The 461,373-nt window shown below is 27.5% G+C and carries 442 protein-coding genes, 3 pseudogenes, 4 riboswitches and 2 other annotated features; of the genes and pseudogenes, 124 read left to right on the forward strand and 321 right to left on the reverse strand.

What is annotated here, in order from left to right; genetic code table 11:
- Both QP548_RS05140 and QP548_RS05145 read left to right on the forward strand, forming a co-directional pair.
- A partial coding sequence (locus QP548_RS05140) for an SH3 domain-containing protein (protein ID WP_284904979.1) occupies positions 1 to 1,653 on the forward strand: 1,653 nt, incomplete at its 5' end.
- Between the two features lie 269 nt (positions 1,654 to 1,922).
- A complete protein-coding gene (locus tag QP548_RS05145) occupies positions 1,923 to 2,231 on the forward strand; it encodes a hypothetical protein (protein ID WP_061428017.1) in 309 nt (102 codons plus the stop codon).
- A gap of 21 nt (positions 2,232 to 2,252) precedes the next feature.
- On the opposite strand, the gene QP548_RS05150 is transcribed toward QP548_RS05145, so the two are convergent.
- Positions 2,253 to 3,485, reverse strand: coding sequence for a 3D domain-containing protein (locus QP548_RS05150; RefSeq protein WP_061428015.1), 1,233 nt, complete (start codon positions 3,483 to 3,485; stop codon positions 2,253 to 2,255).
- 219 nt (positions 3,486 to 3,704) lie between these two features.
- Positions 3,705 to 3,884: riboswitch (cobalamin riboswitch) on the forward strand.
- A gap of 121 nt (positions 3,885 to 4,005) precedes the next feature.
- Here QP548_RS05150 and QP548_RS05155 point away from each other — a divergent pair.
- The 15 genes from QP548_RS05155 to pepV all read left to right on the forward strand — a co-directional run bounded on the left by QP548_RS05155 (position 4,006) and on the right by pepV (position 18,137).
- Positions 4,006 to 4,848 (forward strand): sirohydrochlorin cobaltochelatase, encoded by an 843-nt coding sequence (locus tag QP548_RS05155; RefSeq protein WP_061428013.1) that lies wholly within the window; start codon positions 4,006 to 4,008, stop codon positions 4,846 to 4,848.
- Entirely contained in the window at positions 4,848 to 5,477 is a 630-nt protein-coding gene (locus tag QP548_RS05160; RefSeq protein ID WP_003452122.1) for a precorrin-8X methylmutase, read from the forward strand. Before QP548_RS05155 ends, QP548_RS05160 begins: the two co-directional genes overlap by 1 nt.
- A 17-nt stretch (positions 5,478 to 5,494) precedes the next feature.
- Entirely contained in the window at positions 5,495 to 6,592 is a 1,098-nt protein-coding gene (gene cbiD / locus QP548_RS05165) for a cobalt-precorrin-5B (C(1))-methyltransferase CbiD (protein ID WP_061428010.1), read from the forward strand.
- 27 nt (positions 6,593 to 6,619) lie between these two features.
- Positions 6,620 to 7,231: a precorrin-6y C5,15-methyltransferase (decarboxylating) subunit CbiE gene (cbiE, locus tag QP548_RS05170; protein WP_061428008.1), complete on the forward strand. Its 612-nt coding sequence runs from the start codon at positions 6,620 to 6,622 to the stop codon at positions 7,229 to 7,231.
- A 19-nt stretch (positions 7,232 to 7,250) separates the two neighbouring features.
- Complete coding sequence (gene cbiT, locus QP548_RS05175) at positions 7,251 to 7,844, forward strand: precorrin-6Y C5,15-methyltransferase (decarboxylating) subunit CbiT (RefSeq protein WP_061429441.1); 594 nt, start codon at positions 7,251 to 7,253, stop codon at positions 7,842 to 7,844.
- On the forward strand, positions 7,844 to 8,506 hold the full coding sequence (locus tag QP548_RS05180; RefSeq protein WP_003452129.1) for a cobalt-factor II C(20)-methyltransferase: 663 nt from the start codon (positions 7,844 to 7,846) through the stop codon (positions 8,504 to 8,506). Before cbiT ends, QP548_RS05180 begins: the two co-directional genes overlap by 1 nt.
- 50 nt (positions 8,507 to 8,556) lie before the next feature.
- Entirely contained in the window at positions 8,557 to 9,312 is a 756-nt protein-coding gene (gene cobM / locus QP548_RS05185; RefSeq protein ID WP_061428006.1) for a precorrin-4 C(11)-methyltransferase, read from the forward strand.
- Positions 9,313 to 9,314: 2 nt separating this feature from the next.
- Positions 9,315 to 10,313 (forward strand): cobalt-precorrin 5A hydrolase, encoded by a 999-nt coding sequence (cbiG, locus tag QP548_RS05190; RefSeq protein ID WP_061428004.1) that lies wholly within the window; start codon positions 9,315 to 9,317, stop codon positions 10,311 to 10,313.
- 154 nt (positions 10,314 to 10,467) lie between these two features.
- Positions 10,468 to 11,190 (forward strand): precorrin-3B C(17)-methyltransferase, encoded by a 723-nt coding sequence (gene cobJ, locus QP548_RS05195; protein ID WP_003452107.1) that lies wholly within the window; start codon positions 10,468 to 10,470, stop codon positions 11,188 to 11,190.
- Between the two features lie 18 nt (positions 11,191 to 11,208).
- On the forward strand, positions 11,209 to 11,973 hold the full coding sequence (locus QP548_RS05200; RefSeq protein WP_061428002.1) for a cobalt-precorrin-6A reductase: 765 nt from the start codon (positions 11,209 to 11,211) through the stop codon (positions 11,971 to 11,973).
- A gap of 12 nt (positions 11,974 to 11,985) precedes the next feature.
- Positions 11,986 to 12,984: an ABC transporter substrate-binding protein gene (locus tag QP548_RS05205; RefSeq protein WP_003456650.1), complete on the forward strand. Its 999-nt coding sequence runs from the start codon at positions 11,986 to 11,988 to the stop codon at positions 12,982 to 12,984.
- A gap of 87 nt (positions 12,985 to 13,071) precedes the next feature.
- Positions 13,072 to 14,130 (forward strand): FecCD family ABC transporter permease, encoded by a 1,059-nt coding sequence (locus QP548_RS05210; protein WP_061428000.1) that lies wholly within the window; start codon positions 13,072 to 13,074, stop codon positions 14,128 to 14,130.
- 5 nt (positions 14,131 to 14,135) lie between these two features.
- Positions 14,136 to 14,891, forward strand: coding sequence for an ABC transporter ATP-binding protein (locus QP548_RS05215; RefSeq protein ID WP_061427998.1), 756 nt, complete (start codon positions 14,136 to 14,138; stop codon positions 14,889 to 14,891).
- 350 nt (positions 14,892 to 15,241) lie between these two features.
- Positions 15,242 to 16,552 carry a uracil-xanthine permease family protein gene (locus tag QP548_RS05220; RefSeq protein ID WP_061427996.1) on the forward strand — a complete coding sequence of 437 codons (1,311 nt, stop codon included), beginning with the start codon at positions 15,242 to 15,244 and terminating at the stop codon, positions 16,550 to 16,552.
- Between the two features lie 187 nt (positions 16,553 to 16,739).
- Complete coding sequence (gene pepV, locus QP548_RS05225) at positions 16,740 to 18,137, forward strand: dipeptidase PepV (protein ID WP_061427993.1); 1,398 nt, start codon at positions 16,740 to 16,742, stop codon at positions 18,135 to 18,137.
- An 81-nt stretch (positions 18,138 to 18,218) separates the two neighbouring features.
- Here the strand turns inward: pepV and QP548_RS05230 are convergent, their stop codons facing one another.
- Complete coding sequence (locus QP548_RS05230; RefSeq protein WP_003456471.1) at positions 18,219 to 18,638, reverse strand: Fur family transcriptional regulator; 420 nt, start codon at positions 18,636 to 18,638, stop codon at positions 18,219 to 18,221.
- A 582-nt stretch (positions 18,639 to 19,220) separates the two neighbouring features.
- On the opposite strand from QP548_RS05230, the gene QP548_RS05235 reads away from it, so the two are divergent.
- Positions 19,221 to 19,556 carry a hypothetical protein gene (locus QP548_RS05235; RefSeq protein ID WP_003452838.1) on the forward strand — a complete coding sequence of 112 codons (336 nt, stop codon included), beginning with the start codon at positions 19,221 to 19,223 and terminating at the stop codon, positions 19,554 to 19,556.
- A 29-nt stretch (positions 19,557 to 19,585) separates the two neighbouring features.
- Positions 19,586 to 19,762, forward strand: coding sequence for a hypothetical protein (locus tag QP548_RS05240; RefSeq protein WP_158024739.1), 177 nt, complete (start codon positions 19,586 to 19,588; stop codon positions 19,760 to 19,762).
- A gap of 61 nt (positions 19,763 to 19,823) precedes the next feature.
- Here QP548_RS05240 and QP548_RS05245 read toward each other — a convergent pair whose 3' ends face one another.
- Complete coding sequence (locus QP548_RS05245) at positions 19,824 to 21,296, reverse strand: nicotinate phosphoribosyltransferase (protein ID WP_061427991.1); 1,473 nt, start codon at positions 21,294 to 21,296, stop codon at positions 19,824 to 19,826.
- A gap of 152 nt (positions 21,297 to 21,448) precedes the next feature.
- Between QP548_RS05245 and QP548_RS05250 the strand changes: the two genes are divergently transcribed.
- From QP548_RS05250 to QP548_RS05265, 4 genes are all read left to right on the forward strand, one after another.
- The gene (locus QP548_RS05250) at positions 21,449 to 23,443 is read left to right on the forward strand and encodes an ATP-dependent helicase (protein WP_061427983.1); all 1,995 of its coding nucleotides are present in this window, start codon (positions 21,449 to 21,451) and stop codon (positions 23,441 to 23,443) included.
- 208 nt (positions 23,444 to 23,651) lie between these two features.
- The gene (locus QP548_RS05255) at positions 23,652 to 24,848 is read left to right on the forward strand and encodes a M20 metallopeptidase family protein (protein WP_061427980.1); all 1,197 of its coding nucleotides are present in this window, start codon (positions 23,652 to 23,654) and stop codon (positions 24,846 to 24,848) included.
- 59 nt (positions 24,849 to 24,907) lie between these two features.
- Positions 24,908 to 25,882 (forward strand): RluA family pseudouridine synthase, encoded by a 975-nt coding sequence (locus QP548_RS05260; protein ID WP_003452833.1) that lies wholly within the window; start codon positions 24,908 to 24,910, stop codon positions 25,880 to 25,882.
- A gap of 21 nt (positions 25,883 to 25,903) precedes the next feature.
- Positions 25,904 to 27,520 (forward strand): putative polysaccharide biosynthesis protein, encoded by a 1,617-nt coding sequence (locus QP548_RS05265; RefSeq protein ID WP_061427978.1) that lies wholly within the window; start codon positions 25,904 to 25,906, stop codon positions 27,518 to 27,520.
- Positions 27,521 to 27,565: 45 nt separating this feature from the next.
- Here the strand turns inward: QP548_RS05265 and QP548_RS05270 are convergent, their stop codons facing one another.
- Entirely contained in the window at positions 27,566 to 30,172 is a 2,607-nt protein-coding gene (locus QP548_RS05270) for a calcium-transporting P-type ATPase, PMR1-type (RefSeq protein ID WP_061427976.1), read from the reverse strand.
- A gap of 262 nt (positions 30,173 to 30,434) precedes the next feature.
- Between QP548_RS05270 and QP548_RS05275 the strand changes: the two genes are divergently transcribed.
- From QP548_RS05275 to QP548_RS05320, 10 genes are all read left to right on the forward strand, one after another.
- Positions 30,435 to 31,346: a nucleotidyltransferase family protein gene (locus tag QP548_RS05275; protein ID WP_061427975.1), complete on the forward strand. Its 912-nt coding sequence runs from the start codon at positions 30,435 to 30,437 to the stop codon at positions 31,344 to 31,346.
- A 1-nt stretch (position 31,347) separates the two neighbouring features.
- Entirely contained in the window at positions 31,348 to 32,454 is a 1,107-nt protein-coding gene (locus tag QP548_RS05280; RefSeq protein ID WP_061427974.1) for a phosphotransferase enzyme family protein, read from the forward strand.
- Positions 32,455 to 32,588: 134 nt separating this feature from the next.
- A complete protein-coding gene (locus QP548_RS05285) occupies positions 32,589 to 33,380 on the forward strand; it encodes a rhomboid family intramembrane serine protease (protein ID WP_061427969.1) in 792 nt (263 codons plus the stop codon).
- A 14-nt stretch (positions 33,381 to 33,394) separates the two neighbouring features.
- Positions 33,395 to 34,789, forward strand: coding sequence for an MATE family efflux transporter (locus tag QP548_RS05290; RefSeq protein ID WP_061427964.1), 1,395 nt, complete (start codon positions 33,395 to 33,397; stop codon positions 34,787 to 34,789).
- A gap of 101 nt (positions 34,790 to 34,890) precedes the next feature.
- Entirely contained in the window at positions 34,891 to 37,236 is a 2,346-nt protein-coding gene (locus QP548_RS05295) for a helicase C-terminal domain-containing protein (RefSeq protein WP_061427963.1), read from the forward strand.
- Positions 37,237 to 37,435: 199 nt separating this feature from the next.
- A complete protein-coding gene (locus QP548_RS05300) occupies positions 37,436 to 39,424 on the forward strand; it encodes a YgiQ family radical SAM protein (protein WP_061427962.1) in 1,989 nt (662 codons plus the stop codon).
- Between the two features lie 291 nt (positions 39,425 to 39,715).
- Positions 39,716 to 42,643, forward strand: coding sequence for an acyl-CoA dehydratase activase-related protein (locus QP548_RS05305; protein WP_075808108.1), 2,928 nt, complete (start codon positions 39,716 to 39,718; stop codon positions 42,641 to 42,643).
- Positions 42,644 to 42,651: 8 nt separating this feature from the next.
- Entirely contained in the window at positions 42,652 to 43,914 is a 1,263-nt protein-coding gene (locus QP548_RS05310) for a 2-hydroxyacyl-CoA dehydratase (RefSeq protein WP_061427961.1), read from the forward strand.
- 246 nt (positions 43,915 to 44,160) lie between these two features.
- Complete coding sequence (locus QP548_RS05315; RefSeq protein ID WP_003453585.1) at positions 44,161 to 44,838, forward strand: response regulator transcription factor; 678 nt, start codon at positions 44,161 to 44,163, stop codon at positions 44,836 to 44,838.
- Positions 44,825 to 46,261 carry a HAMP domain-containing sensor histidine kinase gene (locus QP548_RS05320; RefSeq protein ID WP_061427960.1) on the forward strand — a complete coding sequence of 479 codons (1,437 nt, stop codon included), beginning with the start codon at positions 44,825 to 44,827 and terminating at the stop codon, positions 46,259 to 46,261. Before QP548_RS05315 ends, QP548_RS05320 begins: the two co-directional genes overlap by 14 nt.
- Before the next feature lie 33 nt (positions 46,262 to 46,294).
- Here QP548_RS05320 and QP548_RS05325 read toward each other — a convergent pair whose 3' ends face one another.
- A complete protein-coding gene (locus tag QP548_RS05325) occupies positions 46,295 to 46,873 on the reverse strand; it encodes a metal-binding protein (RefSeq protein WP_061427958.1) in 579 nt (192 codons plus the stop codon).
- Positions 46,874 to 47,186: 313 nt separating this feature from the next.
- Here QP548_RS05325 and yjeM (QP548_RS05330) point away from each other — a divergent pair, with 313 nt between their 5' ends.
- The 3 genes from yjeM (QP548_RS05330) to QP548_RS05340 all read left to right on the forward strand — a co-directional run bounded on the left by yjeM (QP548_RS05330) (position 47,187) and on the right by QP548_RS05340 (position 50,034).
- Entirely contained in the window at positions 47,187 to 48,683 is a 1,497-nt protein-coding gene (gene yjeM / locus QP548_RS05330; RefSeq protein ID WP_003456419.1) for a glutamate/gamma-aminobutyrate family transporter YjeM, read from the forward strand.
- A 114-nt stretch (positions 48,684 to 48,797) separates the two neighbouring features.
- Positions 48,798 to 49,208 (forward strand): hypothetical protein, encoded by a 411-nt coding sequence (locus tag QP548_RS05335; protein WP_003453591.1) that lies wholly within the window; start codon positions 48,798 to 48,800, stop codon positions 49,206 to 49,208.
- A gap of 49 nt (positions 49,209 to 49,257) precedes the next feature.
- Positions 49,258 to 50,034 carry a putative ABC transporter permease gene (locus QP548_RS05340; protein ID WP_061427956.1) on the forward strand — a complete coding sequence of 259 codons (777 nt, stop codon included), beginning with the start codon at positions 49,258 to 49,260 and terminating at the stop codon, positions 50,032 to 50,034.
- A gap of 29 nt (positions 50,035 to 50,063) precedes the next feature.
- Here QP548_RS05340 and QP548_RS05345 read toward each other — a convergent pair whose 3' ends face one another.
- A complete protein-coding gene (locus QP548_RS05345; RefSeq protein WP_061427954.1) occupies positions 50,064 to 51,326 on the reverse strand; it encodes a VanW family protein in 1,263 nt (420 codons plus the stop codon).
- Between the two features lie 256 nt (positions 51,327 to 51,582).
- Between QP548_RS05345 and QP548_RS05350 the strand changes: the two genes are divergently transcribed.
- Complete coding sequence (locus QP548_RS05350) at positions 51,583 to 52,485, forward strand: DUF2156 domain-containing protein (protein WP_061427951.1); 903 nt, start codon at positions 51,583 to 51,585, stop codon at positions 52,483 to 52,485.
- A gap of 58 nt (positions 52,486 to 52,543) precedes the next feature.
- On the opposite strand, the gene QP548_RS05355 is transcribed toward QP548_RS05350, so the two are convergent.
- The 4 genes from QP548_RS05355 to QP548_RS05370 all read right to left on the reverse strand — a co-directional run bounded on the left by QP548_RS05355 (position 52,544) and on the right by QP548_RS05370 (position 55,291).
- Positions 52,544 to 52,741 carry a hypothetical protein gene (locus QP548_RS05355; RefSeq protein WP_003456426.1) on the reverse strand — a complete coding sequence of 66 codons (198 nt, stop codon included), beginning with the start codon at positions 52,739 to 52,741 and terminating at the stop codon, positions 52,544 to 52,546.
- 18 nt (positions 52,742 to 52,759) lie between these two features.
- Positions 52,760 to 52,948: a VWA domain-containing protein gene (locus QP548_RS05360; protein ID WP_003481264.1), complete on the reverse strand. Its 189-nt coding sequence runs from the start codon at positions 52,946 to 52,948 to the stop codon at positions 52,760 to 52,762.
- Between the two features lie 238 nt (positions 52,949 to 53,186).
- Positions 53,187 to 53,918, reverse strand: a complete 732-nt coding sequence (locus tag QP548_RS05365) for a type 1 glutamine amidotransferase (protein WP_061427949.1) — start codon at positions 53,916 to 53,918, stop codon at positions 53,187 to 53,189.
- A 17-nt stretch (positions 53,919 to 53,935) separates the two neighbouring features.
- A complete protein-coding gene (locus QP548_RS05370; RefSeq protein ID WP_164791431.1) occupies positions 53,936 to 55,291 on the reverse strand; it encodes a Mur ligase family protein in 1,356 nt (451 codons plus the stop codon).
- Positions 55,292 to 55,551: 260 nt separating this feature from the next.
- Between QP548_RS05370 and manA the strand changes: the two genes are divergently transcribed.
- The 13 genes from manA to QP548_RS05435 all read left to right on the forward strand — a co-directional run bounded on the left by manA (position 55,552) and on the right by QP548_RS05435 (position 67,109).
- Positions 55,552 to 56,529: a mannose-6-phosphate isomerase, class I gene (gene manA, locus QP548_RS05375; protein ID WP_061427947.1), complete on the forward strand. Its 978-nt coding sequence runs from the start codon at positions 55,552 to 55,554 to the stop codon at positions 56,527 to 56,529.
- A gap of 259 nt (positions 56,530 to 56,788) precedes the next feature.
- Positions 56,789 to 57,703 (forward strand): undecaprenyl-diphosphate phosphatase, encoded by a 915-nt coding sequence (locus QP548_RS05380; protein WP_061427946.1) that lies wholly within the window; start codon positions 56,789 to 56,791, stop codon positions 57,701 to 57,703.
- Positions 57,704 to 57,911: 208 nt separating this feature from the next.
- The gene (locus tag QP548_RS05385) at positions 57,912 to 59,012 is read left to right on the forward strand and encodes a 6-phosphofructokinase (RefSeq protein ID WP_003462559.1); all 1,101 of its coding nucleotides are present in this window, start codon (positions 57,912 to 57,914) and stop codon (positions 59,010 to 59,012) included.
- Between the two features lie 232 nt (positions 59,013 to 59,244).
- Positions 59,245 to 60,024, forward strand: a complete 780-nt coding sequence (locus QP548_RS05390) for a serine hydrolase (protein WP_061427944.1) — start codon at positions 59,245 to 59,247, stop codon at positions 60,022 to 60,024.
- Positions 60,025 to 60,435: 411 nt separating this feature from the next.
- Positions 60,436 to 61,359: an aspartate carbamoyltransferase gene (gene pyrB / locus QP548_RS05395; RefSeq protein ID WP_003453538.1), complete on the forward strand. Its 924-nt coding sequence runs from the start codon at positions 60,436 to 60,438 to the stop codon at positions 61,357 to 61,359.
- A 4-nt stretch (positions 61,360 to 61,363) separates the two neighbouring features.
- Complete coding sequence (locus tag QP548_RS05400) at positions 61,364 to 61,522, forward strand: aspartate carbamoyltransferase (RefSeq protein ID WP_041702664.1); 159 nt, start codon at positions 61,364 to 61,366, stop codon at positions 61,520 to 61,522.
- Between the two features lie 21 nt (positions 61,523 to 61,543).
- Positions 61,544 to 62,743, forward strand: coding sequence for a dihydroorotase (locus tag QP548_RS05405; RefSeq protein WP_061427942.1), 1,200 nt, complete (start codon positions 61,544 to 61,546; stop codon positions 62,741 to 62,743).
- Positions 62,744 to 62,752: 9 nt separating this feature from the next.
- Positions 62,753 to 63,616 (forward strand): orotidine-5'-phosphate decarboxylase, encoded by an 864-nt coding sequence (gene pyrF, locus QP548_RS05410; RefSeq protein WP_061427940.1) that lies wholly within the window; start codon positions 62,753 to 62,755, stop codon positions 63,614 to 63,616.
- Positions 63,617 to 63,640: 24 nt separating this feature from the next.
- Positions 63,641 to 64,381 (forward strand): dihydroorotate dehydrogenase electron transfer subunit, encoded by a 741-nt coding sequence (locus tag QP548_RS05415; protein ID WP_061427938.1) that lies wholly within the window; start codon positions 63,641 to 63,643, stop codon positions 64,379 to 64,381.
- A gap of 19 nt (positions 64,382 to 64,400) precedes the next feature.
- Positions 64,401 to 65,300, forward strand: coding sequence for a dihydroorotate dehydrogenase (locus tag QP548_RS05420; RefSeq protein WP_061427936.1), 900 nt, complete (start codon positions 64,401 to 64,403; stop codon positions 65,298 to 65,300).
- A gap of 127 nt (positions 65,301 to 65,427) precedes the next feature.
- Positions 65,428 to 66,006, forward strand: coding sequence for an orotate phosphoribosyltransferase (pyrE, locus tag QP548_RS05425; RefSeq protein WP_061427934.1), 579 nt, complete (start codon positions 65,428 to 65,430; stop codon positions 66,004 to 66,006).
- Between the two features lie 159 nt (positions 66,007 to 66,165).
- Positions 66,166 to 66,639, forward strand: coding sequence for a hypothetical protein (locus QP548_RS05430; protein WP_061427933.1), 474 nt, complete (start codon positions 66,166 to 66,168; stop codon positions 66,637 to 66,639).
- 47 nt (positions 66,640 to 66,686) lie between these two features.
- Positions 66,687 to 67,109 carry a GNAT family N-acetyltransferase gene (locus QP548_RS05435; RefSeq protein ID WP_061427931.1) on the forward strand — a complete coding sequence of 141 codons (423 nt, stop codon included), beginning with the start codon at positions 66,687 to 66,689 and terminating at the stop codon, positions 67,107 to 67,109.
- A 20-nt stretch (positions 67,110 to 67,129) separates the two neighbouring features.
- Here QP548_RS05435 and QP548_RS05440 read toward each other — a convergent pair whose 3' ends face one another.
- Positions 67,130 to 67,423 carry a GNAT family N-acetyltransferase gene (locus QP548_RS05440; protein ID WP_081109946.1) on the reverse strand — a complete coding sequence of 98 codons (294 nt, stop codon included), beginning with the start codon at positions 67,421 to 67,423 and terminating at the stop codon, positions 67,130 to 67,132.
- Positions 67,424 to 67,606: 183 nt separating this feature from the next.
- Between QP548_RS05440 and QP548_RS05445 the strand changes: the two genes are divergently transcribed.
- Positions 67,607 to 68,359, forward strand: coding sequence for an exodeoxyribonuclease III (locus QP548_RS05445; RefSeq protein ID WP_003475978.1), 753 nt, complete (start codon positions 67,607 to 67,609; stop codon positions 68,357 to 68,359).
- 150 nt (positions 68,360 to 68,509) lie between these two features.
- Here the strand turns inward: QP548_RS05445 and QP548_RS05450 are convergent, their stop codons facing one another.
- Entirely contained in the window at positions 68,510 to 69,046 is a 537-nt protein-coding gene (locus tag QP548_RS05450; protein WP_061427930.1) for an ECF transporter S component, read from the reverse strand.
- Positions 69,047 to 69,215: 169 nt separating this feature from the next.
- Here QP548_RS05450 and QP548_RS05455 point away from each other — a divergent pair, with 169 nt between their 5' ends.
- From QP548_RS05455 to QP548_RS05465, 3 genes are all read left to right on the forward strand, one after another.
- The gene (locus QP548_RS05455) at positions 69,216 to 69,950 is read left to right on the forward strand and encodes an HAD-IB family hydrolase (protein ID WP_003453545.1); all 735 of its coding nucleotides are present in this window, start codon (positions 69,216 to 69,218) and stop codon (positions 69,948 to 69,950) included.
- Between the two features lie 350 nt (positions 69,951 to 70,300).
- A complete protein-coding gene (locus QP548_RS05460) occupies positions 70,301 to 70,684 on the forward strand; it encodes an NUDIX domain-containing protein (RefSeq protein ID WP_003453542.1) in 384 nt (127 codons plus the stop codon).
- Between the two features lie 62 nt (positions 70,685 to 70,746).
- The gene (locus QP548_RS05465; protein ID WP_003453540.1) at positions 70,747 to 70,965 is read left to right on the forward strand and encodes a hypothetical protein; all 219 of its coding nucleotides are present in this window, start codon (positions 70,747 to 70,749) and stop codon (positions 70,963 to 70,965) included.
- A gap of 33 nt (positions 70,966 to 70,998) precedes the next feature.
- Here the strand turns inward: QP548_RS05465 and QP548_RS05470 are convergent, their stop codons facing one another.
- Positions 70,999 to 71,643, reverse strand: coding sequence for a YczE/YyaS/YitT family protein (locus QP548_RS05470; RefSeq protein ID WP_061427928.1), 645 nt, complete (start codon positions 71,641 to 71,643; stop codon positions 70,999 to 71,001).
- A gap of 275 nt (positions 71,644 to 71,918) precedes the next feature.
- On the opposite strand from QP548_RS05470, the gene QP548_RS05475 reads away from it, so the two are divergent.
- Positions 71,919 to 72,251 (forward strand): hypothetical protein, encoded by a 333-nt coding sequence (locus QP548_RS05475; RefSeq protein ID WP_061427926.1) that lies wholly within the window; start codon positions 71,919 to 71,921, stop codon positions 72,249 to 72,251.
- A gap of 35 nt (positions 72,252 to 72,286) precedes the next feature.
- Here QP548_RS05475 and QP548_RS05480 read toward each other — a convergent pair whose 3' ends face one another.
- The gene (locus QP548_RS05480) at positions 72,287 to 73,507 is read right to left on the reverse strand and encodes a dicarboxylate/amino acid:cation symporter (RefSeq protein WP_061427925.1); all 1,221 of its coding nucleotides are present in this window, start codon (positions 73,505 to 73,507) and stop codon (positions 72,287 to 72,289) included.
- A 202-nt stretch (positions 73,508 to 73,709) separates the two neighbouring features.
- Positions 73,710 to 73,884: riboswitch (Lysine riboswitch) on the forward strand.
- A gap of 123 nt (positions 73,885 to 74,007) precedes the next feature.
- Here QP548_RS05480 and QP548_RS05485 point away from each other — a divergent pair.
- The 6 genes from QP548_RS05485 to pelG all read left to right on the forward strand — a co-directional run bounded on the left by QP548_RS05485 (position 74,008) and on the right by pelG (position 83,227).
- Complete coding sequence (locus QP548_RS05485; RefSeq protein WP_061427924.1) at positions 74,008 to 75,477, forward strand: amino acid permease; 1,470 nt, start codon at positions 74,008 to 74,010, stop codon at positions 75,475 to 75,477.
- A 127-nt stretch (positions 75,478 to 75,604) separates the two neighbouring features.
- Entirely contained in the window at positions 75,605 to 77,644 is a 2,040-nt protein-coding gene (locus tag QP548_RS05490; protein WP_061427921.1) for an NAD(P)-dependent oxidoreductase, read from the forward strand.
- A complete protein-coding gene (locus tag QP548_RS05495; RefSeq protein WP_061427920.1) occupies positions 77,637 to 78,515 on the forward strand; it encodes a hypothetical protein in 879 nt (292 codons plus the stop codon). Before QP548_RS05490 ends, QP548_RS05495 begins: the two co-directional genes overlap by 8 nt.
- Before the next feature lie 10 nt (positions 78,516 to 78,525).
- The gene (locus tag QP548_RS05500) at positions 78,526 to 80,349 is read left to right on the forward strand and encodes a DUF2194 domain-containing protein (RefSeq protein ID WP_061427917.1); all 1,824 of its coding nucleotides are present in this window, start codon (positions 78,526 to 78,528) and stop codon (positions 80,347 to 80,349) included.
- Between the two features lie 4 nt (positions 80,350 to 80,353).
- Positions 80,354 to 81,763, forward strand: coding sequence for a GT4 family glycosyltransferase PelF (pelF, locus tag QP548_RS05505; protein WP_061427916.1), 1,410 nt, complete (start codon positions 80,354 to 80,356; stop codon positions 81,761 to 81,763).
- Positions 81,764 to 81,766: 3 nt separating this feature from the next.
- Positions 81,767 to 83,227, forward strand: coding sequence for an exopolysaccharide Pel transporter PelG (gene pelG / locus QP548_RS05510; protein WP_061427915.1), 1,461 nt, complete (start codon positions 81,767 to 81,769; stop codon positions 83,225 to 83,227).
- A 26-nt stretch (positions 83,228 to 83,253) separates the two neighbouring features.
- On the opposite strand, the gene QP548_RS05515 is transcribed toward pelG, so the two are convergent.
- Positions 83,254 to 84,633, reverse strand: a complete 1,380-nt coding sequence (locus QP548_RS05515) for a DUF4832 domain-containing protein (protein WP_061427914.1) — start codon at positions 84,631 to 84,633, stop codon at positions 83,254 to 83,256.
- A gap of 168 nt (positions 84,634 to 84,801) precedes the next feature.
- Positions 84,802 to 86,001, reverse strand: a complete 1,200-nt coding sequence (ilvA, locus tag QP548_RS05520; RefSeq protein WP_061427913.1) for a threonine ammonia-lyase — start codon at positions 85,999 to 86,001, stop codon at positions 84,802 to 84,804.
- A gap of 127 nt (positions 86,002 to 86,128) precedes the next feature.
- Between ilvA and QP548_RS05525 the strand changes: the two genes are divergently transcribed.
- Both QP548_RS05525 and QP548_RS05530 read left to right on the forward strand, forming a co-directional pair.
- Positions 86,129 to 86,347: a DUF3892 domain-containing protein gene (locus QP548_RS05525; protein ID WP_003452540.1), complete on the forward strand. Its 219-nt coding sequence runs from the start codon at positions 86,129 to 86,131 to the stop codon at positions 86,345 to 86,347.
- A gap of 775 nt (positions 86,348 to 87,122) precedes the next feature.
- The gene (locus tag QP548_RS05530) at positions 87,123 to 88,217 is read left to right on the forward strand and encodes a tyrosine recombinase XerC (RefSeq protein ID WP_407062930.1); all 1,095 of its coding nucleotides are present in this window, start codon (positions 87,123 to 87,125) and stop codon (positions 88,215 to 88,217) included.
- A gap of 90 nt (positions 88,218 to 88,307) precedes the next feature.
- Here the strand turns inward: QP548_RS05530 and QP548_RS05535 are convergent, their stop codons facing one another.
- The gene (locus QP548_RS05535; RefSeq protein WP_003477798.1) at positions 88,308 to 88,700 is read right to left on the reverse strand and encodes a hypothetical protein; all 393 of its coding nucleotides are present in this window, start codon (positions 88,698 to 88,700) and stop codon (positions 88,308 to 88,310) included.
- 208 nt (positions 88,701 to 88,908) lie between these two features.
- On the opposite strand from QP548_RS05535, the gene lexA reads away from it, so the two are divergent.
- On the forward strand, positions 88,909 to 89,520 hold the full coding sequence (gene lexA / locus QP548_RS05540) for a transcriptional repressor LexA (protein WP_003452542.1): 612 nt from the start codon (positions 88,909 to 88,911) through the stop codon (positions 89,518 to 89,520).
- 143 nt (positions 89,521 to 89,663) lie between these two features.
- On the opposite strand, the gene QP548_RS05545 is transcribed toward lexA, so the two are convergent.
- From QP548_RS05545 to citC, 15 genes are all read right to left on the reverse strand, one after another.
- Positions 89,664 to 90,569, reverse strand: a complete 906-nt coding sequence (locus tag QP548_RS05545; RefSeq protein ID WP_061427912.1) for a hypothetical protein — start codon at positions 90,567 to 90,569, stop codon at positions 89,664 to 89,666.
- A gap of 258 nt (positions 90,570 to 90,827) precedes the next feature.
- Positions 90,828 to 92,108, reverse strand: coding sequence for an aminotransferase class I/II-fold pyridoxal phosphate-dependent enzyme (locus QP548_RS05550; RefSeq protein ID WP_003460452.1), 1,281 nt, complete (start codon positions 92,106 to 92,108; stop codon positions 90,828 to 90,830).
- A gap of 105 nt (positions 92,109 to 92,213) precedes the next feature.
- Complete coding sequence (gene hfq / locus QP548_RS05555) at positions 92,214 to 92,456, reverse strand: RNA chaperone Hfq (RefSeq protein ID WP_003460455.1); 243 nt, start codon at positions 92,454 to 92,456, stop codon at positions 92,214 to 92,216.
- Positions 92,457 to 92,499: 43 nt separating this feature from the next.
- A complete protein-coding gene (miaA, locus tag QP548_RS05560) occupies positions 92,500 to 93,432 on the reverse strand; it encodes a tRNA (adenosine(37)-N6)-dimethylallyltransferase MiaA (RefSeq protein ID WP_061427910.1) in 933 nt (310 codons plus the stop codon).
- A 17-nt stretch (positions 93,433 to 93,449) separates the two neighbouring features.
- Complete coding sequence (mutL, locus tag QP548_RS05565) at positions 93,450 to 95,474, reverse strand: DNA mismatch repair endonuclease MutL (protein WP_061427909.1); 2,025 nt, start codon at positions 95,472 to 95,474, stop codon at positions 93,450 to 93,452.
- A gap of 26 nt (positions 95,475 to 95,500) precedes the next feature.
- The gene (gene mutS / locus QP548_RS05570; RefSeq protein ID WP_061427908.1) at positions 95,501 to 98,230 is read right to left on the reverse strand and encodes a DNA mismatch repair protein MutS; all 2,730 of its coding nucleotides are present in this window, start codon (positions 98,228 to 98,230) and stop codon (positions 95,501 to 95,503) included.
- 262 nt (positions 98,231 to 98,492) lie between these two features.
- Positions 98,493 to 99,200 carry a pyruvate formate-lyase-activating protein gene (gene pflA / locus QP548_RS05575; protein WP_061427906.1) on the reverse strand — a complete coding sequence of 236 codons (708 nt, stop codon included), beginning with the start codon at positions 99,198 to 99,200 and terminating at the stop codon, positions 98,493 to 98,495.
- Positions 99,201 to 99,554: 354 nt separating this feature from the next.
- A complete protein-coding gene (pflB, locus tag QP548_RS05580) occupies positions 99,555 to 101,789 on the reverse strand; it encodes a formate C-acetyltransferase (protein ID WP_061427905.1) in 2,235 nt (744 codons plus the stop codon).
- 366 nt (positions 101,790 to 102,155) lie between these two features.
- Positions 102,156 to 103,496 carry a 2-hydroxycarboxylate transporter family protein gene (locus tag QP548_RS05585; protein ID WP_061427904.1) on the reverse strand — a complete coding sequence of 447 codons (1,341 nt, stop codon included), beginning with the start codon at positions 103,494 to 103,496 and terminating at the stop codon, positions 102,156 to 102,158.
- A 20-nt stretch (positions 103,497 to 103,516) separates the two neighbouring features.
- Positions 103,517 to 104,662 carry an NAD(P)-dependent malic enzyme gene (locus tag QP548_RS05590; RefSeq protein ID WP_061427902.1) on the reverse strand — a complete coding sequence of 382 codons (1,146 nt, stop codon included), beginning with the start codon at positions 104,660 to 104,662 and terminating at the stop codon, positions 103,517 to 103,519.
- A 40-nt stretch (positions 104,663 to 104,702) separates the two neighbouring features.
- Positions 104,703 to 105,215 carry a citrate lyase holo-[acyl-carrier protein] synthase gene (gene citX, locus QP548_RS05595; protein ID WP_061427901.1) on the reverse strand — a complete coding sequence of 171 codons (513 nt, stop codon included), beginning with the start codon at positions 105,213 to 105,215 and terminating at the stop codon, positions 104,703 to 104,705.
- A gap of 18 nt (positions 105,216 to 105,233) precedes the next feature.
- Positions 105,234 to 106,793, reverse strand: a complete 1,560-nt coding sequence (gene citF, locus QP548_RS05600; protein WP_061427899.1) for a citrate lyase subunit alpha — start codon at positions 106,791 to 106,793, stop codon at positions 105,234 to 105,236.
- A 3-nt stretch (positions 106,794 to 106,796) separates the two neighbouring features.
- Positions 106,797 to 107,687, reverse strand: a complete 891-nt coding sequence (citE, locus tag QP548_RS05605) for a citrate (pro-3S)-lyase subunit beta (RefSeq protein WP_061427897.1) — start codon at positions 107,685 to 107,687, stop codon at positions 106,797 to 106,799.
- Positions 107,675 to 107,980: a citrate lyase acyl carrier protein gene (gene citD / locus QP548_RS05610; RefSeq protein WP_061427896.1), complete on the reverse strand. Its 306-nt coding sequence runs from the start codon at positions 107,978 to 107,980 to the stop codon at positions 107,675 to 107,677. The genes citE and citD overlap by 13 nt, the downstream gene beginning before the upstream one ends.
- Positions 107,981 to 108,002: 22 nt before the next feature.
- The gene (gene citC / locus QP548_RS05615; RefSeq protein ID WP_061427895.1) at positions 108,003 to 109,040 is read right to left on the reverse strand and encodes a [citrate (pro-3S)-lyase] ligase; all 1,038 of its coding nucleotides are present in this window, start codon (positions 109,038 to 109,040) and stop codon (positions 108,003 to 108,005) included.
- Between the two features lie 267 nt (positions 109,041 to 109,307).
- Here citC and citG point away from each other — a divergent pair, with 267 nt between their 5' ends.
- Both citG and QP548_RS05625 read left to right on the forward strand, forming a co-directional pair.
- A complete protein-coding gene (citG, locus tag QP548_RS05620) occupies positions 109,308 to 110,177 on the forward strand; it encodes a triphosphoribosyl-dephospho-CoA synthase CitG (RefSeq protein WP_242944792.1) in 870 nt (289 codons plus the stop codon).
- 48 nt (positions 110,178 to 110,225) lie between these two features.
- A complete protein-coding gene (locus QP548_RS05625; protein WP_061427892.1) occupies positions 110,226 to 111,191 on the forward strand; it encodes a sugar-binding transcriptional regulator in 966 nt (321 codons plus the stop codon).
- Positions 111,192 to 111,316: 125 nt separating this feature from the next.
- Here QP548_RS05625 and QP548_RS05630 read toward each other — a convergent pair whose 3' ends face one another.
- The 3 genes from QP548_RS05630 to ppcA all read right to left on the reverse strand — a co-directional run bounded on the left by QP548_RS05630 (position 111,317) and on the right by ppcA (position 114,394).
- A complete protein-coding gene (locus tag QP548_RS05630; RefSeq protein ID WP_061427890.1) occupies positions 111,317 to 111,652 on the reverse strand; it encodes a hypothetical protein in 336 nt (111 codons plus the stop codon).
- A 312-nt stretch (positions 111,653 to 111,964) separates the two neighbouring features.
- A complete protein-coding gene (locus QP548_RS05635; RefSeq protein ID WP_061427889.1) occupies positions 111,965 to 112,474 on the reverse strand; it encodes a hypothetical protein in 510 nt (169 codons plus the stop codon).
- Positions 112,475 to 112,780: 306 nt separating this feature from the next.
- A complete protein-coding gene (gene ppcA, locus QP548_RS05640; protein WP_061427888.1) occupies positions 112,781 to 114,394 on the reverse strand; it encodes a phosphoenolpyruvate carboxylase in 1,614 nt (537 codons plus the stop codon).
- A 304-nt stretch (positions 114,395 to 114,698) separates the two neighbouring features.
- Here ppcA and QP548_RS05645 point away from each other — a divergent pair, with 304 nt between their 5' ends.
- Positions 114,699 to 115,994, forward strand: coding sequence for an acetyl-CoA hydrolase/transferase family protein (locus QP548_RS05645; protein ID WP_061427886.1), 1,296 nt, complete (start codon positions 114,699 to 114,701; stop codon positions 115,992 to 115,994).
- A 49-nt stretch (positions 115,995 to 116,043) separates the two neighbouring features.
- Here QP548_RS05645 and miaB read toward each other — a convergent pair whose 3' ends face one another.
- Entirely contained in the window at positions 116,044 to 117,384 is a 1,341-nt protein-coding gene (miaB, locus tag QP548_RS05650; protein ID WP_061427884.1) for a tRNA (N6-isopentenyl adenosine(37)-C2)-methylthiotransferase MiaB, read from the reverse strand.
- Between the two features lie 252 nt (positions 117,385 to 117,636).
- Between miaB and QP548_RS05655 the strand changes: the two genes are divergently transcribed.
- Complete coding sequence (locus QP548_RS05655) at positions 117,637 to 118,029, forward strand: DUF5684 domain-containing protein (RefSeq protein ID WP_061427882.1); 393 nt, start codon at positions 117,637 to 117,639, stop codon at positions 118,027 to 118,029.
- Between the two features lie 183 nt (positions 118,030 to 118,212).
- Positions 118,213 to 118,683, forward strand: coding sequence for a helix-turn-helix domain-containing protein (locus QP548_RS05660; RefSeq protein WP_061427880.1), 471 nt, complete (start codon positions 118,213 to 118,215; stop codon positions 118,681 to 118,683).
- A gap of 648 nt (positions 118,684 to 119,331) precedes the next feature.
- Here QP548_RS05660 and QP548_RS05665 read toward each other — a convergent pair.
- Complete coding sequence (locus QP548_RS05665) at positions 119,332 to 119,904, reverse strand: hypothetical protein (protein WP_061427876.1); 573 nt, start codon at positions 119,902 to 119,904, stop codon at positions 119,332 to 119,334.
- A 136-nt stretch (positions 119,905 to 120,040) separates the two neighbouring features.
- On the opposite strand from QP548_RS05665, the gene QP548_RS05670 reads away from it, so the two are divergent.
- On the forward strand, positions 120,041 to 120,190 hold the full coding sequence (locus QP548_RS05670; protein ID WP_170869535.1) for a hypothetical protein: 150 nt from the start codon (positions 120,041 to 120,043) through the stop codon (positions 120,188 to 120,190).
- Between the two features lie 100 nt (positions 120,191 to 120,290).
- Here the strand turns inward: QP548_RS05670 and QP548_RS05675 are convergent, their stop codons facing one another.
- From QP548_RS05675 to QP548_RS05710, 8 genes are all read right to left on the reverse strand, one after another.
- Positions 120,291 to 121,085, reverse strand: a complete 795-nt coding sequence (locus QP548_RS05675) for a GNAT family N-acetyltransferase (protein ID WP_061427870.1) — start codon at positions 121,083 to 121,085, stop codon at positions 120,291 to 120,293.
- Between the two features lie 108 nt (positions 121,086 to 121,193).
- Positions 121,194 to 122,042: a 4-hydroxy-3-methylbut-2-enyl diphosphate reductase gene (locus QP548_RS05680; RefSeq protein WP_061427869.1), complete on the reverse strand. Its 849-nt coding sequence runs from the start codon at positions 122,040 to 122,042 to the stop codon at positions 121,194 to 121,196.
- Between the two features lies 1 nt (position 122,043).
- Positions 122,044 to 122,697 carry a (d)CMP kinase gene (cmk, locus tag QP548_RS05685; RefSeq protein WP_003460731.1) on the reverse strand — a complete coding sequence of 218 codons (654 nt, stop codon included), beginning with the start codon at positions 122,695 to 122,697 and terminating at the stop codon, positions 122,044 to 122,046.
- Positions 122,698 to 122,818: 121 nt separating this feature from the next.
- A complete protein-coding gene (locus QP548_RS05690) occupies positions 122,819 to 124,039 on the reverse strand; it encodes an NAD(P)/FAD-dependent oxidoreductase (protein WP_061427867.1) in 1,221 nt (406 codons plus the stop codon).
- A 160-nt stretch (positions 124,040 to 124,199) separates the two neighbouring features.
- Positions 124,200 to 125,390, reverse strand: coding sequence for a transposase (locus tag QP548_RS05695; RefSeq protein ID WP_338012348.1), 1,191 nt, complete (start codon positions 125,388 to 125,390; stop codon positions 124,200 to 124,202).
- A gap of 470 nt (positions 125,391 to 125,860) precedes the next feature.
- Complete coding sequence (locus QP548_RS05700; RefSeq protein ID WP_003449332.1) at positions 125,861 to 126,736, reverse strand: MurR/RpiR family transcriptional regulator; 876 nt, start codon at positions 126,734 to 126,736, stop codon at positions 125,861 to 125,863.
- A gap of 31 nt (positions 126,737 to 126,767) precedes the next feature.
- Positions 126,768 to 127,319 carry a tRNA (mnm(5)s(2)U34)-methyltransferase gene (locus tag QP548_RS05705; protein ID WP_061427863.1) on the reverse strand — a complete coding sequence of 184 codons (552 nt, stop codon included), beginning with the start codon at positions 127,317 to 127,319 and terminating at the stop codon, positions 126,768 to 126,770.
- Between the two features lie 5 nt (positions 127,320 to 127,324).
- Entirely contained in the window at positions 127,325 to 128,035 is a 711-nt protein-coding gene (locus QP548_RS05710) for a pseudouridine synthase (protein WP_003469949.1), read from the reverse strand.
- A gap of 216 nt (positions 128,036 to 128,251) precedes the next feature.
- On the opposite strand from QP548_RS05710, the gene QP548_RS05715 reads away from it, so the two are divergent.
- Positions 128,252 to 129,070 carry a TIM barrel protein gene (locus QP548_RS05715; protein WP_061427861.1) on the forward strand — a complete coding sequence of 273 codons (819 nt, stop codon included), beginning with the start codon at positions 128,252 to 128,254 and terminating at the stop codon, positions 129,068 to 129,070.
- Between the two features lie 57 nt (positions 129,071 to 129,127).
- Here the strand turns inward: QP548_RS05715 and QP548_RS05720 are convergent, their stop codons facing one another.
- On the reverse strand, positions 129,128 to 129,364 hold the full coding sequence (locus QP548_RS05720; RefSeq protein WP_061427859.1) for a hypothetical protein: 237 nt from the start codon (positions 129,362 to 129,364) through the stop codon (positions 129,128 to 129,130).
- A gap of 125 nt (positions 129,365 to 129,489) precedes the next feature.
- Here QP548_RS05720 and QP548_RS05725 point away from each other — a divergent pair, with 125 nt between their 5' ends.
- Complete coding sequence (locus tag QP548_RS05725) at positions 129,490 to 129,879, forward strand: PadR family transcriptional regulator (RefSeq protein ID WP_003470407.1); 390 nt, start codon at positions 129,490 to 129,492, stop codon at positions 129,877 to 129,879.
- A 99-nt stretch (positions 129,880 to 129,978) separates the two neighbouring features.
- Here the strand turns inward: QP548_RS05725 and QP548_RS05730 are convergent, their stop codons facing one another.
- The 18 genes and pseudogenes from QP548_RS05730 to QP548_RS05815 all read right to left on the reverse strand — a co-directional run bounded on the left by QP548_RS05730 (position 129,979) and on the right by QP548_RS05815 (position 145,175).
- Complete coding sequence (locus QP548_RS05730; protein WP_061427857.1) at positions 129,979 to 130,794, reverse strand: acetyl-CoA carboxylase carboxyltransferase subunit alpha; 816 nt, start codon at positions 130,792 to 130,794, stop codon at positions 129,979 to 129,981.
- The gene (gene accD, locus QP548_RS05735; protein ID WP_061427852.1) at positions 130,787 to 131,665 is read right to left on the reverse strand and encodes an acetyl-CoA carboxylase, carboxyltransferase subunit beta; all 879 of its coding nucleotides are present in this window, start codon (positions 131,663 to 131,665) and stop codon (positions 130,787 to 130,789) included. The genes QP548_RS05730 and accD overlap by 8 nt, the downstream gene beginning before the upstream one ends.
- Positions 131,658 to 133,010 (reverse strand): acetyl-CoA carboxylase biotin carboxylase subunit, encoded by a 1,353-nt coding sequence (locus QP548_RS05740; RefSeq protein ID WP_061427851.1) that lies wholly within the window; start codon positions 133,008 to 133,010, stop codon positions 131,658 to 131,660. Before QP548_RS05740 ends, accD begins: the two co-directional genes overlap by 8 nt.
- Before the next feature lie 11 nt (positions 133,011 to 133,021).
- The gene (gene fabZ / locus QP548_RS05745) at positions 133,022 to 133,441 is read right to left on the reverse strand and encodes a 3-hydroxyacyl-ACP dehydratase FabZ (protein ID WP_061427849.1); all 420 of its coding nucleotides are present in this window, start codon (positions 133,439 to 133,441) and stop codon (positions 133,022 to 133,024) included.
- Between the two features lie 2 nt (positions 133,442 to 133,443).
- Positions 133,444 to 133,935, reverse strand: a complete 492-nt coding sequence (gene accB, locus QP548_RS05750; protein ID WP_061427847.1) for an acetyl-CoA carboxylase biotin carboxyl carrier protein — start codon at positions 133,933 to 133,935, stop codon at positions 133,444 to 133,446.
- Between the two features lie 11 nt (positions 133,936 to 133,946).
- Positions 133,947 to 135,188, reverse strand: a complete 1,242-nt coding sequence (gene fabF, locus QP548_RS05755) for a beta-ketoacyl-ACP synthase II (protein WP_061427845.1) — start codon at positions 135,186 to 135,188, stop codon at positions 133,947 to 133,949.
- 14 nt (positions 135,189 to 135,202) lie between these two features.
- Complete coding sequence (fabG, locus tag QP548_RS05760) at positions 135,203 to 135,943, reverse strand: 3-oxoacyl-[acyl-carrier-protein] reductase (RefSeq protein WP_061427842.1); 741 nt, start codon at positions 135,941 to 135,943, stop codon at positions 135,203 to 135,205.
- A gap of 3 nt (positions 135,944 to 135,946) precedes the next feature.
- Positions 135,947 to 136,891: an ACP S-malonyltransferase gene (gene fabD / locus QP548_RS05765; protein ID WP_061427840.1), complete on the reverse strand. Its 945-nt coding sequence runs from the start codon at positions 136,889 to 136,891 to the stop codon at positions 135,947 to 135,949.
- A gap of 94 nt (positions 136,892 to 136,985) precedes the next feature.
- The gene (locus tag QP548_RS05770) at positions 136,986 to 137,960 is read right to left on the reverse strand and encodes a beta-ketoacyl-ACP synthase III (protein ID WP_061427838.1); all 975 of its coding nucleotides are present in this window, start codon (positions 137,958 to 137,960) and stop codon (positions 136,986 to 136,988) included.
- A 1-nt stretch (position 137,961) separates the two neighbouring features.
- Positions 137,962 to 138,426 carry a MarR family winged helix-turn-helix transcriptional regulator gene (locus tag QP548_RS05775; RefSeq protein ID WP_003470412.1) on the reverse strand — a complete coding sequence of 155 codons (465 nt, stop codon included), beginning with the start codon at positions 138,424 to 138,426 and terminating at the stop codon, positions 137,962 to 137,964.
- Between the two features lie 171 nt (positions 138,427 to 138,597).
- Positions 138,598 to 139,098 (reverse strand): deoxycytidylate deaminase, encoded by a 501-nt coding sequence (locus QP548_RS05780; protein WP_003470410.1) that lies wholly within the window; start codon positions 139,096 to 139,098, stop codon positions 138,598 to 138,600.
- A 64-nt stretch (positions 139,099 to 139,162) separates the two neighbouring features.
- Positions 139,163 to 139,985, reverse strand: a pseudogene (locus QP548_RS05785) (RnfABCDGE type electron transport complex subunit B).
- Positions 139,986 to 140,001: 16 nt separating this feature from the next.
- On the reverse strand, positions 140,002 to 140,577 hold the full coding sequence (rsxA, locus tag QP548_RS05790; RefSeq protein WP_061427834.1) for an electron transport complex subunit RsxA: 576 nt from the start codon (positions 140,575 to 140,577) through the stop codon (positions 140,002 to 140,004).
- 30 nt (positions 140,578 to 140,607) lie between these two features.
- A complete protein-coding gene (locus tag QP548_RS05795) occupies positions 140,608 to 141,276 on the reverse strand; it encodes an RnfABCDGE type electron transport complex subunit E (protein WP_061427832.1) in 669 nt (222 codons plus the stop codon).
- Positions 141,277 to 141,293: 17 nt separating this feature from the next.
- Positions 141,294 to 142,328 (reverse strand): RnfABCDGE type electron transport complex subunit G, encoded by a 1,035-nt coding sequence (locus QP548_RS05800; protein WP_061427830.1) that lies wholly within the window; start codon positions 142,326 to 142,328, stop codon positions 141,294 to 141,296.
- A gap of 230 nt (positions 142,329 to 142,558) precedes the next feature.
- Positions 142,559 to 143,611 carry an alanine racemase gene (locus QP548_RS05805; protein ID WP_061427828.1) on the reverse strand — a complete coding sequence of 351 codons (1,053 nt, stop codon included), beginning with the start codon at positions 143,609 to 143,611 and terminating at the stop codon, positions 142,559 to 142,561.
- A 180-nt stretch (positions 143,612 to 143,791) separates the two neighbouring features.
- Positions 143,792 to 144,742 (reverse strand): SPFH domain-containing protein, encoded by a 951-nt coding sequence (locus tag QP548_RS05810; protein WP_003448807.1) that lies wholly within the window; start codon positions 144,740 to 144,742, stop codon positions 143,792 to 143,794.
- A gap of 19 nt (positions 144,743 to 144,761) precedes the next feature.
- On the reverse strand, positions 144,762 to 145,175 hold the full coding sequence (locus QP548_RS05815; RefSeq protein ID WP_061427826.1) for an NfeD family protein: 414 nt from the start codon (positions 145,173 to 145,175) through the stop codon (positions 144,762 to 144,764).
- A 315-nt stretch (positions 145,176 to 145,490) separates the two neighbouring features.
- Between QP548_RS05815 and QP548_RS05820 the strand changes: the two genes are divergently transcribed.
- Together QP548_RS05820 and QP548_RS05825 are read left to right on the forward strand one after the other, a co-directional pair.
- Positions 145,491 to 147,398 carry an NAD(+) synthase gene (locus tag QP548_RS05820; RefSeq protein WP_061427824.1) on the forward strand — a complete coding sequence of 636 codons (1,908 nt, stop codon included), beginning with the start codon at positions 145,491 to 145,493 and terminating at the stop codon, positions 147,396 to 147,398.
- A gap of 359 nt (positions 147,399 to 147,757) precedes the next feature.
- Positions 147,758 to 149,203 carry a tetratricopeptide repeat protein gene (locus tag QP548_RS05825; protein ID WP_061427821.1) on the forward strand — a complete coding sequence of 482 codons (1,446 nt, stop codon included), beginning with the start codon at positions 147,758 to 147,760 and terminating at the stop codon, positions 149,201 to 149,203.
- A gap of 127 nt (positions 149,204 to 149,330) precedes the next feature.
- Here QP548_RS05825 and hisJ read toward each other — a convergent pair whose 3' ends face one another.
- The 5 genes from hisJ to QP548_RS05850 all read right to left on the reverse strand — a co-directional run bounded on the left by hisJ (position 149,331) and on the right by QP548_RS05850 (position 153,654).
- Positions 149,331 to 150,155 carry a histidinol-phosphatase HisJ gene (hisJ, locus tag QP548_RS05830; protein WP_061427819.1) on the reverse strand — a complete coding sequence of 275 codons (825 nt, stop codon included), beginning with the start codon at positions 150,153 to 150,155 and terminating at the stop codon, positions 149,331 to 149,333.
- Positions 150,156 to 150,347: 192 nt separating this feature from the next.
- Entirely contained in the window at positions 150,348 to 151,136 is a 789-nt protein-coding gene (locus tag QP548_RS05835) for an endonuclease/exonuclease/phosphatase family protein (RefSeq protein ID WP_061427817.1), read from the reverse strand.
- 190 nt (positions 151,137 to 151,326) lie between these two features.
- Complete coding sequence (locus tag QP548_RS05840) at positions 151,327 to 151,566, reverse strand: DUF1292 domain-containing protein (protein ID WP_003448834.1); 240 nt, start codon at positions 151,564 to 151,566, stop codon at positions 151,327 to 151,329.
- A gap of 303 nt (positions 151,567 to 151,869) precedes the next feature.
- A complete protein-coding gene (locus tag QP548_RS05845) occupies positions 151,870 to 152,295 on the reverse strand; it encodes a hypothetical protein (RefSeq protein WP_061427815.1) in 426 nt (141 codons plus the stop codon).
- Positions 152,296 to 152,298: 3 nt separating this feature from the next.
- On the reverse strand, positions 152,299 to 153,654 hold the full coding sequence (locus QP548_RS05850; protein WP_061427813.1) for a rhodanese-like domain-containing protein: 1,356 nt from the start codon (positions 153,652 to 153,654) through the stop codon (positions 152,299 to 152,301).
- Between the two features lie 330 nt (positions 153,655 to 153,984).
- Here QP548_RS05850 and QP548_RS05855 point away from each other — a divergent pair, with 330 nt between their 5' ends.
- Both QP548_RS05855 and QP548_RS05860 read left to right on the forward strand, forming a co-directional pair.
- Positions 153,985 to 155,169 (forward strand): SAM-dependent methyltransferase, encoded by a 1,185-nt coding sequence (locus QP548_RS05855; protein WP_061427811.1) that lies wholly within the window; start codon positions 153,985 to 153,987, stop codon positions 155,167 to 155,169.
- A 160-nt stretch (positions 155,170 to 155,329) separates the two neighbouring features.
- On the forward strand, positions 155,330 to 155,473 hold the full coding sequence (locus QP548_RS05860) for a hypothetical protein (protein ID WP_003458600.1): 144 nt from the start codon (positions 155,330 to 155,332) through the stop codon (positions 155,471 to 155,473).
- Between the two features lie 46 nt (positions 155,474 to 155,519).
- Here the strand turns inward: QP548_RS05860 and QP548_RS05865 are convergent, their stop codons facing one another.
- The 18 genes from QP548_RS05865 to cobT form a co-directional block, all read right to left on the reverse strand.
- Positions 155,520 to 156,320 (reverse strand): 5'-methylthioadenosine/adenosylhomocysteine nucleosidase, encoded by an 801-nt coding sequence (locus tag QP548_RS05865; protein ID WP_075808107.1) that lies wholly within the window; start codon positions 156,318 to 156,320, stop codon positions 155,520 to 155,522.
- 289 nt (positions 156,321 to 156,609) lie between these two features.
- The gene (locus QP548_RS05870; RefSeq protein ID WP_061427809.1) at positions 156,610 to 157,776 is read right to left on the reverse strand and encodes a class I SAM-dependent methyltransferase; all 1,167 of its coding nucleotides are present in this window, start codon (positions 157,774 to 157,776) and stop codon (positions 156,610 to 156,612) included.
- A 221-nt stretch (positions 157,777 to 157,997) separates the two neighbouring features.
- Positions 157,998 to 158,435 (reverse strand): hypothetical protein, encoded by a 438-nt coding sequence (locus QP548_RS05875; RefSeq protein WP_061427807.1) that lies wholly within the window; start codon positions 158,433 to 158,435, stop codon positions 157,998 to 158,000.
- A 229-nt stretch (positions 158,436 to 158,664) separates the two neighbouring features.
- Positions 158,665 to 159,114 (reverse strand): glutaredoxin domain-containing protein, encoded by a 450-nt coding sequence (locus tag QP548_RS05880; protein ID WP_061427805.1) that lies wholly within the window; start codon positions 159,112 to 159,114, stop codon positions 158,665 to 158,667.
- A 92-nt stretch (positions 159,115 to 159,206) separates the two neighbouring features.
- Positions 159,207 to 165,104, reverse strand: a complete 5,898-nt coding sequence (locus tag QP548_RS05885; protein WP_061427804.1) for a discoidin domain-containing protein — start codon at positions 165,102 to 165,104, stop codon at positions 159,207 to 159,209.
- 248 nt (positions 165,105 to 165,352) lie between these two features.
- Positions 165,353 to 167,071, reverse strand: coding sequence for a hydroxylamine reductase (gene hcp, locus QP548_RS05890; protein ID WP_061427802.1), 1,719 nt, complete (start codon positions 167,069 to 167,071; stop codon positions 165,353 to 165,355).
- Between the two features lie 261 nt (positions 167,072 to 167,332).
- Positions 167,333 to 168,796 carry a cobyric acid synthase gene (locus QP548_RS05895; protein ID WP_061427800.1) on the reverse strand — a complete coding sequence of 488 codons (1,464 nt, stop codon included), beginning with the start codon at positions 168,794 to 168,796 and terminating at the stop codon, positions 167,333 to 167,335.
- Positions 168,797 to 168,805: 9 nt separating this feature from the next.
- A complete protein-coding gene (locus tag QP548_RS05900) occupies positions 168,806 to 169,459 on the reverse strand; it encodes a diphthine--ammonia ligase (RefSeq protein WP_061427798.1) in 654 nt (217 codons plus the stop codon).
- A gap of 9 nt (positions 169,460 to 169,468) precedes the next feature.
- The gene (locus QP548_RS05905; RefSeq protein ID WP_061427796.1) at positions 169,469 to 170,224 is read right to left on the reverse strand and encodes an ABC transporter ATP-binding protein; all 756 of its coding nucleotides are present in this window, start codon (positions 170,222 to 170,224) and stop codon (positions 169,469 to 169,471) included.
- Positions 170,225 to 170,228: 4 nt separating this feature from the next.
- The gene (locus QP548_RS05910; protein WP_061427794.1) at positions 170,229 to 171,260 is read right to left on the reverse strand and encodes a FecCD family ABC transporter permease; all 1,032 of its coding nucleotides are present in this window, start codon (positions 171,258 to 171,260) and stop codon (positions 170,229 to 170,231) included.
- The gene (locus QP548_RS05915; RefSeq protein WP_061427791.1) at positions 171,247 to 172,164 is read right to left on the reverse strand and encodes an ABC transporter substrate-binding protein; all 918 of its coding nucleotides are present in this window, start codon (positions 172,162 to 172,164) and stop codon (positions 171,247 to 171,249) included. The genes QP548_RS05910 and QP548_RS05915 overlap by 14 nt, the downstream gene beginning before the upstream one ends.
- A 313-nt stretch (positions 172,165 to 172,477) precedes the next feature.
- Positions 172,478 to 172,656, reverse strand: a riboswitch (cobalamin riboswitch).
- An 84-nt stretch (positions 172,657 to 172,740) separates the two neighbouring features.
- Positions 172,741 to 173,805 (reverse strand): threonine-phosphate decarboxylase CobD, encoded by a 1,065-nt coding sequence (gene cobD / locus QP548_RS05920; protein ID WP_061427789.1) that lies wholly within the window; start codon positions 173,803 to 173,805, stop codon positions 172,741 to 172,743.
- The gene (gene cbiB, locus QP548_RS05925; protein ID WP_061427787.1) at positions 173,802 to 174,749 is read right to left on the reverse strand and encodes an adenosylcobinamide-phosphate synthase CbiB; all 948 of its coding nucleotides are present in this window, start codon (positions 174,747 to 174,749) and stop codon (positions 173,802 to 173,804) included. The genes cobD and cbiB overlap by 4 nt, the downstream gene beginning before the upstream one ends.
- Positions 174,750 to 174,751: 2 nt before the next feature.
- Positions 174,752 to 175,396: a histidine phosphatase family protein gene (locus tag QP548_RS05930; RefSeq protein ID WP_061427785.1), complete on the reverse strand. Its 645-nt coding sequence runs from the start codon at positions 175,394 to 175,396 to the stop codon at positions 174,752 to 174,754.
- A 4-nt stretch (positions 175,397 to 175,400) separates the two neighbouring features.
- Positions 175,401 to 175,781 (reverse strand): bifunctional adenosylcobinamide kinase/adenosylcobinamide-phosphate guanylyltransferase, encoded by a 381-nt coding sequence (locus QP548_RS05935; protein WP_061427783.1) that lies wholly within the window; start codon positions 175,779 to 175,781, stop codon positions 175,401 to 175,403.
- Between the two features lie 13 nt (positions 175,782 to 175,794).
- Entirely contained in the window at positions 175,795 to 176,550 is a 756-nt protein-coding gene (locus QP548_RS05940) for an adenosylcobinamide-GDP ribazoletransferase (RefSeq protein ID WP_003481152.1), read from the reverse strand.
- Positions 176,534 to 177,094 carry a bifunctional adenosylcobinamide kinase/adenosylcobinamide-phosphate guanylyltransferase gene (locus tag QP548_RS05945; RefSeq protein WP_061427781.1) on the reverse strand — a complete coding sequence of 187 codons (561 nt, stop codon included), beginning with the start codon at positions 177,092 to 177,094 and terminating at the stop codon, positions 176,534 to 176,536. Before QP548_RS05945 ends, QP548_RS05940 begins: the two co-directional genes overlap by 17 nt.
- A gap of 37 nt (positions 177,095 to 177,131) precedes the next feature.
- Positions 177,132 to 178,217, reverse strand: a complete 1,086-nt coding sequence (cobT, locus tag QP548_RS05950) for a nicotinate-nucleotide--dimethylbenzimidazole phosphoribosyltransferase (RefSeq protein ID WP_061427779.1) — start codon at positions 178,215 to 178,217, stop codon at positions 177,132 to 177,134.
- Between the two features lie 64 nt (positions 178,218 to 178,281).
- Here cobT and QP548_RS05955 point away from each other — a divergent pair, with 64 nt between their 5' ends.
- Positions 178,282 to 179,082, forward strand: coding sequence for a phosphotransferase (locus QP548_RS05955; RefSeq protein WP_061427777.1), 801 nt, complete (start codon positions 178,282 to 178,284; stop codon positions 179,080 to 179,082).
- Positions 179,083 to 179,445: 363 nt separating this feature from the next.
- On the opposite strand, the gene QP548_RS05960 is transcribed toward QP548_RS05955, so the two are convergent.
- From QP548_RS05960 to QP548_RS05975, 3 genes are all read right to left on the reverse strand, one after another.
- Positions 179,446 to 180,744: a M20 family metallo-hydrolase gene (locus QP548_RS05960; RefSeq protein ID WP_061427775.1), complete on the reverse strand. Its 1,299-nt coding sequence runs from the start codon at positions 180,742 to 180,744 to the stop codon at positions 179,446 to 179,448.
- A gap of 212 nt (positions 180,745 to 180,956) precedes the next feature.
- On the reverse strand, positions 180,957 to 181,691 hold the full coding sequence (locus tag QP548_RS17000) for a metalloregulator ArsR/SmtB family transcription factor (protein WP_061427773.1): 735 nt from the start codon (positions 181,689 to 181,691) through the stop codon (positions 180,957 to 180,959).
- A 201-nt stretch (positions 181,692 to 181,892) separates the two neighbouring features.
- Positions 181,893 to 183,341 carry an ABC transporter substrate-binding protein gene (locus QP548_RS05975; RefSeq protein ID WP_061427770.1) on the reverse strand — a complete coding sequence of 483 codons (1,449 nt, stop codon included), beginning with the start codon at positions 183,339 to 183,341 and terminating at the stop codon, positions 181,893 to 181,895.
- Positions 183,342 to 183,859: 518 nt separating this feature from the next.
- Here QP548_RS05975 and crcB point away from each other — a divergent pair.
- Together crcB and QP548_RS05985 are read left to right on the forward strand one after the other, a co-directional pair.
- Positions 183,860 to 184,246: a fluoride efflux transporter CrcB gene (gene crcB / locus QP548_RS05980; RefSeq protein WP_061427769.1), complete on the forward strand. Its 387-nt coding sequence runs from the start codon at positions 183,860 to 183,862 to the stop codon at positions 184,244 to 184,246.
- A 19-nt stretch (positions 184,247 to 184,265) separates the two neighbouring features.
- On the forward strand, positions 184,266 to 184,607 hold the full coding sequence (locus tag QP548_RS05985; protein WP_061427767.1) for a DUF190 domain-containing protein: 342 nt from the start codon (positions 184,266 to 184,268) through the stop codon (positions 184,605 to 184,607).
- On the opposite strand, the gene QP548_RS05990 is transcribed toward QP548_RS05985, so the two are convergent.
- Entirely contained in the window at positions 184,604 to 186,055 is a 1,452-nt protein-coding gene (locus tag QP548_RS05990; protein WP_061427764.1) for an ABC transporter substrate-binding protein, read from the reverse strand. The two genes, QP548_RS05985 and QP548_RS05990, sit on opposite strands and share 4 nt — an antisense overlap.
- A gap of 173 nt (positions 186,056 to 186,228) precedes the next feature.
- Between QP548_RS05990 and QP548_RS05995 the strand changes: the two genes are divergently transcribed.
- Positions 186,229 to 186,777, forward strand: a complete 549-nt coding sequence (locus QP548_RS05995) for a phosphatase PAP2 family protein (protein WP_061427762.1) — start codon at positions 186,229 to 186,231, stop codon at positions 186,775 to 186,777.
- Here the strand turns inward: QP548_RS05995 and QP548_RS06000 are convergent.
- On the reverse strand, positions 186,774 to 187,856 hold the full coding sequence (locus tag QP548_RS06000; RefSeq protein WP_061427760.1) for a pyruvate kinase: 1,083 nt from the start codon (positions 187,854 to 187,856) through the stop codon (positions 186,774 to 186,776). The two genes, QP548_RS05995 and QP548_RS06000, sit on opposite strands and share 4 nt — an antisense overlap.
- A gap of 325 nt (positions 187,857 to 188,181) precedes the next feature.
- A complete protein-coding gene (locus QP548_RS06005) occupies positions 188,182 to 188,622 on the reverse strand; it encodes a hypothetical protein (protein WP_003448883.1) in 441 nt (146 codons plus the stop codon).
- A 114-nt stretch (positions 188,623 to 188,736) separates the two neighbouring features.
- Here QP548_RS06005 and QP548_RS06010 point away from each other — a divergent pair, with 114 nt between their 5' ends.
- On the forward strand, positions 188,737 to 189,207 hold the full coding sequence (locus tag QP548_RS06010) for a DUF4883 family protein (protein WP_061427759.1): 471 nt from the start codon (positions 188,737 to 188,739) through the stop codon (positions 189,205 to 189,207).
- A gap of 114 nt (positions 189,208 to 189,321) precedes the next feature.
- Here the strand turns inward: QP548_RS06010 and folK are convergent, their stop codons facing one another.
- The 7 genes from folK to QP548_RS06045 are packed head-to-tail and all read right to left on the reverse strand — an operon-like array spanning position 189,322 to position 194,778.
- Entirely contained in the window at positions 189,322 to 190,143 is an 822-nt protein-coding gene (gene folK / locus QP548_RS06015) for a 2-amino-4-hydroxy-6-hydroxymethyldihydropteridine diphosphokinase (protein ID WP_061427758.1), read from the reverse strand.
- 12 nt (positions 190,144 to 190,155) lie between these two features.
- A complete protein-coding gene (gene folP / locus QP548_RS06020; RefSeq protein WP_061427757.1) occupies positions 190,156 to 190,965 on the reverse strand; it encodes a dihydropteroate synthase in 810 nt (269 codons plus the stop codon).
- 12 nt (positions 190,966 to 190,977) lie between these two features.
- Entirely contained in the window at positions 190,978 to 191,451 is a 474-nt protein-coding gene (locus tag QP548_RS06025; protein ID WP_061427756.1) for an HD domain-containing protein, read from the reverse strand.
- A gap of 24 nt (positions 191,452 to 191,475) precedes the next feature.
- On the reverse strand, positions 191,476 to 192,033 hold the full coding sequence (gene folE / locus QP548_RS06030; protein ID WP_003458528.1) for a GTP cyclohydrolase I FolE: 558 nt from the start codon (positions 192,031 to 192,033) through the stop codon (positions 191,476 to 191,478).
- 14 nt (positions 192,034 to 192,047) lie between these two features.
- Positions 192,048 to 192,818 (reverse strand): aminotransferase class IV, encoded by a 771-nt coding sequence (locus QP548_RS06035; RefSeq protein ID WP_061427755.1) that lies wholly within the window; start codon positions 192,816 to 192,818, stop codon positions 192,048 to 192,050.
- A 17-nt stretch (positions 192,819 to 192,835) separates the two neighbouring features.
- A complete protein-coding gene (pabB, locus tag QP548_RS06040) occupies positions 192,836 to 194,182 on the reverse strand; it encodes an aminodeoxychorismate synthase component I (protein ID WP_061427754.1) in 1,347 nt (448 codons plus the stop codon).
- A gap of 5 nt (positions 194,183 to 194,187) precedes the next feature.
- Positions 194,188 to 194,778 carry an anthranilate synthase component II gene (locus tag QP548_RS06045; RefSeq protein ID WP_061427753.1) on the reverse strand — a complete coding sequence of 197 codons (591 nt, stop codon included), beginning with the start codon at positions 194,776 to 194,778 and terminating at the stop codon, positions 194,188 to 194,190.
- 266 nt (positions 194,779 to 195,044) lie between these two features.
- Between QP548_RS06045 and QP548_RS06050 the strand changes: the two genes are divergently transcribed.
- Positions 195,045 to 195,887: a PHP domain-containing protein gene (locus QP548_RS06050; RefSeq protein WP_061427751.1), complete on the forward strand. Its 843-nt coding sequence runs from the start codon at positions 195,045 to 195,047 to the stop codon at positions 195,885 to 195,887.
- A gap of 204 nt (positions 195,888 to 196,091) precedes the next feature.
- Entirely contained in the window at positions 196,092 to 198,728 is a 2,637-nt protein-coding gene (locus QP548_RS06055) for an FAD-dependent oxidoreductase (RefSeq protein WP_061427750.1), read from the forward strand.
- A gap of 107 nt (positions 198,729 to 198,835) precedes the next feature.
- Here QP548_RS06055 and QP548_RS06060 read toward each other — a convergent pair whose 3' ends face one another.
- The 10 genes from QP548_RS06060 to QP548_RS06105 form a co-directional block, all read right to left on the reverse strand.
- Complete coding sequence (locus QP548_RS06060) at positions 198,836 to 199,081, reverse strand: TIGR03905 family TSCPD domain-containing protein (protein ID WP_003448671.1); 246 nt, start codon at positions 199,079 to 199,081, stop codon at positions 198,836 to 198,838.
- A gap of 43 nt (positions 199,082 to 199,124) precedes the next feature.
- Positions 199,125 to 199,505 carry a RidA family protein gene (locus QP548_RS06065; RefSeq protein WP_003458553.1) on the reverse strand — a complete coding sequence of 127 codons (381 nt, stop codon included), beginning with the start codon at positions 199,503 to 199,505 and terminating at the stop codon, positions 199,125 to 199,127.
- A 112-nt stretch (positions 199,506 to 199,617) separates the two neighbouring features.
- Positions 199,618 to 199,845 (reverse strand): hypothetical protein, encoded by a 228-nt coding sequence (locus tag QP548_RS06070; protein WP_061427748.1) that lies wholly within the window; start codon positions 199,843 to 199,845, stop codon positions 199,618 to 199,620.
- A 112-nt stretch (positions 199,846 to 199,957) separates the two neighbouring features.
- Positions 199,958 to 200,281, reverse strand: a complete 324-nt coding sequence (locus tag QP548_RS06075) for a hypothetical protein (protein ID WP_061427745.1) — start codon at positions 200,279 to 200,281, stop codon at positions 199,958 to 199,960.
- Between the two features lie 177 nt (positions 200,282 to 200,458).
- Complete coding sequence (locus QP548_RS06080) at positions 200,459 to 200,818, reverse strand: methylglyoxal synthase (protein WP_003458594.1); 360 nt, start codon at positions 200,816 to 200,818, stop codon at positions 200,459 to 200,461.
- A 162-nt stretch (positions 200,819 to 200,980) separates the two neighbouring features.
- Positions 200,981 to 202,396 carry an EAL domain-containing protein gene (locus QP548_RS06085; protein WP_236907359.1) on the reverse strand — a complete coding sequence of 472 codons (1,416 nt, stop codon included), beginning with the start codon at positions 202,394 to 202,396 and terminating at the stop codon, positions 200,981 to 200,983.
- A 238-nt stretch (positions 202,397 to 202,634) separates the two neighbouring features.
- Positions 202,635 to 204,041, reverse strand: coding sequence for an aminopeptidase (locus QP548_RS06090; protein WP_061427743.1), 1,407 nt, complete (start codon positions 204,039 to 204,041; stop codon positions 202,635 to 202,637).
- 66 nt (positions 204,042 to 204,107) lie between these two features.
- Entirely contained in the window at positions 204,108 to 205,037 is a 930-nt protein-coding gene (locus QP548_RS06095) for a magnesium transporter CorA family protein (protein ID WP_061427741.1), read from the reverse strand.
- 44 nt (positions 205,038 to 205,081) lie between these two features.
- Positions 205,082 to 206,005: an HPr(Ser) kinase/phosphatase gene (gene hprK / locus QP548_RS06100; protein WP_061427738.1), complete on the reverse strand. Its 924-nt coding sequence runs from the start codon at positions 206,003 to 206,005 to the stop codon at positions 205,082 to 205,084.
- A gap of 11 nt (positions 206,006 to 206,016) precedes the next feature.
- Positions 206,017 to 206,196, reverse strand: a complete 180-nt coding sequence (locus QP548_RS06105; protein ID WP_003448677.1) for a DUF896 domain-containing protein — start codon at positions 206,194 to 206,196, stop codon at positions 206,017 to 206,019.
- Positions 206,197 to 206,500: 304 nt separating this feature from the next.
- Here QP548_RS06105 and QP548_RS06110 point away from each other — a divergent pair, with 304 nt between their 5' ends.
- Both QP548_RS06110 and aspD read left to right on the forward strand, forming a co-directional pair.
- On the forward strand, positions 206,501 to 207,526 hold the full coding sequence (locus QP548_RS06110; RefSeq protein ID WP_061427734.1) for a hypothetical protein: 1,026 nt from the start codon (positions 206,501 to 206,503) through the stop codon (positions 207,524 to 207,526).
- A gap of 112 nt (positions 207,527 to 207,638) precedes the next feature.
- A complete protein-coding gene (gene aspD / locus QP548_RS06115) occupies positions 207,639 to 209,261 on the forward strand; it encodes an aspartate 4-decarboxylase (protein WP_061427732.1) in 1,623 nt (540 codons plus the stop codon).
- A 93-nt stretch (positions 209,262 to 209,354) separates the two neighbouring features.
- Here aspD and QP548_RS06120 read toward each other — a convergent pair whose 3' ends face one another.
- From QP548_RS06120 to QP548_RS06305, 38 genes are all read right to left on the reverse strand, one after another.
- The gene (locus tag QP548_RS06120; RefSeq protein ID WP_061427730.1) at positions 209,355 to 209,969 is read right to left on the reverse strand and encodes a DUF488 family protein; all 615 of its coding nucleotides are present in this window, start codon (positions 209,967 to 209,969) and stop codon (positions 209,355 to 209,357) included.
- A 227-nt stretch (positions 209,970 to 210,196) separates the two neighbouring features.
- Entirely contained in the window at positions 210,197 to 210,352 is a 156-nt protein-coding gene (locus QP548_RS06125; RefSeq protein ID WP_061427728.1) for a zinc-ribbon domain-containing protein, read from the reverse strand.
- Positions 210,353 to 210,527: 175 nt separating this feature from the next.
- Complete coding sequence (gltX, locus tag QP548_RS06130; protein ID WP_284905019.1) at positions 210,528 to 212,186, reverse strand: glutamate--tRNA ligase; 1,659 nt, start codon at positions 212,184 to 212,186, stop codon at positions 210,528 to 210,530.
- A 54-nt stretch (positions 212,187 to 212,240) separates the two neighbouring features.
- Positions 212,241 to 212,466 (reverse strand) — a binding site (T-box leader).
- Between the two features lie 379 nt (positions 212,467 to 212,845).
- Positions 212,846 to 214,525 carry a hypothetical protein gene (locus QP548_RS06135; protein ID WP_061427725.1) on the reverse strand — a complete coding sequence of 560 codons (1,680 nt, stop codon included), beginning with the start codon at positions 214,523 to 214,525 and terminating at the stop codon, positions 212,846 to 212,848.
- Positions 214,526 to 214,540: 15 nt separating this feature from the next.
- Positions 214,541 to 215,212 (reverse strand): hypothetical protein, encoded by a 672-nt coding sequence (locus tag QP548_RS06140; RefSeq protein WP_061427723.1) that lies wholly within the window; start codon positions 215,210 to 215,212, stop codon positions 214,541 to 214,543.
- 436 nt (positions 215,213 to 215,648) lie between these two features.
- Positions 215,649 to 217,202 (reverse strand): recombinase family protein, encoded by a 1,554-nt coding sequence (locus QP548_RS06145; RefSeq protein WP_284905020.1) that lies wholly within the window; start codon positions 217,200 to 217,202, stop codon positions 215,649 to 215,651.
- Between the two features lie 54 nt (positions 217,203 to 217,256).
- Positions 217,257 to 217,565 (reverse strand): hypothetical protein, encoded by a 309-nt coding sequence (locus QP548_RS06150; RefSeq protein ID WP_061427719.1) that lies wholly within the window; start codon positions 217,563 to 217,565, stop codon positions 217,257 to 217,259.
- A gap of 80 nt (positions 217,566 to 217,645) precedes the next feature.
- The gene (locus QP548_RS06155; RefSeq protein WP_061427717.1) at positions 217,646 to 217,873 is read right to left on the reverse strand and encodes a BhlA/UviB family holin-like peptide; all 228 of its coding nucleotides are present in this window, start codon (positions 217,871 to 217,873) and stop codon (positions 217,646 to 217,648) included.
- A gap of 97 nt (positions 217,874 to 217,970) precedes the next feature.
- Entirely contained in the window at positions 217,971 to 218,816 is an 846-nt protein-coding gene (locus tag QP548_RS06160) for a hypothetical protein (RefSeq protein ID WP_284905021.1), read from the reverse strand.
- Between the two features lie 18 nt (positions 218,817 to 218,834).
- Entirely contained in the window at positions 218,835 to 220,703 is a 1,869-nt protein-coding gene (locus tag QP548_RS06165; RefSeq protein WP_284905022.1) for a BppU family phage baseplate upper protein, read from the reverse strand.
- 18 nt (positions 220,704 to 220,721) lie between these two features.
- The gene (locus tag QP548_RS06170; RefSeq protein ID WP_284905023.1) at positions 220,722 to 223,100 is read right to left on the reverse strand and encodes a phage tail spike protein; all 2,379 of its coding nucleotides are present in this window, start codon (positions 223,098 to 223,100) and stop codon (positions 220,722 to 220,724) included.
- Between the two features lie 18 nt (positions 223,101 to 223,118).
- Positions 223,119 to 223,817, reverse strand: coding sequence for a distal tail protein Dit (locus QP548_RS06175; protein WP_284905024.1), 699 nt, complete (start codon positions 223,815 to 223,817; stop codon positions 223,119 to 223,121).
- Positions 223,818 to 223,820: 3 nt separating this feature from the next.
- Positions 223,821 to 226,580 carry a phage tail tape measure protein gene (locus tag QP548_RS06180; RefSeq protein WP_284905026.1) on the reverse strand — a complete coding sequence of 920 codons (2,760 nt, stop codon included), beginning with the start codon at positions 226,578 to 226,580 and terminating at the stop codon, positions 223,821 to 223,823.
- Positions 226,581 to 226,821: 241 nt separating this feature from the next.
- The gene (locus QP548_RS06185) at positions 226,822 to 227,166 is read right to left on the reverse strand and encodes a hypothetical protein (RefSeq protein ID WP_284905027.1); all 345 of its coding nucleotides are present in this window, start codon (positions 227,164 to 227,166) and stop codon (positions 226,822 to 226,824) included.
- 78 nt (positions 227,167 to 227,244) lie between these two features.
- Positions 227,245 to 227,811, reverse strand: a complete 567-nt coding sequence (locus tag QP548_RS06190) for a hypothetical protein (RefSeq protein ID WP_284905028.1) — start codon at positions 227,809 to 227,811, stop codon at positions 227,245 to 227,247.
- Between the two features lie 56 nt (positions 227,812 to 227,867).
- A complete protein-coding gene (locus QP548_RS06195) occupies positions 227,868 to 228,200 on the reverse strand; it encodes a hypothetical protein (protein WP_284905029.1) in 333 nt (110 codons plus the stop codon).
- Between the two features lie 92 nt (positions 228,201 to 228,292).
- A complete protein-coding gene (locus QP548_RS06200) occupies positions 228,293 to 228,604 on the reverse strand; it encodes a hypothetical protein (RefSeq protein WP_284905030.1) in 312 nt (103 codons plus the stop codon).
- Between the two features lie 12 nt (positions 228,605 to 228,616).
- Entirely contained in the window at positions 228,617 to 229,018 is a 402-nt protein-coding gene (locus QP548_RS06205; protein WP_284905031.1) for an HK97 gp10 family phage protein, read from the reverse strand.
- On the reverse strand, positions 229,011 to 229,337 hold the full coding sequence (locus tag QP548_RS06210; protein ID WP_284905032.1) for a phage head closure protein: 327 nt from the start codon (positions 229,335 to 229,337) through the stop codon (positions 229,011 to 229,013). Before QP548_RS06210 ends, QP548_RS06205 begins: the two co-directional genes overlap by 8 nt.
- 13 nt (positions 229,338 to 229,350) lie before the next feature.
- Positions 229,351 to 229,626, reverse strand: coding sequence for a head-tail connector protein (locus QP548_RS06215; RefSeq protein ID WP_284905033.1), 276 nt, complete (start codon positions 229,624 to 229,626; stop codon positions 229,351 to 229,353).
- Between the two features lie 50 nt (positions 229,627 to 229,676).
- Positions 229,677 to 230,813 carry a phage major capsid protein gene (locus QP548_RS06220; protein ID WP_284905035.1) on the reverse strand — a complete coding sequence of 379 codons (1,137 nt, stop codon included), beginning with the start codon at positions 230,811 to 230,813 and terminating at the stop codon, positions 229,677 to 229,679.
- A 78-nt stretch (positions 230,814 to 230,891) separates the two neighbouring features.
- Positions 230,892 to 231,461 (reverse strand): HK97 family phage prohead protease, encoded by a 570-nt coding sequence (locus QP548_RS06225; protein WP_284905036.1) that lies wholly within the window; start codon positions 231,459 to 231,461, stop codon positions 230,892 to 230,894.
- On the reverse strand, positions 231,436 to 231,567 hold the full coding sequence (locus QP548_RS06230) for a hypothetical protein (RefSeq protein WP_284905037.1): 132 nt from the start codon (positions 231,565 to 231,567) through the stop codon (positions 231,436 to 231,438). Before QP548_RS06230 ends, QP548_RS06225 begins: the two co-directional genes overlap by 26 nt.
- A gap of 64 nt (positions 231,568 to 231,631) precedes the next feature.
- Entirely contained in the window at positions 231,632 to 232,864 is a 1,233-nt protein-coding gene (locus QP548_RS06235) for a phage portal protein (protein ID WP_284905038.1), read from the reverse strand.
- A 16-nt stretch (positions 232,865 to 232,880) separates the two neighbouring features.
- On the reverse strand, positions 232,881 to 234,551 hold the full coding sequence (locus tag QP548_RS06240; RefSeq protein ID WP_284905039.1) for a terminase large subunit: 1,671 nt from the start codon (positions 234,549 to 234,551) through the stop codon (positions 232,881 to 232,883).
- The gene (locus QP548_RS06245) at positions 234,551 to 235,006 is read right to left on the reverse strand and encodes a phage terminase small subunit P27 family (protein ID WP_284905040.1); all 456 of its coding nucleotides are present in this window, start codon (positions 235,004 to 235,006) and stop codon (positions 234,551 to 234,553) included. The genes QP548_RS06240 and QP548_RS06245 overlap by 1 nt, the downstream gene beginning before the upstream one ends.
- Positions 235,007 to 235,151: 145 nt before the next feature.
- Positions 235,152 to 235,514 (reverse strand): HNH endonuclease, encoded by a 363-nt coding sequence (locus tag QP548_RS06250; protein ID WP_284905041.1) that lies wholly within the window; start codon positions 235,512 to 235,514, stop codon positions 235,152 to 235,154.
- 5 nt (positions 235,515 to 235,519) lie between these two features.
- The gene (locus QP548_RS06255; RefSeq protein ID WP_284905043.1) at positions 235,520 to 235,978 is read right to left on the reverse strand and encodes a hypothetical protein; all 459 of its coding nucleotides are present in this window, start codon (positions 235,976 to 235,978) and stop codon (positions 235,520 to 235,522) included.
- 2 nt (positions 235,979 to 235,980) lie between these two features.
- Complete coding sequence (locus QP548_RS06260; RefSeq protein ID WP_284905044.1) at positions 235,981 to 236,205, reverse strand: hypothetical protein; 225 nt, start codon at positions 236,203 to 236,205, stop codon at positions 235,981 to 235,983.
- 48 nt (positions 236,206 to 236,253) lie between these two features.
- A complete protein-coding gene (locus tag QP548_RS06265) occupies positions 236,254 to 237,000 on the reverse strand; it encodes a GIY-YIG nuclease family protein (RefSeq protein WP_284905045.1) in 747 nt (248 codons plus the stop codon).
- Between the two features lie 521 nt (positions 237,001 to 237,521).
- The gene (locus tag QP548_RS06270; protein ID WP_284905046.1) at positions 237,522 to 237,848 is read right to left on the reverse strand and encodes a hypothetical protein; all 327 of its coding nucleotides are present in this window, start codon (positions 237,846 to 237,848) and stop codon (positions 237,522 to 237,524) included.
- 783 nt (positions 237,849 to 238,631) lie between these two features.
- On the reverse strand, positions 238,632 to 239,924 hold the full coding sequence (locus QP548_RS06275) for a hypothetical protein (protein WP_284905047.1): 1,293 nt from the start codon (positions 239,922 to 239,924) through the stop codon (positions 238,632 to 238,634).
- A 20-nt stretch (positions 239,925 to 239,944) separates the two neighbouring features.
- Complete coding sequence (locus QP548_RS06280; protein ID WP_284905048.1) at positions 239,945 to 240,139, reverse strand: hypothetical protein; 195 nt, start codon at positions 240,137 to 240,139, stop codon at positions 239,945 to 239,947.
- Between the two features lie 326 nt (positions 240,140 to 240,465).
- Entirely contained in the window at positions 240,466 to 243,627 is a 3,162-nt protein-coding gene (locus QP548_RS06285; RefSeq protein ID WP_284905049.1) for an RNA dependent RNA polymerase, read from the reverse strand.
- Positions 243,628 to 243,786: 159 nt separating this feature from the next.
- Complete coding sequence (locus QP548_RS06290) at positions 243,787 to 243,984, reverse strand: hypothetical protein (RefSeq protein WP_284905050.1); 198 nt, start codon at positions 243,982 to 243,984, stop codon at positions 243,787 to 243,789.
- Positions 243,985 to 244,416: 432 nt separating this feature from the next.
- A complete protein-coding gene (locus tag QP548_RS06295) occupies positions 244,417 to 244,599 on the reverse strand; it encodes a hypothetical protein (protein ID WP_284905051.1) in 183 nt (60 codons plus the stop codon).
- A 2-nt stretch (positions 244,600 to 244,601) separates the two neighbouring features.
- Entirely contained in the window at positions 244,602 to 244,889 is a 288-nt protein-coding gene (locus tag QP548_RS06300; RefSeq protein ID WP_284905052.1) for a hypothetical protein, read from the reverse strand.
- A 44-nt stretch (positions 244,890 to 244,933) separates the two neighbouring features.
- Positions 244,934 to 245,719: an HNH endonuclease gene (locus QP548_RS06305; protein ID WP_284905053.1), complete on the reverse strand. Its 786-nt coding sequence runs from the start codon at positions 245,717 to 245,719 to the stop codon at positions 244,934 to 244,936.
- A 245-nt stretch (positions 245,720 to 245,964) separates the two neighbouring features.
- Between QP548_RS06305 and QP548_RS06310 the strand changes: the two genes are divergently transcribed.
- Positions 245,965 to 246,135 carry a hypothetical protein gene (locus QP548_RS06310; RefSeq protein WP_284905054.1) on the forward strand — a complete coding sequence of 57 codons (171 nt, stop codon included), beginning with the start codon at positions 245,965 to 245,967 and terminating at the stop codon, positions 246,133 to 246,135.
- A gap of 71 nt (positions 246,136 to 246,206) precedes the next feature.
- Here the strand turns inward: QP548_RS06310 and QP548_RS06315 are convergent, their stop codons facing one another.
- The 8 genes from QP548_RS06315 to QP548_RS06350 form a co-directional block, all read right to left on the reverse strand.
- A complete protein-coding gene (locus QP548_RS06315; RefSeq protein ID WP_284905055.1) occupies positions 246,207 to 248,564 on the reverse strand; it encodes a hypothetical protein in 2,358 nt (785 codons plus the stop codon).
- Positions 248,561 to 248,761: a hypothetical protein gene (locus QP548_RS06320; protein WP_284905056.1), complete on the reverse strand. Its 201-nt coding sequence runs from the start codon at positions 248,759 to 248,761 to the stop codon at positions 248,561 to 248,563. Before QP548_RS06320 ends, QP548_RS06315 begins: the two co-directional genes overlap by 4 nt.
- A gap of 14 nt (positions 248,762 to 248,775) precedes the next feature.
- Complete coding sequence (locus QP548_RS06325; protein WP_284905057.1) at positions 248,776 to 249,219, reverse strand: hypothetical protein; 444 nt, start codon at positions 249,217 to 249,219, stop codon at positions 248,776 to 248,778.
- A 328-nt stretch (positions 249,220 to 249,547) separates the two neighbouring features.
- Positions 249,548 to 249,721 carry a hypothetical protein gene (locus tag QP548_RS06330; RefSeq protein ID WP_284905058.1) on the reverse strand — a complete coding sequence of 58 codons (174 nt, stop codon included), beginning with the start codon at positions 249,719 to 249,721 and terminating at the stop codon, positions 249,548 to 249,550.
- Between the two features lie 258 nt (positions 249,722 to 249,979).
- Positions 249,980 to 250,486 carry a hypothetical protein gene (locus tag QP548_RS06335; RefSeq protein WP_284905060.1) on the reverse strand — a complete coding sequence of 169 codons (507 nt, stop codon included), beginning with the start codon at positions 250,484 to 250,486 and terminating at the stop codon, positions 249,980 to 249,982.
- Between the two features lie 102 nt (positions 250,487 to 250,588).
- Positions 250,589 to 251,215 (reverse strand): helix-turn-helix domain-containing protein, encoded by a 627-nt coding sequence (locus tag QP548_RS06340; RefSeq protein WP_284905062.1) that lies wholly within the window; start codon positions 251,213 to 251,215, stop codon positions 250,589 to 250,591.
- Between the two features lie 115 nt (positions 251,216 to 251,330).
- The gene (locus QP548_RS06345) at positions 251,331 to 251,477 is read right to left on the reverse strand and encodes a hypothetical protein (RefSeq protein ID WP_175582879.1); all 147 of its coding nucleotides are present in this window, start codon (positions 251,475 to 251,477) and stop codon (positions 251,331 to 251,333) included.
- Positions 251,478 to 251,647: 170 nt separating this feature from the next.
- The gene (locus QP548_RS06350) at positions 251,648 to 252,679 is read right to left on the reverse strand and encodes a M42 family metallopeptidase (RefSeq protein WP_061427649.1); all 1,032 of its coding nucleotides are present in this window, start codon (positions 252,677 to 252,679) and stop codon (positions 251,648 to 251,650) included.
- A 142-nt stretch (positions 252,680 to 252,821) separates the two neighbouring features.
- Here QP548_RS06350 and QP548_RS06355 point away from each other — a divergent pair, with 142 nt between their 5' ends.
- The gene (locus QP548_RS06355; RefSeq protein WP_061427648.1) at positions 252,822 to 253,733 is read left to right on the forward strand and encodes a radical SAM protein; all 912 of its coding nucleotides are present in this window, start codon (positions 252,822 to 252,824) and stop codon (positions 253,731 to 253,733) included.
- Positions 253,734 to 253,777: 44 nt separating this feature from the next.
- Here QP548_RS06355 and QP548_RS06360 read toward each other — a convergent pair whose 3' ends face one another.
- Both QP548_RS06360 and truA read right to left on the reverse strand, forming a co-directional pair.
- Positions 253,778 to 254,488 carry a Crp/Fnr family transcriptional regulator gene (locus tag QP548_RS06360; RefSeq protein ID WP_061427646.1) on the reverse strand — a complete coding sequence of 237 codons (711 nt, stop codon included), beginning with the start codon at positions 254,486 to 254,488 and terminating at the stop codon, positions 253,778 to 253,780.
- Positions 254,489 to 254,668: 180 nt separating this feature from the next.
- Positions 254,669 to 255,415 (reverse strand): tRNA pseudouridine(38-40) synthase TruA, encoded by a 747-nt coding sequence (truA, locus tag QP548_RS06365; protein ID WP_061427642.1) that lies wholly within the window; start codon positions 255,413 to 255,415, stop codon positions 254,669 to 254,671.
- A gap of 203 nt (positions 255,416 to 255,618) precedes the next feature.
- Here truA and QP548_RS06370 point away from each other — a divergent pair, with 203 nt between their 5' ends.
- On the forward strand, positions 255,619 to 256,344 hold the full coding sequence (locus QP548_RS06370; RefSeq protein ID WP_061429435.1) for a tRNA 2-thiocytidine biosynthesis TtcA family protein: 726 nt from the start codon (positions 255,619 to 255,621) through the stop codon (positions 256,342 to 256,344).
- 33 nt (positions 256,345 to 256,377) lie between these two features.
- Here QP548_RS06370 and QP548_RS06375 read toward each other — a convergent pair whose 3' ends face one another.
- Positions 256,378 to 258,249: a sensor histidine kinase gene (locus QP548_RS06375; protein ID WP_061427640.1), complete on the reverse strand. Its 1,872-nt coding sequence runs from the start codon at positions 258,247 to 258,249 to the stop codon at positions 256,378 to 256,380.
- 401 nt (positions 258,250 to 258,650) lie between these two features.
- Here QP548_RS06375 and QP548_RS06380 point away from each other — a divergent pair, with 401 nt between their 5' ends.
- The 3 genes from QP548_RS06380 to QP548_RS06390 all read left to right on the forward strand — a co-directional run bounded on the left by QP548_RS06380 (position 258,651) and on the right by QP548_RS06390 (position 262,703).
- Positions 258,651 to 260,159: a YfcC family protein gene (locus QP548_RS06380; protein ID WP_061427638.1), complete on the forward strand. Its 1,509-nt coding sequence runs from the start codon at positions 258,651 to 258,653 to the stop codon at positions 260,157 to 260,159.
- Between the two features lie 223 nt (positions 260,160 to 260,382).
- Positions 260,383 to 261,804 (forward strand): spore germination protein, encoded by a 1,422-nt coding sequence (locus QP548_RS06385; RefSeq protein WP_061427636.1) that lies wholly within the window; start codon positions 260,383 to 260,385, stop codon positions 261,802 to 261,804.
- Between the two features lie 116 nt (positions 261,805 to 261,920).
- Entirely contained in the window at positions 261,921 to 262,703 is a 783-nt protein-coding gene (locus QP548_RS06390; protein ID WP_061427633.1) for a Tim44 domain-containing protein, read from the forward strand.
- A 120-nt stretch (positions 262,704 to 262,823) separates the two neighbouring features.
- Here QP548_RS06390 and QP548_RS06395 read toward each other — a convergent pair whose 3' ends face one another.
- Together QP548_RS06395 and QP548_RS06400 are read right to left on the reverse strand one after the other, a co-directional pair.
- Entirely contained in the window at positions 262,824 to 263,291 is a 468-nt protein-coding gene (locus QP548_RS06395; RefSeq protein ID WP_003448417.1) for a hypothetical protein, read from the reverse strand.
- 117 nt (positions 263,292 to 263,408) lie between these two features.
- Positions 263,409 to 265,241 (reverse strand): beta-N-acetylhexosaminidase, encoded by a 1,833-nt coding sequence (locus QP548_RS06400; protein ID WP_061427631.1) that lies wholly within the window; start codon positions 265,239 to 265,241, stop codon positions 263,409 to 263,411.
- A gap of 160 nt (positions 265,242 to 265,401) precedes the next feature.
- On the opposite strand from QP548_RS06400, the gene QP548_RS06405 reads away from it, so the two are divergent.
- The 3 genes from QP548_RS06405 (at position 265,402) to QP548_RS06415 (ending at position 269,200) form a co-directional block, all read left to right on the forward strand.
- The gene (locus tag QP548_RS06405; RefSeq protein WP_061427629.1) at positions 265,402 to 266,220 is read left to right on the forward strand and encodes an AraC family transcriptional regulator; all 819 of its coding nucleotides are present in this window, start codon (positions 265,402 to 265,404) and stop codon (positions 266,218 to 266,220) included.
- 149 nt (positions 266,221 to 266,369) lie between these two features.
- Complete coding sequence (locus QP548_RS06410) at positions 266,370 to 266,882, forward strand: ferritin (RefSeq protein WP_003448431.1); 513 nt, start codon at positions 266,370 to 266,372, stop codon at positions 266,880 to 266,882.
- A gap of 320 nt (positions 266,883 to 267,202) precedes the next feature.
- The gene (locus tag QP548_RS06415) at positions 267,203 to 269,200 is read left to right on the forward strand and encodes a KUP/HAK/KT family potassium transporter (RefSeq protein WP_061427627.1); all 1,998 of its coding nucleotides are present in this window, start codon (positions 267,203 to 267,205) and stop codon (positions 269,198 to 269,200) included.
- Between the two features lie 106 nt (positions 269,201 to 269,306).
- Here QP548_RS06415 and QP548_RS06420 read toward each other — a convergent pair whose 3' ends face one another.
- Entirely contained in the window at positions 269,307 to 269,660 is a 354-nt protein-coding gene (locus QP548_RS06420; RefSeq protein WP_003456301.1) for a hypothetical protein, read from the reverse strand.
- A 162-nt stretch (positions 269,661 to 269,822) separates the two neighbouring features.
- Positions 269,823 to 271,763 (reverse strand): elongation factor G, encoded by a 1,941-nt coding sequence (locus QP548_RS06425; RefSeq protein WP_061427625.1) that lies wholly within the window; start codon positions 271,761 to 271,763, stop codon positions 269,823 to 269,825.
- A gap of 200 nt (positions 271,764 to 271,963) precedes the next feature.
- Here QP548_RS06425 and QP548_RS06430 point away from each other — a divergent pair, with 200 nt between their 5' ends.
- On the forward strand, positions 271,964 to 272,983 hold the full coding sequence (locus QP548_RS06430; RefSeq protein WP_061427623.1) for a lactonase family protein: 1,020 nt from the start codon (positions 271,964 to 271,966) through the stop codon (positions 272,981 to 272,983).
- Between the two features lie 313 nt (positions 272,984 to 273,296).
- Positions 273,297 to 273,467, forward strand: coding sequence for a hypothetical protein (locus QP548_RS06435; protein ID WP_003448694.1), 171 nt, complete (start codon positions 273,297 to 273,299; stop codon positions 273,465 to 273,467).
- Between the two features lie 183 nt (positions 273,468 to 273,650).
- On the opposite strand, the pseudogene QP548_RS06440 reads toward QP548_RS06435, so the two are convergent.
- Positions 273,651 to 274,211, reverse strand: a pseudogene (locus QP548_RS06440) (histidinol-phosphatase); the annotation flags it as partial.
- Positions 274,212 to 274,464: 253 nt separating this feature from the next.
- Between QP548_RS06440 and QP548_RS06445 the strand changes: the two are divergent.
- Together QP548_RS06445 and QP548_RS06450 are read left to right on the forward strand one after the other, a co-directional pair.
- Positions 274,465 to 275,085 carry a methyltransferase gene (locus QP548_RS06445; RefSeq protein ID WP_003456410.1) on the forward strand — a complete coding sequence of 207 codons (621 nt, stop codon included), beginning with the start codon at positions 274,465 to 274,467 and terminating at the stop codon, positions 275,083 to 275,085.
- A 28-nt stretch (positions 275,086 to 275,113) separates the two neighbouring features.
- Positions 275,114 to 276,568 (forward strand): cation:proton antiporter, encoded by a 1,455-nt coding sequence (locus QP548_RS06450; protein WP_057257757.1) that lies wholly within the window; start codon positions 275,114 to 275,116, stop codon positions 276,566 to 276,568.
- Positions 276,569 to 276,870: 302 nt separating this feature from the next.
- Here QP548_RS06450 and QP548_RS06455 read toward each other — a convergent pair whose 3' ends face one another.
- The 55 genes and pseudogenes from QP548_RS06455 to QP548_RS06725 all read right to left on the reverse strand — a co-directional run bounded on the left by QP548_RS06455 (position 276,871) and on the right by QP548_RS06725 (position 316,007).
- On the reverse strand, positions 276,871 to 278,781 hold the full coding sequence (locus QP548_RS06455; protein WP_061427621.1) for an FUSC family protein: 1,911 nt from the start codon (positions 278,779 to 278,781) through the stop codon (positions 276,871 to 276,873).
- A gap of 156 nt (positions 278,782 to 278,937) precedes the next feature.
- Positions 278,938 to 279,060 carry a hypothetical protein gene (locus tag QP548_RS06460; RefSeq protein ID WP_257722258.1) on the reverse strand — a complete coding sequence of 41 codons (123 nt, stop codon included), beginning with the start codon at positions 279,058 to 279,060 and terminating at the stop codon, positions 278,938 to 278,940.
- 14 nt (positions 279,061 to 279,074) lie between these two features.
- Positions 279,075 to 280,070, reverse strand: coding sequence for a hypothetical protein (locus QP548_RS06465; RefSeq protein ID WP_061427619.1), 996 nt, complete (start codon positions 280,068 to 280,070; stop codon positions 279,075 to 279,077).
- Positions 280,071 to 280,327: 257 nt separating this feature from the next.
- Positions 280,328 to 281,575, reverse strand: coding sequence for a Gfo/Idh/MocA family protein (locus QP548_RS06470; protein ID WP_061427617.1), 1,248 nt, complete (start codon positions 281,573 to 281,575; stop codon positions 280,328 to 280,330).
- Positions 281,576 to 281,775: 200 nt separating this feature from the next.
- Positions 281,776 to 281,970: pseudogene (locus QP548_RS06475) on the reverse strand (cation:dicarboxylate symporter family transporter); the annotation flags it as partial.
- A gap of 21 nt (positions 281,971 to 281,991) precedes the next feature.
- Positions 281,992 to 282,561 (reverse strand): hypothetical protein, encoded by a 570-nt coding sequence (locus tag QP548_RS06480; protein ID WP_061427615.1) that lies wholly within the window; start codon positions 282,559 to 282,561, stop codon positions 281,992 to 281,994.
- A 38-nt stretch (positions 282,562 to 282,599) separates the two neighbouring features.
- Entirely contained in the window at positions 282,600 to 283,142 is a 543-nt protein-coding gene (locus tag QP548_RS06485; RefSeq protein ID WP_061427613.1) for a hypothetical protein, read from the reverse strand.
- Complete coding sequence (locus QP548_RS06490; RefSeq protein ID WP_061427611.1) at positions 283,132 to 283,353, reverse strand: hypothetical protein; 222 nt, start codon at positions 283,351 to 283,353, stop codon at positions 283,132 to 283,134. Before QP548_RS06490 ends, QP548_RS06485 begins: the two co-directional genes overlap by 11 nt.
- 704 nt (positions 283,354 to 284,057) lie before the next feature.
- On the reverse strand, positions 284,058 to 284,519 hold the full coding sequence (locus QP548_RS06495; RefSeq protein WP_061427609.1) for a hypothetical protein: 462 nt from the start codon (positions 284,517 to 284,519) through the stop codon (positions 284,058 to 284,060).
- Between the two features lie 274 nt (positions 284,520 to 284,793).
- Entirely contained in the window at positions 284,794 to 285,933 is a 1,140-nt protein-coding gene (locus tag QP548_RS06500; protein ID WP_061427607.1) for an N-acetylmuramoyl-L-alanine amidase, read from the reverse strand.
- 91 nt (positions 285,934 to 286,024) lie between these two features.
- A complete protein-coding gene (locus QP548_RS06505) occupies positions 286,025 to 286,777 on the reverse strand; it encodes a DNA adenine methylase (RefSeq protein WP_061429434.1) in 753 nt (250 codons plus the stop codon).
- A gap of 107 nt (positions 286,778 to 286,884) precedes the next feature.
- Positions 286,885 to 287,325 carry a phage holin family protein gene (locus QP548_RS06510; RefSeq protein WP_081109942.1) on the reverse strand — a complete coding sequence of 147 codons (441 nt, stop codon included), beginning with the start codon at positions 287,323 to 287,325 and terminating at the stop codon, positions 286,885 to 286,887.
- On the reverse strand, positions 287,325 to 287,498 hold the full coding sequence (locus QP548_RS06515) for a hypothetical protein (protein ID WP_170869544.1): 174 nt from the start codon (positions 287,496 to 287,498) through the stop codon (positions 287,325 to 287,327). Before QP548_RS06515 ends, QP548_RS06510 begins: the two co-directional genes overlap by 1 nt.
- A gap of 16 nt (positions 287,499 to 287,514) precedes the next feature.
- Complete coding sequence (locus QP548_RS06520; protein ID WP_061427605.1) at positions 287,515 to 287,724, reverse strand: hypothetical protein; 210 nt, start codon at positions 287,722 to 287,724, stop codon at positions 287,515 to 287,517.
- 27 nt (positions 287,725 to 287,751) lie between these two features.
- Positions 287,752 to 290,067, reverse strand: a complete 2,316-nt coding sequence (locus QP548_RS06525; protein WP_061427603.1) for a BppU family phage baseplate upper protein — start codon at positions 290,065 to 290,067, stop codon at positions 287,752 to 287,754.
- 7 nt (positions 290,068 to 290,074) lie between these two features.
- Complete coding sequence (locus QP548_RS06530) at positions 290,075 to 290,986, reverse strand: hypothetical protein (RefSeq protein ID WP_061427601.1); 912 nt, start codon at positions 290,984 to 290,986, stop codon at positions 290,075 to 290,077.
- Complete coding sequence (locus QP548_RS06535; protein WP_081109940.1) at positions 290,979 to 293,975, reverse strand: phage tail protein; 2,997 nt, start codon at positions 293,973 to 293,975, stop codon at positions 290,979 to 290,981. The genes QP548_RS06530 and QP548_RS06535 overlap by 8 nt, the downstream gene beginning before the upstream one ends.
- Before the next feature lie 8 nt (positions 293,976 to 293,983).
- Positions 293,984 to 294,685, reverse strand: coding sequence for a distal tail protein Dit (locus tag QP548_RS06540; RefSeq protein WP_061427600.1), 702 nt, complete (start codon positions 294,683 to 294,685; stop codon positions 293,984 to 293,986).
- On the reverse strand, positions 294,678 to 298,244 hold the full coding sequence (locus tag QP548_RS06545) for a phage tail tape measure protein (protein WP_061427597.1): 3,567 nt from the start codon (positions 298,242 to 298,244) through the stop codon (positions 294,678 to 294,680). The genes QP548_RS06540 and QP548_RS06545 overlap by 8 nt, the downstream gene beginning before the upstream one ends.
- Before the next feature lie 17 nt (positions 298,245 to 298,261).
- Complete coding sequence (locus tag QP548_RS06550; protein WP_061427595.1) at positions 298,262 to 298,786, reverse strand: hypothetical protein; 525 nt, start codon at positions 298,784 to 298,786, stop codon at positions 298,262 to 298,264.
- A gap of 46 nt (positions 298,787 to 298,832) precedes the next feature.
- On the reverse strand, positions 298,833 to 299,462 hold the full coding sequence (locus tag QP548_RS06555) for a major tail protein (RefSeq protein WP_061427593.1): 630 nt from the start codon (positions 299,460 to 299,462) through the stop codon (positions 298,833 to 298,835).
- Positions 299,452 to 299,781 (reverse strand): hypothetical protein, encoded by a 330-nt coding sequence (locus QP548_RS06560; protein WP_061427591.1) that lies wholly within the window; start codon positions 299,779 to 299,781, stop codon positions 299,452 to 299,454. Before QP548_RS06560 ends, QP548_RS06555 begins: the two co-directional genes overlap by 11 nt.
- Positions 299,781 to 300,161, reverse strand: coding sequence for an HK97 gp10 family phage protein (locus QP548_RS06565; RefSeq protein ID WP_061427589.1), 381 nt, complete (start codon positions 300,159 to 300,161; stop codon positions 299,781 to 299,783). The genes QP548_RS06560 and QP548_RS06565 overlap by 1 nt, the downstream gene beginning before the upstream one ends.
- Positions 300,161 to 300,481: a phage head closure protein gene (locus QP548_RS06570; protein WP_061427587.1), complete on the reverse strand. Its 321-nt coding sequence runs from the start codon at positions 300,479 to 300,481 to the stop codon at positions 300,161 to 300,163. The genes QP548_RS06565 and QP548_RS06570 overlap by 1 nt, the downstream gene beginning before the upstream one ends.
- Positions 300,465 to 300,746, reverse strand: a complete 282-nt coding sequence (locus tag QP548_RS06575) for a head-tail connector protein (protein ID WP_061427585.1) — start codon at positions 300,744 to 300,746, stop codon at positions 300,465 to 300,467. The genes QP548_RS06570 and QP548_RS06575 overlap by 17 nt, the downstream gene beginning before the upstream one ends.
- Complete coding sequence (locus QP548_RS06580) at positions 300,736 to 302,121, reverse strand: phage major capsid protein (RefSeq protein ID WP_061427583.1); 1,386 nt, start codon at positions 302,119 to 302,121, stop codon at positions 300,736 to 300,738. Before QP548_RS06580 ends, QP548_RS06575 begins: the two co-directional genes overlap by 11 nt.
- Positions 302,122 to 302,123: 2 nt before the next feature.
- A complete protein-coding gene (locus tag QP548_RS06585) occupies positions 302,124 to 302,747 on the reverse strand; it encodes an HK97 family phage prohead protease (RefSeq protein WP_061427581.1) in 624 nt (207 codons plus the stop codon).
- Positions 302,740 to 303,963, reverse strand: coding sequence for a phage portal protein (locus QP548_RS06590; RefSeq protein WP_081109938.1), 1,224 nt, complete (start codon positions 303,961 to 303,963; stop codon positions 302,740 to 302,742). The genes QP548_RS06585 and QP548_RS06590 overlap by 8 nt, the downstream gene beginning before the upstream one ends.
- A 16-nt stretch (positions 303,964 to 303,979) precedes the next feature.
- The gene (locus tag QP548_RS06595; RefSeq protein ID WP_061427579.1) at positions 303,980 to 305,695 is read right to left on the reverse strand and encodes a terminase large subunit; all 1,716 of its coding nucleotides are present in this window, start codon (positions 305,693 to 305,695) and stop codon (positions 303,980 to 303,982) included.
- Positions 305,688 to 306,062, reverse strand: coding sequence for a hypothetical protein (locus tag QP548_RS06600; protein WP_061427575.1), 375 nt, complete (start codon positions 306,060 to 306,062; stop codon positions 305,688 to 305,690). The genes QP548_RS06595 and QP548_RS06600 overlap by 8 nt, the downstream gene beginning before the upstream one ends.
- Before the next feature lie 113 nt (positions 306,063 to 306,175).
- Positions 306,176 to 306,877 carry an HNH endonuclease signature motif containing protein gene (locus QP548_RS06605; RefSeq protein WP_061427570.1) on the reverse strand — a complete coding sequence of 234 codons (702 nt, stop codon included), beginning with the start codon at positions 306,875 to 306,877 and terminating at the stop codon, positions 306,176 to 306,178.
- Positions 306,877 to 307,050: a hypothetical protein gene (locus tag QP548_RS06610; protein ID WP_158024735.1), complete on the reverse strand. Its 174-nt coding sequence runs from the start codon at positions 307,048 to 307,050 to the stop codon at positions 306,877 to 306,879. The genes QP548_RS06605 and QP548_RS06610 overlap by 1 nt, the downstream gene beginning before the upstream one ends.
- Positions 307,050 to 307,856, reverse strand: coding sequence for a terminase small subunit (locus tag QP548_RS06615; protein ID WP_061427568.1), 807 nt, complete (start codon positions 307,854 to 307,856; stop codon positions 307,050 to 307,052). Before QP548_RS06615 ends, QP548_RS06610 begins: the two co-directional genes overlap by 1 nt.
- Before the next feature lie 20 nt (positions 307,857 to 307,876).
- Entirely contained in the window at positions 307,877 to 308,179 is a 303-nt protein-coding gene (locus QP548_RS06620; RefSeq protein ID WP_061427563.1) for a hypothetical protein, read from the reverse strand.
- Between the two features lie 497 nt (positions 308,180 to 308,676).
- Positions 308,677 to 309,159 (reverse strand): hypothetical protein, encoded by a 483-nt coding sequence (locus QP548_RS06625; RefSeq protein WP_061427561.1) that lies wholly within the window; start codon positions 309,157 to 309,159, stop codon positions 308,677 to 308,679.
- Between the two features lie 34 nt (positions 309,160 to 309,193).
- Entirely contained in the window at positions 309,194 to 309,469 is a 276-nt protein-coding gene (locus QP548_RS06630) for a hypothetical protein (protein WP_061427559.1), read from the reverse strand.
- Between the two features lie 4 nt (positions 309,470 to 309,473).
- Positions 309,474 to 309,800 (reverse strand): hypothetical protein, encoded by a 327-nt coding sequence (locus tag QP548_RS06635; protein ID WP_061427557.1) that lies wholly within the window; start codon positions 309,798 to 309,800, stop codon positions 309,474 to 309,476.
- Between the two features lie 11 nt (positions 309,801 to 309,811).
- Positions 309,812 to 310,000, reverse strand: coding sequence for a hypothetical protein (locus tag QP548_RS06640; protein ID WP_061427555.1), 189 nt, complete (start codon positions 309,998 to 310,000; stop codon positions 309,812 to 309,814).
- A complete protein-coding gene (locus QP548_RS06645; protein ID WP_061427553.1) occupies positions 309,993 to 310,298 on the reverse strand; it encodes a hypothetical protein in 306 nt (101 codons plus the stop codon). Before QP548_RS06645 ends, QP548_RS06640 begins: the two co-directional genes overlap by 8 nt.
- A 27-nt stretch (positions 310,299 to 310,325) precedes the next feature.
- The gene (locus QP548_RS06650) at positions 310,326 to 310,451 is read right to left on the reverse strand and encodes a hypothetical protein (RefSeq protein WP_257722257.1); all 126 of its coding nucleotides are present in this window, start codon (positions 310,449 to 310,451) and stop codon (positions 310,326 to 310,328) included.
- Entirely contained in the window at positions 310,441 to 310,647 is a 207-nt protein-coding gene (locus tag QP548_RS06655) for a hypothetical protein (protein ID WP_061427551.1), read from the reverse strand. Before QP548_RS06655 ends, QP548_RS06650 begins: the two co-directional genes overlap by 11 nt.
- A gap of 1 nt (position 310,648) precedes the next feature.
- A complete protein-coding gene (locus QP548_RS06660) occupies positions 310,649 to 310,876 on the reverse strand; it encodes a hypothetical protein (protein ID WP_061427549.1) in 228 nt (75 codons plus the stop codon).
- Positions 310,877 to 310,926: 50 nt separating this feature from the next.
- Positions 310,927 to 311,163 (reverse strand): DUF6980 family protein, encoded by a 237-nt coding sequence (locus QP548_RS06665; protein ID WP_236907357.1) that lies wholly within the window; start codon positions 311,161 to 311,163, stop codon positions 310,927 to 310,929.
- Between the two features lie 4 nt (positions 311,164 to 311,167).
- A complete protein-coding gene (locus QP548_RS06670; protein WP_158024734.1) occupies positions 311,168 to 311,329 on the reverse strand; it encodes a hypothetical protein in 162 nt (53 codons plus the stop codon).
- On the reverse strand, positions 311,310 to 311,558 hold the full coding sequence (locus QP548_RS06675) for a hypothetical protein (RefSeq protein ID WP_061427547.1): 249 nt from the start codon (positions 311,556 to 311,558) through the stop codon (positions 311,310 to 311,312). Before QP548_RS06675 ends, QP548_RS06670 begins: the two co-directional genes overlap by 20 nt.
- 14 nt (positions 311,559 to 311,572) lie before the next feature.
- Positions 311,573 to 311,755: a hypothetical protein gene (locus tag QP548_RS06680; RefSeq protein ID WP_061427545.1), complete on the reverse strand. Its 183-nt coding sequence runs from the start codon at positions 311,753 to 311,755 to the stop codon at positions 311,573 to 311,575.
- 12 nt (positions 311,756 to 311,767) lie between these two features.
- Positions 311,768 to 312,040: a MarR family transcriptional regulator gene (locus QP548_RS06685; RefSeq protein WP_061427543.1), complete on the reverse strand. Its 273-nt coding sequence runs from the start codon at positions 312,038 to 312,040 to the stop codon at positions 311,768 to 311,770.
- Between the two features lie 52 nt (positions 312,041 to 312,092).
- A complete protein-coding gene (locus QP548_RS06690) occupies positions 312,093 to 312,830 on the reverse strand; it encodes a rolling circle replication-associated protein (protein WP_061427541.1) in 738 nt (245 codons plus the stop codon).
- A gap of 170 nt (positions 312,831 to 313,000) precedes the next feature.
- Positions 313,001 to 313,405 carry a hypothetical protein gene (locus tag QP548_RS06695; RefSeq protein WP_061427539.1) on the reverse strand — a complete coding sequence of 135 codons (405 nt, stop codon included), beginning with the start codon at positions 313,403 to 313,405 and terminating at the stop codon, positions 313,001 to 313,003.
- 97 nt (positions 313,406 to 313,502) lie between these two features.
- Positions 313,503 to 313,874: a hypothetical protein gene (locus QP548_RS06700; RefSeq protein WP_061427537.1), complete on the reverse strand. Its 372-nt coding sequence runs from the start codon at positions 313,872 to 313,874 to the stop codon at positions 313,503 to 313,505.
- Positions 313,875 to 313,882: 8 nt separating this feature from the next.
- A complete protein-coding gene (locus QP548_RS06705) occupies positions 313,883 to 314,227 on the reverse strand; it encodes a hypothetical protein (RefSeq protein WP_061427535.1) in 345 nt (114 codons plus the stop codon).
- The gene (locus QP548_RS06710) at positions 314,224 to 314,613 is read right to left on the reverse strand and encodes a hypothetical protein (protein WP_061427533.1); all 390 of its coding nucleotides are present in this window, start codon (positions 314,611 to 314,613) and stop codon (positions 314,224 to 314,226) included. Before QP548_RS06710 ends, QP548_RS06705 begins: the two co-directional genes overlap by 4 nt.
- Positions 314,614 to 314,627: 14 nt before the next feature.
- Positions 314,628 to 315,368: a hypothetical protein gene (locus QP548_RS06715; protein ID WP_061427530.1), complete on the reverse strand. Its 741-nt coding sequence runs from the start codon at positions 315,366 to 315,368 to the stop codon at positions 314,628 to 314,630.
- Between the two features lie 91 nt (positions 315,369 to 315,459).
- Positions 315,460 to 315,648 carry a hypothetical protein gene (locus QP548_RS06720; protein WP_061427528.1) on the reverse strand — a complete coding sequence of 63 codons (189 nt, stop codon included), beginning with the start codon at positions 315,646 to 315,648 and terminating at the stop codon, positions 315,460 to 315,462.
- A gap of 14 nt (positions 315,649 to 315,662) precedes the next feature.
- On the reverse strand, positions 315,663 to 316,007 hold the full coding sequence (locus QP548_RS06725) for a hypothetical protein (protein ID WP_061427526.1): 345 nt from the start codon (positions 316,005 to 316,007) through the stop codon (positions 315,663 to 315,665).
- An 81-nt stretch (positions 316,008 to 316,088) separates the two neighbouring features.
- On the opposite strand from QP548_RS06725, the gene QP548_RS06730 reads away from it, so the two are divergent.
- A complete protein-coding gene (locus QP548_RS06730; RefSeq protein ID WP_061427524.1) occupies positions 316,089 to 316,640 on the forward strand; it encodes a hypothetical protein in 552 nt (183 codons plus the stop codon).
- Between the two features lie 66 nt (positions 316,641 to 316,706).
- Here QP548_RS06730 and QP548_RS06735 read toward each other — a convergent pair whose 3' ends face one another.
- The 4 genes from QP548_RS06735 to QP548_RS06750 are packed head-to-tail and all read right to left on the reverse strand — an operon-like array spanning position 316,707 to position 317,904.
- The gene (locus QP548_RS06735; protein ID WP_061427522.1) at positions 316,707 to 317,144 is read right to left on the reverse strand and encodes a hypothetical protein; all 438 of its coding nucleotides are present in this window, start codon (positions 317,142 to 317,144) and stop codon (positions 316,707 to 316,709) included.
- A gap of 35 nt (positions 317,145 to 317,179) precedes the next feature.
- Entirely contained in the window at positions 317,180 to 317,476 is a 297-nt protein-coding gene (locus QP548_RS06740) for a hypothetical protein (RefSeq protein WP_061427520.1), read from the reverse strand.
- 21 nt (positions 317,477 to 317,497) lie between these two features.
- The gene (locus tag QP548_RS06745; protein WP_061427518.1) at positions 317,498 to 317,689 is read right to left on the reverse strand and encodes a hypothetical protein; all 192 of its coding nucleotides are present in this window, start codon (positions 317,687 to 317,689) and stop codon (positions 317,498 to 317,500) included.
- Positions 317,690 to 317,748: 59 nt separating this feature from the next.
- Positions 317,749 to 317,904, reverse strand: a complete 156-nt coding sequence (locus QP548_RS06750; protein WP_158024733.1) for a hypothetical protein — start codon at positions 317,902 to 317,904, stop codon at positions 317,749 to 317,751.
- A 127-nt stretch (positions 317,905 to 318,031) separates the two neighbouring features.
- Here QP548_RS06750 and QP548_RS06755 point away from each other — a divergent pair, with 127 nt between their 5' ends.
- Entirely contained in the window at positions 318,032 to 318,367 is a 336-nt protein-coding gene (locus QP548_RS06755) for a helix-turn-helix domain-containing protein (protein WP_061427516.1), read from the forward strand.
- A gap of 397 nt (positions 318,368 to 318,764) precedes the next feature.
- A complete protein-coding gene (locus tag QP548_RS06760) occupies positions 318,765 to 320,237 on the forward strand; it encodes a recombinase family protein (RefSeq protein ID WP_075808081.1) in 1,473 nt (490 codons plus the stop codon).
- Here the strand turns inward: QP548_RS06760 and QP548_RS06765 are convergent, their stop codons facing one another.
- The 3 genes from QP548_RS06765 to QP548_RS06775 form a co-directional block, all read right to left on the reverse strand.
- Positions 320,238 to 321,233, reverse strand: coding sequence for a cation:dicarboxylate symporter family transporter (locus QP548_RS06765; RefSeq protein WP_075808082.1), 996 nt, complete (start codon positions 321,231 to 321,233; stop codon positions 320,238 to 320,240). It lies immediately after the preceding gene.
- Between the two features lie 537 nt (positions 321,234 to 321,770).
- A complete protein-coding gene (locus QP548_RS06770; RefSeq protein ID WP_061427514.1) occupies positions 321,771 to 322,250 on the reverse strand; it encodes a DUF4352 domain-containing protein in 480 nt (159 codons plus the stop codon).
- Between the two features lie 373 nt (positions 322,251 to 322,623).
- Complete coding sequence (locus tag QP548_RS06775; protein ID WP_061427512.1) at positions 322,624 to 326,991, reverse strand: glycoside hydrolase family 2 TIM barrel-domain containing protein; 4,368 nt, start codon at positions 326,989 to 326,991, stop codon at positions 322,624 to 322,626.
- A gap of 204 nt (positions 326,992 to 327,195) precedes the next feature.
- Between QP548_RS06775 and QP548_RS06780 the strand changes: the two genes are divergently transcribed.
- Complete coding sequence (locus QP548_RS06780; RefSeq protein WP_061427510.1) at positions 327,196 to 328,839, forward strand: GGDEF domain-containing protein; 1,644 nt, start codon at positions 327,196 to 327,198, stop codon at positions 328,837 to 328,839.
- An 83-nt stretch (positions 328,840 to 328,922) separates the two neighbouring features.
- Here the strand turns inward: QP548_RS06780 and QP548_RS06785 are convergent, their stop codons facing one another.
- Entirely contained in the window at positions 328,923 to 329,045 is a 123-nt protein-coding gene (locus tag QP548_RS06785) for a CPC_1213 family protein (protein ID WP_252100476.1), read from the reverse strand.
- Positions 329,046 to 329,729: 684 nt separating this feature from the next.
- On the opposite strand from QP548_RS06785, the gene yjeM (QP548_RS06790) reads away from it, so the two are divergent.
- On the forward strand, positions 329,730 to 331,352 hold the full coding sequence (gene yjeM / locus QP548_RS06790) for a glutamate/gamma-aminobutyrate family transporter YjeM (protein WP_061427508.1): 1,623 nt from the start codon (positions 329,730 to 329,732) through the stop codon (positions 331,350 to 331,352).
- Between the two features lie 165 nt (positions 331,353 to 331,517).
- Here yjeM (QP548_RS06790) and QP548_RS06795 read toward each other — a convergent pair whose 3' ends face one another.
- The 8 genes from QP548_RS06795 to QP548_RS06830 form a co-directional block, all read right to left on the reverse strand.
- Positions 331,518 to 331,889 carry a hypothetical protein gene (locus QP548_RS06795; RefSeq protein WP_061427506.1) on the reverse strand — a complete coding sequence of 124 codons (372 nt, stop codon included), beginning with the start codon at positions 331,887 to 331,889 and terminating at the stop codon, positions 331,518 to 331,520.
- A 1-nt stretch (position 331,890) separates the two neighbouring features.
- Entirely contained in the window at positions 331,891 to 332,604 is a 714-nt protein-coding gene (locus tag QP548_RS06800) for a response regulator (RefSeq protein WP_061427504.1), read from the reverse strand.
- Positions 332,579 to 335,281 (reverse strand): sensor histidine kinase, encoded by a 2,703-nt coding sequence (locus QP548_RS06805; protein WP_061427502.1) that lies wholly within the window; start codon positions 335,279 to 335,281, stop codon positions 332,579 to 332,581. The genes QP548_RS06800 and QP548_RS06805 overlap by 26 nt, the downstream gene beginning before the upstream one ends.
- Before the next feature lie 11 nt (positions 335,282 to 335,292).
- Entirely contained in the window at positions 335,293 to 335,889 is a 597-nt protein-coding gene (gene kdpC / locus QP548_RS06810) for a potassium-transporting ATPase subunit KdpC (protein ID WP_061427500.1), read from the reverse strand.
- A 14-nt stretch (positions 335,890 to 335,903) separates the two neighbouring features.
- Complete coding sequence (gene kdpB / locus QP548_RS06815) at positions 335,904 to 337,970, reverse strand: potassium-transporting ATPase subunit KdpB (protein ID WP_061427498.1); 2,067 nt, start codon at positions 337,968 to 337,970, stop codon at positions 335,904 to 335,906.
- 13 nt (positions 337,971 to 337,983) lie between these two features.
- On the reverse strand, positions 337,984 to 339,720 hold the full coding sequence (gene kdpA, locus QP548_RS06820; protein ID WP_061427496.1) for a potassium-transporting ATPase subunit KdpA: 1,737 nt from the start codon (positions 339,718 to 339,720) through the stop codon (positions 337,984 to 337,986).
- A gap of 352 nt (positions 339,721 to 340,072) precedes the next feature.
- Complete coding sequence (locus QP548_RS06825; RefSeq protein ID WP_003456274.1) at positions 340,073 to 340,504, reverse strand: MarR family winged helix-turn-helix transcriptional regulator; 432 nt, start codon at positions 340,502 to 340,504, stop codon at positions 340,073 to 340,075.
- A gap of 206 nt (positions 340,505 to 340,710) precedes the next feature.
- Complete coding sequence (locus tag QP548_RS06830; protein WP_061427494.1) at positions 340,711 to 341,352, reverse strand: pentapeptide repeat-containing protein; 642 nt, start codon at positions 341,350 to 341,352, stop codon at positions 340,711 to 340,713.
- 128 nt (positions 341,353 to 341,480) lie between these two features.
- On the opposite strand from QP548_RS06830, the gene QP548_RS06835 reads away from it, so the two are divergent.
- Complete coding sequence (locus QP548_RS06835; RefSeq protein WP_003456266.1) at positions 341,481 to 341,636, forward strand: hypothetical protein; 156 nt, start codon at positions 341,481 to 341,483, stop codon at positions 341,634 to 341,636.
- Between the two features lie 94 nt (positions 341,637 to 341,730).
- Here QP548_RS06835 and QP548_RS06840 read toward each other — a convergent pair whose 3' ends face one another.
- On the reverse strand, positions 341,731 to 342,345 hold the full coding sequence (locus QP548_RS06840) for an NUDIX hydrolase N-terminal domain-containing protein (RefSeq protein ID WP_061427492.1): 615 nt from the start codon (positions 342,343 to 342,345) through the stop codon (positions 341,731 to 341,733).
- A 198-nt stretch (positions 342,346 to 342,543) separates the two neighbouring features.
- Here QP548_RS06840 and QP548_RS06845 point away from each other — a divergent pair, with 198 nt between their 5' ends.
- From QP548_RS06845 to QP548_RS06855, 3 genes are all read left to right on the forward strand, one after another.
- Positions 342,544 to 342,771 (forward strand): hypothetical protein, encoded by a 228-nt coding sequence (locus QP548_RS06845; RefSeq protein WP_236907353.1) that lies wholly within the window; start codon positions 342,544 to 342,546, stop codon positions 342,769 to 342,771.
- Positions 342,772 to 342,962: 191 nt separating this feature from the next.
- On the forward strand, positions 342,963 to 343,553 hold the full coding sequence (locus tag QP548_RS06850; protein WP_061427490.1) for a metal-dependent hydrolase: 591 nt from the start codon (positions 342,963 to 342,965) through the stop codon (positions 343,551 to 343,553).
- Positions 343,554 to 343,654: 101 nt separating this feature from the next.
- Positions 343,655 to 344,812: a collagen-like protein gene (locus tag QP548_RS06855; protein WP_061427487.1), complete on the forward strand. Its 1,158-nt coding sequence runs from the start codon at positions 343,655 to 343,657 to the stop codon at positions 344,810 to 344,812.
- A gap of 95 nt (positions 344,813 to 344,907) precedes the next feature.
- Here QP548_RS06855 and QP548_RS06860 read toward each other — a convergent pair whose 3' ends face one another.
- The 5 genes from QP548_RS06860 to QP548_RS06880 all read right to left on the reverse strand — a co-directional run bounded on the left by QP548_RS06860 (position 344,908) and on the right by QP548_RS06880 (position 350,027).
- Complete coding sequence (locus tag QP548_RS06860; RefSeq protein WP_061427486.1) at positions 344,908 to 346,203, reverse strand: ABC transporter permease; 1,296 nt, start codon at positions 346,201 to 346,203, stop codon at positions 344,908 to 344,910.
- Positions 346,204 to 346,213: 10 nt separating this feature from the next.
- Entirely contained in the window at positions 346,214 to 347,131 is a 918-nt protein-coding gene (locus tag QP548_RS06865) for a hypothetical protein (protein WP_061427484.1), read from the reverse strand.
- A gap of 55 nt (positions 347,132 to 347,186) precedes the next feature.
- Positions 347,187 to 347,852 carry an ABC transporter ATP-binding protein gene (locus QP548_RS06870; protein WP_061427482.1) on the reverse strand — a complete coding sequence of 222 codons (666 nt, stop codon included), beginning with the start codon at positions 347,850 to 347,852 and terminating at the stop codon, positions 347,187 to 347,189.
- Positions 347,853 to 348,062: 210 nt separating this feature from the next.
- A complete protein-coding gene (locus QP548_RS06875; RefSeq protein WP_061427480.1) occupies positions 348,063 to 348,599 on the reverse strand; it encodes a glutathione peroxidase in 537 nt (178 codons plus the stop codon).
- A 216-nt stretch (positions 348,600 to 348,815) separates the two neighbouring features.
- Entirely contained in the window at positions 348,816 to 350,027 is a 1,212-nt protein-coding gene (locus tag QP548_RS06880; RefSeq protein WP_061427477.1) for an NAD(P)/FAD-dependent oxidoreductase, read from the reverse strand.
- Positions 350,028 to 350,326: 299 nt separating this feature from the next.
- On the opposite strand from QP548_RS06880, the gene QP548_RS06885 reads away from it, so the two are divergent.
- Entirely contained in the window at positions 350,327 to 350,554 is a 228-nt protein-coding gene (locus QP548_RS06885) for a single-stranded DNA-binding protein (RefSeq protein WP_003450420.1), read from the forward strand.
- A 103-nt stretch (positions 350,555 to 350,657) separates the two neighbouring features.
- Here QP548_RS06885 and QP548_RS06890 read toward each other — a convergent pair whose 3' ends face one another.
- The 6 genes from QP548_RS06890 to QP548_RS06915 all read right to left on the reverse strand — a co-directional run bounded on the left by QP548_RS06890 (position 350,658) and on the right by QP548_RS06915 (position 358,387).
- Positions 350,658 to 351,563 carry a sensor histidine kinase gene (locus tag QP548_RS06890; RefSeq protein ID WP_061427475.1) on the reverse strand — a complete coding sequence of 302 codons (906 nt, stop codon included), beginning with the start codon at positions 351,561 to 351,563 and terminating at the stop codon, positions 350,658 to 350,660.
- A gap of 13 nt (positions 351,564 to 351,576) precedes the next feature.
- Positions 351,577 to 352,329: an ABC transporter permease gene (locus tag QP548_RS06895; protein WP_061427473.1), complete on the reverse strand. Its 753-nt coding sequence runs from the start codon at positions 352,327 to 352,329 to the stop codon at positions 351,577 to 351,579.
- Positions 352,322 to 353,242, reverse strand: a complete 921-nt coding sequence (locus tag QP548_RS06900) for an ATP-binding cassette domain-containing protein (protein ID WP_061427471.1) — start codon at positions 353,240 to 353,242, stop codon at positions 352,322 to 352,324. Before QP548_RS06900 ends, QP548_RS06895 begins: the two co-directional genes overlap by 8 nt.
- A 209-nt stretch (positions 353,243 to 353,451) precedes the next feature.
- Positions 353,452 to 354,141 carry a response regulator transcription factor gene (locus tag QP548_RS06905; protein WP_061427467.1) on the reverse strand — a complete coding sequence of 230 codons (690 nt, stop codon included), beginning with the start codon at positions 354,139 to 354,141 and terminating at the stop codon, positions 353,452 to 353,454.
- 342 nt (positions 354,142 to 354,483) lie between these two features.
- A complete protein-coding gene (locus tag QP548_RS06910) occupies positions 354,484 to 355,791 on the reverse strand; it encodes a dicarboxylate/amino acid:cation symporter (protein ID WP_061427465.1) in 1,308 nt (435 codons plus the stop codon).
- 140 nt (positions 355,792 to 355,931) lie between these two features.
- Positions 355,932 to 356,168: a binding site (T-box leader), on the reverse strand.
- Positions 356,169 to 356,251: 83 nt separating this feature from the next.
- Entirely contained in the window at positions 356,252 to 358,387 is a 2,136-nt protein-coding gene (locus QP548_RS06915) for an EAL domain-containing protein (RefSeq protein WP_061427463.1), read from the reverse strand.
- Positions 358,388 to 358,898: 511 nt separating this feature from the next.
- Here QP548_RS06915 and QP548_RS06920 point away from each other — a divergent pair.
- Positions 358,899 to 359,780, forward strand: a complete 882-nt coding sequence (locus QP548_RS06920) for a hypothetical protein (RefSeq protein ID WP_061427461.1) — start codon at positions 358,899 to 358,901, stop codon at positions 359,778 to 359,780.
- A gap of 257 nt (positions 359,781 to 360,037) precedes the next feature.
- On the forward strand, positions 360,038 to 360,694 hold the full coding sequence (locus QP548_RS06925; protein WP_061427459.1) for a pentapeptide repeat-containing protein: 657 nt from the start codon (positions 360,038 to 360,040) through the stop codon (positions 360,692 to 360,694).
- A gap of 253 nt (positions 360,695 to 360,947) precedes the next feature.
- Here the strand turns inward: QP548_RS06925 and QP548_RS06930 are convergent, their stop codons facing one another.
- Positions 360,948 to 361,934 carry an alpha/beta fold hydrolase gene (locus QP548_RS06930; RefSeq protein ID WP_061427457.1) on the reverse strand — a complete coding sequence of 329 codons (987 nt, stop codon included), beginning with the start codon at positions 361,932 to 361,934 and terminating at the stop codon, positions 360,948 to 360,950.
- Positions 361,935 to 362,116: 182 nt separating this feature from the next.
- Here QP548_RS06930 and QP548_RS06935 point away from each other — a divergent pair, with 182 nt between their 5' ends.
- Entirely contained in the window at positions 362,117 to 362,461 is a 345-nt protein-coding gene (locus QP548_RS06935; RefSeq protein ID WP_061427455.1) for a DUF1622 domain-containing protein, read from the forward strand.
- A 31-nt stretch (positions 362,462 to 362,492) separates the two neighbouring features.
- Positions 362,493 to 362,852 carry a DUF1622 domain-containing protein gene (locus tag QP548_RS06940; protein ID WP_061427453.1) on the forward strand — a complete coding sequence of 120 codons (360 nt, stop codon included), beginning with the start codon at positions 362,493 to 362,495 and terminating at the stop codon, positions 362,850 to 362,852.
- A gap of 87 nt (positions 362,853 to 362,939) precedes the next feature.
- Here QP548_RS06940 and QP548_RS06945 read toward each other — a convergent pair whose 3' ends face one another.
- From QP548_RS06945 to QP548_RS07060, 24 genes are all read right to left on the reverse strand, one after another.
- On the reverse strand, positions 362,940 to 363,452 hold the full coding sequence (locus tag QP548_RS06945) for a GNAT family N-acetyltransferase (RefSeq protein WP_061427450.1): 513 nt from the start codon (positions 363,450 to 363,452) through the stop codon (positions 362,940 to 362,942).
- 346 nt (positions 363,453 to 363,798) lie between these two features.
- Positions 363,799 to 364,473, reverse strand: a complete 675-nt coding sequence (locus QP548_RS06950) for a ferric reductase-like transmembrane domain-containing protein (protein ID WP_061427448.1) — start codon at positions 364,471 to 364,473, stop codon at positions 363,799 to 363,801.
- Between the two features lie 286 nt (positions 364,474 to 364,759).
- Positions 364,760 to 366,229 carry an amino acid permease gene (locus tag QP548_RS06955; protein ID WP_061427446.1) on the reverse strand — a complete coding sequence of 490 codons (1,470 nt, stop codon included), beginning with the start codon at positions 366,227 to 366,229 and terminating at the stop codon, positions 364,760 to 364,762.
- A 774-nt stretch (positions 366,230 to 367,003) separates the two neighbouring features.
- Positions 367,004 to 368,161 (reverse strand): 1,3-propanediol dehydrogenase, encoded by a 1,158-nt coding sequence (dhaT, locus tag QP548_RS06960; RefSeq protein ID WP_075808085.1) that lies wholly within the window; start codon positions 368,159 to 368,161, stop codon positions 367,004 to 367,006.
- 95 nt (positions 368,162 to 368,256) lie between these two features.
- Positions 368,257 to 368,685, reverse strand: a complete 429-nt coding sequence (locus QP548_RS06965) for a GlcG/HbpS family heme-binding protein (protein WP_060670176.1) — start codon at positions 368,683 to 368,685, stop codon at positions 368,257 to 368,259.
- Positions 368,686 to 368,708: 23 nt separating this feature from the next.
- Positions 368,709 to 369,221, reverse strand: coding sequence for a cob(I)yrinic acid a,c-diamide adenosyltransferase (locus tag QP548_RS06970; RefSeq protein ID WP_061427441.1), 513 nt, complete (start codon positions 369,219 to 369,221; stop codon positions 368,709 to 368,711).
- An 18-nt stretch (positions 369,222 to 369,239) separates the two neighbouring features.
- Positions 369,240 to 369,590, reverse strand: a complete 351-nt coding sequence (locus tag QP548_RS06975) for a glycerol dehydratase reactivase beta/small subunit family protein (protein WP_003451934.1) — start codon at positions 369,588 to 369,590, stop codon at positions 369,240 to 369,242.
- Positions 369,583 to 371,433, reverse strand: a complete 1,851-nt coding sequence (locus QP548_RS06980) for a diol dehydratase reactivase subunit alpha (RefSeq protein WP_061427438.1) — start codon at positions 371,431 to 371,433, stop codon at positions 369,583 to 369,585. Before QP548_RS06980 ends, QP548_RS06975 begins: the two co-directional genes overlap by 8 nt.
- Before the next feature lie 16 nt (positions 371,434 to 371,449).
- Positions 371,450 to 371,875 carry a diol dehydratase small subunit gene (locus tag QP548_RS06985; RefSeq protein WP_003451918.1) on the reverse strand — a complete coding sequence of 142 codons (426 nt, stop codon included), beginning with the start codon at positions 371,873 to 371,875 and terminating at the stop codon, positions 371,450 to 371,452.
- 19 nt (positions 371,876 to 371,894) lie between these two features.
- Positions 371,895 to 372,461 carry a propanediol/glycerol family dehydratase medium subunit gene (locus tag QP548_RS06990; protein ID WP_061427436.1) on the reverse strand — a complete coding sequence of 189 codons (567 nt, stop codon included), beginning with the start codon at positions 372,459 to 372,461 and terminating at the stop codon, positions 371,895 to 371,897.
- A gap of 13 nt (positions 372,462 to 372,474) precedes the next feature.
- Positions 372,475 to 374,139 carry a propanediol/glycerol family dehydratase large subunit gene (locus tag QP548_RS06995; RefSeq protein ID WP_060795337.1) on the reverse strand — a complete coding sequence of 555 codons (1,665 nt, stop codon included), beginning with the start codon at positions 374,137 to 374,139 and terminating at the stop codon, positions 372,475 to 372,477.
- A gap of 331 nt (positions 374,140 to 374,470) precedes the next feature.
- A complete protein-coding gene (locus QP548_RS07000) occupies positions 374,471 to 375,223 on the reverse strand; it encodes a response regulator transcription factor (RefSeq protein ID WP_061427435.1) in 753 nt (250 codons plus the stop codon).
- 19 nt (positions 375,224 to 375,242) lie between these two features.
- A complete protein-coding gene (locus QP548_RS07005; protein WP_061427433.1) occupies positions 375,243 to 376,475 on the reverse strand; it encodes a PocR ligand-binding domain-containing protein in 1,233 nt (410 codons plus the stop codon).
- A gap of 186 nt (positions 376,476 to 376,661) precedes the next feature.
- Positions 376,662 to 377,366 (reverse strand): MIP/aquaporin family protein, encoded by a 705-nt coding sequence (locus QP548_RS07010; protein ID WP_003451988.1) that lies wholly within the window; start codon positions 377,364 to 377,366, stop codon positions 376,662 to 376,664.
- A gap of 228 nt (positions 377,367 to 377,594) precedes the next feature.
- The gene (locus tag QP548_RS07015; RefSeq protein WP_164790586.1) at positions 377,595 to 377,771 is read right to left on the reverse strand and encodes a hypothetical protein; all 177 of its coding nucleotides are present in this window, start codon (positions 377,769 to 377,771) and stop codon (positions 377,595 to 377,597) included.
- 176 nt (positions 377,772 to 377,947) lie between these two features.
- The gene (locus QP548_RS07020) at positions 377,948 to 378,769 is read right to left on the reverse strand and encodes an MBL fold metallo-hydrolase (RefSeq protein WP_061427430.1); all 822 of its coding nucleotides are present in this window, start codon (positions 378,767 to 378,769) and stop codon (positions 377,948 to 377,950) included.
- Between the two features lie 77 nt (positions 378,770 to 378,846).
- Entirely contained in the window at positions 378,847 to 379,260 is a 414-nt protein-coding gene (locus QP548_RS07025; protein ID WP_061427428.1) for a hypothetical protein, read from the reverse strand.
- Positions 379,261 to 379,286: 26 nt separating this feature from the next.
- Positions 379,287 to 379,913, reverse strand: a complete 627-nt coding sequence (locus QP548_RS07030; protein WP_061427426.1) for a hypothetical protein — start codon at positions 379,911 to 379,913, stop codon at positions 379,287 to 379,289.
- A gap of 279 nt (positions 379,914 to 380,192) precedes the next feature.
- On the reverse strand, positions 380,193 to 380,738 hold the full coding sequence (locus QP548_RS07035) for a nitroreductase family protein (RefSeq protein WP_061427425.1): 546 nt from the start codon (positions 380,736 to 380,738) through the stop codon (positions 380,193 to 380,195).
- A 61-nt stretch (positions 380,739 to 380,799) separates the two neighbouring features.
- A complete protein-coding gene (locus QP548_RS07040) occupies positions 380,800 to 382,599 on the reverse strand; it encodes an HD domain-containing phosphohydrolase (RefSeq protein ID WP_061427422.1) in 1,800 nt (599 codons plus the stop codon).
- Positions 382,600 to 382,810: 211 nt separating this feature from the next.
- Entirely contained in the window at positions 382,811 to 383,836 is a 1,026-nt protein-coding gene (locus tag QP548_RS07045) for a hypothetical protein (RefSeq protein ID WP_061427420.1), read from the reverse strand.
- An 83-nt stretch (positions 383,837 to 383,919) separates the two neighbouring features.
- Positions 383,920 to 384,198, reverse strand: coding sequence for a hypothetical protein (locus QP548_RS07050; protein ID WP_061427418.1), 279 nt, complete (start codon positions 384,196 to 384,198; stop codon positions 383,920 to 383,922).
- 15 nt (positions 384,199 to 384,213) lie between these two features.
- Positions 384,214 to 384,549: a hypothetical protein gene (locus tag QP548_RS07055; RefSeq protein WP_061427415.1), complete on the reverse strand. Its 336-nt coding sequence runs from the start codon at positions 384,547 to 384,549 to the stop codon at positions 384,214 to 384,216.
- Positions 384,550 to 384,585: 36 nt separating this feature from the next.
- On the reverse strand, positions 384,586 to 385,302 hold the full coding sequence (locus QP548_RS07060; protein ID WP_061427413.1) for a nitrite reductase: 717 nt from the start codon (positions 385,300 to 385,302) through the stop codon (positions 384,586 to 384,588).
- A 256-nt stretch (positions 385,303 to 385,558) separates the two neighbouring features.
- On the opposite strand from QP548_RS07060, the gene QP548_RS07065 reads away from it, so the two are divergent.
- Positions 385,559 to 386,203 (forward strand): DedA family protein, encoded by a 645-nt coding sequence (locus QP548_RS07065; RefSeq protein WP_061427411.1) that lies wholly within the window; start codon positions 385,559 to 385,561, stop codon positions 386,201 to 386,203.
- A 163-nt stretch (positions 386,204 to 386,366) separates the two neighbouring features.
- On the opposite strand, the gene QP548_RS07070 is transcribed toward QP548_RS07065, so the two are convergent.
- Entirely contained in the window at positions 386,367 to 387,380 is a 1,014-nt protein-coding gene (locus QP548_RS07070; protein ID WP_061427410.1) for an alpha/beta hydrolase, read from the reverse strand.
- Positions 387,381 to 387,557: 177 nt separating this feature from the next.
- Complete coding sequence (locus tag QP548_RS07075; protein WP_061427408.1) at positions 387,558 to 388,064, reverse strand: GNAT family N-acetyltransferase; 507 nt, start codon at positions 388,062 to 388,064, stop codon at positions 387,558 to 387,560.
- 169 nt (positions 388,065 to 388,233) lie between these two features.
- On the opposite strand from QP548_RS07075, the gene fliB reads away from it, so the two are divergent.
- Positions 388,234 to 389,388, forward strand: a complete 1,155-nt coding sequence (fliB, locus tag QP548_RS07080) for a flagellin lysine-N-methylase (RefSeq protein ID WP_061427406.1) — start codon at positions 388,234 to 388,236, stop codon at positions 389,386 to 389,388.
- A gap of 147 nt (positions 389,389 to 389,535) precedes the next feature.
- Here the strand turns inward: fliB and QP548_RS07085 are convergent, their stop codons facing one another.
- From QP548_RS07085 to QP548_RS07125, 9 genes are all read right to left on the reverse strand, one after another.
- Complete coding sequence (locus QP548_RS07085; protein ID WP_060795306.1) at positions 389,536 to 390,219, reverse strand: MgtC/SapB family protein; 684 nt, start codon at positions 390,217 to 390,219, stop codon at positions 389,536 to 389,538.
- Between the two features lie 285 nt (positions 390,220 to 390,504).
- Positions 390,505 to 392,088 (reverse strand): family 20 glycosylhydrolase, encoded by a 1,584-nt coding sequence (locus tag QP548_RS07090; protein WP_061427404.1) that lies wholly within the window; start codon positions 392,086 to 392,088, stop codon positions 390,505 to 390,507.
- A gap of 301 nt (positions 392,089 to 392,389) precedes the next feature.
- On the reverse strand, positions 392,390 to 393,151 hold the full coding sequence (locus tag QP548_RS07095; protein ID WP_061427402.1) for an SDR family NAD(P)-dependent oxidoreductase: 762 nt from the start codon (positions 393,149 to 393,151) through the stop codon (positions 392,390 to 392,392).
- A gap of 109 nt (positions 393,152 to 393,260) precedes the next feature.
- Positions 393,261 to 395,930 carry a magnesium-translocating P-type ATPase gene (gene mgtA, locus QP548_RS07100; protein ID WP_061427400.1) on the reverse strand — a complete coding sequence of 890 codons (2,670 nt, stop codon included), beginning with the start codon at positions 395,928 to 395,930 and terminating at the stop codon, positions 393,261 to 393,263.
- Between the two features lie 325 nt (positions 395,931 to 396,255).
- Positions 396,256 to 396,414, reverse strand: a riboswitch (M-box (ykoK) riboswitch).
- A gap of 96 nt (positions 396,415 to 396,510) precedes the next feature.
- Complete coding sequence (locus tag QP548_RS07105) at positions 396,511 to 397,194, reverse strand: hypothetical protein (protein WP_061427398.1); 684 nt, start codon at positions 397,192 to 397,194, stop codon at positions 396,511 to 396,513.
- 14 nt (positions 397,195 to 397,208) lie between these two features.
- Positions 397,209 to 397,895 (reverse strand): pseudouridine synthase, encoded by a 687-nt coding sequence (locus QP548_RS07110; RefSeq protein ID WP_061427396.1) that lies wholly within the window; start codon positions 397,893 to 397,895, stop codon positions 397,209 to 397,211.
- A 218-nt stretch (positions 397,896 to 398,113) separates the two neighbouring features.
- Complete coding sequence (locus QP548_RS07115) at positions 398,114 to 398,782, reverse strand: DUF3592 domain-containing protein (RefSeq protein ID WP_061427394.1); 669 nt, start codon at positions 398,780 to 398,782, stop codon at positions 398,114 to 398,116.
- 496 nt (positions 398,783 to 399,278) lie between these two features.
- Positions 399,279 to 402,482 carry a DEAD/DEAH box helicase gene (locus QP548_RS07120; protein WP_061427393.1) on the reverse strand — a complete coding sequence of 1,068 codons (3,204 nt, stop codon included), beginning with the start codon at positions 402,480 to 402,482 and terminating at the stop codon, positions 399,279 to 399,281.
- Positions 402,483 to 402,718: 236 nt separating this feature from the next.
- Complete coding sequence (locus QP548_RS07125) at positions 402,719 to 403,666, reverse strand: hypothetical protein (protein ID WP_061427390.1); 948 nt, start codon at positions 403,664 to 403,666, stop codon at positions 402,719 to 402,721.
- A 168-nt stretch (positions 403,667 to 403,834) separates the two neighbouring features.
- Between QP548_RS07125 and QP548_RS07130 the strand changes: the two genes are divergently transcribed.
- Entirely contained in the window at positions 403,835 to 405,082 is a 1,248-nt protein-coding gene (locus tag QP548_RS07130) for a hypothetical protein (protein WP_061427388.1), read from the forward strand.
- An 86-nt stretch (positions 405,083 to 405,168) separates the two neighbouring features.
- Here the strand turns inward: QP548_RS07130 and QP548_RS07135 are convergent, their stop codons facing one another.
- From QP548_RS07135 to QP548_RS07180, 10 genes are all read right to left on the reverse strand, one after another.
- A complete protein-coding gene (locus tag QP548_RS07135) occupies positions 405,169 to 406,542 on the reverse strand; it encodes an FAD-dependent oxidoreductase (protein ID WP_061427386.1) in 1,374 nt (457 codons plus the stop codon).
- Between the two features lie 226 nt (positions 406,543 to 406,768).
- Entirely contained in the window at positions 406,769 to 407,638 is an 870-nt protein-coding gene (locus QP548_RS07140; protein ID WP_061427384.1) for a cation diffusion facilitator family transporter, read from the reverse strand.
- A 195-nt stretch (positions 407,639 to 407,833) separates the two neighbouring features.
- Positions 407,834 to 409,861, reverse strand: coding sequence for a CotH kinase family protein (locus tag QP548_RS07145; RefSeq protein ID WP_075837512.1), 2,028 nt, complete (start codon positions 409,859 to 409,861; stop codon positions 407,834 to 407,836).
- A gap of 95 nt (positions 409,862 to 409,956) precedes the next feature.
- On the reverse strand, positions 409,957 to 410,646 hold the full coding sequence (locus tag QP548_RS07150; RefSeq protein WP_061427380.1) for a DUF4956 domain-containing protein: 690 nt from the start codon (positions 410,644 to 410,646) through the stop codon (positions 409,957 to 409,959).
- A 96-nt stretch (positions 410,647 to 410,742) separates the two neighbouring features.
- Complete coding sequence (locus QP548_RS07155) at positions 410,743 to 411,429, reverse strand: polyphosphate polymerase domain-containing protein (protein ID WP_061427378.1); 687 nt, start codon at positions 411,427 to 411,429, stop codon at positions 410,743 to 410,745.
- Positions 411,430 to 411,676: 247 nt separating this feature from the next.
- Positions 411,677 to 412,933, reverse strand: a complete 1,257-nt coding sequence (locus tag QP548_RS07160) for a sensor histidine kinase (RefSeq protein ID WP_061427376.1) — start codon at positions 412,931 to 412,933, stop codon at positions 411,677 to 411,679.
- Positions 412,934 to 412,936: 3 nt separating this feature from the next.
- Positions 412,937 to 413,620, reverse strand: a complete 684-nt coding sequence (locus QP548_RS07165; protein WP_061427374.1) for a response regulator transcription factor — start codon at positions 413,618 to 413,620, stop codon at positions 412,937 to 412,939.
- Positions 413,621 to 413,899: 279 nt separating this feature from the next.
- The gene (locus tag QP548_RS07170) at positions 413,900 to 414,301 is read right to left on the reverse strand and encodes a hypothetical protein (RefSeq protein WP_061427372.1); all 402 of its coding nucleotides are present in this window, start codon (positions 414,299 to 414,301) and stop codon (positions 413,900 to 413,902) included.
- A 153-nt stretch (positions 414,302 to 414,454) separates the two neighbouring features.
- A complete protein-coding gene (locus QP548_RS07175; protein WP_061427370.1) occupies positions 414,455 to 416,377 on the reverse strand; it encodes an FUSC family protein in 1,923 nt (640 codons plus the stop codon).
- A 254-nt stretch (positions 416,378 to 416,631) separates the two neighbouring features.
- Entirely contained in the window at positions 416,632 to 416,958 is a 327-nt protein-coding gene (locus QP548_RS07180) for a winged helix-turn-helix transcriptional regulator (RefSeq protein WP_061427369.1), read from the reverse strand.
- 297 nt (positions 416,959 to 417,255) lie between these two features.
- Between QP548_RS07180 and QP548_RS07185 the strand changes: the two genes are divergently transcribed.
- Positions 417,256 to 418,074 (forward strand): nitroreductase family protein, encoded by an 819-nt coding sequence (locus QP548_RS07185; protein ID WP_061427367.1) that lies wholly within the window; start codon positions 417,256 to 417,258, stop codon positions 418,072 to 418,074.
- Positions 418,075 to 418,162: 88 nt separating this feature from the next.
- On the opposite strand, the gene QP548_RS07190 is transcribed toward QP548_RS07185, so the two are convergent.
- The 4 genes from QP548_RS07190 to QP548_RS07205 all read right to left on the reverse strand — a co-directional run bounded on the left by QP548_RS07190 (position 418,163) and on the right by QP548_RS07205 (position 421,668).
- Complete coding sequence (locus QP548_RS07190; RefSeq protein WP_061427365.1) at positions 418,163 to 418,342, reverse strand: DUF4177 domain-containing protein; 180 nt, start codon at positions 418,340 to 418,342, stop codon at positions 418,163 to 418,165.
- 234 nt (positions 418,343 to 418,576) lie between these two features.
- Positions 418,577 to 419,560, reverse strand: a complete 984-nt coding sequence (locus QP548_RS07195; protein WP_061427363.1) for a DUF4003 family protein — start codon at positions 419,558 to 419,560, stop codon at positions 418,577 to 418,579.
- Between the two features lie 726 nt (positions 419,561 to 420,286).
- A complete protein-coding gene (locus tag QP548_RS07200) occupies positions 420,287 to 420,880 on the reverse strand; it encodes a hypothetical protein (RefSeq protein ID WP_061427361.1) in 594 nt (197 codons plus the stop codon).
- A 179-nt stretch (positions 420,881 to 421,059) separates the two neighbouring features.
- The gene (locus tag QP548_RS07205) at positions 421,060 to 421,668 is read right to left on the reverse strand and encodes a DUF3267 domain-containing protein (protein WP_061427359.1); all 609 of its coding nucleotides are present in this window, start codon (positions 421,666 to 421,668) and stop codon (positions 421,060 to 421,062) included.
- A 582-nt stretch (positions 421,669 to 422,250) separates the two neighbouring features.
- Between QP548_RS07205 and QP548_RS07210 the strand changes: the two genes are divergently transcribed.
- Positions 422,251 to 422,739, forward strand: coding sequence for a GNAT family N-acetyltransferase (locus tag QP548_RS07210; protein WP_061427357.1), 489 nt, complete (start codon positions 422,251 to 422,253; stop codon positions 422,737 to 422,739).
- Between the two features lie 650 nt (positions 422,740 to 423,389).
- Here the strand turns inward: QP548_RS07210 and hcp (QP548_RS07215) are convergent.
- On the reverse strand, positions 423,390 to 425,045 hold the full coding sequence (gene hcp, locus QP548_RS07215) for a hydroxylamine reductase (protein WP_175582440.1): 1,656 nt from the start codon (positions 425,043 to 425,045) through the stop codon (positions 423,390 to 423,392).
- Between the two features lie 749 nt (positions 425,046 to 425,794).
- Between hcp (QP548_RS07215) and QP548_RS07220 the strand changes: the two genes are divergently transcribed.
- The 4 genes from QP548_RS07220 (at position 425,795) to feoB (ending at position 428,805) form a co-directional block, all read left to right on the forward strand.
- Positions 425,795 to 426,061, forward strand: a complete 267-nt coding sequence (locus QP548_RS07220) for a FeoC-like transcriptional regulator (protein WP_061427355.1) — start codon at positions 425,795 to 425,797, stop codon at positions 426,059 to 426,061.
- A gap of 49 nt (positions 426,062 to 426,110) precedes the next feature.
- Entirely contained in the window at positions 426,111 to 426,329 is a 219-nt protein-coding gene (locus QP548_RS07225) for a FeoA family protein (RefSeq protein ID WP_003463636.1), read from the forward strand.
- Between the two features lie 30 nt (positions 426,330 to 426,359).
- A complete protein-coding gene (locus QP548_RS07230; protein ID WP_003456171.1) occupies positions 426,360 to 426,581 on the forward strand; it encodes a FeoA family protein in 222 nt (73 codons plus the stop codon).
- A gap of 214 nt (positions 426,582 to 426,795) precedes the next feature.
- Positions 426,796 to 428,805 carry a ferrous iron transport protein B gene (gene feoB / locus QP548_RS07235; RefSeq protein WP_061427353.1) on the forward strand — a complete coding sequence of 670 codons (2,010 nt, stop codon included), beginning with the start codon at positions 426,796 to 426,798 and terminating at the stop codon, positions 428,803 to 428,805.
- 259 nt (positions 428,806 to 429,064) lie between these two features.
- On the opposite strand, the gene QP548_RS07240 is transcribed toward feoB, so the two are convergent.
- The 4 genes from QP548_RS07240 to QP548_RS07255 all read right to left on the reverse strand — a co-directional run bounded on the left by QP548_RS07240 (position 429,065) and on the right by QP548_RS07255 (position 436,377).
- Positions 429,065 to 429,301, reverse strand: coding sequence for a hypothetical protein (locus QP548_RS07240; RefSeq protein WP_003451889.1), 237 nt, complete (start codon positions 429,299 to 429,301; stop codon positions 429,065 to 429,067).
- 590 nt (positions 429,302 to 429,891) lie between these two features.
- Positions 429,892 to 434,604: a S8 family serine peptidase gene (locus QP548_RS07245; RefSeq protein ID WP_075808019.1), complete on the reverse strand. Its 4,713-nt coding sequence runs from the start codon at positions 434,602 to 434,604 to the stop codon at positions 429,892 to 429,894.
- 477 nt (positions 434,605 to 435,081) lie between these two features.
- Positions 435,082 to 435,609 (reverse strand): hypothetical protein, encoded by a 528-nt coding sequence (locus tag QP548_RS07250; protein WP_061427351.1) that lies wholly within the window; start codon positions 435,607 to 435,609, stop codon positions 435,082 to 435,084.
- A 297-nt stretch (positions 435,610 to 435,906) separates the two neighbouring features.
- Positions 435,907 to 436,377 carry a hypothetical protein gene (locus QP548_RS07255; RefSeq protein ID WP_061427349.1) on the reverse strand — a complete coding sequence of 157 codons (471 nt, stop codon included), beginning with the start codon at positions 436,375 to 436,377 and terminating at the stop codon, positions 435,907 to 435,909.
- A 184-nt stretch (positions 436,378 to 436,561) separates the two neighbouring features.
- Here QP548_RS07255 and QP548_RS07260 point away from each other — a divergent pair, with 184 nt between their 5' ends.
- Entirely contained in the window at positions 436,562 to 436,729 is a 168-nt protein-coding gene (locus QP548_RS07260) for a hypothetical protein (protein WP_004458952.1), read from the forward strand.
- 151 nt (positions 436,730 to 436,880) lie between these two features.
- On the opposite strand, the gene QP548_RS07265 is transcribed toward QP548_RS07260, so the two are convergent.
- The 9 genes from QP548_RS07265 to QP548_RS07305 form a co-directional block, all read right to left on the reverse strand.
- Positions 436,881 to 438,170, reverse strand: a complete 1,290-nt coding sequence (locus QP548_RS07265) for a glycoside hydrolase family 16 protein (RefSeq protein WP_061427347.1) — start codon at positions 438,168 to 438,170, stop codon at positions 436,881 to 436,883.
- 69 nt (positions 438,171 to 438,239) lie between these two features.
- The gene (locus tag QP548_RS07270; RefSeq protein WP_061427345.1) at positions 438,240 to 439,115 is read right to left on the reverse strand and encodes an HAD hydrolase family protein; all 876 of its coding nucleotides are present in this window, start codon (positions 439,113 to 439,115) and stop codon (positions 438,240 to 438,242) included.
- 76 nt (positions 439,116 to 439,191) lie between these two features.
- On the reverse strand, positions 439,192 to 441,537 hold the full coding sequence (locus tag QP548_RS07275) for a glycoside hydrolase family 65 protein (protein WP_061427343.1): 2,346 nt from the start codon (positions 441,535 to 441,537) through the stop codon (positions 439,192 to 439,194).
- 12 nt (positions 441,538 to 441,549) lie between these two features.
- Positions 441,550 to 442,419 carry a PIG-L deacetylase family protein gene (locus QP548_RS07280; protein ID WP_061427341.1) on the reverse strand — a complete coding sequence of 290 codons (870 nt, stop codon included), beginning with the start codon at positions 442,417 to 442,419 and terminating at the stop codon, positions 441,550 to 441,552.
- A gap of 18 nt (positions 442,420 to 442,437) precedes the next feature.
- Positions 442,438 to 443,295, reverse strand: coding sequence for a carbohydrate ABC transporter permease (locus QP548_RS07285; RefSeq protein ID WP_061427339.1), 858 nt, complete (start codon positions 443,293 to 443,295; stop codon positions 442,438 to 442,440).
- Positions 443,292 to 444,197: a carbohydrate ABC transporter permease gene (locus QP548_RS07290; protein WP_003451894.1), complete on the reverse strand. Its 906-nt coding sequence runs from the start codon at positions 444,195 to 444,197 to the stop codon at positions 443,292 to 443,294. Before QP548_RS07290 ends, QP548_RS07285 begins: the two co-directional genes overlap by 4 nt.
- An 88-nt stretch (positions 444,198 to 444,285) precedes the next feature.
- Positions 444,286 to 445,545, reverse strand: coding sequence for an ABC transporter substrate-binding protein (locus tag QP548_RS07295; RefSeq protein ID WP_061427337.1), 1,260 nt, complete (start codon positions 445,543 to 445,545; stop codon positions 444,286 to 444,288).
- A 280-nt stretch (positions 445,546 to 445,825) separates the two neighbouring features.
- Complete coding sequence (locus QP548_RS07300) at positions 445,826 to 447,553, reverse strand: sensor histidine kinase (protein WP_061427335.1); 1,728 nt, start codon at positions 447,551 to 447,553, stop codon at positions 445,826 to 445,828.
- A gap of 17 nt (positions 447,554 to 447,570) precedes the next feature.
- Positions 447,571 to 449,091, reverse strand: a complete 1,521-nt coding sequence (locus QP548_RS07305) for a response regulator transcription factor (protein ID WP_061427334.1) — start codon at positions 449,089 to 449,091, stop codon at positions 447,571 to 447,573.
- 284 nt (positions 449,092 to 449,375) lie between these two features.
- Between QP548_RS07305 and QP548_RS07310 the strand changes: the two genes are divergently transcribed.
- Entirely contained in the window at positions 449,376 to 450,410 is a 1,035-nt protein-coding gene (locus QP548_RS07310) for an acyltransferase family protein (protein WP_061427332.1), read from the forward strand.
- A gap of 238 nt (positions 450,411 to 450,648) precedes the next feature.
- Here the strand turns inward: QP548_RS07310 and QP548_RS07315 are convergent, their stop codons facing one another.
- The 8 genes from QP548_RS07315 to QP548_RS07350 all read right to left on the reverse strand — a co-directional run bounded on the left by QP548_RS07315 (position 450,649) and on the right by QP548_RS07350 (position 457,519).
- Positions 450,649 to 451,203: a hypothetical protein gene (locus QP548_RS07315; RefSeq protein WP_061427330.1), complete on the reverse strand. Its 555-nt coding sequence runs from the start codon at positions 451,201 to 451,203 to the stop codon at positions 450,649 to 450,651.
- 324 nt (positions 451,204 to 451,527) lie between these two features.
- Positions 451,528 to 452,259: a hypothetical protein gene (locus QP548_RS07320; RefSeq protein ID WP_061427328.1), complete on the reverse strand. Its 732-nt coding sequence runs from the start codon at positions 452,257 to 452,259 to the stop codon at positions 451,528 to 451,530.
- Between the two features lie 177 nt (positions 452,260 to 452,436).
- Positions 452,437 to 453,114, reverse strand: a complete 678-nt coding sequence (locus QP548_RS07325) for a hypothetical protein (protein ID WP_003451821.1) — start codon at positions 453,112 to 453,114, stop codon at positions 452,437 to 452,439.
- A 167-nt stretch (positions 453,115 to 453,281) separates the two neighbouring features.
- The gene (locus QP548_RS07330; protein ID WP_061427326.1) at positions 453,282 to 453,704 is read right to left on the reverse strand and encodes a MarR family winged helix-turn-helix transcriptional regulator; all 423 of its coding nucleotides are present in this window, start codon (positions 453,702 to 453,704) and stop codon (positions 453,282 to 453,284) included.
- 151 nt (positions 453,705 to 453,855) lie between these two features.
- Entirely contained in the window at positions 453,856 to 454,320 is a 465-nt protein-coding gene (locus QP548_RS07335) for a hypothetical protein (protein ID WP_003451945.1), read from the reverse strand.
- 449 nt (positions 454,321 to 454,769) lie between these two features.
- Positions 454,770 to 454,991 (reverse strand): hypothetical protein, encoded by a 222-nt coding sequence (locus tag QP548_RS07340; protein WP_061427324.1) that lies wholly within the window; start codon positions 454,989 to 454,991, stop codon positions 454,770 to 454,772.
- A 280-nt stretch (positions 454,992 to 455,271) separates the two neighbouring features.
- Positions 455,272 to 455,526 carry a hypothetical protein gene (locus QP548_RS07345; RefSeq protein ID WP_061427321.1) on the reverse strand — a complete coding sequence of 85 codons (255 nt, stop codon included), beginning with the start codon at positions 455,524 to 455,526 and terminating at the stop codon, positions 455,272 to 455,274.
- 70 nt (positions 455,527 to 455,596) lie between these two features.
- A complete protein-coding gene (locus QP548_RS07350) occupies positions 455,597 to 457,519 on the reverse strand; it encodes a beta-N-acetylhexosaminidase (protein ID WP_061427319.1) in 1,923 nt (640 codons plus the stop codon).
- A 197-nt stretch (positions 457,520 to 457,716) separates the two neighbouring features.
- Here QP548_RS07350 and QP548_RS07355 point away from each other — a divergent pair, with 197 nt between their 5' ends.
- Positions 457,717 to 458,406 carry a ferric reductase-like transmembrane domain-containing protein gene (locus QP548_RS07355; RefSeq protein ID WP_061427317.1) on the forward strand — a complete coding sequence of 230 codons (690 nt, stop codon included), beginning with the start codon at positions 457,717 to 457,719 and terminating at the stop codon, positions 458,404 to 458,406.
- Positions 458,407 to 458,656: 250 nt separating this feature from the next.
- Here QP548_RS07355 and QP548_RS07360 read toward each other — a convergent pair whose 3' ends face one another.
- Positions 458,657 to 460,120 carry a sulfatase gene (locus QP548_RS07360; RefSeq protein WP_061427315.1) on the reverse strand — a complete coding sequence of 488 codons (1,464 nt, stop codon included), beginning with the start codon at positions 460,118 to 460,120 and terminating at the stop codon, positions 458,657 to 458,659.
- Positions 460,121 to 460,363: 243 nt separating this feature from the next.
- The gene (locus tag QP548_RS07365) at positions 460,364 to 460,699 is read right to left on the reverse strand and encodes an SdpI family protein (RefSeq protein WP_061427313.1); all 336 of its coding nucleotides are present in this window, start codon (positions 460,697 to 460,699) and stop codon (positions 460,364 to 460,366) included.
- Positions 460,700 to 461,373 lie beyond the last annotated feature (674 nt).

Below are 461,373 nucleotides of genomic sequence, written 5' to 3' on the forward strand. Positions count from 1 at the left end.
TCAAAGATAACAATAGTAGGAGAAGAAGGAGCTTTCTATAAAATAGAATATAAAGGTTCACATGGATATGTAGCTAAGGAATACGTTAAAGATGTTACAGAAATTAATAATAGTAACCAAGGGACACAAACTCCAGAAAAACCAAGTACTCCTGAAACTACTAAAAAGACAGGAATAGTAAATGTAAGTAGTTCTCTAAATGTAAGAAGTGAAGCAAGTACAAGTAGCAAAGTTATAGGAAGCTTAAGTGGAAACTCAAAGATAACAATAGTAGGAGAAGAAGGAGCTTTCTATAAAATAGAATATAAAGGTTCACATGGATATGTAGCTAAGGAATACGTTAAAGATGTTACAGAAATTAATAATAGTAACCAAGGTACACAAACTCCAGAAAAACCAAGTACTCCTGAAACTACTAAAAAGACAGGAATAGTAAATGTAAGTAGTTCTTTAAATGTAAGAAGTGAAGCAAGTACAAGCAGTGAAGTTATAGGAAGCTTAAGTGGAAACTCAAAGGTAATAATAATAGGAGAAGAAGGAGCTTTCTATAAAATAGAGTACAAGGGCTCTCATGGATATGTGGCTAAGGAATATATTAAGGATATTAAAGATGAGATAGTAACAGAACCAGAGAAACCAAGTAACCCCGAAAATAGTAAGAAAACTGGTGTTGTAACTGCATCTAAAGGATTGAATGTAAGAAAAGAAGCTAATACTTCATCTCAAATTGTTGGAATCTTAAATAGTGGAGAAAGTGTTGAAATAATAGGAGAAGAAAATGGCTTCTATAAGATAACTTATAAAGGACAAGAAGCTTATGCATCTAAAAAGTATATAGATATTTTTGATGGTAACTCAAATGTTAATCCTGGATTAGATATAGAAAATGCTTCAAAAACAAATTATGGAGTATCACTTAACGAATATATAAAATTACAACAAAGAAACAATCCTTCAAATTATTCATATTCAGAATTTGAGAAATATATAAATCCAGCTAAGGCTACTAATAAACTACAGTTCTTAAGAATAGATAAATTCAGATCAGTTAATGTAAGTGGATTAAGTAGTAGATTAAGTAACAAGGGGGTTTTAACAGGACAAGGACAAGCTTTTGTAAACGCTGCTAGAGCCTTTAATATAGATCCTCTATACTTAGTTGCTCAATGTTTACACGAAACAGGTAATGGAACAAGTAAACTTGCAAAGGGTGTAACAATTACTGAAATTGCAGATGAAAACAGACCTATATATAATGGTAATGGTCAATTAGTAGGATATCATATGATTCCATTATCTAAGCCAGTAACAGTATATAATTTATTTGGAATAGGTGCTAAGGATAATTCATCAGTTTTCCCTAATAGAGCTTTAATATTAGGAACAACATATGCTTACAATAGAGGGTGGACAAGTATTGAAAATGCTATAAAGGGTGCTGCAGAATTTGTTTCATTAAATTATGTTCATAGTTCAAGATATGGTCAAAACACACTTTACAAGATGAGATATAATCAAAATGTATCAAATATCTGGCATCAATATGCTACAACACCATGGTATGCATCAAGTATTGCTGATATTATGAGCAGTTATCAAGATTTATATTTAGAAAATAATTTCACATTTGATGTACCTGTATTTGCAGAGTAATAATTAAAGTGATTTACAGTTTAATTAAAATAGGAGTCAACTAACTCCTATTTTTTTTATGCTATTAATTATTTTATGCTTTATCATTATGATTAAAATGACTTCTTTACAAAAAAATAAGAAATTTAATAAGGATATTATTATAGAATTTCTTTATGAATATAAAGTTTACTTACCTAATAAAATAATTAAAATCTTAAATAAGTAAATGAATAATTAAAACTTTTATTAAGTAAAATAGTAGAGAAGTATTTTTAGGAGAATAGATTTTGGAGTTTTTAGATTGGAAATTTATTTTTATAATAATAACTTTTGCTTTTATAGGACTAGTATGTATATTTAAAAAGTCAAAAGTTGGACTAACAGCAGCTTCAGTAGGAATTGTTGGAAGCTTAATTTTGTGGGGATTTTTTAAGGTAAGTATTAAAGTTAGAAATTTTTTAGATGGAGTAGGTTTAAGTTTTAAAGATCTATTAAACTTTTTATTTGTAGTTATTACTGCAATAATAGCATTTTTAGTAATTTTTATTTTTTTAAAAGCATTTAATAATTTTGGAAGTAAAATAAGAAAAAGATAAGACGAAAAGTCTTATCTTTTTTTACCATTCACCAGGATAAGCAACTATGTGTAATGTAACTTGACGTCTTCCCCAGGATATACATTCATCATGAGAATTCATATAAAGGTCAATAATATTTCCCTTTATAACTCCGCCTGTATCTGATGCTATAGCATAACCATAACCAGGGATGTACACTTTTGATCCTAAGGGAATTACACTAGGGTCAACTGCTATTGTACTTATTCCACCTGGATCTCTTACAGGTTTAAGACCCATAGCTGTTAATGTTCCTCCACTATATGCAGTTGCTTCCATAGAAAGTGTTTTCTTATATTTGCCATCGCTACTAGGTTGGTTAGAACTATTATTACTGCTAGTACTATTTGAAGAGTTAGCCGCATTATTTTTAGCAGCTTCTTCTGCTTTCTTAGCTTCTTCAGCTTTTAATGATTCAATTTTATTTTTAGCAGCTTGTACAGAATTGTTAGCTGCATCTCTAACGGAATCAATATTAAGTTGTGGTATTAATTGATTCAATGTGCTAACTGCACTTTCAAGTTCATTAATTGATGAAGATGAATTTATAACTGAAACTGAATGAGATATTAAAGACATTTCATTTTCTTTAATTACTTCTAAAACAGCCTCTTTTTGTCTATTTAATTCATCAATTTTCTTTTGTTCTTCAATCTTTTTGTTATCTAAGGTTTTAAGAGATTCCTCAGTTGAAGCTTTTAATTCTTTGAGTTCAGCTTTATCTCTCTCTAGCTTTTTAATATCACTATTAAGAGAATCTTTTTGCTCATCTAAACTGTGTATAAGATTTTTATCTAAAGCTGTAACCCTTGCTAAAGCGTCTATTCTTGTTATTAAATCTGATAAGTCTTCAGATTTAAGTAAGAAAACTATAGGATTCATAGAATCTTTACTTTTATACATGGCACGCATTCTTTTACCTAAAACAGATTGTTTTTCATCTATTTCAGTTTTTAAAGTGCTTACTTTACTTTCGGTCTCTTTTAAATTTTCTTCTGTATCTTTCATTTTAGCTTTATTATCTGCTAATTTAGCATTTAATTCTTCGATTTCATTATTAAGTTTTGACACTTGAGAGTTAAGTGAAATAACTTCATTATCTAATTGTGAATATTTTACTTTGTTCTCCTGTATAGTAGATTTCTTATCATTTACTGTATCAGCAAAAACTACATGAGTAGCTGAAAGACTAATTGCCATAGCAATTAACGCTGATAAAATTCTTTTTTGCATAAACTACACTCCTTTAGTTAAACTGTCCACAACTTAAGTGTATTTCAACCTATATTACTGAATTATAACATAAAAGTCAAATGTAACACAAATTTAACCTTTAAACCTTTAAAATATGGTAAGAAAAAATTAACAACTTAATTATACTACAAATATAAAAAAATAAGAAATTTACCTTATATTGAAATAATTAAGATTATATATTATAATTAAAAAAAATAATATTTTATATTTTTAGGTTTGATTTTAATTAAAAGGGAAAGTGGTTAGAGTCCACTACAGCCCCCGCTACTGTGATAGGATACAAGTTTCTATTTGACCACTGATTATGTAAATTGGGAAGGGAGAAATGAGGATAAGCCTTAAGTCAGGATACCTGCCTAAAGATCATGAACTAAGCTTCGGAGGGAAGAGATTAGTACTTATTTGTTCATAATTTTGAGGAATAATTACTTTGATTTGTAAGCATCTGTTCTTTGTAGCACAGATGCTTTTTATTTTAAAATTTTAGAGGTGAAATATGAAAAAAGCTATATTAGTAGTAAGTTTTGGAACAAGTCATTTAGATGCATTAAACAATTCTATAAAAAAAATAGAAGATTCAATACAAGAAAGTTTCAAAGAGTATGATATTTTTAGAAGTTTTACATCACATATGATAGTAAGAAAACTTAAAGAAAAACATAACATGGAAGTATTATTTCCAGAGGATGCTTTAAAGAATTTAGCAGAGGAAGGATATGAGGAAGTTATAGTTCAACCACTTCATATTATTCCAGGAGAAGAATTTGATTATATAAAGCATATGGTAAAGGAATATGAACCATGCTTTAAAAAGATAGAAATAGGAAGACCAATATTCCATTATGAAGGTTTTGAATCAGGTCCAGATGATTATTCATATTTCGTAGATACAATGAAAGATTTAATAGAAAAGAATTCTCCATGTGTATTTGTTGGACATGGTAGTGCTCATCCATCTAATGCTGTTTATGGATGTTTACAATCTGTTTTAATAGATAAGGACTATGAAGATGTTTTTGTAGGAACTGTAGAAGGGTATCCTAATTTTTCAAATGTCTTAAAGAAAGCTAAGAAGAAAGATATAAAAGAAATAACAATAATTCCTTTAATGGTTGTAGCTGGAGATCATGCTAAAAATGATATGGCTTCAGATGAAGAAGATTCATGGAAGAGCAGATTTGAAAGTGAAGGAATAAAGGCTAATGTTATTTTAAAAGGTTTAGGGGAATACGAAGAGTTTGGAAATTTATACATAGATAGAATTAATGATGTTATTAATGGTACATATAAAGGACTTGGAGAAACTAAAAAGAAGAAACATAGAAGGGAAATGAAATAATGGATTACATGAAAAGCCCTATGGGAATTGAAAAAAGAAGTTTTGAGATTATAGGTTCTGAAATGCATGAACATAATTTTTCAGAAGAGGAATTACAAATAGTAAAAAGAGTTATACATACTACTGCGGATTTTGAATATCAAGATTTAATAGAAATAAGTGAAGGTGCTATAGAGGCAGGAGTTTCTGCATTAAAGAATGGAGCTAAAATATATACTGATACAACAATGGCTTTATCAGGAATGAACAAAAGAGCATTAAAAGAATTAAATGCATCAGTTGAATGCTATGTTGGATTAGAAGAGGTATTTAAATTAGCTAAAGAAAAAGAAATAACTAGATCAATGGCAGGAGTTGAACTTGCAGCAAAAGAAAATGTAGATATATTTGTTTTTGGAAATGCTCCAACTGCCTTATTTAAACTTAGAGAACTCATTAAGGAAGGAAAAGCTAATCCAAAGCTTATAGTTGCAGTTCCAGTTGGTTTTGTAGGAGCTAGTGAGAGCAAAGAAGATTTAGATGAACTTGGAATTCCTTATATAAGAGTTAAGGGAAGAAAAGGTGGAAGTACAGTAGCAGCAGCTATAATAAATGCATTACTTTATATGAATTATAAAAGAGATATGTAATAAAGAAGGTAATCTAAATGTTTGATATGTATATAGAAAGCGGTGGAAAGAAACTTAGATGTGGATACACTACAGGGTCTTGTGCAGCAGCTGCTGCTAAAGCCGCCACTTATATGCTTTTTAATAAAAAAGATATAAGTGTTATAGAAATAGATACTCCTAAAAATATAAAACTTAATTTAGAAATACAAGATATACAGGCTAATAAAGATTCAATATCTTGCTCCATAGTAAAAGATGGGGGAGATGACATAGATGCTACTTCAGGCCTTGAAATATTTGCAAAGGCAGAAGAAATTGAAGAAGGCTTTGAACTATGTGGAGGAGAAGGTGTTGGAGTAGTAACTAAAGAGGGGCTTTTTGTAGAAAAAGGACAACCTGCTATAAATCCAGTACCTAGAGAAATGATAAAAAAAGAAGTCTTAAGTGTTCTTCCTAAGGATAAGGGAGTTAGAATAACAATTTTCGTTCCAAGAGGAAGAGAGATTGCTAAGAAAACATTTAACCCTAGATTAGGTATAGTTGATGGAATATCAATACTTGGTACCACAGGAATAGTTTATCCAATGTCAGAAGAGGCCTTAAAGGAATCTATAAGAATTGAAATAAGACAAAAGGCCGTAAATAATAAAGACCTTGTATTTGTATTTGGAAATATGGGAGAAAGATTCTTAAGAGAAAGAGGATATAAAAAGGATAATATAGTTGTTATATCTAATTATGTAGGTTTTTCTATAGAATGTGCCTTAGCTCAAGGAATAAAGGATTTAACTATAGTAGGTCATATTGGAAAGTTAAGCAAGATTGCCTTTGGATGTTTCAATACACATAGTAGGGTTTCAGATGTTAGATTAGAAGTTATAGCCCTAGAACTTACCTTAATGGGATATGATTTAGAACTAGTACAAAAAGTTTTAGATCAAAAAACAAGTGAGGGTGCCGTAAGACTTCTTGGAGAGGATTTTCCTATGTTATATGAAAGAATTGGAGAAAAGGTACTAAAGAGATTAGATATATATGCTTATGGTGAAGCAAACTTTAATATTCTTATGTACTATGGATCAAAGGAAATGAAGTTACTATATGAATCTAAAAATTCAAACTTGTTTGATTAAACTTAAATTAGAAAGGAATGAAGGCTTTTGGTTAAAATATTAGGATTAGGACCAGGCCATGAAGACTATATAATTCCTAAAGTTATTAAGGAACTAGAAAAAAGTGATTATATAGTTGGTTTTGAAAGAGCAATTTCTAGCTTAAAGTTTTTAAATAGTATAAATGATGAAAGATTTAAGAGAGTAAAAGGTTTAAAAGAAATAATAGAATTTCTAAATGAAAATAAGGAAAAGAGGATTTCAATAGTTGCCTCAGGAGATCCAACCTTTTATGGAATTACAAATTATATATGTAAAAATTATGAGGGAGAAGTTTCTATTGTTCCTGGAATAAGTTCTTTTCAATATTTAACATGTAGAGTTAATAAAACTTGGAATGATGCTTTTGTTGGAAGTATGCATGGAAGAGAAGAAAATTTTATAGAAGTTGTTAAGGAAAACAAGCTCTCTATTTGGTTAACAGATAAAAAAAATACTCCTTCTGAGCTAAGTAAAAGGTTAATAGAAAATTCTATAGAATGTACTATATATGTTGGAGAAAATCTTTCTTATGAAAATGAAAATATAACAATTGGAAACCCAAGAGAAATTTGCGAAAAGGATTATGGAGATTTATCTGTAATAATAATTGAAAGATAAATTTTCCTTTGGAGGATATATGAAGTTTATAAAAGATTCAGAGTTTATAAGAGGAAAATGTCCTATGACAAAAGAGGATATTAGAATCCTTACTATTAGTAAATTAGATTTAGATAAAGATTCTAATTTTTTAGATATAGGAAGTGGAACTGGTAGTATTACTATTCAAGCTTCTAAATTTATAGAAGCGGGATCTGTATTTTCCATAGAAAGAGATGAAGAAGCCATAAGAGTAACTAAGGAGAACTTAAAAAAGTTTAATTGTAATAATGTTACTCTTTTAGAGGGTGATGCTATAGAACATATGGAATCACTTTCAAAGGAAATTAAAGAAGAAAAAATCTCAAAATTTGATTCTATATTTATAGGAGGCTCTGGTGGAGGCCTTGAAAAAATTATAAATATATCAGATGAAATCTTAAAAGAGGATGGAGTTTTAGTATTAAACTTTATAACTTTAAACAATGCATATAATGCAATAGAATTTTTAAAGAAATTAGAATATAAAACAGAAATTTCTTTAGTTAACATAAGTAAAAATAGAGAAAATACATACATGATGATTAGCAATAATCCAATTTTTATTGTTAAGGCGTTTAAGGAGGAAAATTAATGGCAATATTATATGGAATAGGTGTAGGGCCAGGAGATAGTGAACTATTAACAATAAAGGCAGTAAAGGCTATTGAAAATAGTGATGTTATAGTAGCACCAAGTGCAGAAGAAGGTGGAGAGAGCATAGCATTAATAGCAGCTCAGGAATACATAAAAGAAGGAACAGAAATAGCTGTTAAACATTTCCCAATGGGAAAGAAAAACAGAGAATTAAAAGTTAAAGAGGCTTATGACTTTATTTTAGAAAAACTTAAAGAAGGAAAAAATGTAAGTTTCTTAACTATAGGAGATCCTTATGTTTATAGTACTTATATACATTTATTAAATTATGTAGAAGACCATGGTTTCCATGTAAAAACTATTCCAGGAATAACATCTTTCTGTGCTGCAGCTAGCATAGTTGATAGAACATTAGTTGTAGGTAATGAACCATTACTTGTTCTTCCAGCAGGTAGAGTACATGACATAAAAGATGAAAAGTTCGTTGTAATAATGAAAGTTTATAAAAAAGAAGAAGAAGTTTTAGATGTATTAGAAGAAAAAGGATTTGATTATGTTCTAGTTAGTAGAGCAGGTAGAGAAGGGGAAAAAGTTCTAAGAACTAGAGAAGAAATCTTAAATCATAGAGATTACATGTCTTTAATACTAGCAAGTAAATAGAGAAAAATTATAAATAAAAAATCGTATTTTATTAGGAGGCAAAGGATAAAATGTTATATTTTATAGGTGCAGGTCCAGGAGCTGTTGATTTAATAACTGTTAGAGGAAGAAATTTATTAGAAAAAGCAGATGTTGTAATATATGCAGGATCTTTAGTAAGCAAAGAACATTTAGATGTTTGTAAAGAGGGAGTTAAAATATATAACTCTGCTTCAATGACTTTAGAAGAGGTGGTTGAAGTTATAAAGGAAAATGATGGGGAAGATAAAGTAATAGTAAGACTTCACACTGGAGATCCATCAATATATGGAGCTATTAAGGAACAAATGGATGAACTAGACAAGTTCAATATACAATACGAGGTTGTACCAGGAGTAAGTTCCTTTACAGCAGCAGCTTCAGCTATAAAGAAAGAGTTTACTCTTCCATCAGTAACTCAAACTGTTATATTAACTAGAGTTGAAGGAAGAACACCAGTACCAGAAACAGAAGATTTAGAAAAGTTAGCAGGAATTGGAGCTTCTATGGCATTATTCCTTTCTATATCAATGATTGATAAGGTCGTTGAAAAATTAAAAAGAGGATATGGAAGAGAAGATGTTCCTATAGCTGTAATTTCTAGAGCAACATGGGATGATCAAGAAATAATGGTAGGAACATTAGAAAATATATCAGAAAAGGTTAAGGAAGCTGGTATAAATAAATGTGCTCAAATATTAGTTGGAGATTTCATTGACTGTAATTATGAGAAGAGTCTTCTTTATGATAAGCATTTTACTCATATGTTCAGAAAAGGAATTGAATAAATATGATTGGAATAATAAGTGTTACTGAAAAGGGAGACTTTATAGGAGATAAGCTTAAGGATTTTTTTGAAGAAAATAATATTAGCTTCAAAGGAATTTATAAAAGTAAATGTGAAGATTTTTCTTTAAAAGGAGCCACACAGGAAATGTTTGAAACTTGTAAGAATATTATTTTTATAAGTTCAACAGGAATTGCAGTGAGGGCTATAACTCCTTTTATAGTAAAAAAAGATAAGGATCCAGGGATTGTTGTGGTTGATGTAAACAATAAGTTTACTATAAGTTTAGCTGGAGGACACATTGGTGGAGCCAATGAATTAACTTTAGAAGTAAGCAAAGTTTTAAATAACACTCCAGTTATAACAACTGCCACAGATAACCAAAATAAAGTTGCACCAGACATGGTTGCTAAAAGTAATAATCTTATTATAGAAGATTTAAAAAAGGCCAAAGACATGGCTTCAAGGTTAGTAAATAATAAAAAAGTTTATTTTTTAGATGATAATAATTTAATTAAATTGCCTTTAGGCTATGAAAGTACATATTTATTAAAAGACAATACTCTTTGGATAACTAATAAGGAAAAAAGTGAAGAGGAAAATCTTAAGGGAGTTTTAAGATTAATAAGAAAAAATATATTACTTGGAGTAGGTTGCAGAAAAGGAGTGCCTTCACAAGAGTTAATAGATTTTGTCAAATCTTCCCTTAAGGATTTAAATATTGATAAGAGAGCTGTCTTGAAAATAGGATCAATAGATTTAAAAAAAGAGGAAAAGGCTATTTTAGATTTAAGTGAATATTTAAATTGTCCTTTTAAAACATTTTCTAAGGATGAGATTAAGAGTGTTCAAGATGAATTTGAAGGTAGTGATTTTGTAGAAAGATCTGTTGGAGTAAGAGCTGTATCAGAGCCAGCAGTTCTTTTAATGAATGGAAATATTATAGTAAATAAACTGAAGAAAAATGGAATGACGTTAACTATTGGAGAGCTTAAAAGGTAAAGTAAAGGAGAGTAAGCTTTATAAAGGTAGAAAAAATTCTATTAAGATAAATGTCTTAGAAATTCTTTAAAAGCGTAGTAGAAAAGTAAAAGCTTTAATAAGCTTATAACCATAATACTTTAGAAATTAAGCTACATAATAAGGAGGAATAAGAATGGGAAAATTATATGTAATTGGAATTGGACCAGGTGGATTAGATGAAATGACTTTAAGAGCAGTTAAAGCTATTGAAGAATCTGACATAATAGTTGGTTACACTAAATATATAGAAATGGTTAAAGACTTAATAAAAGATAAGGAAATCTTCAAAACTGGTATGCGTGGAGAAGAAGAAAGATGCAGAGAAGCCTTAGAACTTAGTAAGGATAAAAAAGTTGCTTTAATAAGTACTGGAGATTCAGGAATTTATGGTATGGCTGGACTTATCTTAGAGATGAGAAAAGATGAAAATGTTGAAATAATACCTGGTATTACAGCATCTAGTGCAGCAGGATCAGTTTTAGGAGCTCCTTTAATGCATGATAACTGTAACATAAGTTTAAGTGATTTAATGACTCCTTATGAGGATATAAAGAAAAGAGTTCGTTTAGCAGCAGAGGGAGATTTCGTAATTTCTCTTTACAATCCAAAGAGTAAGGGAAGACCACACTATTTAAGAGAGTGTGTTGATATAATTAAGGAATTTAGAGGAGAGGAAACTCCTATAGCAGTTGTTAGAAATGCCTTAAGAGAAGGAGAAAGTAAAGAAATATTTACTTTAAAAGACTTTAATGATGAAGTAGTTGATATGTTCTCAATAGTAATCATAGGAAACTCAAAAAGTTATATTAAAGATGGATATTTTGTAACTCCAAGAGGATATAAAATAAAAAAATAAAACTAATGGGGTGAGAATGTGATTGCACTTATATTAGGAACTTCAGAAGGAAGAGAGTTTTTACAAAAGCTTAAGGGATTTGAAGAAAAAATAGTTATATCTACAGCTACAGAATATGGTGGAGAACTTTTAAAAGAATTTAAAGTTGCATTTATGAATACAAAGCCTTTAGATGAAGAAGGACTTTTAAATTTTGCTAAAGAATTTAATTTAAAAGGAATAGTTGATGCTTCTCATCCTTATGCAAAGAATGTTAGTGAAAACACAATAAAAGTATGTAAGAAATTAAACATAGAATACATAAGATATGAAAGAAATGGTGTACTAAAAGAGTTAGACAATCCTAATATTATTAGAATAAGTGGATTAGACAAGCTTAAAGAATTAGACTCTACTATTAATGGACCAATTTTAAACACCACAGGAAGTAATGGAGTAAAGCATATATTAGAATCTTCTCTTGAAAATAGAGTTATTCATAGAGTATTACCTTCAAAAAAGGTTATGAATGATCTTATAGATTTAGGGGTTAAGATAGAAGATATAATTGCTATAAAAGGCCCTATTGGATATGAACTTAATAAGGCTTTTATAGATGAATACAAGGCAAAGGCGCTTCTAACTAAAGATAGTGGTGAAAGAGGTGGAGCTTTAGAAAAAGCAAAGGCTGCACTAGATTCAAATATTAAATTAATAATAGTTGAAAAGCCTAAGGTGGATTATGGTAGATGTTTTTATGATATAGATGAAACAGTAGAATACATTAAAAATATTTTGAAATAATAGGGGGATAAAATGAGAAGAAAAAGAATTTTAGGTTTAGCTACTATAGGATTAGTATTTTCCTTAGCTTTAGCAGGATGTACTGGAAGTTCAAAGGAAAGTACAGCTTCAAAAAACACTGAGGAAGGTTACCCAGTAACAATAAGTACATATGATCAAAGTGGAAAGGAATTTCAGGAAACTTTTGAAAGTAAACCTAAGAGAGTTATTAGTACAAATCAAACTACTACAGAAATAATGCTTGATTTAGATTTACAGGATTCCTTAGTTGGAACATCATTTATGGATAGTCCTATACTTCCAAGATTAGAAGATAAGTATAAAAATATAAATGTTCTATCAGAAACATATCCAAGTAAGGAAGCTGTTTTAGCTTTAAATCCAGATTTAATAATGGGATGGAAAAGTGTATTTTCAGATAAAAATCTAGGTTCTGTAGAATCATGGAATGAAAAAGGGGTTAAAACTTTTATTCAAAGAAACTCTGGTATTTCAAAAGAGCAGACTTTAGATGATGTTTATTATGATATAAATGATATAGGTAAGATATTTAATATAGAAGAAAAATCAACTAAATATGTTGATGATATGAAAGAAAGAATAAATAATATTTCTGAAAAGATAAAATCAGTTAAAGAACCTATGAAAGTTTTAGTAATAGAAGGTGAAGGAGAAAATAAATATAGAGTTTATGGACCTAAAACCTTAGTTTCAGATATGGTTTCAAAAGCTGGTGGTACTAATGTGGCAAAGGAATCAGGTAGTGTTGGAGTTGAGAATATAATAGAAATGAATCCAGATGCTATAGTTCTTATACATTACTTAAATCAAAATAAAGATAACAAAGAAGAAAAAGCATTATTAGAAAATCCAGCTTTAAAAAATGTAACTGCAATAAAAGAAAATAAAATAATATATACTCCTCTTTCAGAAACATATGCAGGTGGTGCAAGAACTGTAGAGGGAATAGAAAGAATAGCAAAGGGCTTATACCCAGACTTATTAAAATAAATTAAGTAAAATATAAACTCTAAGGAACTAAGCTTAAAAATAGTTTCTTAGAGTTTAATAATATATTTTAGGGAGAGATAAATAAGGTTGTTTAATTTAAGTTGGAGAAAAGACAAAAAAGTTTTCATTGCAGTTTTATTAATTTTACTTTTTATAGCATCTATAATATTAGGAATATCTTTTGGAGCTGTTGATATTCCACCTTATGATGTTTACAGAGTATTTTTATATAAGGTTTTTGGAATTAAGATTGGAAATTTAGATGAAATATTAAATAGCACTTTATTTGATATAATATGGGGAGTAAGAATGCCTAGGGTGCTTTTAGGAGCTTTTGCAGGTATGGCCTTAGCTATGGTTGGTGTAATTATGCAAGCTACTATACAAAACCCTTTAGGGGATCCTTACATACTAGGATTGTCATCTGGAGCATCTTTAGGTGCTACATTTTCAATACTAATAGGATTTTCAGGAGTATTATCAAGCTTTGGCGCACCATTAGGAGCATTTTTAGGAGCATTAATGGCATCTATATTTGTTTATTTTTTAGCGAAAATAGGTGGGCGTATAACTCCTTTTAAGATGATATTAGCTGGTATGGTTATAAGTTCTATATGTTCATCACTTACAAGCTTAATAATATTTTTATCAAAGGATAATGAAGGCATAAGAACAGTTAACTTTTGGATGATGGGAAGTTTGGCTGGAGCGGAATGGAGTAATATAGTTCTTCCCATAGCAATATCAGTTATACCACTAATATACTTTTTTACTCAATATAGAAATTTAAACTTAATGGTATTAGGAGATGAAACATCTATTACCTTAGGGTTAAATATTGAAAAGCATAGAAAAATATATATGATACTTTCATCTTTGATAACTGGAGTTATTGTATCAGTATGTGGAACTATAGGCTTTGTTGGAATTATGATTCCACACATTGTAAGACTTATATTTGGAACAGATCATAAAACTTTACTACCTTTTAGTGCTTTAGTTGGAGCTATATTTCTTATATGGGCAGATGTAATTGCTAGATGTGCTATTACTAATATGGAACTTCCTATAGGAATAATTACCTCTGTAATAGGAGCCCCTTTCTTATTATGGCTTATGGTAAAAGGAACTGGAGAAAAGGAGTAGGGATTATGATAAGATTAGAAGAGTTAGAAGTTTCTATAAACAAGAGTGAAATTATAAAGGGAGTTTCATTTCATGTTAATAAGGGGGATTTTGTTGGTCTTATAGGGCCAAATGGAAGCGGAAAATCAACTATATTAAAAACTATATATAAGTTAATTGATAAAAAATGTGGTGCAATATACATAAATGGTAAAGAAATAGACAGTATTAGTATAAAGTCAATGGCAAGAGAATTAGCAGTAGTAAGCCAATTTAATCAATATAATTTTAGCTTTAAGGTTAAAGATATTGTTCTTATGGGAAGAAATCCATATAAAAGGACTTTTCAATTAGACAATAAAGAAGATTATGACATAGTAAGAGAAGCTTTAGAAAAGGTCAATATGCTTCAATATAAGGATAGAGACTTTCTAAATCTTTCAGGAGGAGAAAAACAAAGGGTATTATTAGCAAGAGCCTTAGCACAAAAAACAGAAATTCTTTTATTAGATGAACCTACAAATCATTTAGATATTAAGTATCAAATAGAAATAATGAACATAGTTAAAGAGTTAAATATAACCGTATTGGCTGCACTTCATGATATGAATTTAGTTTCAGCGTACTGTAATAAAGTATATATGATTGATAAAGGAAAATTAGTTTATGGAGGAGAAACAAAAGAAGTTTTAACTCCTAAAAATATAAAAGAAGTTTTTGGTGTTGAATGTGAAATAGGAGAAAATTCAAAGGGACATATAACAATAAACTTTTTATTTTAGATAATGACTCTGTTTTAAGCTTATAACTTAAGGCAGAGTTTTTATTTACTATTAATTGTATTGAAAAATTATTAATAAAATGTAAAAAACTAAATTATATATTGAAAAATAATATTAATTTAAATATAATCTAATAAAATAAAACTATTCTTTAAATATAGTCCAGAGAGGCTACAAGAATTAATTATTTAGATTGTAAATAAAAATTTTATTTATTTTAAAGAATTAACTTCTTGCCTGTAATCTCTTTGGTAAGAAGTTTTATTTTTACCTTTTTAAATCAGTCCCGTGAGGCTGAAAAAAGGAGAAACAGAGCTTTCTCCTTAAGAAAAAATAAGGAGGCTTAAATTATGGCACAACAAGTAATAAGCAAAGAACAAGGAAGTATTAAGACATTAGGAATTTTCTCTTACTTTAAAAATGGAATTTTAGGATTACAACATTTAGTTGCCATGTTTGGAGCTACAATACTAGTACCACTAGTAACAGGCTTAGATCCATCAGTAGCTTTATTCACAGCAGGGATAGGTACTTTAATATTCCACTTATGTACTAAAGGAAAAGTTCCAGTATTTTTAGGATCATCCTTTGCATTTATACCTGTAATACAAGTAATTGCAGCTAAATATGGAGATTTAAGATATGCACAAGGAGGTATATTCTTTGCAGGATTAGCTTATGTATTAATTTCTTTTGGAATAAAGAAAATAGGTGTAGATAAAATAAAAAGATTTTTACCTGCAAGGGTAGTTGGTCCAATGATAATGGTTATAGGCTTAAATCTTATACCTAATGCCTTAGAAATGGCTGGGGTAAAATCTTTAATAGCTGGAGAGACAGGAGCTATGACTTCAGTTTTAATAGCTTGTACTACATTAGGATTAGCATTAATAATAAGTAAGTTTGGAAAGGGATTTTTCTCACAGTTAGCAATAATAACAGCAGTTTGTGTAGGATATACTTTAAGTTTAATTTTAGGACAAGTTGATACAAGTTTAATTCAACAAAGTACTATGATTGCAGTACCAAACTTTACATTGCCAAAGTTTGATTTTGGAGCAATAATGATAACTTTACCAGTTATTTTAGCTGTATCAATGGAGCATATAGGAGATATAACTACTAATGGACAAGTTGTAGGTAAAAACTTTATAGAAGATCCAGGATTAAATAGAACAGTATTAGGAGATGGATTGGCAACTTTAGTTGCATCTTTATTAGGGGGACCAGCTAATACTACTTACGGTGAAAATACAGGAGTTTTAGCTATAACTAAAAATTATAATCCATCAATTTTAAGATTAACAGCTTTTTTTGCCATAATACTAAGCTTTATAGCTAAGTTTGGAGCGGTTATAAGAACAATTCCACAATCAGTAATGGGAGGAATAAGCTTAATGTTATTCTCTATGATTGCTTTAGTGGGAGTTAAAACTATAAAAAATGAAGGTGTTAAGTTAAATAAAACTAACCTAATATTAATGGCATCAATAATTTTTGTAGGTTTATCAGGATTAGTCTTATCAGAACCTATAGGGATTAAAATAAGTGATGCTGTAAGTATATCAGGTTTAAGTTTAGCAGCTTTAGTTGGTGTTATTTTAAACTTAATAATCACTAAATTTGAATCATCAAAAAGCAGAAAAGAAGTAATTGCTTAAAGAAAAATAGCAAGTCATTTATATATGACTTGCTATTTTTAGTATTAAGTATTTAAAGTTATACATTCATTTCTTAATTCATCATTTTAATTAAATAGATTAGAAAATTTTGTTGAAATGTGGTAAAATATTAATAATATATATTAATATTTTGTTAACTTAAAGTTGATGAGAGGAAGTGTCAAAAATGAATTTAATAGGTAGCAAAATTGATGAAATGAAAGATGAGTTAATTGAGTCAGTACAAAATATTATTAGAATCAAAAGTGTTGAGGATGAACCAAAAGAGGGTATGCCTTTTGGTGAAGGAGTTTCTAAATCTTTAGAATGTGCCTTAGAAATTTCAAAAAAATTAGGGTTTAAAGTAGTTAATTTAGATGGACATGTAGGATATGCTGAATATGGTGATGGAGAAGAGTATGTAGCAGCTTTAGGACACTTAGACGTTGTTCCAGAAGGTGATGATTGGATTTACCCAGCATACGGTGCAGAAATACATGATGGAAAAATATATGGAAGAGGTACAACTGATGACAAAGGTCCAATAATGGCATCATTATATGGATTAAAAGCTATAAAAGAATTAGGATTACCACTATCAAAGAAAATAAGAATAATATTTGGTACTAATGAAGAAACTGGAAGTAAGGATATAGAATACTATTTAGAGCATGAAAAGGCTCCAGTAGCAGGATTTACTCCTGACGCAGAATTCCCTATAATAAATGGAGAAAAGGGTATTACTATTTTTGACATTGTTAAAACTTTTGGAGAAAAAACAACTGATGGAGATGTATTAGTTGAGAGTATAAAGGGTGGAATAGCATCAAATGTAGTTGCTAGTCTTTGTGAAACAAAATTAAAAGCTAAGGAAGCAAATAAGGTTTGTGAAGAAATATCAAAATTTGCTAAAGAAAATAATATAAAATTTGAAGTATCACATAAAAATGATGAAATAGAGTTAAAAGTATTTGGTGTTTCAGCTCATGGTAGTACTCCAGAAAAGGGTATAAATGCTATAATGCAAACTATTAAAATTTTAGCAGAATTAAATTTAGCACAAGAAGATATAAAAGCTTTCCTTAAATTCCTAAATGATAACATAGGTGAAGATGTCTATGGAGAAAAATTCGGAATCTTATTACAAGATGAAGCATCAGGAAAATTAAGTTTTAATGTTGGAGTAATTGATTTAAATGATAAAGTTGGAAGACTTACTTTAAACTTAAGATATCCTGTAACTAAGACTTTAGATGATATGATGACTCCTTTTAATGAAAGAATAAAAGGTACGGGAATAGAAATAGAAAACTTTGAACACCAAAAACCATTATATTTCTCTCCAGATCATCCTTTAATAAAAACTTTAAAGAATGTATATAAAGAGGAAACAGGAAAAGAAGGAGAATTAATGTCTATTGGAGGAGGTACATATGCTAAGGAAATGCCTAATATAGTAGCATTTGGACCAATATTCCCTGGAGAACCAGATGTTATTCATAAACCAAATGAATACATTAAAATAGATGACTTAATTTTAATAAGCAAAATATATGCAAAAGCTTTATATGAATTAGCTAAATAAATAATTTTATTTAGTTAAAATATAGACTTGATAAAAATTAATATTTAAATATAAAAAAGAGTGGTAAATTACCACTCTTTTTTATTCATGTTTATTTTGACATTCTTCACATATTCCATAGAAATACATTTTGTTTGAAAGTATTCTATAGTTTGAATGTTTTTGGGCTTCTTCATTTAGATGAGTATAATCTAAATTTTCAAGATCATCAACTCTACCACAAGCTAAACATTGAACATGACAGTGATCATTTGAGTTACCATCATATCTAAAGTTTCCTTCACCAACATTAATTTCTTGTATTAATTCTACTTCTACAAGAGTTTTTAACGCTTTATAAACTGTAGCTAATGACATTGTAGGGTAATCTTCCTGTAAAGCCTTGTAAATAGTCTCAGCAGACGGATGTTCTTTCGTACCCTTTAAGTATTTATAAACAGCAATCCTTTGAGGAGTTAGTTTTAATTTTTTTTCTTTAAAAATAGTAGTTATATTGTCCATTTCCACCATCCCTATCATATATAAGAATTAAATATATTATATAATAATAATTATTATATGTCAAAGATTATCTTTTAATACTATTTAACATTAAATAATCTTGATTTTTATTGAATATTATTTAAGAAAAATTAATAAAAAAAACTTGTAAAAATAGCCTTTTTATGATAAAATTTATTTAAAGGTTGTTAATTAATTAACAAAGTTTTTCCATGTTCATTTCATTTTCCTTTAAGAACAGTTTTTACTGTTCTTTTTTTTATATAATACAAAATTTAAATTTAATTTAAATATTTTTAAACGCTATTAACTATTTTACTTGTATAAAAAGAGAATTGCAAGTAAAGAAATTAAAATTAATATTAATATGTTATAAAAATATAAGATTTTTTAAAAAATTTTTGGGAAATTCAATAAAAAAATTATTAATATAAAATTTTTACTAATAAAATTAATACATAACAAACAATAAAAGTAATATATGTAAATAAATTAAAGAAAAATAGAACCTTGTAATACTTTACTTAAAGTTAAAGGAGTGGTAAACTTTACTATATAAATAAATTACTTAGGAGGTTAATTATGTCAAAGTATAAAGTTGGAGATGAATTAATTATTGTTACAGATCCTAATCAAGAAACTAAAAAATTAAAAGATTTAAGCTTCTTAAAAAAAGATGGAGATTTTGCTTGCTTATCATGGGGTATAAAAATTGTTGATGTATTATATGAAAAACCAAATGTTACATTAACTTATAAAAATGTTATGGGAGAGACTAACAAAGTTTTTGCTGTATGTAAAAATGTTGAGAATTTTGATCATGAAAAAGTTTTAGAAAAGGCTTTACTTAAAGCTTTCCAAAATGAGCTTACAAACATTACAGTTATAAAAAATTCAGGGTTAAAGACTATATTATAATTAATTTAAGAGGGGATTGAGAGTATAATATGTCGTATTGTCCATTTTGGTCAAATGAGAGGGAGAAATTTAAGTGCTATAAGGAATGTCCAATGAATGAGAAAATCACAGGAGAAGAGTGTGTATTTTCTATGTATTTAGACAAAAGTTTTTTACTTGAGGATGATTATGAAAAATCAAATATAGTTTTAAGTCAAGTAAATTAATAAGAGACGCTTCACAACAAGGAAGCGTCTCTTATTTTTGTTTATAAAATAAATATAAGTTCTATTTATATATGCTAGAATATCTATGGAGTAAATTATGTTTTAAATTCCATAAACCATTTGATAAATCTACATAATAAGTATGAGGATTCTCAAATCTTAAAATTTCTGGCCAAAGTTTTTCACACTCTTTTTGAGCGTAATCTCTAATTTCCATTACTGTTGGATTTTTGTAACATACTTTTCCATCTTCAAATATTTTAACTAGTAAATCTTTAACATAATAATTAGTTAATGTTTTTCTTTTCCATACATGAATAGGATCAAAAATCTCTAATGATTTATTAGTATCTATTTGTTCATCATTTAAAAGAATTAAATCAGCTAATGCTGTATGAGTATTATTATCAAATATTCTTATTATTCTCTTAAATCCAGGGTTTGTTATTTTTTCTTCATTTTCACTTATCTTTATTCTAGGAATTATATTACCTTCTTCATCTTCTACTGCAACTAATTTATAAACTCCACCAAAAACAGGTTCTGATCTAGCTGTTATAAGTCTTTCTCCAACTCCAAAGGCATCTATTGAAGCCCCTTGGCTTAATACATCTCTTATTATATATTCATCTAGAGAATTTGAAACTATTATTTTACAATCTGGATATCCAGCTTCATCTAACATCTGTCTACATTTTTTAGATAGATAAGTTATATCACCACTATCTATTCTTATTCCTTTTGGTCTTTTTCCTAAAGGTTTTAAAACCTCATCAAATACTTTAATAGCATTAGGAACTCCGGACTTTAAAACGTTATAAGTATCTATTAATAATGTACAGTTATCAGGATATGCTACTGCCCAGGCTTTAAATGCCTCATATTCATCTCCAAAAAGTTGAATCCAACTATGAGCCATAGTTCCTATAGCAGGTATGTCAAACATTTGATCAGCTATTGTACATGCTGTAGAATCACAACCACCTATAGCAGCAGCTCTTGCTCCATAAATAGCTCCATCATATCCTTGAGCTCTTCTAGAACCAAATTCCATTACAGTCTTATCTCCAGCTGCTCTACATATTCTATTAGCCTTAGTAGCTATAAGAGTTTGGTGATTTATAGTAAGAAGTATCATAGTTTCTACAAACTGTGCTTGTATTACAGGACCCTTAACGATAACTAAAGGTTCATTTGGGAAGACAGGATTTCCTTCTGGAATTGCCCAAACATCACAAGTAAACTTGAAATTTATTAAAAAGTCTAAGAATTCATCACAAAATAATTCCTTTGATCTTAAATAGGCTATATCATCTTCTGAAAAGTTTAGATTTGATAGGTATTCAATTAATTGCTCAACACCAGCCATTATACAATAGCCGCCACCATCAGGTACCCTTCTAAAATACATATCAAAATAGGCAATTTTATTTTCTATGCCATTTTTAAAATATCCATTTGCCATAGTAAGTTCATAGAAATCAACTAGCATTGTAAGATTTCTAGGGTTTTTTACATCAAACTTATAATCCATATAAAAATTATCTCCTTTTCATAAGTTATCAATAACTATTGTAACCAGTAGTTAGAATTATTACAATATATATGTTATTAAATATTATGGTTTACTAACGAAATTTTAGTCAATAATTAAAATAAATTTTATTAAACATTAGGAGAATTATAATGTCTAATTTAGATAAATATCAAAATGAAGCTGTAAGAGCAAGGAGTAAAAGTATTCTTGTTATAGCGCCACCAGGAGCTGGAAAGACCACAGTAATATTAAATAGAATAAAATATCTTTTAGAAGAAAAAAAGGTTAAAGGAATACATGTTATAGTAATAACTTTTACTAAGGCTGCAGCAGAAAATATGAAAAGTAGATTTAAAGAAATGCATAAGGAAGGAATTATTCCATTCTTTGGAACCTTTCATGGGCTTTTTTATAAAATTTTACTTAGGAATAAGGATGAAATAAGGCTTATAGAATCTAAGGATGCCTATAATATTATAAGGAAAGTATTATCCTCTTATATAGAAGAGGTAAGTGATGAAAAAATAAAAGAGGTATTAAATAATATATCTAGAAAGAAAGTTTCTTCTAAGGATTTAGAAATATCAATGACTTATGAGATTTTTAATAAATGCTATGAAGCATATGAAACTTTTAAAAATGAGAGAGGACTTTTGGATTTTGATGATTTACAAATAAAGGCAGTAACCCTTTTAAAAGAAAATCCCCATGTATTAGGATATTATAGAAATTTAATAAAATATATATTAGTTGATGAGTTTCAAGATTGTGATGAAGTTCAATTAGAATTTTTAAGACTTATAAATAATGAAGTTTTTTGTGTTGGAGATGAGGATCAAAGTATATATTCCTTTAGGGGAGCAACTCCTAAATGTATGATAAACTTTGAGGAGAATTTTGAAGGTAGCGAGAAGGTTTATTTAAAGTATAATTATAGGAGCTTAAAAAATATTGTGGAAGTATCTAAGGATGTTATAAAGCATAATAAAGAGAGATACCAAAAAGAAATAATAGCTTTTAATGAAAATCAAGGGAAAATAGAACTTAAAAAGCCATTTAATGAGTCAGAGGAAGCAAATATAATTGCTTTAAAAATAGAAGAAAGCAAAAGATTAGGAAATAAATATTCTGATAATGCTATTTTGTATAGGACTAATATGGAGAGTAGAAGTTTTATTGATGCTTTTATTAGAAAAAAGATTCCCTTTAAGCTTTTAGATAAAGAATATAATTTCTTTAATCATTTTATATGTAGAGATTTAATTGCATATTTAAGACTCTCAATAGATCCATTTAATAAAGAAGATTTTAATAAAATAATAAACAAACCCTTTAGATATGTTTCAAAAAGTACTATTTATGGAGTAATGAATTCTAAGAAGAGAGAAAATGTTTTTGAGATATTAATGAATGTAGAAGGTGTACATCCATTTCAAATGAGAAAATTTGAGGAGTTAAAAAGTGACATAGCTTATTTAAATAAACTTTCCTTAAATAGTGCTATTGATTTTATATTAAGTGATTTAGAGTATAGTCAGTATATACGAGAGTATTCCTCTAAGTTTAAGCAAAATCAAGAGGATTTATTAGATATTGTAGAAGAATTTAAAAGTTCAGCTATGGAATTTAAATCTATAATCACTTTTCTTTCTCACATAGAAAGTGTTGAAGAAAATTTAGAAAACTTAAATTCTAAAGAAAATATAGACTCTGTTATATTAAGTACAATGCATGGGGTAAAGGGAATGCAATTTAAAGATGTACACATTGTAAATATAGTTGATGAAACAATACCCCATAAAAATAGTATGGAAAATTTAGAAGAGGAGAGAAGACTGTTTTATGTAGGTATAACTAGGGCTATAAATAATTTATATTTCTATGCACCTAAGAGTTTAAGAGGTAAATTTAAAGATCCATCTATATTTTTAAATAATACAAATTTAGATAGCCAATGCAATATAATTGATTATGGATTAAAAGAAGGAGATGTCATAAGACATAATTATTTTGGCATAGGAGAAATTTCTAAAATAGAGAAGGATACTATTTCAATTAAATTTGTTCAAGGAGAAAATAAAAAATTTTCTTTAAGAACTTTGATTGAAAATAATTTAATAGAAAAAATAATTTGTGAAGTTTAACTGTAGTAGTAACAAAGAAAATTAGGGAATCTAAAGAAAAATTTTCTTTGTTACTATAATTTTTGATATAGTACACTTAAATAATATACTCGTAAATGAGCATAAAATATAATTGAAGAAAAAAACATAGTAATATATAATCAAAAATATATAAAATAAATAAGATATATAATATATATTATTTATAAATAAAAAGTAGGTGTTAAAAATGAATATAAATTTAATGGATGAAGCTCAAGAATTAAAAGATTTACTTGTAGCTTTAAGAAGAGATTTTCATGAAAATCCTGAATTAGGTTTTGAAGAGTGGAGAACTTCAGGAAAAATAAAGGAATTTTTAACTAATGAAGGTATTGAATATATAGAAACTGCTAAAACAGGAGTATGTGGAATAATAAAGGGAACACTAAAGGATGAATCTAAAAAAGATAGATGCATAGCTTTAAGAGCTGATATTGATGGCCTTCCTATGGATGATAAAAAGACTTGTTCATATTCATCAAAAGTTAAAGGAAGAATGCATGCTTGTGGACATGATGCTCATACAACAATATTATTAGGTGCAGCTAAATTATTAAGTAGACATAGAGATAAGTTTAGTGGTACTGTTAAGTTATTATTTGAACCAGCAGAGGAGACAACAGGAGGAGCTCCTATAATGATAGAAGAAGGAGTTTTAGAAAATCCTAGAGTAGAAAAAATAATAGGACTTCATGTTGAAGAAACTTTAGATGCTGGACAAATAATGATAAAAAAAGGAGTAGTTAATGCAGCGTCTAATCCTTTCACAATAAAGATAAAAGGAAGAGGAGGACATGGAGCTTATCCTCACATGGCTGTAGACCCTATAGTTATGGCTTCTCAAGTTGTTTTAGGATTACAAACAATAGTAAGTAGAGAAATAAAGCCTGTAAATCCAGCAGTTGTTACAATAGGAAGTATAAATGGAGGAACTGCTCAAAATATAATACCAGATGAGGTTATATTAAAAGGTGTTATAAGAACAATGACCCTAGAAGATAGAGCTTACGCTAAGGAAAGACTAAGAGAAGTAGCTACATCTATTTGTACAGCTATGAGAGGAGAATGTGAAATAGATATAGAAGAAAGCTATCCATGTCTTTATAATAATAATGAGGTTGTAGATTTAGTAACTGAAGCTGCAAAAGAAATTATTGGGTCTCAAAATGTTAAGGAGCAAGAAGCACCAAAGCTTGGAGTTGAAAGCTTTGCATATTTTGCCTTAGAAAGAGATTCAGCATTTTATTTCTTAGGAGCTAGAAATGAAGAGAGAAATATTATTTATTCAGCTCATAATAGTAGATTTGATATAGACGAGAATTTATTACCAATTGGAGTTTCAATTCAATGTAAAGCCGCATTAAATTATTTGACAAGGGAGTAAATTAATATTAATCTATAGAATAGTAATTATAAAATGATTTAAATTAGGAGTGAAGCGATTTGAAAATAGAGATAGGTACAAATGAAGCGGGACAGAGATTAGATAAGTTCTTAAGAAAATATTTAAAGGATGTACCTCTAAGTGCAATATTTAAAGCCCTAAGAAAGGGTGATATAAGAGTAAATGGAAAGAAGCAAAAAGAAAAGTATTCTCTTTTAGAAGGAGATGTTATAGAGATAAGATATCTTCAAAGTGTAGTAACTAAGGAGAAGAAAAAGCCTAATTTCCAAATGGTTGATTCAGGATCACTTCAAGTGGTGTATGAAGATGAAAATATGCTTTTAGTTGAGAAATGGCCAGGAGTATTAGTTCATTCAGATAAAAAGAATGGAGCTCCAACCTTAACTGACTATGTATTATCATACTTATTCAGAAAAGGAGACTATGTTCCAGAAAATGAATTAACTTTTACTCCTGCATCTTGTAACAGATTAGATAGAAATACTTCAGGAATAGTATTTTTCGGTAAGAATTTTGAAGGATTAAAACTACTTAACGAGATGATAAGAGAAAGAAAAGTTAAGAAGTATTACTGTGCTTTAGTAAAGGGAAAAATACAGCCTGGAAAATATGAAGCATATATATCAAAAGATGATGAATTAAATAAGTCAACAGTTTATGATACTGAAAGACCAGATACAAAGAAAATAAAAATGGATGTTAAGGTTCTACAAACTAATGGCGCCTTTTCATTATTAGAAATAGAACTTATAACTGGAAGAAGTCATCAGTTAAGAGCTCATTTAGCTCATTTAGGAAATCCTATTGTTGGAGACTTTAAATATGGTGATAATAAAATGAATTCCTTCTTTGAAAATAAGTTTGGATTAACATATCAATTCCTTTATGCTTATAAGGTTACATTTAAAGAGGTTCCTGAAAAGTTTGATTATTTAAAAAATAAAACTATAGCTCAGGGGTTACCTCCAATGTTTAAAAAGATAAAGAAGGATGTATTTAAATTTAGGATTTAGTTTTTAAGATAGGAGATTTTTATGAAAGAGCAGTCTATAACTAAAGGCTTTGCAATACTTTCTATTGCAAGTATAGTTGCTAAATTATTATCTTTAATTTATGTACCTTTTCTTACTAGAATTGTAGGAAATGTTGGTATGGGTATATATGGAAAAACCTATGACATATTTGTTTTTGTATATGCTTTAACAAATGTAGGTTTACAAACAGCCATATCAAAATATGTTTCAGAGTTAGATGCAGTTGGCAATTATAAAGATGCCTTAAGAGCATTTAAGATTTCAAGAGCATTTTTACTTGTAGTTGGTACAATATTTACTATAGTTTTAATGTTAAGTGCTAATTTTATAGCCAGTATGAGTCAGACGCCAGAAATGGTTTATCCAATAATATTCTTAGCACCAACAATTATGATAACAACTGTGCTAGTTACTTATAAAGGATATTTCCAAGGAAGATCTCAAGCTACACCAATAGCTATAGCAACTGTTATTGAACAGGTTGCCAATGTATTTTTAAGCTTATTATGTGCATACTTCCTTATAAAGAAAAGTGTATCTTTAGGAGTTGCAGGAGGAACTATAGGATCTTCTGCTGGGGCATTAATGGCAGTATTATATTTAATATACATATATAATATATATGGAGTTGAAAAAGAGGCTAAGAGAAAACAAGAGCCTGGAGTTAGAAGAATTACAGGCAAAAAAATAGCAAGAACCTTATTTAAATATGGATTACCAATAACTCTTAGTACTGGTCTTCAAAATTTAGGAAATATAATAGATATGTTTACAGTAAGCAATAGACTTGTTGACGCAGCTCATATTTCAAAATTAGAGGCTAATGCACTTTATGGATATTTTTCAACAAGATATAAGATTTTAATAAATGTTCCAATGGTATTTATAACTTCTTTAGGATATATGGCATTACCTGCAATATCAAGAGCATATGCTTTAAAGGATAAAAAAGAGATAAAAAATAAGATTAATTTCTCTATGAGAGTTACATATCTTTTATCAATACCATCAGCCTTTGGATTAGCTTTATTAAGTGAAAGCATATATAGATATATTTTTGCAGATTCAAATGGGTATATGATGATGGTAATAGGTGCTGCCATGATACCATTAACAGCAATAGTTCTTATGCAAAATGTAATACTTCAAAGTGTAAGTCAATTTTACTATGTATTATTTACATTGGCTCTTAGTATTATAGTGAAATTTACATTAAATATGACTTTAGTTGCAAATCCAGATATAAATATTTATGGAGCTGTAATTTCTGGAATGGTGGCTTTCGTAATTTCTTTAGTACTTAATCACTTTAGAATGAGAAAAACACTAAAGATGAAAATATCAATGTTAAAATATGCATTAAAACCTTTATTAGCATCAACATACATGAGTATCGGAATAATGCTTAGCAAATATGTAATATCTTTATTTATAGATTTTAATAATTTAAGTTTAATATTAGGTATAGCTATATTACTAGTAATTATAGGTATAGGTGCATTTATGTATCTTCACGCTATTATAATTTTAGGTGGAATTAAAAAGGCAGATATAGAAGAAATTTCACCTAAACTTTTAAAAGTTATGCCAAAGTTTTTAAGAAAAAATATAAAATAATAAAAAAGTAAGGTATCACTTTCTAGATACCTTACTTTTTTATTTTTATTTTCTAAATAATTTTAAAATTTCATTTATTACAAATGGTATTAAGGATACAAGTATAACCACAATCCAATCATATAAAAGTAAAGGGGTAACCTTAAATATATTAGCAATAAAGCTTATTGAAATTATTATTACTTGAAGGAAGATTCCAAGTAAAATTGAATATACTAAGTATTTATTAGAAAACAGTCCTAAGGAGAATGCTGATTTAGTATTACTTCTTAGAGATAGTGATAAAAATAATTGAGATACACTTAGTACAACAAAGGCCATTGTTTGAGCATGAATTAAGGAATCAGGATAAAGTCTTTCACCTAATTTAAATGCAAATAGAGTTATTCCTCCTATTAAAACTCCATTTATTATAAGTTGAATTTTATCAGACTTAACAAATATACTTTCCTTAGGATTTCTAGGAGGATTATTCATAACATCTTCCTTTGTTTTATCAACTCCTAAAGCTAGTGCTGGAAAACTATCTGTAATTAAATTAACCCAAAGAATGTGTATTGGTTGAAGGGGAGAGTTCCAATTTAACAGTATAGCTGTAAATAGGGTTAGTATTTCTCCTAAATTACAGGATAATAAAAATACTATAGATTTTTTTATATTTAGATAGATTTTTCTTCCTTCTTCTACAGCAGAAACTATTGTTGAAAAATTATCATCAGTAAGAATCATATCTGAGGCACCTTTAGATACATCTGTACCTGTTATACCCATAGCTACACCTATATCAGCTGCTTTTAAGGAAGGGGCATCATTAACTCCATCTCCAGTCATAGAAACTATATTTCCATGAGACTTAAAGGCTTTAACTATTTTTACCTTGTGTTCAGGAGACACTCTCGCAAAAACTCTGTAATTTATAATTTTTTCATTGAACTCTTCTTCTTTAAATTTATCTATTTCATGACCAGTAATGGCTTGAGAAATATCTTCTGCTATTCCTAGTTCATTTGCAATAGCAAAGGCTGTATTTTTATGGTCACCAGTTATCATAACTGGTGTTATTCCAGCACTTTTACATAGTTTAATAGAATCTTTAACCTCTAGTCTAGGTGGATCAATCATTCCAACCATGCCAATGAAAACTAAATCTTTTTCTAAAGAATCTAAAACTATATTTTCTTTAGATATATCTTTATATGCAAAGGCAAGAACTCTTAAGGCTTTGTCTGACATTATATTAGAGTTTTCTAAAACTTTAGCTTTATATTCCTTTGTAAAGTCTAGTAATTTTCCATTAACAGATATTTTATTACAAATTGAAAGTATAGAATCTAAGGCACCCTTAGTAAATACACGAGCTTTTTTTTCATCTACTAAGTTTACTGTAGTCATTAACTTTCTATCAGAATCAAAAGGAATTTCATCTATTCTTTTAAATTCTTTTTCAAGTTTTTCTTTTAGTATATTAAGCTTAAAAGGAGATTCTAAAAGTGCTATTTCAGTAGGATCGCCAGTTTGGCTTTTTTCTGAGTATGTGGCGTCATTACAAAGAACCATACAATCTACTAAAAGTTTAGATTCATTTTCATTTAAATTAAATTCACTCTCTTTTATATAAGAATCATTTGTGTAAACAGTAGTTACAGTCATTTTATTTTGAGTTAGTGTACCTGTCTTATCAGAACATATTATACTTACAGAACCTAGAGTTTCAACAGCAGGAAGCTTTCTTATTATTGCATTCTTTTTTACCATTCTTTGAACTCCTAGTGCTAATACTATAGCAACTATGGCAGGCAATCCTTCTGGAATAGCAGCAACAGCCAAAGAAATAGAAGTTAGGAACATTTCAAGTAAATCTCTTCCTTGAAAAAATGAAATAATAAAAATTAGAATACATATACCTACAGCTAAAAATCCTAGAATTTTTCCAAGTTCGCTTAATTTTTTTTGTAGTGGAGTTTCATCATTTTCTTCTTGTTCTATCATTTTAGCTATTTTACCAATTTCAGTATTCATTCCAGTACCAACAACAACTCCAACTCCACGGCCATATGTAGCTAGAGTAGACATAAAGGCCATATTATTTTGGTCTCCAATTGGAATTTCTTTATCTGGTAAAAAAGAAGCATCTTTTTCTGAAGGAACAGATTCACCTGTAAAGGCAGATTCCTCTATTTTTAAGTTAGCTGTATCAATTAATCTTAAATCTCCAGGGATATATCTACCAGCATCTATTATTACAATATCTCCTGGTACAATATCTTCTGAAAGAATTTCCTTTAAAGAACCATCCCTTTTAACAAGAGCTTTAGGAGTGGAAAGTTCCTTTAAAGCATCTAAGGCTTTTTCTGCTTTAGATTCTTGAATAACTCCTATAACTGCATTTATTATTATTACTAAGAGTATTATTAAAGCATCACTTATTTCTCCTAAAAATGCAGATATTATTGCAGCTATAATTAGTATATAAATCATTACATCTTTAAGCTGAGATAAGAACTGTTTAAATAGAGTTTTCTTCTTTTTAGTTTCAAGTTTATTCTTACCATACTTTTCAAGTCTTCTTAATGCCTCATTAGAGGAAAGACCATTCTTTTCATCTACATCTAATTCCTTTAATATTTCATTTTTTGATTTTTTGTACCACAAAAATAATCACATCCTTTCCTATTATATTAGCTTATAGATTTTTATAGAAAAAATACTGAAATAATAGAATTTTTTTATTTTATATAAAATAGTATGCTTTTTAAGATACAGTTGTACAATATTTAACAATGTTTTAACTTTTTATAAACTTAAGAGAAAAACAACAGAAAATTTAGTAAAATAAATTTAACTATGTTAAATAACTTATAAAATTTATTTATGGTTTAAGGGGAGAAAAGTATTAAAAAGTGAGGGGATGAAAGTGGACAAGGTTACTTTAGTAATAATGGCAGCAGGAATGGGAAGTAGATATGGAGGCTTAAAGCAAATTGATAAGATAGGACCAAATGGGGAGACCATAATAGAATATTCCATTTATGATGCTATTAAAGCTGGTGTCACAAAGGTTGTATTTATAATAAAAAAAGATATTTTTCAGAAGTTTAGAGAAACTATAGGTTTTAAAATAGAAAATATAATAGAAACTGAATATGTTTTTCAAGAAGTTGATAATTTAGAAAAAGAATTTAAAGGGAAATTTAAAAGAGTTAAACCTTGGGGAACTGGACATGCAATTTTATGTTGCAAAGGTTTTATAGAAGAACCTTTCATAGTTATAAATGCTGACGATTTTTATGGAAGAGAAACCTATAGAATACTTTGTGAAGAAATTAAAAAAAGTAAGTGTGATTCTGAATACTTTATGGTAGGTTTTAAGGTAAGTAAAACATTAACTGACTTTGGAAGTGTATCTAGAGGAATATGTGATTTGAATTCTAAGGGAGAATTAATTTCTATTAAAGAAAAAACAAAAATTATGAAAAAAGGAAATAGTATATGCTATGAAGAGGATGGAGATTATCATAATATTCCTAAAAACACCTTAGTTTCTATGAATATTTGGGGATTAAAACCTAGCATATTTACAGAACTAGAAGATAAATTTTTTACTTTTTTAAAAGATAAAAGTATAGATAAATGTAAAGAAGAGTTTTATCTTCCTACAGCAATAGATGAGCTTATAAAAGAAGATAGGGTTAATGTTAAGGTTTTAAAAACAAATGAACAATGGTATGGAGTTACTTATAAAGAGGATAAAGAAAGTGTTAGGGATTCTTTAAAAAAATTATCTAAAAATATTTATCCAGATGATTTGTGGGAGGAGTTTAAATAAAATGAACAAAAATTATGATTTTAAAAGTATAGCAGAAAATTTTAATTTAGAGGGAGAGTTAAAAACATCAGATAGCCATGTTTGTGGTCATATAAATGATACATTTATAATAAAATGTGAAGGGAAAAATGGAGAAGAAATAAAATATGTTCTTCAAAGAGTGAATTCTGACATATTTAAAAATCCGGAGCAACTAATGGAGAATATTGAAAATGTTACTTCACATATAAAAAATAAGATTATAGAAGAAAATGGAGACCCCTTAAGGGAAACCTTAAATATAGTGAAGACAAAAGAAGGAAAAAACTTCTATAAATGCAAAGAGGGAAATTATTGGAGAATTTTTAATTTCATACATGGCGCTAGCACCTATCAAATAGTTGAAAAACCTGAGCATTTATATACAGCTGGTAAGGCTTTAGGAAAATTTCAAAAGCAATTATCAGATTTTAATGTTGATATGCTTTATGATACAATCCCTGATTTTCATAATACAGAAAAGAGATTTGAGGCATTTATGGAAGCTGTAAGGGAAGATAGAAAAGGAAGAGCAAATGATGTAAAAGAAGAAATAGATTTTGTAATTAACCGTGCTGAAGATACAAAAGTTTTAGTAAATATGATAAAAGAAAATAACCTTCCTTTAAGAGTTACTCATAATGATACAAAGTTTAATAATATAATGATAGATGATAAAACAGGAGAAGGAATTGCAGTTATTGATTTAGATACTGTTATGCCAGGACTATCACTATATGACTTTGGAGATTCTATTCGTTCAGGAGCTACAACAGCTTTAGAAGATGAAGTGGATTTATCCAAGGTAAGCTTTGATTTAAATCTTTATGAGCATTTTGCAAAAGGATTTTTAGAGTCAGCAGGGGATGCCTTTACAAAAGAGGAAATTGAATATTTACCTTTTGCAGCTAAACTTATGACCTTTGAATGTGGAATGAGATTTCTTATGGATTATTTAAATGGAGATGTTTACTTTAAAATACATAGGGAAAATCACAACTTAGATAGAGCTAGAAATCAATTTAAGCTTGTTTCTGATATGGAAAAAGAAATGGATAATATGAAGAAGATAGTATATTCATATATTTAAAAACTCTATTGTTAAAAAATAAAGTTATTATTTTTAAGACATTATAAAAATGGTAAATGGGGCTGTATCAAAATATAATAATAAAACTTATTTTGATATACGCCCTTTTATAATTAAGAAAGGAGGTTTTAAAAATGAATATTTGGAATAAGTTAGAAAGGAAATTTGGAGATTTTTATATAAGAAATTTAATTACATATATAATATCCTTTAACGCAATTATTTATATTATGATGTATACATCAATTAGAAAAGAATCTATACTGAATTTAGTCTTAGTACCTGATTTAGTATTAAAGGGAGAGGTTTGGAGGTTATTAACATTTATATTTATTCCACCAATGACAAGTCCTTTATTTATAGTTTTTGCTCTATATTTTTACTATATTGCTGGAATAAGTTTAGAAAGAGAACTTGGAGGTTTTAAATTTAATATATATTATCTCATAGGAGTTTTAAGCACTATAATAATTTCATTTTTAACAGATACACCAGCAACTTCAGCATATATAAATTTATCCTTATTTTTAGCTTTTGCAAAGATAGCCCCTGATTTTGAATTATTATTTTTATTTATAATTCCTATTAAGGTTAAATATTTAGCTATGTTAAACTGGGGAGTAATAATTTGGAATTTAATCACTGTAAATTCTATTGGTGGAAAATTACTAGTACTAGCACCAGTGATAAATTATTTAATTTTCTTTGGAAAAGATGTATTAAAAGGAACAGTTTCAACATCTAAAAATTACTATAGAAAGAAGAGCTTTGAAAATAAAGTTAAAAAAAGTGATCATAGACATAGATGTAAAGTTTGTGGAATTACAGATTTAGATGATCCTAATATGGAATTTAGATACTGTTCAAAATGCAGTGGTAATAAATGTTATTGTATGAATCATATAAAAAATCATGAGCATAAATAAAATTAAGGGAAAGAATGGTGAATAGTATGAGCAAAAAAACAACAGATTTAGGAAGGGATAGTATTGGAAAGCTCCTTTTTAAACTAGCTATGCCAGCTATAATAGCTCAACTTGTTAATGTTTTATACAATATAGTAGATAGAATGTTTATAGGAAGATTGCAATCTGGTGACATGGCTATGGCTGGAGTTGGGGTAGCCTTTCCAATTATAATGATAGTCGCTGCTTTTAGTGGTTTAGTTGGTATGGGAGGAGCTCCCTTAGCAGCGATAAAAATGGGAGAAAAGAAAAAAGAAGATGCTGAAGAAATAATGACAAATAGTTTTTCTGCACTTATAGGATTAGCTTTATTTTTAACAGTATTTTTCTTTATATTTAAGGAGCCAATTTTATGGGCCTTTGGGGCTAGTGATGCAACTATAGGATATGCTTTAGATTATTTAGGCATTTATTTAATAGGTACTATATTTGTTCAAATTGCTTTGGGAATGAATCCATTTATAAATACGCAAGGATTTGCTAAGGTTGGAATGATAACAGTTATGGTAGGCGCTGTAATAAATATTGTATTAGATCCAATTTTAATTTTTGGATTTAATATGGGAGTTAAGGGAGCAGCTTTAGCAACTATAATTGGTCAATGCGCCTCTGCTATATGGGTATTATACTTTTTATTTGGAAAACAAAGTATTCTTAGAATAAGAAAAAAATTCTTAAAGCCAAAATTAAAAATAGTATTTTCAATAATGGCTTTAGGAGTATCTCCATTTATAATGCAAGCTACTGAAAGTTTAGTCATAATAAGTATGAATAATAATTTATTAAAGTATGGTGGAGACCTAGCTGTTGGAGCAATGACTATTATGAGTAGTGTAATGCAAATAATATTACTTCCATTAATGGGACTTTCTCAAGGGGCACAACCTATAATAAGTTATAACTATGGGGCTAATAAAGTCTATAGAGTAAAAAAAGCCTTTAAATTACTTTTAGTATCATCAATGGTATTTACCACAATTATGTGGAGTGCATTAATGATGTTACCAGATGTGTTTGTAAAGATTTTTAATAGTAATAATCCTCAATTAATGGAGATAACCTCATGGAGTATTAGAATATACTTTGCAGGTATTTTGCTTTTTGGTGCACAAGTTGCCTGTCAACAAACTTTCTTAGCTTTAGGACAAGCAAAAATATCATTAATTTTAGCCTTACTTAGAAAGATTGTGCTTTTAATACCATTTATATATGTGCTTCCAATGGTTTTTGAAAATAAGCTTATGGGGGTTCTTATGGCAGAACCTTTTGCAGATATAATAGCAGCCCTATCAACAGTAGCGTGCTTTACTATATTTTATAAAAAACATTTATCACAAGGTTTAGAAGAAGAGATAAAAGTAAATTCTTAATAAAAACAAAAAGTCTAGAGAAATTTAATCTTTCTAGGCTTTTTATTTTTATTAATTATGTGATAGAGTTTATATATACACAGTGAAAATGGGTGATTTAAGTGAAAAATGAATTAATAAAGATTTCTATAAGAAATTTAGTTGAATTTGTTTTAAGAAGAGGAAGTATAGATAGTCGTATAAAAGCATCTGTAAGAGCTTTAGAGGGAATAAAGGGACACAAGAAAATACAGAGTTCTTATTCTGAAAAGGATAGGGCTGAAGTTACCTTAAAAGAGGATATTGATTTTGAAGATTTTACTTTAAGGGTAGAAGGTAGAGCAGATGGAATATTAGAGGAAAATGAAAAAATAATTATTGATGAAATAAAAACTACTACAAAAAATGTAATGGATATAGATTATGATTTTAATGAATTGCATTGGGCTCAGGCTAAAGTATATGCTTATATATACAGCAAAGAGAAAAATTTAGACTCAATAATAGTCCAGTTAACGTATTACAATGTTGAAAATTTTGGAACAAAGTTTTTAAGGAAAGAATATAGTTTTCATGAACTTAGAGAGTTTTTCTATGATTTAATAGAAAAATATAAAGAATGGATAATTTTAGAGAAAATTTGGATAGACTTTAGAAATGATTCTATAGAAAGTTTTAATTTCCCTTTTGAGTCTTATAGGAAGGGACAGAGAGAACTAGCTATTAGAGTTTATAAGGCTATTACAGAGGGGAAAAAATGTTTTGCAGAAGCACCTACTGGCACGGGGAAAACAATGTCTACATTATTTCCTGCAGTAAAAGCTTTAGGAGCTAAGGAAACTCAAAAAATTTTTTATATAACGGCTAAAACTACCACAAGAGAAATTGCAAATAATACTTTGCGTATTATGAGAGAAAAAGGATTAAATCTAAGAAGTGTTAATATAACTGCAAAGGAAAAATGTTGCAAGATGGAAGAAAAAAAGTGTATTCCAGAATATTGTCCTTATGCTAATGGATACTTTGATAGGGTTAATATTGCTTTAAAGGAAGCACTAAAGCATAAGGAAGAATATGATTTAGAATATATAAATAAATTATCTGAGGAATATAATATTTGTCCCTTTGAATTTTCTCTTGAGCTAAGTAATTTTTGTGATGTAGTAATATGTGATTATAATTATATATTTGATCCTCAGGCTTCTCTAAAGGGAATATTAGAAGGGAAAGCCAAGGATTATACAATTTTAATAGATGAAGCTCATAATCTTTTAGATAGGGGAAGAAGTATGTATTCTTCCAAAATATTTAAAGATGATTTTTTAAAACTAAAAAGAGAATTTAAAAGTAAGGATAAGGGAATATATAACTCTTTAGATAGGGCTAATAAATATTTAATAGAAAAAAGAAAGGTTTTAGAAAATTTAGAAACTAAAAGTCTTGTAGAAAAGGAAGAACCAAGTGATTTATATGGAATTTTAAGAGGCTTTTTAGAAAAGGTAGATATTTATGAGAGTAAATCTAGTGAAGAAAATTCAAATCTTTTAGAGTTATATTTTAATGTGTATGAATTCTTAAATATATGTTCTTATTATGGAGAAGATTTTACTACTTTATATAAATTAGATGGAAATAATTTAGAATTATTAATTAACTGTTTAGATCCATCTAGGATACTTAAAAGTATAATGAATAGGTTTAAATCAGTTATAATATTTTCAGCTACTCTCCTTCCTATTGAGTATTTTAAAGAACTTTATGGAGCACAGGAAGGGGATTATTCTGTTAATTTAACTTCTCCCTTTGATTATAAAAATAAGCTTACTATAGTTGGAAAGGATGTATCAACAACCTATTCTAATAGAAAGAGAACTCTTCCTAAAATAGTTAATTACATAATAGAATGTGTTAAAAGCAAGAGAGGTAACTATCTTGTATTTTTTCCTTCTTATGAATATATGTGGATGGTTCATGAGGAAATTAAAAAAAGAGAAGTTGATTTTAGTTTAGTAGCCCAAGGGGATCATATGAAGGAAGAAGAAAAAGAAGAGTTTTTATCTTTATTTAAAGAAGGAGGAGAAAAAACACATCTTGGCTTAGCTGTTTTAGGGGGGCATTTTTCAGAGGGCATAGATTTAACCTTAGATAAACTTATTGGAGTTATAATTATTGGAGTTGGTATGCCTAAAATTTGCTTAGAGAGAGAAAGTATAAAAGAATATTATAATTCTATAGGTAAAAATGGTTTTGACTATGCCTATGTTTATCCTGGAATAATTAAGGTGCTTCAAGCAGCTGGAAGATGCATTAGAACAGAAAAAGATAAAGGGGTAGTACTTTTATTAGATGATAGATACTTTACAAATAAATATAAGAGGCTACTTCCAAGAGAGTGGTTTTTAAATATTTTAGTAGAAAGTGAAGAAGGAATTAAAAACACTTGCAAAAATTTTTGGAAGGAAGTTTAAAGGAGCTGCAAAAAAATATAACAATAAACCTTATAAACATATTGAGAAAATAATATATTTCTCTAGAAAGTTTATTTACACTATTTATAAGGTTTACTAAAAATTATTTTGATACAGACTCTTTTTAATGTTATAATCATATGAAGATTTATTTAGAGGAGTTTTAAATAAGCTTAAGAAGAGACAAGTAGGTGAAGAAATGAGTGAAAATAAGTTTTTGCCAATTTGCAAAGATGATATGATAGAAAGAGGATGGGAACAATGTGACTTTGTATTAGTTACAGCAGATGCATACATAGACCATCATAGTTTTGGTACAGCAATTATATCTAGGGTTTTAGAGAATGCTGGATATAAGGTTGGAATAATAGCTCAACCAGATTGGAAGAGCGTTGATGACTTTAAAAAATTAGGTAGACCAAGATTAGGATTCTTAGTTAATGGTGGTAACATGGATCCTATGGTTAATCACTATACAGTAAGCAAAAGGTTAAGAAAGAAAGATCTATATACTCCTAAGGGGGAAATGGGTAAGAGACCTGATAGAGCTACAATAGTTTATTGTAATAAAATAAGAGAAGCTTATAAGGATGTTAACATAGTAATTGGTGGAATTGAAGCTAGTTTAAGAAGATTTGCTCATTATGATTACTGGGATAACAAGGTAAGAAAATCAATATTAGTTGATAGTGGAGCGGACCTTTTAGTATATGGAATGAGTGAAAAGCAAATCGTTGAAGTGGCTGACTTCTTAAATCAAGGATTTGATGGAAAGTACATAAGACATATACCAGGAACATGTTACATAGCCGATAGTTTAGATGAAATCTATGAGGAGCATATAGTTCTGCCATCATTTAAAGAAGTTTCAAGTGATAAGAGAACTTATGCAGAATGCTTTAAAATTCAATATGATGAGCAAGATCCTGTAAGAGGAAGAACTTTAGTTCAAGAACATAATGGAAAATATGTTGTTATAAATAAACCAGAAATGCCTCTTTCAAGGGAAGAATTAGATAGAGTATATGCTCTTCCATATCAAAAGACTTACCATCCTATTTATGAGAAAGATGGTGGTATAGCTGCTATTGAAGAGGTTAAGTTTAGTTTAGTAAGTTCAAGGGGATGCTCAGGAAACTGTTCATTCTGTGCAATAACCTTCCACCAAGGAAGAATTGTAACTAGTAGAAGTGAAGATTCTATAGTAGAAGAAGCTGAAGAAATAACTAAATATGATGATTTTAAAGGATATATACACGATATAGGGGGACCTACAGCTAACTTTAGAAAGCCAGCATGTAAGAAGCAACTAACTTTAGGAGCTTGTAAACATAAAAGATGTATGTCACCAGGTATATGCAAGAACATGGAGGTAGATCATAGAGAATACCTTCATTTATTAAGAAGAGTAAGAAAATTACCAGGAATTAAAAAGGTATTTATACGTTCAGGACTAAGATATGATTATATAATGGCAGATAAAGATGATACTTTCTTTAAGGAATTAGTTGAGCATCATGTAAGTGGTCAATTAAAAGTTGCACCAGAGCATGTATCTCCAAATGTTTTAAAATACATGGGTAAACCAGCAGGAAAAACTTATGATGAGTTTAGAAGAAAATTCTTTAGAATCACAGAAAGATTAGGAAAGAAACAATTCATCATTCCTTATTTAATGTCAAGTCATCCAGGATGCAAGTTAGAAGATGCAATTATGCTTGCTGAATATTTAAGAGATATAAATTATCAACCAGAGCAAGTACAAGATTTCTATCCAACACCAGGAACATTATCAACTACAATGTTCTATACTGGATTAGATCCTTTAACAATGGAAGAAGTTTATATTCCTAGAAGTAAAGAAGAAAAGGCAATGCAAAGAGCTTTATTACAATTTAAAAATCCAAAGAATTATAACATAGTTTATGATGCTTTAGTTAAGGCTGGTAGAGAGGATTTAATTGGTAATGGTCCAAAATGCTTAATTAGAGATAAAAATAGCTTTGGGAAAGGAAATAATCATAGTAATCACAAAAGTGGTGGAAGAAAGAGTAGAAATGAGAATAGCGGAAGAAGAGAGTCAGAAGATAAGAAAAGAAGTTCTCATAGTAAGAAACAAAGAGGAAACAAATCAAGAGGATTTGAGCAAAAGAGCCAAAGAGGGTCAAAAGGAAAGAAAAGAAGATAATTAAATATAAGAAAGGTGGTTATTGAGTTTTTTGCTTAATAACCACTTTTTATGCATATATTTACAGTTAATAAGTAATCTTTATTTTAATGAGAATATAGAGTAATTTTTAAAAGTAAATTTAAATTTTGCTTGTTATTAAAACTTTTAATTAGATGATATAATTAAATAATTATGATATAGTTAATAAAGAGTTAACGAAAAATGAATTGTTTCTTCAAAATTTATTCATATTTTTGCATGATAATTAATAAAAATATATCAATTATTAATAAAGAGGTGACATTAACTTTGTATTACAAAATAGGTATTGATGCAGGGTCTACAACCTTAAAGTGTATAGTCTTAAATGAAGAGGACAAGATACTTTACTCAAATTATGAAAGACATTACTCTAAGGTAAGAGAAAAGCTAATCGAAGAACTAGAAAATATAAAAGGGATAATTGAGAATAAAAAATTTAAGATAGCTATAACTGGATCTGCTGGTTATGGAATTTCAAAAGAGTATAATTTACCTTTTGTTCAAGAAGTATTTGCTACAACTTTAGCTATAAAAAGATATTATGATGATGTGGATGTGGCAATAGAGCTTGGAGGAGAAGATGCCAAGATAATTTTTTTAACTGGTGGTTTTGAGGAGAGAATGAACTCAAGTTGTGCAGGGGGAACAGGAGCTTTTATAGATCAAATGGCTCACCTTATGGGGCTTACTGTAGATGAAATGGACAACTTAAGTCTTAAACATGAGAATATATATGAGATTGCTTCAAGATGTGGGGTTTTTGCTAAAACTGATATACAACCTCTATTAAATCAAGGAGCAAGAAAAGAGGATATTTCAGCTAGTGTATTCCAATCTGTTGTAAATCAAACAATAGGTGGACTAGCACAAGGAAGAAGTATTGAGGGAAAAATAATGTTTTTAGGAGGACCTTTATATTTCTGTAAGGGACTAAGAGAGAGATTCATAAAAACATTAAAATTAAAGGATAATGATGTTGTTTCTCCTGAAAATGCACAGGTTTTTGTTGCTATTGGAAGTGCTATATATTCAAAGGAAAATAATAAAAAATATGAATATTATGAATTATTAAATATAATAAAAGAAAATCATAATGAAATATCAACTATGAATATAATAGATCCATTATTTAATTCTGAAGAAGAATATAATGAGTTTAAGGAAAGACACCAAAAAGCTAAGGTTAAAGTTAGTGATATAAATAATTATACTGGAGATGCCTACATAGGCATAGATGCTGGAAGTACTACAACAAAGGTTGTTTTAATAGATAAAGAGGATAATATTTTATATGAATATTATGGATCTAATAAAGGAAATCCTATTGAAGTTGTAAAAAAAGAATTAAAGCATATTTATAATATATGTGGAGAAAAAATTAGGATAATGGGTAGTGCAGTTACTGGCTATGGAGAAGAGCTAATAAAAAAAGCCTTTTCAATTGATTTTGGAATAGTAGAAACTGTAGCTCATTATATTGCAGCAAGTCATTTTAATCCTAAGGTAGACTTTATTTTAGATATAGGTGGACAAGATATTAAATGCTTTAAAATAAAGGATGGCATTGTAGCCAATATAATGCTAAATGAAGCATGTTCATCTGGATGTGGTTCATTTATAGAAAGTTTTGCTAATCAAATGGGATATGATGTAGAAACTTTTTCAAAACTTGGTTTATTTGCGAAGCATGGTGCAGATTTAGGATCAAGATGTACAGTTTTTATGAACTCATCAGTAAAACAAGCACAAAAGGAAGGGGCTACAGTAGAAGATCTTTCAGCTGGACTTTCCGTAAGTGTTGTTAAAAATGCTCTTTATAAAGTAATAAGAGCAAAAAGTCTTGATGAATTAGGAAGAAATATAATTGTTCAAGGGGGAACCATGTATAATGATGCCATCCTTAGAGCCTTTGAAAAAGAGCTTGGTATGAATGTTATAAGACCTAGTATATCAGGACTTATGGGAGCTTATGGATGTGCTCTTTATGCAAAAAGAAAAAATTTAAAGGAAAGTAAGATAATTTCTAAAGAGGATTTAGAGAGTTTTACGCATAAATCCAAAATAGCTAAATGTGGATTATGTACTAATAGATGTAATTTAACAATAAATATCTTTAATGATGGAGAAAAATATATTTCAGGAAATAGATGTGAAAAACCAACTGGTAATAAAAAATCTGAAAGTATTCCTAATATGTATCAGTATAAATATAAAAAGTTAAGAGAATATGAATCATTAGATGAAGGAAAAAGAGGAACTATAGGATTACCAATGGTATTAAATATGTATGAAAATATTCCTCTATGGGCTACATTCTTTAAAGAGTTAGGCTTTAAGGTGGTTTTATCTGATGAATCAAATAAGAAGATGTATTTAAAAGGGCAACATACAATTCCATCAGATACTGTGTGTTATCCAGCGAAATTAGCTCATGGTCACATAGAAAACTTAATAAGTAAAAATATAGAGCATATATTCTATCCATGTATGAGTTATAATTTTGACGAAGGTATATCAGATAACTGTTTTAATTGCCCTGTTGTAGCTTATTATCCAGAACTTTTAAAGACAAATGTAAAAGAGTTAGATAGCAATAACTTTATGATGGAATATTTAAGCTTAAACAATAAAAAATTATTAAGCAAACAACTTTATGAGATTTTAAATAAAACTTTTGGAGATATAAAACAAAAGGAAGTTAAGAATGCTTTAGAAAAGGCTTATATAGAGTATGATAAATATACTAAGCATATAAAAGAAAAAGGTGAAGAGTTTATAGAGTATGCTAAAAATAACAATAAGAAGGTTATAGTAGTAGCAGGAAGACCTTATCACATAGATCCAGAAATAAATCATGGAATAGACAAGGTTTTAAGTAGCTTAGGAATTGTTGTTTTAACAGAAGATTCTATTGAAGTAAGTCATGAAAAGCCAAAGGTTAATATATTAAATCAATGGACATATCAAGCTAGATTATATAATGCTGCTTATTATGTTGCTAAAAATAAAGATATGGAACTTATACAATTAGTTTCCTTTGGATGTGGAACAGATGCCATAACTTCTGATGAAGTTAAAGACATACTAGAGAGAAATAACAAAATATATACTCAATTAAAAATAGATGAAACTAATAATTTAGGCGCAGCTAAAATAAGGATAAGAAGCTTGCTAGAGGCTATAGCACAGGAATAGGTGATAGAATGGAAATGGAAAATAATAAAAATTTTGCAGTATTTACTAAAGAGATGAGAAAGACTCATACTATTTTAGCTCCTACAATGTTGCCAATACACTTTAAACTTTTATCTGGAATAATGAAAAAGTACGGTTATAAATTAGAATTTTTTGATGGTGATACAAATAGCGCTATTGAAGAAGGATTAAAAAGTGTTCATAATGATATATGCTATCCAGCTATGATTGTAATTGGACAACTTATGGAAGCTTTAAAAAGTGGAAAATATGACCCAGACAAAACGGCTTTAATAATGAGCCAAACTGGGGGCGGATGCCGTGCATCTAATTATATACATTTGTTAAGAAAGGCACTAAAAGAAAATAACTTAGAGCAAGTTCCAGTAATTTCTTTAAATGCAAGTGGATTAGAAAAGCATGAAGGGTTTAAAATGTATCCAGGCTTATTAATAAAATGCATATATGCTCTTTATTATGGAGATCTGCTTATGTATATGTATAATCAGTGTAAATCTTATGAGATTAATAAGGGTGAAACAGATAGGGTTTTAGATAAGTGGATTGAGGTTTTAAAAGAGAAGTTTGAAAGCTTAAAATATTTAAAGGTAAGAGAACTATATAAAAATATAATTTTAGATTTTTCTAAGATAGAACTAGAAGAAACTGAAAAAGTAAAGGTTGGTATAGTAGGAGAAATTTATTTAAAGTATTCTCCTTTAGGAAATAATAATTTAGAGGAATTTTTAAGAGAAGATAATGCTGAAGTTGTTATGTCTGGTGTTACGGATTTCTTCATGTATTGTCTATCAAATTCAGAAATAGATTATAAATTATATGGAATGAAAAAAGTTTCAAGTAAATTTACTAAAATTGGATGTTCATATTTAGAGCATTTACAAAATGTTATGATAGATTCAATAAAAAAATATAGTAAGTTTAGAGCACCATCGCCATTTAAGGAATTAAAAACTTCTGTTGAAGAGTACATAGGAAGAGGCGTTAAAATGGGTGAAGGGTGGCTTATGACTGCCGAAATGTTAGAACTTATAAATAGTGGTGTAAATAATATAGTTTGTGCTCAACCCTTTGGATGTCTTCCTAATCACATAGTTGGAAAAGGTATGATTAGAGGAATTATGGAGAAACATCCAGATGCTAATATAGTTGTTGTAGATTATGATCCATCTTCAACGAAGGTAAATCAAGAAAATAGAATAAAATTAATGTTAGCTAATGCTAAATTAAGTGAATATATATTAAATAACTAATAAATATAAGGTCTCAAATAAGGAATTGTTTTTTATTTGAGACCTTAATCTTTAATATTTTAATTTTGTAAAGAATTTTTATTAGTTTTATTTAAAAACTTGATTCTAATTTGTATAAAGAAGCAGAATACTATCATAAGTTAAAGATTAAGCTTAAAAATATCTTAAATAATATAATTTTAAGTTTAGTAAAGGTATGGTTTAATATTATAATGTATTTAAGGAATTACTATATAGGAGGGGAATATGAATATTTTAATAGCTGAGGATGAACAAGATATAAGAAATCTTTTAGAATTGCATTTATTAAAGGAAGGATACACTGTATTTAAGGCTGTAAATGGATTAGAAGCCTTAGATATCTTAAAAAAAGAACACATACACTTAGCCTTATTAGATGTTATGATGGATGGAATAGATGGCTTTAATCTATTAAAGATGTTAAGGGAATGGAGTCAGATTCCAGTTATATTTTTAACTGCTAAAATTGAGGATGATGATAAAATATTAGGTTTAGGCTTAGGTGCTGATGATTATGTTATAAAACCTTTTAAACCTGTAGAACTTATGGCTAGGATTAAATCAAATTTAAGAAGATGCTATAAATATTCTGGAGAAAATGAACTTATAAAAATAGGAAATTTAGAACTTAGCAAAGAAGGATGTACAGTAAAAAAAGATGGAGAAATAGTAACTTTAAATGCAAAGGAATTTAAGATTTTAGAAATGCTTATGAGCAACATTGGAAGAGTGTTTACTAAAAAACAAATATATGAAAATGTATGGCAAGAGGAGTATTTAGGTGATGACAATACTATAATGGTTCATATAAGCCACTTAAGGGATAAGATAGAAGAAGATCCTAAAAATCCTTGCAAGATAAAAACTATAAGAGGGATAGGATATAGGTTTGAAAAAATTTAATCTAGGAAAAAACAGATATAAGGTATCAAATATATTACTTAGGAATTATCTAAAGGTATTTTTACTCATAACCATTATAACTGCTACTATATTTATAATTTCTTTTATTATAGGGGTTAGTATATATTTAAAAAGTGAGCCAATAGAAACTGAAGCTTCTAAAATACTTGCAGGAGAAATAGAAAATAAAGATTATAACAGTATAGGTAATCAAGATTATGTAACAGAACATGGTGGATGGATTGAAATTATAGATAAGGACCTAAACATAATAGAAACAATTGGAAATCAACAGGTGAAAAGAGATAAATATTCTAGTGAAGAATTCAGTAAAATCTTGGTGGATGAAATGCATGGAATTAATATAGATGAGGATTACTTATCTTATACTGGCTATAGTAAGGAAGGAAGATTTTTTGTAATTACTAGAATACCTGAAGAAAACTTCGGGAAGATTTTCACTAGAAATCCTAAAATTGGATTTAAGATATTTGTATATATTATGATTTCTTTATATATCTTTATTTTTACAATGAGTCTAATACTTTATTCAAAATTAACTTCTAAGACATTTACTAAACCTTTAGATAAGCTTATGAATGGAGTTAGGAAATTATCCTTAGGAGATTATTCTACTAGAATTAACATAGAAAAAAACAATGAGTTTGAGGAGCTTGGAGAGGCTTTTAACAATATGGCTTCTAAAATAGAAGAAGAAAAGAAATTAAAAGAGAAATCAGAAAAGCTAAGGAAAGAATTTGTTAGAAATATAGCACATGACCTAAAGACTCCCTTATCAAGTATAATAGGATATTCCAATATTATAAAAAACAATCTAGATATTGAAAAAGAGTCTTTACATAAATATATAAGTATAATTGAGAGCAATGGGGAAAGAGCAAATGAAATGATAATGGAACTATTTGAGTTTTATACACTTCAAAGTTCTGAATTTATTCTACATAAAAAATATCAAGATTTAAGCGAATTTTTAAGAAATTTAATTGCGGATTACATATATCTTTTAGAAGAAAAGGACTTTGATTTTGATTTTGAAATAAGTGAAGATGATCTTTACTTAGAATTTGATAATAAAAGACTTGAAAGAGCCATAGGCAATTTAATAATAAATAGTGTTAAATATAATAAAAAAGGAACTAAGTTTTTAGTAAGTCTAAAAAAAGAAGAGGATAAAGTTAAAATAATAGTTAGTGATGATGGTATAGGTTTAAGTGAAGAAATAAAAAAACATATCTTTAATCCTTTTGTTAGGGAAGAAAAATCAAGAAATTCTAAAAAGGGTGGTTCAGGGTTAGGATTAACCATAAGTAAAGAAATTGTAGAAAAACATGGAGGAACAATCTACTTAAGTGATGTCCCTTTAAAAGGATGTAATTTTGTTATAGAATTACCAATAAAATAAAAAGGCTTAGCTTTAATAGCTAAGCCTTTCCTATTATGCAACCCTTCTTGTAGGTCTTTTACTTCTACTATATTTCTTACTTGATTTTCTCTTTTTATAAGAGAATTTCTTTTTAAAATAACTATATATCATATCAGTTATGGTATGAAGACCAGAACCTAAAAATAAGGCTAAAGCTATATTACCAAATAAAACTTTATTCTTTGACATAAAATTAAAAACTAACTTTAACATTTCTGGTGTAGATATATTAATTATGGAAAAAGAATATAACAATGAAGAAATTGTTATAGGGATAATAGATACATAAAGTATTCTTATTATAGGTCCTAATATAAATCCGTGTGTAAAAACACTTCTATGTTCAAATAGTTTTTGGTATGGAATCCAAATAAACTTTAAATACCCCCATCTTCTAAATTCTCTACTTTTAATATCTAAATCTCCAGAAAACATATACCCACCAAACATATATACAGATACGCCTAATATTGTAAAGGCAAGGCTACTTCCTAAGTCTTCTAAGAAGATCATATTTATAAATAAAAAGAAAGAAGCTATAAAAGGGGTCATAATAACCGTAATTTTGTCATGTGTTTTTCCTGCTGCCAAAATATCACCCCACAAAAAAATATTTATAATAATAATATAACATATTTTGTGATAATATCACATAATTTATTACATTAACAAATTAAAACTTTTATTTTGAATTATTTTATCATAATATATATAGTAATTTAATTAATAAAAAAACCTTTGATTTTCTGAGGATATTATAATAATAATAAATTATTAACTAAATATTAATAATTTATTATTATTTAGTTCAAAAATTATTTAAAATATTTAAATTTTATGATAAGATGATATATTATATGTATAAAAATTTTATAACTTAATAATTTAACCAAGGAGGAAAAATATGAGCTCAGAACATAAAAGTAAATTGTCTTTAACAGCGCTTATATTAATGATTTTCACATCAGTATATGGTTTTGCTAACATGCCAAAAGCCTTTTATTTAATGGGGTATAGTGCTATTCCATGGTACATAATATCAGCCTTAGCTTTCTCAATTCCATATGCTTTTATGATGGCAGAATATGGAGCAGCATTTAGAAAGGAAAGAGGGGGAATATACTCATGGATGGCTAAATCTGTAGGACCTAAATATGCCTTCATAGTTACATTCATGTGGTATTCATCAAATTTAATATGGTTAGTTAGTAACTCATCATCAATATGGATTCCTTTCTCAAATGTTATATATGGAAAAGACACTACAGGAACATGGTCTTTACTTGGATTAAGTGTTCCACAGACAATGGCTGTATTAGGATCAATACTTATAATAGTTATAACTTATGCAGCATCTAAAGGATTAAAGAGTATAACAAAGGTTACTTCAATTGGAGGAACTGTTGTTGCATTATCAAACATAGTACTTATTTTAGGAGCAATTATTGTTTTTGTAAGCAATGGATTTAAACCTGCTGAGGTAATAAATGGGTCTGCCTTTGTTCATGCACAAAATCCATCTTACCAATCACCAATAGGTGTATTAGGATTTTTAGTTTTTGCAGTTTTTGCTTATGGTGGACTAGAAGCTGTAAGTGGATTAGTTGATGAAACTAAGGATGCTAAAAAGAATTTTCCAAAGGGATTAATGATTGCATCTATAATAATAGCCGTTGGATATGCTGTTGGAATACTTTGTGTTGGATTATTTACAAATTGGCAAGAAGTATTATCAGGGGATAATGTTAACTTAGCAAACGTAGCATATATAGTAATTCAAAACTTAGGTGTAAAATTAGGTCAAGCTTTTGGCATGAGTACTAATGCTTCACTTCAATTAGGAGCTTGGTTTGCAAGATACATAGGTCTTTCAATGATGTTAGCCTTAATGGGAGCTTTCTTTACATTAAGTTATGCACCTATTAAACAATTAATAGAAGGAACACCTAAAGAAATCTGGCCAAAAAAATGGACTGTGTTAAATGAAAATAACATGCCAGTTAATGCAATGTGGGTTCAATGTATAGTTGTTGTTATATTTATATTAGTAGCTTCTTTTGGTGGAGAATCTGCAAATAAATTCTTTAGTTATTTAATATTAATGGGTAATGTGGCCATGACAATACCATATATGTTCTTATCTGGAGCTTTCCCAGCATTTAAAAAGAAAAAACATATAGAAAAACCATTTGTTATGTATAAGTCATATAAATCATCATTAATTTGGTCAATAATAGTAACATTTACAATTGGATTTGCAAATTTATTTACAATAATAAAACCTGTTATTCAGGATAAGGATTATACAGCTATGGCATTCCAAATAACTGGTCCAATAGTTTTTTCTATAATTGCTTTTATACTTTATCATAATTATGAAAAGAAAATGAAAAATAAATAATTTAAAACAACATCTTTTTAAGATGTTGTTTTTCTTATATTTTCTTAATATGGATTCTTATTGAATTTATGTAGTATAATTATTTTAACAATAATAAAATGGAGAGTGTAGCATATGAAGAAAAAAACATTAATTATTCTAGGTGTTATATTGATAGTATTAATAGGAGTAGGATTTTATTTTTTTAGTAACCAATCTACATATAAAGTCATTATTAATAATAAGACTAATAAAGAAATAAGTGGTTTACAAATAAGTTATAGCAATAACAGTAAAAATATTAGTGTACCAAGTATAAAAGCAGGTGGTTCAGAGGAGGTAAAGGTAAAAGCAGAGGGAAATGGTTCTTTAGTTATGTATTATACAGATATTTTAGGAGATTCTCATAAAGAAATATTAGCAGGTTATTTTCAAAAAGGATCCGAGGGAAAAGTAGTAGTAAATATTACAGCAGTAAATGACTTAGGCATATATGGCATGGAAATAGCTTCTCCTGAAGCAGAGAATATACTAAATAATCAGTAAACTATGAAAGGAAGTGAGTTAAAAAGAGAGGAATTCTCTTTTTATAGTTATGGAAAACATTATATATAATATTTTGTATATAATAATATATAGCTTTTTAGGATGGTGCTGTGAAGTTATATATTGTTATATAATAGATCACAAGTTTACAAATAGAGGCTTTTTAAATGGGCCACTATGCCCTGTATACGGATTTGGAGCTTTTTTTGTTTTAACATTTTTAGATATGTATAAAAGTAATGTAATATTAGTATTTATATTAGGAATAATAATTACATCAGTTTTAGAGTATATTACCTCTTTTTTATTAGAAGCAGTATTCCATACGAAGTGGTGGGATTATTCAAAACATAAGTTTAATATACATGGAAGAGTGTGCTTACTTAATTCCACACTATTTGGTATATTATCAGTAGTATTAGTTGAGTTTATAAATCCTATTATAGTTGATTTTGTTAGTAAGTTTCCAGAAAAGATAGTTTTTATTGTAACAATAATTTTAACAGCTATAATTGCTATTGATTTTGTAGTAACAGTACAAGCTATGCTTAAATTAAATTCAAAACTACACAATCTTCAAGATTTATCTAAGGAATTTGAGAAGTTTGGAATCTCCTTTATAGATAAGACTGAGAAAGAATTAGAACTTACTATGAGCAAATTTAAACGTGAGTCTAATTTAAAAGAAGAAATGTTAAATAGAGCTAAAGCTTTAAGAAGAAATAATATTCTTCAAAGAAGACTTTTAAAAGCATTCCCTAATATGAAACATAAGAGATATAATGAATTACTACAAAAATTAAGAAAAGAAGATAAATTAAAATAAAGGAAGCCAATTAATTGGCTTCCTTTATTTTAATTATATTTGTCCTTTGATAACACTTCTTTTTTTACTAATACTCCATTTTCATAAGTTTCCTTATAAGTTGTTGATGACTTAGGTCCATGTTGATCTACAGATATAACTATTTCTTTTCCTGGGTCTTCTTTTATACCCCAAATGTTAGATTTAACTTGTCCAGAAGAAGTTATATAAGTTTGAACAATAACTGGATTATTCATATTATTTTGAAACTTAAAGTCAATAACTCCACTTGCCATGGTAGCATCTCTACCTATAGGAGCATAAGTTACTGGAAGGCTGTGAGGAGCTCTCTCAACTATTTTTAAGTCAGCATATAATACTGAGTTATAAAGAGTTGTAACTCCTTGACATATTCCACCGGCTAATATATCTACTACTTTGTTTCCAATATAACCAGGGGCATAAGTATAACCATTACTTTCAGTTCTATCTTCTCCTTCTTTATCAGCAGAAAAAATATCTCCTGGCATTAATATAGTACCATTAAGCTTACTTAAATAATTACTAATATTTTTAGTACGTCCACCTGTTAAACTAGGAAGTTTAGTAGTATAGGATCCTAAAATAACCATGTTATTAACAGTTTCTTGAGTTAATTTAGGTTTTATTTCTTCCACAGGTATATTAATAGTATAATTTAGACTATCATGACTATTATTTAAATCATTAACTATTTCAGAAGTAAGCTTTTCTAAGTCAAGCTTGTACCCAATTTGTTCTTTAGTTGCTGATATAGAATCATTTGAAAAAGAAATAGTTGGTTCAACCTTTTCTTTATCGATTTTATTACTTATTTCAGAAAGTTTTTCACTTAAAACCTCTGAATTTGATTGAGGTTTAAACTGAAAATATTTAGGATTAGATTTTAAATTTAATCTTTCTATTGTATTAGAAAATATATTGCTATTTTTTCCGAAAGAAAAAACCTGATTAGATAAATTATTAATATCAAAGAAAAATCCTAAATCTTTTGCTGAAAAAGTTTCATTAAAATTGTCTTTATAATTAAATGTTATTTTAAAATTATTTAATAAATCAGAGTAGTGCTCATTTAATTTTTCCTTTAAATCTTTCTCATTTAAATTTGACACATTAATGTTTTCAACATAAATTCCTTCATAAGTAACATTTTTACTAGAATAAGTTTTAAATAAAACTACAGAAATTAAAATTAAGAATAAAGCTATAAGTACTAGTGAAATTTGTAGTGCTACCTTTTTTGAATTTAATTTTTTTATTCTCTTACTTCTCACCTTTATTACCTCAACTATTATTAATTAATATTATAAAACTATACGAGTATAACTTAACAAATAAATATAAATAAAATGTGTAGATTTTACATAATTTGCTTTATTCAAATAGTTTTAATTATGTAGTAAAAAAATTTTATGTTTAGTAGATTTTATATTAACCTTCTTTAATTATAATATAAAATATTGAAAAAATATACAACTCTGAGGGATTTTTCATATTATATTTAATAAGCTATAAATTTAAAGAGGAGTTATGTTTAAAAAAATTACTTTAAAAGATAAATCTCTTTATTACAAATATATAGATAAAAATAAATTTCTAAGCTGCGAATATTCTTTTGCTACACTTTTTATGTGGAAAGACTTTAATAATATAGAATATGATATAGTAAATAATATTTTTATTATTAAAAAATATGATAAAAATAATGGTAATTTTTTTATGGAACCTTTAGGTGATATAGAGAATAGTGATTTAATAAATGTTATTGACTATTTAGAATTTATAAGAAAAAAAGAAAATAGTAAATGGTTATTTGGAGATGTAAGCATAAATTTTCTTAATAGGTTAGAAGCTATATATAAAGAAAATTTAATTTTTGAGGAAGAAATAAATAACTTTGATTATGTATATAACTTTGATGATTTAAGAAATTTATCAGGAAGAAAATTTAGAAAGAAAAGAAATAAATATAATCAGTTTATTAAAAATTATAATTATAAAACCGCATTCTTTAAAAGTTTTTTAGATAATAAAGAAAGGGAGGAATGCTTAGAACTTTTAGATAAGTGGTCTTTAGAAAATAAAGAAATAGATGAGGAATTTTTAGCTGAAATAGATGGAACAAGAAACTTAATAAATTATTTAGGCCAATTAGACTTAGATTTAATAAAACTTTATGTTGACAATAAATTAATAGGAATTTCTATAGGGGAGGGATTTAATGATAGCACATATATAGTTCATGTGGAGAAGTGTTTAAGAGAATTCAAAGGAGCCTATGCTTTTATAAATAATGAACTATTAAAAAATTCTTTTTTATATTTAAAATATGTTAATAGAGAAGAGGATTTAGGGGTATTAGGATTAAGAAAATCAAAAATGTCTTATAATCCAAAGTTTTTTGAAAGAAAATATTTAGTTAAAATAAAGTGAGGTAAAACTACCTCACTTTATTTATATTTTATGTTTAGTTATATAGTTAAAATTTATTTTATTCTTTAAATCCATAGAATGAAGTTTTTGTCATATCTACAGATTTATTTATATTATTTAATGTATTTTGAATAAGTTGTTTGTTTTCATTCTTTTCAACTGTATTTAAAGCTAAATTTATATATTCTTGAGCATGAAGAGCATTTTTAACTGCCAAATTAAGTTCTCTTTTTATATTTTTATTTGAGTCTCCCATAACTAACACTCCTTAATATTAATCTTCATAATTATTATAATTATTTTGAGCATGTTCTATAGCACTAGCAACTGTTTTTAATGCTGCATGTACTTCTGTTTTATTTTCTTCTTCCTTTAAGTTCATATATGCATTATTTAAGTGATTTTGGCAAGAACAAAGTTCATCAATAGCAAGTCTAAAATTATCCTTTGCATTATGTTTCATAAATAACACCACCTTTAATTTTTTTCAATTATAGCTTGTGTATATTTAGTAAAATAATAAGTGGAAATAAGATTAATTAGTTCCTTACAATTCCTTTTACAAATTTAATAGTATATTTATTTTTTACATATAAAATATTATCTTAAATAATATACTCGTAAATGATTATTAAAATAAACAAACAAATAAAAATAAAAAAATAGAAAAAACAGAGAAAAATCTCTGTTTTTAAAAAAAATTACTTATTTTCATTATTTAATCTATCTATCATAACATTCTTAGCTTTAATTTCAAAAGTATCATCTAAAGGTGATAATGAAACATCATCATATTTATTACTAAGAGCTAATGTTAAAATTCTATCTGCAAGCTCTGGATTCTTAGATAAAAGTGATCCGTGGAAGTATGTACAGAAAGTATTTTTATAAATACATCCCTCATAACCACTTTCCCCATTATTTCCATAACCATGAATGCATTTTCCAAGAGGTTTTAAATCTCCAATAAATGTTCTACCAGAGTGATTCTCAAAGCCAACATAAGTTTCATCAAATTCTTCGTTATGAATTACTGTGTTACCTATGAATCTAGTGTCTCCACCTTCAGTATATATATCTAAAATTCCTAAGCCATCTATTTTTTCTCCAGTAGGGGCAGTATAATAATTACCTAAAAGTTGATATCCACCACAGATAGCTAAAAGAACTTTTCCTTCTTCAACATATTCTTTTAGAACATCTTTTTTTAGGTTTATTAAGTCATCAGATACTATTGATTGTTCAAAGTCTTGACCGCCACCAAAGAATACTATATCGTAATTATCTTTATCAAATTTATCACCCATAGAAACATTTATTACATTTACTTTGATTCCACGCAATTTTGCTCTATGCTTTAATATTAAAATATTTCCTACATCTCCATAAACATTAAGTAGATCAGGATATAAGTGACATATATTTAATTCCATATGAATCTCTCCTTTAACTACCAAAGCTTATCAATATAACCTTTGGAATGTAAGTATTTTCTATAGTTAATCATAGCAGTATAAGTTGCAAGGATATAAACCTTGTTTTCCTTAGAATTTTTGATTGCCTCTGTTAAGCCTTCAAAATCTTCTTTTATTAAAAACTTTTCAACTGGTAGATTAGCAATTTTCAATCTTACAGCCATATCATAAGCTCTCATTCCAGAGATAAATATTTCATTTAAGTCCATTGAATTTAATTTTTCAAAATCAACATCCCAGATCCAAGAAACATCCTTACCATCTGCATAATTATCATTTAATAAGAATGCTGCAGCAAAGCTTTCTGAATTCAGAAGAAGAGTATCTAAGGCTTGATTATATCCAGCTGGATTTTTAACCAAGATAATTCTAGCTTCCTTATCTCCAATTTTTATTGTTTCCTGTCTTCCAAAGGATGAACTTTGATTAGAGAATGATTTTTGAATAACTTCATCATTAATATGTAATTCTTTTGCAACAGAATAAGCACATAATGCATTGTATATGTTATAAGTACCAGGTTGAGTTATTGTGAATAAACCACCATTTATAACAACCTTAGAACTTTCAGGGGTAAGTTCTACTATTTCTTCTACTTTATATTTTAAATCTTCTCTTTTGAATCCACAGTTAGGACAGTAGAAACTTCCAAGATGATTGTATGTTATAAAGTTATAAGAATAAGGCTCTTTACAGAACTTACAGAACTTAGCATCAGCATTAATTTCTATATTCTTGTTTTTATTTGGAGAAACTTCGAATCCATAATAAACTTTAGGGTTTTTAACATCAAGTCTTCCTAATAAAGATTCATCTCCATTTAAAAGAAGAGTAGTACTTGGTACTTTAACAACTCCTTCTAATATTTTATTAAGAGTAGTATAAACCTCTCCATACCTATCTAACTGATCTCTAAAGAGATTAGTTACAGTTATTATTTCTGGAGTTATATACTCTGTTATAAATTTTAAGTTAGCTTCATCAACTTCAATTACTGCATATCTTTCTTTATTTGAAGAGAATTTGTAATTAGCTACGAATGTACTAACTATTCCTGGATAAAGGTTTGCTCCAGTAGCATTAGTTATAACATCTAATCCATTACCTTTAAGGACATTATATATCATTGAAGTAGTAGTAGTCTTTCCATTAGTTCCAGTAACTAAAATAACTTTATAATTTTTAGAAACTACTTTTAAAATGTTTCTATCGATTTTTAAAGCTACTTTACCTGGAAAGTTAGTTCCACCTTTAAAAACTTTCTTTGAAATAAATTGTGTCATTTTAGATAAGATTATGCTTAGATAAGATTTAATAGCTATTTTAAACACCACCTTACAATTACTTTTTAGTCAATCTTCTTAAACTATTATAGTATAGCACAAAGTATTTAATTTACCAATACAGTAATTTATTAATAATAAGTAGGGATTTTTTATTATTAGTAAATTAAATGTATTTATTCTATACTTACTAGAAATTTTACAATGCAATATATGTAGAAATATTGTATTATATATAGGAAGGATATAATTAAATAGAATTAATTATACAAATGACTACAAATAAACTAGACTAGGGGGAATACTAAATGTATCCAATAAGATTTGAAAACTTATACTATGATAAAGTTTGGGGTGGAAGAGATTTCGAACTTTTCAGAGACAATATGCCAGAGGGAATGATAGGAGAAACTTGGGATGTTGCTTGTCATCAAAATGGAATGAGTATAGTTGAAAATGGTGAATATAAAGGGTTAAGATTTGATGAGTTAATAGATAAATTAGGAAGTGACTTAGTAGGTACTGAAATATCAAAAGAGAAATTTCCTCTACTTATAAAATTAATAAACGCTAAAGATAAATTATCAGTTCAAGTTCATCCAAATGATGAATATGGTATGAGAGTTGAAGGAGAGCTTGGAAAAACTGAAATTTGGTATGTTGTTGAAGCTTTTGAAGGAGCTAATTTAATAGTAGGAACAAAGGATTGTACTAAAGAACAATTTGTTAAAGCTATAGAAACTGGTGAATTTGATCAGTATTTAAATAGAGTAGAAGTTAAAAAAGGGGATACTTTCTTTGTAAGAAGTGGACTAGTTCATGCTATATGTGAAGGTGTTATAATAGCTGAAATCCAACAAAATAGTGATACAACTTATAGAGTATATGACTATAACAGAGGAAGAGAAATCCATGTTGAAAAAGCTTTAGATTGTATCGATTTCTCATTAAAAGGAGAAAAAGCTAAGGGATTAAAAGTTTCATATGATCAATATGATAAAACTTATCTTTCACTATGTGAATATTTCTCATTAGAAAAATATGATATACATGGAGTATGTGAAGAAGAGAGTGATAAAGAAAGATTCTTCATATTTACATGTGTTGAAGGAGAAGGAATCATAACTTCAGAAGAAGGAGAATTAGCAATTAAAAAAGGAGATAGTATATTCATACCTGCATCTTTAGGAAAATATTCTTTAAAAGGAAACATGACATTATTAAAGAGTTATGTTCCAAAAGAAGGTGCTGTTGAAAAGGAAATACTTTCAGTAGTAAAAGCTTAATAAGATTTATTAAGAAAATCAATAATATATTTAATTGTATAATTTAAAGAAAGAGTATATGAAAACTAATTTAAAATAATAAATGATTATGAATTACTTTTAGAATAAAAAGCATAAAGTAATAATAATTTACAAGAATTATTAATAAAATTAGTTTTAGATATACTCTTTTATTTATATTTATGTAAAAGTGGACAAATTTAACTAATGAAATTATAATAAAAAAGTAAAACTTAATTATTAGAAAGCGAGTGTAGTTATGGGAATTGATTTTTTATTCATACTTAAGGCCTTAATAATCGCAATTGTTGAAGGTCTTACTGAGTTTGTTCCTGTTTCCTCAACAGGACACATGATTCTAGTTGGTGACCTTATTCACTTTAATACACAATCAGGTGGATTTCCTGAAATGTATGAAGTCGTTATTCAATTAGGTGCCATACTAGCAGTTGTAGTATTATATTGGAGAAAGATAAGTAGCTCAGTAGTTGAGTTTTTAAGTTACATATTTTCATTTATCGGATTAAAAACATCAGGCGATAAAAGAAAATATGAAAAAAGACTTGCAGAATCAAAAACTGGTTTTAGATTTGGTATAAATGTAATTATAGCTACTATACCAGCAGCGATTTTAGGGTTCTTATTTGATGATGAGATTAATAAGTATTTATTTTCAACTAAAACTGTAGCTGTAGGATTCATAGTAGGTGGTATATTACTTATAGTTATAGAAAATAACTTTAGAAAAAGAGCTAAAAGAAGTAAGATTGTAAAAGATATTGATAAAATGACATATGGACAATCATTACTAGTTGGATGTTTCCAATGTTTATCTTTATGGCCTGGAATGTCAAGAAGTGCATCAACAATAATGGGAGGATGGATTTCTGGATTAAGCACAACTGTTGCTACAGAATTTACATTTTTCTTAGGAATACCAGTTATGGTTGGGGCATCAGGATTAAAATTATTTAAATTTGACTATTCTCAAATGGATGGAACTTATTTAATTGCCTTAATCTTAGGATTTATAGTTGCATTTATAGTTTCATTAGTTGTTATAGATAAGTTTATAAATTACTTAAAGAAAAAACCTATGAGAGTTTTTGCTATATACAGAGTATTTGCTGGTATAGTATTAGCTATTTTAATATTTACTAAAGTAATTAGTTAACAAAAAAGACAAGGATAAAATTCCTTGTCTTTTTTTATCGAAGCAAATGATAATTTTACTAATATCCGTGTAAAATTATTATAATTTTCTAAATTTTTAAAATAATTTTACTTTCAAAAAAAAGCTTTATATGATATCATTTACTTAGAAGGTAATTGTAAAAAACTTACAAACTATGGTTTAAAATTGTTTAGGAGGAGGATTTTATATGATGCAACCAATTAAGAAAATAGCTATACTAACAGGAGGAGGAGATTGTCCTGGATTAAATGCAGTAATAAGGGCTGTAACTAGAACTGCAATCTTAAAATATGGATATGAAGTTATAGGTTATAAATTTGGATATAGAGGTCTATATAATAACGACTTTGTAAAATTAGATCTTGATTCTGTTTCTGGAATACTTCATAGAGGAGGAACAATACTTCATAGTTCAAATAAGGACAACCTATTCGATTATCAAGTTGAAGATGAGAATGGTAAAATAGTTAAAAAAGATGTTTCTGATGTTGGTGTTGAAAACTTAAAGAAAGAAGGGGTAGATGCTCTAGTTGTTATTGGAGGAGATGGAACTTTAACCTCTGCAAGAGATTTCGCAAGAAAAGGTGTAAATGTAATAGGTGTTCCTAAAACAATAGATAACGATTTATTAGCCACAGATGTAACCTTTGGATTTAATACTGCCACAGAAATAGCTACAGAAGCTTTAGATAGACTTCATACTACAGCTGAGTCACATCATAGAATAATGCTTTTAGAAGTTATGGGAAGAAACGCTGGTTGGATTGCTTTAGAATCAGGAATAGCTGGTTCTGCTGATGTAATATTATTACCTGAAATACCTTACGATATAAACAAAATAGTTGAAAAAGTAAAAGAAAGAGAAGAAGCCGGAAAACAGTTTACAATTATTGTAGTTGCAGAAGGAGCAAAACCTAAAGATGGAGAAGTAGTTGTTTCTAAAATAGTTGACGATAGTCCAGACCCAATAAGATTAGGTGGAATAGCTAACAAATTAGCTATTGACTTAGAAGGATTAATAAAGAATCATGAAATAAGAAGCACTGTGCTTGGACATATACAAAGAGGGGGAAACACCTCTACCTATGATAGAATACTTTCCACTAAATATGGAGTTAAAGCTGTTGAACTTATAAATAGTAATTTATTTGGAAACATGGTTGCATTAAAAGGAAATAAAGTATCCTATGAAAGCTTAGAAAATGTAATTGGACATACTAAAAATGTAGATCCAGAAGGTGAATTAGTAAACACTGCTAAAAGCATAGGAATTAGTTTCGCTGATTAATAATATAAAAACACTCATCATATTTTAATTTGATGAGTGTTTTCTTTTATGTTTAGTAAAATTTCACTTATAACTTAGTAAATCATAAGGATAAAGATTCATCTTAAAGTGAAAAAATTAAACGTTAATAAGAAAAAATTTACAATTAATACTTCAAAATTTTCTGAAAATATGGTACACTTTAAACAAGGCAACAATAAAAGCAACATTAAAAGAAAGCTGGTGGGTATTTATGAAAGAAGTTCAAAAATATTTAGAGAGCAGAATTGGTTCGTATAGCTTTTTCTTTGAGGATTTAAAGAGTGGTTATACTTATGGTTATAATGAGAACGTTAAAATGATTTCAGCAGGTTGTATGAAATTACCTATAGCTATAGCTCTTATAAAAGAAGTAGAGGAAGGCAAAATAGACTTTTTGGATAAAGTTAAAATAGAAAGTTCAGATAAGGTCTATGGAACTGGTATAATACATGAGTTTGGAGAGAGGGATTATACTGTATTTGAACTTATGGTAGCAATGCTAATTCAAAGTGATAATACAGCAGCAAATAAAATAATTGACTTAGTCGGTATGGATAAAATAAATGAAACTATTAAAGAATTTGGTATGAAAAATACTGAGCTTAATAGAAAAACTGCCGATGAAAGAAATTTCAAATCAGATGTAGAAAATTATACAACAGCTTATGATTTAACTTTAGCCTGGAAAAAACTTAGTGAGGGTTCCTTCTTAAGTAAAGAAAACTCTCAAATGCTTATAGATATACTTACAAGACAACAGATTAAAAACAAACTAGCTTTATATATACCAGACAATCTTAAGTTTGATATATCAAGCAAAACAGGAGACAAAAAGGGAGTTGAGAATGATACGGCCTTAATTCATACTCAAAAAGGGAACTTTGCTTGTACAGTAATGTCAAGTGGAATTCCTAACTCAGTCTACGGGACTGTTACCTTGGCAAAATCTGGTAAAATGACTTGGGACTCCATCATGAATAATTGGCACTAAGATTTAATGTATTTTATAAAACCTTAATAATAGAACTTACAAATAATGTGGAGAGAATATATAATTATTCTAAGATTTAAATTCTTATAAGAATTTAATTAATTCTCAAAATGTGTTTGTAAGTTTTATTTTTAATTTAAAATAAAAAATAATTATTAAAAACATTATTGACATAAAATTTCTAATATGGTATTATAAGCACAATAAAAGCAGTCCAGAGAGGCTGAATAAAATAACCTTTAAATTTGATCCAGAGAGATCAATAAGGAAGTTATATAGTTGAATTATAATCTTAAAAGATTTATTTATACGTGAAAAGTCTTCCTTATCTTAGGAAGACTTTTTTTAATAAAATTATATAGCTTTTCTTCTTTAAATTAACACAGAGAGGTTAAAAAGGAGTGAAATTTTATGTTAAAAAACAAACACTTATTAGATCCATCAGATTTCACAATAGAGGAATTTGATGAAATTTTCAAATTAGCACATCAAATTATGGCAAATCCAAAAGAATATCAAAACATATGCAATGGTAAAATTCTAGCAACACTTTTCTATGAGCCAAGCACTAGAACAAGATTGTCTTTTGAATCAGCAATGCTTAGACTAGGTGGACAAGTTATAGGTTTCTCAGAACCAAATTCTTCATCAGTTTCTAAAGGAGAATCTTTAAGAGATACTATTAAAACAGTAAACTGCTATGCAGATCTTATAGCAATGAGACATCCTTTAGAAGGAGCAGCAAAAGTTGCTTCAATGTATTCAGATATCCCAGTTATAAATGCAGGAGATGGAGGTCATCAACATCCAACTCAAACATTAACAGATCTTCTTACAATAAAAGAATATAAAGGAAACCTAGAAGGAAATACAATTGCATTATGTGGAGACTTAAAATTCGGTAGAACAGTGCATTCTCTTATAAAAGCACTTTCAAGATATAAAAATAATAAATTCATCTTAATATCTCCAATAGAACTAAGAATCCCTAATTATATTAGAGAGCAAATTTTAGAAAAAAATAATATAGAATACAAAGAAATTACTAGCTTAGAAGAAGGAATTAAGGAAGCTGATATTTTATACATGACAAGAATACAAAGAGAAAGATTTGTAGATCAAAGTGAGTATGAAAGATTAAAAGATGTATATGTATTAGATGAAGCAAAAATGAAGGGTGCCAAAGAAGATATGATGGTTCTTCATCCTCTTCCAAGAGTAAATGAAATAGCCTATGAAGTAGATGAAGATTCAAGAGCATTTTACTTTAAGCAAGCCAAATGCGGAATGTATGTAAGAATGGCCTTAATGGCAAAACTTTTAGGGGAGGCGTAATAGGATGAAAAATAGAGAATTACAAAATCACAAATGTAAAAACACAAAATGTATAACTCAAGTGGAAAAATATGTTCCTCAAAGCTTTACTTTAATAGACAAAAAGAATAATACATACAATTGTGATTATTGTAACGCAGAAAACACTTTTCAAAAGCATTAAATTTAGGAGGACATAATTAAGATGAATTTGCTAATTAAAAATGTAAATTTAATAGATGAAAGCAACAACTTTTTTGGTGATATATATATAGAAAAAGGGGTAATAAAAGAACTTGGAACTGAACTAAATAAGGAATGTGAAATCCTAGATGGAAAAGGCTTAGTACTTATGCCTGCATTTATAGATACTCATGCACACTTTAGAGATCCAGGTTTTGAATATAAAGAGGATATTGAAAGTGGATCTAAGGCTGCAGTGAGGGGTGGATACACAACAGTAACCTTAATGCCAAACACAAAACCAGTTTGTAGTTCAAAAGAAATTTTAGATTACGTGGTTAATAAGGGTAAAGAGATAGGCTTAGTAGATTTATATCAAACAGTTTCTATAACAAAGAATTTATCAGGTGAAGAAATAAATCATCTTAGAGAATTTGAGGGAAATCCTAATGTTAAGGCAATAACAGATGACGGTAAAGGTGTGTCAGATTCTAAGATTATGATGGAAGCTATGAAAATAGCTAAGGAAAATAACTGGATAGTAATGTCTCATGCTGAAAGTCCAGAATTCTCAAAGGTTGATATGAGATTAGCTGAAAATATGATGACATGGAGAGATATTACATTAGCAAAGTTTGTAGATTGTAGACTTCATATGTCTCATGTAAGTACTAAGGAAGCTATGAAATATATAATAGAAGGAAAAAATGATGGAGTTAAAGTAACTTGCGAAATAACTCCACACCACTTAGCTTTAAATAATAAGATTAGTAATTATAGAGTTAATCCTCCTATAAGAGAAGAAGAGGATGTAAATTTCTTAATAAAGGCAATAAAAATGAACTATGTTGATTGTATAGGAACAGATCATGCTCCTCATTCAAAGGAAGATAAGGAAAAAGGGGCACCTGGCATGATTGGAATTGAACAAGCTTTCTCAATATGTTATACGAAGCTAGTTAAAGAAAATCACATAAGCTTAAATAAGCTAAGCCAATTAATGAGTGGAAATGCTGCTAAGTTATTAAACATAAATAAAGGAAAACTTCAACCAGGTTTTCTTGGAGATTTAGTTCTTATAGATTTAAACAAGAAAAGAATATTCAAAGAAGAAGATATAGTATCTAGAAGTAAAAACTCACCATTTAATGGAATGGAGTTTTATGGAGATGTAGTAGTAACAATAAAGAATGGAAAAATAGTTTATAAGGGTGAATTTTAGGAGGTATATATGATAGCTGATAAATTATTTGAAAAAGTAGAAAAAAACGGAGTAGTTTGTGTTGGACTAGATACAAGCTTAGATTATATACCAGAGGAGTTTAAAAGTAAGTTTTCAAATGAAAGTGATATGTTATTTGCCTTCAATAAAGAAATAATAGATGCCACACTAGATGTATCTGCATGTTTTAAAGTTCAAATAGCTTATTACGAAGCTCTTGGTCTTAAGGGATTAGAAGCTTACAAAAATACCTTAAGTTATTTAAGAGAAAAGAATGCTTTAATAATAGCTGATATAAAAAGAGGGGATATAGCTGCAACGGCTAAAATGTACGCAAAGGCTCACTTTGAAGGGGATTTTGAAAGTGATTTTATAACTCTAAATCCATATATGGGAATGGATAGCATAGATCCATACTTACCTTATATAGAAAAAAATGAAAAAGGAGTATTTGTACTAGTAAGAACTTCAAATAAAGGAGCTGAAGATATAGAGTATCTAGAGGCTGGAGATGGAAAGAAAGTTTATGATGTAGTTGGAGAAAAGTTAAATACTCTAGGAAAAAACTATTTAGGAAAACATGGTTATAGTTCAATAGGTGGAGTTGTAGGTTGTACTCATCAAGAAGAAGCAAAAGAAATGAGAGATAAACTAGATACAATGCCATTTTTAATACCTGGATATGGTGCACAGGGAGGAACTGCTAAAGATGTGGCGGCTTATCTTAAAAATGGAAATGGTGGAATTGTAAACTCTTCAAGAAAGATACTATTAGCCTATAAAGCTATGGAAGATAGTAAAAACTTTGCAGAATGCGCTAGAAAAGAAGCCATTTCAATGAGAGACAGTATAAGAGAAGCGATTTTAAAATAGATAAAACACTTGGGAGGACAGATTATGGCTATGGAATATTTCAAAGGTAAAGTAAAAGAAAATATTGAATTAGTAGAGGGAATATACTCACTAGTAGTAGAGCATGAAGCTAAAATAACTGCTGGACAATTTTATATGATAAAAACTCCAAACACTTTCTTAGGAAGACCAATAAGTGTTTGTGAAGTAAATGGGAATGATGTACGCTTTGTGTATGCTACTGTTGGATCCGGAACAAATGAAATGAAAAAAATGATTTCTGGAGATGAAATAGAAATAATAGGTCCTTTAGGAAATGGTTTTGATATAAATAAAGATTACGGAAAAGTTGCTTTAGTAAGTGGAGGTATAGGAACAGCTCCAATGCTAGAACTTGCAAAAAGCCTTAGGAAAAATAATAAAGATATTAAAATGGATTTCTATGGTGGATTTAGAGACCACATATACTTAGTAGATAACATAGAAGAATATGTAGACGAAGTTAAAATTTCAACAAATACCGGAAAACATGGACATAAAGGATTCATAACAGAAATTCTTCCTCTTCAAGAGTATGATACAGTGCTATGCTGTGGACCGGAAATCATGATGAAGAAGGTAGTTGAAATGTGCAAAGAAGCTAAGGTTAATGTGTATATTTCCATGGAAAAACATATGGCTTGTGGAGTAGGTGCTTGCTTAGTATGCACATGTAAAACAAAGTCAGGAAATAAGAGAACTTGTAAAGATGGTCCAGTATTTAATGGATTAGAAGTTGAATTCTAATTTAGGAGGGGTTAAAAGTATGTTAAAAACAGTTATAAATGGAGTAGATTTTAAAAACCCTGTTATAGCAGCATCAGGTACTTTCGGCTTTGGAGCTGAGTACAATAACTTCTATGATGTGGGAGAATTAGGAGGAATAAGTTCAAAAGGACTAACTCTTAATAGTAGAGAAGGTAATGAAGGAATAAGAATATATGAAACTCCTCAAGGAATAATGAATTCAGTAGGACTTCAAAATCCAGGTATAGAGAAATTTATAGAAGTAGAACTTCCTAAAATGTTAGAACTAGGAACAAATATAATAGCAAATGTAGGAGGAGCTACTATAGAGGATTATGAAAAAGCAGTATCTCTTTTAAATAAAGAAAAGATAGACATGATAGAGCTAAATATATCTTGTCCTAATGTAAAATCTGGTGGAATGGCCTTTGGAATACAATCAGATGTGGCATATGAAGTGGTTTCTAAGGTTAGAAAAATATGTGATAAACCTTTAATGGTAAAATTATCACCAAATGCTGAGAATATATGCAATATGGCATATAGATGTGCAGAAGCTGGAGCAGATTCAATCTCTTTAATAAATACATTAAAAGGACTGGCAATAGATATAAAAAATAGAAAGCCAGTATTTAATAATGTGTATGCAGGACTTTCTGGACCAGCTGTAAAACCTATAGCCCTTAGAATGGTTCATGAAGTTTCTAAAACTGTAGATATTCCAGTAATAGGATTGGGAGGAATTTCTACAGCAGAGGATGCCATAGAATTTATGATGGCAGGAGCATCAGCTATACAAATAGGTACAATAAACTTTGTAAATCCTAAAGCAGGTCTAGAAATAATAAAAGGCTTAGAAGATTTTTGCACAAAAGAAGGATTAAAAAATATTAATGAAATTGTAGGTTGCATAAAGTAATAAAGTTTACAAATATATTTTGAATATTATTAAATCACAAAATTTATCTTCATATTAATATAGTGATTTTTATAAAAAGTAATTTTGAAGATATTAAGAAAATAAGAAAGTTTTGGAGGAATTAAATATGAAAAATACAGACGCTATGGTTATAGATACATTAAAAGAGGTTGGAGCATTATTAGAAGGACATTTCTTATTATCATCAGGAAGACACTCAAATAGATACTGCCAATGTGCTCAATTATTAAAACATCCAGAAAAAGCTGAGAAAGTATTAAAGGTTGTAGCTGATCAATTAAAAGATATAGATTTTGACTTAGTTGTAGGACCAGCTATGGGAGGCGTTATAGTAGCTTACGAATTAGGAAGACAATTAGGTAAACCTGCAATCTTTACTGAAAGAGAAAATGGAGAAATGACTCTAAGAAGAGGATTTACTATAGAAAAAGGGCAAAAGGTAGTAATAACAGAAGATGTTGTAACTACAGGTAAAAGCTTTAAGGAAGCTGCAAAGGTAATTGAAGAACAAGGGGGAGAAGTTGTTGCAGTAGTTTGTATAGTAGATAGAACTCCAGGAAATGTAACAGATTTCCCAATGTATAGTTCAATAAAACTTGATATAGAAAGCTTTGAAGCAGAAAACTGTCCACTATGTAAAGAAGGAGTTCCTTACATAAAGCCAGGAAGCAGAAATATAAAATAGTTTAATAAATTTATAAAAAAACTCTAGCTTTATAACTAGAGTTTTTTTATTTTAGAAAATATATTCTAAAAACTTATTTAAATCAATTGATTATCCTCACTTTATTACTTATAATAGAATAAAATACATTTAATTACAATAAAGAAGGGATATTATAAGTTGAGTATATTTTCGAAGTATAAAAGTAAATTAATATTTTTCTTAACATTTATAATAGTTACACTTACTATAATAGCTATGATTTTTAAAGGTGGTGTTCCTATTAATAAACCATCAATTAAAATAACTTATAATAATGAAAAAGTACCAACAATAAATGGAGAATTTAATTGGTTTAATAAAGAAACGGGAGGAAATAGCACTTTTGCTGAGCCTATTGAAAATTTAAAGGAGCCATTATATGCAAAGGGTGGAGAAAAGATAAAAATAAGATTCTCTAAAGAGCCAAAATCTGTAGTTATACAGGACATTTCTGTTTCTCCTTATAAAGATTATAAACTTTTGAAAGAAGAATCTAATGAAGAATTTTCCTTTACGCTTCCTGAGGAAAAAGGAGAATATAATTTTCAAGTGGATGGTATTTGGGATTCAACTCATAATGTATCTAAAATATTTAAAGTTTATATAGATTAACATTGAATATAATAAATAAAAAATATTATTTTGATTAAAGAGGTATTATGAATTTAGAAAAAGTAATTTTAAAAAAAGATTTAATTAAGGATATAAAAAGTATTTCTTCCTTATATGAAAGCGTAGGATGGTTTGACTATACTGAAGATTTAGGAAAATTAGAAGAGGCATTTAAAAATTCATTAAAGATAATTTCAGCATGGCATGAAGAAAAATTAATAGGTCTTATTAGAGTTGTTGGAGATGGACTAACTATAATATATATACAAGATATAGTAGTACTTCCCGAATATCAAGGTAATGGTATTGGTAGAGGTTTGATTGATTCTGTATTAGATGAATATAAACATGTTACACAAAAGATTCTAATAAGTGAGGATAAAGAATCTTCAATTGAATTTTATAAAAACATAGGCTTTAAATCAATTGATACTTATAATGGAGTAGCTTTTGTAAGTTATATAGATTAAATCTAAAGCAACAAAAAGCATCAATATATAAATGATGTTCTTTGTTGCTTTAAATATCCCTCTAAAAAGTTTAAAAGACTTTCACCTATTCCAGAACCTCTAAGTCCATCTTTAACCACTATATAGCTTATAAAAGGTATATGAGTCCATATATACTCTATTTTTAGACATCCTACAAATTTATTGTCTAATTTAGCTAATATAACTTCCTTCATATCTATTTTGTTAGAAATAACCTCTTCATTTTTGTGTAAATCAAATTCCACAGTAGCCTTTAAATCCTTTTGATTAGCAAATCTAATTAACTTATTCATTTAATTTAGCCCCCTTGTTATTTCTTTTAAATAATTATATTACAATTATTTAAAATTAAATAATGATTTATTTAATTTTTTTTATTACAATATATTATATACAATTGAATTTAGGAATAAATCATTTGTTATATTTTAAACTTAATTATATTTTTTATTGATTAAGTATAGGAGGAAATTTAAATGAAATTAATATCATGGAATGTTAATGGCTTAAGAGCTTGTGTTAAAAAAGGCTTTTTAGATTACTTTAAATCTGAAGATGCTGATATATTCTGTCTACAGGAGACTAAACTTCAAGAAGGACAAATAGACTTAGATCTAGAGGGATATCATCAATACTGGAACTATGCTGAGAAAAAGGGGTATTCAGGAACTGCAATATTCACTAAAAAAGAACCTCTAAATGTTTATTATGGAATAAATATGGAGCATCATGATAAAGAAGGAAGAGTTATAACTTTAGAATTTGAAGACTTTTTTATGGTAACTGTTTATACTCCAAATTCACAAAGTGAACTTGCTAGATTAGAGTATAGAATGGAATGGGAAGATGATTTTAGAAATTATCTTTTAGAGCTTTCATCTAAAAAAGGAGTAGTTGTATGTGGAGATTTAAATGTGGCTCATAAGGAGATAGATTTAAAAAATCCTAAGACAAATAGAAAAAATGCTGGCTTTACAGATGAGGAAAGAGATAAATTTTCTACACTACTATCAAGTGGGTTTATAGATACTTTCCGTTATTTCAATCCAGATTTAGAGGGAGTTTATTCTTGGTGGTCATATAGATTTAATGCAAGAAAAAATAATGCTGGATGGAGAATTGACTATTTCTTAGTTTCAAATAATTTAGAAGATAGAATAAAAGAAGCTTCTATAGATACTGAAATATTAGGATCTGATCACTGCCCTGTTAAATTAATAATGGAATAGTTTTATTTAAAAGAGGATGTATTGAATGTTAAACATAAAACTTATAATTATATTCAAGTATATTGAATTTCATTTAAAAGTTTTATTTACATAACATTTCATACATCATCTTTTATTTCTTGTATTTAAATACAAAATAAGGAACTTTAATTAATTAAAGGATTTCTTTTCTTGTTTATATAATACCTTTGAAAGAGGTAAGGCTATAACTATACCAACCCCAACTTGAAGTATATTACCTATTATATCCTTTGCTGAATATGCTAAAGCTCCTATTATGGTATTAGAACTTCCTGTGAATAAAAATGCTATTATTGCACCGGAGAAGAAATAAGCTACAACCATAAATATACCAGCTACTAAAAATGGTACAAAGTAACTTTTTCTATGATTATATTCTAAAATAGCTCCAGCTATATATGCCATTAAAGCTTTTATTATAAATGTAAAAGGTGCCCAAATTATATATCCACTATATAAATCTACAAGTGCCATTCCTATACCACTAGCTAAAGCTCCTCGCTTTTTTCCTAATAATGCTGCTGCTAAAAGAACCATACAATCTCCTAGATGAACAAAGCCTCCTATAGTAGGTATTCTTATTAAATTTGCTGATATAAATATTATTGCAATCATTAGTGCTGTAAAAACTGTTTTATGAAATCTATTATTACTATTAACATTCATATTTTTTACCTCCAGAACCAAAATATATTTATATATTAAAATATTATTAGTGTATTATCAAATGTATGGGTACAATTATATTTTATATAATCCCTTTAAAATTTATTTATTTATGATATACTGTTAAATAATACATAAATGGAAATTTTACAGAAGAGGAGTGAAAAAAATGAAAGAAAAAAACATAGCAGCATTTTTTGATATTGATGGAACAATATATAGAGAAGGATTAATAACAGAAGTATTTAAAAAAATAATAAAATACGAATTAGTTGATGAAACTAAGTGGTATAAGGATGTACGTCCATCATTCATAAAATGGGATAAAAGACAAGGTGGTTATGATGAATATTTACTAAAAATGGTTGATATATATACTGAAGCAATAAGAGGAATAAGCAATCATCATATAGAGTATATAGCTAAGAAAGTAATAGAACAAAAAGGGGATAGGGTTTATACATTTACTAGAGAAAGAATTAAATGGCATAAAGAACAAGGGCATATTGTTATAGCTATTTCTGGATCTCCTTATGAGCTTGTAAAAGAGATGTCAGAAAAATATAATATGAATGATTTTAAAGGTACTATATATAAGCTTGATCATAATAATACATATAACGGAGATATAATTCCAATGTGGGATTCTGAAAGCAAAGAAAAAGCTATCTTAGAATTAAAAGAAAAACATAATATAGACTTAGAAAATAGTTATGCTTATGGAGATACCTCTGGAGATTTTACAATGTTTAAAAATGTTGGAATACCATATGCAATTAATCCAACAAGAGAGCTTATTACTAAAGTTCTTCAATGTGATGAAATTAAGGAAAAAATCAAAGTAATAGTTGAAAGAAAAGATGTTACTTATGATTTAGATATAAATAACTTAAAACTTCTTTAGATTATAAAATGAGTATATTTTTTTGTAAATCAATCTTATGATTCGTCTTTTTATCAAAAATTACGGGGTTGTATTTTTCTACTAACAATAAATATACGTTATATTATGAATTTATTGCTCAAACTTTAGTTTTTTATTCGTTAAATATTACTATTAAAGTATGTATTGAAAATTAAAAACTAATAAAATAATATATTAAAATATAAAAAAACTTGGATAGTTTAAAATCAATTAACTATTAAACAACATTGAAAACTTTATTTGAATTTATATTAAAATAGAGGAATAATATATAATAATTTGCTATAATATGTATATAAAAAGCGAAATGTGTAAAAGGGGAGACGTATATGAGTAATGTTAAATTTTGTTCTATTATAATAAAGGATGACTTTAATAATATTTTAATTTCAAAAAGAAAAGGAAAAAAAGCAGATGAGCACCTATGGTATGTTTTTGAAAGAAAAATAAAAGGAAGAGAAACTCCAGAAAAATGCGCAAATAGAGCAATAAAGGAAGATTTAAAAACCATAGTTTTTGATTTAAATCAATTATGTGATTTAAATGTTAATGAAGAAGAAACTTTAAGAGTTTTTACAGGTTCCTTAAAAGAAAAAATTACTTGTGGCGCTAATATAACTACATACAAATGGATCAATAAAGATGATTTAGATGATTATACTTTTGCAAATGGAGAATTAGAAAAGATAAACGCTTTTTTTGATACTATATAAAAACATGCCAATATTGGCATGTTTTTCTTTTATTGTTATAATAAAACGGTGAGGTGATTATTATGACATTATTAAGAAAGAAAATTTTAGGAGAAGATTTTCATGTTACTATAAAACCTATATATAACAGAGAAGATACATTGGCATTTACCTTTTCGCCGGATCAGAAAAGAGTAGAAATTGGTGAAGAAATTACAATTACAGTGAAACATCCTACAGAAAAATATGATGCTTTCTGTGATGAATTAGTAGAACTTATAGCTAGATATCAGGAAATATAAAAAAAACAGTCCATATGGACTGTTTTTCTATTATTAAGCAGCATTTTTGCCTATAAATTTATGTACAATTTTTTCACATGGCGGCATAAAAAATTGTATAGCTGGACCTGTGAAAAGTACTGCTATTATTGTTCCAAGACCTACAACACCAGCTAGTAAATAACCAACTACTAGGAAGCTTAAATCTAAGCCGATACGTATCCAACGGTATTGGAAGTTAGTTTTATCTCTTATTATAAGAGGAACTAAATCGTTTGGTGCAACTCCTAATTCAGTACTAACTAAGAATGAGAATCCTATAGCTATTATAATACAGCTTATAGCTACAATTACGCATTTTGTAAATAAGTTAAAGTTACTAAGTGAAGTATCTAATCCAAATCTATGTAATATTCCCATGATTGCATCTATAGTAGGACCTACTACTAAAACAAGTACAAAAGTTCCAACTTTAAGTTGTTTTCTATCTGCAATGAAGATTGCAATAACTAAAGTAACAAGTATTATCATATTAGCAGTTCCAGTTGAAACGCTTAGAGCTTTTGAAAGCCCTTGAGTAAATACAGTAAATGGATCTGATCCAGCTCCGCTTAATAAGAATATTACAACACCTAATTGTATGATTGCCATTCCTAATAAGAAAAATATAAGTTTAGGAATAAATTTTTCTTTTTTCATTTTTAATACACTCCTTATTTTTGAGTTTTGTGAATCGTATTTTTGAATGTGAATTTAAATATTTAATGTGTATCTAAAAACTTAAAAGAAAACCAAACAAAATGATTATAACCATTGTTAATCTATATGTCAAATAAATTTAATACTTTAATAAAAAAATTCATAATTAAGTAAAAATACAATGTTAAAACTTCCTATATTAGAATAAATAAGAAAATTGAAATGTACTTAATTTTATTTTATAATTATTACGTTAGATGGGAGAGGTGGAAAATATGAAGGATACTAAGACTAAAGAACATATTGCTAGAATAGCAAAAGCTTCAACATATTTTATTTTTAGAAACGGACCTGTAAGTAAGCTTCATAAAGAAAATAAAGTTTCTGATGAAGAACTTAAGGAAATGCAAGAGTATATGCAAAATCACTTAGCATATCTTTATGAAGTTTTACTTGAAGAAGGTAATTTAAAAAAATATGAACTTGTAATGAATACTATGAATCAATTTTATGTAAATGATGATACAGAGGTAGTATTAGCTGATGAGGGCTTTGATTCTTTATATGATCAATTATTCCCTAAAAGTAGCAATATAATTCTTAAATAAAAAATGACTATGAGAAATTCTCATAGTCATTTTTTTTAATTACAACTAACCTTTGGAATGAATTCTTCTTCATCCTCTTCAATTTTAATGTTAGTATTGTTTCTTTTCTTTAATATTGATTCTACTATTATAGCTATAGCTCCATCTCCAGTTACATTAGTTGCTGTTCCAAAACTATCTTGTGCCGCATGAAGTGCTATCATTAAGGATTTTTCAACATTACCAAATCCAAGCATGCCTTCAAGTAATCCTAAAGCAGCCATAACTCCGCCACCTGGTACCCCTGGTGCTGCTACCATAGTTACTCCTAACATAACTATAAATGGAATCATAAGAGAGAAAGTTGGAACTTGTCCTTTCATATACATTACAGCCATTGATGCAAGAACTAAAGTAATAGTATCACCTGCTAAATTTATTGTTGCTCCTAAAGGAATAACAAAGTCTGCTACATCTTGGTCAACTTTATTTTCTTTAGTACAGTTTAAAGTAACTGGGATTGTAGCTGCTGATGATTGAGTTCCCAAAGCCGCCATATATGCAGGAATCATATTTTTAAGTAATTTTAATGGATTTTCTTTCTTTAAAGTTCCAGCTAAAGCATATTGAACCACTAAATAAGATCCTTGTATTGAAAATAAAACTAAGTAAACAAGTCCAAAAGACTTTAAAGTAGTAAAAATCTCACCATTATAACTTAACTTTGAAAATATTGAAAGTATGTAAATAGGTACTAAAGGTATTAATACATTCTTTATTGTTAATGAAATAACGTGATTAAATTCTTCTGATACTTTTAATAAATAACTATTTTTTATTCTTGATATTCCTATTCCTAATAAGAATGCAAAAACTAAAGCAGACATAACACCAAACATTGGAGGAATATCAATTGTAAAATAAGGATCAACATTTACTGAACCAGTGCTTAAAGAAGCACTTACTATAAATTTAGGAAGTACTGCGCGTCCTATAAAGAAAGTAATTATTCCTATTAAAAATGTTGAAGCATATGAAATTAAGGTAGTTATAAAAAGTCCCTTTCCTGATTTATTCCCTAAAGATGCTATACCAGGAACTATAAATCCAACTATTATAAGTGGGATTAAGAAACTTAGTAAATTTCCAAATATGCTATTAAAGGTCATTAATATTCTAATAGGTATATCTAAATTAATATAGGAACATCCTAGCCCAATAAGTATTCCTAAAATAATTGCAACAAATATTCTTTTTATTAAGGATAAATTTTTCATAATAGCCCCCTTTTGTACTCTTATTGAATACACCTGTTTTCTGTATGAGTACATATTACTATAATTAGGATTTAAAGTCAATAATAAAATCTAAATTATTTCATAAATTATTCAGTAGTTTCTATTTATAATTCTTATTTATCAATAAAAAAATATTGACATTTTGAAAATTTAATCTCATAATTGTTAATATAAAGTGAATAACTGAGATAGAGGCGCGATGATTAAGAGTAACTTTGCAGAGGTAAGCACATTGAAGCAAAGTGAAAGGATGAATCGCCGAAACCATTAGAAGAGGCTTTAATTCTATTAGGTTGGGGTTACATAGAATATATGTAACACTGTCACAAATTATTTTGTGGTGTGCTATCATGAAAGAAGAGTATTGTATATAACTTTACGAACCCTTAAGCATGAAACACGCTTAAGGGTTTCTTTTGTTAGCGAAAACTTAGTTATCACTTATGGCTTAATTATTAAAACCATAAGGAGGACTAAAAATGAGTCAAGAACAAAATACTAATCTAAAAAGAGGCTTGAAATCAAGACATCTTAGTATGATTGCTATGGGAGGTGCCATAGGAACTGGTATTTTCTTAGCAATGGGAGATACACTTCATCAAGCCGGTGTTGGAGGAGCTTTTGTAGCTTACGGAATCATAGGAGTAATGGTATATTTCTTATGTACAAGCTTAGGGGAGATGGCAACATATATGCCAGAAACAGGATCCTTCGGAGCTTATGCAACAAAATTTGTTGATCCTGCTTTAGGATTTGCTCTAGGATGGAATTACTGGTATAACTGGGCTATAACAATAGCAGCAGAAATGGTTGCAGGTTCTTTATTAATGAAGTTTTGGTTTCCTAATGTTCCAGCAATAGTTTGGAGCGCATTATTCTTAGTAATTATATTAACTCTTAATTTATTATCTGCCAAAGCTTATGGAGAATCAGAGTTTTGGTTTGCAGCTGTAAAAGTTGCTACTGTTATAATATTCTTAATCGTAGGAGTTCTTATGATTTTTGGGATATTAGGTGGAGATAATGTAGGATTCAAAAACTTCTATGAAAATGGAGGACCATTTATTGGAGGAGCAAAATCAATTTTCATGATCTTCTTAATAGCTGGTTTCTCATTCCAAGGAACTGAATTAGTAGGGGTTGCCGCTGGAGAAAGTGAAGATCCTGAAAAAAATGTACCTAAGGCTGTTAATACAATATTTTGGAGAATTTTATTATTTTATTTAGGAACAATTTTAGTAATAGGTGCTTTAGTGCCAAATGCTCAAGCTGGAGTAGAAACAAGTGCATTTACAATAGTATTTGAAAAATTAGGATTAGCTGGAGCAGCTTCAATTATGAATGCCATAATACTTACATCTGTTTTATCAGCTGGTAATTCTGGTATGTATGCATCAAGTAGAATGCTTTATGCCATGGCTAAAAGTGGAATGGCACCTAAGATTTTTGAGAAAACTAATTCAAGGGGAGTACCTGTTAATGCTATTATAATAACAACAATAATTGCAAGTTTATGTTTCTTAACAGGTATTTATGCTGAAAATACAGTTTATGTATGGCTTGTAGCAGCATCAGGATTATCAGGATTTATAGCTTGGCTTGGAATAGCAATATGTCACTATAGATTCAGAAAAGCCTATGTAGCTCAAGGTAAAGATATGAATAAATTAGTTTACAAAGCTAAATTATTCCCATTAGGACCTATAATCGCTTTAATATTATGTGGAATAATAGTTTTAGGTCAAGGGTATGCATACTTAGATGTTAGAAATGGAATAGACTGGGGTGGATTAATTTCATCTTATATTGGATTACCTTTATTCTTTGGATTATTTGCATATTATAAAATTAAATATAAAACTAAACTAATAAACTTAAAAGATGTTGATTTAAGTGTAGATCATTTAGATACTAATGAAAGTATAGAAGATGAGGTTTTAGGATATTAAAAGAAGAGATGATTTATCATCTCTTCTTTTTATTTAATAAACTATATCACATAAAAAAATATATTATACAATAAATGGTTTAAAATGTTATAATATTTATAACAAAAATTTAAAGAAAGGAGTTTTTATGAATAAACTACTTATAGTTGGAAGACAGAATGCTTTAATAGAAGCCATTGCTCATAGATTTTTAAAAGAAGGATTCAAGATAGTAATAATATCTAATACCTTTAAAAACTCAAAGTATAAAATCTTCAAAGAGAACTTAGATGACAAAAAACATGAACATATATTTAAAAGAAACTTGTTTAAATGTGTTATTTACTTAGACTATTTTGATGATATAAATAAGTTAAATAAATTTTTAAAATTTTCTTCTCATTATAAGGTTAGTAATTTTATAAGAATAACAGATTTTATTAAAGATACTGATTCTGATAACATATATGCACCTTTGAGTCATAGCATTTGTTCAGTATTTAGAGATTATTTTAATAATTCAATGAAGGTAGCAAGTCTAAGACTCCCTATAATTTATGGTGAGGGATTAGCTGAAGATTTTGTTGACAAGAATATCTTTATGATTATGGATAATCTTATGGAAGGGAAAAATATTACTTATGATGATACTTTAAAAAGAATATACATTCATGTAAATGATGCTTCAGAAGTAGCCTATTTATCATTTCAATATTCCTTAAATGATAAATATACTATCCCAAGTAATTATAGTGTATCATTAAATGATTTATACAATATATTGAAAGGAAATATATATGATTTAAATATTGATGAGAATAAAAATTATTTTTATGACTATAAATTTATTATTAATACTAAGTTTAAAGAAAAATATTCTATTTTAAAAGAACTTCCTATTATATATGAAAGATATAAATACAGTATAAATGAAAAGAAAAAGATAAAGTCAAATAAATATAAGAAATTAAAAAAATTTTTAAAGCATTGCAAACCTTATGTAGAAAATGGAGTTTTATTTATACTTGTTTACTTTGTATCAAAAATAATTTCACCAGGAGATTCCATATTCTCTGTTGTAGATATAAAGTTAATATATATTATTGTTATAGGGATTGTATATGGATCTAAACAATCTCTAATTGCTACTTTTTTATCCTGTGCTTTATTAGTTGGACAAAGCTTAGATAGAGGTATTTCTATTGTTTCTATACTTGTACTAAACGAGTCTTTAATACAATTACTTACATATGTATTAGTTGGTATATATGTTGGATATGTTAGCGATTTTAAAAATGTTCAAATAAAAGCGTTAAAAAATGAAAATAAAAAACAGGAAGAGGAGTATGAATTTTTAGAGGATTTATATAATAAAACCTATGATGAAAAGAAAGAACTTGAAGAAAAAGTTATTTCATCAAAGGATAGCTTTGGAAAAATATATTCCGTTGTTAAAGAATTAGATAGTTTAGAACCTCAATATATATTAAAATCATCCATAGATATTTTAGAAGAATTTTTAGATAGTAAGAGAATTGCAATTTATACTTTGAGAAACAATTTCTTACGACTTAATGTAAAGTCTAATAATGAAGATTTTAAACCTAATAATAGTGTTGATTTTAACAAATTAAATCTTATAAAAAGTCATATACAAGAAGGAGAAATTTTCATAAACAAAGGATTAGATTTATCTATGCCTATGATGGTTGCACCTATAAAAAAAGGAAATAAAGTTATAGCTACTATAATGATAGAAGAGATAGAATTTTCAAAAATGAATTTATATTATGAAAATCTATTTAAAGTAGTTTCTAATTTAATAGAATCTTCTATAGTAAAAGCTTATGATTATGAGAAATTAACTTCAAAAGAAAGATATATAGAGAATACTATTTTCTTAAATGAGAATATCTTCAAAAAGCTTCTAAAGATAAAACAAACTGCTAAATTTGAAAAGAAGCTAGATTATACTTTACTTAAGGTTGAAAGTAATTTTGATTTAAAACTTTTATCTGATATTGTTAAATCTTCCATAAGAGAAACTGACTTCGCCGGCATAATGGATGGTGTTATATATGTATTGCTACTTAACACTGCAAAGGAAGAAAGTTGTATACCTATCAATAGATTAAAGGCTAAAGGTATAAGTGCCAAAGTGGTAGAAGAGGTAATAGATAATGATTAAACTATTAGGAATAAATATATTATTAAGTTTCATTCTCTATATAGTGATGAAATTGTTAAGGAAAAATGGAGCTAATACCATACTTTTAATCTCCTTATCAATTCCATATGTAGGATTTATTATATTGTTATTTATACTAATATGTGAGAAATTAGTTTCTACTGATCATGGAAGAGAAGTTTTGAAAAGAGAAAGTAAATATGAAAAAAGCATAAGTTTATTGGTAAGGGCTGCTGAGCTAGAGCATAAAAAAGATCTAATATCAGCTGAGGAAGCTTTAATATTAAATAATAATTCTGTCAAAAGAGAATTAATAAAGGATGTATTAAAAAAAGACACCTATAAATATAGAAATATTTTATTAAATGCTTTAATGGATGAAGATACTGAAACCTCTCATTATGCAGCTACTGCTATAACTCAGATGAAGGGAAAGTTAACAATATTAATACAAAAATTTGAGGCTGAATATGAAAAGAATCCAAAGAATCAAGAAAATGCCGATATGTTTTTAAGAGCCATTAAAGACTATATTGAAAGTAATATTATAGATTCTAAAGAAATTATTAAACTAAAGTATATGTATAGGGGAGTACTTGAAGAATATAAACAAAATTTTGAATTTACATTAATTCACTTTGAAGAACTTATTAAAGCTTGTATAAATCTTAAAGAATATAAAAAAGCATTGGAATATAATTATGAGTTTAAAGAAAAGTTCAAAGATGATATTAAGCCATACATTCTTCTACTTGAAATCTATTATTATTTAAAAGATAAGGAAAGTTTCAATAATGTAATTTTAGAAATTAGAAACTCTAGTTTAAAATTAGATAATGACTCTTTAGATTTATTAAGATTTTGGATATAGGAGGAGAAGGATGTTTAGTAAGAAATTTATTTTTTCCTTTGTAGCATTAAGCTTGCTATTAGGACTTTTACTTTCTTTTATGAAGATAAACTACGTCTTTGATAAGATTGATAATACGAATATAACAAACTTAAATAAGGAAGTATTTTCATCTTCACAATATGAAGAGATGAAAAAAAATTCTTCTGATAAATTTTTAATTTTATGTGGAAATGAAGAAGAGGATAATAAAATATACGAAAACCTTAAGGTTATAATTGATGATATGGATAAAGAATTAATTAAGTTACCTATAACACAATTTAATGGTGATACTTCTGGATATAGGGATATTATTATAAATACTGAATACTTAGAAGACTTTAATTATTTACCACAACTAATATCCTATGTAAAAAAGGGTGGAAACTTAGTGTTTGCTCAACGTCCACTTATAAGTGATAATTTAAAATCTATTTCTAAAGATATAGGTATAGAAAAAATGCTTTCAGATGAGCCAATAGATGCAGATTCTATGTATGTTATGTCTAATATATTAATAAAAGGATATGGATTAAAGAGAACTGAAGATACAGAAAATAGTTCTTTAAAAGTTGAACTAACTAAAGATTCTTTAGTTCACATAAAAGCTGATAAGGATATCCCTCTTCTTTGGGAAAAAAGTCTAGAAAGTGGAAAAGTTATCTTTTCAAATGGTCAATTTTTAGGCGAGAAAGGAAATAGGGGACTTCTTACTGGGGTACTTTATAGAACAGGAAAGAATTTTATTTATCCAATAATTAATTCAAAAGTATTTTATATAGATGATTTTCCAGCTCCTATAACTAAAAATATTTCTAAAAATATTTATGAAGAATATCATATGAATGATCAAAAATTCTTTGCAAATATATGGTGGCCTGATATTGTTGGACTTTGTAGTAAATATAATTTGAAACCAACAGGATATTTGATATATAACTATCAAGATGCAACTAAGGATATAGAAAATTTTGAAGGTGATGCTTATTATGAAAGTCTTATAACTCAAGGAAGAAATTTATTTAAAGTAGGTGGAGAACTTGGAATACATGGTTTTAATCATCAACCCTTAAGAACCGAAGGTTATAAAGATGATAGTTTAGGCTATAATTCTTGGAAAGATTATAATTCAATGGTTAATGCACAAATAGCATTAAATAAATTTATACATACTATTTATCCTAATTATGAGGTTAAAGGTTATGTACCTCCATCTAATATAATTAGTAAGGAAGGAATTAGTGCTCTAAAAGAAGGGTTTCCAAGTATAAATGTTATATCATCTCTTTACGTTGTTGCAAATGAAGACATTGCTTATGAACAAGAGTTTTCAAAGGGATCAGATGGAATATATAACTTTCCTAGGTATAGCTCTGGTTATGATTATCAAGAATTTGATAGATGGATGATATATAATGGAATAACTATAAACGGTGTATTTTCTCATTTTATACATCCTGATGATATATTAGATCCGGAAAGAAACCATGGTTTATCATGGGAAGGCCTAAAAAAAGATTTTACAAAATTAATGAGCGAAGTCTATGATAATTTTAAATGGTTAAAGTCTGATACTATTTCTCAAGGTGTAGGTGCTTTAAATGAGTATCTAACAACTAAAAGTGCCTTTTCATATAAAGAAAATTCCATAAAATGTGCTTTAGAATCTTCTGGGAAAAATGATTATTTCATTTTAAGAACAGATAAACCTGTAACAAAAAGTAGAGGATGTTCTTATGAAAAAATAGATGATGAATTATATCTTATTCATTCTACTGAAACTGATTTTGAAATAATATTAGGAGGAAATTAATAAGATGAAAATTTGCTTAATAGCAGAGGGGAGTTATCCATATGTAACAGGAGGAGTTTCAAGTTGGATTCAAATGCTTGTTAGTAATATGCCTGAACATGAATTTATAATATTTGCTATAAGTGCAAATAAAAACGAACACCATTCTTATAAATATGAAATCCCAAATAATGTAATTGAAATAAGGGATATATACCTTGAAGTAGATAAAAATAAACAAAAGAAAAGCAATGTTAAACTTTCTCTTAGTGATAATGAAAAAAATCTTATATTAAAATTTATAATAGGTGAATATTTTGACTGGCAGGATTTTTTTGATTGTATGAAAAGACTCAAGAATATTAATACAGTTGATATATTAATGAGCGAAGATTTTTTTGATGTTGTAAGCGAAGTTGCAACAAAGTATTACCCATATATAGTTTTTAATCATTTCTTTTGGACAATACGCTCCATGATGATAACTGTATTTGAGGTATTAAAAAGTGATATTCCAGAGGCTGATATCTATCATAGTGTATCTACAGGATATGCAGGTCTTGTAGGTGCTCTTGGAAAGTATTATCATAAAAATTCTAAATTTATTTTAACAGAACATGGTATATATACTAGAGAAAGAGAAGAAGAGATAATTAAGGCTGATTGGGTAAAGGGGTATTTTAAAGATAGTTGGATTAAATATTTCTATAATTTATCAAGAGCTGCCTATACTTATACTGATGAAGTATTTACTTTATTTCAGAAAAATAAGGAGCTACAAATAGAATTAGGTTGTAAAGAAGATAAAATTAAAATAATACCCAATGGAGTTAAGTTAGAAAGATTTTCTAGTATAAATAGAAAGAAAGATAATGATTCAATAATTAATATAGGTGCTATAGTTAGAGTAGTTCCTATAAAAGATGTAAAAACAATAATACAAGCTTTTATATTGGCAAATGAAACTATCAAGAATATGAAACTTTATATTATGGGACCTATGGATGAAGATGAAGATTATACAAGAGAGTGTTTAGATTTCGCTAAAGCTTCTGGTAATAAAAATATATTGTTTACAGATAGGGTTAACGTCTTAGACTATATAGGGAAAATGGATATACTTATATTAGGTAGTATTAGTGAAGGGCAACCCTTATCTGTTTTAGAAGGTATGGCTGCTAAAAAGCCTTATATAACAACAAATGTAGGTGCTTGTAAAGAACTATTGTATGGAAATAATGATGGATTAGGGAATTGTGGAATAGTTGTCCCTGTTATGGGTTATTATCAAATGGCTCAGAGTATAATTAAATTATCTAGAGATGAAAATCTTAGAAAAGAAATGGGTGAAATAGGTTTTAAAAGAGCTTCTTTATTCTATACCCAGGAACAATTTATAGAAAACTATAGAAAAATATATAGAGAGTTGGTTTAGTATATGGCTGGAATTGGATTTGAATTAAAAAAGATAATTGATAGAGATAATATTTTTGCTCAAGCAAGAGTATACTTTATGTCATCTTTAATCACTGTTGGCCCAATGATCATTTGTATAATCTTATTTTTAGTAATGCAAAGATTATTAAAAAATCTTGGTGTCTCTTATGCTAATATACAAATATTTAATGCAGTAATAATATATTCTTTTTTAATATCTTATATAAGTTCAAATGGAATAAGTATGCTTATGTCTAGATATATATCAGATTGTATTTATACAAAAAAAAGTGGATGTATCTTTGAATCATTCTTAGGAGTAAGCATTATTTGCAGTGTTATAAGCACCTTAGTTGTGAGCATACTTTTAATAAATTCTCCATTAAATTTAATTATAAAAAGTATTTGTTTTATGATTACAATAATATTATCCTTGATTTGGTTAGAAATAATTTACTTATCTGCAATTAAGGAATATTTACATATAGTATCTTTTTTTCTAATAGGAATTTCTATAGTTATTTTAGGTACTATATTAGGTATAAAGTTTTTAGGGATACCTCCAATATATAGTGCTTTATTATTTTCACTAGCCGGTTATATTTTTATTGCAATATCTTTTATGGTTCTTTTGTATAAAGTTTTTGGAATAAGGGATTTAAGATTATCTAACTGTTTAAAATTCATTGATAGTATTGATAAATATTATGAACTATTATTTATAGGATTGTTTTTATCTCTAGGTGCATATTTTCCTAATATACTTATTTGGTTAACACCCAATGCTACTTTAGTAGAAGAAACCTTTAGAATTGCATCCTTTTATGATGTTCCTAGTTTTTACGCATTCTTAAGTGTTATACCTTCTGTGGTTATATTTACAGTAAAAATAGAAACAGCTATATACCCTAAGTATAAAGAATTTTATAATTTTGTAAGAGAGAGTGGAAGTATAAATGAAATTAGAAGATCTAAAAAAATTCTTATAGATACTATAATACTTCATATGACACATATGATTGAAGTTCAATTTATAGCTAGCTTTGCATGTATTGTCTTTGGATTTAAAATGCTTCCTAATATGGGGTTTGCAAGCGATTCTTTAGAAATATTCGGTATATTAACCTTAGGTGCAATATCATATATATCTATGAGTTTTTTAATTCTCATGCTTTTATATTTTGATGCTAGAAAAGATGCATTACAAGTATCTTTAGTATTTTTTATAACTACAGTCTTATTTTCTGTAATAACTGTTATTATTGGACCAGAGTATTATGGATATGGATTTTTTATAAGCAGTATAATTTCTGTAGTATTTGCATTTAATAGAATTAACAACTTTTTCAAAATAATAGAATATAGAACCTTTGCATCTCAACCGGTTTTTCAGGTGGAAGAAAAGAGATTCTTTAGCAGAATATATAATTTTTTTAATAAGGAAAATAAAAAAGAAGTTTAATGCAAAATGCATTAAACTTCTTTTTATTATATGGTTATAGAACCTATTTTAAAATAATTTAATAAAACCTCTTCATCATTTCCAAATTTTATTGAAGCTTTTTGGGTTGAAGGATCTAAAATACCTAATGCTAGTTTATATTCACCTTTTTCTAGATTTTTATCTAATTCTATATTTGCTTTAATAATATTTTCACCAGGAAGCCAATTTCTTATATCATCCTTTAGTAGAATTTCATCCTTTATCTGATGATCTTTATCTATAAGGACAATTTCAATAGGCCAATTAAAATAAAAAGGTACAACTCCTTTATTTTGAATCTTTAGTTTTATATTAATATTATTAGTGAAATTTGATTTGAAATATTTAGATTCTTCAATAACAAATTTATAACCTAGTGTATTTAAAATTCTATCATAACTTTCCTTATAAGTATTATCTCTATCAGCAGGACAATTAGGACCTATAAATGTGGTATGCAAAGTTTTTAATTGATCTATAGTAGATTCTATGGAAAACTTCTTAAAATAGTTTATACTTTGGTCACCATAAGCAAACTCTCCACCAGATGGAGCCCTTTTCCAAAAATCTTTCATTTCAGGTTCATCTGTATTTAATAAATCATTATAGTATCCATTGTTAACCCAAGACAAAAATTCATCTGTAGAATTCTTATCTCCTATCATATCATTAAATAAACCAAAGTGGTTTTGCTTAGCTATTTTAAAAGGACGTCTCATCATCATTATTTTATTAGAAAAGTATTTTAAATATGGTTTAACATATTCATTTGCACTAGATTCATCAGGAAATTTTAGTTTTATTTTATCATCTTCATAAGTATGCCATTCTCCCCAATGACCAATACTACCTAACTCTATAAAAGCTATTTCAGAAGAAGAGTTGTATCTTTCTCCTAAGGCTTTAATAAGTTTTTCATGATAATATATTAAAGTTTCATTTTCATAGTTAGGACTAAAACCTTTACCATATGAAATATCATACCAAGTACCATCTCCGCCTATTTCATTATATAACCATTTAGGTATTTGCATTGAATTTTCTTTGTTAGGATAATCTAGAACTAGCCTAATTATCATTTTTACATTTTTAGATTTCCAATAGTCAAAATTAAATTTTTTCTCTATATTTTTAAAGTCGTAAATTCCTTTTGATGGCTCTAAATCACTCCAGTATAAATTAGCATAAACTAAGGAATGTGGTTGAATATAGTCTTTGTACTTAGCATCTGGTGCCCATCCCATAAAAGGATTAATTAAAACTTCATTAGATATTTTAGGTTTATATACAATATTTTTATTTGTATTCTTATATATAAAGAAGAGGAGTATAACTGTTGCAATACATGTAACAATTAAGAAATATACTTTGCTTTTTATATTCATACTTTTATTAGTCACCCCTTTTGATTTAAGTGTATTAAAAGAATACATTAAATAGTTTTAAAAATCAATTATTATATAGTAGAATGAATAAAATTTAAAGATAATAAACACTCATTTATATAAAAAAAGATGATTCTAACCTTAGAATCATCTTTTAATTACATTTTATTAATATATTTGTTTTATAACATAGTTTTGATCTGTTAAGGCTTTTTTAATTTCATCTATATGAGAGTGGCCATTGGTCTCTAAGGTTACTTCTATAACCATATTCTTAAGAGCATCTGTTGCTTTAAAATGGTCATGTTCAAGTTTTACTATATTAGCATTAGTATCAGCAAGAACTTTAGCAATCTTTAATATTTGTCCAGGTTTATGAGGAACTTCTAGACTAAATCCAAAAAGTCTTCCTTTAGCTACTAATGCACTATTTATTAATGAAGTTATAGTAACCATATCTATATTACCGCCACTTATTATTGATACCACATTTTTATCTTTAAAATTTAATTTAGAAGAGGCTGCTAATGATACAGCTCCAGAAGCTTCTGCTAAAAGTTTATGTTTTTCACTTAAGGTAAAGAATGCTTCAACAATTTCATGATCTGATACAGTTATTATATCATCAACATATTCTTTTATAAATTTAAATGTTAAATCACCTGGTCTTTTTACTGCAATTCCATCAGCAATGGTATCAACAGAATCTAAAGCAATTATTTCTCCTGCCTTAAAACTTTTAACCATTGCATTAGCCCCTTCAGCTTGTACTCCAATTACTTTAACATTAGGGTTTAAGGCCTTAGCAGCTAAAGTAACTCCACTTATTAATCCACCGCCACCTATAGGGCAGAGAATAACATCTACATCCTTTAAATCTTCAAATATTTCTAAGGCTACTGTACCTTGTCCACAAATTACATCAATATCATTAAATGGATGTATAAATAAAGCTCCTTGTTCCTGTTCAATTCTTTTAGCCTCATTAAATGCATCATCATAAACATAACCTGATAAAACAACATTTCCTCCTAAATCCTTTGTTGATTGGATTTTTAGTAGAGGAGTAGTCTTTGGCATTACTATAGTTGATTTAACATTAGCTTGTGATGCTGCAAAAGCTACGCCTTGAGCATGATTTCCAGCAGAAGAGCAAACAACCCCTTTTACTTTGTCTTCATCTGATAAGGATCTTATTTTATTTAAGGCACCTCTTATTTTGTAAGCACCTGTTAATTGTAAATTTTCACATTTCATATACACTTGGTTTCCAGATTTCTTTGAAAATACCTCACTGTATATTAAAGGTGTTTTTATAACTACATCTTCTATATTTTTTTTTGCTTTAATAATTTTTTCTAAATACAAAATAATCACCCCTCATTTCTCATTATGTAAACCTTTTATAATTTAATTATAACAAATAAAAATGATTTTTTACAGGGAATATTTTTTTTAAAAGTATACAAAATAATAGTAAAGGAAGGTGATAATTATGTCAGATTCTATAGTTAAAGTAAAAAAGAATAGTAATGGAGAAATTACAGATTACGTTTTAAGTAGTGGAAAGACTGTTTCTAAAGCTGAAGGTGTAAAGCTTGCAGAAGAGGGAATGATAGATGGAGTAATAATTTCTCATTCAAAGAAAGGGGAAGCTTATTTAAGAAGCATTCCTGATGGAAAAGAAAGTAACAATTTAGATGAATTATCATAATTAAAAGTTTTTAGATGTTTATATTATAATGAACAATGAAGATAGCTAAATTTAAGTTATCTTCATTGTTTTTTTGTATTCTAATATCTAAATACGATATTAGAATAGGGTCTTTAATTTATGTAGTTAATTAAATCAGTAATTATATACTATATTATTTTATTTATAATGTATATTTACTATGGTTTTGGTTATACTTAAGATATATCGATATTTATTATTATGCATAAAATGTATTACTTTTATATGTAATACTAATTGTATTACTATTAGTTAAAATAAACACTTTATAATTTTTCATCAAAAGATTTTTTGATGAAAAATTATATTTTAAAGTTAAATGAGTTAAAAAACAATATTAAATCAGATTGTTTGAAATACACATATGGATTTCTAAAATGTCCCCAATTTATAACTTCGCTAAATATACATTTAGCGAAGTTATTGTGTTTTTTGATAAAATATGCTACAATATAGTCATATCAAGGCTTTGAAAGGATTTTAGACTATGAATAATGAAGCAAATCAATTCGAAAATTTTAAATACTCACAAGAAATCAAAGAATTACTAAATATAAATTTAAGTAATGATGACTTAAACAATCTTGATCATATATATAACTATTACGATTCTCAAAATATCCAGCGTGATTATGAAGATTTAATTGAAGATATTTATATTTTTATTTTCAAGAGAAATCTAAGTATTACACAACTGGCAGAGATATATAAAGTTAATCAAAGAATAATTAAACGATGGTTAAAAGAACTTGGAATGGACAAGCTTTTGGAAGTTGAAAAAGGCGCTCATTCTGTTGAAAAATCAAATTTTAAAAACAGCAAACAAGATGAATTACTCGAAAAGAATAAATTAAAATTTGATTTTTTAGAGAAATCGAAGCATCCAAAAAGAGTTATTGAATTCTTAAACTACTTAGAAAATGTAAAAGGAAAATCCCTAAACACCGTAAAAGGATATTCAGTTGATTTAGGATTATTTTTTAAATTTTTAAAAGTTTTAAAAGTTTATAAAGGTCTAGAAAATAATATTGAATTAGAAAAAATTGAAGAAGTTGAAATTTCTGATTTAGGTGATAATTTTATAAAGGATATAACACTATCTGATATATATGCATTTTTAGCTTTTTTAGAAAAAGTTAGAAACAATAGTGCTTATGCCAGAGCTAGAAAAGTTGCTACTTTAAAATCTTTCTTTAAGTTTTTAAATTCTAAAATAAAACTAATAGATGAAAACCCTACAGTAGAATTAGAATCTCCAAAGATAAATAAAAGACACCCAGTTTATTTAACCTTAGATCAAAGTATAACTGTTTTAAACTCTATGGATAAAGGAAATAAAAATTATTATAGAGATTATTGTATACTAACTTTATTTTTAAACTGCGGAATGAGATTATCTGAACTTTGTAATATTGAAATAGAAAAAATCAAAGGAGATACCTTAACTATTATAGGTAAAGGAAATAAAGAAAGAACTGTTTATTTAAATGAAGCTTCAATTGCAGCCATAGAAAACTATTTGAAAAATAGAAATGATTTAAAAGCTACTGAAGAAGCTAAAAAATACTTGTTTTTATCAAGTAAATATAGACCTATAAATAAAAGAAGCGTTGAAATTTTAGTGAAAAAACATATAGAAAATGCAGGGTTTAAAGATCAAAAATATACACCACATAAGCTTAGACATACAGCTGCCACACTTATGTATAAGTATGGTAATGTAGATATAAGAAGCTTGCAAAATATATTAGGCCACGAAAATATTTCAACAACCCAAATATATACCCATGTAGATGATGAAACTCTAAGAGAAGCAGTTAAAACTAATCCTTTAGCAAATATAAAATAGCACCATTTCTTGATTTTATGAAGAAAATACGATAGTAGAACATATGTTCTACTATCGTATTTTTAGCACTTTTATATAAGAAACACTCTTCTACTTTTCTTTTATTTTAAGTTTTCTAACCCCTGGAAATACTTCTTCTGTCATTTCTTCCATAGTTAAATCATCATTTAAATCTATATCTTCAAGATATTCAATATGATCAAAAGCATCCTCATATTCATCTTGCTTAGCTAAATACTCTTCCCAAGTTTCTGTTGTAAGCTCTTCTTCTAAATCATCTTCCATTTCTTCTTGTTCTTCTTCAGCAAGTTTTTTAAGAGTTTCTTCTATTTTCTTGTTTTCTTCAACTTCTTTTGCTATGTCAGCTATTCTTATGGCTTTTGTATCTATTCCTTGCATCTCTAGACAATCACCGCAATTATCGCAAATCTTCCCATTATACACATCACAATAATCATCATTGTTAAATACTTTTTTATCCATAAAGTCACCTCTTACTTAAAAATCATCTTTTCATTATAACAAATATACTCTTTTTTATCAAATAAAAAGTTGTTTTTCCATAAAAAAATAATACAAAAATCACCTTATTTTAAGTGTTTTTATGAAAGTTACGGTATGAGAACATAAGTTTGCTATACTCTCCTTACTGTGGTATAATATTACCAAAGAATCGTGAGGTGCAATTACTATGATTATTAAGGAAAATTCAGATAAACAAACTCAAATATATAACTTTTTAATTGAATTTACAAAATCAAAGGGGTATCCACCTTCAGTTAGAGAGATATGTCAAGCAGTTAGCTTGAAATCAACCTCAACTGTTCATGGACATTTAAAGAGATTAGAGAAAAAAGGATTAATATATAGAGATCCAACTAAGCCAAGAGCTTTAGAAATAGTAGAATTATCTAATGAAGAAAAGGAATTAATAGATATTCCTATAGTAGGTAAAGTCACTGCTGGTATGCCTATTTTAGCTACAGAGAACATAGAAGATATGTTTCAAATACCTATAAACTACGTTAAGCACAATAATGATTTATTTATTTTAAAAGTTACTGGAGACAGTATGATAGAAGCTGGAATCTTAGATGGAGATTTAGCAATAATAGAACAAAAAAACGTAGCAACAAATGGTGATATTGTAGTAGCTCTAATAGAAAATGAAGCTACCATAAAAAGATTTTTTAAGGAAAATGGATTCATAAGACTACAACCAGAAAACAAAAACTATGAACCTATAATAGTTGAAGATTGCTCTATTTTAGGTAAATTAGTAGGAATTTATAGAGCTTATTAAGAAAAAATGCTAGGGAATTTTATGCGTTACAAATTTCCTAGCATTTTTCTTATTATTTGATAAATATTCAACTATATAATCTATACTGAATATTAAAGCACCTATATTATCTAAATTGAGTTATTAATTCACCAATCAATATATTATGAATTTAACTTACTTTCTAAAACTTCTTTTTCATATTTTAAAGTTTTTATATCTAATTCTAAGGTTCTTTTCTCTAATTCTAACCTACTTTCAAAATCCTTTCTAAGCTTCTCAGACTCTTTTTCTGCCATTTTAGAGTATTTTGTCTCTAACAACTCTAACTCCTTCTTATGATCCTTTCTCATAGCTTCTACAAGCTTTTTATATGATTCTACCTCTTCCCTATAAGACTTCTCTTTTTCTTCATAGAAATTTAGCTTTTCTTTAAGAGATTCCTTTTCTAATTCTAGAGATTTTATATGAGATTCTCTTTCTTTTAAAGAAGCTCTATCCTCTTCCCCTTTATTTCTTAACTCTTCATTTTCACCTTTTAAAGATTCTAAAGATTTTAAAGAGGCTATTTCTTCTTTATTTTTTTCTATTAAATCATAGTTTCTAGATACTAATTGAGATAAAGTACTTTTATCTTTTTCTAAAGTTTTTATATTTTCTTTAAGCTCTTCTATTTCCTTTGTTTTAGCTTTATTATCCTCTTTTAAAGCCTTATCTCTTTCTATAAGCTCCTCTCCTCTTCTTTGAAGCCTCTCTATGGTCACATCCTTTATAGAAAGCTTCTTAACAAACTCCTCTTCTGCTCTTTTTCCTGCATCCTCACTCATTTGAAGAGAAGTTAAGAAAAGTTGGTTTATCTTGTTTAAATAATCCTGAAAAGACTCTATTTCTAACTTTCTTTCTATCAACGTTGATTTAGAATTCTCTAATTCATACAGTGATATTAAGGCATCTAAACATTGTCCTTGATTTCCAAACTCATCAGATGCTATTTTCTTGAATTTATCAAAAGTTTCTTCAGTTACCCTAAAGCTTTTTACTTTTAATTCTTTGTTTCTGCTCTCCTCCAAAACATTTTCCACCTTTCTTTGTAATACGTTATGTAATATATAAAACGTATTACGTAATATTAAACTAATTAACTATTCTAATTATATCTTATAAAAAAGATTTATTCCATAAAAAGAATATAAAAAATAGGCCTTTATCAAAATGAATTTCAATAAGACTTGCAGCCAATAATTCACGAGAAATATCTTTGTAAGTCTTATTATTTTTTGATAAAAGCCTATGTTAATTTTTATATTTAATAATTCAAATTAAGCATATTATTTAAAAATGTTATTTAAAGCTATTAATACACCTATTTTAGCATGATCAAAAGTTAATCCACCTTGTAAATAAGCTATATATGGCTCTCTTATAGGTGCATCTGCTGAAAGTTCTATAGAAGAACCTTGAATAAAGGCACCAGCTGCCATAATAACCTCATCTGAATATCCTGGCATAGCCCATGGTTCACATTCAACGAAAGAATCTATTGGTGAAGCATATTGAACACCCTTACAGAATTTTATAAGTTTTTCTTTATCGTTGAATTTTATAGCTTGAATTATATCACTTCTCTTATCATTATATTTAGGAAGAACTTCAAATCCAGCAAGTTCCATTATTCTAGCACAGAATATTGCTCCTTTTAAGGCTTCTATAGCAACATGAGGAGCCAAGAATAATCCTTGGTAGAAATCTTTCATCACTCCAAAGGTACATCCACACTCTGCTCCTATACCAGGTACAGTAAGTCTATAAGATGCTTGCTCTACATATTTTTCTTTTCCTACTATGTATCCACCAGTTGGAGCTATTCCTCCACCTATGTTTTTAATTAATGATCCTGCTATTAAATCAGCACCAACATCTGTAGGTTCTATTATGTCTATAAATTCTCCATAGCAGTTATCAACAAATACTATTAAGTCTTCTCTTAATTCTTTAATAGCTTTTATTGCTTCTCCTAATTCTTTAACTTGGAAAGCATTTCTCCAACCATATCCAGTTGATCTTTGCATATGTATTAACTTTATTGATTCATCCTCTTTAATCATTTCTAAAGCTTTTTCTATGTTAATCTTTCCATCTACAAGATCTACTTGCTTATAATTAACACCATATTCTTTTAATGATCCTATATTTTCTTCTCCACTTATACCAATTACACTATGTAAAGTATCATAAGGACTACCAGTAACAGCTAATATAGTATCTCCAGGTCTTAAGTTTCCAAATAAAGCTGTTCCTAAAGCATGAGTTCCATTAACAAAATGTGGTCTAACTAAAGCTTTTTCAGCATTAAAGATTCTAGCATAAACTAAATCTAAAGTATCTCTTCCAATATCACCATAACCATATCCTGTTGAATTAGTAAAATGGTTATCTGAAATTCTTTCCTCTTGGAAAGCCTTAAGAACTTTTAATTGATTATATTCTCTTATTTCATCATATATTTTAAATTCATTTTCTACATCAATTATAGCTTGATTATAAAGCTTTATAGTTTCATCTGTGAAACCATATTGTTTTTTTAGTAATTCTATAGTTGCATTAAGCATTATTATACCCCCGCATTATTAAAATATAGTACATTTATAAATCTTATCATATAGAAAAAAAATAGGCAAACCATCTAAGGTTTACCTATTTTTTCTTTTCTATATTTAATTATCAAAAACTTGAGCATTATTAAATAAAATAGGTTTAGCTGGTGATACTGTGCTTATGGCATGTTTATAAACTAATTGTTGCTTTCCATCACTATCTAAAACTACTGTAAAGCTATCGAACCCTTTAACGATACCCTTTAATTGAACCCCATTTACTAAAAATATTGTTACAGGAATTCTTTCCTTTCTTGCATTGTTTAAGAATATATCTTGTAGGTTATTGATTGACTTATTCATTCTATTGCCCTCCATAAATTTTTAATATAATTTAATTATAAACCTAAGAATTTATTATGTCATTAATAATTTTGGAAGAAATATCTTCTTCAGAGGCGAAAGTATCTTTATCTATAAATATAGCTCTAGGATCCTTTCTAAACCAAGTAAGCTGACGTTTAGCATAGTTTCTGCTACCTTGCTTAATCATCTCTATACATTGGTCTAAAGAGATTTTGCCATCAAGATAATATAAAACTTCTTTGTATCCTATACCTTTCATTGATTGCATATCATCAGTTAATCCCATGGCTCTAAGATTCTTAACCTCTTCTAAAAGACCTTTTTCAAACATTATATCAACTCTTTTGTTTATTCTTTCATAAAGCTTTGCTCTATCCATATTAAGTACATAATAATATATATTATATGGAGTTTCATAAATACTATTCTTAGCTTTAAAAGATGAAAATGGTTTTCCAGTTAACTTATAAGTTTCTAATGCCCTAATTACTCTTTTTCTATTATTAAAATGTATAGAATTATAGCTTTCTAAATCAATATCTTTTAGCATTTCATGTAAATATTCATTTCCATGCTCATTAGCTATTTTTTCAAGCTCTTCTCTATACTCTTCATCCTTATCACTTTCTGCAAAATTCATATTGCATATGATTGAATTTATATATAGTCCAGTTCCTCCTACTAATATAGGAAGTTTTCCTCTACTTTGTATATCTTTAATTTTCTCTGTAGCTAAGTCTTTAAATTCAGCTACACTAAACTCCTTACTAGGATCAACAAAATCTATTAAATAGTGAGGGACGCCTCCCATTTCTTCCTTAGAAATCTTAGCTGAACCTATATCCATGTATTTATATATTTGCATAGAGTCAACAGAGATTATTTCACCATTTAGCTTCTTTGCTAGATCTACTGAAAGGTCACTTTTTCCTACGGCTGTTGGCCCAGCAATAATAAGTAAATTATTATTCATTTAAACTGTCTCTCTCCTTAAGTTATTCTTTTAAACTTCTTATCTAATTCATAACTAGTAAATTTAATTATAGTTGGACGTCCATGTGGACAGTGGAAAGGATCATTTATGTATCTTAAATCCTCTATTAAGTTTTCCATTTCTAATATGCTTAAAACATCATTAGCCTTAACTGCCGCCCTACAGGACATAGATGCTATTTTATTATATTTAACCTCTACAGTTTCTCCAGTACCCATTTTCTTTAAGTTATTTATCATAGATGTTATTAGCTCTGTTGGATTTAATTTATCTAAAAAGTATGGTACCTCTTCAATTCTTATAGAATTATCACCAAAATCGCTTATTTTAAATCCTGCCTTTTCAAAAATCTCTTTATTTTCATCGTAATAAAGATAATCCTCTGTAGGTAAGGTTACTACTAGTGGAATCATTAGAGGCTGAATTTCAACCTTCTTTTTAGCTATATCTGAAGAATACTTCTCAAAAAGAATCTTCTCATGAGCTGCATGTTGGTCTATTAAATATAAAGTAGAATCATACTCAGCTAATATATAGGTTTTATTAAATTGACCAATAACTCTTAGCTTAGGGAATTTTGATTCTCTATAAATTGTTTCCTCTAGGGAATTTCCATATTCATTCTTATTACATTTATAATCACTTCTTTCAAGTGATTCAGAAGTACTTTCACTTACTTTATCTTTAAGTTCATTTTTTATAAGTATAGGATCATATGAAATCTCTCTTTTAGCTGAACCTTCTTTAAAATCATTATTTTCTAAAGAGTTATTAATACTAAAAGATTCCTCCTGATTTTCTTTTGATAAGAAATCTACTGGAATATTAACTTCTGTTTTAGCCTCATAATCCTTAGAGGGATTATAAGAATAAATCTCTTCTTTCTTTCTATCCTCACTTACCTTATAATTTATATTTTCTTTTAACTTTTCTAAGGTACTTATTTCTTTATCTAAGCTTTCCTGAATAACTTCTTCTTTTAAAGCTTCAAATTTTTTCTCCTCTTCTTCTGGAAGAGTAAAGGTATCTTTTACATATTCCCTCATAGCTGAATGAACAGCATCAAAAACAACCTTGAATATAAAACGTTCATCTTTAAATTTAATTTCAGATTTTGTTGGATGTATGTTAACATCTATAAGCTCTGGATAAGTATCTATAAATAATACGAAGAATGGAAACTTACCTGTAACATTAAAGGACCTAAAGGCATTTTCCACAGCTACAGTTAAGCTTCTATTTTTTACATATCTCTTATTTACAAAAAGACTTTGATTATTTCTAGATGCTCTTGCTAAGGTATCATTTCCTATAAATCCATAAACAGAAGCTGTATCCTTATGCTCTTCAAAATATATTAAATTTTCAGCAGTGGACTTACCATAAATAGTTCTTATAACATCTATTAATTTTCCATTGCCATAAGTATTTAAAATCTTTTTATTATTATTAAATAATTTAAATGATACATCTGGGTTAGCCAGTGAAATTCTGTTTACTAAGTCATTTATTAAGGCACTTTCTCTAGCCGTTGTCTTTAAAAATTTCTTTCTAGCAGGTACATTAAAGAATAAATCCCTAACTTCTATTTGAGTTCCTCTATTCATAGAACAATCTGTTAAAGATTCTTTTTCTCCCCCGCTAATTACTAATTCCTTACCCATGTCAAAGTCTGATATTTTACTTTTAAAATCAACCCTTGCTATAGAAGCTATACTAGGCAAAGCTTCTCCTCTAAATCCAAGGGTATTTATACTAAATATATCATAAGTATCTTTTATTTTACTTGTAGCATGAGGATTAAAAGCTTTTTCAACATCCTCTGGATGAACCCCTGAGCCATCATCTATTATTTTTATAAGAGATTCTCCACCATTTTGAATCTCTATAGTTATATTTTTTGCCCCTGCATCTAATGAATTTTCTACAAGTTCTTTAACCACAGAAGAAGGTCTTTCAACAACCTCTCCTGCAGCTATTTTATTTGCTGTATCTGCATTTAAAATATTTATTCTATTCAAAATTTATAACAGCTCCTTCCCATAAGCTAAATTAAATTTTTAGCTTCTTTAACTAGAGCATATAATCTATTCATAGCCTCCATAGGATTTAAAGATAAAATATCAACTTCTGAAAGTTCTTTTATTAAATTATCTTTTCCTATGGCAGAGAAATCTAATTGTATTTGATCATCTTCTTTATGTGTTTTAGCATCTGAAGATTTTGAAATAACTTCTTCTTTAATTTCAATTTTATCCTCTTCTACTAGAGTTTCTTTAACTTCATAAGAGGTTGTAATAGAGGCTTCTTCTATGTCTTCTTTTGAAACATTTACTTCTTTAAGAGCTAAATCTAAGTTATCCTTTGAAGATTCCATTTCAAGTTTCTCTAAGATTTCCTTAGCTCTATTTATTACTTCATCTGGAATACCAGCAAGTTTAGCAACCTCAATACCATAAGATTGATCCGCTCCACCTTCTATTATTTTTCTTAAGAAGATAATATTGTTATCCACTTCCTTAACAGCTACTGAATAGTTTCTAACTCCGTGAATTTCTCCTTCTAATTTAGTTAACTCATGATAATGAGTAGCAAAAAGAGTTTTACATCTTAAATTTTTATTCTTACATATATACTCTATAACAGACCAAGCTATACTTAATCCATCATATGTACTCGTTCCTCTTCCAACTTCATCTAAAAGAACCAAGCTATTTTCTGTAGCATTTTTTAAAATGTTAGAAACTTCCCACATTTCAACCATAAATGTACTTTTACCACCTGCTAAATCATCAGAAGCTCCTATTCTAGTAAAGATTTTATCTACTACACTTATATTAGCCTTACTAGCTGGTACAAAGGAACCTATTTGACACATTAAAGTGATAATAGCTACCTGTCTCATATATGTTGATTTACCAGCCATATTAGGCCCTGTTATTATAAGAAGTTGATTATCATCTTTATTTATAATGGTGTCATTAGGAATAAACTCTCCCTTAGGAATTACCTTTTCAACAACAGGGTGTCTTCCATTTTCTATTTTAGTTTCCCCATCTTCATTAATTTCAGGTTTTATAAAATCATTTTCTAAAGCTACAAAGGCTAAATTGCTTATACAATCTAACTCAGCAATTATCTTAGCAGTAGTTTTTAGTCTATCTATATGATTTTCAACTTCATTTCTTATATCTAGGAAAATATCATATTCTAAAGAGCAAAGTTTTTCACTAGCTCCTAAAAGTTTTTCTTCTATTTCCTTAAGTTCTGGAGTAATAAATCTCTCTGCATTAGCTAAAGTTTGCTTTCTTATATACCTTCCTTCAGGAATAGAACTATAATTAGCCTTAGATATTTCTATATAGTAACCAAAGACCTTATTAAATCCTACCTTTAAAGATTTTATGCCAGTAAACTCTCTTTCTCTATTTTCTAAGCTAGATATCCAATCCTTACCGTTAGTCTTAGCAAGTCTTAATTCATCTATTTCGCCATTAAATCTATCCTTTATTAAATCACCATCCTTTAATGTTAGGGATGGATCTTCTTTTATAGATTTTTCTAAAAGCTCATAGATATCTCTTAAATCATCTAAATTATGGTGATAATTCTTTAGAAGACTTGAGGTGCAATTTTCTATAATTCCTTTTACATTAGGAATTTTACCAATAGAAGTTTTTAATGCTATTAGATCCTTAGCATTAGCATTCTTATTTGAAATTTTACCTAATATTCTTTCTATATCATAAATATCATGTAAAGCTTCTTTAAGAGAGTCATTTAAAGAAAGATCATTAAATAATTCTTCAACAGCATTTAATCTTAAAGTTATCTTTTCCTTATTAACAAGAGGTTCTTCAATCCATCTTCTAAGCATTCTACTTCCCATAGAAGTTTCTGTCTTATCTAATACCCAAAGAAGAGAACCCTTCTTGCTTTTTTCTCTTAAATTCTCTGTAAGCTCTAAATTTCTTCTAGAACTTAAATCTATAGTCATAAAATCAACCAAACTATATACTTCTATATCATTTATATTAGTTAAGCTTATTTTTTGAGTATCTAGTATGTATTTAACTAAAGCATTACTTGATTTCTTAACCATTAAACTTAGAGAATTTGATTTTTCTCCAAATTGAGTATTTAATACTTCGTCAAAGTTTTCCTCAAAATATTCTATAGGTTTTCTACTTATTAAGGCTGAAGTAGTTAATGTTATATCTTTTATAAGCTCTTGATCTAAAGAATCTAAAAGTATTATTTCTTTAGGATTAAACTTAGATATTTCATCTAAAATAACTCCCTTTTCTAATTCTCCCTCTGTAGCTAAGAAATCTCCAGTAGAAATATCTGTTATAGCTAGTGAACATCTATTTCTCTCTAAGTCTGAATATATAGTCATTATATAATTATTTTTTGTTTCCTCAACAAAAGAAGAATCTGTATATGTTCCAGGAGTTATAACCTTTATAACATCCCTTTTAACAATTCCTTTAGCAACCTTAGGATCTTCAACTTGTTCACAAATAGCAACTTTATATCCCTTAGCTACTAATCTTCCTATATATGAATTAGATGCATGGAATGGAATTCCACACATAGGTGCTCTTTTTTCTAAGCCACAATCTCTTCCAGTAAGAACTAATTCTAATTCCCTTGCAGCTGTTTCTGCATCCTCAAAGAACATCTCATAGAAGTCTCCAAGTCTAAAAAACAGAATACAATCCTTATAATTTTCCTTTATTTCAAAATACTGACGCATCATAGGCGTTAAAGCCATTTTAAGTACCTCCATCATTTCTATATGCTAAAAATTCATAACATTTTTCTAAAATATCATAATGAATAACTATTATAACTTTTAAATATAATTTTTTTCATTTAATTACTAAAACCTAAAAATTTTTCTTTAAAAAGTTAGTAAAATATAGTTTGATTTTTTAAAATGTTAATTATGTCATACTAATTATTCTAACATATTTTTTATGTAAGAAAAAACTAAAGCCTAAAATTAGACTTTAGTTTTTATCTAAATAATTATATTAATTAAATATTTCTTTTTCAAGTTCTTTTAACCACTTTTTATCTAAAGGTGGAACTCCCTCTAATCTATATGGAATATTAAGCCCTTCATATTTATTTACACCTAAAACATGATAAGGTAAAAGTTCAACCTTTTCTATATTATTAAGACCGTCTACAAATTTTTTAATTCTCATTAAATCTTCTTTATTATCTGTATATCCAGGAACTACAACATGTCTTATCCACATTTTTTTATTCATAGACTGAGCTACCTTTAGAAACTCTAAGGATTTATCTATTGGAACTCCTACTAAACTCTTATATTTTTCAGGATCAGTTTCCTTTACATCAAATAATATAAGGTCAACATATTCAAGAATTTCTTCATAATTTCCTAATCCAACACCTGCAGTATCTAATGTGGTATGTATTCCTTCCTTTTTACATAACTTTAAACATTCTAATAAAAATTCTGGTTGAAGAAGAGGCTCTCCACCTGAGAAAGTAACACCACCACCTGATGCATTAAAATATGTTTTAAATCTTTTTATTTTATTTACAAGCTCCTCTGGAGTATATTCAATACCCCCTTCTTTACACCAAGTGTCTGGATTATGACAAAAAGCACATCTTATTCCGCACCCTTGCATAAAAACTACAAATCTTATACCAGGTCCATCTACTAAGCCCATAGTTTCTAATGAATGAATTCTTCCTTTAACCATAATGCTGTCCCTCCTTACAGTAAACATTTCAAAAAAGAGTGTACAAGGTCTTAACTTAATTAACCCTATAAATATAATGAAGAAAATATCTAGATGAACTTTAGAATTTAAGTTATTACGTAGAATATATTTCGTTAAAAAGCTGAGACTGTTATATCTATAATGAATACAATCTCACTTTGTTCGATTGCATAAGTTCAATCCTCCAAATTAAAATTTGGGATTTCACTTAAGTTTTCGAAGCTTTAGAAATATATTCGGAGTAATAACTATAAATTCTTAGTGAAATCTAGTAATTTTCAGAATATATTTATAGGCTTTTTAAGTAACCTTATACACTCTTATTATATAAGATTATAGAGAATCGTGGAATGTTCTGCTTATAACCTCTAATTGTTGATTTCTAGTTAATCTATTGAAATTAACAGCATAACCTGACACTCTGATTGTTAATGTTGGATACTTTTCAGGATGCTCCATAGCGTCCATTAAAGTTTCTCTGTTAAATACATTAACATTTAGATGGTGAGCTCCTTGTTTGAAGTAACCATCCATAATAGCAACTAAGTTATCTATTCTAGAATCTTCTTCTTTTCCTAAAGCATCTGGAACGATTGAGAATGTGTTTGATACACCATCTTCACAAACTTCACAGTATGGAATTTTAGCAACTGAGTTTAAGCTAGCTAAAGCTCCACTGTTATCTCTTCCATGCATTGGGTTAGCTCCTGGAGCAAATGCTTCACCAGCTTTTCTTCCATCTGGAGTTGAACCTGTTTTCTTACCATAAACTACGTTTGAAGTAATAGTTAAGATTGATAATGTGTGCTTAGCACCTCTATATAATGGATGTTTCTTAAGCTCGCTTGAGAACTTTCTAACTATTTCTACAGCTAAATCGTCAACTCTGTCATCATCATTTCCGTATTTAGGGAAGTCACCTTCAATTTCAAAGTCTACAGCTATTCCATTTTCTCTTATAGGCTTAACTTTAGCAAATTTAACTGCGCTTAATGAGTCAGCTACAACTGATAAACCAGCTATACCAAAGGCCATTAATCTTCCTACATGAGTATCATGTAAAGCCATTTGTCCAGCTTCATAAGCATATTTATCATGCATGTAGTGGATAACATTCATTGTATCTACATAAAGCTTAGCAACATACTCTAAAACTTTATCATAGTTAGCTCTTAACTTATCGTAATCTAAAACTTCATCTGTTATTGGCTCTAAACCTTTAATAACAACTTTACCTGATTTTTCGTCAATACCACCGTTTATAGTGTAAAGTAAAGCTTTAGCTAAGTTAGTTCTAGCTCCGAAGAATTGCATTTGCTTACCAATTTGCATTGCTGATACACAACAAGCTATTGAGTAATCATCTCCGTATATAGGTCTCATTAATTCATCATTCTCATATTGAATTGAGTCAGTTTTGATTGAAACTTCAGCACAGAATTTTTTAAATCCTTCTGGTAATCTATCTGACCATAAAACAGTCATATTTGGTTCTGGAGCAGGTCCTAAGTTAATTAAAGTTTGAAGATATCTAAATGAGTTTTTAGTTACTAATGGTTTACCATTTACACCCATACCTCCAATACCTTCTGTTACCCAAGTTGGGTCTCCAGCAAATAAATCATTATACTCAGGAGTTCTTAAGTGTCTAACTAATCTTAATTTTATTATAAATTGATCTATTAATTCTTGAGCTTCTAACTCAGTTAAAGTTCCTGCTTGAAGATCTCTTTCTATGAAAATATCTAAGAAAGTAGAAGTTCTTCCTAGAGACATTGCTGCTCCATTATTTTCTTTAACTGCAGCTAAGTATCCAAAGTATAAGAATTGAACTGCTTCCTTAGCATTTGCAGCTGGTTTAGATATATCAAAGCCATATCTTGCAGCCATTGATTTTATTGCTTCTAAAGCTCTTATTTGCTCTGAAACATTCTCTCTTAATTGAATATATTCTTCTACTGAGCCTTCGCTTTCAAATGATATATTAGCATAATCTTTTTTCTTTTCTTCTATTAGATAATCTATACCGTAAAGGGCAATTCTTCTATAGTCACCTATAATTCTTCCTCTACCATAAGCATCTGGAAGACCAGTTAAAAGACCAGCAGATCTTGCAGCTCTTGTTTCAGCTGAGTATGCATCAAATACACCTTGGTTATGAGTTTTTCTATAAGCGTTGAAATGTTCTCTTATATTGCTATCTAATTCATAGCCGTATTCTTTTAAAGAACTTTCAACCATTCTCATTCCACCGAAAGGATTAACTATTCTTTTAAGTGGTGCATCTGTTTGGAAACCAACGATAACTTCGTTATCTTTATCTAAATATCCAGGCTCATAATTGTCTATTCCAGATACTCTATCTGTAGCAACATCTATAATACCTTTTTCGATTTCTTCTATAATTAACTTTTGAGCTTTTTCTAAAACTGCATCAGTTCTTTCAGTTGTTCCTTCTAAGAAACTCTTATCTCCTTCATATGCAGTATAGTTCTTTTGTATGAAGTTTCTAACATCTATTCCATTTTGCCATACTCCTTCTTTAAAGCCTTCCCATTGTTTAAACATATGGTCTACCCCCTCTTTCTTAATTGAAAATCTTTATCAATCTAAATTTAACACATTTTCATCAAATTGTAAAGTTTTTGAGAATCAATTTCAACACCTTACAAGTAAATTTTTGTTAATTTGTTAATATTTAAATTGAATTATAAAATAATCACTTAAATTATAAGCGATTTTTAAAAAAATATAAATAATAAATATTTAAAATTTTCACATACTTAATAATTTATAAATAAAACAATCATAATTATTTCCAAATAAACATTTACTTTCAATTTAAATCATAATTTTCAAATAAAATAAGAGAGACTCTATTTCTTAACTTAAATAAAATCTCTCTTAATTAATATTTAAATATATTGGTTTAAATTATTTTAGCCATAAACTAAATAGGAATCCTGCTAAAACTAATATAATTGCTCCACCAAGTCTAGTTGCTATTTGAGCATATGCCATTAAATTCATTCTCTTAGCAGCTCCTAATATTTCTAAGTCTCCAGAACCTCCCCTATTAACATGGCATAATCCTGCCGCTATGGAAGCTTCTATAGGATAGAAACCAAATATTTTTGAAGTTATCCAAGGACCTAATATAGCTCCTATAACTGCACCTAATGATATTATAACAGTTGTTAAATTGAATGCCTTTAATAAAGCTCCAAAATCAACCATTGCTATACCAACACCAGCTATTAAAACATAAAATAAATTACCAACCATAAATTTTTGAACTTGTTTTGCACCAACTCTAATTCTTTCTGGAACTAAGTTAAATCCACTAGCTATTAATACAAATACAACCATATAAGCAAATGGATGAATGAAAACTCCACCTATTGTTGGAAAGAATCCTTTTCCAAATAAATTTCCTAGACAATAGAAAGCAAGTGTTATAAATAAACCTGCTGCGCCATCTTCAAAGGTTGCTTTGAAATTAGATTTTGTAGATTCTGCATTTTTTGCTCCCTTAATCAGTTCTCCATTCCCTGTAAGTTGAGGTTTTTTATTACCTATACCATTTAAAATAGCACCTGCTAATATTGCTATTATGTTTGCAATTGTTAATATTGCCATTGCTGATGAATACCACATCTTTGGATCTTTTCCTGTTACTTGTCCCCAAATTTGGCTCATAGGAATAGCACCAGCTCCATTTCCACCACCCATAATAGGAAGTGCATAATTTAATATAACCTCTTTAGGAGAAACCCCTGTAATTAATCCTCCTATTACAGCACCTAAGGCAGCAGTTAAGGTTGCAATAAGCACCATAGGTATAAATCCACCAACAGTTTTTGCTAAGAATTTTCTATCTATTGCTAATAAAGAACCACAAATCATTATTGAAATATATAACTCTAAGAACCCACTATCAAAAAGCCCTTTGATATCCTTTACATAGATTGTAGGAATTAATCCTATATAAACTGCATATGAAGTTACTAAGAATGCTAAAATAGCACCTCCACCTAAATAATCTTTCCAGATAGGTATTGAATCACCTATTTTCCCTAAAATAATACCACAAGTAAATATTAAAAATATACTTCCAACCATATCCTTTGGTAATGAATTTGTTGATATACCTAATATTATGATTACTGCTCCAACCAAAAACAATAGCATTGGAACTCCAAAAAGATTTATATTAAAAAACTTTTTAAGCAAGCTCTCTTCTTTACCATCTACCTTTTTATTTTGTAATTCCATATAAACTCCCCCTAAATTAACTAATTCTCAATATTTTTTACCACAGTTTCAGAAACAGACTTAACTATATCACCATCAAATACTCCAGGTATTATTTTTTCAACATTTGGATTTTCAACTAAGGAAGCTAATTTTTTACTAACTGCTATCATTACATCATAAGTTACATCAGTTGCCTTAGCTTCTAATAACCCTTTAAATAGTCCTGGAAAAACCAATATATTATTAATCTGATTTGGATAAGAAGGTCCACCTGTTGCAATAACCCTTGCACCAGCTTCCCTTGCAATTTCAGGTTTTATCTCTGGTGTTGGATTAGCTAAAGCAAATATTATAGGATCATTATTCATACTTTCTACCATTTCCTTAGTTACAAGATTTCCTTCTGATAAACCTATAAACACATCTCGTCCTTTAATTACCTCTTCTAAAGTTCCCTTTTTAAACTCTTTATTTGTTATTTTAGCCATTTCCTTTTGAGGAGCATTAAGAGTTTCATCCCCATTAACTAAAGCACCATTTTTGTCAACTAATATAATATCTTCTATTCCAGCCTTTAATAATAATTTTGCTGTTGCAATCCCTGAAGCTCCTGCCCCTAAAATTAATACCTTTAATTTTGAAAAATCCTTATTAACCACCTTAGCTCCGTTATAAAGAGCACCTAAAACAGCAATTGCAGTACCATGTTGATCATCATGATAAACTGGAATGTTTAAAGCCTTTTTAAGCTCATCTTCTATATAAAAACATTCTGGTGCCTTTATATCTTCAAGATGAATTCCACTAAAACTTGGAGATATATTTTTTATGGTTTTAATCAGTTCATTACATCCTATTTGATCAACACATAAAGGTATAGCGTTTACACCAGCTAGGTCTTTATAAACTAACGCCTTAGCCTCTACTATAGGATATCCTGCAAGGGTTCCTATATTTCCAAGACCTAAAACTGCAGTACCATCTGTTATAACAGCTATTGAATTCCCAACAGAAGTTAGTGTTTTTACCATATTAGGATGATGCTCAACCTCTTTACAAATAGTTGATACTCCTGGAGTATATATTTGAGATAATTGTTCTCTATTATTTATATCGAAATTAGGGTTTATACTTATTAATCCATGAGCTAATTCTCTTTGTTTTAACAATTCATCCTTAGTCATATTATTACCTCTCTTCAAACTATCAAATATTTTATACTAATTAATTTTTACTATTTTTATATTGAAGTATTTTTTCTTTTATGCTTGAAATAAGTTCGTAAACTGAATGCTTTCTACTTCTTCCACAGGATACTGCATCTTCTCCACATAAAAAACATTTTCTTTTTGGCTCTCCTAAATCTTCTCTGCTTATTTTAGATAAGTCTTTATAGAATATATCTATATCAAATAGCCTTCCTAAAGGATGTTTTTCCTCTAAAGTTAAAGCTATTTTTTTTATTTCTTTTATATCCTTATCTGAAACAAAATAAGCTTCATATCCAGAAAGAGGAGCTCTTTCTTTTAAAACATTTATATTTAATGAAGCCTCCAATGCCTTAGTGGCTTCATTAAATGTATAATAATAAAGTTCATCTAATTTATCTGGACCAGGAATATTTAATGTTAAGCATATAATAGTTCCATGAAATTTTTCATTTAGTTTTTTTATTTCAAAGGCTCTTTCTTCTCTGCCTTTTAATATTTCTATCAAAAATTTATTCTTTCCGTTCATTTTTTATCCTCTTGATTTTTAATCCTCTTTAACCTTGTGTATAACATCTATTATTGAACCATCACGATATTCAACAATTCCAACAACTCTATCTTCATATTTTATAGGTTCTGGAGTACCTGTAATTTTTAAAGCTTTTTCATGGAGATCTTCTATTGATAATAGAGGAATATTTTTATTTGATTCTAATCTTTCTTTTAACTCTTTATTCTTAGAGAGTTTATCATTTATAGCAACACCACGTTCTGTTACAATGACATCTATTGATTCCCCAGGGGTTATTACAGTATTAACCTTTTCAACTATTGTTGGTATTCTTCCACGAACTAAAGGAGAAACTATCATTGATAATTTAGCACCAGCAGCTGTATCTGAGTGTCCACCTGATGCCCCTCTTATATAACCATCAGAACCGGTTATAACATTTACGTTGAAGTTTTTATCCACTTCTAAAGCACTTAATATTACTATGTCTAATTTATTAGCAATGCATCCTTTATTATGTGGATTTGCATAAAGAGAAGCATCTATTTCTACATGTTTATTATTCTTACCAATGGATTCAACAGCTTTTAAATCAAATCCTTGAACATCAAATAATGTTCCTATAAATCCTTCTTCATGTAAATCAACAAATTGTTTGCTTATTCCACCAAGGCCAAAGCTTGCCTTTATATTTTTTTCTTCCATCTTCTCTTTTAGGAAACGAGCAACTGCTAATGAGGCTCCACCTGTACCTGCTTGAATTGAAAAACCATCTTTTAAATATCCAGAAGCTTCAATTACCGCAGAAGCATATTTTGCTATTAATAACTCTTTAGGATCCTTTGTAAATCTTGTAGCCCCTGAAGCAATCCCATTTGGATCACCTATTTCTTCAACTTCCACAATGTAATCTACATCCTGTTGAGATATACTTGCTGGTACATTAGGATATGGCATTATAGTATCTGTAATAAGAACTACCTTATCCGCATATTTAGAATCAATAATAGCATATCCTAAAGAACCACATTGAGATTTTCCATGTATTCCGTTAGCATTTCCATATTCATCTGAACAAGGAACACCTAAAAAGGCTACATCTATCTTTGTATCACCAGCCTCAATTGCACGAGCACGTCCACCATGAGAACGAATAATTACTGGTTTTTTCATTATTCCCTTTGAAATTTCTTCTCCTAGTTTTCCACGAATACCACTTGTTTCTATTCCTGTTACAGTACCATCCTTTATATAATCTATTAAAAATTCATGAGCACTTGTTAAAGAACTTACGCAAAGATTTAAATTCTTAATTCCAAGATTAGCAATTTCCTTCATAACCATACGAATAATATAATCTCCAGCACGGAAGTGATGATGAAAAGATATGGTCATACCATCTTTAAGGCCTGTTTTTTCTATAGATTCAGCTATAGATGATAACTTTTTATTTTTCCCACAAAAAGTTGCTGTTATTTTTCTTCCTTGAATATTCCCCTTAGGTTCTAATGCGAATTCTCCTTTAAATTCTACAGTTTTTCTCTCTTTTAATATGTCATCTGGTATATTTATATTGATACTATTGATTCCCATAAATTACACTTCCTTTTCATATGATATTCCTGAAGCCTTAGCTAACATAAGAACTCTTTCTGCCCTTGCTATTACTGGCTTATCAATCATTTTTCCATTAAGAGATACCACTCCTGAACCATGTTTTTCTGCTTCCTTGGCAGCTTCTATAATTTTTATTGCCTTATCAATTTCTTTTTCAGTAGGTTCAAAAACTTTATGTAATAAGTCTATTTGTCTTGGATTTATTAAGGATTTTCCATCAAAACCTAGTTGTTTTATTAATGTTGCTTCCTTAATAAAGCCCTCTTCATTATTTACATCAGAATAAACTGTATCAAAAGCTGATATTTTAGCTGCTCTTGAAGCTAGAATTATATGACTACGTGCTGCAAAAAGTTCATTACCTTCAGGAGATCTATGAGTTTTCATATCAGTTACAAAGTCTTCAGCACCTAAGGCAATTCCCATTAAACGTTTTGAAGAGGTTGCTATTTCATAAGCGTTTAAAACACCTAAGGCTGATTCTATAGCAGCCATCATTTTAGTTTTTCCAATAGGAAGACCTATTTCTTCTTCTATAGATGCAATAACCTTCTCCATATCTAAAACATCTTGAGCAGTTTCAGTTTTAGGTAAACGTATAACATCTGGCTGTGCTCTTACAATTGCTTTTAAATCTTCAATACCGAACTCTGAATCTAAAGCATTAACACGGACTACTGTTTCTGTATCTCCAAAATCCATAGAAGTTAAAGCATGATAAACTAATCTTCTTGCAGAATCTTTTTCGGCTATAGAAACTGAATCTTCTAAGTCAAACATTACGGAATCAGCACCATATATAGTACAATCTTTTATCATAGCAGGCTTACTTCCAGGTACAAACATCATTGATCTTCTTAATCTTGGCATTTATAACTCCCCCAATCAAATTCATTTATTTCTGAAGCTCTACATACTGCCGCTTCTATACGTGCTTCAATAACACAATTTAAGGCTCCCTTATCATTTATCTCCATAACCACACTGTTAACTCCTAAGTTTTTTAAGGTTTCCTTTGCAACTCTTATAATTTCATTTCCAAATTGCTTTTTTACAGTACTTGTTAAATTAATTTCAATAGTGTTATCCCTTGAAGGCTCTACTGAAACTATACAATCACTTGATTCTAATGTTCCAGCTAAAGCTGGTTTTTTAATTTCCATATGAAACCCTCCAAAATATTTATTATTTTTTACTTATGTTTAATAAATAATCAAATGTTGTTTTAGGAACTAAACTCTCTACTTTTTCTAGACTTCCTTCTTTTAATAAGCTTCTTACATTAGAAGCTGAAATTGCTTGTTCATCTTCTTTTAATCTTTTAACTTCTATGACTTGTATATTATATTTAGGAAGTATCTCTTTCATATATTGATTGTATTCATTTGTTAAATTCGAAAAAGGTTCTTCTCCTACATATCTGTATTTAATATTTAATGCTTTTGATATATACTCACAAAATAAAGTTAAATCTAAATAAGCATGAGCTTTTGTAATGTTTTTTTGTTCTTTTATAAAATATGAAGGAAATGTGGCGCTTGAAATAATATATTTCCCTGCCTCATGTATCAAAACATTCTTTAAATGTTTAGTTCCAAGCTTAACCATGTTAATTCTATCTTCAGTTGAAAACTCTGACTTATCCTCTGTTAATATAAATAAATGAACAATATCATTTTCCTTTGAAGCTTTTTCAATTAAATACTTGTGTCCTTTTGTAAATGGATTACAATTCATAACTATTGAAGCTATCTTTTCTCCTTGTAGATAAGATTCTTTTTGTAAATTACGTATATAATTTCTAATTCCTGTTGATTTATTTTCTAATAAAGAAACCAAATTAGGAATATTTATTAATTGGTGATAACCTAGACTTTCAAAAAGCTTTGAATTCTTTGGTTTTGTGTATATAAAAAGATGTGTTTCTCCATTTTCAAAAGCTTTTTCTGTTAATATTCTTAATATCTTTTCACTAATGCCTTTTTTTCTATAATCATTTCTAATAGCAAAACATTTTAATATATATCCATCTAAGGATCCAGTAGCTATAAGATCTTTATTATTAAATACACACACTGTAAAGTTAATACTTTTTACAAATCGCAAATTTTCTTTCTTTAAAAATTCTTCAACTTGAAATTTATATTTCTTATTTATTTGTTGATTAAAGGAAAAGAAAGTTAACTCCTCTTCAAAAGTATTTTCATAATTCCATTCTGACATTTCATTTCTCCTTTTAACATTTGTTTATTTTTTAAACATTTGTTACTTACAATTTTATTTTACCACACTCTTTTTAAAGTACAATAGATTTTCTATATTTACGAAAATTATAACGTTTTCACAATTTTTATTATATGATTTTACTTGATTATATAAAGGTTTTTGCAAAATTTATTATTTTCATAAAAATTTAGAATTTTTATTATTAATATTGATTTGTGTATTTTTATCATTTGTGATATATTTTTCATATGTTAAAGAAAAGGAGTGGTTATTTTGAGTATTAACCAAGAGGTTTTCTTAGAAAAACTAAACAGTTTAATAATAAAATCCTTATTATATGAGGTAAGCTGTTACCCATCCCCAGGATTAGTATCTCCAATTTCAAATGGAGCACATAAGGATATGGATTACTACACTTTTTTAGATAGCATTTCAGTAATTGGTCCTAAGTTTAAAGAAATAGCAGAAATAAGTATGTCAGATATACAAGTAAGTGATTTATTAAATAAAATACGTCCAATTGGATTAAAAATAGAAGAAGCTATGTTTCATGTTACAAATAATATAAATACACATAAAGGTTTGATTTTCTTAATGGGTGTTGTTTGTGCAGCAACATCAAAAGCATTTCATGAAGGTAAACCTTTTAAAGAAATAAGAAATTTAATAAAAGAAATGACAAGTGGTTTAGTTTCTAAGGAATTAAACTCAAAAACTAACAAGAAAAATGAAACTTATGGTGAAAAGATATTTAGATTATATGGTATAACAGGGATAAGAGGAGAAGTTGAAAAAGGACTTCCAGCTGTGTTTGATTATAGCCTTCCTTTTTATATGGAGCATAAAAATTTAAAAACAAATGAAAGGCTATATTTAACCTTATTATGCATAATGGCTAATTGTGAGGATTCTACACTTTTACATAGAAATGATATTTACGTTTTTGAAGAGGTTAAAAAAAGGTCTCAAGAAATACTTAATATGATATGTTATGAAAAACCTGAAATCATAGAAGAAAAAATCTTTGAAATTGATAAGGAGTTTTCAGAAAGAGGCATAAGCCCTGGAGGTAGTGCAGATTTATTGGCAATAACTGTGTTTTTAGATGGAATAAAAAAATATTTTCCTTTATAATTAAATTAGCATTAACTTATAAATAATCTAAAACAGAGGTATGACAATATGAAATTTGAAGTAAATTTTGAAGATCAATATAATGAATTTTTAGCTAATATATCAAATATGTACTATAACGAAAATAAAACTCAGTCAGAAATAGCCAAAGAGTTTAATACCACCCGTTTTAAAGTAGCTAAATACTTACAAGAAGCTCGTGATAAAAATATAGTAAATATAGAAATAAATCATCCAGAAATAAGACTGTCCACTCTTGAAAAAAAGTTTAAAGAACAATTTGGTTTAAAAGAAGCCATAATATTGAAAGTTAACAATAATGATGCATCTGAATATGCTCAAACTCTAGGTAAAACAGCAGCTGATTATATTCAAACAATACTTAACGAAGATAGCATTGTAGGTCTTACCTGGGGAAAAACACTATACCATGCAATAAAGAATATAAAAGCTTCAAAAAAACTACCAATAACAGTTGTTCAGCCCTTTGGTACATCTGGAAAGGGAAATATAAGTGTAGATACTCCAAGTTTAATACATTTATTATCAGATAAGTATGATTCAAATTATAGACTTTTATATGCTCCACTTTACATAATGGATGACATGGTAAGAAAAAATTTATCAATGGAATTAGTTATAAATCAATCTTTATTAAAGGCTAAAGAAATGGATATTCTCTTAACTGGATTAGGAACTCCTGAAGCAATATACTCTACACTTTTATGGAAAGAATCATTCTTACAAGATGAATTTATAAAACATCAAGCTGTTGGAGCTATATATGGTCGTCTTTATGATAAAGAAGGGAATTTCTTAGATACAAGCTTAAACAATAAGGTTTTTGGAATTGATTCTGATACAATAAAAACCATAGAAAATAAGGTTTGTATAGTCACTGGTAAATTTAAATCTGTTGCTATTTTAGGAGCTTTAAGAGGAAAATTAATAAATACTTTAATTACTGATGAATTAACTGCAACAAAAGTACTACATCTAAGTAGTATTGAATAATAAAGCACATTTAATACTATGATAGTAACTTTTATAGTATTAAAATTTTAAAGAGGAAATAGTTTGGTGTGAAAAACCAAACTATTTCCTCTTTAAAATTACTCCTTTTTACTAAATCTAATTTTTTATGAATCTGATACAAGTATATTTTCCTTTTCACTATCAACTCTAAATCTGCATATTCCATGTCTCATTAAAGTAATTTCTTCAAGGCTAAAGCCATCACTATACAATGAGGAATAATATTTCAATACTAAAAAATCTTTCTCTGGATTCTCTATGAAGTTTTTAAATTTAAAAAGCATATCATCTTCTAAATAAAAATCCTCTTCTTCTCCATCCATAAAAAATATATTAACATTTGTCACAGATTTAATATCATTATCTAAGTTATTTTCTTTTAAATAGGAATCAATAGAAGTATAGCCTTTTCTTTCTTTATTTTTACTAAATAACCCCATTACCTCTTACCCCCGTATAATGTTTACATAGAAATATTATAACACTTAATATTAATCTTTTAAAATGTATAAAAAAGAGTATCCACCATTGAATACTCTTTAAATTACTATATAATTCTTCTTTTATAAAATCTACTAGAGACTTTACTTTCCTACTTCTTCATTTTCTAATCTGTAATCAACAAAATTTTGTTTAATATTTTTTACAAATCCTAATTCTTCAGTTAAAAACTTTATGTTTAACAATTATGATATAATTTTTCTTAAAATTAATAATCCTCAAATTTTTATTCTAAGGTAAGTAAAGTAGTATTAAAAATTTTTTCTAGTCAAAAGTTCTCTATATCCTAATTCATTTAAAAGTTTTGCAAAATTAGATAAATCTTTTTTAAATGCTATTACAATTGGTTTCTTTTTGCCTTTTAAGTATATCTTTACAATATGCTCTTTGTAATCTAAATTAAAATAATCTATATCAGACTTTTTTATTAATTTAAAATTTCTATAAATATAATCGTTATTTATAGAGATAGATAAATTAAAAGCATATATTAAAAAGTATAAAGCTGCTATATTAAAAAAATTAATTTTGTTTGTATAAAAAAATAATATTAATTGTAAAGTTGCAACTACTGTTAACTGTATAATTACAGATAAAAATTTAAATAATGTAAGCTTTTGTATATCCTTTTTTGTGCTTGGATTAATATAATAGGATTCATTAGAAAATAATCTTTTATAAATAAACCAATTCTTTATAAAAATACATGAAAAAGATATAAAAAGTATAAAGTTAAATAACTTAATAGCCTTTGTTGTCATTTAATCTCTCCCTCATTATATTAAAGTCTTACTTCAATATTAACAAGTTATGTATATTGTGTAAAGTTTATAACAATATACATGTTTTTAACATTAAATTTATTCTTTTTAAATTAATAAAAAAAAACACTTCCTATTAATTAGCAAAAAACTAACTAACAAGAAGTGCTTTAATACACTTAATAAATTTCCTCATTTATTGGGTTTTCATCAATATTATTTATTGGCCTCAAATCAAGTTTATAGGTCTTTTTTTTCTAAGTAAATACGAAGTATTTTTTATTATCCAAAATACTCTATTACCTTTTAGCCTATACTTCCTCTTACTTTACCCATTCTAACTATCCACTCATTTAGGATTTTAAGTTCTTCTGTGCTGTTACGCATTACATTTTCCTCAAGTCCCATTAAGTGCATAATTATAGGTTTTGTAGTTTTAAGTAAAGTATGATAGAATTCATTTTCGTTTAAGAAATCATAATCTAATCCAAGGTTAAGAATTTCATTTACATATTTCATGTCTTCCTTATATTCTTGTCTAGCCTCTTCATCTATTATCTTTTTAGAAACTCCTCCATTTGCAAATCTAGCAGCAAATGCTAAGTCTTTTCTTAAAATTGGGTATATTTCTAAAAGTTTATCTATACCTTCTTGACCATACTTAGTTTTTATTTCATTTAATGCTCTACCCATTCCCATAAGTTCAGGTGGCATTCCTAATGTGTACATAGCTCCAGTAAATGATATAGCTCTTGGAACTGCATATTCTTTTGAGTTATCTATGCTAAGAATTTCTTGTTTTAATACTTCATCCTTAACTAAATCTGCTACGTTGTCTAAGTTTGCTACTTCTCTATTATATTCTAATCCAGTTTTAGCTTTTGTTAATCTATCTCTATTCTTAGGAATAAAGTCAGATACAAATGAAACTGTATCTATTACCTTTAAGAATGTTTGAAGATAATGTTTTGAACAGATTCCTATAAATTCTTTCATTAAATCTTTATCTTCTTCACTAAAGTTTCTAGGTTTTGATTCCTCAATTTTTGCTTTTAATTCATTAACTGCATGTTTAGTTGCTTCTTCACCATGATCATATCTTAAAGCAGATTGGAATGTGAAAGTTTTAATTCCACTATATGTAGCAAGGATTTCATCTATGTTTTCTTCTGAGAAATGTCCTCTAAATGGAAGTGATCCACAACCTAATATTGGGCTTATAGTTACGCCATGTTTTTCTCCCCATTTATAAGCTCCATCAACTGCCATAAGAACTGATAAAACTCCTGAAATTAATCCGTAAGACATAGCTGTATCAGATCTTGCTATCATTATTCTAAGATCTTTTAAAACATGTCCTTTACTCTTTTCTATTTCATAATGTTCATCTAATATTCTATCTATATTTGCTAGTGCAGGTACATCCTCAACTAGAGGTATTATTCTAACACTATTTAAATCTAATTTAGTTTTGTAGTTTTTATTCCCCATATCAACTACTGAGTTAACTCTATCTTGAAACTCTGAAATTTCTTTTCCAGTTTCAATCATAGGAACAACAACCTCTGAGATTGCTGGAGTTCCAGTTAATTCTTTTGATTGAACATTTGTTTCAATTATAGACATTATACTCATAAGTTGTCTAAATACTGATTCTTTATTTGCATTAGGTATTCTAGGAGTTACTCTAACGTCTTTTCCTGGAATTATACCATTTGAAATTAATCCTAATGCTATTTGTGATGTTTGATGGTAAGGTGTTAACTTTCCTTCAAAATCTATCATAACTTCTTCTATGCCTAAACCACCTTTATCTTGTGATGTTAATCCATTTATAGCTTCTGCTGGTTCTTGTTGTATTGAAATATAAGTTTCTACATTATCCGGATGTTGAGTCATCATGGAACAAGGTATCTTCATAATAAGTCCCCCTTTTTAAAATTACAAAATGAAATTTACAAGTTAATTATATTGCAACAATTTATTAAAATCAAGTGTTTTTAAAATAAAAATGCAATTTTTTTAAAAAACCACTTGCATTTTAAAGTTGCAAGAAAAGTTTCATAGATAAATTTAATAAAAAAGCATTCTTACACCAACGAATTTTATTTAACAATTAATCTTTTATAATTCGTATAATTAAATTATTTAAAACTTTCAAATTATATTATCCCCAAATAAGTCATATTAATTTATTAGAAGCTATCTTTTTTTAGGAGGCAATATGAACTGGGAGGAACTTTATAATTCAAAAAAAGTTACTGCTAGAGAAGCTATAAGCAAAATACACTCTAATTCAAGAATAGTCACAGGTCACGCCGTTGCTGAGCCTAAAATTTTATTAGATGAACTTGTTCTTAATTGCAAAAATTTTCAAAACTTAGAGATACTTCACTTAGTTTCTTTAGGTAAGGGAGATTATGCAAAAAAAGAGATGCAAGGTCATATAAAACACAATGCTCTATTTGTTAATGCAAATACCAGAAAGTCTGTTCAATCTGGCTTAGCTGACTATACTCCAACATTCTTTTTTGAAATACCTAGATTATTTAAGAAGGATTACTTGCAAATTGATGTTTGTATGCTTCAACTTTCTCCACCTGACAAGCATGGATATTGTAGTTATGGAACTTCCTGCGATTATACAAAGGCTGCTTCTGAATGCGCTAAGCTTGTTATTGCAGAAATAAATCCTAATATGCCAAGGGTTTTAGGGGATAATTTCATCCATATATCTAATATTGATTATATTGTTGAAGTTGATTATCCACTTCCAGAATTAAAATCAAAACCTATAAATGATGTAGAAAAGGCAATTGGCGAAAATTGTGCTAAGTTAATAGAGGATGAATCTACCTTGCAACTTGGAATTGGTTCAATACCTGATGCTGTTTTAATGTTCTTACATGATAAAAAAGATTTAGGAATTCATTCAGAAATGGTATCAGATGGTATTGTAGATTTATTTAATGAAGGAATTATAAATAACAAGCAAAAAAGTCTTCACCAAAATAAAATAGTTCTTACTTTTATGATGGGTACTAAAAAGCTTTATGATTTTGTAAATGATAATCCAGTTATAGAAATGCATCCAGTTGATTATGTTAACCATCCTGTTGTAGTTTCTAAGAATAATAAAATGGTTTCTATTAATTCTTGCCTACAGGTAGATTTATTTGGCCAAGTTAATTCTGAATCCATAGATGGAAAACAATTTAGTGGTGTAGGAGGACAAGTTGACTATGTTAGAGGTGCAAGTATGGCCAAAGATGGAAAATCAATAATAGCAATGCCCTCCACTGCATCTAAAGGTACCATATCTAGGATAGTACCTAAGTTAGATTCTGGAGCATCAGTAACAACCTCTAGAAATGATATTCATTATATTGTTACTGAGTATGGAATTGCAGATCTAAGGGGAAAAACTTTAAAAGAGCGTGCCAAAGCGCTTATAAGCATAGCTCATCCTAAGTTTAGAAATGAATTAGAGGATTATTACAAGAACTATTTTAATTTATAAAAAATAAGTGTGATGTATCAAAAGTATTTTTATACATCACACTTTTTAATTATTCTACTATTTCACCGATTAATGAGAATGGTTGTGCTCTAACTATTTTTAAATTAACTAATTCACCTACTAGTTTTTCATCACCAGCAAAGTTAACTAATTTACCATTTCTAGTTCTTCCAGTTAATTTAGTTTCATCATTCTTACTTGGTCCTTCAACAAGAACTTCAACTACCTTACCTTCATATTCTTTATTTTTTATTACAACCTTTTTGTTTATAGCTTCAACTAATCTATTGAATCTATCATGCTTTATGTCATCTGGAATTTGATTTTCCATTTTGTCAGCAGGAGTATGATTTCTTCTTGAATAGATAAATGTAAATGCTGAATCATATCCAACTTCTTCACAAAGACTTAATGTATCTAAGAAGTCCTCTTCAGTTTCTCCTGGGAACCCAATGATTATATCAGTTGTTAAAGTAACATCTGGTATTTCTGATTTTATTTTCTTAACTAAATCTAAGTAGTACTCTCTATCATAGTGTCTATTCATCTCTTTTAATATTCTTGATGATCCACTTTGAACTGGTAAGTGAACTTGCTCACAAAGCTTATCACATTCTTTTATAGCCATGATAACATCATCACTTAAATCCTTAGGATGAGAAGTCATAAATCTAACTCTCTCTAATCCCTTAACTTCATTAACCTTTCTTAAAAGACCAGCAAAGTCTATATCTTCCTCTAAGCCTTTTCCGTATGAATTTACGTTTTGACCTAATAAAGTTATTTCTTTATACCCTTGAGATACTAATTCTTCTATTTCTTTTATGATATCCTCAGATTTTCTACTTCTTTCTCTTCCTCTAACGTAAGGAACTATACAGTATGTACAGAAATTATTACATCCATACATGATAGTAACGAATGCTTTAACATCACTCTTTCTATCTATAGGTAATCCTTCAACGATTCCTTCTTCTTTGTTTAATATTTCCTTAACTTGAACTCCTTCTTGAAGTACTCTATGTAAGTATTCAGGGAATTTATGGGCATTATGTGTTCCAAATATTATGTCAACATAAGGGAAAGTTTTTAAGACTTTGTCTGCCATACCTACTTGTTGCATCATACATCCACAAATTGCTATTACTAAGTTAGGATTTTTCTTTTTTAATTGTTTAAGTTGTCCAAGATTACCGAAAACCTTATTTTCAGCATTTTCTCTTACACAACATGTATTAAAGATTATAATAGAAGCCTCTTCTTTATTTTCAGTTCTTTCATATCCTTGAGATTTTAACATCCCTGATAATTTTTCTGAATCTTCTTCATTCATTTGGCATCCGTATGTAGAAATACAGAAAAGTTTTTTATCCATGTTTTCTAATGTCATGTCATTTCCTCCAATTTAAATTGTTATCTGTTGTATTATAGCATAAAATTTATTCATATTTAAAGATAGAAGTTTTAATATTATGCTTCTTAAGTTTTAATTTTTAAATCACTTCCGAAATTTAGGAAGTGGAAATTCCACTTTTATAAGTTATCTTTTTAAACATACTATTAATACGATATAATTGTTAAGCATTCTTCAAATTTTCATGAATTCTGTGATATAATTTTAAAATAAAGGAGGGAAACTATTATGTATTTTCAAGAATTATACGATTCAAGCAATATGAGCATTCTAATTGCATTTATATTCTACTTAATAAGAATCTACCCAAGTTATGTTATGGCTAAAAAAGCTAACTTAAAACATTCATGGATGATGTTCTTTCCTGTACTTGGAGAATTTCAGATGTTACATTTAGCAGGATTATCGTATTTATATTTTATACTTTATTTAATACCAGTTGCTAGATTTATACTTTTTGTAATTGTATTTTATAGAATACTTAGAAATTTTGGATTTGGACTATTTATGACTATATTAGGAATCATATTTTCTTTTATAGCATTCTTAACATTCTGGTATATTGTCCTAACTGATAGAGAATTTATAGGAGATATTCCACGTGAGTATCAAGAATTTTAAAAAGGCTCTGTTTTAAGTTTATATTTATTTTCATAAATTACTTAAAACAAAGTAAGCAAAAAAACTAGAGTAGAAATTTATCTTCTCTAGTTTTTTTATATTCCCTATTTTTATATCTGTATACTTGAAATATGAAAATATATGAAATATAATGAAAATATAGGAATAGAGAGGTGTATGAATATGAATAACTTTGAAAAACTTTATACTATCGAAGACATAGCAAAGATGACTAGACTTACTTCACGTACCATTAGAAACTATCTTAAAGATGGAATATTAGAGGGTAAGAAAATTGGTGGGCAATGGAGATTTACTATGAAGGATATTGAAAACTTTTTTGATAACAGTAAATCTAAAGAAGAGGTAAGAGCTACCCAAAATAATGAAGTACTTGATTTTTTAGAATGGAAAAATGTAGATTCACAAAAAGAAGTACAAATCTGTACTATAATAGACCTTCATTGTAAAAATATATTAGAAGGAAAAGAATTATCTAAAAAATTAAGTACAATAATAAATGAAGATGAAGAGGCTGTTAAAAATGGTGCTAAATTTTCTTATGAATATATAAAAGAATCTTCTAAAGCACGTTTTACTCTATTTGGAGATCCTGAATTCATAATAAAAACATTAAAAACTCTTGAAAAATAAACATTCTCCTTAAGTATATTATATAGTAATATACTTAAGGAGTTATTAAACTTCTATATATTCATCTCTTATGTACTTTTGATTTAAGTAATATAATTCCATAATATTTTTATATAGATGATATGATGCCTGTATAGGATATAATAATAAAATAAGATAATAACCGTAAATTGATTTTATTGTTATTTTAAATGAATATGCAACTATAAAAATAAGAAATAATGCTAATGATAAAAAAACAAATGCCTTAATTAAATGTTTTAATATATCCTTATCATTAAGTTTTAAATTCCCTCTATAGACTACTGATAGATATGAGGAGTTTACTAAAATAAAGTATAAAAATTCATCTAAATATTTATGAAATATTAAACCTAAAAATAAAGCTAAAAAATTCAAAAATAAAGCTATTAGAAAATATCTTTTAAAATACTTACTATAAAATTTATTTTTTAAAAATATGTTTATTGGTATACATATAATAGAGAATATAACTACATATAAAATCATAATAAATTCCTCTTATAAAACTTTCTAAAATAATAATTCATACATAATCCTCCATCTTTTATTTAAATAATTTTATCATTTTATATACAAATTGTAAAATTATGTTCAAATAAAAAATAACCTTTGGAATACCAAAGGTTATTTTATTATATCAAATATATATTTTTTGAAATCTTCAAAAGACATCTTTTCTATTGAAGCTCCCTTATTAACTTTTCCAGTAGCAAAATCATATGATGCTGATCCATAGTTAAAAGCTGGGCTACCAACTATAAAGTTACTTCCTGGAGTTCTGTATGTAACCTTACATCTTAAGATATCTTCACAAAAGTTTAAAACTTCTAAATAATCTTCTAAATGTTTTTCAGAAATCATCTTAACTATAAAAGAAAATAATTGATATCCTCCTAATAATTGTTGCATTCTTCCACCATGCATATTAAAGATTTTATCTGTACTGTAGAAATACTTCATATCCTTATAAGTTAATGTTTTAAATTCACTATTTATCTCTAAACCTTTTAAATCAATTCCTTTTAAATCCTCTTCAATACTTTCCCACTTAATTGATTTTGGTGTAGCGTTATTATGCACTGTTTGAGTAAATTTCTCTATTGCATTATCCATATATTTATTAACTGTAACTACTTCATCATTTATGTAGACAGTAAATTCTCCATTTTCATATACTAAGCTAATTTTATTTTCCATAAAAAAGCACTCCATTCTTTAATTAATAATAATTATTATATAATAATAAGCTAAATTTGTCCATATTAAAATATTTGCTAACTCCTAAATAAGATTTTCTAAAGTTGTTAATACTAGTAAAGAGGAGGTGAATACCATGTATGATTTAAAAGAACTAGAACAAAATCAATCAAATCAAGAAGGAACTAACATAGAAATAGGTGACCGTGCTTATTATAGTAACCATTTAACAGATAGTGTATTCAAAACTAAGATATCCTATGTACCAACGGATTCTCTTTTATAAACTAAATAATAAAACTTACAAATCCTATTAAGAAAAAGTTCTAAATTTTCTCACAATAGATTTGTAAGTTTTATTAAAGATTTATTTTTATACATATAAGTTATCCTAACAATTCATATATACTTATTTCAGAAGCTTCTTCAAAACCAGTCTTTTTATATAAATTTATAGCATTTATATTGTCAGACTTAACTTTTATATATACTTCCTTTAATCCTTTTATTTTAGCCTGATTTAATATGTGTATAAGTAAAGCTTCACCATATCCTTTACCTCTAAACTCTTCTATTATTCCAAAGTTAGCAATAGTGTATTTATCCTTTAAAAGTAATATTTGACCATAACCAATTATTGTATCATCCTTTAACTCAAAAAATGCTAAATCCCCTAAAAAAGCTTTTCTATTACATTCATAAACAATATCTTTTGTTTTTAGTGGAATTCTATTTTCTTCATAAAAGATCTCATTTTGTACCTTACAACGAATACTTTCATCTCTCCCTTTTACAAAAGGTGTGAAAGTGAAGTTTTCATCATTCTTTTTATTAAACTTAGAAATATCTATCTTTAACATTATATTTGAAGCCCTCTTTTCAAACCCATACATTTTCAAATCAATTCCCTCATCTTCTTTTGCAGTTTCATATATATATTTACTTATATTAAACTCTGAAAAAATACTACTTTCTTCAGGAATACTTCTCATACTACCTATCTTAGTAATTTTTTTTATATATGCATCAAAGTTTGCTACATAATCTATTTCCCAAAGCATATAAACATTATTTTTATAAGTTACTTTGACAAAATAATTAGTACATAGCCTTTTTAGTGATAAATTTAAAATTTTTGCATATTTAAAATAATCCCACAAATTAAATCTAACTATATTCATACTACTACTCCTAAAACTTCGTCATATATTATAGTATAAAACAATTCCCAGTTTAATACCAGTAGTACAAAATAATTATGAATTAAATTGCAGGATTACATTTAAAAATTATAATTCTTTAATCTTAGAAATCACTTCATTTATTATCCAATCTGGAGTTGAAGCCCCAGCAGTAATTCCTATAGTTTTAACACTTTCATCTTTTAATAAGCTTTCATCTAGTTCTTTAACATTTTCTATATGATAGCTCTTAGGACATTCCTTTTTGCATATTTCATATAGTTTTGTTGTATTAGAACTATTTTTTCCACCTATAACAAAAACTAAATCAGCCTCTTTTGAAAGTTGTTGTACACTTTTTTGTCTAACATCAGTAGCTGAACAAATAGTGTTGAAAGCAACTATTTCTTTACTTTCTCTTACTATTTCATTTAAAACCTTGTTCCAAGTTTCCTTTTTCTCAGTAGTTTGTGAAACTACACAAACCTTTGCTGGAATATTTTCAAGTTCTGTTTTTCCATTTGTTATTATAGCAGAATCATTGCACCACCCATTAATTCCAATAACTTCTGGGTGTTTTTCATCCCCAACAATTATTATCTTATATCCTTGTTCATAACATTTTTTAACCTTTAGTTGAATATTAGTTACATATGGACAAGTTGCATTTTTAACAATTAAACCTTTATCTGTTAAGTCTTTTATTACACTTTCTTTAACTCCGTGGGATCTTATAAGTACAACATCCCCCTTCTTTAAAGAATCAGCATCTGAAAGCTCAATTGCAAATATATCATTATCCTCTAAATAATTAACAACATCATTGTTGTGAATAAGTGGTCCTAAAGTATATATTTTTTTTCCAAATTCTTTTTGATATTTTATAGCTTCATCAACTGCTCTTTTTACTCCAAAGCAAAAGCCAGCATTCTTAGCTAAAATTACGTTTCTTTCCATACTATTTCTCCATGTAGCTAGATATCTTTTCAACTACTCCCATTATGCCTATGCCAGTAGTATCAATTTCAATAGCATCCTCAGCTTTTCTTAGAGGATCTACTTCTCTATTAGAATCTAGGTAATCTCTTTTTATTATATCTTGTAATATTTCATCATAATTAACTTCTACGCCTTTTCCCATAAGCTCTTTGTATCTTCTATCTGCTCTTTCCTCTGGGCTAGCAGTTAAGAAAAATTTGAAATTAGCATCTTTTAATACAACTGTTCCAATGTCTCTTCCATCCATTATTACGCTATATTTTAAGGCCATTTTTCTCATAAGATTAACTAATCTTTCTCTTACTTCTCTTATTGAAGCATAAGCTGAAACATTTTTACTTATGTTAGGCATAGTTATTAATGAGTTTATATTTTCTCCATTTAATATAAGCTCATCATTTTCAAAATGCATATCCATTCCATCTATCATAACTAATAATTTATCAACTTCTTCAGCTGAAATATTATTTTCTAAGGCTTTTAAAGTAACAGCTCTATACATAGATCCTGTGTTTATATACATTAAATTAAATTTTTCTCCTATTATCTTAGCAATAGTACTTTTTCCAGCTCCTGCTGGTCCATCAATAGCAACTGTAATTAGTTTATTCATAATTATTAAGTCCTTTCTCATAAAAACATTGTAAAATTTATACTCTCTTTAAGTTTACTATAAAGTTTCTATTAAACTAACTAAAATTTTTATTAACTTTATAGCAACTATAATTTTAAAATTAAATTGATTTTCCTGCTAAATATCCTGTTGATAAGGCTATTTGAACATTATATCCTCCTGTAAAGGCATCTACATCTATAACTTCCCCTGCAAAGTAAAGATTATCTACAATCTTTGATTTCATTGTTGAAGGGTCTATTTCTTTAGTTGAAACCCCTCCAGCAGTAACAATAGCTTCTGATATATCTCTTAAGCCTTTTACTGTAAAAGTTAAATTCTTTAATAGATTTAATAATGTTCTTCTCTCTTCCTTTGTTATAGAGTTAACCTTTTTATTTTCATCTATTTTAGATAACTCTATAATAACAGGTATAAGTTTTTTTGGAAGAAGTTCATCTAAAGAATTTTTAAAATCCTTATTTAAATTCTTTTTAAAATCCTTTTGAATCCTTAAATCTAACTGTTTTTCCTCTAAGGCAGGCTTTAAATCTAGAGAAATTTCAAATCTATCACCATCTTTTATGAATCTACTACCACTTAAAACAAGGGGGCCTGATATTCCAAAGTGAGTAAATAGCATCTCTCCCTGCCCACTATAAACTACCTTAGAATTCTTTTTATTCTTTATTTTAAGTTCTATATTTCTAAGAGATAGGCCCTGTAATTCACGAACCCATGACTCTTCTATTTCTATAGGTACTAAGGATGGTTTTGGTTCTACTATAGAGTGACCCATCTTTTTAGCTAAATCAAATCCTATTCCAGTTGATCCAGTAAGAGGATATGACTTACCCCCAGTTGTTATTATAAAATAGTCACCTTTAACCTTTGAACCATTTTCTAAAATAACAGCTTCTATTTTATTGTTATTAAAAATAACATCTTTAACTTTACTATGTAATCTTAAGTCTACTCCAGCTTCATTTAATCCCCTTGATAATCCACTTATTATATCTGAAGATTTATCTGAATTTGGAAAAACTCTTGATCCTCTTTCTACCTTTAATTTAACTCCAGCATTTTCAAAAAAGTTCATTACATCAATATTAGTATAAGTGTATAATGCACTATACAAGAAATGTGGATTTCCTGGTATAAAATCAAAAAATTCACTTATATCCTTTGCATTTGTTACATTACATCTACCTTTACCAGTAATAAATAGCTTTTTTCCTATTCTTTCATTACCTTCTAAAAGAATAACTTCATGATTTTCTGCTGCAGATATTGCTGCCATCATTCCTGCTGGACCGGCGCCTATAACTATTACTTTAGCCAATTTATCAGCTGCTACTCAAAATATGGTCAAACATATCCATATTGAGAATTTTCCTTCTTCATAGAACCTCGCCTTGCCTAAGCTACTACGATTTTGTATGGCTCTCCAAAGGCTTAAATTCCGAAGTTAGCCCTCCGTACATATATAAGTGCTTTTGATTTTAAGCTATCTTATATTCTTTAGCATTTTTAAGATTAATACTTGCGTTTAAATCTCTATCAATAGTAAATCCACAATCACATTTATAAATTCTGTCTGACAGTTTTAAATCTTTCTTAATCTTTCCACATTGACTACAAGTCTTTGATGATGGATAAAATCTATCCACTATTCTAAGTTCTATATTATTTTTTTTGCATTTAGACATTAGTTTAACTTTAAATTCAAAAAACTTCTGACTTGCAATAGCTTTAGATAAATGCTTGTTCTTCATCATATTAGAAACCGCTAAATCTTCAATTGTTATATAGCTTGGTTTTTGCTTAACTATTGAAAATACTGTTTTATTTATATAATCAGTTCTTATATTTCTTAATCTCTGATGAAGTTTTTGTACTTTGATTACTTGTTTTTGAATATTTTGACTAGTAGCTCTCCCTTCTCTTATATTTTTATTTCTTGTTTTTAAACTTTCATATTTCCTTGAAAGTTTTCTTTGCTCTCTTTTTAATTTCTTTTCTACTTTTTTAACAGTAGATGTTTTATTTATATTTTTAAACTTAATTCCATCACTACATACAGCAAATTCCTTAATACCTAGATCAATTCCTATGTCTTCATTATTGTTATTAAATATTTTCATACCTATATTGCCATTAGATATTTCTATATCTGTTTCTTCAACAAGTATAGATACATAATATCTATCAGCTTTTTGGCTTACTGTACCACTTTTAACTATTGAATTTATAGGAATATATCCAAACTCTTTTAACCTTACCCATCCAAGTGTTGGTATTTTGACCCTATGTCTTTCAATAGTCCAATCGGTCTTATTATTCTTAGGAAAATAAGCTTTTACATCTTGATTCTTCTTTTTCTTAAATCTTGGAAAGCCTTTAGCTTTTTTAAAGAAATCTCTAAAAGCTTTATCTCCATTCATAATAGCTTGTTTAGTAGCTTTTGAAGATACTTCTTTAATCCACTTCATCTCTTGATTATTGGGAATATACTCATTATTTAACCACTTTGAAAAATCCATTCCACTAACAAACTTTCCTTCTCTCTCGTAAATTTCTTTATTATAAGCAATATAAAAGTTATAGACAAATCTTGATACACCAATAGTTCGGTGTATTTTAGACTTTTGTTCATCAGTAGGGTTAATCTCAATCTTGTAAGCCTTTTTCAACTTCTTCATCCTCTCTAACCTTTTTCTTAAAGCCTCAATAACTTCATCTAATATTATTCCTTTAGTATTAGCATATTATCTAAGAAATTCAATTTAATTTTTTAAATCGTATTTTAGGTAAGAAGTTGAAACGCATATATATATTAGGTTTATAATGTTTACTAATATAATTACAAAAAGATGTGATTATATTATATTAGACTATATTTAATTATATTATATTAGACTATATTTAATTATATTTTAAGCAATTAAAGATTATTTCCTTAATTTAATTGAATCAAACTAATAATAAACTTTATTAAATGCATTTGTCAACAAATGCATTTCTTTAATATTCTATGTAATTTCGAAAAATGAAGCTATATAAAGATATAATTTATGAAACTTATAAATTATATAATAGAATAAAATTTATGCTCTATCTTAAAATAATTTATATGTTCTTTATACCTTTATACAGCTTTTTATTAAGGTTCTATATTATTTTTATTATATGAATAAACATTATAGTCTTTCCATATCTTTTCTAACTCACTAAATGTTGATGTTATCTTCTCTTTTTCTCTTATACCAACAGCTATGATTAATGCATTTATTACACTTAAAGGTGCAACTAATGAATCTACAAATGAAGCCATATTACTTTGAGCTATAAGTGTATGATCAGATTGAGATGCTAAAGGAGAAATTAAGCTATCTGTAATAGAAACTATTTTAGCATTTCTAGTTTTAGCGAATTCTAAAGCATCTATTGTTTTTAATGCATATCTTGGGAAACCTATCCCTATAACTAGGTCACCTTCCCCTAAGTTAAGCATTTGTTCAAAAGTATCGCTTATTCCATTTGAAATTACTCTTACATTATCTAATATTAAATTTAAGTAAAATCCTAAAAATTCTGCAAGAGCAGTAGAACTTCTAAGTCCTATTATATATATTCTTTTAGCTTTGAATATTTCGTTTACCACTTCATCAAAAGTTTTATGATTTATCTTTTCTAATGTTGCTCTTATATTTTCTATATCCGCTTTTAAAACACCCTTTAAAGCATTTTCTTCACTTATAAAATCATTAGATAACTCTAATCTTTGAACAGATGTTAACTTATTCTTTATTAATTCTTGAAGTGCTTTTTGTAACTTTGGATATCCTGAGAAACCAAGTTCTGTAGCAAATCTAACCACTGTAGATTCACTTACTCCAACATTATTTCCTAATTTAGCAGCAGTCATAAATGCAGCCTTATCATAATTCTTTAATATATATTCAGCTATAAGCTTTTGTCCTTTACTAAGCTTTGGAAACTTAACTTGAATTAATCTCATTAAATCTTGACTTTCCATTTTAAAAATCCTCTCTATACTTACTTAAATCTTATTTAAACTTCTTTTCAATAACAACTAAAGAAGGTGCACTCTTAGCTCTGTTTGTAAATTCCGTATGTAAAACACCATATTTATTTTTAGGTAATTTACTTGTAAACTGAAGTACGGCATCTTTCTCTATTTTACCTTCCTCATGTCCACTATAAAGGGCTATTATCATTAACCCATTATCACCTAATAAATCTAATCCTATTTCTATACTTTTTAAAGTACTATGTGCAACCGTAGTTACTTCCTTATTATTACCTGGAAGATATCCTAAGTTATAAACTATACAATCAACATTTTCTTCTTTTATGTAGGTTTCAAAGTTTTCATGTGAATCTAAAATAACTTCAACATTTTCTTTATTCTTTGATTTATATGAATTTACTGCCTCTTCTTGTATATCAAAGGCATATACCTTTTTAAATAATTCACTTAAAAAATCGCAATCATGACCATTTCCTAAGGTAGCATCTATTGCTATATTCTTATGTTCTATGAAAGAAGTTATTATATTATGATATATATTACTTACATCAGATACATACTTAAACATAATTACTATAAAGATTTTATATAATTCTCTTCTGAACTACTTAAATATCTCCATTCTCCTTTCTTTAAATTCTTTAAATTTAAACTTCCAATAGCTTCTCTCTTTAAAGAAACAACTTCATGATTAAAGGCAGCACACATTCTTCTTATCTGTCTATTTTTGCCTTCATGAATGATTATTTTAACTTTACAGCTATTTGTGTATTTTTCTAGTAACTCTATTTCACACTCTGCTGTTTTATAATCTCCTATATCTACGCCTTTTCTAAATTTATTCATTTCTTCCTCTGTAAAAATTCCTTTTACTAAGGCGATATATTCTTTATTTAAATTAACTCTTGGATGTATTATCTTATTATATACATCTCCATCATTAGTTAATAAAAGTAAACCTGAACTGTCATAGTCAAGACGGCCTATAGGATATATTCTTTCATTCACCTTTACTATATCTAATATGGTCTTTCTATTTTTTTCATCTTTATTTGTTGTAACATATCCTTCAGGCTTATTTAGCATTATATATACTTTATTCTCCTCAGGACGTATTACTTTATTATTAACGCTAACAACATCTACTGATGGATCAACCTTAGTTCCAAGGGAGTCAACAACAATGTCATTAACCTTTACTTTTCCACTGCAAATTATTTCTTCACATTTTCTTCTTGATGCTACTCCACACCTTGCCATGTATTTTTGCAATCTTTCTTCCATTTTTCACACTCCATATGATAGTTTCTATTAATAATTTTAAATAACTATAGTGTAAAATGCAATATTTATTTCGAATAATTGCATTTTTTCTGAAAAAAAGTGAAAAATTTATCTATAAATTAACAAATTCACTAGATTATAATTCATATTAAATAATAATCCCTTTCTATTGAAGAATTCCTAGTGTTTTGCTATACTTTAATAAGAGGTGATAACATGGAAAAACTTTTATTTGGAATTTCAGGTTTGCCAATAGGTGAAGAAGGCCAGAAATTCAATTACGCAACAGGAATTGAATACTTAAAAAAAATAGGACTAGAAGCTATGGAGCTTCCTTTTGTTAGATCCGTTAATGTTACAGCTAAAAACAGGGATAAAATAATAGAAGCTAAAGAAAAAAATGATTTTTATCTTTCAGCCCATGGTTCTTATTTTATAAATTTAAATGCTGAAGAAGAGGAAAAGAAAGAAAAATCTATTGAAAGAATACTTAAAGGTGCTGAAGCATTAAAAAGTGTTGGAGGTAGAAGCTTAGTCTTCCATCCAGGATTTTATTTAAAAGCTTCAAAAGAAGAAGCTTTAGCAGAAATAAAGAAAAACTTAAAGAAACTACCTTATGAAGGTGTAGACTATAGATTAGAAACTACAGGTAAGGGAACTCAATTCGGAAACCTACAAGAATTAGTTGATATATGTAAAGAAGTGCCATCTTGCAAATTATGTATTGATTTTTCTCATATACATGCTAGAGGAATTGGTGCTTTAAAAGAATATAAAGATTTTGCAGAAATTTTAGAATATATAAAAGATAATTTAGGAAATGAAGCCCTAGAAGATTTACATATTCATATGTCTGGAATTCACTACACAGACAAAGGGGAAAGAAACCACTTACCTTTTTTAGAAAGTGATTTTAACTTTATTGAATGCTTAAGGGCACTTAAAGATTATAAAGTAAAGGGATGCATAATATGTGAAAGCCCTCTTTTAGAAAAAGACGCCTTATTATTAAAAGAAACTTATGAAAAATTATAAGATAGGAGAAAATCTCCTATCTTATACAAGTAATCTATATTATAAATTAGATACTAATTAAAACCATCCTCCGCCACAGTTTCCAAAACCGCCGCATCCTAATAGAAGAAGCCAAAGTAAAGGAAATCCTCCACAAGCTCCAAATCCACAATTGCCAAATCCTCCGCAATTGTTGAATCCACAACAGTTTCCCAATCCGCCACAATTATTGAATCCACCGCAATTATTTCCGCATCCACATCCGCAAGAATTTCTTCTGCAAGAATTGCATGAGCAACAACATCTTCTTGACATAATAGTTCACCTCACTTCTTTTGTATAGTACAGTATATTCAAGAAATCACAAATTGTTAATTACTTTTTGGAATAAATTGAGTTATACTTATAATATAAAATGTAAAATTGGAGGTGAAGTTTTTTTGGATAGAAGAACTCGTATGGTTGCACCAAGAAATATTATAAACGCAAAACAATTATATTCTTTTTATGTACTAAAAGAACTTTCAAAGGGACATGAGGTTTTTGGTAATAAAGTTTTAGAAGCTTTTAGAGATGAATTTTCTAGTGCTCCTCTTCCATTCCCAGTATCATCTAGTACAATTTATGATACACTTTATGACTTAGAGCAAAAAGGCTTAGTTACAAGTTATTGGATAGGGGATGACTTTATAAATAAAAGAACAAAAAAGATGTATCGAATAACAGATGAAGGCAAAGAGTATTATAAACTTCACGTTGCTGATTATGTAGATGCCTTAAGGAAAAACAAGTCAATAATAGATATACTAATAAAAATGCTTACAAACTAAATTTTAATCCTCTCTTTAAGTAAATATTAACTTAAAGAGAAATTAATTTTAATTAAAAAACACATGAGCTTAAAAACTCATGTGTTTTATTTTATATGATTATAGATTATTTTCTATATTTCTATATTTATTGTATCTTTCACTTAATAAGGTATTTAAATCTGTACCCTTCATTTCACCTAAGGCCTCTAAAATTGTCTTTTTAATATTTTGAGCCATTTTACTTGGATTTTTATGTGCTCCTCCCCTAGGTTCCTTTATTATTTTATCTATTATGTTAAAGCTTTTTAAATCCTGAGCAGTTATTTTCATCACATTAGCAGCTTCCTCAGCCCTAGAAGAATCCTTCCATAATATAGATGCAAAGCCCTCTGGAGATAATACAGAATAAATAGAGTGTTCTAGCATAAATACTTTATCTGCAACAGCTAAGGCTAAAGCACCACCACTTCCACCTTCTCCAATAACTATTGATATTACAGGAACCTTTAATCCCATAAGTTCAACTAAGTTTTGAGCTATAGCTTGCCCTTGGCCTCTCTCTTCTGCACCTATGCCACAAAAAGCTCCTGGAGTATCAACAAAGCAAATAACAGGTCTTTTAAATTTTTCTGCTTGTTTCATAAGTCTTAATGCTTTTCTATATCCTTCTGGATGAGGCATACCAAAGTTTCTTTTTATATTTTCTTTTGTATTTTCACCCTTACATATACCTATAACAGTAAAACTTAGATTATTTAAAAGAGCTATTCCTCCTATTATTGCTTTATCATCCCCAAAGTTTCTATCACCATGTAACTCTATAAACTCATCAAATATTTCATTTATATAAAATTTTGCATTAGGACGATTAGGATCTCTAGCTATTTTTACTTTATTCCATGCATCTGCTGTTCTTATTAGTTCTCTACTCATAATCCACCTCATGCATTCTTAAAAGAGAAGTTATTATTTGTTTTAAATCTTTTCTTTGTACTATCTTATCTATAAATCCTTTTTCCAATAAAAATTCTGCAGTTTGGAAATCATCAGGCAATTTCTCATTAATAGTTCCTTCTATTACCCTTCTCCCCGCAAAACCAACTAAACATCCTGGCTCGCTTAATATGATATCTCCTTCCATAGCAAAGCTAGCAGTTACCCCACCAGTAGTAGGATTTGTTAATACTGTAATATATAATAAGTTCTCTTGACCATGTCTATAAATTGCCCCACTAACCTTTGCCATTTGCATAAGAGAATATATTCCCTCTTGCATTCTTGCTCCACCAGAGCAAGTAAATATTATTAAAGGAAGTCTATTTTTAGTTGCATATTCAATGGCTCTAGTAATCTTTTCACCAACAGCCGTTCCCATACTTCCCATCATAAAATTAGAATCCATTACACAAAGAACTACTTTTCTCTGAGCAATATAAGCTTCTCCTGTTACAACCCCTTCAATAACATGACTTTTCTTTTGATATCCTTTAATCTTCTCTTCGTATCCATTAAAATCTAAAGGGTTTTTTCCAACCATTTTTTTGTCAAACTCAACAAAACTATTTTCATCTGTTAAATATTTAATTCTTTCATATGCTCCTAGCTTAAAATGATGACCACAATTAGGACACACATTAAAATTTTCTTTTAAATCTTCAGTATATAATATTTTTGCACACTTTTCACACTTACTCCACATACCTGAAGGTATATTGGGTTTTTCATCTTCATTTAATTCATTATCATTTAATTCAACTGAACTAACAGTTATATACTTTCTTTTGTTTAATAAATTCTTAATCATACTTATTCACCAACTTTTCAGATAAAAATGAAGTATTATAAGTACCATTTTTAAAATCTTCATGATCTAATATTAAAAAGTGATAGTCTATGTTACTTGTTATACCATCAATAGCAAATTCATCTAAAGCCCTTTTCATTTTAGAAATTGCCTCTTCTCTATCTTTACCATGAACTATTAGCTTACCAATCATTGAATCATAACAATGGGGTATCTTATATCCAGAATAAATTGCCGTATCTAGGCGAACTCCAAATCCACCTGGAAAATTAATTTCCTTTATTAAACCAGGACATGGCATAAAGTTTTTGCTTGGATCTTCAGCATTTATTCTACATTCTATGGAATGACCATTTATCTTTAAATCATCTTGAGTTATTTCTAATTTCTTACCAGATGCAACCTTTATTTGTTCCTTAACAAGATCAACACCTGTTATCATTTCAGTTATAGGATGTTCAACTTGTATTCTTGTGTTCATTTCCATAAAATAAAATTCACCATTTTTATCTAATAAAAATTCAATTGTTCCAACATTGCTATAGTTTACAGCTTTAGCTGCTTTAACTGCAATCTTACCAAGTTTATCCCTTTGTTCATCACTTAAAATTGATGAAGGAGCTTCTTCTAAAACTTTTTGATTTTTTCTTTGAGCTGAACAATCTCGCTCAAAAAGGTGAAGGGCATTTCCATGTTTATCGCATAATAATTGTACTTCTATATGTTTAGGATTTTCAACAAATCTCTCAATGTAAATTTTATCATCACCAAAGTTTGCTTGAGCCTCTGATTTAGCTGTATTGTAATTTGAAATAAAATCTTCTTCTTTATAAACTATTCTTATTCCTTTTCCACCACCACCTGAGGAAGCCTTTACTATTACAGGGAATCCTATTTTCTTAGCTATCTTTAAAGCGAAATCTGGACTTTCAATTTCACCTTCATATCCAGGTACAACAGGAACATCAGCCTTTTTCATTATTTCCCTCGCCATAGCTTTGTTTCCCATAAGTTCTATAGCTCTCCAGTTAGGGCCAATAAACTCAATATTACACTCTTCACACATCTTAGCAAATCTTGGATTCTCAGATAAAAAACCAAATCCAGGATGAATAGCCTCAGCCCCAGTTAGAACACAAGCACTTAATATATTTTGAATATTTAAGTAACTTTCTTTAGAATTCCACGGGCCTATGCAAACTGCTTCATCAGCTAACTGCACATGTAATGCATCTTTGTCTATTTCAGAATAAACAGCTACAGTAAGAATTCCTAATTCTCTACAAGCACGTATTATTCTAACAGCTATTTCACCTCTATTTGCTATTAATATCTTTTTAAACATAATTAAATCACCTAACCTATTGCAAACATAATTTCTCCAGAACAAGCGATTTTTCCATCTACAGTAGCCGTAGCTTTACCAAATCCAATGCTTCCTCTAAGTTTTATTATTTCAACTTCAAGTCTTAGAGTATCACCTGGTAAAACTTGTTTTTTAAATCTGACTTTGTCTATCCCTGCAAAGAAAGGAGTTTTTCCTTTAAACTCTTCTTTATTTAATAGCGCTATAGCACCTGCCTGAGCTAAGGCCTCTACTATTAAAACTCCTGGCATTACTGGATAATCAGGAAAATGTCCTTGAAAAAAAGGTTCGTTTATTGTTACATTCTTATATGCTACAACTTTACTTTCAGTTATCTCTTCTACTTTATCAACAAGTAAAAAAGGATATCTATGAGGAAGTATTTTTTTAATCTCGTTTATATTCATCATAATTATGCTCTCCTAACTTTAAATAAGGGTTGACCATATTCAACCATATTTCCATTTTGAACTAATATATCAACAATTTCTCCAGATACTTCACTTTCAATTTCATTCATAAGTTTCATAGCTTCAACTATACATAAAATATCTCCTGAAGAAATTTTGCTTCCTATAGAAACATAACTATTTTCTCCAACTCCAGGTGATTCATAGAATGTACCTACCATAGGTGAAGTAACTAAATATAAGTCTTCATCTTGAATTATCTCTTCTTTAGGCTGTGATTTGACCTCTTCAACCTTTGAAATTGATTCATTTTTTTCTTCTGATATATCAGTTTTTTCTGTTTCTTCTAGATTTGAAGCTTTCTTTTCTTCTAATAAATTTCTAGTTAGAGATTTATCCATCTTTATATATGAATTATCTACTTTAACCTCAAAATAAGCAATATTAGAAGAATCGATTTTATCTATAAGCTCTTTAATCTCATTAAGATTCATAATTTCAACTCCTAATCCCACTTTTTAAATAATAATGATGCGTTATGACCACCAAAACCTAATGCGTTATTGATTACATAATTTAATTCTGCTTCTCTACCTTCATTTACAACATAATCTAAATCACAATCTTCATCAGGCACTTTATATCCTATTGTTGGTGGAATAAATCCTTCTTCTAAAGCTTTAACACATATTACTGATTCTATAGCTCCAGCTGCACCTAATAAATGACCAGTCATTGATTTTGTTGATGAAACTGGTATATCGTAAGCTTTTTCACCAAAACATCCTTTAATAGCTAAAGTTTCAAATTTATCATTTAAAGGAGTACTTGTTCCATGTGCATTTATATATGAAATTTCATCCTTATTTATTTTTCCTTCTTCTATAGCTGCCTCTATAGCTCTCTTAGCTCCATCACCTTCTGGATCAGGTGAAGTTATATGATATGCATCACAAGTTGCACCATATCCTATAATTTCTCCATAGATTCTAGCACCTCTTTTTTGAGCGCTCTCTAAACTTTCTAATATTAATATTCCAGCACCCTCTCCCATAACGAATCCAGATCTTTCTTTATCAAAAGGTATTGAAGCTCTTTTAGGATCATTATTAGTATTTAATGCCTTAAGATTAGTAAATCCTGCAATGGCAGCTCTAGTTATAGAAGCCTCTGATCCACCTGATATAACTATATCTGAATATCCATGCTTTATACTTCTATAAGCTGCCCCTATAGAGCTTACCCCTGTAGCGCAGGCAGTAACTAATGATTCACATACCCCTTTTGCTCCATACTTAATAGCAATATTTCCAGCAACTAAGTTTATTATTCCTGATGGAATTGCAAAAGGTGAAACCCTATTTGGTCCTTTTGTTAATAAAACATCAAATTGTGCTTCTAAGGTACCATATCCACCTATTCCTGAACCAACTATAACACCTACTCTATTTGGATCTACATTTTCATCATTTAAATCTAATTTAGCATCTTTCATTGCCTCTTCTGTAGCTGCAAGAGCAAAATGAGTAAATCTATCTAAACGCTTAGCTTCCTTTTTATCTATAAAATCCTCTGCTTTAAAGTTTTTAACTTCTCCTGCAATTTTAACTTTATAATCACTAGCATCAAATAAAGTTATTTCATCAATTCCACAAACACCTTTTTTAGCATTGGTCCAAAATTCATTTACATTGTTTCCAATTGGTGTAATTGCTCCCAATCCCGTTATAACAACTCTGTTTTCCATAATAATAACTCCTCCTACATTACCATTCCGCCATCTACATTTATGACTTGACCTGTTATATAATTTGCTGCATCTGATGCTAAGAATCCTACTAAGTTAGCAACGTCTTCAGGGTCTCCTAATCTTTTTAAAGGAATATTTTTAGAAGCTTCCTCCTTAACTTTTTCAGATAAAGAAGCTGTCATATCAGTATTTATAAATCCAGGTGCTACAGCATTTACAGTTATTCCTCTACTTCCTAATTCTTTAGCTAAAGATTTAGTTAATCCTATAACACCAGCTTTTGATGCTGCATAATTTACTTGACCAGCATTCCCAGCTATACCTACAACAGAAGTCATGTTTATAATTTTACCAAACCTTTGTTTCAACATTATGGCAGAAGCATGCTTTGCACAATTAAATGTACCTTTTAAGTTTACATCTATTACATTATCAAAGTCCTCTTCCTTCATTCTCATAATTAAAGTATCCTTTGTTATACCTGCATTATTTACAAGTATATCTATCTTTCCAAATACTTCTTTACATTTATCCATAAGATTTTTAGAATCTTCAAAATTACTTATATCACATTTTACAGTGAGAACTTTTACCCCTCTTTCTTCTAAAATGGATTTTAATTCTTCTGCCTCTTTATCAGAATTTCTATAATTTATAACAATATTAGCTCCATGATCAGCTAATTTTAAAGCGATTGCTCTTCCAATCCCTCTTGTTCCACCAGTTACTATTGCTACCTTATCTTTTAACATAGGTTAAAGTACCTCCATCTCTCTTAATTTTGATAATGTTTTTTCTAAAGATTTCAAATCCTCTACATTAAGCACTGTAACATTTTTATTTATTTTTTTTACAAATCCACTTAAAGCTTTACCTGGCCCTATCTCAATAAAAGTATCTACACCACTTTCAATCATTTTTTCTATATCATTTATAAATAAAACAGGCTTTTTAACTTGATAAGTTAAAAGTTCTATTATATTATCTTCTTCTGAATAGGCTTCTCCCTTAACATTAGACATAACAATTCCATTTAATTTATTTATTGAAATTTTATTTAACTCATCCTCTAATTTTTCAGCTGCTGGTTGTAACATTGAACAGTGAAATGGTGCTGATACAGGTAATTTTATAGCTCTTCCACCGGCTTCTTTTATGAATTCCATAGCTTTTTCTAAAGCGATTAATTCTCCTGAAATAACAATTTGACCAGGTGAATTATAATTTGCACCCTCAACTATTCCATATGGAGAAGTTTTTTCTATTATTTCATCAACTTGTTCTGGAGTCATTCTTAAAACTGCAACCATTCCACCAATACCTTCTGCCACAGCTTCTTGCATGAATTTACCTCTTTTTTTAACTAGTTTAACTCCATCTTCAAAATTAATGGCACCACTATGAATAAGTGCAGAGTATTCTCCTAAGCTTAATCCACAACTTATATCAGATTTAACTCCTAATTTATCTAGTGCTGTAAGTATAGCCATGTTTGTAGTTATTATTGCAGGTTGAGTAAATTCAGTTTTATTTAATAATCCCTCAGGATCATTAAAACAAAGTTCTCCCATATCTATACCCAAGGCATCACTACTTCTTTTAAATACTTCTTTACTTTCTTCAAAGTTATCAAAGAATTCTTTGCCCATTCCTACATATTGGGCCCCTTGCCCTGCAAATAAAAATCCTAGTTTAGCCATTAAAATACCTCCCAAAATTTAACGGATTAAAAATAAATATATCTATAATTATATTCTCATTTAGTATTATTTTCTAGATTTTTGTTTTTTTAAACTATAACTTAATTAAAGCAGATCCCCAAGTAAGGCCTCCACCAAAGCCAACCATTATTATGTTATCTCCTTTTTTAACCTTACCATCATCTATTGCCTCACAAAGTGCTATTGGAATACTTGCACCTGATGTATTCCCATAATTCTGTAAATTTGTTATGAACTTTTCTCTTGGTATTCCTAATCTTTTAACTACGTAATCTATAATTCTTAAATTTGCTTGATGAGGAATTATAGCATCTATATCTTCTATTTTTATGTTTTCTTTTTCTAAAATCTCTACTATACTTTCTTCCATTACTTTTGTTGCAAACTTAAATATTTCTCTTCCATTCATGTTTATGTAATTTTCAGAAATTTCTTTTCCATCTTTAAAAGGACTATTTAGTGGTAACCCCTGAATAACAAGAGAATCTCCCTTAGAGCCATCAGATTTTACATTTACACATTTTATTCCACAATCTTCTTCTGTACTTGTAAGAACAGTAGCTCCTGCTCCATCTCCGAAAAGAACACAACTTCCTCTATCTTCCCAGTTTAGTGCTTTTGATAAAGTTTCTGCACCTATTATTAAGGCATTCTTAGCCTCACTTGATCTTATTAAAGATCTGCCTAGTTTAAGTGCATATATAAATCCAGTGCATGCCGCATTTATATCAAAGGCCCATGCATTTTTAGCTCCTAACTTATCTTGCACAATACAAGCTGTAGATGGAGTAAAATTATCTGGAGTTACAGTAGCTACTATTATTAAATCTATATCTTCAGCACTTAACCCTGCTTGATTTAAAGCTTTCTTACTAGCTTCTACTGCTAAATCAGAAGTATTTTCATCTAATGAAATATATCTTCTTTCTATTCCAGTTCTAGTTCTAATCCACTCATCGCTAGTCTCTAAAAATTCTTGTAATCTTTCATTTTCTACTAAATTTTTAGGTGTATATAAGCCAAAGCCTATCATTTTAGCATTTTTCATATTAACTCTCCTTTGATTTCATAAGTTCTAGTTTCTTTTGAAAGAACTTATCTAACTTATCTAGAGAACTTATTAAAACCTCCTCTTCACCAACACCTAGTTCCTCTAAGACATGATCTATCATTTCTTCATGAAATTTTTCATGTACTTTATAAGCTAGAGTTCCTTTCTCTGTAAGTTCTATCATAACAACTCTTCTATCTTCTTCTATTCTTCTTCTATTTACATATCCTTTTTTTATTAATTTGTTTATAGCAGTTGTTAAAGTACCTACTGTTATTTTTAAATCAAATGCCACCTCTGACATTGTTCTTGCTTTCTCTATCCCTATAGCCTCTATAGTATGCATTTCTGTTATAGATAAATCATTAAATGGTGCACTTTTTAATGCAAATTCCTCTATTCTCAAAATATTATTGAATAATTTCACTAAAATATTATTTAATACTAATTCACTTTCCTTCATCCTAAAATCGCTCCCTTACTTCAAAATCATTAGATATAAAATTCAAATATTTTTAATGTCAAACCAAATATTTTGATATTCAAAATATACTATACCTAATAAAAATTGTCAACTATTATAAATTTTATCTTAAAATAAACCCCATAGATAATACTATGGGGTTTATTTATTTTAAACATCCTCTGGCTTAAATGATATTAATAAATTTTCTCTATTGCTTCCTAAGTATCTATATTTTACATTTGCTTTATCAAACATAAATTTAGATGCCTTAACAATGTCAGTATCCTTATATTTATCTGAAAGGTATATTACTTCAGTTATCCCAGCTTGAATTATTGCCTTTGCACATTCATTACAAGGGAACAAAGTAGCATATACTCTGCAGTTTTTAACATTCTTACCTGTACTATTTAAAATAGCATTTAGTTCAGCATGACATGCATATGGATATTTTGTTTCTAAAAAATCTCCCTTATTTCCCCAAGGTAAATCATCATCTGAACATCCCTTAGGAAAACCATTGTATCCAATACCTACTATTTTATTATCATTATCAACTATGCAAGCTCCAACTTGGGTATTTGGGTCTTTGCTTCTTTTGGCACTAATTAATGCCACTCCCATAAAATACTCATCCCACGAAATATAATCTTCTCTTTTGCTAATCATATTAACCCTCCTAAATAGAAACTTAACACTAATTTTAAAGTTTTTTTATTTTTTTTCAAGTGTTTTAAAAAAATTCATTGTTATTTCTCTCTTAAATTTATTGCTTTTTTAGGACATTTTGATACACATATCCCACAAGAAGTACATTTTTCATAATTAATTATTGCAAGGTTATTTTCAACCTTTATGGCTCCATTTGGACAATTTTTTTCACACAACTTACATCCTATGCATCCTACTGAGCAATTCTTATTTACAATTTTTCCACTATCATTAGAATTACAACTAACAATTACCTTTTGATCTTCCTTTATTATATCTATAAGATTTTGTGGACATGCACTTACACAAGCTTTACATGCTACGCATTTTGAAGAATCAACTTTTGCTATGCCATCTATAATACTTATTGCTTCAAATTTACATGCTTCTTTACAACTTCCTAATCCAAAACAACCAAAGCTACATCCTTCACTTTCATTATCTTTTAAAAATTCTTTAGCCTCTATGCAATTTTTATTTTCTGGAATATTTAATTGAACCTTTTTATTTTTGCAATCCCCCATACATTTTACAAAAGCAACTTTCTTTTCAACAGGTTTAACCTTTGCTCCTAATATTTCACCAATCTGCTTAGCTACATTTTGGCCACCTACTCCGCATAGACTCATATCAGCTCCTTCATAAACTAAAGCATTAGCATAAGCATCACATCCTGGATAGCCACATCCTCCACAGTTAGCTCCTGGCAAAATATCTCTTATTTTAGTAACTCTCTCATCTACTTTAACTTCAAACTTTTTAGATGCAAATCCTAAAAGAATCCCAAATAAAAAACCTAATACACCTAAAACTAAAATAGAATAAAATATACTTGAAAAGTCCATTTAATCGCCTCCTTATCTATATAAGTCCTTGGAATCCTAAAAAGGCTATAGACATAAGTGCTGCTGTAAAAAGAGTTATTGGTAATCCTCTAAAATATGAATGTATTTCTTCATTGTCATCTATCTTTTCTCTTAAAAATGACATTAATACTATAGCAAGCATAAATCCTCCAGCAGCCCCTAAAGCATGTACTATTGATTGAATAAGATTATATCCTTCTTCAACATTAGTAACAGCCATTCCTAAAACAGCGCAGTTTGTAGTTATTAAGGGTAAAAATATACCTAAGGCTTTATATAAACTAGGACTATATTTTTTAACAACCATCTCCACAAATTGAACTAAGGAAGCTATAACAAGAACAAAAACTATTGTTTTTAAATAAGTTATATTAAATTTATCTAAAACAAGATTATAAACAAGCCAAGAAATTATACTAGCTAATACCATTACAAAGGTAACTGCAAGTCCCATTCCTACTGCAGCATCCTTCTTTTTTGAAACTCCTATAAATGAACATATTCCTAAAAATTGTGATAAAACAAAGTTATTAACAAGCATAGCTCCAATAAAAATCAGAAATAATTCCATAAATTTCACCTCTAATCCCCATATATTTTATTAAGAATTTTTACCGCATCCAGAACAAGTGCTACAATTATGTTCTAAACATTTAGCCTTTTTCCCTTGCTTTTCAGCTTTCTTTATATTTCTATAATTTAAGAAAGTCATTAATGCTCCTAAAGTTAAAAATGCTCCTGGAGCTAATATCATAATAGTAGCTGGCTTAAATCCCTCTGGCATAATGCTCTTTCCTAAAAATGTTCCAGCACCTAATATTTCTCTAAAAGTTCCTATAGAAAATAACGCTATAGTAAATCCAATTCCCATTCCAATGGCATCAAAAATAGATGGTATAACCTTGTTATTTGAAGCATAAGCCTCAGCTCTCCCTAATATAACGCAGTTAACTACTATAAGAGGTATGAAAATTCCTAATGATTTATATAATGATTGAACATAAGCATTCATTAACATATCAACTACAGTAACAAATGATGCAATTATAACTATATATGCAGGAATTCTTATTTTGTTTGGTATAAATTTTCTTAAGGCTGAAATTATCATGTTAGAAAAGATTAAAACTACCGTAGAAGCTATCCCCATGCCTACAGCATTTTCAACACTTGATGTAACTGCTAGGGTTGGACACATAGCTAATACTTGAACAAATATAGGGTTTTCAGTAACTATACCATTTTTTAATCTTTCAAATAAAACTTTCAAAAATATCCCTCCCTAATTTAACTAAGATTATTATTATAGAAATTAATCACATTAGTAATGCCCTTTATAATAGCCATTGAGCTCTTAGTTGCTCCACTTATTGAATCAACATTAACCACTTCACCATAAACACTTAAATCAATTTCATTTGTATTTTCTTTAACTGAAAGTTTATCCAAGGCAGATACTCCTATGAAGGAATTTAAAAAACTTTCCTCTTCTATTAAATCTCCTAAGCCCGCAGTTTCTTTATGATCCATTATTTGTACACCTGTAATTATTCCACCTATTGAAATTCCAAGAGCAAATTTAATTGGTTTATCTTCATACATACCAATTTCACTAGCTTCTATGGCATAACCAATCTCTTTTTCTCCATTAGATACTATAGAAACCTTATCTATTCCTTTTTCTAATTCAATAGTTAATTCCTTTAGGTCTCCTTCTAGATTAATCTTTGATAAATTTAAGGTCTTTTCCTTTGATAGATCTTCACCTAAAATATTTTCTTTATAAAAACTAATTGCATCATTTATTCCACTTGAAACAGCATTTGATGAGATGGTTGCACCTGTTATTCCTTGAATTTCTCCCTGAGAACTTGGTGAGGTTTTAACTATTTTTATATTATCTTCAATGGTTAACCCTTTAAACTTTTCAGAAAAAGAATTCTCTTCAACCTTAGCTCCTAACCCTGGCGTCTCTGCTTGGGATAATACTTTAATGCCACTAATTTCTCCATTCTTATCAATAGCTACTACCATATCTATTGGCCCATTAAATCCATTTGGAGAAACTTTTATAACATACCCTTCATTTTCAGAACCATTTTTAGCTTCGAACACTTCTGATATAGTTGAATCTTCATTCTTTTCAAAAGTAAAATCTTCTAATTTATTTGCTTTAGGCAATATTTCTTTTAAGTCATCTGCACTTAACTTTGAATTTTGAGCAATAACTTCTTTTGTAAATTCATTTGCAACTCCTAAGAATACTCCTGCAAAAGAGGTTATCAAACAAAGTATAATGCCTAATTTTAGATTTTCTTTCATAATATTTTCCCTCCCATAAATAAATAATTTAAAAATCTAAAATCCTTAGTACACTACTTTAAAAATACTAGTTAATTGTGATTTTAATAAATCAATATTTCATTAGCATTATTCTTTTTAGACTATATTAAAAGGTAGTGTTTTAACTCTTAAAATATTACAAAAAATAAAAAAAACATAAGACTAGATTTGTTTAGCCTTATGTTTCTTAAAAATATAAATTTTTACTTCTAATAAATATATCTTTTTTCTATGCTTGAATCTGATATTATAGGTGAAATATCAACTTTTAAAACTGAATCTTTAGAGCAGTTTTCCATAGAGATAATAGTTATATTCATATTTACTTTTCCTAATATTTTTACAGGTACATTCTTATTAAATATTACACTTCTCTCTTTAAATCTTCTATAAATCATTCTAAATATATCATAGAAAACATTATTTTTAATTTCTCTACTTATGCCTAAGCCATGAACATTACCACATTCAATTATTCCTATTTCCATATCCTTGTCAGCCTTAAAAAGACAACCATAACCTACAGTTTGTCCCTTTGAAACTTTATAAGTATTTACTGGTTTTGCATAGTATTCATAAGTTTTCTTAATTCCCTTATTAAAGCCTATATATCCATAAAGAACATTACCAGCTCTTGCCCCTGTAGTAAAATCGCATGCTTTTCTTAATTGATCATTTACAATAGCACTTGAAGCCATGCAGTGTATTATTCTTACTTTATCTTTATACTTTTCAACTGTGGATTTAAATAATTCTATTTGTTTTAAAGTATAATTAACATCCTTAGCATTATGTAAATGAGTATAGATACCATCTATTTCAAGGTTAGGAAATTCATTTTTAATTCTTTCTATAAATGAATCTAACTTGTTAGGCTTTATGCCCATTCTGTTCATACCTGTATCTACATATATATGTACTCTTTTTTTTGTTTCCTTATCTAATTCATTTAATATTTCCTCATTATCTAAAGTTAATATTAAATTATCTCTTTCATCTTTAAAATCATCTTTTGTACATAAAGGTGATAAGATAAGTATATCCTTATTAATATTATCTAAACATAAGCTCTCATCAATATTACCTACTGCTATTATGTCAACCTTATCTTCTATAAATTCAGCAATTTTTTTACTGCCTAATCCATACGCATCTCCCTTTATAACTGCAATTAGCTTTTTATTTTGTATTAAATCTCTTATTACATTTATATTATTCTCTATATTTTTTAAATTTACATCGCACCAAAAATAATTACTCATTTTAAAATCCTCTTTCTACATTGAAATTACATTTTATATGATAACATTTTTTTATGAATATATAAATTACTAATTTATACCTAAATAAAAAAATCCCTTTACTCTTTAAAGCAAAGGGAAAAAATTAATGCCTACGTAAGCCCTTTTAAAGGCTCAAAAATAGTATATTCCTAATAATAATTATTTATTCTCTTTATTTTCTTTTAAAATATCAGCAATAGCTGCTATACTTCCTAAAGAAGAAACTGCTTCATTAGGTAAAATAAGCTTATTAGCTGGATTTGCTGCCATTTCTTTTAATGCTTCAACTTGTTTTAAAGCAATTACTACTTCGTTAGTTCCAGATTCAATTATTGAAGTATTTATTCTTTCAATAGCTGCAGCTTCTGCCTTTGAAACCTCTTCAATAGCTCTAGCCTTACCTTCTGCTTCAAGTAATTGAGATTCTTTTAAACCTTCAGCGTGTCTTATATTAGCTTCTTTTTCAGCCTCAGCTCTTAAAATTTTAGCTTGCTTTTCAGCTTCTGCTCTTGCTATTTCACTTTGTTTTAAACCTTCAGCTTGTAATATAGTAGCTCTCTTATCTCTTTCTGCCTTCATTTGTTTTTCCATGGCATCTTGAATTTCAGCTGGAGGAATTATATTTTTAATTTCTACAGAAAGTATCTTTATACCATAAGCATCTGTTATAGAATCTATTATTGTTAAAAGCTCTAAGTTTATTTTATCTCTACCTGATAAAACTTCATCTAAAGACATATTACCTACTATGTTTCTCATGTTTGTTATTGTTGAGTAAACTATACCTGATTTAAAATCTTCTATATTATAAACAGCATCTTTAGCGTTTAATACTTTATAGAATATAACATTATCAATTTCAATTTTTACGTTATCTTTTGTTATTACATATTGTGGAGGTATATCTAGAATTTGTTGCTTTGTTGAAATTTTCTTTCTTACAAAGTCAGCGAAAGGAATAACTAAATGCCAACCTGGCTCTAAAATTTTACTAAATTGTCCAAAACGTTCTAATACATAAACATATCCTGTATTTACAACCTTGATTGATGAAATTGCTGCAAATACTACTATTAATAATAAGATTATAATAATTACAGTAGCTACCATGAGTAACCCCTCCTAGTTTTTATTTTTTTATTAGAATTTTATTTCCTTCTATTCCTATGATCTCGACTTCTGTCCCTTTCTTTAATGGTCCACTAACACTTTTAAATGTCCAATAAATCCCCTCAAATTTAATTAATGCTGAATCTTCTACATTTTCATCTAATATCATTTTTCTACCTATATAGGATTGTTCCATAGTTTTTGTTCCTATATTATCTATCTTTATCTTTTTTTTAATTTTAGGATAAACATAAAAGAAAAAGAAAATTGTTATTATGGAGAATAGTATGAATTGTAATATTACATTCACATCTAGAAATGCTAATACTAAACCACCTAAAGCTCCAAAGGAAAATCCAACAAATAGAACATCAGAACTTAAATAGTCTATTATTATTCCAGCTAGAATAACTACTACCCAAAGCCACAGCATAGTTTGTCCCCTCCTTTTTTATTATTAATTTTAACTTTTTATTAATATTTACTTTATTATACAGTTTATACATTATTTTTGCAAGTGCTATTTCAAACTTTTTTAAATAATATTTTTAAACACACTAAGAGTTAATTAATACTATTTATCTCTAGTTGATTTTATTATAAATTCACATTAATATTTAATATATAGTTTTGTTTAGTAAAAGTTACTACTATAAGAAAATATTATTTAAAAATCTAGTTTTACTTAAAGGATAAACTTTTATTACTATAGAAATACTAAAAATAAAAATATACTGGAGATGATGCTATGGATTTCATAAAAGTAGGTGCAGCTTCACCTAAATTAAAAATAAGCGATACAAAATATAATCTTAAAGAAATAGAAACTATGATTTTAAATGCTATAGAAAAAAAAGTTAAGGTTTTAGTTTTTCCTGAGCTAAGTATATCAGCATACTCTTGTGGAGATTTATTTACCAATGCAAAGTTAATTGAAAATTGTAATTTAGCAATAAAAAATCTAGTTACATTTTCTAAAGGGAAAGATATTTTAATTGCTGTTGGTGCTCCTTTTTTATATAGATATTCCTTATATAATTGCGCATATGTAATATTAAATGGGGAAGTTTTAGGTATAGTTCCAAAAAGCTATATACCAAACTACTCTGAATTTTATGAAAAAAGATGGTTTACAGAAGGTTTTAATATAAAAGGACTAAATGTTGATTTAGGTTTTCAAAAGGAAGTACCTTTTGGAACTGATTTAATATTCTCATTTAAAAATCTAAAAGTAGGTTTTGAAATTTGTGAAGATCTTTGGGTTACTATACCACCTAGTTCTAATTTAGCTTTAATGGGTGCTAACCTTATTTGTAATCTTTCAGCTTCTAATGAACTTGTATCAAAAAGTTCTTATAGAAAGTCATTAGTTCAAAACCAAAGTGCTAGAACAATGTGCTCTTATATTTACTCTTCAGCAGGAGTTCATGAATCAACTACAGATTTATTATTTAGTGGTCACATGATAATAGCTGAAAATGGAACTATTATAAAAGAAAATAATAGATTCAAAAGAGAAAATGATTTATTAACTGGTATAGTTGATTTATTTAAATTAGATGCAGAAAGAATAAAAAATATAAGTTTTAGAAATTCAACTTTTAATGAAAATAATGAACCTAGATTTATTCCTTTTAATTTAGAAAATACAGAGATTAAAAACTTTGATAGAGAAATAGATAAACATCCTTTCCTTCCAAAATCTCAGTATGCTATGGAAGCACGTTGTGAAGAAATATTAAACATACAAGCTGCTGCCCTTGCTAAAAGATTAGAACATACAAACCTTAAGAAAGCAGTAATTGGTATTTCAGGAGGATTAGATTCTACTCTTGCCCTATTAGTTGTGGTAAAAACCTTTGATATGCTAAATATACCAAGAGAAAATATAATAACTATAACTATGCCTGGTTTTGGAACTACAGATAGAACTTATAACAATGCAGTAACTTTATGTAAAGAACTTCACTGTGATTTTAGAGAAATAAATATAGTAAATGCTGCTCTTCAACATTTTGAAGATATAGGCCATGATAAAGATATTCATGATGTAACATATGAAAATGTTCAAGCAAGAGAAAGAACTCAAATACTTATGGATTTAGCTAATAAGGAAGGTGGATTATTAATAGGTACTGGAGATCTTTCTGAACTAGCTTTAGGATGGTGTACTTATAATGGAGATCATATGTCAATGTACTCAGTAAACTGCTCTATTCCTAAAACTTTAGTTAGATTCTTAGTTAATTATTTTGCTAATCATGAAATTTCAAATGATGCTAAGGAAGCTTTATTAGATATTTTAGATACTCCTGTAAGTCCAGAATTATTACCAAAGGATAAAGAAGGTAAAATAGCTCAGAAAACAGAAGACATTGTTGGCCCTTATGAACTTCATGATTTCTTCTTATATCATTTTATAAAGCATGGATCAAGTCCTGAAAGAATACTATTCTTAGCTAAGGAAGCATTTAAAAATGATTATGATGAAGAAACTCTAAAAAAATGGCTAGATAAGTTTATAAGAAGATTCTTTACTCAACAATTTAAGCGTTCTGCTCTTCCAGATGGACCAAAGGTTGGTTCTATATCACTTTCTCCTAGGGGAGATTGGAGAATGCCTTCAGATGCTGTATATAATGACTTTTTAATTTAGTAATCTTAATACATTAAAATATGAACTATAAACATTTTCTTTACATTATTTTTTTATTAATAAAAAATAATTTTAGACTTTGTTTATGGTTCTTTTTTGCTTATTTATAATTATTATTTTAAATTTAATTTTTAAATAATAGTAAAACTCCTAAATAGATTAATTTTACTATTTTTGCTCCTTTTTTATATAATAAAATCTTATTTTGTAAAAAAAATAAGAACATTGACATAGTTTTGCCAAAAATATATTGTAAAATTTTATATATATAATGTATAATTAGAATTTAGACAGATACTTATTTATTTTATCGAAATATGTTTGATAAAAATTATTGAAAAAGGAGGAGCTACAAAGCTATGAGTAAATATGATAAAAAACTTAAAAAAGCGTTAGCTCAATATGAAAATGGGAATTATGAAGAAGCATTAGATATATGTGAAAAAGTACTTGATAAGGACTATAATAACGAGGAAGCACTTATACTAGAAGGTAGAGCACTTGAAAAGCTTAACAGAATAAGTGATGCTATTGTTTCTTGGAAAATAAATGCTGAATATAATAACAATGAGGAAGCTAGAACAAAACTTGATAAATTTAATAATTTAGATGAAAAAAAACTAGCAATGAGTACTATATTCAGTGAAACTATGAAGGATGAAATTAAGGCTAGACTTCAAGAAGAAGCTCAAAAAGAATATGCTAAGCAATTAGAAAAGAGAGACTCTGAAATTAAGCCATTACCTAAAGACACTGAAAAGGAAAAAGAAAACAAAAAGATTGAACAAGCTCCAGTTATTAAGATAAATAAAGAAAAACCTAGAGAAGATGTTAAGATTGATGACATAAAACCATTAGTTCATAAAGTTAAAGAAACTTCAAAGACTGAAAGTAATCATCTTGATAATGTGACAAAGGTAGATTTCCATAAAAAAGATGAAATTAAAAAATCTAAAGACAAATCTAAGTCTAAAGATAAACCTAAGGATGATAATGAACCTAAAGTTATTAGTACTCCTAATTTTAAAAACGAGAAATCTAACGCTAAAAAATCTAACAAAAAGAAACCAGTTAAGTATATAGCTGTAGCTGTTTCAGGTGCTATAGTTTTATTGCTTGCTTATGGAGTAACAAAAAATATAAAAACTACAGATGCTAGTAAAAATCAAATAACAGCAAGTGAAGAAGCTAATAGTAATGCTAACAAGACTGAAAATTCAACTGACAATAAGACAAATGAAGATTCAAAAAAAGAAACAGAAAATAAGACTATTACTGCTGATGAATTAAATAAAGCTATTAGTAATAATGATATAAATTCTCTTTATACACTATTAACTTCTACTCCTAAGGATAAAGTACCTCAGGATGCCTTAGATGCTTATAATAAAGCAGAAAATTTAATGAAAACTGATGGGGTTAAGGATTTATACTTAAAAGGATCAGATTTATTTAAAGAGAAAAAATATGAAGATGCCCTTAAGGACTTTGAAAAAGCATATGCCTTTTCATCTGATTCTTACTTGAGACCTCACTTAATTTATTTCATGGGAACTTCTTATGAAAACTTAGATAAAAATACAGAGGCAATCAAGTATTTCCAAGAATATTTAAAGGATTATAAGGCAAAGCCAGATGCTGAAGATTTTATGTACACACCTCAATGTTTATATAACTTAGCTATTTTATATAATAAAGAAGGTAACAGTGCTGAATCTAAAAAATACGCGCAAGAAATTGAAAATGATTATCCAAACACAATGTTCTACAATGATGTTACTAAAAAAATTATATACGGTAATTAATAAAAAAGCACAAGGAATAATTCCTTGTGCTTTTTTATTATCTATAAATTAAAACTTTATAAATAATTATTTTAAAATCTCTTCTCATACAAATTTTTCAATAAATTTATATAAGTTATAGTGTCTTTTATATTGCTTCTGAATCTGGAAAAATCATATTTGCAACCTTCTCAAACTCTACTCCAACATATTTTGAACTATGAGAATCAGATCCTAATACCATAGGTATATTATACTTTAAACATAAATCTAAAAATATTCCTTGAGGATGTACCTCTCCACATTTCGCTCTTCTAAGGCCTGAAGTATTTAAATCAATTTCATAATTTCCTTTTTTCATTTCTTTTAAAATTTTCTCTAAAAGCTTAATATTATATTTTTCATTAGAAAAATCTGCTTTATACTTTCTAACTAAAGTTGGATGTCCTATTCTTTTAGGTTTAAAGGCTCCTAGATCGCATTTAATTGATTTTAACATAGTTTCATAGTATAGATCATAAAGCTTGTCCATTCCTCCAATTTTCTCTACTAATTCACCAATCATATCTGATCCATTACCTATTTGGTAATACTCTCCTTGAAACTTCACTATATGAACTGAAAGAATTGCATCATCTAAATATTTTCCATATTTATTTAATATAGCTTTAGTCTCTTCTTCATACCCTTCCACATAATCAACCTCTAATCCTACATTAACTTTAATTTTATCCTTAACCTTTTCTTTTAGCTCAGTTATTCCTTTTATGTACTCCTCTAATCTTTCCATAGGTAAAGCACTGTTTTTTCTTGGTGAAGGGTCTTCCATAGGTAGTGGCATATGTTCTGTAAAAGTTATTTCTGTAATCCCATTTTTTAATGCAGTATCAATGTACATATCTAGACTATCATTACTACCATGTGGGCAATAAGTACTATGAACATGTCCATCTCTTTTTGTGTTTAAAATCATTTTATCCTCCGTATTATGCTGCTATAAATTTTGTCAAAATCTAAAATCTTAATAAAAAGATTAACTTAGATTTAAAAAATTAAAAACTCTAAAAACCCTAAAAACAAACTTTATTATAATTTACAATTAGTTTTTAATCCATTTATATTATACCTTATTAAATTAATAAGACAACATACTACGAATATACTGCTATTTTAATTCTAATTTACATATTACTGGATAATGATCAGAAGGATATCCCCCATCTATTTTTCTATCATCAATATTTAAACTTTTTATTTCATATTCCTTTGAGTATAGTATATAATCTATTATTTTCCCCTCATATCCTCCTTTAAAATAATGAAAAGTTCCAAGTATGTTATTTTTTATATTATCATAACATACATTAAAGCATGTATTATTTGTTTTTTCTTCCCTGATTATATTAAAAAGATTATCTTCTAAATAACAATTGAAATCACCCATAATTATATATGGAGTTTTTTCAATGCTATAATTTTTCTTCACTTCTTTTAATATTATTTTTATGCCCTCTTCCCTTGCAAGCTCACTTTCATGATCTAAATGAGTATTATATATATCTATCTTTAATCCACTTATTTTATCTTTTAACTTAAGCTTAGTACATATTCTAGGAAGACTACTATTAAAATCTTTACTTCCCTTAATATTAGGAGTTTTAGATAACCAAAACTGATTCCACTCTAATACTTCAAACTTATTTTTTAAAAAGAATATTGCATTAAATTCATCTTTCCCATTTCCTTCTCGATCTTCTCCAACCCATGAATACTCATCTAATAAATTATCCATATCATCTAACATATGAATAAGACCCTCTTGAGTACCTATAATATCTGGCAAATTGTCTTTTATTAGCTTTGTAATCCTTAAACATCTTTGACTCCATTCATTATTGTCTTGTGCTTTAAAATCATATTTTAAATTAAATGTCATAACCTTTAAATCTCTCATAATTATTAGCTTAATTAATAAATTAATTAAACTTATCCCCCTTTATTTAAATCTTTTTAAAATAAGCTCTGTTTTAAAAGTTAAGGTTTACTTAAAACAGAGCCTAAAACAATTATAATATTTATATAGATATGTTTTATAGTGACAAATTCTAATTTATATGTACTTATTTTAAATTAAATATAAATTATTAAAATTTCAAATTAGATACTTGCTTAAACATATTTATTTCCTTTTCAGATTCTACAGAATCTAAAGTTTCATTCCAATCTTTATCAAAATTAATCTTAAATAGTTCCACATGAGTCTTATCATTTTTAGGTGCCATTGCTACATATTCTGCACCACAAATTAATTTTTGTTCTAAAACCAGATATTCAATCTTTTTTCCATTTTCATCTCTAAAAGATACTACTTGATTATCATTCATTTTTATTTCCTCCTTTAAATTTTTCTTTCTTATTTATTATTTTATATATTTTTTTATTTATTCTTTTTTAATTTAATACTTATTTACGAGTATATTATATACGATATTAAATGACTATAATTAATAATTGTTTTAAACTTCATAAAATAAGTAAATAATTATATGTTCTTTTATGAAATAAATTTCTAAAATTTAAAGCTAATAATTATTTATTTAAATCCCTATTTAAAACTGATAAGACTTAAACTTTAAATAACAAAAAACAAACCATCTTAATATTTAATTAAGATGGTTTGTTTTTTGTTATTTATATTTTATAGCTATAATTACATTCCATAAAATCTGAATTACTAAAACTATAATTCCTATCATTATAAAGTAATAATAAGCTAAAAGATTTTGAAAAAATGTTAGCTTTATAACAAGAATTAATATAATAGCCATAATGCTTGTTATTATAGTTTGAATTTTATAAAAACCACTCTTTTTAGCTTTTATAGAATAAATAAACCATATAAAAAATACTAAAGCTATAGTTACAGCTATAATTGATAAAATATTTAAATTTTCAACACTTATGCTATTTGAATATTGATATTTCCTAAAATAAACATGGTGCATTACACCAGCTTTTTTATTAGTTAAATATTGAATAGCAATTACCCCAATCCATAATATGGCTTGAATTATTACTATTATTGGATATAGTATTTTTTTTATTTTATCCATGAACTATTTTATAGGATCTCCAGTAATTGATGGATTTCCACCATTACTCCAACCAATCCATCCATCACTGTATATAGATGTATTTTTAAGTCCCATTACATTAGCATAAGTATAAACCTCAGCTGCACGCCATCCACTACCACACATAAATGCAAGATGATTTTTTAGGTTTATTCCTTGATCTTCCCACATTTTTTCTATTTCATATCCATTTCTCATTGTATTATCTACATTTCTATAATACTCTAAAGATGTTGGACCATTTTCTCCTGCATATCCAAAAACAGCGCCTTCTATACGGCCTTTTTTATCATGATAGCTATAACCTGATATTTTACCTATATATTCATCCCAAGTACGATTATCAACTAAAGTAAAATCAGATTTTTTAAGGTCTTCTTTAAGCTCTGGTATAGTAGTAATTACTTCAGGATCTGCTGGTATAGTAGCACCAAAATCTCCTCCTGGAGTTTTATGATTAACCTTAGTTTCTAATTCATATCCAGCACTAGTCCAAGCTCCATCTCCACCATTTAATACTCTTACATCTTTAACACCCATGTATTTTAAAACACTCGCTAAACGATAAGCTGCCATTTGCTCAGAACCTGTAAGTATTATTGTATCATCTTTATTAATTCCATAGTCTGACGCAAATTGAGTTAATGTCTTATCATCTGCAAGCATCCAAGTTGGAGGTGGTTCTATAGTATCTGTATTTATATGTACGCTTGTAGGAACATGTCCCTTTCCATATGTTTGATTTTCATCTCCCCAGCTTGCCTCAAGTACCTTTATGTTTTTAGCATTTTCAAAAGTTTCTGGTTTATTTCCATCAATAACTTCCTTTAATATTTTAGCAGGAACTATTAAACCATAGTCTTCATATTTTTCTAAAGGAAGATCTTTATCACTAGCCCATTCTTTAATATCGTATGAATAAAGATTTTTATATCCTTTTTTTGAAAGATAGTCAGCAACTACCTTTGAATCTTCTCCATTAGCATCATATAATATTATGTTCTTATCTGTAGTTATGCCTTTAGTTTTTAAGGCTTCATCTAATTTATTTTCTTTATCCTTAGCATCAACCTTTATCCAGTTTGCAGAAAAATCTTCTGCATTTGGAATGTGTCCACCCCTAGCTTCATCATATAATATCCACCCATTATATGAATCACTTAAACGTGTATCAACAGCTATCCAAGAATTATCTTTTAAATTTTCTTGTACTTCTTTTGTGCTTAAGGATTTAATAGAAGTATTTACTTCATTACTTTTATTTCCAGAACAAGCCATAAAAGTTACAGTTGTAGATACTGCTATTAGACCTAAGGTTATTTTTTTTAATAAACTCATATTTTCCTCCTTAGTTTTATTAATTTTTATTTAATTTAGTACCATTAAAAATAATATCAAATTTATATTATTTAGTAAATAACTATTGAAAATTATTAATTTTACACTAAATTACGTATTTAAATGTATTTTTTATTATATTTTCCATAAAATATAATACTTTGTTATTTTATTTTTTTTATTAAATATTTTTATGAGTATTTTCAAGTATTTTTTGATTAATCTACTAGATTCAGTAAATTTAAGGAATTAAAGTACATTTTTTAAAAGATTTTTTAACAAATATGGGGTATTATAAAAATATAAATATTAAATGAGGTGATTTTTTTTATGGAAATTAATAAAAGTATAGTCAAATCAATTGCTGAACATCTTTCAGATAGACCATTTGACTTAGAATATTGGGATGGAGAAATCATTAAGTATGGTGAGGGAGATCCTGAATTTAAACTTATTATAAAAAACTTCCCAAGTAAAAAAGAACTTTTAGCAGATCCTAGTGTAGCTTTAGGTGAAGCATACATGAAAGGTGATATTGATATAGAAGGAGATCTTCAAAAATTCTTTGAAAGTATTATTCGTAATAAAGATAGCTTTATGAACAAAAATACAGTCTTCAGACTTGCTTCTAAAATAAAAGCTCCATCTTTAATGAAATCAAAAAAAGATATAGCACATCACTATGATATAGGTAATGATTTCTATAGTTTATGGTTAGATAAAACAATGAGTTATTCATGTGGATATTTTAAAAGTCCAACAGATACACTTTATGATGCCCAGATGAATAAAATACATCACATATTAAAGAAACTTAATTTAAAAGAAGGTCAACATTTATTAGATATAGGTTGTGGTTGGGGTTACTTAATAATAGAAGCTGCTAAACTTTATAAAGTAAAAGCTTTAGGTATCACTCTTAGTGAAGAACAATTTAAGAAAGCTAAAGAAAGAATAAAAGAAGAAGGACTTGAAGATTTAGTTGATGTTCAATTAATGGATTATAGAAATTTAGAAAAGTCCAACTTAGAGTTTGATAGAATTGTTAGTGTTGGTATGGCAGAACATGTTGGTCACGCTAACTTACCTTTATTCTTTAAAAATGTTGATTCTGTATTAAAAGAAAGCGGATTATTCCTATTACATAACATAACTAACCTTGTGGAAACAGAAGGAAACAAGTGGATCACAACATACATATTCCCAGGTGGATACCTTCCAACATTAAGAGAAGAGCTTAATATTGCTGCAGATATAAACTTCCGTACATTAGATGTAGAAAGTTTAAGACTTCACTATATGAAAACATTAGAAGAATGGTGTAAAAACTTCATGAATCATTTAAATGAAGAAAGAGATATGTTTGATGATGAATTCTTAAGAATGTGGCATTTATATCTTGCTACTTGTGCAGCTGCATTCCACTATTGGGATATTGACATACATCAAATCCTATTCTCAAAAGGAATAAATAATACTCTTCCTATGACAAGAAAATATTTATATGAAGACTAATTAATATTAAAGTCTTTTATCAATTAAGTCTTATTATAAGGTTTTAATACAAAACCTTATATATTGTAACATATTAACTTTTTTAGCTATGTTCTCAAAGAATATCTTCTAAAATTATAGGGAAAATATATATTGAAGTTCTTTTTAGGAGGTATTTAAAATGAATAATAATAAATCAGCCCATGACATAGCTAAACAAATGATTATTGATGGTGAATCCTTCGATAAAATAAAAGAGGTTACTAACTTAAGATTAAAAGAGATAAAAAGAATTCAAAGAGATGAAATAAATCCAAAGTTTTAATTTTAATAATAAAAAATCCAACTTAAAATTAAGTTGGATTTTTTTATTACATATTTTCAAACATTGATTTTAATATTGATGTTGAATTTTTAACTCCCACAGGTATAAATTCTTTATAATCCATGTGAGCCCCATTATTAGCATTATCTGATATTGAACGTATTATTACAAATGGAATTTTATTAATATATGCAACTTGAGCTATAGCTGCACTCTCCATTTCAACTGCCTTAGCATTAAACTCTTCATCTAATAATTTAACTTTATTACTATCTGCAATAAATTGATCTCCAGATACTATTCTTCCTACATAAGTTTTAACCTCTGGAACATTTTTTGCAGCATCTTTTGCTAAGTTTAATAATTTTTCATCAGCTTTAAAATCATAAACATCCATTCTAGGTATTTGTCCGATTTTATCTCCAAAAACAGATGCATCTACATCGTGTTGTACATATGTATCACCTATAACTATATCTCCTGGATATATATCTTTAGATACTCCTCCAGCAACCCCTATATTTATTAAAGATTTAACATTAAACTCACTTGCTAATATTTGAGTACATGAAGCTGCATTAACTTTTCCTACTCCTGATACAACAGCTACAACATGTTGACCCCATAAGTCTCCCTCATAAAAAGTTAAATCATTTCTTTTTACTTCTTTTTGATTCTTCATATCCTTAAGAAGTACTTCTAGCTCTTCATTCATCGCACCTATAATCCCTATAGTGTTTTCTTCCTTAGATGCTTCTACATTTTTCTTGCTTTCACATGCAATTAAGCTAAAACTTGTAATTAATATAGCTAATAATACACTTGTTGTCTTTTTTAATATATTCAATTTGCCCCTCCTAAAAGTGTTTATTCGAACTATATATTATCTTTAAATTAAATAGTTCGTTATTCCACAAATAATTATACATAATATTTTTATAATTACAAGTATTTTTTTATATTTTTTAATAAAATCAAATATTAATTAATAGCAAACCAAAAATAGAGAGGAAAGTAATTTAAAAACTCTCCTCTCTATTTTAAAAACTTATTAACTTTAAAGCTATTACGAATTTTATAATTTTCTCAAAATATTAATTAAATAAAAAACTTACTTAAATTAAAGGTTTTATTGATTATATTAAGTTATCATCTTTTAAAAGCTTATATAATGTTGGACTTAAATTAAACTCAGCCATAAGATTATTAACCTCATTTAAAGACTTTTCTTTCTTAACCTTAGAAATATTTCCTTTAGTTGCTCTTATTAATATATTTTTAGGTGAATGTGCTATATCTATAAATTCTAAAAGCTGAGTTTTATATCCTGCACACTCTAAAAGATTAGCTCTAACTGAATCAGTCATAAGTGCTGATATTCTTTCTTTAATTATTCCATAGTTAGTAAGTATAGAAAACTTTTCACTTTCTATTTGACTATTAAATTCATGTTGACAGCATGGAACTGAGAATATCATTTTACTATTCCACTTTATTGCATTATATAAAGCATAATCTGTAGCTGTATCACAAGCATGTAGTGTTATTACCATATCTACCTTATTATTATATTTAAATCCATTTATATCTCCAAGCTCAAAATGTAAATTTTCATAATTATATTTTTTAGCTATTTCATTACATTTCTTTATAACATCAGCCTTTAAATCTAATCCTATCATATTAACCTTTATCTTTTTGATTTCAACAAAATAATAATATAATATAAATGTTAAATATGATTTACCACATCCAAAATCTAATATTGTAAGCTCTTTTTGATCTATCTTTTTTATTTCATCATCTATTATTTCTATAAATCTATTTATTTGCTTGTATTTATCATATTTAGAGTTTATAACATTTCCTTCTTTAGTAAAAACTCCTAAGTCTATAAGAGGCTCTATAATCATTCCCTCTTCTAATATGTAGTTTTTCTTTCTATTATGTTCCTTCTTTAAAACTTTTAAAGCCTCATTATTTTTCTTAATTCCTAAAAATACCTTTCTCTTTTTAGAAACCTTAAGATCGAAAGAACTTTCCTTAGAAAAAGCATTTAATTGCTTATATTTAGAAACAAATAATTCTTCTACCTTCTCTTTAAGTTCTTTTTTTTCTATATTTTCATGAAAAACTTGTTTTTCAGTATATTTCTCTATTTGATAAAAATCCTTTTTATTTTTTTCTTTAAGCTGAAATACTATTTTTTTATATTCAGTATCCTTATTTAATTTATTACTAATTACTAGTTTTATGATTTCCTCTTCTGTAATCTTATCAATTGCTTTTATTAAATCATCCATTAAAACTCACCTTACAATCTATTATTAAAGTTAAACTTAACATTTTTCTAAAATAAACTTTCATCTCTGATTTTTATTAGTGTCTTTAAGTAAATTTTCTCCTTAAAAATTAAACCTTAATAAATATCCATCATAGATTAAAGTTAAATTACTATTAAACTTAACTTGCTATATAATATAATACATAAGATTTAAATATATATCAAATGTGAGCTTATAATTTACATTAGAATATCTTTTATATTTAGAACTCTATTTTCTCCTAATAACTCTTTAGCAATATAACTTAAATTGAAATCCTCTGTAACCAAATAAAATTCACTTTTTTCTTTCAAAGCTACTATAAGCAACAAGTCATTTTTGCTTATCTTTTTTCCCTTATAATAATAAAATTCACCTTTTATATGGTCAAAATTTATCTCTTTAATAAAATTTTCTGCCATTATATTATGTAATTCAATCCTATAAGGAATTAACTTCATAAAACGCTCTGACATTACTAATTCACCCTTAAATAACATTCTTTCTTTTTTTGATAGTTCCTTAAGTATTTCATCTATAACTATAATTTCATTTTCCTGTAAAATATCATTAAATATAGTTTCTTCTTTATTCCAAAGTTTTATAATAACATTAGTATCTAGTATATAATTTCCCAAAATCATCACCTCTTTAAAAAAGCTTAAAGATATTATATAAAAAATATATAGATAACAAATAAACTTTAATATTAATTTTAATGAAAATATTATATTTAAAATAAATGTTTATTTCTAGATATAAAAGCTATTTAAGTCTAAATATATGTAAAAATTTAAAATATGACTAATAAAAAGGTTTATAAAAGATTTTATCTCTTATAAACCTAATTAATAATTTCACCATAATTTATTTAGCATCAAGCTTATTTTTTATAACCCATTGATCTAACTCTTCTTCACTTTTTACTTCAAAAATTTCATCAATTATTTTTCCATTTTTCACATAATACATTGAAGGGGTAGAATCAAATTCTGGAAAAACCTTATTTATTTTCTTTCTATTATTTTGAATTTCCTCTTTAGATGTTCCTTCATTATCCAAAACAACTTCATGAATATTTACTTTGTGATTTTCTAAATAAGGAATTAATATCTTCTTTAAATTTATACAATCTTTACAAGTTGACTGAGTAAAAAGTATAATAGATTCTTCTTTTTCAGCCATTAAAATAGCATCATCTAATTTAATCTCTACTATACTACCTTTAGAAGTATCCCTAAGATAATTTCCTTCTATACAACCAACTAAATTGAATAATAGTATGAATATAAATACTATCTTTGTTATTTTTCTCATAATTTAACCCTCTCCCTAAAATGTATATCATTATATTCAAGGAGTAATAAAATTATACTTATCCTCCTTGAATAATTATTAATTGCTAATATCTACCTTGCTGTTCTAATAGTTATTGATGACTTTTCTGAAACTTTTCCATTTGAATACTTAGCTGCAATCTTAAAATTATAAATTGTATGTCTGTTTAATTTATTAAACATATATGAAGTTTCATCCACTCCTAACTGAGCTACTTTCTTTCCATCTCTATAGAGTATATATCCTTCTAATCCATTAGTTGATTCTGGAGAAGTCCATGTTACAGTTACATCTTTTTTATTAACCTGAGAAGCTTTAAAGTCTCTTACTGGACTAACTATTATTTCCTCAGAAACGCTATCTTCTACTATAACCTTGGAAGTAGCAGATTTTCCATTAGGTATTGTAGCAGTGATTAAAGCTTCTCCTTTGCCTATTCCAGTAATTACTCCATTTTCATCTACTTTAGCAATGCTCTCATCACTTGAAGTCCAAGTAATAGTATCATTACTTTCTATAGGATTTAATACAGCTTTTAGTTGCTCTGATTCATTAACATTTAATTTTAACTCTGTCTTTTCTAATGTAATAGATTCGGCACTTACTTTTCCCTCTTTTCCGTAGAATACTAATTCAGCTGCACTTGCATACTTATTATTTGTATCTCCTAAAGTTTTAAGGGCTGTAAATCTTACATATTGAGCATTAATAGTATTAAATCTTATAGGATTATATCCTCTATTAGCCAAAGCATTACCAGCTTCATTGACTTCTAGGTTCCCTGTTCTTACCTCAGTCCAATTTTCATTATCTAAACTTGTTTCAATCTTATACTCAGTAACATGACCATTTCTACTATTTTGTCTTGGTAAATAGTCTATTTGATTAAGATCATAAGCTTTATCTAACTTAATTGTTATAGATACTGGAAGTTTATCTGCAGCTTGATAAGCTGAATGCCAAATTGTATTTTCATCTCCATCTACAGCATTCTCTTTATAATCTCTATCGGCTTCACTAGTTGCATAAATAGCTTCTAACTTGCTAGAATCTATCTTATCCTCCTCTACAGTTTCACGTTCTTCTAACTTTGAAATTTTGCTTCTTAAATTTATTATTGCATCTCCAATTTCTTTTTCACTTGAGCTATTTTCTAATACATCTTCAGCATGCTTAATAGCTTCAAGTAAAGCTTCATAAGATTCAATAGTATATATCTCACTTAAAGATTCATAGGATTTAGCTTCTTCTATAGCTTTAGTTAATAAAGTTTTGTCAATTCCATCTAAAACAACTATTTCTTTTTCAACTTTATGATTTCCGTCAGCAGTAGTTGCAACTAATTTTGCTACTCCAGGATTTAATCCACGTAAATAATAAGTTGCTTTATCCTCTCTATCTACACGTAAAACTTGCAAAATATCAGGGTTTTCTGAGGCTAATCTATAGTTTAAGTTATTTGCATTATCAGGTGTAACTTCTGCAAAAATAGGAGTAATTCTATTTAAATATACTGATTCTGGAGTATTTTCTGAAAAACTTATTCCTGTTGTTTCCACTTCACTCTTCTCATAAAATTCAATTTCATTTATAGCTAAAGTATTCTTATCTTTATGAGAATCTAAAGCAGTAATTACAATCTTATCAAATTCTTGTCCACCTAATTCGTAAACAGTTGTAGCAGATGTAATATTAGCTTTTTCTCCTAAATCAAATTCTTCTCCATTTAAATATCCAACAGCCTTAACCTTTTTCATGGCTGCAATATTTATGGTTCCATTTGAATTCATTCTATTGTATATAGTGAAATTTTCTAAAGTTTTTGGTTCATTAAATTCAAAGGTCATTTCAAAAGGAAGAGTTCCCTTATCTTGTTGATCAGAAGTAAATATCCATTTTAAATCCATACGTGAACTATCATCACTACTTGTTGTTCCATCTATTAATTTATCTAATCCCATTCCTGCTTGTAATTGACTTGAGTCACCACTTACAGTAATGTTTTCTTTTGAAACCTTACTACTAGTTGGTCTTCCAGATGGCAATTCACTTTCTAAATCAACAATTTTAGCAATAGCTGACTTAGAATTTAACTTGCTATCTACTAATAAAGCATTGCTAATCTCCATATCCCAGGTAATATTTTGTTTAGCTTTTAATGTTATTCTAGCAATTGTATCTGTTCCATTTACTTTTACATTATTCCCTATATTAGTAAAGTTCACATAAACATGTTGGGTATTATCTGTATGAACCCTTGCCTTTGAAAGATTTTTCATTCCAGAAGTGGAAACAGTTCCTTCAGTCTTAATATACTCATACTTAGTAGAATCTAAAGGAATTTCTGCACTAAATGCATTAATATCTGAAAGACCTGTTCCTACTAAATCAATAGTAAATGTTTCACCAGATTTAATTTCAGATTTACTTGGTACAAGCATCATCTCTCCTTGAAGTTCTAATCCTTCTGAAGGTTTTACTCCACCTTCTAATTTACTAGAAACATAAGATATATCGTAAGCATCAATCAAACCATTGTTATTTAAATCTGCCATTGATACATAGCCCCAATCAGAGTCAGCAGTAGTTAATCCAGCATAGTTTTCTAGGAATACTAAATCTCCTTCTTCTATTGAACCACTATTATTCCAATCTCCTACAATCTGTCCATTAGTTCCATCAACCTTATAAGGTCTAAACTCTCTCATAGCCAAGAAGTTTCCTATAGATTCCTTAGTTACAATCTTAAAGTAACGAGCCTTTATTGGCTTATTAAAGTTTATAGTTTTAACTTCTCCATCAGTAGTCCATGGTGCTATATCTGAACCTTCAGCATTACTAAATACTTTTTCATAAGTTACCCCATCTAAGCTACTATATATTTCTGCTCTCTTAACAGATCCATTACCATTTTTTCTAAATAATAATTCTAATTTCTCTATTGTATATGCCTTTTGCATATCAATTATAAATGGTTTATCTATAGCACTATCTTGTGAGTGGAATTGTGATGAATCATCTCCATCAACAGCCTTACTTGGTTCATCACTGCTATATTGTCCCCATTTCCACTCTGTTTTCATATCCTTAGGCACATTTCTGTATGGATCTAAATCAGTTTTTACCTTTATCAATTCACTCCACTTAGAATGTCCATCCTTATTTACACTTCTTACACGATAACTATATTCAGTATCATAATTCAATCCTGTATCTAAATACTCATTATTTTTGATATTTTTAAATATAGTTCCATCAATTTCAACATCATAAGTTGTAGCACCTTCAACTTCATCCCAAGTTAATTTTATAGATTCAGGAGTTATATCTTCTTCTGGTGCTCTAAAATTACCTGGAACTTCCAAACTTTCATTTACTTCATTTTTATCAATATCTTGAGTATTATTAAATCCATCAATAGTTAATTTAACTTCATTTTCTTTTACATTTGTTTTATCAACTTTTACACGAAGCTTAGGTGTTGAAGTTATTTCAACCTTTGCAAATTCTGAACCTTCAGTAGCATATTTATTAAGATTTGGAGTTTCATCATAGAAATACATATTACTTCCCTTTTCAAATTCTTCTAAACTTTGCGCTTCTGTTAGCTGAATATCATTACCACCTAAAGTAACACCTAAATTGCTTGGTTTTTCACTTACATTAACTATAAACTCTGTTGATCTATCTAAAACTATTCCATTATAGTCTCCTTCTAATAATCCTACATTAATAATAGCAGCTCCTTTTCCAGTCTTTGGAGCACTAGAAGTTACCATAGTTTTAGCTGATTTTCCTTCCTTATAATCAGTTGTTAAACCATCATCCTCATAAACCTCAAAACTTGTATCTCCACTTGGATATACTTCATAAATACGATGGGAATCATCTCTTTCTTCTGGATTATTATTTTCACTAGTCATTGGAATTATTGCTCCATTCTTAACAAAGATAGGCAATTTCCATAAAGGAGCTTCAAAGTTATTTAATACTCCACCACCCCTATATTGCTTTCCAGTAAAATAATCAATCCAAATTTGCTCTTCATCTGGAAGATAAATATTATTTCTTATATCATTACCTTCTGAATCACCATCTGTATTTTGATATATAGGAGCAACTAACATATTAGGTCCCCACATATATTGATACTGCGTATCAGTTCCATAAGTATATTCTTCTGGATATTCAAGCATCATAGCTCTTATCATAGGAACTCCATTATTAGTAGCTTCATTAGCTATACTATAGTTATATGGCATCATTTCTGCTTTTAATTTTAAATACATTCTATTTATTGAAGTATAAGGCTCTCCAAATACATATGGATATTTAGCATTTGCTCCCCATCCATCCATATCTATTTGTACTGGAGTAAATACCTTCCATTGAAAATCTCTAGTTTGTACTAATTTACTTCCTCCAAATATGCCATCCATATCAGATCCTACATTAGGTTGACCTGAAAGACCAGCCCCTATATATGTTGGTATATGAAATCTTATATATTCCCATTCTCCACCATATTGATCTCCTGACCAAATACTTGCATAACGCTGAGTTCCAGCCCATCCATCTAAACTTACTATAAATGGTCTTGCCTTATCTTTTGAATTATTTATTATTCCTTCAGCAGCTTGTCTAACTGAGTTAAGTGCAAATGAATATCCTGCTCCAACCCATGCCACATCTGTTTTAACTCCATTTGTGCCAGCAACCCCAACTTCCTTATCTATATCACGCTCAAGATAGGCCTCTTGATTTCCTGTAGGTTTTAAAGAACTCTGTGTCCAAAGTCCTGTTTGAATTCCAAAGCCTCTTGCATAATCAACAAATTCTTTTAAATTAGCTATATTTCCATCTATACTTTCTTCACGTCCATATCCACAACCATAACCATCATTAGGTAAAAACCATCCAAGTGGTGTATCATTAGAAACATGGTCATCAACTACTTTTTTCGCATCAACCATTAAACTCTCTTGTCTATCAAAACCAGGCTTTTGTGTTTGAGACTCTTGTCCTGTTTCATCATTTATCCAGTCACGAGAATAACAGTTTGCATGTCCTAAATAAAATCCATACTCAGGTAACAAAACTGGTTCTCCTGTTAACTCTGTGAACTTATCTATTATATTTGTTGGTTTTTCATCAATAAAATAATAAGCATCAAAACGATTCTCTTCATGTTTTGTTGTAACTTTACCTGATTCGGAAGCTTCAAAATCATACTCACCAGGTTTGAATGTATGTCTCATAACTCCATACCCATTAGTTGAAAAATAAAATGGATTTGGACTTGCAACACCACCATCTACCCAATTATTTTCATTCTTAATATTTATCTTTTTACCCTTATGAGAGAACCTTCCATTTTGCATTCCTCCACCATAGAAATATTCATCTTCATTTGACTCAAGGGTCTGAATAGTACCGTCTGCTCTATGCTTTAAAGGTTCTGCTTCCTTCCATACAGTTTTATTATTCAATTTATTAAAAAGCTCCATTTTACCAGTTGATTTTTCTATTCTTAACTGAACAGCATTTGTAGATATTTTTATTATTTCTCCATCCTCTACTACTGGAGTAGGATTTTCATATTCTTCCTCAGTCTTATTAATTATTTTAGTAATATGGTCCTTACTATTTGGAGTTGGCTCTTCTTGAAATTCTCCTGTAGGATCCATATAAATTCTTAAAACATCCTCTTTCAAAAATGATATTTTAATCTTTTCTCCTGTACTCAAATCTAATAATACATCGTTTTCATTTTGAGTAAAATTTTCTATTCCTCCAATTTGAGAATAATTACTTTCTTTTATTTCTTTTTTCTCCTCTTTTTCGATATTATGATTTATTCCTTCTGTTGGAAAAGCATAAATTAATGTTGAAGGTAAAAGAATATTAGATGTAAAAATAGTACCTAAAGTTAAAACACTTAATTTTTTAATAATCATCTTTCTTTTCATATTTTTCCCCCTAAATTTTTATATTATTTAATTCCAAAAGGAAAATAAATATCTACTAAAAACAATAAAAATTATTAATTTACTTAATAAATATATTGTGTATAACAAATATCTTATTAATAAATAATTACGTAATCATCTTATATTTCAATATTATAAGTATATTGGGATAATACTCTATTTACTACAAAACACAAAAAAATACAAGGATAATTATCCTTGCATTTTTTATTTTAATTATATAAATATTAGTTATTTAAAAACATTTTTATATCATCTTCAACATTAGTTATTCCACCTATACCAAAATTCTCAACTAAAACTTTAGCAACATTTGGTGATAAGAATGCTGGTAATGTTGGTCCTAAGTGTATATTTTTAACGCCTAAATATAATAGTGATAGTAATACTATTACTGCTTTTTGCTCATACCAAGCTATATTAAATGATATCGGTAAATCATTTATATCTTCTAATTCAAATACTTCTTTAAGTTTTAATGCTATTAATGCAAGTGAATATGAATCATTACATTGTCCTGCATCTAATACTCTTGGAATTCCATTTATATCTCCTAAAGGTAACTTATTATATTTATATTTTGCACATCCAGCTGTTAATATTACGGTATCTTTTGGTAATGCTTTTGCAAAATCAGTATAGTAATTTCTTGATTTAGCTCTTCCATCACAACCAGCCATAACAAAGAATCTTCTTATTGCACCAGACTTAACAGCTTCCACTACTTTATCTGCTAAAGCAAGAACCTGATTATGAGCAAATCCACCTATAATTTCTCCTGTTTCTATTTGTTTAGGAGCCTTACACTTTTTAGCATGCTCAATTATAACTGAGAAATCTTTATCTGATTCTGAGTTTCCTTTTATATGAGTACATCCAGCAAAACCTGCAGCTCCAGTTGTATATAATCTATCTTTGTAGCTATCTTTTGGAGGTACTATACAGTTTGTAGTCATTAATATTGGTCCATTAAAGCTTTCAAACTCTTCTTTTTGTTTCCACCAAGCATTTCCGTAATTTCCTGCAAAATGAGAATATTTCTTAAATGCTGGGTAATAATGTGCTGGTAACATTTCTGAATGTGTATATACATCTACTCCTGTTCCCTCTGTCTGTTTTAATAACATTTCTAAATCTTTTAAATCATGTCCTGATACTAATATACCTGGATTTTTTCTAACTCCTATATTAACCTTAGTAACTTCAGGATGTCCATAAGTTCCTGTATTTGCACTATCTAATAATGCCATTCCATCTACTCCAACCTTACCAGTTTCTAAAGTTAAAGCTATTAATTCATCTATTGTTAAACTATCATCTAAGGTCTTAGCTAATGTGCTTTGCATGAATGCATTTATTTCTTCTTTATCATATCCTAAAGCATTAGCATGCTTCATATATGCTGACATACCCTTTAAACCATATATTATAAGTTCTCTTAAGCTTCTTATATCTTCATCCTTAGTAGCTAAAACTCCTACTTTAGTTGATTTTTCATCTAATATTGAATCTATTGAAATCTCTTCTTTCTTTGAAAAAGCATTTTTTATTTTTTGTAATAAGCTTACTTTTTCGTCTATTTCATTTTTATTAGAAGCATTCCAAAGTGCAGCCTCAGATAAATTCTTTTTATTCTTTAAAGTGTTTAATAAACTTTCCTTTACTCTTAAAGTTTCCTTTACCCTTTCATAGAATGTTTCATCATCAAAGTTTGCATTAGTTATTGTAGTAAATAAGTTTATAGTTACTAAATGATTAACTTTTGAGTCTATTTTCTTTCCTTCTTCTCTTAATCTAGTAGTTACTTCAGATAATCCTTTAGTTGTATATATTAATAAGTCTTGCATTCTTGCTAAATCAGGTGACTTTCCACATACTCCAAACTTAGTACACCCTGTACATCCAGCAGTCTCTTGACACTGGAAACAAAACATCTTATTTTCCATTAGTACTCCTCCACTTTATTCAAAACTTTTTCCTTTGTTATTTAAAGCTTTTATTTTCGCCTTAGCAAATACTATTCTATATCATATGCTTTAATAATCACGTAACCTAAGTTACCAATGATAAATTTTTTTTGAAATTAAGGTATTTAATTTAAAAAAATTTCTTTACATTTAAATTCAAAATACAAAAGCTAAAATCAGCAATGGCTTAAAACAAAAAAACAGTGTATTAAATAATAAAACTTAATACACTGTTTAAAATTAAGATCTAATTAGATTCTCAACATATTTCATATCTATATTTTCTTCTAAAAGTTCACAAAGCTTATCATATTGACTTATTTTATAATCTTTATAATTAACTTCATTACTTTCTTCTATGTTTAATTCTTTCTTTAACTTATTTATAAGCTTTTCTCCAAAGTCTCCCTCATCAAAGATTCCATGAATATAAGTACCAAAAACATTTTGTTCTTTGTTCTTCATTCCAAGAACATTACCATTTTGCTCTTTTAACCATATATTCTCTTTAGCTGTAGGAACACTTTCTCCATTGTGGATTTCATATCCACTAACTTCATTTCCTTCTAAATCAAAGGCTACAACCTGCTTTGTAGTTTTTTCTTTATTAAATGATGTTACTATATTTAAAAGTCCTAAGCCTTCTTCTTCTCTTATATCACCTTCAACACCAAGGGAATCAATTATTTTTTCTCCTAATATTTGATATCCTCCACATATACCAAATATTAATTTTCCTTTAGAACTTTCATTAATTAGTGCCTCTTTAAAACCACTTTCCTTTAAATAAATTAAATCATCTATGGTATTTTTACTTCCTGGAATTATTATCATATTTGCATTTTCTAAATCCTTAGGATTTTCAGCATACCTTATACCTACATCTTTTATTCTTCCTAAAGAATTAAAATCAGTAAAATTTGACATATGAGGTAATCTAACTATTGCTATATCTATTCCTTTACCATTACCTTTTCTTAATTTAATAGAAGCACTGTCTTCCTCTTCTATATCTAAATCAAAATAAGGCATAACTCCTAAAACAGGAATTTTTATTATCTCTTCTATTTGTCTCATTGCAGGTTCAAAAAACTCTCTTTTTCCCCTAAATTTATTTATTATAACTCCTTTAACCTTTTTTCTCTCTTCTTCAGTTAAAAGCATTATAGTACCAACAATAGAAGCAAAGACTCCTCCTCTGTTTATATCAGCAACTAAAATAACATCAGCATCTGCCATTTTAGCAGTATGCATATTTGCTATATCAGTTTCTCTTAAGTTTATCTCAGCACAGCTCCCTGATCCTTCTAAAACTATTAAATCATAATCATTTGAAATGTCATCATAAGCTTCCTTTACTTTTTCCTTAAGATATTTGTTTAAATCCTTATATTTATAAGCATCCATAGTACAATGAACCTTACCTCTAACTATTACCTGAGTTTTAAATCCTGCACTAGGTTTCATTAATATAGGATTCATATATTCCTTAGGATCAATTTCACAGGCTTCAGCTTGTACCACTTGAGCTCGTCCTATTTCATCTCCCTCTTTTGTTACAAAGGAATTTAATGATATATTCAAAGCTTTATAAGGAGCAACCCTATATCCTTTTTTCTTAAAATATCTACAAAAGGCTGCTGCAACAGTACTTTTACCTACGGAAGATGCTGTTCCAAGTAGCATTATACCTCTATACTTCATAAAACACACCTACTTAATATCTAAGAATCCATGAGTTTCTGTTAATATATTATCTCCAGTTTCAAAGTTTATTCTTTCTTTAAATAAAGGTCCATCAAAAACAAATGTATGATATTCTCCATTTTCTCCACAAGCATCTGAACCAGCTGCTTTTAATCTTTCAACTACATCCTTAGTTAAAACTTCACCTAAGAATTCCTCACCTAAAATGCTTAATTTTACATTTTTAATTACAGTTTTGAAGCCACTATCTATAAACTCATAAGTTAGAGCTTCTCTATCTTCTTCCCAAAGTGGGAAAATAGCTTCAAGTCCTGCTTTTTCACATTTATCTTCACACCAAGTTCTATGAGCCATTAAATCAATATCTCCAAATACACAAGCTTCTGCACCCATTTCCTCTTTAATCTTCTTTAAAGCATCAACAAATGTTTCACCATAATTTTCTTTTCCGTTACTTGCAACTAAAACTAGAGGTATATCTAGAGATTTTGATACGTCTTTTAATAATTTATCTGGTATACCATGGAACCAACTTCTTAAAACTTTTTTATCAACAGTAACTAATAAAGCTACTGGAGTATGTCCAGCCTTTATCATTCTATATAATGATAATGTACTATCCTTTCCACAACTATATGATACAACAAACTTTTTTTTCATATTGTCCACCTACTTCCATCTTTCTAATGCTTCTAGCATGAATTTTCTTATGTCTATTTTATATACATCTGTAATTTTAGAACTATTTAATAATTCTCTTGCTTTTCCACTACTATAAATTTTACCTTCTTTTATTAAAATTGCATCTTCACTAAACATCTGAACTAAATTTAAATCATGTAAAACTCCTATAACAGTTTTGTTATTTTCCTTTGTCCATTTATTTATATAATCTAAAATTTCAATTTGACATTTTAAGTCTAAATGATTTGTTGGTTCATCTAAAAGTAATATATCAGGATCTTGAGCAAAGGCTCTTGCTAAATAAACTCTCTGGAGTTGACCTCCTGATAATTCATTTATTAACTTATCCTTTTCATTTAATAATCCTACACTTTCAATACACTTTAAAACTATATCCCTATCTTTCTTACTAAGACTTGAAAAAACACCATCCATATGAGCATATCTTCCTAATGCAACTGTTTCAAATACAGTATAAGAAAAGTATATTTGAGAATTTTGACTCATTAATGCAACTTTTTTAGCTAAATCTTTTCTTTTTATCTTTTTAATTTCTACCCCATCTAGCTTTATCTCGCCTTTATATTCAATTAAATTAGCTAAAGCTTTTAGGATTGTGGACTTCCCACATCCATTTGGTCCTATTATAGATATGTTTTCCCCCCTGTTAATATTGAAAGATAAATTATGTATAACATCATTCCCATCATATCCACAGCATAGATTTTTAACTTCTAACAAAATATCACCTACTTCTCTTTCCAAAATAAAGATAAGCAAAAAATGGTGCTCCAATTAATGCTGTAATTGCTCCAACTGGTAATTCTGATGGAGAAATTAGTGTTCTTGAAACTAAATCTGTTAATACCATCAAAGTTCCTCCAAGTATAATACACATTGGAATTACTATCTTATGATTAGATCCAAATATTTTTCTAACTATGTGAGGGGTTATAAGATCAATAAAGCCTATAACACCACTTAAGGCTACGGCACTTCCAGTTAAAATGGCTACTGAAACAAGTAGTGTCTTTTTAACCTTTTTAGTTTCAACTCCTATTGCTTTTGCACCTTCTTCTCCAAAACTTAAGATATCCATTTCTCTTGTATATCTTATAACCATAAAAATTCCAATTATGAAAAATGGAATTCCAGCAAAAACATATGACCAACTTTTCATAGCAAATGATCCCATTTGCCACATTGTAATTGCTTTTATATCTTCACTACATAAGGCTGTTATAGTAGTTAACATAGCACTAGTAAAAAGTGATAATACCATACCTGCTAATATTACAGTATTGTTTGAAAGTCCTCTATCAACCTTATTAGAAAAGATAATAACAGCAAAAACAGTTAAAACACCACATAAAAATCCTATAATAGGCATAGCTAAATTTCCCATTACAGGTATTGAAATTCCAAGAACTATGTATATTCCAACACCTAATGAAGCTCCTGATGAAACTCCTAAAGTATATGGTGATGCTAATGGATTTTTTAATATTGATTGAATTATGGCTCCACTAACTGCAAGAGAAGCCCCAACTCCAAAAGCTAATAATACCCTAGGTAATCTAATTACCCAAATAATTGCTACGTCCTCTGGTTTTATACCAGTTCTAAGAGGAATATCAAAAATTTTATTCCCAACTATAGAAATAGTATCCCATATATTAATATTGGAACTTCCAATGGAAGTTCCAATACAAAGTACTAATAATACTAATGGAATTGATAGTAATATTAGTAGTTTTTTCTTTTTAGATTCCTGCATATTGCTCTGGATAAATATCCTTTGCCATTTGTTTTAATGCATTTATCACATATTGACTTCCACGTGATGATGCATTATTATCTACTAAGAATATTTTATTATCCTTAACAGCAGTTATTGTATTCCATCCTGGACGTTTAGCAATTAAATCTGTAGCATTTTCAATATAGCTTTCATTTGTTAAAATCACATCTGGATTTGCCTTTATGACAGCCTCTTCACTTGGAGAAATCCAACCTTTTTCATTAGCAAATATATTTTCTGCGCCAACTATATTTAGTAAGCTATTTAAGAAAGTATCATTTCCAAAACTATAAAGCTTTGATCCTGATCCGATTTCAAAGTAAACAGTTTTCTTATCTTTTATAGTTTCACCTATAGCTTTAATCTTATTTACTTCGCTCTTCATTGAATCAACCATTTTGTTTCCTTCGGCTTCTGTTCCAGTTAACTTAGCTAAGAAATTGATATCTTCATATATTCCATCCATACTTTCACTAGTTGGAATATAAACTACAGGTATTCCAGCATCTTTTAAAACCTTAAATGGATCTTCTTTTCCTTCCCTATTATGTCCTGAAGCTATTATTACATCTGGCTTAAGAGCTAATATAGCTTCTGCATCAGGATTTCTAAAGTCTATTTTAGGAATATCAGGATTTAATCCTTTTACATCTGCCGAATATTTATCAACACCAACTATTTTGTCACCTAGACCCAAACCTACCAATATCTCTGTATTAGATGGAGCCGTTGATACTATTCTTTCAATCTTTTTAGGTACTGTAAATTCAGTTCCTTCCATATCTTTCATTGTTACTGTTTTACTTCCACATCCAGTAAACATAAGTAATGCCATCATGGTTATCATTACTAAAGAAATTAATTTTTTTAAGTTTCTCATATTCTTCCTCCACTTTCACCTTTATAAATTCTTAAGTTATATGAAGGATTCCTATTTGATTTTATTTAATGATTTTAATATATATTTTTTAATATTGCTAAGCATCCCTTACAATCTATAAAAGCAAATCTGAACTTTATTAAATTAAGCTTAAATCATCATCAATAATCAAATTTATCTTTCATAAAACTTAACAATTAAAATCTTTGAGGCTTAGATTAATACGTAGAAAATAAAAAAACATACCATTTTAAGAAGGTATGTTAAGCATATTTAAATCATACGCACCCTATTATCCTACCCTCAGAAGATAATAGTACTTAAAATAAAAGGCAGGTATCCCGACTTTGCTTCTTCCTCCATCTCGTCTTCCCACACAAAAAATGCAGTGACATATTGAGATTTTGTCTGCTTCACGGTTACTGAGGTAGTTGAAGACTTTAACTTCATTCCCTATTAAGTGAAAATCACACCAATTATTAGTTAATCAACTTGATTATATTATTATATTTTATCATTGTCAAACTTCTCAATTTGATATAAAACCTATTAAGAACTAAAGTAATAATATAAAGTTTATTTTAAAACCTTTGAAAGTTCTTCTAAAAGCTTTTTGTTTTCTTCCCTTGTTCTAACTGCTACCCTATAGAAATTATTGTCTAAACCAATATAATTACTGCAGCTTCTTATTATAATACCTCTTCTAATTAATTCTTCTCTTAAATCTATATTTTTATTCAATTTAAAAAATATAAAATTTACTGCTCCTTTAAAAATAGTAATATCTTCAAAGTTTTCTAGGCCATTATATAAAAATTCATTTTCTTTTTTTATGTAAGCTACGCTGTTTTTAATATACTCAACATCTTTTAATGCTTCTCTTCCTGCATAGTCTGCTACTGTGTTTACACTCCAAGGAGTTCCTACTGAATTTATTTTTTCTATAACATTATTATTAGAACTTAATCCATAACCTAATCTTATTCCAGGAAAGGCAAATAATTTAGTTAAAGATTTTACTACAATTAAATTTTTGAAATTATTAAGTTCTTTAATAAGAGAGTATTTATAATTATCTTCAACAAAGTCCAAGAAAGATTCATCAAACACAACTGTAACATTCATTTTTTTTGCTTTTTCTAATACTTTTAATGAAAAATCTTTTTCTATTAAAGCTCCTGTAGGATTATTGGGATTACATAAAAATATAATATCTAATTCTTCCTTGATTTCTTCTAAAAATCCATTATCTACTGAATAATTATCTTTTAATATATAATGGTTAACTTCACACTCAACAGAATTTAAAGCATCCTCATACTCTGAAAAGGTTGGTGCTACTATAAGAGCCTTTTTAGGCTTTATTCCTCTTACTACATTAAAAATAACCTCTGCTGCACCATTTCCTAGAACTATATTTTCTAAAGCTACCTTTTCAAAGTCTGAAATCCCCTTTTTAAGCTCATAATAAGTTATATCTGGATATCTCTCTATAGAATTTATTCCTTTAATCATGACCTCTTTCACTCTTTCAGAGATTCCTAGAGGATTTATATTAGCTGAAAAATCAATAATTTCACTTTCTTTTAAGCCATAAATCCTCTTAATTTCTTCTACATTACCACCATGTCCTAAATTCATATAATCACCTCTAAAATACATCTAATAATAAGTGCTACTATCATTCCTAAAAAAGAAACCATTCCTAATATATTATTAGTCTTATAAACATATGAAATTTCTATTTTCTTTTTAGCATCTCCTATAGTTGGTTTTTCTACAAACTTTCCAAAATAATAATTTGCTCCTCCAAGTCTTATTCCTAAAGCTCCTGCAACTGCTGCTTCTGGATGAGCACTATTAGGACTTGAATGATTATATCTATCTCTTTTGTATATTTTAAAACTCTCTTTGCAATTAAGTCTTAAAATAAAAGAAGAAATTACTATAAGATAAGCTGTTAATCTAGCTGGAATATAATTAAACACATCATCAAGCTTAGCTGAGAAGAATCCAAAATCCTTATATTTTTCATTTTTATACCCAAACATTGAATCACATGTGTTTACTGCTTTATATAAGAAAGCTAAAGGTGCTCCCCCAATTCCTGCAAAAAATAAAGGTGCTATAATACCATCTGACATATTTTCTGCTACAGTTTCCACTACAGCTCTAACTATAGCTTCTTCATCTAGATTTTCAGTATCTCTTCCTACAATATAAGATAATTGTTTTCTAGCCTTAACAATATCTCCTTCTTTTAAAATCTTAATTACTTTAAGTCCTTCAACTTTAAGCCCCTTAGCAGAAATACAAAAATAAATAAGTATTCCAGATACTACAGTTCCTAAAATAGGATTAATCTTATTAGCAATATGTACAATTCCTAAAGTTACTCCAAAGGTTATGAAAACTATAAAAAGCCAAGCAAAGAAGCCTGCAATCTTAAGATTTTTCTTGAAAACCTTTCTCCAAAGCTTTTCCATATTAGATGCTAGTTTTCCTATATATCTAATAGGATGATATGGATTATTAGGATCTCCTATTATTAGGTCTAAAACATATCCTATTATAATTTTTATCATTTCTAAAACCTTTCTATTATTTCTAGTCTTAAATTATCTGTTATGTCTTTTTCAAACTCTAGACTTGAAAAATCTCCTTTTAAATTATTGATATCCTGTTCAACTTTTAACTTATATCCTCCTCCACACTTAGGCTGATAAGTATAGAAGTCTAATTCCTCCTTTTCAAAGAGTTCTAAAATACAAGCTATACTTCCTCCATGACATACTATTAAAGCTTCCTCTTCTCCCTCTTCCTTAAGGGTTAGAAGTAATTTTAAAAATGCTTTTTTCATTCTCTTTTCAAAATCCCTTCTTGATTCACCATTAGGACAGGAAACTTCCTTTCTTTCATCTAAGATCCAGTCTAAATATTCCTTGTCTTCCTTTAGCATTTCATAAGACTTTAATTCAAAGTCTCCAAAATTATACTCACTAAATTCCTTTATGACTTCATACTTCTTATTTGGATATAAAATATTAAATGTTTCATTAGCTCTTTTTGCTCCACTTGTAAAATTTCTCTTACATATTGGCAAACTCACACTCTTTCTTTTTTCCTCTAATTCTTTTTTTCCTTCCTCACTTAAAGGCACATCACTTATTCCACAATAAAGTTTATTCTCATTGCAATAAGTCTTCCCATGTCTAATTAAATAAATTATCATCTTATTATTCACCCTTTAATCTTGTTGGTATTCCAAAAAATATTCTATAAACTTCTTCACTTTCCTTTGATAAAAACTGAAGAACTTTTCCAGTCTCTTCTCTCCATAATCTTTCCTCTTTCTTTAAAGGAACTATTCCTGAAGATATTTCATCACAAATTAAAATTTTATCTTTTAATAATTCTTTTTTTTCCTTAAAAAAGCTTAAAGACTCTTTTCCTTGTAAGGCATTAAAATAAATTAATCTATCTATTCCACTAATAACCTTTTTAGAAAAGTCTATAGAATCTTCTTTGCAATAAAATATTTCCTCTTCATTTATGCCTAACTTTTCTCTTACATACTTCAACTTTCCATTATAGGCACCACCAAATAAAAGTTTCAAAAGCTTCTCCTCCTTAAATAATTCCTAAAAGTAAAATCCCTGTAAATTCCATAAGAACAAGAATATATCCTGCAACGTCTCCATTTATTCCACCTAATTCTTTTTTTACTTTTAAAAGTAAAATAAAAGAAATAAGTCCCATTGCTAAAATAGCTATTAAATAATTTATTCCTAAGGTGAAAAATGTTATTAATGCAACTAATACATATATTCCTAGTAAGATTATTTCATCTACTTTTCCAGTTCCTTCTTTAAAGAATTTTGCTAGAGAACTTTGTCCAAGCATCTCTTGACTTACAATAAAGTAGCCATTTATTGCCCTTGATGCTATTGGTATAAATATTAATATTCTCATATCTAAGTTTTTATTTAAAACAGTAAACATTCCAGCAAATTCTACTAATAGTAATAAAACTACAGAAATAACTGAAAAAGCTCCAACTGTAGAATCCTTTAAAATTCTAAGCTTTGTCTCCTTATCTCTTCTAGAAAGAAGTGCGTCAGAAACATCCATAAAACCATCTAAATGTAAAAATCCAGTTAAAATATATGGCACCGTTAAAATAAGAGCTGCCATAAGCATAATTGGTACATTTAGCTTACTTAATACAAAAAAACTTAAATACCAAAGTGCTCCTATAATTAACCCTATAAAAGGATAAAGCTTCATTATATGTTTTGCAGCCCTGTCATCCCATTCATATTTTGGCAATGGAATAACTGTAAACATACTTAAGGTCATATTTATAGCCTTATAAAAAATTTTCATCTTCTAAAACCTCCTCTCCTTTATGAAATATTAAGTTTCCAAAGGAAGCTTCTATAACCACATCTGAGAAGGAAGCTAATTCACAATTTATTTTACCTAATTCTCTTTTAAAAGACTCAGTATAAGAATCATATTTAATTCCATCACTAAAAACATAATCTGAAACTATTACTAAATTAGAAACCTTAGTTCCTAGACTCTTTATGTCCTTTAAAATATTACTATGTACACTTTCATTAAATTCTTTTCCCACAAACATCTCATTAGTAACTAAAGAGGTTAAACTGTCTAGTAAAACAGTATCTTCCTTAGAAAGTTTATGAAATATCTCATTTAAATTCCTATGTTTTTCAATGGTTTTAAAATCATACTTTTCTCTATTTTTCAAATGATTTTCTATTCTCTTTAAATCCTCTAAATCATAAGGGTTCATAGTAGCTAAGTAATAAAGCTCTCCTTTTCCTTTTTTTGAAAGATTACTACTATAAAATTCAGCATAAGAAGATTTGCTACTCTTAGCGCCTCCAATAATTAAAACTATCATAACTAATTAAATTAACTCCTATAATATTTTTAAAGGTTTAAAGAACAATATAACATTCTTCATCCTTTACATCTTCTAAATAGCTGTTATCTATATTTCCTTCTTCAAAGGTTGCCATATTATTCATCATGGCTGTTGCAAAATCAATTACTGAGAAAGCTATTGGACATCCACTTCCTTCTCCTAATCTCATATTTAAATCTAACATAGGATCTAAACCTAACTCTTTTATAGCTAACTCATACCCTATTTCCTGTGATTTATGAGAGGTAAAACAGAATTCTTTAACTAAAGGATTTAATCTATTAGCTAAAAGAGCTGCCACAACGGATATAAATCCATCTATTACTACAGGTATTCTATAGAAAGCTGCACCTAAAAATACACCTGTCATTGCTCCAATATCATATCCTCCAACCTTTGAAATAATATCAATAGGATCATGAAAATTAATATTATGTTTTTTAACCACTTCTTCTACAATTCTTTTTTTCTTTTCGAAAGAAGCATTATTTATTCCGCCACCTTTTCCTACTACTTGAGAAGTTTCACACCCAATAAGGGCTTTTAATACTGCTGCTGAAGTAGTGGTATTTCCTATTCCCATTTCACCTACTCCAAGTATTTTATATCCCTTTTCCTTAGCTATTTTTACAGCTTCTATTCCAATTTCTAAGGATTTTTTAGCTTCTTCATAGGTCATAGCTGGTTCCTTATAAATATTTTTAGTTCCCTTTGATATCTTTCTATTTATAACCCCATCTATGATTTCATCTGAATTAATTCCCACATCAAAAACCATTAAATCTGTTCCATTAGCTTTTGCCAATGTAGCTACTCCCGTAGTACCTTTTATAAAGTTTTTTGTTTGAAGTAAGGTTACACATTGAGGTGCTGAGGCTACTCCTTCTTCTTCAACTCCATTGTCAGAAGACATTATAATCACACACTTTTTATCAATATTATTAAATATATTCCCAGTTATTCCAGATAACCTTATGGCTATATCTTCTAACTTCCCTAAACTTCCTAAAGGTTTAGCTAAAGAATCTACTCTATTTTTAGCTTTTAAAATCATGTCATTATCTAAACCTTGTATTCCTTTTAACACCTCATTTAACATTATCCTTTTCCATCCCTTCTTATTTTTTGATATAATATTTTCATTAGAATATAAGGAGATTAAGATGACTAACAAAATGAAAAATCATAAGATAACCAAACTAGGCGGTCTTAATAACTCAAATTATTTATTAGAGTGTGAAAATAATAAATATGTTTTAAGAATACCTAGTAAAGATAATAAAAATAATTTTTCAGAGGAAAATTTTGTTTTAATATTTGCTAATTTGAACAAGCTATCCCCCCCTATTATATATCATAATAAGGATAATGGAATACTAATAAGCAAATTTTTAGAAGATTCAAAGGTAAATATGAGTACATTTACATCTTTAGAATTCCTTGAAAAACTCTCAATTAATTTGAAAAAACTACATATTCTTAAGTGTGAACATATTTTTAATCCTTTTGAACATATAAGAAAAAATTTTCATATTTTAAAATCTAAAAACTTTAATTTTCATGAAGGCATTGATTTAGTCTTACATAAATTAAATATTCTTGAAGAAAAATTAAGCAAAAATATGACTCTTGGCCTTTGTCATAACGATTTAAATTCTTCAAATGTACTATATTATAATAAAAATGTTCTTTTTATTGACTTTGAATTTTCTGCCATGTGTGATATATTTTTTGATTTAGCTACTGTATCTTGGATGCTTGATGAAAAAAAGAGATATTTTTTAATAAAAAGTTATTTTGGCTACTACTCTTATGAATTAATGGAAAAATTAGAAAATTACCTTTTTGTAGTTAAGCTTTGGAATGCTTCTTGGAGCTTCTTAAAGTCTTTAAATACTAATTCTACATATGATTATAAATTAGGTGGAAATATGATCATAGATGATTTATTATCCACTCTATAAAAGGGCTGTATTAAAATATAACAATAAAACTTACAAACAGTATGAAGAGAATATCTAGATAAGCTTTAGAATTTAAATTATTACGTAGAAAATATCACGTTAAAAAGCTGAGACTGTTAATTTCTTAGGAATACAATCTCACAAAGTTCCATTGCATAAGTTCAAGAATCCAAATTAAAAATTTGGACTTTCACTTAAGTTTCGAAGCTTTAGTGATATTTTCGAAGTAATGATTATAAATTCTTAGCAAAATCTAGTAATTCTCGGAATATGTTTGTAAGTTTTATAAAAAGTTATTTTTATACACGTCCATATATATACATAAAATAATTATTAAATATAATTCATCTTTTAAAAATTTTATTATTTTTTATTGCAAAGATTCATTACTACTCTTAAATATAAATTTATTGCTGGAAACAGATCTTCTTCATTAAAATCAAACCTAATAGAATGATGTTCATCCTTTAATTCACTTCCAAACATTATATAAGATGCCTTTCCTCCATTTCTCTGTACTCTTTTCATCATATAACATATATCTTCACTAGCACCAAAGTCTTCTTCATCTATTACATTGTTATAATCATTTATATTTTTTGCCTCCCATTTAATAATATCAATTAACTCTCTATCACTACTACCACTTATGGATCTTCCTAAACAAGATATTTTCACATGATTATCATGCATATCTGCAGAAGCTTTTAAAATTCTAGTTGCATAGCTCTCCATATATTCATTTAATTCTGTAGTTTCTCCTCTAGTCTCTACTTCCATAAAAGCTTTTCCAGGAATTACATTTCTACTACTCCCTGCAATTAACTTTCCTACATTTATTCTTGTTATGCCTTCACCATTTCTTGGTATAGCATCTAAGTTTAATACTGCTGTAGATGCAGAAAGCAGAGCATTATGCCCTTTTTCAGGTGCAACTGCAGCATGGGAAGACTTTCCTGTAAATTCAGCATTAATTTTAGATGTTGCTAAAAATCCCTTTGTTCCACAAATTATTTCTCCTGATTTCCTTGCCTTTATTCCTATGTGACCACTTAATAAATAATCTACATCATCTAAGATTCCTGATTGAGCCATTGGATTTCCACCACAGACGCTTTCTTCTCCAGGTTGAAAAATAAGCTTTATTGTTCCTTTAAAATATTCCTTAAATCTAATGACCCCTTCTGCAACTCCAAGGCCAATAGCTATATGACCATCATGTCCACATGCATGCATAATTCCCCTATTTAAAGAAGAAAAACCATTTTTAAAAGGAAAATGCTCATTATTTTCACATTCAAGTACTTTTACTCCATCTATATCAAATCTTAAAGCAATAGTTGGCCCCTCTCCATTTTGTAAAATCCCAACTACTCCAGTGTATCCCCCAATCATATAATCACTTAATTCTTTATAGGCACCCTGCTTTAAAGATTTTTCATAACTTTTCTTTAAATCAAGTTCATTTGGCACATCTAACCTATACTCTTCACTTATTATTTCTTTTCCTATTTTTATTTCATAACCCATTTCTCTTAAATATTTTCCAATTAAAGAAGAAGTCCTAAATTCTTTCCATGCACTTTCAGGATATTTATGAAAATCCCTTCTATAATTAATTATTTTTTCTCTAATCTCCCTTAAAAACTTCTCAATATCCAATTTTAATCCTCCACATTAAATAAAATTTTTAAATACATATATCTAATAATACTTAACTTCTCTCTATAATAAACCTTTTAAAAGATTATTAATGTTTAAATTAATTTTTTTAAAATAAAAAAGGTACTACATCTTTAAAATGTAATACCTTTTTAGTAGTTTTCTTATAAATATTTTATTCTAAACAATAAAAAGAACTCGCTTTTTACTTATTAATGACTACATCCATGATGATTGCATGTATGTGTGCTTGAAAACTCTTTTAATTCACCCTTTTTTAATGCTTCTAAATTAGCTTCTATATCTCCATCAATAGCTTTGTAAACCTTAATTCCCATAGAATTTAATTTACTTATAGCACCAGCACCAATTCCACCAACAACTACAGCATCTACAACTTCACCTGATAAAGCTTTTATTGGTTGACATTTTCCATGTTCATGACCTAAATCACCATTACCTACAGCAGTTACTTCATCTTTTTCTAAATCACATATTACGAAAGTTGGAGCAGTACCAAAATGACCATATGGTACACTTTTAACTCCTTCATTATTTTTAACTGGGAAACAAATTCTCATTATATTTTCCTCCTTCAAATTTTTATTATTTATGCATTTAGCATGTTTACATATTTTGTTACATTTTTTATATATGTTTTCTTTTGTTTTTATATTATTACCATCATTTACGATATAATCAATTAAGATATTAATGCTTTCTAACTGCTCTATATTTAAATCATAAACAATGTGATAACCTATTTTATATCCAATTACAAGATTGGCATCTCTTAATACTTTTATTTGTTGAGAAACAGCAGATTCTGAAATGCTAAGTTCTCTAGCTATTCCCTTTGCACACATAGATTTTTTATTTATTAGATGTAGTATATTTATTCTGGTTTCATCTCCTAGTGCTTTAAATATTTTTATTTTATCTTCCATAAGCCACCTCTTATTTTTAATTAAGCATTTCCTTAATTAAATTCTACTCCTATTTTTTTAGAAATTCAATATCTAATTAAGTATTTTCTTAATTAAACTTATTTTTAATATTTTACTTTATTCTATAGTAGTTGATTTTAATTAAAATATTTAAAAACTAAAAAAAGAGTGATTTTAAATCACTCTTTTTATTTAAATTTATTATTTATTAGAAGCTTTCCACTCATCTAATTGTTTTTGCATTTCAGTTTTGATATCATCTAATCCAGCTGAAGCTAACTTTTTATTTAAGTCTTCTAGTCCTTTTACTGGGTCTACTGAACCTGTGTATAAAGATCTTTCAAACTCTTGTAATACATTATTAACTGCTGATATTTGAGTTGTAACTGGCTCTGTATTAAACTTAAATCCTAATATCTTTGAAGTTTTTGCACCTTGGTTGAACTCTTCAAAAGCATCCCATTTATCTGCTGGATCAACATCTAAAACGTAAGTATCAAATAAGTTTCCATAAGCCCAGCTTGTTACACTATAGTTATTTTTCTCTGGTCTCTTAATTTGCTTATCATTAACCTTTTCGTAATGACTTCCTTCTAATCCAAACATTAACATATTTCTTAATGTAGAGTCAGTATTTACTAAGTTTATAAGCTCCATAGCTTTTTCAGGATGCTTAGATGTTGCTGATATAGCAGTCATAGCTCCAGTTGTTGAGTTATTTGTAACATATGCAGGAATTATTGGTGATGTTACAACCTCTCTACCTAAAGATTGTCCCCAACCATTTTCAGCATATGGTTGTCCATCAGCTTTCCATACAAATCTCTTAACTTCATTTTGCATGTTATTAACTGCTGCATCTTGATTTATATATCCCTTTTCATAGTATTCTCTTAACTTAGTCATCATAGCTTTCATTTCTTCTGTCTCGTACATATTTTGTACAGTTAAAGTATCATCATTAAAGAATACTCCTAAAGGTCTCATTATTTCGTCAAACTCTAATGGAATTGAATCCCCTTGAGTGTAGAATGGAACAAAATCTGGTTCCTTTTCTTTTATGATTTGTAACCATGGTTCTAAATCTTCTACTGAATGTATGTCTTGATATGGAATGTCATATTTCTCAACAAGCTCCTTATCAAATACCCACATAGGTGCTAATGCTATTTCTTTTTGGTTTGGAACTGCGTATATTTTTCCATCAACCTCAGCACCCTTCCAAAGTCTTTCATCTATAACACCTTTAAGGTCTGCTCCTTCTTTATCTAATAAATCATTTAATTCAAGGAAAGCACCTTTTCTAGCATTTTCTAAGTATGGGAAAGCCCATGAACATGTAAATGCTAAATCATAATCTTCTCCTGAGTTAGCTAATACATTCATTTTTTGAGTATAATCACCAAAGTCAATATGTTTTATGTCTACAGTAGCATTTATTTTATCTTTTATATATTTATTTACTTCCTCTTCTACTAATTCTCCATCAGTTTGAGGTTGACCTATAACATACCATACTAAGTTAACTGGCTCCTCACTTGCTGCTCCTCCCTCTGCTTTTTTGTCACTTGATCCACATCCTGTAAGCATTACAGATGTAGTCATTACTCCTCCTAAAATTAATGCTAATAATTTTTTGTGTCTAAGCATTTTTTTTCCCCCTCATATTACTATTTTTACACCATTTAGATCCCTTAATTCCAAAGCCTAAACAAACGTTTACAATAATTATATACTTTATCAAATGTAATTTAAATTAATATGATAATCATATATATTTTTTAGTATTTTGTTTGAGAAGCTTTAAGTAAATTAAAGTTTCTATAGTTAATTTATAACATAACAGTAAAAAAGTCAACATTTCCAAAAAGTTGTAAACACACACCTCTAAATGGCTATTTCATTGACTTTCAAGAGTTTTTCATATTAAAACATTTATATATATATTCTGTTAACTTTTTTAATATTTTAAAAAGTTTGAAATTTTTGTAATATAAGTATTACATTTTGAATATTTTTATTCTTTCTCTAATCATATATGATTAAAATGTATGCTATATTTTTAATTAGACTTATTATTCTGTAGAATTATACTTTTACTTTTTATTTAAAATTTGTTAACATTATAAAAAAGTATATTTATAATAATATTTAAGGAGATAATTAAAATGCAAAAACTTTTACTTGCTTTAATAGTAGGGCTCGGTGGATTTTTAGGTGCATCCTTGAGATATATTATTTCAATTTTTGCAGCTAAAAATTTTGGAGGAACCTTTCCATATGGTACTCTAATTGCAAATATTTTAGGAGCTCTTTTAATAGGTTTCATTATGGAGTTTAGTATGGATAGTGTATTAATCTCATCTAATATGAAACTTTTTTTGACCACTGGCATTATGGGAGGCCTTACTACATTTTCTACTTTTTCCTATGAAACAGTTAGTATGTTAACTAGTGGTAATATAACTTTAGGAATAGAAAATATAACCTTAAACTTAGGTTGTAGTTTATTGTTTGTTGTAATAGGTCAAAAACTTGCTAAGATATTATTTTAATTTTTAGGGGGAATCTTTTATGAGAAATGAATTCAAAGGTAGCTTTTTAAAAATATTTATTGATGAATCTGATAAGTATAATGGTGAACCACTTTACTCAGAGATATTAAAAGTACTAAAAAAAGAAAATATCTTGGGTGCAACTGTAATAAGAGGAATTGAAGGCTTAGATAGCCATCATAAAATACATTCTGATTTTATTGAAATACTTGCTAGAAACTTACCTATGGTAATAGAAGTTATTGAAAGTAAGGAAAAAATAAATAAATTAATAGAAATACTTGAGCCTATGATAGAAACTGGAACTATTACAGTTATAGATAATATTCAGGTAATATCTTTAAATAAAAAAACAGACTAAAAAGTCTGCTTTTTTATTCTCCAATCATTTAATTGTATTTCTAATTCTTCCTTCACCTTATCTATTCCAGCACTTTCAAGCTTATTAATAAGCTTTGAAACATATTCATCTGTATCTACTAATCCAGTATATAAACTTCTTGTAAACTCTTCGAGAACAGCATTTACAGCTTCTAATTCAACAGTTACATTACTAGTGTCAAACTTAAATCCTAAGGCTTGAGATACATGTGAATTATTATTAACCTCTTTAAATTCATCCCATTTATTTTCTGGTTCATCTTCTAATACATATGTTATAAATAAATTTCCTAAAGTGTAGTAATCAACCATATAATTTTTAGATTCTTCTAAAAACCTAATTTTATTATTTGAAATTTTTTCATAGTGAACTCCTTCAATTCCATAATTAATAAGATTTCTTAAATATCTATCTGTATTTAAAAGATTTAAAAACTCCATAGCTTTTTCAGGATTTTTTGAATTTTTTGATATGGCAATCATAGAACCATTTACTGATCCATTTGTAATATAACTTTCTAAAATTGGTGTAGCAACAACCTCTCCTCCACTTTTAATAGACCATATTTTTTCAGCATAAGGCTGTCCATCAGCTTTAGTTACAAATCTTTTAGTTGAAAAATCACCAGCATTTCCAATTTTAGTATTGGTATATCCAAGCTCCTTATATCTTCTCATAGTCTTTAAATTATTAATCATTTCTTCAGTTTTAAATATATTTATTACCTCAAAGCTATTACTTTCTAAATTTATTCCTAAAGCAGGACATAATTGATCCCAAATCATAGGAACTGAATAACTATCATCAACATAAAAAGGAATTACCCCTTCTTCATTTTCTTTAATTAACTTTAACCAAGGTTCTAAATCATCTAAAGTTTTTATATTCTTATATGGAATATTATATTTATCTACATATTCTTTAGAGAATACCCACATAGGCATATTAACTATCTCTTTTTGATTTGGAATAGCATATATAGAACCATCTATTTCTGCTCCCTCCCAAAACTTTTTATCAAGAGCTTTATAAACATCCTTTCCATACTCTTTAATCAGGTTATTTAAATTAAGAAAGTCTCCTTCCTTTGCATTAGGATAATAATCATTAGCCCAGGAAGATGTAAATACCAGGTCAAAAATTTCTCCTTCATTGGTTTTATTATTCATTACCTTTGTAAAATCCGCATAATCTACAAATCTAATATCAATAGTTGCATTTATCTTTTTAGTTAAATAGTTATTTACTTCACTTTCAACCCTATCCATATCAGCAGGTTCTATTCCAATTGTGTACCAAACAAGCTCTATATTTTCATTATTTAAACGTTTAATGTAGTTTCCATTTTTAATTATATTAAATATTACTAGAAATATCATAAGTAATGCACTTATAATAATTAAAAGAGATTTTTCTAATTTTCTCAATATTAGACCTCCTTTTTTTTATTACATCTACATTATATTTTGTTTCTCAAATTCTTTAAATGAATATTTTTTATATAATATTACTTTTTTTTATAAACTTATTTACATCCTTATAGTAGACTTCTTAAAAATTTAGTAATAAAATATATTTATTACTTTTAGGAGGTAATAAAATGCACTTTATTCAAAATATAGATATCAATATACTTTACTTTATACAAAATAATATTCAAAATAAGTTTCTTAATCCAATAATGATTTTCTTAACTTCATTAGGTAATTTAGGCTTTATATGGATTGCCATAAGCATCTTGCTTATAATTTCAAAAAAATATAGAAAAATAGGATTATTAACCTTAGCTGTTTTAATTGTTAATACCATTCTTGGTGAAGGAATTCTTAAACATATTATAGAAAGATCTAGGCCATTTGCAACATATGAAAACTTACATATAATGATACCTAAACCAAGTAGTTACTCTATGCCCTCTGGCCATACCTCTGCATCCTTTGCAGCGGCATTTATGTTAGCTTATTATTTTAAGAATATAAGAGTATATATCTATTCATTAGCTTCCCTAATAGCTTTTTCTAGAATATACCTGCTAGTTCATTATCCAAGTGATGTATTAACAGGTATTTTACTAGGATATTTAAGCTACTTAATAGTTATAAAATCATATAAATTATACAAAATAAAAGATCAAAGAAAGTCTTTTTAGACTCTCTTTGATCTCTTTTTTATTTTTGATAATAACTTTTCATAATATTTTATACTATTTTTTAAGGTTGTAACCACATACTCTTCATTTTCCCCAGTACTAGTTTCTCCAGTAAGCATAAACCCTGTTACGCCACACCTAATAAAATGATATATATCGCTTAATTCATTTATTGTAGGCTTATTTTGTTTATTTCTAATAGATGAAAGTACATTTGTGGCTACTATTATTGATTTATTCTCATTTTTTAAAGCATATAATATTTTTTCTTGCACTATAGGAACATTTAATACTCCAACTTCTGCTGTTAAATCTCCCCTTGCTATAACTATTCCATCTAATTCTTTAGCAACTTCTTTAATATTATTTATTCCTTCATTAGTTTCAATTTTTCCCCAAAGTTTAGGAATAAATTGATTTGACTTTAAATTTTTAAAAACAATATTTTTAAACTCTCTACATTCTTCCATATAAGAACAATAAGAATAATCTATAATATCTACTTTATTATCTAAGGCAAATCTAATATCTTCTAAATCCTTTTCGCTTACCCCCCAATTTTTCCTATCTAAATTAGGAAGATTACATCCCTTTTCTTTTCTAACTACACCACCTAATTTAACCTTAGTCTTTATTAATCCATTGTTATTGCTTATTACTATGAATTCCATAGTGGCATCTTTCATATATATCTTTTTAAAAGTATTATTGTATATAAACTTATTTTTTATATTTAAAGGTATAAGTTTATTTCTATCAATATTTTTAATATAAATATCATAAGTTTCTTCTGAACAAAAATAAACTAAATCACCTGTATTAACTTTAAATGTTCCATATATATTATTAGCTACCCTAATCTTATTTCCCTGTAAGTCTAAAAGAACTTTTACATCCTTATGATTGCTTCTTATGTAATCTATACAACATTCTACATCTCTATGCTTGCCATGGGATAGATTCATCCTAATTATATTGCCTCCACCTTTTACTATGTTATCTATTTTATTAAAGATTTCATTTTTGCTCTGTTCACTTTTGCTTATAAACCTTGTGTTTATACTGCCTATAATATCCATAACTTCCCCCATAAATATTGCTACTCATTGATTTATATGCATAATAAGCTTTAAATATTATTTATATATCTTATCAATTAAAAAAGCTTAACATAATAATATTTCTTAGTATAATAATAAAAAGTTTCTAAAGAAAACTCTAAATCAAAGAAGTCATATCAAAAACTATAAACTCTATGTTTAAGTATTAATACAACTTCTTTAAAATAAGGCTATATTTAAACTACTGTTGATTTTTAAGTATATATCTTTAAATCAATATTAACTTAAAACAAAGCCTAAAGTAAAATATTGATAATTAAACATCTTAATTAAAGAAATACGATTAGCTTACTTCTTTAATTATTTTATATAGTGCATCTGCTAATTTTTCTTTATTTATACTATCTACTTCAGTATCACTTATATTTATAATTAGGCATAAAGAATCTAAATTTTTTACTAAATATAATCCTTTTCCACTTTTAATACTTATCTGTGAAAGGCCTATATAATCAACCATATCTTCTAAGTTTAAGGATACAACACGCCTAAGAATTTGATCATCCCCTAAAATTTCTATTCTCTTATCTTCTCCTATACTCTTAGTTATTCTTATAAATATATCTGCCTTTGTATTATTAGATAATAAAACTTTCTTAAAAAAACTTTCTCCTAAGCAACACTCTTCATTAAAACAATCTATAGTAAGATCTCCTTCTTCCTTTAATTTTTTTATTAATACTTTTCTTAAATAGGAGTCATTTATATCTAATGCATATTTCACTATAAATCACCTCCTTAATTCTAAGGACAATTGTAATATATATTATTCATTTTCTTAAAAAAAGTTCTACTAAAAACATAAGTTTCATAAATTAAACTGAAGGAGGTGATAAATTTGATAAAAAAAATTACTAAAATATTTTTAATAACCCTATGTTTTTCTCTTCTTTTAATTTCATGTTCTAAAATTAATATTCCTTCTAAGGAAAAACCTTCTTTAAACTATCACACTAAAAATTTAAGTGAACTAGTTTCTAAGAATAATATAAAAATCAGATTATTAGATATGAATATTTATAGTGAAGTTGTTGTGGATAATGAAGATGTAAGAATTATTGATGACTTATTAAAAAGCCTAAAAGATTCTAACTTTATAAATGAGGAACCTTTACCTAATAAACCCTTATATAAAATTTTTATAGATTTAAATAGCGAAAAGTATGTAATAGATATTTATGGAGATGATTTAATAACCCTTTATCCTTGGGATAGTGATGTAAGCAAGGATTACTTAAGTTTAAAAGATATTCCTAATTCCTTTAAATTAGAACCATTTTGCCAGTATGTGTTTAATAAAAAACAATAAAAAAAGATATAGGATTTAGTAGTGATTTATACTAAATTCTATATCTTTATTACTAACAAATAAATTATTTATGCAAAGTTTTATTTAATTTAAAACATAAACCTAACTTAAAACTTATTTGTTTTTATTTAAGTCCTCTAAAAGTTCAAATACACGCTTTCTATATAAGGGATGAACCTTATAAGGAGCAATTTCATTTAATGGCTCTAAAACAAAACTTCTTTCATGCATTCTTGGATGTGGAAGTATGATTTCTTCATCTTCACTTATTAAATCGTTAAAAAATATCACATCTAAATCTATAGTTCTAGGCCCCCACTTAATCTTTCTCTCTCTTTTAAGCTTTTGTTCTATATCTAATAAAAACCTTATTAATTCCTTAGGGTTTAAAAGAGTTTTTATTTTACAAGCACCATTTAAAAATTCATCCTGCTCAGTATATCCCCAAGGTTCTGTCTCAATTAAATTAGATTTTTTTATAATTTCAGTATGATAAGCCTTATTTATTTCATTTAAAGCTTCTTCTATATAATATTTTTTATCTCCTATATTAGACCCATATGAAAGGTATGCCTCATTCCATCCTCTCTCTATTTCTATAGATACAGTATCTAAACTTCTTAATATAGGTGCCCATGGTTTCTTTAAAGAAACTTTAACTTTTTTAACAAGAGAGTATTCTAATAATATAAACTCACATAATTTTTCTACTGCAGTTTCTATTAAATCATAGCTATGCTTTTTAAACTCTTCTTCAACCTTATGTGCAAGTTCTCCATAATGAACAGATTTACTTAAATCTCCAGTAACTCCAGCCTCTCTAGTATCTAAGAAAAGTTCTATGCTTAAAACAAATTTTTGTCCAAGTCTTTTTTCCTCTTCAAAGACTCCATGATTACCAAAAACCTCAAAATCTTTAATAATAATTTTATCCATGAAATCTAACTCCTATCTTCTTACCATAGCATCAGTCATAAGGGCAGTTCTCTTATTTTCTAAAACATCATGAACTCTTACAAATTCGCACCCTTTAATTATTCCAAGAGTAGTTGTAGCTAAAGTTCCTTCTAATCTTTCATCTGTTGGAAGATTTAAAGTATTGCCTATTACTGATTTTCTTGATGTACCTAATAAAACTGGATAATCCATATTGCAAAACTCATCTAATCTATTTAATACTTCTAAATTTTGCTCATAATCCTTTGCAAAACCTATACCTGGGTCTAAAATTATATTTTCTTTCTTAACTCCAGCATCTAGGGCTATCTTTATACATTCTTCCATATCAGATTTCATAGTTTCTATGATGTCATCACCATATTCATTATCATTTCTATTGTGCATTATGCAACAAGGTACTCCATATTTAGCAGCCACAGTAGCAATATATTTATCCTTTTTAAAGCCCCATACATCATTTATTAAATCTGCACCTGCTTTTATAGCTTCCTCTGCCACTTTACCCTTATATGTATCAACTGATATAGGTATATCAAATTTTTCTCTTAAGGCTTTTATTACAGGTACTACTCTATTTAATTCTTCTTCTTCTCCTACTGGGGTATGAGTTGGTCTTGTTGACTCTCCTCCAATATCTATTATGTCAACACCATCATTAATCATCTTCTCAGCTCTCTTTAGAGCTAACTCAATATCATTATATTTTCCACCATCTGAAAATGAATCTGGAGTCACATTTAAAATTCCCATTATGTATGTTCTTTTTCCTATTTCAAACTCTTTATTTCCTATTTTCACAAAAGTTCCCCCTTAAATAATTATGTCTAAATTCTTTTTTTCTTTGCTCCACTTACAAAGTTTTTCAGCATTACATAAAAAACAGCTTCTTGATTTTTTATCAGCTAAGTAAATAATTTTATCTAAGCCTTCTGCTTCACTATTTCTGTGATTTAAAATTCCACTTAAAATAATCTCTATTTCCTCTTTATTAAAATCACATTCCTTTAAAATATCCAAACTCAATTTATAAGAAGCTTTATTATGTTTTTCTCCACCTTCATATTCTACCCATCGTCCTATATCATGAAGAAGTCCTATTGCATATATAATTTCCTTAGATACATTTATATTTTCCTCTAAGACCATTATGTAGGCAATCCTTGATACATCTAAAAAATGCTCTAAGTTATGTTTGCAAAAAATCCTATCTTTTTCACAGAAAGAATTCTTATTTAAATAGTCTTTATACTTAATATTATTAAGTATCTTATTTACTCTCTCCATAATAAACACCTCGAAGAATAATATCTACATAGAAATCATTCTAAAAACATCATTTTTTAAGCTTTCATCTTCTAAAAACTTTCCTCTATAAGTTGTTGTTACTGTTTTTGCACCTGGTTTTCTAACACCCCTCATGGTCATACACATATGTTCACCTTCTACAACTACCATTACACCTTGTGCATCTAAGTATTCCATTATAGAATCAGCTATTTCCGTTGTAAGCCTTTCTTGAAGTTGTGGTTTTTTTGAATAGACCTCAACACATCTAGCAAGCTTAGATAAACCTACAACCCTTCCATTTGGTATATATGCTATATGAACTTTTCCATAGAAAGGAACTAAATGATGCTCACACATAGAATAGAAAGTTATATCCTTTTCTAAAACAAGATCATTGCTATGAACTTCAAAAGTTTTACTTAAATGCTCCTTTGCATTCATTCCTATTCCTGAAAATATTTCTTCATACATTCTTGCAATTCTATCTGGAGTTTCTATTAAGCCCTCTCTATTAACATCTTCTCCTATTGCTTCAAGTATTAGTTTCATTCCTTCTTTTATCTTATCTTTATCGATCATTTTGCCCTCCATATTTAAAAGCTTATAATAGAACTTTCATATTTACTTTTTATTTCTTCTATTAAGTCTTTTTCCCCAAAAAACTCTTCTTCAAATTGACTTACTCTCATTATTCCAAGAAGTGAATTGCTTATAAAAATCCCTTCACTATTTCTTAAGTCTCCTATATTATAACATCCTTCTTCAACTTGAAAGTTATTCTTTATCCATCCTCTAATTATTCCATCTAAAAGCCCACAGCTGACCTTTGGAGTATATATCTTATTATTCTTAATAAAATATATATTGCTAGTAGCTCCCTCTGTTAGCTCTTCTCTTTCATTTAAAAATATCACTTCATCAAAGCCTTCATTTTTAGCTTTTTCCTTTTCCATAATATTTTCAATATAGCAAGTACTCTTTAAATAAGTTAATTTAGAGGTACTATTTCTTCTTACTTCACTAAGTTTTAGAGAAAATCCTCTATTGTAATCTTCTATGCCATAAGGAATATCTCTAGTTGAATAAATTATATTTTTTTCAGTAAGAGTTATTTTTAAAGCTTTATTTCTTATTTTTTCATTTTTAATAAACTCTCTTAATTCCTCTTCATTAATATTAAAAGGAATATTTAAATTTAAGCATCCATTTTTTAGTCTTTCTAGATGTTCCTTTAAAAACACTCCATTATTTAATACAAGTATAGTTTCAAAAATTCCCCGTCCAAAAAAAACTGACGAATCTATGGTAAGTGAACATTTTTCAACCATACTATAACCTTTTTTATTTTCTCCTATATAAATCACTTTATATCACAACCTAATTATAATACTCTCATTAAAGCCTTTGCCTTATCTAAAGTTTCCTCATATTCCATCTCTTCTTCTGATTCAATAGTTATTCCTCCACCTACTCCAAAATAGGCCTTATTATCTTTTGCTAATATAGTTCTTATTACTATATTAAAATCACAATTTCCTCTTAAATCAAAATAACCTATGGCCCCAGTATATATCCCTCTTCTAAGGCCTTCTAGTTCCTCTATTATCTCCATACTTCTTATTTTAGGAGCACCTGTTATAGAACCTCCTGGAAAACATTCTCTTATACATTTTACAGAACTAACATCTTCCTTTAGTTCTCCTATAACTGTGGAAACTAAGTGAAATACTGTAGCATATTCCTCTAATTTAAATAATTCTGTAACCTTAACAGAAAAAGGTTTGCATACCTTACTTAAGTCATTTCTCTCTAAATCAACAATCATTAAAAGCTCTGACTTATCCTTTTCACTATTTAAAAGTTCTTTTTTATTCTTTTCATCTTCTAATTTATCTTTTCCTCTTGGTCTTGTGCCTTTAATTGGTCTTGTTTCAACCTTATTATTAAACACCTTTAAAAACCTTTCAGGAGAAGAACTTATAATTTGAAAACCTTCTAAATTTAAATAACAGGAAAAAGGGGCTTTATTTATACTTCTTAAACTTATATATGTATCAAAGGGATCAGAATTAAAATCACAGGAAAATCTCTGTGTTAGGTTTGCAATATATGTATGCCCTTCTTTTATGTACTCTTTAACCTTTTTTACTGAATTTATATATTCTTCTCTTGAAAAATTTGAAGTAAACTCAGTATTTTTATCTAAGCTGATATTTAAATTTATATCCTTATCTTTTATTCTTTCATAAATATTAGCTATACTTTTTTCTGACTCTTCCTTAATTCCTAGGGCTGTTATATATGTTTTTTGATTTCTCAAATCAAATATTATTACATTATCATAAAATAAAAAATAACTATCTGGGATACACACATCATCCTTAGCACTTTTAGGCATATCTTCAATAACTCTTCCTATATCATAAGAAAAATAGCCCATAGCTCCCCCTAAAAAAGGTATCTCACTATTATAATTTATTTTATATTCTAAAATAAGCTCTTCTAATTTTTTAAAAGGATCTCCTAAGACTAGTTTTTCATCTATAAAAATCTCATTTCCCTTAGAGCTAAACTTTTTAAAAGGATTTAATCCTATAAATGAATATAAAGAAAATTCGCTATCTTCCTTTGAACTATCTAAAAATATACTGTTTATTTCATCTTTAAATAAAGAATATACTTCATGTGGCTTAAGCTTATTTTCTATTTCCTTAATTTTAAAATTCAAATTACTCACCTTTCTATAATCTTAAATTTCCTAGCATTATCAATAAAGTTTTTAAGCATTTCATGGCCATATTCAGTTAAAACAGCCTCTGGATGAAACTGTACTCCTTCTATATTGTACCTTTTATGCCTTATTCCCATAACTACCCCATCATCACTTAAGGCAGTTATCTCTAAATCTTCTCCTAAAGAATTTCTATCAACTACTAAAGAATGATATCTAGTTACATTTATATTATTTTTTATTCCCTTAAAAATCCCTTTTCCGTCATGAGTTATTTTACTCACTTTTCCGTGGACTGGGAAATCCCCTTTTTTTATTTTACTTCCAAAGGAATATCCAATACATTGGTGACCAAGACATACACCTAAAATAGGAATCTTTCCCTTAAATTCCTCTATAATATTTAAACATTCTTTCATATCCTTAGGTGCTTTAGGTCCTGGAGATATTATTATTCCCTCTGGATCCAATCTTTTTATTTCTTCTATAGTTATTTTATCATTCCTCTTTATCTTTATATCCTCATTTAATTCCTTAAAATACCTAAGCAAATTAAATACGAAGGAATCATAGTTATCTATCATTAAAAACATTAATTCACCTCTAAAATATTTAGTTTAAAATCATTATATCAAAAACACCTAAAAAAAAATATGAATTTTATACCATTTATATATTTGAATCTTCTAATTAATAATCTTAAGTATTGTTATTACTTAATTTAAAGTTAAAAATTAATTTATTTTATTCTCATTTATGTGTTAAAATATTTATACTACAAATTTTTTAAAATTAACAATATTATTCAAATAATTATTATACATACATTGATTTTTTCAGTTTTAAAGGAGGGTTTACTATTAATATTAATGCAGAATTTCATTGTCACTCATTAGCTTCTGACGGAACACTATCTCCAAAAGAGGTAATTGCTGAAGCTAAAAAAGCAAGTATATCCTTAATAGCTTTAACAGATCACGATATAACTTCTGGTCTTGATGAAGCAAAAGAGGCCGCAAAAGAACTAGATATTCAATTTATTCCTGGAATAGAACTTAGTTGTGAGCACAAAGGGTCTACAGTTCATGTACTAGGATATTTTAGAGATGATTCTTATAAATCAGAAAATTTTCAAAAGTTCTTAAATGAATTAAAGGATTCTAGAATAGGTAGAGCAAAAAAAATTGTAGCTAATTTAGAAAAATATTTTAATATCAAACTTGACTATAAAGATGTCTTAGCAAAGGGAAAAGGTGTTGTTGCTAGACCTCATATAGCTCAATGTATAATAGAAGCTGGTTATCCTTATGATTGGGAATATATATTTGATAACTTCATAGGAAATGATAGCCCAGCTTATGTTCCTAACAAAAAAATCTCTGTACAAGAGGGAATAAATATATTAAAAGCTAATAATGCTATAACAGTACTTGCTCATCCAAAGCTTATAAAAAGAGTTCCAGTACAGGAAGTTATGGAATTTCCTTTTGATGGTATAGAAGCTATTTACTATCAAAATACTAAAAAAGATACTGACTTCTTTATTTCATATGCTGTTCATCATGATCTTCTTATAACATGTGGTTCAGATTTTCATGGAGATCACGAAGGAGATGAAAGACATGGTCATGTTGGATGCATGAGTATGCCAGAAGAATATCTTGAAAAATTTCTAAAAAAATATAACTGTAATAAAAAATAATATTAATGATTAAAATAATGGTAATATGGTTTAAATGCCAAATTACCATTATTTTTTTATAATCTTAAATAATTTAATATTTTATTAAAAAAAGTATTTACATTTCAACGAAAAAGAATATAATTTAATTGTAGGTATTAATTAATAATTAATATTAGTTGATTTTGATTGTTATAATTTTAACATATATTAGGTGGTGTTTTTATGAATTATTTAGAAGTAAAAAAAGATATTTATTGGGTTGGATCTTTAGATCCTGAATTAAGAGTTTTTGATATTATTATGTACACTCCTTATGGAACTACTTATAACTCATATGTTGTTAAAGGTAGTGAAAAAATAGCTGTATTTGAAACAGTAAAAGAAAAATGTTTTGATGATTACTTATCAAAACTTAATAGCTTAGGTGTTGATCCTAAATCAATAGATTACATAGTTGTTGATCATACAGAGCCTGATCATGCTGGATCTGTTGAAAAATTACTTGAATTATCTCCTAAAGCTAAAGTTATAGGTTCAATGCAAGCTATAGAATTCTTAAAAGATATAGTTAATAAAGATTTTGAATATATAGTTGTTGGAGACAATGACACAATTTCATTAGGAAACAAAACATTACAATTTATCTCTGCACCATTTTTACATTGGCCAGATTCAATGTACACTTATATTCCAGAAGATAAAGCTTTAATAACTTGTGACTCTTTTGGAAGCCACTACTCTTGCGAAGAAGTATTTAATGACTTAATTCCTAATGAAGAAGAATATTTAGATGCATTAAGATACTACTATGATTGTATCTTTGGCCCATACAAACCATATGTTTTAAAAGCTATAGATAAGATTAAAGATTTAGATATAGAACTTGTATGTCCAGGTCATGGTCCTATCCTTAGACAAGATCCATGGAAAATAATAAATACTTATAAGGAATGGAGTACTCCAGTAGAGCCTAAAATAAATGGAGATAAGAAAGTTACTATTCCTTACGTATCAGCTTATGGATATACTAAAGAATTAGCTGAAGAAATAGCTAAGGGAATACAATCTGAGCACAATGTTGAAGTTAAATTATATGATTTAACTTATAGCAAGCAAGAAGATGTATTAGCTGACATAGGAGAATCAGATGGTATATTATTTGGATCACCAACAATAGTTGGAGAATTATTACCTCCTATTAGAATTCTTTTAGCTAACTTAAACCCTATTATTCATGGAGGAAAATATGCTGCAGCCTTTGGTTCATTTGGTTGGAGTGGTGAAGCTGTTCCAAGAATAGAAGCTAGATTAAAAGAATTAAAAATGAATATATTTGGACCTGGTTTAAGAATTAAGTTTAAACCATCAACAACTGAATTAAAAGAAGCTTTTGAATTTGGTAGAGATTTCTCAAGAACTATGTTTGGAGAAAAGGAACTTGATTATGCTCCAAATAATGCTACAGAAACTAAAGAAGTATTAACTGGAAATGGTAAAACAAGATATTGGAAATGCTTAGTTTGTGGTGAAATATTCGAAAGTCCAGTATGCCCTGAAGTTTGCCCTGTTTGTGGCGCTGGAAAAGAACAATTTATAGAAGTGGAAATGGATACCTTTGAAAAGAATGATACTGATGATAACTTCGTTATTATAGGTAATGGAGCTGCTGGATTCTACGCTGCTAAAACAATAAGAGAAATAAACAGTACAGCTTCTGTTAAATTACTTTCAAGTGAAGAAGTATCTTCTTACTCAAGACCAAATCTTTCAGATCTTTTAAATGAAGAAATGAATTTAGATACTTTCTACTTAGCTAAATCTTCTTGGTACAAAGAAAATAATATAGAAGAATTACTAGGAGTTACTGTTACTTCTATAGATAAAGATGCTAAAAAAGTAATCTTAAAAGATGGTACTGAAATACCATATACTAAACTTATATTAGCTAATGGTAGCCATAACTTTATTCCACCATTTAAAGTTAAAAATAATAATGAAGAAGTTACTTTAAATGGTGAAAATATTCATGAGTTTAAAGGTATCTACTCTATTAAAGATTTAAAAGATACTTTTGATGTTAAAGAAGAAATGAAAGAAGCTAAGAAGGCTGTTGTTATAGGTGCTGGTCCTCTTGGATTAGAAGCTGCTTGGGAAATGAAACTTGCTGGATTAGAAGTTACAGTAGTTGAATTCTTACCAAATCTTATGAATAACCAATTAGATCAAGAAGGTGCTGATATCTTTAGAAACCAAGTTTCTGATTGCGGAATAACATTCATAACATCAGAGGAATGTGCTGAAATAATAGCTAAAGATGGCAAATTAACTTCTTTAAACTTAAAGAGCGGAAAAACTTTAGATGCTGATATTCTTCTAGTTTCAACAGGTATTAGAAGTAATATAGAATTAGCTAAAAAAACTGGAATTGAATGCAACAGAGGTGTTATTGTTAACGAAAGAATGGAAACAAGTGTTAAAGACATATATGCTTGTGGAGATGTAGCTGAATTTAATGGTCTTGTTTACGGAAACTGGCCTGCTGCTATAGAAATGGGGAAAACTGCTGGTGCAAATGCATGTGAAGCAGAAAAAGCATTTGAAAACTTTACACCATCTATAATATTAGATGCTTTAAATACTCATGTATTCTCAGCTGGTTTAATAAGATTTAACGATTCTTCTTATGAAAAAATAAGTTCTAAAGATGAATCAAAAGGTCAATATACTAAACTATTCTTCAAAGACAACATCTTAGTTGGAGGAATTATAGTTGGTGATATTTCTAAGGCAGGACAAATAATAATAGCAATAGATAATAAACTATCTAAAGCAGCTGCTTTATCAAATGACTTACTATAAATAAAATAAAAAGTGACTATATAAATTTTATATAGTCACTTTTTTTATTTAGAGAAATATATTAAACTTAAGCAAAAATTACTTAAACTATATGCTCTTTGTGCTTGTTATAAGCTTTTTTTATATTCTTCTAAAGCTTTTGCAAGTTGATCTGGACAAGATGTTCCTTTTCCTCTGCAATCTATTCCTTTTAATTTAGAAATAGCTTCATCAACATCCATTCCTTCAACAAGCTTAGAAACTCCCATTAAGTTTCCTGGACATCCATTTACAAAGCTAACACTTTTTATTTTGTTATCTTCGATTTCAAAATTAATCTCCTTAGCACAAACTCCTGTAGTCTTATAATTCATAAGTAAAATCTCCCCTATCTTGCTAATTATGAAGATATAGAAACTATTTTAAAGTAGCTATAACTTCAATCTCTATTTTAGCATCTTTAGGTAATTTAGCAACCTCTACAGCACTTCTTGCTGGTTGATTTTCTGTAAAATAAGTAGCATATACTTCATTCATTCTTACAAAATCATTCATATCACTTAAAAATACTGTAGTCTTTATTACTTTATCCATAGAAGTTCCCGCAGCTTCTAAGATAGCCTTTACATTTTCTAAAGATTGAGCTGTTTGTTCTTCAATTGATCCTGCCATTACTCCAGTTTCAGGATTTAGTGGAATTTGTCCTGAAGTATAAACAAAATCTCCTATTTTTATTCCTTGTGAATAAGGTCCAATTGCACCTGGTGCTTTGTTTGTTTTTATTATTTCTTTTGCCATATAAAACATCTCCTATTCTTCAACACATTACTTCTGATACTTTAATTTTAATACAGCAAAAATTTAAATTCAATGGATTATTACTATTTCTTCTCTTCTTCCTCTAAACCAGTTATTTTTTTGTGCAATTTTCTGATCCTTTATCCTCTTTCAATTCTACCTTATCAGGATTAGGATTATTTAATATTCCTCCCATAACTAATATTGATAAAAATAAAGTTACTATTTCATTATAATTTGACGGCAAAATGCTCAAATTGAACCCTTCAAGTATTAAAGGTATTAAAGCAAAGATAGCTAACCATAATCTATAGTTCTTTAACATACTCCAATCATGCATATAATCGCTTCCTTTTATAATATTCTACAATTTATTATATTCTTAGCATGATTTTATGGTTATTATCTAATAAAAAATAAGATTTATTACTTAACTTCTCTTTTAAAATAATTTAACTATATTTATTTATAAATAAAGTAAATATTATACCAAAGAAAAGCTGTGTAAAAGCTACTATTAATGTAAGATTTCCAATGCTGACAGCATTTAAAAATCTCCACTTAAAATATGGGAAAGTAATTCCTATAATAATAACAATGCTTACTGTTAATATAAAAAATACTATTACTTTTTTTATGGTCTCTTTAGTTGTTAATCCTATTTTTTTATTAAACTTGCATAATTCTATTAAATTCTCTAAAATATATTTTATTGTCAAGATTGTTGACACAAGGATAATCCAATTACTCATCTGTAAATTTATATTGCCACGCATTTTAATGTTCCTTTACTTGAGTTTTTATTTATATTAATACTTAAATTATTAAATTAATTTTCAAAAATATTTTTCTCCAAAAAAAATCACCTTAATTTTATATCAAATTATACCATGATTAAATATGTAATCATGATGTTAGATTAATAAAAATTAGGTGATTTAGCTTTATTTTTACTAAATATCAGCCATTATAAGCTTAGCGCTTTCTGTATTTGTAGCTAGTGGAACCTTGTAAACATCACAAAGTCTAAGTAATGCACTAATATCTGGTTCATGAGGTTGAGCTGTTAATGGATCTCTTAAGAAAATTACCATATCAACATCATGGTTTGCTACCATTGCTCCTATTTCTTGATCTCCCCCTAGTGGGCCACTTTTACATCTCTTAACTTCTAAAGATGTATTTTGCATAACTTTAAGTCCTGTAGTACCTGTTGCAACAAGTATATGTTTACTTAACTTATCTTCAAAATCTTTTGCAAGCTCTATCATTTCTTCTTTTTTCTTATCATGTGCTATTAATGCTATTTTCATTTGACTCTCCCCTTTTTCCCTAAACAAAGTAACTATGTTTATTTTCGTAAAATTTTCTTTCTTTTTTAAACATTTACACAATTAATTATATCCTAAATAAGAACTTATTGAAACAATAACTTAAATCAAACACTAAATTAACTATTATAAATTTAAATAATCCTATATTGATATACTTACACCTAAATTATTTACATATTCTAAGAACTCTTTTTCATTTAATGCTTTTGAAAAATAAAATCCCTGAATAACATCAAAATCTAATAATTTGAAAAAATCGTAGTATTCTTTGCTTTCAACACCTTCAATAACAAGTTCAGCCCCTAAATTCTTAGCAAAATTTGAAATTGAATTTATTATGGCTATATATTTGCTATTAGGTATATCTGATATAAAGTCCTTTGGTACTTTTATTTGATCAAAAGGTATCTTTAATACTCTATTTATAGATGAATAACCTTTTCCAAAATCATCTATGGCTATTTTAAATCCATATTTTTTAAGTTTAATAATTTCATTTATAGCATTTCCACTAACCTCTAAATCAGCATTCTCTAAAATCTCTAAGGTAATATTTTCTGGTTTAAGGTTATACTTTTTACTTATCTTATAAAGATTAGATCCTACCCCTATATATTTTAAAGTATTTATTGATATGTTAACTGAACATTGTAACTCAATATTATTTTGAATTAACCTACTTTGAAATTCACAGGTTGATTCAAAAACATATAAATCTAAATCCTTAATAGAATCTATTTCTTCTAATGTTTTAACTATATCACTAGCTGATATAGAGCCTAGAGTTTCATGATTCCATCGTATAAGAGTCTCATAACCTTTTATTTTATCATCTAAGGATGATATTTGAGGTTGATAAACAGTATATAAATTTTTATTTATCAATGCATCTTTAATATCTCTTTTTATTAAATTATTCTTTTTTCTTATACCCTTTAGTTCTTCCATATATTCTATAGCAGATCTAAAAGTTTCTTTTTTAGCCCTTTCCTTAGCAAAAAATACTTCTTCAATTATTTCTTCAAAACTTTTATTTTCTAAATTTATAGAATATCCTATATTAAATTCTATTTCAATTTCTTTATTAAAATTATTTAATCTTATTTTTTTCAAATTATCTAGCTTATTTAAAACTTCTATTATATGTTCTTTATTTCTACTATTAATTGCAACTAAGAACTCATCTCCTCCATATACGCCATATAAATTTTTAGAAGATAAACTCTTTGATATATTATTTAATCCCTTACCAAATCCCCTTAAAACTTCATCTCCTTTATCTCTGCCTAAAGCATCATTTATTAAACTAAATTTTCTTAAATCAATTAGGAATAGTGTATATGGTCCTTTCCACATTTCAAGATTATTCTTAACTTCAAATCTAGTAAATACATTGCTTAAAGGATCTAATTTTTCCTCTAATAAAACTTTATTAATAACTTTATTTTTATTCTTATATTCTATACTAAAAATACTCCTATCCTTTATAGCTTGACCTAAATTTACGTATTTAAGAAATTCCCTTGTTATAAATATTATTTCAAGATAAAAAATCAAACTTAAAGCAAAGAAAATAGTTTCACCATTATAATTTTTATAAAAACTAATGTTAATAACAAGATAATACTTACAAAAACTAAATTTCCCTTTAATACTTTATTCATATATAAATCCTTATCAAATAAATTATTTTAATATAAAAAAGGACTGTACCATAAACCTATCTAATATAATCTTTAAATTTAATTATATATGTTATATTAGATATTTTGATACAGCCTTTCTTCACTATTAATTATGCTTCTTTAAAAAATGCCTTATAACATTTTTTAGTTTCATATAAATCTGCTTTAGATGCTACTTCTAAAGGCGCGTGCATATTTTGTAAGGCTACTCCACAATCTATAACTTCCATATTGTATTGAGCTAAGATATAAGCGATTGTACCACCGCCACCTTGATCTACCTTTCCAAGCTCTGCAGTTTGCCATACGACACCATTCTTATCCATTATATTTCTTAAATGAGCTATATATTCCGCATTAGCATCATTACAACCTGCTTTTCCTCTAGCACCTGTATATTTGCTAAATACTACCCCATGTCCAAAATAAGCTGTATTTTTCTTTTCACATACAGAAGGATAGTTTGGATCAAAAGCTGCAGTGACATCAGCTGATAGCATCATTGAATTTTGAAGACATCTTCTAAGCTTCAACTCAGAATATTCTCCTTTTCTATCCATAAGTTCTGCAATTATATTTTCAAAAAATCTTGATTGCATACCTGTAGCTCCCACACTACCTATTTCTTCTTTATCAACTAATAATGCTACACATGTTTTATCAACATTTTCTAAATCCATTAAAGCTTCTGCTGAAGTATATGCACATATTCTATCATCATGACCATATGCTAAAATCATACTTCTATCTAAACCATAGTCTCTTGCCTTGCCAGCAGGAACTACTTCTAACTCAGCTGATACAAAATCTTCTTCAGTTATTCTATATTTTTCATTTAATAAAACTAAGATATTAGCTTTAACAGCTTCTTTTTCCGCAGTTCCTTTTAATGGCATACTTCCTACTAGAACATTTAGATCTTCCCCTTCTACTACTTTAGCTCCTTTTTTATCCATTTGATCTGCTGATAAATGAGCTAGAAGATCTGAAATTCCTAAAACAGGCTCATTTTCATCTTCACCTATTTTAACATCTATCTTAGTGCCATCTTTTTTTATAACAACACCATGTATTGCTAGTGGTATAGTTACCCATTGATATTTTTTTATTCCTCCATAATAATGAGTATCTAAGAATGCTAATCCTGAATCTTCATACAATGGATTTTGTTTAACATCCATTCTTGGCGAATCTATGTGAGCTCCTATTATTCTTAATCCCTTTTCTAATGGTTCTGAACCTACTTTTATTAAAGTTATTGTTTTATCCATGTTTATAGAATAAAGTTTGTCCCCAGCTGCCACTTCTTCTCCATTTTTAATAACTTCATAAAAATTTTTAAACCCTTTACTTTCTGCCATATGAGCTAAAACCTTAACACATTCTCTCTCAGTTTTCGCTACTGACATGAATTCCCTATATCTATCACTTAATGAAAACACTTGTTTTAAATCCTGCTCTTCATATTTAGTCCAAGCATTTTCATATTCTTTTTTTAAAACTTTTACATCTTTCATAATATAGCCCTCCAATCTATTTTATCTTCTAATTCAATTCTATATTTTTGGTAATATTTTGTCAAACTATAGAAATTTTCTTATTTTAAATATTAGTAGCAAAAATAGAGCCATTAAGCTTAATATAACAACTAAAATATAAAATCCATAAGGGCATGTTTTAAAAGGCATAGATTCAAAGCTCATGGAAAATATAGCTGTTATTAATTCTAAAGGTAAAAAAACTGCTGTTATTATTGTAAATACCTTCATTAATTCATTTGTCTTGTTGGCTAGTTCTGATTCATAGGCTTCTCTAACAATTGCTAACTCCTGTGATAATGTATCTACGGATGTAATTAATTTTTCTATTTTACTATTTATATTTTTAAAATAAACTTTATTCCCTTCTCCTATGACTTCATTTTCATCTATAACAAGTGTATCTCCAATATATCTAATAGGCTTTATAAGTTTTCTAAGCTTATAAGCTTCCCTTCTTATGAATAATAGGGAATTTAAATGCTTACTTTCAGGATCTTTAAGGATTTCTAACTCAATCTTATCTCCTTCAGTTTCTAAATCAGATATTATATTATAGTTATTTATTATTATCCTATCTAAAATATAATAAAGAATAATAGATGGACTCTTATCTAATTTAAATAACTGACAGTTCTTTTCTTCCTTTATGTCTTCAATTAAATCATATAGAAGTGAGATATTACTCTTATAAACAGTAACTATAAAACTTTTCCCTAAGAATATATCAAGTTCTTTAGAGATAATTTGCTTTTCAACTTGCTCTATTATATTAATTAAAATAAATGTATAATCTTTGAAACAATCTATTCTTTGTTCCTGTTTGTAGTCAATACATTCATTTATACACTCATAAGAAAACATTTTTTCTAAAAGATTGACTTCATCTTCTTCCATTAAAATCCATGCTGGAAACTCATCCTTTTTCCATTCTTCGACTACTTTAAAATTTTCCTCAATATTAAATATAACCATATCATCACCTTTAATTCTGATATGGTTATAGTTTATACTTTTTATTAAATTTTACTCTCTTTTTCCATGCTTTCAAGCATTCTTTTTTCAATTATATCAACTGGTGAAATATCTGACATACGTTGATATCTATAATTAGCTGCTGCAGCTTCTATTATTACTGCTATATTTCTTCCAGGTCTTATTGGAACCCTTAATTTTTTAACTTTAACACCTAATATATCTTGATATTCGTCATTTACACCTAATCTATCATAATCTCCATCATCTTTCCAATGCTCAAAATGAATTATTATTTTTATCTCTTTAGAATTTAAAATTGAACTTAATCCATATAATGCTGATACATCGATTATTCCCATACCTCTAACTTCAAGCATTCCAAAAGTTATCTCTGGTGATCTACCTATTAAATCTCCATCTATTTCTTTTATATCAACAGCATCATCTGTTACTAATCTATGTCCTCTTTTAATAAGTTCTAGGGCAGTTTCACTTTTACCTATACCACTTTCCCCTGTGATTAACATCCCTATACCATATACATCAACAAGAACCCCATGTAATCTTGTTTCAGGAGCCATTTTATCTGATAAATACATAGTGATTTTACTTATAAACTTAGTAGTTACCATATCACTTCTAAGAATCCATAAGTTTCTCTTTCTAGCTGCTTTTAAAAGTTCCTCATGTATCTCTAAACCTCTAGTTATTATAAGACAAGATATATCAAAGGAAAAAAATTTGTTTAATCTTTTCTTCCTAAGATCTGGAGACATGTCTTCTAAAAAGCTCCATTCAGCTTTCCCTATAACTTGAATTCTTTCTGGAGCAAAATAGTTATAAAAGCCAGCTAATTGCAATCCTGGTCTATTTACATCACTAACATTTATAGGGACATTCTCTTCACCAGTTTGAATTACCTCTAAACTAAAATCCTTTATTAACTTCTCTATTGTAACACCCACATAAATCACCCTTAATTTTTCTTATTTTTCGGCTCAATTCCTTTTAACTGTTCTCTTAAGTTGCTTTTGAATCTATTTATATATTCTTTTCTAAGTTCTTCTCTTTCTTTGTGTTCATCCTCTGATAAACCTTCTTCTTTGTGCTTCTTATGTAATTCATTTATTCTTTTTGTTAATTCATCTATATTCATGTTTATTCTCCTTTTTAGTATAACTTTAATTTGATTTAATTTATTTCTAATATTATTTTACATTTGTATCTATTTTTTAGCAACAATCTTTCTTACTAAATTCTTCATTAAATGAGAATTAAATTATAATATATATAAAAATTATATATATTATGTAAAAATCTTTGAAATTTTTGCCTATTTTAATTGTAATATATTTCAAATTCTTCATTTTTATTTTATAATATTTTTAGAAACTTTTGTAATATGGCAAAGCTCACATTACTATTGACATAATTTATATTTGTATTAAGGGTGAGAAATTATGAGTAACAAAAAAATAAGCTTTAAAAGTATGAACAATTCAGATAAAGTTAAATTAATAAATAACTCTTTAGTTCTAGATGGAATTTCTCTTAAAGAGCTTTCAAAAAAAATAGATATACAAAAGAAAGATATAATAAAATTTATGAATGAAGAAGGTTTTTTCTTTGATAGTACAGATGGTTATTTTAAAAAGGATAAAGAAGAATATACTTCAATAGATATAAAACCTTCAGTTGAAACAAATAAATCCTCCATTCCTAAAACACCAGAACGTGAGGATGTTCAATCTATAATAGATTCTATAAATGAAAAATTAAACATAAAAGATATTGAAGCTACTAATACATTATTACCTGAAATTAAAGTAGTTGAAAAAGTTAGTGTTACTAAGGAAGATGTTTCAGAGGATAATACTAAGGCTTCTCAAAGTATGACTTTAGAAATTCCTAGGATATCTAGAACAGCTAGAAGAAAAAAAAATAAAAAGAAAACTCTATTTAAAAGGATGATTTCATATTTAAGAAATACTTTTTCTAAAATATTTTTAATGAAAAAGAAAGAAAATAAACACTCTTCTTCTAAGATAAAATCTAATGATAAATTTAATAAAGAAGAAATTAATAGAGAATCTACCAATAATAATATATTACAAGAAGTTGCCATAGAAAAACTTCCTGTAACTGATGAAATTGAAACAACTTATAATGATATTAATAGTGAAAGTAAGTTACCTTTTGAAATAAAAATCCCTAAAAATCTTAAAGGTAGAAGAAAATTTCCTAAAGTAGATTATGACTTAAATAAAATAAATTTTTTAAATTCAAATGAATATTCCTTAGAAGACTTAAAAAAAGACTTTAGAGATTTAAATCTTAATTCAGATTTTATAAAAAATATAAACTCTGATTCCTTAGAAAGTAATAGGGATAAATCTTTAGAAGAACGTGTGTGTAATCTTGAAAAGAAAATAAATGAACTTGAAGAATTTTTCTTAGAGATTTTTCAAGCAATGTCAAATAAATAATTACTAAAAAAATCTATTTCTTTCTTAGAAATAGATTTTTTTATTTTATAATTATAGAAATTCCTCTTTATACCTATACTATGAATAATTACACTTTTAGGGAGGAATGAAAATGACAAATAAAAACCTACAATTAGAAGAACTAAAAAAAATATATGGGAAAATAAGCCCCTTTGAATTTAAAAATAAATTAATAGATTTAGCTAAAGACAAAAAAAGTGCACATATTCTTTTAGATGCTGGACGTGGAAATCCTAACTGGACAGCATCTACACCACGTGATGCATTTTTTACCTTTGGTCATTTTGCTGTATCTGAAACAAAAAGAACCTTTGAATCTTGTGATTTAGCTGGAATTCCTCATAAAGAAGGAATATATAATAGATTCTTAAATTTTCTAGAAGAAAACAAAAGTTTTCCAGCCATTGAATTGTTAGAAAAAATAATTGACTATGGAATAAAGGAAAAAGGATTTAATCCTGATGATTTTCTCTATGAATTATGTGATGCAATTATTGGAGATAATTATCCCTATCCAGATAGAATGCTTCCTCATATAGAATCTATAGTTCATGATTATCTTTTAAAAGAACTTTGCTACCTTCCACCTTCAAAAAAATTCAAACTTTTTGCTGTTGAAGGTGCTACTGCCGCTATGTGCTATATTTTTGATTCCTTAATAGCAAATGAGTTACTTCAAAGAAAAGATAAAATAGCTATAATGACACCTATTTTTACTCCTTATTTAGAAATTCCTCAACTCCCTAGATATGATTTAGAAAGTATATACATTCATGCTAGTGAAATAAATGAGGAAGGAAGCTATACTTGGCAATATCCAGAAGAGGAATTAAACAAATTAAAAGATCCATCAATAAAGGCTTTATTTTTAGTTAACCCAAGCAATCCTCCTTCTATGGCCATTCATGATAAAAGTAAGGAGCTTTTAAAGGATATAGTTACTAAATATAATCCAAATTTAATGATAATTTCTGATGATGTTTATGGAACCTTCGTTAATAAGTTTCAATCATTAGTGGCAGATCTTCCTCATAACTCCATAGGTGTTTATTCATATTCTAAATACTTTGGAGTAACTGGTTGGAGACTTGGTACCTTGGCTCTTTATGAAGATAATATATTTGATAAACTAATAAGTGAACTGCCTAGTGAGAAAAAGGAAATGGTAAATAAAAGATATGAGTCTCTATCAACAGATCCAGAAAAAATTCCATTTATTGATAGAATAGTTGCTGATAGCCGTCAAGTAGCACTAAATCACACTGCTGGACTTTCAACCCCTCAACAGGTGCAAATGGCCTTCTTTTCTGCATTTTCTTTAGTAGATAAAGAAAATACATATAAAAATCAAACCATTGATATATGCCACAGACGTCAAAGATTATTATTTGAAGGACTAGACTTACCGATTAAAGAAAATCCATATTATGCGTCATATTATGCTGAGTTTGATTTATTACAATGGGCTCTTAAAAATTATGGTCCTGAATTTGCAAATTACTTAGAATCAAATTATAAACCTGTAGATGTTTTATATAAATTAGCTGAAGAATCATCTATTGTCTTATTAAGCGGTGGTGGATTCCAAGGGCCTGAATGGTCAGTAAGAATATCTTTAGCTAATTTAGATGATGATGCTTATTCAGAAATAGGAACTGTACTTAGAAAAATCCTTGAGGATTTTGTTGATAATTGGAAATCTTCAACTAAATAAAAGATAAAATCGCATAATAACTTACCTGTATTTATTACAACTAGAATTAAACTTCAATTAAGTAAAAGCTAAAATAGTAGTTATTCTAAACTACTATTTTAGCTTTTCCATCCTATATCCAATTTCTTTATTTGCTAAGTCATATCCTTCTTCTATCATTTCATCTTCACTCTTTTCATTTCCTATAAGTGAATCTATGGTAATCTGCCCTCTATCCTTAAAATATTTATCTAAAAGCATATTTTCTATTTCTCTTTGATTACATATTGAATAATCATGAAGTATATGATTAACCTTAAATCCATATCTTTCTAATTCTCTTCCAACTAGTATACTTCTATGACATCTTACAGGTTCTTGCATAGCACCTAATAAAGCTATTCTATATCCTTTACTTATTCCTAATTTAAGTCTCTCTATTCCATTTTTAAAAGATTCTTCATTAATAACCTTATGAAAATCAGCATAGCCTTCTTTATTATAAGATATTTTACTATCTCTCTTTGCAGCAAATTCCTTTGCCATATAGATATATGTAAATCCTAAGTCATTTAAAGTTTTTTGAATTGCTTCTTTATTGTATTGCACATTATATTTAGAATAAGGTATTCCCCTTATATCAACTACACAATTTATATTATATTTATTTAGCATGTCAACAAGTCTACTTAAATCATAATTAGAATGTCCTATAGTGTATATCTCCATATAAAACACCTCCAAAATTAATTATAATACTCAATTAAAATCAATATTGATTTTAGCTCTTTTAGAAAAATGATTTACTTTAAAATTTCCAACCTCTATTTAATAACAATATAGATTTTTCACTATATATTAAAAATTATACATACTTTAAATTTAGGAATAATTTTTTATTATAAAAATAAAAAAGGTTGTAAGACTAACCTTACAACCTTATAATAAACAAATTATTATCTATTGTTTCTTTGAGCTTTTCTTGCTCTTCTGCAATCTAAGCATCTTACTGGATCATTTTCAAATCCTTTTTCTTTGTAGAAAGCTTGCTCTCCCTCAGTGAATATGAAATCTGCTCCACAGTCTTTACATTTTAATGTTTTATCTGCCATTTTGACATCCTCCTTAAATTTAAAGATTTAAATGGATTAATAAAAATTTTCTTTAAGTTTAAGGAAAATTTTATTCATCTTTTAAAGCTTTTTCTGTTATGTTCTAATTATACCACTAAAAAATTAACATTGCAAGTTTTTTTATTTAGTATTATATTAAACTTCTTAAATCAAATTATAAAGCTAAGAACTTTTTAAATCTTTCTCTTACTGCTTCTTCTCCCATAATTTGCATTATTGTATAAAGGTCTGGAGTGTTCGCTCTGTGAGTTAAAGCTGCTCTTACAGCACCTGCAACATCAGAAACCATTCCTTTATATTCTTCTGGGTTATTTTTATATTTCTTTCTATCAGTAGCATATCCTAATTCTACAGCAACTTCTTTTAAATCTGAGAACCAAGTATCCTTATCTGTATTAAAGTTATATGCTTTTTCGTAAGCTTCTATTATTCTCTTAGCTTCTTCTAATTCTAAAGTTTTTGGTAATTCAACATCATTAGCTGTTTCCTTATCAAATAACTCATCAAAGAAGTAGAATATTTTTTCTCTAACTTCATCCCATTTAGCAAAGTCTTTTCTTGGCTTTGGACCTTCTTTATCTATATTGAATACTTCTTTCATCATAGCTTCTTTAGAAGTAACTAAATCATACATTTCTTTATCATACTCTTTAGCCCAGTTTGTATATAAATCATAAACAACTTCTGGTTTCATTTTACAGATAACATCTTTACTTACATCATTTAATTTAACTAAATCAAATAAAGCTCCACTCTTACTCATTTTATCTAGTTCAACTTTGTAATCATGATAATCAGCATCTGGATTTTCTGCTCTCCACTCTTCGAAAGCTGAGTTTATTATATTTAAAAGATATTCAATAACTGATTGAGATGGATATCCTTTTTCACTGTAATAACTTACTGCACTTTCTGGATCTTTTCTCTTTGATAATTTTCTTTTTGAACTTCCATCCATTTTCATTATTGTTGGAATATGAGCATATTTAGGTGCTTCTACTCCTAAAACTTCAAACATTTGAAGATGTATTGGAAGTGATGATAACCATTCTTCTCCTCTTATGACATGAGTAGTTCTCATTAATGTATCATCTATTGCATGAGCAAAGTGATAAGTTGGAAGGCCATCACCTTTTATTATTACTACATCTTGAAGATTTTCTGGGAATGAAACCTCTCCTTTTATCATGTCATGAGCGACAACTCTCTTTTCAGGATTTCCAGGTGACTTCATTCTTATAACATAACTTTCACCAACTTCAATTCTCTTTATAGCCTCTTCTGGTGATAAATCTCTATATTTAGCAAACTCTCCATAACATCCTGGAGTTAATTTTTCTGCAATTTGTTTTTCTCTTAAAGCTTCTAATTCTTCTGAAGTCATAAAGCATGGGTAAGCTAATCCCTTTCTTAAAAGATCCTTAACAAAAGCTCTGTATATATCAGCTCTTTGACTTTGTTTATATGGTGCATAAGCTCCCTTTTCTGAGTTTTCACCAGTTATTCCTTCATCAAAATCCATTCCGAAGTTATGCATAGTTTTTATAGTATCATCTATAGCACCTTCAACTTCTCTCTTTTGATCAGTATCTTCTATTCTTAAGTAGAATATTCCACCACTTTGGTGAGCTAATCTTTCATTTATTAATGAAGCAAAAACTCCTCCTATATGTTGAAATCCAGTTGGACTTGGTGCATATCTTAATACTTTAGCCCCTTCTTTTAAATCTCTCTTTGGATATTTTTCAAAATAATATTCCGGTGTTTTGTCTATGTTTGGGAATATTAAATTAGCTAAATTTTCATAACTCATTCTTTTCACTTTCCTTTCTAAATTTATGTAATAAAAAAAGTCCCTCGTCCTAAAAATTAGGACGAAAGACTTAACTTCCGCGTTACCACCTAAATTAGTTAGCTAAGCTAACTCACTCATAATTACTTAAGGGAATTACCCCTAGACCTACTCCTTAAAATTTAAGATTTTCAGTCTAAGCTCCGAAGCTTCTTTCTATAAGATTACTTTTTAGGCTCTCACCCTCCCTAAATCGCTTTAAAATAATTACTTATGTACTCTTCTTCATCATAGCAATAAAATATTTCATTTTAAATAACAAACTCTATTATATCAGATTCTTTAAAGTTGTAAACAAAAATATTACCATTATGAAATATAATTATTTCATAAATTATTATATCATAAATAACCTGCTACTATTATTTAGTATATTTCACTTCTTTTAAAATACCCTTATTAAAATTATTGATATTTAACTTTTATCTTTATATATTTTTATATTTAGACATAATGGATAAGCTTATAATGTATTTATTATAAAATTAATATAATAAGTATCTTTACTAAAAACTCATTTATATTATTTTGTTAGCTTTATATTATTATGTTAATTTGTTAAAAATTTTATATTGTAACTAAAGTATCATATTATAACATTCATAAAATTAATAGATGCCTTATCTTATATTCGCCTTATTTTTTATAGATTGCTGTACAAATTCCTTCCAAATTCTAAGATTCTCTTTATCCTTTAAAAGTTTATATCTAATATTTTCATCTTGAGAAGAAACACTACATATATTACTTCTAATAATCCAAGCCTTTAATAAAAAGCTTAATTCCTTAGAATAATCCTCAATTTCCTTTGTTAAATAAGAATTATACATGTTAATATTTCTAAGGCTTATGATTTCCTCAATATTTTTGTTATATGTCCTAAGATCATCTTTAATATAATTTTCTTCTTCTCCTAAAAACCATGTCCACAAAATATACTCATATTCCTGTAAGTTACAAATAACCTCTTTGTCATCTAAATGTTCTTTTAAATCCCATAGAGGAATTATACTATTTCCAAATAAATATTTAGATGCAAAGCTATCACACCTAAAACCTAATAGATTATAAAAAAGATTTTGCATAGAAAAACTCTTCTCTTTGTTATTAATTAAATATTCTATTATTTTATTTTTATTGCCACATGAATTATTTAAAGTTTCTATAAAATATACTAATAAGGGAGCCTTTGTATAATGTAAAAACTCTATTTTACCATGACTTCTTATGCTTCCTTCTTCCATAGGAATTATTCTAAATCTGCTTGGCTCTTTTAAAGTCATGTATAAATATCTAGTATATAAATTTGCCATTTCCTTTTTAAACTTTATATCTAGTCTTTCTTTTAATCCCTCTTCTAAGGATTCTAAAGCTAAGTTTTCATAATAAGTAGCTAAACCCTCTGTTAACCAAAGATTTGGAGGAAGATGATAAACTCTTGATTTTAAAAGATCATCCATAAAAGCATGAAAAATTCTATGGGATAATAATTGCCAATCTCTCTTTTTATTCATATCAAAAGTAGCACTTATAACATTTTTTCCACTTCCGCCTAATATATAAGAGTTCTCCTTTTTGCTATTTCTAAGTAAAACTATATTCAAATCTTTCTTATTTAGAGAATCTATTTTAAATAAATTATAATAATAATCACAAATAGACTTTATATTTCTTACAAGCTCTTCCTTACTACTGTCATTTAAAAATGTATTTTCAATACTACTATATAAATGTACTTCTCCATATTCTTTCTTTAAAACTATTTCTTTAAAAAAGCCAAAGGTATATGAAGACTTCATTATTTCATATAGGTCACTCCAAGTCCCCCCTACACACTTTGACTTAAAATCACCTTCCTTAAAAGGTATTATACTTTTATAATCCTTTTCACTATAGACTTCACTCTTTATATCTTCTATAAGATTGGTAAAATCTATTTCTAGGATGCAATTTAACCTTAGATCATCATTCATTGTAAGCATTTCAACTGGTAATAGAAGTATTTGTTCACCCATAAAACTTATTAAATCCTCTCCTATTTCTCCACCTTTTCCATGCTTCCCTAAACTGCCTATTAAAACATCATATTCTAAAATCAAATCACTACTTTTATTATTAATATATATAAAGTTTGAATCGCAATAAAACTCCTCTTTACACTTTATATTGTTTATTTTTGTTTTACCCCTATAAAGCTGAATTTCTCTTAAATTAACATCTTTAATCTTAAGCCTTATATTTAGTCCCTCTTCTGTATTTAAACTTTTCCTAACTAAAAATTTAATATCTCCATATTCCATTTATACTCTCCTAATCTAAGTCTCTGTACTTCTAATAACTTCTCCAGATTTATTTATATATAATTTTTCTAAAGGTTCAAAAATCCCTTCTTTTTTCAAAGTATTAGAGTATATATTAACTCCATAATAAATCTCACTATTAATTTCTTTTTCTCCCCATATGTCTACATCTAAATCTTTATTATTTAATTTTGCTTCATAATTCCTTGCAATATTCTCTAACTCCATAATATCATTATTGCTTATATTCAAATTTGTTATGAGACCCTCTATTCCACTTAAAGGTTCCCCATTTTCGCCCTTTAAAACATTTCCCTTTTTATTTATAAGAACTCTATCTACCACTCCCGTTAAATCATCACCTTTTACACTTTTAGAATATAAGGTTATCTGATAATATCTTTCCTTTCCTATTTCTTTAAATCCATCTATATTAGCGCCTAAATCTAAGAAAGTAGTCCTTTCCCTATATTTTAAAGCATAATTTTCTATTAACTTTTTTTCTTCATTAGTTAGAGGGGCTTTTTCACCAACATAATACAAATCTTTATACGACTCCTTATCTAAGGAAATATTTGTAGCATTGTTTAAATCAACTTCTTTTTCTAAAAAAGTACTTCCATAAATTAATCCTTCACTTAAGAATAAAGTAGAAACTAAAATACTTACTATTAAAAACTCTTTCATTCTCTACACTCCAATCAACTTTATCTTAAGTATATTATTTACAAAAGTTCTATTTATTAATCACCTTATAATGTAGTTTCATTTAATCCTAATATTATCTAAGGAAAAATTAAAGTTAAATTCAAATTAACTATTTTAGTTTTATTAATTTTAATATTAGCTAATCCTTAATTCAAGTAAAAAAATTATTAATTATGTAGTTCATATCTTATATTTTTAAGTGAAATATATAAATAGTTAGATAATAATCTAAAAAAAGTCACCTAAAAGTATTTTTCACTTTTAGATGACTCAAATTTGTTAATGATTTTTCTTATTTTACCTTGTTAAATATAAATACATTAGTTTTATAGTGTTCTCTAAAGCATCATAGTGAGTTCTCTCCATACCATGCGAAGCGTGAACTCCAGGTGTAATTAAACACAATACTCATATTTTATTTTCTATATTCTAATACATCTTCTATATTGGTAAATTGATTAAATAGCTGATAATCTTCTAAAACTTTAAAGTCTTTAAATCTAATATTCTTTACATAACTAACTTCCTTTCCTTTTTTAATATCAATAATTTTATCTACTTCTATTTTAAAAACTCTATCAAATATTTTTTCTGGCTTATTTGAATCTAAAATTTCTTCATATTCATCTAAAAATCTTTTTGCTTCTTTTTTTAACTCAAGTAATTTAATTCTATAATTTTCCTTATCATTATATATCTTTAATTCATTTTCTAGTTTATCTATCTTGTTTTTTAATATATTATTTCTTTTTTCAAATGTATTTTTATCTATTAATGAATCCATATATAAATCTAACAACTTTGAACTCTTTTCCTTAAATTCTTTTAAATTTCTTTTTATTGGCTCTGTATTTTCTAGTTGTAACTTGTTTAATTCGCCTTCTAACCTTACTTCTAATCCATTCTTAATTGCCTTTAAACCATAAGGACTCTTTAGGTAATTAATTATTTTATTTTCTCTCATGGTAGGCATATCACACTTCTTAGGATATTTTGAATGCGTTCCACATATCCAATACCCTCTATCCTTATAATGAAAGTTTTTCCCACAATTAGTACAAAGAATCTTACTACTTAAAGAATGAGTTTTATTATTTACTCCAATCTTATTTCTAGTATTCTTACTTCCTTCAACGATTCTACTCCTACTTCTTCTTATGTCTTGAACTTTCCAGAATAACTCTTCTGTTATGATTGGCTCTATTTTATCTGTTTTAACTATTTCTAACTTTGAGAAATCCCAACCATATTCTTTTATTCCATAAGCCATAAATCCAGCATATTTGATATTTTTTAATAAAGTTGTTATTGTACTTGTAGATAAATTGTACTTTTCCGCCAATTTTCTGATAGCAAGATTCTCATATACATAGTCTTCAAATATTGATTTAACCATATCTGAATCTTTATTTTTAACTAAAGTACCTTCTTTTGATTTATCATAGCCAATTAACCGTCCATTTGTTAATATATAACCTTCTTTTTTTCTCTTATCCATTGCACTTTTTACTTTTTGCGAAATTGTTTGACTATAATTTTCATCCAAAACGAATAGCATATCCAATGTTAAAGACAAATCTTTAGAGTCAGAAAACTTACTAAGATCATCAAACCAAAGTTTCACATTTTTCTTATGTAAAGCCTCTACTATCTGTTTAACTTGTACGACATTTCTTCCCCACCTACTTGTATTACTAACTATAATACAATCATATAATGGCGGTTTATCATTTAGTGTAAAAACAGCTTGTTTTTGTACAGAAGTTACTTCTATACCACAATCATTTAGTAGTTTTATTTGTTCTGGTCTTTTTAAAATATCTCTTCCTGAAACTTCTTCTGAATAAATTTTATCTATTTTAAAATTGTTATTTTTATATCTAGCTTGTAATTCCAAACTATCTTTTTGCTCTGTTGTTGAAGTTCTAACATATAAAGCACATTTTAACTTTTGTATATTTTCTAACATCTAGTTAAACCTCCATATTAATTATAAAAAAATAATATCACAATTTATAGTTTTTTAACAGCCTTTCTCTAAATTGTGATATGTTATTTCATAACCTAAATTATCTATTATATTAATTATGTTATCTGCCATATTATTCACTATCTCATTTTCAACATTATCATTATAGCTATTTTCTAAAGTTTTTCTACAGTATTTATATATTTCCTCTATTCCTATTATTGTTATGTAATTATATTTTTCCTTTACCTTTTTATCATTTAATTGTTCTAAATATAATAATAAACTATTATAGCTATTTATATTTAGTGTTACCTTTTTATCATTATCTATATTATTTAAAATAAAAACCAAATCCCTCATTTACCTACTCCTTTATACCTAAAAATCGAAAAAAATAGACAAAGTAAAATAAATTACCTTGTCTATCTATGTAATAAAATCTACATTTTATTTATGTTTTTTTTAATATCTTCAACATCATTTTTAATGTCTACAATATCTTCTTTTATATCTTGTACAACATTAAAGTTTTCGGTCAAAGAATCTATAACTCCATAAAGTTTATCTTCTCTTTGTTTACTTTCTTTTCTAGTGTCCCAAAGTAACCAAATAAACAAAGCAGCAAATATACCTTGTGTTGCTATTAATTTAAAAAATTCTTGCTCCATATAAAACCTCCAGTAGTCTATTAACTCAACCCATCGGCTTTATCTTATGTATATATTTAAGAATTCAGTTACAATGAACTCTTCACTTCTTTTATTACTATATAATTCCATTCTTTATTAATATCCAAGAAATTTCATCACCTTTTGTTAAAGTTGGGGTAGTTATTGTTTTATTGCTAATAGAATAATTTATATCTTTTTGCAAATTTAAACCATTAAAATATATTAATAATATATCATTTGTTAGTACTTCGTGTGGAATATCAAAATTATTTTGTCCTTCTGAAGCTAAAAATTGACCTTTAAATACATTTGTTTTATTTTTATTTAAATTATCTTCTAATATATTTACTTTATTAACTATTGAGTTTATAGTGCTTTCATTTGCTTTTATTTTCTTTTTAAAAGCATTTAGATTATTAGCTGAAACAGGTGTAATATTATCTTGCCAATCAACTAATTCTAATTCAGAATTTTGCTTTAACTCTTCTTCAGAAAGTCCTTCTCCTACTGTCAATTCGTTTGTTAAAAATTTACCACATCTTGCTACATCACCATTTTCTATCCCTATTGGTTCTCTAATTTCCATATCAAAAGGTGGTAGAGTCACTTTACATCCATCAGAATCTTTTAACTTTATTTGTAATTTAGTTATTCCTAAATTCTTTGTATGTTCTTTTTTCAGCTTGAACGTAACCTTATTTTCTACTATTTGCGCTGCTTCAACAATATCTTGTTGATTTGGATTCTCTATAAGTATTATTGCAGAAAGTGAATTAATAGGAGTAATTACTCTAGTTTTTATTCCATTTAATATTTCAATTCCAAACTCTTCAATCTCAAAAGTAAGTGTCAATATATCATATTGCCAAAACTTTAAGGATGAACTAAGAAAAATGTCATAATCTTTTACAGTTAGTTTTATATTTTTTCTTAAACTCATCTCCCAACCTCCTTTTTATTAATTTTTAGTATCCCTACCCTCTGGATTAGTGCATACTCCAGAACCATTGAAGTCATACCACTTTCCATTTATAAATATAGTTTCATCGCAAGCCATTATCCCATTAAATTTTAACCAATAATAATTAGAATCTTTGTGTAGCCAATCGTTTTTTAACAAAGCTCCTCCACGCCCTGCATAATACCAATTAGCCTGATAAGAATAAAATTCTTCTTCTGCCATCATGGTATTATCTTTAATTAAATAAGTATTATTATTGTAATAAATCAAAGTAGGTTTTATTACCATTCTTCCGTATTCATCAACCCAATAATATACTGTTTTATCATTATAAGTACCTGCAATGAATTTATTTCTATCTAATGCCCCAGTTTCGCTAGCATGATAATCATATCCACCCAACTTAACCCATTCATTCTGTGCTATAAAACCATCTTCTTTAACAAAGTAAAAATCAACTTTATTTTGATAAATTCCAGTAGTAGCAACCTTGCCAGCTCCATCTGTCATTTTATATTTTCCATAGTAATCTAAAAATTCAAAAGGCATAATGTATTCCAAGCAACAAGGATAGATCGCTCCTTTTGTTATTTTAAACACCGTCATATCATTATTATCATTTGAAAAAACTTTACCATTATACTTTAAACACTTTAAAGCAAAGTTCTTTATTATATCTTTCTTATACACTTCTAGTCTGTCTATTAAGCAGTATCTTGCTTGTAATTCTTCAAACCTTTTATCACTATTCCCACCATCTGCACCATGGTGACTCAACTTATAAAGGTCTATTTTTCCTATTCTACCTTGTAAATGTGTTTCAGTAGATGTTGTGCTATCTCCTGGAAATAGACTTTTGGTTCCATGGCTTACTAATAGATAATTAACACAAAGTGAGTTTAAATTAGTATAATCTCCATAGAATCTGCTTGCAAAAGCTTCTATATAGTCATTCTTACCTATAACAAACCTCTGGTCATTTGCAACTATCTTTTGTACTCCAAATCTATCTGCTGCCGCTAACATTCTATCATGGTACCCTTTAGTATCCCACTCAACTTCTTGGGATGGCAACCTAGAATAATCTATCCCATCCTTATACACAATAAATTGAGGTCTATACTTCTCCAATACCTTTGGTGCATTCCCTATGTGGTCGCTGTGATCGTGGGTAGCAAAGAAATACTTTAGTTTTTTCACTCCAATTTTATCCAATTGTTCTATCATAATCTGATAGTTTTCTTCCATGAAGCAATCAATCATTGAAAATGTTCCATCGTCGCTCTTTATTACTATACAGTCTCCATAAGAACCCTCTCGATTTTTAAGATTATAAATAATAGTTTCAGTATTATCTTCTGCTTTTTCTGTAGTATAATCTAAATTCACCTCTAAAGAAGCTATATCATTAGAGTTTTTTTCTACATCTCTATATAAATTATCAATTCCAGTAACTTTTTTTAATGCTTCAGTTAACGCTGAAAACTCATTTGTACTCTCTATTGCACTATCCTTTTTTAGTGTTTTTATAACTTCAATTTCAAAAGGTATATTTGAAAGTATAGATTCATCTTCATTTATAGATAGCTCACATTTTAATATACCTGCTAAAGCTAAAGTTTGAGTAGTAAGTTCTAACTCAGCTAAATTATTAACGTTATCAATAGTAAGATCATTAAAAATTTGAGTACCATCTGGCTTATCTATATATATTCTTACTGAAGCCTTATTTAAATTTATAACTCCATAATCATTAAAAAATCTAAATAATAAGTATCTACTTTTAACATCACCTTGTTTAGCAACTATCTTTTTTAAATACTTTTTATCTACATTTATATCTATTATTTTTGGATTTAAAACCATATTATTCTAACCTCCTTATTACTTATTATCAATAATCTTATCTCTAACAATATTTAATGTTTTTAATTTTATATATTCTTCCATTCTTTTATTCTCATAACCTTTTTGTTTAGCTATTATTTCATATCCAAACTCTATGTCATTATTACCCTTTACAATGACATACTGAGGATACATATCTTTAGTTTCAACCCATACATTACCGTTACCATAAGCCCAAGTCTTAACCTCGTATTGAATATTTGTATTTACAGTTTCTAAAAATCTCTCATCTATTCTTAGAATACATTTTCCGTTTACCAATTTATCTCTTCCTATATCTCCAAAATGACATTCTGTTGTTTCATAGGCATTCATTTTAATTTTTCCATAGTGTTCAGTGTCAACAATTCTATTCTTTGCCCCTGAACAGCTAATATCACCATTAGAGTGAAAATTCCTATCTACAAAAAAATTATAGCCACACCAACAATCATTACTTCCACTATTTTTAAAAAAGTCTAAAACAGAAAATGAATCTTCTCCTACATGAAACTTTGAATAAAAATTATTATCTGTTACAAAAAACTTTCCACCTTGTTTCATTCTTAGAATTAATTCATCCGCAGATGTATTATATAATTCATATTCACCAAACATCGCTTTAAAAAGTCGTGCAACTTTAGCAAAGTAACTTTCTTCGTATATCATAATAGGGTATGAAGTGCCTAGAACTCCAAACTTATCTAACGTTATATACGGGCTATGCTTACTATTGTCTAATGGATAAGTTAGCATCATAGCACTATCAAAATCATTCCCTAATGCTATTACCGGTTTATCAGGATCTTTATTATCTATTAACGACATTAATCCACCGATATAATCCTCATCTTTCATATAGTTGTATAAATTAATCATATTATTAACTATTTCAATAGCTACTTTTTCATTATTTTTAAAGATAGCTCCACCTGATTTATTTAAATCAATCTGAAATGACTTATCCATATTAGTTATTAATACAGTTCTTAAAATACCTATTAATTCATCTGCATAAGCATAGCCACCACCAATAAAAGTTCTCCAATCCCAATCACTATCATCAGGAAGTCTTTTACTAGCAATCATAATTCCACTTGTACCTAATGCTAATGCTCCATAAGTTCTAGAACCTTTTATCTTATCTTCAAATAGCATAGCTCTTACTTCTTGTGGTTGTGCAATATCCCTTAAAGCCCCAAATTTAGTTTTTAAAGCATCTACCATACCTTCTAATGCATTTGCTTTAACCCCACCATTTGATGTTGTAATCTTATCTATAGTATTTACACTATCAATCAAATTACTTTTTGGTAAGCTTTCATTACTAAGTGTGATATTAGTATATTTTTGAGTTAATAAATCCATTTCTATTGCAATTGCTCTAGTTTTTATGTCTATTCCTAACATTTCATGTTCTGCTGTTATCGTATCACCTAAATTAACTATATACCCATCTTTAACTATACCTTTAAGAGAGTTTGATTTATTAATCATGTCTACTTCAAAAGTAATTTTAGGTAAGTCTATATGATTATTTTTAAACACTTCTTTAATCCTTTTTCTTGCTTCTTCAAAAGCTTCTTCTTTAGTATTAAATCCTTCTTTGTCTTCAGGACTTTCTTTTACCTTTATATCATCAAATTCAACTATACCTTCGTAAATTTCAGGATAATTATTAATTAAAGGTGAATCAACGTATTGTTCAGGCAACATTAAACCATCATACATAACTATAATAGCTCTTGTTATAATATCTTCACTATTTCTATTTCTTTTAAAAGACACAGAATTATTTCCATACTTACATTTAACTCCATGATCTGTACCTATTCTATGATTTAGTGTTACAGTGTAGTTATTTAAAAATAACTCTCCGCCCCATCTATTTAGAATACTATTATCATCATTTCCTACGACAGCTTCTAAAATACTTTTTCTTATAAAATATGAAGTATTAGTATTAGTAATATTACTTTCTCCTCTAAAATTTGTACCTGCAAAAACAGTATTTAAAGCTACTTTTGCATTGCAATTAGTAGGTCTTACATCATATAAATTCTTAGTGTCATTTACATTTTTACAATATGTTTTATTTAATTTGAAAAATATATGTTTACAATTTACAATAACCCCTTCATCTGAACTATCATCTAAATCATAGATATAATATAAGTCTTCACCCCAAGGTAAATCTACCTTTATTACATCATTAATTCCTATACTTTTCCATCTACCTTTTTTATCAAATGGATGAACTAAATTCACTTCCCAAAGACCATTTAACTCCATTCTTATTGTAGCTTCTATAGGTTTTAATATCATATCACCATTCATATAGTAGTTTTTATTATTTTGTTTATATAGTTGTATCATTAATTCACCTCTTTTCTTTTAATAATCCCTCAAGTTAGTTTGAAGATAGATTTGAATATTTTCTCCAGTCCAATTTATAGTATTTTTTCCTTCTTCTATTATAGGGAATTTACCACTCATTATATTTGTTACTATTCTTCCGTCTTTATAGCAAAGTTCTTCTTCGGAATCTACAATAACTTCCTGTCCAACATTTAAAGAAAAACTCTTATCATTAAAAGTGATTGTAGTATTACCTTCACCTACTACTCTTAAAACAGGCAATGATTTTACACCATTGTTAAATACTGTATAATTTTTGTTTATTTTAATCTCTCTACACCCATGTAAAGAATATTCATATCCTTCACATATAAATTTAACTTCAAAATCAGCAATACCAATTTCTCTTTCAATATTGCTTACTTCTAATCTTTTTACTCTATAGTAATAATCTTCATCTTCACTAAAAGACAACTTATTATCCTTTACCTTTCTTAACCAATTTTTAATTAATCTTTTTTTATAATTAAAATCGTCATCATTTATATATAAAAAATTAAAAGATATAGTTATCTCTATATCTTCAACATTTTCATATTCAGTTATATAACCTCCATTTATTCCTTCTGCCTTATCTTCTTTATATTTAAAAGAAGGAATAGGTAAGCTATGTCTTGCAATAGCTTTTATACCTAAATCAAAACAATCTGTATTATTAAAAGTTACATTAAACATAGCTTAAAACCTCCTTTTTTGTATGCTCTTATCAATACTCTTTATAACACTACCAGTTATTTGATTTGTTACTTCCCTACCATTTAACATTGTTGTTATTTCTGCATTAAGTGTAATATTCTGTAATCCAGTTACTACTGCTTGTGCTATTATAGTTCCAAACTGACCAAAATCCACACCTAAATTAATATCAGATGTTGAATTTACATTAGGTAAATTATTAGTAGCCCTTATAAAGTCAGTCATCATACTACTTCTAGCATTATTAGAATCTGTATAATATTGTCCACTTTTAGCTATATTACTTAAAGGACTAATATTACCTTCTAAAACCGGAGTTAAAGCACCTTCATTACCTAAACTAAACCAGTTAAAAGGGTTAATTTTAGATATAATTCCACCTATCTTACTTCCTATTCCAGATATATAATTCCAAGCTCTTTTAAATGGACTTGTAATAAAATCATACACTTTAGAAAATGCATTTCTAACTCCATCAACTACTCCTTGTGCTAAGTTAGAACATGTATTTTTTATATTAGACCATATATTACTTACACTTGATTGAATTCTAGCACCCCAACCAAATATCCAGTCAACGAATGAATTCCACTTATTTATTATCCAATCAACTGTATTTTGTGCTAAGTTAGTAGCTGTAGTTTTAACATAATTCCAAGCATTTGAGACACTATTTTTAATTCTTTCGCCCCATCCGATAATCCAATTTACAAAATCATTCCATTTTTGCTTTATCCAATCAACCATAGCTTGTGCTAATTCACTACATTTTTGCTTTATGTTATCCCAACATTGGCTCATCCATTCTTTAAATTCAGTCCACTTTTGGGTAGCCCAATCACAAAAATTAGCCCAACATTGCTTAATTTCATCCCATTTTGCTATTACTAATACAACTATTGCAATTAAAGCAGCTATAACAGCAATAACTAATAAGATTGTTCCTGTAAGTGGTAGCAAAGCTACATTTAAAGCACCTGCGGCAATAGCCATACTACCTATGATCGGCAAGACCATACCTAAAATAGATAATAAAACTCCAATAACTCCAACTACTATAACTAAAGTCCCTGCCAATTCTGGATTTTGTTGAACCCAATTTGAAATAGCATCTATAATCTTTTGTATGTATGGCATAAGTTCATTTATTATTGGCATTACACTTTCAGCAAGTGGCATTACAATGTTGGTTGTTGTGCTTCTTTTAAGACTTTCTAAAGTACTCCCTAAATCATCATACTTAATAGAATTCATTTCATTAGCAGTATCTATAGTTTTATTAAAGTTATCCCCTATATCACCTAAAGCACCAATAACTTCTGGACTTAAATCTTCCCACATAGTACCGAATAAAGCTGTTCCAACCAAGTTTTGCTCTTGTTTATCAGTCATGCTCATTATTTTTTCTATTATTCCAGTATAAGTTTGCTTTGCCTTTTCTCCACCATTAGCCATGTCAGTTGCTACTTCATCAGCATTTAAACCAAGCGTTTTTAAAGCTTCTGCTGATCCAGTTGAACCATCAGTTAGTCTTATATTAAATTCTTTGACCGCATCACCAATTTTATCTAAATTCCATGCTCCAGCTTGAGTTCCATCATACAGAATGTTAAACATATCTTCTGCATCAAGACCAGCCTTTTTAAATTGTGGAGAATATTCATTTATAGAATCTAGTAACTCATCTGAAAAATCAAGCCCTTGTTTAGCTCCTTGAGATAATAAGTTGAAAGACTCATCTGCACTTAATCCAAAGTTTTTCATTAAGGTGTTTACAACTCTTACACTTTCGTTTATATCATAACCAAAAGTATCTCTCATTAAAAAGGCTTTTTCTGTTGCCCCTTGTAATTCATCTCCAGTTAACCATAAATGCTTATTTATAGAACCAACCGCATTTGCTACATCATCAAAGCTATCTCCATAGTTACCCGCAAAAACATTTTTAACAATAGGCTCTATTTCTTGCATTTCTTCTTTAGTTAACATTGTTGAAGCTTGAATTTGGTTTACTGATTTATCAAAGTCATTAACTGTTTTAATAGCTTCACCATATCCATTTAATATAGCTTGACCTGCTTCAGAAGCTTTATCACCTACATTTTGCATACCTTCGCCAACTATAGTTAGTTTAGCAGCAAAATCAAGACTCTCTTTAGCAGATGACTTAACTTCATCTTCAAAATCATTTAAACCTTCTGGAGAATCTATATCTTTCATTTCTCCATTTAGTTTTTTTATCTCATTTTGTAACTTCCCTGCCTCAGATTCAGTTTTGTTGATTGTAGTTTGTATAGTTGTCAACTTATTGTTTGCGTTTACAACCGCATTTGCTTTAGTTTCAAAAGCTTTTTCAGCATCTTTTATTTTTTCTTTAAGTTGAGTTACTTCTACAGAACTTTTACCAAATTCATTTTCGGCTTTTACAAGTTCTTCTTTAAGTCCTTTTAACTTTTCTTCTGCCTTTGTATATCCTACAGAACTTTTTTCTAGAGTTTCTTTAGCTTTCTCTAATTGTTGGTTATACACATTTATCTTTTTCTGAGTAAGTGTATATTGACCTTCAAGTAAATCTAATTTAGCTTTCTGACCTTCTAAGCTATTAGAAAAATCATCGCTACCTGCTTCTGCTTTCTTAAAATTACTTTCCAAAAGTTTCATTTCAGATGTAATTGATTTTAATTGTTTATCAAATCCAGAGTTTTTTAAAGCTAAATCTACTACCAATTGCTTTTCAGCCATTCTCAATACCCCCTTTCGATTTATTTTAAAACTTTATATTTTTTAACCTCACCCTCACTTGTAATTACGTTGCTTTTGGATTTGGTTTTATTGTCAACTTTATTGTATTTTACGTGTATATCTAATTGTTTAAATAGGAAATTTAAATCAGTTTCCCAAATATCACTATCATTCCACTTTAAAATAGTATTTCCTAAGTAGTAAAGGTGGTCTATATCTATATATCCATCTTTACTTTCATCTACTTTTTTTCTTCTTCACCGTCTGCTACAGGCATAGATTTTCCTACTAGTTCCATTAATGGAGTACCTAAAGCTGATACAAGTTCAAAATCATCATATTGACCTAACTTTCTTTTACCTAGGATAGCACCTGTTTTTTTACTCTTAACTGTACTAAGAATTAAAGTATAAATAAGGTCTAAATCTTGCTCTTTTTCTATTTTATTTAACGCTTTTAAAAGCCCCATTTTTGCATTAGTTTGAAAGTGTTGGATTGATTTTATATCTAAAGACATAAAGCATTCCTCACCATTTAAAACTAATTCAACTCTTTTTTGTTTTCCTACATTAATTACATGCCCCATTTCATCAAACTCCTTTATGATAAATTGTTAAAAAATAAAAGAGCATCTAAAAAAGACACTCTTTTATCAATAGAAAAATTAAGAACTATAATCCCCAGTTGGAACTTTAGTAAAGAAATTATCCCAAGCCGTTTTAGCTTCAGTATCACTACTTGCTGCTTCGACCTCTTTTTGATCCATTAAGATATCGACATTATCAAGCGAATCAGAAATTGCTTTACCACTAAAAGTAAATACTTCACCTTCAGAATCAACATCGTTCTTTTGCTCTTCTTTAGCTAAAGAACAGTATTTTAGACATCTTCTTCTAACCGTAGAATCATCCATAACTATCTCATATGATAATGCTCCAGAAACTGGTATAGTAGATGTTTTAGTTATCTTCATACAATGCTCATAATCTGCACCAGTTATTTCTGCTTCAACAGCAGGAGGTAAATTTGAAGACACTCCTAAGGTAACATCTACACTTTCTAAAACCTTAGATGATCTTTCTATTTTCATATCACCTTTATACTCTTTTTCTTTATAATTGTTCTTAGTTTCTAAGCTTACAGCCCACTCTAAAGCTATAGGTGAACCATATTTATTATCCCCAGTCGAAGGGAAAAATGTAACTTTTCTAATGCCTAATTCTCTTGCCATATTAAAATCGCTTCCTTTCTAAATTTAAATAAAAAAAGATAGGCTAAACCTATCCATTACTTTTGATAACTATCTTGAATTTCTTTGTTTTTCCAATTCTTTTCTTTCCACTTGTATTTACAAGTGTAACATTTATAACGTATATATTTATCTTTTTTACCTACTCCAACAGTATAGAATGGTGTAGATACAACTAAGCCTACAAAAAACAACCCATCTAAAACTCCCAAAAACATACTTAACATTGTCAAAGGTGCAAATAGAATCATTGAAGCAACTATTAGACAACAACAAATTAATAATCTCTTACCTATCTGTTTCCAATTCAACTTTCTCCACCCTTTATAATGTCCACATCTTGGACATCTTCTACTTATATAATTTACCATCTAAACCAATTCCTCTCATTAATATCTCTATGTTTATATTATATCGTGAAGCGATTCACTTATCAACACTAAAACACACTATTTATAAAATGTTAATAAATTGATTTATTGCAAATTATAACCGTTTCAAATAAATCTTTTTGCTTAATAGTTTCCAATATTTTGATATTTCTAAAACCATTTTCGATGAGAAAATCTTTTAGAGTTTTAATAGTTTTGGTTATATTATTTTTAACTAAAAGATTTATATAAACTTCATTGTCTGTAAACTCTTCTTTTGTATCTGCTAAAATTAAATCCTGTCTAAATTTATATGTAATACAGTCAGTACTTCCACTCGGTCTTTCTATAAAAAAAGTAGGTATTCCAATGACTTCTTCTAATTTATCAAAAATATCTTTCATCTTAATACCCCCTTAATTTAAGATTCTATCAAGTTCTTTTTCTAAACCTTTATACATATTATCAAGTACTTTATCTTCTATCTTCTTAAAACTTTTATCCATCCATAAGAAGTTAGGATCATAATATTGGCCATTTAACCATAAAGTGTATCCATAATGCTGATAGTAAAGTTGTTTGCATTTTTCCCAATTTTCTTTAGTAATTCCAACCTTAACAAAACTAGTATTCCCTTTGCTTTTGACTTTTTCCGCTTCTAAATATTGGTATGAGTTTTCGATATCTTTTGGAGCATCAATTTTTTGTTGCTCTACAACCTCTTTAGCTTGTTCGGTAAGTATTTTTTTACTTGCCTTTTTACCAACATTGCCTAATGCATCTAATGTTTTATATAAATCATCAAAACCACTAGCCATTATATTCACCTACAATCTCATACTCTTTATTTTCTTCTTTAATATTACTACAATAAACAATATTAAATTGATTATTATTATATATTAAGATATCTTTATTGGTTAAATTTAAATCTCTAATATATCTAATATAAAACCTAGTAGTTACAACCGAACCTTCGCCGTTGGCAAAATTAATTTCCTTTCCACTTGTATTTGATATTCTAGCTTTGCAAGTTAATATTTCTTTATAATTTTCAACTGGTAGACCATCATCATTCTTTGTAACTCCATCTGGTCTTTTAATTATTACTTTATGTTTATAACTTCTACAATTCATTTATTTACCCTCCTTAAACTAAGTTATTAGGATGTAAATTTAGAATATTTTCAATACTTTTTTCATGATTATTGTGACCATCATAGTATTGTTCTACAAGCATATATAAAGCAACAACAATATCTTTTTGTTCATCTAAATATAGGTCATTTTGCCCTGTATGACTTCTTATATAAGCTTTTGCACTATCTAAAAAGGTTTGAATTAATAAATCACTATCATTATCAAACACATTTAAATAGCCTTTTATATCTTCAAGCAAAATTTCACTAAACTTTAATTCAAACAAAATTATTCACCTCCATTAAAAGTAAAAGGAGGGAATAACCCTCCTATAAATTAAGCTGATTTAACAGTTAAAGCAACCATTTTTTGTGGTTCGATTATTTTAGAATCTAATTCTACATAACCGATTACACCAATAGCTCTTTGATCTGCATATTTTTCAAGTAAAACTTGTAACTCAACTTTCTTAGTTAATTTAGTGTATAACCCACTCATATCTCCATAGAAAACTGCTTTATTATCATCAGTTGCAACAGGACAGTTTTCAGAAGTATATACTGGTCTTCCTAATAACTCCCATCCAAATCCTTTAGTTAAGTCTTTTTGTAATAAATACTCTCCAGTTGAAGCATTTTTAAGCTTTCTTAAACCTTTTAATGTATCTTTATGCATTATCCAACATGCATTAGCTTGGAATTTTTCTGGAACAGCCATTTGAACATCTATTAAATCATCAGCTACTATTTTTGAAGCAGTTGAAGTTTCAACAGTATTTGTCATTGATACTAATCCAGACATTTTACCAGCATTACCAGTTATTAGTTCTTTTTCAATGAATTCAGAAATAGCTTCTGCAACTTTTAAGATAACAAAGTTTAATAAATCAAAATCTGTTCTATTCATTAAAGATTTAGAAATTTTTGCTAAACAACCAACTATAAAGTTCTTTAATGTTACAACTTTGAATTTTCCAGTTCCTTCACTTAAAGTTTCTCCGTCTTCTACATAAGCAGCAAATATTGAGCTTGAAGTTTCATCGTAAACTGGGAATGCTAAATCTCCACCTACATTATATATAGTAGTTAATGAATATATAGGTGATAATTCTTTAACTTTCTCAATTATTTTGTTCGCTATATGAGTAGGTATAACCGCACCATTATTAGCTACATCTAAAGCTCTTTCATTTCCTCTTATAAAATCTAAAAACTTAGCTTCTTCTCTTATTTCTAACTCTCTTGTTTGTGTATTCATATCTTTTACCTCTCTTTTTTCTTCTACTTTTTCAAATGATCTTACTAAGTTTTCAGCAGCAATAGTTTTGTCTATTTGCTCAACTTCTCTTTTAATTTCATCAATTCTAGTTAACTCTTTATCATCTAAACTTCTTGTTTCTGTTTTAGCTTTGTTAACTAAACCTTCCATTTCTTCAATTAATCCATTTTTTTGTTCTACTAATGCTTTACTCATTATTAAATCGCTCCTTATTTTTTAAAAATTTATATATAAAAAAGACACCTATTTACATAAGTGCCTTTGGGTTGTAGTTTATTTGTTTTTTAAAAGCCAAATTTCATTTTCTAAAATGCTATAATCAATCTTTTCTTCTTTAGTAGGTTCATTAAACATTCTAGTATAAATATTTTCATCATTATCTCTTTTATAAACACTACAACCTGAATATGCGGGATTTTTCTTATCAGATAATATAGAAACTTCTAATAAATTTAAATCATCTATATACCTCTTTTCAAATCCTCCCCTTAATTCCCTTTTAGAATATTTAGGTTCTATAAAACCAAATGAACACCCAACCAGTTTATCAGCTTTTGCAAGTTCAATAGTTTCACTATCACTTATATTTGCTCTAAAAAACAAGCCTATATTGTCTTCAAATAATTCAACATTTCTATCTCTAGTACCTATTTGTTTAGACCAATCGTGATTTAATAGCATTGCTACTTCTCCACCTTTTCCTAAAGCTCTATCAAATGTTCTAGGTTCGATTACCTCTATAAATTTACTGCCATCAAAGTCAGTTAGAACCTTACTTTCTCTAGCAGTAACATTTATATAACCTTCAAGTGTTACACTATCTTCTCTTAACTCTATCTTCATATGTAGCACCTCCTCTCATTAATAAATAAGTTTTAAGGAAACATATAGCTGATAAAATTAAAAGACTATATATTATTCCAAACTTTACTATTATAAAAATAAGCATAAAAAAAACACCTAAGAAAAAATAGATATCCTCAATATTAATAGATTTCTTGAATTTATTAAATTTAATCTTCCATTTGTTCTGAAATTCCTTCAGGTTTTTCTTGAACTTCTTCATTAATATCACCACCTAGCTTTTTAGTTTCACCAGTGTTAGGCGTGAAATAAGTTTTATTAGTTATATCATAAAATACTGAACCTAAAGAACTCTTTAAGACATCCATACCTTCTAAAGTCTCAAGATTTTCTTCTGTTCTTACTTCATTTATAGTCTTTATCCCAGAATCCAAAGCAGCTTTATAAGCATCAAAACGCTCTTTGATACTGGCCTTACTCAGTTCTTTAATATCAAATTGAAAATAATAGTTATTATTCTTTTCTTTTTGCAATAAAAGATATTTATTTAAAGCATTTTCAAATAAATTTAACCAAGGTGTAATACATGATTTAAGAAAAATTCTATAATCTGAATCTGTTTTTATCTCATTAGGTATATTAAATATCTTTCTTAATTCAACATTTGTAAATTCTCTATTTTGTAAAATCTGCATGTCAGTATTGCTTGATTGAATTGGATTGTATTTTATTCCTGCATTAAATACAGAAAATTTAGCTGATCCAGTTACTTCACTTTTTATTTTTTCTCTAAGCTCATCAGGATCTTTCACCTTACTTTCACTTGTAAAAAATCCTTTTAAATTACCTCCATTTTGCAAATTACTTCTTAAAAAGGATTGTTCTAGTAAAGCTAAAGCTAATATATCTTTGTTCTTTTGCAGAATGCCATTTCCTTTTAATCCATTTTTAGAATCTTTAGCAATTGTAAGAAACTCATAAATTTCAAATTCCTCTCCACCAACCAATAATTTTGCATCTTTATGTATGATTTGTGTATCAAGCAATTCGGTTACATTACTTTCTTCTGTATAATAAAGTTTTACAAATTTATTTCTATTCTTTTCTATTAACGCATGTCCACTTCCATGTAAAATACAATCTTTAAGCATAGCTCTCTTGAATTGTTGAGCTGTCATTAAATTGTTTGGTTCTAAATTTAATAAAGTTAATCTATTGTCATTTTCAATTTCTTCAACTTTATCACATCTGACTCTTTTATATAATCTTACATTTAGCATACTTATTAAATCTAATATAAGGTCAACACTACTACTAACAGAAGGAATGTTCATAACATTTTCTTCAGTTACATTTTCTCTTGCAATTCCTAAAAGTTCATTTAAATATATATTACTACTTGTTGTTTCAAATATTTTTTCATCATTTCTTAAAAAACCCAAATAATATTCCTCCTTTCTACATGCTGTCCCAACTATCATCATTTTGTAATAATGATACTGTCATTATTGTTCCAACAGTCATATCTACCTTACCAGCACTATGTTTTTTTGTTACATATTTATTAAGGTTTGTGTCTTCTCTACATCTTGCATTAGTTAAGTTAATTTCTAACAGTTTATTATCAAAATAATGCCACTTACCATTTTCTATAAGTTCTTTTAAATATTTGGTAGGTGCATGAAGAACACTACTATGTTGTCTTATCTCAACTGTATTCATTCCTTCAAATTCAAGATCCTTTGCGAATAGCTTACAATCTCTTATATCATAGCCAACCATTTCAACTTCACACTTATATTTCTCTTCAAAGTTAAGTATAAAGTTCTTCACAAAAGTATAATCAATTGAATTTTCTCCACATGCAAAACAAATACCTTGCTTAATAAAACTAGCATAGCTTATCTTTTCTCTTCTACTCTTTAAAGCAATTTTATTTTTTGGAATAAAAGCCCATGATTTTGTATAAATTTCTTCATTTTCTATATAGGAAATGGAAACACTTGTATTGTCATCACTTTGGGATAAATCAAGAGACATATAAACTGTTTTTCCTTCTAAACTAAAATCTTCTTTCAGCTCACATTTTTTAATATCTTTTATATCTAAGTAACTAAAAGTAACAGATGAAGGTAAAAAATGATTCATATTTTTTGTTAAATATTCCTCTTCATCTTCTCCACCTTTTTCTAAAGCCATTTCTCTAACTTCTATTATTTCATCATAATTTTCTTGTATTCTCATAGGATTTGCTTGTTGTAAACCAATATCATCCCACAAATGATCTTCTTCTGCATAATATAATAAAGCAAATACCCTTTCAGAGACTTCATTTTTTATTTGCCCTGTATATATCTTTTTTAAATAATCTAATTCACCTTCCATAACTGATCCGTCAATTGCGTAAGCTGTAGTTAGCTTAAATATCAAAGGATTTATTACACTTAATTGTCCAGACTGCATAGCTTTTATATTTGCCTTTGAAGTCATTGCTCCAACTTCATCTGCTATAATTGCAGCAGGACGTATACTGTTATTTGAATTTGCTTCAGATGTTCTAGCCATGTAGAACGAATTAGTTAATTTACAGACACTTCTACTAGCTAAAGTTTTTGGTAATTCAAAATATTTTGCTACAGCAGGACTTACATTAAGAATTTGAATGATAGCTTTTCTTATCTCTCCTGCCAAATCTCTATTTAGGCAAATTGAATAAAATTCTGAATAATCTTGCTCTGTTAACATTAATAATATTAATATTAAAGCTGATATAAATGATTTTGCATTTTTTCTAGCTATAAATAAAGTTATATCCTTATATCTAAACTTCCTTCTATTATCTTTAAATCTCCAACCAAAAACATTAACTATTAAGAATGCCTGAAAACCCCATAATTCATTTAAGACTGGCTTACCTGCACTAAATCCGGTTGCAAGATTAAATAATTTTAATAGGTTGTTTATCTTCTTTAACTCTTTATTATCTAAATAAAATCTAAAATCATCATTGTATTGTAATTCTAAATCCCTCAAGAACCATTCACATTGTTTTCTAACTTCAAATGTGGTTATTTCTTTTTCGTCAATAACATCTTTGGCGTATTGCATAGCTTTATCTAAAAGAATCATTACTCTTCATCCTCTCCTTTTAAAGCTTTTAAAACTGGATCTTCCGCATTTGCTTTAGCTTGTAGATTAATACCAGCCAATTTAGCTCTAGACTGTGGGGATAATGAAAGCTCATTGCAGCATCTAAAAAATTCTTTAGTATAACTATCCTTAACTTTTAAGGCTTCTTTATTAAATATATCCTCATTTAATTTATCTTCAGCCTGTCTAATTCTATCTAAACAAATACTTGTCTTTTCTAAAATAAATACATCTAAATTAGTTAATATGTTTGATTCACTCAACTCTCTTACTATGTATCTAAAAAATTTCCTTTGGTCTTTAGTTAAATTATCAGGTGGGTTAATTTTATTGCTTCCACCTTTTAGTTTTTCTTCCTCTAATTTTCTATTTTCACGTTCCTCTTTAGTTAAATTTTTACTCATTGTATCAACTGATTTTCTAGGTCGAGCCAAAATATCACCACCTTTAATTTTCATAAAATTTTTCATTTAGGGAATTTTTTTCGAGAAAGGGAGGGCGTCGTCCTTAGAAGACTTTTAAATTTTTCCTACATATGTATAGGGGGGATTAAAATTTTTTTAACATAATAAAAGAGTCCTACTTTCTCTTATTGTTATAGTAGAACTCTTCTTTATCTTTATTATTTAATTCAAAATCTAATATAGAACTTGACGAAAGCCTTAAGTTGCAATCCTTACAAAGCATAACCACATTGTTTTCAAATAATTCAAACTCTGGATACTCACTCCTAGCTAGCAAATGATGACCTTCCAATTTATCATCTACTATCTGTCCATATTTACTAAGACACCTAAGACAATACGGTTGTTGTTCCAAGATTCTTTTCCTCAGCTTAATCCAATTATACTTAGAATAGAACCCATCATCTATCTTCTTCCCAATCTTTCTGCACTTATGTGATTTATCAACTATACCACATCTAGGACAAATCTTCTTCATAATAATTATTCCTCATCACAATCTATGTTAGGAACATTCTTAAGCACTATCATATAGAAATCATTATCTAACTCTCTAGTACGTATATAATTGCATTCCATTAATCCTAACGTATCATCGATAAAATCATAAAAGTTATTATAGACAAGAACATAGTAACTATCTTCTGTTAGTTCATCATAATATAGTTTTGCATAGATATTATTCCCTTCATAATGGTGAATCTCACAACTCTCACATATATGTTTTGTCTCTTCCATATTAGCTAACTCTTTCTTTATACAATCATATCTCTCAATGAATATTCCCTTTTCATCAGCCTTACAGTTATAACCATATTTATTCTCTAATGTGTTAACTATATCTGCTTTCTGTCTTCTATCTAGATTAAATCCTATTTCTTCCCAATAAATATAGAATAGTTTATCATTACTCTCGATTAAAACATCCTTAATATAATCCATTGCTAATTTACCTCCATACCCACTTTCTCTCTAAATTCTCTAAATATCTTTTCTGCCTCAGCTTGTATTCTTTCATTCTCTTTTTCTATTTCTTCACATCTAATTCTTAATTCTTCATTTAATTTTTTAGTTTCTTCATTAAGCTTCTTATTTTCTTTTATTAGCTTTCTATGTTGTCTTTCTATATCACTTGTTTTAGCCTTCTTATTTCTTATAATAATTCCCACAAACCATCACTCCTAAATATTTTATTTTTAATACAAAAAAGAGTAGGATTAAACCCACTCAATCATATTTTCTACATCTAAATTTAACATTCCAAAAACTTCTTTTTCTTTTTCAGTTAATTGTCTATACATTACTTCTTCTTTATTTTCATTTAGAAGTTCTGCTTTTGTATTATTTAATAGATAGCTTTCTAATTTTTTTAATTCTTCTTCTTCAGCAAGCAACTCAACTAAATTTTTATATACAATGCATTTGAAATCTTTACTTGCAACAAAATCTCTAGTTGCAGGAACATTTCCACTTAGATGTGCAATAGATCTTGTATATATATTCTTTGTTTGTCCAATATATTTAATTTCACTTTCTTTGTTAACTAAAAAATATACAAATAGTCCTTTATATTTATTTAAGAAATTTTCCTTATATTTATTTGTATTTTCTTTATTTTCTCTTTGGTATTTTTTTTGGTATTCTCTTTGATATTCATTTTGTTTATCTTTATTCTCTTTAATCCATTTCCTATTATCCTCTTTTTTTGTTTTAGCAGCACACTGCCTACAATATTTCTTATTGCTTTTTTGTGCGCTAACTAAACTATTACAGCCATTACTTTTACATTTAACCCAAGTTTTACCTGTATAAAACCCTAACTTGTTCAAAAACTCATTTAAAGTAACTTTCTTAGAATCTGTGAACTTTCCGTCCTTATAATCTTCTAGAATATTAGACTTTATTTCTCCTATTATTCCTATCTTAGTTTCTTTGTTTTTAATACTTTCTTTAACCATTCTCATAATAATATCTCTCCCTATAATTTAATATTTTTGTGAAGGCTTTTTGTATCTCAGATGCCTTAACTGAGTAGCCTTAATTTTAAGACTAATTCTATATTAAATTTTAGAGACTATATTACTATATAAGCTTTATAATCTTTAAAGCAGACACACAGATTACAATTAACAAAACAAACAAAAATATAAATAAATAAAACAAAGGAGGAAGAACATATGTGTTTTGCATATCTGCTTTAAAGATTATAAAAAAATGAGAGAGAAAAATTAGCTAAACTCTCTCTCAGAAATCAAGGAGTGTCGGTTTTTCAGGAGACAGATTACCGAAAACTGTCATTTAGGAATTATTATGATTACATTACACAAAATAGGTATAATGTATTAATTAACAACAAATTTTTCTTTTGTTATTAATTTTCACCATAACCGGCATAAGTGAGCGGTTTAGCGAACATGCCGTTAATATTAAAACAAATAAAAAGAACCTAGTAAATTAATACTAAGTCTTTTATAAGGCTATCTATTTAGCATAATTTTAAAATATCTTTAAAATCATTAATAAATTTTTTTACATCAATATAATCATCTTCATTCAACTCTTTTAATGACTTACTTCTACAATATGAATAACAATCTAAAAACTCATCTATATTTTTTGAATTTTCATGATCATATATTTTTAACAAACAACTAAACATCATCATATATGGCTCTACTTCTATAGTATCAGCTGTAATTAATCCTCCGAATTTTTTTGAACCTTCTATTTTATCAAGATTTAAAGCTAAATGAATGCAATGTTCTATTCTGACAGCCTCCCAATGAATTTGCTCATCTTTAATCTTTTCCATAATATACATCCTCCTAATAATAAAATCTTTACACCTATTTAATTCTATTATTAGCAAAATATTCCTTCTAATTATTTTATTATTTATAATTTGTTTATATTTAATATAGTTGCAACAAAATTTAATCTAATGTAATATTATTTAATATATTTTATATAAAATATAATTAAGTTTAATAAAATGTAAGTTAATTTAATGTATTTTAATTAATTATCTTCTAAACAATATAAGTCCCCCTTCTCACCTTTCTAACGAAAGGACGCCCCAAGGGCTTGACATTGGCTACGCCAAAAGTTCCATTACAATTAAATACCTATAAATTTACTCTTAAATACTCACTAATTCTCTTATTTACTAACTCATACAACTATATAATACCTAATAAAATTATCCTTTTATAATATAAAACTTAATATCTGAATAGTGCCCAGTTAGTGTCACTCAATACCGTTATACCACATAAAAGATATACTAGGCTCTACGAGGTTATAGTCGAGCTAAAGCTCTCCTCCAAAACCACTTTAAAATCCCTTTCATTCCATTACAGGGATTTATAAACTGGATTTTGGGAATATCAACCATTATTTTTTAGAAGAAGAAAATACCCCCTTTTTATAGGAACTATTTAAATAATAAATAATTCAAAAAATAGGGGGGTAAAAGTTATTATTCTATTATTTTTACAATCTTACCTATTAAAAAGTTGGCACTTTAAAGTGTATATAATATATATATTATTATTTATTATAGCATTTTAAAGTGCCAACTTTTGATTATTATTTTTTAAAATTCAAATAACTCATCTAATTCTAAATCATCAATAAATTTATTTGTCTTTTTTCTCATATCAATACTATCTTTATAATTAAAGTAATCATATGAGTCAACAGCATCTCTGTTATCAAACATATCTTCTATATAGCTTATTTCTTTTGCAATATCATCTTGTCTCATTGCTAATTTATTTCTTTCTCTTTCTATGATTGTGATTTCACTATATTTTTTCATCATTAATTCATATTTTTTCTTTTTATTTTCTTTATATTTTTCAATTATTTTTTCATCTAATTTTAAATCATATTTTATTAAATCTATAAGAACCTCAGTTAATCTTTTTTCGTTACTTTCTTCTTCATCTATACCGAAAACCTTACTCATTTTATCCTTTGATTTATTATTAAGTGAAACTCTTTTTTCTTCTATATATTTCATTTCTATATCTATAGCAGCCGATCCATAAATTATTTCATACACTCCAAACCAATACACCCAGCTTTCAGGTAACTTTTCTTTAACTTTAGTAGTAAATTCTTTATATTTTCCACTACCTGCTAAAAATAAAGATCTAAAATCTTTAATACCTAAACTTTCTAATGATTTCTTTTGTGCATCTAAAATCATACTTACTTCATCATCATTTGCAAGTCTATATATATCTATAGTTTCACCATCTCTATTAACTTTCTCACATATTTGCCACTTTTCTTCATATTTTATAACACTTCTATTTTGTAGATTTCTTAAAGCCCTATTAATTATCTTTTTGAATTCTGCTCTAGATGTATTATAGAAATAATGAACAGCACTTAATTTCATGTTTAATATTTCAGCTAATTCTGATTTTCTATTGTTAGCAACAGTATATGTATTATTAACCAATCCTAATATATTGATCAATTTTGAAAAGGATAACAAAACTTTTTTATCTTTATTTTTATTATTAGCTATGTACTCTACTAATATATCCGCTATTTCTTCTACATACACATTATTGTTTCCATTTAATCTAGCATCAATTTTAGGTAATGGATTTTCATATATTTCATCAACTACAAATTTATTACCTTCCTTATGATATACACAATATCTTTCTAAATCTTCCAGTTGTAACTTTTTAGATTTACCACTTGCAACCTTTATACCTAATAAACCACACAATTCTTTATAATTTTTAATAACCTTACCTACTTCTAAATTTTCAATTCTCATTTCCCTTTTCTCCTTTTTAAAACCTAAATTTTCTAATTCCTTTTCATTAATTATTAATTCTAATTCCTTGTTATTAACCATATCCATTCTCAACCATCCTTATTTATTTATTTGTTATTTCTTCTTATATTACATGCTAAAGTTAACACTTCTCTAAACTTAGCATCATCTACAAAACCATAAACTTTTTTTCCTTCATTGCGACTATCATCAAATGTATAAAAATCTCTATGCAATAGCCATGATAATCCAATAGCCATATTTTTACTATCAATAATATAATATCTACTTTTCTCTCTCATAATATCAAACCTACCTTTTCATATAATTGAGTTATCGAATCGACAAGCTTGTCGATAACCTCTCACCTTCATAGTGAAGGAGACAAATTGACTTTAATTCTTCTTTAGCAAAGTCAAATAAGACGATGCTATCTACCTATTTTAATGAAGGGGGTGGACAAAAATGTCCGTCACCTCAGGTTACATCTAAATTTTATTTAACGTCGGCATTTTTGCCTTCGTCATTTAACAAAGTTTTAAGAAGGATGTTACACTCTGCAACTCCTTTTTTATTAAGAGGGGCGGTGAAATGACGCTACCCCTCGTGTTTTACGACCCCTTTATTTTTAAGATACTAAAAATAAAGTTGCACTTTTCTTAGCATCTACTCTATCTAGAACTTTTAAAATTCCTTCTGTTTTCTTTAAAGCTGATAAATCTTGATCTCTATAGAAGAACCCTATCTTTTCTCCATCTTTATTGTTTAAAATAAGTTGTTCATCTCCTTTATATTCTTCAACTCCTATTAATACCTCATCAGCCATCTTATCTTTATCTGTGTATTGAATTCTTGCCTTCTGGCTTACTTGTTTTACTTTTAATTTATAATTTTTATCTTGTGTTTTACCATCAGCCGCTAATACACCAGTATGCTTACTATATCTCTTGAATAAGAAATTTATATCTCCATTCTCATCTTCTTTATAGATAGTATATTCTCTAGTTTTGCTAGTTATAGCTTTTTCTAAAGTATCAAACATTACATCTATTGTAAATTTACTTGAACATTCTGTTTTTATAATAGCATAAGCTAATTCTTCTATTTTGTAGATTTCTTCTAATTCTTTCTCTCTTTGTATAGCATAGATATCTAAAAATGATAATCTACGATTTTTTTCTTTTTTGTCTTTTTCATATTCACGACTTATTTTTTGTCTTTCCGCTTGATAAATCTTATAAAATTCAAAGAATTCTTCATAACACTTATTATTTTCTACAGCTATGTCTTTTAAAATTCTATAAAGTCTGCTTTTAGAATTATCTGTGCCTTTATGACATTCAATTATTGGTGTTATTAGTTCATCTTGAACTTTATATGCTAGTTTGTTAAGTGCTGTATCTCTTAATTTAGAACATTGTCTTTTATCAATTCTATTTTTATTCTCATAATTCTTACTCCATTTTGCGTAATACATAAAGATTGGATATTTCTTTATTTCGTTTCTCTCTAAGAAATCATCAACTACTTTCATATCTTCCTTCGCAGGAGTAATCAAAGTTTTTTGACTATCGATTGCAATCTGTGACACTTTTAAGGTGTGATAAGAGTACGGCATAAATCTATAGAATCTCATTTTTATATGCTCTCTTATTTCTTCTTCACTAAAAGAAGCTACATCTATAATCTTTCCTCTTTTTATCTCATGTTCTAAATAGCTTTCAAAAACTTCTCCAATCTTCTTATTTAACGCAAAGAATTCTTCTTGCAATTTCTTAAACTCATCTTTTTTATTATCATTATTTCTAATCAAGTTCATTTTATCTTTTAGCTTGTCTGATTTAAGTAAATACTCTCTTAATTTATAATGTTTTTCTACCTTGCAATTTTCTTCTTTTTTAAATTTCTCTCTCCAAGCTTCTTTTATATCCATGTATGTCTTTGAGATTTTATGTTCTTTACCATCTCTTACTTCATATACAAAATATTCTAATCGCTGACAGAAATTACTTATAAGTGTGCTTGTATTTGCAACAGAGCCGATAAAATTACCAGAACTTTTTACTACAGCTTCATACATATTCTCTCTTGTGTATTCAAGTTCTTTCTTATCACCATCATTTTCATTTAAAAAGTTTATTCCATCTTTTGGATCAATTACAGCATTATATAGGATGTTGTTATTGCAAATAAAGAAAATATCTCCGTCTAGGTCAGCTCCTGAAGACAACATAAGGAAGTTATCTGCTTGATTTATAAACAATAATTCTTTTGTATGATTTCCAAAATACCTATCTAATAAATCAGTTTTAACAAGTTTTATCTTATGAACTTCTGAGAAAGAAGCAAGTGGGTTACGGCTAGAAACTCTTTTACCTTCTTCACCTGCTACATAGAACTCATTTATACCTAATTCTCTATTTTCCTCAAATTTTCTATTCATAATCCACTTTAGATAAGCTATCGGATCGCCAAATCCAGTCTTATAATTCCCTTTAACCAAGAATTTTCCTCCAGCGAGCTGATGTGCGGATTTTGAAAGCATATTATTAATAACGTCTTCTACACAATATGTACTACTAAATCTCTCATCGATTTGTAATAGTCGAGTAACTTTTGTACTTGCACTTAACTCTTCTTGTTCTTCTCTGGCTATATCTTTTAAATATAATCTTATAGCATCAATATCTTTTTCTCCACGACCTACAACTCTCTTATAAGAATTTAATGTTTCTTTAGCTAGTTGTTCAATATCCTTTAGAGTTAAGGCTAAGTTGCAAATAAGCTGATAATTAGTAAGAGAATATTCTTTAATTTCTTTTTTATTTACTCTCGATATATATATTCCCTCTAAAGTTTTTCTATAAGGTGAATATATATCTTTACTAATTTCTTCTTCAATAGCTTTATTTAAAGAACCAAATTCTTTTACTTCATCTTCCCAAAGCTTTAACCATTTTACCTGTGTTTCATTTAAAATCAAGTCTGCTTTTGAAATATTAACTTCTTTTCCAAACACATCTTTAGTTATAAAATCACCTTTTTTATCTTTCCAGAAATAATTCTTATCTGCCATATATTCAAATTCTTCAAAAAACTTTTGGAAGTCTGCTTTAACAACTATTCCTTTTGCAGCAATTCCGTTATAAAGTCTAAATTGTGCAAAATCTACCTCATAATCTAAGTTTAATTCTTTTTGGATTATTTTTGAAAATCCTTCACTCATAAATCCACATCCATCATATGCGGTATGCTCTAGTGTCTCTTGATTAGCTTTTAATTCTATTCCATTTAGTTTAAAATAATTAGCTGTATAGTTATATTTAATTTCTGGTAATACAACTATATTAGGCTTGTAATTTATAAATGTACTTGAAGATAATGCTAGTCCAGTTCTAGCTGTAACATCTTTTGCAATACATATTTCTTTCCCACTAAATTTTCTTAACTTATCTAAACTAATTAATTTTTCAAATAACTCAATGAATTCTGCATCTTCTTCAGCAATAAACATGTAACTACATTTACCTAACTCTTTATCTTCATTTTTTTGCAATGAAGGTGATGTTAATAAAGGTAAAAATAATTTATCTTCTATTACTAATCCCTCATTTAATGTTTTTAGTGCTTTTTCTTCATCGTCTGGTAACATTACTTTTATAATATTTTTTAATTCTAAATTACCTTCTAATTCTATTCCTTTGTATATGCAATAAAGCCTAAATAAAATATTTTCATCCATCTTTATTTCCATATTTTTTGACATATCCTTGATAACAAATTTAACCATAATAATTCCTCCTAAATTCCCTATATCTTTTTTATTTTTATATTCAGTTTTCACAATAACGGAGCGGTTAGCGAACGGTTAGTAAGCCCGCTCCATATATCTCTTATAATATCAATTTTAACTCTATTTTCTTAATGAATTACTGTGAATTTTTAAGTTCTAATTTATTTCCCTACATTTTACCCACTCAGTTAACTTAATCCTTTCTTTTTCATTTAAGTTCCTTTTCAAACTACCATTTATAAATTGGTATAAACTTGGCTTATGTATCTTTAAAGTATCTGCCAACTTACTAACACTCATGAAATACATATCCCTCATCTTTTGTAATTGTTCTCTTAATTGATTTTCTGTCATTTCCTCACTTCCTTTCTTATTTATTTGATTATGATATCATTGTCTAAAAAAAAATATATAAAATAACTATTTATCTCCATTATAACAAAAATTGATATAGTCCGTACACCCTAGTAATACCAATGGTTTGAAGAGTTTTACAAAACTCTAATCGCTTAAAATGCCTATTTTCTAACTTCTTCACTTATAGTTTTTTTTGGTTCTCGTAAAGAACCACGGAATATTTAATCAAAACTCTTCTGAATATTGCTTTTATTGGGTCTACCTATACCACAATAAGACAACCTGCTGAACCGTTGATATCAGTGGGTTTAAAGGGGGTGTCTAAAAAAATCCCCTTGTTTTTGGGCTTATTTTGACACATTTTTAAACAATAAGCCATACAAATTTAAATCCCCGTTAGAACTTTTTTCTATATAAGTCAATTCTTTCTTATCTATAATATTCTTTATATATCTCTTCTATATTTGCTTTATAGCTATAATTTAACTCTATATCTTTTTCTCTTAACTCTGCTTCTAAAATCTCAATATCAAAATGCTTGTCTGCTAAATCATCTCTCTTAGTTCTAGTGTATTTTTCAACTACCCAATCTTTCATAACTACTATACCCATCTTTATACCTCCAAAACTGTACTAACAAATCCTAAATGTCCAAATTTAGAAAACTGTTTGACATACATTTTAATTTCTTTATCTGTTTTAAGCTGATTTGATAATCTCTTAGCTTGTGATTCTTCTATCTCGCCTAAAATATAACCATGAGCCTTCTCCATTATTCTTGCTAGCGCCTCATGGTTGTCCTTAAAAAGATTAAGATTAACCTCTAATTGTCTTAAAACCTTCTCATTTTTCATATTCTCTCTAACCGCATCTGTATTTTTTTCAAATCTCCATAATCTCATTTTTATACCCTCATTTCATTTATATATTTTTTATAATTTTATATTTAAAATCTACATGAATTTATAAAAGCAATTTCTTTCTTAGATAAGATTGAACTATCTTTTATGTTTATAACTGGTAACTCTTTTATTCTTAATATTTTATAGTAAGCATAAAAATAATGAATTGAACAAGGTAGCAATATGCCTTTATATAATTTTATATTACTTATAGTTCCACATCTCTTATATCTCTCTAATATATCCTTTACTTTCTTTTGTTCTGGATGTATAGTCCTTTCAAATGTATTTTCAAAGTTTTCACAAATAAATATCTTATCTGCTCTAATAAACTCTTTATTATTTTTATTATAATTAAGCACTTCATCACTCAATATTAACTGATCTCGTTCTTCTGTAATAAGATTTTCCCCTTTAATCACTTCTATCTCTTCTATAATTCTCTCAATTACTTTCCTTCTTAGTTTATCCCATTTAATTTCCGTATAATTAGTAAGCCACTGATTTATCTTTTCTCTAGCAAAGTTTTTAGAAAAAGGCTTCCAATTTGATGTTATTTTCTTAAACTCCTTATATTCTACTTCTGTCATCATTCCTTTTTCAGCATTACATAAACTACATGCTATTCTCCAATTTGAAGGTGCATCTATTCCTCCTCTAGCAACTGGTACAGCATGATCAACAGTTTTCTCAGCCCATTTCTTAATTGTCTTTCCACAAAATTGACAAGTATTATTTCTGTATTTTTTGAAAGCTATTTTTTCTAAACTTAACTCCTTTTTATTTTCTGTGTTTAAATTGATATTGTTATAAACTAAATTCCCTCTCATTTTTTACTCTCTCCCTTTTATACTCATTTTAATTTTTTAATTTTATACTTATTTACTTCTTTAGTTCTTTAGTAAGATTACTTAACTTTAATTTGCAAATTTGTTTTTATTTACCTTACAAATATATATTATCAAAAAGGTGTACACCTGTCAACACCTTTTCTAAATATTTATTCACTTTTTTTCACTTTTATTTTCTAAGTGCATATGATATAATAAAGGTGTACATTTAAGGAGGAGTTTTAATGGCAATAAAAGACACTAAAACTAGATTTATGGTTACAATACTAAAGAAAAATAAGGAAAAGCTTGATTATCTTTGTGAGAAGGAAAAAAGAACAACTTCTTCGCAAATAGAAATGATATTAGAAGATTATTTTGAAAGAAACAATATTAAGCTTCCAGATGAAGAATAAAATTTTAAGGGTTAGTTAATTCTAGCCCTTATTTTTTATGAAAACAAAAAAGAGAGTGTATTAACTCTCTTTTATTTATATTTATTATAAGGTAGTTTAGTTATAAAACTAGCATATCCTCCTGAATAATAAATTAAATTTAAGCTATGAAATCTCTTCATATCTCTAAGATCCTCATACTCAAAATCATCAAGTTTAGATTTAAAATGATTAAAGTCATCCTCTAAACAACCTCTTAATAGCATATATGAACTATTGCTGGCTTCTAAAGTATCAAATATGCTTTCTAATTGTCTGATATATTGGGTGCTAAAAATAAACTTACATGCAAATTTACGACTTTGAGGTAATATATATTCTAATGATTTTAAACATGTTGGAGCTTGAAATACTTCATCAACTAAAACATTAACTCTATTAGGCTTTTCAACCTTCATACCTCTTAATTGACTTGCTAACCATATTTTGCTTATCCAATATGTTATTAATATGTTTTTAGCCATTTTTGTTGGAAAATCTCCTTCTTTCATTTTTATTAAAAGAATCTTTCCCTCATTCATAACATCAACTAAATTTATATTATTGTCTAAAGGTTTATTATACATATATTTTAATTTAAAATCTTCTCTTAACATCCCCATTCTATCCAATATATGTTCTATCTTACTAGAATAAGTTCCAATTACTTGCGACAATACACCTTCAGCTTCTTCTTTTTTACTTACTTTTGAATATTCATTTAGTTCGTTTATAGTAGTTATTTCTTCTTCTAAATAATTTTTTAATTCATCGCTTAAACCATCAATATAAGCTAATCTTTTATCAAATCGCTCTAAACATTCAACAACATTTTTAACACTATTGTAACCTTGTACAAAAACTACATTGGCAGCAGCATTTAAAAATCTTCTCATTCTACTGCTTAATGGATCACCAACACTTACTGCATCAATCAAACTCATAATCTGCTGAGATTGTAAGTTAGCAAGTTTCATTTTTTCAAATGAACTCATTTCTTTAGTTATTCTAATTTCATTATACCCTAGACCTTGTATAGTGTCTTCACTAGCCATATCTAATTCAATAATTTTATTTTTATCCACATAGCTTTTTATTGTTTCACTAAGCTCACAGTTTTTTATAAAATCCAACACTATAACACACTCATTTGTATTACAACAATCTTTAGCATAGTTTCCCATAAAAGTAGTTTTACCTCCGCCTTGCCCTCCAATCTCTACTAATGGTAAATTGCCTATATTGTAATCATCCTCTAAATAAGCAGAGACTGTAGTTCCCTTGTAAGTAGATTCACCTAGACATTTAGCCCCCTCTCTTAATTGATTTGGCATTGGATTTTCGTTTACTTTAATATGGTTGATTCCTAATTGAGTTAGCAATAATCTACCCGGTGTTTGAATAAAATTTTGACACTCATCAGTACTTACAGTGTTTATTTCAGTTCCAATATTATAATCCTCTATATTTATAGTATTGTTATGCTTTTTATATACTAATTGATTATCTCCATCTAATACTCTATAAGCTTGTGCTGTACTTATAGCATTATTATATTCTCTAGTTTTATCATCACTTTTACTACAGATAGCTATTTGAGTATTTATAATCTGCAATTCTTTTTTCTTCTTAGTTTCTGAACTTAATTCCTTATTTGTTTCAAGAGCAGTAGCTAAAACTTCAGCAAAACTTTGCTTATTAGCTTGTCTTTTCACGCCAGAATAATCACTAATAACATTACTAATAGTATCTAAAGATTCAACTAGAATATTTAAAAACTTTTTTATTATATATCCTGCACTTTTCTTATCTCTTTCAAGTGGTTTTTTAGATTTAAATAATTCTATGGCTTTATCATATCTAGCTTGCCATCCAAATTGAGTACAAGGTATAAAATTATACAGGACAGAAACCCTGTCCCCTTCCTGCATAATTTCTATAACACTTAGAATTTGATTTAATGGCTCATTGGTTTTCTTATCTACACTTATAGAAAGTGCATCATCTTTCTTATATGTTAATTCAAAAATAGTTGAATCTTTTGAAATCGGATTTATTGACTCTACTTCTTCTATAGTAGATTTATTCCATATTTCTCTAAGTTTTTCTATTAAAGTAGTTTTAAATACTTGTGGAATTATAAAATAAAAATTAGCATTCTTATCTACAATATCTATCATGTATGAGATTTTAAAATTAGTTTCTAACCATATTTTCTTTTGTTCTCTTCTTATACGTTCATTAAGTCCCTTATAGCTTAAAGCTATAGCTTTTGCTATGTTAGTTGTATTATAGTTTCTAGTGCTTTTATGAGGTGTAATTTTAATGTATATATACTTAGGTTTAACAAGTTCAAAATACTTATCTATACTTATACTAGTATCTTTCTTCTTAAATATATTTTTAATCATTTTGATATAGCTCCAGACATTGCTTGAATAACTGCATATATGATAGTACTAAAAGTTGTCCATTTAGCTCCATTTCTAAAACCACTTACATATGCAAAGTGACCACCAACAGCAATAACTAAGCATATCCAATAACCAAAATTAGCCAAACCATGTAATGCAAAACTAGTTAAACTATAAAACATAGATTCAAACATAATTTTAAAACCTCCTACCCTAACAAATCTTTTATAATATCAAAAATCCAAGGAAGAGCATAGAATCCACCAAAAGCCATAACATGTTTTAAAATTATTCCTCCTACTTCTTTAGCTTGGTTTTGCATCAAAGAAGTTAATATTTCTTTAGCAGCCATAATAATACAGAACCAATATCCAATATTTTGGACAAGCGTTAATAACGTTCTACCTAAACTATCAATTTTACTTGTATCTACACTAGCAGCGTAAACATTAGTTTGTACTATAAACATAGAAGCTAAGAAAAATACTATTATCATAGTCAATCTAGAATTCTTTCTACAAATTTTTTCTATAGATCTTGAAGCTTTCCTATTAAAGTAAATATCACTTAAAGTTAATTCTCCTCTATTTAATGCACAAAATTCTGGAATACTCATAGTAACAGTTTTATAACCTAATAATCTATTTAACATTATTTTTCCCTCCATAATGTATAAAGCATTTAAAAATAGGCATAATAAGAATATAATCAACAAATGTGAGGTGATTAAAATGACAACTATGTTTGCAATAGAATTAGCTCTTTTAGCTCTAAGTGCTGGAGCAAGAATAGCTGAAGTTTTGCTTTAATGTTATTTTTCAATTAATATTCTCATTAAATCAAAGAAAATAGTAACGTTTTAATATATACATGCATAGACTACTAGTGTACGTAGTAACGTAGTAGTTATTTGGCACATTTTCCACCCTATTGGAAGTGTGCCTTTTATTTGTTATTTTTGTATTTCAATGATATCTATTTTAATCATTGTTATTATCATTTCTTTTTTCATATAGAATATCCAAAGATATTCTTTTCTTCAAAATATCCTTTATCATACTTCCCGGTGCTGAATATGATTTTAAACGCTCATATAATTCTAACTCTTCTAAATCACCCTTTTTAAATTCAACCGGTATTATTAACCTATTCATTTTATATCCTCCTTTAATATTTTAGATTGCATTGCAAACCAAAGAATTATAAAGATTCACATTTTAAGGATTGCTTTAAATAGCATTGCGTATCTAATTTAATCATTTATTTCATTGATTTCTTTACTATCTACTATATCCTATGTATACGCTATAAAATTGTTACTATTTTTAAAAAATAAAAGCAAAAAAATAAAGGTATAGACTTTTTTTATAAATCTATACCTTTTAATTATATTTATCATTGATTGGTATTATTTATTTTAAATTAATCAGTGTCGGTTCTAATCCATTTCCAACAGGTGTATTATGCAATGATAAACTGTACCCTTCTAGCTTATCATTTAATGGTATTTCATAAGTAACTACTATTTTTATTTCTGTACTAGCTAATATAGGATCACCATAAGTAAACACATCATCTGTATTTAATATCTCCTTAGCCTTTATTTTTGACTTAGCCTTATTAGGATTTATTTTAGTTTCCGTTTTGTTTACCTCGTCATTTTTAACTAATTCAAACTGATATATTCCAGATTGAAAACCCTTTGAAATATTTTCTATGTTAAGTAATATACTTACACTTTGCTCCTGAGTTCCCTTTTCTACTAATACTTTTTCAATTTCTGCAATTAAATAATCGTCATAAGAAATAGGCTCATAACTTTGTTTCTGTACTGGTTTTATTTTATAACCTACAAATAAAATTACTATTGCTATAATTATGACAGATATAATTATTAATATCTTGGAATTCTTTTTCATAAATCCACTTCCTTTTATTGTATTTTTTTCTATATTATACAACAATTTTTAAAATTATATTATTCAATTAATAATAATTTAATATTTTACTACAAACCTCACTTATCTTATTTTAGGTTGTATTGCATAAACATCAAAATACTTTTTGTAATAATTAAACACTTTGTAATTCAATTTTTCAGCAAAAGTATAATAAACTTGCACTATCTCTCTAAATAAATTACTTACATTAGCTTTTTTCCATACACCTTTAGCAAGTTTATTATTAAAATTCTTTATACCTTCTTTTACATTCTTGTTGCTCATTAAAGTTAACATTTCTTTTATAGCTTTACTCTTATCAATATCAACATGCTTTCTAGCTAATCTTACATTTGTATTATTGTCTATATTATTCTGTTTAATTTCTTCTACAGTTTTAATATCTACTATTTCTGTCTTCTTAGCTCCTATAATATGTTTTAATTTAGTATATATATTATGGTTGCCTATTTGGGCTTTCTTCTTTTCTATGCTAATATAACGTAGTTCAGACAAGTGTTTTATTGCTCTTTTAACTGTACTTAAAGAAATATTTAGATTTATGCTTATAGTTTCTAAAGAAGGATAAGCACATTTTTTATTCTCATTGTAAAGACTTAATAAATATGTATATATTCTAAACTCATTTGAATTTATATTTTTATCTGTTATTAAACTCATATCTAACTTTAAAAATTGAATATTCATGTGATTATCTCCTTTCTTGTTGTTATATAGTTATGTTGTTATGTTTATTATATCAAATTAATTTATGTTGTCAACAACATAACAACAAAAAAAATAAATAAAAAAAGAAAGGCTTTTATTTATTGCCTTCCTTTTCTAAAACCATTCTTAATCCTTCTTCAATCAAGTCGTTTATTTTACACTCTTTTTCTAATGCTAAAAGTTTAATTTTTTTCATTAAATCACTATCTATAGTTGTATTAATCGCTTTTCTAGTACCCATTAGAAACCTCCGTATTTTTAATTAATATAATTATATCATATATTGTTATGTTGTTATATAGTTTCTATTAAAAAATAATAGAAAAATCTATTAATATTATTTATATATATCTAATTAAATATAAGTAAGGGTTTAATATGAGCCAACTTAAAAATGTCTTTATGATACTTTTAAAAAGCAAAAAAAATAAGCTTATGAAACCAATTATTATCTAATTTCATAAGCTTATTTTTCTCTGTTACTTTTGTGCGTACTCCAGGACCTATAAGGCCACCTTTTATATTATTTCCACCTCGTAAGGCAGCTCCAACATCTGAGCCATATCTAGGGTATATGTCTACTGCATAGCTTAAATTATTATTTTTAGCTAATTCTATAAGATCTGATGTAATTTTATAGTCATAAGGTCCACCTGAATCCTTTGCACAAATAGAAACATCATACTCTGTGCAACTTAAGTCATCACCAATGCATCCCATATCTACTGCTATAAATTCAGTTATATCCTCTGGCAAATATGATGCTCCATGTCCTACCTCTTCATATACAGATATAAAGATTTTTGTTTTATATTTAGGCTTTATATTTTCTCTTTTTAATAGCTCTAATAATCCTATTAAAGCTGATACACTTCCCTTATCATCTATAAATCTTGATTTTATAAATCCACTTTCAGTTATTGTTGTTTTTGGATCTATAAAAATAAAATCTCCATTATTTATTCCTAAGGCTTTTACATCCTCTTTATTTAAAACCCTTTCATCAATTCTGATTTCCATATTCTTAGGATCTCTAGGCTTGCTTGATGCATCATCAAATACATGTATTGATGGGCTTGTGCTTAAGAAAGTTCCAGTATACTCTTTTCCTTCCCTTGTTCTTATTATGCAGTATTCTGAATCTAAAGTTGGTACTATTGGACCTCCTACTAAATCAAACTTTAAAGTTCCCTTTGGTGTTATAGATCTAACCATAGCCCCTAAAGTATCTACATGAGCAGCTAATCCAATAACCTTTTCATCACTTTCTCCAGGAATAGTTATTACTCCGCATCCCTTATTAGTCAATTCTAGATTATATCCTAGCTCACCAACTATTGTTTCTACCTTTTCCATAATCTCAAAACAAAATCCACTTGGACTATGAAAACTTAAAATTTCTTTTGCTACATCTAAAATAAAATCTTTGTTTATACTTACCATATATTTCGCCCCCTCTATTTGTATATTAATTATAACATATAGGCTATATAATGCCATAAATCACTATTCTATTTTTAAGAATCTTGTTACTTAATCTCTTAAAATATATAATTAATATTGAATATAGATTAGAGGTGTTTTAATGGAAAATAAAGAACTATTAGAAGAATGTACTCTTTGCACTAGAAACTGCAAAGTTAATAGATTTAAATCTCTTGGGGTATGTAAGGCTAGTGAAAAAGTTAAGGTAGCTAGAGCGGAACTTCATCCTTGGGAAGAACCTCCTATTTCCTTTAAGAATGGATCTGGAACAGTATTTTTTTCTCATTGTAATTTAAAATGTGTTTTTTGTCAAAACCATGAAATAAGTCAAGATTTTAAAGGACTTGAAATATCAATTGAAAGGTTAGCAGAAATCTTTTTAGAACTTCAAGGAAAGGGAGCTGAAAATATAAACTTAGTTACTCCAACGCATTATGCAGTTCAAATACTAGAAGCTTTAAAAATAGCAAAAGAAAAAGGATTAAATATTCCTATTCTCTATAATACTAATGGATATGATAGTTTAGAAACAATAAAATTATTAGATGGTTACATAGATGTGTATCTTCCTGATTTTAAATATTTTAAGGATGATTATGCAATTAAATATTCAAAGATAAAAAATTATAAGGACAATTTAATTCCAGTATTAGATGAAATGTTTAGGCAGGTAGGTTCTCCAAAATTTTCAGAGGAAGGTAAACTTTTAAAGGGTATGATAATTAGACATTTAATGCTTCCAGGTCTTTTATTTGATTCAAAGAAAGTTATAGACACTATATTCTCTAAATTTGGAGATGATGTTTATATAAGCATTATGAATCAATATACTCCTATGAATAAGTCTTGTGATTATCCTGAAATAAATAAGCCTTTAAACCCTAAACATTATGAATCTCTTATAGATTATGCAGCATCTTTAGGAATTAAAAATGCATTTATACAAGAAAGTGGAACTAACTCAAAGGCATATGTTCCTTCTTTTAAATATGAGGGAGTTATGAAAAAATAGAATTTTTTCTAAAAATAAAATAATTTCATAGGAAACACTTATTCCTATGAAATTATTTTATTTAATTTTTCTATGTCTTTTATTATTAGAGATTTATTCCCTCTAATTTCTATTAATCCTTCGTGCTCAAATATAGAGAGTTTTCTACTCATTGTTTCTCTAGTTATACCACAATAATTAGCCATATCCTCTCTATTAATTGGTAAATCAATAAATATTTCCCCATTTTCTATTTTGCCATATTTTCTCTTAAACTCTTTTAACATATATGCTATTCTAACTCTAACATCATTAGTTACTAATTTATGAGCAAATTCTTCAGTATCCTTTAAACGATTAGTTAAGGATTTCAAAACAACTATAGCTATTCTTGGATTTTCTTCTAAAACACTATCAACTTTATCCTTATCTACGGCACAAACTATAACATCATTTAAAGCAATAGCATTAAATAAAATTCCTCCCTCATTATTAAAGAGGCTTGTCTCTCCAAAATAGTCCCCTACAGAGAATATGTGCATTATTTGCTCTTTTCCTCCCTTAGTAAGTTTTGATGTCTTTACACTTCCCTTACTTATTAGAAATAGCTTCGAAAGTTTTTCACCTTCATAACATATATATTCCCCTTTATTAAAATGAAAACATGTCATTCCAGTAGCTAATTTATTAAATTCTTCCTCTGTTAAATCCTTAAATATAGTAAGCTCCTTGTTGCATAAACAACTTTTATAGCCCTTGCAATCACATTTTTTCATAGCTCTCTCCTAACTTCTTATTTGTAATTCTATATCCTTAGTATTAATTATAATATATTTATTCATAATTTTTTACCATTAATTTATTTAATATTTATTGATAAGTTATAAAATTAAAAGACTGTATAAAAGAAAGTAAATATAAATTAAAATTTATAAGCCTTTTATACAGCCTTTTATTTAATAATTTAATTCTAAAAGACAAAGTCCATGGGCTGGTGCTTTCTCTGAAGCTTTTGCCCTTTCCTTAGCTTTAAGTATATCATCCATATATTGTGGTTCAATCTTTCCAAGTCCCACATCTACTAAAGTTCCTACTATTATTCTAACCATATTTAGCAAAAAGCCATTTCCATTTATCTTTATCCTTAATATATTATTATTTTCATGAAATTCAATGCTATTTATAGTTCTTAAAGTTGATTTGTTCTTTGACTTTAAACTTGTAAAACTCTTAAAGTCATGAGTGCCTAATAAATATTTTGCTCCTTCTTCCATAGCTTCTAGGTCTAACTTCTCTTCAACATGCCATGCATATTTTCTTAAAAATACATCTTTGAACTTATTGTTATCAATAGTATATTCATAAGTTTTAGACTTAACATTAAATCTAGCATGAAATCTTTCACTTGCTTCTCTTATTTCCTTTACCCTTATATCCTCAGGTAAATATTCATTTATGTGTTCAATAATTTGTTCTAGAGTCATAAGAGAATTTGTTTTAAAACTTGCTACATAATTTTTTGCATGTACACCACTATCAGTTCTTCCACAACCAATTAGTTGAATCTCTTCATTAGTCATTTTAGTTATCACTTTTTCTAATTTATCTTGAACTGTGGAAACATTACTTCCCTTTTGGTTTTGCTTTTGCCATCCCTTGTACTTACTACCATCATAATCTAAAGTAATTTTTATATTCCTCATTTTAATTTCCTTTCAAAAATAATTTAAATATATAAATTTAAATTTTTAATTTTAATACTTTATTTAACCTGTTAAAATTGTACTATCAATTTAAATATCTGACAATAAATTTAATTTTATTCTAAAATTTTCACTCTTTTAATTTTCACCTTTTTATTATAAGATAATTAAATAAACATTAAGAGGTGATTTTTATGAAAACCATGCAAAAATTATTAAGTAAAACTAGACAAGCTATAAAAGAATATAACCTTATTGAAGATGGTGATAAAATAGCCGTAGGACTTTCTGGTGGAAAGGATAGTCTAACACTTTTACATATATTAAAAAACTACCAAAGATTTTCTCCTGAAAAATTTGAATTAATAGCTATAACTTTAAATCCTGGAGGAGTTGATAATAGTCCATTACATAATCTTTGTAAAAATCTAGATGTTCCTTTTTATGAAATTCAAACAGATATAAAGGAAATAGTTTTTGATATAAAGAAAGAAAAAAATCCATGTTCTTTATGTGCTAATCTTAGAAGGGGCGCATTAAATGATAACGCTCAAAGACTTGGTTGCAACAAAGTTGCCTTAGGTCATCATAAGGATGATGCCTTAGAAACCCTAATGCTTTCAATAAGCTATGAAGGAAGAATAAACTGCTTTTCTCCTAAAAGCTTTATGCATAAAAATAACTTAACTCTTATAAGACCTATGGTGTTTATTGAGGAAAGCCAAATAAGGAAGGCAGCATCAGAATATAATTTTCCAATAATAGAAAATCCTTGTCCTGCAGATGGTAAAACTAAAAGAGAAGATATGAAAAGCCTTATTAGAAATTTAGATAAAACTATGCCTGGCTTCAAGAAAAATTTATTTAAATCTTTAACCAATACAGATCAAATGTTTATATGGGATAAAGAAACTGTTAGAAACATGTAAAAAAAAGCTGTATCAATTGATACAGCTTTTATTCTAAAGACTATAAATATCTGATAACTCTACTTTGTAAAGTTCTTCTCTGTTTTCTCTTTCACAGGATGTTAAGGCTATCTCCTCTAAAGTTTCAGTTGCAATCTTTTTAATTGGAAGTTTTACTATAAACTCTGTTCCTTCTCCTAGTTCACTATTAACCATCATTTCTCCCCCATTAATTTTCACAAGTTCATTAGCTATAAAAAGTCCTATTCCACTTCCTTCATTAACCTTGGTTAGCCTATTATTTATTTTCTTAAATCTATTAAAAAGCAAATCTATTTTATCCTTTGGTATGCCGATTCCTGTATCTTTAATACTTATATTTACATATTTTTCATCAAAACTCATAGTTACATCTATACTGCCATTCTCTCGATTAAACTTTATAGAATTTGATAAAATATTTAATAATACCCTTTCTAAATGATTCAAATCAAAAGCAATTATTTTTTCTTCCTCTTCTGTATCAAAGGTTATGGAAATTTTATTTTTTTCAGCAAATTCGCATATAGACATTGTTATATCTTCCACACAACTTACTATATCATGATTTTTAATATTAATATTAAAAAAGCCAGCTTCTAATTTTGTGCTATCTATTAAATTGTTTATTAGCTTTAACAGTCTAAAAACATTCTGTTGTGCCACTTTTATATAATTAATATAACTATTTTCATCTCCATCCATATAATTTTTCAATTTTAATTCTAAAAGTTGAAGTGCACTGTATATTAAATTTACAGGTGTCTTAAATTCATGAGATATATTTGCAAAGAACTCCATTCTAAGCTTTTCCATCTCATTATTTTTTTCTATAGTATCTGTAATATCATTTATAACTATGATTCTCCTTATAGATTCTCCATTTTCATTTTTTATAGAGTTTGCTCTAAATAAAACATTTCTAACTTCATTGTCTGCCCTAACGATTCTAGCCTTCTCCATAAAAAAATCCCCAAAATCAATATTATTAAATTTATATCTATCTTCAGGATGAATTCTATCTAATTTTACAATCATGCTTCTCTCTTTATATACTTCTTTACAATTTAATCCATATAATTTTTCAAAAGCATGATTTACATAAATAGTTTTTTCTCCTTCTTTTATAATTACAACATCATCTAAGTAATTAAGAACTTCAAAAAACATCTTATCATTTTTCTTAAGTCTATGCTCTATAGCTTTTTTATAAGAAATATCTCTTGTTAGTCCAATTATACCCTTAATTTCATTGTTTTCATCAAAATAAGGAGATTTTACAGTCTCTTCTAAATATCCCTCTTCACATTCAAATCCCCATTCTTCACCATAAACTTTCTTTTCCCTTGAATTAATAACTTCTTTATCTGTTTTTAAAAATGTTTCTACCTTGCGTGGATCATCAAAAAATATATCTTTATCAGTTTTTCCAATTATATATTTTTTCTCAATTCCAACTTTATTTTCAAAAGCTTTATTACAATTTATATATCTTCCATCAATGTCCTTAAAAAATACATAATCTGTTAAAGAATCTAAAAATAAATCTAACATGTCTTTTTCTTTTTTTAGATTAAATTCTAGTTTATTATGTTTCTCCAATAAATATTTACTAAACCAAATAATCACATAATCATTATTAAGAAACTTTAAACTAAGGTTTTCCTTTAAATCTTTATAATGTCCTTCTCCCTCAATATTGCTTATACTAAATATAGTTTTAAAATCTATATCACTACCTAGTACTTCACTTAATAACTTACTATTAAATTCTTTTATGCTAGATTTAATTACAAATAAATCATTAAAGTCTTTATCATCTAGTTTCCCATAAATATACTCCATAGGACATGATTTTAATATTTCTTCAAAATTAAAATCCTTCATATAATATAACTCCCCTTTAAGTTATGAAATCAACTATTTTCAAATTAAAACATTATTTCCCTTATTTAATCTTTATTATATTCACTTTGGAACTTTAAAACAATACATTAAATTTATTTTAATTATGTAAAAATATGATAACATAATATATTAAATATATTTTCTACATTAAATTTCACATTAAGTCAAGTTCAAATTATTTCATTTAAAGTTAATTAATAGTATATATATATTTGTTTAATCACTAATTCATTATTTTAATAATTTTTTCTGATTTTACCACCAAATTACAAAAGAGTATAATTAAAATAATATAATTATTTAATTGATAAAGTTTATTTATTAATATTATTAATTGTAAACTTTATCAACATAAAAAAGCTTAAGAGGAGGTAAAAAAAATGAGTAAAAAGAAAAAAATTTCATTTCCTACAGCCTTTACTGTATTATTTATTGTTTTAATCTTATCAGCTGTTTTAACTTATTTGATTCCAGCAGGGTCATATTCAAAGTTATCTTATAATGAAGCTGAAAATATGTTTATTGTTACAAATCCTCAAGGGGAAAGCACTAAGGAAGCTGCAACCCAAAATACCTTAGATGAACTTGGTATAAAAATAGACTTAAGTAAATTTACTGACGGAAGTATAAGTAAACCAATAGCTATACCAAACACTTATGAAAAGGTTGCGCAAAATCCGCAAGGTATTGCTCAAATAATACAAGCTCCTATTCAAGGAACTTATGACACTATAGATATAATTATGTTCGTTCTAATAATTGGTGGAGTAATAGGGGTTTTAAATACAACTGGAGCATTTAATGCTGGAATTGCTAGCCTTTCTAAAATAACTAAGGGAAAAGAATATATACTTATAATATTATTATCAATACTTATTTCTCTTGGTGGTACTACTTTTGGATTGGCAGAAGAAACCATTGCTCTTTATCCAATTCTGCTCCCAATCTTCCTAGCTTCTGGTTATGATGCTATAGTTTGTATAGCCACAATATACATGGGTTCATCTATAGGAACAATGTTCTCAACTGTAAACCCATTTTCTTCAGTAATAGCTTCAACAGCTGCTGGAATAAGCTTTAAAGAAGGCCTTGATTTTAGGATGATAGGATTAGTTTTAGCTACACTTATAACAATAATTTATATACTTAGATATGCTAAAAAAGTTAAAAATGATCCTTCTAAATCTCTTGTATATGACCAAAAAGATGAAATAGATTCTAAATTCCTTCATGAATCTAATAATGATGTGCCAGTATTTACTTGGAGACTTAAACTTATGCTTTTAATCTTCGCTGGTTCATTTATAATTTTAGTTTATGGAGTTTCAGCTAAAGGATGGGGATTTATACAAATGACTGCTCTATTCCTTGTAGTTGGAATAATTTTAGGATTCCTTTCAGGACTTGGAGAAAAGAAATTTGTTAATACATTTATAGCTGGTGCTGCTGATTTAGTAGGAGTTGCTTTAGTTATAGGTGTTGCAAGATCTATAAACTTAATACTTGAAAATGGTAAAATATCAGATACTTTACTTTATGTATCCTCAAATGGAATTCAAGGTATGGATAAAAATATATTTATAATATTAATGCTTGTTATATTCACAATCTTAGGATTCTTTATTCCATCTTCATCTGGTCTTGCTGTTTTATCAATTCCAATAATGGCACCACTTGCAGATACAGTTGGTTTACCAAGGGATGTTATAGTTAGTGCTTACCAATTTGGTCAAGGATTAATCTCCTTTATAACTCCAACAGGATTAATTCTAGCTACCCTTGCTATGGTTGATGTAACCTATAATAAATGGCTGAAATTTATTATGCCTTTAATGGGAATTATAGCAGCCTTTGCAGCATTACTATTATTAGTACAGGTACATTTTTAAAAGATTAGTTTATTAAAATAACTTTTTTATAAAACTTACAAACAATATGAAAATTATATAGATAAGCTTTTGAATTTAAATTCTTAGGAAAATCTATTAATTTTCTAAATATGTTTGTAAGTTTTTTTATTATAAGAATACTAAACTATAAAATTATTATAGGAATATTATTTATTCTCATTTGAAATAATAAGTTTATATTATTTACTAAGGAGGAATTTTTTTGGACTTAACATCAAATTTTGATAAAAATATAAATACTTTATCTAAAGCTTTAAGGGTTGGGAAAAGTTTTGATATAATCGAACGTTCAATAATAATTGGGGATAAAAAAGCCACAATGTATTATATTGATGGATTTGTAAAAGATGACATAATGGAATTAATCATGAGTGACTTCTTTTCCTTAAGCAAAACTGAAATGAACTTAATAAAATCACCTAAGGATTTTATGAGAAGACAAATTCCCTATGTAGAAGTAGCTGAAGAAGTATCAATAGATAAAATAGTATCTCAAGTTCTCTGTGGACAGACAGCATTAATTTTAGAAGGATTCTCCAGTGCAATAATGATAGATTTAAGAACCTATCCAGTTAGAGGACCTCAAGAACCAGAAACTGAAAAAGTATTAAGGGGTTCTAGGGATGGCTTTGTAGAGACCATTGTATTTAACACTGCATTAATAAGAAGAAGAATAAGAGATCCTAGACTTACCTTTGAAATGATGTCTATCGGAAATGTATCAAAAACAGATGTGGTTATATCATTTTTAGACGAGGTAGTTGATAAAAAAACTCTTAATCTAATAAAAAAGAAATTTGAAAACTTAGATATACAAGCATTAACCATGAGCGAACAAAGCCTTGTTGAATCTCTTTCAAATGCCTCATGGTATAATCCATTCCCTAAGGTTAGATACACAGAAAGGCCTGATGTTGCAGCTGCCCATATAACTGAGGGAAAGATAGTTATTATTATAGACAACTCTCCTTCTGTTATAATTTTACCAACTACTATCTTTGATTTTATACAGGATGTTGATGATTATTACCTTCCTGTAATAACAGGTAATTTTATTCGTTTAATAAGAAATTTTATACTAATTTCTACTATTTTTATAACACCACTTTATTTACTTTTAATCCAAAATGCCTATAGAATACCTGATTACTTAAAATTTTTATTGCCTGTTGATGGATATAAAGTTCCATTGATAGTTCAATTTTTACTTCTTGAAGTTGCAGTAGATGGATTAAAACTTGCCTCTTTAAATACGCCAAATGCCCTTGGTATGTCCTTATCTGTTATTGGTGGATTAATACTTGGTCAATTTGCTGTAGATACTGGGTGGTTTTTACCACAAACCATATTATATATGGCCATAGTTACACTAGGAAGCTTTTCTCAACCTAGTTTAGAACTTAGCTATGCCTTAAAATTTTGGAGAACTCTCCTACTCATATTAACAAGCCTATTCAATGTAATAGGATTTTTTGTAGGATTAATAATAGGAATAGTTTTAATTACAAGCAATAAAACTTTAACTGGTGATTCCTATCTTTATCCTCTTATTCCTCTTGACTGGAAAGCACTTAAAGCCCTTATATTTAGAGTAAGATTAGTACCTAAACAAAAAGAGGAATAATAAAAAGTTATTAATTTTCTTAAATTTTCATTTAACAAATAATATTTAATAAAAAAAGAAGGATTTTGTTAAATATTGTAGTAATTAATACTCTATAGGAGTAAGGAGGACAATAAATGAAAAATTTAAGAAAGATTTTAAGTATAATGTTAGTTCTATTATTTTTAATTCCATCCACAACAGTTCTTTGTCGTGCCGGCGGTGGTGGGGGCGGCGGAGGCGGTGGTGGTGGAGGTGGCGGCGGTGGTGGGGGAGGAGGCTCTTCTTCACATAGCTCTCATGGAAGCAGCTCAAGCTCCCCTTATGGAAATATGATTGACTTCTTAATATTAGGTTCATTCATAGGAATAAATTTCTTGTTTGTGAAAAACGGAAGTGTATCTAGATATAAAGTTTATTCTAAAAAAAGAGAAGCTATGTCTACTCTAAAAGACTTTGAGATTGAAAATCCAGCATGGAATTTCTATGAAATAGAAACTCAGATTGAAGAATCCTTTCCTCTAATTCAAGAGGCTTGGATGAATAGGGATTATTCACCTGTAAAACATTTAATGACAGATAACTTTTTTGATACTCATACTGTAAAAATGAATTGGATGCTTTTAAAGAAGGAAAAGAACATCTTATCTGATGTGGAATTAAAGAGTGTAACCCCTATATTAGCAGTAGAAAATGATGAAAATGGAGAGGATTTTATTTGGGTTTTATTAAGGGCTAAAATGATTGATTACACTATAAATGAAGAAAATAATTGCATAATTGATGGTGATTATTCAACAGCAAATTCATTTGAAGAATTCTGGAAGTTTATAAGAAAAGAGGATAAATGGTTAGCTGATACAATACTTCAAGTAGATGATATTGAATCTCTTGACTACTTTGATAAATTGAAGCCTTAATAAAATTAAACTTCATTAAAATAATTTATAAATAATAATTATAAAAACATTATGGAAATTTATAAACATCAAACTAAAAAACCAAGCTAAAGCTTGGTTTTTAATTTTTATAATTAATTTTTAATTTTCATCCTTTAATTCATTCATAAATTCTTGAGCTTTTATTTTTAGTGGGCTATCATCCTTAAGCTTTTGTAATCCAATACTTAACCCTTCTTTATCTATTACTAAACCATCAGTAGGAATATACCATTTTACCCTTCTACAGTGTTGCATAGGTAATTCATCTAGTCCTACTTTGTTAAATACAGGTTCAAATCTATATGGACTTGTTACTTTACCAGCTGCTACAATAGTAAAGCTTCCATCCCTTGAATTTATCTGTTTTAAAATAAGTACATCTCCTACCTTAACTTCTTCAGCAAATCTCTTTATAACTATTCCCTCTTTTCCTAAGATATCGTACTCTTCTTTATTGTCAAAATAATCTCCTTTGTCTCCAGGGCCAACAATTGCTACTCCTAAATCAAAGAATATATCTATTAAATTTGTGTTACCTATCTCTGCTGATATTTGCCAATAATTCATAATTATTACCTTCTTTCATTCTATTAGTATAAAAATAAAGTTATCAACAAAGTAAATATTACTTTATAATTTATTATACTCTTTAATTTTATATTTGTTTAGCCTTTAAAAATCCTCTTAACCCCTTAAATATGAGCACATATATACTATAACTTCTCTTATTCTATTAAGCTCGCTTTCTTTATTATATTTTCTCCATATTGATGTGTAATCATAAAACCAAAGCTCTAAATCCTTAGCTAAGTCTTTTTTATCTATATCTAATAAACTTTTTTTATTAAACTCTCTTTCAAGTAATACCATGAAGAATTTATCTATAAGCTCCCATCCCTTTGAAGACACAATAAAGCTTTGAATAGCTTCTTTATCCTCTGTATTTTTAAGTAATTTAATAAACTCTCTTCTTACCTCTGAAGCAACCTTATATCCCTCAAAAACTTTTAAAGTATCTATACTCTTAATTTCTTCCTTGGTTTCTTCTCTTTCATTAAACTTTTCTTTCCATCTAACAAGTTCTCCCCAACCTGCAACTTGATTTTTAGAAAGCTTATCCATTAAAGATACCACCTTCATAGATTGATCACCAAATTCCATAAGGGCTATAGACTTAAAGATTTCATTAAACTCCTCTTCCTTTGGATTCCATGAAATTCCTGCTCCATAAATCATAGATGGCATTGAATTAGCTAATAGATTTATATTTCCATAGTCTCCCCAGTTTGTATTTAAAACACCTATAGCTCCATATTTCATTCCGTGGTTAACCATTCTTCTTATATTACTAAAAGAACCTTCTATAAGATTCATCATCATATTCCATCCACCTACACCAGGGCAAACATATTGTACTTTATTATGCTCTGCTATAATTTTTGTGGCTACATCATTAGCCTGTGGATGATAGTTCCAAGTTAAACAAGTTAAATCCTCTGGTATATCACTTAGAAGCTCTGGATATCCAACTATTATATCTCCCCAGAACATAACATTTTTATTGAACCTTTTTACAATGTTGTATACCTTATTTAAAAACTCTGTATATATTTTACCTACCCCTAATTTTTCAGCCTTCTCTCTACTCTTTCCTTTTCCTAAATCAAAGGTTTCATCACAGCAAATATTAAACTTATCTGAACTAAATAAAGGAATAAATTCTAAAAGCATTGATTCAACAAAGTCTAAGCTTTTAGGATTAGTAACATCTAAGGTATGATGTGCCATTCTATCTACAAAAGAATATTCTTCATCTCCTATTTCTAATTCACAAAGTTCTCTAAAGGATTTACTTCTTAAAGCTTCATATAGATGACCAAAGGTTGATAATGATGGTACAAGTTCCACATGTCTCTCTTTGCAATACTTGTCTAAAATCAATATTTCCTCTGCTGTTAAAGGATCCTTGTCCATCCAAACTTCGCTCATTCCCTTAAAAGCAAAGGTATGCTCTATATATAGTTGCAACTGATTTATTTTATAAAAAGCTGCCTTATCAACTAAGCTTTTTAATGTATCTAAGGTTGGTACCATTCCCCTTGTTACATCGTGATAAAATCCACGATATTTAAAATATGGTGAATCTTCTATTGTTAAATTTGGAATACATGCTCCAAACTCTCTTACAAGCTGTCTAAAGCTCTGACATCCATAGAATAATCCAGCACCAGACCCTTCTATTATTACCTCATTCTCCTTTATTTCTATTTTATATTCCTCTTCATTTTCAAATTTGCATTCTCTTAAAATTATTGAGTTACTATATTTCTTGTCCATAAAAAGTTTATTTATGTTAAGTTTAAGATCTAATACTTTTTCTATTTCCTCTTGAATCATAATTGCTAAATTTAAATCTTCAAAGGATAATTCACTACTTAATATAATTTCAGTATCTCTTTCTATAAAAAATTCACCTTCATAATTAATTACACTTTTTGGTCTTGGTATTAAATGCATTTCTCTTCCCCCTAATAATCCTTTACTTTATACAAAAATTTGCTCATAATGGTAATAAACAATTTAAATGTTTACTATTATTATATAAAATAATTTTATTTATTTAAGTAAGTATTTTGCTGTTATTTAACACAATATTGCTTTTTATATAGGAGGAATTATGAGTAATTACATATATGAAAATCACTTTCATAGGGATCCTAATTTCCCAGTAATATTTCATTGTGATATTTTAAATAAAAATAGACCTAGTTTTTTAATGCATTATCATGAAAACATAGAACTTCTCTACTTTTTAGATGGACATGCTAAGATTGTTTGTAATAATAAAATACTTCAAGCTAAAGCTGATGATATTATAATAATTAATTCAAAGGAACTTCATTCCATAGAAAAAATATCTGATTCCTGTAAATATTACTGCCTTATTATAGATAAAGATTTACTTAATGATAATTTAAATGATTTTGATAATTTTAGATTTAAAAACTTAGTTAAAGATTCCTTTTTAAAGACCAAGATTGAGGAAATAAATAGAGAAATAAATAATAAAAATGATTATTTTAAAGAATTTATAAAATCAGATATACTTCAAATTTTAATTCATATTAAGAGAAACCATGTTGAAAAAAACTCATCATTAATAAAAATAAAAGATAATAATAAAATACTAATGGTAAGAGAAATAATAAACTATCTAAAAGAAAACTATAAAGAAGAAATCTCAATTGATCATATATGTAACCATGTTGCTTTTAGTAAATATTATACCTGTCGTACCTTTAAGGAGGTAACAGGGCAAACTATTTTAGATTATATTAATCATATTAGATGTATTAATGCTAGAAATTTAATCCTCTATAATGGATATACTATATCTGAAAGTGCTTATAAAAGCGGTTTTAATAACTTATCTTATTTTTCAAAAACCTATAAAAAATATATGGGATTACTTCCATCTGAAGAAAAAATTACATAATTTAAGTATTATAAAGTAATCTTAAGATACTGCCATCTATTATTAATAGAATAATAATTTCTGTTAATAATTTTTATAAATTAGTTTGCTTAATTTTCTTTTTAAGACTACAATTATTTTATAGAAATAATAAAAAGAGGTGTACATATATGTTAAGTGAAAATTTATTACAAAGACTTAATGAACAAGTTAATTTTGAATTCTATTCATCATATACTTATTTAGCTATGGCTGCTTATGCTGAATCAGTTGACTTAAGCGGTTTCGCTAACTTTTTTAGAGTTCAAGCTCAAGAAGAATTATTCCATGCAATGAAATTTTACGATTATATATTCCAAAAAAATGGCGTTGTTGAATTAGAACAAATAGATAAACCTAAATTTAATTTTGCAAATATAATTGAAGCCTTTGAAAAAGGTTATGAACATGAACAATTAGTAACTAGTAAAATATATGGTCTTGCAGATGTTGCTTTTGAAGAAAAAGAACATGCAACTATGAGTTTACTTAAATGGTTTATAGATGAACAAGTTGAAGAAGAAAACAACTTCCACTCATTATTAAAAAAAGTTAGAAGATCTGAAGGTAATCCTGCTGCCTTATATATGATGGATGATGAATTAGCTGCAAGAGTATTCACTCCTCCAACAACTACAAAATAGATTAAATTTAAAGTTATCAATACAATGGGCGTGTATCAAAAGTTATTTTGATACAGCCCCTTTTATTTTACTAGATTACTTTAATACTCATCAGGAATTCATTATAATTTTTTCAAAAAACTTATGTATTTTTTAATAAACTTTCTAATGTAAATGTTTTAATAAAATAGAACTAATTTCTTTTTAATTTATAACTTTACATCATTTCATAATGGTGCTAGTATAAATTTTATTAGATTTTAATTTTATGTGTACACGTTAATAATTTATTAATATTTTAAACTTAATAATTAACTTATGATAATAAAGGAAGAATAGATATGAGTACTAATAAAAGTTCTATTGAAAAAATTACTTTAGGAAGCTTTTTAATAGCCTTAGGAGTTGTTTATGGAGATATTGGGACTTCTCCTCTTTATGTTATGAAATCAATAATAAATGGCAATGGAGGTTTAGAAAGCATTACTCCTGATTTTATCCTTGGAGTATTATCTCTTATTTTTTGGACTATGACTTTATTAACAACAATAAAGTATGTTCTTATAACCTTAAAAGCCGATAATAAAGGAGAAGGAGGTATATTTTCTCTTTATACCTTAGTTCGTCGCCGTGCTAAGTGGCTTATTATACCTGCCATGGTAGGAGGTTCTGCTCTGCTAGCTGATGGAATGCTAACCCCTGCAGTAACTGTTACTTCATCCATTGAAGGTTTAAAAATCTTACCTAGTTTTAATAATATATTTGGAAATAATCAAGATATTATTATAATCATTGTACTAATAATACTAAGTTTTTTATTCTTTATTCAACATTTTGGTACAGAAATAATAGGTAAAATCTTTGGACCAGTTATGTTTATTTGGTTTGCATTTTTAGCCATATTAGGAATTGTAAATTTATCAGGAAATTTATATCTTTTAAAAGCACTTTCTCCTCATTATGCAGTAAAAATTTTATTTAGTACAAATAATCATTTAGGTTTTTTTATTCTTGGAGGAGTATTTTTATCAACAACTGGAGCTGAAGCTTTGTACTCTGATCTTGGTCATGTTGGTAGAAAAAATATCTATCTTACTTGGCCTTTAGTTAAAATATGCTTACTATTAAATTATTTTGGTCAAGCTGCTTGGATATTATCTCAGAAAAATAATACTAAATTATATGGAATTGAAAGCTTAAATCCATTTTTTCAAATGATGCCTAGTTGGCTTTTACTATTTGGAGTTTTAATTTCTACATTAGCTGCTATTATAGCATCGCAAGCTTTAATTTCAGGTTCATATACCTTAGTTTCAGAAGCTATTAAATTAAATTTATTCCCTAGATTACAATGTCTTTATCCTTCTAATTCTAAGGGACAAATTTACATGCCAGCTATAAACAGAATACTTTGGATAGCTTGTATAGCTATAGTTTTATATTTTAGAAGTTCAGATAATATGGAAGCAGCTTATGGATTATCAATAACTGTAACAATGCTTATGACATCCATACTTTTATTCAATTATCTATTAAAAAGAAAAACTCCATTACCAATTGCACTAATTATACTAGTCTTCTTTGGCTCTTTAGAATTTTCATTCTTAATTTCAAGTGCAGTCAAATTCGAAAAAGGTGGTTTTGTTTCAGTATTAATAGCTTTATGTATTTTAAGCATAATGTATATATGGATAAAAGGTCATTATATAAAAATGAGTCTATTAGACTATATTCCTATTGAAAATTATAAAAATCAATTAAAGGAATTAAAGAATGATGTAGATAGACCTAAATATGCAACAAATCTTGTTTATTTAACAAGTTCAGAAAAATCTAAAAGAATAGAAAGAAAAATAATGTACTCTATTTTAGATAAAAGGCCTAAGAGAGCGGATGTATATTGGTTTGTAAATGTAATTGTAACTGATGAACCTTATACAGCTGAATATACTGTAAATACATTTGGTACTGATTATATGGTTAAGGTGCAACTTAAACTTGGTTTTAGGGTTAACCAAAAACTAAATGTATTTTTACGTCAAATAGTGTGTGAACTTATAAATAATGGTGATATTAAGGTTCAAAATAGAAAGTACACTACACTTCCTAACAGAAATGTAGGAGATTTCAGATTTATTCTTATAAATGAATGTTTATCATCAGAAAGCAAGCTTAAATCATGGAATTCAATGATAATTAAAGCTAAGCTTTTCATAAAAAAATTCACAGTTTCTCCAGCTAAATGGTTCGGCCTTGAATCTAGTGAAATTGAAATTGAAAATGTTCCTTTAATATTAGGATCTACTGAACACACTACTCTAAAACGTGTTTATAAATAAAGGACTTTCATCAAAATAACTTTTCATAAAACTTACAAACAGTATTTTTTCATATTGTTTGTAAGTTTTATTGTTATTTCTTGATAAAAGCCCTATTATTTTTATCCTAAAAAGATTTTAACATCTCATCTCTTCTTCTTTTATTAACATAATTTGCAAATCTCATTTTAAATCTTTCAAATTCTTTAAGCTTATAAAAGTTATTTAAATCAAAGGTAAGGAATAATGTATCAACAATTAAATATTTTAAATCCTTTAAATTATCTTTATTTTCTTCCTCAACCTGAAGGTCATCAGCCTTTACTTTTAAATCTCCAATGGAATTTTGAAAATTTTCTAGATTGCCCATTACAAAATCTTCACTGAATCCTTCAAAATTTTTATTTACTAGTTCCTCTATAAAATCCACATAATTTTTATTTACTTCTCTATATTCATCATAAATATTTACTAATTCCATTTCTTCACCTCATAGAAAATTAATTCATCTTAAATAGTTTAAACTTTCTCTATAAATTATAACTAAGCTACATATTTTTGTCTAATGAATATAATTTAGCTAAATTTTAATTTCATATATTTTTTTAAGATTATAAAAAGGGATATTAAAAACAAAATTTATCTAAACTAAACAATGCATATGTTCTTTTGCCTCTTCTCCTTTAACTAAATAAGCTTGACCCTTTGAACAAAATATAGAAGTAGAAGTATAATCAATGTCTGCATTTCTATCATATGCCACCTTTTCAATAATATCCTCTTCATTGTGACATAAATCATACCCATGAAACTTAAGAGAAAGTCCTCCCTTTCCCTTAGTAAACGACTGAAACTCCATACCATAATTTATAAATGTAGAAACAGGCCCCTTTCCTTCTATAGTTGCTTTCTCTCCATCTATAATTGGATCCTTAAACTCTCCATGCATCTTTTGTATATCATTCATTACTCTTCCTATTAGGTTAAGATCCACATCTATTTTAAACTTATAATAGGGCTCTAAAAGTTTATTTTCTCCACTTTCTAATCCCTGTCTTAAAGCTCTCTTTGTAGCTTCTCTAAAATCTCCACCACTTGTATGTTTATTGTGAGCTCTTCCTGTTAATAAGGTTATTTTAAGATCCGTAATAGGCGAACCTGTTAATATTCCCTTATGCTCACATTCAAATATATGAGTCCTTATTAAATTTTGATTTCCAACTGTAAGATCATCTGCATGGCACTTATTTTCAAATACTATTCCTGAATTTCTTTCCAAAGGCTCAATTTTTAAGTGAACCTCACTATAATGTCCTAAAGGCTCAAAATGGCCATATCCTATTACTTCTTCATTTAATGTTTCCTTATATAATATCTCTGGAGTTCCAAATTCTATTTCTTCATTAAATCTATTTTTCATAACTTCTTTAAGAACTTCCAATTGAACTTTTCCCATAATATTAACATGAATTTCTTTTAATCTTTCATCCCAAGATACACTTAAAGTACTCTCTTCACTTTCTAAGATTTTAAACCATGAAAGTACTTCCTTTGGATTTAACCCTTCTCTATAAACAACCTTAGACTTCAAAGTGGGAACCATATCATATGAATCAATATTTTCTATACCAATCCCATCACCAGATTTTAGTCCTTTAACTCCTACCACTGCAAATATATCTCCTGCCTTAACTTCATTTACAAGTTCATATTTACTTCCATTATATATTCTAATTTCATTTACTTTCTCTAAAGACTCTTTTCCTTCTTTTAAATATGTCAATTCTTCCTTAGTTCTTAAAGTTCCACTTAGAGCTTTTATAAAGGTTAATCTATTTCCCTTTTCATCATGTCTTACTTTAAAAACTCTTCCTTTAAAAGAATCTTCCGATTCCTCATAGTTAGTAAATGATAATTTATGAAACCACCTTATAAAATCTTCTACTCCCTCATCTAGTAAAGCAGAACCACATAAGCAAGGAAAAATTTTAAGTTCCTTTATCATACTTGGTATTTTATTTAATAATTCTTCTTCACTTAAAATTCCTTCTAAATATAAGTTTAGTAAGTCTTCATCTCTTTCAACTACTTCTTCTATAGTCTCATCCTCTAATTTACTTGAAAAGAAAATAATATCTTCACTAAGTTTGTGTTTCATTTCATTTATAACCTTATTTACTTCTGCTCCTTCTCTATCAATCTTATTTATGAAAATAAAAGTAGGAACCTTATACTTATTTAATAATTCCCATATTGTTTCACTATGTCCCTGAACCCCTTCTACTGCACTTATAATCAAAATAGCATAATCTAAAACACTAATAGCTCTTTCCATTTCTGGTGAAAAATCTATATGCCCTGGAGTATCTATAAGATAATATTCTTGATTTTCTATAGAAAATTTACCTACCTCAGAATATATAGTTATCCCTCTATCTCTCTCTATTTCATTATTATCTAAATAAGAATTCTTATGATCAACTCTCCCCCTATTTCTTATACTTTTTGTATGATATAAAAGTTGCTCAGAAAAAGTGGTTTTTCCTCCATCAACATGAGCTAATATACCAATAGTCTTTTTCATCCTTGTCCTCCATTAAAAAAATCTAAACATTAAAATTTATATATGTTTTTTCTTTTATATTCTTTACTATTTTTGTTTTATATGGTATAACAAATAATATTTAATCTTTAATATTATTTATAAAAATTGTTAATATATCTTATATCATACAAATAAAACGTAAAATTAACAATATACTCAAGTCAGAGGGGGCTTTAAAAATGAACAAATCTATTGCATATATAGGTACTTACACAAATGGGGCTAGTGAAGGTATCTATAGATTATGTCTAGATACTGATAAAGGAAATATTGAAGATTTATCCTTAGTAGCTAGATTTGGTAATCCTACTTATTTGTGCATACATAACAATAAACTATATACAGTTGGGAACCCATTTTCTCTAGATACACTAGGTGGTGTTGCTTCTTATAATATAGAAGAGGATTATTCATTAAAATTAACAGGTGCTAGTTTACTTCAAGGTAAAAAACCTTGTCATATTAATATAATCCCTGATAAATCCTTAATAGTTTCAAGTAATTATCATGAAAAATCAATTAATACCTATTCATTAAATGAGAATTTTGATATAGATACTTCATTAAGTTCATTTTCTCATAAAGATGATTCAAAAATGCATTTTGCATCAATAACTCCAGATAATAAATTTATATGTGCTGTAAATTTAGGTATGGATAGAATAGAACTTTTTAAAATCAATTCTAATAACACCTTAAGTTACATTGAAAATCTAAGTTTTTATTGTACTAAAGGATGCGGTCCAAGACATATAGAATTTTCAAAGAATGGAAAGTTTGCATATGTTATATGTGAAAATAGTTCTGAAATCATTATATTGAAATATTTAGGAGAAGAAGGATTTAAATTAGTTCAGTATATTCATGTACTTCCTAATGGCTTTGGAGGACAAAATTTTGGTTCTGCAATAAAAATAAGTCCTTGTAATAAATTTCTATACGTTTCTAACAGAGGCTTTAATGGAATATCAGCCTTTAAAATAAATGAGGAAACTGGTTCTTTATCACTTATAAATCACTATAGTTCACATGGTGATTTCCCTAGGGATTTTGAAATCAGTCCATGTAATAAGTTCTTAATCATTGCAAATGAAAAATCAGATAACCTAACAATTTATCTTAAAAATCCAGATGGAACACTAAAACTTTTTAAAAATGATATATTTATTCCATCTCCTACATGTATAAAGTTTAAATAGCAAAATAATGGGCTGTATGAAAATATAAAAATAAAACTTACAAGTATTATGAAGATAATGTCTATGAAAATATATTTGTAAGTTTTATTAAAAATTATTTTAATACATGCCTTTTTTATTATTACCAAAAAACGTATATAATTCACCCTTTTGCCTGTTATATGAAATATATAAATGGATAAGCTATTATCAAGATTTAAAATCTTAAACCTATATTGATTTTTAAACCATAATTAAGCTCTGCTTTAATGGCATTTTAATAAAAGTCAATATTAAATAAAAACATAGCTAAATATTAAGGAGGTAATAAAAGGTGGATAATAATAAAAACAGGTTAAAAGATAGGCCTAAATCAAATGCTGAGAAAAGAAAAATGTATTCAGAAGCTGGTTCTGAAATAGGAATTGAAAATGGTCATAAAAAAGGTTCCCATTCAAATGGTAAAAAATATACTAAAAGATCAAAACTTTCTCACAATAAATAGGAGGCCAAATCATAAGTAAAAACTGTAAAAAACATAAAACTGATTCTATATCACCATGTTCAAATAATTATAATGAAAAAATTAAAAATAAAGCTAATGAAAATACTCCATATGAATCCAATGAGCCATCAAGTAAAACAACATATAAATAAAAAATAGGAGCTTAGTTAAGCTCCTATTTTTTTATTTATTAAATTCTAATCTATCTATAATAGTTAAATCATGTTCTTTAGCAAAGTTTAACCCCATATCTAAATCATGCATTTCTTCTGGATTATGGGCATCAATTCCGACTATTCTTTTAACATTATATTCCTTAGATAATTCCCAAAACTCTTTTATTGGATATTGATATCTTTCTCCATTATTATAAGGAATTTTATTTTTTCTCATTCCATTTACATTTATCTCTATAGGCATATTCATTTCTTCAGCAGCTTTTAAAATTCTCTTTGAGGCCTCTTCTGCATGCACATCCCAATTTTTATATGTCATTCCAAATAAATCTGGATGTGCTAAATATGAAAAATATCCACTCTTAATTGCTTCCACTACAAAATCAGCATAAATCATTAGTATTTCTGGCGTTAATTCTATTGTTCCAACATACACCCATTCTCCTTTATAAGGGAAGAAATGTACTCCTAAAGCTAAATAATCTGCCTTATATTTATCCTTTAGCTCTTCATAAAGCCATCCGAAGTCTGGGAAATACTCGCATTCTATGGATCTTTTTATGTGTATGATAATTGCTTCTCATTAAAACTCCTCCTATGTATTTAAACATTCATTTACTATTGTATCTAATTATAAAAATTTGACCAACATTAGATTTCCATTCTATAAATCTATTATCTCTTCTTTCGTTTAATTTACATAAAGTATTTTCAATTAACTAAGAATTCCTCACCCTAAATTTTAACTTGCCCTATTTAAGGTAAAATACTATACTGATAATTGTAAATTTAAATACTAAATTTTTATGAAAGAGGAGAAAATGAAAGAACAATATTTTGAAAAATTACTAAACATAAAAACTTCTGGAGAACAAAAAATATTTAATGAATCTCTACATTACAATAGATATGAACCTACCTCTTATGATGTATTAGAAGCTATGTGTTCTCACTATGAATTTTCTAAAGAAGATTCCTTAATCGATTTTGGCTGTGGTAAAGGAAGACTTAACTTCTATTTAAATTACTTTTTAAATATTAAAGTTACAGGAATAGAGATGAATAACTTCTTTTTTAATGAATGCTTAGGAAATAAAAAATCTTATTTATCACAAAATAAAGTTAAGGAAGATAAATTAAATTTTATAAATTGTTTTGCTGAAAGGTATCCTATAGATTCAAAGGATAATAAATTTTATTTTTTTAATCCATTTTCAGAACAAATATTTATAAAAGTTGTTGGAAATATTCTTGATTCTGTATCTAATCATGAGAGACCAGTAGATATTATACTTTATTATCCCTCTGATGATTACATATACTATTTAGAAAACTACACTCCATTTTCTTTAAAGAAGGAAATAAAGATTCCTAATAAGTATGAATATGACTCAAGAGAAAAAATCCTTATATATGAACTTAGTTATTTAAATTTAATATAAAATACTAAAGAAAAGAGAGGATTTATTTATGAATGAAACTATAAATTATGATTCATTGTTAATCTTATCTGTAGTAGCCTTTTTTACTCCATTTTTAGTTTCAAGACTAAAAAGAGTAAATATCCCTTATCAAGTAGGGGAAATATTTATAGGTATATTATTGGGTAAAAGTTTTTTAAACATAATTAAACCAGATATTTGGATTTTATTTTTATCAAACTTAGGATTAGCTTATTTAATGTTTTTAAGTGGTCTTGCTATAGACTTTGATGAGCTTAAACCTAAAGAAGGAGAACTTTTAAAAGATTCTAAGTTATTCACTAGTATAAAGATGTTTATTGTGTCTATAATAACAGCTATAATTTTATCATTTACATTAAAATTTGCAGGTATTTCAGAAGGTTATCTATTCTTTGCACTACTATTTACGGCTGCTGCCCCAGGATTACTTGTACCTATTTTAAAAACAAAACACATAATAAATAGTAGCTATGGTCAAACTTTACTTGTTTTTGGAATAATAACTCAATTAGTAAGTTTAATAGGTGTTACCTTTGTGGCCTCTGTTGCAGTAAATGGTATTACCTTAAAGAGTTTTACTTTCTTAATAATATTTGCAGTGGCTATAGTAGTATATTTCTTATCAAAGATTATATTTAAAGTTCATGATTTTTCTACTATTGCCTTTAAAAACCTTCACCTTAGCGTAAGAGGTGCCTTTGTTCTTGTTTTGGTACTTGTTGCTGTGGCTGAAAAAGTAGACTCTGAGATAATTCTAGGCTCATTCTTAGCTGGTATGGTATTTTCATTAATAGTTGGAAAAGCCAAAGAAGAAATTTCTCACCAATTAGATGTGGTTGGGTATGGTTTTTTAATTCCTATATTTTTTATAATGGTGGGAGTTAATGTTGATTTAAAGGCAGTTGTTGAAAATCCTCAATCAATTGCTAAAATACCTTTGTTTATACTAATTTTCTTCTTAGTAAAATTCATTCCATCACTTTTACTAAAAAAGAAATATGGAAAGAGAAATTCCTTAGCAGCATCTATGTTATTAACAGCTCAGCTTAGTTTAGTTATAGTTGGTTCTCAAATGGCATTGAATTTAGGATACATAACTGCTGCAGACTACTCTGCTTTCGTAGTTACCACAGTAATAACTTGTATCTTCTTCCCAATACTATTTGAAAAATTAATTGCACTTCATGGTGATACTAATGATACTGTAGAGGAAGATGAAAAAATAATAATACGTGAAGTACTTGTTAGTAGCCAATGGTATATAGGTAAAGCCTTAAAGGATTGTAAGTTACCTACAGGCTGTAGGATTTTCTCAATGGTAAGAGATGACCATGAGTTTATGCCTAATGCTAATACAACTCTAGAGGAAAATGACTTAGTAATCCTTGCTGGAGTTAAGCATGATGTAAATGAAACCCTTAATATGCTTTCAACCTGCGATTTAACTTTACCAGAAGAATAAAAAAGGCTGTATCAGAATAACTTTTTATAAAACTTACAAACAGTATGAAGAGAATATCTAGATGAGCTTTAGAATTTAAATTATTATGGAGAAGATATTACGTAAAAAACTGAGACTTTTAAATTCTTAGGAATACAATCTCACAAAGTTCGATTGCATAAGTTCAAGTACCCAAATTAGAAATTTGGACTTTCACTTAAGTTTCGAAGTTTTAGTAATATCTTCGGAGTAATAATTATAAATTCTTAGCGAAATCTAGTAATTCTCGGAATATGTTTGTAAGTTTTATATATATGCCATTTTTATTCTTTACATATTAAATCACTTAACTTTCCCATCTCTTTTACCACATAGAAAAGTTTATAAAGCAATACAAGTATTAATCTCTCTTCTTCTGTTTTTGCCTTCTCTAAATCCTCTATTGCTAAATCTTCAAAGTCTTTTTTCTTAGTATAATTTTTAAAGTCTTCAAAGCTCTTTTTTAATAAGCTTTTATTATTATGTATCATAGGGCTTTTTATTAAGAAGTTTACATCTGATACAAAATCATTTTGCAATATCAATAATTCTTTAATTTGATCTGATTTTATCTCTTTATTGTTATAATTTATCTTCTTCCATATTCTATAACTTTCAAAAAAAGATAATACTAATTTTTCCTTATCTGAATTTTCTTCTATTAAACCATCTAGTATTCTCTCATTTAAATAAACATATAATTTTATTGCTTTATTAGTTTCATCCTTCATTTTATAAGGGAAAATATAATTCATTACTATAGCAACAATTATAGATGCTATTAATATAAAAAATACTCTGTATTCACTTAGCACATAATAGGGAGTATGTGATGGATCCATTACCCCAGCCATTAATAATGCATTTAATGTTATAAATATACATCTAATTTTATAAGAAACAACAGACATACTTAAGTATATACAAACAACTATAAAAGCAAATATAAGTATTACATTTGACTGAATAAAATAAAAAATTACATTAAATAAAATTGCTCCTATTATAGTTCCCACAACCCTTGCCTTTGCCTTCTTATTACTTTGTTCCGCATATGGAATTAATAATAGGGAAATAGTGAATAATGCCCACTTACCTTGAAAAATTTCAAAGTAATTTACTATAAATACTGAAAAAGCCAATGTTATGGCTGCTTTTACTGCCAAATTAAATCTTAGTGATCTTATGTTTAAGCTTTTTCTAAAATTATTTGAATTAGATTTTAAAGCTTTTAAAAAATTTGCAATATAATTTGAATAGCTTTCAATCTGATTTTCTTTCACATTAAGTCCTTGTAAAAATTCCTTTACGCTTAATTTAGCATTGTAATAGCTATATCTATCTAAATCATCTCTTAATTTGAAAGAATCTAAATAATTATAATATTCATTTAGTATATTTTTTAACTCTTCCTTATTTCCATCCTCTATAAAGTCTTGCACATTTTTAAGTAATTCAATGGTCTTTTTAATGAGTTCCTTATTAACATCTCTCTTCATAGCTTCAGATGAAAGACTTGATACTCTCTTTAGAAAAACTACTATTAAATCTTTTGAATATATAGAATAAACTTGATTTTTATCTAATTCCAATCTTTCATGGACCTTTATCTCAAGTTCTTTAATCATTAAAGCTACCTTTTCACTATTATTTTTTTCTATACAACCAGTATTTATCAATTCATTTAAGTTTTCAATTAATGAATTAATACACCCTTTTATTGATTTGTTAAATATATTATTAAAATTATATCTAGCTAATATATAGTAAAGTGTCATTATGACTATACCACCAAAAACCAAAGCAAATACTCTTTTTGGTAATTCGCTAGTTGTAACTGGTTCATATAACAAAAATAAATATAACTGTATAAATCCTAAGGCTTTAGTAGGCTTTGTATCATAAGTAAAAGCAAAGTATATAAAGAATGATACAATTAAAGTCATTATAGCTCCTAAAATAGGATTTACCCCTGCAAAATATGCTCCTAAACCTACAAAAAGTTCAACTCCAATAAAGTATAATGTATGATGTATTGGATTTATTGTATAATCCTCTCCAAACATTGTAGTAACTGTAATAACAGCGGCTAATCCAATAAAAAGATTTTCCTTTCCAAATAATAAAACAAATATTAGTATAGAAATTACCACTATCAAAAACATTTTAAGATACATAATTTGTTTCTTCCACATGTTTTATCACCTCTTGTCAAAAACTTATACTATTTTTATAGTAAATTCTAGAATAATACTATAATTAAGTTTTATATTTATATTATAAGCTAAAAATATACTTATAAAAAAATAAACAATAATAAATTAATTATTATTGTTTATTAGAGTAAACACTTATTTATTTTTCTTTATCTTTTCTAAATAATCCCTTTGACTAACTATTTTCTTTTCAAAACTTTTAACTGCTCCCTTTGTATAATTTCCTAGTGCAAATTTATTCTTTATATTATTATTCATTTTTATCACTCTTTCTACCTTTCATAATTTAAAATAATTCTTTCATAGAACTCACTAATCAAAGAATTATTAATTGTATTATTAGCTGATAAAAATGAGATTATACTTCTCTCTTTTCTCCATGGCATAATAGAATTATGATATTTATTTTCTCTTAAATTTATTAACTCCTCTAATTCTTCTAAAAGAATTAAAAATTCATTTTTTAAACAATTAAAAATTTTGGTATTAATATCATTCTTTCCTTCATTGATGTTTAACAGTATTCTAAATAATTCATTTCTTATGGAATTTATTTTGGCTAATATTTTTTTATTACCCTTTATTATATCTAAAAAATCTCTGTCAAAATATTGATAAACATCAGTTCCTATCATAATAAACCTATCTATGCTATTTAATATATCTAGAAGAATATAAATATACTCCTCATTTAATATATTGGAACTGTTAGAAATATTGATAAACAATCTTTTTTTCAGTTCCTTTAAAATGTATTCTATTTGCTCTCTTTGATCATTACTCCTATAATTTATTATTTCTTTATTTATAAAATCAAAGATTTCTGATTCCCATAATTTATAATTACAATCCTTTTTGTTCATTATCTCATAGGAATTTACATTGTTTGCTATGCCATTATTGTTTAAGCTTCCTGAAGATATATAACAAATTTTATCAGTTAAAATAAAATTAGCATCATTTACTGAATTTAATATAATTGCTATATTATTTTCAGAAAAATTTTTCATTAATTTTATTTCATTAACTACCTCTCTTTGATTTCTAAATCTATAGTTAAAGGGAAGTATTAAAATCTTAGGACAATTAGCATTATTTAAAGCTTTCAAAATTCTTTCTGTAAAAGGAATTTCACTGCATCCTAAAATAATATATTCTGAATTACAATTTATTATATTAACTATACTTTTCTCTAAATTTTCATCTAAACTTTTTATTCCTAAAGCAGCAACTGTACGATTATTTATTTTATTAACTCTGCTTAGCATAATTACTTATCAACCTCTTTTAAGCTGATAATTACCTCCTTTCATAAATATAAAACTAGTATAAACAAATTCATATTCACCTTCATTTTCTAAAGTTAAATTCTATAAATAATAATGAAAATATAAACTTATTTATAAACTCTCTTACTATTTATTTTAGTCAAATTCTGTATTTTTGTGAATTTTCAGGAATTATTTGTAAGTTTATTAAGAAAAAAGCCAGCTTAAAATTTAGCTGACTTTTAAAATTTTTTATTTTACTTTAAATTAAAAAATCTGTCTATATCAACAATGCCTCTTGTTAATCTAGATTCCTCAGCGGCAAAGGCCATAATATGACTTTCTATGCTTCTTAATGCTGAAGTTCTAGTATTTATATTTTCCTCTCTTATTGCCTTTATAAAATCTCTCATAATACCAATATCTCCTCCAAGATGACCTCCCTCAACCTTTTGGGGTATTATAGTTTCTATTTCATCACTTACAAACTTTTTAATTTCAATAATATTTTTTATATCATTTCCACCAACTTCACCTTCTGTAAACATTAATTTTATAGTTCTATGAATATCCTTTGTAAATGCAGATAAATTAAATGTTGCAGTTACTTCATTATCAAAATCAAGTATTGTAACCATGTGATCCACAACATTGTTATCACATCTATAAACACACCTTCCATATGGTCCTTCTCTTAAGGCTCTTTCTAAGTTTTCTTTAGTAGGATTAGGATGTACAACTGAAGTAAATACAGGTTTTTCTCCTAAATATAATTTTTTGGCAGAGTAAGGGCAATTCTTTTCAACTTTACAATCTAAACACCTATTTTCCATATTCATTTTAAAATTTTCTTCTTTAAAATACGTTAAGTGACCAAAAGAAGCTATCGATTTACACTTAGCTCCAGTTAGCCATAATAATATATCCATGTCATGACAACTTTTAGCTAAAATTAATGGAGATGTTTCATCAGAATTTCTCCAATTTCCTCTTGTAAAGCTATGAGCAAAATGCCAATAACCTATATTTTCATTATGCTGAATATTAATAAGCCTTCCAAGTCGTCCACTATCTATTATGTTTTTTAAAGCTTCAAAAAAAGGAGTATATCTTAAAACGTGACATACCATAAATACTCTATCATCATATATTTTTGCTAGTTCTCCTAGCTTTATAACTTCATCTAATGAGTTTGACATTGGTTTTTCCAATAAAATATTATATCCCTTTTCTAAAGCTATCTTTGTTGGTTCAAAATGTCCTTCATCATTATTCGCTATTATAATACCATCTGCTAATCTATCTCTATTTAACATATCCTCCCAAGTATTAAAAACAAATTCATTCTTTATCCCATGTTCCTTAACAAATAAATTTCTTCTTTCTTCATTAGGTTCTGCAATTGCAATAATCTCAACCTCTTCTTTATATTTTAAAGCATATGAAGAATAAGCAAATCTTCCTCTTGATCCAGCCCCAATAACAGCTATACTTATTTTTCTCATAAATATCCCACCCTATAATTAATATTTCATTTTTACTATTAGTTCTACAAATTATTATTTTTTCCTTTTATAGCAATAAATTTTAGTATATTATATCAATACTAATTTAGGTAATCATTTATACATCCTTAACTTCATAGAGATTTTCTATTATTTACTTAAAAATAAAAAGGCGTACTATAAAAGTACACCTTTTTTTCTTATAAATTCCTTTTCTTCGCTATACCTGTTAACATAAGAGCTATTGCTCCATCACCAGTTACATTACATGCTGTTCCAAAACTATCTTGAAGAGCAAATATTGTTAGCATAAGAGCTGTTCCAGCCTCATCAAAGGCTAACACACTAATTATTAAACCTAATGATGCCATAACTGTTCCACCTGGAACTCGTGGTGGTTTTAAACTGTAACTATTTTAAAAACACTTTGAGCAAGCTGTATATCCTTGGCTTTTAGCATCATTTATATCAGTTTGCCAACTTGTTTTTGTATTACCACACTTAGCTTTTGAGTGATATTTTTTTCCTGTTGCTGTAAGATATACAGTTTGTCCTACTTTAGTTTCATTATTAGCTCCATTTGATGAGCTATTATTGCTACTTTTAGTTGTTTGTTGTTGTGCCTTCTTCTCAGCTTCTGCATTTGCTTTTGCCTCTTCTTGAGCCTTTATTCTAGCTTCCTCTTCTGCTTTCGCCTTTGCCTCTTCCTCAGCTTTTATTCTAGCTTCCTCTTCTGCCTTAGCTTTTGCTTCTTCTTCAGCCTTTATTCTAGCCTCTTCTTCCGCTTTTGCCTTTGCTTCTTCCTCAGCTTTTATTCTAGCTTCTTCTTCTTCTGCTTTTACTTTAGCTTCTTCTTCAATTTTTGCTTGTTGCTCTGCCTTTATTTTTTCCTCTTGAGCTTTGCTAGTGTCTGAACAACTAATAAAAGAACTTGAAAAGGCTATTAATAAAGCCATTATTATACTTGAAAACTTTTTACTCTTCATTTCTAAACTCCTCTTTTTTAAATTATTTTAAAATATAATTAATAATATATCACTGAATTTTCTGTTACTTCTCCCGTTTTTTCTGATTTAGTTATCCCACCTGTTTTATCAACAGTTCCAAAATCAAAAATTCCGCTAGTTGAAAATACATACCCCTTATTTTTATCTCTTCCATCTACAAGTGATGCATAATTCAATTTCTTATTTTTTATCTGCTCATTAAATATTTTTACTAAATCATCATCACTTAAATCTGAATAATAATATCCTATAGCATACTGTCCATTTAGTTTTGTTTTTCCATCACCACTCATTAAATCTTTTACTACTAGCTTTACTTTACTCTCGCTACTTAACTCTGTTGAAGTATTATCACTACTATTTTGTTGCTCTACTTCTTTTTCATTCTTAGATTTTCTTTCCTCTTCAGCGTCAACCTTAGCTTCTTCTTCATTTTTTGCTTGTTGTCCTACCTTTATTTTTTCCTCTTGAGCTTTGCTAGTATCTGAGCAACTAACAAATAAATTAGAAAAAACTATTGCTAAAACCATTATTATGCTTAAAATCTTTTTATTTTTCATAATCAAACACCTCTTTTTCAAAAAGATAATTATTCGTAATAACTGCTTCATTATCAGTAATTATTTCTGATTCTATTTCACTTTTAATTTTATTTTCTTTCGTAATACGCTTTTCACATTCTGTAAAATATAACCCAAATAAAATAAATACTATAACTGTAATAATTAAAATTATTAGCATACTATTACTTTCTTCTTTAGTATTTTCCATATTCCCTCTCCTTTCTACAAAAAATTACATTTAAAGAATATACTACATATCACAAAAAGTTCAACATTTCACAATCATTTTTTACACTTTATTAACACAAAGCTATTCAATTTATACACACATAATTAAAAAAAAATCCTAATTTTACTATTTAATCTTTTAGTTTTTAAAATTGAATTTCAAAAGGTAATTTATATGCCTAAATTATTACTAGAGTTTTCTTTGTGGTAGGAATAATAATCTATAGATTCATTCTTGGAAGGAAATTAAAAGAAGGTTGGAACTACTCCAACCTTCTTACTGTTAAAATTTGATTGACAGGGTTATAGCGTTTAATAAAACTACTATGTCGATATTATATCATTTTTTCAAAAAATATCAACAAATATACTTCTAACTATTTCTATTTTATCCAGTTATTAATTTGCATTTTATTTATATAAGTATGTATAATAAAAAAATATATTTATATTAACATATATTTTATTTCAATATTACTAAAATAAAAATAAATAAAAATTTTCTCTGATACATAAATATATTGAATTTAATTTATGTTGGTAATAAATATAATTTTTCTATTTCCTGAAATAGAAAAAGGTTGGATCTAATCCAACCTTTTTCTTGTTCTCTAAATTATTGGAGTTTGATAAGTTTCTATCACTTTAATTATAACATTAATTTAAATATGTAACAACAATTCATTATTCCAAAAAGGTTGTTTCTCCTTTACTTTCATCTCCAGCCATAGCTATTAGTTGATTGTTTTTATCTAATATTGAAATATCATATAATTTCGAAACAGGTTCTATTCTTCCCTTTATATCTTTTATAAATTTTTCTACCTCATTTTTATTTACCCCCTCTTTAGTTCCATTAAAAACCACTTGAACTGATACTATAGGTTGTTTAGATTCATTTTGAGTTAATATCGTTAAATCATTTACTTCTAATCCTTCCAAAGCCTTCTTTGCTTTTTCTTTATAAACCGCTTTTTCGTCCTGACTCAATTCATTTTGACTCACTATAGAATTTTCCTCACCACTCACTATAGAATTTTCATTTTTCTTTTCTGTTTGATTATTATTGTTTTTCGTACTTCCACATCCCGAAAACAAAGTCCCCACTACTAATAAACTTAAAAAAATCGAAATTATCTTTTTCATACATCCTCCCTATTATTCTATAAATTTCAATTAACATTATATAACATTATTGTAAATAAAAAAAGTATCATAATTGTATGAATATTATTTGCAATTTTAAATAAACTATTAATGGTTGTATAGTTAAATGACTAAGCGTTGATAAAGGTGTTTAAAACCACTTATGCTTTTATACTTATTTAAACTAAAAAAGGAGAGTTAGAAATTAATCTAACTCTCCCTTCCTAATTTAATAAGTGAATTAATGTATAAAATACATCTTCATTATACCATTTTATTGAATTGTTTCAATATATTTTTCACTTACATATCCTTTTTTCTTTCCATTAGAAGTATTGTATTCTATGTAGTACCAACCTTCTGCCTTTCCTAATATATCTACATTTTCATTAGGCTCTAAACTTCCTATAGCTGAATAGTTAGTTCCTGCTCCTGATCTTACAGTTAAAGAAGTTCTAACATTTACTACTTTACCTTTTCTATAAAATCTTTCTTTTTGTTCTCCTTCGTAACGGACATAACCATCGGAAGGTGTGCCATCTTCTCTGTAGAATGTTATTCTTAGCCAACCACCAGTCCTATACATTGGTGAAGCTTTTTGATGTGGTTGTAATTCTTCATCATGCTCTTTTACATTGACATTTTTTGAATCCCACCATACGTACGTAACACCATCATCATTCTTATATTGCATGTGATAATCAAAACTTAATCTACTATAGTTTTCTATAGAAATATACGCATGATATTTTTCATCTTTTCCTGGATAAATAAGTTCTATATGATTTCTTGATGGGTATATACCTAGTACAAAAACTCTGTCTAAACTTGATATATGTCTCCCTTGAATAACTTTACCTTTTTCATCTAAAACCTCTATATCTCCTACTCCTACTATAGTGGCATTCGTTCTTTCTTCATTACTTGTATAGAATCCATTTTCTGATACTACAGTTTCAGAACTTACGCCAGTTGGTCTGTATGAATTGTTTTTAAATTCACTTAATGGGAAGTTCTTTCCTGGGCAATCTGTATTATTAAAATCCTTATGTCCATACACAGGTAAATTGCCTCTTCTTTTTCTTACATCTGCAATTAACTCATAAATAGAATTTAATTGAGCTCTAGTTGGTTTTTCTCTCATTAAAGCACCCTCTAAGCAAATCCCTATACTTGAACTATTTTGACCTATTGTATGAGCTCCTATTGCATTTTCTGGTCTACCTGTCCATATAGAACCATCTTTTCTAATAAAATAATGATACCCTATGCCACTCCATCCATTTCCTTTATGCCATTTATCTATGTCATATACGCTGCAGTTAGGATGATCTGCATTATGAATAATAATTTTATTAGGATTATTCCCATATTTTAATCCATTAAATTTTATGTTTGATTGATTGATGTACATTAAAATCACTCTCCATTTTTTATTTTTATATAATTTAAGGCAATAAAAAAAGGATTTTAATTAATCCACATTTTATTGCCTAAATATCATTTTAAAAATTTGTTATGATAAGTTCATTAAACTTTCTTCTTCCACTTTCAGATTTTGATATAGAATAATTAACTTCTACTTCTTCTATATTAAAATCTTTATACCACTCCCTTACTTTTGGATGGTCATTTATTGTTAATATAAACTTACCTTTTAAATTCTTTAATTTTTCTAATAATATTAAATGCTCTTTTTCACCAAACTCTGCTTCATAACCTGCAGTTTCAAAATATGGTGGGTCTGCGAAAAATACTGTATGTTCTCTATCATATTTTTCTATTATCTTTTCAAATGAAAGATTTTCCACATAAGTATTAGATAATCTTTCTCTAATTTCTTTTAATCTACTCTTGAAAATTTCTTGTGTTGGTTTTCTACTTGTACTATATCCATAGTTTCCACCTTTACTGGCAAAACTAAAATTTATTAGATACAGAAATCTAATAGCTCTTTGTATTTCTGTTAAACTCTCAATAGTATAGTTTTTATATTCTTCAAAAATATCTCGTCCTGAAAACTCATATTCTAGTAACCTTTCTATTTCTGGTGAATGGTATTTTATCATTTTAAATAGATTAATTAACTCTTTGTCTACATCATTTATAACCTCTACTTTAGATGGACTTTTAGCAAAATAAATCCATCCTGCACCAAAAAATAATTCTACATAACAAGTATGAGGTGGTAATTTCTCTATTATAGTTTTTCTTAACTTTGACTTTCCTCCCATTCTTGAAATTGGTGGTTTAATCATTAATGTTTTTTCTTTCATAATACGTCATCTCTTTTCAAAGAATTTTTATAAAAAAGACAATAAAAAAGAAACTTCTTTAAAGTTTCCTAATTCATTGCCTTATTTTTTTAATTTTTAACTTCATTATTTGATATATCGTTCTTATTTTTCTCTATATCGTCTTTAATTTCTATAACTTCGTTCTCATTTTCTGTATCTTTGTTCTTTTTCTCTGTATTTAATACTTCTAATTTTTCTGAAATGATACTTGGTAATGTTACTCCACATTCCCCTAAATTCTCTACTACACTTCCAGCTTCTTTATAAGCAAACAATGCTACTGTAAGACCTATTAAAGTAAATTTTAATCCTAAGAACATATCAAGTATTAATACAAAGGCTATAGCTAACAATTCAGCTATCCACCTTATTATTCCATCTCTCATTTTTCTACTTCTATAATTTTTGTTCTTGTATGATTTTAATATTCCTAGAATCATATCTATTGTTTTAATTCCAAAATAAAGAACTAATAACCAACTTATTGCTTCTGGTATAAATTTAAACATTAATTTATTTCTCCTTCTGTAATATCTTGTTTTGAATTAAGCATATTACTTAATTCCATAAATTGCTTTGCTGTTAAATCTCCTGTCATTTTAAAAAGAATTAGGTTCTCTTTCATTTCCTCCTTGTTGTAGTTTCCTGATTCAATTTGAAATTTACATAATTCGTATGCCATTTTTATATCATCCTTTCTATTTTAATTTAAAATCTTCATCTATTTTTAATTGATTATCTAATATTTCTGCTACGAAAATTTCATTATCATTTACATTTATAAAAAACTCTTGTGTATCTTCAAAATATCTAGCAATATATTCTTTATCTTTTTTAATTTTACCTATAACTTTTTTATTTCTAATTATTTCAAAATCTCTTTTAGCTATTAACTTAATATTTTTCATACAAATCCTCCTTTCTTTTTACATTTTTTATTTTAAATTATTTTTTATTGTCTTTCTTGCAAGATCTTTCTTAGCGTCTAGTAGTCCTGCTACTAACATATCTATAACATCCCATATATTATTAATTTCTTTAGATATATTTTGTATCATAGTTCCTAAATTACTAGGTACTCTAAAATCTACAGCTCCTGGAAGTGAGTTTAATATATAGAAATATGTTTTTTCTTGGAATGTATCTAAATCTATATCAATACAATTTTCTACAATCTCCGTTACCGGTGTAGCTCTTGCAAAGTATATTGTTGTTGTATTAGCTTTTAGCCATGCTTTTAATCCTTCTGCATCTTGTGTAGATAATTTAGATTTAAGTATTTTTATATAAACACCATATTGAGTAATGGCTAGTCCTTCACTATCTACTTTTTGGAAAGCAACACTAAATTGTTTTTTAGGAAAATTATTATTAATGTTTTTATTTTTATCTATTGTTTTATTAATAGTTAAAACAAAAACTTTATATTTTCCAGTTCCACTCTTTTCATCTTGTTCTGTAGTATCTCGAATAGTTTCATCACCAGTAAATGTATAAGTATCTATATTCCTAGTTATTTTTACTTGGCCATTCTCTTCGTACATAATATCTTCTCCAAAATCAAAACCTGGTAATGGAGCTGATATTAAAATATCTTTTTTATCACATTTGTAAGATTCATATTGTGTCGCTTGTGTCCCTTCCTCTAACATTACATCTTTAACTATAAAATCACCATTCATTGAACCATAGTAACCTATTATCTTATATACTGTTTTACCACTCAATGTTTTGATAACTCTCTTTTCATATTTATTTCCAGTGATAACACCATCAGTATATGTGTTATCAGTATAATATACTCTCAATCTATAGTTATTTGCGTTTGAATTATCTAATATTTTGCCATAATAAGAAAGCACATATGATGTATTATACTTATACTTACCTTTCAAATTAAATATATCTTCATCACCTCTGTATAAAGCTACACAATCAAGTCGATATCCATCTTCAAAAGGAGTAATATTTTTATTTGATAAATCTAATCTACCAATATTCTTACCACTACTTAAAATACTAATTTTATATTTATCTCCTTCTTGCTCTGCTTCTCCAAAGCTTTTTAATCCTTCGAAGTATTTTTGTGGTATATAAGTTTCTTCTCTATCAAGGACTATGCATGTATTTCTTAGTAATTCCTTATCAGTTTCACTATTTGTCCATCCTCTATCATACATACCTAAAAATCCAGTTAGTTTTTTACCAGTCAAATCTAACTTACTTATAGAATTTTCTCTTATAATAGGGTTACTATCCCATCCTCCACCTATTCTATATACATTTAATAAAAGTATTCTATTAGTATTATTAACTATATAAACAACTCTGTCCTTCGGTGCATATTCCTCAAATGTATCAACAAGTATATATTTCCCTCCAGCATCTTCTCTTATATTATTTGCTTTATATAAGTTATTCAAAGTTCTACCCTTAATTTTCATACCTTCTGTTCTGCCTTCTAGCGTATTTTCGGCATTTATAGAAATTCCTTCATAAGATAAATTTTGGTTACTTTTAAGTCCATTCTGTAGCTCTGTTAGTTCCATTCTAATACCAGGAATGTTTTGGCTTCCATCAAGTCCATCAATGAATTTCTTTGCTTCTACTATAGAACTTTCTAACTCACTTTTCTTTGTAGCTGCTTCTGGAATCTTTTCATTCAAAGATGTATTTAATGGACCTGCTAGTTTTATATTTTCAGCTAAATTAGTATTTAAAGTTTCTGCTAAATTGATATTATTCTCCAATGATCCATTAAATTCAGTTCCTTCAGTTATCAATCCTTTAAAAATCTTATCTCTTTCTTTTTCAGATTCTTGCCTTTTTTGTTCTTCTAATTTTATCTTTTCAAAAGTATCAAATTCATTTGTACTTTCTATAGCTTCATTACTTCCAAGTTTTTCATCTACTCTAATGATAAAATTAGCTGTACTTATTGTTCCTTCAGAATCTTTTAATTCTAATTCAAAATAAACAAGACCTACTGATTGAAGGGCTGAATTCTTTAAATCAATAGTTAATTCTCCATTAGTTGAATTAGTTATATTGATACCTTCTGTTTGTTCTACCTTAGTTTTATCAGGCTTTTTTGCAAAAAGTTTTATATTCTGATTATTTAAACTTTTTATCGTACTATTTTCAGTTACTGTTATATTAAAAATGACACTATCTAATTGTTTTACAATCCCAACTGGACTGTAATCACTTTCAAAAGTGTCAACTATAAAAGTCATATTCTTTTTTGCCATTTTATAACTAACCTCCTTGTTTAAGAATTTTAATTTGCTCATTTTGTTTTTGAACTATTTTGATTAAATCTGTTATTATAGATTCAAAATTAAGTTTTTTTTCTAAAGTATTAGGAATATCTTCAATCCAAGTATCATCCAAGCTATCTATATCTAAAATATTATAGTTATTTTCTGCACTATTTCTTTTAGTGTCAGAATTTAAAAATTTAACTTTTTCTAATTTTTCATTAGCACTCAGCTGGGCACTTCTCGTATAATAAGGTGTATCCATCTTTTTTAAATATGATTGTTCTAATGAAATCCATTCAACTCTACCTGTCATTGTATTGTCAATCCTAAGCCAATTTTGAGTAGATTCATGAATACTTAATTCATCTATCATGGTATTCATAATCTCAGAATCCTTAGTTCCATATCTACTATGAATCAAAGGAACCTTCCATCCATTTGCATATGGACTTAACATCCACGCCTCTCTACATCTAAAGTATTCTAAGTAAGCATCTGCATTATTTACAGTTAAAACTCCATCCCCTTTTCCTGAACCATTAAGAGCAATCATGGTTTTACCTTCAATAATCCCAGATGTCACATGAGCATTATTTATAGTTGTGGTTTCATCGCTTTCTAAATCACCTACAGTTACATATCCAACAAGATAAATTTTATTAGATTTAATTTTTATGCTTTCAGGACTCATATTTATATATGAAATTATTTCATTAATACCGACTTTCCTAGATACTTCTAAATTTATTTTCCCAACAAACATATTCATTTTAGATGCTAACTCCTCAAGAGTTATATTGGCTTTAGTTGTAGAAATAGAATTTAAGGACTCCTGAATTTCTTTATTTAAATTAGAAAGTGCTTCAGAATAACTTTCCCAAAGCTCTTTGTCAATATTTTTATTCAATATTCTCTCCCTCCGGATTTGTACATTTACTGTTTATATCAAAATAATATTTACGTTCATTTATTATTAGACTTTCATTTGTAGCAAAAAAGCCGTCAGACTTAAAATAAAACCAATCTCCATTGTCCCTTTGATACCACGAATTAGAAATAACATGCTCTATAGCACTTGTAAAAATAGAACCATTATCTTTATCAATGGCAATATTCATATAATCTCTATTTTCATTAGGAATTAGAACTTTAGAATTAACAAACTTAGATCTCATTGTATTTAGCCTAACCTGATTTCCAGGCGGATAAGCAATTGTTGCAATAGAATAATCAGGCCTTAAATATCCTAACCATTTTTCACCGTTTGAACTGGTATTACCATGATGTCCCATTTTAAGAATATCTACTTTACCTATATTTTGACCACCAACAAACTCTTCACTAGAGTAAGACATGTCTCCTTGAATGAAATATCTTATAGCATCTTGATTATTATAATAGTATCTAAATAAGAAACCTAAACTAATATTATTATAATTACTATAATTAGTGTTCTGAGTATTATAAACCCAAATATCACTCTTATCAGTTAACTGTATTTTTATATCATCATTTAGTTCTATTATTCTTGCACCAATACTTTGAGCTTTTGCAATCATTTCCTCATGTAGTTCCTTTGTTTTCCACTCGTTAATTTCAATTGAAGGCATAGAGTTCCAATCAGGAGTTTTACAATAAAGCTCTTTGCAACCAAACTTATCTATTAGATATGGAATACCTGATATATGATCTGAATGCGAGTGTGTTATGAATATTTTATCAACCTTAAAAATATTTTTACTATAAAGATACTTTTCTACATCGTATTGACTTATTTTCTCACCACCATCAAATAAATAGACATCACCGTTATGGTTTTCTATCAATGAAATATCAGGATATGCAGGTCTATGCTTATCACTGAAGTGTGGAAAGTGTATTACAATATCTTTAAATATAGATATGTTTGGAATTGTTGGTTTTTCTTCTTGATTTAATCCTATAACTTCTCTAATTGCATTTATTAAAGAATAATGCTTATCTATAAAATTTTGTTTAGCATTATTTAAAAGTAATAATTGATTTGTATCTTTTAATTCTTCTCTTTTCATTAAAGCCTCTACTTCTTTTAAAGCATTATTTTTTTCTATCTCCAGTATATTCAGTTGCTTTTCTAAGTCTTTCTTTTCTGCTTCTGTTAAAATTCCATCTTTGAAGACTCCATTCATAGTTTTTTCTAAATCTGTATGGGCATTTAAAAGCTCTTGGAATGAATCATCCACAGTTTTTTTATATTTTTTTATTGATTCATTTATCTCTTTTGTGGTATCTTCTTTAGTTGAAACACTCTTTGATCTTATATTTAAACTTGTAACATCTAACGCAACATTTCCAAAACTATCTATATCTAACGTTCTTTTACCATTACCGTCAGTTACAGTAAGGTTTCTAGCATCTATTCTTTGACCTTTTAATTTCCCTACTGTTGCTTTATCCATATCTAAATCTCTAATAATAGCGTGTCCTATTGCTGCTTCTTCGAAAATTTCAGCCGAATCACTTATTTTAAAAGTAACAGCTTTAATTTGAGGTGAAAATAATGTTGTTTTACCATAAGTGTTCTTTGCACGCACTCTATAATACCAAGTTTCAGATGGTTTAACTTCATGTAAAAACGAACTTGCTTTACCTTCGAAAATTCTATTATCGCTAGTTGGATTAAAGTCTTTTATCTTACTTGCAAATAATTCATATGTGTAATACTCTTTATTGCTATAACTCCAATCTAATATTACGCTGCTATATAAAGCTTTTGCTTTTAATATTGGCACATCTGGTAATGTGTCTGGGTAAATATTATCTATAGTTGGTTTATTATTATCTAATATATCGACTTTATCTTTTAAATCACCTATTTCACTTTCAAAATCTGAGTCAACTAAACCAACCTGCACACTTCCAAGAGTTATAATTATATCCTCTGTTTCTTCAATTTCTAATATTCTAGCTTCTAAAACTAAATTTTCTTCTTCATCAATTATTATAATTGTATCTCCTTTTTGACATTTATAATGTTCAAAACCATCTAAAGTATTTAAGTATTCTAAAGTTACTTTATATGTGAATTTAGGATTTTTAACTTCCTGCAATTTATCAAGAGTCTTATTTAATAATTCTCTTTTATCTGATATATTGTCATCTGAAAAAATTCCTTCTAATCTTCCATACTTAGAGATACTTTCAATATCCTCAACATATTTTTTACCATTATTTACTTCGGCAAAATCTAACTTTCTACTAAATCCGCCGTTATCAGTCTCTAATGATTTACCTCTTCCATATAAAACATTAAAATGATCACCTACCGGACTTTTTTCAATAGACTTTAAGTTTGTATCAAAAGTAAATCTTAATCCCGTATCTTCACCTAATCTATGTTTAAAATCTATATATTTATTAGTTATTCGACCTGTAGCTTCATCAATTTCAATCCTTATATCAAATTCAGCTTTAAAAGTATCAAGAATATCGTTAAAAGCTTTTAATCTTGAGATAAAATAGAAATTTATATTTCTTAATTCAAATTCTTCAGTAACTCCCACTTGATAGTCCATGCCCTCGAGAGCTTTTTGAGCTGCTTCTCTTAGTGTTCCATTAACTACTCTTTTATCTTCTATTATGAAGTTTCCTAATGAATTAAAATCACTAATACATTCAATATCAATTTTATTTTCATCAAGTGATATTGTATCGTTAAAATCATAAATTAAAAAAAGCTGGAATTTTTCATCTTTGAAGAATCCAACTTTATTATTTTTCTTAATATTCTTTTTTTTGCTAGTACTAAAACTTAAAGAATCACTTGAATTAACTTTTGTGATATGTTTAAAATCTGAATAGTCTTCTTCTGTTAATATTTCAAGTAAATTTTCTTTTCTATCAAATATATAAAGCATAGATCCTCCTATAAATATTTATTGTTCCATTTTACAGTTACCTCAACATTTCCACTCTCTAGTTTCAATGAATTTAATCCAGGAATAAATTTAATTCTTTTACTTTTTAAATGCCATATTTGCATATTTAGAGAATTGTTGAGCATAACTTTATTTGTACTTTGAGTTATTTCTAAAATATCACCTTTATTAAAACTATTATTAAATTCTAAAAAGTTAGAATTACCATCTCTAATTTTTATTTTGTCGCAAGTACTAATAACTTTAAATATAAAATCAGGATATACATCTTCAGAACCAGTATAGTTTATTATTTTTTCAGTTGTATCTGTTATATTTAATTTAATTTCATTTGCTTGAATTTCTTGATAATTAAAACAAGTAAACTCTATTGAGCCTTCTCCTTTTCTAATAGTTCCACTAATAGAAGAAAGGTTTGTTACTTTGGCCATATAATAAAAATCTATTCTATTAGGTAAAATTAATTTATTTAATTTAAAATTATCTCCTTTAAGCCATGTTAACAATTCAGTTTTCCTTTTATGATCTATCAATTTATTTCTTTTAAATTTAAAATCAATAGTTATTTTCTTTTCTCCTAATTTAGTTTTATATTTAGTAGCTTCTAAAGTTGGAAGTATATCTTCAGTAATATTAGTTACTTTTACCCAATCAGGTATTCTTATATTATTAAAATATAAACTAAGCATATATTCCCCCTCCTTTAGTTCTTTTATTTTTCTTTTTAAGCTTTTCAAGTTCAACATTCAACATATTAGCAAGTTTTTTTGCCACCACTTGATAATCATCATTATTTTTAATTTCTACTTTTTCTAAGTATAAATTAATTTCATTTTTAGATTCAGTTTCTTTTTGAGATAAAGCCTTTACTATTTTATTAAAATCATTATTAACGAAGCTAGTATTAACTTTTAAACTTTCTTCAGATGAACTTGAATAATAAGAACCTCTAGTCATATAATTGCTAGAATCAATTTGTGGAATATTAAAAGCTCTAGCCACCCTATTATCAAGACTATAATTTTGTGGTTCAAGAGAATAACTTCTAGGCGGCTCTACAATACTTCTTTGTACATTAGTTGTAGTCCTCATTATACTGACATTCCCATTTATGCCTCTACTATATTCATTTCTTATACTTCTCCAATCTGAAATACATCTATCTCTCATTGTAGCTGTAGCACTTGTAACATTGTTTTTCATGGCATTTGCGTTAGAAGTTGCATATTTCTCCATATCACTAGCGTTATCATCAACTTTATCAGCCATATTATCAGTATTATCGGCTACACTTTTAGACATTTCATTTGTATTAGTATCAGCTTTATTGGAACTTTCTTTTGTTTTTTGTTCCATAGTTTTAGTGAAAGTTTCCATAGCCTTAGATATATCCTTAGCCATAGTATCACCATTTATTTTACCTGCTTGAGCCATTTGTTTAAGATTCCATTCAACTTGATTTGCCTTTTGTTCTACAGTCATTGAATTATTTATTCCTTGGAATAACATTTTTGTAGTATCATTCATATGAGTTAAGGTATTAAGTTGATTTTGGTCTAAAGCTCCAAGTTGATGGGCCATTCTATTAGCTGCTTCACCATAATTCCCATCTACAATTAAAGGAATATTTTTTAATATACCATCTGCTGTTTGAGTTAAAACAGTTAATTCACTCTCTGACATTGCTCTCATTTGAGATAATCCTCTACTTGTAGAGTTAGTTACCTTCATCATAGCCTCTTCAGTATTTAAAGTTAATTTAGCTGTCATTCTACTCCAAGCATCATTAACAGTTTGTCCTCCTGGACCATCTGCTATCGCTGCTATGATATCACATATTCCCATTATAGAAATAGCTAAATTACCAAAAGTCATTTGAACTATACCACTAATAAATTCACAAACAGCCCCTATAATATATCCTAACCCTCCAAATTTTTCTTGAAGTTTTAAAATAGCCATTTCATTATCGCCAACCATTGCCATTAATGCAGTTAAAGCTACAATAACAGCACCTATTCCTATAGGACTTGCTAATACACCTAATGCACTAGTTAAACCACCTGTAGCTCCAGCTGTTGCAGTTGCTCCAGCTCCAAGTTTTCCAAATAAAGTTACAGCATTACCACCAACTATTATTAAATTTCCTATTCCCATTAAAACTGGTCCTAAAGCTGCAACAATAGCTCCCATAGTTACAATATTTTTTTGTTGTTCTTCATCAAGAGAACTAAACCAGTTAGCAACATCCGTTATAAGTTCAACTATTTTAGATAATACAGGCTCCATTGCAACAAATGCTCTTATTAAGGAACCTTCTATAGCTGATTTCATTGACTCAATTTTTCCACCTAAATTATCCTTCATAATTCTAGCCATTTCATTTAAAGAACCGTTGCTTTGTTCTAGCTGTGATTTTAATGTATCATATTCACCACTAACACCACTTAGTAATTTCATAAGTGTATCAAATTGAGTTTTCCCACCTACCATGGCGGCATATTGTTGTTTTTGTTTTTCGGTTAGTTTGCTTGTACCATCAGAAGCAACTCCTAACTTAGTAGCCATTTCTTTTAATACTTCAACTATATTTCTTTGTTTTCCTTCACTTGTATACAAAGAAATATTCAATGCATCTAAAGCTTTTCCAGCTTGACCAGTTTCAGTTATTATATTAGAGAATACAGAAATCAAAGCATTTCCAGCTTCACTTCCTTTAGTACCTCTATTGGCTAATATTCCTAAAAGCACTCCTGATTCTTCTAATGGAACATTCAATTGATCAAATATTCCCCCAGCTACTATATAAGCTTCTAGCATTTGCTCCATTGATGTATTAGATTTTCTTTGTGCGTTAGCAACTATATCTAAATACTTTGCAAAATCATCAGATTTAACTCCAGCAGCCGACATAGAATCAGTTACTAAATCGGCAGTTCTTGCTAAATCAATTCCTCCAGCTTCAGCAGCACGTAAAACTGGTTCTATTCTTGAAACTGATGTTTCAACATCCCAACCGGCAAGAGCTAAAAATTTTAATCCATCAGCTGCTTCTGAAGCAGAGAAAGAAGTTGAGCTTCCCATCGCTAATGCTTTTTCTTCTAATTTTTTATATGATTCTGAACTTTTATCAGCTATTCCAGCCGTTGCTTGTAATGCACTCATACTTGTTGTAAAATCAACACCTGCTTTAGTTGCGGCAGCTCCTGCGACTCCCATAGGCATAGTAACACCCATCGTCACACTTTGCCCAAATTGTTTCGTATTTTGTCCTGCACTTTTTACTTTTTCACCAATAGTATCAAATGGTAATTGCTTTAAATCTCTAGCTAAATTATTAACTTCTGCTTGAGTTTCATTTAGTTCTGTTTGATATTTATTTAAATCAGTTACAGTATCTTCTATTTCTTTTTCAACATTAGAATAACTATCTTTTAAAGTTAATAATTTTTGTCTTAATTGCTCAGCTTCAACTGAATTTTCACCATATTCAGATTTAGATTGTTCAAGAGCCGATTCAATTTTTTTAATTTCTTCTGATAACTTTGTATGCTCTAATTTATTTTCTTGTAACTTAGAATTTAACTTTTTAATCTCTTGCTCATATACATCTATTTTTTGTATATTAGTTTCTAAGGTTAAAGACATTGATTTCATTTCTTGACCTAATTGTTTAAAAAAGTTACCATTAGAATTCATTTCTGAACCTAATTTATTTAATTCACTTTCAGCAAGTCTTGATTTATTTTCAATTTCAGTTAATTGCTCTGCTACAGTTTTAGTACTATTACCTAGTTGTTCAAATTGTTGCTTAGAGTCTTTTAGTTCCTGCTCTAATGTATTGATAGTGTTTTTAGTCTTATCAATATTAGTAGATAAAGTTAGCATTTTTTGAGCATTCTTTTGTAGTAATGTAGCTTGTTTTTGCCACTCTTCAGAACCTTTCCCAACTGTAGATTCTAATTCTAAAAGTTTAGCTTTTTGAGTATCAACTATATTAGATAACTCTTTATATTCAGCTTCTTGTTTTTCAAGTTTTTGACTATATAAATCAATTTGTTTACTTGTTTTACTTATCTTATGAGATAATCCTACATAACTATTTTCATAGTTTGTTACACCTTTTGAAGCATTTTTGAACTCATTTTCAGATTTTTTAATAGCACTATCTATACCTTGAATTTGTTTTTTAAAATTTCCACTTTCTAATGCTAATTCTAGAACTAAACGTTCTATACTGTCACCCATACAACCACCTCCTTATCTTAAATTTCCTCTACATTAGAATCTTTTTTATCTCCATGTAATTTGTAATGTATATCCATTTGTGAAAAGAAATTCTTAGGTGTTGTATTCCAAAAGTCATTTCGTTTTAAAACGGTATTCCATAGATATTCCATATAATCAAATTCCCACTCAAAACTTGACTCATCCTCACCATCCTCAAATTCACTTTCATTTTCTTCCTTTTCTTTATTTAAAGGTAAGCACTTATTTATTAAGTCATAGATGTATGAATAAGCATTATTAAACTTATCAACTAAATTTGAATCAGATGAAAAGGCATCTAAAACCTCTTCTTTATTGTGTTGATTAGTTGAATTTATAGTTTCCAATATAAAAACTGTAAATAATGTCATATCAAAATTTGAGATTCCTTCAATAATTTCTTTTACTGTAACCTCTTTATTAAATTCATTAAGCATAGTTTCCTTAATATTTTTTATAGTTAAAAATGTTAATGTACCTACAAATTCTTTATTATTTAATCTAATTTTTGATATATACATGAAATCACCTTAAATAAAAAGAGAAGGTATAAGCCTTCTCTAAAAATTATTTACTTTTTGACTTAGTTTCTTTTTCTTCTGAAACTTCCTGTATTTTAAGTTCATTTAACATTCCTACCTCTTTAGGTTTTTGAACTTTTTTAAACCAATTTGTAATAGCATCTTGATCAACAGTAGGGTCATCTGTATCTATAAAATGAAATATATCTCCATTTACCGCTTCTCCTACAGTAAATTTAATTTCATCTTCTCCAGCCGCACCTTTACCATCCTCAATCGTCTCTGCATTTAATCCAGATTGACTACACTTACAAGCATAAATTACATATAATCTTTTATGTTTTGACCCCTTTTTCTTTCTTTCAAATAAAAAAGCTCCCTCTCTTGCAACATCCTCAGAATTAACCACTATTCCACCTTTTACAATTTTATTGCTAAACAAAGCATTGTACTCTGTTTTATCCAATCCTAATGTAGTTAAAGTTCCTTCGCCACCAGCATAGTTAAAATCATCAGCACTCGTATTATCTGCCCAATCTTGATCACTTTCATATTTTAATTCCGCTTCAATCTTCTTCCCATTTTGAATTGGTATTGGTGTTGTATAGTCATCCTCTTCGAATGGTGCGAAATGTACATTACTAAATCCTTTTAATAATTTTTTCTTATTCATCATTTAATTCCTCCAATATAAAAATAAAATTTTTGCCATAAAACCCTTGAGATGGATTTAATGTTTTCATGGAATCAAAAAAGAAGCCATTATTTTTAAATAGCTTCTTAATTTCTATATACTTTTCAATTCCACTTTTATTTTTATGCCAATAATTAATAGTTACAATTTTCTTTTCTTCTAAATTATCATCATCAGCAAAGGTTGTGTCATACTCACTTGCAATATCAAAAATAATATATTCATTAGAATTACCATCGTAAATTTGATATCCCAAATCTATATTTAAAGTTTTTAATAATTCTTCAATCTTTTCTAACATTATAATTTCAAATCCCTTTTTAAAGATGCTATTATTTTTTTCTTAGCTCCTCCCTTACTTTGATTAAAGCTTTTTTTCATCCAATGTGTACCAACTTGTCTCCTATTCCCATACTCAGTATAGAAAACTCTGGCAACAATAGATTTTTCTTTGCTTTTAACGCCTAATTTAGATTTTCTATCTGTAGAACTCCCAGTTTTACTTATTTCACCTAAGTTTTCTTTGGTTATTCCAGTATTAACAGGAACATTTATTTCAAGAGCTCTCAATACTTCTTTATTTCCAGCATCTAAAGCTCTATCCAAAACTTCTTTTTGTGCTTTAGTATCAAGTGTAGCTAAACGTTGTTTTACTTTTGAAAAATCAAATTTAAGCCCCATTATATAATCACTCCTCTTAGTTCTATATAATCACCTATGTCTGGCAATTCATTTATATAATCTATATTGAATTGCTTACCTCTAAAAATGATTATATCTGTATTCTGTGGAGTATATTGTTTGCTTCTTCTTATAATAAAATTTGCTGTTTGTTTTAAGTTAACAGCATCAGCTTTTATAAACTCATTTCCTCCAAGCATTTTAACTTTAGCTTTACACTTTCTTATTACCTTATACTCATCATCTTTAAGGCTACTATCTGCTTTAACTAATCTTTTTATTTCTATTGTATATCTTAATTCTCTAGGGTTTATTTTCATCTTTAGAACCTCCCGAACAAGATAATTGAGTTATCAATGATTGTAGAGAAAGACAAAAGCTCGGATTTCCCGAGCTCTTATTCTCATACATACTTGATACTAGCATTTTTATAACTAAGTTATATAATTCATCATCTTCTCTTTCTGGAACTCCTGCATTCTTTAAATAAAGTTTAGAAGCTTGAATTAAAGATAATATTTGTACATCTTCGTCATTATCTTCAATTCTTAAATAGTCTTTTACAGAATCTAAATTACTTTTCACTTTCCGCCTCTTCTATCTTTGCAGCTTCTGCTTCCGCTTTAGCTAATGCTTTTAATTGAGCTTTATTTAATTCTGCACCTTTTTTTAATAATACTAACCCTTGAGCTCCAACTAATGTACCTTTGCTATTTTTACCCATAGCCATTTTCCCATCTACTATCATTAATGCTTTATGAATCCACTTATTTTTATCTTCATCAAAGTACTTTTTATAGTACATACTTAAATTAGAATTAAGCAAATATTGAGAAAGGTTTACTACTGCTCCGAATATATCTCCTTCTGAAGCTTTTGCAAATGAAGGAAATTTATTTACTGTTAATACTTCTCTACCACTTAGTATTTTTTGACCTTTTTCATTTATTTTCCCTAATCCTATTTTTTGTCCATTCTTATCAGTCATTCCATTTAAATGAGTTTCCCAAGTTGGTTTTGACATAGTGTAAATAACATCATCCTCAACCTCTTCATCTATAGCAGCTTCAACTTCAGCCCACTTACTTACAGTTCCTATATTGGTACTATTGAATTCTATAATTTGTTCCTTTGGTAATCCTTCAACGTTTATAAATCCTAAAGGTTGACCTGAGCCACTTCCTTTTACTATAGCTGTTTCTATAGCTTTAATCATAGCTTTCTTTAATTGTTTAACTACTGTTGATTCAAATATTGGCAAAGATACTGTAGCTGATAATAGTCCTATTGCCATCTTAGCTTCTAAAACATGATATCCAAATTGAATTTTTGCACCCATTTTTGCCTTTTGTTCATCAGATACAGAAGTTTCATCCTCTAACCATGTAGCTTCTGGCATTACTTCAGATATAGGAATTGCTACTGCTCCTTGGTAAGAAGTTTGAGTAACTCTGCTTAATATTTTTCCTTCAGTAGTTATATCTTCTATAACTTTATTTAAAATTGTAGTTGGAATAACTGCTCCTATATCACCAACTACAGTTAATTCGTTACTTCTTGCCTCTGTATTTTTAAATTTATCTGGTATAGGTGTTCCATTAACCATATAGTCTTTAAAAGCTTGTCTATATTCTAAAGAACTATACATATCTTCATCATTTCTATTTTCATTGAAACCTGTTGAAAATGAAGCAATAGGATTAAAATTGCCAGTTGAAGGTATCATTCCACCAGCAACACTTCTTTGATTACCTTCATTTTGTTGCCAACCTTCATTTGTTTCTCCACCTAAAGCTTCATATAACTCTCTAAGTTCCTTTATTTCTTCATCTAATCCGGATATTTCTCCTTCTAAACTTCTAAGTTCTTCAATACTTTCTGTCGCTTGAGATCTTTCAACTAATTTAGTTCTTTTCGTTTCCTTTGTATTTATTAATTGTAATAGTTTTTTTAAGTCCATATTTAATACCTCTCTTTTGAATATTTTATTTTTAATTTTAATTTTTCTAATTCTAACTTTGAGTTATCTAATTCTTTTCTAGCTTCCAACAATTCTTCTTTAGCATTAGCAACCTCTTCACTTCTTTCAGTTGAAACACTTGTTCCTTTATAAGCTGGTCTACTAACTATACTAACTTCATTTACTCTTTTGAATTTTAAAATTTTTCTTGTTGGAATTTTACTAGATAAATTTTCCCACTTTTGTTCTTCAATAAAAAAAGCGAAGGACATTCCATCTAAATCTCCTCGCTTTACCGAATTATAAACTGCTTTCGCTTCTGAATTGTTTTCAATGTCTAAAAGTGCATCTATACACAATCCTTTATCATCTATTGTTATAGTCATTGTAGAATCTTTACTTCTACATCTAGCAAGCGGTATTTGTCTTGTATCATGATTTACATGAAGAAATACATCACTTAAATCACATGCATCGAATGCTCCTCTTTCTATTACTTCTCTGAAATACCCACCTATTAATGTAGTTTGGTTAAATACTGCTGCATAACCTTTAATTCTTCCTTCTTCTGTAGTTTGAAAGTCATTAGCTTCGAAACTTCTAGTAATGTATAAATTGTTATTCATCCTCTTTCACCCCCTTTCCAGCTTTTTGAGCTTGATAACTATCAGCTAAATCTCTATTTATATAGTTAAGAGACATATGTCTAATATCTCCACCTTCAAACGGTGGATAGCCGAATAGTTCTAATAACTGATTATCAGTTAATGCTCCCCTATTTCCTAAAATATCACCTACAGCAATTTTATTTTTAGTGTTTGTAAAAAGAAGTTTCTGAGGATAAAATATAACTTCATTCCCCATATCTATTTCTCTATCTGTAAATAAACATTTATTAAAAGCTTGACCTAACGAATTAATCATTGGCTCTAACTTTTTATCATAAAATGCCTGGTATTGTTCATCTGTAAAATCTCCTGTCAATATAGGAAAAGATACGCCATATCTATTTAATATTTTAGCTTCTACAAACTCTAAAATATTTTTATCAATTACAACTGGATTATTTCTTGAAAGAGATATAAAATCACTTTTCATATCTAAAGCTAAAATACCACTTTGAGAAGTTTGAAGTTGCCTTTCAAACTTTGCTCTTTCTTTCTGTTGATTTTCATCATCAAGCAAAGTGTTTATTTTAACTATCCCATTTATGGTTAAACTCGATTTTACAGCTTTGTCTAACCCTTCAGTAATAGTATTATTTATATTTAATATTTTTAATAATTCTCTATTATCTGCTTGACCTTGTGCATTTCCTCCCATAAATTCATTAAAACTAAAGTCTTTTCTCCAATGAATTATATTACTGTATTTTAAAGTAACTTCCATTCCATTACCAAAAGTAAACTTTATAAATAAAGTTCCTGATTCATCTTCTAAAAAATCTACATTTCTAGGATTCAATGGATAAAAGCCAGTATAAATTCTTTTACCAGAGTCGTTTATATAGAATTGAGGGTAAATAAAACAATTATACGTAGTTTCTCTTAGCCAAACACATTTTTCTAGAAATTCTGATATAGTCATCAGTGGATTAGGTGACACTTTAAGCAATCTATTAATTGAACTATTAATTGTTTGTTGCTTATCTTCAGCTAAAATTCGTATATGCTTAGGTTTTAACTTTGACATTTCATCTGCAGTACATCTTATGCAATTTTTAACTATATCACTAGCATAAATATCTTCTCCAAACTGACTAAATATAGGAGTTTCACCACTTAACATTTTGGCGTAAACATAATTCCTATACTTATTTATCATATTTTTAAAAAAGCCCAAATCTTCCCCTCCTTTCCTAAGCTACTAATCTCATATACTCACTTCTAAATAAGTCTAATGTTGCATAAGCTATTATCAACGCTACAGCTCCATCTATATGTCTAGCTTTAATATCTTTTATTTTCATTGGCATTATTCTGCCTTGATCATCTAACTTCATAGAAGTATTTTCTAGACACCATTTATCAACAGGATTACCATTATATCTTATTAAATTAGCTTTTAAATCAGCCTCAACCATTTTCATTGGATTATTCAAATTCCTAATAGTTTGCTCTATCTTTTCTAAATCAAAGCCATAGTCTTCCATTTCCTTCTTAAAAGCCCTGGCGTTCCATCGGTCATATCCAACCTTCCAACATCTAATTCTATAAGTTTTATAAAGATTCACAAACCAAGCAACTACTTCGCTATAATCAACTTCATTTCCTTTACAGATATGTATATATCCATCTCTAGCCCATGCCTTAAACATTTCAGCATCTTCTTTTGAGCAACGCTCTAGTTTTCCTTCAGGAATAAAGTACATTTGAATAATATATTTAAATTTATCTTTAATAACTAAAGCTTTAGCTGCTGTCAAATCAGTTGTTTCACTTAAATCTACAGCTCCTATTGCAATTGAGCCTCTTAATTCTTCTAATGTGAATTTTTTATCATTTCCATTGACTATATCATCTTCTTGTAACCAAGCTGCTCCATTATTTTGTTTAATATTAAAGTCTTTTGCTAATACAAAAGCTCTTTTAGAATTACTGGTTTTAGCCTCATCTATCATTTTTCTTAAAAATGACCATTTCTTTATTACACCAAGCCCTGGATTACTTTTAACCCATGTAGCTTCATCTTGCCAAACCTCTTGTTCAGAATCTTGAGTATACAACCAAATTAACCACCTTGGTCTTTCAATTTCACCTTTTAAAGCTTGCCTTGCCTCAATAAGTCTTTCATCTAAATAACCATCATTAGTAAAACCTTCAGTTGTTAATTCAAAATATAAAGGTTCATCTTGTGTTGAAAGCGCTTGTCTAACCGGCATAACTATAGAATCATCTTTCATTTCAAATACTTCATCTACAGCACCAATTCCAATGTTTCTACCTTCTTTTGCTCCTGTCTTAGCTGAAATCTTTTTAATACAGCCTTTATTTTGTCTTGTAAACTTACCTTTTTTCTTTTTCTGTTTAGGATTTCCAAAAAATATCCCTTTGACTGTTTTCCTAGTTACCTTTTCTAACCTTGGACTTTCTTCTCTCATAGCATCCATAGCATCTAACATCAACCCAGCTTGTTCATAGTTATTTGAAGCACATAGAATTTTCTTTCCCATCTCTCCACAAAACCACTCTGCTAAACATATAGCACTTATAAAAGGTGTTTTACCATTTTTTCTTCCAACTAAAAAAAGTACGTCTTGATATTTTCTAACGTACCTTCCAACTTCATCATCATATATTTTTATAGCAAATATTGCTTCAACAAAAGCCTTTTGCCAAATCTCTAATAAAAAAGGATTACCTGCATATGGTGCTTCAAAATGCTTACACTCATTTTCAATGAATTTAATTCTTTTATTTGAATCTTCAAATTCTATTTTTATATTGTGTATATTCTGATAAATAGGATCTGCTATTTCTTTTTTTAATCCTTCTAACTGAAGCATTAATTCCACACCTACAATTAATTCACCATTCTTAATCTTATTATAATAATCCAGGATATAACTATTCATAATCACTCATCTCGTCATCTTCATCATCAGCATCTTTACCTAGTAATTTAAATAATTTATCAATGTAGCTTAAATAATTTGGTCTTAATTTTGTAATAAGCTTACTTGAAGGTAATTCTTTTTGTTGCCTAACATTTTCAGGATTAACTTTTACAAGTCCACCACTTGAATTTACTATGGCAGCCAATTCATCAAGTTCAATTTTCATTCTAGCAGCTTCTAATATAGCACCATCAATTAATATTAATTGTTCTTCGTCAAGTCCCTCAAATAAAGAAATTAATCTTTTATATTCAGTTTCTATTTTTTCAAGTCTTTCTTTCTCTAAGTTCTTTGATTTTTTAACTTTTTCGGCTTTTCCGCACATTTTTCCCAACCTTTCAAATTATTTTTGAAAAAAAGTCAAAATTACCTTGTGCGTGAAAGTACTCTTCCCCCTCTGCACTCGGAATCCCCCCAATGAAATTTTTCTAGGGGGGGTTACTCTACAAATCTATCAAACCACTCATCAATTATATTTTTCCATAATGTTTTCTGATGGTTTCTATAATCAATACAGTTATCTAATCTTTTATAAAGTTCTTCTTTATTAGGTTTAAGTAGAATAAGTTCTGCTCCTAATTCTCTTTGCAATAGTTCTCTCTCATACTTATCAGGATAGCCTCCAATAATCCAAGCACTGCCGAACTTCCCATATCGAACCTTTATATTATCTATTAAACACTTCCTAAGAGCTAATACATTAGGTAATAAACTATTTGGTTTATTATATCTTTCTAACATTGTTACAGCTTCATACAATCTATCCATATCAACAACTAAATCATCATCTTGTTTATTAGATAAAACATATGAAGTCTTTCCACTAAGTGGTGGTCCATATACAATGTAGATTCCTCTATGCTTTAATCTTTCTTTATAATGATTATATCCATGCTTTTTATCATGTATCTCATTGTGACATTCAAGATGTACTAACTCAACATTATCAGGATTAAGAGATATATTATAATCATTAACATTTGCTAATGTTAATTCTATCTTATGATGCACTACTATTGTGTCACTTACTTTGAACCCATCTCCACAATGCCAACATCTCGGTTCTCTTTCACTTATTATTATCTTTCTGAAGTTAACCCACTCTTTAGATTTATAAAACTGATCTAATGTAATCCACATTAATAAATAATCCTATCTGTCTTAAAATCAACAATAACTACTTTTCTATTTAGCTTTTGGGTTAATTCCTCTTCACGCTTCTCTAATTCTTCCTTCGTGTATAACATCTTGTTTTCTTTTAGTATCAATAGTTTCCTTATTGCTATTAATATCCTCTTCAATAGTCTTTTCACTAATCCCACTCTCCCTTCTCTGCTTGTTCTTTCTTCACTTTAGTTAATTCCACATTAGCTTTTAATAATTCTATTTCAGCCTTTTGTTTATCAGTAGCTATATTCATATGTTCACTTAACCAATCAAGAGCTCTTAATGCATCATGAAGTTTTAAAGATATTCCACTTTTCCCTTGTTTAACCTCACTTATAACAGAACCATCTAACTCAGCACTATCTTTTAAATATATATAACTACCTTTTATTGTCTTAGTTCCATCTTTAGTATCTATATCAAATTCTTCAGTACCAAATTCCAAATAATCCGTCATAGATGCATAAGCAATGTCAAGGTACCTCTGAAATATATCCTCTTTAGTTAAAAAGATTTTATTTAATTTATATTCTCTTAATTTATCAATTGCATTTTTTATCTTAGGGTTTCTTAGGGACTTGCAACCTTCTACCATGGCCGTGTCATAACTACAATTGTATGCCTTTTTATAGGCTTTAGTAGCATTAAAACAATTTATATAATAAGCACAAAAAAGCCTTTGATTATCAGTTAATTCGTCATTCTCTATTAACTCTTTAACTTCTTTTTTAAAAGGCTTTCCATTGTTCTTTTTCAAACTATTTTTTTTAGTAACAACTTTTCCAACTGTTACTTTTAATTCTTCATCCCATTTATCTTCTGACTTCCACTTTCTAACTTGGTTATAACTTATATTTAATTCTTCTGCTATAGTTTTTAATTTAATATCACCACATGAATTTAAATATAATTCTTTTGCTTTATACCTATTAGGGCTTCTAGCTCTAGCCAATTAAATTCTTCCTCCTAACATCACCAAATATTTTTATGCTGCTTACTTAATAAAATATGTTCCTTCGTTATTTCTTGCCTTAAATGAGTAATTTTTTTCTCTAACTTAACTCTTTGGCCAATACTATTAGTTTTCTCAAGTTCACCTCTTAATTTTCTGACCTGATCTTGTTTGTTTCTTATTTTTGAATTAGTTATAAAGCATTTATATTTTTCTCCACAACTTGGACAAACAAAATAAATCATTTCTATATCATTCTTTATTTTCTCTGTTTGAGTACATATTTCAAATTCAACATGACATTTATCACACTTAACTACCATACTATTTCACTCCTATAATATTATTAAAAATGTATAATAACAAAATTTTCATGTATTTCTATAGATGCATTTTTATATCTCCGTTCAAGTTCTTTAACTATTCTTATCTTTTCTTTGAACTTTTAAATGGTATTGCCTCGCATACTTTCATTTAATACACCTCTTAATTAAAAAAATAAAAAGAACTCAGTTTATTAAACTAAGTTCTTTCTTTAGCTCCGCAGTCCAGAGAGCTTATAATTATATTGGCTTTTTTTGAAATTATAGAATATTTAAGTTTAGAATAGAAAGATTCGAACTTTCATTCATGATAGCCTTACCTATCGAACCCTCCAAGGTATTCTCATATTAAGTGATGCCATTAAATAAATAGCATCACTTAAATGGTGTAATTAACTTTTTAACGTTAGGAGTTAGATTTTTGAATGAATATAATTATTCACAATACAATTCTATCATTTATAAAACACCATGGAAACACCATCTTTTCACCATGATTACACCAAATCCATTTTTAATCCATCAAATCCAAAGAGTAATACGCTTAATTCATCTACACATTCATTTATCCATCTTGATGGCGTATTCTGACCACAATTTAATTTATCTCTGATTTCTCCATAACTTTTCTTTTCTATATAAAACATTTCTAAAGCTCTGTACTGTTCTAATGATCCTGACCTAATTTTATTTTCTTTTAGTTCACTCATAGCCATTTCAATATGTGATACCATTATCAAAGTTCTTAGTTTGCTTCTTCTTATACTCAATATATAAGCTCTATCATCTCCATTCTCAGCTTCTATATCCATTTCACTTATATCATACTTAGCCTTATCTGAATGAGTTTTTAAATTATTAAAATTTCTTAACAATAATTTTGTATTATGTAGAACTTTTTTCTTCTTCTCTTCCCTTTCCTCTTCTTTAAATTCTTTTAATGCTTTTTTTATAGCTTTATCCATTACTTCTTCCTTCATGTTTCTACCTCTTCTCTAATCAAATCCAATTACTCTATCCCTTATTGTTAAATACTTTCTTGTTTATTTCAAATGCCCATTTAGGACTATTTAATTCATCATAAAATTCAGTTCCATCTTTCATGATTATAATATTGGCTGGATAGCTTGGATCACCTATAAGTACCATTCTAATTTCTTCTGTAGGTGCTAATGTCTTTATTCCATGATTTCTATATATTTCACATAATCTTTCTTTCCAATATTCTTCCTTACCCAACTCATATTCTTTAGGATATATTTCACCTGTACACTTTTTAAATATTTTCATATCATCACCTCTTCTTACTTAACCCTTCAAGCATTCTTTCAAATCTCTTCTCATTTAATACCTTCTCTAATTCTCTATATTTTATTAATAGCTTCCTATAGGTTTTAGCCCCTTCATAAGCCCATGCCATCTCTAATCCTTTAACCATAAATTCTTCCTCTTCATGAGAATATATTATCCCTTGTTCTAGGACACTTATTTTCTTACCATGATCAATCATTTCTTTTATAACTTTTGGTAACTCTTCTATTGTAATTTTATCTTTATGTTCCTGGTATGCGCTAGCAACTAATAATAAAATTATTGCTGCTATAATAATTACTAAAACCATTTCTATTCCTCCTAAGGTAATAACAATTCTTCTTTAATCTTTTTCACGAACTCTTCTTTAGTAACAAGAAAATCTGGTTCAGTATTCCCAAATACCTTTATACATTCTTCAAGAACATAACAACTCTCACAATCCATCCTTTTACATAAATCAAATTGTCTTCCTAAAACTTCATCTAAAGTTTTTTCATATTTACTCATCTTTATTACCCCACATATTCCTTTTTTCTTTATCAGGTATTAATTTCTCTTTTAAATTATCCAAACTATACCCATAATAAGTACATGCTTTTCCTAAGAATTCAAAATACTCTATATTTACTTTGTATTTGCTTATAATATTAAGATATCTTTTGAATTCACTATCATAGTCATTTCTTATATTATCAATTTCTACTTCAATAACTTCATTAGGAATTTTAACATCCATCTCTTTAAAAACTATTTCTATTATCGGATTAATACCTATACTTCTTAGTAATCCTAGTTCATTTACCATCCATCTTAATGGTCCATTCCAATATCCCTATTCATCTAATGTTAGTTTCGCTCCATATTTAGCTAAATCTTTTTCTAAATACAACTTAGCTTCTTCAGTTAAACGCACTTTAACTCCTGCATTTATGTTAAAAGATACATTCTTAATTCTCATATTGTCCCACCTCTTCTTTATTAAAATAATCACCAATAGGATAAATAATTTCTATTTCATAACAAATTTCTTTCTTGAATTCTCCCACTTTAACATTTATTTCATTCTTACCATTCATAGCCTTTTCAAATATAGCTATAACTTCTTTAAGATTATCTGATTTAATTATTCTTTTAGATACATCACTTAATATCATATTATTTCACCTCTTCAAACTCATACTTATCATTATTTTTTCTTACTGTAACACTCTTATCTTTTCCTTCAGCTAAATCAATTCCTATATTCTTTTCTTTCTCGTATTCCAATGGTCCTTCTCCATAAAGCTCATAACATAATTTTTCATCTGGAATCATAAATACACACCTATCACCAGTTACTCTACATTTACGTTCCATTCCTCCATAACTTGCTCTACAACTCATTACCTATCCTCACTTTCTTTGATATAGACTTTCTTTTTACAGTATTAAACTCACTCATTCTCTTCCCCTATTAACTTTTCCCCACAAAATGGACAATATTTTATATCAAACCACCCGCTACTACTTTTATTTTTCATTAATACAATACCTGGTGTATCATTTTCCATTAAATAAATAAAAGCTTCATTAGGCTGTTCAAAATCATTAGGTGATTTATTAATCTTAAACTCTTTTCCAAATGGTTCTTTACAAAAATCACAATTCATTAATCTAACACCTCTTCTCATCAATTTATTCCCTTGGTTGCCATTCTTTATTTTTAATTTTTCCACACTTAGTACACTCTAAATAAATCACATCTCCATTTCTGGAATAGAACGGAACTCTTTTTCTAACTTCTTTAAATTTGTGTGTACAAAACATTCCTTTAAATCTACTCTTTATCATTATCATTTTTATTCAACTCCTTAATTTCTTGTAATAAACTAATTATTTTCCAACTTAAATCATTTTTCCCACCTCTTCTTGAAATCTTACTAGCCGTTTCCCTAGCACATAATAAACACATTTTAATTTCTTTTTCTCCATTAGTTGCAACTATAAATCTTGTTTTTGGATATAACTCACATCCACATATACTACATTCTTCTGTATAATTTCTTTTTGCTATTTCTATATACACTTCTTATCACTCTCCTAATCTAATATTTCAACACTATCTTTCTCTATAATGTCTTTTACCCAATTATTCCATCCAACATATCTTGTTATTATATATGCCTCTTTTACTTTGCATTCTTCTACAGATACTAACTCACCTTTTCTGTATGTTTTAGAATTTCCATCTCTTTTAAAATCTTCTTTTAACCTTGCAAGCATATTAAACTCCCCTTAAATAAATTTCATTTGTCCTGGTATATTTAGTTTTTTAACATCTGTTATTGCTTTAAAATATTTATTGTTTCCTAGCTTGTCTACCTCTTCTATAAGTCCTAAATACAATAAATCTTTAAATAACTTATTTGTATTTTGTTTCTTTATATCTAAAGTTTTGGATATTTCATTTTGTGTAAATTTGCCCATGCTTAATAGAAGTAGTACCCTATAGTGATTACCACTTAATTCCTTTAATCTTGTTATATATTTTATGTACTCATTATTCATAAATTTAGTAATGTTATAGTATTACTAAAGTAATATTCTCTCATTACTATTTTCACTCCCTCTTTTTCAATTTAGCTTTTATAAAAATCAACCCAAGCATTTCATCTACAAAAGTTTTAAACTCACACATTTTATATCCTTTAAATTCTTTTTCTAACTCATATCCTCCTTGAGAGTGAGCTAAATCCCAAACTTTTTTTCTAGTATATTTATACTTTTTCACTTTTACTACTGGCTTTTTTAAATTTTTACTACGTGAATATCTCTTTTTACCTTCAGGACTTTTAAGCATATATTTAGCAATTCCTTCAAATCCAAAATCATCTTCTTGTAATCTTCTACTATTTGCTCTACCTTTATTTATTTTAGTCCATAAAATTTCAAGGACATCTCTATCTATATCTCCACTAATAATAAGATGATGATGTAAGTTTTTATTTTTTTGTCCATACTCTATAACTCCAATATATTTAGGAGCTGGTAATCCTTTCTTCTTTAAATGATACTTTATTCTATCAATGTATTTACTAAAATCTTTTTTTGCTTCTTCTAAATTACTAGGTAAAGTATCTTTAGAGTAAGATAGTGTTACAGCTAGATCTCTCTCTGTAAAATTTGCATGTATTAATCTTATTACATGTTTCTTCGCATTTATTTCATTTATTACTTTCTTTTTTTCTTTTGTCTTTTTTCTTCTAGGTTTTCTATGTTTCTTTTTATCTATAACAAAACCCTTATGTACTTCTACCTCTAACATTTTTCCTGAATAAATTGTCTTCTCTATATACATGCAAACTACCTCTTAAACTAAATTTATAAAATCCCTGTAACTTTAGACTCTAATCCTTACCCGTAAAAGCCACCCTTGACTTTTTTCAAATTTAGAAATAAGATACTTATATAGCGATTTCAAGTATTTTATTTCTAAAATAGTAGATTAGTAAAGTAAATACTAATCTACTATCTTTTTAAATATTTCGGATATTTAATTACACTATTTTTATCTATCTTATCTAACAAACTAGTTATTCTTACATTTTTTGTTAGATAAGATATTTTTATTTTACTTCCTCTATTTTTTAATCCTTCAACTTTATCTATGTCGATAATATTATTTATCGCTAAAGCAATCTCACCAGTTTTGCTTTCTGGATCATACTTTACTACACAAAAATAATTTATATTATCTTTAAAATCTTCAAAAAACTCTGCACATTTTCTATACCTTTTTATAAAATCATCAGCATTTTCAACTAATTTTTCTTTGGATATTTTTTCAAACTTTTCTCTTATTAGATAATCATTATTTTCAAATTTCTTATTTAAAGCATTTTCAAGTCCTTTAAAATCAAATTTCTTTTTCATATCATAAACCGCTTTCTATTTTGTATAATTTATTTTTATAGAAATCTTCTTATTTTTTACATCTAAATTAATAAGTTTCTTTAATCTCTTTTTTAATTTATAATTTTTCATCTTCAAAAAACCCCTCCGAATATCCACCTATAACATCAAAATCATTTTCAAAATAAATTGCTAAATTACCAAAACTACCATTTTTCTTTCTTATAATTTCAACTCTTTCTTTATAGTCCGGTATTTCTTCAATTTCTTTTATGTTAGTTATAAATATTCTTGCAATTAATGTTTTTCCATAATCAGCTATTACAAAAATGTACTTACAACTCTTTGAAAATCCTATATAATTTTTTATAAATTTATTAACCTTCTTAATAGCCCTCTTTCTTGTAATATCATAAAAAGCCATCGTTATTTTATAATCAAAGCTTTTAAAGTTTCTATTTAAAGCTTCTTGTATTTTTTCTCTTTCCATAGCTCCTCCTAAGAATTTTTATATTCTACTCTTAACCATGTTAATTTACTTCTTAACACTTCTATTTCTAATCTTTTGTTTTCTATAGCACTTATACAAGTAAAATATTTACTAGCTGCTATATCTCTTTTGTATCTAAGTGTAGATATTTCTTCCTTACCTTTAATTAAGTTATCTATTAAAGTAACTTGTACTTTTTCTTGCCTTAATAATAAGATTTCTTTTCTTAGTTCCCTTCTATATCTACCTTCAGTTAATGCTTTTTGCTCTGCTAATATAGTTAAATTTTCATTTAATTTTGATAACTCTATTAGTGCATGATCTAAAAGTTCTATTATCTCCTGTGGATTCATAAAATATCTCCAACATCAATTAAAATCTTTCCACCCATGCAAGCTCTTATAATATCTTCTCTTTCATAAAAACCTGCTACATTTTTAACTGGTTTTAATAACATATCAACATCCTTTTGGCTTATACCTAAAAGTTCCTTTATAATATCTTTAGGATAATATTTAAGTTCAAATAATTTATAATACTCTCTTTGTTTTTCTAACCTTAATTTCTTCAATTCCTTAAAGCCATTATTATGTACTGCATTAGGTGCTAAAACGTGGCAATTAGCGCATAAATCAATTAAATTATGTTTGCACCTTATTAATGCAGGTTGTTGTTTTCTGCTAACAATGTGATGCGCTTGTATATTTTCTGTGCTACCACATAATTTACAATATCTCATCTCTCCTACCTCCCTTAAAAGTAACTTCTCAATTTATCATCAACTGACATCTGAGTCCTTCCTAAAATTTTACCTATAGCAAAACAATCGTAACCTTTTTCTTTTAATATAATCGCTTTATTTTCCTCAGCTTTGCTCCAAGTTCTTCCCCCATCTGGAATAGGTCTATATGGAACATTTAAGTCCATTAATCTTCTTTTTATAGCAGTTTCTGTTCTAGATAAATCTTCTGAAAGCATTTTATATGTGTAAGTGTTGCTTTTTACCTTTGCTATTAATAAATTATCTTCTTCCTTGCTCCATCTCTTTTTAACATTAACTTTAGCTGGATTCATTTGATCTGCTTTTCTTTTTTCTTCAACCCAACTAGGCTCTTTTCCTAAAGCTCCATTTTTAAAATTTGCAAAATTTAATTCACCCTTATTTTTTTCTGCCCATTTCCAAAACTCTTCAATGTCTACTACCTCAATTTTCATTCTCGATACCTTTTTAACTAATACTGGGAACCCTAACTCTTTAAGTTTATTTTTTAAATAACCATAGCCACTTCTTGAATATCCTAAGCTTATTATTAAATCTTTAAATTTAATATACTGAGTATTATCAATCCATTTTCCTAACTTTAAAGCCGAAGCTTTTTTTCTTACACTTACAATGGTTCTATTTAATTTCTTTGCTATAATATCAACGCTTACTGCTCCCCATTTTTCTTCAAGATAATTTATATCTTCTTCAGTCCATATCCTGCCAGCCAATATTAAAACTCTCCTTCCTTATAAAACAATAAAATAAATTAAAATAAAAACTAAAAGTAAATCACCTAGCAAAATCCATAGTAACAGTCTTCTATCCCTCATATACCCTCCTAAAAACATTTTCTATTCTACTTAATATTTCTAAAAACTTCTTCGGTGGTGTTTTCTTATTAAAATTTAATCTATTAAATCTTATGTCATCTTCTGTTGCTATTAAAATTTCTTCAAACATTTCCAAACTACATCTTTTCTTCAATTCTTGTATTTCTCTTAATAGCATATAAATTTACTCCTTTATAATTTCTTTATTAAAAACATTAAACTTAATACAAAAATAAACATTACTAAATAATATATTATGTAAAGTGTTATTTCTCTTTTTCTAAATTCTTTAGCTTCCCAAGTTAAAACTTCCTCATATTCCAAACCTTCTAGTAAATACTTTTTACATCCTTTTAAAGTTCTAAATTCTTCTTCCCAACATTCATTAGTGGAATTATCTATTGCTATATATTTATTAAGTGCGTAGTTATCCTTGCAAGTAGCTATATATCTTCCTGGTTCACTATTGCCATCTTGCCAATTTCTAATAATACTTTTAGCTTGTTCTTCAGTTATATATTTGATATTCTTATTCATTTATTTTTTACCTCTTACAAATTTCAACAAATTTTTCATAGAATAACTTGTACAATTATAATGAGAAAGGAAGTGATTGTAATGAAGTTAACCGTAAACGAACTTCATAGATTAAGTATTCTTATAGAAAAAATTAATATTTCTAAATCAAATTCCACTAATTATTTAACCCCATTACCTAAAAATTTTATTATTTCATTTAACAATTGTTTATGGGCTTGTACTGGATTATCTTTAGAAAGATTAGATCCAGCTAATTTTAACCAACCTGCTATACTTAACTATAAACTGGGATACGATAATAATTGTAAAAGCTTTATAGTTCATAATTGGTATAACATTCAGAATTTATCCGAAAAATTGGAAGAAAAATATTCTTTTAACTCCAATAATTACAAATCTCTTAGCATAAAAGAATTACCTTATTTTCTAAATGAATTTCATAAAATTATAAAAGATGATTCTATTTTTAAAGAATGTTTAACTATAGAATTGGAACCATGCCTATATAACGCTACAAATTTAAGCACCGGCATGAAAGTACCTTTTTTAACATTAGATAAAGATATTTCCTACGAATTAATTTCTATAATTTCTGATGATGAAATAGATAAATTCACTTTATGCCGTTAAAAACTTAAATTTTAAAGTGTATACGAAGATGAATTTAAAAAATTATCTTTGTATATGCTTTTTCATTTAGAATTGTCTGATTTCTATATCTAAACTTGAATAATCACCTTTTCCAATAATTCCATCATCCTCAAGTTTTTTCAAAACATCTTTAAGAGCTGTTGTACTGCTAACCCTCAATTTTATAGGCTCGTAAAATACTTTAGCTTTTAATATTTTTTCCATAGCAGCTATATCAATACTAGTAATTGAAGATACCTCAAATTTACATAAATTTTGTATAAGCTCCATTAATTTATCTTCAGCTTCTTTTAGTGTTAACTCTCCAGCATGATACTCACGTCTATAAAATATTCTGTCATCTTCTTTCTTTTCCGCCTTATCTAACTCTTTAATGATATTATCAAATAAGTTTACATCTTCTTGTTTGCACTCAATGCTATCGTACTTTAAAAATTCATCTCTTAATTCAACTAATTTCTCTATCATATCTATTCTTTTCATATCACTTCTTCTCCAATCTTAACTATTCCTTGTGATTATCTAATTCTTAAATTATTCTTTTTACACCTTGGATAATTTAAGCCACATTTTTGTTCGTAGACTTGCATAAGTTCTTGTGCAGGTCTATCTTTTATTTTCATTATGTTTTTAGTTTCTCTTAATTTTTCCTCATTACTTTCGCTACTTTCCAAAACTTCTTTTATAAATACCTTGTCCACATCAGTAACCAAAGCTATTATAACTTCTCCAGTTTCTATCACTCCTGTAACCTCATAGTTTCCTTTAGATATACCTTCTTTTATAGCTTTAATCCCCATATTTTTAGCATCCATAATTTCACACATCCTTCAAACTCAGATACTATTACACTTTTTCATCAATTCTTTTTCTGCTTTTTCAACTTGTATTCTCTCCCACGCTCTAGCCATACGCTCTTCCATTTCTTCTTCACTAACAGCAAAGTAAACTGGATGTTTAGTTTTTGCTTTGCTTCTTCTTAGTTTGCTATAGTCTATTTTTATAGCTCTGTATTGCTTTTTATCCATTCTAATCCCTCCTCAACTATCCATTACTAATCATCCTAAATACTTAAACTAACAATTACTTACTTAACTACTTTTTTATTTTTAGCAACTATTTTTTCAGATGTTTCTTGTGCAAAAAATAACGCTTGTGTTATAGCCAAAATATATTGTTTATTATTTTCATTTAATTTTTCAAATCCAATAGTAAAATCCCTAGTATTTTTTTTAGCATTCATTTCATCACCCCTATCACTTACTATGTAAGTATAATACCACTACTATGTGAGCGTGTCAATGTTTTTTACTTGCATTGTAAGTATTTTTATGATATTGTAAGTAAAAACATAGAAAGGAGATTATAAATTGTCTGTAAACGAACGAATAAAAGAGCTTAGAAAAGAGTTGCACTTATCACAGGCCAAATTCGCCAAAGCAATTTCTATATCCAACGGATATATAGCTAGTATTGAATTAGGAAATAGATCTGTTAACGAAAGAATAATTAAACTTATCTGTACAACATTTAAAGTAAATGAAACTTGGTTAAAAACAGGTGAAGGTCCTATGTTCAACGATACTATTGATAATTCTACTCAAATCGCAATGGAAATATTTAAAGAATTAAAACCTGAATTTCAAGAATATATAATCAATCAAATAAATCAATTATTAGAACTACAATCGAAAGATTTAGAGTAACAATATTAATTTTAAAGAGTAATTTTAATTTACTCTTTTTCTTTTTTTGAAATTACATTTTAAACTCTTATACATATCTAATATTCGCTTGTATTTTAGTAAATTTAGTTAAACTTAGCAAGTTAGATAATTTATGAAATTAATAATTTCTATAACATTGAAAAGGTGAAAATTTATTGAATTTATATAATTGTAGAATTAGAAATTTATTGGTTTTATTTTTACTTTTGGAATTTTATGTATTTTAATAATTTGAAATGTAAATGTATACCGGATTAAAATTCAATCAACTCATTTTACAAAATTCTGAAAAATTGTTAATTATATCATTAATAATTAATTTTACGTATCCCTAAAAATTTATTATGATTTTCTTAAAACAAGGAGGTTTTTGACTATGAAAAATATAGCAATATATATTAGAAAATCTGTTAAAGGTGATGATAACTCAATTTCTTTAGAGGCTCAAACTGAAGTTATTAAACACTATTTTAAAAACGAAAATAAATTTACTATATACAAAGATGATGGATTTAGTGGAGGTAACACAAATAGACCAGCATTTCAAAAATTAATGCATGATGCTACTCAAAACAAATTTAAGGCTGTAGCATGTTACAAATTAGATAGAATAGCTAGAAATACATTAGATTTTCTTACAACATTTAATACTTTAAAAGAATATGGAATTGACTTAATTTGTGTAGAAGATAAATATGATCCTAGTACTCCTGCTGGTAGATTAATGATGACCTTATTAGCTTCTTTAGCTGAGATGGAAAGAGAAAATATAAAACAAAGAGTTACTGATAGTATGTTGAATTTAGCTCGTTCTGGTAGATGGACTGGTGGAACTCCTCCATTTGGATACAAGGTTATTACTATCGATGGAGGTAAATATTTAGAATTGGAAGATAAAAATAATATATTATATATATTTGATGAATTTATAAATGGAAAAGGTATACTTAAGCTTTCAAGTGAATTTAATTGTGATAAAAAGAAAATAAGTAGAATACTTCATAACATAACCTACCTAAAAAGTTCTACCGAAGCTAATACATACTTAAAACAAACTTTGAAATATGAAATTGTTGGCACTCCCAACGGATGTGGTTATTTACCTTACGGAAAAAATAAAGTAATCAATGGTAAAAAAGTTAAGAATATTGATGGCTTGAAAATAGCTGCTATAAGTAAGCATAAAGCTATAATCGAATTAGAAACTTTTATAAAAGCTCAAGAAAAGCTAAAAACCTTTGAAGGTAGAAAAGCGCCTCGTATAAGCAACAAAAGTTTTTTAGCTCAACTGATTCAATGTACTTGTGGTTCTAATATGTTGATAGTCTTAGGCCATAAAAAGAAAGATGGAACTAGGAAATTATATTTTTCTTGTCCCAACAAATGTGGTAATACCTTTGGAGATGTAAAGGAAATTGAAGAAGATACATTATTAACTCTAAAAGATGTTAATTTCTTTGAGAAAATTAATAAAAATAAACCTACTATTAATAATAAAGATAGCTCTAGAATTAAAGCTTCTCTTTTAAAAGAACTTGAAAATAAGAAAAAAATATTAGATGGTTTAGTTCAAAAATTAGCTTTAGTAGATTCTGATTTAGCAAATATACTAATAGATAAAATGGAAACTTTGAATGAAAATATAAAAGAATTACAAAGTAAAATAGATTTATTAGAAAAAGAAGAGATTTCTTTAAGTTATAACAAAGAAGATTTGAATTTAAAAGAAAAGAATAGAAAACATTTTATAAAAGAATTTGAAAATATGAATATGCAAGAAAAGCAAACTTCAATTAGAAAGGTAATTAATAAGATTACTTGGACAGGTGAAAATATAATTATTTCATAACTATTTAAATCCACCCGGAACTCCTGGTGCTCCTATTGCGAACACTCCTAATAATAATATAAATAGTATCATAGTTGGTAAACTAGGAATTTTACCATATAAAATTTGAGATACTGTCATTACAAAGAATACTTCTGTAAGAACTGAACCACATAAGTGTATGTTTGAACATAATGGTATTGCAAAATCCACTATATCTTCTCTTAAAGCCTTTGATTTCTTTGCAGACTCTAAAGCTACTGGTAATGTTGCAGCACTTGACATTGTACCTACAGCAGTAAGATATGCTGGTCCATAATATTTTACAACTTCCCATGGATTTTCTTTTGATATTGCTCCACCTATTAAATATAAAATTGTTAACCATATAAAATGACCAAATAATACAATTAATATAACTTTAAAGAATACAGGAAGTTGATTACTTAATCCTCCTTCATAAGCTAAAGCTGCAAAATTAGTTGCTATGAAAAATGGTAATATTGGTATTATTATTTTATTTACAATACTAAGTACTATAGCTTGAAATTGATCTAAAAGTTTTTCTACTAAATCAGCCTTTGTCCATCCAACAGCTAATCCTAAAAGTAATGCTAAAGCTAAAGCACTCATTACACTCATAACTGGTGGTATATCTAATTTAAATATAAGTTCTGGTAATTCCTTTAATGATGCTATGTTAGATACTATAGACAATTTAGGTATTAATGCATATCCTGCAATCATTGAAAGAATAGCAGCAAAAACTGAAGATAAATAAGCTATTAAAACAGCATATCCTAATAATTTGCTTGCGTTATCTTTTAATTTAGCAATAGATGGTGCTATAAATCCTAGAATAATAAGTGGAACAGAGAAAAATATAATTTGTCCCAATACATACTTAATTGTCACAATTGTCGACATAAGCCCCTCTGAAGAGTATGTTCCTATTATTATTCCTAATATAACACCTAAAACAAGTTTAAAAATAAGATTATTAAATAATTTCTTCACAATTTATCCCCCCCTTTTTATTTTATACTTTCATGTAAAGAATTATTTATAAAAAAAAACTTCTACCCCTTATACAGAGGCAGAAGTAAAATTCCACGGTTCCACTCTGATTTTAAGTAGTAAGCTATAAGCTTAAACTACAAAATCTCTTTAGGTACAAATATACCACTCTGCTATAACGGGCATACCCGTATTTCCCTACTCTAACCTAAAATTATTTCTGGAAACAAGCTCATAGATGCACTCATGAAAAAATTCTTTAAAGTCTTTTACAGCCTAGAAGACTCTCTCTGAATAAAGAAATTAATTCTACTTTTCTAATCACAGCTTTTCATATTATAAAAATTAATTCTTAGTATTCTTATACGAATTAACTTTATTATATTTTAAACTCTGTACTTAGTCAACATAAATTTAAAAAAATGTAAATAAAAAGGTAATATTTATTAATATATTACCTTTTTAAGCTCTAAATATTTTGTTGTATATAAAATATAATCTATTACTATAAATTTTGCTGTATATAAATGTCGAATATTATAGTTTAACTGTTACTACATCTTTTTTAAATATATTTGGAACATAATTTAATTTTAAATCCTTAGCTCCTATAGGTTCTTGAACTACTATAGTTCCTGTAACCTCTTCTCCTGGTGCTAGTGTTCCCTTATCTAAAGCTTCCTTACCATCAATAGCAGTAAATGTTCTATCTTTTATTTCGCCTTTGGCATTTTCAATTTGGAAACTATATGGATTATAATTCAATTCTGAATCTCCATTATTTTTAAGAGTTAAATTTAAAATAAGAAACTCATTGCCTTCTTTAGGTTTATCATTTCCTTCACCCATACTTGTTTTAACACTATTTACTATTAAACTTTGACCCTTAATTTTTACTGTATCACCTATATTATAAGCATATTCACTGCTATGTTTACTTAAGAATATTTTGCTTAATCCTCCAACTACTAATAATGCTAATAATATAGTAAATATCACTTTTACTTTTTTCGACATTTTATCACCTTACCTATATATTTTTCTCAATGACGTATTTGATTATATAAACCTAAATATACTAAGTCAATTAGGTTAATTCTTCATTATTCTAAGATAAAAACATTTTCATCTTTAGTATCCATTAATTTCATTTAAAATATACCATAATTTAAATTCTAAAATTTTCCTTTAATTTCATTATTAAACTTAAATTTTCATATAAATTATCAAAAAAATATTATCAAAATACAAATAAGTTAACCATTCATCAATTTTATTTTAGTAACTTTAATGTTAACTTTTTATCACTTTTATGACTTTTTATTAATTTAGATTATATAAAAAAGCCTTTCCAAAATTTAGAAAGGCTTATTAAAAACTAAAATTTTAATTATTTATTTTTTCTTCTTAATAGTTTTACTCCTGCTAAAGATGAAATAATTCCAATAATAGCAAAGTTAATAACATTTTGTCCTGTACTTGGTAATCCCTCAGAATCTTCTGGCTTATTATTTTCATCTAAGTCATTATCATTTGGTTTTTCTACATCTCCAGGCTTCTCATCATCTTCTGTAGAATTTCCATTTAATTCAAAGTTTATTTTATAAGTTTTCATAGTGCTTGCCTCTGAAATAACCTTAATATAACTTGTACCAGGAATACTTAATGCATTTTCAATAAATACTTTTGAATTTTCATTCATTGCAATAGCTTCAATCTTAGGTATATCAGACTCCTTTGAAAGGTTCACATCATATTCAAAAGTATTTGTGTTAAACCCTTTTAAATTTTCTCCATTTACTTTTAAAGCTTTTAAGGAAGTATCTTTATTTGCCTCAGCTTTTATAAATTTAGCATCAGCCCAATTTCCATGATCATACTTAATATTATTATCATAGTCATCAATATATAATGCTAATTTTTCAGCACTTTTTAAATCTACTTCAACCTTATGACCATTAGAAGTACTATATATTTTCTCACTATTGAATACCTCCTTGCCATCAACCTCAACCCTAGCTACTATAGAAGATCCATATCCACTTACTCCTCTATCCATGCCAACATAAGCTTCAAATTTTTCATAACCTTTTCCTTTTAAATCAACTACTATTTCTGAGTTTGAGTTTACTCCCACACCTTTATCAAAAGTTTTTATTTCTCCATCAATTTTTAACACTAATGGATTATTAACTACAGACCTATCTTTTACAGGTTCATACATGCTAGAAGTTGCGCTTTTCCAACTTATATCTGAAAGATATTCCACATTATGTGTTCCAAAATTTATAACATATTCTTTAGTATAAATTTTATTTAAAAGCTCATCCTTATGATTAACCTTAATGGTTGCTTTTCCTGGTATTGTATATACATTTTCTACCTCTACATCTATATTATCATTAGCTTTTACAACTTCTATTACTGGAGGTTTTTCCAATGTCTTCTCTAAGTAATCTACGTTATACTCTGTAATATTTTCATTAAAGTCCCTTAAACTAACACCATCAATTTTAATATCCTTAATTAAATCTTCCTTTAAATTCTTTTTACTTATTTCCATTGGAGAAGAACTTTTGTCGATACCTTTAATTTTAAAAGAATAATTATATATTTTACCAGATTCATTCATAAATTCTCTATGTGGAGTTGCTCCCCAGCTGTTATCTCCTCCAACACCCATTTGTCTATGATTAAGTCTTAAAACTATACTATCTTCTTTTGCTAACTCATGTGGATGACGTTTACCGGATGAAAGTTCTTCTGGAGTATACTGTAATGCATTAAATTCTATACTAGGTATTCCAGACGCCATTAATCCTACTCCATTATTATTAGTTAATGTTACCCATCTTGTATCTGTTCTATTTCCTGTTTCGGATGGTTCTAAGTATGGGAAGAAGAAATCTTTAACATTCTTGTTATAAACACCAATATCATACCCAGTATTTCTATCTATATAATTTTCTTCTGGTCCTCTTCCATACCAAGTAATACTATCAAATTCTTTAGGAAGTTTAAGCATCATTCCTATTTCTGGTATTTCTGAAAGACCTTTAGAAGCATTAAGTGTATTATTTACAGAAACTTCTCCATTTCCATAAACAATATATTCAACATTAAGTTTAGATTCTATATTAGTTGGTAATATAAAGTCTACATTTACTTTTACAGCCTTATCTCCTACTTCTATAACTTCTAAATTTTCTACTTTAGCATTTGCACCTGCATATCTCCAAGTATCAAATCTTTCTTCAGCACCAAATCCTTTGTCATTATCATTAGGTGCTCTCCAATAATTAGGTCTTATAGGTTCTTCTATAAGCTCAATTTCATTCCCTTCTTTATCTATTTTATATGATTCTAAAGCACCAAGTTTTTTATCAAAAGAAACCTTAAATCCATCACCTATCATTTGCACATTATTTTCATCATTTTTAAGTTCTATTGAATTCATTGAATTTAAATCAATTCCTTTTTCCATTTCATTATCAAAAGGAAGTTTAAATTGTTCTTTTGATATTACATATCCTTTTTCAGCCCAAGGCTCATCATCCTTTAATTCAAAACTTATATTTAACCAATACTCAACCCCTGGACTAAGTTCTGGCTTTTTAAATGGAATCGTAATTTCCTTGCTACTTAATGGATCAACAGAAATATCTAACTCCCCATTTTGTAATATATTATCATCGGCTCTTAACTCCCATTTTCCTTTGTATTTATTTAAATTAGTAAATAAATGTTCATTTACTATCTTTACTTTACCATTTAAAATATTAATATCCTCTATCTCTATTTCTTGATAAACCTTTTTTACTTCTTGAAGTTCAGGTTGAACTGTTCTATCAGCTGAAACTAAGCCATTAGCACAGAAATTCCCATCTGTAAATTCAATATCTCCCCAATCGCCACCATAACTTAGAAATTCTTCACCCGTGTTTTTATCTTTCATTCTTATAGCTTGATCAGCCCAATCCCATATAAATCCACCTTGCATTATATCGTATTTATCAAAGACATCCCAATATTTTTGTAAATTACCTATACTATTTCCCATTCCATGAGCATATTCACATTGTATATATGGCTTTGTATTATCAGGATCATTTGCATAGGCTTCCATTTCTTCTATAGTTCTATACATTCTACTATATACGTCTCCTACAGTCCTCTCCGCTTCATAATGAACTAATCTAGTAGGATCATTTTCCTTTATCCACTTTGCAGCTATTTCAAAATTTTCCCCTCCACTTGACTCATTTCCTAATGACCACATTATTATACTTGTTTCATTTTTTGACCTCTCTAACATCGATCTCTGTCTATCTATAACCGCCTCGGTCCATTCTGGTCTACTCTGAGGAATATCATCTAATCTTCCATGAGTTTCCAAATTAGCTTCATCCATAACATATAGTCCATACTCATTACATAAATCGTACCATCTTGGATCATTAGGATAATGAGATGACCTTACTGCATTTATATTATTTTTTTTCATAAGCTTTATATCTTCTATCATACTTTCTTCTGTAAGCGTTCTACCGTTATCAGGTAAAAATTCATGCCTATTCACTCCTTTAAATGATATAGGCTGTCCATTTATACATACTTGATTATTTTTAATTTCTATTTTTCTAAATCCAAACTTGTTACTTATAGTTTCTACAACTTCACCATTTTCATTTTCTAAAGCAATTACATAAGTATATAAATTAGGAGTTTCCGCTGTCCATTTTTTAGGATTTTCAACTCTAGTATTAATAGAAACTAATACATTTTCTTCATCATTTAACTCAAATTCACTAATATCTTCATTTACTATTTTTTTATTTTCATCATATAAAATACCTTTTATTTTATATTTTCCAGCTTCAATACCATAATTAGAAATATCAATTTCAACATTCAAATTAGAATCTCTATATTTATCATCTAAATCTGTAACTAAAGTATAATCTCTTATATGAGCTTTAGGTGTAGAATATAAGAACACATCTCTAAATATCCCACTAAGCTTTATCATATCTTGTGATTCTAACCAACTTCCATCACTCCATCTGTGAACTTTTACAGATATTTCATTTTCTCCCTCTTTTAAAAACTTTCCTATATTAAAATCGTGTCCAGTAAATGAATCCTCACTATAACCCACATATTCTCCATTTATATATAAGTAATATGCAGATTCAACTCCTTGAAATGATACAAAAACTTCTTTATTATCCCATCCTTCAGGAACAGTAAATGTTTTCTTATAATACCCAATTGGATTATAGTCTGTTGGTACATCAGGCGGTTCTGGTATATTATCTTGATATTCCCAAGGATAAGCTGTATCATTATACCTTGGCTGATCATATCCATGCAATTGCCAACTAGATGGAACAGGAATTGTACCCCATGAACTAGAATCAAAATTTGTTTTATAAAAATCTTTTATATCTTTATCATAAGTTTCTACTAAATTAAATTTCCACTCTCCATTTAAAGACATATAATTCTCTGAATTAGAATAATTAGAATAATTAGGATTATTTAATGCTTCTTCAATACTATTAAAAGACATTAAAGTAGCATGTGCTTTTTCCCGATTGTCTTCAAATTTTTCAGGATTATTTGCCCAAAAAACACCATCTTCAATTTTTACTTTTTTTACATTTGCTAAAACTTCGTTAATGCTAAAATTATTAATTACAACATTGGAAAACACTGCAATACTTAATATCTTAGCAATCGTCTTTTTGCTAAACATAAAATCCCCCCTTAGCTTAATACATTAAACATTTTACCATTTATTGGGAATAATATAAACATTATCAATAATGTTTGAATATTTTTTTATATTTAATCATTTATTCATTTTATGTACATTTATTTAATATTTATGGTATACTTTCTTTTGTTATATGTTAATGAAAAACATAAATTCTAACTTTTATTAATTTTAGGAGTATTTATGAAAAATAAAAAAAAGAAATATTTTTTACTCTCATTAATTTTTTTAATAGTTATTAACTTAACCTTATTTTCTTTCTATAAATTTAAAGTAAATAAAAAAAATGAAAAATATATAGAAAAAACTAATGTCATTTTATATGAATCTAAATTAGAGATGAAAAAAAGAAATTTTAAAGATTCTGAAAATAAACTTTATGCAATTATAGATAATAAAGATATGTTTTATAGTTTACCAGATAATTTAAAATTCGAAATTTATAATTATTTAGCTATAATAAATCTTCAACAAGAAAAATTTTTAAATGCTTTATCCCATTATGAAGAAGCCTTTAAATATGCTGATAAAAGTTCAAAAATTATTATTAAATTAAACATGGCATCTGCTTATAGATATATGGGAGCTTATGTTACTGCCACTAATGTTTTAGATAAAATGCTAGATTCATCATTAATATTTAGAAATGAAGATTCTTACCTTAAAGAATATACTTTATTAAACTTAGCTGAAACTTATTTTTCTGTAAATGATATGACTGATTTTAACTCTACAATAGCAAAGGCATCTAACCTTTATTATTCTGGCCCTGAAAATTATTTAGAAGACTTAAAAATACTTTTAAATTCATATTTAATAATAAAAGCAATATCAGAAAATAATCTTGATCTGATACCAAACTATATTTCTAAAATAGAAGAATTAGAGATTAAAAATAAAGATGTTATATATTCTGAATTAGAAATGATAAAGACTCGTTCTTATGGTATGTACTATGAAAGTACTGGAGATTTCAATTTAGCATTAGATTATTTTTCAAAATTAGAAGAATTAGCTGATAATGAAGGTGCTTCTTATATTTCATTATTTTCTATTAGCGAAAGAATCTCAATTTATAGAAAATTAAATGATAATACAAAGGTAGATTCTTTAATAAATAAATACTATGAAAAACAAACTTCAATAAATAATATAAATAATTATGAATTTAAATATTACATAAATAATAAAATTATAAATAATCATGAATTGCCATTTTTAAAAGATATAATTATTATATTGCTATTCTTATTTTTAATATCTATTATATTAGTGCTTTTTTACTTAAAAAAAGCTAGAGATTCAAGATTAGATTCTTTAAAAGATGGGCTTTGTAATATTTATAACAGACGTTTTTTAGATTCTTACATAAATAATTTAAAGGAAAAAGATTTGCCCGTTTCTTTTTTAATGATAGATGTAGATTATTTTAAACTTTATAATGATAATTATGGTCATCAAGCAGGTGATTTTATACTAAAAAGTATAGCATATGTACTTAAAAAGAATTCTCGTAAAGAAGATATAGTTGCACGTTATGGAGGAGAAGAATTTTGCGTTTTACTAAAGGGTGCTTCTAAGTATTCTTCTATTAACTACGCTAAAAGAATTAAAGAAAATTTAGATAATTTAAATATAAAGCATGAATATTCAAAGGCTTCAGACCATGTAACCTTTAGTATTGGAATATATACTACATATACTAAAAATGACCTAAAAAATGCAATTAAATTTTCTGATAAAGCACTATATATATCTAAAACAAAAGGAAGAAATACTTATACTTATCTAGAAGACAACTCTTCTGATTCTTCTAATTTACTTTAATATAAGGAAAGGTAATTTACAACAATTTACCTTTCCTTATATTAATCAAAATTTCTATTAATTTTTTGGAGTGAACTCTTAATCTACTTAAAAGTTTTTGGAGTGAATTCATCTCCCTTTGCTTTTGGTTCTCCAAAAACAGCTTTTACACTTTCACTTTGAGGATTATGATTTATGTGTTTTTTACTGTTATTTTTTTTACTCATTAATATCACCTCAAAAATAGTTTGTGTACTTAACTTCTCTTTATTCCTAGCATATATTAACTATTTATGAAATTATATTTTCTAATAAGATAGTTTACTCTAAAAAATACCTATGTATCTTTTAAATTTTTCTTCACCTTAAAAACAGTAATACCCAATAGAAAAGAAGTTATTATACTAAGCCACCCTAGATAAGAACCCTTTATAATAAAAATGATGCTTACTATTAAGAAATAAATTAATCCTAAAATCCACAAATATCTTTGATCTTTTAATGGCATTAAATCCCCCAAAAATTTTATATATATAAATTATATGATTATAAATCTTAAGTTGTCCGCTTATTATAATTTATTTTTAAAAGTTCTTTTTATTTAAATAATCTTTATATAATATTTAATATCTACTACAGTTAATTTAAATAGACCTATAAAATAATAATAATCAAAAATAAAATTATACATAGTAATTGGTTTTATAAATTTTGGTAAATTTATTATTTTTATACGAAAACTATTGAAAATTTACTTATTTTATAAAAATAGATTCTTTTACAGATATTTTTTTCTTCTTTTTATTAACAAATCATTAATTTATTAACATACTTTACTTTAACTTAATGTGTATTATTTGTATACTTAAGAAAAATAAGGCTTTAAAAGTATATATGAGAGGTGATTTTATATGGAATCAAAAGAAAAAAGTAAATTAACCCTAACAGCCTTAATCCTTATGATCTTTACATCTGTTTATGGCTTTACTAATATGCCAAGAACCTTTTATTTAATGGGTTATAGCGGAATCATATGGTATATAATGTCAGCTATTTTATTTTTTATTCCTTATGCTTTTATGATGGCTGAATATGGTGCTGCCTTTAGAAAAGAAAAGGGAGGAATATATTCTTGGATGGCTAAATCAGTAAACCCTAAGTTTGCTTTTATAGTAACCTTTATGTGGTTTTCTTCAAATCTAATATGGATGGTATCTGTATCATCATCTATATGGATTCCTTTATCTAATGTATTTTTTGGTAAAGACACAACTTCCACTTGGAATATATTTGGTTTAACAGGCCCTCGTGCAATGGCTGTGCTAGCTATAATATTACTAATAACAATAACATTTATTTCTTCTAAAGGATTAAATAAAATTTCAAAAATTACATCCATAGGAGGAACAGTTGTTGCCTTAGCTAATGTAGTTTTAATTCTTGGTGGTTTTTTCGTACTAGCAAGCAATGGTTTTGAATCAGCTCAAGGTTTTAATATTGAACAGTTCATACATTCTCCAAACCCTGCATATCAATCCCCTTTAGGCGTACTTGGCTTCGTTGTATTTGCAATATTTGCTTATGGTGGAATAGAAGTAGTTGGTGGATTAGTTGACCAAACTGAAAATCCTAAAAAGAATTTCCCTAAAGGAATAAAAATTTCTGCCTTTGTAATTGTTATTGGTTATGCAATAGGAATTTTATGTATTGGTTTCTTTGTTAATTGGAATAGAGACTTAACTGGTCCTGATGTAAATATGGCAAATATAGCATATATTGTAGTAAATTATCTTGGTTATTACATAGGAGAAGCAATTGGCTTAAGTGCTAATGCTTGTACAATGTTAGGTAACTTCTTTGCTAGATTTATAGGACTTTCAATGTTTTTAGCACTTATAGGTGCCTTCTTCGCTTTAAGCTACTCTCCTTTAAAACAATTAATAGAAGGTACTCCTAAGGATATTTGGCCTGAAAAATGGACAAGATTAAACAAGGAAAATATGCCAGCTACAGCTATGTGGATTCAATGTATAACAGTAATTATATTTGTTTTATGTTGCTCAATGGGTGGCGAAGATTCATCTAAATTCTTTAACTATTTAATACTTATGGGGAATGTAGCCATGACATTACCTTATATGTTTTTATCCTTTGCTTTTTCATTCTTCAAGAAGAAAAAAGAAATTGCAAAACCTTTTGAAGTATATAAAAATTATAAAAGTGCTTTAGTTTGGTCTATTATAGTAACATTAACAGTTGGTTTTGCTAACTTATTTACAATCATACAACCTCTTACTTCAGAAAATAAAGATTATGTTGCTGTAATATTCCAAATTTCTGGTCCTATTATATTTGGATTATTAGCATGGTTAATTTATAGAAGATATGAAAAAAATGTATTAAAAAAACAAATTTCAAATATTGACAATAAAATTGATACAGAACTTGAAAAAATAGAAAAAGCTGAAGAAGAAGTTACAAGTGAAACAATAGGAGTAATAGATATAGAAGTTCATGATGATGATTCCAAATAAACTAGAAGAATTATAATTTAAAGTTAATTATAATAATGATTAATAAAAAAAATAATTGGTCATAGAAATTTATGACCAATTATTTTTTATTAATAAATTTTCAATAATTAATATTCTATATATTAAATAACTAATTTAATATATAGGATATCTCTCTTAACTCATTTACCCCAAATCAAATTTTGATATGCCACTATTATATAAAACAGTTCTCTTTAAATTGTTATCTGCAGGTAAATAACAAGGTTCAAAGGCCAATGCTGCTCTATAATATCTTTGTGCTAACAAAATATTCCCTCTTTTTTCTTCAATTACTCCAAGTAAATTTTCTATTTCTGCTGAACTACTATTAATTATTAAAGCATTTTTTAATAATAATTCAGCCTTATCATATTCTCTAGAGCAAATATACTTTCTTGCTTTCTTTAGAGATTCTTTTATATAGGTACTCTCTTTTAAACTCTCTACCTTTTTCATTATAAACTCAATTTGTTCTATTAAATCATCTATTAAACACTTTGAAATTATAATACTCATATTAAAGTTCACTATCCTTATCTTGAATTCTAAGCAGTCTATATCCAACCCCTATATGGGTTTGGATATAATTTGTATCCATAGCCTTTTTGCTTAATTTTTTTCTTAAAGTTGCCATAAAAACTCGTAATGAAGGAATATCACTTTCACAGCTACTAGACCAAATTTCTTTTAATATATAATTGTGAGTAAGAACTCTTCCAACATTTTTAGAAAGTAAACATAGTAATTTATATTCAATTGGAGTCAAATGTATCTCTTCTTCATTTAAAAATACACATCCTGAAGTATAATCAATTTTTAAGTCTCCATTTACAAACTCTTGTATTTCCTGTGTATTATTTCTATCATAGTTCATTTTTCTTATAGCAACTCTTATTCTAGCCATTAACTCATCTACACTAAATGGTTTAGTCAAATAATCATCAGCCCCTAAATCTAAGGCTTCAATTTTATCTCTATCTTCACTTCTTGCACTAACTACAATTATTGGACAATTTGACCATTCTCTTACTTTTTTAATTATTTCTATACCATCCATATCTGGTAATCCCAAGTCTAATATTATAATATCTGGTCTTTTTGATATTGCTAAAATCATTCCTTGTGAACCATTAGCAGCCGTATGACACTTGTATGAATTTATTTCTAATGTAGCTGTTACAAAATTTCTTATGGCTTTTTCATCTTCAATAACTAAAATTGCTGGTTTCATTCTTATTCACCTCAAATCTCTGCAAACTAAAGCCAATTATAGTTCCCCTAGGTTTATTATCTCTAACATATATTTCTCCTTCGTGTACATTTATAATTGATTTACACAATGCTAATCCTAATCCTAATCCTCTTCTACTATCACTAATATTTTTCTTAGATGTAAAAAACATATCAAATATATGCTCCTTGTCTTCTTTACTAATTCCTACCCCATTATCTGCTATCTCAATTATTACATTATCTCCTTTTGAAAAGGCACTTATTTTTATATTTGATCCTTTTTCTGTATACTTTATTGCATTATCAACAATATTTATTATTACTTGTATTATAAGTCTTACATCAACATTAACCATTAACAATTCATCTTTCAAATCAATTTCTATATTATAGTCACAGGCATTTCTATGAACATGTTGTAAAGCCTCTAAAATAATTTCTTCTACTAATTGAGCTTCTCTATTTAAATTTATATTTCCATTATCTATTCTTGAAACAGAAAGTAAATTTTCAACTAAGTTTATTAACCAAATTGAATCATCATATATATCTAATGTTAACTTTCTTTTAGTTTCTTCGTCAAAATTATTATTTAAAAGCAAACTTGCACTTCCAGATATACTTGTTAAGGGTGTTCTTAAATCATGAGAAACAGCCCTTAATAAATTTGCTTTAAATTTTTCATTCTCAGCTTGCATTAAAGCCTGCTTCTTTGCTTCTTCTAAAATATAATTATCTATGACAAAAGATACTTGATTTATCATTGCAATTAGTAAGGATTTTTCTCCTTCCTCTAATTCCTCTCCTTCTTCTAAAATTATCCCTATTACTATGCCTATATCCTCTTGTCCTAATACAGGAATATACATAGCTTTAGCTCCAGGTAATGTTTCTGTACCCTTTCCAGCATATTTTCTATTATTGATAACCCAAAGTACTACTCCCTGTTCGTCTAGATTAATATATTTATCACTTAATTCACTTCCATCTTTGAATTTATAATTATATATATTTTCAATTTGACTATTTTTAGCCTTATAAACTACTACAGGTTTTTTTACTAATCTACTAACTTGCTCTTGAGACTTTAAAATAATTTCTTCTAAATCTGAACATCTTCCAAGCTCACTACTAGATTCTAATAAAATATTTGTTCTGTATGCTGTTATTGCTGATTTATTGGCCTGTACTTTAACTTTATTTGTAAGAGTACTAGTTATTAAAGCTGATACAAGCATTACGAAAAATGTAAATATATAACTTGAATCATAAGCATTAAGAGTAAATTTAGGTTCAGTGAAGAAAAAATTGAAAAGTAAAACACTAAATAAGGAAGATATAACTCCATATATTCTTCCATAAGTCTCCTTTGCTATAATTAAAACACCTAGAATAAATACTATTATTATATTGGCTTCACTAAAACCTAAATTTTCAAAGAATAAGCTTATAATAATTGTAATAATTAAAATCCCCAAAGTTTTTAAAGAATCTTTAATTGTTATTTTTTCTTTATTTAAGCAAATTTTATTTATATATTCTACATTTTCTTCTTCATCTGGTATTATATAAACATCTAGCTCTGGAGCTAATTCTATTAATCTATCTACAATACCAAATCTTGACCATAGATGTCTTTTCTTCTTTGTTCTTCCTATTATAACTTTTGAAACTGAACTAATCTTAGAAAACTCTGAAACTTGATATGCAACATCATCTCCATAAACTGTTTCTATTTTAGCCCCTAAATCTTTTGCTAATTTAACATGTTCTCTTAACCTTTCAATATTTCCTTCTTTTAATTCTCTTGATGAAGTTGTTTCAACAAATAAAGCAGTAAACTTTCCATGAAAGGCTTCTGCCATTCTTGCAGCTGTTCTAATTACTTTACTATTTGAAGGAGAAGAACTTAAACATACCAATATATGCTCACTAGTATGATAAAAATTTTCATTTTTATTTATCATAACCTCTTTATTTACACTATTAGCAGTCTCTCTTAAGGCTAACTCTCTCAAAGCAACTAAGTTTTCTCTTATAAAAAAGTTTTTTAATGCCTTTTTCGCTTGATTTTTAACATATATTTTTCCACTATTTAATCTTTCAATCAAGACTGATGGATCTACATCTATTAATTCAATTTGAAAAGCATTTTTAAATATTCTATCAGGTATTCTCTCTTTAACAACTATATTAGTTATAGATGCCACTACATCATTTAAACTCTCTATATGTTGAACATTAAGAGTGGTATAAACATCTATGCCAGCATCTAATAATTCCTCTATATCACTATATCTCTTTTCATGTCTAAGTCCCTTAACATTGGTATGAGCTAACTCGTCCACAATGATTAAATCTGGTTTTCTACTTAAAGCTAAATCTAAATTAAATTCCCTTAATACCAATCCTCTATATGCTACTTCTAAATTAGGTAATAATTCTAATCCTTCTAAAAGTGCTAGGGTTTCTGGTCTTGTATGAGGCTCAATATATCCAATTACAACATCTAACCCCATAGCAATTGCTGAATGTGTCGCTTCTAACATTGCATATGTTTTCCCAACCCCAGCAGCATATCCAAAGAAAATTTTAAGTTTTCCTCTTTTACTCTCTTTTTCATTCTTATTTATTTCTTTTAGTATTTTCTGTGGATTAGGACGAGTTTCCCTCATTTATAATCCTCCTATTCTCGTAATATACCATCTAAAGCAAGATTAACTTTTAAAACATTAACTGTTTTCTCTCCAAAAACACCTAAAAGTCTTCCAGTAGTATATTTATCTATTATTTCATTAACATAATCTACACTTAAATTTCTCTCCTTAGCAATTCTATCTACTTGATATTTTGCTGCGGCAACAGATATATGTGGATCTAATCCACTACCTGATGAAGTTACCAAATCTACAGGAATAGGTTCTTCTTTCTTACCTTTATTGTAACTTCTTATTCTCTCTACCCTCTCTTTTACTAACTTTTCATATTCTTCACTTGCTGGACTTAAATTTGATGGAGATGAATACATTAATGGATTTCCATTGCTATCCTTAAACATTTCTACATTTATATTCATAATCCTTCCCCATAAATATTTATTATCTGTAAATTGTTGACCTAATAACTCACTTCCATATTTTTTACCATCTACTTCTATAATGCTTCCATTTGCCTCTTCTTTAAATAAAACTTGTGCTAGCACAGTTGTTGATACTGGATAAATTATTCCACATAATATTGTAAAAATCAAAACAGCTAAAATAGACTTCCTGATAATTTTCATATTAATCTTCCTCTCTAAACTATTCCTAACATTGTTATTAAAATATCTATACCTTTTATAGCTATAAATGGAGCTATAATTCCTCCTAATCCATATACAAATAAGTTTCTTGATAATAATTTATTTGCTGAAACCTCCCTGTATTTAACTCCCTTAAGAGCTAAAGGAATTAAAAATATTATTATAAAGGCATTATATATAACTGCAGATAATATGGCACTTTCTGGACTTTGAAGATTCATTATATTTAACCTTGATAATTCAGGAAATAACCCTATAAAAAGTGGAGGAATTATGGCAAAATATTTTGCTATATCATTGGCTATGCTAAAAGTTGTAAGTGCACCTCTAGTCATAAGAAGTTGTTTCCCTATTTTTACTATCTCTATTAATTTAGTTGGCGATGAATCTAAATCTACCATATTCCCAGCCTCTTTAGCTGCTTGTGTTCCTGTATTCATAGCTACAGCTACGTCTGCCTGTGCTAGTGCTGGCGCATCATTAGTTCCATCTCCAGTCATGGCTACTAAATGTCCCTTTTTTTGAAAGTCTTTTATCATATTTAATTTACCTTCTGGAGTTGCTTCCGCTAAAAAGTCATCAACCCCAGCCTCTGCTGCAATTGCTGCTGCAGTAAGTGGATTATCTCCAGTTATCATTATTGTCTTTATCCCCATTTTTCTTAAATCAGAAAATTTTTCTTTAACACCTCTTTTTACTATATCTTTTAAATATATTATTCCTAAAACTTTATAATTTTTAGCTACTACTAAGGGAGTTCCTCCTTTCCTAGCAATTTCTTCAACTTTTTTCTCACATTCATAAGAAAAATCTCCCCCATGTTCAGTTATATATTTTTTAATAGATTCTGCTGATCCTTTTCTTATTTCATCTCCATTAAAATCAACACCACTCATTCTTGTTTTAGCAGTAAATTCAATAAACTTAGCATTTGAAGAACTTAAATCTCTTCCTCTAATTCCAAACTGTTCCTTTGCTAAAATAACTATACTTCTTCCTTCTGGAGTTTCATCTGCTAAAGATGATAATTGGGCAGCATCTGCAAGTTCTTCTATATTAGCCCCATCAACAGGTAAAAATTCACTAGCCTGTCTATTTCCTAAGGTAATTGTTCCAGTTTTGTCTAACATTAAAATATCAACATCTCCTGAAGCTTCTATAGCTCTTCCACTCATAGCTAGAACGTTAGCTTGATTTAATCTACTCATTCCTGCTATACCAATTGCAGATAATAAGGCTCCTATTGTTGTAGGCGCAAGACAAACTAATAAAGCTAATAATGATGTCACTGAAGTACTATTTGTAACTCCATTCTGATTAGAAGCAAATTCTGAATAAGCATATAATGATACTGTAACAACTAAAAATATTATTGTAAGAGAAACTAATAGTATTTGAAGAGCTATTTCATTTGGAGTTTTCTTTCTAGAAGCTCCTTCTACCATAGCTATCATTTTATCCATAAAACTTTCGCCAGGGTTATTACTTACCTTAACTACTATATAATCTGATATAACTTGAGTTCCTCCAGTTACGGCACTTCTATCCCCTCCACTTTCTCTTATAACAGGAGCTGATTCTCCTGTTATTGCACTCTCATCTACTGATGCAGCTCCATAGACCACATCACCATCAGCAGGTATTTGTTCACCGGCCTTAACTATTATTAAATCTCCTTTTCTTAGCTCTGTTGAATTAACCTTACTAACCTTTTCCTTTGTCTCTATGGACTCTATTCTGTTAGCAAAAATATCTTTCTTAGCAGAGCGCAAAGCATCAGCTTGTGCTTTTCCTCTACCTTCTGCAATAGCTTCAGCAAAATTAGCAAATAAAACAGTAAACCAAAGTAAAATTGAAATAAATAATATAAAAGATGGTGAGTTATCTTTTATTCCAAATAGTGAAAAAATATATAAAACTGTGGTTAATATAGAAGCTATATATACTATAAACATTACTGGATTCTGTAATTGAATCTTTGGATTCAATTTTATAAAAGAATCTTTCATAGCTCTTTTAATCATTTTACTATTAAATAAAGAATTTTCTTTCTCCTTCATATTTTTCTCCTCCTTAAGCAATCATCTGTAAAAACTCAGCGATAGGACCTAAAGCAAGTGCTGGGAAAAAGCTTAAAGCACCTACTAATAAAACTACAAAAATTAGTAATCCTATGAATAATACATTATGGGTTGGCAATGTTCCTACACTAGTTGCAACTTTTTTCTTTTTGACTAAGGAACCTGCAATGGCAAGTGTTGCAATCATAGGTACAAATCTAACAAATAACATGATTAATCCTATACTTACATTTATGAATATAGTATTAGCTCCTAAGCCTGCAAAGGCTGATCCATTATTTCCTCCTGCTGAAGAATAAGCATATAAAATTTCTGAAAAGCCATGGGCTCCTGAATTAGTTAAACTATTTAATATTTCTGGATTAATAGATGCTAAAGCGCTTCCTATGAGAATAGAAATAGGAGTTGCTAAACATATAAGCATTGCCATTTTCATCTCATAAGGCTCTATTTTTTTACCTAAATATTCTGGAGTTCTTCCAACCATAAGCCCTGCTATGAACACAGTTATTATTGCAAATGCTATCATTCCGTAAAGACCACACCCAACACCTCCAAATACAACTTCTCCAAGCTGCATTAAAAGCATTGTAACCATTCCACCTATTGGAGTAAAACTATCATGCATAGAATTTACAGAACCATTTGATGCTGCTGTAGTAAAAGCTGCCCAGGTACTAGAACCAACTACTCCAAATCTACTTTCTTTACCTTCCATATTTCCACCACTCTGATCTATATATCCTAAATTTACATCTCCATTTTGAGCTAATTGTGGTGTTCCATTAGCTTCACTTACTCCAATTATGCATAATGCAATAATAAGCAAAGTAAACATAGCTATAAATATAGCTCTCCCTTGTCTTTTATCCTTTATATTTCTACCAAAGGTAAAACAAAGAGCCGCTGGAATCAAAAGTATAGATAACATTTCTAATAAATTTGAAAAAGCTGTTGGATTTTCTAAAGGATGAGCTGAGTTTACTCCAAAGAAACCTCCTCCATTAGTTCCTAATTGTTTTATAGCTACCTGGCTTGCTGCTGGTCCTTGAGGTACTATTTGACTAGTAACTCTACTTCCATCATCTAAAACAATTTCCTCTAGTAAAGCTACCTCTTCATAAGGTTTAAAATTTTGTACTGTTCCCTGCGAAACTAATAGTATTGAAAGAACTATTGAAAGAGGAACTAATAAATAAAGAACAATCCTTGTTAAATCCCTCCAAAAGTTTCCTAATCCACTTTTGTTTACCCTTGTAAATCCTCTTATTAAAGCAAACAAAACGGCAATACCAACTCCTGCTGATAAAAAGTTTTGAACTGTTAATCCAAGCATCTGAGTTAAATAACTTAATTGACTTTCACCAGAATAGGCCTGCCAATTTGTATTTGTAATAAAACTTGCTGTTGTATTAAAACTTAAATCCCATGAACTTCCACTTATTCCTTCAGGATTCAATGGTAATACTCCTTGTAACAAATTCAAAGCAAACAAAAATATAAATCCTACAGCACTAAATGCTAAAACTGAAAATGAATATTTTTTCCAATCCATATCCTCTTCATTGATTCCTAGAACCTTATATATAAAATTTTCACAAGGTAATATTAATTTTGATAAAAATACCTTTTCTCCATTCATAACTTTTCCTATATATTTTCCTAAAGGAATCGCTAATAGAACTAAAATTATTAAGTATAAAGAATACTGTAAAATTGCATTACTCATTTCTCTCCCCCCTAAGCAATATATACCAAAGGTAAATAAACAGTATTAAAAATGTTAATCCAGTGATGATTAAAATTAAATCCATATTTCTCTCCCCTTTCTTAAATTATTATATTTAAAAGCATATTAAGATGGCGTTAGAGTTTCATTTGTTAGTATTAAGATTGTTTAAAGATTTTCTTCTTAAAATTTTATAAAAAAAATCTTTAAGAATTAATCTTAAAGACTTTATGTATACTTCTATTTATTTTTGCTTTTGTCTTAACTAAAGAATAAAATTTACTATATAACACTCAAATTTATCCCTATCTAATATAAAAAAAGCATGTATATATGCTTATATACATGCTTTTTACTTTAATATTTCTAGTAATGAGTCTAAATTTTTCTTAAGTTCTAATATTTGCTCTTTTTCTATTCCTAAAGAACAAAAAGCCTTTCTTGGCACATCTATCATATCATCTTTTAAATTTCTTCCCTCATCTGTTAATTCAACTATTACAACTCTGTCATCCTCTTTTGACCTATATTTTGTTACAAGATTCATCTTTTCTAACTTTTTTATAAGAGGTGTTAAAGTTCCAGAATCAAGATGCAATTTTTCACCAATCCCTTTAACTGTTATTCTTTCATTTTCCCACAAAACAAGCATTGTTAAATATTGTGTATAAGTTAAATTATATTGATCTAAAATAGGTTTATATTTCTTTATAACTTCTCTTGAAGAAGCATACAATCTAAAACAAAGTTGATTTTCTAACTTTAAAATATTATATTTATCCATAATAGCTCCCTTTAATCCTTTAAATATGCTACATTAAATTTTATACAATTAATTATAAAATTAAGATATTACTTTTTTATTATATTGTCAATATAAATTAGATTTATAATATCAGTTTTTAATAATGATTTAATGATATAAGTATATAAGCAAATACTCTCCGATAAAGGTAAGTAGATAATTACATTTTATCTGTATAGCTCTATCTATTTTATTATTATACCTAAAAATTTACTTAACTCTAAAGCTTGATAAGCTGTAAAAATTCCACCTTTTAAGTTTTCCATGTTTAAATCTATGTCTTCTATATTACAAGTTCTAAAATCAATATCCTTAATATTTGTTCCTCTAAATATAGACTCTTTTAAATTCACATTTTGAAAATTTACTTTTTTTAATTTAGCTTCTTGAATCACAGCTCCTGTTAAATCACAATCTTTAAATTCCACCTCTTTTAAAGTGCTAAAAGATAAATTAATATATTTTCCTAAACAATCTTTAAAAGAAATATTGTTTAATGATGATTCATCAAATCTACTTCCTATGATTTTACAGCCTTTAAACTCTACTCTATAAAAACCACCATCAAAAAATTCACAATTAGATAAATCACACTTTTCAAATTTCACATCTGTCATATCTATTCTATTAAAATTACAATTTATAAATATAACATTTATAAATATACATGAATCAAACTTTATTGAACTTTCTTCTAAATTTTCTATAATTACATTTTCTATTATAGCTTCCTCTAGTTTTTCTTCTTTCAAAATTTCTTCTGTTACATCATCTAATTTATTTAATTCTAAAGGAATTTTAGGTAACTCTATTTTCCAAACTTTCATACTTGTATCTCCTAAAACAAAAATTATATTTAATATAAATTATATCATACAAATATGGCTCTAATTTACAATATAATTTTTAAAAATTTTTACATACTAATAATATAAACATATAGGGAGTTGATTTTATGAAAAGTAAAAACAAAAAAGAATATTCTAAAGAGAATTATTTAGCTAATGGCCATAAAACTCAAAATCAATGGGCTAAAAATCATATTAACACAAGTATAGAAGAACCAGGAATAAATGAAAGTGGAATAGAAGCAAAAAAACGCGGCTTCTAAATATCTTCTTTCTTATTTAACTAAAATCTAAAAGCCATAATATTTAAGTTCAAAAATAAAAATTCAAATATTATGGCTTTTAATATAATAAAAACTAATCAAATTTAGGCTTAAATCTTGGATTATTATATGCTTCAAAACACATCTCTATTTGTTCTTTTGTATTTCTAGTCAAAGATAACTTCGGAAGATTATTTAGTTCAAAAAATCCACATGTCTCAGTTTCAACATTCTCATTAAAATTAATATCTAAAAGATCACAAAGAATAAAGATTTTATAAATACTTTGAACCATTAGGGGTTTATTATGTTTATTTCTATCTAAAATTGCAATTATGCTTTTAGGTTCAACCTTTGCCCCTGCTTCCTCATATGCTTCTTTTTTTATATTTTCAGCTACTGATAAGTTTATATCAGCCCATCCTCCTGGTAAACTCCACGTACCATCTAATTTTTCTTTTACCAATAAAACTTTATTTTCTTTTATTATAGCAGCTCTTACATCAACCTTAGGAGTTAAATATCCACTTTCCTCAAGTAAAACTTCCTTAACTTTATGTAATTCTAAATTAGTGCTTTCGCTAATAATATCAGCTGCAATACTCTTTAATTGGTTAAATCTATCTATATCATATACATCTTTAGAGTAAGTTAACCCTGCTTGAGCAATAGAATCTATCTCTGTAGCCCATTTTAACAATTTATTCATAACAAAACCTCCAAATTAAAATTCTCACAAGTTAATTATAATAAACTTTTCCAAATTAAAGATTACATTTTGCATACTTTGCCCACTTTTACCTGTTTTTTGACCAGTTACGCACAAACTATTCCATCATCTTTAAATTCTTGTTAGAATACACTTGTAATATTTCTTAAGTAAATATTTATTTTTATTAAGCAAGGGGTGATTTTTTTGAAACATTTAAAAAAGATTTTAATGAGTGCAATTTTAATTACGTTAATAACTCTTTTTTCTCCCTTAATACTTAGAAAAAGCATAGCTTTATATATTGAACAAAGAGTATCTTATTTTACATCTGTAGAAGTTGTTTCAAATATTTTAAGTCCCTTGTTTGCTTTAATATCAATATTTTTAATTGCATATTCAATAATTGCAATTAAAAATAAATAATTACTTATTAATAATATTACTTTAATTTGGTAAAAAACCTTACATAAAATTACCACCATAACTATCATCCTAAAAATAGAACTGTCCACTCTATTTTTAGGATTTTTAAGTTTTTTCTTCTTTATGTAAAATGAATATTATGATAAAATTTTTAATATAAACTAATGATAATTATTTTTAAAGGAGATTTTATGACAAAAGAAACACATTCAACTGGAGGCGTATGCATTTCTTTAATAATGCTAAATACAATTTTAAGCTTATTCTTATTTCCATATGATATAGCTTATAAAATTTTATTAATAGCATTATTTTTTCATTTTTCTTATATAGGCTCCTTATTCCCTGATATAGATCAAAGAAAATCTTCAATTAGTCAAATGTATCCTTTTCTTTCAAAACATATAGGTAGTAAATGTAGACATCGTGGCTTTACTCATAGTTTACTATGTCTATCTTTAATAATATTAACCTTATATATTGTTTTAAATGTTAGTAATTTCAACATAATATTATTAATAATTTCAATAGGATTTATAGCTGGATATATATCCCACTTAACTTTGGATTTTTTAACTTCAGAAGGAATCGAACTTTTCTACCCTTGGAAAACTAATTTTAAGATAGCCAAAATTAAAACTGGATCAAAAACTGAAAAGATAATAAATAAAATACTAAAAATATTTAATTTTCTTCTTATTTTATATAATATAATTTTAATTCTATCTGATATTTTAGGAATAAACATATTAAATTTTATAAATAAAAGCACTCTATTTTGAGTGCTTTTACTTTTTATATAAAATATTTTGGAACAACATAATAAAAATTTCATAAACTAATATTATAAAATTGATTTTAATAGTATACAAGGAGTTTTGTTATGGTAAGAAAAATTTATAATTCTAATAGATATTATGATGATTACAATAGATATAATTGTTACGATAAATACGATTGTTATGATGATGAGTATTGTCAAGATGATTATTATTGTAAAGATGATTGCTATTTAGAGATAAATTGCAATTGTTGCGATTGTTGTAAACCTGGACCAAGGGGTCCAAGAGGCCCTCAAGGTCCTAGGGGTCCTCAAGGTCCAAGAGGTCCTATGGGCTGTCAAGGTGAGCGTGGTCCAGTAGGCCCTATGGGTCCTCAAGGTGAACAAGGTCTTACCGGTCCTCAAGGTCCTGCTGGACTTCAAGGTGAACAAGGTCCTCAAGGAGATCAAGGTCCTGTTGGTCCTATAGGACCTCAAGGTCCTCAGGGTGAACAAGGTCTTACTGGTCCTCAAGGCCCTGCTGGTTCTCAAGGCCCTGAAGGCCCTACTGGTCCTCAAGGTGCTACTGGCCCTCAAGGTCCTGGAGGTCCTACTGGTCCTCAAGGTGATCAAGGCCCTGTTGGCCCTCAAGGAGCTCAAGGTCCTCAAGGTCCACAAGGTCCTCAAGGTGCTACAGGTCCTACTGGCCCACAGGGTCCTCAAGGTAATCAAGGTCCTGCTGGACCACAAGGTCCAATTGGTCCTCAAGGTCCTCAAGGTGAACCTGGAGCAGATTTTGATGATACCTTATTAGTTAGTTATTCCTCATTAACTTCTCAAAATGTTAATGCTAATGGTATATTCACTTATAATATCCAAAATCCTAACGGATCAACGTTTACAGCAATAACCGCCAATATAGCAAATGGAACATTTATAATAAATGAACCTGGAAGATATTTATTTATGTGGTCATTTAATTTAGATAACACAAATAATACCACAGCTAGCGCTATAGTATCTTTATTTAAAAATGGTTTTAGAGTATTTTTATCAGGAACTCCTAGAGTAGCTCCTGGTGAAATAGGCGTAGTAAATGGAAGTATTGCCGTAAATGCTAATGCTGGTGATGTATTTGCTTTAATTAATAATTCTACAAGAAACGTTTTATCACAAATAATATCTTCACCAATTTCTGTAACTCCAGCTATCTTAGGAGAATCTACAGGAATAAATTCAGGAATAGGATCTTGGGTTCAAATAGTTAGAGTATCTGATTAATAAAAAAATTAACTAAATAATTAGTTAACTTTAAATTATAAACCGCACATCAAAATATTAAAGATGTGCGGTTATTTTATAAAAAATTATTTTCTTTATCTTATTGCAGTTATTACATCTGTTTTAGCTGCCTTTCTAGCAGGAAGTATCCCAGCAATAAACCCTATAACTAAACAAAAAATAAGAATTCCTAAAATCAATGAAAAACTCGGAACTGCTATTTTCTCTATAGGTTGTCCCATCATATTTTCAGTAATTGATTTTGCAACAGAATTTATTCCTAAGGTTGCTAATACTCCAAGTATTATTGAAATAAATCCACCTGTGATAGAAATTGCACAAGCTTCACCAACAAATATTTTTATTACGTCTCTTACACTTCCACCAATTACCTTAATTACTCCAATCTCTCTATTTCTCTCATAAATAGCCATATCCATAGTATTAGTTATTCCTAAAGCAGCTACTAAAAGTGAAATTCCAGCTAAGGAACCAAGGATTATATTGACACCTAATAACATAGACCTTGTTTGTTTTTCAAACTCTTTAAAAGAACTTGTTTGGTATCCCATATTTCTTAATGTTCCCTCATAAGATTCTAACATTTCTTTATCATCTACTCTAACATCTATTCCTTCATATGTAGTAAGCTGTTCTTTTAAAAACTCTTCATCTACTAATGGTGCTCCCTTTATTATATCTTCAACAAGTTTACGCGAACCTTGTATTTCATAATTTTTCTGCCCATTTCCACTTGATAAAACTCCAACAATATTACAAGTTATTTGTTTGCTTTTAAGAGGATTTCCTTTGTCATCAGAACCAAAATCTTCTCCTCCTAACTTTACTCTTTTTCCAATAAGTTTTTGAAATTCAGAATCATCTTTAACCTTTTCTTCCCAAGAGTATCCTAAAAGCTCCTTAGCTACATCATAACCAAGTAATAATTCTTTGCTTCTATTTTTAGGTGCTTTTCCAGCTAAAAAAGAACTTTCAGAAATTAAATTAGCCTTATCATTAGCTAATATTCTTGCATAAGTCTGATTTTTCCCATATTTTATTTGAGTATGAGCATACCTCTTAGGAATAACTTCTGAAAAATATCCTAATTTATTCAACTCTTCAACATTTTTATCTGTTAACTTAGTTTTGGTGGTACTATCTTTATTATCTTCAGTTTCTGATTTCCAATTAGGATAAATACTTATTACTGAAGTATCCATTAAACCTTCCATTTCATAGGTTAAGTATCTTTCAAAACCATTTGTTATTGAAATTATTATAAAAATTGCAAGACACCCAATTATTACTCCCATCATAGTAAAAATTGTTCTTGTTTTTCTTTTCCACATATTTCTCCATATTATGGATAACAAATCATTAAACTTCATAAATTCTCACCTAAAATCCGAATAAACTTTTTATTAATGAGATTAACCCTAATTTATTCTTTTTTGGTACTGTCTCTTCCATAGGCATCATAGCTGGTATAATACATGAACTTGTTGAATTATACTTCTTACCTGTAGCATCTTCATAAGTAATTTCAATGGAAGCATTTCTTTCTTCTTCAGAAGGAGTTATTGCTACATCCATATATTCCTCTCCTTCTACATCAATAGTTCCTATATTTTGTTCCATAACCTCAGTGCCTATAGTAACCTTAGCACTTACATTTTTTATTTTTGTTTTACTATCATTCCTTAAGGCAGCACTAATAGTACTCTCTGTTGGAGTAACTCCACTTATACTTAAACTTGGAGTGTTCTGAATCATTACCCCTATAACTTTTGTTATTTCTTCTTGCTCTTTTCCTTTTTCATTAAACATAAGGCTAGTAACAAAATTGTGTACACCTGCTTTTATATTAGGATCACTTGCTAAAGTCACACTAATATATTTAATATCATTACGTGCAATACTGCCTACATATATTTCATTTGTTGTTCCCACAGGCATAAATCCATCTAGTGTTCCTTTACCTTCAACATTTACAATTTTAAGAGAAACTCCATATAAACTACTTCCACTTATGTTTTCAACTTTAAAGGTTAATGTAAATGGTATTCCTGGCTCTATAACTTCTTCATCTATTGATACTGAACTTATTATTAAATCCTTTGATTGAATATTGCTTATTTGAGTATTTAATTGCTCTCCCCCATTTGAATTATTATTTTCACTGTTATCACTTTGATTTTGTATTTCAGATAAGGCATTAGAAACCTTATCTGTAAAACCTAATGCTTTTTGTGGAACTGATACAGTTGTCAATATTGTAGTTAAAGCTAAAACTAAACCTAAATTTCTTTTTTTCATAATTTCTCCCCCTAAATTCACCTAATTTATATAAATATTAATTTTAATTATTTTATTAGCAAAGAAGACCATCTTCCATTTTTATAACTCTATCTGCATATTCATAAACCACTTGTGAATGAGTTACCACAACAAAAGTTGTATTAAAATTTTTATTTAACTCCTTTAATAAATCTAAAATTTCTATGGTAGTCTTACTATCTAAATTCCCAGTAGGCTCATCAGCTAGTATTACACTTGGATTATTTATTAAAGCTCTTGCTATAGATACTCTTTGTTGTTGTCCCCCTGATAATTCTGATGGTTTATGATTCATCCTATCAGCTAATCCAACCTTTTCTAGCATTGATTTTGCTCTTTCTATTCTTTCCTTTTTAGAAATTCCTGAAAAAATTAGTGGCATCTCTACATTTTCCAAAGCTGTAAGTTGAGGCATTAAATTATAACTTTGAAATATAAATCCCATATTTTTTCTTCTAAATAAAGCTAATTCATTTTCATTTAAACCTTCAATATGATGTTCATTTATTACTATTTCTCCCTCATCACAAGGCATTATACCTCCTAAAATATTTAAAAATGTAGATTTTCCTGATCCTGACTCTCCTATAATTGCAGTAAATTCTCCCTTATTAATTTCTAAACTTATTCCCTTTAAAATTTCAACAGAAGTATCTCCAACCTTAAATGTTTTCTTTATATCTTTACATTGAATTATCATTCTTCCCCCTATTTTAATATTTCATATTTACCTTTCTACTATGAAATTTTACAAATTATCACAATTAAGTATATCTTTATTAGACTTTCACTTAATAACAAATTAATTACTCTATGATGAATATTAAGTTAATAAATATTAAATAAAATATTAAAAGTCCTATGATTAGATTTTTAATACTAATCATAGGACTTTTTCTTAAAAACTATATTATTCTTCTAATAATTCTTCTATTAATTCATCTAACTTTTCAGGTTCAAATGTAGGTGCGAATCTAGCAACAACTTCACCATTTTTATCTATTAAAAACTTAGTGAAATTCCACTTTATTTCTTCTCCCTCTGTGGTAAATCCTAAGCCTTTTAGTTTATCATAAAATCCTAAAGATGTTTCATCTTCCTTTGCCATTGGAGCTTCTTTCTTTAAAAATTTGTATAATTCACAAGCATTTTCTCCATTAACCTCTACTTTTGCAAAGGTCTTAAATGTAGTTCCATAATTTAACTTGCAAAATCCAACGAGTTCTTCATTACTTCCTGGTGCTTGCTCAAAGAATTGGTTACATGGAAAATCTAATATTTCAAACCCTTTATCATGGTATTTTTTATAAAGCACTTCTAACCCTTCATATTGAGGAGTAAATCCACATCCTGTTGCAGTATTAACTATTAAAAGAACCTTTCCTTTATACTCCCCTAAAGAAACCTCATTTCCTTCAATATCCTTAACTTTAAAATCATATAGCATAATTAAATCTCTCCTTTTAATGTATTTTAATACCTTTTTAATTTATCCTATAAAAATTTTTTTAATCCAAAAATACTGAAAACTTTTTTAAAATTATATAAAAATTAACTAATTACACCTTTAAAATATAAAAAACTTACAAAGAGATTTTGAGAATTACTAGATAAATCTCCTATCCTTTGTAAGTTTTTACTTTGATAATTTTAATTAAAGAATTTAAAAATCACTTCCTGCTAAGTATCCTGTTGAAAATGCCATTTGAAGATTATATCCACCAGTTTCTGCATCTATATCTATAACTTCTCCTGCAAAATAAAGATTTTTTATAATCTTTGATTCCATAGTAGAGGCGTTTATTTCTTTAACCTTAACTCCACCAGAAGTTACCTGAGCTGCCTTTATAGTTAAAGTTTCTCTTACAGTAAGTTTCATCTCTTTAATATATGAAATTATTTTATTTTCATCTTCTTTTTTCAAATCACTAGCCTTAATCTCTGTTAATCTTAGCATTTCAAATATCTGTTTTAAAAAGTTTTGAGGTAATATTCCTTTTAAGTTATTTAATACGGTTTTATTAGGATTGCTTCTTATTATCTGTGATAATTCCTCCTTAGATTTATCACTTAAAAAGTCTAAGTTTAACTCAACCGCTCCTTGATCTAAAGCCTTAGTTATATAAGAAGATAATTTTAGTATTGCAGGACCTGATACTCCAAAGTGAGTAAATATCATATCTCCAAACTTCTCATACTTTTTCTTTTTTATTTTAGCTGAAACAACTACATCTTTCATAGCTACTCCTTGAAGATTTTTAACGAAGTCTTCTTTAGTAACAAGAGGAATTAAGGCTGCATGAATAGGAGTTATTGTATGTCCATATTTTTCTAATATACTATACATTTCTCCATCTGACCCTGTATTAGGAAAACTCTTTCCCCCTGTAGTTATTATTATTTTATCACCTAAAATCTTTTTACCTTGCTCTGTGATTATTCCTTTTATTTCATCTTCTTCAACTATAAAATCACATACCTTAGTATTATATAAAACTTTTACTCTACAATCATTTAATTCATTTTTAAATATGTTTATAACTTCTTCTGCTGTATCGCTTTTAGTATATACTTTTTGATCTAATTCAACCTTATACTCTAAGCCCTTTTTGCTTAAAAAGTCTAAAAGTTGATAGTTTGAAAATGTATATAATGCACTATACATAAACTTGTTATTTGTAACTATCTTATCAAAAAACTCTTCTATATCTCTATTATTAGTTATATTACATCTTCCGCCACCAGTAAGTCTAAGCTTTTTTCCAATCTCATTATTTCTCTCTATAAGCACAACCTCATTATTAGCTGATGCTGTTAAAGATGCCATTATTCCAGCTGGTCCTCCCCCAACTACTATTACCTTTTTCTTATTCATTTGTTTCCTCCAAATTTTATTTTACAAATATTTTTCAAAATTTATCTCTTATTCTTTATAATTAACTGAAATTAAATTCTACTTTTAATAATTTAATTTTAAAAAAATATATAAGTATTATACACTAAAAAAGGTGAGCAAAACTACATAATAATTTAACTCACCTTAATATTTTTACTTAACATCAATTACTTTATAATCTTTTATTTAACTTAAAATCACTTCCAAAGTTCTTAATAAAAAATTTTAAGCATATATTATACTTAGTAGTTTAATTTACGTTTTAAGGAGGTTTTCTTATGAATTCAATATTACCACAAGCAGTTAATCTATTAAGTTATATAAATTCTGGAGAAACATTCATAATAAAAGATCTTTTTCCTAAAATAATTTGGGATAAGTTATCATATACAGAAAAGAGAACCTTAGAATCCGCATTTTTAAAGCATATAAATAAAAAAGTTGATCTAAGAATTAAAGCACTTAATGAAATAAGAGAAGGACTAAAAGTTTACGAAAAACTTTAGAATTATATTCATTAAAATAAAAAATAAGCAATTTAATTTCAAATTGCTTATTTTATACTTCTAAAAAATTAATTTTTCTAACCTCTCAGAGGTTTACATACCTTTAACTTTCTAAACTCCATATTATATTTATAACAAGCCTATTTCCAACCTTTTCAGCCTCTATCTTTTGTCCTTGCTTTTCTACTAATAGTTTAACTATGGCTAGCCCTAAGCCAGTATTTTGTCCTGTTCTCATTCTATCCTTAGTAAAGAATTTTTCAAAGATTCTATTTACATCCTTAGGTTCTAATTCTTCTGCTTTATTAGAAAACTCCATTACTATATATTTCTTTTTCTTCTTTAATGATATTTTTACTTCCCCTTCACCATGCTTTATCATGTTTTCAATTAAATTGGTAAATATTCTATTTAAAGCCTGTTTATCACCTAATACAGGACTTAATCCCTCTTCAATATTAATTTCTGGTTCTCCAAATTTATAATCCAAGGTTTCATAAAAAGCTGCAATAATTTCACCCAATACCACTTCTAAATTAACAGGTTCAAATTTAATTTCATACTGATCTGCTTGTATTCTAGATAGTCCATAAAAATTTGTTATTAAATCATTTAAAACTGCAGATCTTTTTTCTATTATTTTTAAATATTCTTTTCTTTCCTCTTTACCTAATTTATCATCATTTAATAAATAAACATATCCCATTATAGAAGTTAAAGGAGTTCTTAAATCATGAGACATATTTGCAATGGCTTCTCTTAATTCCATGTCCTTCCCCTTGTAAATATTCTCCATTTTCCTTTTGTCATCTATTAGGGTATTTATCTCTACTATTAAATTTTCAATATTTTTATTTGGAAGTGATAATCTTAATTTTTCTATTTTCCCCTCCCTATTTAATTTTTTTAACTCTGAAGTTAACCTATTTATTTCTTTAGTTTTTAAAATAAATATTATTAAAAGCACAATAAGGATTGTCAAAGACAATCCTATTATAAATCCTTCCAATATACCTCCTCCTTTATTTAACTTCTTGTTTTCTTATTACTAAAATCCCTAAAATTAAAAATACTACTGTATTTATTATTCCTACTATAATATTAGTTCCTATTATTTTTGTAGTTAAAACTTCACTGACTAAACTCTTTAAAGGATTAAATAATAAATAAGGATAAATTAAAGTGAAAATTCCTTCATATACACTTGATAATATAGAAAATATAATTGGTACTCCTGAAACAATACCTAATATAACTACAACTGCTAACCCTTCCTTTTTAGTTATTATGGTAATAAAATCATATATAGCTAATGCACTAATATATATTGGTAACGCTATTAGTAATCTTAATATTACTTCCATAAAATCTGAAAATCCATTAGGCCCAACTAATCCTAAAGCATAAGAAGTTCCTATCATAGTTAATACTGCTGTTATTTCTATAATTAAAAATATAATTACCTGAACTATATATTTACTTAAATACACTTTTTCCCTTGATATACTTGAAGAAATCAAATTTTTAAGAGTATTTTCTTTATATTCTTCTAAAACTACATCTATAAACATAAGCATTATCCATGGAATAGATCCCATAAAATTAATTGTTATAAAAACTAATGCTGTGAAATCAGGTATTCTAGAACTTTCTAAGAAAGCATAATGCATGCCTATTCCAGATAAAATTATAAGTAAATTAAATATTATACAAATTGTAATATATACAGGTCTTCTTGCTACCTTATAAAGTTCTGCTTTTATTAAATTAAGCATTATATTCACCTCCAATTAAATCTACAAAGTAATCTTCTAAGTTAACTCCTACTCTTTCTAAAGAATAAACTTCAACTCCATTTTCTACTAGTGCTCTGTTTATTAATTGAGGTTTATCTAACTTATTATAAATCTTAATAAATCTATCAGGTAAAACTTCATATGAGTTATTATCTAAAACCTTTTCCAATATCACTGCTGCCTTTTTACAATCATCAACTTTAATAAGCAAATGATTCCTACATTTCTCATTAAGTTCATCTGATGAAATCTCTTCTATTATTTTCCCATCCTTTAAAAAGCCATAACAATTTGCAAGTTGTGATAACTCTCCTAAAATATGACTTGATACTAATATTGTAACTCCATTTTTCTTATTTAAATTAATTAATACTTCTCTTACTTCTTTAATTCCCATAGGATCCATTCCATTAGTAGGCTCATCTAAAATAAGCAATTCTGGTTCTCCTAAAAGTGCAAGAGCTAAACCTAATCTTTGCTTCATACCTAGTGAAAACTTTTTGAACTTTTTATTTCCCACATCTCCAAGTCCAACCATTTCTAAGATCTCATCAATAGATTTTTCTCCTACTATTCCTCTTTGAATTCTATAATATTCAAGATTTTGCTTTGCTGTAAGAAAGGAATAAAATGATGGAGTTTCTATTATATTTCCTATTTTCTTATGCTCATGAAGCTTTTCCTTTTCATCAATCTTGCCGAAAAGCTCTATTTCTCCTGAGTCATAGTTAGCTAAGGATAAAATAATTCTTATTAAAGTTGTTTTACCTGCACCATTTTTTCCAACTAAACCATATATATCGCCTTTTTTTAGATTCATACTTAAATTATCAAGAATATTTTTCTTACCATAATTTTTGTTTAAATTTCTTATAGAAATTATATTTCCCAAAATATTTACCTCCTAATAAGTTTTCTCTTTATCTTTATCTATGTTTATATAATAAACCTTAAGTCTCAAAATACCTTAAAGAAAACCTTAAGAAAGTCTTAATTTTTCTATTAAACCTTAATTAAATATATATTTAAAATATAAACCACCCTATAATTTAATATTTATCTGACTTATCTTATTAAGAGATTTATGAATCATCAATATAACTAATCCATTTTAAATCCTACTCCCCAAATAGTTTTTATATAATCATTTTCATTATCTAAAAGATTTATCTTATTTCTAAGATTGCTTATGTGAACATTTATAGTATTATCATCACCTAAAAACTCCTCTTCCCATACTGTTTCAAATAAGTTTGCCTTAGTGAAAACTTTCTTTGGGTTACAGACTAAAAGTTCTAATATTTTAAACTCTTTAGAAGTAAGTTGGAGTTCCTCTCCATTAACCTTAACTTCTCTACTTCTAGGCTCTAATATAAGATTCTTATATTTTATTGTCTCTACAACTTCACTTGAATTTGTTATTTTACTTCTTCTTAAAAGAGCTTCAACCCTAGCTAAAACTTCATTAACATCAAAAGGTTTACTTATAAAATCATCAGCACCTAATTTTAAAACATTTATCTTATCCTCCATTGCAGTTTTTGCTGATATAACTATTATTGGAGTATTCTTTATCTTTCTAATCTCTTCTATAAATATTTCACCAGTTATACCTGGTAGCATAAGATCTAAAAGTACCATATCAAAATCAAAAAATTCTAAACACATCTTACCTTCAGATCCTGAAAATGCTTGTCTAACTTTAAACCCTTCCTTCTCTAAAATTTTGCTTAATAAATTATTTATATCTATATCATCTTCAACTATTAAAATACTTTCTGAATTAATCATAATTATAACTCCCCTAAAAATTAATTTATAATTGTATTTTTAAAACTTTCTATACCAAAATAATACCATAATACTATAGTTATATTTATTTAAAATAATCTTAAATTTTAATTTAACCCTTAATATAAAATAAAATTTATATATATATCAAATTAAAGATCGAAAAGAATGTATTCTATCTAAAAAACTGTAAATCTTCTATACACTTATATCAAATAAATCTTAAAGGAGCTGAACAAAACTTTAATTTAAAACTTATTAATAAATAAGCTTTAGTAAGTCTTTAATTCAACTCCTTATATTAGATATTTATGTATTATATTTTAAAATAAAGTTTTAATTTTATGCTCTTTGTAATGATTCTTCAACTTTATATTCTTTTCTCTTTTCTGTTTGATCAACTATTAATGCAGCAACTGAGGCCCCTGTTACATTTGTAGCGGTTCTTATCATATCAATTATAGAATCTACTGCAATCACCATTGCTAGGGCTTCTATTGGTAATCCTAAGGCCGCTAACATTACAGTTGTTGACATTGTTGCCGATCCAGGTACCCCTGCTATTCCTATAGAGGATATTATAGCAGTTAAAACTATAAGTATATATGAATAAATAGTAAGTTCTACATTAAAAACATTGGCTGCAAATATTGCAACTATTGCTGGATAAAAACCTCCACATCCATTTAATCCAATTGTTGATCCAAGTGGCGCTACAAAGCTTGCTATATTTTCTGATACTCCTACACCCTCTACTAAAGATTTTATTGTAACAGGTAAAGTACCATAACTACTTTGGCTTGTAAAAGCTACAACCTGCGCTGGGAAAATTCCTTTAAAGAATTTTAATGGGTTCATTCTTGCAACAAAGCTTATTAATGGAGTATATACAAATAAAAATTGAAGAAAGGCAGCTATATAAACAGCTAGTATAACCCATATTAATGACATCAAAGTATCCATTCCATTTTTAGCTGCTGCTGTAGCTATTAAGGCAAATACTCCATATGGTATTATCCTTAATACCATTTTAGTTATTCTTAAAACTATATCATAAGCTGATAAAATAAAATCTTTAAATGGCTTTGCTTTTTCTTTATTAGTATTATCTTCAATAACTAACGCAATTGCTACAAACATTGAAAAGATAACTATTGGTATTATTTTATTTTCTACAATAGCCGCTAAAGGATTTGATGGTAGCATATCTATAAGCACCTTAGAAAAACCTGGTATTTCTCTTGCCTTAAAATTTTCAGTCCCTATAAATGTTAAACCTTGTCCAAGATTTAAAGAACTAGCTACAATAATCCCTATAAAGGCTGCAGCTCCTGTAGTTCCTAATAAAACAGTAAATGTCTTTAATCCTATTGATTTTAATGTATCTAAATTTTCTAATCTAACAATACTAGTTATTAAGGATGTTACTACTAAAGGAACTACTATCATCTTAATTAAAGACATATAAGCCTTTCCTACTGTATCTAAAAATAGTATATTCTCCTTGAATATAACTCCAAGTACTACCCCTAAAGTTAATGCTGTCAGCGTAGCAAATGAAAATTTATTTGTAATTTTTCTTATTTTATATATAGCATATGTTGCTAATATTGAAAGCACAATTGCTAATATTAATTTAATATTAATCATAAAAAATTTCCTCCTATAAAATTACTTTTTATTTAATATTGCTAAGCTTTTCTATTAAAAGCCAAGCTTACAAAGTATAATTTTATTGTTATATGCTGGCCAGCAAAATATAATAAAAAAAGCCCTCTACCCCTGTAAATTACAGAGGCAGAAGACTATACTTCCACGGTTCCACTCTGATTAGATATATAATATCCATCTCTATTTAGGTACATTCATACCCTAACTCTATAATGGGAGTTCCCATAAACACCTACTTAATTCGGCACTTAAGCTCCAAGGGGCACTTCAATAATACTCATTACAGGTTATCTCAGCAAACTAACCTCTCTCTGTAGTAACTTATAATATTTACTTTCCCTCTTCAACGCATTTAAATAAATATTTTTCTTGTTTTAAATAATATATTATTTATTTTTTAAAGTCAACATTTTTTTATAATTTAATATAAATTTTAATATTATACAATATTAAACAAATCAATCTTTTTTAGATCCTCTATTTTTAAAGGTTTACTATAGAAATATCCTTGAATATAAATTTTTTGTGAATTTGTATTCTTTATAAAATCAACTTGATTTATTGTTTCTACACCTTCTACTACAATGGTTTTGTTTTTTGTACAAGATAAATAATCCGAAGTTTCTATAATAGATTTATTTACATCAGAATTTTCTATATTTTCTATAAAACATTTATCTAACTTTATAATATCGAAGTTAAATTTTTCTAACATGGATAAATTAGAATATTCAACTCCAAAATCATCTAAAGCAACTAAAAAACCACTTCGTCTAAGATATTCAATATTATTCTTAACAGTTGCGTCATCTTTACATTTATTATTCTCAGTAATTTCTATTGCAATTTTTTGATTATATAACTTTGAATCCTTTAATATATTTGCTAACTTCTTAATAAAATCTATATCCTCAATTTCTTTTAGTGATATATTCATGGATACGTAAAACTTACCTGATACACCTCTTATTTTAGTTAATTCTCCATAATCACTTATTATCTTATTTAATATCCAGATTGATACCTCATTAATCATATCAGCTTTTTCTATCTCATTTATTATTAAGTTAGGCATTACTACTTGATCCTCTATTTTTAATCTTAAAAGTGCTTCAAATCCAACAATTTTTTCTTTTTTAGGATCTACTATTGGCTGATAATTTAGAAAATACATATTTTGATCTAGATATCTTTTTATTTTTTTTCTAAGTCTTATTTTATTTATAACATAATAAATCTTTAATTTAAAAACTATTAAAAATAATATAATTATTAGAAACTTAAAAATTATATTAACAATTTTTATTAGACTATTTTCTTTTCTTGTTCTATTAAATTCATATTTACGTATTGAATTATTATAATAGTTTTCTGAAAAATTTTTATTTATAAATCTCTCCCAATATAATAATTCATTAATATATTTATCTTTATTTTCATATTCATCAGTATTACTACTTGCTCTTACTAAGCCTGTTAAAGCTTTTTCTATGTGCTCTAAATCATTTCTTTCTTTTGATAAATCCAAAAGCTTTTCATACGATTCTATAGCTAAATCATATTCTCCTTTGTTAAAATATATATCAGCTAATGCATCATAATACATAATATCTTTATCATAAAAAAAAGAAATTTTATTCTCTTCTATATCTTGTTTAGACTCAGCTAAAATATTAATTGCTCCTTGGTAATCTCCTTTTCCACTTAAACATATTGCTCTTATTATATTTTCCAAACTTTTAACATGCTTATATTTATCCTTATTTATATAATTCTTATACTTGTTAATTTCATTTAAATAATTTAATGATTTATCATAATTACCTAAACTAGCCTCTATATCACTTTGATTTATTAATTTATATATATTTAATTCGGCTTTAATTTCTTCATTATTTACATCTATATAATTTATGTCATTTAATATTCTAAGTGCTTCATCATACTGGCCAATTCTTTTAGCTAAAACTCCAAGTTCTATTGCAGCTTTATATCTACTTTGATTATTCTTAGTTTTAACTGCATAATCTATAACCTTTAAATTATACTCCATTGCAGAAGCATATTTATTTAAAATAGTATTTACTATTGTCAACCTTTCATAAAGATATAGTTTATTTTTATTGTTAAGTTTATAACTATATTCATTTATTGTATTATATACATTTAGAACCTCATTTAATCCACTATTTATATTCAAAAAATTTTTTGAAATACTCCATAATATTTTTTGATATTTATTATAGTCAGTCGGTCTTAAAGATTCAAAACTGTCTTTATAACATTGAATAGCCTTCTCAAATTCTTTATTCTTTAAGTAGCCTTCACACAAATAATTTGATGAATATAAAATAGCAAATTTTGAAGTTTTATTATTTTTATTTTCTATTGTCTTTTCAAAATATTCCTTAGCTAGTTTCTTATTTCCACTAAAATTTAAATTATAATATCCTAGAATAAAATAGTCATTTGAATTCTTTTCCCTCTTATTTTTAACTATTTTATTAGCCTCTTTTATAACATAATCATTTATATCCTTGCCATCTAAATATGAATACTCTATTCTATTTATCACATTAGAAATTCTTCTGTAATTAAAATAATTTAACATGAAAACTGTTATTAAAACTAATGATATAATAAAAAAATATTTGCATATTTTTTTAATTTCAATCATCTCCTAACCCAATCAGAATATAAATATTATCTCAGAGGTATAATTTTATGTCAATGTTTGACTATTAGAACAATAAATTGTTATTAACATAAATTTTAATTTATCCTTGACAGTTTTATATTTTAAATGGTATTATAATTAAGCAGTTGGTACGTATAGTGCTAATTCTTTTGTAGAGCTTGGTTAAGTCCTTCGCCGGATGCCAAGCTCTACTTTTTTATTCTAAATTTAATTTAAAAATTTTAATTATGCTAAATTATTGTAAATATTAATTCATAAACAAAATTCCTATATAAACATATTAGAAATCATATGCATATACTATAGCGATGTCTACATTACTATAGGAAGGGAGGCCTAATCAATAGGTGAATATTATCTAATGATTTTATACTCTTATTGAAGATTTATGGAAAAAGATCTGTTTAATAATGAAGCCTTAGATGATATTATTTTTAGGTTATCAAAGAGTACTCTTTCAGATTTTTTCTATGAAAAAATTGGTGAACGAAACATGATAATGGGAGGACTAAATTCTGATTTTTCTGGAGTAGCTTCTACAACATTAACTGGCTGTTCTTTTCAACTTCAACAATTAACTCTTTTTAAAAGGTTATTAGATGAAGGAGAATTAATTTTAGAATTTTTGCTTGAAAATAAAGATGAATTTAGGAATTGGTTTAATAATAACCCTTATGCTTATTTTAAACACTGTTCTATATTTAAAAACTCAACACTAGAAAAAGATTACTATAAAGATTTTAAGTCTTCATACAATGAGCTAACCTCCAAGTATAATTTAAACTTGCTTAACTTTATATCATCTCTTATTTTTTTATCTTCTTATAATTGCTGCATAAAGAAAAAAGCAAACTATGAAGAAGCCTTTGTTAAAGCCATCTTAGAAAACCATATAGATAAAGTCTATGAAAAATCTATTGATATAAAAAATTTTCTTGAAAAATTAGAATTAAAACCTCTAGACTTTAAAGATGAAATCAGAAATTTATTAGTATTAATTTCATCTGAGTCCTTATATTTTGAAGATATCCCATTAAGATTATTAGATTATGCAAACGCAACTGATATACTTACAGTTATAATCTTAATTGTAAACGTAAAAGAATACATTTCAGAAAGTAAGGTTATTCCTCTTAATCTATCTAAAAACTCTTTTATGAGTATAGATGAGTATAAAAAATTTATGAATTCTATAAGTGAATCCTATATTAGAATATATGATTTTGATGAAGAGGTTAGAAAAAAAATAGAAGAAGATCTCAAACTTTAAGTAAAAAGGCAACTTAAATAAAATTTTAGTTGCCTTTTTATAATAATATTTATAATTAAAAGCTTATAATCTCTTCTCTAAGAGTAATATTATGTGATAGAATAAAAAAATATGACTTTTAAAATTAGTAATCATATAATTTATCTTTATAAAGTTATTTTAAATAAATTAAAGGTATTTTTATTTAGAAAGGTGGTGGATACGTTACTATATTAGTTAAGTTTATAATATATAACTAAGACTTAGTAACGATTATTATGACACAAACTCAAAAAAACACTCAAATTTTCAAATACAATAAGGCAGAAAAAAGAAATAAAAATTTTATGTATATGGATTTTAGAAGAGGAAACTGCTATAACTGTGATTTTTCTTGTTCTAACTTTAGTTATGCAAGCTTTAGAGGTGCACATTTTAAATCCTGTGATTTCTTTGAATGCAAATTTGACTCTACAGAATTCATAGGTAGTAACCTTAAGAAAAGTAAATTTAAAAAATCTAAATTTAAAAATGTAATCTTTGAAGGGGTTAACTTAGATGGAGTTGATTTTTCAGGTGCTACCTTTGAAAATGTAATATTTATAAATAGTGATATAAGTAAAACATCTGGCATGAAGTTTAAAGAAGATGAAGTTAAAATTTATGAAGATATGCCATTTTTTGAAATCAGCGATTCTCTTAAGGAAGCTGCTTTAAAGGCTTTAGAAAATAAATACATAAAAAAATCTAGGGTTTTAGATACAAAAGAAGGTGAATTAAATACCTTAAGTTTAATTAGACTTCTTGAGAATCATAAAGAAAATATGCTTATAGAAGGTCTTAAACTTTCTGCTGAAAAAATAGATAGAGATTTCTGTACTTTAAGCTACATAGACAAAGCTATTACTAAGCTTAAAAATGAAGGTTTATTATAAGAAAGATTATCAATATAAAAGATATTATAAGAGATGTTGTGTCTCGCTTATAATATCTTTTATATAATTTTATCAATTTTCATCCTTAAATTCATCTTAACATAAAAACTTTAATACTATATATTATATTTTTAAACATTCCTATTTAAACTTACTATCTAATTTAACTAGGAAACTAATTCTTAACTTTTATTTATATAAAAGTTAAAAACTTATAATATAATTTAGCTTTAAGTTATTTATTCAATATTTTTTACTTTTCCTCTAAAAATTTAAATATCTTATCTAAATAATCATAAAGAATTTCATCTTTTTCAAAAAATCCCTCATGTTTACTTCCCTTAACTTCAATAAGTTCACAATCCTTAGCTAATTTTTTAAATTCATCATGAAATTTTGTGTCAACATAGGAATCAAACTCACTTTTAAATAATAAAATAGGTGTGTCAATTCTCTCTATATTTCTCTTTTTCATTAAATAATCAGTTGCCTTTGCTGCTTCTTTATACCAATGAATGGAGCCTCCACCTCTTCTCAAAATAGGATTATCTAGGAGAAATTTATGATATAAACCATGTCTAAGTTTATCTGATGTTCCTGATACCTCTAAATTCTCCTCTTCCTCAAAGGGTTTTTGTCCAAAAATAAAATTCGCTCCTTTTCCCATAAGAATTAAAAATTTAGCTATTAATTTGCATTTTATATGAGAGTATTCTCTTGTATTTATTCTAAACATTGGAGAATTTAAAATTACCTTCTTAAAATACCCATGATTATTTTCTAAAAATATAGTACCTATAGCTCCCCCCATAGAATGTGCAAATAAATATAAATTATTATTAAATCCTTTATCTTTTAATACAATCTCATTTAAAAATGTCTTTAAATCTTTAACATAGTAATCAAAGAATTCTACATCCACCTGTGTATTACAATATTTACTTAAACATCCCGATCTCCCATGACCTCTATGTTCCATTATATAAACTGAAAAACCTTCATTTAGAAAATAGTATATTATTTCATGATACTTCTCTATACATTCCGAAAATCCATGACATATAACTATTGCTTTATCCGATTCTTCCACTATGTATTTTTCATAATATATATTAGCAAAATTCTCTCCTTTAAAAGTTCCACTATTTCTCATCCTATTTAGCATATTTTCAACTATTTCTACATCCTCTTTTTTCTCCCCATATTTATAAATATATTTTCTATTTAAAGTTTTACACATAAAGTTCCCCCTTTTTATATGTTCATAGATTATATATTTTCCTTAAGATAATTATACTACTTATTAAAAATAAATATTTATAAAAGGTTAAAATCATTTAAAGACTTTATGCTATACTATCTATATAAAATTGAATAAAAAAATATTTTTTTTACAATCTAAGTATAAGGGGTGAATTTAATATGTTTAGACATATCTTAGAAGGTGCTATATGGATAATAAATGCAGTCTCAATAATGGTTCTTTTATGGGGAGTTCTTTTAACAGTAAAGGATTTTATTATATCTGAAATAAAATCTAAAGATAGAATTGAAGCGGTAAAAAAGATTACTATTGTTAAAAATTGCTTAGGAACTTATATATTACTTGGATTAGAAATTCTAATATGTGCTGATATAATTGAATCTATATTAAATCCTACTTTCCACGATATTATAGTCTTAGCATCCATAGTAGTAATAAGAACTGTAATTTCTTACTTTCTTAATAAAGAAATAGAATCTAATAAGGAGCACCTTGAAAATTAAATTCTAGATTATTATAAAGGAAGTGATTTCTTTGATACACAAAACTTTGGAATGGTTGATTCTTATTTTGCAAGGAATATCTGTTACAGTAATTATTTATGGAGTTATACTAACTATATTTAAATTCTTCAAAATTGAATTTTCAAAGGGAAATAGAATATTAAAAGTTAAAGCATTAAATAAGGCTAAAAACTTCCTTGGTAGTTATATATTGTTAGGTTTAGAAATATTAGTATGTTCAGGTATTATATTATCCATTTTAAAACCTACACTATATGATATTTTGCTTTTAGGATCACTAGTCGCACTAAGAACTGTAATCTCTTACTTTCTAAAAAAAGAACTTAAGTCAAGCAACATAAATTTTAATTCTAAAAAAGAAAACTCTTAAAGAGTTTTCTTTTTCATTTAATAGATAAATCTATATTAAATTCTTAAGCATTAAAAATATTTATTTCTAGAAATTCTTAATTTATACCTAAAAATATTTCATTACCTTTTCAAATGCTATTCTCTCACTTCCATCTTCTAAATATATTATCCCACATTTTTTAAAATCATTTTTTAATACTGCTTTTTGCATAGAAATATTATCTCTATGAGTGTCTATTTTTATGCTAAAAATCCCCTTATTTAAAGCTAAATTCTCCGCCTCTTTTATTAATTCTTTAAAAATTCCTTTTCCTTTATACCTATCATGAACAGCAACCCTATGCATAACAATATACTCCTCATTGGTAATCCATTCCCCATTAAATATTGAATTATAGGTACTTTCACCATCTAAGGATATTACAGTTGTAGCAACAATTTCATCTTTATTAGTTAATACATAGCTATTTCCACTTTCTATATCTCTTCTCAAATCTTCCTTTGCTGGATAGCCATCTTGCCATTGATCAACCTTAGTTTCTTTAAGATATTTTTTAGATAATTCTATTATTTCCACAATCTGATCTAAATCAGAAATATTTGCTTGTCTAAATTCCAAATTTACTCCCCCTAATTTCTAAAGTTTAAATGAAATTTTATATTAAAACTCCTCTTTTGTCTACCTTAAAATAAAATCAAATTTATCTTAAAAATAAAAAATCAACTATTAAATATCAAAAATTAAATTAATCTTAATAACATATAATTATAAAAATAAACTCTTAAATATTAAAAATCAAACTTAATCTTAAGAATGTAAAAATTAACTCTTACTATAATATAAAAATAACTTATTTTTGTCTCTTATACTATTTTATCTTTTAACTTCACAATAAAATACTCCCTTTATAGTAAAAATTTAATTATTACTATAAAGGGAGTTTGTAAGAATACTAACTTTTATATTATTTAATAGCTTTTTTATTATTACATATTCTTAAAATAAAATATCCTAAGAATATAACTGTATATAATATTACAGCATTTAAATTAAAAACTTTCTTATTAAATAAGATTAATATTATATGTAAATACACTAGAAAATAAAAAGGATATGCCCATCTTTGAACCATTTTCCATTTACTTGGTGACATAGTAACCCTTACTTTCTTAAATGATGTTATAAATAGAGGTATCATTATTATAAATGCTATTAATCCTACTATTATAAAAGATATGTATAAAATGCTTAATGGCTTTCCACTAAATAATCTTACTAAGAACTTATAAGTATAGATTATAAAATGAGGTAATATAAGTATAGATGCTAAAATTGCCATTTCTGCTCTAACTCTTAAAAGTCTTTTAGTAATTCCCCATTTCTTACTTAAAGCTCCTGCAAACATTACTAAAATAAATAATGCCGTTGATACAAAGCCTTTCATAAAGCTTCTTTCTAAAACAAATATAATTCCTTCTAATTTAAAGCCTGTCCATATTTTAAAAATCTCATATGATGTAACTACTACTGATATTAAAGTAGCCAGCATATAAAAATATTTAGATTGCTTTTTAAAAATGTTGTTTAGACCTACTGTTAAAATTATTACTGCTATTAATGAATAAATTAGATATTCCATTGATTTCTCCTTTCATCTGTTACTGACAATCATTTTCATTTAGATATTACTATACAATTCATTAAAAGTCAATTAAAAATTTAGAAATATTATTAATAAATTTTTATTATTTTTAATTTAATTATCATAAAACAAAAAAAGATGGATAAGTCCTATAATCCACCTTTTTTCTACATAAATAAAATTACCATATTTAATTTTTAAAAAGCTATTGCTTAATCTAAGCTATGAAATTATATGAAAATATCACACACTCTACCTTATTTTTTTAAAACTATTGTTTAATCTATTCACATATACTCTCTTCAACAATTTCAACTTCAATATCCTCTTTGCCTAAACTCTTATTTTTATATGACTTTTCAGATAAAGCTCTTAAAACAAGACCTAAAGCCATAAGTATAACAGGTCCACCATAAGTTTTTATTATTAAAATGGCTGCTTCTTTCCCTGAGCTTCCAACAATGTCTTGAAGACCAGCACCAAAGAATCCTGCGCAGGAAAGTACTAAAGCTATTCCTGCAACTGTATATGCTAAGGCATCACTTTTAAAAAATTTAAAGTCTAAATCTTTATTATGTTTTCTAAAGGATATAAATGAACATATTAATACTACATATGGAACCACAACTGCTAAAGATGATAAATCTGTTAATAATTTAAAGAAATCATTAATTGATCCTATTCCTAATAAAGGTATTGATATTAATACTACTAAAATTGCACATTGTGTCCATAAAGCATTTACTAAAGTTCCGTCTTTTCTCTTCTTAGTTAAAAAACTTGGGAATGTTCCCTTTGGAACTTCTCCAAACATGGCTCTTATTGGTGATTCCATCCAAATTATATAGGCTGCTATTGATGTTATTAAATTAATAGCTGCGTATACTTGTACTATAACCTTACCATTTATTCCAAAATTATTAGCTAATATATAATATACAACATAACCTGCATCTTGAATTCCTGCCTTTTGTAAAACTTCTGGTGATGCTATAAACTGTATAGCTACAGAACCTAAAATGTATGAGAATGCTATTAAAGCTGTTGCAATTATCATAGCCTTTGGAAATGTCTTTTTAGGATTTTCAGTTTGCATTATATAAGTACCCGCAACTTCTGATCCTGACACTGCAAATAATAACCATGAGAATGTAGAAAAATAACTTGCATTAAAATCAGGAATTACATTTTGAACTGTAAATTCTGTAGCAGAAGGTGTTCCCATGAAATATCCCACTATTGCCATTAATATAAAGATAACAGTTGCCCCTAAAGTAAATTGTCCTCCAAAGTCAGCAAGTTTTGAAAACTTACTTACACCTATGGTTGCTATATATGTCATTGCTATACATATGACAATTGATAAAATAGGTAATAAATATGCATTAGAATCAGTAAATACATTTCTTCCAAGTATTGCCCATGATGCAGCTACTGGTATTCTTGAAAAAACCATTTGTAAGTAAAATAATATTCCTATGAAATAAGTCCAAGTCCCTACAAAAGCCCATTTTTCACCTAAAGCTTTATTTATCCATGAATATATTCCTCCTTCTTTATCTCTATTTGCTGAAGCCATTTCTGCTATTATTCCACACAAAGGTAAAAAATAAAAAATAGATACTATTACCCAAGATGGAATAGCTGCTGGCCCTAAATATACAGCATTACTTGCTATATTAGTAAATCCGAATGTTGGTACGAAAATAAGCATTACCAATGCCCATAACTTTATTTTTTTGTCCTTTCCCATTTTAAACTCTCCTTAGTTTACACCTTTAAACTTTATTCAATATTTATTAATCTACTGTTCATATTTATGTTAAAATTATACTACTAACATAATAAATATACAATATATTTTTCGAATAAAAATGCATACATTTTGTATATTTATTTACGAAATCGTTGTTTTAAATCTAATTTCTTATTTTATTAATCATTTTCCTACATAACGCAATTATTTCCATACAAATTTTATACAAGTTGTTGCATAATTTAAAAACAAAAAATGATTATAGATATAGTTAATTATTTTTTAATTATATCTATAATCATTTTTAAGTTTTTTATTATTTTTCTTTATTTCTTAATTAAATATATGATTTATTCTGTAAAGTTCTATATATACCAATACTTATCTTGTGTAATTAAACTTTCTATAAAAGTTTTTTTAGTTTTTATTCTTTCATAATATATTTAAAAGACTCTTTCAATATTGAAAGAGTCTTTTAAATATATTATGAAAAATTCCTTTTTAAAATAATTTAATTGGATATATAAAAAATTATTTTAAACTAATATTTTTAATTTAAGTTATTGGGTATTTATAACTTAATTATTTTATTATAATTTATCCGATTTACATATATTAATTTTTACTGTTGTTTGTTTATTAAGTTTATATAAAAAGTCTATTGTATTTATGCCTTTTATTATTTGCTAGCTCTAATAATTAGAGCTAGCATTTATTCATATTTTAAATAATTTTATGTTGTATTATTTTCATTATAAAGCTAATATTTTATTAGAATGCAGCTTTGAATATTTCAACGATCTCTCTTTCGTTACCTTTTCTTGGGTTACTGAATGCATTACCATCTTTAAGAGCCATTTCAGCCATGTATGCGAAGTCTTCTTCTTTTACTCCCATGTCTCTTAATTTTGCTGGTATTCCGATATCAGTTGATAATCTGAACATTGCATCTATAGCTTTTTGAGCAGCATCCATTACTGATAACCCTTCTATATTTTCTCCCATGAACTCAGCTATATCAGCGAATTTTTGTGGGTTAGATATTAAGTTGTATTTACATACATGTGGTAATAACATAGCGTTAGCTACTCCGTGAGGCATGTCATATAATCCACCTAATTGGTGAGCCATAGCATGTACATATCCTAAGTTAGCATTATTGAATGCCATACCAGCTAATAATGAACCATAAGCCATGTTTTCTCTAGCTACTAAGTTTTCTCCTAAAGCAACAGCTTGTCTTAAATTGCTTGATATTAATTTTATAGCTTGTATTGCAGCAGCATCTGTTACAGGGTTAGCATCTTTTGATACGTATGCTTCTACAGCATGAGTTAAAGCGTCCATTCCTGTTGCAGCTGTTAATCCTGCTGGTTTTCCAACCATTAACATTGGGTCATTGATTGAAACTAAAGGTAAGTTTCTCCAGCTTACTATAACGAATTTAACTTTAGTTTTAGTGTTTGTTATAACACAGTGTCTAGTTACTTCACTTGCAGTTCCAGCTGTAGTGTTTACTGCTACTATTGGAGGAAGTGGATTTGTTAAAGTTTCTATTCCAGCATAGTCATAAAGATCTCCTTCGTGAGTTGCAGCTATACCTATTCCTTTACCACAGTCATGTGAACTTCCACCACCAACTGTAACGATCATATCACAGTTTTCGTCTTGGAATATTTTTAAACCATCTTTAACGTTTGTATCTTTTGGGTTTGGTTCAACTCCATCATAATAAGCAACTTCTATTCCTGCTTCTTTTAGGTATTTTTCAGTTAATTCAACTGCTCCACCTTTTAATCCTCTTAAGAATTTATCTGTAACTATTAAAGCTTTCTTTCCACCCAATATTTTACATCTTTCACCAACTACTGATATTGAGTTAGCTCCCATAAAGTTTACACTTGGTACTAAATAATCGTACATTCTCATTTCATTTTCCTCCATTTTCTAATGATTTCTATCTATTAAAATATATTTTTAAATATTTAATCTATATAATATGATTAAATAATATTAGCTTTTTATTATTTATTGTTAAAACAATCTACTGCTGCTTGTGCTATAGCCATGTCTTCTTCAACTGTTCCACCACTTACACCAACAGCTCCTACAACTTTTCCATCAACTATAATTGGGAATCCTCCACCAAATGGCACTATTCTACAATTGTTTGTTAATTGAAGACCATAAAGACTTTGTCCTGGTTGAACGCATTCTGCAATTTCATGACTTCCTTGCTTTAAACATGCAGCTGTATAAGCTTTGTTTATAGCTATATCAATGCTTGTTAAAAATGCATCTTCCATTCTGTGCATAAGCATTAAATTAGCACCAGCATCAACTGCTGCAAATATAACTGGAACATTCATTTCAGTAGCTTTAGCTTCTGCAGCTTTAGCCATTTCTTTAACTATTTCTAAGCTTAATTCTTTTACATCATTTAATTTTTTCATATTTTCTCCTCCTTTAGGTTAATTTATTTTTCTTCATAATATCTTGCTAATGCAAATAAAGTATCTGATAATCTATTTATATATTTTTTAATTTCTTCTCTTAATGGCTGTACCTCGTTTAAAGCAGTCATTATTCTTTCCCCTCTTCTAGCTACAGTTCTAGCTACATGAAGAGTTGCTGAAGGTTTATTTTTACCTGGTATAACAAAGGCTGTTAAAGGCCCTGCTATGCCCATGTATTTATCTATTAATTTTTCTAAATACTCTATATGTTCTAATTGGATTTTATCTTTTAAAAGCTCAAGTCCTTTTTCATCACTAGCAAGCTCGGCTCCTAACATGAACAATTCCTTTTGTATTTTATTAAGTATATCCTTCTCTTCTTCATCAGGTAATTCAGCATAAGCAAGTCCTATGAAAGATATTAATTCATCTATTGTTCCATAAGCATCTACTCTTAAATCACATTTATCTACTCTACTTCCTCCGAAAAGAGAAGTTGTTCCTTTATCACCAGTTTTAGTGTAAATATTCATGTTAAACACCTCTTCAATTTAAATATTTTTTAAAGGCATCCCCTTAACTAATCTTGCTCCATTAGCTCCTAAACTTCTTAAACAAGTATTTCCTTTTTCTAAGTTTATAAAGAATAAAGGCTCTTCTTCCTTTAACTTATTAATAGTTAAACTTACATCACCTTTACTATTAACTCCTATTCCAACTGAAAGTTTAGAATCATTAGCAGCTAAATTAGCAAGTTCCTTAGCATCATTTAAATCTTTATTTTTTAATATAAAAGGGATTCCTTCTTCTTCTATTCCCCATAGAATTTCTTCTATATCCACTTCATTTATTCCTAAAGAACAATATACAAATATGCTTGGATGATTATAATCCTTAATCATTTTCCTTGACACCCTTTCTGTCAAAGGCTAATACTAATCCAGTTGCAACTGCATTTCTTGGACCTTCACATCCTCTTATATTTCCTCTTCCTGCAACTACCCCATAATGAGATAAAGCATCTGTTACTAATTCAGGAACCTCAAAGTCTAATGATGATCCTCCAACTAAAACAACGAATTCTATGTCTCTTATATTTCCTGTAGGTGAAACACTTTTTAATGCTCTTAAACAGTTAGTTACAAAAACTCTTTCCTTAGCAGTTTTTCTAACATTTTTAATCTTTTCTAAAGAATTCTGTCCATCTACCGGAATAAGCATTCCCTCTTTAATAATTACAATCTTAGCAAAAACTGAAGAATCTAAAGGTTTTTCAAAGAACTCTACAGTTCCATCTTCATGTCTTATATGGAACAAACTCTCAACCTTAGCTAATGGATATTTTTTTATATCTTCTGCAAGTCCAAAGTCTTCTATACCTAATTCTGATTTAATAAGCATAGTTACCATATTTCCTGCACCAGCTAAATGTATTGATGTTATGTTACCTTCTTTATTTATAATAGAAGCATCTGTAGATCCAGCTCCCATATCTAAAATAGCTAAAGGAGTATTTGTACCTGGAGTTGTTAAGGCTCCTCTTATTGCCATGTCAGCTTCTACACCACCAACTTCTACTGGAACACCTAACTTTTCTTCAAGTTTATTAGCTATTATTTGCATTTGGAGCTTATGAGCTTTAACCATTGCTGCTATTCCAACAGCATTCTCCATTGAAAACTCTTTTGCAAGTCCACCTTTAACCTTTTGAGGAATAAAAGTGTCTACTGCTAATAAATCTTGAATTTTTATATCTGAAATACTTTGATTAGTTAAATCAGCCATAACTTGTCTAACTTTTTCAAGCATTCCTCCAACATTAGAACCAGCATCTCCTCTTAAATCTTCTATTGGAGAACAAAGGCTAACAGCCTCCATTATTTTATCTGCTCCCTCTTCAACATCTACAGACTCTTTTCTTCTCATTCCTGTTATGTTAATCTTACCAGCTGGTATTTTCTTTTCCTTAACATCCCCTTGAGGAGTTTTTATTACAACAGCTGATCTATTTCCTATTAAGGCTCTTGATACAGGAACAATCATTTTTGTCTCTTCTGGACTTAAGTCAAAAACAGTAGCTATTCCATATGGATTTGATAGCTGTCTTATTACTGAACCTTGTGGTGCTACTTCAACAGCTGCTTTCATATCTACAGGAACCTTTTCTAAAAGAGAAACTTCATCAACTATAGGTATTTTTTTATCTAATCTGTTATTGATTAATACTCCATCATCCTTTTGAACAATGGCAGCAGTTATATTAATACCTCTTCTAGTTGCTTGATTTATTCTAAATACAGCCTCTAAAAAACTTATATTTCCTAAAACCAATGGAATAAAAGCATTATCTTCCTCTTTGATTTCATCAATATTTAAAGTTTCTAAAGTTTCTAATCTTATAGTTTTACCTATTCCTACACCTAATCCTCCTGGAGTAGAAGGGTTATGTCCTATCATTGTTGATTCAGTTATTATTGTTTCAGTTATTGTTTCCATAGCAACATCCCCTATAACAGGTGCTGCTTCGTTAATTCTAACTAAATCTAAATCTTCTAAAGTTAAGTTAGCTTTCTTTAAAGCTTGGTTTAAAGAAGCTATTACCCCACTTATATTTTCTTCCGTTCCTTTGATTCCTGTAGTGGGAATTATCCCACTAGACAGAAATTCAACATTATTTTCATAAACCTTACCTAAAGCAGTTTCTGTAGAAGAGTTTCCTATATCAATTCCTGCTATGATTTTCATCTTTTCACCTCTGATTTTACTCTTCTATTCTTAATTTATTTCTAGTTTCATATACTTCAGCTGCTTCTCTAACAAAATCAGCATTAACTTTAGCATCATATTTTGTTTCAAGTTCATCAGCTATTTTGAATAAATCTTCTTTTGTTGAACGATATGGTCTTAAAGCATTGTACATCTCTAATATTCTATCGTCTGGAACTCTTATAAGCTCCGCAGCTCTTCTAAAGTTTCTAGCTATAGCATCTCTGTTCATGCTTTCAGCTATTTGAGCTTGCATTTCTAAAGTTTCTGGTGAAATTCTTATATCATCTGCATTGATTTCTCCACTTAAAACTTTTTCTAAAGTTATATCTTCTAAAGCTTTTCCTGTAGGAGTTTTTATATCTCCTTTTCTCTTAGAAGTTAAAGGATAATCTGCCGCAGTCATTCTCTTATTTTCCATGATTTCAATCCTTTCTAAATTAAAAGTTAACTTCTAATTGAACTGGTTTTTTACCTGGTTCAACGTGTTTAGTTTCTTTTATGTGTAATAAAGCTGCCTTTGCCATGAATTTAGGTCTAACCATTTGGTCATTTTTTACTGGTACTGGTGTTGGTGACTCACCTTTAGCATATTTAGCAGCATTTTTTCCGATTAATCTATATGTTTCTGGAGTTAAAAGCGGAGCTTGTGAGAATAATTCTAAGTTATTTAATGGTAATAAATCTTTTTGATGTATTACTGTAGTACCTTTTGATTGTATTCCTATACCTATTCCTGATCCACTTAAACAAGCTGCATCATGAGCTATAAAAGATACATCGGATGTTCTTAAAATTCTAACTACTCTTGCATGTAATCCTTCTTCTTCAATACCTGCTATGATTTCAAGTAAAGTTTCAGTATGAGGAACATCTACTATTGTTTTATTTTGATATTTTAAAAATGCAGGTGCTAATCCTATAACAACTTCATCTGATCTTAAACCAACCTTAGCTTCTCCAACTTCTTCAACTGTTATTTCTGGTATAAAAGTTCTTTCTTCCATTGTCATTCTCCCCCTACTCTATATCCTCTGGTCTCATTACTGTAGGAACTTTTTTTATTTCTTCCCATCTTTGACCATCTAGTCTATATCCTGTTCCAGGTCCCATATAGTCATTTACATCATTAACAGCACTTATAACATTGAAATCTTTATCTAAAATTGCTGAAGTTTGAAGATAATCTCCAGTAACTCTTTGCTTAAGCATGTTTAATAAGTTGTTTGCTATATCTTCCATACCATTTTTGCTTAAAGCTTTTATTATATCTAATCCTGTTATTCTTCTTTCTAACATTTCTTCTGCAGCCTTTAAATCTTCAACTACATTTCTATTTGGCATTTCCTTACTTCCATGACAGTAAGTTGCAGCTTCTACCTCTTCATCAGTAACTTCTGGGAATCCTAATTCTCTAAAGATTATTTGTATGCATTTAGCTGCTTTATTTCTAACCTTTATAGTTTCTTCTTCTGTAACTGGTCTTAATCCACCGTCAACTTTTAAGTCTCTTTGAAGTATGTTGTAATCATCAAAGTCTTCTGCATCAAAGTTTGATCCAGCAAACATGTTATCGTAGTTTGGAACTGCACTATATCCTGAGAATATGAAGTCTGTTCCTGGAAGCATTTGCATTAACATTCTTGCTGTTCTTCTTATGTCTGAGTGTGAGAATGTTTGATCATTTGCTGATGCAACCTCTATATCAAGCATTGCAGCTATTAAGTTTTCTCCAAGAACTGCTCTTATTCCTGATGGAACTGCTCCTGTCATACCTATACAACTAACTGCACCATTTTGTAATCCTTGAACTCCAGCTCCCTTAGTTATATATATACATCTTGATTCTAAGTAAAGCATTGATCTACCTTCTGAGTATCCCATTAATGCTTCTGAACCTGAACCTGATGTAAATCTCATCTTAAGTCCTCTTGAAGCATAAGCTGATGCTAAGAATGCTTTTGACCATGGAGTGTCATCTCCATCTGTAAATACTGATTCTGTTCCATAAACTGAAACTGTTTCTGCATAACTTGTAAGTCCTCTCATTCCTAGGTCAAGTTCAGTAGCTTCCTCAACTGCACATTGAGTTAGAACCCCTCCTCTACCTACTTGTGAACCTACTAAGATAGCTAATGCATTAAAAGGTGCATATCTAACTATACCTACTGTAGTTTCTTGCTCTGCGAATCCTCTTAAAGCAGCCTCTGCAGCGTCTGCTGCTATTTGAACTGGGTTATCTTTTACGTTAGTAACGTGACATTGGTTAGCAGGTGTTCTTCTTGCTCTCATTTTTTGAAGAGCCATCATCATTTCAACAACGTTCATTTCTTGAATAACTTCTACAGCCTTCATTGGTGTTATTGAAGTAGTAATTTTTACTATTTCATCTCTACTAACATTTATATCAACTAATCTTCTTGCTATTTCTTTAGATGAAAGTTTCATAGATTCTTCTGCGTCTTCTATGTTTATAGCATACTCTGCTATAAATTTATCTATCATATCAAATTCATCTCTTGATCTGCCGTCTAATTCAGTAATTATTCCATTTTCTATTTTTATTGATGATTTTGGATCATTTGGACTATCTAAAGCTATTAAGCCTTCATCAGCCCACTCTCCTATAAGTCCATCTTGGTTTACAGGACGTTCTGATAATACTTGGAATCTTTTAGATTTCACTTTAACGTCTCCTCACTTTCAAATTCATTTGTTAATTTTTTGTCTATGTCTAGATTTTAATATAATTTTAACTAAATTCCATCGGAAAATTTTCATCTATTATGTTAAATTTTTGTCGTATTTTAGATAAAAAAATAGGATTATTTTAACTTTATTTTTGTAAAAATTAAAATAATCCTATCCGAATATCATTTTTTTAATATATTTACTTGTTTATAGTTATATTTTTCTATGAAAGTTGCTTTTTTTATAACAATATATTATCCTCTTTCTATTTTTTCTTCTGTAACATTTCTCACAAAAATCCCATGATTGTTAATTTAATAATTAATTATTCTTCTCTAAAAGCCTTAGGAGTTAATCCTGTTATCTTTTTAAAGACCCTTATAAAATACCCACAATCATCAAAACCTAAGTCTAATGATATATTAATTATAGGGTCTTTACTTTCTTTTAAAAGTTTCTTTGCTCGTTCTACCTTCTTCTCATTTATATATGTTATTACTGTTTTGCCAGTTTCTTTTTTAAAAACCCTACTAAAATACCCTGGGCTTAAATTACAGATTGAAGCTAATTCTTCTAACTTCAGCATTTTATCCATATTGTCATCAATATACTTAGAAACCTTATCTACTATTTTCTCTTCATTTGTTAAGTTTCTATCTAGAGTCTTTTCATCACTATGACTTTTTACTCCTAATTCTATATTCTTATTTTCAATCTTATCCATAATATTATCAACAATTTCAATTAACTTTTCTGGCTTTATTGGTTTTATTATGTAGTCTGATCCTCCTAACACTAAAACTTTGTGTATAAACTCAAAATCATCATATGCCGTAAGCATTATTATTTCCTTGTTAGGATTTTCGTTTTTTATAAGTTCCAATGCTTTAATACCATTTATTCCTGGCATCTTTATATCCATTATTATTATATCTGGATTAAATTCTCTATTTAATTCTAAAGCTTCTTTTCCATTTCTTGCTTCAATAATTTCTTTAACTCTTCCATTCTTCTTTAATATAGAAGTTAAAACGCTTCTCTCTAATTGCTCATCATCAGCAACCATTATGCTAAACACAAAAATACACTTCCTTTATTTAAAGTTTTCTAGGTATTATAATTTCTACTTTAGTACCTTTTTTAACTTTACTATCTATATTTATACTATATTCTTCACCGTAATAATGAAACATTCTCTTATTTACATTATTTATTCCCACTTTATCTAAGTCTAGTTTATCTCTACTTTTTATTTCATTTCTAATTTCACATAGTTTTTCAACTGATATTCCAACCCCATCATCAGATATAAGAATAATCATATCATCTCCATTATTCTTAATTGATAGATTTATGGTTCCACCTTGTTCTTTTTCCTCAATTCCATGCAAAACTGCATTCTCAACAAAAACTTGAAGTGCCATAAATGGAATTTGTACATTTGAATCCTCTTCATCAAAATCTATATTATATTTTATTCTTTCACCAAAACGAACCTTTTGAATTTCTAAATATGCTTTAACATGATTTATTTCTTCACTAAGTCTTACAATTTTATTAGCTTTCTTTAAAGTGTACCTTAAAATATACGACAAATTATAAATTACTTCTTGAGTTTTAGGGGCATCCTCTATAATTGCTAAAGATGCTATGCTATTTAATACATTAAATAAAAAATGTGGGTTTATTTGAGATTGAAGAGCTTTTAGCTGACAAGCTTTATATTCCTCTTCAAGTTCTAGCTTACTTCTCTCTGCTCTTGCAATTTCTATATTTTTTGTATAAATCTCATTTTGAGTTCTTTTAAGTAAGGCTTCCTCAACAATGTAATTGCTTACATGAGACATCATCTCTGAAACAGCTTTTATTTTATCAAAGCTAAGAACTGGTATTTTTTCATATGCCTCAATAATTTTATCTTTTATTCCAGAATCATATTCTAACTCCTTAGTTAAAACAGCTTCTAACTCATGATCATCTGCATCCTTTAATAAAACTTGTCCTACCATAACTGCCCCTAGATATTGCCCATCAATTATTATTGGAACAGCCACATCAACAAGTCCTCTATGACATTTATATATGTAAAAACTTCCCTCTCTAGCAGCTTCTAGTCCACCTCTTGAATCACATTTTTCACATAATTTTGAGAACTCTTTTTGTTCCCTTATTAATTTACAAAATTCACTACATCTGCTATGCTTAGTAACTGGTATTCCTTTGTAATCTACTGTAATCATAGCAAACTCAGTTGCTTTAGCTATATCATCTTGTATTTTTTGAAAGGAATTAACATCTAAAATCTCTCTAATATCTAATAAATTTGCCATATTTCCTCCTCTTAAGAGCTTTAATAATATATACACTATATTTTACTATAAAAAAATAATACTTAAAAACATAATATTAAATAACGTATTTTTAAAGTTATAAAAAATTTATCATTTATAATTAAAAAAAATTATTATCTATATTGATCTATAGATAATAATTTTAAACTTATTTACCTGAGCTTATTAAAATATATTTACATAAACTAAGGCTCCACATATTGCTCCTATTATGGGTGCAACTATAGGAATCCAAGCATATTCCCATTTAGAACTTCCTTTTCTCGGAATTGGAAGTAAGAAGTGTGCTAATCTTGGACCAAAATCTCTAGCTGGATTTATTGCATATCCTGTTGGACCACCTAAGCTTAATCCTATAGCCCATATTAAGCATCCTACTATAATTACTTTAACACCATAATCTATATTTTGTGCACCTATTCCTAATACAGCAAAAGTTAAAACAAAAGTTCCTATAAATTCTGTTAAGAAGTTTATTTTATGATCTTCTATTTCTGGAATAGTACAAAATACTCCTAATTTTGAATTTTGATCTTCTGTTTCTTCAAAATGATTATAGTAAGTTATATAAACAACAACTGCGCCTAAAAAAGCTCCTAAAAGTTGTGCAATTATATAAGGAATAACTTGAGACCATGTAAATTGACCAACTATAGCTAATGCTATTGTTAATGCTGGATTAAATAATGCTCCACTTACACTAGTAAAAATAGCTGCTGGTATAGCAACTGCTAAAGCCCATCCAGTAGTTATAACTATCCAACCTGAGCTATTTCCCTTTGTTTTCTTTAAAACTACGTTTGCAACAACACCATCACCAAGTATGATAAGTAGCATTGTTCCTATTAATTCTGCTAATAATGATGCCATAAATTATACTCCCTCTATATTTATGACACAAATACAATTCTTTTTAATAAACATTTAATATTCTTTTAACAACAATTATACTATAATACATATGTTAAAAAATAGTCAAGCTTATAATTAAAAATTTCTTTTATTTTTAATAATTTTGTTAATTTGACTAAAAAACACTTCAGATTACAAGAAAATTTATCCATGTAAATATTTTAAATTAGTTAAATTTTCAACATTTTAATATTCTTTTTCTTTTAAAGTTTCTGAAATCTCATTTAACTTATTTTCTATTCTTTCTAATCTATTAAATGACTTTATTATATGTCTTACTATTTTAACTACTACATATGCAATTAAAATTAATAAAGATAGGTTTAATAAAGTAGCAAGTATTCTAAAAAAATCTAATTCCATTTTTCTCCTCCAGTTTACTCTTTTATTTATATTAATATTCTAATAAATTTTCATTATTTTTTCAAATTTATAAATTTTATACCATTATGAGAAAATTTATACAATAAATGAGCAAGGGATTATATCAAATACTTATTTTTAAATTTATAAGTTATTTTGATATAATCCCTTGTATTTTATATATTTAAAACTTGTCCAGTAGAAATATATTCTATTTTATCTTGTAACTTTTCTTCTAGCATTTTAAATGCTCTCATTCCTGTGCAGTGACAAGTATAAAACTTAGTATTTCTTTCATTTAAGTTATCTCCTAAAGTATTTATAAATAAATCACTTTCACTTATTCCAGTGCTAGGGTTAAAAATATGGAAACCACTTATAACGTAGTCTAAGTCTTTTCCTATTATAACCTCTGCTTTATCAATTATATTTCTTATGTCATTATGAGCACATCCACCCATTAGTACATTCTTATTATTTTCTGTTATTATAAGACTTTGTTCATGTACAAAATCGTCTTCTAAGTACATACCATCTACTCTTTTATAAAGGACCTTATTAAATTTAGATACTTTATGTCTATTTTCTACTACTGAAAATAAATATAACTCATCATCTATTTTCATATCTCCCTCTGTCAATATTATTCTTGGATTTGACTTTAATTCTTTATCTAATCCTATATACTTTTTGAAAATTCCTGCCATACTATAATACTCATTAAAAGCATCCTTATGTATATAAACCTTAGCTTTATGATTTATTTTCAAAAATTCTTCTAATCCACCACCATGATCATTATGACCATGAGATATTACTACAATATCAACCTCTTCTAAATTTATATTTAACTTCTTTGCATTTGTCAAGAATGTATTTTTAGGACCTAAATCAAAGAGTATATTATGTTTTTCTGTTTCTATATGAAATGATAAGCCATGCTTATTTTCATATTCATCTGATATTTTTGTATTTTCTACTAATGTAGTTATTATCAATTTACTCACTCCTCTTGTATCTCAAACTGCCTTTATACTAAAAACAACTAAAATAAACTATAAAAATATTAAAAACATTATAATGGTAATAAGCTTATTTTCTTAGAAAATTCCTTTTCCTCTTCACTTAAATTTCTTGATACATATTGATAACAATTCAATATTAAATCTGAATATGCATTAAAAGCTTCTTGATTTGCAAAGCCTTTTCCTTCAAACATCCTATCCATCATCTGCATAATGTTATTTATATATAAATATGGATTTACAAAGGTACTTAAGTCTCTAAATCCATTTCCTTCTAACTCATTAATCTCATCCTGTAAAATCTGATCGCATTTTCCCTTGCAACAAGGAATAACTCTTACTATTTTATCATTCTCGTCAGTTATTATTTGTATCATAGACATTTTTATATCATCCATTAAATCTTTACCACAAACAGTACATCTTATTATCTCATCATTGGAAAATACATTTGACTTTTCCATAATATTTACATCTCCTTTGTTTATAATTAATTCATATCAGATAACAATCTATTTATTTTATAAATTGTATTTTTTTCATCAATGTTATCTTCATAACAAGTTACATAAATACTTCTTCCTGATTCTAAATGTAAAACCCAATTGTCTAACAAATTTAAATAAATATATTTAATGTACAAGTCGCTAAATTCTCTTCCCACAAATCCATTTCCACTATTATAAACCTCATTGCTAACAGCATAGTTAGAATGATATATTATTTCTTCAGGATTGCTTTGTATTAACTTTAAATTGCCCTCAAAGTCTATTATTAAGGAATTATTATATCTATCATCACCCTCATTTAAAACTTTCCTTACGTCTTTTTCAGTAAAAATATTAGGCTTTGTTTTTCTATGTACTACTATTTCAATATTAAAATTCTCAACCCCATAACAATTTAACTGAAATTCTGAAATATTAACCTTTTCATCATTTATAAAAAGAATATTGTTATCAGTAAGCCATTTTTCAGCTTCTTCATGTGTTTTAAATATCATATCATTTTCAAAGTCAATAGTTAAAAAGTGCTCTTGTGGCTCCCAATTATTATTTTTCTTCAGTCTATAAACTGACTCTAAAGGTATTTTATAAGCATTAATTGTAAAAACCATATCCTCACCCCTAGTCATTAAATATAAAAACAAAACCAAATAATTACATTTTAATTATATCATTCTATTAACCTTTTGTACACATTTACATAATATATAAACTGATCTAATTTCTTAAATTATAAAATAGTTTTTTATTCTCAATTTTAAAAAGCTCATAGATAAAATTAATACTTTAACTTAATCCTTATACATTAAATAAAAAATAAACTTTAAAATTTAAAGCAAACTTCTTTATAAAAAAACAAACTAGCTTTTAATATGCTAGTTTGCTTTTCCTTATTTATATTTATTAAAAGAATAGATCTCATCAATATTCTTTCTTATTTTTCTTTTTGTAACTTTTTCATCATAGTATCCTAATGAAATTATTAAATGAATTTCTTTATTTGCAGGAACATCAATGAGCTTTTTAATATTTTGTTCTTTAAACCACCCCATCATACAGGTCCCAAGTCCTAGCTCAGTGGCTGCCAAACATAAATGTTCTGATGCTATTCCTATATCCATAGAAGTATAATCCTTCTTCTTTATAAGCTCTCCCATCTTAGATGTTAAATTTCTCTTTTCTCCAACCACAACTATAAAAACAGGTGATGTTAAAGCAAACTTATTAATTCCTATCATAGGATCATACAAATTCTCTGCAATTTTTCTAACTAAATTTTTATCATTAGCAACAACAAATTTCCATGGCTGCGCATTACAAGCTGATGGTGCTACCCTTGCTGCTTCTATTATTTTTAATATCTTTTCTTTTTCAACTTCTTTATCTAAATACCCTCTTACACTTTCTCTTTTATTAACTAAATCAAAAAAATCCATTACTTCCACCCACCTTAATTATAAATTTATATTTATCTTTAAATAAAATTATAATCCATGTCTAAATTTCTTTTAACTCTAAAAATTTATCTACAACTACAGGATCAAATTGTGTACCAGCATTCTTTCTAAGTTCATTTTTAGCTTCTTCAATACTAATTCTTTCTTTGTAAATCCTTTTATTTGTCATAGCATCATAAGAATCTACTACATTTATAATTCTAGCAAGTAGAGGAATATCATCACCTTTTAGTCCCAAAGGATAACCAGTACCATCATATCTTTCATGGTGAGCTAATATACATCCTGCTATTTTTTTTAACTCTGGATTAAACATAGCAATTCTATATCCTTTTTCAGAATGAGTTTTTATTATCTCATACTCTTCTTTTGTTAATTCACCTGGCTTAGATAATATTTCCTCAGGAATTCCTACTTTGCCTATATCATGAAATTTAGCTAGCATTCTTAATTTTTTTAATTCTTTTTCAGATAAATTCATCTTTTTACCTAGTTCAAAAGCATACTTTTTAACCCTATTTATATGCTCTTTAATATCTTCATGTTTTAATAAAAGTTCTTTATTTAATGCATCTAATATATTATTCCTTATGTATTTTTCATTCACCAATTTATCTCTATACACCTTATCTTCAGCTTCTGCTAATACTTCATCTATCGGTTTATTAGCCTCTTCTTTACTAGATACTCCAAGGGCTATACTTAAAGGAATTATAGTATTATTATTAATTTTACAATTTTTTCTTATTCTATTACATATAACTTCTGCTTCTTTCTCTGTTGTCTTAGGCAGGAGAATGCAAAACTCATCTCCTCCCCATCTAAATATAAGATCATCTTTTCTGCAAGAATTTTTTATTACCTTTGAAATTTCTTTTAAAATTTTATCTCCCTCTAAATGACCAATAGCATCATTTATTACTTTAAGCCCATTTAAATCTCCCATTACAAAGCTTAACGGAAAAAATTCCTCATTATTTAACTCTTCTAGTTTTTCATCAAAATAAGCTCTATTATAAAGTCCCGTAAGTTTATCTCTATAGCTCATTTTTTTCAATCTATTTTCTAGAATAACATTCTCAGTTATATCCCTAACAATTCCTACAATACCTGTTACACTGCCATTGTTATCTATAACTGGCACTTTAATAGATTCTACATACTTTATCTTTCCATTAATTTTTATTCGTATTTTTTCTTTTACTTTCTTCTTTGTGCTAATAACCCTCTTATCTTGAGTTATTAAATCATCAAGCATATGTCCTTCTTTAAACAAATCATTTTTATTACAAATCTCTTTAACAATTTGCCGTATATCTTCACCTATTATTTCTTCTCTATCTTTTTTATAATACTCATTAATTAAAGTATCATTGCACTTTAAATATTTTCCATCTTTATCTTTATGATAAATTCCATCTGGTATAGTTTCAACAATAGTATTTAAAAGCTCCTTTTGATTTATAAGTTCTTCTTCATATTTCTTTCTTTCGCTTTGATCCTGAAGAATTCCTAAAAAACATGTTATTTCTCCATCTTCTTTTATAGGTGCTAAATAACACTCTAAAAAAGTGCCTTCAGGATACCCTAGGTTTTCTGCATAGCCTGAAAAAAGTTTTGGTTTTCCTTCTTTAGTTACTAATTCATAGTTCCCTATATATTCATCCGCCATTTCTTTACTAAAAAGTTCCCTCAAACTTTTACCAATTATCTCTTCTTTACTTAAATTTAATGTATTTGCGTAATATTTATTTACAAAAATAAATCTACTGTCTATGCCTATCAACCATACTGAATAAGGTATATTATCTAATAATACCTCTAATAAATTTGAATTCATAAATTTCATCCTTCTTTACTTATATACTATTAGAATTTAATTTTATCATAAAAGACAAATATATGATAAAAATTTTAATTAAATATATAAACTCATGATAATTAACCTTTATAAATTATGTAGAAATCAGATTATGTAGAATATAAAAATAACTATATCTAAATAAATTCTATAACTTAGATATAGTTATTCTTATATATATATCCTTAAACTATTTAATTAATTTTTTAAACTTCTTTCTTAATTCCTTTAATTTTTCTACTGATGGATATGGAAATTCCTCTTCTAATGCATCATCAATTACAGCTATAGCCTTTCTATACTCCCGCCTTTTTTCATAAGCTAAAGCTAAATAATAAGAATATATATTCCTATTACCATAGCCTTCTATAAGATTTTTATAATATTCTACTACTTTTCCATAATAATCTTTATCAAATTTATTAGTTTTCTTTAACCCACTTTCTTTAATAGAATAAATATCTATTTTGTAAGCTTCCTCTATTTCATTTATCCAAATAATAAGTTCAGATTCCTTATCATTATTTAAATTTTCTAGAAATACCTTACTATAATAATACTCATTTTCATTAAAAGCCTTAACTAACTTTCCATCCTTTAATTTTAAAATATGAAGTTTATTTAACTTAGTGTCTACTTCAAAACCTATGAACACCAATATTTCTTTTTCCAAATTCAAAACAAATAAATCCTTTATAGTAAACCCCTCGCCCCTAAAATTATGTTTTAGCATATAGGATTCATACTGTTTATTTAATAAAGCTAAATATGGCTTTTTATCTAATAAATATGGAATTAAGATACTTTCTTTTTCTTCTGACACTATTCTAAGAAAATTTTTATCATCCTCTAAATTCTCTAATGTTAAAAATTCAGTTTCAATTGGGAACTTATTTGCTATATCAAGTGGAATATTATTTTCTTTTTTGCTTCTACTAAATTTAACATTTTCTTTTCTATTTTCATTAATATTAGAATTAAACCTTAGATCCACCTCTTTATTTAATAAAAACTCCTCATCTGGATAAGTTTTATAAAAATCTATAAATGAAGAATTCATAGTTTTTATGCATCTTAATTTATTTGAATCTGTGAAGGATTGATTTCTAAATTCACTTTCTTGAAGATAGATATCATTACACTTTGTACAGCCTAAATCTTCTTTATAATCTCCTTCTCTTTTATCTAAAATTATTTTATCATTTGAATTAATCATGTAAATTCTTCCTTAATATTATTAATTACAATATATTCTATTTTAAAATAGCCAAAAAGTTTATATATATTTAAACCATATTTTTATTTCTTTGTTCTTATTATTTTATACCAAAGTTTATTGCTTTTAGGAAACTCTTTCTTCTGTAAATATTTCAAGGTTCTCTTTAATTCCTTTTCATCAAGATTTAAAAATACTTCTCTATGAAACCCATTTTCATTTACATTGAATAACCCCTTATCTATTTTTTCTATTTCAACTTGTCTATCTTTTTTAAATGTTTTAAAATTAACTTTATCATTGATCTCTATTCTTTTTAATGTATATAAAGCAACATCTACAAAATCCGCTATACTTACCAATTTATATATCTCCTTTTATATTTTCTTTACATCCTTTAATTTTGAAACCAATTTTGTAAATTCATTTTTTATAATTATATTTGAAATAAAAAATATAATTATCTCTTCATTATGAAAAATATATGCAACCCTACAGTCCAATCCAGCTTCTAAGGGAATCTTATATTCATATATGGTTTTACCCTTATACTTATATCCTCTTACCTTCTTAATCTTATGAGGATTAGTATTTATTAAATCTAATGTACACTTATATATTCTATTTCTTATATAATCTTCATGTTTTCTATTGTGTTCAAAAAACTTTTCTAAATAACTATTTTCTTCAATGACTATTTTCTTATCAATCAAATATCTCATCTCTTTTCAAAATACTTATAGTAATATTTAAGCATTAAATCTTTTTATTATATTTTTTTCAAATTCTTCTTCTCCAATTTTTTCAATAATCTCTGCTAACCTTTCTTTTTCACCTGCAAGCTCATTATAATAATCTATAGTGCATTCTAGAAGTTTTAATAATTCTTCTTCCTTGAATCTTCTCTTCATCGGCTCTGCCTTCCTAGCTTTTCTCCCAGCTCTTCCACCTATAAAAACTAAAAACTCTACTTCCTTACTTTCTGAATTCACAATTGGTACAATACCAAAATCATTGCTTTGAGCTTTACCATAACTATTTATACATCCGAAAACTCCTATTTTAAATTTTGCCGGAACCTTTCTTCCTAAAAACTTCTCCTCAAATAATTCTCCAATTTTTCTTGTATCAATAAGTCCATGCTTACAAACAGTTCCCTTACATGTAACTATAGCCCTAACAGTTTTTCCTGCTCCTCCAATTCTAAGACCTTTTTTTCTTGATATTTCTACTACTTTATCTATATTTTCTTCCTTTATATAAGGTATTTCCACAGTTAATCTACTAGTTAAACTTAATTCTCCATTTCCATATTCTTTAGCAATCTCAGATAAAGCAATCATCTCTTCTGCTTTAAAATATCCAACTTTACTTAAAAACCTTATAGCATAAAACTCTTCTTGCTTTTGATTTAATATACCCTTAGCTTTTAATATTTGCTTTTCTTCTACTGTTAATTTCTCCATTTATATTCTCCTCTTAAATCATGTAAAATCATGAACAACTATTCTATATATTTATTATAATCTCTAAATATTAATAACTAATATACTTTTTATTTAGAATATTAATAAGTAAAAACTTATATAAATACCTAAATATTAGTAGAATCAAACCAATTACCGGATTTAATTAACATTTTATTCAAAAAATTAATGAATAATATTTAAATTAGTAATATAATAAAAAATAGATTTATTCATTTTAGTTAGGAGATTTTTTATGAACTTAATAAGCAATTTTTTTGATTTAATATTACATTTAGATAAATATCTAGGTGTTTTTATCAATAATTATGGAACCTTGACTTACTTGGTTTTATTCTTAATAATCCTTGCGGAAACAGGATTAGTAGTAACTCCTTTTCTTCCTGGAGATTCAGTAATATTTGCATCAGCTACTTTCTGTGCTTTAGGCATGATTAATATTTACATACTAGTACCATTATTATTAATTGCAGCCATACTTGGAGATACTTTAAACTATAGTATTGGTAAATTTTTAGGTAGCAAATTACTTGCTAATTCTAAACTTATAAAAAAAGAGTATATTGATAAAACTAATACTTATTATGATAAATATGGTGGAAAAACCTTAATAATAGCTAGATTTATTCCTATAATTCGTACCTTTGCCCCTTTTGTTGCAGGTATAGGAACAATGAAATATAAAAACTTTTTAACTTACAATGCAGTTGGTGGATTTATTTGGGTTATACTTGTATCAAGTTTAGGATATTTCTTTGGTAATATAAAAATTGTTTCTGAAAATTTCTCAATAGTTATTACAGGTATAATAGTTGTTTCTATTTTACCTGCTATAATAGGAGTGCTTAAAGCTAAATTTTCACCTAAAGCTGCTATGTAATAAAAATTTAAAATCATATATTTAAGATAAAAAAACAAACAGTAATAAAATATTACTGTTTGTTTTTTTTAGATATTATTTAATCTGATCTATTAAATTTTCTATAGCTTTTTGTGTGTAGATTTATTCTATCTTTACTTATAGTTTATTTTGTCCCTTAAAACTAACTAATATATTTATTTAAAAAGCTATCTATTGTTTCCCAATAAAGTTTAGGATTAACTTTGCTTGATTTAGCATGTCCAGCTCCTTTTACTATTAATTTTTCCTTCTCAGCAGAAGAGGCATTAAAAAGTTCTTCTACCATAAAAGATGGAACAAAGGTATCTTCATCTCCTTGAATAAATAATGTTGGTGTTTTTGATTTTGAAGTTTGATTAATAGGTGATGATTCATTTATCCAATATCCAGCTCTAATTTTCGTTATTAAATTTGCTATATTCAGCATTGGAAAAGCTGGAAGACCAAAAAGTTTATTTAACTGATAAGCAAATTCATCCCATGCACTAGTATATCCACAGTCTGCTACCACAGCTTTAACATTCTTTGGAAGTTCTTCTCCTGAGGTATTAAGAACTGTAGCTGCACCCATTGATATACCATATAAAACTATCTCTGCCTCTTTATCTTCTTTTATTATATAATTAATTAAATCTATTATATCTAAACGCTCGTCCCATCCCATTCCTATATAATCACCTTCACTAGTGCCATGACCTCTTAAATCAGGAATTATAACATTATATCCCATATCAGAAAAGTTTTTAGCATAGTATGATGTTAATTTACCTTGAGATGTATAACCATGTACTGTAATAACCCACTTATTAGAGTTTGGTTTTTTTATAAGATAATTGTGTAATTTTAGCCCATCTCTTGAAGTCATATATAAATCTTCATAACCACTTTCCTTTAAAAGCCATTCTTCGCTTGAAATACTTACTGGTCCACTTGTACTATTTATTGTAACCACATCTTTACTACTTTCAGTTGATTCAAAGACTATATCCTTTGGTGTATCGGGATTTATAGCTAAATTATATAAATAGTTTCCTCCAAATCCTAAAGCTAAAATAATACATATTATTATTCCTACTAATATTCCACAAATCCATTTTTTAAGCTTACTCGATCTTTTCTTAGTTTTATTTTCTTGTTTTATATGTGTTGTATTCATATACTCTCCTTCATAAAAGAATTTTATAAGTCATTATTATATCACGAATTATTTTGATTATCAAATATTTATTATAGCAAATAATTTTATTTTTAAAATATTAAAAATAAAAGGTACTTGATGTAATAAAAAACAGTCAAGCATCAAAGCTTAACTGTTTTTTATATCTTGTTTAGATTAAATAAATTCTTTAATTAAATACAATACTAAATCATCATCATTTCTGCACTGAGCATTCTGCTCTAAAAGCATATTATTATACCAAACTCCACTACCATCAGGAATGTACCCTCTTTTTATATACATTCTCTGAGCAGAACCATATCCTGAATGAAGCCCAACCCCTAAACAAATGCTTTTAGAATATTCTTTAACAGTATCTTCAATTTTATCAAGTAAAGCTGTACCTATACCTTTATTCTGATATTTCTCAAGAACATTAAAATCACGAAGAGTAGGAATTTTCTTATTGGCAAAAGGTCCATTTTCATCATTTGGAATTAGTGTTGCATAGCCAAGGACTTGTTTCTCATTACATGCTACAAAAACTTTTCTAACTCCATTTTCTTGTTCTTCATAATACCTTTCAAATAATGTAATTGGTTTTTCCCACCCTTGTAACTTAAACTCTTTATTAAAATTAATAATATCTGACTTAATCATATCTCTAATATGAATATTCAAAATTATCCCCCCCATATAAATCAAGTAAAATTTATTCATAAAAATTTCCATCTAATTAAATAATACCATTATTTTAATGATTAAACTTATAAAAAATTGCTAACTATTTATAAAACTAAATGATAAAATATTAAGGCAATATAATTTTTACACGAAAGATGGTGTTATTTTGAAAGCAAACTTTTTTATTCCAAAATATATGAAGACATTTAAATGCATAGGTCCTAATTGCACTGATACTTGTTGTGCTGGTTGGGACATTAACATAGATGAAAATACTTTTAAAAAGTATGAAAATGATAAAGGAAATCTAAAAAAATTAATAACTGGAAAATACATAAAAAATTCTGAATCAGATGATTCATTTAATTATGGATTTATGAAAATAACAAAAGATAATAAATGTCCTTTTCTCAATGATAACTTACTTTGTGAAATTCACGGTAAATGTGGTGAAGAGAACTTATCTATAACCTGTAGAAGATATCCTAGAGTTTTTAATATTATAGATGATATATATGAGAAAAGTGGACTTCCTTCCTGTGAAGAAATTTGCTCTAAAGCTTTTTTAAACAAGGAAAAAATGGAGTTTATAGAAATAGAAGAAGAACTTGATGAAGATTCTATAGAAATACGCAGAGTAATAGATACTGATGCTTTTATAGGTTCAGATAATTTAATTCAGTACTTTTGGGATATAAGAGTTATATCAATAAATATTATGCAAAACAGAAATTTCTCTATTGAAGAAAGACTAAGTCTATTAAAATCCTTTTATAAAAATCTAGAAACTCTAAAAAATAAAGAAAACTTTTATGAAATTGAAGATTTACTTGAAAAAATAACTGAAGATCCATCAAATATAACTGAATTTATTGATTCTAGCACAATTGTTCCACTTAGTATTACTAATAACTATTTTAAGATTATCTTAGATGGAAATCTTTTAAATAAAGTCATTGGTACTAGATTAAAAATCTTGTTATCAGATTTAAATAAAGATAAAAATTTATTGAATAATATACATAAATATGACTTAAAATCCTTAGATAATTACTTTACTCAGTATTCATACATATTTGAAAATTACTTAGTAAATCAAATTTTTAAGGATATAATTCCATTTAATACAGGTGAAGATTTAAATCAAAGTATTGATAAGCTTATAAATACTTATAAACTAATAAAAAGCTATTTAATACTTTGGAATATATCATCACAAAATGAAATTTCAGAAAAAAATATAATATATGTAATTCAAGCTTTAAGTAAAGACCTAGAACATAATAAAGTATTTAAAGATATTTTAACTCATAATCTTTAAAACATAATTACTTCATATAATAAAAAATAAAGTGTATTTAAAAGAAAAATATTATTAAATACACTTTATTTTATAAATTTTATTCTTAAATAAGGTACTGGATTATGTAAAATCAAAAAGATTATTCTTAAAGGTAAAATCCATTAATCAAATATAATTTATTTCTTTTACTCTACTTATATTTTCATTAACTATGAGGCCACTTATAATTTCATTTATTGTTACAAACTGTGGAGCCTCTATTTTATATTGATAAACCTCTTCACTAATTGACTCAATATTACTTATCCTTATTTGATATTCCTCAAAAAAATCATTTATTTCATTTAATGCTTTAAGATCTTTACATCTTATTTCTATACTTAAATTTTTAGTGTTTATTATAAATTTATCTTCAAATTTCTTTAGAGAAATTAAAACTATCAATATACTAACACCACTTAAAATACTTATGACATAGAATCCCATTCCTATAGCAATACCAACTCCTGCCACTGCCCACATGGAGGCAGCTGTTGTTAACCCCTTTACAGTACCTTTAGTTTGAATTATCGCTCCTGCGCCCAAGAATCCTACCCCTGATATAACTTGACATATAACTCTTCCTACATCAACATGTAATATACTTGACATAGCTTGATTCTTTGCTATTTCTCCAAGTACAAAATAACCAACCTGTACCTGAATTAAAGCTGCAATAGTAGCTCCTAAGCATACTAAAACATGAGTTCTAAATCCGGCTGGTCTATTTTTATACTCCCTATTATATCCAATAAGTCCACCTATAATTATAGATAACAGTATCCTTATTATTACTTGAGTTATGTTCATTTTGTCCCCAACTTTCTTCAATATAGTGATTTAATAATATAATTTAAATCAAATAATGTTTTTTATGTAAAAACCTGTAACATATAGTTTATATTTTATAGCTGATAACTGGATAAATCAAATTTTCACCATATTAAATTTTAAAATTTTACTAAAAAATTATAAATTAATAAAAAAAATTGTTAAAAATCAATCTTTATTTAGAGTTTATTTTCATTTTTTACTATAAATAAAATAAAAACTATGAAATCAATTAAAATTCCATAGTTTTTAAATTTAACTTTTTTAAATACTTTCTTTAAAGTAATTTATCCCTTGATTTCTAAGCCTAATTTCTTGTGATTTAAGTCTTTCTCTGTATTCATTCCAATTTCTATTATCTTTTGGTGTCCATCCTATCTCTGAATAACCTATTAATCTTGGATATATCATATAATCCATTTCAGAAACAGTTGAAATTGTCTCTGTCCATAAAGGAGCTTCTATACCTAAAATCAAATTTTTTGGAGCAAAGTCTGTTGGATCCCAATTATATGCATCCTCAACTGAAATATATCCTGCCCAATCTAATCCATAAGGAGCATCCTTATTATACTTCATATCCAAATATGTTTTTCTAGCAATGGAAATAACCATTTTCATATTCTTCTTCCTAGCCTCTTCATTAGAATCCTTCCAATTTTGAAGAACTGTACTAGAATCTATATTAGGAGAAGTATCTATTGGGTCCCATCCTATAGGTATTTTTTCATACTTTTGAGCTATTTTTGAAACCCTTCCTACAAAGTAATCATAATCTTCTTTTTTGGTGCTATCAGCCTCATCTCCTCCTATATGTATATATTTAGAAGGTGAAATAGCACTTACTTCTTTTATTACATCTTCAATAAACTCATAAGTCTTTTCACTATTTGTCATAAGTGTACTAAATCCAACCTTAGTTCCTGTATAAAGAGGCTTTCTTTGCCCATCAGGATTTAAAAAACCATATGAGGCCAATGCCGCATTTACATGTCCTGGCATATCAAACTCTGGAATAATTTCAATATATCTATTTTGAGCATAATTTATTAAATCTTTAAATTCCTCTTGAGTATAATATCCTCCTTTTCCACCACCAACTTCAGTTGTTCCTCCAATCGCAGTTAATTCAGGCCATTTTTTTATTTCTAATCTCCATCCTTGATCATCACTTAGATGAATATGTAACTTGTTTATTTTATATTGTGAAGCTATATCTATTTGACGTTTCAAATCCTCAATAGTAAAAAAGTGCCTTGCTACATCTATCATAAGTCCTCTATATTCATATTCTGGTTTATCTAAAATATTAACTAATGGAATACTCCATTCTATTCCAGGTGTAATTGATTTATTTGTAATTTCAGGAGGCAACATTTGTTTTAAAGTTTGAATTCCTCTAAAAATCCCTTCTGGTTTATTTCCTATTATCTCTATTCTATCTTCTGATGAATTTATTTTGTAACCTTCATTTCCTAAATCATCATTATTTTCTACAGTAGTAAAAAAAATAGATTTTTCATTATTAGGTTCTCCCTCTAAAACTTTTATTTCAAATCCGCTTACCTCTTTTATAGTAGCTGCAAAATTTCCTGCTATATTATACAGTTCTTCGGTTTCACCAATGTCTTTTCCTTTAACATAAATTGATATTCCATTTTCAATTTTAAATATTCCACCTCTTGGTTCATATAGCAATGGCTTAGGAACAATAGTATTCTCTATATTTCCATTTTGTAATCCTACCACCTTAATAGTTTCCTGTGCCTCTGGAAATATTACATATGCGAAAAGTAAAACAGCTATGGTTAGCATAATATAAGTAATATTAAATCTTGATTTTCTCATTATATTTAACCTCACTTTTTATTCTTTTATTTATCTTATTCCCTTAAATTTTTCATAATATGTAATATCTAAATAATTAATAAATTCACTAAATTTATTATCACCTAATTTTAAATTCTATCTAAAATAAACTCTTGAATTCTAAATAATAAGCAATAATCATCTTTTTATGAAATCTAATTGAATTTCTATTTTAAATATATAAAAAATTAAGGATACTTATTTTTAAATAAGTATCCTTAATATACAACTAACAAATAATTTACCTTATTAAATCTCTATATATATTAATTTGTAAATATTAGATTACTACAGCTCCATCTACAGATAATATTTCTCCACTTATATAACTTGCCATATCAGAGGCTAAGAATAAGAAAGCATTTGCTATGTCTTCTGGTTCTCCAACTCTCCCTAGAGGTATATTTTGAGCTATTTGATCTACTAATTTCTTATCTAAAGCGGCAACCATATCTGTAGCAATAATTCCAGGGGCTACAGCATTTACCCTTATTCCATCATTTCCAAGTTCTCTTGCTAAAGACTTTGTTAATCCATTTACTGCAAACTTAGATGTAGGATATCCTACTCCTGTTTTTTGTCCATATAAACTTACAACAGAACTAGTATTTAAAATCACTCCATATTTTTTATTTTTCATTATTTCTGAAACAGCTTTTGTGCAATTAAAAATAGCCTTCACATTAATATCAATTATCTTTGAAAAATCCTCATCACTTTGGGTATATATTGACTTATTATCACTAACTCCTGCATTATTTATAAGTATATCTATAGTTCCCCATTTCTCTAAAACCTTATCTACCATTTCTTTTACTTCATTACTATCTAATAAGTTAGGATAAAATCCAAGTGCATCATAATTAGGATTAATATGATTTAATTCTTTTAAGGCCTTATCTACAGTTTCCTTTCTTGAACCACATAAAGCAACCTTAGCACCATAGTCTAGAAATCTTTTTACAGTAGAAAATCCTATTCCTCTAGTACCTCCTGTTACTATAACCACCTTATTTTTTATGCTTTTTGATAAAATATCCATTCTTATCACCTCTTATACATAATATATATTTAATAATTCTCTTATTTATATAATAGTACAATGTATATAAATATTATTCTAAATAAGTAAATAAAATTATATACATTTTCTATAGTAACTCTCCATGGTGTTTTCTAAATACACTCTTCATTATTGTTGCAAGAACCATATAGCATACTACTATTCCTAACAACCAAGGGAAATAAGTATATGGCAATCTACTCATGCCTAATGAATTTCCTAAAAAAGTGTAAGGAATAACTGTTCCAATAATTATTGATAAGGTTGTAATTGCTAATACTGGTAATGATGCAATACTTTCTATAAATGGAAGTTTAGGTGTACGAATCATGTGTATAACAAGGGTTTGAGACCATAAGCTCTCAACAAACCATCCTGTATTAAATACTGAAATAAATAATAAATTATCTACGCCAGGTGCACCATAATGTCCTCCTGCAACGCTTGGACAAATTATGAAAAACATAATAATATAAGTTACTATATCAAAAACTGAACTTGTAGGACCTATCCATATCATAAACTTACCTATTGAGGAAGCATCCCATTTTCTAGGCTTTCTTAAATAATCCTCGTCCATATTATCCCATGGAATTGAAATACAAGAAATATCATAGATTAAATTTAATGCTAGTATTTGAATAGGTAACATTGGCAAGAATGGTAAGAATACACTTGCTATAACTACAGATAACATATTTCCAAAGTTAGAACTTGCAGTCATTTTAATGTATTTAATTATATTTCCAAAGGTTCTTCTTCCTTCAATAACCCCTTGTTCTAATACCATAAGATCCTTTTGTAAAAGTATTATATCTGCAGATTCTTTAGCAATGTCAACTGCTGTATCCACTGAAATTCCTACATCTGCTTCACACATTGCTGCTGCATCATTAATTCCATCTCCCATAAAACCAACAGTATGTCCATTTTCACGAAGTATTCTAACTATTCTAGCCTTTTGACTTGGACTAAGCTTTGCAAAAACATTAATTTTTTCTACTTTTATCTTTAATTCCTCATCATCCATTTCACTTATTTGTGATCCTAAAAGAATATTTTCTACTTCTATTCCAACTTGTTTGCAAATACATTTTGTAACCCCATCATTATCTCCTGTTAAAACTTTTACTGATACTCCATTTTCATTAAGAGCTTTAATTGCAGATAATGTAGATTCCTTTGGTGGATCTAAAAAAGCAAGATATCCCATTAAAACCATATTAGATTCATCAGCTACTGAAAAAACACCCTCTACAGAAGGATTAGTTTTTTGTGAAACTGCAATGACACGCATACCTTGACTATTTAATCTCTCAACTATTTCTAATATCTCTTTTTTTATTTCCTCTGTTAAACTTTCAACTTTTCCTCTATATTCTACCTTTGAAGAAATTTTTAGCATTTCTTCAACTGCCCCTTTAGTAATTAGTTGAGTTTTACCCTCTTTATCTTTTATTACAACGCTCATTCTTCTTCTATTAAAATCAAAAGGTATTTCATCAACCTTAGTATATTTTTCTTTTAAATAACTAAGATTTAATTTGTTAGCTTCATCTATTATTGCTAAATCCATAAGATTTTTTAATCCTGTTTGGAAAAAGCTATTAAAAAAAGCATGTCTAAGAACTCTTTCATTTTCATTTCCTTGAACATCAAGATGATATTGTAATACAATTTTATCTTCAGTTAGTGTTCCTGTTTTATCAGTACAAAGCACATCCATAGCTCCAAAATTTTGCATTGAATTTAAACTCTTTACAACAGTCTTTTTCTTTGCCATTTTAACGGCACCCTTTGCAAGGTTTGTTGTAACTATCATAGGTAACATTTCTGGAGTTAAACCTACTGCAACTGATAATGCAAATAAAAATGATTCACCCCAATCTCCCTTAGTTAATCCATTTGCAAAAAATACAACTGGCACCATGCACATCATGAATTTAATTAATAACCAAGAAACTGAATTTACTCCTTTTTCAAAACTAGTGACAATTTTGTCATTAGTAATTGTATTTGCCATAGAACCAAAGTAAGTATAATCTCCAGTTGAAATTACAATACAAATAGCAGAGCCACTTATTACATTGCTTCCCATAAAGCCTAGATTTGTACTTTCTAAAGGACCATTTATATTAGAATTTATTTCTTTACTAAACTTTTCAACTGGTTCACTTTCACCTGTTAATGAAGCTTGACTAACAAATAAATCCTTAGAAGATATTATTCTTACATCTGCTGGAATCATATCTCCTGCAGATAAATAAACTATATCTCCTGGTACAATTTGTGAAAGCTCAATTTCTTTTTTACCTATTCTTTCAACTGTAGCTGTTGTTTTTATCATATCCTTTAATTTTTCAGCTGAATTATTAGATTTGCTTTCTTGAACAAACTTTAATATTCCACTAATAGTAACCATTGTGATTATTATTACTACTGTGCTATAGGACCTATCCTTTGGAGCTTGTAAAATAATATCTGTAAATGCTGATATTATTGCAAGAATAAAAAGTACAACTGTAAATGGATTAACAAAGGATTCAATAAGTCTTTTTAAAACTGAATCACCCTTTTCATGTGAAATTACATTTTTGCCATATTTACGAATTCTTCTTTCAACTTCTTCTTTGCTATATCCACTTAAAGTATTTTTCATTTCCTTTAATAAATTTTCTTTGCTCATCTTGCTTGCTTTTATTAATCTTTCATTGATTAAAACTTCACTTATAACTTTTTGTTCTGTTCTCTTTTTCATCCTTCTTACCTCCTAATTTTCTAAATAATTTTTAGGAAGTAAAGACATTGTACAGGACAAAAGTATACTTTTACCTTATTTAATTATATTAAGTTATTGAAAAATGGCAGTAAGAATATGAAATAAAATATTCTTAAGACATTTTTCATAAAAAGTACTTTGCCTGTGACTTCTATGCCTCTACTACTCCCCGTATCCATTACTACCACCTCAACTTTCTTAAAATAATTTCAAATAATTTTTGATTTAAATATAAAAATCCTCACCTAAAATTAGGTAAGGATTAAATTCAAACAAAATAAAACTATAAACAAAAAATTTGCTTAAGTATAATATCGTTCAAGTTTTAGCTTCACTGGGCAATGAAATTGCATTAGATTATGCCTTGTTTCTCGACATAGCCTGCTAACCTTCTCATAGTGTCTCCACTATTTTGCGGCAGCAATCCGTATCCCGGTGGTAACCTCACCTACCGATTAATATTCTATTATTAATTTCATTCTATGCAATAAATTTCAAAGTGTCAACCCTACAAATTATTTTAATAAATACATTTTTCTAGTTTATCTTAAACTTTACATTATTTTATTAAAATTTTATGAGACTTCTTATTCCTTTTAATAAAATTATCCGAAATAATAATATAAACTAATAAAAACATAAATGTACCTAATGCACCTATAAAGTCAAACTGTTCCATGGCATACTTCCCTAATATTATTTGATAATAAATCCATAAAAATGAAAATATTAAGCCTGGTGTCCAAAACAACAAATTTAAAACAGGATTTTTTTTCTCCATAATCCACTTTACTTTCCCATCTTCTCCACAAGTAGCCTTAATACAAACAGATAATAAAGCAAATATTAAAATTTGAAATGCTAGTAACATGTAATTAATTCTATTTAAAAGATATTTTTTATCATTTATAATTAAAAGATTATAATCTTTAGAAGAATATTTAACTTTCACTTCATCTCCAACAAAGTCAACTAAATCTTTATCAATTTTATTTAACTTTGCAGGAACATCAATCTCTTGTCCTTCAACCTTTATTCTTACAATTGGAGTATATGATTTTGATTTAGATCTTCCCGAATTAATCTTTTCATCAAAAGTTATTAACTTTCCTGTTGTTTCTACTCCTTTAAATTCAAGATAAGCAATTTTATATAAATCAGATGCAATTGTATAAATAATTAGTACACACACTAAACTTACAACTAACTTTAAAAACCACACTTTAACTTTATTATTTTCCATTATTATCCTCTCAATTATTTTATAAGTTTTTTCAAAATCTCAATTTCTTCCCTATTTATATGTCTCCACTTCCCATATCCTATGTCTTCAAGAGTTATATTAAGAATTCTAATTCTCTCTAACTTAACCACATTAAAGCCAAAAACCTTACTCATTCTTCTTATTTGTCTATTTAACCCTTGAGTTAATATTATTGAATAGGTATTTTCATTTATTCTCTTTAGTTTACAAGGTTTTGTTACTTGTCCTAATATTTCAACACCATGCTCCATCTTTTCAATAAAATCATCATAAAAAGGTTGATCTAAGGTTACTATATATTCCTTTTCATGGTTATTTTCTGCTGCTAAAACTTCATTTGCTAAATCTCCATCATTAGTTAAAATTATTAATCCTTGTGAATCCTTATCTAGCCGTCCTATTGGAAAAACATAGTCATCTATCCCTAAATAATCTATTATATTATTTTTAACTTCTTCTGCAGCAGTACACACAACTCCTACAGGCTTATTAAGTGCTATATAAATCTTTTCCTTTGGAACTAAGGGTTTCCCATCTAAAAATATTTCATCACTTAATTCAACCCATTGCCCTTCAATACATGGCTTGCCATTAACAATAACTCTTCCCTCTCTAATAATTTTATTAGTTTCTTTTCTAGAGCATATCCCAAAATTGCTAAAAAGCTTGTTTATTCTCATTAGTAATTATAAACATTCCTTCCTAAAGTCAAATTCTTATTTATATTGGTTCTAAATTCATCTGATTAATTATAACAGAATTAATGAATAACTTTCAAAACTAATATACAGAAAAAATATGTAAAAATTAAAGGAACTAACATAATTTATTAGTTCCTAAAAATCAAGTTAGTTAACATTAATTTTAAATTAACTATTCAAAGAATTTATAATAAAATCTAACCCCAATAATTATTTTTTATTTTAAGAAAATTAACTATTCCCAATAGATATACTCCTATTATCAACAAAGATAATATTAAGGTTCCCGAAGTAAAACCTAACCCATTATATTTTAATGTAATAAAGCCATAGTAAAAACTGAGAAATGTCCCTATAACTCCTGGCAATCCTGAAATCAAAAATATTATTTTATTTTTTGTAGGAACATTAAAGGTTAATTCTCTTCCTCTATATGTTTCTACAGACATTTGACTTAGCATAACCATTAATAAAAAAGAGCCAACAACTACTAAAGAATTAGATATCTCATATAACCAAAATAGTTTATCATCTATTATTACCTTAGATGGAGTATTTTTCAAGTAACTAACCTTAACATCTAATCCTATTATATCTAATTCTTCATTTAAGGAATTCATTGTTACAGGAACCTGTACAATTTCCTTTCCATCAAAAAATTCAATTATAGGGATATACTTATAAGAACTCCCTCTTCCACTTCTGCTACTTCTTTGAATAAAATCATATGCAACTATTTTTGCCTCTGCAATTTCTCCCTTAGCTTTAATATACAGTAACTCCATTACTGGATTTAAGGAGTTTAAAACAAAAACAACTCCAAATATAAGAAATATTATCCCACTATTTTTTCTTTCTAATTTCATAAATTTCCCCTTTTCATATTCAAGTATAATTTTAATAGTACTATTTCCCTCTTACTACTATTAAAATTCTGTTATCTATAAATCCCTTAGAATTCCCTAAATAATAGTTTCTTTCTAAGATAAAATTATCCTTTTTTTCTTTAGTAAAAATATTTATTTTAACCAAATTTTAAAAATTAGTTTATATATTGCAAATAGTAGTTTATAATGTAATTATAGTATATTTAAATTTTAATAACATACTTTAGGAACGTATGGTTATACTATAAACTTTTCGGATTTTCTGTTAGCCTGTTTTTTATATTGTATTTTTAGAGTAAACAACCTTCTTTGCTTTAAAAATAACTTGGATGATTTTTATGTATAAATAAGATTAATTTTAGTCTTATTTCTTTAAACTCTCTAACTTGGTTTGCCACCAACTACAGATAATAGTAAGATTAGAAAAAAAGCTAAGGTGCTTAAACATCTTAGCTTTTTTTCTTTTATTAAATACTTACTCAAATAATTTACTAATTTCTTCTTCCGTAAGGCGTTTTAATCCCTTACCATCCATAGTTTTTCCATCCATTAAACTTTGAATAAGTTCTCTTTTATCCTCCTGCATTAATACTATTTTTTCCTCAATAGTATCCTTTGCAACTAACTTTATAACTTCAACTTTATTTTCTTGTCCAAACCTGTGTGCCCTATCTGTAGCTTGGTCTTCTACGGCTGGATTCCACCAAGGATCAAAATGTATAACCACACTGGCAGAGGTTAAGTTTAGTCCAACTCCCCCAGCCTTTAGGGATATTAAAAACACTTTAATATTACTATCTTCATTAAATTTTTTAACTCTCTCTACTCTATCCTTAGCAGAAGTTCCTCCATCTAAGTATAAATAAGAAATATCCTCTTTTTTAAAGTCCTCTTCTATTTTTTTAAGTACTGAAGTAAATTGAGAAAATAGTAAAATCTTCTTTCCTGATTCACTAGCATCTTTTACAATTTCTTTTACCACAGTAAGCTTACTACTTCCTCCAGTATAATCTGGTACAACTAGTGAAGGGTCTAAACAAATTTCTCTTAATTTTGTCAAATAGGAAAATAGATTAATTTTATCTCTTCCACTCTTTTCAGAACTTTTATTTTCATTTAATTGATTCTTTATTGCCTTTACATAGAAACTATATAACTGTTTTTGTTTTCCTTTCATTTCTACTAAGTATTTTTTCTCAAGTTTTTCTGGAAGCTCACTTAAAACATCTTCCTTAAGTCTTCTTAAAATAAAAGGAGTTATTAAGGATTTTAATTCACTTAAATTGCTTTCATCTAAAATAAATCTTTCTCTAAATCTATCTTTAGTAAATAAATATCCAGGCATAACAAAATCAAATATTGACCAAAGCTCCATTAAATTATTCTCTATAGGAGTTCCTGTTAAGGCAATATTGCATCTTGATTTAATATTTTTAACAGATAAAGTTGCTTGCGCTGCTGGATTCTTTATATTCTGAGCCTCATCTATTATACAATAATCAAAACTTAAGTTTTCATAGGCTTTTTCATCATTCTTTAAGGTTCCATAGGTAGTTAATAAAACATCATATTTTTCATAGGATTTTTCTTTTAAATTCTCCTCTCCTATCTTAATACCAAGTCCTCTTTTAAAATCCCTTAAAACCTTATCCCTCTTAGATTTACTACCGTGTACTAATCCAATCCTTATGCTTGGAGCAAACTTTTCAAACTCATCCATCCAGTTATATATAACAGAGGTTGGGACAACTACTATGCTTTTGCTTTTTTTCTGAGATAATAAAAAAGCTATTATTTGAAGGGTTTTACCAAGTCCCATATCATCTGCTAAAACTCCACCAAAACCTAAATCAGTAATTTCATTAATCCATTTAAACCCCTCTTTTTGATAAGGTCTAAGTTCTGCATTTAAAGCTTTTGGAACAAGCTTTCTCTTAAATTCTTTATTTAGAAGCTTTCCTACTATTTCTTGAAGAACATTTCCCCCTTTTATAAAAGAGAGAGTTCTATCCTTTAATTTTTCTTGAATATATAAAACCTTACTCTTATCTATATAGACTTCATTATCTTTTATATTTTCTAGTCCTAAATCTTCTAAGAGATTTAAAAAGTTTACTATACCAGGATCCTCTAAATCTAAATAAACCTTCTTAGTTCTATAAAAGCGGTCTCCCCTTTTCATAGCCTCTATGCTTTCCCTAAGTTCTCTTAATTCAAAATCTCCAAAGTCAAACTTAAGCTTATAGAAATTACTAAGCTCTTTAAGTTCTGATGAAATAAGGGATGAATCTAAAACCTTAAACTCCTTAAGTTCTTCTGATAATAAAACTTCTCCAAGTTCTCTAAGCCTTTTAATTCCCTTAGAGAAAAGCTCATACATTTCCTCTTCACTTCCTATAAAGCAAAAATCTTCTTCTCTCTTTATGAACTTAAATCTTTCAAGTTGAAATTCTATATACTTCTCATTTTTTAAATCTCTTAAAAAGCTATTATCTTTTTCATCTCTTATTAAATCAATAATGTATCCACAATAATCAATTTTTACATTACAATAAATTCTCCCCTTAGTTTTATATAAATTAAAGGTTGTTTTCATAAGTTTTTCTTTGAAAACTCTAATATTTTCATCTAAAACTATATTCTTGCTTATGTTTTTAAGTTCTTCTAATAGACTGCTTAAATTCTCTAAGCTCTTCTTATATGTGATTGTATTATTTTTTATAAACAACTTATGAATTGGAATGTAATATTCTAACTGTCTCTTCCTTGGAAGATATAAGTTTCTATCAAAAAACATAACATCTCCTGAGTTATTTAAAATAACAGGAAATTTCTTATGGTGACTTAATACAAATCCCTCTTTGCCTTCTTTTAAAGTCAGGGCTACTGGAACATTTTCCTTTTTCACCTTAACCTCATAATTAATGGAGTTAAAATTAAAATTTATTTTTTTCTTTTCATCTATTAATTTTAAAAAATCCTTTAAATTATTTTGTTTAAGCCTTAAATATCTTCCACTTATCATGTCCTTATGGCTTGCTACAAATTGAAGAACTCTTTTATCTTCTTCTAAAAACTCATCTTTTAATGGATTATAAGTAAATCCATCATTAAATTTTAAAGGCTTTTTTAAGCTATTTTTATATAAGAAGTCTTTTAAATCCAGTATTAAATTTAAATTTCCTAAACCAATTCTAAACTCACAGTTAAATAAAGTAATTCCCTCTTTTACCATGTGCTTAATATTTATATCTAAAGATAAAAATCGCTTTTCTTTTCCTTTATGTTCCTCATTTTTCTCTTTAACTAATTTAGGCTTATTATTACTTTTTAATTTATTCTTTTGCATCTTCTTCTTTGCTAAGGAATAAAAAACATCATTAGTTGCTGAAATGTGTTTACAAACATAATTTTTTATATGTTTACTATTCTCTTTAAAGGTTTCACAACTACAATTAGTACCAATAATATCACTATTTTGCATATTTATTTTTATGTGTGTATTATAATCCCAGTTTTTATCATCATTTAATACACTTCCATAAATATGATAAATTCCATCTATGCACTTACCCTTAACGTCTTTAACATATGCTTCCTTAATTAACTTTTTACCTTGTTCTCTAGTAAAACTGGAAGTTCGCCTTACTAAGTTCTTCATAAAAATATCTAAGTTCAAAGGCATATCCCTCCTTATTTTCAATAAAATCATTCTAAACTACTTATACCTACTATCTACTCTACTTTTAAATCTATATTATAAAATAATTCAACTAAAAAGTTAATTACTATTTTACCTAAACCTTATTATAAAAAATTTAAAGATAGAGATAAACACATGAAATTACCCCTATCTTCTTAAACTTTTTAATACATTAAACTTATATTTAATTATACTGTTATTAAAATATATTTTTAATTTATCCTCTTTGGAAAACCATTAAACATTTCAAAGGTTTTTCTACTTCGTTCTATAATAGGTTTAAATTCATTTTTATATTGAGCTGGAAACTTATAAGAAAATCCTTTTACTCTATCTCCATCTAAAACTTTTAAACTATACAGAATCTCACCATTTTTTTTAGTATATGAGTAAAACCAATCATCACCACACTTAGATTCTAATACCTCTCCATAACTAGTTTCTTCTTTATAAAGATACTTACTGTCATCATCATTATAATTTTTAAGGTTAACTAAAGAAAACTCGATTAGTCCATCCTTACTTTTAAAAGAAAGTGCTGATTTATCATCTAATTGATAGTTTTTATCTAAAACAACCATATTAGGATATTCAACCATTACCCCTTTTATTATTGCCGTTTCAAAGTAATAACCACTATCTAAACCACCTTGACTAATTGGCTCTTCTCCAACTAAATAACCATAAGTATTTTCAAGCCCTCTAGTATCATCATAATCATTGACAGCTAACTCTAATTTAACTCCACCATTTTCATAATTACCTTTAGTAAAAATTCTTAAGCTCTTATTTTTTTCTCCAAATTTTATGTAACCATCTTCAATATAAGCACCATATCCATCTCTAATAACAGAATCCTTTAAATGATTTTCTCTATTAAATCTATTAGTTTCTAAATATGCATTATCTTCTTCCATATTTGAACTATTATCTATTAAGTCTTGCTCAATATTATGGCTAAATTCTTTATTAGATTTATCTAATAAACTTTCAAAATTTCTTTCTAAAATAAATTTTTCTAAACCAATAGAATTATTTATTTCTAATTCATTTAATTTATCTTCTGAATAGTTCATTAGTTTATTATCTTTGCCAATAATTGTATTAACTACACTACTAATCAATATAGTTATGCTTAATATAATATCTATTATTCTCAAATAAGTCCCCCCTTGGTAATATATATTTTTTCCAAATAGTCTTTTATTAAGTTAATTGTACCATATGATTACAAATAAATGATTATTTTTCTAATTAATGAATACTAAAAACAAAATTTGTAATACTAAAAATATATTAAAATTTGGAAAGGTAGTGATTTATTTATTATGAATCCATTTTTAGAAAAAAGCTCAAAAATTCAAGACTATTTCACAGACTGGAGAAATATTTACGCAAAACCTTATAATAAAAACGAAGTTGATCCTTATACAAAAACTAGAATAATTTTAATGAATGGAGCTGAATTTGAAGCAAACTGGTTTTCTCATCAATTCTCTAGAAATTGTAATAACAATGAACTTAGAAGAGAACTTGCCCTTGCTAGAAGATTAGATAAACAACAACAAATGCTAATTAGTTCACTAAGACCTGCTAATGAAAGTATTTTAGAGACTACTATAAGTTATGAACAATTAGCTGTAGATTTAACTGCTAGACTTGCAAAACGTGAACCTAATGAACATGTAAAAAAAGCTTTAGATTTTGCATTACTTGAGGATTTTGACCATTTATATAGATATTCAGATTTATTATTTATGGAAGAAGGAACAAAAGCAGAAAATCTAGTTGGACATTATACAGAAATTATGCCAGGTAGACCAACTATCGCTCATCATAGATGCCCTAATGATAACATAAGAAACTTTGTTGACTTTAAAACAGCAGACCTTATTACTAAACTAGATATATCAATAATAACTGCGGCAGAACAACAAACTATGAATTACTACATGAATATAGCAGGTTTCTACACTAGTGATATTGGAAGAAATCTTTACCAAGAAATAGGTTTAGTAGAAGAACAACACGTTTCTCACTATGGAAGTCTTCTAGACCCTAACTGTACATGGCTTGAAAATCTACTTATGCATAAATACACTGAGGCATATTTATATTATTCTTGCTATAACTCTGAAGTTGATCCATATATTAAAGGACTATGGGAACAATGCTTCGCTCAGGAAGTTGCTCAATTACATAAAGCTTGTGATCTTCTTAAAAAATATGAAAATAAAGAATGGCAAGAAGTTATTCCAAATGGTGAATTCCCAGAACTTCTAACACTTGGAGAAAATATATCTTACGTTAGAGATATATTAGATAATACTGTTAATAATACAACTATAAAAGATGATTACGTTGATGTAAGTAAATTAGGTCCTGATTCATCATTCCATGAATTCCAAAATAAAGTTAATAAAAATGTTGAAGATGTTCCAAGTCATAAGGTCATAGTTGACTTTATTTCAAAAAATAATGAAGATTATAGATTTGAAACAAAAGAAAATCCAATTGTTGCTTTAAGAGATAGAAAATCTGATAATACTTCTATTGGAAGAACATCTTTAAGTTAGTATGAAATTATAAAAAATTAAAAGTGGATTCCTTAAGAATCCACTTTTTTAAATACCAAACTTAAAATTTTAATTATTATTTTTTACTAAATTAATGAAAATAAATCATTTAAAGCTTCACTCATAGTTGGATGAGTAAATATATTATCTCTTAAGAAAGTATAGTCTTCATCAGCTTTCATAGCTAAGCTAACTATGTTTATTATTTCAGCTGATTCTGCACATAAAAGTGTGCTGCCTAATATCTTGTTTGTCTTTACATCTACTATAGCTTTCATTATTCCTTCAGTTTCTCCAATAACCTTTGCTCTTGGTATAGTATTAACATCTAATTTAGCAGTTTTTATTTCAAAGCCTTTTTCTAAAGCTTCTTTTTCACTTAATCCAACCCTAGATAAGTTTGGTTCAATAAATACTGAATATGGAATAAATTCTCTATCATCAGTACTTCTCTTTCCTTCTCCAAATAAATTATCTTTTATAATTCTAAAATCATCTAAAGATATATATGTAAATTGAGGACCACCATTAACATCTCCAATAGCCCAGATATTAGGGACATTTGTTTTTAGTCTATTATCAACTGCTACAGCTCCCTTATCTGTTACTTTAACACCTGCAGCCTCTAAATTTAATTCTTCAGTATTTGGTTTTCTACCTATAGCTATTAAAACTGCATCTCCTTTAATTTTGTTTAACTCACCTAAGCTATTTTCATAAGAAACTTCAACTTCTCCATGTATTTCTTCAAAAGATTTAACTTTTGATCCTAATAAGAATTTGATTCCTTTTTTCTCTAGAATTTCTTTTATACTTTTAGAAATATCCTCATCTTCTCTACCAGCAATTCTATCAAAAGCCTCTATTACTGTTACTTTTGAGCCAAAACTTGCATAAATTGATGCAAATTCTAATCCAATATATCCTCCACCTACTATAACTAAATGTTTTGGTAATTCCTTTAATTCCATTATGGTAGTACTGTTATATATTTTACTGCTACTTTTTATTCCTTGTATATTAGGAATTATAGTAGTAGCTCCTGTATTTATGAATATTTTTTCTCCCTCTAGAATTATATCTTCTTTTTCACCATTAATAAGTATTTCTGTATTTGAAATAAATGAAGCTGTTCCGTTAAATACATCTACATTTTCATTATTATTTAGCATATTATAATTTTTATTTCTTAAAGCTTCTATTAAAACATTTTTTTCTTCTATAGCTTTTCTATACTCTCTTGCCTTTTCTTCAAATGTATTTAAACCTTTGTATAAGGACATTTTTGCTTTATGTACTAAGGTTTTTGTAGGAATGCATCCCACATTTATACATGTTCCACCATACATTTTATCTGATTTCTCTATTACAGCAACCTTTTTTCCTAACTTTCCCAAATAATTAGCAAGTGTTTTCCCACCTTTTCCAAATCCTATTACAATGTATTCATACTTATTCATTTCTCTTCCTCCAAACTTTTAATATTAATTTTATATAAATTCATCCTAAAATCACTTTTAAACCTAAAATATAGTATCATCCCTTAAGTTAATTTAATTTTAGCAACTTGTATTAGTTTAAACAATTAGGCACTTTTTAGTTACCACATATTAAATAAATATATAAAAAAATAAGGATAGCTTATCTACCCTTATTAAAATTACTTCATAAATAAAATTCTTTAAATTATATAACAGGTTCAACGTGAACTGTAACTCCTTTAACAAATTTCATGTTTTTTAATATTAGATTCTCTAAATCACTAGCAATCCTATGTCCCTCAAAAACTGAAATGTCTTTATCAACACATATTACTAAATCTACATAAGCCATAGCCCCATATTTTCTTGTTCTAATTTCTCTTAAAGACTTAATTCCTTCAATTTCATCTACTATAGCTTTTATTTCCTTTTCCTTCTCTTCATCAATAGAAATATCCATAAGTTCATTTGCTGAACCTATTAAAATTTCAATTCCTACCTTTGCTATAAAAATGGCAACAACTATTGATGCTATGGAATCTAGTGATTTAAATCCTAAAATAGCTCCACCTATTCCTATAAAAGCTGCAACTGAGGATAAAGCATCTGACCTATGATGCCATGCATCAGCCTTTAATGCTGGTGAATTTGTCTTCTTAGCTACCTTAATAGTAATTCTATACTGATATTCCTTTATAAGAATAGATATAACTGATACAACTAAAGGAAAAGTTGTTGGAATTTGCACTTCATTTAAATGAAAAAGTGAATATGCTCCATTATACCCAATCTTTATAGATAAAATTACTAGTAGGATAGCTAATAAAAAAGATACTAAAGTTTCAGCTTTTTCATGTCCATAATTATGTCCCTTATCCTTTGGTATGCTTGCTATTTTATTTCCAATTAATACTCCTACAGAACTTATAATGTCTGATGCTGAATGTGCACCATCTGCTATCATAGCATTAGACTTTCCTATTATACCTGCTAATATTTTGATTATAGCTAAAACTATATTCCATAATATAGATATAATTGTTACTTTATTAGCTTCACAATATCTTGACTCCATATTTATCCTCCTAATATTATCAATTAATATATTAAAACTTAAATAAAATATATAAAATCAAGGCACATATATAATCTATATTATCAATTGATAATTAATTATTATAAAAATACTCTAGTTATATAATATGTAATTTTATTTTTATATGTTCCTAAAAGAAAAAGCTACACATAAATGTGTAGCTTTTTAATATACTTAGTATCTTTTTCTTTTATACTTTGTTACAAAAACTAGGGAAATTAATAGTGTTAGGATAACCCCTCCAAATATTACATAATATGTTTTATTAAATGTTTCTCTGGCTTCTCCTCTTTCTCCTTGTTTAGGAATATTATTAAACATATTTATATTTTCTTCACTTACTCCTAAATCATTTAATTGTTCCTTTTCCTCTTCGCTTAGGCTTGAATAATCCCTGTTATTAAATATCTTCATAGCCTCTTGTATATTTTCTTGCGTAGGCATATTTCCCATATTAGGCATTTCATTATTGAAATTACCATTAGGATTATTAATATTATTAGGATCTTCTCCCATATTTACTCCATTAAAAGGTCTTCCACCTTCTGGAATAGCTTGTCCATTATTATTTTCTTCATTATTATTCGCTAAATTTTCTTCATTCATCTTATCATTAGGCATTTTTCCACCCATATTTTGTTCACCTAAGGCTTTTAAATTTAATGAAGTTTCAATGTTTCCATATTCCGTTGATGTTTCTTCTCCATTTAACTGAGCTTCTACACTCTTTGTTCTATCCTCTCCAAAAACTAATAACTCCTTAATGGCATTTTTGTATTCATCATAAGTATAGAATGCTGTAGGATCAATCTTTACGTAATCTCCTATTAACTTATCATTATTGGTAACTGTAGTATTGAAAATACCACTTTTAAAATATTCATTTACTATCTTATCTAAATACTCATGATACTTATCTTTATATTCATCATTTTCTAAAAGTTTTCCTATAAGAGGGAAATTTTCTAAATTACCTGTAACAAGAGAATCAATAGGGAAATTTACAGCCCTGCTTCCACTATTTGTGGCAAATCCTCCAAAGGATAAATTTAAGTCCCATGGAAGTATCTCACAAACTCCATTATTTTCGTAAAGATAATAATTATGATACATTCCACCTGAATAACTATCTAAGTTAACTAAGAAAGTGTTTACTGCAAAGTACTTAAGAACTTCATCAACATTTAAATATTTCTCTATATCCTTACCATTTTCTAAACTTTTCATCATTTCAATTACATTTTCAAAATCTTCATCCGTTGTACTCTTAAATACTGCACTATCTCTTAAAGTAGAATAACTGCTAATATTATCATCTATATATTTAAAATCAGCACCTTCATTATTTTTTCCTCCCATCATAGGAGACATTTGTCCCATTCCTGCATTTTCTTTATTCATATTGCCAGCCATATTTTGATTTTCATTAGAAATATTCATAGGTTTATTACCCTCTTTATTATTAGGCATATTAGGTGGATTCATCATTCCTCCTTCTTTTCCTTGATTATTTTTCATATCAGGCATGGCATCTTTATTTCCTTCATCTTTTTTAGCCCCTACTCCCATAGTTTCAGGTTTATATAAATTACCTTCTAATTCACCATAATTTTTTTCAACAAATCTCTCCTCAATTACTTCTAATGCTAAATATAATCCCCACTGTTCTCCATTAATCTTTATGTTTGAATAAGAATACTCTGGAGTAGGAATCCCAAGAAAATTATATATGTCATAAGATATTGCTTCCTTCATATAAGTGGCATCAGATATATTATTATTTAAAGCTAGTTTTCTTATTCCATGATAGGTCTGTCCGTCAACATATTGTCCAAAATCTATTTTTAAACTATATCTATCTGTTGTATCATCATTTGCAACAGAGGATAAACTTGAATTTCCCTTAGGTCTAACCCCAACATTATAAAAAGTTTCTCCATTTATAGTTATATCTGCACTTCTATATTCCTCATCTGTAGCATTTTCAATTAACCATTCCCAATCACTTTCTTTTATCTTTATATCTATATCAGTTACAATATTTTTATTTAAAACCGTATCAATAGTAGAAGATTGTCCACTAGTAATAAGTGCTTCTGTAGAATTAAATGACTTTAAAGCAAATACGGATACAAAAACAAATATGACAGCTAAGGAAATACTTATTAGAGAAATATATTTACTTGCCTTTTCATTTATCACTTAAACTCACCCTCCTTACAAAAATTCAATTTATTTAAAATAGGAGAGAATAAATTTACCCTCTCCTACTTGTATTTATATATATAAACTAAAGCTTAAGCCATGTAATCTCCGTTATAGCTAACTAAAACAGCATTTGAAACTCCCTCTATTTTTGATACTTCATTAATAAAGGATGTAGTTATATTCTTTAACTTAACTTCTATTGTCATTTCAATTCCATTTGAAGGAGAAATAGTTTTTGATTTAACACAATATTTGTTTACATTTTTAGATAGTATGTTAAGTACACTATTTTCACTAATATCATTTTTACAATTAACCACTAATATATATGGATTATCTGTTGTTTTCTTATTAGCAAATAGAACCATTACTATTCCTATAAAAACGGCACCTAAAATAGCTAAAGGAATAAGGCCAGCACCTAAAACTATACCTTCACTTATTGACCAAAATAAGAATGCAATATCCATAGGTTCTTTTATAGCACTTCTAAAACGAACTATAGAAAGTGCACCAACCATACCAAGTGAAAGAACTACGTTAGAAGTAACTCCAATTATAATTAATGTAGTTATTAAAGTAAGTGCCAGTAAAGACATTGCAAAAGTTGATGAATACATAACTCCCTTAAATGTTTTTTTGTAAACCTGCATTATAAATAATCCTACTGCAAAAGAAAGGATCATTGCTATAAACATGTCTAAAAATGAAATAGATGTCATTTTATCAACAAAACTTGATTTAAATATGTCACTAAAATTAACTGCTTGATTGCTCATTTATTTATCCTCCTAATTTAATCCTATATTTTAAACTAATGTATTTTTTACATGTTTTTCTGATTTATCTTAATTTAAACAAACCTTATAAAAAGCTTATCCATATATTCTTGAAGCTGCATACTTAGAAATAGCTGATGCTCTACGCTCATTAGTTTGAATAATATCTTGTATTAATTCTGGTAAAAATTCATCATACTTTACTTCTAACACAACTATATTATTATCTATGGCTTCTATTGTAGGTACTTCACTATCAAATATATTAGTGCTGTATATTCCTGTTCTTATTTTTTTATCAAAGGTTATACGCACATTTCCTAATCTGTATATATAAGCTTCTCTTACATAATCAACTATGCTCTTAGGCTTTAATAAATCCCCCTTAATTTTTGAATAAAATTCAATAAATAAAGGTTTATTACTATATCTTAAAAATTCTATATCTCCCTTAAGAATTTTTTCACATTCCTCTTTACTTATTAACTCACTATCCTTTGAGCATAATCCATTTATCTTAGATTTCTTTTCTAGTTTAATAAAAGAGTGATTATCATTATAAAATCTTATACGAAATTTTTCTCTATAATTTACTCCATTTATCTTTTCCATAAGAACCTTGTCATTTAAATTGTCAAAGTAAAGACTTCGTATTTTATATTCATTATTTTCACTAGCATTTGTATCAATTTTCATAATATGCATTAATCTATTTTTAATTGCTCTATAATCTGAGTAATTTATATAATGCTTAATCTCATGCCTAAACTTTTTCTCCTTCACTAAGTTCACCTCCAATCTCTCATCAAAATCTATTTTAAATAGTTAACCTTAATACTTCCTTAACGCTTATAAAAATATTTTTCTAAAAGCAAAAAAACTTATAAATATAATCAGAAAAGAGCTAATCTAAATAATTGATCAAAAACTAACTTAGCTATCATCTTCATAATATTTATAAGTTTTTATTTTTTAGTTTTAATAAAACTAATATTTTTAAATTTAATTTTCCTAATTATTTTGTTAAGTATTAATTTAATATTTTAGGTATTGTAATTTCAAATCTTGTTCCTATACCATATTTTGAATATAACTTTATATCTGTTCCTAAGGTCTTGCCAATAGATTTTAATAAACTTAATCCAATTCCACTACCCTTAATATTCTTTCCTCTAACATCTGCACTTCTAAAGAATCTATCAAAAATACGTCCTATATCCTCTTCTTTAATTCCTATACCATTATCACAAACTATTATCTTTATATTTTTATTTACTTCCTCAAAAGATAGGCTTATCTTACCACCCTCTTCTGTATATTTAAATGCATTTTCAAGAAGTATTATAAGCATTCTTTTTACCTTACTATAATCCCACTTTACTATTACAGGAGTAAGAGGTCTATTTACAATAAAATTCTTTTCCTGTACTTCTGCTAAATCAACATAAAACTCACTTAAATCTTCTATGAATTCCTCTAGCTCAAAGGATACTATATTTACGCTATTATCTATATCTTCCTTTGATAATAATAATAAATCACTATTTAGCTTTTCAAGATCTCTAACTTCACTCATCATTTTAGAAATATGTTCAAAATGATCTTCTATTTTATCGTCCCAAGAATTTGCTAAAAGCTCTAATTTGCCTTTTATAACAGCTAAAGGTGTTTTCATCTCATGGGATGCATCTTGAACAAAGAATACTTGTTTATCATAAGCTTTCTTTATAGGCTTTATTACCTTTGAAGAAAGAATGTATGATAAAACTAATGCAATTCCTATTAATATTACTAAAGCCATTATTATGGTTTTTATTAATTGGTTTATTGATTGAACTTCAGAATCAATATTCATAAGTAATTGTACTCTTATATCTCTACTTGATATGGTAACTCCCCTAAACTTATAGCCTTTAAAGGTTATTTGTTCTACCTTACTCTTAGATTCTTCTCCTAAATCTGGTAAATTATCTTCATCAAAATAGGGATTAGGATTCATTGATAAAACCCTATCTCCTCTATATAAAATAGCTATAATATTAGGAGGAGTAGGAGGTAAAACATTTTTACCAACTTCAAAAAATTGTCTATCCTGCGGATTAGGAACAAATACTTTTTGAATCTTTTCTTTCTCTTGAAGCAAGCTATTATCAACATTTACAAATACCCTAGATATATATAATGTTGTGGTTATAATTGCAAATATTAAAAGACAGAAAAAAACTATTCCTGCACTAATTAAAGTTACATTTCTCTTTGTTTTAAAGAATATATCTTTTCTCTTCATTTTCTAATCCTCTATGCTCTCATCTATTAAATATCCCATTCCTCTTTTAGTAACTATATATTTATCATATCCAAAGGGACTTAATTGTTTTCTAAGTCTACTCATATAAACTTCTATAATTTCTGTAGATGCATCACTATTATATCCACATATATTATCAAAAAGTTGCTCTTTAAAAAGTACAACTCCCTTATTTATTACTAAATATTCTAATAGATTAAATAATTTCTCATTTAATTCTAACTCTTTATGATTTATAAAAACTTTCTTTGTCTTCATATTTATTTCCATACTCTTAAACTGAAGTATGTTTGAATCTTTTATCTTTCCTAAGCTTTTAAGTATAACATTTACCCTTGCTTTTAATTCTTCCATAAAAAAAGGTTTAGTTAAATAATCATTAGCTCCTAAATTAAAGGCTCTAAGCTTATCTCCAAGCTCTTCTTTTGCAGTTAGAACTATAACTCCTGTATTTAGCCTCTTCTTTGAAATAAAGTTTAATACCTCCATACCTCCAACGCCTGGCAGCATCAAATCTAATATTACTATATCAAAATAATATGTATTTAAATATTCTATGGCATCTAATCCATCATAAACGCATTCTATCTCCACATCATTTTTAAAATACTCAACTATATTTTCACTAATCTCTATATTATCTTCAACAAGTAGTACTTTTATCATAATATTCTCCTTATTTTACATTTTTAAAATTTAATTTTTATGTAAATACATTAAATATTTTAGCATTCCAATTATTTTACCACCACTTCCTTTACACAAGCTTAACGATTTTAAATTAATTAAATATCCTGTTAGTTTAATTTTCACCTTAAAATTTAAAATTAATAAAAAAATGCATAACTAATAGTTACGCACTTTTCTAATCCATATATTTTATATACATATATTATCTTATCTCTAATTTAAAACATTACTTAAAACCAATATATTATTTAAATTTTAATCATCATATAAAACTTTTTCTAAAAATTCTACTAAATATATTGCTCCCTTTTCTTTAGTAAATTCTATTATTCTTTCCTTTTGAGTAGAGTTTAAATTATAATGATTTTTTAAGTGAAGTAAATTTTTCTTAGCTGAACTATTATATAAATATTTTAGATTAATATTATCTCTATCCATCTTTTTAATCATTAGCTCACTATTTATTTCTTTTATTATTGCCTCTATAACACATTCTAAAGAGCAATATGGTTCATCTACTATGAAGTATCCTCCATCATTTACACTAAAACCTTTTTCACAATTAAAACAAAAAGCATCTGCACTTTGATTTTTTTCTTCAACTTGCTTTAATTCATCATTACTTTCCTTATAATTGCATCTTAACTTTAACTCCATCTCTAATCCTCCTTTAAGTCTTACCTAAAGATAAAATTTAAGCAACTATTATTTATATATGCATATAAATGATTAAATATGTTAAGTTAAGTAAAAAGTTAATTTTATTTTTAAAATAAAGGATTTTTTAAGTTGAATATTAAAATTATTATCTTAATTTATTATTGTTCTCTTTAATGCATTTAAATTCTTTTCAAGGTTATAAACCCTGTCTACACACTTAATTAAACAATAATTCTTATAATTATCCTCATGGTCTATTAATTGAATATTTTTACAAAAGCTTCCTATGTAATTAGGATTATAAAAAAATTCTTCCTTAAAACTCCTTAATTTTTCTTCAATCAAACTTATACCCTCATTTATATACTCATAATCTAAGGATCCTTTATTTGAATTACTCAAAACAACGGCATAGTTTATAATTGAAGTTGTAAATTCACTATTTGAAAGCATAAACTTTTTAATTTCTTTATCTTCTTTTTCATCACTAGGATTTGTATGCATTTGTATTCTTCCACTAATTAAATATGAAGAATAAATAATTCTTCTTAATTCCATTTCATCAAAATCTTTTTCTAGTGCTTCTCTTACTTTAGTGATCATAACCTTATCTAACTCAATTAACTTTTTCACCATATTTATAAGTTCAACATGATTTTTATTAGGAAGAATAAATTTATTAGCAAATAATACTACTATAGCAGCGATTCCTGTATATAATAGTCTTAATATAACTGCTTCCCCATCACTCATAGATATGGTAGTTATGGCCAAAGCATAGCAAGTTACGTATATACTCATTGTTGCATAATCTTTAAAAGCATACATAAAAAATGTTGTAACTAAAATTATAACAAAATGCATCTCTTGTCCTTTAAAAACAGAAAATAGTAGGAATGCTACTATAACTCCTAAAATAGTTCCTCTAAATCTAGCGTAAACCCTTGCTTTACTATCTTCATAAAAAGGAAGAGCTAAAATAAAGACTGTCATTGGTAACCAATATCCCTTTGGTAAGGAAAATCTTCTAATTACGAAAAAAGCTAAAGTTACTATAACTGACATTCTTATGGCAAATCTAAGTTTAAATTCATTAAGTTTAAAGTTATATTTACTATAAACTTGAAAATAATCCTTGTTATTTTTAAAGTTTAAAAACTTCCTTAAGTTAAATCTATGATAATTCAAATGTTCTATAGATTCTGATAAATATCTTAAAACTAAACTTGTATAAAAAGTGAGATTTTTATTGTGGAATTTAAATTCTTTTTTAAATCCCTCTAACTTTTCATCACATAATTTATAATCATTAAAATTATTTTCAAGATATTTAAATAACTTATAAAACCTTTTAAATTCCTTTTTATTTTCCTCAATTATTTCCTTTGAACTTTTTAAATCATGTATAATATTATTTATATGTTGAAAAGCAATCATAATTTGGTAGTACTTTCTTCTTCCACCTGAATACACAAATCTATTAAGCTCCCTACAAATATCAAAAAGCTCTATCTGTTCACTTTTAACTTTATCTATATCATCATAATAAAGATTTTTAAATTGAGAATGAATATTTTCAAATCCACTTTTTATTAGTTCTTGAATTTTATTATCTTCTCCTTTAGGTGATACAATCATTAAAGCTAAATAAACTATTATGTATGATACAAAAATTCCTAAAAGCCTATTAGAAATTTGATCAAATTTTACTGGAAACATTTGAAGAAGAACAAAGGCCATTAAGTAAGGAAAATAACTATCTGGATTATACTCATCTGTAAGTAAATAAACCAATATTATTATTCCAAAAAAGTTTATTAATACTTCTAAAAGTCCTCCCATACTTGCAACAGAGGCTAATACCCCTATGGCTAATTGTATAAATAAGGGCTTAAAAATATTATTTTCAATTATTAGATATGTCCTCATTCTTATAAATGTTAAAGTCATATAAGTTGCAATAATTATATTACTTAATCCAAAAAACTTTAAATTTACTAAAAGTAAAACCATAGATAAAATAGTTGGTGGTAATGCCTTTTTTAAAGTTTTTCTTATACTATTTACTTCCAAGGCTTTCTCCTTCTTTCAAACTCTTATTTGCTTATTTTAAATATACTTCTATAAAAATTGTACCACATTTAGTTACAATTTGTTCACATTTTATTTCTTATTCAAATTATATTTCATAAGTAAATTTTAAAGATTGAAAATTAAATAAAAAAATAAGAGGTTTTAATATTCCTATCTAATTTGGATGTTAAAACTCCTCTTTTAAACTTTAATTTAAAACTATATTTTAAGTAAATTTTGATTTTTTATATTTTTTATTCTAATGTCTTTTTGCCGAAATCCTCTAAAAGCCTTATTATAGGACATAGACTTCTCCCTAAATCTGTTAAAGAGTATTCAACATGGGGAGGCACCTCATTAAATTGAGTTCTTATAACAAGTTTATTATCTATAAGATCCTTTAAAACTCTTGTTAGCATAAGACTAGATATTCCATCCACATTCTTCTGTAGCTGATTAAATCTTATGCTTTCATAACTAGAAACTTCCCATAAGACTTTTAATCTCCATTTACCACTTAAAACCTTTAAAGCGTGTTCTATATGCTTTTCATTAATCTTCCTTTTATTATGTTTTTTCATATAACACCGGTCCTAAAATTTATTTTACTGCTTAATGATATCACATAATAATATTTCTTAATAGTCTATTTTGCTTCTTCTTAAATAAAGCATTTATACAAATAACTTCTACTTTTCTAAAGTCTTATTTACTTTAAATCTATTATAAATTATATAATATTAAACTAAATAAACTTAACTTCAATACTTAACTTTTTGTAAGTAACTAAATAAATATTGCGTACTTGTATTAAAAATTCATGATTACTATAATTTTATTTAGATATATAAATTATTAGATAGGTAGGTTGATTTATTATGATGAATGTGGATACTAGTAAATGTATAGGCTGTACTCTTTGTATGCAAGATTGTATAGTTAGTGATATAGAAATGGTAGATGGTAAGGCCCATATAAAAAATGAAAGTTGCATGGAATGTGGACACTGTATTGCTATTTGTCCTAAGGAAGCTGTTTCAGATTCAGATTACGATATGAGTAAAATTCAAGAATATAACAAAGAAAGTTTTGATATAGATTCAGATAGACTTTTAAACTTTATTAAGTTCAGAAGAAGTACAAGACTTTTCCAAAATAAAGATGTTGAAGATGAAAAACTTGAAAAAATAATAGAAGCAGGAAGATTTACTCAAACAGGTAGTAATATGCAAAATGTTTCTTATGTTGTTGTAAAAGATAAGATTCAAGAACTTAGAAAAATAGTCCTAGAAACCTTAAAATCTCTAGGAGAAACCTTATTAAATAAAGAAACTACTCCTGAAAATATAAAAAGATATTGTTATATGTGGATTAAAATGTATAATGATTTCTTAGAAGATCCAAATGGTGAAGATAAACTTTTCTTTAAAGCTCCTGCACTTATAATTGTTAAATCAGAATCTACTGTAAATGCTTCTCTTGCAGCATCTAATATGGAGCTTATGACTAATGCCTTAGGCCTTGGAACATATTTTAGTGGATTTTTACAAAGAGCATCTGAAGTAAACCCTAAAATAAATGAATTCTTAGGCTTAAAAGAGAATGAATCCTTAGTAAACTGTATGGTTATTGGTTATCCTAAAGTTAAATATAAAAGAACTGTACCAAGAAAAGAAGCTAAAATAACTTGGATGTAATTATACAAATAAAGGAATCTATATTAAAGTGTTTAATGTAGATTCCTTTATCTTACTTGTGCTATCCATAATTTTAATAATATAATTACTATATTTCTAATTCAAAAACTAAGTCAAAAGTTTTTACACTTCCATAGGTACTAAAACTAGTAGGTATTGCAGTGATAAATTTAAATCCTCTCTCAGCATATTGATCAATAATTTCTCTATGATTAGCACTATTAAAGAAACCTTCTGCTTGTGCTTCTACATATTCATATCTATACATTTTTCCCCTCCTCATTAAATCAAAATCCCAATTATTCCATCAGTTAATTATACCATTTATTGTTAAACATTTTATAGTTTTTGTTCTAAATTTTATTTTAAAAGAAAAAGAGCGTGTATCAAAATAACTTCATACTTTGATAACGCCCTTCATCTCAAATACAAACTTCTATTCCATTTTTGTTAAAAATACTTTTTACTTTATAAATTAATTATATAATAAATTTTAACCTAATTATTGTGTAACAGTTATATCAACTTCTTCAATGGTAACACTACCAGATGAAGCAATTGCAAATACAGCCTCTAAGGATTTATCTGAAGATTTCTTTATAATCTTAAACTTAGAATCATCCTTTAAATTATCTAAATATTCCTTAACTACTAAAATTAAAGCCATAATATTTCTAGCTTTTTCATCCACAGTAACTGATCTAAATCCTTCATTTTCTTTTAAAGTCTCTGAAACATCTAAAAGATTTTTACTTAACTTATTGTAATCATCAGTTACAAAGGCTGCTATTCCTAGTATTGGAAGATAAGATTTCTTAAACTCAATCTTATTTTCTTTTAAATTTGTTGCTAAGTCTCTTACTTGTGCACATTTTCTATCAACAGGCATATTTATTATTGATAACACATTGCTTAATAATTCTAAATCATTATTTTTTAAAAAACCACAATCTGTTAAAATATCATAACATTCATTGATTTCATCAAAGGTTTCTTCAAGATTTTCTGAAGTCATAGCAATCATTGCTGCTGAACAAAGATCTTCTCTTTTAGTCTCAAATCTATGATTTTTCTTCATATACTTGTAAGCACTCTTTGTATTCATTATTACTTCTTCAACATTAATAAAATTTCTTGAGAAGAATATTTCTTCTGCTGCTAACATTAAATATCTACTTTGTGAAAATTCACTTTTAAGATTAATATAAATATTTTCTATTTCACTTAAAGCTTTGTCCATATCCTCTTCTAAGGATATATTCACAGCTAAGTTCAGCAAATTTCTTCTCCTATATTCTGAAAAGGCTGAAGTATTCTCTTTTATAAGTTTTATTGCTTTTTCTATTCTATCTATGTTAGCAATTTCATTTCTTAATGTTAGGTTTAAGGCACTATATTTTCTATCAATATTTCTCTCAGAAGTCCCTTCAATCTCATCTAAAATCTCACCATTATTAATTAATAAATCTATCCTTTCGCTAATCATAATAATCATCCTTTCTTTTTCAAAAAAATAATTATAAATAAGTGCAAATTAACTACTGTAATACAACTAATATTTAGTATAAATTCATGTATAATATTACAGAAATTAACTTACATAACTTTATTAATAAAATTATACTCTTATTTTTAAAAGGCATTATTTAATAGCCTATTATACCCCTTAAAAAAACGCCATAAAATTTACATAATTATCAAAATAAAACACATTAAAATGACTTTCTTATAAATAAAAGTATTGAATATCTAAATACTTATATATTTAACACTCCACTTCCATACATAACCTATTATTCTATATTTTGTTGTATAATGAAAGTATAAAAAGGGGATTAAAGGGGTGTTGTTTTATGAGAAATTCTACTTATAAACAAAACAAAATTTTTATTTTAGCCTATGTTATATTTGGATTGTTCATGGGTCTATTTTTTGACTTATTGTTATCAACTAACATATACACATTAAGTATTTTAAGTATATTTTTTAGCTTTTTTATACTAGGTATAATCTTTAAGATTATCCTTTCATGCCAAAATAAAAAACATATTTAAAAACTAAATATTAAAATCTTATATTATTTAATATAAGTTAAAAGAGATTTTATGATTAGAGTTAAATCATAAAATCTCTTTTTTAAACTTTTAAAGCTTGTCTATTAAAAAATAACCTAATATCTTAATAAAAGATTATTTAATCTTACAATATTAACTTAAGATAGTTTCATTTCTCCATCTACAAGAATAATTTGTGATTGTTGAACCCTATTAATTCTCTTTATGGATATTTTATTTCTTTCAAGTTCTTTTAATATAGGATATTGTCTTGCTAAAACATTAAATGCATCTATTTCATCTAATCCTAGTACCATAGCAGATTTAAAAGGAATTATTTTGCTATCATTAAAGTTTAAAACTATGTTAAATAACTCTTTAGGAGTTGAAATTATTCTTTTATGCTCTGAAAGCAATCTACTTACTCCTGAAAAATCATTAGCTTGTATAAGCTCATTTAACTTAATTTTTTGTTCATCTGAAAGAGTAACAACGTAGTCTAACATATTTTCACCTTGCTTAATTGGTGTAGGTATTGGATTTAAAAGTTCTCCTTGTTCATCTACTTCATTATTTTCTTCATCTTTTTTATCATCTTCTAATTCTGCTTCTAAATCAACACCATATGCCACAGCTTCGCTTTTATCAAAAGTAACATTTTCTACGTTACCCTCTTCATTTACAGCAACTTCTACAGCACTTTTTTCTTCTACAGCACTCTTTTCTTCTTCATTTTTATTAAAAAAATTCATCTTGAATTCCTCCTAATTCTAATTTTTGTCCATTGAGTAAAATAAAACTTTAACTTATTATATCATTTTTTTTATTATTTTTTCTCTAAAAAATAATAAAAAAGCAAGTAATTTTACTTGCTTTTTCTCTTAAAATTTTTCTTAATTATATATGCCTAAACTTATTATATATGTTTAATTTATTTTTCTTCAAAAAACCAATAAGAATTAAATCCAGAAATTTGTGTCATAGCACCTTTAGGAACTTGTTTTATGGTATTATAAATATTCATAAAATCACCAGATCCCATGGTTAAACTTATAAAACCAAAAGTAAATAAAATTCCTGATATAAAACTCATATCACTAGGTATAAAAATCCATATTATTAGGGGTAAAAACCCAAATACTATGTTCGGGAAAAGACTTAAAAATATGAATCTTTTCTTTGTTATGGATGTAGTAGATGTAACTAGAGCCAACCTTTGCTTAATTGAATACCACATTTCAACCTCTGCATCTTTTGGGAAAAATATAGCATGTAAATACTCATGTGGTAATATACTAAAGGGTATTAAGATAATTCCAAAAATATTTAGTACATCTCTTACTCCAAAAAATCCATTTATTTTTATTCTAAGAAAAATAACTATAAGCAAAAATATTACAACGGGTATTAAAAATCTTCTAGTTTCCTTAGCTAATTCCTCAGCTGATTCTGGCTCTTCAAACCTTACAGCGTTTTCAGGCAATTCACCTATTGGAAGATCTTCTACACCGTTAAACTTCCCTTTCCAAATTAACTTCAAAAATTTAGCCACTAATCTAATAAAATCTTTAAATAATATTGTAATTTAATTAAAATTCACTACAACTTATCCTAGCATGTCTTAAAATACATTAAATATAAAGTATTCTAAATACTTACTTTATAATATTAGTGACATTCACCTCCCCATTTATTTTAAATTATAGATAAAGTTTAAATATAATACCAAATAACAAATAGCTATACTAATGGTTAATAACTTTTTAATTAAATTCTAGGCACATAAATATAAACCTCATATAAAAATACAAGGTTTATGAAATAACTTTCCCCATTACCTTATTATACCATAAAACCTTCATTTTTCATCCTGGTAAATCACACCAATTAAAATTTATTAAAGTTAAGCCATATATTAATATCTAATTAGAAAAAATCATATATATAAATATACAATTTAAAACTCATACTTATTAAGGGTTCTCATTTTAAAATCTCCTTCTATTTTAAGAGAACCCTAATTTTTAATTGATTTATTTTACTTAATATATATAAGTTTATAATTTGAAAGGAGGATTAATTATAAAGTTTATATTTAATTATAAACTTTAAATATTTAATTATGAATATTAAAATTTATGAAATTAAAAGCTTTAAGGATTTAAATCTATTTTGGAATATGTTCCATGATTATATAAACTATATTTTTGAAATAAGTCCCCCCTCTAAAGAAACCTTTGAATATTTTTTATCGAAAGAATATAAAGATTCTGTTTTAGAACTTTCTGAAAGAGATTTTAATCCCCTAAAAATAATATTTTTTAAGGAAAAAGATAAAATATTAGGTTTTGCAACTTACATTATATATATTGATGAAAGTGGAAAATCTATAATATTAGAGTATTGTATAAACAAAGAATTTAGAAATAAAGGCTTAGGTAAGATTGCTTATAGTAAGCTTGAAGAAAAAATGATAAAAGAAGGTGCTAAAACTATAGAACTTACCCCTACTAATAAAAGAAATGAACTTTTTGGGAAAAACAATGGCTTTTCTGACACTAGAATCTTTTTGCAAGATGGTAGAACCTTATTAATAAAAAAACTAAGGTAATAATAATCCTTTTTAAATTTTAAAATTATTTTATGTAAATTGTATAGAAATCTAAAACTATGTCTATAATCCTTAATGAAGATACAAAAATAATATATTTAAAGGTTAAGTTTAAATAGTTTATATTTTTATTAATAGCTAACTTTCAAAATAGTGTTCATTTTATATATCTATGTAAATGACACAACTAAAAACTATAGTTAATTAAATGTGTGGCTATGTTAATGCTCTCCTCTAATTCTTTTTTTGCAAATTAGCTACACATTTATTTTATAAGCCAAATTATGGATTAATCCATTTACATAATTACTTAAAGTTTATAATAGAATAAACTCTTTAAAGAACAATAAACTAAAGAACCTTATATTTAAGTAATCTTATTAATTCAGTATCTAAGAATTGCTTAAAAGAAATTTACTAAAGTATAAACATAATAAACTAAAGACTCCTATAATAATATTACCCTAAAATCTCCTTTAAACTAATCTAAATCTTAATTAAAATAAAAAGCATAAACCTACAAGACTTAGGTCTTGCTTTTTAAAATCACTCTTAATAAGAGAAAGAATTAACTTTCTCTTATTTTTTTACTGTTATACTTTAAACTAAAACTTATTTCCTCCTTTTTGATATAACTTTTTAATATTTTATTATAAATTTTGTCTTAAACAACTTTTAAGATCTTCCTCTGGAGTACTTATTGGTTTAAGATCAAAGTTATCAACTAAATATTGAAGTACATTTGGTGATAAAAAAGCCGGTAATGATGGTCCTAAATATATTCCTCTTATCCCAAGAGCTAACAGTGCCAATAAATCAGCCACAGCTTTTTGTTCATACCATGAAAGTATTATGCTAAGAGGCAATGAATTTACATTGGTATCAAAAGCATCAGCTAAGCTTGTTGCTATTTTAACTGCTGAATACAGATCATTACATTGTCCTATATCTAATAATCTTGGTAACCCCGCAACCTCCCCAAACTCTAATTTATTAAATCTATATTTTCCACAAGCCAAAGTTAAAATTATACAATCCTTAGGTACTAATTTTGCAAAGTCTGTATAATAATTTCTTCCAGGTCTTGCTCCATCACATCCTCCTATTACAAAGAAATGTTTTATATTTCCATCATTAACTGCAGAGACTATTTTTTCTGCATTACTTAAAGTCGCTTTGTGTCCAAAACCAACTAAAATTTCTTTATATTCTTCATCCTCATCATAACCACCAAGTTCAAGAGCCTTGTTTATAATCTCTGAAAAATCTTTATATCCATCTTCATCAGCTTTTATATGTTTTATTCCTTCCCAACCAACTACACTGGTACTATATATTCTATCCTTGTAGCTTTCTCTAGGTTGCATTAAACAATTTGTTGTCATTAAAATACATCCTGGAATGTCATCAAACTCCTTCTGTTGGTTTTGCCATGCAGATCCAAAATTCCCAACTAAATGCTTATATTTTTTTAATCCATCATAACCATGAGCTGGTAACATCTCACCATGTGTATATATATTTATTCCTTTTCCTTCACTTTGCTCTAAAAGCATTTCTAAATCTCTCAAATCATGTCCTGATACTATTATAAAAGGTCCTTTTTTTAAAGTTATATTTACCTTATGAGGAGTCGGATTCTTATATTTACTTGTGTTAGCATCATCTAATAACTTCATTACTGCAATAGCTATATTTCCAGTTTTCATAGTTAATTCTATTAAATCTTCTGAACTTAGTTTATTATTAGTAGTGGCTTCTAAGGCTTTAAAATAAAAATTATCTACTTCCTTATCTATAAAGTTAATAAACCTAGCTTGATGTCCATATGCTGCTATTCCCTTCAATCCATATAAAATTGTTGATCTTAAAGATCTTATATCTTGATCTAAGCTATCATCATACATTATTCCAGCTTTAATAGCATCTTTTAACATCTCATCTTTATTTTCACTTAGATTATATATAGCATGCTCTGGATATTCTCCTTTTGGAGCAATCTTTCTAAGCTTTTCTTTTATCTTTTGAGATTTTTTCAGCAGATTGATATGAACTTGTGGATCAAAGTTTACATTGGTTAAGGTTGTAAATAGCCCATTTTCTACAAACTTCACCACCTCTTGATCAATATTTCCTCCTTTATCAAGTATTTCTTTTGCATAACATGATATTCCCTTCAATTGGTAAATTAATAAATCCTGAAGATTTGCTATTTCTGGAGTCTTACCACATACCCCTCTTTTAGTACACCCCTTTCCTCCAACTGTTTGCTCACATTGATAACAAAACATTAATGAATTTTCCAACTTAATTCCTCCTTTAAATTTTATTTATTATAATTAATATAAAATCAAATTGTTATATTTAAAATTAACTACTTCTATAAAGGTTATTGCTTAATATAATTAAATCTATAAATTATAAATATTATTTTTTATTATGCGAAATAATGTTAAACTTAATTCAAAATTTTAAGCATACTAGCATATTTAAAGTTATTCACCAAAATACAGAAATTACATATAAATAATTATATAGGTTTATACATAAACACCTCCTTACTTTTGTACAGTATGGTTTTCCCTAGAAGGTTTTTTCACTATCTACATCTCCTTTATTTAAATTCCATACAAATTTACTTACACAGCAAATTCACTTTAATAAAATTATGTATAAACTTATATTGCTATTTTAGTAACCTCATTTCAAAACTGATTTTTAAATTAATTTATTTTACTATTATGTGAGAATATATTTCTCACTTTTTTTTATTTTTACTTCAAATAAAATTTATTTAAATAGTTACACTCATAAACTAATATCTTTTATTTTATATCATACCTAAATAACTTAATTTCCTACTTATTTTATTCCTTTAAAATAAAAATCTAAGTTAATACCAGTATTTACTAGGATATCTATTTCTAAAGGAGTTATTTTACTCTAATAGAAATATTTTATAGAAAAACTCAATTGAAAATAATTATCAAATTCCTTATAATAACAATTGAGATTAATTATCATTTGTTTCTTGAATATGTAAAGAGGTGATATAATGTTAAAAGCTATCTTAAAAATAATGAAAAATTCAAATGAATTCTCATCCTCTACTATTGCTAAAGAACTTAATATAAGTGAAACAATGGTTGAGATTTACAAAGAACAATTAGAACAAAAGGGATATATAAAGAAAATATCTTTATCTGGCTGCTCTCAAGACCAATGCTCATCATGTGGATGTGGTTGTGGGAGTTCTAAAAGTTTAAATTCTATTTCAGGCTGGGAAATAACTGAGAAAGGATTACTAATTTTACAAAAATAATTTTAATTAGATAAAATTAAGGTTTTTATAATTAGGAGGGATATGCAAAATGGATACTTTAGAAAAAAAACAAGTAGGTGAAAAACTTATTGTTAAAGGAATTCAAAAAGACAGTATTGTAAAAAGAAGATTATTAGATATGGGAATTACCCCTGGCGTTACTTTAGAAATCACAGGTAAGGCTCCTCTTGGTGATCCTATTGAAGTTATTGTAAGAGGATATAAGTTAACTCTAAGAAAAAACGAGGCTAAAAGCATTTTAGTTTAGTACTTAATATCTTAAAAGGAGGAACTTTTTATGATACCTATGTCTTTGACTAAAGAAGGCAGTTCTATTCAGATAGAAAGAATGCTTATTAATGATTCCCTAGGAAAAAGACTTATGGAAATAGGAATTTCAAAGGGAAATATTATAGATGTAATTAAAAATGATACTACAGGACTAATAATTAGTATAAGTGGATCACGTCTTGCTTTAGATAAAACTTTAGCAAATAAAATCTTTGTTAAAGAAATCTAAGCTATATATTTTCGTTTTTAATTGATAATGAATATTATTATATTTTAAATGGTGTATTGAGATATTTTATGTATTAATAAGAAACATACTTTAATATAATAATTTATTTTTTAATTAATATATAAATGGTTTATCTAAAAGACTAAATAAAAATCTTTTAGAGTTGGTATTGGGTATTTTACTAAATTTAAAACTTTATTAAGGGGGAAAATTAATGTTAACTATTGCATTAGCTGGTAATCCTAACTGTGGTAAGACAAGCCTTTTCAACTTGCTTACTAAATCAAGACAACATATAGGAAACTGGCCCGGTGTTACAGTAGAAAAAAAAGAAGGTACTTTAAAGTTTAAAGGTGAAAGCTACAAGGTAATTGATTTACCAGGAACTTATAGCTTAGGAGCATACTCAGAAGATGAGATTGTTGCTAGAAATTACATATTAAAGGACAAACCTGATGTGGTTATAAACGTTGTGGATGCAACTAATTTAGAAAGAAATCTTTATCTTACTACTCAGCTTATAGAAATGGGAGCAAATGTGGTTATTGCTCTTAATATGATTGACCAAGCTGAGGCTTTAAATATAGAAATTGATACAAATAAACTTTCTAAAAGATTAGGTGTTCCTATTATAAAAACATCAGCTTTAAAAAATAGAGGAATAGAAGAATTAATAGAAACTTCTATCCATTTAAAAAAGAATGAAAAACTTATTAATATAAATTATGGTGAAGATATTGAAGATGAAATAAAAAACCTTTCTTCTTTGCTAGAAACATATAAAAATAAATTGGAGTTTCCTGTTAATTGGACAGCTTTAAAACTTTTAGAAAATGATGAATATATAAAAGATAAAATAAAACAATTAAATGCTCCAAGTATATTTAATAAGCTTGAAGAAAGTAATAAGACCATAGAAAAAAATATAGGCTTTGAAGCAGATATGTCTATTGTTGATAAAAGGTATTCTTTTATATCATCAATTACTGAGGATGTAATAAAGAAACCTAGTGAAAAGCAAGTAACAACTACTGAAAAAATAGATAAAATAGTTACAAACAAATTTTTAGGAATCCCTATTTTCGCACTTATTATGTATTGTTTATATGAATTAACCTTTATTATTGGTGCTGGAATTCAAGAATGGTTTGGAGACCTTATAGCTAAAGCAGGTGTAATTGTATCTGAATGGTTTTCTAATATTGGTGCTCCTGAATTACTAGTAGGCTTTATAGATAAAGGACTATTTGGTGGTGTAGGTGCTGTTCTTTCTTTCTTACCATTAATTATGGTTATGTACTTCTTATTAGGACTTTTAGAGGATAGTGGATATATGGCAAGAGCTGCTTATGTTATGGATAGACTTATGAGGGGTTTAGGATTGCATGGAAAAACCTTTGTATCTATGATAGTTTCAGTTGGATGTAATGTTCCTGGAATAATGTCTACTAGAACCTTAGAAAACAAAAAGGATAGAATGATAGCTATACTTATTAATCCATTTATATCCTGTGGTGCTAGAATGCCTATATATGCTGTATTCGTTGAAGCATTCTTCCCTACTCATCAAGGTTTAGTATTATTTAGTTTATATGTGCTAGGTATTATAGTTGCCTTAATAAGCGGAAAAATATTTAGCAAAACTTTATTTAAAGGTGAATCTTCATATTTTGTAATGGAGCTTCCTTCTTATAGAATGCCATCTATAAAGAATGTATTCCTTTTAATGTGGGAAAAAGCAGGTGCTTTCTTCAAGAAAGCTGGAATGATTATATTCCCAATGATGATAGTTCTTTGGGCTTTATCTGTATTACCACTAGGAGTTGAACCAAATAGTGAACACTCTATTTTAGGTATGATTGGTAGCTTTGTTGCTCCATTATTTGTACTAGCTGGATATGGAACATGGCAAGCTGGTGTATCATTAATAACTGGTATATTAGCTAAAGAGTCAGTAGTTGCAACAATGGGTATGGTTTATGCTGGAGTTGAAGAAGGGGAAGCCTTAATAAATGTAATTCAACAGGTATTTACTCCACTTTCAGCAGTTTCATTCTTAGTTATGACTCTTTTATATACTCCTTGCTTAGCAGCCTTAGGGGCAATAAAAAGGGAAACTAATTCTATGAAATGGACTATATTCTCCGCTGTATATACATTTGTAATTGCCTTAGTTTTATCAACACTTGTATATCAAGTTGGATTATTGCTAGGTTTTCAATAAATTAAATATGCCTTCTAATTATAATTATTTATTTTAGTTATAATTATTATAAGAACCAAGAGATCTCCTTCCAATAGTCTCTTGGTTCTTTCAATTTAAAATATTATATACAAACTTAGAAAATATTCTTTTTTAAACCCCTCTATTTGCTTATATGCTACTAACTTTATATGAAATTAACTAAATAAAAAATTAAAAAGATTAAGAGAATTATTTTTAAATCTCTTAATCTTTTTAATTTATATAAAAATATAAAATTTTACTCATCTACTGGAATTAAAATTGCATTTTGAATACATTTTGCACCTTCAGGTGTTAAATTTTGATCTCTTAAATAATATTTTTTATCATCGACTATTAAATGATAAAAATCTATTACTTTACAGTCCCTATCATTTTTCATTAAGTATCTAACAACAGCTCTCATAAAATCGACTCTACTTAAAAAATGTTCATTAAAAGTTATTTTTATTTTTTCATTGCCTTTGTGTAACATATTACAACACCCCTTTTAATAATCATAAATTCCTTATAAAATGAATCATATTAGTATGTAAAGTCCTAAAAACACATAAATTTTCATTAAAGCTATATCTTATGAAAAGAGAATTAGATAACTGTTAATTAAAAAGCAAAATTCAAAATCCAGTACTCTATAAACTTTTACAAGTTTTAAAATAATCCATTTTAGGTTTATATTCTAAAATTTTTAAACCTTATTTTGTAGTAATACCTCTTTCTCTTTACACTTTTATTATACTACTCTACCCTATCAATGTAAACATTTTCTATTGAATAAATATGGTATTTTTTCCTTATTTAAAAAGTATCATTTTTATAAAAAATATATACTTAAAATTGCAAAAAGAAATTTATTATTACACTAAAATAAAGTCTAAAGTTATTAATATAATCTATTTTTTATAAGATAATCATCTTTATTAGTAAGAAAGTAAAGAGCCTTCCTAAGTATAAACAAATTTCTTTGTTTACCCTATAAGAAAACTCTTTATCTACTTTATATTTTTAAATAATCCCCTTAAAATATCCTAAATTTATTAATTTATTTTAAATACTTTCTATTTACTATTCTTCCTTGTTTTTATTTTTTCTTTTTAAGAAAACAGCTCCAACTGAAGCCATTATAGCTCCTAATAAAGATAGCATAGATCCTCCAAGAACTTGTCCTGTTGTTGGCAATGTTCCTTCTTTCTTAAGAAGTTTTTCATCTTTAACTGAGTTCTCTTCATTACTTTTATTTTCTTCACTAACTTTATTCTCTTCTTTAAGCTTATTAGCCTTTAATTCCTCTTTTGAATCAGTTTTAGCTTCAGGCTTTTGTACTATTTCCTCCTCAATAGGTTCATTATATTTCTTATTGTTATTTGGATCATCCTTTTCTGAATTTTTTAAGGAACTTCTGTCTATAGCAAAGTTAATAACTTTTTCTGATGGATTTCCTGCTTTATCTAAAGCTTCAACCTTTAAGATATACTTACCATCTTCATCTATTCTTGATTTTCCGTCATATTCTTTTCCATTTAAAGTATATTTTAAAGTTGCATCCTTATCATCAATCTCAATTATTGGAGTAACAGATTCATTATAAACTTTACCCTCTTCAACTCCAGTTACAAATATATTAGCAGGTGTTCTATCTATAGAAAACTTAACTTCTTTATTTGATACATTTCCACCTTTATCTGTTGCTTGTACATTTAAAACATAGTCACCATCTTCTTTTATACTAGACTTACCATCATATTCTTTTCCGTTTAAAGTATATTTAAAAGTAGCTTCCTCATTACTAGCTATTTCAGGAATAATTTCCTCATTATATACTTTTCCATCTTCAATATTATTAACAGAAATATTTGCTGGTGTTTTATCTATAGTAAAGTTAGTTTTTACTTCTGTCTTATTTCCAGCTTTATCTGTAGCCCTTGCAATTAACTCATAGTTTCCATCCTCTGAAATAGGAGTTTTTCCATCATAATCTTTTCCATTTAATAAGTAACTAATTTCTGCATCTTCATTAGAAACTACCTTTGGAGTTACATCACTATTGTATATTCCTTGATCTGATACTCCTCCAATTGTCACTTCTGGAGCATTTTTATCAACCTTAACAGTAAGCTTTCTAAGAGTTTCATGACCTAATACATCAACGGCCTTTAATACTATAACATCTCCATCTTTTACAGGAACTTCATATGAAAACTCTCTTCTTGTACTATCATTTCCTGGCTTAGCTCTCTCTTCAACTTCTAATTGAATAGTGTCATTTTTATAGAATTTATATCCTAATGTGTTATCCTCAACAGTACCTTTTATATTTATTTTATCTTCATTAGTTATAACTATACCATCTGATTCTACCTTTGGAGATGATAAGTTTATTATAGGTGATTTAGTATCACATAATATATTACTAGCATAATTATATAACACATTTCCTTTTTCATCTTTAGCATAAATATTAACTTTATTCATACCTTCTTTTAAAGCAACTTTATGTAAGAAAGTTCCATCTTCATTCACCTTAACATCTTCATTATTTAACTTAAATTCTTTTACTGGACCTAAAACTACTCCCTTTACTAGATATTCTAAAGAATTATCAACACTTAAAGTAGCAGTTCCAAAGTTACCTTCAAATTTTATTAATGGATCTGAAGATTCAACCTTTATATTCTTAGATACTTCACCTAAGTTAAATGCTGTATCATTCATAGCTACCTTAACTTCATTTAAAGCATTGTTTTTTAACTTTATGTCACAACTATAAGTGCCATTACTTTCACTTATATTAGCTTTTACACTTTTACCATTTACATACACTGTAGCTATATCTGGTATAATAGAAACATTGTCCTTAGCATTCCATTCTAATTTATAATCTACTTCATTATCATCCTTATTGCCTAATACTTTGTCTCCTGAAGTTATTTCAATATTAGGTGCAGTAAGGTCAACTTGTACTGGAACAACTACCTCTTGATCTTTAGCATTATCATAATCAACTTTTGATTTTATATTTAAATAATATTGTCCTTCTGGTACAACTTCCTTTTCTCCTGTACTTTGGTTATATAGCTTTCCATCCCAAGTTAAGTTCTCAAATAGGTTTGGAGCTTTTCCATTTCCACTTGGTTCACTATATTCCTCTTTTCTTATATAGTCTTCATGTCCTATAACTCCTAAGGATTTTTTATCTTTATCTAATAACTCTAATTCAGTTACCTTAGCATTTCTTAAATAATATAAATATGGAGCTATGATATCACCATTTCCATTTCCATCTGGAGATATTGCTATTTTACTAGGATCTACTTTAAGATTTCCCTTTTCATCTTTTGATCCTAAACCTAGCTTGTACCCAATTGATCCATTTAAATTTGTTAATACTTCTGATGGAACTATAAACTTTTGATTTTTACTATCCCAATTCATAGCTTCTATTATTTGATCTTTTCCCCAATCTCCATAATATCCTATGAAAGGAACTGATAATGATGGAACATCTTTTCCTGTAAGTTTAATAAATCCCTCAACAAATCTATCCTCTGAAACGGCTTTAGGTATTGTTAATTTCACTTTTAAAGTTTCTGTACCCTTAGCTGGAACAATAACTTTATTTTTATCAAACTTAAGATTTGCCCCTTCAATCCTTACATCATGAGACATAGTCTTTAAAGTATCGCTAGTTTCTGTTAAAACTCCACCTAAATTTTCAACATCATACTCAGCCTCTTTATCTCCATAATTTTTTAATGTTAATATAAATTCTTTCTCATTTCCTATTTGCTTTAATGCCACAGTAGAATTATTATTTTCATCTAATACTACAACCTTATTTTTAAGAGCTTCCTCTATTTGCATAAGACCAGCTCCTTGTCTTCTAGGTGAATAAGGTATCTTAGGATTATTTTTATCCATCTCTATCTTAGAAGTACTTATTGCTGTATTTTTTGCTAATTCTACTAAATCCCTTCCCTTAAGATTTGGATTTTCCTTTTTAAGCCCCTCAACTATTAATGTTTCTCCCCCAGCAACATGTGGTGCTGCCATTGATGTACCAGTCTTAATACCATATTTATTATCATTTATAGTTGAATATATATTTCCACCTGGTGCAGATATTTGTGGTTTAAAGTCTAAGCTTGGAGTAGGTCCCCATGATGATGATTCAACAAAATCACCAGCATCACTACTTGCAACTAATATTTTATTGTTTGTAAATTTTATTTTTAAACTTTTATTAATAGCATTTTTAAATTTTTCCCCATCTGAATTTTTAACAAATACTGATGGAATTTTAACCTTTGGATCTGTTGCCATATTTATAAATGACTCATCACCATCTCCATTGTATATTATTACCCCTTCAGCACCAGCTGCCTGTGCATTTAAATTTTTATCTATAAAAGTAATTTCCCCTCTTTTTATTAAGGCAACTTTTCCCTTTAAATCTTTTCCTTTAAAATCTTGTACCTTTCCAAGTCCACAATCTACTAAATCAAAGTCTTTATCTAAATTAAGACTATTTTCTTCTCCTGATAACATAAATGGTATATTAACTGCTTCACCATTATCTTCAAAGCTTATTGTTGGTAATAACATCTTACTATTATGATAGTTTGCTACTGTAAGTGCATCCTTTGCAGTTCCAGGAGCTCCTACTAAACCAGTATCCTTTATATCTGGAACCTTGTATGGAGCCGTTGAATATTGTGAATTTCCAGCGGCCACAACAACGACTACCCCAGCATCCACAGCCTTTTTAACGGCTATTTGTTCTGGATCATCTTCTTTTTGGAATCCAGCAGAAGATCCTAAACTCATATTTATTATGTCTGCTCCTTGATTAACAGATTCCTCAATGGCTGCTACTATATCATCCTCAGCAGCTCCTTGTCTATTAGGATTGTTTGAAAAAACTTTCATAGCTAATAATTGTGCTTCTGGTGCTACTCCTTTTATTGCCTCATTTTTAGCAACCTCTTCATCACTTCCATTGGCAGCAACTATTCCTGCTACATGCATTCCATGCATATCTACTTTTGGATGTGTATCTATAATATTTTCATTTTCATCAGCAAAATTGTAACCATATGGAATTTTTTCTGTAAAATATTTTCCTGGTCCATCTTTTAAATTTTCTTTATTAAGCTTAGCTTTTGATGAATCTATTATTTTCATATCTTTATGATTTGGATCTATTCCTGAATCTATAATAGAAACAACCATTCCTTCACCTTTTAAGCCTAACTCTTTCCAAGTTTCTACTGCCTGTGTTAAATCTTTAGCAGAATTCATAGCTGGATAATAAGTCTTTACAACTTTTACGCTTTTTACACCATCGATTTTCTTTAATTCCTCTATATCTTTTACTTTTGTATCGATACTAAATCCATTTATTAAGGTTCCAAAGCTTTTATTTATCTTTTCTCCTGTAATTTCTTCTGCTTCATCCTTAGCATCTTTTTGTTCTTCTTTTACTTCTTGAATTTTTGCTTCAGATGGTTTTTTCTCACCTTCAGCCTTAGCTTCCTCTATAGCTGCTGGCTTTTCAAGTTCAACTATAACTCTTACTACTTCATTTGGATTTTGATACTTAAAATAAATTTCATCCCTAGCAATATTCTCTAAATTTCTTACTGTATGGCTTGTCCCATTTTGAATTTCCTCTGCCATTACATTAGTTCCTACACTACTAGGCATTATAAGAGCCAATACCACCAAACCATTGAGCGTTGAGGATAAAAACCTCTTCATCTGCTTTTTCTGTTCCTTCATTAAATTTGTCCCCCTTTTTATTATGTTATTTATAAAAATTTTTATAATAAATACTTAGTTGCCCCTACCAAATATTTATATTATAAAAAAATTTTAAGCTTTATATAGAAACTAATAAATTTAAATTATTACATTAATTCCTTAATCTTTTAATTTCTCTTAACACTTTATTTATATTTTAATAGATTATACATTATCAGTTAATTTTTTGAAAGTGTTCTTTTTATTAACTTTTTGTAAATAAATTCTATTAAATCCCTTTAAAAGGCAGTATTACTTTGATTCCCCTACCTACTTATATATTAATTTTTTTTAAAAATATCAATTTCGCTGTTTAATAAATTATAATTAACATTATTAATAGTTTATTAATAAATCATTGATAACGTTAATTATAGTAATAAAAATAAACTCATTAGGTTTAATGAAATATTATACCTAATGAGTTTATTTTAAACTTATCTCTCTTTATAATTTTTAAAATCCCTTACGAAATGGAGGGAATACATAATCATCTTTTTTTCTAAGTGAAATTAATACTTCTTCTCCACAAATATCTTTACATACAACTGTACCTCTAAAAACCTTAAGGTTATCACAAGCTCCCATTTTTAAGAACTCCATAATAGCCTCTACCTTTGTATCATAATAAGCTTCTGGAACTTCTTTACCATTAGGAGTAACTTCTGCTAATATATATTTCTCTGAAATATACTTGCACCAAGCATTTTCTTTATCCCAGTCAACACCAAATTTTTCTGACATCATATCATACCAATTTTCAGCTAGTTTTTTCTTTTCAGACTTATTCTTTCTTCCAACTAATTCTTCCTTAAGTTTCATAACTGCATATCTAAGATAAAAAACCTTATCTACTTCATCTTCAAATTCATATAAATTAAGATCAAATCCATAAGTTTTATAAACCTCAGTAACTTTTTCATTTAGTTTTTTAGAATCAATTATAAAATTTCCATTCTTTGTCTTATATGTAGTAACTCCCATTGCTGTACTCCTTCATTTAGAAATATATTATTTCCTTAAATAATTTAATCTTTAGTCATACATTAAGTTTTTATAGCTTGTTAATATTTCAAAATTTCTATTTTGCTATATTGTATTATTGATAATAACTAATATTATTTATTATATAAAATAGCACTCACTTTTAATAAAAACTTAAAACATAACAATAAAATGACTTTTGTTAACATTTTGTTATTATATTTTATATAATAACATAAACAGTAAAACTTTACCAGTTCTCTTAGATCACTACATAATTTTTATTTATGAAAAACATCAAAATTTTGGTTTAACATCTCCATTTATTAAATCAATAAAATCTTTAATGTAATTACTATTCTCTAAATTCATGGATATATCATATATAAGCCATCCAAAATCATTATTAGACAATAACAACTCTATTCTTTCACGCTCCACTTTCCAATAATACTCTAAATTACAAAAAGCTCTTAACAGGGTTATTTCATTATTAGTGTAACCCCCTCTTCCATCCCAAAGGCCAACAATCTCCTTACAGGCTTTCATACTAGCATAAACATCCTCATTCCTTTCTTCTCCACTAGAATTTAAGGTTGCATAGGCAAATTGTCTAATACTGTACTTAAGTTCTTCATCTAATCTTTTTTCATATAAATATACCTTTGTACTTTTATAAATACCAAAGAACATACTTGCTATTAATAATACTGATAAAACAACTACTTTATTTTTCTTTAAATACTCCCTTAATTTTTTAATAGTCATTGACTCTCCCCCTTATTTCATATATACATTTAATTATATATATTGATATTTTTTCCACAATATTTTTTATATCTTTTATTAAAAAAAATTACAATTGAAGTAAAAATAAAAAAGATGTATTGTTTTTATATAGGTTAATTTAACCCTATAATTTTAAACTTTATATTTAAAAGGAGAAATTAAATTGAAAAGAAGTAATTCATCAAATAATAAGAAAATTGAAATAAAAGAAATCTGCGAAATCTGTGGAGAAGAGATGGATGAAAATCCTTTTGCATATGACTATGATTCAGAAAATAAACTTGTCTTTAAATGTCCAGCATGTGGCCACAGAAAAGTTAGAAACTTATAAAAATTAAGTATTCTTATTTTTAACATTAAATACTTACAAAGAGAGTATAAAATAACAAAAGAGAGAGCTTTACTTAAAATAAAACTCCCTCTTTTGATTAATATATAGGTCAAACTTAATTTTTTAATAAAACACTTTTAAAATTTTATTTTTATTCTACAGGAATAAGTTGCCATTGACTTGTCCAATAAGTATTTGGAACATTTCCATACTGTAAAATACCTTCATAACTTTCTGTATGTATTGACATATTAGGCTTCCATCTGTTAACAAACCTTGTATATCCATCTACTGGTACTTCACTCCATTGAGCACTCCACCAAGTTTTTGGAACCTTACCATGTTCTATATATCCAGTTTGGTTTTCTATATTTAAATATTCTCCTGTTTCATTATTCTTTAATAAAGTGTATCCATCTCTATATTCTTTACTCCATTTTGCATTTTTTTCATTGTTTAAAGTTATGTCCCCATAAGACACTTTATCATTATTTTCTTCAATATAAAGGAATTTTCCTGTTTGTCTATTTCTTATTAAGTAATTATTTAAACTTTCATTCTCTTTATATCCATCTATTGGTTTCCAAACTCTCATATAATCAATTGCCCATTCCTTAGGCCAAACATCATTATGAACACCTGAACCTGCATCTGTGTATATATTTAAAATTGTTCCCATTTCATAGTCTGGTGAACCATATATAACCTTGAATAATTCATTATCATAGTAGAATTTCAAAGCAGTAGGAGTCCATTCCATTGCATAAATATGATATTCAGAAGTTGGATTTCCTGATGGAACTTTATCTTCTGAAATAGTCCAAGATGTTTGGAAGTTTGGATCATTCCATCCATATGCAGCTATTCTCCATGTATCTTTTTTACTAAAGAAAGTTTCTAATATATCAATTTCTCCTGTTTGTTTTGAATTGAACCAATCATTAGTATCATCCTGCATACCAACCATCCACCAAGCTTGATGGCCTCCACCACCTGTGTTAGATATCTTAGCACGAATTTCAAAGTATCCATATTTAGTTGTATAACCTCTCCACTCATTCCTTTCATGGTTATCAGTTGTTCCGCTAAAATTATGTATCCAACTTTTGTCAAAAGACATTATGGCAGATGATCTGACAGTTCCATCATGCTCTGGGCACCATGGTTTCTGATCTTCAGTTATATATTCAACAAGTGATCCATTTTCAAAGCGATAATTAGCCTTAGCACTTTCAGGATCCTTGCACCAATGTGGTAAATAATAATCAGTCCATTTTTCTCTATCTAATGTAGGACCATTAAATTCATCAGAAAAGTCTAATTTATATCCAGCTTTTTCAATTGGATTTGCTGGAAAATCCTTTGCTTTTGAAATAGTAAACGGTAGCAACAATAGTAACATAAAGACAAACATGAATCTTAATACACCTTTTCTATTCAAAAATACCCCTCCAATTTAAAAGTTTGACCTATAAAATATATTTATAAAAAAATTATAAATATCAAAACTTTATAAATTTTCTTGTGAACTTAAAAATTCCAAGAATCTTTCAACGCCCCCTGATAAAATTATTACTTCTTCTGGTCTTTTTCCTTTTAAATTAGAAACATCAAAGAAATCTCCATTTTTTGAGGAATCAGTAATCATAAAGCTATCACTACCATATAAACCCTCATCAATTCCTATGTATTCATCTCCCCAAAAGCTACATTCTTCTGGTAATATTCCAAATTCATCTTTAAAATACCTTAAAATTGTATTTACATTATCACTTTTGCTAGAAACTCCAACTTCTAAGTATTTAGCATCTGTTGTTACTACTAAATCTAAGCCATATTTCTTTCCTATTTCCTCAGAGATTTTAATAAGTTCTAAAATCCCCTCATTAAATCCATGCCTAGTTAAATTTTCTTTTAATATATCAACTTCATTTTCTTGAAGAAATAGTTGCTCTCCCCTATTATTATCAACCATAAGATCTATTTTACAGTAATTGGGTCTGCTAAAAACTATATCCGTCTTATAATCATAGTCTTCTAAAAGCTTCATATGGATATCAAAACAAGCCTTATGAACATCTAAAAGAACTGATTTTTCTGGTATCATACTATTGAATAACTCTAAAGTTTTATTTTTATTAAATTTATAATTATATGCCCCTCTACCTAAGCCCAAAAATAAATTTTCTAATTCTTTTTCAGTAAAATAATCTTGTAATCTTCCACCAGCAATATTTTCAATAGTAGTTCCACTAATTATTGCTAGTTTTATTCCCTTATTAAGTAATCCCTTCATTCTTGAAACTATTTCATCTACTGGTGCCTTCCTAGAAGTTACAGCGGTACCATCCCAATCAAAAAAGATAGCTCTATACCCCTTATTCATAAAACACTCTCCCTTTTTTCTTATTAATACTCAATTTAAACAAAGCAAATTAAAAGTTTTATTTTCACCAGCTAAACTATAATTTAGCTGGTATTTTTATTATTTCACCTAAATTTTCAAGATAAACTTTGACTCCACATATATATAATTCTAAATTCTCTCCCTCTAATAGTCTTATTTCAATTTCATCTTTAGAAATTTTTATTTCTAATAGATTCTTCTTATAGAAAATTTTAAAACTATATGCATTCCACTCCTTAGGTATTGTAGGATTTAATTCTAAAACTCCCTTATTAGTTCTAAGCCCCGCAAAACCATTTACAATACCTTGCCAAGTTCCTGCCATATTTGCAGCATGAATTCCTGCATAAAAATTATTGTGATAATCATCTAAGTCCATTCTTGCTGACTGTGAAAAATACTTGTAGGCCTCCTCATCATATCCAATTTGGCTAGCTAAAATACCAAATATACACGTTGATAAAGAGGAATGATGTAATGTTACTTCTTGATAAAAATCATAGTTTCTTCTTAATTCATTTATACTAAAAAGATTACTATGAAGATACATTGCTAAAATTGCATCAGCTTGCTTTGACATCCTTTGTCTAAATATAAATAGAGGATGATAATTTTCATAAAGAAGATGTTTCTTTTCTTTAGGTATTTTTGAATCATCCCAGGGCTTTCTCTTCATAAAGCCATCATCTAAAGGATACACCCCTCTTTTCTCATCATAAGGAAGATACATATTTTCAATTATTTTTTTCCAATATTCTATTTCTTCGTCTTTTAAATTAATTTTTTTAACCAAATTATCATAAGCTAATTGATCTTTTTCTTTAATCTTATTTAATGCCCATATTGCATCTCTAAGGTTTTCACGGGCCATAAGATTAGTGTAAAAATTATTATCAACTATAGCATTGTACTCATCTGGTCCAGTTACAGCACAAATACAATATTTATTTCCTACATACTCAGAAAATGATCCTACATCAGCCCAAACCCTTGCAGTTTCACATAAAACCTCAGCTGCTTTATCATTTAAATAGTCAAAATCATCATTAACATCTACGTAAAGCTTAAAGGCATATGCTATATCTGCATTTATATGATATTGAGCCGTTCCTAAAGGAAAATATGTTGATGCTTCCTCTCCATTAATTGTTCTCCATGGATATAAAGCTCCTTTATCATGTCCTAATACCCTTGCTCTCTCTCTAGCTTTATCTAAAGTAAAATACCTATAATCTAGTAATCTCTTAGCTAAATCCGGCTTAGTATATACAAATACAGGAATTACATACATTTCTGTATCCCAAAAATAATGTCCTTCATATCCTTCTCCACTTAACCCTTTAGCTCCCATTCCGGTTTTACCATCTCTCCCAGCTGATTGCATAAGGTGAAAAAGATTAAATCTTATTCCTTGTTGAAGTGCATTGTCTCCTTCAATAATTACATCAGCGGTTCTCCAAAACTCTTCAATATGTTCCTTTTGCTCTCTCTCAGCTTCTATATATCCTTTTTCCTCAGCCTCACTTAAAATAGTTTTTATAAAGCCATGTAACTTTTCCTCATTCATATCTAAAGATGTACTATATGCAATAAACTTATCTAATATAATTTCTTCATTTTCCTTAGCATAAAATTCATAAGATACCCCACAAAGCTCATAATTTTTAAAATTCTTTCTTATAAAGTTTTCTGCTGATATTTTATTTACTGCTCCACAAGTTATTGTAAGTTCACTATTTAATGTTGTTCCCTCATAGTAAAGTTCATCTTTTATAGAATCTATATAATCCCTTACAATCCTTTTACCAAAAGGACCATAATCAACTAAAGGATTAGTTTTTCTTGTATGATTTTCTACATTTGCATCAATAGCAGAGATAAATTTTAAATTTCCACTAAAGTTTAAAGGAGTAACTTTATAACGTATTTCCATTAAATTTTTATTATTAAAACTAACAAATCTACTTATGCTAATTTTTACTTTTTTACCCTTAGGTGATACCCATATAAGATCTCGAGTTATCCTTCCCTCTTTCATATGTAAAACTCTCTTATAATCCTCTATTTCACCTGTAAGCATACTGAATTCTTCATCTTCTATAAATAGCTTTATTATTTTAGCATTTGGAAGATTTAAAAGTGATTGACTTTCTGTAGGGAAACCAAAATTCCATTCCCCATACCTTATATGCTCACTTTCATAAAAGCCATTTACAAAGTTTCCTTCTAATCCTGTTTCAACATCAAAATCATATGCCTCTTCAAATGTGCCTCTAGTACCTATATATCCATTAGCCAATGAAAATGTTGTTTCATTTCTATAATTATTTTTTAAAAGAAATTCTTCTTCTGTTATATTCCAAGGCTCTATTTTATAAATAGGCTCTCTATAATCTTCCATATTACTCTCTCCTTACCACTTTATTTTCCAAAAAACTTCATTCTTTTTCACAAAGGAATATAAAAATTCAATGGCATCTGATTTCAATGCTGTCCTATGTTTTGAAATTGCTTCTCTCTTTAAATTTTCTTTTAAATTATTACATTGCATTTCTTTAGGTACAATAAAACTTAATGCTTCATTCCATTTTAAGTTTGAAGTTTCTTCTAGAAGTTTTGGACATGTAAATTCACTAACTTCTTCAGTAATAATAGGCCAATTTTCATCCCCATCACAAGAATGTACTATGCCACTATATAAATTAGGTTCATAGTTATTTTTTTCTCTAAGTTCTTTCAGTATTTCAACTACAAAACAATATAATCCGCTATGATCTCCGTGGGTATCAAACTCAGAGGTTGTAAAAATATTTTTTGGCATATATTTTTCTATTACTCCTAATAAATCATCATGAAAATTCTTTCTAGTATATTTACTATGTTCATTAAAATTTTTAAAGTGATATTCTTTATGATTCTCTAAAGAATAGGTTTCCTTTGAACAACTAGACTCTAAAATTTTATTTTCATCCTTCTCTTCATAAAGATTCCATAAAAAACTTTCTTCTTTAGGCATTCCAGTATCTGCATATCCAAGGACTATTAAATTTTCACTTTGTAACCCTAAAAGTTCTAAGCCTTCTATACTTTCACTAATTCTTGCCCTTCCTATAGAAAAATCTTTACAATCATAATCTCCATTAGTAGCCATTACTACCTTCACATCGACTCCACTTTCTAGGGCATTTTTTATTATTCCTCCTGTCATAAGTAATTCATCATCCTCATGGGGAACAATTATCATAATACTTCCAAAATCTTTGTCTATATTAATATTTTTCATAAATTATCACCTCGCCATTTAACCTTTAACAGCTCCTGTTGTAACTCCACCTATTATGTATTTTTGCATAAATACATAGAATACCATAAGAGGTGCAACTCCTAGCATTAACATTGGGAAAAGTGCTGTCCAGTCAGTTGAGAATTGCCCTATATTTCTAGATACTTCTTGTAAAATAACTCCATTTTCTCTACTTTGTAAAAATAATAAAGGTGTTAAGAATTCATTCCAAACATTTAAAGTTACTATTATAACTACAGTTGAAATAACTGGTTTTAAAAGTGGTAATATAACTCTAAAAAACTTTTTTAATACTCCGCATCCATCAATATCTGCAGCTTCCTCTAACTCCATTGGAATAGTAGCTTCTATAAATTCTTTAAATAAAAATATTGCTTGAGGTGTGTTTATGGCTACGTTTACTAATATTACAGCAAAGGCACTATTCATAAGATGTAAACTCTTTACTATTTTATATAAGCTTACTATATTCATTTGGAATGGAACTATTAATCCTGCAAGGAAAAGTAAAAACATACGATTTCCAAGTTTAGTTTTTGTTCTAGCTAAAGCATATCCAGCCATAGATCCAAAAACAACAATCAATATAACCGCTGTGGCAGTTATAAACACTGTATTTCCAAAAGCTCTTGGAAAACTCATCTGTTTCCACGCATTAGAATAATTTTCAAAAATCCAAGTCTTAGGAATTCCTAATGGACTAGCGGTTGCTTCTTGAGGAGATTTAAAAGTTGTTACTATAAGATAATAAATTGGTATAAACCATATAGCAGCTAATAGAATCATTGCTAATTCTAATCCCCATAGTTTTTTGTCTTTTTTCTTAATTCCACTACTTTTCACTTTATTCATCATGATATAGACTCACTCCATTTCCCCATTAATTTCGTTGTTATTCCACTTATTACAAGAACTATAATAAAGAATAATACTCCAAAGGCTGCCCCTGTACTATAGAATCCATCTGAAATACCTTTTTTCATCATAACAGTCATAACTGTTTCAGTAGCATTTCCTGGTCCTCCTGAAGTCATTGAATATATGATATCGAAAACTTTCATACCACCTATAAGTCCTGTAACAACTATTATTTTTACTGATGGACACATTAATGGAAGTGTTACATGAAAGAATTGTTTTAAACTTCCAGCTCCATCAATACTTGCAGCTTCATATAATTCTTTAGGTATTGATTGTAAATTTGCTAAGAATATAACCATTGCCCACCCTGTCCATTGCCAAGCTTGAGTAAAAATTACAGAAAATAAAGCTTTATTTGTTGTGAAGAAATTTATTGTGTCTAATCCTAAAGAATGTAATATATTATTTACTAAACCATAATCTGATGATGAAAGTATAAAATTCCATAAGTAACCTATTATTAATGAGCTGAATACTGCTGGAAAGAAAAATACAGCTCTTAATAAATTACGGCTTTTTAATTTTTTATCTAATAATACTGCTAAAGGTAATGCCAAAACTGTTTGTAACCCTGTAAGAGCTATAGCATATATTACTGAGTTCTTAATACCAGTCATCATTACTGGTGTTGAAAATACCTTAGCGTAATTTTCAAATCCAACAAAACTTAAATTAATAGGATTTATATCTGTATAATTAGTAAAACTATAAAATATTGTGTATAAAAATGGTACAATACTAAATATTAAGTAAATTGCTAAAGCTGGTAATACAAAAACATAAAAGTATTTCCCTAAAGTTCCCGGCGTTCTTCTTTTCTTTTTAACTAATTCCATGTAGTCTCCTCCTTTAAAATGCTAGACAAGTTTTTTAAAATTGCTCATAACCCTAAATAAATTAGAATTATGAGCAAAAAAGTTAATTTTATTTGTTTATAAGTTCACTTGCAGCAGAATCTACATTAGATAAAGTGGTTTTTAGATCTTGGTTTCCAAGTAAGTAATTCTGCATTTGTTTACCGTAATCTACATGTGCTGATCCTGCATCTCCCCATTCATTCCAAGGGCAATAAATATGACCTGCATTTATAGCTTTTTCAGCTCCCTTAAAGGCTTTTGGAAGAGTGAATGAAGTTCCAGTTAAGTAAGAAGATCCTCCTTGATTGTTTTCCCATAAAGCTTTTTGTCCTTCTTCTGTAGATATAGCTTTTAATACTTCCATTGCTGCATCTTTATTTTTAGATTTTGAGTTTACTGCAAATCCACATCCAGGTCCACCTATTAACCATCCATCGCTAGGTTTTGTTCCGTAAAATGGCATCATATTAAGTTTTAAATCAGGATTTTTTGACATAATTGCTTCTAAGTCCCATGGTCCTGAACAATACATTGCAGCTTTTCCAGTAGCAAACTCCTCTAAAGCTTGATCGTGGTCTATTCCAGTCATATCTTTAGTGTATATTCCATCCTTTATCATTTCTGACCATTTATCTAAGTACATATTCCATGTACCATCTAACTTAACTTTTCCTTCTCTATACTCTTGTCCAAAGTTTTTACCAGCATCTGTTGATAAATACTCTGCTGTTACAAAGGCCATAGAATTCTTTAATAAAGGTTCCCATGATTTTAATCCTGCTGCTAAAGGTTTTATTCCTAAGCTTTGGAATTTCTTACAAACTTCAATGTATTCATCAAAGTTCTTAGGTATTTGAATATTATTTTCTTCAAATAATTTTTCGTTATAATATATTCCTTCAAACCAACTTATTCCTGGTAAAGCATATACATTATTATCGTACTTATAAACATTAGTACCTGAATCTGAATACTTCTTAGCCAAATCGTTTACATTTTCTAGATATCCTAATTTAGCATGTTTTAAAGCTGATGCTGGAGATTCACAAATTATATCTGGACCCTCTTCAGCTGATAATTGAGTATCTACTATTGTGTTATAGTTTGAGTTATCAATAAATTGATACTCTATTTCCACATTTGGTAGTTTTTCAGATAAATACTTTAACATATCTTTCATTGTATCTTCATTATTCCAGTTAGTCATACGAAGCTTTACTTTACCACCATCTTTTGCTTGAGTAGAATCAGTTTTGTCACCACATCCTACCATTGCAGTTGCTCCAATCATCATACATAGAATTGCACTTAGAATTTTTTTTCTCATATCTCTTCCCCCTTTAATTTATCCACCCTTTAATGATGTCATAGCTTATAAATTATTAAGTTCCTCTTATGATTAAATTATAAAATCATTTAATTTATTAATAAATAATACATTTTTTCGAAACATTGTACAATTTTACGTTATTTTTTATTAATAAAAAAATGCTGTATCAAAATAACTTTTAATAAAACTTAAAGCCTTATAAAGAGAATTTTAGTGATTTTCTCAGTATGCTTCTATGTTTTATCTCTCAACTTTGATACAGCACCTTAGTGTATTTTTAATTTAATTTGCTATTTATTTTAGGAAGCCTTAGTGCAATGCATATATAATTATTTTCAACTAAAGAACACTCTAAATTACACTCTATACCATAATATAGTTCTATTCTTTCTTTTACATTATATATACCATATCCTTTTCCTGGCTTATTTAACATCTCCTCTATACTATTAATATCATTATTATTGTTGCTACTATTATAAATTTTAAAGATTAAAGAATCTTCATCCTCCTGAAACTCAACTATAATCTTTCCTCTTTCTTTTCCTTCATTACAATCAATTCCATGCTTAATAGCATTTTCAACTATAGGTTGTAGAATAAAATTTAACATATTATTTTTTAATCCCTTTTCATCTATTCTATATTCAACATCAAAACTATATGAATGTGCTATTTTTTGAATTTCAATATAGGATTTTATATTATCAATTTCACTTTTAACATCTGTTATATCTTGTCCATTATTTAAACTAGTTCTATAAAATTTAGCTAGATACCCTGTTATATCACTTATATCATCATTTCCTTCTCTAATTGCTTTCCACTTTATAGTAGATAAACTGTTATATAAGAAATGTGGGTTTATCATAGCTTGTAATGCTTTAAGCTCAGTTGCTTTCTTTTCAAGTTCAATTTTATAAACTTTATTTATCATATCGTTTAAGTCCCTTGTCATATGTCCAAAGCTATTTGTAACAATTCCTATTTCATCAGTATCCTCTGTAAAAATAGGATTATTGAAATTCCCTTTTGAAACATCTTCAGCCTTATCCTTAAGCAATAATATTCTTCTACTTAAGGCTTTAGATAATATATTTATTAATATAACTACTGCAATTAAACAAAAAATTACTATTAATAAAGTTGAACCTATTATAGGGATTAATTCCTCTGTTATTTTCTTTTTATCTAAATAATAAAACACCTTCCAATTTGAAGCATCAATATTATTTTCACATATTAAATACCCCTTTTCTTTCAAATTAGCTCTAGATTTTATATTTAATATATTTTCTAAAACTAATTCATTTATTTTACTATTTTTCATCAGCTTTTTAAAAACTATATTTCCACTATTATCTTTAATAATAATTCCATTATCTAAGAAATCCATATTTTCTAAAGGCTCTGTTATAATACTCATAAACAATTCAATTCTAAGTACACCTATAACTTTACTATTAGTTGCAGTGTCTAATATGCTTCTAGTTATAAATAATTTTCCATCCTCATAACTCCAAAAGGGCTTAAAACTCTTTTCACTTTTTTTATACCATTCCTCACCCTCTACAAAATTACTTGGCTTTAAAAAGGATCCTATCTCTCCACTTACATTAGGAGTATATATATTTATTTCCTTTATGTAATCATCGCTGGTTATAAAATACCAAAATATAGGCTCTACAGTATCATTTAAGGTTTGTGCTATTGATATATTATCATTAGGCTTATTTTCTATAACCTTTCTAAAGTTTAAGTTATAAGCAAGATATTTTGCATACCCTTCTTCCTTTTTTAATTTAAAGTCTATCTCATCAGCAATTCTAAGACTATTATTTTCCATTGTCTTCTCAGTTTGTATTAATAAATTTTTTCTTGATTCACTAAAACTATAAACTCCTAAAACTATTATTGGTATAGATACAGATATGCTAAAACTAATAATTAACTTTTTCCTTATAGATGCTTTTCCTAAAAACCACTTTATTATTTTTTCAATCATACATAACCTCACTTACCTTAACTATTCTTACGTTTAAATTGATTTGGAGTTACTCCAAAATAATTCTTAAATATACGGTTAAAGTATGATTGATTTTCATATCCACAAGCCTTACCAACTTGTACAATTTTCATATTACCTTCTTCTAAAAACTCCTTAGCCTTATTCATTCTAAAATCAGTTATATATTTAACTATGTTTGAGCCTGTTTCTTTCTTAAAAACATAGCTTAAATAGGTTGGCGTAAAATTAACCTTATCTGCAATATAATCTAAACTAAGTTCACTGCTATATTCATTTTTTATTATCTTTATCACTTTGTTAGCTATACTTTTTTCGTCTAAAATATCATTATCACATTCCTTTGCAATATCCTTTATAATAGATTCAAAAGCTACTTTTAAGGTTTCACTTGAGTTACATTTTAATATCTTTTCTATAAATCTCTTTTTCACTTCACCATTATATATATCAAAGGCTTTGCAAAGTTTTTCTATTAGATCATAAAAAAGGTGATGTATGTATATAGTACTAAGTGAACCTGATTCTAACATGTATTCTATAAGCTTATTTATGTAAAATTCAATATCATTTAAATTTCTTTCATTTATAGAGTTTTTAAGATTTTCCTTTACATTCTCTATTTCAAGTGTGTATAAATCATTAGTTTTATCCTTATTAACCCTAATAATCCTTGATTCAAAATCATAAATATTTTCCTTTATATTATTTAATCCCTTTACCTCATCATAAATTTTTTCAATTCCACAAAATACATTGCTAATAAAAAAAGAAGAGTTTTCATTAGCTAATAATTTAATTTCTTTAGCTAATTTAGAACAAACTTCATCTAAAAAATCATCTTTTATTTTTAAATTACTATAAAGTAATAAATATGATTCATTAGGATAAAAATTTATATATTCATATGGAATTTTTAAATATGTATTTAAGAGGTTAAAGAAAATCTCCTCCCTCTCCTCAAAGAAATTATCCCTTGTTTCTATGTTTATAAGTACTAAATATTTATCTTCTAGCTGTATATTGTATACGTTTAACTTTTCATTAATACCATTTTGATTGTTGTGATTAGCTAATAGCTTATAAAGTAAAATCTTCTTACTTGATTCCATAAGTAATTCTTTTTCTTTCTCTTCTTCCTTTCTTTTTATGCAGCTTTTTATTACCTCTTCCATAACTCTTTTAAATTCATCCACCTCAATAGGTTTAAGTAAATAATCAACTACTTTTGCCTCTAAGGCTTTTTTAGCATAGTCAAATTCACTATATGCACTAAAAATTATTATTCTAATTTTAGGATCATACTTAAAGGTTTCCTTTGCTAATTCTAGTCCATCCATGAAAGGCATCTTTACATCTGTAAAAAGAATATCTATATGATTTTTCTTTATGTATTCTAAAGCTTCTTTTCCATTTACAGCTTTAGCTATATTTAAAGGAAATTCATATCTTTTTATAAGAAATTCAATTCCTTCACGTTCTGTAGCCTCATCATCTACTAATAGTATTTTTAACATATCTTCTCCCCCTTTTATACTTAAAAACTTCTTTAACTTTACATAATTATTAATATATAAAATTAATTACTAATTCTACTTTAATATAATGTATAATAAAAATTCAATAATAGTTAAAAATTTTTCTTTATAATAGATTTGTTAATACCTAAATTTAACATAATTATTAAGAGGAATTTTAATGCATAGTTATTTTATATAATTTTATTGTAAAAATAATACTTTTTATCATACTAAGAAAAATATAGTAAAGATATTCAAACTTATTTAAGGAAGTGAATTACTTGAAAACACAAAATAGGAATTACTTAATTGATAATAGTAAAGGCCTTTTAATATTTTTAGTGGTCTTAGGACACAGTTTAGAATTTATTAGAAAAGATTATGAAGTGGCAAGACTTTTATATGTATTCATATATGAATTTCATATGCCTGTATTTGTTTTTATTTCAGGATATCTTTCAAAAAATGTAGAAAAAGGACGTAGAAATGCCGTAAGAAATTTTCTCACTCCCTTTTTACTATTCAATATAATATGGAATTTAATCACATTAGTAGGTCCCTTATTTTTAAGAGGTGAATTTACTGAACTTCCTAGTGAACAAGCATTTTCCTTCTTCACTCCTGGTTGGGCACTATGGTATATATTTGCAATGTTTTTATGGAAAATCCTTTTACCTGATCTTTTAAAGTTTAAAAATATTTTTATTCTTAGTATTATTGCAGGTATTTTTGTAAAACTCTCTGGTGAATTTGGCTCTTATATGGCACTTTCTAGAACCATTACCTTTGCTCCATTTTTCTTAGCTGGTTATTATTCTAGTGAGGAAAAATTAAAAAGATTTAGGAAGTTTACAAGATTTAATATTCTAAACAAGGTTCCTTCAATATTAATTCTAATTATTGGAGTTTTAATAGCCTTAATTTTTGTTAACTATTCAAATATTGCAGATGAATTTTTCTGGGCAGATAGGTCCTATAGTAATTTTAATATAGAAATATTCACTGGAATCTTGCTTTATATTGCAGTTTATATAATTGGATTTGCTTTTGTATATGTCTTTATAAACTTAATGCCAGAAAATCAAACATTCCTATCAAAAATAGGTAAAAATACTCTTTCAGTTTATTTTTTACATACTTATTTTATAGGTAGTATTTTAGGATTAACAAGCTTAATATCAAGTAATTCTGGAAAATTGCTTGTACTAATAGTAGGCTCTCTAATAGTAACATTTATTCTCTCTAGGGATGGTGTAGATAGAATTTTTAATAAATTTTTAGATAAATTTAACAGACTATTATTTATAAAAGAATAGAAGATGTATAAAAATATAATAAATAAAACTTACAAACAGTATGAAGAGAAATCTAGTAATTCTCGGAATATGTTTGTAAGTTTTATAAAAAGTTATTTCGATACCATTACCTTATAATCCTTATTAAAAAGCTTAATTGGAGTTATATTTAGTCCAAAAATCTATAATTCAACTTATTTCCATTTACATAATCATATGAAATACTTTTTTTCCCAATGTACCCTTCTACGAATAAATCTCATTTCTTAGTACTTTCTATAGATAATACTGAAATCAATTTCAACTTTATTTGTTCAAGGTTCTCCTTTTGTTCCTTTGTTCTTACTCTTCCATCTAAACTCTTTGTAAGCAATACTGCATCTGAATAGTTTTTATTCTCTATAAACTTTTCTAGTTTCTCCATATCGCTTTTTATATCTTTATCATATTCAGATTTTTCATCTATATTTTTCTTTAAGGCATCTACACATTGCTTAAAATTTGGAAAATCGTTATACTTCTCCCCAACATTTTGAATTTTAACTTCAGCTTTTCTTATCTTTCCCTCTTCTAAAGACTTACTTGCTTCTAAATAATTTTCAATCATATCTTTTAGTTCTTTTGCCTCTTTATTTTTAGAATTTTGGTCTAAAGCTAACTCTAAAGACACAACTGCCTTTTCATATTGCCCTTCATTAATAAGTTCTTTTCCCTTATCTAGTGCTTTATTAGAACTACTACTACACGCAATAAGATTTAATGTTAAAATTGTAATTAATACGCCTAACATTAAAGCCTTAATATTTCTCTTCACCTAATTACCTCCTGTCAACTAATATATATTATTTTAATTTAGCTTAGTAAAATAATTTGAGCAAAATTATAATCCTATAAAAAATCCTATATTTCTATAAATTTTTCAATTTCCTTTTTATCCCAAATAAATAGTATCATATTTTGAACAATAAGTAAATATTCTTAACTTACAAAAATAATAATGAATAATTAGTAAAAATTTTAAATACACAAACCACTACTAATTAAAACCTAGCAAAATCAAAGGGAGTAATTCAATATGATCGAATTACTCCCTAAATATGTAACATTGCTCTATTTTATTTTATAACATCTTACAATTTCATATTAACTTTATGTAAGAATTTAATTTTGACATTTGGATTTCATTTTTAATTTTATAGACTCCATACTTCCTTTCAACCATTTCCCCTCCAAGCTTTCTAACATGCCATTGTATGTTCATCCTATCTTCTAAACCTTCTAACTCTTCATATTCATCACTTTTTATTTTAAGATAACATTCTCTAATAACCTTACAAAACTCTCTTGGTATTTTTACATCTCTCATGGCTCTAACTATTCCTTCTTTTCCTTCAACCAAAAGGATTTCAAAAGTATAATCTAAATCCTCTGATAAAAAAAAGTCATCAGAAGCAAAATTTAAATCCACTGGAAAAGCACTGCATTCCAAAACTCCATCTATAGTTAAAGTAAATCCTATAAAATCTCTTGAAAGCCCAAATTCCTTTTTTGGATAAATCTGAAATCCAAGCTCTAGCTTTCCGTAGTTAATAGCAAAATGCTCTTCTTGTGTTGAATTATCCCATCTTAATAATAGGTTAAATTCATCTTTATTTTGAAGAACCATTGCACTATCTCCCTTAATATCCATATAGGTCTTATCCCCTATACCAACAATAACCCCCTCATCTTCATAACATGCCTCTTCTTCGCTCTTTTTAAGCTCATCTCTAGCATTATTAATAGTACTTAAGAAAAGTTCATCTTCGAATTCATCTGTTTTAATAAGTTCTCTGACGAAATCTCTAACATCACTAAGCTTCTCATTCATCATAAAAACCTCCCCATTTATTACATGTTATATCAAATCCATTATATACCAAAATCTTTTTTTGGTACAGACAATGAAAAAGACCATATCAAAGCATTTATTTAATCATAAACCTTTCACAAGATATAAGTATTTATAATTAAATCACTTTTGATATAGTCTAATATAATTATATTTTTAATCTTTAATGTATTTATCTAAATTAGATTCTTCTGGTTCATCTGTAAACTTATATAGGCTAAAACTTTCTTCTACCTGCTTTGATGTTATTCCATCAAAAAGTATAGCATCAAGGTTTTCTAAGTCTTCTAGAGCAACTTCTCTATTATAATCTTCCCTTGTAATTTTTAAATAATACTCCCTAATAATCTTACAAAGCTCCCTTGGAAATCTAATATGTCTCATAGCTCTTACTATATGCTTTTCATCTATAGCAATTATATTTAAAGCGTAATTCATTTTCTCAGAAAATTCAAAACCTTCAGGAGTAAAATTAAAGTCTAGCCTCATATCACTATAATCAACAGCATCCTTTATTGATAAGGTAAATCCAACAAAATCATAATTAATATCAAAGTCTTCTCTCTTAAAAAGTTGAAATCCAAAATCAACCTTTCCTTTACTTACGCCTCTAAAACTCTTCTTAGCTTCACTTGGAAACCTTAAAATAACTAGGAGACTATCCTTATCCGTCAAAAGGCTAACCATGTCTTCCGAAAGATCTATAGAAAGCTTGCTGCCAACCTCTAAATAACACTCTCCATCTTCATCATTAGATTCTAGTTCCTGAAGGTTGTCCTTTCCTAAAACCTGATACAAATAGTTTTTAAATTCAATATCAAATTCATTTTCCATCCCTTAAGTCGTCTCCTTTATTTTTAAATAACCTTCAACTATTATATATCAACAACATTATAGTTACAAACCATATTTTAACCATTTTTAATTCTAAAAAGACTTTAAAAATAGCAGAGACACCATATACCATAATAATTAATTAAGTTCTTCTAAATAACTAAGTATTACTTTATCTTATCCCTAAGCTTTAAAAGTACCTCTCTTATTTCCTTAACCTCTTCATGGGTAAAATTTTCAAATACACTATCAAAACTATTATTTATATCACATCTAAAAGTTTTTGCAAAGTCTACTCCTTTTTTAGAAAAAACTATATATGTATTTCTCTTATCCTTTTCATCCTTAAACTTCTCCACATACCCCATATTTTCAAGTCTTGACACTATTCCTGACACAGTTCCCTTAGCTAAGGACATTTCATCACAAAGTTCCTTAACTGTAACCTTCCCCTTATGAGCTATAAGTTTAATAACTGTTATTTGTTGGTGAGTAAGTCCACTTTCTTTAAGCCCTTCACTTACTTTTCCCATTGTATTTGAATAAATTTCTTTTATTAACATAGCTATTTCAAATGAATCATAATTCATATAAGTCCCTCTTTTCTAAAAAAATAAATTTCAAATTATATTTCTCCAAGATCTAAGTCCTATGAAAAATATATAAAAGATTCTAAATATAAAATTAATGGTACATAAAGTCTTCTAAACTCTATGCACCATTTAATATCTTTATACTAAATTAGCTAATTTTATATTTTACTTTTAAATTATCAAAAGTGAAGAATCCCACAAAGAAATATACGCCAGCCATAAATAAGGCTGCTCCTAATCCCATATAAAAATCTCCTAAATAAACTGGATTAAATATTCCTAAGTTTCTAACTGAAATTCCAAAGAAAATCATAAATCCCATTATAAGATAACTCTTAAAGTCAAAGAAAGAAAATACACAATGTTTATCGAGTTTACTATTTACTATTCTTGTTGTATGTTTCTTAAACATTTTACTAAATATAAATTTAAAAAATACAAAGAATATAACTGCTGCAAAAATGATTGTTATAATTAAGTTTCCGTGATGTGACATAACATCTCCAAAACCTAAAGTAAATACTCTAAATCCTGCAAATCCCCATACTAATCCTGCTATAAAAAGTAAAATTCTCTTACTAACTCTTGGAGTAAATTTTTTAATTCCGTCCATAATTTTCATCTCCTACAAAATAATTTTATTTTATTAGATGCAACCCACCTTAAAATGGTTCGCATGAAAACTCTTTGTTCCTATGCAAATTATTTTACTCCTAATAATAATTATTGTCAAACAAAAGTTTTTACTTATTTTATTCTTTATTTATGCAGATCACTCACTGAAATTAAGGGTACTAAAATTTTATTACTTAAATTTTAATCTCTTTCATAAGACTCTTATTAACCCCCAAATTATCCTTTCAAATATTTAGTATAAAAGATTTTTTTAAGGGAAACATAAGGGTGTATCCTTATAGAAGTTAAGACTTCATTTTTGTGATTGATGTTCATCACCTCCTAAAAGTCTTAATTTCTCAAATTTTCTATATGCCTTTTTAAATTAAAGATGGCTATACCTTATATTTCCCCCTTCTAAGAAACTTCAGGTATAGCCATCTATTTTTATTTAATATTATTTCTTATAATTTTAAAAGATGTAAAAGCAAAAATCACAAAGCCTACAAAGGATAAAATAGAACTTAATAAAAGAATTATATCTCCTATTATAGTTAATCCAATAAAGCTAAAAATTTCTACACCTCTTTGAAACATCTCTGTTTGAAGTAACACAAGCATAAAGGATCCTAATGCTACTAGAATCAACTTAATATTTTTATTTTCCATTTGATAAAATCCTTCCCTATATTTCACCTTACTTACTTTTTCCCTATTTTCCACTTGAAATATTTATTTACAAAAATCAAAAATATAACTAATAAGATACTCATTATAAAAGGCTCTAAACCCTCATACAACCTAATAAAAGTATTCAACTAAAAAACTCCTCCTTAAATTTATAAAGCCTAAACAGCAATATTTTTAAATCTTATTATTCCTAATAAGATTTAAAAGCATATTTCCCCTAAAATAAACTTTAATCTTTTATACTTTTTAATTAAGTATATTAGGGTGAATACTTCATAAACAATGGTCCTAAACGTACTTCTGTAGAAATATCATCATTTTCACTATTCATTTTTACATATTTAATAATTTTATATCCTAACCCACAATATTCTTTAGAACCTCCATCTTTATAAGCAGCAATTTCTACTGAAAAGATTGGGTTTTCATTAGTTTTTATCATATAATAGTCAGTAGACATTAATATAGCCCATATAATTACTATTGTGGTTATACTTATAATAATTTTTTTCATATCATAATATCCCCAATTTAATTATTTTATCCATTGCTTATACTTCTGAGTTTTGTATCATAGAAACTAATTACCAACTTAAAATATTTTGTGTTGCTATTTTTTGATATTCATTGCAACATATAAGCTTACAATCATCTCCCCCAAAATGTTCAGAAAAATAAAGTCTTTCCTCTTCTAGTTCTTCTATTTTATCAATATTTCCTTTAAGATAAGCTTTTATTCTATACATAACAGAATCGCATCTTGCCATAACTCCACCAAGTCTAATATCTATAACTTCAAAGCCTTGTCCTTTGCATTCCTTATACCATAGATCCCTAAAACTCTTATGAAAACTCTTTAACTTTTCTTGTATTTCTGGAATAAAGTTATATGCTATAAGCCTTAATGCATCATTATCCTTTTCTAGATAAGCTTTTCTTATTTCTAATCCTATTTCACTTTTAACTGAAAGGTAAGCAGCAAGTTTAGAATACATAGTAAACATTAATTTAAACCTCTCACTTTTCTCTCCTATTTCCTCATATTTTTTAGAAAGATTAATATAATGTTCTTCTAAGTCTAACCCCTCTAAATGCTTATCAAAGGCTCCTAAAAGCAAATCTTGGTAAGCTATATATTTTGAAGGATTACAAACCTCCATATTAGGAATTTTAACTGATGGAACAAGATCTAACTCTTCTAAAGAAGTAAAGTCCTCCATGCTAAGCCCTGTTAAAGATTTGCATCTTTCATCTATCCATTCTTTCTCTACCTTATGATAATATCCATGCTCTGCAAATAATATAAGGCCTACTATTATTGAATATATTGGCGTTTCTGACCCATCATCTCCCCAGGCCGTTGCAAAGACTTCCTTTATTCCTTTAGCCTTACATTGATTTAAGGCAGCATTTGTTGTTTTAAAGGTCTTTGAATAGTTTGGAGCAAATCCACTCCACCTCCAGCATCCTCCTGCAAAGATAATATTATTATTAAAGTTATCTCTAATATCTAAAAGCTTTTTATATTTTTCTTCATTAGAATTATAATAATCCCAATAAACTAAAGAAACTTCTTCTGGAATATTATTTGCTATTTCAGGAGTTATAACTATATCTAAATCATAATATCCACCATCTGGAGCTCCACATCTTAAAAACATATCATCCCAAATCATTGGCTTAAAATCATATTTTTTTGCTATTTCATTAACCTTATTTAAATGCTCTACCATAAGCTTTTGGTGAGGAACATGTCCATGTTTAGTTAAATAATAGCCTCTTCCTAAATCAAAGGCCTCATCCATACCTATATGAATATTTTTACTTCTAAAGCACTCTCTTAAGGAAGAAATCATTGCCTCTATAAACTTATAAGTCTTTTCCTCTCCTACTAAAAGTACATCTTGGGTGTCTTTCATCCCTTCCCCATAAGGCCATCTTAAAGTTTGTTTTAAGTGAGCTAAAGTTTGAATGCAAGGTACAACCTCTATACCTAAAGAGTATCCATAATTATCAATTTCTCTTAACTCCTCTTTGCTATATCTTCCTCTCATATAACCAAAGTATGGATAACCATCAATCTCATAAGTGTCTTCAGTATAAAGCATACACCTATTATGTCCCATTAAGGCCATATACCCTAATATCTTTTTAATCTCAGAAACTCTATAAACAGCATTTCTTGAAGCATCTATCATTGCTCCTACTGAATCAATATAAGTTTTTTCACTTTTCCTAAAACTCTCCTCTCCCTTTTTAAGAAATTGAAGATATAAACTAAATGCTCTAAAAAAGTGATGTTTTTTCTTATATCTTATTTCATTATTTTTTCCTCTAAGGACTTCTATTACATTTTCTGATTCTTCAGGAAGCCTAGAAACATTTATAATTTCTAGATTTTCATTCTTACTTCCCTTCTCATTATAAAGCTGAAAATCAATTAGTTCTTCTAATCCCTTGACAGCTTCTAACATTTCCTCATTTAATCCAACTAATTTAACTCTCATCTTTATTCCCCTCTCATACTAAAAATAGGCGTTTCCTATATAATTCCACATTAAAATCAAATATCCTACTAAAAAGATTATTTTATGATAAATAAAAATAAATTGTTATAAAAATGAACTTTTTGTTGACTAAATTCAAACTTGCATATATAATCTAATTGAAATTGATTATCAATAACAGAAAGGGAGACATAATAATGCTACTTATAATTTCATTATTAATAACAACATTCTTGAGTATTGTTTTTTATAAAGAAATAAAAAAATATTCTTCAATACTCTACATAATAGCTACTTTAATAGCTATATTTTTCATAGTATTTATGAAAACTGATCTACATAACTATATTCCTAAAGACATAAGTAAATACACTATAGGAGTATTCTCTAAAAGTACTTTTTCCTTAGCTTTATTTACTATAGTAATGTACACTGGAGCTTTAAGTAATTCATTTAAATATAAGAAAAACCTAATGGCTATAAGAGGCGAACTTTCAATAATCGCTTGTATCTTAACCTTAGGTCATAATATTTTATATGGAATATATTATTTCCCTACATTCTTTACTAACCCACATTCTTTAACTTATTATAAGTTTTTTGCAACTTTATTAAGTTTAATCATGATATGCTTAATGATTCCTTTAATGATCACTTCATTCCAATGTGTAAGAAAAAAAATGAACTATAAAACATGGAAAAAGATTCAAAGGTCAGCATATTTATTTTATGGTTTAATGTATGTACATATAATGCTTTTATACATACCAAAATTTGATAAGAAACTTTTTGAAATAATATTATATAGTATTATATTCTTTGCATACTATTTCTTACGTATAAGAAAGTATTTTAAAGATAAATCTAAACCTTGTTTTAGCAAATAAAAATTACTCTAAAAATGGACTAGCTCTTTTTACCATTAAGAGCCTCTAATAGTTTTTAAAATAAATAAAATAACCTATACATAAATAACTACACATATAAATAAAACTTATAAATAGATAAAGAGCTTATATTTTTAAACTCTAAATCTATTTATAAGTTTTTTAATATATCTAACCCATAATATTTAAGCTTATTAAATTTATAATAAAATTTCTTTATATGCCCTACTAAAAATTATATTTTTATTTTCTATTTAAATTCCTCTGGATGTCTTCTCTTAAGTTCTGGAACTGCCCATCCTCTTCCTGTTTGTTCTAATCTTTTACAGTACTCTTTTAAATGACCCTTAGCATGATATGGTCCTCCCTCTCTTATTACAGTCCAAAGTGGATCAACATCACTTTCACTACTCATCATCATTTCATCATGCCACTGTTGAAGAAGATACGCCCCTTCCATACATAGTTCTTTTCTTATCTCTGCTAAATTTCTTATTTCGTGAGGATCATCCTCTACATTAAAAAGCATCTCCTTTGGAAATAAGTGATATCCATCATGATAAGTTCTAATATAAATATAATCTTTAAATCTTACAGCTCTTTGGCACACATGAGCACATTGTCCTAAAACCAAATAATCTCTTCCTGTATCTTCTCCACTTAAAATACTTTGTGCATAGCTTCTCCCATCCCAGTACTCTTTCTTTTCCTTATTAAATAACTCAGCTAAAGTTGGTGCTAAATCTAAATTATAATGGAATCCATCATCTCTGTAATTTTTCATAGCCCCAGGCCACTTTATTATCATTGGTATTTTAGTAGTTGCATAATCAGCAGTTCCGTGCTCTGCATACATACCAAATTCACCTATTGCCTCTCCATGGTCTGATGTTATTATAATAGCAAGATCTTCGTATAATCCCTTATCTTTTAATAAATTGAGTATTTGTCCAATATGTGAATCCATATAGTTTATCCCTGAATCATACTGATCAAAGAATTTTATAAGCTCATCATAATTTTTAATTTCTCCCATATGTTTTGGAAATCTTGGTGATGTATCACTATTATACATTCCTATTTCTCTAGCTCCATGTGGTCCAATTTTATTGTTACGATGTTCATTAAATCTTTCCTCACTTATCCATCTCTTTAAACCATCTCCTTCAAAGGGATTTTCATAATCCTCTGGAGTTCTATAAGGAGTATGTGCATCCCAATAGTTTACATGAAGGAACCAGTTATCCTTATCTCCATTATCTTCTATCCATTTTAAGACAGTTGGAGTTACTTCTTCTGCTGACTCTGCTCCACATCCACCTACGTTATGAAGCTCATTAAACCCAGCATTAAACCACCAAGCACTATGTCTCTCAGCGAAAGTGCTTATAGAAGCTGTGTAAAACCCTTCACTTCTTAAAAACATAGGAAGACTATTAAATGCCATTCTATCATTGAAATCTCTATTCTCTCCATCTATTCTGAAATCAGCACAAACTCCTCCATGATTTACAACACCAGTATGTATTCCAAATCTTCCTGACATAAGTGCAGCCCTTGAAGGAAGGCATGGTGCATCTGAGCAATAGTAATTTTCAAAAGTTATGCCCTCCCTTGAAACACTATCTATATTAGGTGATGTATTTCTTTCATATCCATAGCAACCTAAGTGATCTGCTCTTAAAGTATCTAAATCCAACATTAATATTCTCATTTCCTCAACCCCTTTAATAAAACGAAAATTTAATTTCTTTAAATATATAATTCAACACAACTTTAAAAATTCCTATAAAAACTCCTCATTATTATTAAATTCTATAATTATCTCCTTAAATTAATATTTTCTCATACCTAATTTAAATTTATAAAGAAAAAAGGACTGTATCAAAATATAATAAAAGCTATTTTGATACATGTCCTTTTTTAAAAAATTAATAGTTATATATTTATTATAAAACTAAATTTCTTTAATTTTATTGAATCTTCTTATATGAATTTCAGTACAAATTATAGGACTAACTAAAATTAATATACCCACCAAGATATACCATATATCAGAAATTTTTAAATTAAAAAATCTAATTATCAAAGTGAATATTATTGAGAATATAAATACCCCAATACATGGCTTTAAAATATAATTATTAGCCTCTTCCCATGTTTCTTCATTCCTCATTGCATACTTTAGTTTATACCCTACAAAAAGATTGGGATATTCCTCATAGTCATCATGAAGCTTTTTACAAATAAGCCCAATAATAAACATAACTATTCCCATAAAAATTATAACCAAAAATATTTTCCCCTTTCTTGTTTAAACACCAATACTAAAAATAAAAAATTGCAATTGCTTTTATATGATACCACTATTTACCACAATTTTCATTTAATAAATTCTTTTAAATTCATTCATTATCCTTTAAATCCATCCATTTCCATTATTTTCTTTTGTATTTCTCATGTTTTAACTAATATTTCATAGAATTAAATAAATTGAATTTTGAATATAAATTTAGATTAAGTAAATAATAATTTATGAGGAAGGTTTATTTCATTCCTTCTTCATAACTACTTACTTTTTTAAGCTTATAGGTTTAAGATGTAATAGCCTATCTCTTACGATTATTAAAAGTGTAATTAATTAGTCAATCAACTTTAACTCTCTCAAAATTATTGTCACTTCATTTAATTAAGGAGAATACCTCTCTTTCAAAGAGATTCTTAAACCTATAAGCTATTTGTTTTGAAAAAAAGAAAAGCTATTCCTCCCACTGAATAGCTTTTCATTTACTCACTCAACAATATATACAATATAAATTAATACTTTATTTTACTTATAAATGTTACCACTCCCTCTTTAATTTAACAATGTTCTAAAATTAACAAATTGTTACGTATATTACAGTAACAAATTATTTTTTAACATTATTCTCTTCTAACTTTTAATTTCGTTAAAATATTCATTTT

The organism is Clostridium sp. UMB9555A (genome assembly GCF_030222355.1).
GTDB classification, from domain to species: Bacteria; Bacillota; Clostridia; order Clostridiales; family Clostridiaceae; genus Sarcina; species Sarcina perfringens.

Coding starts and splice junctions, on each gene's coding strand:
- QP548_RS05805 (WP_061427828.1), bottom strand. CDS start 143,611: ATGAGTAATTATTTTTGGTGCGATGTAAATTTAAAAAATATAGAGAAT.
- QP548_RS06210 (WP_284905032.1), bottom strand. CDS start 229,337: ATGAATTGTAGAAGTTATAAACATAAAGTAATAATTAAAAGACCAGAT.
- QP548_RS05380 (WP_061427946.1), top strand. CDS start 56,789: ATGGGAATTGATTTTTTATTCATACTTAAGGCCTTAATAATCGCAATT.
- yjeM (WP_061427508.1), top strand. CDS start 329,730: ATGGAATCAAAAGAAAAAAGTAAATTAACCCTAACAGCCTTAATCCTT.
- QP548_RS05220 (WP_061427996.1), top strand. CDS start 15,242: ATGGCACAACAAGTAATAAGCAAAGAACAAGGAAGTATTAAGACATTA.
- QP548_RS06770 (WP_061427514.1), bottom strand. CDS start 322,250: ATGTCGAAAAAAGTAAAAGTGATATTTACTATATTATTAGCATTATTA.
- QP548_RS06985 (WP_003451918.1), bottom strand. CDS start 371,875: ATGGAAAATAAGAGAATGACTGCGGCAGATTATCCTTTAACTTCTAAG.
- yjeM (WP_003456419.1), top strand. CDS start 47,187: ATGAGCTCAGAACATAAAAGTAAATTGTCTTTAACAGCGCTTATATTA.
- QP548_RS05460 (WP_003453542.1), top strand. CDS start 70,301: ATGAGTAATGTTAAATTTTGTTCTATTATAATAAAGGATGACTTTAAT.
- fabZ (WP_061427849.1), bottom strand. CDS start 133,441: ATGATGAATATAAACGAGATTAAAAAAATACTTCCTCATAGATATCCT.
- miaA (WP_061427910.1), bottom strand. CDS start 93,432: ATGAATAATAATTTACTTATTATTGCTGGGCCAACAGCCGTAGGAAAA.
- QP548_RS06970 (WP_061427441.1), bottom strand. CDS start 369,221: ATGAATATTTACACTAAAACTGGTGATAAAGGAACAACTTCTCTTTTC.
- QP548_RS06320 (WP_284905056.1), bottom strand. CDS start 248,761: ATGTTTGAATCTATGTTTTATAGTTTAACTAGTTTTGCATTACATGGT.
- QP548_RS06925 (WP_061427459.1), top strand. CDS start 360,038: ATGACACAAACTCAAAAAAACACTCAAATTTTCAAATACAATAAGGCA.
- QP548_RS06510 (WP_081109942.1), bottom strand. CDS start 287,325: ATGTTTAAATTTATACCAGAAGCAATAAGTTGGTTATTAGTTCTTTAT.
- cbiD (WP_061428010.1), top strand. CDS start 5,495: ATGTTTGATATGTATATAGAAAGCGGTGGAAAGAAACTTAGATGTGGA.
- QP548_RS06920 (WP_061427461.1), top strand. CDS start 358,899: ATGGAAAAAGATCTGTTTAATAATGAAGCCTTAGATGATATTATTTTT.
- truA (WP_061427642.1), bottom strand. CDS start 255,415: ATGAGGAATATAAAAATTACTTTAGATTATGATGGTAGTAAGTACAAG.
- QP548_RS07010 (WP_003451988.1), bottom strand. CDS start 377,366: ATGGCATCATTATTAGCAGAATTAATAGGAACAATGCTACTTATCATA.
- QP548_RS05310 (WP_061427961.1), top strand. CDS start 42,652: ATGGAAATGGAAAATAATAAAAATTTTGCAGTATTTACTAAAGAGATG.
- QP548_RS05480 (WP_061427925.1), bottom strand. CDS start 73,507: ATGAAAAATTTATCCTTAATAAAAAGAATATTTGTTGCAATTATTTTA.
- QP548_RS05215 (WP_061427998.1), top strand. CDS start 14,136: ATGATAAGATTAGAAGAGTTAGAAGTTTCTATAAACAAGAGTGAAATT.
- QP548_RS05910 (WP_061427794.1), bottom strand. CDS start 171,260: ATGCAGGAATCTAAAAAGAAAAAACTACTAATATTACTATCAATTCCA.
- QP548_RS06640 (WP_061427555.1), bottom strand. CDS start 310,000: ATGAGTAAATATGAAAAAACTTTAGATGAAGTTTTAGGAAGACAATTT.
- folK (WP_061427758.1), bottom strand. CDS start 190,143: ATGGATAAAATTATTATTAAAGATTTTGAGGTTTTTGGTAATCATGGA.
- QP548_RS06505 (WP_061429434.1), bottom strand. CDS start 286,777: ATGATTAAACCACCAATTTCAAGAATGGGAGGAAAGTCAAAGTTAAGA.
- hisJ (WP_061427819.1), bottom strand. CDS start 150,155: ATGATTTTAAACACAAAAAGAGATGGACATGTTCATAGTACTTATTGC.
- hfq (WP_003460455.1), bottom strand. CDS start 92,456: ATGAATAAGTCAATCAATAACCTACAAGATATATTCTTAAACAATGCA.
- QP548_RS05205 (WP_003456650.1), top strand. CDS start 11,986: ATGAGAAGAAAAAGAATTTTAGGTTTAGCTACTATAGGATTAGTATTT.
- QP548_RS06060 (WP_003448671.1), bottom strand. CDS start 199,081: ATGAATTATAAGACTACAGGAGTTTGTGCTAAGGAGATTAATTTTGAA.
- QP548_RS05955 (WP_061427777.1), top strand. CDS start 178,282: ATGACTAACAAAATGAAAAATCATAAGATAACCAAACTAGGCGGTCTT.
- QP548_RS06660 (WP_061427549.1), bottom strand. CDS start 310,876: ATGAGTTGTAGAGCAAGTTATGGAGGAATGGAACGTAAATGTAGAGTA.
- QP548_RS06330 (WP_284905058.1), bottom strand. CDS start 249,721: ATGAATAGGTTAATAATACCGGTTGAATTTAAAAAGGGTGATTTAGAA.
- QP548_RS06565 (WP_061427589.1), bottom strand. CDS start 300,161: ATGGGGCTTAAATTTGATTTTTCAAAAGTAAAACAACGTTTAGCTACA.
- gltX (WP_284905019.1), bottom strand. CDS start 212,186: ATGAGTTATGAAAATTTAGCTAATTTAATATTCCCAAACATAGACAAA.
- citF (WP_061427899.1), bottom strand. CDS start 106,793: ATGGGAATCAATAGTATCAATATAAATATACCAGATGACATATTAAAA.
- QP548_RS05445 (WP_003475978.1), top strand. CDS start 67,607: ATGAAATTAATATCATGGAATGTTAATGGCTTAAGAGCTTGTGTTAAA.
- QP548_RS06265 (WP_284905045.1), bottom strand. CDS start 237,000: ATGAGAATGGTTAAAGAAAGTATTAAAAACAAAGAAACTAAGATAGGA.
- QP548_RS07160 (WP_061427376.1), bottom strand. CDS start 412,933: ATGAAGAGAAAAGATATATTCTTTAAAACAAAGAGAAATGTAACTTTA.
- QP548_RS07095 (WP_061427402.1), bottom strand. CDS start 393,151: ATGGATATTTTATCAAAAAGCATAAAAAATAAGGTGGTTATAGTAACA.
- fabG (WP_061427842.1), bottom strand. CDS start 135,943: ATGTTAAAAGATAAGGTAGCAATAGTAACTGGTGGAACAAGAGGGATT.
- QP548_RS06430 (WP_061427623.1), top strand. CDS start 271,964: ATGAACAAATCTATTGCATATATAGGTACTTACACAAATGGGGCTAGT.
- QP548_RS06415 (WP_061427627.1), top strand. CDS start 267,203: ATGAGTACTAATAAAAGTTCTATTGAAAAAATTACTTTAGGAAGCTTT.
- QP548_RS07340 (WP_061427324.1), bottom strand. CDS start 454,991: ATGGAAAATAAAAATATTAAGTTGATTCTAGTAGCATTAGGATCCTTT.
- QP548_RS06740 (WP_061427520.1), bottom strand. CDS start 317,476: ATGGATGCTAAAAATATGGGGATTAAAGCTATAAAAGAAGGTATATCT.
- QP548_RS06335 (WP_284905060.1), bottom strand. CDS start 250,486: ATGAAAAAGAATTCCAAGATATTAATAATTATATCTGTCATAATTATA.
- QP548_RS06855 (WP_061427487.1), top strand. CDS start 343,655: ATGGTAAGAAAAATTTATAATTCTAATAGATATTATGATGATTACAAT.
- QP548_RS06285 (WP_284905049.1), bottom strand. CDS start 243,627: ATGGTTAAATTTGTTATCAAGGATATGTCAAAAAATATGGAAATAAAG.
- QP548_RS05715 (WP_061427861.1), top strand. CDS start 128,252: ATGGAAAAACTTTTATTTGGAATTTCAGGTTTGCCAATAGGTGAAGAA.
- QP548_RS06605 (WP_061427570.1), bottom strand. CDS start 306,877: ATGTGGATTACATTAGATCAGTTTTATAAATCTAAAGAGTGGGTTAAC.
- QP548_RS05335 (WP_003453591.1), top strand. CDS start 48,798: ATGAAGAAAAAAACATTAATTATTCTAGGTGTTATATTGATAGTATTA.
- QP548_RS06070 (WP_061427748.1), bottom strand. CDS start 199,845: ATGCATGATTGGAGTATGTTAAAGAACTATAGATTATGGTTAGCTATC.
- QP548_RS06400 (WP_061427631.1), bottom strand. CDS start 265,241: ATGCATTTAATACCAAGACCAAAAAGTGTAATTAATTATGAAGGTGAA.
- QP548_RS05820 (WP_061427824.1), top strand. CDS start 145,491: ATGGATTTCATAAAAGTAGGTGCAGCTTCACCTAAATTAAAAATAAGC.
- QP548_RS06110 (WP_061427734.1), top strand. CDS start 206,501: ATGAGTAACAAAAAAATAAGCTTTAAAAGTATGAACAATTCAGATAAA.
- QP548_RS05415 (WP_061427938.1), top strand. CDS start 63,641: ATGGCTATGGAATATTTCAAAGGTAAAGTAAAAGAAAATATTGAATTA.
- QP548_RS07240 (WP_003451889.1), bottom strand. CDS start 429,301: ATGTTACACAAAGGCAATGAAAAAATAAAAATAACTTTTAATGAACAT.
- QP548_RS06300 (WP_284905052.1), bottom strand. CDS start 244,889: ATGAGATTATGGAGATTTGAAAAAAATACAGATGCGGTTAGAGAGAAT.
- lexA (WP_003452542.1), top strand. CDS start 88,909: ATGATTATTAAGGAAAATTCAGATAAACAAACTCAAATATATAACTTT.
- QP548_RS05155 (WP_061428013.1), top strand. CDS start 4,006: ATGAAAAAAGCTATATTAGTAGTAAGTTTTGGAACAAGTCATTTAGAT.
- QP548_RS06375 (WP_061427640.1), bottom strand. CDS start 258,249: ATGAAGGATTTTAATTTTGAAGAAATATTAAAATCATGTCCTATGGAG.
- QP548_RS05930 (WP_061427785.1), bottom strand. CDS start 175,396: ATGATAATTTATTTAATTAGACATGGGAAGACTTATTGCAATGAGAAT.
- QP548_RS06500 (WP_061427607.1), bottom strand. CDS start 285,933: ATGTACATCAATCAATCAAACATAAAATTTAATGGATTAAAATATGGG.
- QP548_RS07190 (WP_061427365.1), bottom strand. CDS start 418,342: ATGTATAGATATGAATATGTAGAAGCACAAGCAGAAGGTTTCTTTAAT.
- QP548_RS05315 (WP_003453585.1), top strand. CDS start 44,161: ATGAATATTTTAATAGCTGAGGATGAACAAGATATAAGAAATCTTTTA.
- cobD (WP_061427789.1), bottom strand. CDS start 173,805: ATGAATTTAGGACATGGTGGTAATGTAGAAGAAATTAAGAGGATTTAT.
- QP548_RS06170 (WP_284905023.1), bottom strand. CDS start 223,100: ATGATACAACTATATAAACAAAATAATAAAAACTACTATATGAATGGT.
- QP548_RS06455 (WP_061427621.1), bottom strand. CDS start 278,781: ATGTGGAAGAAACAAATTATGTATCTTAAAATGTTTTTGATAGTGGTA.
- QP548_RS05705 (WP_061427863.1), bottom strand. CDS start 127,319: ATGTTTAAGTATGTATCTGATGTAAGTAATATATATCATAATATAATA.
- QP548_RS05700 (WP_003449332.1), bottom strand. CDS start 126,736: ATGGAAAGTCAAGATTTAATGAGATTAATTCAAGTTAAGTTTCCAAAG.
- QP548_RS05385 (WP_003462559.1), top strand. CDS start 57,912: ATGATGCAACCAATTAAGAAAATAGCTATACTAACAGGAGGAGGAGAT.
- QP548_RS07300 (WP_061427335.1), bottom strand. CDS start 447,553: ATGATTGAAAAAATAATAAAGTGGTTTTTAGGAAAAGCATCTATAAGG.
- hcp (WP_061427802.1), bottom strand. CDS start 167,071: ATGGAAAATAAGATGTTTTGTTTCCAGTGTCAAGAGACTGCTGGATGT.
- QP548_RS05825 (WP_061427821.1), top strand. CDS start 147,758: ATGAGTAAATATGATAAAAAACTTAAAAAAGCGTTAGCTCAATATGAA.
- QP548_RS06140 (WP_061427723.1), bottom strand. CDS start 215,212: ATGAAAGAGTTTTTAATAGTAAGTATTTTAGTTTCTACTTTATTCTTA.
- aspD (WP_061427732.1), top strand. CDS start 207,639: ATGACAAATAAAAACCTACAATTAGAAGAACTAAAAAAAATATATGGG.
- QP548_RS05360 (WP_003481264.1), bottom strand. CDS start 52,948: ATGAAACATAATGCAAAGGATAATTTTAGACTTGCTATTGATGAACTT.
- kdpC (WP_061427500.1), bottom strand. CDS start 335,889: ATGAAAATTATCAGGAAGTCTATTTTAGCTGTTTTGATTTTTACAATA.
- QP548_RS05730 (WP_061427857.1), bottom strand. CDS start 130,794: ATGAGTAGAGAACTAATAAGAACAGCAGATGCATGGAATAAAGTAAAA.
- QP548_RS06355 (WP_061427648.1), top strand. CDS start 252,822: ATGGAAAATAAAGAACTATTAGAAGAATGTACTCTTTGCACTAGAAAC.
- QP548_RS06645 (WP_061427553.1), bottom strand. CDS start 310,298: ATGGTAAATGAACTAGGATTACTAAGAAGTATAGGTATTAATCCGATA.
- QP548_RS06950 (WP_061427448.1), bottom strand. CDS start 364,473: ATGGAATATCTAATTTATTCATTAATAGCAGTAATAATTTTAACAGTA.
- QP548_RS06025 (WP_061427756.1), bottom strand. CDS start 191,451: ATGGAGAGAGTAAATAAGATACTTAATAATATTAAGTATAAAGACTAT.
- QP548_RS06290 (WP_284905050.1), bottom strand. CDS start 243,984: ATGACAGAAAATCAATTAAGAGAACAATTACAAAAGATGAGGGATATG.
- cobM (WP_061428006.1), top strand. CDS start 8,557: ATGTTATATTTTATAGGTGCAGGTCCAGGAGCTGTTGATTTAATAACT.
- QP548_RS06065 (WP_003458553.1), bottom strand. CDS start 199,505: ATGGCAAAAGAAATAATAAAAACAAACAAAGCACCAGGTGCAATTGGA.
- QP548_RS06315 (WP_284905055.1), bottom strand. CDS start 248,564: ATGATTAAAAATATATTTAAGAAGAAAGATACTAGTATAAGTATAGAT.
- QP548_RS06145 (WP_284905020.1), bottom strand. CDS start 217,202: ATGTTAGAAAATATACAAAAGTTAAAATGTGCTTTATATGTTAGAACT.
- QP548_RS05635 (WP_061427889.1), bottom strand. CDS start 112,474: ATGACAACAAAGGCTATTAAGTTATTTAACTTTATACTTTTTATATCT.
- QP548_RS05845 (WP_061427815.1), bottom strand. CDS start 152,295: ATGGATAAAATAAAAAAAATACTATATCCAATAATAGTAATAATTCAA.
- QP548_RS07105 (WP_061427398.1), bottom strand. CDS start 397,194: ATGGAAAATAATAAAGTTAAAGTGTGGTTTTTAAAGTTAGTTGTAAGT.
- QP548_RS05535 (WP_003477798.1), bottom strand. CDS start 88,700: ATGGATAAAAAAGTATTTAACAATGATGATTATTGTGATGTGTATAAT.
- QP548_RS07360 (WP_061427315.1), bottom strand. CDS start 460,120: ATGAGAATATTAATGTTGGATTTAGATACTTTAAGAGCAGATCACTTA.
- QP548_RS05280 (WP_061427974.1), top strand. CDS start 31,348: ATGAACAAAAATTATGATTTTAAAAGTATAGCAGAAAATTTTAATTTA.
- QP548_RS06195 (WP_284905029.1), bottom strand. CDS start 228,200: ATGGTAAATTATATAAGTAGAAGATGTCCAAGATGTGGACATTATAAA.
- QP548_RS06595 (WP_061427579.1), bottom strand. CDS start 305,695: ATGAATAGTTATATCCTGGATTATTATAATAAGATTAAGAATGGTGAA.
- QP548_RS05835 (WP_061427817.1), bottom strand. CDS start 151,136: ATGAGAGATTTAAAGGTTATGACATTTAATTTAAAATATGATTTTAAA.
- pyrF (WP_061427940.1), top strand. CDS start 62,753: ATGATAGCTGATAAATTATTTGAAAAAGTAGAAAAAAACGGAGTAGTT.
- QP548_RS07230 (WP_003456171.1), top strand. CDS start 426,360: ATGATACCTATGTCTTTGACTAAAGAAGGCAGTTCTATTCAGATAGAA.
- QP548_RS06165 (WP_284905022.1), bottom strand. CDS start 220,703: ATGGTTTTAAATCCAAAAATAATAGATATAAATGTAGATAAAAAGTAT.
- QP548_RS05880 (WP_061427805.1), bottom strand. CDS start 159,114: ATGAGAAAAATAACAAAGATAGTATTTATATTCATACTATTATTCAAT.
- QP548_RS07210 (WP_061427357.1), top strand. CDS start 422,251: ATGAATATTAAAATTTATGAAATTAAAAGCTTTAAGGATTTAAATCTA.
- QP548_RS06990 (WP_061427436.1), bottom strand. CDS start 372,461: ATGGAAGAAAGAACTTTTATACCAGAAATAACAGTTGAAGAAGTTGGA.
- QP548_RS07195 (WP_061427363.1), bottom strand. CDS start 419,560: ATGATTAGCGAAAGGATAGATTTATTAATTAATAATGGTGAGATTTTA.
- QP548_RS06160 (WP_284905021.1), bottom strand. CDS start 218,816: ATGAGTTTAAGAAAAAATATAAAACTAACTGTAAAAGATTATGACATT.
- pyrE (WP_061427934.1), top strand. CDS start 65,428: ATGAAAAATACAGACGCTATGGTTATAGATACATTAAAAGAGGTTGGA.
- QP548_RS05585 (WP_061427904.1), bottom strand. CDS start 103,496: ATGGAATTACAAAATAAAAAGGTAGATGGTAAAGAAGAGAGCTTGCTT.
- citC (WP_061427895.1), bottom strand. CDS start 109,040: ATGTCAGAATGGAATTATGAAAATACTTTTGAAGAGGAGTTAACTTTC.
- accB (WP_061427847.1), bottom strand. CDS start 133,935: ATGAATCTTAATGAGATTAAAGAGCTTATAGATAAAATCGATTCTTCT.
- QP548_RS06190 (WP_284905028.1), bottom strand. CDS start 227,811: ATGGCAAGAGAATTAGGCATTAGAAAAGTTACATTTTTCCCTTCGACT.
- QP548_RS06680 (WP_061427545.1), bottom strand. CDS start 311,755: ATGCTTGCAAGGTTAAAAGAAGATTTTAAAAGAGATGGAAATTCTAAA.
- QP548_RS06585 (WP_061427581.1), bottom strand. CDS start 302,747: ATGAATAACAATTTATACATTACTAGAAGTTTCGAAGCTAATGACTTT.
- QP548_RS07110 (WP_061427396.1), bottom strand. CDS start 397,895: ATGAGAATAAACAAGCTTTTTAGCAATTTTGGGATATGCTCTAGAAAA.
- QP548_RS06795 (WP_061427506.1), bottom strand. CDS start 331,889: ATGAGTATTATAATTTCAAAGTGTTTAATAGATGATTTAATAGAACAA.
- QP548_RS06390 (WP_061427633.1), top strand. CDS start 261,921: ATGAAAAATTTAAGAAAGATTTTAAGTATAATGTTAGTTCTATTATTT.
- QP548_RS05675 (WP_061427870.1), bottom strand. CDS start 121,085: ATGAATATAGTTAGATTTAATTTGTGGGATTATTTTAAATATGCAAAA.
- QP548_RS05670 (WP_170869535.1), top strand. CDS start 120,041: ATGTATGATTTAAAAGAACTAGAACAAAATCAATCAAATCAAGAAGGA.
- QP548_RS07005 (WP_061427433.1), bottom strand. CDS start 376,475: ATGGCAAATTTATTAGATATTAGAGAGATTTTAGATGTTAATTCCTTT.
- QP548_RS06695 (WP_061427539.1), bottom strand. CDS start 313,405: ATGAAAAAGAAATTTGATTTTAAAGGACTTGAAAATGCTTTAAATAAG.
- QP548_RS06470 (WP_061427617.1), bottom strand. CDS start 281,575: ATGAGAAAAATAAGTATAGCTGTTATTGGGGCTGGATCAAGAGGAAGA.
- QP548_RS07030 (WP_061427426.1), bottom strand. CDS start 379,913: ATGGTTTTTACAATTAATGCTTATAAAATACCTTTAGAGTCAGTTTAT.
- QP548_RS06935 (WP_061427455.1), top strand. CDS start 362,117: ATGTTTAGACATATCTTAGAAGGTGCTATATGGATAATAAATGCAGTC.
- QP548_RS06930 (WP_061427457.1), bottom strand. CDS start 361,934: ATGTGTAAAACTTTAAATAGAAAATATATTTATAAATATGGGGAGAAA.
- QP548_RS06220 (WP_284905035.1), bottom strand. CDS start 230,813: ATGAGTAAAGCATTAGTAGAACAAAAAAATGGATTAATTGAAGAAATG.
- QP548_RS06090 (WP_061427743.1), bottom strand. CDS start 204,041: ATGAAAGATGTAAAAGTTTTAAAAAAAGAATATGAAAATGCTTGGACT.
- QP548_RS06635 (WP_061427557.1), bottom strand. CDS start 309,800: ATGGTTTTAGTAATTATTATAGCAGCAATAATTTTATTATTAGTTGCT.
- accD (WP_061427852.1), bottom strand. CDS start 131,665: ATGATTAAGAATTTATTAAACAAAAGAAAGTATATAACTGTTAGTTCA.
- QP548_RS05720 (WP_061427859.1), bottom strand. CDS start 129,364: ATGTCAAGAAGATGTTGTTGCTCATGCAATTCTTGCAGAAGAAATTCT.
- QP548_RS05435 (WP_061427931.1), top strand. CDS start 66,687: ATGAATTTAGAAAAAGTAATTTTAAAAAAAGATTTAATTAAGGATATA.
- QP548_RS05915 (WP_061427791.1), bottom strand. CDS start 172,164: ATGAGAAACTTAAAAAAATTAATTTCTTTAGTAATGATAACCATGATG.
- QP548_RS06490 (WP_061427611.1), bottom strand. CDS start 283,353: ATGGAAAATACTAAAGAAGAAAGTAATAGTATGCTAATAATTTTAATT.
- QP548_RS06295 (WP_284905051.1), bottom strand. CDS start 244,599: ATGGGTATAGTAGTTATGAAAGATTGGGTAGTTGAAAAATACACTAGA.
- dhaT (WP_075808085.1), bottom strand. CDS start 368,161: ATGAGAATGTACGATTATTTAGTACCAAGTGTAAACTTTATGGGAGCT.
- QP548_RS07090 (WP_061427404.1), bottom strand. CDS start 392,088: ATGAGAAAATCAAGATTTAATATTACTTATATTATGCTAACCATAGCT.
- kdpB (WP_061427498.1), bottom strand. CDS start 337,970: ATGAAGGAGAAAGAAAATTCTTTATTTAATAGTAAAATGATTAAAAGA.
- QP548_RS06360 (WP_061427646.1), bottom strand. CDS start 254,488: ATGAAAAAATGTGATTGCAAGGGCTATAAAAGTTGTTTATGCAACAAG.
- QP548_RS06485 (WP_061427613.1), bottom strand. CDS start 283,142: ATGAAAAATAAAAAGATTTTAAGCATAATAATGGTTTTAGCAATAGTT.
- kdpA (WP_061427496.1), bottom strand. CDS start 339,720: ATGAGTAATGCAATTTTACAGTATTCTTTATACTTAATAATTTTAGTT.
- QP548_RS07070 (WP_061427410.1), bottom strand. CDS start 387,380: ATGAATACAACACATATAAAACAAGAAAATAAAACTAAGAAAAGATCG.
- pelG (WP_061427915.1), top strand. CDS start 81,767: ATGGCTGGAATTGGATTTGAATTAAAAAAGATAATTGATAGAGATAAT.
- QP548_RS05390 (WP_061427944.1), top strand. CDS start 59,245: ATGAAAGAAGTTCAAAAATATTTAGAGAGCAGAATTGGTTCGTATAGC.
- QP548_RS05485 (WP_061427924.1), top strand. CDS start 74,008: ATGAGTCAAGAACAAAATACTAATCTAAAAAGAGGCTTGAAATCAAGA.
- QP548_RS05240 (WP_158024739.1), top strand. CDS start 19,586: ATGTCGTATTGTCCATTTTGGTCAAATGAGAGGGAGAAATTTAAGTGC.
- QP548_RS06870 (WP_061427482.1), bottom strand. CDS start 347,852: ATGATAATTCAATGTAAAGATATAAAGAAAACATTTAAGGTTGGAGAT.
- QP548_RS06550 (WP_061427595.1), bottom strand. CDS start 298,786: ATGTATATATCAAAAATTAGATTAAATAATAAAGAATTTGTAGGTACA.
- QP548_RS07320 (WP_061427328.1), bottom strand. CDS start 452,259: ATGAATGAGAAGCTTAGTGATGTTAGAGATTTCGTCAGAGAACTTATT.
- QP548_RS07255 (WP_061427349.1), bottom strand. CDS start 436,377: ATGACTATTAAAAAATTAAGGGAGTATTTAAAGAAAAATAAAGTAGTT.
- QP548_RS06785 (WP_252100476.1), bottom strand. CDS start 329,045: ATGAGTAAAAAAAATAACAGTAAAAAACACATAAATCATAATCCTCAA.
- QP548_RS07180 (WP_061427369.1), bottom strand. CDS start 416,958: ATGAAAAAACATAATAAAAGGAAGATTAATGAAAAGCATATAGAACAC.
- QP548_RS05350 (WP_061427951.1), top strand. CDS start 51,583: ATGTTTAAAAAAATTACTTTAAAAGATAAATCTCTTTATTACAAATAT.
- QP548_RS05285 (WP_061427969.1), top strand. CDS start 32,589: ATGAATATTTGGAATAAGTTAGAAAGGAAATTTGGAGATTTTTATATA.
- QP548_RS07225 (WP_003463636.1), top strand. CDS start 426,111: ATGGATACTTTAGAAAAAAAACAAGTAGGTGAAAAACTTATTGTTAAA.
- QP548_RS06125 (WP_061427728.1), bottom strand. CDS start 210,352: ATGGCAGATAAAACATTAAAATGTAAAGACTGTGGAGCAGATTTCATA.
- QP548_RS06665 (WP_236907357.1), bottom strand. CDS start 311,163: ATGAGAAGAGGTGTTAGATTAATGAATTGTGATTTTTGTAAAGAACCA.
- QP548_RS06370 (WP_061429435.1), top strand. CDS start 255,619: ATGCAAAAATTATTAAGTAAAACTAGACAAGCTATAAAAGAATATAAC.
- QP548_RS06560 (WP_061427591.1), bottom strand. CDS start 299,781: ATGTTAGAAAAGATTGAAGAATTATTAAAAACTTTAAATATAGATTTG.
- QP548_RS05590 (WP_061427902.1), bottom strand. CDS start 104,662: ATGACTAAGGATGAATTGTTAAAACAAAGAGAATTAGCTCATGGATTA.
- QP548_RS06735 (WP_061427522.1), bottom strand. CDS start 317,144: ATGAAAAGAATAGATATGATAGAGAAATTAGTTGAATTAAGAGATGAA.
- folE (WP_003458528.1), bottom strand. CDS start 192,033: ATGATCGATAAAGATAAGATAAAAGAAGGAATGAAACTAATACTTGAA.
- ppcA (WP_061427888.1), bottom strand. CDS start 114,394: ATGAAGATACCTTGTTCCATGATGACTCAACATCCGGATAATGTAGAA.
- QP548_RS05710 (WP_003469949.1), bottom strand. CDS start 128,035: ATGGAAGAAAGATTGCAAAAATACATGGCAAGGTGTGGAGTAGCATCA.
- miaB (WP_061427884.1), bottom strand. CDS start 117,384: ATGACATTAGAAAACATGGATAAAAAACTTTTCTGTATTTCTACATAC.
- QP548_RS06305 (WP_284905053.1), bottom strand. CDS start 245,719: ATGAGAGGGAATTTAGTTTATAACAATATCAATTTAAACACAGAAAAT.
- QP548_RS06520 (WP_061427605.1), bottom strand. CDS start 287,724: ATGAAAAATATTAAGTTAATAGCTAAAAGAGATTTTGAAATAATTAGA.
- QP548_RS06525 (WP_061427603.1), bottom strand. CDS start 290,067: ATGGCAAAAAAGAATATGACTTTTATAGTTGACACTTTTGAAAGTGAT.
- QP548_RS05160 (WP_003452122.1), top strand. CDS start 4,848: ATGGATTACATGAAAAGCCCTATGGGAATTGAAAAAAGAAGTTTTGAG.
- QP548_RS06835 (WP_003456266.1), top strand. CDS start 341,481: ATGAAAAGTAAAAACAAAAAAGAATATTCTAAAGAGAATTATTTAGCT.
- QP548_RS07295 (WP_061427337.1), bottom strand. CDS start 445,545: ATGAGAAAAAAAATTCTAAGTGCAATTCTATGTATGATGATTGGAGCA.
- QP548_RS06405 (WP_061427629.1), top strand. CDS start 265,402: ATGAGTAATTACATATATGAAAATCACTTTCATAGGGATCCTAATTTC.
- QP548_RS05490 (WP_061427921.1), top strand. CDS start 75,605: ATGAATAAACTACTTATAGTTGGAAGACAGAATGCTTTAATAGAAGCC.
- QP548_RS05405 (WP_061427942.1), top strand. CDS start 61,544: ATGAATTTGCTAATTAAAAATGTAAATTTAATAGATGAAAGCAACAAC.
- citX (WP_061427901.1), bottom strand. CDS start 105,215: ATGAACGGAAAGAATAAATTTTTGATAGAAATATTAAAAGGCAGAGAA.
- QP548_RS06460 (WP_257722258.1), bottom strand. CDS start 279,060: ATGAATAATAATATAAAGAATAAATTTGCACTAGGAAATTATACAAAG.
- feoB (WP_061427353.1), top strand. CDS start 426,796: ATGTTAACTATTGCATTAGCTGGTAATCCTAACTGTGGTAAGACAAGC.
- QP548_RS06775 (WP_061427512.1), bottom strand. CDS start 326,991: ATGTTTAGCAAAAAGACGATTGCTAAGATATTAAGTATTGCAGTGTTT.
- QP548_RS06000 (WP_061427760.1), bottom strand. CDS start 187,856: ATGGATATTATAGGCAGTATAAACACAAGGTTTATAAGCAAAAGTGAA.
- QP548_RS05860 (WP_003458600.1), top strand. CDS start 155,330: ATGAATAATAATAAATCAGCCCATGACATAGCTAAACAAATGATTATT.
- QP548_RS06905 (WP_061427467.1), bottom strand. CDS start 354,141: ATGATTAATTCAGAAAGTATTTTAATAGTTGAAGATGATATAGATATA.
- QP548_RS06880 (WP_061427477.1), bottom strand. CDS start 350,027: ATGAATAAGAAAAAGGTAATAGTAGTTGGGGGAGGACCAGCTGGAATA.
- QP548_RS07290 (WP_003451894.1), bottom strand. CDS start 444,197: ATGGAATTAGTTAAAAAGAAAAGAAGAACGCCGGGAACTTTAGGGAAA.
- QP548_RS06910 (WP_061427465.1), bottom strand. CDS start 355,791: ATGATTAATATTAAATTAATATTAGCAATTGTGCTTTCAATATTAGCA.
- QP548_RS05525 (WP_003452540.1), top strand. CDS start 86,129: ATGTCAGATTCTATAGTTAAAGTAAAAAAGAATAGTAATGGAGAAATT.
- QP548_RS06760 (WP_075808081.1), top strand. CDS start 318,765: ATGAAAAATATAGCAATATATATTAGAAAATCTGTTAAAGGTGATGAT.
- citD (WP_061427896.1), bottom strand. CDS start 107,980: ATGGAAATTAAAAAACCAGCTTTAGCTGGAACATTAGAATCAAGTGAT.
- QP548_RS06230 (WP_284905037.1), bottom strand. CDS start 231,567: ATGCTTATTTTTATAATAGTAAAGTTTGGAATAATATATAGTCTTTTA.
- QP548_RS05625 (WP_061427892.1), top strand. CDS start 110,226: ATGAAATTTGAAGTAAATTTTGAAGATCAATATAATGAATTTTTAGCT.
- QP548_RS06250 (WP_284905041.1), bottom strand. CDS start 235,514: ATGAAGAAGATTTGTCCTAGATGTGGTATAGTTGATAAATCACATAAG.
- QP548_RS06860 (WP_061427486.1), bottom strand. CDS start 346,203: ATGAAGTTTAATGATTTGTTATCCATAATATGGAGAAATATGTGGAAA.
- QP548_RS06700 (WP_061427537.1), bottom strand. CDS start 313,874: ATGGAAAGAGAAAAAATACAAGAAGCTTTAAATAGAAACTTTAAAAGC.
- QP548_RS06850 (WP_061427490.1), top strand. CDS start 342,963: ATGACAAAAGAAACACATTCAACTGGAGGCGTATGCATTTCTTTAATA.
- QP548_RS06600 (WP_061427575.1), bottom strand. CDS start 306,062: ATGTGCGGAAAAGCCGAAAAAGTTAAAAAATCAAAGAACTTAGAGAAA.
- fabD (WP_061427840.1), bottom strand. CDS start 136,891: ATGGCTAAACTAGGATTTTTATTTGCAGGGCAAGGGGCCCAATATGTA.
- QP548_RS06310 (WP_284905054.1), top strand. CDS start 245,965: ATGGCAATAAAAGACACTAAAACTAGATTTATGGTTACAATACTAAAG.
- QP548_RS06875 (WP_061427480.1), bottom strand. CDS start 348,599: ATGCTATATGATTTTAAAGTTAAGGATATTGAAGGAAATGAGGTTTCT.
- QP548_RS06745 (WP_061427518.1), bottom strand. CDS start 317,689: ATGGATAAAAAGCAATACAGAGCTATAAAAATAGACTATAGCAAACTA.
- cobJ (WP_003452107.1), top strand. CDS start 10,468: ATGGGAAAATTATATGTAATTGGAATTGGACCAGGTGGATTAGATGAA.
- QP548_RS07245 (WP_075808019.1), bottom strand. CDS start 434,604: ATGAAGGAACAGAAAAAGCAGATGAAGAGGTTTTTATCCTCAACGCTC.
- QP548_RS06205 (WP_284905031.1), bottom strand. CDS start 229,018: ATGGCTAGTGGTTTTGATGATTTATATAAAACATTAGATGCATTAGGC.
- QP548_RS06280 (WP_284905048.1), bottom strand. CDS start 240,139: ATGAGAGAGAAAAGTAGATATTATATTATTGATAGTAAAAATATGGCT.
- QP548_RS05655 (WP_061427882.1), top strand. CDS start 117,637: ATGTATTTTCAAGAATTATACGATTCAAGCAATATGAGCATTCTAATT.
- QP548_RS07150 (WP_061427380.1), bottom strand. CDS start 410,646: ATGAGCAATCAAGCAGTTAATTTTAGTGACATATTTAAATCAAGTTTT.
- QP548_RS07015 (WP_164790586.1), bottom strand. CDS start 377,771: ATGGAATTAGATTTTTTTAGAATACTTGCTACTTTATTAAACCTATCT.
- pelF (WP_061427916.1), top strand. CDS start 80,354: ATGAAAATTTGCTTAATAGCAGAGGGGAGTTATCCATATGTAACAGGA.
- QP548_RS05235 (WP_003452838.1), top strand. CDS start 19,221: ATGTCAAAGTATAAAGTTGGAGATGAATTAATTATTGTTACAGATCCT.
- QP548_RS05840 (WP_003448834.1), bottom strand. CDS start 151,566: ATGAATGATAATCAAGTAGTATCTTTTAGAGATGAAAATGGAAAAAAG.
- QP548_RS07065 (WP_061427411.1), top strand. CDS start 385,559: ATGAACTTAATAAGCAATTTTTTTGATTTAATATTACATTTAGATAAA.
- QP548_RS06410 (WP_003448431.1), top strand. CDS start 266,370: ATGTTAAGTGAAAATTTATTACAAAGACTTAATGAACAAGTTAATTTT.
- cbiG (WP_061428004.1), top strand. CDS start 9,315: ATGATTGGAATAATAAGTGTTACTGAAAAGGGAGACTTTATAGGAGAT.
- QP548_RS05645 (WP_061427886.1), top strand. CDS start 114,699: ATGAACTGGGAGGAACTTTATAATTCAAAAAAAGTTACTGCTAGAGAA.
- QP548_RS05440 (WP_081109946.1), bottom strand. CDS start 67,423: ATGAATAAGTTAATTAGATTTGCTAATCAAAAGGATTTAAAGGCTACT.
- pyrB (WP_003453538.1), top strand. CDS start 60,436: ATGTTAAAAAACAAACACTTATTAGATCCATCAGATTTCACAATAGAG.
- QP548_RS06495 (WP_061427609.1), bottom strand. CDS start 284,519: ATGAAAAAGATAATTTCGATTTTTTTAAGTTTATTAGTAGTGGGGACT.
- QP548_RS07350 (WP_061427319.1), bottom strand. CDS start 457,519: ATGAGAGTTAAATTAGTTGGATTAAATGAGGAAATGTTAGAAGCTGTC.
- pflA (WP_061427906.1), bottom strand. CDS start 99,200: ATGGTTAAAGGAAGAATTCATTCATTAGAAACTATGGGCTTAGTAGAT.
- QP548_RS05530 (WP_407062930.1), top strand. CDS start 87,123: ATGGACAAGCTTTTGGAAGTTGAAAAAGGCGCTCATTCTGTTGAAAAA.
- QP548_RS05775 (WP_003470412.1), bottom strand. CDS start 138,426: ATGAAGGAAAGTGAATTAGTATTAAATAATATTTTAGTGAAATTATTC.
- QP548_RS07200 (WP_061427361.1), bottom strand. CDS start 420,880: ATGAATTTTTTTAATAAAAATGAAGAAGAAAAGAGTGCTGTAGAAGAA.
- QP548_RS06080 (WP_003458594.1), bottom strand. CDS start 200,818: ATGAAAATAGCATTAATAGCACATGATAAGAAAAAAGAAGAAATGATA.
- QP548_RS06670 (WP_158024734.1), bottom strand. CDS start 311,329: ATGATAATGATAAAGAGTAGATTTAAAGGAATGTTTTGTACACACAAA.
- QP548_RS07135 (WP_061427386.1), bottom strand. CDS start 406,542: ATGAATAAGTATGAATACATTGTAATAGGATTTGGAAAAGGTGGGAAA.
- QP548_RS06780 (WP_061427510.1), top strand. CDS start 327,196: ATGAAAAATAAAAAAAAGAAATATTTTTTACTCTCATTAATTTTTTTA.
- QP548_RS05230 (WP_003456471.1), bottom strand. CDS start 18,638: ATGGACAATATAACTACTATTTTTAAAGAAAAAAAATTAAAACTAACT.
- QP548_RS07220 (WP_061427355.1), top strand. CDS start 425,795: ATGTTAAAAGCTATCTTAAAAATAATGAAAAATTCAAATGAATTCTCA.
- manA (WP_061427947.1), top strand. CDS start 55,552: ATGTATCCAATAAGATTTGAAAACTTATACTATGATAAAGTTTGGGGT.
- QP548_RS06055 (WP_061427750.1), top strand. CDS start 196,092: ATGAATTATTTAGAAGTAAAAAAAGATATTTATTGGGTTGGATCTTTA.
- QP548_RS05945 (WP_061427781.1), bottom strand. CDS start 177,094: ATGATAGTTTTAATTATTGGAGGCGCTAAGAGTAGCAAATCTTCTTAT.
- QP548_RS06570 (WP_061427587.1), bottom strand. CDS start 300,481: ATGAAAATAAACCCTAGAGAATTAAGATATACAATAGAAATAAAAAGA.
- QP548_RS06480 (WP_061427615.1), bottom strand. CDS start 282,561: ATGAAGAGTAAAAAGTTTTCAAGTATAATAATGGCTTTATTAATAGCC.
- QP548_RS05355 (WP_003456426.1), bottom strand. CDS start 52,741: ATGGGAGACTCAAATAAAAATATAAAAAGAGAACTTAATTTGGCAGTT.
- QP548_RS05895 (WP_061427800.1), bottom strand. CDS start 168,796: ATGAAGTATAGAGGTATAATGCTACTTGGAACAGCATCTTCCGTAGGT.
- QP548_RS06155 (WP_061427717.1), bottom strand. CDS start 217,873: ATGGAGCAAGAATTTTTTAAATTAATAGCAACACAAGGTATATTTGCT.
- QP548_RS06980 (WP_061427438.1), bottom strand. CDS start 371,433: ATGAAAATCATAGCAGGAATTGATATAGGAAACTCTTCTACAGAAACT.
- QP548_RS07040 (WP_061427422.1), bottom strand. CDS start 382,599: ATGAATTCAAATTTATTAGAGGTATTATTAGATAATATACCTTATTCA.
- cbiT (WP_061429441.1), top strand. CDS start 7,251: ATGAAGTTTATAAAAGATTCAGAGTTTATAAGAGGAAAATGTCCTATG.
- mutS (WP_061427908.1), bottom strand. CDS start 98,230: ATGGCTTTAACGCCTATGATGCGTCAGTATTTTGAAATAAAGGAAAAT.
- QP548_RS06685 (WP_061427543.1), bottom strand. CDS start 312,040: ATGAATAATGAGTACATAAAATATATAACAAGATTAAAGGAATTAAGT.
- QP548_RS05400 (WP_041702664.1), top strand. CDS start 61,364: ATGAAAAATAGAGAATTACAAAATCACAAATGTAAAAACACAAAATGT.
- QP548_RS06150 (WP_061427719.1), bottom strand. CDS start 217,565: ATGAGGGATTTGGTTTTTATTTTAAATAATATAGATAATGATAAAAAG.
- QP548_RS06865 (WP_061427484.1), bottom strand. CDS start 347,131: ATGAAAAAAAGAAATTTAGGTTTAGTTTTAGCTTTAACTACAATATTG.
- QP548_RS06720 (WP_061427528.1), bottom strand. CDS start 315,648: ATGCTATTAAGAGAAATACAAGAATTGAAGAAAAGATGTAGTTTGGAA.
- QP548_RS07045 (WP_061427420.1), bottom strand. CDS start 383,836: ATGATTAATTCAAATGATAAAATAATTTTAGATAAAAGAGAAGGAGAT.
- QP548_RS06840 (WP_061427492.1), bottom strand. CDS start 342,345: ATGAATAAATTGTTAAAATGGGCTACAGAGATAGATTCTATTGCTCAA.
- QP548_RS07335 (WP_003451945.1), bottom strand. CDS start 454,320: ATGGACGGAATTAAAAAATTTACTCCAAGAGTTAGTAAGAGAATTTTA.
- QP548_RS05340 (WP_061427956.1), top strand. CDS start 49,258: ATGGAAAACATTATATATAATATTTTGTATATAATAATATATAGCTTT.
- QP548_RS06425 (WP_061427625.1), bottom strand. CDS start 271,763: ATGAAAAAGACTATTGGTATATTAGCTCATGTTGATGGAGGAAAAACC.
- QP548_RS05740 (WP_061427851.1), bottom strand. CDS start 133,010: ATGTTTAAAAAGATATTAATAGCAAATAGAGGTGAAATAGCTGTTAGA.
- QP548_RS07305 (WP_061427334.1), bottom strand. CDS start 449,091: ATGTTAAAAATACTATTAGTAGATGATGAGGCTACAGAACGTGAAGGA.
- fabF (WP_061427845.1), bottom strand. CDS start 135,188: ATGGAAAACAGAGTTGTTATAACGGGATTGGGAGCAATTACACCAATT.
- QP548_RS06240 (WP_284905039.1), bottom strand. CDS start 234,551: ATGATTCTTTTAGATAAAGCTATGCAATACGCCAAAGATGTTATTGAC.
- QP548_RS06350 (WP_061427649.1), bottom strand. CDS start 252,679: ATGGTAAGTATAAACAAAGATTTTATTTTAGATGTAGCAAAAGAAATT.
- QP548_RS05550 (WP_003460452.1), bottom strand. CDS start 92,108: ATGCTTAATGCAACTATAGAATTACTAAAAAAACAATATGGTTTCACA.
- QP548_RS05810 (WP_003448807.1), bottom strand. CDS start 144,742: ATGGTAGCTACTGTAATTATTATAATCTTATTATTAATAGTAGTATTT.
- QP548_RS05250 (WP_061427983.1), top strand. CDS start 21,449: ATGTCTAATTTAGATAAATATCAAAATGAAGCTGTAAGAGCAAGGAGT.
- QP548_RS05420 (WP_061427936.1), top strand. CDS start 64,401: ATGTTAAAAACAGTTATAAATGGAGTAGATTTTAAAAACCCTGTTATA.
- QP548_RS06175 (WP_284905024.1), bottom strand. CDS start 223,817: ATGTTTAATGTAACTTTTAATAATACAGATTGTTTTGATTTAGGTATA.
- QP548_RS05815 (WP_061427826.1), bottom strand. CDS start 145,175: ATGCTGTGGCTTTGGGTAGTAGTTATTCTAGCTGGAATAATAATAGAC.
- pepV (WP_061427993.1), top strand. CDS start 16,740: ATGAATTTAATAGGTAGCAAAATTGATGAAATGAAAGATGAGTTAATT.
- QP548_RS07345 (WP_061427321.1), bottom strand. CDS start 455,526: ATGAAAAAAATTATTATAAGTATAACCACAATAGTAATTATATGGGCT.
- QP548_RS06725 (WP_061427526.1), bottom strand. CDS start 316,007: ATGAATAAGAATATCAAATATATAACTGAAGAACAAGCTAAAAGTATT.
- QP548_RS05800 (WP_061427830.1), bottom strand. CDS start 142,328: ATGAAAGAAAATCTAAAATTAGGCATTATACTTTGTTTGATAACCTCT.
- QP548_RS06045 (WP_061427753.1), bottom strand. CDS start 194,778: ATGTTTTTAATGATAGATAACTATGATTCCTTCGTATTTAATTTGCTT.
- QP548_RS06730 (WP_061427524.1), top strand. CDS start 316,089: ATGAAGTTAACCGTAAACGAACTTCATAGATTAAGTATTCTTATAGAA.
- pflB (WP_061427905.1), bottom strand. CDS start 101,789: ATGTTTAAACAATGGGAAGGCTTTAAAGAAGGAGTATGGCAAAATGGA.
- QP548_RS06270 (WP_284905046.1), bottom strand. CDS start 237,848: ATGGAAAAGATTAAAGATGAGCAAATTCATTGGGAGGCTGTCAGAATA.
- QP548_RS06805 (WP_061427502.1), bottom strand. CDS start 335,281: ATGAGGGAAACTCGTCCTAATCCACAGAAAATACTAAAAGAAATAAAT.
- QP548_RS07275 (WP_061427343.1), bottom strand. CDS start 441,537: ATGGAAGATTATAGAGAGCCTATTTATAAAATAGAGCCTTGGAATATA.
- QP548_RS05245 (WP_061427991.1), bottom strand. CDS start 21,296: ATGGATTATAAGTTTGATGTAAAAAACCCTAGAAATCTTACAATGCTA.
- mgtA (WP_061427400.1), bottom strand. CDS start 395,930: ATGAAAAAGAGAACAGAACAAAAAGTTATAAGTGAAGTTTTAATCAAT.
- QP548_RS07185 (WP_061427367.1), top strand. CDS start 417,256: ATGATGAATGTGGATACTAGTAAATGTATAGGCTGTACTCTTTGTATG.
- QP548_RS05515 (WP_061427914.1), bottom strand. CDS start 84,633: ATGAATATAAAAAGCAAAGTATATTTCTTAATTGTTACATGTATTGCA.
- QP548_RS07355 (WP_061427317.1), top strand. CDS start 457,717: ATGCTACTTATAATTTCATTATTAATAACAACATTCTTGAGTATTGTT.
- cmk (WP_003460731.1), bottom strand. CDS start 122,697: ATGAATAAACTAATTACAGTTGCTATTGATGGACCAGCAGGAGCTGGA.
- QP548_RS05475 (WP_061427926.1), top strand. CDS start 71,919: ATGAAGGATACTAAGACTAAAGAACATATTGCTAGAATAGCAAAAGCT.
- QP548_RS06340 (WP_284905062.1), bottom strand. CDS start 251,215: ATGAATATTCAATTTTTAAAGTTAGATATGAGTTTAATAACAGATAAA.
- QP548_RS05265 (WP_061427978.1), top strand. CDS start 25,904: ATGAAAGAGCAGTCTATAACTAAAGGCTTTGCAATACTTTCTATTGCA.
- QP548_RS06420 (WP_003456301.1), bottom strand. CDS start 269,660: ATGGAATTAGTAAATATTTATGATGAATATAGAGAAGTAAATAAAAAT.
- QP548_RS07165 (WP_061427374.1), bottom strand. CDS start 413,620: ATGATAAAAGTACTACTTGTTGAAGATAATATAGAGATTAGTGAAAAT.
- QP548_RS06225 (WP_284905036.1), bottom strand. CDS start 231,461: ATGAAGATAGAGTTAAGAGAAGATAGTGTAACACTTGAAGGTTATATA.
- QP548_RS07285 (WP_061427339.1), bottom strand. CDS start 443,295: ATGATGAATAAAGTGAAAAGTAGTGGAATTAAGAAAAAAGACAAAAAA.
- QP548_RS06275 (WP_284905047.1), bottom strand. CDS start 239,924: ATGGATATGGTTAATAACAAGGAATTAGAATTAATAATTAATGAAAAG.
- QP548_RS06705 (WP_061427535.1), bottom strand. CDS start 314,227: ATGAATCCACAGGAGATAATAGAACTTTTAGATCATGCACTAATAGAG.
- QP548_RS06690 (WP_061427541.1), bottom strand. CDS start 312,830: ATGTATATAGAGAAGACAATTTATTCAGGAAAAATGTTAGAGGTAGAA.
- QP548_RS06395 (WP_003448417.1), bottom strand. CDS start 263,291: ATGAATTATTGGCAAATATCAGCAGAGATAGGTAACACAAATTTAATA.
- QP548_RS06185 (WP_284905027.1), bottom strand. CDS start 227,166: ATGGGGCATGTAATTAATGTAGGAAAACAAAAAAGAGTTGAATTAGTT.
- QP548_RS06750 (WP_158024733.1), bottom strand. CDS start 317,904: ATGAATGCTAAAAAAAATACTAGGGATTTTACTATTGGATTTGAAAAA.
- QP548_RS05255 (WP_061427980.1), top strand. CDS start 23,652: ATGAATATAAATTTAATGGATGAAGCTCAAGAATTAAAAGATTTACTT.
- QP548_RS05855 (WP_061427811.1), top strand. CDS start 153,985: ATGGAAATTAATAAAAGTATAGTCAAATCAATTGCTGAACATCTTTCA.
- QP548_RS07035 (WP_061427425.1), bottom strand. CDS start 380,738: ATGGATTTTTTTGATTTAGTTAATAAAAGAGAAAGTGTAAGAGGGTAT.
- QP548_RS06345 (WP_175582879.1), bottom strand. CDS start 251,477: ATGGGTACTAGAAAAGCGATTAATACAACTATAGATAGTGATTTAATG.
- QP548_RS05450 (WP_061427930.1), bottom strand. CDS start 69,046: ATGAATGTTAATAGTAATAATAGATTTCATAAAACAGTTTTTACAGCA.
- citE (WP_061427897.1), bottom strand. CDS start 107,687: ATGCCAAGATTAAGAAGATCAATGATGTTTGTACCTGGAAGTAAGCCT.
- QP548_RS07170 (WP_061427372.1), bottom strand. CDS start 414,301: ATGGAGTTAAAGTTAAGATGCAATTATAAGGAAAGTAATGATGAATTA.
- QP548_RS05985 (WP_061427767.1), top strand. CDS start 184,266: ATGAGAAATGAATTCAAAGGTAGCTTTTTAAAAATATTTATTGATGAA.
- QP548_RS05885 (WP_061427804.1), bottom strand. CDS start 165,104: ATGAAAAGAAAGATGATTATTAAAAAATTAAGTGTTTTAACTTTAGGT.
- QP548_RS06095 (WP_061427741.1), bottom strand. CDS start 205,037: ATGGTTATATTTAATATTGAGGAAAATTTTAAAGTAGTCGAAGAATGG.
- QP548_RS05850 (WP_061427813.1), bottom strand. CDS start 153,654: ATGAGTTTATTAAAAAAAATAACCTTAGGTCTAATAGCAGTATCTACA.
- QP548_RS06135 (WP_061427725.1), bottom strand. CDS start 214,525: ATGGAATATGGAGATATTAAATTTTTAGTTAGGAAAAGTTTAAATACA.
- QP548_RS07270 (WP_061427345.1), bottom strand. CDS start 439,115: ATGAATAAGGGGTATAGAGCTATCTTTTTTGATTGGGATGGTACCGCT.
- QP548_RS06955 (WP_061427446.1), bottom strand. CDS start 366,229: ATGGGAAAGGACAAAAAAATAAAGTTATGGGCATTGGTAATGCTTATT.
- QP548_RS07325 (WP_003451821.1), bottom strand. CDS start 453,114: ATGGAAAATGAATTTGATATTGAATTTAAAAACTATTTGTATCAGGTT.
- QP548_RS06625 (WP_061427561.1), bottom strand. CDS start 309,159: ATGAAGGAAGAAGTAATGGATAAAGCTATAAAAAAAGCATTAAAAGAA.
- QP548_RS07140 (WP_061427384.1), bottom strand. CDS start 407,638: ATGGAGTCAAGATATTGTGAAGCTAATAAAGTAACAATTATATCTATA.
- QP548_RS06465 (WP_061427619.1), bottom strand. CDS start 280,070: ATGCTAAGCAGAGTTAATAAAATAAATAATCGTACAGTTGCTGCTTTA.
- QP548_RS06180 (WP_284905026.1), bottom strand. CDS start 226,580: ATGGCTGAAAAGCAATTGGTAGTAGATTTAGCTTTAAAAAACTCTGGA.
- QP548_RS05940 (WP_003481152.1), bottom strand. CDS start 176,550: ATGAAAATTTTTTATAAGGCTATAAATATGACCTTAAGTATGTTTACA.
- QP548_RS05900 (WP_061427798.1), bottom strand. CDS start 169,459: ATGAAAAAAAAGTTTGTTGTATCATATAGTTGTGGAAAGGATAGTACA.
- QP548_RS06620 (WP_061427563.1), bottom strand. CDS start 308,179: ATGGTAGTTAAGTGTGATAAATGTCATGTTGAATTTGAAATATGTACT.
- QP548_RS06825 (WP_003456274.1), bottom strand. CDS start 340,504: ATGGATAAATATAATATTTTAAAGTTAGAAAATCAACTTTGTTTTAGA.
- QP548_RS07250 (WP_061427351.1), bottom strand. CDS start 435,609: ATGGGAGTTACTACATATAAGACAAAGAATGGAAATTTTATAATTGAT.
- QP548_RS06655 (WP_061427551.1), bottom strand. CDS start 310,647: ATGATATTAAGTGATGTATCTAAAAGAATAATTAAATCAGATAATCTT.
- QP548_RS06885 (WP_003450420.1), top strand. CDS start 350,327: ATGAATTCAATATTACCACAAGCAGTTAATCTATTAAGTTATATAAAT.
- QP548_RS06380 (WP_061427638.1), top strand. CDS start 258,651: ATGAGTAAAAAGAAAAAAATTTCATTTCCTACAGCCTTTACTGTATTA.
- QP548_RS06830 (WP_061427494.1), bottom strand. CDS start 341,352: ATGAAAGTTTGGAAAATAGAGTTACCTAAAATTCCTTTAGAATTAAAT.
- rsxA (WP_061427834.1), bottom strand. CDS start 140,577: ATGGAATTATTTCTGATTTTTATTGGAGCTATGCTTGTTAATAACTTT.
- QP548_RS06325 (WP_284905057.1), bottom strand. CDS start 249,219: ATGTTAAATAGATTATTAGGTTATAAAACTGTTACTATGAGTATTCCA.
- QP548_RS06105 (WP_003448677.1), bottom strand. CDS start 206,196: ATGAATATAGATGAATTAACAAAAAGAATAAATGAATTACATAAGAAG.
- QP548_RS05300 (WP_061427962.1), top strand. CDS start 37,436: ATGAGTGAAAATAAGTTTTTGCCAATTTGCAAAGATGATATGATAGAA.
- QP548_RS06075 (WP_061427745.1), bottom strand. CDS start 200,281: ATGCGTGGCAATATAAATTTACAGATGAGTAATTGGATTATCCTTGTG.
- cbiB (WP_061427787.1), bottom strand. CDS start 174,749: ATGATAAAAATTATAATAGGATATGTTTTAGACCTAATAATAGGAGAT.
- QP548_RS06965 (WP_060670176.1), bottom strand. CDS start 368,685: ATGAAAAAATTAAATGATGTAAAAGAATTAAGCTTAGAAATAGTTAAA.
- QP548_RS07330 (WP_061427326.1), bottom strand. CDS start 453,704: ATGAATTATGATTCATTTGAAATAGCTATGTTAATAAAAGAAATTTAT.
- QP548_RS05680 (WP_061427869.1), bottom strand. CDS start 122,042: ATGGAAAGAAACGTAATTTTAGCTAAGAATGCTGGCTTTTGCTTTGGA.
- QP548_RS07025 (WP_061427428.1), bottom strand. CDS start 379,260: ATGGAAAAGTCAAATGTATTTTCCAATGATGAGATAATAAGATGTACT.
- QP548_RS05975 (WP_061427770.1), bottom strand. CDS start 183,341: ATGCTTAGACACAAAAAATTATTAGCATTAATTTTAGGAGGAGTAATG.
- QP548_RS05465 (WP_003453540.1), top strand. CDS start 70,747: ATGACATTATTAAGAAAGAAAATTTTAGGAGAAGATTTTCATGTTACT.
- QP548_RS06895 (WP_061427473.1), bottom strand. CDS start 352,329: ATGCTTAATTTAATAAAAGCAGAACTTTATAAGGTAGCAAGAAGACCT.
- QP548_RS06450 (WP_057257757.1), top strand. CDS start 275,114: ATGAATGAAACTATAAATTATGATTCATTGTTAATCTTATCTGTAGTA.
- QP548_RS05870 (WP_061427809.1), bottom strand. CDS start 157,776: ATGGATGATTTAATAAAAGCAATTGATAAGATTACAGAAGAGGAAATC.
- QP548_RS06630 (WP_061427559.1), bottom strand. CDS start 309,469: ATGAAAATATTTAAAAAGTGTACAGGTGAAATATATCCTAAAGAATAT.
- QP548_RS06545 (WP_061427597.1), bottom strand. CDS start 298,244: ATGGGTGACAGTATAGAACGTTTAGTTCTAGAATTAGCATTAGAAAGT.
- QP548_RS05500 (WP_061427917.1), top strand. CDS start 78,526: ATGTTTAGTAAGAAATTTATTTTTTCCTTTGTAGCATTAAGCTTGCTA.
- QP548_RS07115 (WP_061427394.1), bottom strand. CDS start 398,782: ATGAAATTAGAAAGAAAAAATAGTGGGATAATATTTCTTATATTTGGA.
- QP548_RS06445 (WP_003456410.1), top strand. CDS start 274,465: ATGAAAGAACAATATTTTGAAAAATTACTAAACATAAAAACTTCTGGA.
- QP548_RS06255 (WP_284905043.1), bottom strand. CDS start 235,978: ATGGATTATATTAAGGATGTTTTAATCGAGAGTAATGATAAACTATTC.
- QP548_RS07130 (WP_061427388.1), top strand. CDS start 403,835: ATGAATCCATTTTTAGAAAAAAGCTCAAAAATTCAAGACTATTTCACA.
- QP548_RS06975 (WP_003451934.1), bottom strand. CDS start 369,590: ATGATTAAGGATTATAATCATCCAAGCATATTTGTATATTGTTCTTTA.
- QP548_RS05365 (WP_061427949.1), bottom strand. CDS start 53,918: ATGGAATTAAATATATGTCACTTATATCCTGATCTACTTAATGTTTAT.
- QP548_RS06710 (WP_061427533.1), bottom strand. CDS start 314,613: ATGAGATATTGTAAATTATGTGGTAGCACAGAAAATATACAAGCGCAT.
- QP548_RS06540 (WP_061427600.1), bottom strand. CDS start 294,685: ATGCTTAGTTTATATTTTAATAATATAAGAATACCTGATTGGGTAAAA.
- QP548_RS05770 (WP_061427838.1), bottom strand. CDS start 137,960: ATGAAAAATGCTAAAATGATAGGCTTTGGCTTATATACACCTAAAAAT.
- QP548_RS17000 (WP_061427773.1), bottom strand. CDS start 181,691: ATGGAAGATAAAATAAAAATATTTAAAGCACTAGGAGATGAAACCAGA.
- QP548_RS05780 (WP_003470410.1), bottom strand. CDS start 139,098: ATGATTAGCAAAAGAGAAGATTATATTTCGTGGGATGAGTATTTTATG.
- crcB (WP_061427769.1), top strand. CDS start 183,860: ATGCAAAAACTTTTACTTGCTTTAATAGTAGGGCTCGGTGGATTTTTA.
- QP548_RS05290 (WP_061427964.1), top strand. CDS start 33,395: ATGGTGAATAGTATGAGCAAAAAAACAACAGATTTAGGAAGGGATAGT.
- QP548_RS05495 (WP_061427920.1), top strand. CDS start 77,637: ATGATTAAACTATTAGGAATAAATATATTATTAAGTTTCATTCTCTAT.
- QP548_RS05455 (WP_003453545.1), top strand. CDS start 69,216: ATGAAAGAAAAAAACATAGCAGCATTTTTTGATATTGATGGAACAATA.
- QP548_RS06515 (WP_170869544.1), bottom strand. CDS start 287,498: ATGGCATACGAATTATGTAAATTTCAAATTGAATCAGGAAACTACAAC.
- QP548_RS06200 (WP_284905030.1), bottom strand. CDS start 228,604: ATGAAAGATATTTTTGATAAATTAGAAGAAGTCATTGGAATACCTACT.
- QP548_RS05180 (WP_003452129.1), top strand. CDS start 7,844: ATGGCAATATTATATGGAATAGGTGTAGGGCCAGGAGATAGTGAACTA.
- QP548_RS05660 (WP_061427880.1), top strand. CDS start 118,213: ATGAATAACTTTGAAAAACTTTATACTATCGAAGACATAGCAAAGATG.
- QP548_RS05630 (WP_061427890.1), bottom strand. CDS start 111,652: ATGGGGTTATTTAGTAAAAATAAAGAAAGAAAAGGCTATACTTCTATT.
- QP548_RS05470 (WP_061427928.1), bottom strand. CDS start 71,643: ATGAAAAAAGAAAAATTTATTCCTAAACTTATATTTTTCTTATTAGGA.
- cobT (WP_061427779.1), bottom strand. CDS start 178,217: ATGTTAAATGAGGTGTTAAAAGGAATACAAGGTTTAGATAATGACATG.
- QP548_RS07085 (WP_060795306.1), bottom strand. CDS start 390,219: ATGAACATAACTCAAGTAATAATAAGGATACTGTTATCTATAATTATA.
- QP548_RS07060 (WP_061427413.1), bottom strand. CDS start 385,302: ATGGAGAAATTAACAGTAGAAGAAAAGCAAATATTAAAAGCTAAGGGT.
- QP548_RS06650 (WP_257722257.1), bottom strand. CDS start 310,451: ATGAGAATTAAGAATGTATCTTTTAACATAAATGCAGGAGTTAAAGTG.
- QP548_RS07280 (WP_061427341.1), bottom strand. CDS start 442,419: ATGAAAAATATTAATATAGACAAAGATTTTGGAAGTATTATGATAATT.
- QP548_RS05995 (WP_061427762.1), top strand. CDS start 186,229: ATGCACTTTATTCAAAATATAGATATCAATATACTTTACTTTATACAA.
- QP548_RS05150 (WP_061428015.1), bottom strand. CDS start 3,485: ATGCAAAAAAGAATTTTATCAGCGTTAATTGCTATGGCAATTAGTCTT.
- QP548_RS05665 (WP_061427876.1), bottom strand. CDS start 119,904: ATGGAAAATAAAATTAGCTTAGTATATGAAAATGGAGAATTTACTGTC.
- QP548_RS06120 (WP_061427730.1), bottom strand. CDS start 209,969: ATGGAGATATACACTATAGGACATTCTAATTATGATTTAAGTAGACTT.
- QP548_RS06580 (WP_061427583.1), bottom strand. CDS start 302,121: ATGGACTTAAAAAAACTATTACAATTAATAAATACAAAGGAAACGAAA.
- QP548_RS06535 (WP_081109940.1), bottom strand. CDS start 293,975: ATGCTTTATATATTTGATAGAAAAGAAAATTTACTTGAAATATTAACA.
- QP548_RS06800 (WP_061427504.1), bottom strand. CDS start 332,604: ATGAAACCAGCAATTTTAGTTATTGAAGATGAAAAAGCCATAAGAAAT.
- QP548_RS06555 (WP_061427593.1), bottom strand. CDS start 299,462: ATGATGAATAAGAAAAAATTATTAAAAGGATTTAGTAATGTACATTTC.